This is a genomic window from Bradyrhizobium sp. USDA 3650 (assembly GCF_054057395.1).
The window spans coordinates 6601125-7062497 of sequence record NZ_JBSRZG010000001.1 but is presented as its reverse complement, the minus strand read 5'-3'; the positions used below and the strand labels follow the sequence as shown (position 1 = coordinate 7062497).

General features: G+C 62.6%; 423 protein-coding genes, 1 tRNA gene and 10 pseudogenes (2 of these 434 running past the window's edge). 227 read left to right on the top strand and 207 right to left on the bottom strand.

Annotated elements, in window-relative coordinates; translation table 11 throughout:
• Both ACVIN2_RS33175 and fghA read left to right on the top strand, forming a co-directional pair.
• Positions 1-402, top strand: partial view of a response regulator gene (locus ACVIN2_RS33175; protein ID WP_007612921.1) — the 3' portion only. Its footprint begins 219 nt before the window's first position; the window shows 402 of its 621 coding nt (coding positions 220-621); the start codon falls outside the window, past its left edge; its stop codon occupies positions 400-402.
• 70 nt (positions 403-472) lie between these two features.
• A complete protein-coding gene (gene fghA, locus ACVIN2_RS33170) occupies positions 473-1318 on the top strand; it encodes an S-formylglutathione hydrolase (RefSeq protein ID WP_456768820.1) in 846 nt (281 codons plus the stop codon).
• Positions 1319-1502: 184 nt separating this feature from the next.
• Here the strand turns inward: fghA and ACVIN2_RS33165 are convergent, their stop codons facing one another.
• Positions 1503-2006, bottom strand: a complete 504-nt coding sequence (locus tag ACVIN2_RS33165) for a DUF3280 domain-containing protein (RefSeq protein WP_456768819.1) — start codon at positions 2004-2006, stop codon at positions 1503-1505.
• Between the two features lie 127 nt (positions 2007-2133).
• Here ACVIN2_RS33165 and ACVIN2_RS33160 point away from each other — a divergent pair, with 127 nt between their 5' ends.
• From ACVIN2_RS33160 to ACVIN2_RS33135, 6 genes are all read left to right on the top strand, one after another.
• Entirely contained in the window at positions 2134-3315 is a 1182-nt protein-coding gene (locus tag ACVIN2_RS33160; protein ID WP_456768818.1) for an ABC transporter substrate-binding protein, read from the top strand.
• Positions 3300-4292, top strand: a complete 993-nt coding sequence (locus tag ACVIN2_RS33155; protein WP_456768817.1) for a YVTN family beta-propeller repeat protein — start codon at positions 3300-3302, stop codon at positions 4290-4292. The genes ACVIN2_RS33160 and ACVIN2_RS33155 overlap by 16 nt, the downstream gene beginning before the upstream one ends.
• Positions 4289-5095 carry an ABC transporter ATP-binding protein gene (locus ACVIN2_RS33150; RefSeq protein WP_456768816.1) on the top strand — a complete coding sequence of 269 codons (807 nt, stop codon included), beginning with the start codon at positions 4289-4291 and terminating at the stop codon, positions 5093-5095. The genes ACVIN2_RS33155 and ACVIN2_RS33150 overlap by 4 nt, the downstream gene beginning before the upstream one ends.
• A complete protein-coding gene (locus tag ACVIN2_RS33145; RefSeq protein WP_456768815.1) occupies positions 5092-5940 on the top strand; it encodes an ABC transporter permease in 849 nt (282 codons plus the stop codon). The genes ACVIN2_RS33150 and ACVIN2_RS33145 overlap by 4 nt, the downstream gene beginning before the upstream one ends.
• Positions 5937-6551, top strand: a complete 615-nt coding sequence (locus ACVIN2_RS33140; RefSeq protein ID WP_456768814.1) for a hypothetical protein — start codon at positions 5937-5939, stop codon at positions 6549-6551. The genes ACVIN2_RS33145 and ACVIN2_RS33140 overlap by 4 nt, the downstream gene beginning before the upstream one ends.
• A 131-nt stretch (positions 6552-6682) precedes the next feature.
• On the top strand, positions 6683-6982 hold the full coding sequence (locus ACVIN2_RS33135) for a copper-binding protein (RefSeq protein ID WP_456768813.1): 300 nt from the start codon (positions 6683-6685) through the stop codon (positions 6980-6982).
• Positions 6983-7163: 181 nt separating this feature from the next.
• Here ACVIN2_RS33135 and ACVIN2_RS33130 read toward each other — a convergent pair whose 3' ends face one another.
• Together ACVIN2_RS33130 and ACVIN2_RS33125 are read right to left on the bottom strand one after the other, a co-directional pair.
• Positions 7164-7721, bottom strand: coding sequence for a PQQ-dependent catabolism-associated CXXCW motif protein (locus tag ACVIN2_RS33130; protein ID WP_456768812.1), 558 nt, complete (start codon positions 7719-7721; stop codon positions 7164-7166).
• 1 nt (position 7722) lies between these two features.
• Positions 7723-8604 (bottom strand): substrate-binding domain-containing protein, encoded by an 882-nt coding sequence (locus ACVIN2_RS33125; RefSeq protein ID WP_007601397.1) that lies wholly within the window; start codon positions 8602-8604, stop codon positions 7723-7725.
• A 127-nt stretch (positions 8605-8731) separates the two neighbouring features.
• On the opposite strand from ACVIN2_RS33125, the gene ACVIN2_RS33120 reads away from it, so the two are divergent.
• Positions 8732-9658: a quinoprotein relay system zinc metallohydrolase 2 gene (locus ACVIN2_RS33120; RefSeq protein ID WP_456768811.1), complete on the top strand. Its 927-nt coding sequence runs from the start codon at positions 8732-8734 to the stop codon at positions 9656-9658.
• A gap of 50 nt (positions 9659-9708) precedes the next feature.
• Positions 9709-10527: a quinoprotein dehydrogenase-associated SoxYZ-like carrier gene (locus ACVIN2_RS33115; RefSeq protein WP_007612951.1), complete on the top strand. Its 819-nt coding sequence runs from the start codon at positions 9709-9711 to the stop codon at positions 10525-10527.
• Positions 10528-10757: 230 nt separating this feature from the next.
• On the opposite strand, the gene ACVIN2_RS33110 is transcribed toward ACVIN2_RS33115, so the two are convergent.
• Positions 10758-11117, bottom strand: coding sequence for a hypothetical protein (locus ACVIN2_RS33110; RefSeq protein WP_456768810.1), 360 nt, complete (start codon positions 11115-11117; stop codon positions 10758-10760).
• A gap of 87 nt (positions 11118-11204) precedes the next feature.
• On the opposite strand from ACVIN2_RS33110, the gene ACVIN2_RS33105 reads away from it, so the two are divergent.
• From ACVIN2_RS33105 to ACVIN2_RS33090, 4 genes are read left to right on the top strand one after another with little or no spacing between them, the layout of a single operon-like run.
• Positions 11205-12185, top strand: coding sequence for an ABC transporter substrate-binding protein (locus tag ACVIN2_RS33105; RefSeq protein WP_456769848.1), 981 nt, complete (start codon positions 11205-11207; stop codon positions 12183-12185).
• 1 nt (position 12186) lies between these two features.
• A complete protein-coding gene (locus ACVIN2_RS33100) occupies positions 12187-12924 on the top strand; it encodes an ABC transporter permease (RefSeq protein WP_456768809.1) in 738 nt (245 codons plus the stop codon).
• Positions 12914-13624 (top strand): ABC transporter ATP-binding protein, encoded by a 711-nt coding sequence (locus ACVIN2_RS33095; RefSeq protein ID WP_456768808.1) that lies wholly within the window; start codon positions 12914-12916, stop codon positions 13622-13624. Before ACVIN2_RS33100 ends, ACVIN2_RS33095 begins: the two co-directional genes overlap by 11 nt.
• A gap of 47 nt (positions 13625-13671) precedes the next feature.
• Positions 13672-14025, top strand: coding sequence for a hypothetical protein (locus tag ACVIN2_RS33090; RefSeq protein ID WP_456768807.1), 354 nt, complete (start codon positions 13672-13674; stop codon positions 14023-14025).
• A gap of 168 nt (positions 14026-14193) precedes the next feature.
• Here ACVIN2_RS33090 and ACVIN2_RS33085 read toward each other — a convergent pair whose 3' ends face one another.
• The 4 genes from ACVIN2_RS33085 to ACVIN2_RS33070 form a co-directional block, all read right to left on the bottom strand.
• Complete coding sequence (locus ACVIN2_RS33085; protein ID WP_027566545.1) at positions 14194-14403, bottom strand: hypothetical protein; 210 nt, start codon at positions 14401-14403, stop codon at positions 14194-14196.
• Between the two features lie 132 nt (positions 14404-14535).
• On the bottom strand, positions 14536-15441 hold the full coding sequence (locus ACVIN2_RS33080) for a hypothetical protein (RefSeq protein WP_456768806.1): 906 nt from the start codon (positions 15439-15441) through the stop codon (positions 14536-14538).
• Between the two features lie 36 nt (positions 15442-15477).
• Positions 15478-15558, bottom strand: a complete 81-nt coding sequence (gene pqqA / locus ACVIN2_RS33075; RefSeq protein ID WP_018460299.1) for a pyrroloquinoline quinone precursor peptide PqqA — start codon at positions 15556-15558, stop codon at positions 15478-15480.
• Between the two features lie 171 nt (positions 15559-15729).
• Positions 15730-16122, bottom strand: a complete 393-nt coding sequence (locus ACVIN2_RS33070; protein ID WP_456768805.1) for a calcium-binding protein — start codon at positions 16120-16122, stop codon at positions 15730-15732.
• Between the two features lie 342 nt (positions 16123-16464).
• Here ACVIN2_RS33070 and ACVIN2_RS33065 point away from each other — a divergent pair, with 342 nt between their 5' ends.
• From ACVIN2_RS33065 to ACVIN2_RS33040, 6 genes are all read left to right on the top strand, one after another.
• Positions 16465-18129, top strand: a complete 1665-nt coding sequence (locus ACVIN2_RS33065) for a methanol/ethanol family PQQ-dependent dehydrogenase (RefSeq protein WP_247436601.1) — start codon at positions 16465-16467, stop codon at positions 18127-18129.
• 10 nt (positions 18130-18139) lie between these two features.
• A complete protein-coding gene (locus ACVIN2_RS33060; protein ID WP_456768804.1) occupies positions 18140-18496 on the top strand; it encodes a c-type cytochrome in 357 nt (118 codons plus the stop codon).
• The gene (locus ACVIN2_RS33055; RefSeq protein WP_456768803.1) at positions 18493-19422 is read left to right on the top strand and encodes a substrate-binding periplasmic protein; all 930 of its coding nucleotides are present in this window, start codon (positions 18493-18495) and stop codon (positions 19420-19422) included. Before ACVIN2_RS33060 ends, ACVIN2_RS33055 begins: the two co-directional genes overlap by 4 nt.
• Positions 19423-19549: 127 nt before the next feature.
• Complete coding sequence (locus ACVIN2_RS33050) at positions 19550-20560, top strand: FUSC family protein (protein WP_456768802.1); 1011 nt, start codon at positions 19550-19552, stop codon at positions 20558-20560.
• Between the two features lie 110 nt (positions 20561-20670).
• Positions 20671-21660, top strand: coding sequence for a Bug family tripartite tricarboxylate transporter substrate binding protein (locus tag ACVIN2_RS33045; protein WP_456768801.1), 990 nt, complete (start codon positions 20671-20673; stop codon positions 21658-21660).
• A 131-nt stretch (positions 21661-21791) separates the two neighbouring features.
• Complete coding sequence (locus ACVIN2_RS33040; RefSeq protein ID WP_456768800.1) at positions 21792-22217, top strand: hypothetical protein; 426 nt, start codon at positions 21792-21794, stop codon at positions 22215-22217.
• A 60-nt stretch (positions 22218-22277) separates the two neighbouring features.
• Here ACVIN2_RS33040 and ACVIN2_RS33035 read toward each other — a convergent pair whose 3' ends face one another.
• Positions 22278-23246 carry a helix-turn-helix domain-containing protein gene (locus ACVIN2_RS33035; protein WP_456768799.1) on the bottom strand — a complete coding sequence of 323 codons (969 nt, stop codon included), beginning with the start codon at positions 23244-23246 and terminating at the stop codon, positions 22278-22280.
• A 510-nt stretch (positions 23247-23756) separates the two neighbouring features.
• On the opposite strand from ACVIN2_RS33035, the gene xoxF5 reads away from it, so the two are divergent.
• The 7 genes from xoxF5 to ACVIN2_RS33000 all read left to right on the top strand — a co-directional run bounded on the left by xoxF5 (position 23757) and on the right by ACVIN2_RS33000 (position 31668).
• Positions 23757-25562, top strand: coding sequence for a lanthanide-dependent methanol dehydrogenase XoxF5 (xoxF5, locus tag ACVIN2_RS33030; RefSeq protein ID WP_456768798.1), 1806 nt, complete (start codon positions 23757-23759; stop codon positions 25560-25562).
• Positions 25563-25671: 109 nt separating this feature from the next.
• Positions 25672-26160 carry a c-type cytochrome, methanol metabolism-related gene (locus tag ACVIN2_RS33025; RefSeq protein ID WP_007601366.1) on the top strand — a complete coding sequence of 163 codons (489 nt, stop codon included), beginning with the start codon at positions 25672-25674 and terminating at the stop codon, positions 26158-26160.
• Between the two features lie 61 nt (positions 26161-26221).
• Positions 26222-27331, top strand: coding sequence for an S-(hydroxymethyl)glutathione dehydrogenase/class III alcohol dehydrogenase (locus tag ACVIN2_RS33020; protein WP_027566533.1), 1110 nt, complete (start codon positions 26222-26224; stop codon positions 27329-27331).
• Positions 27332-27364: 33 nt separating this feature from the next.
• On the top strand, positions 27365-27928 hold the full coding sequence (gene gfa, locus ACVIN2_RS33015; RefSeq protein ID WP_027519384.1) for an S-(hydroxymethyl)glutathione synthase: 564 nt from the start codon (positions 27365-27367) through the stop codon (positions 27926-27928).
• A gap of 655 nt (positions 27929-28583) precedes the next feature.
• On the top strand, positions 28584-29036 hold the full coding sequence (locus tag ACVIN2_RS33010; RefSeq protein WP_007601363.1) for a (2Fe-2S)-binding protein: 453 nt from the start codon (positions 28584-28586) through the stop codon (positions 29034-29036).
• Between the two features lies 1 nt (position 29037).
• Complete coding sequence (locus tag ACVIN2_RS33005; protein WP_456768797.1) at positions 29038-31350, top strand: molybdopterin cofactor-binding domain-containing protein; 2313 nt, start codon at positions 29038-29040, stop codon at positions 31348-31350.
• A 57-nt stretch (positions 31351-31407) separates the two neighbouring features.
• The gene (locus tag ACVIN2_RS33000; RefSeq protein WP_027566531.1) at positions 31408-31668 is read left to right on the top strand and encodes a hypothetical protein; all 261 of its coding nucleotides are present in this window, start codon (positions 31408-31410) and stop codon (positions 31666-31668) included.
• A 306-nt stretch (positions 31669-31974) separates the two neighbouring features.
• Here the strand turns inward: ACVIN2_RS33000 and ACVIN2_RS32995 are convergent, their stop codons facing one another.
• The 5 genes from ACVIN2_RS32995 to ACVIN2_RS32975 form a co-directional block, all read right to left on the bottom strand.
• Positions 31975-33714, bottom strand: a complete 1740-nt coding sequence (locus tag ACVIN2_RS32995) for a methanol/ethanol family PQQ-dependent dehydrogenase (RefSeq protein ID WP_027519387.1) — start codon at positions 33712-33714, stop codon at positions 31975-31977.
• Between the two features lie 115 nt (positions 33715-33829).
• Positions 33830-34483: a QcrA and Rieske domain-containing protein gene (locus tag ACVIN2_RS32990; protein WP_456768796.1), complete on the bottom strand. Its 654-nt coding sequence runs from the start codon at positions 34481-34483 to the stop codon at positions 33830-33832.
• A gap of 265 nt (positions 34484-34748) precedes the next feature.
• Positions 34749-35213, bottom strand: coding sequence for a group III truncated hemoglobin (locus tag ACVIN2_RS32985; protein ID WP_456768795.1), 465 nt, complete (start codon positions 35211-35213; stop codon positions 34749-34751).
• A 137-nt stretch (positions 35214-35350) separates the two neighbouring features.
• A complete protein-coding gene (locus ACVIN2_RS32980) occupies positions 35351-36262 on the bottom strand; it encodes a 3-hydroxybutyryl-CoA dehydrogenase (protein ID WP_456768794.1) in 912 nt (303 codons plus the stop codon).
• A 197-nt stretch (positions 36263-36459) separates the two neighbouring features.
• Positions 36460-37938, bottom strand: coding sequence for an FAD-binding oxidoreductase (locus tag ACVIN2_RS32975; RefSeq protein WP_456768793.1), 1479 nt, complete (start codon positions 37936-37938; stop codon positions 36460-36462).
• Positions 37939-38162: 224 nt separating this feature from the next.
• Between ACVIN2_RS32975 and hisC the strand changes: the two genes are divergently transcribed.
• The 3 genes from hisC to ACVIN2_RS32960 all read left to right on the top strand — a co-directional run bounded on the left by hisC (position 38163) and on the right by ACVIN2_RS32960 (position 41346).
• Positions 38163-39215 carry a histidinol-phosphate transaminase gene (gene hisC / locus ACVIN2_RS32970; protein WP_456768792.1) on the top strand — a complete coding sequence of 351 codons (1053 nt, stop codon included), beginning with the start codon at positions 38163-38165 and terminating at the stop codon, positions 39213-39215.
• A 150-nt stretch (positions 39216-39365) separates the two neighbouring features.
• Complete coding sequence (gene pstS, locus ACVIN2_RS32965; RefSeq protein ID WP_456768791.1) at positions 39366-40421, top strand: phosphate ABC transporter substrate-binding protein PstS; 1056 nt, start codon at positions 39366-39368, stop codon at positions 40419-40421.
• A 226-nt stretch (positions 40422-40647) separates the two neighbouring features.
• Positions 40648-41346, top strand: coding sequence for an ABC transporter permease (locus ACVIN2_RS32960; RefSeq protein WP_456769847.1), 699 nt, complete (start codon positions 40648-40650; stop codon positions 41344-41346).
• Here ACVIN2_RS32960 and ACVIN2_RS32955 read toward each other — a convergent pair.
• The gene (locus ACVIN2_RS32955; protein ID WP_456768790.1) at positions 41320-42117 is read right to left on the bottom strand and encodes a substrate-binding domain-containing protein; all 798 of its coding nucleotides are present in this window, start codon (positions 42115-42117) and stop codon (positions 41320-41322) included. The two genes, ACVIN2_RS32960 and ACVIN2_RS32955, sit on opposite strands and share 27 nt — an antisense overlap.
• Before the next feature lie 183 nt (positions 42118-42300).
• Here ACVIN2_RS32955 and ACVIN2_RS32950 point away from each other — a divergent pair, with 183 nt between their 5' ends.
• From ACVIN2_RS32950 to ACVIN2_RS32940, 3 genes are all read left to right on the top strand, one after another.
• Entirely contained in the window at positions 42301-42585 is a 285-nt protein-coding gene (locus ACVIN2_RS32950) for a hypothetical protein (RefSeq protein ID WP_456768789.1), read from the top strand.
• Between the two features lie 309 nt (positions 42586-42894).
• A complete protein-coding gene (locus ACVIN2_RS32945) occupies positions 42895-43983 on the top strand; it encodes a hypothetical protein (protein ID WP_456768788.1) in 1089 nt (362 codons plus the stop codon).
• 63 nt (positions 43984-44046) lie between these two features.
• Positions 44047-44319 carry a TonB-dependent receptor plug domain-containing protein gene (locus ACVIN2_RS32940; protein WP_456768787.1) on the top strand — a complete coding sequence of 91 codons (273 nt, stop codon included), beginning with the start codon at positions 44047-44049 and terminating at the stop codon, positions 44317-44319.
• Positions 44320-44329: 10 nt separating this feature from the next.
• On the opposite strand, the gene ACVIN2_RS32935 is transcribed toward ACVIN2_RS32940, so the two are convergent.
• Positions 44330-45646, bottom strand: coding sequence for an alpha/beta hydrolase (locus ACVIN2_RS32935; protein ID WP_456768786.1), 1317 nt, complete (start codon positions 45644-45646; stop codon positions 44330-44332).
• A gap of 292 nt (positions 45647-45938) precedes the next feature.
• On the opposite strand from ACVIN2_RS32935, the gene blaBJP reads away from it, so the two are divergent.
• Together blaBJP and ACVIN2_RS32925 are read left to right on the top strand one after the other, a co-directional pair.
• Positions 45939-46823 carry a BJP family subclass B3 metallo-beta-lactamase gene (gene blaBJP, locus ACVIN2_RS32930; protein WP_456768785.1) on the top strand — a complete coding sequence of 295 codons (885 nt, stop codon included), beginning with the start codon at positions 45939-45941 and terminating at the stop codon, positions 46821-46823.
• Between the two features lie 319 nt (positions 46824-47142).
• A complete protein-coding gene (locus ACVIN2_RS32925; protein WP_456768784.1) occupies positions 47143-49152 on the top strand; it encodes a putative bifunctional diguanylate cyclase/phosphodiesterase in 2010 nt (669 codons plus the stop codon).
• A gap of 2 nt (positions 49153-49154) precedes the next feature.
• Here ACVIN2_RS32925 and ACVIN2_RS32920 read toward each other — a convergent pair whose 3' ends face one another.
• From ACVIN2_RS32920 to ACVIN2_RS32885, 8 genes are read right to left on the bottom strand one after another with little or no spacing between them, the layout of a single operon-like run.
• Positions 49155-49874 (bottom strand): ABC transporter ATP-binding protein, encoded by a 720-nt coding sequence (locus ACVIN2_RS32920; protein WP_456768783.1) that lies wholly within the window; start codon positions 49872-49874, stop codon positions 49155-49157.
• A complete protein-coding gene (locus tag ACVIN2_RS32915) occupies positions 49867-50622 on the bottom strand; it encodes an ABC transporter ATP-binding protein (protein ID WP_247459627.1) in 756 nt (251 codons plus the stop codon). Before ACVIN2_RS32915 ends, ACVIN2_RS32920 begins: the two co-directional genes overlap by 8 nt.
• Positions 50619-51617, bottom strand: coding sequence for a branched-chain amino acid ABC transporter permease (locus ACVIN2_RS32910; RefSeq protein WP_456768782.1), 999 nt, complete (start codon positions 51615-51617; stop codon positions 50619-50621). Before ACVIN2_RS32910 ends, ACVIN2_RS32915 begins: the two co-directional genes overlap by 4 nt.
• The gene (locus tag ACVIN2_RS32905; RefSeq protein ID WP_027519401.1) at positions 51614-52489 is read right to left on the bottom strand and encodes a branched-chain amino acid ABC transporter permease; all 876 of its coding nucleotides are present in this window, start codon (positions 52487-52489) and stop codon (positions 51614-51616) included. Before ACVIN2_RS32905 ends, ACVIN2_RS32910 begins: the two co-directional genes overlap by 4 nt.
• A gap of 10 nt (positions 52490-52499) precedes the next feature.
• Positions 52500-53741 (bottom strand): ABC transporter substrate-binding protein, encoded by a 1242-nt coding sequence (locus ACVIN2_RS32900; RefSeq protein ID WP_456768781.1) that lies wholly within the window; start codon positions 53739-53741, stop codon positions 52500-52502.
• A gap of 22 nt (positions 53742-53763) precedes the next feature.
• On the bottom strand, positions 53764-56139 hold the full coding sequence (locus ACVIN2_RS32895; protein WP_456768780.1) for a xanthine dehydrogenase family protein molybdopterin-binding subunit: 2376 nt from the start codon (positions 56137-56139) through the stop codon (positions 53764-53766).
• Positions 56136-56660, bottom strand: a complete 525-nt coding sequence (locus ACVIN2_RS32890) for a (2Fe-2S)-binding protein (protein WP_456768779.1) — start codon at positions 56658-56660, stop codon at positions 56136-56138. Before ACVIN2_RS32890 ends, ACVIN2_RS32895 begins: the two co-directional genes overlap by 4 nt.
• Positions 56657-57517 carry an FAD binding domain-containing protein gene (locus tag ACVIN2_RS32885; protein ID WP_456768778.1) on the bottom strand — a complete coding sequence of 287 codons (861 nt, stop codon included), beginning with the start codon at positions 57515-57517 and terminating at the stop codon, positions 56657-56659. Before ACVIN2_RS32885 ends, ACVIN2_RS32890 begins: the two co-directional genes overlap by 4 nt.
• A 254-nt stretch (positions 57518-57771) precedes the next feature.
• On the opposite strand from ACVIN2_RS32885, the gene ACVIN2_RS32880 reads away from it, so the two are divergent.
• Positions 57772-58392 (top strand): TetR/AcrR family transcriptional regulator, encoded by a 621-nt coding sequence (locus ACVIN2_RS32880; protein WP_027519406.1) that lies wholly within the window; start codon positions 57772-57774, stop codon positions 58390-58392.
• 6 nt (positions 58393-58398) lie between these two features.
• Here ACVIN2_RS32880 and hutU read toward each other — a convergent pair.
• The 3 genes and pseudogenes from hutU to hutI all read right to left on the bottom strand — a co-directional run bounded on the left by hutU (position 58399) and on the right by hutI (position 62854).
• Positions 58399-60070: pseudogene (gene hutU, locus ACVIN2_RS32875) on the bottom strand (urocanate hydratase).
• A 13-nt stretch (positions 60071-60083) separates the two neighbouring features.
• A complete protein-coding gene (gene hutH / locus ACVIN2_RS32870) occupies positions 60084-61643 on the bottom strand; it encodes a histidine ammonia-lyase (RefSeq protein WP_456768777.1) in 1560 nt (519 codons plus the stop codon).
• Complete coding sequence (gene hutI, locus ACVIN2_RS32865; protein ID WP_456768776.1) at positions 61640-62854, bottom strand: imidazolonepropionase; 1215 nt, start codon at positions 62852-62854, stop codon at positions 61640-61642. The genes hutH and hutI overlap by 4 nt, the downstream gene beginning before the upstream one ends.
• A gap of 84 nt (positions 62855-62938) precedes the next feature.
• Between hutI and ACVIN2_RS32860 the strand changes: the two genes are divergently transcribed.
• From ACVIN2_RS32860 to ACVIN2_RS32830, 7 genes are all read left to right on the top strand, one after another.
• Positions 62939-64297: a formimidoylglutamate deiminase gene (locus ACVIN2_RS32860; protein ID WP_456768775.1), complete on the top strand. Its 1359-nt coding sequence runs from the start codon at positions 62939-62941 to the stop codon at positions 64295-64297.
• Positions 64294-65022, top strand: coding sequence for a histidine utilization repressor (gene hutC, locus ACVIN2_RS32855; RefSeq protein WP_456768774.1), 729 nt, complete (start codon positions 64294-64296; stop codon positions 65020-65022). Before ACVIN2_RS32860 ends, hutC begins: the two co-directional genes overlap by 4 nt.
• Before the next feature lie 105 nt (positions 65023-65127).
• Positions 65128-66072: an ABC transporter substrate-binding protein gene (locus ACVIN2_RS32850; protein WP_456768773.1), complete on the top strand. Its 945-nt coding sequence runs from the start codon at positions 65128-65130 to the stop codon at positions 66070-66072.
• A 73-nt stretch (positions 66073-66145) separates the two neighbouring features.
• Complete coding sequence (locus ACVIN2_RS32845) at positions 66146-66919, top strand: ABC transporter permease (RefSeq protein ID WP_007601313.1); 774 nt, start codon at positions 66146-66148, stop codon at positions 66917-66919.
• Positions 66916-67701 carry an ABC transporter ATP-binding protein gene (locus ACVIN2_RS32840; protein WP_456768772.1) on the top strand — a complete coding sequence of 262 codons (786 nt, stop codon included), beginning with the start codon at positions 66916-66918 and terminating at the stop codon, positions 67699-67701. The genes ACVIN2_RS32845 and ACVIN2_RS32840 overlap by 4 nt, the downstream gene beginning before the upstream one ends.
• Positions 67694-68926: a hydantoinase/carbamoylase family amidase gene (locus ACVIN2_RS32835; RefSeq protein WP_456768771.1), complete on the top strand. Its 1233-nt coding sequence runs from the start codon at positions 67694-67696 to the stop codon at positions 68924-68926. The genes ACVIN2_RS32840 and ACVIN2_RS32835 overlap by 8 nt, the downstream gene beginning before the upstream one ends.
• Before the next feature lie 1154 nt (positions 68927-70080).
• The gene (locus ACVIN2_RS32830) at positions 70081-71220 is read left to right on the top strand and encodes an MFS transporter (RefSeq protein ID WP_456768770.1); all 1140 of its coding nucleotides are present in this window, start codon (positions 70081-70083) and stop codon (positions 71218-71220) included.
• A 6-nt stretch (positions 71221-71226) separates the two neighbouring features.
• On the opposite strand, the gene ACVIN2_RS32825 is transcribed toward ACVIN2_RS32830, so the two are convergent.
• The gene (locus ACVIN2_RS32825; protein ID WP_456768769.1) at positions 71227-72216 is read right to left on the bottom strand and encodes a Bug family tripartite tricarboxylate transporter substrate binding protein; all 990 of its coding nucleotides are present in this window, start codon (positions 72214-72216) and stop codon (positions 71227-71229) included.
• Positions 72217-72512: 296 nt separating this feature from the next.
• Here ACVIN2_RS32825 and ACVIN2_RS32820 point away from each other — a divergent pair, with 296 nt between their 5' ends.
• On the top strand, positions 72513-75350 hold the full coding sequence (locus tag ACVIN2_RS32820) for an ATP-binding protein (RefSeq protein ID WP_456768768.1): 2838 nt from the start codon (positions 72513-72515) through the stop codon (positions 75348-75350).
• A 23-nt stretch (positions 75351-75373) separates the two neighbouring features.
• Here ACVIN2_RS32820 and ACVIN2_RS32815 read toward each other — a convergent pair whose 3' ends face one another.
• The 3 genes from ACVIN2_RS32815 to ACVIN2_RS32805 form a co-directional block, all read right to left on the bottom strand.
• Positions 75374-76312 carry an aldo/keto reductase gene (locus tag ACVIN2_RS32815; RefSeq protein ID WP_456768767.1) on the bottom strand — a complete coding sequence of 313 codons (939 nt, stop codon included), beginning with the start codon at positions 76310-76312 and terminating at the stop codon, positions 75374-75376.
• Between the two features lie 93 nt (positions 76313-76405).
• Entirely contained in the window at positions 76406-77902 is a 1497-nt protein-coding gene (locus ACVIN2_RS32810; protein ID WP_456768766.1) for an MDR family MFS transporter, read from the bottom strand.
• Complete coding sequence (locus tag ACVIN2_RS32805; protein WP_456768765.1) at positions 77899-79044, bottom strand: HlyD family secretion protein; 1146 nt, start codon at positions 79042-79044, stop codon at positions 77899-77901. The genes ACVIN2_RS32810 and ACVIN2_RS32805 overlap by 4 nt, the downstream gene beginning before the upstream one ends.
• Positions 79045-79092: 48 nt before the next feature.
• Between ACVIN2_RS32805 and ACVIN2_RS32800 the strand changes: the two genes are divergently transcribed.
• Positions 79093-79821, top strand: a complete 729-nt coding sequence (locus tag ACVIN2_RS32800) for a TetR/AcrR family transcriptional regulator (RefSeq protein ID WP_456768764.1) — start codon at positions 79093-79095, stop codon at positions 79819-79821.
• 49 nt (positions 79822-79870) lie between these two features.
• On the opposite strand, the gene msrA is transcribed toward ACVIN2_RS32800, so the two are convergent.
• From msrA to ACVIN2_RS32770, 6 genes are all read right to left on the bottom strand, one after another.
• Entirely contained in the window at positions 79871-80386 is a 516-nt protein-coding gene (gene msrA, locus ACVIN2_RS32795; protein ID WP_456768763.1) for a peptide-methionine (S)-S-oxide reductase MsrA, read from the bottom strand.
• Positions 80387-80513: 127 nt separating this feature from the next.
• Positions 80514-80936, bottom strand: a complete 423-nt coding sequence (locus ACVIN2_RS32790; RefSeq protein WP_456768762.1) for an OsmC family protein — start codon at positions 80934-80936, stop codon at positions 80514-80516.
• A 112-nt stretch (positions 80937-81048) separates the two neighbouring features.
• Positions 81049-81897, bottom strand: a complete 849-nt coding sequence (locus ACVIN2_RS32785) for an enoyl-CoA hydratase/isomerase family protein (protein WP_456768761.1) — start codon at positions 81895-81897, stop codon at positions 81049-81051.
• Positions 81898-81958: 61 nt separating this feature from the next.
• On the bottom strand, positions 81959-83272 hold the full coding sequence (locus ACVIN2_RS32780; RefSeq protein ID WP_456768760.1) for an epoxide hydrolase family protein: 1314 nt from the start codon (positions 83270-83272) through the stop codon (positions 81959-81961).
• A 233-nt stretch (positions 83273-83505) separates the two neighbouring features.
• On the bottom strand, positions 83506-84231 hold the full coding sequence (locus ACVIN2_RS32775) for a VOC family protein (RefSeq protein ID WP_456768759.1): 726 nt from the start codon (positions 84229-84231) through the stop codon (positions 83506-83508).
• Between the two features lie 33 nt (positions 84232-84264).
• Complete coding sequence (locus tag ACVIN2_RS32770; RefSeq protein ID WP_456768758.1) at positions 84265-84936, bottom strand: sensor histidine kinase; 672 nt, start codon at positions 84934-84936, stop codon at positions 84265-84267.
• 333 nt (positions 84937-85269) lie between these two features.
• Between ACVIN2_RS32770 and ACVIN2_RS32765 the strand changes: the two genes are divergently transcribed.
• From ACVIN2_RS32765 to ACVIN2_RS32755, 3 genes are all read left to right on the top strand, one after another.
• Positions 85270-88113: an ATP-binding protein gene (locus ACVIN2_RS32765; RefSeq protein ID WP_456768757.1), complete on the top strand. Its 2844-nt coding sequence runs from the start codon at positions 85270-85272 to the stop codon at positions 88111-88113.
• A 118-nt stretch (positions 88114-88231) separates the two neighbouring features.
• Positions 88232-88819, top strand: a complete 588-nt coding sequence (locus ACVIN2_RS32760; protein WP_456768756.1) for a hypothetical protein — start codon at positions 88232-88234, stop codon at positions 88817-88819.
• Complete coding sequence (locus ACVIN2_RS32755; RefSeq protein ID WP_456768755.1) at positions 88788-88940, top strand: hypothetical protein; 153 nt, start codon at positions 88788-88790, stop codon at positions 88938-88940. The genes ACVIN2_RS32760 and ACVIN2_RS32755 overlap by 32 nt, the downstream gene beginning before the upstream one ends.
• Positions 88941-88971: 31 nt before the next feature.
• Here the strand turns inward: ACVIN2_RS32755 and ACVIN2_RS32750 are convergent, their stop codons facing one another.
• A complete protein-coding gene (locus tag ACVIN2_RS32750) occupies positions 88972-91854 on the bottom strand; it encodes an ATP-binding protein (protein WP_456768754.1) in 2883 nt (960 codons plus the stop codon).
• 353 nt (positions 91855-92207) lie between these two features.
• Here ACVIN2_RS32750 and ACVIN2_RS32745 point away from each other — a divergent pair, with 353 nt between their 5' ends.
• Complete coding sequence (locus tag ACVIN2_RS32745) at positions 92208-93191, top strand: helix-turn-helix domain-containing protein (RefSeq protein ID WP_456768753.1); 984 nt, start codon at positions 92208-92210, stop codon at positions 93189-93191.
• Between the two features lie 82 nt (positions 93192-93273).
• Here ACVIN2_RS32745 and ACVIN2_RS32740 read toward each other — a convergent pair whose 3' ends face one another.
• Positions 93274-95595, bottom strand: coding sequence for a molybdopterin guanine dinucleotide-containing S/N-oxide reductase (locus ACVIN2_RS32740; RefSeq protein ID WP_456768752.1), 2322 nt, complete (start codon positions 95593-95595; stop codon positions 93274-93276).
• Between the two features lie 329 nt (positions 95596-95924).
• Here ACVIN2_RS32740 and ACVIN2_RS32735 point away from each other — a divergent pair, with 329 nt between their 5' ends.
• Entirely contained in the window at positions 95925-96293 is a 369-nt protein-coding gene (locus tag ACVIN2_RS32735; RefSeq protein ID WP_456768751.1) for a RidA family protein, read from the top strand.
• A gap of 25 nt (positions 96294-96318) precedes the next feature.
• On the opposite strand, the gene ACVIN2_RS32730 is transcribed toward ACVIN2_RS32735, so the two are convergent.
• Positions 96319-97263, bottom strand: a complete 945-nt coding sequence (locus ACVIN2_RS32730; protein ID WP_456768750.1) for a LysR substrate-binding domain-containing protein — start codon at positions 97261-97263, stop codon at positions 96319-96321.
• 232 nt (positions 97264-97495) lie between these two features.
• Here ACVIN2_RS32730 and ACVIN2_RS32725 point away from each other — a divergent pair, with 232 nt between their 5' ends.
• The 3 genes from ACVIN2_RS32725 (at position 97496) to ACVIN2_RS32715 (ending at position 100499) form a co-directional block, all read left to right on the top strand.
• Entirely contained in the window at positions 97496-98431 is a 936-nt protein-coding gene (locus ACVIN2_RS32725) for an MBL fold metallo-hydrolase (RefSeq protein ID WP_456768749.1), read from the top strand.
• Between the two features lie 15 nt (positions 98432-98446).
• The gene (locus ACVIN2_RS32720) at positions 98447-99448 is read left to right on the top strand and encodes an alpha/beta hydrolase (RefSeq protein WP_456768748.1); all 1002 of its coding nucleotides are present in this window, start codon (positions 98447-98449) and stop codon (positions 99446-99448) included.
• Positions 99449-99716: 268 nt separating this feature from the next.
• Positions 99717-100499, top strand: a complete 783-nt coding sequence (locus ACVIN2_RS32715) for a Crp/Fnr family transcriptional regulator (RefSeq protein WP_456768747.1) — start codon at positions 99717-99719, stop codon at positions 100497-100499.
• Here ACVIN2_RS32715 and ACVIN2_RS32710 read toward each other — a convergent pair.
• Together ACVIN2_RS32710 and ACVIN2_RS32705 are read right to left on the bottom strand one after the other, a co-directional pair.
• Entirely contained in the window at positions 100474-101427 is a 954-nt protein-coding gene (locus ACVIN2_RS32710) for a hypothetical protein (protein ID WP_456768746.1), read from the bottom strand. The two genes, ACVIN2_RS32715 and ACVIN2_RS32710, sit on opposite strands and share 26 nt — an antisense overlap.
• The gene (locus tag ACVIN2_RS32705; RefSeq protein WP_247350305.1) at positions 101428-101715 is read right to left on the bottom strand and encodes a hypothetical protein; all 288 of its coding nucleotides are present in this window, start codon (positions 101713-101715) and stop codon (positions 101428-101430) included. It lies immediately after the preceding gene.
• Positions 101716-102070: 355 nt separating this feature from the next.
• Here ACVIN2_RS32705 and ACVIN2_RS32700 point away from each other — a divergent pair, with 355 nt between their 5' ends.
• The 15 genes from ACVIN2_RS32700 (at position 102071) to ACVIN2_RS32630 (ending at position 117770) form a co-directional block, all read left to right on the top strand.
• On the top strand, positions 102071-103171 hold the full coding sequence (locus ACVIN2_RS32700) for an inositol-3-phosphate synthase (protein ID WP_456768745.1): 1101 nt from the start codon (positions 102071-102073) through the stop codon (positions 103169-103171).
• On the top strand, positions 103171-103770 hold the full coding sequence (locus tag ACVIN2_RS32695; RefSeq protein WP_456768744.1) for a histidine phosphatase family protein: 600 nt from the start codon (positions 103171-103173) through the stop codon (positions 103768-103770). The genes ACVIN2_RS32700 and ACVIN2_RS32695 overlap by 1 nt, the downstream gene beginning before the upstream one ends.
• Positions 103767-104870 carry a CgeB family protein gene (locus tag ACVIN2_RS32690; protein ID WP_456768743.1) on the top strand — a complete coding sequence of 368 codons (1104 nt, stop codon included), beginning with the start codon at positions 103767-103769 and terminating at the stop codon, positions 104868-104870. Before ACVIN2_RS32695 ends, ACVIN2_RS32690 begins: the two co-directional genes overlap by 4 nt.
• Positions 104871-104872: 2 nt before the next feature.
• A complete protein-coding gene (locus ACVIN2_RS32685; protein WP_456768742.1) occupies positions 104873-105682 on the top strand; it encodes a sugar phosphate nucleotidyltransferase in 810 nt (269 codons plus the stop codon).
• The gene (locus tag ACVIN2_RS32680; RefSeq protein ID WP_456768741.1) at positions 105679-106446 is read left to right on the top strand and encodes a TIGR04290 family methyltransferase; all 768 of its coding nucleotides are present in this window, start codon (positions 105679-105681) and stop codon (positions 106444-106446) included. Before ACVIN2_RS32685 ends, ACVIN2_RS32680 begins: the two co-directional genes overlap by 4 nt.
• Positions 106443-107396 carry a beta-xylosidase gene (locus ACVIN2_RS32675; protein ID WP_456768740.1) on the top strand — a complete coding sequence of 318 codons (954 nt, stop codon included), beginning with the start codon at positions 106443-106445 and terminating at the stop codon, positions 107394-107396. Before ACVIN2_RS32680 ends, ACVIN2_RS32675 begins: the two co-directional genes overlap by 4 nt.
• The gene (locus tag ACVIN2_RS32670; RefSeq protein ID WP_456768739.1) at positions 107384-108589 is read left to right on the top strand and encodes a phosphopentomutase; all 1206 of its coding nucleotides are present in this window, start codon (positions 107384-107386) and stop codon (positions 108587-108589) included. The genes ACVIN2_RS32675 and ACVIN2_RS32670 overlap by 13 nt, the downstream gene beginning before the upstream one ends.
• Positions 108590-108798: 209 nt before the next feature.
• Positions 108799-109911, top strand: coding sequence for an NAD-dependent epimerase/dehydratase family protein (locus tag ACVIN2_RS32665; RefSeq protein WP_456768738.1), 1113 nt, complete (start codon positions 108799-108801; stop codon positions 109909-109911).
• Positions 109911-110975 (top strand): GDP-mannose 4,6-dehydratase, encoded by a 1065-nt coding sequence (locus ACVIN2_RS32660; protein ID WP_456768737.1) that lies wholly within the window; start codon positions 109911-109913, stop codon positions 110973-110975. Before ACVIN2_RS32665 ends, ACVIN2_RS32660 begins: the two co-directional genes overlap by 1 nt.
• Entirely contained in the window at positions 110972-112258 is a 1287-nt protein-coding gene (locus ACVIN2_RS32655; RefSeq protein WP_456768736.1) for a TIGR04295 family B12-binding domain-containing radical SAM protein, read from the top strand. The genes ACVIN2_RS32660 and ACVIN2_RS32655 overlap by 4 nt, the downstream gene beginning before the upstream one ends.
• Positions 112255-113358, top strand: a complete 1104-nt coding sequence (locus ACVIN2_RS32650; protein ID WP_456768735.1) for a glycosyltransferase family 4 protein — start codon at positions 112255-112257, stop codon at positions 113356-113358. The genes ACVIN2_RS32655 and ACVIN2_RS32650 overlap by 4 nt, the downstream gene beginning before the upstream one ends.
• Positions 113355-114485: a CgeB family protein gene (locus tag ACVIN2_RS32645; RefSeq protein ID WP_456768734.1), complete on the top strand. Its 1131-nt coding sequence runs from the start codon at positions 113355-113357 to the stop codon at positions 114483-114485. The genes ACVIN2_RS32650 and ACVIN2_RS32645 overlap by 4 nt, the downstream gene beginning before the upstream one ends.
• A complete protein-coding gene (locus tag ACVIN2_RS32640; RefSeq protein ID WP_456768733.1) occupies positions 114482-115570 on the top strand; it encodes a CgeB family protein in 1089 nt (362 codons plus the stop codon). The genes ACVIN2_RS32645 and ACVIN2_RS32640 overlap by 4 nt, the downstream gene beginning before the upstream one ends.
• Positions 115567-116691 carry a CgeB family protein gene (locus ACVIN2_RS32635; protein WP_456768732.1) on the top strand — a complete coding sequence of 375 codons (1125 nt, stop codon included), beginning with the start codon at positions 115567-115569 and terminating at the stop codon, positions 116689-116691. Before ACVIN2_RS32640 ends, ACVIN2_RS32635 begins: the two co-directional genes overlap by 4 nt.
• An 11-nt stretch (positions 116692-116702) precedes the next feature.
• The gene (locus tag ACVIN2_RS32630) at positions 116703-117770 is read left to right on the top strand and encodes a UDP-glucuronic acid decarboxylase family protein (RefSeq protein ID WP_456768731.1); all 1068 of its coding nucleotides are present in this window, start codon (positions 116703-116705) and stop codon (positions 117768-117770) included.
• 24 nt (positions 117771-117794) lie between these two features.
• Here the strand turns inward: ACVIN2_RS32630 and ACVIN2_RS32625 are convergent, their stop codons facing one another.
• Both ACVIN2_RS32625 and ACVIN2_RS32620 read right to left on the bottom strand, forming a co-directional pair.
• Positions 117795-118055 (bottom strand): hypothetical protein, encoded by a 261-nt coding sequence (locus ACVIN2_RS32625; protein ID WP_456768730.1) that lies wholly within the window; start codon positions 118053-118055, stop codon positions 117795-117797.
• A gap of 134 nt (positions 118056-118189) precedes the next feature.
• Positions 118190-118687, bottom strand: a complete 498-nt coding sequence (locus ACVIN2_RS32620) for a ferritin-like domain-containing protein (protein WP_456768729.1) — start codon at positions 118685-118687, stop codon at positions 118190-118192.
• Between the two features lie 228 nt (positions 118688-118915).
• Here ACVIN2_RS32620 and ACVIN2_RS32615 point away from each other — a divergent pair, with 228 nt between their 5' ends.
• The 4 genes from ACVIN2_RS32615 to ACVIN2_RS32600 all read left to right on the top strand — a co-directional run bounded on the left by ACVIN2_RS32615 (position 118916) and on the right by ACVIN2_RS32600 (position 121936).
• Positions 118916-119518, top strand: coding sequence for a NuoB/complex I 20 kDa subunit family protein (locus tag ACVIN2_RS32615; RefSeq protein ID WP_456768728.1), 603 nt, complete (start codon positions 118916-118918; stop codon positions 119516-119518).
• Positions 119519-119547: 29 nt separating this feature from the next.
• Positions 119548-120417, top strand: a complete 870-nt coding sequence (locus tag ACVIN2_RS32610; RefSeq protein WP_456768727.1) for an MBL fold metallo-hydrolase — start codon at positions 119548-119550, stop codon at positions 120415-120417.
• Positions 120418-120490: 73 nt separating this feature from the next.
• Complete coding sequence (locus tag ACVIN2_RS32605; RefSeq protein ID WP_456768726.1) at positions 120491-120844, top strand: hypothetical protein; 354 nt, start codon at positions 120491-120493, stop codon at positions 120842-120844.
• A gap of 204 nt (positions 120845-121048) precedes the next feature.
• Positions 121049-121936 (top strand): manganese catalase family protein, encoded by an 888-nt coding sequence (locus tag ACVIN2_RS32600; protein WP_456768725.1) that lies wholly within the window; start codon positions 121049-121051, stop codon positions 121934-121936.
• A 53-nt stretch (positions 121937-121989) separates the two neighbouring features.
• Here the strand turns inward: ACVIN2_RS32600 and ACVIN2_RS32595 are convergent, their stop codons facing one another.
• Positions 121990-122226: a hypothetical protein gene (locus ACVIN2_RS32595; RefSeq protein ID WP_456768724.1), complete on the bottom strand. Its 237-nt coding sequence runs from the start codon at positions 122224-122226 to the stop codon at positions 121990-121992.
• 26 nt (positions 122227-122252) lie between these two features.
• The gene (locus ACVIN2_RS32590) at positions 122253-123449 is read right to left on the bottom strand and encodes an NADH-quinone oxidoreductase subunit D (RefSeq protein WP_456768723.1); all 1197 of its coding nucleotides are present in this window, start codon (positions 123447-123449) and stop codon (positions 122253-122255) included.
• Positions 123450-123611: 162 nt separating this feature from the next.
• On the opposite strand from ACVIN2_RS32590, the gene ACVIN2_RS32585 reads away from it, so the two are divergent.
• A complete protein-coding gene (locus ACVIN2_RS32585; RefSeq protein WP_201263779.1) occupies positions 123612-123848 on the top strand; it encodes a DUF3551 domain-containing protein in 237 nt (78 codons plus the stop codon).
• A 68-nt stretch (positions 123849-123916) separates the two neighbouring features.
• Positions 123917-124891, top strand: coding sequence for a patatin-like phospholipase family protein (locus ACVIN2_RS32580; protein WP_456768722.1), 975 nt, complete (start codon positions 123917-123919; stop codon positions 124889-124891).
• Positions 124892-124932: 41 nt separating this feature from the next.
• On the opposite strand, the gene ACVIN2_RS32575 is transcribed toward ACVIN2_RS32580, so the two are convergent.
• From ACVIN2_RS32575 to ACVIN2_RS32555, 5 genes are all read right to left on the bottom strand, one after another.
• Complete coding sequence (locus ACVIN2_RS32575) at positions 124933-125784, bottom strand: SIR2 family NAD-dependent protein deacylase (protein ID WP_456768721.1); 852 nt, start codon at positions 125782-125784, stop codon at positions 124933-124935.
• Positions 125785-126264, bottom strand: coding sequence for an NUDIX hydrolase (locus ACVIN2_RS32570; protein ID WP_456768720.1), 480 nt, complete (start codon positions 126262-126264; stop codon positions 125785-125787). It abuts the gene before it with no gap.
• Positions 126265-126339: 75 nt separating this feature from the next.
• Positions 126340-127125: a succinate dehydrogenase iron-sulfur subunit gene (locus ACVIN2_RS32565; protein ID WP_456768719.1), complete on the bottom strand. Its 786-nt coding sequence runs from the start codon at positions 127123-127125 to the stop codon at positions 126340-126342.
• A gap of 74 nt (positions 127126-127199) precedes the next feature.
• Positions 127200-127364, bottom strand: coding sequence for a hypothetical protein (locus ACVIN2_RS32560; protein WP_456768718.1), 165 nt, complete (start codon positions 127362-127364; stop codon positions 127200-127202).
• Entirely contained in the window at positions 127336-127845 is a 510-nt protein-coding gene (locus ACVIN2_RS32555; RefSeq protein WP_456768717.1) for a DUF2243 domain-containing protein, read from the bottom strand. Before ACVIN2_RS32555 ends, ACVIN2_RS32560 begins: the two co-directional genes overlap by 29 nt.
• Positions 127846-128073: 228 nt before the next feature.
• On the opposite strand from ACVIN2_RS32555, the gene ACVIN2_RS32550 reads away from it, so the two are divergent.
• Together ACVIN2_RS32550 and ACVIN2_RS32545 are read left to right on the top strand one after the other, a co-directional pair.
• Complete coding sequence (locus ACVIN2_RS32550; protein WP_456768716.1) at positions 128074-128553, top strand: DUF4142 domain-containing protein; 480 nt, start codon at positions 128074-128076, stop codon at positions 128551-128553.
• An 87-nt stretch (positions 128554-128640) separates the two neighbouring features.
• Positions 128641-128856 (top strand): hypothetical protein, encoded by a 216-nt coding sequence (locus ACVIN2_RS32545; RefSeq protein ID WP_456768715.1) that lies wholly within the window; start codon positions 128641-128643, stop codon positions 128854-128856.
• 773 nt (positions 128857-129629) lie between these two features.
• Here the strand turns inward: ACVIN2_RS32545 and ACVIN2_RS32540 are convergent.
• Positions 129630-129803: a hypothetical protein gene (locus ACVIN2_RS32540; RefSeq protein WP_456768714.1), complete on the bottom strand. Its 174-nt coding sequence runs from the start codon at positions 129801-129803 to the stop codon at positions 129630-129632.
• 47 nt (positions 129804-129850) lie between these two features.
• Here ACVIN2_RS32540 and ACVIN2_RS32535 point away from each other — a divergent pair, with 47 nt between their 5' ends.
• Positions 129851-130522, top strand: a complete 672-nt coding sequence (locus tag ACVIN2_RS32535; protein ID WP_456768713.1) for a DUF1236 domain-containing protein — start codon at positions 129851-129853, stop codon at positions 130520-130522.
• A 41-nt stretch (positions 130523-130563) separates the two neighbouring features.
• Positions 130564-130752 carry a hypothetical protein gene (locus tag ACVIN2_RS32530; RefSeq protein ID WP_456768712.1) on the top strand — a complete coding sequence of 63 codons (189 nt, stop codon included), beginning with the start codon at positions 130564-130566 and terminating at the stop codon, positions 130750-130752.
• Between the two features lie 20 nt (positions 130753-130772).
• Here ACVIN2_RS32530 and ACVIN2_RS32525 read toward each other — a convergent pair whose 3' ends face one another.
• Both ACVIN2_RS32525 and ACVIN2_RS32520 read right to left on the bottom strand, forming a co-directional pair.
• A complete protein-coding gene (locus ACVIN2_RS32525) occupies positions 130773-131240 on the bottom strand; it encodes a metallophosphoesterase family protein (protein ID WP_456768711.1) in 468 nt (155 codons plus the stop codon).
• Positions 131241-131284: 44 nt separating this feature from the next.
• Positions 131285-131503, bottom strand: a complete 219-nt coding sequence (locus tag ACVIN2_RS32520) for a DUF6894 family protein (protein WP_456768710.1) — start codon at positions 131501-131503, stop codon at positions 131285-131287.
• Positions 131504-131648: 145 nt separating this feature from the next.
• Here ACVIN2_RS32520 and ACVIN2_RS32515 point away from each other — a divergent pair, with 145 nt between their 5' ends.
• From ACVIN2_RS32515 to ACVIN2_RS32455, 13 genes and pseudogenes are all read left to right on the top strand, one after another.
• Positions 131649-131771: a hypothetical protein gene (locus ACVIN2_RS32515; RefSeq protein WP_456768709.1), complete on the top strand. Its 123-nt coding sequence runs from the start codon at positions 131649-131651 to the stop codon at positions 131769-131771.
• 17 nt (positions 131772-131788) lie between these two features.
• Positions 131789-132346 carry a DUF421 domain-containing protein gene (locus ACVIN2_RS32510; protein ID WP_456768708.1) on the top strand — a complete coding sequence of 186 codons (558 nt, stop codon included), beginning with the start codon at positions 131789-131791 and terminating at the stop codon, positions 132344-132346.
• 99 nt (positions 132347-132445) lie between these two features.
• Positions 132446-133420 (top strand): cytochrome c oxidase subunit II, encoded by a 975-nt coding sequence (gene coxB, locus ACVIN2_RS32505; RefSeq protein WP_456768707.1) that lies wholly within the window; start codon positions 132446-132448, stop codon positions 133418-133420.
• A gap of 2 nt (positions 133421-133422) precedes the next feature.
• Positions 133423-135331: pseudogene (gene ctaD / locus ACVIN2_RS32500) on the top strand (cytochrome c oxidase subunit I).
• Entirely contained in the window at positions 135328-135927 is a 600-nt protein-coding gene (locus tag ACVIN2_RS32495; RefSeq protein ID WP_456768706.1) for a cytochrome c oxidase subunit 3, read from the top strand. The pseudogene ctaD and the gene ACVIN2_RS32495 overlap by 4 nt, the downstream one beginning before the upstream one ends.
• Positions 135924-136277, top strand: a complete 354-nt coding sequence (locus ACVIN2_RS32490; protein WP_456768705.1) for a hypothetical protein — start codon at positions 135924-135926, stop codon at positions 136275-136277. Before ACVIN2_RS32495 ends, ACVIN2_RS32490 begins: the two co-directional genes overlap by 4 nt.
• A complete protein-coding gene (locus tag ACVIN2_RS32485) occupies positions 136265-137203 on the top strand; it encodes a cytochrome c oxidase assembly protein (protein WP_456768704.1) in 939 nt (312 codons plus the stop codon). Before ACVIN2_RS32490 ends, ACVIN2_RS32485 begins: the two co-directional genes overlap by 13 nt.
• A gap of 58 nt (positions 137204-137261) precedes the next feature.
• The gene (locus ACVIN2_RS32480) at positions 137262-138053 is read left to right on the top strand and encodes a GlcG/HbpS family heme-binding protein (RefSeq protein WP_456768703.1); all 792 of its coding nucleotides are present in this window, start codon (positions 137262-137264) and stop codon (positions 138051-138053) included.
• A 178-nt stretch (positions 138054-138231) separates the two neighbouring features.
• Positions 138232-140013 carry a methanol/ethanol family PQQ-dependent dehydrogenase gene (locus tag ACVIN2_RS32475; protein WP_456768702.1) on the top strand — a complete coding sequence of 594 codons (1782 nt, stop codon included), beginning with the start codon at positions 138232-138234 and terminating at the stop codon, positions 140011-140013.
• Complete coding sequence (locus ACVIN2_RS32470) at positions 139997-140842, top strand: substrate-binding domain-containing protein (RefSeq protein ID WP_456768701.1); 846 nt, start codon at positions 139997-139999, stop codon at positions 140840-140842. Before ACVIN2_RS32475 ends, ACVIN2_RS32470 begins: the two co-directional genes overlap by 17 nt.
• Positions 140842-141477: a c-type cytochrome gene (locus ACVIN2_RS32465; RefSeq protein ID WP_456769846.1), complete on the top strand. Its 636-nt coding sequence runs from the start codon at positions 140842-140844 to the stop codon at positions 141475-141477. The genes ACVIN2_RS32470 and ACVIN2_RS32465 overlap by 1 nt, the downstream gene beginning before the upstream one ends.
• A gap of 19 nt (positions 141478-141496) precedes the next feature.
• Positions 141497-141865: a c-type cytochrome gene (locus tag ACVIN2_RS32460; RefSeq protein WP_456768700.1), complete on the top strand. Its 369-nt coding sequence runs from the start codon at positions 141497-141499 to the stop codon at positions 141863-141865.
• A gap of 5 nt (positions 141866-141870) precedes the next feature.
• A complete protein-coding gene (locus tag ACVIN2_RS32455) occupies positions 141871-144270 on the top strand; it encodes a glucose/quinate/shikimate family membrane-bound PQQ-dependent dehydrogenase (protein ID WP_456768699.1) in 2400 nt (799 codons plus the stop codon).
• Here ACVIN2_RS32455 and ACVIN2_RS32450 read toward each other — a convergent pair.
• From ACVIN2_RS32450 to ACVIN2_RS32425, 6 genes are all read right to left on the bottom strand, one after another.
• Positions 144230-146056: an SDR family oxidoreductase gene (locus tag ACVIN2_RS32450; protein ID WP_456768698.1), complete on the bottom strand. Its 1827-nt coding sequence runs from the start codon at positions 146054-146056 to the stop codon at positions 144230-144232. The genes ACVIN2_RS32455 and ACVIN2_RS32450 overlap by 41 nt on opposite strands.
• Before the next feature lie 57 nt (positions 146057-146113).
• Entirely contained in the window at positions 146114-146515 is a 402-nt protein-coding gene (locus ACVIN2_RS32445; RefSeq protein WP_456768697.1) for a hypothetical protein, read from the bottom strand.
• A 22-nt stretch (positions 146516-146537) separates the two neighbouring features.
• Positions 146538-146732 carry a hypothetical protein gene (locus tag ACVIN2_RS32440; protein ID WP_456768696.1) on the bottom strand — a complete coding sequence of 65 codons (195 nt, stop codon included), beginning with the start codon at positions 146730-146732 and terminating at the stop codon, positions 146538-146540.
• A gap of 446 nt (positions 146733-147178) precedes the next feature.
• Positions 147179-147388: a hypothetical protein gene (locus ACVIN2_RS32435; RefSeq protein ID WP_456768695.1), complete on the bottom strand. Its 210-nt coding sequence runs from the start codon at positions 147386-147388 to the stop codon at positions 147179-147181.
• Positions 147385-148236, bottom strand: coding sequence for a helix-turn-helix domain-containing protein (locus ACVIN2_RS32430; RefSeq protein ID WP_456768694.1), 852 nt, complete (start codon positions 148234-148236; stop codon positions 147385-147387). The genes ACVIN2_RS32435 and ACVIN2_RS32430 overlap by 4 nt, the downstream gene beginning before the upstream one ends.
• A 144-nt stretch (positions 148237-148380) precedes the next feature.
• Positions 148381-148650 (bottom strand): hypothetical protein, encoded by a 270-nt coding sequence (locus ACVIN2_RS32425; protein ID WP_456768693.1) that lies wholly within the window; start codon positions 148648-148650, stop codon positions 148381-148383.
• A 70-nt stretch (positions 148651-148720) separates the two neighbouring features.
• Here ACVIN2_RS32425 and ACVIN2_RS32420 point away from each other — a divergent pair, with 70 nt between their 5' ends.
• The 4 genes from ACVIN2_RS32420 (at position 148721) to ACVIN2_RS32405 (ending at position 152983) form a co-directional block, all read left to right on the top strand.
• Complete coding sequence (locus ACVIN2_RS32420) at positions 148721-150598, top strand: PAS domain-containing sensor histidine kinase (RefSeq protein ID WP_456768692.1); 1878 nt, start codon at positions 148721-148723, stop codon at positions 150596-150598.
• Positions 150595-151266: a response regulator transcription factor gene (locus ACVIN2_RS32415; protein ID WP_456768691.1), complete on the top strand. Its 672-nt coding sequence runs from the start codon at positions 150595-150597 to the stop codon at positions 151264-151266. The genes ACVIN2_RS32420 and ACVIN2_RS32415 overlap by 4 nt, the downstream gene beginning before the upstream one ends.
• Before the next feature lie 102 nt (positions 151267-151368).
• Entirely contained in the window at positions 151369-151749 is a 381-nt protein-coding gene (locus ACVIN2_RS32410; protein ID WP_456768690.1) for a response regulator transcription factor, read from the top strand.
• A 217-nt stretch (positions 151750-151966) separates the two neighbouring features.
• Positions 151967-152983 (top strand): helix-turn-helix domain-containing protein, encoded by a 1017-nt coding sequence (locus ACVIN2_RS32405; RefSeq protein ID WP_456768689.1) that lies wholly within the window; start codon positions 151967-151969, stop codon positions 152981-152983.
• A 219-nt stretch (positions 152984-153202) separates the two neighbouring features.
• On the opposite strand, the gene ACVIN2_RS32400 is transcribed toward ACVIN2_RS32405, so the two are convergent.
• From ACVIN2_RS32400 to ACVIN2_RS32360, 9 genes are all read right to left on the bottom strand, one after another.
• Positions 153203-154138, bottom strand: coding sequence for an acyltransferase domain-containing protein (locus ACVIN2_RS32400; RefSeq protein ID WP_456768688.1), 936 nt, complete (start codon positions 154136-154138; stop codon positions 153203-153205).
• A gap of 9 nt (positions 154139-154147) precedes the next feature.
• On the bottom strand, positions 154148-155098 hold the full coding sequence (locus ACVIN2_RS32395; RefSeq protein ID WP_456768687.1) for an AEC family transporter: 951 nt from the start codon (positions 155096-155098) through the stop codon (positions 154148-154150).
• The gene (gene mdcB / locus ACVIN2_RS32390; RefSeq protein WP_456768686.1) at positions 155095-155976 is read right to left on the bottom strand and encodes a triphosphoribosyl-dephospho-CoA synthase MdcB; all 882 of its coding nucleotides are present in this window, start codon (positions 155974-155976) and stop codon (positions 155095-155097) included. Before mdcB ends, ACVIN2_RS32395 begins: the two co-directional genes overlap by 4 nt.
• Positions 155973-156653 carry a malonate decarboxylase holo-[acyl-carrier-protein] synthase gene (gene mdcG / locus ACVIN2_RS32385; protein WP_456768685.1) on the bottom strand — a complete coding sequence of 227 codons (681 nt, stop codon included), beginning with the start codon at positions 156651-156653 and terminating at the stop codon, positions 155973-155975. The genes mdcB and mdcG overlap by 4 nt, the downstream gene beginning before the upstream one ends.
• Positions 156628-157350 (bottom strand): biotin-independent malonate decarboxylase subunit gamma, encoded by a 723-nt coding sequence (mdcE, locus tag ACVIN2_RS32380; RefSeq protein WP_456768684.1) that lies wholly within the window; start codon positions 157348-157350, stop codon positions 156628-156630. The genes mdcG and mdcE overlap by 26 nt, the downstream gene beginning before the upstream one ends.
• Positions 157337-158275 carry a biotin-independent malonate decarboxylase subunit beta gene (locus tag ACVIN2_RS32375; RefSeq protein ID WP_456768683.1) on the bottom strand — a complete coding sequence of 313 codons (939 nt, stop codon included), beginning with the start codon at positions 158273-158275 and terminating at the stop codon, positions 157337-157339. The genes mdcE and ACVIN2_RS32375 overlap by 14 nt, the downstream gene beginning before the upstream one ends.
• Complete coding sequence (gene mdcC, locus ACVIN2_RS32370) at positions 158272-158589, bottom strand: malonate decarboxylase acyl carrier protein (protein ID WP_456768682.1); 318 nt, start codon at positions 158587-158589, stop codon at positions 158272-158274. The genes ACVIN2_RS32375 and mdcC overlap by 4 nt, the downstream gene beginning before the upstream one ends.
• 10 nt (positions 158590-158599) lie before the next feature.
• Positions 158600-160246 (bottom strand): malonate decarboxylase subunit alpha, encoded by a 1647-nt coding sequence (gene mdcA, locus ACVIN2_RS32365; protein ID WP_456768681.1) that lies wholly within the window; start codon positions 160244-160246, stop codon positions 158600-158602.
• A 134-nt stretch (positions 160247-160380) separates the two neighbouring features.
• Positions 160381-161166 carry an alpha/beta hydrolase gene (locus tag ACVIN2_RS32360; RefSeq protein ID WP_456768680.1) on the bottom strand — a complete coding sequence of 262 codons (786 nt, stop codon included), beginning with the start codon at positions 161164-161166 and terminating at the stop codon, positions 160381-160383.
• Positions 161167-161463: 297 nt separating this feature from the next.
• On the opposite strand from ACVIN2_RS32360, the gene ACVIN2_RS32355 reads away from it, so the two are divergent.
• The 5 genes from ACVIN2_RS32355 (at position 161464) to ACVIN2_RS32335 (ending at position 168422) form a co-directional block, all read left to right on the top strand.
• Complete coding sequence (locus ACVIN2_RS32355) at positions 161464-161805, top strand: hypothetical protein (RefSeq protein WP_456768679.1); 342 nt, start codon at positions 161464-161466, stop codon at positions 161803-161805.
• A 219-nt stretch (positions 161806-162024) separates the two neighbouring features.
• Positions 162025-162483, top strand: coding sequence for a hypothetical protein (locus tag ACVIN2_RS32350; RefSeq protein ID WP_456768678.1), 459 nt, complete (start codon positions 162025-162027; stop codon positions 162481-162483).
• 20 nt (positions 162484-162503) lie between these two features.
• Positions 162504-163676 (top strand): efflux RND transporter periplasmic adaptor subunit, encoded by a 1173-nt coding sequence (locus ACVIN2_RS32345; RefSeq protein ID WP_456768677.1) that lies wholly within the window; start codon positions 162504-162506, stop codon positions 163674-163676.
• Positions 163673-166816 (top strand): efflux RND transporter permease subunit, encoded by a 3144-nt coding sequence (locus ACVIN2_RS32340; RefSeq protein WP_456768676.1) that lies wholly within the window; start codon positions 163673-163675, stop codon positions 166814-166816. The genes ACVIN2_RS32345 and ACVIN2_RS32340 overlap by 4 nt, the downstream gene beginning before the upstream one ends.
• A gap of 109 nt (positions 166817-166925) precedes the next feature.
• Positions 166926-168422 (top strand): sensor histidine kinase, encoded by a 1497-nt coding sequence (locus ACVIN2_RS32335; protein WP_456768675.1) that lies wholly within the window; start codon positions 166926-166928, stop codon positions 168420-168422.
• Between the two features lie 22 nt (positions 168423-168444).
• Here ACVIN2_RS32335 and ACVIN2_RS32330 read toward each other — a convergent pair whose 3' ends face one another.
• Positions 168445-170739: an FdhF/YdeP family oxidoreductase gene (locus ACVIN2_RS32330; protein WP_456768674.1), complete on the bottom strand. Its 2295-nt coding sequence runs from the start codon at positions 170737-170739 to the stop codon at positions 168445-168447.
• Positions 170740-170988: 249 nt separating this feature from the next.
• Between ACVIN2_RS32330 and ACVIN2_RS32325 the strand changes: the two genes are divergently transcribed.
• Positions 170989-172236, top strand: a complete 1248-nt coding sequence (locus ACVIN2_RS32325) for an oxalate decarboxylase family bicupin (RefSeq protein ID WP_456768673.1) — start codon at positions 170989-170991, stop codon at positions 172234-172236.
• An 83-nt stretch (positions 172237-172319) separates the two neighbouring features.
• Here ACVIN2_RS32325 and cydB read toward each other — a convergent pair whose 3' ends face one another.
• From cydB to ACVIN2_RS32280, 9 genes and pseudogenes are all read right to left on the bottom strand, one after another.
• Positions 172320-173306, bottom strand: a complete 987-nt coding sequence (gene cydB, locus ACVIN2_RS32320) for a cytochrome d ubiquinol oxidase subunit II (RefSeq protein ID WP_456768672.1) — start codon at positions 173304-173306, stop codon at positions 172320-172322.
• A gap of 98 nt (positions 173307-173404) precedes the next feature.
• Positions 173405-173998, bottom strand: a pseudogene (locus ACVIN2_RS32315) (cytochrome ubiquinol oxidase subunit I); the annotation flags it as partial.
• Positions 173999-174195: 197 nt separating this feature from the next.
• Positions 174196-174960 (bottom strand): YoaK family protein, encoded by a 765-nt coding sequence (locus ACVIN2_RS32310; protein ID WP_456768671.1) that lies wholly within the window; start codon positions 174958-174960, stop codon positions 174196-174198.
• Positions 174884-175720, bottom strand: a complete 837-nt coding sequence (gene fdhD, locus ACVIN2_RS32305; protein WP_456768670.1) for a formate dehydrogenase accessory sulfurtransferase FdhD — start codon at positions 175718-175720, stop codon at positions 174884-174886. The genes ACVIN2_RS32310 and fdhD overlap by 77 nt, the downstream gene beginning before the upstream one ends.
• Before the next feature lie 3 nt (positions 175721-175723).
• Positions 175724-176323 carry an HdeD family acid-resistance protein gene (locus ACVIN2_RS32300; protein WP_456768669.1) on the bottom strand — a complete coding sequence of 200 codons (600 nt, stop codon included), beginning with the start codon at positions 176321-176323 and terminating at the stop codon, positions 175724-175726.
• Positions 176324-176395: 72 nt separating this feature from the next.
• The gene (locus tag ACVIN2_RS32295; protein WP_456768668.1) at positions 176396-176596 is read right to left on the bottom strand and encodes a hypothetical protein; all 201 of its coding nucleotides are present in this window, start codon (positions 176594-176596) and stop codon (positions 176396-176398) included.
• A 9-nt stretch (positions 176597-176605) separates the two neighbouring features.
• Positions 176606-177106, bottom strand: coding sequence for a Dps family protein (locus ACVIN2_RS32290; protein WP_456769845.1), 501 nt, complete (start codon positions 177104-177106; stop codon positions 176606-176608).
• 62 nt (positions 177107-177168) lie between these two features.
• Complete coding sequence (locus ACVIN2_RS32285; RefSeq protein ID WP_456768667.1) at positions 177169-177732, bottom strand: cytochrome b; 564 nt, start codon at positions 177730-177732, stop codon at positions 177169-177171.
• The gene (locus ACVIN2_RS32280; RefSeq protein WP_456768666.1) at positions 177729-178784 is read right to left on the bottom strand and encodes a catalase family peroxidase; all 1056 of its coding nucleotides are present in this window, start codon (positions 178782-178784) and stop codon (positions 177729-177731) included. The genes ACVIN2_RS32285 and ACVIN2_RS32280 overlap by 4 nt, the downstream gene beginning before the upstream one ends.
• A 350-nt stretch (positions 178785-179134) precedes the next feature.
• On the opposite strand from ACVIN2_RS32280, the gene ACVIN2_RS32275 reads away from it, so the two are divergent.
• Positions 179135-180028 (top strand): SDR family NAD(P)-dependent oxidoreductase, encoded by an 894-nt coding sequence (locus ACVIN2_RS32275; protein WP_456768665.1) that lies wholly within the window; start codon positions 179135-179137, stop codon positions 180026-180028.
• Between the two features lie 202 nt (positions 180029-180230).
• On the top strand, positions 180231-183101 hold the full coding sequence (locus ACVIN2_RS32270) for an ATP-binding protein (protein WP_456768664.1): 2871 nt from the start codon (positions 180231-180233) through the stop codon (positions 183099-183101).
• Between the two features lie 4 nt (positions 183102-183105).
• On the opposite strand, the gene ACVIN2_RS32265 is transcribed toward ACVIN2_RS32270, so the two are convergent.
• Complete coding sequence (locus ACVIN2_RS32265; RefSeq protein ID WP_456768663.1) at positions 183106-185826, bottom strand: ATP-binding protein; 2721 nt, start codon at positions 185824-185826, stop codon at positions 183106-183108.
• Positions 185827-186071: 245 nt separating this feature from the next.
• Positions 186072-186353, bottom strand: a complete 282-nt coding sequence (locus tag ACVIN2_RS32260) for a hypothetical protein (RefSeq protein ID WP_456768662.1) — start codon at positions 186351-186353, stop codon at positions 186072-186074.
• 251 nt (positions 186354-186604) lie between these two features.
• Between ACVIN2_RS32260 and ACVIN2_RS32255 the strand changes: the two genes are divergently transcribed.
• From ACVIN2_RS32255 to ACVIN2_RS32240, 4 genes are all read left to right on the top strand, one after another.
• Positions 186605-186847 carry a hypothetical protein gene (locus ACVIN2_RS32255; RefSeq protein WP_456768661.1) on the top strand — a complete coding sequence of 81 codons (243 nt, stop codon included), beginning with the start codon at positions 186605-186607 and terminating at the stop codon, positions 186845-186847.
• 307 nt (positions 186848-187154) lie between these two features.
• Positions 187155-187382, top strand: a complete 228-nt coding sequence (locus ACVIN2_RS32250) for a hypothetical protein (RefSeq protein ID WP_456768660.1) — start codon at positions 187155-187157, stop codon at positions 187380-187382.
• A 482-nt stretch (positions 187383-187864) separates the two neighbouring features.
• Positions 187865-190762 (top strand): ATP-binding protein, encoded by a 2898-nt coding sequence (locus ACVIN2_RS32245; RefSeq protein WP_456768659.1) that lies wholly within the window; start codon positions 187865-187867, stop codon positions 190760-190762.
• Positions 190763-190840: 78 nt separating this feature from the next.
• Positions 190841-192049: an ABC transporter substrate-binding protein gene (locus ACVIN2_RS32240; RefSeq protein WP_456768658.1), complete on the top strand. Its 1209-nt coding sequence runs from the start codon at positions 190841-190843 to the stop codon at positions 192047-192049.
• A 48-nt stretch (positions 192050-192097) separates the two neighbouring features.
• Here ACVIN2_RS32240 and ACVIN2_RS32235 read toward each other — a convergent pair whose 3' ends face one another.
• From ACVIN2_RS32235 to ACVIN2_RS32210, 6 genes are all read right to left on the bottom strand, one after another.
• Positions 192098-192799, bottom strand: coding sequence for a hypothetical protein (locus ACVIN2_RS32235; RefSeq protein ID WP_456768657.1), 702 nt, complete (start codon positions 192797-192799; stop codon positions 192098-192100).
• A gap of 11 nt (positions 192800-192810) precedes the next feature.
• Complete coding sequence (locus ACVIN2_RS32230; protein WP_456768656.1) at positions 192811-194082, bottom strand: efflux RND transporter periplasmic adaptor subunit; 1272 nt, start codon at positions 194080-194082, stop codon at positions 192811-192813.
• Complete coding sequence (locus tag ACVIN2_RS32225) at positions 194079-197261, bottom strand: efflux RND transporter permease subunit (RefSeq protein WP_456768655.1); 3183 nt, start codon at positions 197259-197261, stop codon at positions 194079-194081. The genes ACVIN2_RS32230 and ACVIN2_RS32225 overlap by 4 nt, the downstream gene beginning before the upstream one ends.
• Before the next feature lie 79 nt (positions 197262-197340).
• On the bottom strand, positions 197341-198258 hold the full coding sequence (gene rpoH, locus ACVIN2_RS32220; RefSeq protein ID WP_456768654.1) for an RNA polymerase sigma factor RpoH: 918 nt from the start codon (positions 198256-198258) through the stop codon (positions 197341-197343).
• Positions 198259-198318: 60 nt separating this feature from the next.
• Entirely contained in the window at positions 198319-199743 is a 1425-nt protein-coding gene (locus tag ACVIN2_RS32215) for an ATP-binding protein (RefSeq protein WP_456768653.1), read from the bottom strand.
• A 9-nt stretch (positions 199744-199752) separates the two neighbouring features.
• Positions 199753-200433, bottom strand: coding sequence for a response regulator transcription factor (locus ACVIN2_RS32210; RefSeq protein ID WP_456768652.1), 681 nt, complete (start codon positions 200431-200433; stop codon positions 199753-199755).
• 489 nt (positions 200434-200922) lie between these two features.
• Between ACVIN2_RS32210 and ACVIN2_RS32205 the strand changes: the two genes are divergently transcribed.
• The 3 genes from ACVIN2_RS32205 (at position 200923) to ACVIN2_RS32195 (ending at position 202879) form a co-directional block, all read left to right on the top strand.
• Positions 200923-201171, top strand: a complete 249-nt coding sequence (locus tag ACVIN2_RS32205) for a hypothetical protein (protein WP_456768651.1) — start codon at positions 200923-200925, stop codon at positions 201169-201171.
• Positions 201172-201474: 303 nt separating this feature from the next.
• Positions 201475-201849, top strand: coding sequence for a hypothetical protein (locus ACVIN2_RS32200; RefSeq protein WP_456768650.1), 375 nt, complete (start codon positions 201475-201477; stop codon positions 201847-201849).
• A gap of 598 nt (positions 201850-202447) precedes the next feature.
• The gene (locus ACVIN2_RS32195; RefSeq protein WP_456768649.1) at positions 202448-202879 is read left to right on the top strand and encodes a carboxymuconolactone decarboxylase family protein; all 432 of its coding nucleotides are present in this window, start codon (positions 202448-202450) and stop codon (positions 202877-202879) included.
• Here the strand turns inward: ACVIN2_RS32195 and ACVIN2_RS32190 are convergent.
• Together ACVIN2_RS32190 and ACVIN2_RS32185 are read right to left on the bottom strand one after the other, a co-directional pair.
• Positions 202816-203727 (bottom strand): sigma-70 family RNA polymerase sigma factor, encoded by a 912-nt coding sequence (locus ACVIN2_RS32190; protein WP_456768648.1) that lies wholly within the window; start codon positions 203725-203727, stop codon positions 202816-202818. The genes ACVIN2_RS32195 and ACVIN2_RS32190 overlap by 64 nt on opposite strands.
• Before the next feature lie 20 nt (positions 203728-203747).
• On the bottom strand, positions 203748-204056 hold the full coding sequence (locus tag ACVIN2_RS32185) for a hypothetical protein (protein ID WP_456768647.1): 309 nt from the start codon (positions 204054-204056) through the stop codon (positions 203748-203750).
• Positions 204057-204253: 197 nt separating this feature from the next.
• Here ACVIN2_RS32185 and ACVIN2_RS32180 point away from each other — a divergent pair, with 197 nt between their 5' ends.
• A complete protein-coding gene (locus tag ACVIN2_RS32180) occupies positions 204254-205660 on the top strand; it encodes a DHA2 family efflux MFS transporter permease subunit (RefSeq protein ID WP_456768646.1) in 1407 nt (468 codons plus the stop codon).
• Positions 205661-206086: 426 nt separating this feature from the next.
• Here the strand turns inward: ACVIN2_RS32180 and ACVIN2_RS32175 are convergent, their stop codons facing one another.
• The 6 genes from ACVIN2_RS32175 to ACVIN2_RS32150 form a co-directional block, all read right to left on the bottom strand.
• Positions 206087-206473, bottom strand: coding sequence for a RidA family protein (locus ACVIN2_RS32175; protein WP_456768645.1), 387 nt, complete (start codon positions 206471-206473; stop codon positions 206087-206089).
• A 1-nt stretch (position 206474) separates the two neighbouring features.
• Positions 206475-207527, bottom strand: coding sequence for a helix-turn-helix domain-containing protein (locus tag ACVIN2_RS32170; RefSeq protein WP_456768644.1), 1053 nt, complete (start codon positions 207525-207527; stop codon positions 206475-206477).
• 4 nt (positions 207528-207531) lie between these two features.
• On the bottom strand, positions 207532-208143 hold the full coding sequence (gene nbaC, locus ACVIN2_RS32165; RefSeq protein ID WP_456768643.1) for a 3-hydroxyanthranilate 3,4-dioxygenase: 612 nt from the start codon (positions 208141-208143) through the stop codon (positions 207532-207534).
• Entirely contained in the window at positions 208106-208651 is a 546-nt protein-coding gene (locus tag ACVIN2_RS32160; RefSeq protein WP_456768642.1) for a flavin reductase, read from the bottom strand. Before ACVIN2_RS32160 ends, nbaC begins: the two co-directional genes overlap by 38 nt.
• A 4-nt stretch (positions 208652-208655) precedes the next feature.
• On the bottom strand, positions 208656-210422 hold the full coding sequence (locus ACVIN2_RS32155; RefSeq protein ID WP_456768641.1) for a 4-hydroxyphenylacetate 3-hydroxylase N-terminal domain-containing protein: 1767 nt from the start codon (positions 210420-210422) through the stop codon (positions 208656-208658).
• Between the two features lie 344 nt (positions 210423-210766).
• Positions 210767-210910: a hypothetical protein gene (locus tag ACVIN2_RS32150; protein WP_456769897.1), complete on the bottom strand. Its 144-nt coding sequence runs from the start codon at positions 210908-210910 to the stop codon at positions 210767-210769.
• Between ACVIN2_RS32150 and ACVIN2_RS32145 the strand changes: the two genes are divergently transcribed.
• From ACVIN2_RS32145 to ACVIN2_RS32125, 5 genes are all read left to right on the top strand, one after another.
• Positions 210893-211171: an FCD domain-containing protein gene (locus ACVIN2_RS32145; RefSeq protein ID WP_456769844.1), complete on the top strand. Its 279-nt coding sequence runs from the start codon at positions 210893-210895 to the stop codon at positions 211169-211171. The genes ACVIN2_RS32150 and ACVIN2_RS32145 overlap by 18 nt on opposite strands.
• A 69-nt stretch (positions 211172-211240) precedes the next feature.
• Entirely contained in the window at positions 211241-211594 is a 354-nt protein-coding gene (locus tag ACVIN2_RS32140; protein WP_456768640.1) for a LysR family transcriptional regulator, read from the top strand.
• 1091 nt (positions 211595-212685) lie between these two features.
• Positions 212686-212904 carry a hypothetical protein gene (locus ACVIN2_RS32135; RefSeq protein ID WP_007604771.1) on the top strand — a complete coding sequence of 73 codons (219 nt, stop codon included), beginning with the start codon at positions 212686-212688 and terminating at the stop codon, positions 212902-212904.
• Between the two features lie 928 nt (positions 212905-213832).
• Entirely contained in the window at positions 213833-214921 is a 1089-nt protein-coding gene (locus ACVIN2_RS32130; protein ID WP_456768639.1) for a helix-turn-helix transcriptional regulator, read from the top strand.
• Between the two features lie 395 nt (positions 214922-215316).
• Entirely contained in the window at positions 215317-215931 is a 615-nt protein-coding gene (locus tag ACVIN2_RS32125) for a LabA-like NYN domain-containing protein (RefSeq protein ID WP_354255707.1), read from the top strand.
• Positions 215932-216511: 580 nt separating this feature from the next.
• Here ACVIN2_RS32125 and ACVIN2_RS32120 read toward each other — a convergent pair.
• From ACVIN2_RS32120 to ACVIN2_RS32110, 3 genes are read right to left on the bottom strand one after another with little or no spacing between them, the layout of a single operon-like run.
• Positions 216512-217177, bottom strand: coding sequence for a hypothetical protein (locus ACVIN2_RS32120; protein ID WP_456768638.1), 666 nt, complete (start codon positions 217175-217177; stop codon positions 216512-216514).
• Between the two features lie 4 nt (positions 217178-217181).
• The gene (locus ACVIN2_RS32115; RefSeq protein WP_456768637.1) at positions 217182-217469 is read right to left on the bottom strand and encodes a PqqD family protein; all 288 of its coding nucleotides are present in this window, start codon (positions 217467-217469) and stop codon (positions 217182-217184) included.
• Between the two features lie 13 nt (positions 217470-217482).
• A complete protein-coding gene (locus ACVIN2_RS32110; RefSeq protein ID WP_456768636.1) occupies positions 217483-218478 on the bottom strand; it encodes a radical SAM/SPASM domain-containing protein in 996 nt (331 codons plus the stop codon).
• A 168-nt stretch (positions 218479-218646) separates the two neighbouring features.
• On the opposite strand from ACVIN2_RS32110, the pseudogene ACVIN2_RS32105 reads away from it, so the two are divergent.
• Positions 218647-218820, top strand: a pseudogene (locus ACVIN2_RS32105) (double zinc ribbon domain-containing protein); the annotation flags it as partial.
• 18 nt (positions 218821-218838) lie between these two features.
• Complete coding sequence (locus ACVIN2_RS32100; RefSeq protein WP_456769843.1) at positions 218839-221799, top strand: AAA family ATPase; 2961 nt, start codon at positions 218839-218841, stop codon at positions 221797-221799.
• 245 nt (positions 221800-222044) lie between these two features.
• Here the strand turns inward: ACVIN2_RS32100 and ACVIN2_RS32095 are convergent, their stop codons facing one another.
• Positions 222045-222494 carry a hypothetical protein gene (locus ACVIN2_RS32095; RefSeq protein ID WP_456768635.1) on the bottom strand — a complete coding sequence of 150 codons (450 nt, stop codon included), beginning with the start codon at positions 222492-222494 and terminating at the stop codon, positions 222045-222047.
• Between the two features lie 131 nt (positions 222495-222625).
• Positions 222626-223225: a hypothetical protein gene (locus ACVIN2_RS32090; protein WP_456768634.1), complete on the bottom strand. Its 600-nt coding sequence runs from the start codon at positions 223223-223225 to the stop codon at positions 222626-222628.
• Positions 223226-224092: 867 nt separating this feature from the next.
• Between ACVIN2_RS32090 and ACVIN2_RS32085 the strand changes: the two genes are divergently transcribed.
• Positions 224093-224350 (top strand): hypothetical protein, encoded by a 258-nt coding sequence (locus ACVIN2_RS32085; protein ID WP_456768633.1) that lies wholly within the window; start codon positions 224093-224095, stop codon positions 224348-224350.
• A 737-nt stretch (positions 224351-225087) separates the two neighbouring features.
• Here the strand turns inward: ACVIN2_RS32085 and ACVIN2_RS32080 are convergent.
• A complete protein-coding gene (locus ACVIN2_RS32080; protein ID WP_155809755.1) occupies positions 225088-225255 on the bottom strand; it encodes a hypothetical protein in 168 nt (55 codons plus the stop codon).
• Between the two features lie 799 nt (positions 225256-226054).
• Between ACVIN2_RS32080 and ACVIN2_RS32075 the strand changes: the two genes are divergently transcribed.
• From ACVIN2_RS32075 to ACVIN2_RS32040, 8 genes are all read left to right on the top strand, one after another.
• Positions 226055-226324 (top strand): phasin family protein, encoded by a 270-nt coding sequence (locus ACVIN2_RS32075; protein ID WP_051462794.1) that lies wholly within the window; start codon positions 226055-226057, stop codon positions 226322-226324.
• 420 nt (positions 226325-226744) lie between these two features.
• Entirely contained in the window at positions 226745-226903 is a 159-nt protein-coding gene (locus ACVIN2_RS32070; RefSeq protein ID WP_197031148.1) for a hypothetical protein, read from the top strand.
• A gap of 29 nt (positions 226904-226932) precedes the next feature.
• Positions 226933-227367: a YybH family protein gene (locus ACVIN2_RS32065; RefSeq protein ID WP_456768632.1), complete on the top strand. Its 435-nt coding sequence runs from the start codon at positions 226933-226935 to the stop codon at positions 227365-227367.
• A gap of 794 nt (positions 227368-228161) precedes the next feature.
• A complete protein-coding gene (locus ACVIN2_RS32060) occupies positions 228162-229703 on the top strand; it encodes an SUMF1/EgtB/PvdO family nonheme iron enzyme (RefSeq protein ID WP_456768631.1) in 1542 nt (513 codons plus the stop codon).
• Between the two features lie 17 nt (positions 229704-229720).
• Positions 229721-230164, top strand: a complete 444-nt coding sequence (locus tag ACVIN2_RS32055) for a DUF4399 domain-containing protein (protein ID WP_456768630.1) — start codon at positions 229721-229723, stop codon at positions 230162-230164.
• Between the two features lie 704 nt (positions 230165-230868).
• Positions 230869-232911 carry a hypothetical protein gene (locus ACVIN2_RS32050; protein ID WP_456768629.1) on the top strand — a complete coding sequence of 681 codons (2043 nt, stop codon included), beginning with the start codon at positions 230869-230871 and terminating at the stop codon, positions 232909-232911.
• A 640-nt stretch (positions 232912-233551) separates the two neighbouring features.
• The gene (locus ACVIN2_RS32045) at positions 233552-234421 is read left to right on the top strand and encodes a Bug family tripartite tricarboxylate transporter substrate binding protein (protein WP_456768628.1); all 870 of its coding nucleotides are present in this window, start codon (positions 233552-233554) and stop codon (positions 234419-234421) included.
• A 43-nt stretch (positions 234422-234464) separates the two neighbouring features.
• Entirely contained in the window at positions 234465-235658 is a 1194-nt protein-coding gene (locus ACVIN2_RS32040; protein ID WP_456768627.1) for an FAD-dependent monooxygenase, read from the top strand.
• Here ACVIN2_RS32040 and ACVIN2_RS32035 read toward each other — a convergent pair.
• Positions 235659-235844: pseudogene (locus ACVIN2_RS32035) on the bottom strand (AraC family transcriptional regulator); the annotation flags it as partial.
• Between the two features lie 36 nt (positions 235845-235880).
• Positions 235881-236081: a DUF6494 family protein gene (locus ACVIN2_RS32030; RefSeq protein ID WP_106946059.1), complete on the bottom strand. Its 201-nt coding sequence runs from the start codon at positions 236079-236081 to the stop codon at positions 235881-235883.
• 371 nt (positions 236082-236452) lie between these two features.
• On the opposite strand from ACVIN2_RS32030, the gene ACVIN2_RS32025 reads away from it, so the two are divergent.
• Positions 236453-237250, top strand: a complete 798-nt coding sequence (locus tag ACVIN2_RS32025; RefSeq protein WP_456768626.1) for an alpha/beta fold hydrolase — start codon at positions 236453-236455, stop codon at positions 237248-237250.
• Positions 237251-237418: 168 nt separating this feature from the next.
• Positions 237419-238927 (top strand): tetratricopeptide repeat protein, encoded by a 1509-nt coding sequence (locus tag ACVIN2_RS32020; RefSeq protein ID WP_106946060.1) that lies wholly within the window; start codon positions 237419-237421, stop codon positions 238925-238927.
• A gap of 200 nt (positions 238928-239127) precedes the next feature.
• Here ACVIN2_RS32020 and ACVIN2_RS32015 read toward each other — a convergent pair whose 3' ends face one another.
• Positions 239128-240684, bottom strand: a complete 1557-nt coding sequence (locus tag ACVIN2_RS32015; RefSeq protein ID WP_456768625.1) for an ISL3 family transposase — start codon at positions 240682-240684, stop codon at positions 239128-239130.
• Between the two features lie 164 nt (positions 240685-240848).
• Between ACVIN2_RS32015 and ACVIN2_RS32010 the strand changes: the two genes are divergently transcribed.
• Positions 240849-241874, top strand: coding sequence for an IS110 family RNA-guided transposase (locus ACVIN2_RS32010; RefSeq protein ID WP_456768624.1), 1026 nt, complete (start codon positions 240849-240851; stop codon positions 241872-241874).
• Between the two features lie 844 nt (positions 241875-242718).
• Positions 242719-242865 carry a hypothetical protein gene (locus tag ACVIN2_RS32005; protein ID WP_456768623.1) on the top strand — a complete coding sequence of 49 codons (147 nt, stop codon included), beginning with the start codon at positions 242719-242721 and terminating at the stop codon, positions 242863-242865.
• Positions 242866-244514: 1649 nt separating this feature from the next.
• Here the strand turns inward: ACVIN2_RS32005 and ACVIN2_RS32000 are convergent.
• The 5 genes from ACVIN2_RS32000 to ACVIN2_RS31980 are packed head-to-tail and all read right to left on the bottom strand — an operon-like array spanning position 244515 to position 249062.
• Positions 244515-245225: an ABC transporter ATP-binding protein gene (locus tag ACVIN2_RS32000; RefSeq protein ID WP_456768622.1), complete on the bottom strand. Its 711-nt coding sequence runs from the start codon at positions 245223-245225 to the stop codon at positions 244515-244517.
• Complete coding sequence (locus ACVIN2_RS31995; RefSeq protein ID WP_456768621.1) at positions 245222-245974, bottom strand: ABC transporter ATP-binding protein; 753 nt, start codon at positions 245972-245974, stop codon at positions 245222-245224. Before ACVIN2_RS31995 ends, ACVIN2_RS32000 begins: the two co-directional genes overlap by 4 nt.
• On the bottom strand, positions 245971-246924 hold the full coding sequence (locus tag ACVIN2_RS31990) for a branched-chain amino acid ABC transporter permease (protein WP_456768620.1): 954 nt from the start codon (positions 246922-246924) through the stop codon (positions 245971-245973). The genes ACVIN2_RS31995 and ACVIN2_RS31990 overlap by 4 nt, the downstream gene beginning before the upstream one ends.
• Entirely contained in the window at positions 246921-247820 is a 900-nt protein-coding gene (locus ACVIN2_RS31985) for a branched-chain amino acid ABC transporter permease (protein ID WP_027567913.1), read from the bottom strand. The genes ACVIN2_RS31990 and ACVIN2_RS31985 overlap by 4 nt, the downstream gene beginning before the upstream one ends.
• Positions 247821-247826: 6 nt before the next feature.
• Positions 247827-249062, bottom strand: coding sequence for an ABC transporter substrate-binding protein (locus ACVIN2_RS31980; RefSeq protein ID WP_456768619.1), 1236 nt, complete (start codon positions 249060-249062; stop codon positions 247827-247829).
• Between the two features lie 617 nt (positions 249063-249679).
• Here ACVIN2_RS31980 and ACVIN2_RS31975 point away from each other — a divergent pair.
• Positions 249680-250651, top strand: coding sequence for an MBL fold metallo-hydrolase (locus ACVIN2_RS31975; RefSeq protein ID WP_456768618.1), 972 nt, complete (start codon positions 249680-249682; stop codon positions 250649-250651).
• Positions 250652-251077: 426 nt separating this feature from the next.
• Here the strand turns inward: ACVIN2_RS31975 and ACVIN2_RS31970 are convergent, their stop codons facing one another.
• From ACVIN2_RS31970 to ACVIN2_RS31960, 3 genes and pseudogenes are all read right to left on the bottom strand, one after another.
• Positions 251078-252685, bottom strand: a complete 1608-nt coding sequence (locus ACVIN2_RS31970; RefSeq protein ID WP_456768617.1) for a flavin-containing monooxygenase — start codon at positions 252683-252685, stop codon at positions 251078-251080.
• A gap of 144 nt (positions 252686-252829) precedes the next feature.
• Complete coding sequence (locus ACVIN2_RS31965) at positions 252830-253267, bottom strand: ketopantoate reductase C-terminal domain-containing protein (RefSeq protein ID WP_456769842.1); 438 nt, start codon at positions 253265-253267, stop codon at positions 252830-252832.
• Positions 253268-253332: 65 nt separating this feature from the next.
• A pseudogene (locus ACVIN2_RS31960) lies at positions 253333-253509 on the bottom strand (hypothetical protein); the annotation flags it as partial.
• 1570 nt (positions 253510-255079) lie between these two features.
• Here ACVIN2_RS31960 and ACVIN2_RS31955 point away from each other — a divergent pair.
• The 6 genes from ACVIN2_RS31955 (at position 255080) to ACVIN2_RS31930 (ending at position 261812) form a co-directional block, all read left to right on the top strand.
• Complete coding sequence (locus ACVIN2_RS31955; RefSeq protein WP_456768616.1) at positions 255080-256081, top strand: substrate-binding domain-containing protein; 1002 nt, start codon at positions 255080-255082, stop codon at positions 256079-256081.
• Positions 256082-256191: 110 nt separating this feature from the next.
• Positions 256192-257676 (top strand): sugar ABC transporter ATP-binding protein, encoded by a 1485-nt coding sequence (locus ACVIN2_RS31950; protein WP_456768615.1) that lies wholly within the window; start codon positions 256192-256194, stop codon positions 257674-257676.
• On the top strand, positions 257669-258673 hold the full coding sequence (locus ACVIN2_RS31945; protein WP_456769841.1) for an ABC transporter permease: 1005 nt from the start codon (positions 257669-257671) through the stop codon (positions 258671-258673). Before ACVIN2_RS31950 ends, ACVIN2_RS31945 begins: the two co-directional genes overlap by 8 nt.
• On the top strand, positions 258670-259677 hold the full coding sequence (locus tag ACVIN2_RS31940) for an ABC transporter permease (RefSeq protein WP_106946058.1): 1008 nt from the start codon (positions 258670-258672) through the stop codon (positions 259675-259677). Before ACVIN2_RS31945 ends, ACVIN2_RS31940 begins: the two co-directional genes overlap by 4 nt.
• A gap of 6 nt (positions 259678-259683) precedes the next feature.
• On the top strand, positions 259684-261102 hold the full coding sequence (locus ACVIN2_RS31935; RefSeq protein ID WP_456768614.1) for a carbohydrate kinase: 1419 nt from the start codon (positions 259684-259686) through the stop codon (positions 261100-261102).
• The gene (locus ACVIN2_RS31930; RefSeq protein WP_456768613.1) at positions 261099-261812 is read left to right on the top strand and encodes a class II aldolase/adducin family protein; all 714 of its coding nucleotides are present in this window, start codon (positions 261099-261101) and stop codon (positions 261810-261812) included. The genes ACVIN2_RS31935 and ACVIN2_RS31930 overlap by 4 nt, the downstream gene beginning before the upstream one ends.
• 237 nt (positions 261813-262049) lie before the next feature.
• Here ACVIN2_RS31930 and ACVIN2_RS31925 read toward each other — a convergent pair whose 3' ends face one another.
• From ACVIN2_RS31925 to ACVIN2_RS31895, 7 genes are all read right to left on the bottom strand, one after another.
• Positions 262050-263087, bottom strand: a complete 1038-nt coding sequence (locus ACVIN2_RS31925) for a tagatose 1,6-diphosphate aldolase (protein ID WP_027519166.1) — start codon at positions 263085-263087, stop codon at positions 262050-262052.
• Entirely contained in the window at positions 263084-264043 is a 960-nt protein-coding gene (locus ACVIN2_RS31920) for a sugar kinase (RefSeq protein ID WP_456768612.1), read from the bottom strand. Before ACVIN2_RS31920 ends, ACVIN2_RS31925 begins: the two co-directional genes overlap by 4 nt.
• On the bottom strand, positions 264040-265113 hold the full coding sequence (locus ACVIN2_RS31915) for an ABC transporter ATP-binding protein (protein WP_456768611.1): 1074 nt from the start codon (positions 265111-265113) through the stop codon (positions 264040-264042). The genes ACVIN2_RS31920 and ACVIN2_RS31915 overlap by 4 nt, the downstream gene beginning before the upstream one ends.
• A gap of 6 nt (positions 265114-265119) precedes the next feature.
• The gene (locus ACVIN2_RS31910; RefSeq protein WP_456768610.1) at positions 265120-266124 is read right to left on the bottom strand and encodes a zinc-dependent alcohol dehydrogenase family protein; all 1005 of its coding nucleotides are present in this window, start codon (positions 266122-266124) and stop codon (positions 265120-265122) included.
• Positions 266125-266131: 7 nt separating this feature from the next.
• Positions 266132-266959: a carbohydrate ABC transporter permease gene (locus tag ACVIN2_RS31905; protein ID WP_456768609.1), complete on the bottom strand. Its 828-nt coding sequence runs from the start codon at positions 266957-266959 to the stop codon at positions 266132-266134.
• 4 nt (positions 266960-266963) lie between these two features.
• A complete protein-coding gene (locus ACVIN2_RS31900) occupies positions 266964-267851 on the bottom strand; it encodes a carbohydrate ABC transporter permease (protein ID WP_035968926.1) in 888 nt (295 codons plus the stop codon).
• A 62-nt stretch (positions 267852-267913) separates the two neighbouring features.
• Positions 267914-269215 (bottom strand): extracellular solute-binding protein, encoded by a 1302-nt coding sequence (locus ACVIN2_RS31895; RefSeq protein WP_456768608.1) that lies wholly within the window; start codon positions 269213-269215, stop codon positions 267914-267916.
• A 192-nt stretch (positions 269216-269407) separates the two neighbouring features.
• On the opposite strand from ACVIN2_RS31895, the gene ACVIN2_RS31890 reads away from it, so the two are divergent.
• From ACVIN2_RS31890 to ACVIN2_RS31845, 10 genes are all read left to right on the top strand, one after another.
• Positions 269408-270448 carry a LacI family DNA-binding transcriptional regulator gene (locus ACVIN2_RS31890; RefSeq protein WP_456768607.1) on the top strand — a complete coding sequence of 347 codons (1041 nt, stop codon included), beginning with the start codon at positions 269408-269410 and terminating at the stop codon, positions 270446-270448.
• Between the two features lie 10 nt (positions 270449-270458).
• A complete protein-coding gene (locus ACVIN2_RS31885) occupies positions 270459-271193 on the top strand; it encodes an SDR family NAD(P)-dependent oxidoreductase (RefSeq protein ID WP_027519174.1) in 735 nt (244 codons plus the stop codon).
• Between the two features lie 220 nt (positions 271194-271413).
• Positions 271414-272808, top strand: a complete 1395-nt coding sequence (locus ACVIN2_RS31880; RefSeq protein ID WP_456768606.1) for an ABC transporter substrate-binding protein — start codon at positions 271414-271416, stop codon at positions 272806-272808.
• Positions 272809-272811: 3 nt separating this feature from the next.
• Positions 272812-273747: a carbohydrate ABC transporter permease gene (locus ACVIN2_RS31875; protein ID WP_456768605.1), complete on the top strand. Its 936-nt coding sequence runs from the start codon at positions 272812-272814 to the stop codon at positions 273745-273747.
• On the top strand, positions 273744-274583 hold the full coding sequence (locus tag ACVIN2_RS31870; protein WP_456768604.1) for a carbohydrate ABC transporter permease: 840 nt from the start codon (positions 273744-273746) through the stop codon (positions 274581-274583). Before ACVIN2_RS31875 ends, ACVIN2_RS31870 begins: the two co-directional genes overlap by 4 nt.
• Positions 274580-275632: an ABC transporter ATP-binding protein gene (locus ACVIN2_RS31865; RefSeq protein ID WP_456768603.1), complete on the top strand. Its 1053-nt coding sequence runs from the start codon at positions 274580-274582 to the stop codon at positions 275630-275632. Before ACVIN2_RS31870 ends, ACVIN2_RS31865 begins: the two co-directional genes overlap by 4 nt.
• Positions 275633-275636: 4 nt before the next feature.
• Positions 275637-276410, top strand: a complete 774-nt coding sequence (locus ACVIN2_RS31860; RefSeq protein ID WP_456768602.1) for a GntR family transcriptional regulator — start codon at positions 275637-275639, stop codon at positions 276408-276410.
• A gap of 32 nt (positions 276411-276442) precedes the next feature.
• Positions 276443-278086, top strand: coding sequence for an arylsulfatase (locus tag ACVIN2_RS31855; protein WP_456768601.1), 1644 nt, complete (start codon positions 276443-276445; stop codon positions 278084-278086).
• Positions 278087-278089: 3 nt separating this feature from the next.
• On the top strand, positions 278090-279064 hold the full coding sequence (locus ACVIN2_RS31850; RefSeq protein WP_456768600.1) for a formylglycine-generating enzyme family protein: 975 nt from the start codon (positions 278090-278092) through the stop codon (positions 279062-279064).
• A gap of 1 nt (position 279065) precedes the next feature.
• Entirely contained in the window at positions 279066-280856 is a 1791-nt protein-coding gene (locus ACVIN2_RS31845) for a chloride channel protein (RefSeq protein ID WP_456768599.1), read from the top strand.
• A 63-nt stretch (positions 280857-280919) separates the two neighbouring features.
• Here the strand turns inward: ACVIN2_RS31845 and ACVIN2_RS31840 are convergent, their stop codons facing one another.
• The 3 genes from ACVIN2_RS31840 to ACVIN2_RS31830 are packed head-to-tail and all read right to left on the bottom strand — an operon-like array spanning position 280920 to position 284392.
• On the bottom strand, positions 280920-281642 hold the full coding sequence (locus tag ACVIN2_RS31840; RefSeq protein WP_456768598.1) for a GntR family transcriptional regulator: 723 nt from the start codon (positions 281640-281642) through the stop codon (positions 280920-280922).
• A 27-nt stretch (positions 281643-281669) separates the two neighbouring features.
• Positions 281670-283265, bottom strand: coding sequence for a GMC family oxidoreductase (locus ACVIN2_RS31835; RefSeq protein ID WP_456768597.1), 1596 nt, complete (start codon positions 283263-283265; stop codon positions 281670-281672).
• The gene (locus ACVIN2_RS31830; protein WP_456768596.1) at positions 283265-284392 is read right to left on the bottom strand and encodes a mandelate racemase/muconate lactonizing enzyme family protein; all 1128 of its coding nucleotides are present in this window, start codon (positions 284390-284392) and stop codon (positions 283265-283267) included. The genes ACVIN2_RS31835 and ACVIN2_RS31830 overlap by 1 nt, the downstream gene beginning before the upstream one ends.
• Before the next feature lie 106 nt (positions 284393-284498).
• Between ACVIN2_RS31830 and ACVIN2_RS31825 the strand changes: the two genes are divergently transcribed.
• The 4 genes from ACVIN2_RS31825 to ACVIN2_RS31810 all read left to right on the top strand — a co-directional run bounded on the left by ACVIN2_RS31825 (position 284499) and on the right by ACVIN2_RS31810 (position 288722).
• Positions 284499-285269, top strand: a complete 771-nt coding sequence (locus tag ACVIN2_RS31825; RefSeq protein WP_247295241.1) for an ABC transporter permease — start codon at positions 284499-284501, stop codon at positions 285267-285269.
• Complete coding sequence (locus ACVIN2_RS31820; RefSeq protein ID WP_027519185.1) at positions 285266-286075, top strand: ABC transporter ATP-binding protein; 810 nt, start codon at positions 285266-285268, stop codon at positions 286073-286075. The genes ACVIN2_RS31825 and ACVIN2_RS31820 overlap by 4 nt, the downstream gene beginning before the upstream one ends.
• A 20-nt stretch (positions 286076-286095) precedes the next feature.
• Entirely contained in the window at positions 286096-287091 is a 996-nt protein-coding gene (locus tag ACVIN2_RS31815; protein ID WP_456768595.1) for an ABC transporter substrate-binding protein, read from the top strand.
• Between the two features lie 1298 nt (positions 287092-288389).
• On the top strand, positions 288390-288722 hold the full coding sequence (locus ACVIN2_RS31810) for a hypothetical protein (RefSeq protein ID WP_007604755.1): 333 nt from the start codon (positions 288390-288392) through the stop codon (positions 288720-288722).
• On the opposite strand, the gene ACVIN2_RS31805 is transcribed toward ACVIN2_RS31810, so the two are convergent.
• Positions 288723-288947, bottom strand: a complete 225-nt coding sequence (locus tag ACVIN2_RS31805) for a hypothetical protein (RefSeq protein ID WP_456768594.1) — start codon at positions 288945-288947, stop codon at positions 288723-288725.
• Positions 288948-288990: 43 nt separating this feature from the next.
• A complete protein-coding gene (locus ACVIN2_RS31800) occupies positions 288991-289203 on the bottom strand; it encodes a hypothetical protein (RefSeq protein ID WP_129276097.1) in 213 nt (70 codons plus the stop codon).
• A gap of 347 nt (positions 289204-289550) precedes the next feature.
• On the opposite strand from ACVIN2_RS31800, the gene ACVIN2_RS31795 reads away from it, so the two are divergent.
• Positions 289551-289856, top strand: a complete 306-nt coding sequence (locus ACVIN2_RS31795; protein ID WP_456768593.1) for a hypothetical protein — start codon at positions 289551-289553, stop codon at positions 289854-289856.
• A 274-nt stretch (positions 289857-290130) separates the two neighbouring features.
• Here the strand turns inward: ACVIN2_RS31795 and ACVIN2_RS31790 are convergent, their stop codons facing one another.
• A complete protein-coding gene (locus ACVIN2_RS31790) occupies positions 290131-290283 on the bottom strand; it encodes a hypothetical protein (protein ID WP_456768592.1) in 153 nt (50 codons plus the stop codon).
• A 330-nt stretch (positions 290284-290613) separates the two neighbouring features.
• Between ACVIN2_RS31790 and ACVIN2_RS31785 the strand changes: the two genes are divergently transcribed.
• Both ACVIN2_RS31785 and ACVIN2_RS31780 read left to right on the top strand, forming a co-directional pair.
• The gene (locus tag ACVIN2_RS31785; RefSeq protein ID WP_247289126.1) at positions 290614-290802 is read left to right on the top strand and encodes a hypothetical protein; all 189 of its coding nucleotides are present in this window, start codon (positions 290614-290616) and stop codon (positions 290800-290802) included.
• Complete coding sequence (locus ACVIN2_RS31780) at positions 290786-291064, top strand: DUF7662 domain-containing protein (protein ID WP_456768591.1); 279 nt, start codon at positions 290786-290788, stop codon at positions 291062-291064. The genes ACVIN2_RS31785 and ACVIN2_RS31780 overlap by 17 nt, the downstream gene beginning before the upstream one ends.
• Before the next feature lie 549 nt (positions 291065-291613).
• Here the strand turns inward: ACVIN2_RS31780 and ACVIN2_RS31775 are convergent.
• The 4 genes from ACVIN2_RS31775 to ACVIN2_RS31760 form a co-directional block, all read right to left on the bottom strand.
• Positions 291614-292117 (bottom strand): hypothetical protein, encoded by a 504-nt coding sequence (locus tag ACVIN2_RS31775; RefSeq protein WP_456768590.1) that lies wholly within the window; start codon positions 292115-292117, stop codon positions 291614-291616.
• A gap of 108 nt (positions 292118-292225) precedes the next feature.
• Positions 292226-292453 carry a hypothetical protein gene (locus ACVIN2_RS31770; protein ID WP_129276101.1) on the bottom strand — a complete coding sequence of 76 codons (228 nt, stop codon included), beginning with the start codon at positions 292451-292453 and terminating at the stop codon, positions 292226-292228.
• A gap of 254 nt (positions 292454-292707) precedes the next feature.
• A complete protein-coding gene (locus ACVIN2_RS31765; protein WP_354208852.1) occupies positions 292708-293220 on the bottom strand; it encodes a hypothetical protein in 513 nt (170 codons plus the stop codon).
• Positions 293221-293310: 90 nt separating this feature from the next.
• On the bottom strand, positions 293311-293901 hold the full coding sequence (locus tag ACVIN2_RS31760) for an SGNH/GDSL hydrolase family protein (RefSeq protein ID WP_354208853.1): 591 nt from the start codon (positions 293899-293901) through the stop codon (positions 293311-293313).
• Between the two features lie 1319 nt (positions 293902-295220).
• Here ACVIN2_RS31760 and ACVIN2_RS31755 point away from each other — a divergent pair.
• From ACVIN2_RS31755 to ACVIN2_RS31720, 8 genes are all read left to right on the top strand, one after another.
• On the top strand, positions 295221-296678 hold the full coding sequence (locus tag ACVIN2_RS31755) for an amidohydrolase family protein (RefSeq protein WP_247430592.1): 1458 nt from the start codon (positions 295221-295223) through the stop codon (positions 296676-296678).
• Between the two features lie 174 nt (positions 296679-296852).
• Positions 296853-297995, top strand: coding sequence for an ABC transporter substrate-binding protein (locus tag ACVIN2_RS31750; protein ID WP_129276105.1), 1143 nt, complete (start codon positions 296853-296855; stop codon positions 297993-297995).
• Between the two features lie 21 nt (positions 297996-298016).
• The gene (locus ACVIN2_RS31745; RefSeq protein ID WP_354208855.1) at positions 298017-298877 is read left to right on the top strand and encodes a branched-chain amino acid ABC transporter permease; all 861 of its coding nucleotides are present in this window, start codon (positions 298017-298019) and stop codon (positions 298875-298877) included.
• Complete coding sequence (locus ACVIN2_RS31740; protein WP_247430581.1) at positions 298874-299860, top strand: branched-chain amino acid ABC transporter permease; 987 nt, start codon at positions 298874-298876, stop codon at positions 299858-299860. Before ACVIN2_RS31745 ends, ACVIN2_RS31740 begins: the two co-directional genes overlap by 4 nt.
• The gene (locus ACVIN2_RS31735; protein ID WP_456768589.1) at positions 299853-300617 is read left to right on the top strand and encodes an ABC transporter ATP-binding protein; all 765 of its coding nucleotides are present in this window, start codon (positions 299853-299855) and stop codon (positions 300615-300617) included. The genes ACVIN2_RS31740 and ACVIN2_RS31735 overlap by 8 nt, the downstream gene beginning before the upstream one ends.
• Positions 300598-301302 carry an ABC transporter ATP-binding protein gene (locus ACVIN2_RS31730; protein ID WP_354208941.1) on the top strand — a complete coding sequence of 235 codons (705 nt, stop codon included), beginning with the start codon at positions 300598-300600 and terminating at the stop codon, positions 301300-301302. The genes ACVIN2_RS31735 and ACVIN2_RS31730 overlap by 20 nt, the downstream gene beginning before the upstream one ends.
• Positions 301303-301307: 5 nt before the next feature.
• On the top strand, positions 301308-302759 hold the full coding sequence (locus tag ACVIN2_RS31725) for an amidohydrolase family protein (RefSeq protein ID WP_456768588.1): 1452 nt from the start codon (positions 301308-301310) through the stop codon (positions 302757-302759).
• Complete coding sequence (locus ACVIN2_RS31720; RefSeq protein ID WP_354208857.1) at positions 302760-303389, top strand: NAD(P)H-dependent oxidoreductase; 630 nt, start codon at positions 302760-302762, stop codon at positions 303387-303389.
• Between the two features lie 224 nt (positions 303390-303613).
• Here the strand turns inward: ACVIN2_RS31720 and ACVIN2_RS31715 are convergent, their stop codons facing one another.
• The 3 genes from ACVIN2_RS31715 to ACVIN2_RS31705 are packed head-to-tail and all read right to left on the bottom strand — an operon-like array spanning position 303614 to position 305659.
• Positions 303614-304222, bottom strand: a complete 609-nt coding sequence (locus ACVIN2_RS31715) for an amidohydrolase family protein (protein WP_456768587.1) — start codon at positions 304220-304222, stop codon at positions 303614-303616.
• The gene (locus ACVIN2_RS31710) at positions 304200-304859 is read right to left on the bottom strand and encodes an amidohydrolase family protein (RefSeq protein WP_456768586.1); all 660 of its coding nucleotides are present in this window, start codon (positions 304857-304859) and stop codon (positions 304200-304202) included. Before ACVIN2_RS31710 ends, ACVIN2_RS31715 begins: the two co-directional genes overlap by 23 nt.
• 17 nt (positions 304860-304876) lie before the next feature.
• Positions 304877-305659: a GntR family transcriptional regulator gene (locus ACVIN2_RS31705; protein WP_456768585.1), complete on the bottom strand. Its 783-nt coding sequence runs from the start codon at positions 305657-305659 to the stop codon at positions 304877-304879.
• Positions 305660-305808: 149 nt separating this feature from the next.
• Between ACVIN2_RS31705 and ACVIN2_RS31700 the strand changes: the two are divergent.
• The 5 genes and pseudogenes from ACVIN2_RS31700 to ACVIN2_RS31680 all read left to right on the top strand — a co-directional run.
• Positions 305809-306948, top strand: a pseudogene (locus tag ACVIN2_RS31700) (pyridoxal phosphate-dependent aminotransferase); the annotation flags it as partial.
• A 24-nt stretch (positions 306949-306972) separates the two neighbouring features.
• Positions 306973-307755, top strand: a complete 783-nt coding sequence (locus tag ACVIN2_RS31695) for an SDR family oxidoreductase (protein WP_247430561.1) — start codon at positions 306973-306975, stop codon at positions 307753-307755.
• A 25-nt stretch (positions 307756-307780) separates the two neighbouring features.
• Entirely contained in the window at positions 307781-308662 is an 882-nt protein-coding gene (locus ACVIN2_RS31690) for an alpha/beta fold hydrolase (RefSeq protein ID WP_354208859.1), read from the top strand.
• A 4-nt stretch (positions 308663-308666) separates the two neighbouring features.
• Complete coding sequence (locus ACVIN2_RS31685) at positions 308667-309905, top strand: M20 family metallo-hydrolase (RefSeq protein ID WP_456768584.1); 1239 nt, start codon at positions 308667-308669, stop codon at positions 309903-309905.
• A complete protein-coding gene (locus ACVIN2_RS31680) occupies positions 309902-312160 on the top strand; it encodes a xanthine dehydrogenase family protein molybdopterin-binding subunit (RefSeq protein ID WP_456768583.1) in 2259 nt (752 codons plus the stop codon). Before ACVIN2_RS31685 ends, ACVIN2_RS31680 begins: the two co-directional genes overlap by 4 nt.
• 634 nt (positions 312161-312794) lie before the next feature.
• Here ACVIN2_RS31680 and ACVIN2_RS31675 read toward each other — a convergent pair.
• On the bottom strand, positions 312795-313532 hold the full coding sequence (locus tag ACVIN2_RS31675; protein ID WP_354218058.1) for an IclR family transcriptional regulator: 738 nt from the start codon (positions 313530-313532) through the stop codon (positions 312795-312797).
• Between the two features lie 463 nt (positions 313533-313995).
• Here ACVIN2_RS31675 and ACVIN2_RS31670 point away from each other — a divergent pair, with 463 nt between their 5' ends.
• The 7 genes from ACVIN2_RS31670 (at position 313996) to ACVIN2_RS31640 (ending at position 320969) form a co-directional block, all read left to right on the top strand.
• A complete protein-coding gene (locus tag ACVIN2_RS31670; protein WP_354208863.1) occupies positions 313996-314841 on the top strand; it encodes an amidohydrolase family protein in 846 nt (281 codons plus the stop codon).
• 16 nt (positions 314842-314857) lie between these two features.
• Positions 314858-316069, top strand: a complete 1212-nt coding sequence (locus tag ACVIN2_RS31665; RefSeq protein ID WP_247300434.1) for a CaiB/BaiF CoA transferase family protein — start codon at positions 314858-314860, stop codon at positions 316067-316069.
• A 51-nt stretch (positions 316070-316120) separates the two neighbouring features.
• Complete coding sequence (locus ACVIN2_RS31660) at positions 316121-317293, top strand: NADH:flavin oxidoreductase/NADH oxidase (RefSeq protein WP_456768582.1); 1173 nt, start codon at positions 316121-316123, stop codon at positions 317291-317293.
• Positions 317294-317371: 78 nt separating this feature from the next.
• Positions 317372-318583, top strand: coding sequence for an ABC transporter substrate-binding protein (locus ACVIN2_RS31655; protein ID WP_354208865.1), 1212 nt, complete (start codon positions 317372-317374; stop codon positions 318581-318583).
• A gap of 180 nt (positions 318584-318763) precedes the next feature.
• Positions 318764-319087 carry a hypothetical protein gene (locus tag ACVIN2_RS31650; protein WP_354208866.1) on the top strand — a complete coding sequence of 108 codons (324 nt, stop codon included), beginning with the start codon at positions 318764-318766 and terminating at the stop codon, positions 319085-319087.
• A 150-nt stretch (positions 319088-319237) separates the two neighbouring features.
• Positions 319238-320407 (top strand): NADH:flavin oxidoreductase/NADH oxidase, encoded by a 1170-nt coding sequence (locus ACVIN2_RS31645; RefSeq protein WP_354208867.1) that lies wholly within the window; start codon positions 319238-319240, stop codon positions 320405-320407.
• A 106-nt stretch (positions 320408-320513) separates the two neighbouring features.
• Positions 320514-320969 (top strand): PaaI family thioesterase, encoded by a 456-nt coding sequence (locus ACVIN2_RS31640; protein WP_456768581.1) that lies wholly within the window; start codon positions 320514-320516, stop codon positions 320967-320969.
• A gap of 21 nt (positions 320970-320990) precedes the next feature.
• Here the strand turns inward: ACVIN2_RS31640 and ACVIN2_RS31635 are convergent, their stop codons facing one another.
• The 14 genes from ACVIN2_RS31635 to ACVIN2_RS31570 form a co-directional block, all read right to left on the bottom strand.
• Positions 320991-321851: an amidohydrolase family protein gene (locus ACVIN2_RS31635; protein WP_456768580.1), complete on the bottom strand. Its 861-nt coding sequence runs from the start codon at positions 321849-321851 to the stop codon at positions 320991-320993.
• Positions 321852-321858: 7 nt separating this feature from the next.
• Complete coding sequence (locus tag ACVIN2_RS31630) at positions 321859-322635, bottom strand: enoyl-CoA hydratase/isomerase family protein (RefSeq protein WP_456768579.1); 777 nt, start codon at positions 322633-322635, stop codon at positions 321859-321861.
• Between the two features lie 26 nt (positions 322636-322661).
• Positions 322662-323819: an acyl-CoA dehydrogenase family protein gene (locus ACVIN2_RS31625; RefSeq protein ID WP_456768578.1), complete on the bottom strand. Its 1158-nt coding sequence runs from the start codon at positions 323817-323819 to the stop codon at positions 322662-322664.
• Between the two features lie 11 nt (positions 323820-323830).
• Positions 323831-324901: an acyl-CoA dehydrogenase family protein gene (locus ACVIN2_RS31620; protein ID WP_456768577.1), complete on the bottom strand. Its 1071-nt coding sequence runs from the start codon at positions 324899-324901 to the stop codon at positions 323831-323833.
• A gap of 13 nt (positions 324902-324914) precedes the next feature.
• A complete protein-coding gene (locus ACVIN2_RS31615) occupies positions 324915-326138 on the bottom strand; it encodes a CaiB/BaiF CoA transferase family protein (protein ID WP_339031558.1) in 1224 nt (407 codons plus the stop codon).
• A 37-nt stretch (positions 326139-326175) separates the two neighbouring features.
• Positions 326176-326679 carry an ABC transporter ATP-binding protein gene (locus ACVIN2_RS31610; protein ID WP_456769840.1) on the bottom strand — a complete coding sequence of 168 codons (504 nt, stop codon included), beginning with the start codon at positions 326677-326679 and terminating at the stop codon, positions 326176-326178.
• A complete protein-coding gene (locus ACVIN2_RS31605; RefSeq protein ID WP_456768576.1) occupies positions 326598-326891 on the bottom strand; it encodes an ATP-binding cassette domain-containing protein in 294 nt (97 codons plus the stop codon). The genes ACVIN2_RS31610 and ACVIN2_RS31605 overlap by 82 nt, the downstream gene beginning before the upstream one ends.
• A complete protein-coding gene (locus tag ACVIN2_RS31600) occupies positions 326881-327666 on the bottom strand; it encodes an ABC transporter ATP-binding protein (protein ID WP_354208873.1) in 786 nt (261 codons plus the stop codon). The genes ACVIN2_RS31605 and ACVIN2_RS31600 overlap by 11 nt, the downstream gene beginning before the upstream one ends.
• The gene (locus ACVIN2_RS31595) at positions 327647-328090 is read right to left on the bottom strand and encodes a branched-chain amino acid ABC transporter permease (RefSeq protein WP_456768575.1); all 444 of its coding nucleotides are present in this window, start codon (positions 328088-328090) and stop codon (positions 327647-327649) included. The genes ACVIN2_RS31600 and ACVIN2_RS31595 overlap by 20 nt, the downstream gene beginning before the upstream one ends.
• Complete coding sequence (locus ACVIN2_RS31590; RefSeq protein WP_456768574.1) at positions 327987-328712, bottom strand: branched-chain amino acid ABC transporter permease; 726 nt, start codon at positions 328710-328712, stop codon at positions 327987-327989. The genes ACVIN2_RS31595 and ACVIN2_RS31590 overlap by 104 nt, the downstream gene beginning before the upstream one ends.
• Positions 328684-329559, bottom strand: coding sequence for a branched-chain amino acid ABC transporter permease (locus ACVIN2_RS31585; protein ID WP_354208875.1), 876 nt, complete (start codon positions 329557-329559; stop codon positions 328684-328686). Before ACVIN2_RS31585 ends, ACVIN2_RS31590 begins: the two co-directional genes overlap by 29 nt.
• Positions 329560-329596: 37 nt before the next feature.
• Positions 329597-330730: an ABC transporter substrate-binding protein gene (locus tag ACVIN2_RS31580; RefSeq protein ID WP_456768573.1), complete on the bottom strand. Its 1134-nt coding sequence runs from the start codon at positions 330728-330730 to the stop codon at positions 329597-329599.
• A 109-nt stretch (positions 330731-330839) separates the two neighbouring features.
• The gene (locus ACVIN2_RS31575) at positions 330840-331586 is read right to left on the bottom strand and encodes a dienelactone hydrolase family protein (protein WP_354208877.1); all 747 of its coding nucleotides are present in this window, start codon (positions 331584-331586) and stop codon (positions 330840-330842) included.
• Between the two features lie 138 nt (positions 331587-331724).
• Positions 331725-332504 (bottom strand): IclR family transcriptional regulator, encoded by a 780-nt coding sequence (locus ACVIN2_RS31570; RefSeq protein WP_456768572.1) that lies wholly within the window; start codon positions 332502-332504, stop codon positions 331725-331727.
• A 105-nt stretch (positions 332505-332609) separates the two neighbouring features.
• Between ACVIN2_RS31570 and ACVIN2_RS31565 the strand changes: the two genes are divergently transcribed.
• Entirely contained in the window at positions 332610-333413 is an 804-nt protein-coding gene (locus tag ACVIN2_RS31565; RefSeq protein WP_456768571.1) for an enoyl-CoA hydratase-related protein, read from the top strand.
• Here the strand turns inward: ACVIN2_RS31565 and ACVIN2_RS31560 are convergent.
• Positions 333400-333777, bottom strand: a complete 378-nt coding sequence (locus tag ACVIN2_RS31560) for a hypothetical protein (protein ID WP_247300399.1) — start codon at positions 333775-333777, stop codon at positions 333400-333402. The two genes, ACVIN2_RS31565 and ACVIN2_RS31560, sit on opposite strands and share 14 nt — an antisense overlap.
• Before the next feature lie 217 nt (positions 333778-333994).
• On the opposite strand from ACVIN2_RS31560, the gene ACVIN2_RS31555 reads away from it, so the two are divergent.
• On the top strand, positions 333995-334825 hold the full coding sequence (locus ACVIN2_RS31555) for an IclR family transcriptional regulator (RefSeq protein WP_247300398.1): 831 nt from the start codon (positions 333995-333997) through the stop codon (positions 334823-334825).
• Here ACVIN2_RS31555 and ACVIN2_RS31550 read toward each other — a convergent pair.
• From ACVIN2_RS31550 to ACVIN2_RS31540, 3 genes are read right to left on the bottom strand one after another with little or no spacing between them, the layout of a single operon-like run.
• Positions 334822-335913, bottom strand: coding sequence for an acyl-CoA dehydrogenase family protein (locus tag ACVIN2_RS31550; RefSeq protein ID WP_354208880.1), 1092 nt, complete (start codon positions 335911-335913; stop codon positions 334822-334824). The genes ACVIN2_RS31555 and ACVIN2_RS31550 overlap by 4 nt on opposite strands.
• 12 nt (positions 335914-335925) lie before the next feature.
• Positions 335926-337074, bottom strand: a complete 1149-nt coding sequence (locus ACVIN2_RS31545) for an acyl-CoA dehydrogenase family protein (protein WP_456768570.1) — start codon at positions 337072-337074, stop codon at positions 335926-335928.
• A gap of 57 nt (positions 337075-337131) precedes the next feature.
• On the bottom strand, positions 337132-338328 hold the full coding sequence (locus ACVIN2_RS31540; RefSeq protein ID WP_456768569.1) for a CaiB/BaiF CoA transferase family protein: 1197 nt from the start codon (positions 338326-338328) through the stop codon (positions 337132-337134).
• Between the two features lie 210 nt (positions 338329-338538).
• Here ACVIN2_RS31540 and dctP point away from each other — a divergent pair, with 210 nt between their 5' ends.
• From dctP to ACVIN2_RS31515, 5 genes are all read left to right on the top strand, one after another.
• The gene (gene dctP, locus ACVIN2_RS31535; protein ID WP_247300392.1) at positions 338539-339537 is read left to right on the top strand and encodes a TRAP transporter substrate-binding protein DctP; all 999 of its coding nucleotides are present in this window, start codon (positions 338539-338541) and stop codon (positions 339535-339537) included.
• A gap of 6 nt (positions 339538-339543) precedes the next feature.
• Complete coding sequence (locus ACVIN2_RS31530; protein WP_354208883.1) at positions 339544-340098, top strand: TRAP transporter small permease; 555 nt, start codon at positions 339544-339546, stop codon at positions 340096-340098.
• Complete coding sequence (locus ACVIN2_RS31525) at positions 340095-341402, top strand: TRAP transporter large permease (RefSeq protein ID WP_354208884.1); 1308 nt, start codon at positions 340095-340097, stop codon at positions 341400-341402. Before ACVIN2_RS31530 ends, ACVIN2_RS31525 begins: the two co-directional genes overlap by 4 nt.
• Positions 341403-341415: 13 nt before the next feature.
• The gene (locus tag ACVIN2_RS31520) at positions 341416-342333 is read left to right on the top strand and encodes an SMP-30/gluconolactonase/LRE family protein (protein WP_456768568.1); all 918 of its coding nucleotides are present in this window, start codon (positions 341416-341418) and stop codon (positions 342331-342333) included.
• 137 nt (positions 342334-342470) lie between these two features.
• Complete coding sequence (locus ACVIN2_RS31515; RefSeq protein WP_456768567.1) at positions 342471-343379, top strand: tripartite tricarboxylate transporter substrate binding protein; 909 nt, start codon at positions 342471-342473, stop codon at positions 343377-343379.
• A 434-nt stretch (positions 343380-343813) separates the two neighbouring features.
• Here ACVIN2_RS31515 and ACVIN2_RS31510 read toward each other — a convergent pair whose 3' ends face one another.
• From ACVIN2_RS31510 to ACVIN2_RS31470, 9 genes are all read right to left on the bottom strand, one after another.
• On the bottom strand, positions 343814-345217 hold the full coding sequence (locus ACVIN2_RS31510) for an amidase (RefSeq protein WP_354208888.1): 1404 nt from the start codon (positions 345215-345217) through the stop codon (positions 343814-343816).
• Positions 345218-345300: 83 nt separating this feature from the next.
• Positions 345301-346062 carry an SDR family NAD(P)-dependent oxidoreductase gene (locus ACVIN2_RS31505; RefSeq protein WP_354208889.1) on the bottom strand — a complete coding sequence of 254 codons (762 nt, stop codon included), beginning with the start codon at positions 346060-346062 and terminating at the stop codon, positions 345301-345303.
• 45 nt (positions 346063-346107) lie between these two features.
• On the bottom strand, positions 346108-346833 hold the full coding sequence (locus ACVIN2_RS31500; RefSeq protein ID WP_354208890.1) for an ABC transporter ATP-binding protein: 726 nt from the start codon (positions 346831-346833) through the stop codon (positions 346108-346110).
• Positions 346823-347542 carry an ABC transporter ATP-binding protein gene (locus ACVIN2_RS31495; RefSeq protein ID WP_247288218.1) on the bottom strand — a complete coding sequence of 240 codons (720 nt, stop codon included), beginning with the start codon at positions 347540-347542 and terminating at the stop codon, positions 346823-346825. The genes ACVIN2_RS31500 and ACVIN2_RS31495 overlap by 11 nt, the downstream gene beginning before the upstream one ends.
• 2 nt (positions 347543-347544) lie before the next feature.
• The gene (locus tag ACVIN2_RS31490) at positions 347545-348618 is read right to left on the bottom strand and encodes a branched-chain amino acid ABC transporter permease (protein ID WP_456768566.1); all 1074 of its coding nucleotides are present in this window, start codon (positions 348616-348618) and stop codon (positions 347545-347547) included.
• A 12-nt stretch (positions 348619-348630) separates the two neighbouring features.
• Entirely contained in the window at positions 348631-349497 is an 867-nt protein-coding gene (locus tag ACVIN2_RS31485; RefSeq protein ID WP_456768565.1) for an ABC transporter permease subunit, read from the bottom strand.
• A 98-nt stretch (positions 349498-349595) separates the two neighbouring features.
• Positions 349596-350813, bottom strand: a complete 1218-nt coding sequence (locus tag ACVIN2_RS31480; RefSeq protein ID WP_456769839.1) for an urea ABC transporter substrate-binding protein — start codon at positions 350811-350813, stop codon at positions 349596-349598.
• Between the two features lie 57 nt (positions 350814-350870).
• Positions 350871-351866: an acetamidase/formamidase family protein gene (locus ACVIN2_RS31475; protein WP_247288215.1), complete on the bottom strand. Its 996-nt coding sequence runs from the start codon at positions 351864-351866 to the stop codon at positions 350871-350873.
• Between the two features lie 17 nt (positions 351867-351883).
• Positions 351884-353284: an amidase gene (locus ACVIN2_RS31470; RefSeq protein WP_456768564.1), complete on the bottom strand. Its 1401-nt coding sequence runs from the start codon at positions 353282-353284 to the stop codon at positions 351884-351886.
• A 409-nt stretch (positions 353285-353693) separates the two neighbouring features.
• Here ACVIN2_RS31470 and ACVIN2_RS31465 point away from each other — a divergent pair, with 409 nt between their 5' ends.
• Both ACVIN2_RS31465 and ACVIN2_RS31460 read left to right on the top strand, forming a co-directional pair.
• Complete coding sequence (locus ACVIN2_RS31465) at positions 353694-354869, top strand: transporter substrate-binding domain-containing protein (protein ID WP_129276036.1); 1176 nt, start codon at positions 353694-353696, stop codon at positions 354867-354869.
• A gap of 74 nt (positions 354870-354943) precedes the next feature.
• Positions 354944-355453, top strand: coding sequence for an ANTAR domain-containing response regulator (locus tag ACVIN2_RS31460; protein WP_354208893.1), 510 nt, complete (start codon positions 354944-354946; stop codon positions 355451-355453).
• A gap of 410 nt (positions 355454-355863) precedes the next feature.
• Here the strand turns inward: ACVIN2_RS31460 and ACVIN2_RS31455 are convergent, their stop codons facing one another.
• The gene (locus ACVIN2_RS31455) at positions 355864-360564 is read right to left on the bottom strand and encodes a DUF3320 domain-containing protein (protein WP_456768563.1); all 4701 of its coding nucleotides are present in this window, start codon (positions 360562-360564) and stop codon (positions 355864-355866) included.
• Positions 360565-361376: 812 nt separating this feature from the next.
• On the opposite strand from ACVIN2_RS31455, the gene ACVIN2_RS31450 reads away from it, so the two are divergent.
• From ACVIN2_RS31450 to ACVIN2_RS31405, 10 genes are all read left to right on the top strand, one after another.
• Positions 361377-362642, top strand: coding sequence for a metallophosphoesterase family protein (locus tag ACVIN2_RS31450; RefSeq protein ID WP_456768562.1), 1266 nt, complete (start codon positions 361377-361379; stop codon positions 362640-362642).
• Positions 362643-362644: 2 nt separating this feature from the next.
• Positions 362645-366199, top strand: coding sequence for an AAA family ATPase (locus ACVIN2_RS31445; protein WP_456768561.1), 3555 nt, complete (start codon positions 362645-362647; stop codon positions 366197-366199).
• 168 nt (positions 366200-366367) lie between these two features.
• Positions 366368-367144, top strand: a complete 777-nt coding sequence (locus ACVIN2_RS31440) for an RNA polymerase sigma factor (protein ID WP_456768560.1) — start codon at positions 366368-366370, stop codon at positions 367142-367144.
• The gene (locus ACVIN2_RS31435) at positions 367141-367797 is read left to right on the top strand and encodes a hypothetical protein (RefSeq protein WP_456768559.1); all 657 of its coding nucleotides are present in this window, start codon (positions 367141-367143) and stop codon (positions 367795-367797) included. Before ACVIN2_RS31440 ends, ACVIN2_RS31435 begins: the two co-directional genes overlap by 4 nt.
• A gap of 3 nt (positions 367798-367800) precedes the next feature.
• Positions 367801-371226, top strand: coding sequence for a UvrD-helicase domain-containing protein (locus tag ACVIN2_RS31430; RefSeq protein WP_456768558.1), 3426 nt, complete (start codon positions 367801-367803; stop codon positions 371224-371226).
• 112 nt (positions 371227-371338) lie between these two features.
• Positions 371339-371830: a hypothetical protein gene (locus ACVIN2_RS31425; RefSeq protein WP_456768557.1), complete on the top strand. Its 492-nt coding sequence runs from the start codon at positions 371339-371341 to the stop codon at positions 371828-371830.
• An 11-nt stretch (positions 371831-371841) separates the two neighbouring features.
• On the top strand, positions 371842-372315 hold the full coding sequence (locus ACVIN2_RS31420; RefSeq protein ID WP_456768556.1) for a DUF7665 family protein: 474 nt from the start codon (positions 371842-371844) through the stop codon (positions 372313-372315).
• Positions 372257-372781 carry a hypothetical protein gene (locus ACVIN2_RS31415; protein WP_456768555.1) on the top strand — a complete coding sequence of 175 codons (525 nt, stop codon included), beginning with the start codon at positions 372257-372259 and terminating at the stop codon, positions 372779-372781. The genes ACVIN2_RS31420 and ACVIN2_RS31415 overlap by 59 nt, the downstream gene beginning before the upstream one ends.
• A 7-nt stretch (positions 372782-372788) precedes the next feature.
• Positions 372789-374153 (top strand): hypothetical protein, encoded by a 1365-nt coding sequence (locus ACVIN2_RS31410; protein WP_456768554.1) that lies wholly within the window; start codon positions 372789-372791, stop codon positions 374151-374153.
• Between the two features lie 84 nt (positions 374154-374237).
• On the top strand, positions 374238-375026 hold the full coding sequence (locus ACVIN2_RS31405) for an 8-oxoguanine DNA glycosylase OGG fold protein (protein ID WP_456768553.1): 789 nt from the start codon (positions 374238-374240) through the stop codon (positions 375024-375026).
• 120 nt (positions 375027-375146) lie between these two features.
• On the opposite strand, the gene ACVIN2_RS31400 is transcribed toward ACVIN2_RS31405, so the two are convergent.
• Positions 375147-375533 carry a hypothetical protein gene (locus ACVIN2_RS31400; protein ID WP_456768552.1) on the bottom strand — a complete coding sequence of 129 codons (387 nt, stop codon included), beginning with the start codon at positions 375531-375533 and terminating at the stop codon, positions 375147-375149.
• A 384-nt stretch (positions 375534-375917) separates the two neighbouring features.
• Here ACVIN2_RS31400 and ACVIN2_RS31395 point away from each other — a divergent pair, with 384 nt between their 5' ends.
• From ACVIN2_RS31395 to ACVIN2_RS31380, 4 genes are all read left to right on the top strand, one after another.
• Positions 375918-376493: a tyrosine-type recombinase/integrase gene (locus ACVIN2_RS31395; protein ID WP_456769838.1), complete on the top strand. Its 576-nt coding sequence runs from the start codon at positions 375918-375920 to the stop codon at positions 376491-376493.
• 47 nt (positions 376494-376540) lie between these two features.
• On the top strand, positions 376541-377536 hold the full coding sequence (locus ACVIN2_RS31390) for a hypothetical protein (protein WP_456768551.1): 996 nt from the start codon (positions 376541-376543) through the stop codon (positions 377534-377536).
• Positions 377537-377743: 207 nt separating this feature from the next.
• Complete coding sequence (locus tag ACVIN2_RS31385; RefSeq protein WP_456768550.1) at positions 377744-378286, top strand: hypothetical protein; 543 nt, start codon at positions 377744-377746, stop codon at positions 378284-378286.
• 75 nt (positions 378287-378361) lie between these two features.
• On the top strand, positions 378362-378691 hold the full coding sequence (locus ACVIN2_RS31380; RefSeq protein WP_456768549.1) for a DUF3768 domain-containing protein: 330 nt from the start codon (positions 378362-378364) through the stop codon (positions 378689-378691).
• Here ACVIN2_RS31380 and ACVIN2_RS31375 read toward each other — a convergent pair.
• Positions 378688-378945 carry a helix-turn-helix domain-containing protein gene (locus ACVIN2_RS31375; protein WP_456768548.1) on the bottom strand — a complete coding sequence of 86 codons (258 nt, stop codon included), beginning with the start codon at positions 378943-378945 and terminating at the stop codon, positions 378688-378690. The two genes, ACVIN2_RS31380 and ACVIN2_RS31375, sit on opposite strands and share 4 nt — an antisense overlap.
• A gap of 68 nt (positions 378946-379013) precedes the next feature.
• Here ACVIN2_RS31375 and ACVIN2_RS31370 point away from each other — a divergent pair, with 68 nt between their 5' ends.
• Positions 379014-379970 carry a dienelactone hydrolase family protein gene (locus tag ACVIN2_RS31370; protein ID WP_456768547.1) on the top strand — a complete coding sequence of 319 codons (957 nt, stop codon included), beginning with the start codon at positions 379014-379016 and terminating at the stop codon, positions 379968-379970.
• Positions 379971-380086: 116 nt separating this feature from the next.
• On the opposite strand, the gene ACVIN2_RS31365 is transcribed toward ACVIN2_RS31370, so the two are convergent.
• Complete coding sequence (locus tag ACVIN2_RS31365; protein ID WP_456768546.1) at positions 380087-380350, bottom strand: hypothetical protein; 264 nt, start codon at positions 380348-380350, stop codon at positions 380087-380089.
• 531 nt (positions 380351-380881) lie between these two features.
• On the opposite strand from ACVIN2_RS31365, the gene ACVIN2_RS31360 reads away from it, so the two are divergent.
• The 4 genes from ACVIN2_RS31360 (at position 380882) to ACVIN2_RS31345 (ending at position 383628) form a co-directional block, all read left to right on the top strand.
• Positions 380882-381316: a hypothetical protein gene (locus ACVIN2_RS31360; protein WP_456768545.1), complete on the top strand. Its 435-nt coding sequence runs from the start codon at positions 380882-380884 to the stop codon at positions 381314-381316.
• Positions 381317-382398: 1082 nt separating this feature from the next.
• The gene (locus ACVIN2_RS31355) at positions 382399-382635 is read left to right on the top strand and encodes a transposase (RefSeq protein ID WP_456768544.1); all 237 of its coding nucleotides are present in this window, start codon (positions 382399-382401) and stop codon (positions 382633-382635) included.
• Positions 382598-382834: a hypothetical protein gene (locus tag ACVIN2_RS31350; protein WP_456769896.1), complete on the top strand. Its 237-nt coding sequence runs from the start codon at positions 382598-382600 to the stop codon at positions 382832-382834. The genes ACVIN2_RS31355 and ACVIN2_RS31350 overlap by 38 nt, the downstream gene beginning before the upstream one ends.
• Before the next feature lie 140 nt (positions 382835-382974).
• The gene (locus ACVIN2_RS31345) at positions 382975-383628 is read left to right on the top strand and encodes a hypothetical protein (protein ID WP_456768543.1); all 654 of its coding nucleotides are present in this window, start codon (positions 382975-382977) and stop codon (positions 383626-383628) included.
• Between the two features lie 55 nt (positions 383629-383683).
• On the opposite strand, the gene ACVIN2_RS31340 is transcribed toward ACVIN2_RS31345, so the two are convergent.
• The gene (locus tag ACVIN2_RS31340) at positions 383684-384193 is read right to left on the bottom strand and encodes a hypothetical protein (RefSeq protein WP_456768542.1); all 510 of its coding nucleotides are present in this window, start codon (positions 384191-384193) and stop codon (positions 383684-383686) included.
• 333 nt (positions 384194-384526) lie between these two features.
• Between ACVIN2_RS31340 and ACVIN2_RS31335 the strand changes: the two genes are divergently transcribed.
• Positions 384527-385549: a tyrosine-type recombinase/integrase gene (locus ACVIN2_RS31335; protein WP_456768541.1), complete on the top strand. Its 1023-nt coding sequence runs from the start codon at positions 384527-384529 to the stop codon at positions 385547-385549.
• 61 nt (positions 385550-385610) lie between these two features.
• On the opposite strand, the gene ACVIN2_RS31330 is transcribed toward ACVIN2_RS31335, so the two are convergent.
• The 6 genes from ACVIN2_RS31330 to ACVIN2_RS31305 all read right to left on the bottom strand — a co-directional run bounded on the left by ACVIN2_RS31330 (position 385611) and on the right by ACVIN2_RS31305 (position 391588).
• Positions 385611-385686 (bottom strand) — tRNA-Lys (locus ACVIN2_RS31330).
• Between the two features lie 168 nt (positions 385687-385854).
• On the bottom strand, positions 385855-386478 hold the full coding sequence (locus ACVIN2_RS31325) for a Spy/CpxP family protein refolding chaperone (RefSeq protein WP_456768540.1): 624 nt from the start codon (positions 386476-386478) through the stop codon (positions 385855-385857).
• A gap of 194 nt (positions 386479-386672) precedes the next feature.
• Positions 386673-387677 (bottom strand): TRAP transporter substrate-binding protein, encoded by a 1005-nt coding sequence (locus ACVIN2_RS31320; RefSeq protein WP_456768539.1) that lies wholly within the window; start codon positions 387675-387677, stop codon positions 386673-386675.
• A 170-nt stretch (positions 387678-387847) separates the two neighbouring features.
• Complete coding sequence (locus tag ACVIN2_RS31315; RefSeq protein ID WP_027519477.1) at positions 387848-389410, bottom strand: 2-isopropylmalate synthase; 1563 nt, start codon at positions 389408-389410, stop codon at positions 387848-387850.
• A 369-nt stretch (positions 389411-389779) separates the two neighbouring features.
• Positions 389780-391021 (bottom strand): hypothetical protein, encoded by a 1242-nt coding sequence (locus ACVIN2_RS31310; protein WP_456768538.1) that lies wholly within the window; start codon positions 391019-391021, stop codon positions 389780-389782.
• Positions 391022-391324: 303 nt separating this feature from the next.
• Complete coding sequence (locus ACVIN2_RS31305; RefSeq protein ID WP_456768537.1) at positions 391325-391588, bottom strand: hypothetical protein; 264 nt, start codon at positions 391586-391588, stop codon at positions 391325-391327.
• Between the two features lie 281 nt (positions 391589-391869).
• Between ACVIN2_RS31305 and ACVIN2_RS31300 the strand changes: the two genes are divergently transcribed.
• The 10 genes and pseudogenes from ACVIN2_RS31300 (at position 391870) to ACVIN2_RS31255 (ending at position 405963) form a co-directional block, all read left to right on the top strand.
• Entirely contained in the window at positions 391870-393090 is a 1221-nt protein-coding gene (locus ACVIN2_RS31300; protein WP_456768536.1) for an SMP-30/gluconolactonase/LRE family protein, read from the top strand.
• 255 nt (positions 393091-393345) lie between these two features.
• Positions 393346-394530: a calcium-binding protein gene (locus ACVIN2_RS31295; protein ID WP_456768535.1), complete on the top strand. Its 1185-nt coding sequence runs from the start codon at positions 393346-393348 to the stop codon at positions 394528-394530.
• A 10-nt stretch (positions 394531-394540) separates the two neighbouring features.
• Positions 394541-395458 (top strand): NAD(P)/FAD-dependent oxidoreductase, encoded by a 918-nt coding sequence (locus ACVIN2_RS31290; RefSeq protein WP_456768534.1) that lies wholly within the window; start codon positions 394541-394543, stop codon positions 395456-395458.
• A gap of 437 nt (positions 395459-395895) precedes the next feature.
• Positions 395896-397138 (top strand): annotated as a pseudogene (locus ACVIN2_RS31285) (ABC transporter substrate-binding protein).
• Between the two features lie 101 nt (positions 397139-397239).
• Positions 397240-398115 carry a branched-chain amino acid ABC transporter permease gene (locus tag ACVIN2_RS31280; RefSeq protein WP_247358895.1) on the top strand — a complete coding sequence of 292 codons (876 nt, stop codon included), beginning with the start codon at positions 397240-397242 and terminating at the stop codon, positions 398113-398115.
• Position 398116: 1 nt separating this feature from the next.
• Positions 398117-399043, top strand: coding sequence for a branched-chain amino acid ABC transporter permease (locus tag ACVIN2_RS31275; protein WP_219683503.1), 927 nt, complete (start codon positions 398117-398119; stop codon positions 399041-399043).
• Positions 399043-400524, top strand: a complete 1482-nt coding sequence (locus ACVIN2_RS31270; RefSeq protein WP_456768533.1) for an ATP-binding cassette domain-containing protein — start codon at positions 399043-399045, stop codon at positions 400522-400524. Before ACVIN2_RS31275 ends, ACVIN2_RS31270 begins: the two co-directional genes overlap by 1 nt.
• A gap of 41 nt (positions 400525-400565) precedes the next feature.
• Positions 400566-401807, top strand: a complete 1242-nt coding sequence (locus tag ACVIN2_RS31265; protein ID WP_456768532.1) for an ABC transporter substrate-binding protein — start codon at positions 400566-400568, stop codon at positions 401805-401807.
• Between the two features lie 173 nt (positions 401808-401980).
• Complete coding sequence (gene uvrA / locus ACVIN2_RS31260) at positions 401981-404497, top strand: excinuclease ABC subunit UvrA (RefSeq protein ID WP_456768531.1); 2517 nt, start codon at positions 401981-401983, stop codon at positions 404495-404497.
• 155 nt (positions 404498-404652) lie between these two features.
• On the top strand, positions 404653-405963 hold the full coding sequence (locus ACVIN2_RS31255) for an ABC transporter substrate-binding protein (protein ID WP_456768530.1): 1311 nt from the start codon (positions 404653-404655) through the stop codon (positions 405961-405963).
• A gap of 190 nt (positions 405964-406153) precedes the next feature.
• On the opposite strand, the pseudogene ACVIN2_RS31250 reads toward ACVIN2_RS31255, so the two are convergent.
• From ACVIN2_RS31250 to ACVIN2_RS31210, 9 genes and pseudogenes are all read right to left on the bottom strand, one after another.
• Positions 406154-407324, bottom strand: a pseudogene (locus tag ACVIN2_RS31250) (Gfo/Idh/MocA family protein).
• Positions 407325-407373: 49 nt separating this feature from the next.
• Complete coding sequence (locus ACVIN2_RS31245) at positions 407374-407685, bottom strand: septal ring lytic transglycosylase RlpA family protein (RefSeq protein ID WP_456768529.1); 312 nt, start codon at positions 407683-407685, stop codon at positions 407374-407376.
• 102 nt (positions 407686-407787) lie between these two features.
• Positions 407788-408633, bottom strand: coding sequence for a CmcJ/NvfI family oxidoreductase (locus ACVIN2_RS31240; protein WP_456768528.1), 846 nt, complete (start codon positions 408631-408633; stop codon positions 407788-407790).
• Between the two features lie 325 nt (positions 408634-408958).
• Positions 408959-409895 (bottom strand): annotated as a pseudogene (locus tag ACVIN2_RS31235) (ABC transporter substrate-binding protein).
• Entirely contained in the window at positions 409892-410992 is a 1101-nt protein-coding gene (locus tag ACVIN2_RS31230) for an LLM class flavin-dependent oxidoreductase (protein ID WP_456768527.1), read from the bottom strand. The pseudogene ACVIN2_RS31235 and the gene ACVIN2_RS31230 overlap by 4 nt, the downstream one beginning before the upstream one ends.
• 29 nt (positions 410993-411021) lie before the next feature.
• Positions 411022-412194 carry an acyl-CoA dehydrogenase family protein gene (locus ACVIN2_RS31225; protein WP_456768526.1) on the bottom strand — a complete coding sequence of 391 codons (1173 nt, stop codon included), beginning with the start codon at positions 412192-412194 and terminating at the stop codon, positions 411022-411024.
• Positions 412188-412988 (bottom strand): ABC transporter ATP-binding protein, encoded by an 801-nt coding sequence (locus tag ACVIN2_RS31220; RefSeq protein ID WP_354104703.1) that lies wholly within the window; start codon positions 412986-412988, stop codon positions 412188-412190. The genes ACVIN2_RS31225 and ACVIN2_RS31220 overlap by 7 nt, the downstream gene beginning before the upstream one ends.
• Positions 412982-414004, bottom strand: a complete 1023-nt coding sequence (locus tag ACVIN2_RS31215) for an ABC transporter permease (protein ID WP_456768525.1) — start codon at positions 414002-414004, stop codon at positions 412982-412984. Before ACVIN2_RS31215 ends, ACVIN2_RS31220 begins: the two co-directional genes overlap by 7 nt.
• Positions 413982-415085, bottom strand: coding sequence for an ABC transporter substrate-binding protein (locus tag ACVIN2_RS31210; RefSeq protein WP_456768524.1), 1104 nt, complete (start codon positions 415083-415085; stop codon positions 413982-413984). Before ACVIN2_RS31210 ends, ACVIN2_RS31215 begins: the two co-directional genes overlap by 23 nt.
• Before the next feature lie 476 nt (positions 415086-415561).
• On the opposite strand from ACVIN2_RS31210, the gene ACVIN2_RS31205 reads away from it, so the two are divergent.
• Positions 415562-416542, top strand: coding sequence for an ABC transporter substrate-binding protein (locus ACVIN2_RS31205; protein WP_456768523.1), 981 nt, complete (start codon positions 415562-415564; stop codon positions 416540-416542).
• Positions 416543-416922: 380 nt separating this feature from the next.
• Positions 416923-418017 carry a catalase family protein gene (locus ACVIN2_RS31200; RefSeq protein WP_456768522.1) on the top strand — a complete coding sequence of 365 codons (1095 nt, stop codon included), beginning with the start codon at positions 416923-416925 and terminating at the stop codon, positions 418015-418017.
• A gap of 5 nt (positions 418018-418022) precedes the next feature.
• On the opposite strand, the gene ACVIN2_RS31195 is transcribed toward ACVIN2_RS31200, so the two are convergent.
• Positions 418023-421094, bottom strand: coding sequence for an ATP-binding protein (locus tag ACVIN2_RS31195; protein WP_456768521.1), 3072 nt, complete (start codon positions 421092-421094; stop codon positions 418023-418025).
• A 195-nt stretch (positions 421095-421289) separates the two neighbouring features.
• On the opposite strand from ACVIN2_RS31195, the gene ACVIN2_RS31190 reads away from it, so the two are divergent.
• A complete protein-coding gene (locus ACVIN2_RS31190; RefSeq protein WP_456768520.1) occupies positions 421290-421469 on the top strand; it encodes a hypothetical protein in 180 nt (59 codons plus the stop codon).
• 204 nt (positions 421470-421673) lie between these two features.
• Here the strand turns inward: ACVIN2_RS31190 and ACVIN2_RS31185 are convergent, their stop codons facing one another.
• A complete protein-coding gene (locus ACVIN2_RS31185; protein WP_456768519.1) occupies positions 421674-422117 on the bottom strand; it encodes a hypothetical protein in 444 nt (147 codons plus the stop codon).
• Positions 422118-422451: 334 nt separating this feature from the next.
• Between ACVIN2_RS31185 and glgC the strand changes: the two genes are divergently transcribed.
• Genes glgC through ACVIN2_RS31170 form a run of 3 tightly spaced genes read left to right on the top strand, consistent with a single transcriptional unit; the run spans position 422452 to position 425462 of the window.
• Positions 422452-423714 carry a glucose-1-phosphate adenylyltransferase gene (gene glgC / locus ACVIN2_RS31180; RefSeq protein ID WP_007601076.1) on the top strand — a complete coding sequence of 421 codons (1263 nt, stop codon included), beginning with the start codon at positions 422452-422454 and terminating at the stop codon, positions 423712-423714.
• A complete protein-coding gene (gene glgA, locus ACVIN2_RS31175) occupies positions 423711-425165 on the top strand; it encodes a glycogen synthase GlgA (RefSeq protein ID WP_456768518.1) in 1455 nt (484 codons plus the stop codon). The genes glgC and glgA overlap by 4 nt, the downstream gene beginning before the upstream one ends.
• A 36-nt stretch (positions 425166-425201) precedes the next feature.
• Positions 425202-425462: a SemiSWEET transporter gene (locus ACVIN2_RS31170; protein ID WP_007601071.1), complete on the top strand. Its 261-nt coding sequence runs from the start codon at positions 425202-425204 to the stop codon at positions 425460-425462.
• Positions 425463-425619: 157 nt separating this feature from the next.
• Here the strand turns inward: ACVIN2_RS31170 and ACVIN2_RS31165 are convergent, their stop codons facing one another.
• Positions 425620-426417, bottom strand: coding sequence for a DODA-type extradiol aromatic ring-opening family dioxygenase (locus ACVIN2_RS31165; protein WP_456768517.1), 798 nt, complete (start codon positions 426415-426417; stop codon positions 425620-425622).
• Between the two features lie 158 nt (positions 426418-426575).
• On the opposite strand from ACVIN2_RS31165, the gene ACVIN2_RS31160 reads away from it, so the two are divergent.
• Positions 426576-426755 carry a hypothetical protein gene (locus ACVIN2_RS31160; RefSeq protein ID WP_027519499.1) on the top strand — a complete coding sequence of 60 codons (180 nt, stop codon included), beginning with the start codon at positions 426576-426578 and terminating at the stop codon, positions 426753-426755.
• Positions 426756-426772: 17 nt separating this feature from the next.
• Here the strand turns inward: ACVIN2_RS31160 and ACVIN2_RS31155 are convergent, their stop codons facing one another.
• Complete coding sequence (locus ACVIN2_RS31155) at positions 426773-428233, bottom strand: carboxylesterase/lipase family protein (protein ID WP_456768516.1); 1461 nt, start codon at positions 428231-428233, stop codon at positions 426773-426775.
• Positions 428234-428313: 80 nt separating this feature from the next.
• Positions 428314-428490: a hypothetical protein gene (locus ACVIN2_RS31150; protein ID WP_245286308.1), complete on the bottom strand. Its 177-nt coding sequence runs from the start codon at positions 428488-428490 to the stop codon at positions 428314-428316.
• 261 nt (positions 428491-428751) lie between these two features.
• Here ACVIN2_RS31150 and ACVIN2_RS31145 point away from each other — a divergent pair, with 261 nt between their 5' ends.
• The 3 genes from ACVIN2_RS31145 (at position 428752) to ACVIN2_RS31135 (ending at position 432236) form a co-directional block, all read left to right on the top strand.
• Entirely contained in the window at positions 428752-431442 is a 2691-nt protein-coding gene (locus ACVIN2_RS31145) for a flavin-containing monooxygenase (protein ID WP_456768515.1), read from the top strand.
• Positions 431443-431568: 126 nt separating this feature from the next.
• Positions 431569-431841, top strand: coding sequence for a hypothetical protein (locus tag ACVIN2_RS31140; RefSeq protein ID WP_018457466.1), 273 nt, complete (start codon positions 431569-431571; stop codon positions 431839-431841).
• A gap of 89 nt (positions 431842-431930) precedes the next feature.
• Positions 431931-432236: a hypothetical protein gene (locus tag ACVIN2_RS31135; protein WP_456769837.1), complete on the top strand. Its 306-nt coding sequence runs from the start codon at positions 431931-431933 to the stop codon at positions 432234-432236.
• 21 nt (positions 432237-432257) lie between these two features.
• Here ACVIN2_RS31135 and ACVIN2_RS31130 read toward each other — a convergent pair whose 3' ends face one another.
• The 19 genes from ACVIN2_RS31130 to ACVIN2_RS31040 form a co-directional block, all read right to left on the bottom strand.
• Entirely contained in the window at positions 432258-432413 is a 156-nt protein-coding gene (locus tag ACVIN2_RS31130; RefSeq protein ID WP_014493103.1) for a hypothetical protein, read from the bottom strand.
• Between the two features lie 113 nt (positions 432414-432526).
• Positions 432527-433042, bottom strand: a complete 516-nt coding sequence (locus ACVIN2_RS31125; protein WP_456768514.1) for a septal ring lytic transglycosylase RlpA family protein — start codon at positions 433040-433042, stop codon at positions 432527-432529.
• A 94-nt stretch (positions 433043-433136) separates the two neighbouring features.
• Positions 433137-433361: a hypothetical protein gene (locus ACVIN2_RS31120; RefSeq protein WP_456768513.1), complete on the bottom strand. Its 225-nt coding sequence runs from the start codon at positions 433359-433361 to the stop codon at positions 433137-433139.
• A 30-nt stretch (positions 433362-433391) separates the two neighbouring features.
• On the bottom strand, positions 433392-434642 hold the full coding sequence (locus tag ACVIN2_RS31115) for a DUF1501 domain-containing protein (protein ID WP_456768512.1): 1251 nt from the start codon (positions 434640-434642) through the stop codon (positions 433392-433394).
• 2 nt (positions 434643-434644) lie between these two features.
• Positions 434645-436096: a DUF1800 domain-containing protein gene (locus ACVIN2_RS31110; RefSeq protein WP_456768511.1), complete on the bottom strand. Its 1452-nt coding sequence runs from the start codon at positions 436094-436096 to the stop codon at positions 434645-434647.
• A 162-nt stretch (positions 436097-436258) separates the two neighbouring features.
• Positions 436259-438775 (bottom strand): M56 family metallopeptidase, encoded by a 2517-nt coding sequence (locus tag ACVIN2_RS31105; protein ID WP_456768510.1) that lies wholly within the window; start codon positions 438773-438775, stop codon positions 436259-436261.
• Positions 438772-439164, bottom strand: a complete 393-nt coding sequence (locus ACVIN2_RS31100) for a BlaI/MecI/CopY family transcriptional regulator (RefSeq protein ID WP_007601043.1) — start codon at positions 439162-439164, stop codon at positions 438772-438774. The genes ACVIN2_RS31105 and ACVIN2_RS31100 overlap by 4 nt, the downstream gene beginning before the upstream one ends.
• 345 nt (positions 439165-439509) lie before the next feature.
• Complete coding sequence (locus tag ACVIN2_RS31095) at positions 439510-441162, bottom strand: NAD-dependent malic enzyme (RefSeq protein WP_456768509.1); 1653 nt, start codon at positions 441160-441162, stop codon at positions 439510-439512.
• Between the two features lie 304 nt (positions 441163-441466).
• Entirely contained in the window at positions 441467-442465 is a 999-nt protein-coding gene (locus ACVIN2_RS31090) for a Bug family tripartite tricarboxylate transporter substrate binding protein (protein WP_456768508.1), read from the bottom strand.
• 295 nt (positions 442466-442760) lie between these two features.
• Positions 442761-444071 (bottom strand): serine hydrolase domain-containing protein, encoded by a 1311-nt coding sequence (locus tag ACVIN2_RS31085; protein WP_456768507.1) that lies wholly within the window; start codon positions 444069-444071, stop codon positions 442761-442763.
• 718 nt (positions 444072-444789) lie between these two features.
• Complete coding sequence (locus ACVIN2_RS31080; protein ID WP_456768506.1) at positions 444790-447120, bottom strand: mechanosensitive ion channel domain-containing protein; 2331 nt, start codon at positions 447118-447120, stop codon at positions 444790-444792.
• 1047 nt (positions 447121-448167) lie between these two features.
• Positions 448168-449118, bottom strand: coding sequence for a polyphosphate kinase 2 family protein (locus ACVIN2_RS31075; RefSeq protein WP_456768505.1), 951 nt, complete (start codon positions 449116-449118; stop codon positions 448168-448170).
• On the bottom strand, positions 449078-450097 hold the full coding sequence (locus ACVIN2_RS31070) for a branched-chain amino acid ABC transporter permease (RefSeq protein ID WP_456768504.1): 1020 nt from the start codon (positions 450095-450097) through the stop codon (positions 449078-449080). Before ACVIN2_RS31070 ends, ACVIN2_RS31075 begins: the two co-directional genes overlap by 41 nt.
• Complete coding sequence (locus ACVIN2_RS31065) at positions 450094-450975, bottom strand: branched-chain amino acid ABC transporter permease (protein WP_007613294.1); 882 nt, start codon at positions 450973-450975, stop codon at positions 450094-450096. Before ACVIN2_RS31065 ends, ACVIN2_RS31070 begins: the two co-directional genes overlap by 4 nt.
• A gap of 13 nt (positions 450976-450988) precedes the next feature.
• Positions 450989-451693: an ABC transporter ATP-binding protein gene (locus ACVIN2_RS31060; RefSeq protein WP_456768503.1), complete on the bottom strand. Its 705-nt coding sequence runs from the start codon at positions 451691-451693 to the stop codon at positions 450989-450991.
• Positions 451693-452463, bottom strand: a complete 771-nt coding sequence (locus tag ACVIN2_RS31055; protein WP_456768502.1) for an ABC transporter ATP-binding protein — start codon at positions 452461-452463, stop codon at positions 451693-451695. Before ACVIN2_RS31055 ends, ACVIN2_RS31060 begins: the two co-directional genes overlap by 1 nt.
• A gap of 31 nt (positions 452464-452494) precedes the next feature.
• Positions 452495-453817 (bottom strand): ABC transporter substrate-binding protein, encoded by a 1323-nt coding sequence (locus ACVIN2_RS31050; RefSeq protein ID WP_247288098.1) that lies wholly within the window; start codon positions 453815-453817, stop codon positions 452495-452497.
• Between the two features lie 95 nt (positions 453818-453912).
• Positions 453913-454617 carry an NUDIX hydrolase gene (locus tag ACVIN2_RS31045; protein ID WP_456768501.1) on the bottom strand — a complete coding sequence of 235 codons (705 nt, stop codon included), beginning with the start codon at positions 454615-454617 and terminating at the stop codon, positions 453913-453915.
• 29 nt (positions 454618-454646) lie between these two features.
• On the bottom strand, positions 454647-455672 hold the full coding sequence (locus tag ACVIN2_RS31040) for an ABC transporter substrate-binding protein (protein WP_456768500.1): 1026 nt from the start codon (positions 455670-455672) through the stop codon (positions 454647-454649).
• A gap of 137 nt (positions 455673-455809) precedes the next feature.
• On the opposite strand from ACVIN2_RS31040, the gene ACVIN2_RS31035 reads away from it, so the two are divergent.
• Positions 455810-456259, top strand: a complete 450-nt coding sequence (locus ACVIN2_RS31035) for a cupin domain-containing protein (protein ID WP_456768499.1) — start codon at positions 455810-455812, stop codon at positions 456257-456259.
• 45 nt (positions 456260-456304) lie between these two features.
• Here the strand turns inward: ACVIN2_RS31035 and ACVIN2_RS31030 are convergent, their stop codons facing one another.
• Together ACVIN2_RS31030 and ACVIN2_RS31025 are read right to left on the bottom strand one after the other, a co-directional pair.
• Positions 456305-457090: an ABC transporter permease gene (locus tag ACVIN2_RS31030; RefSeq protein WP_007613304.1), complete on the bottom strand. Its 786-nt coding sequence runs from the start codon at positions 457088-457090 to the stop codon at positions 456305-456307.
• On the bottom strand, positions 457090-457908 hold the full coding sequence (locus tag ACVIN2_RS31025) for an ABC transporter ATP-binding protein (RefSeq protein ID WP_456768498.1): 819 nt from the start codon (positions 457906-457908) through the stop codon (positions 457090-457092). The genes ACVIN2_RS31030 and ACVIN2_RS31025 overlap by 1 nt, the downstream gene beginning before the upstream one ends.
• Positions 457909-458051: 143 nt before the next feature.
• Here ACVIN2_RS31025 and ACVIN2_RS31020 point away from each other — a divergent pair, with 143 nt between their 5' ends.
• The gene (locus ACVIN2_RS31020) at positions 458052-458834 is read left to right on the top strand and encodes an ATP-binding cassette domain-containing protein (RefSeq protein ID WP_456768497.1); all 783 of its coding nucleotides are present in this window, start codon (positions 458052-458054) and stop codon (positions 458832-458834) included.
• A complete protein-coding gene (locus tag ACVIN2_RS31015; RefSeq protein WP_456768496.1) occupies positions 458831-460390 on the top strand; it encodes a glycine betaine ABC transporter substrate-binding protein in 1560 nt (519 codons plus the stop codon). Before ACVIN2_RS31020 ends, ACVIN2_RS31015 begins: the two co-directional genes overlap by 4 nt.
• A 5-nt stretch (positions 460391-460395) precedes the next feature.
• Here the strand turns inward: ACVIN2_RS31015 and ACVIN2_RS31010 are convergent, their stop codons facing one another.
• Positions 460396-461373, bottom strand: partial view of a sulfatase-like hydrolase/transferase gene (locus ACVIN2_RS31010; protein WP_456768495.1) — the 3' portion only. The gene runs 735 nt beyond the window's last position; 978 of the gene's 1713 nt are visible here — the last part of the coding sequence; its start codon lies off the right edge, out of view — the gene reads right to left on this strand; it ends in the stop codon at positions 460396-460398.

Sequence of the window (461373 nt, the reverse complement as noted above, 5' to 3'; positions counted from 1 at the left end):
GCCCGAATCATCATGTTCAGCATGAACGACGATCCAGCTTTCGCGGCGCGTGCGATCGAGTGCGGCGCCAAGGGCTACGTCTCCAAGACCGGCGACCCCGACGATCTCGTCGAGGCGATCCGCACCGTCGGCAGCGGCGGCACTTATCTGCCAAGCGCGATCGCGCGCAGCATCGCCTTTGCGGGACCCGCGCTGGCGCAAAGCCCGCTGTCGAAGCTGAACGCGCGCGAGATGGAGATTTTGCGGCTACTCAGCGCCGGAAAGAGCCTGTCCGAGATCGCCTGGCTAGTGCAGTCGTCCTACAAGACTGTCGCGAACACTTCGTCCATCATGCGCCAGAAGCTCGGGGTGAAAACCTCTGTCGAGCTGGTGCGGCTGGCGATCGACAGCGGCGTGGCCTGACCGCCGCCACGAATTCGGTCACACAAGCGTTGCAATCCTGATGTGGTTTGATGCCACGGAGCATAACGGCATGACGATCCAGACTGTCTCGACCAATACATCCTATGGCGGCGTACAGGGCGTGTATCGCCATGCCAGCCAGGCGACCGGAACCGACATGACGTTCTCGGTCTATGTTCCCCCGCACGCGCAGGGCGCCAAGCTGCCCGTGGTCTGGTATCTCTCCGGCCTCACCTGCACGCACGCCAACGTCACCGAGAAGGGCGAATTCCGCAAGGCCTGCGCCGAGCTCGGCTTGATCTTCGTCGCGCCCGACACCTCCCCGCGCGGCCCCGACGTGCCCGGCGATGCGAATAATGCCTATGATTTCGGCCTCGGCGCCGGTTTCTATGTCGACGCGACGCAAGAACCGTTTTCACGCAATTATCGGATGTGGAGCTACGTCACCGACGAACTGCCGAAACTCGTGGCGGAGAATTTTCCGGTCGATGCGAAGCGCCAATCGGTGATGGGCCATTCGATGGGCGGCCACGGCGCGCTGACGGTCGCGCTACGCAACCCGCACCGTTTTCGCGCGGCCAGCGCCTTTGCGCCGATCGTGGCACCGTCGCTCGTGCCCTGGGGCATCAAGGCGCTGACCGGCTATCTCGGGCCGAACAAGGACAATTGGCGCAGCCACGACACGGTGGCGCTGATCGAGGACGGCGCGAAATTTTCAGGCTTTCTGGTCGACGTCGGCGAGGCCGATAATTTCCTCAAGGAGCAGCTCAAGCCGGAGCTGCTACAGGCCGCCTGCAACAAGGCCAACATTCCGCTGACGCTGCGGCGGCAGGCGGGCTACGACCACAGCTATTATTTCATCTCGACCTTCATGGGCGACCATCTGCACTGGCATGCGGAGAGATTGAAAGGGTGAGCTTTCTTCCTTCTCCCCTTGCGGGAGAAGGTGGCGCGAAGCGCCGGATGAGGGGTATCTCACCGCGAATTCGAATGAGAGTTAGACTCGGGGAGAGAGACCCCTCACCCGTCTCGCCGCTACGCGGCGAGCCACCCTCTCCCACAAGGGTAGAGGGTGCAGCGGCGCACGCGGAGAGAAGAACCTACTCCGGCTTGCCGTAGTTCGGTGCCAGCAACCGGTTGCGGATCAGATAGCTCATCGTGCGCGTCCAGGATTCATCCGTGTTGCCGCGCATGTCGGCGCTCGCGGCCGTGATCATGTTGCCGGTCTTCACGTCGCGCAGGTAGATGTTCAGATTGATGATCAGGTTCGAGACCTTCTGCACCATGCCGGTGATTTCCAGGTCGGCACCCAACTGTCCGGCAAGCTTGAGGTCGCAGCCGCCGCAGGCCTGCAGATTGGCGTGACGGGCCGCGTCCCGGATCGGCGCGATATCGAGCAGCTGGAACCTGCCTGACTCGACCAGTGCCTTGCGCAACTGCTCACTGATGAGGTCGAGCCGCGCCTCCTCGGGCTTGGAGCCGTAGAACTCGCCGGGCAGGCTGGTGTCGATCAGTTCGAAATCGAACACGGCGAGTTTCGGCGGATCGGCGAATGCGGCCGAGCCCGTCAACAGCAAAGCGACGAAACATATCAGCGCTCGCATGATCGTGATTCCCAGCGTGGCAGCGTGAGGACGAAATGCGGGGTTGCATGGCCTGACAAATCGGTCATGCTTTAGCAGAGACAATTCTCCATCGGCGGTCAAGCCGGGGAGAACATCTGGAGGAAACATGATCCGATGGTTGGTCGGCCTGATCGGCCTAGGTGTTGCTGCGACGAGCGCGCTCGCGGCCGACCCTGTCATGATCGGCGTCGGCTATCTCGGAATCGCCGGTACCAGATCGACGCTGTCGCTGGTCGAGCAGCCCGCGGAGAATGACGGCGTCGCCGGCGCACGCCTCGCCATCGAGGACAACAACACCACCGGCAAGTTCCTCAACCAGCGCTTTGCGCTGGAGGAGCGGCGTATCAAAGAGGGCGAGGATGCCGTGCAGGCCGCGACCGAACTCGCCGCACGCAACGGCTTCATCATCGCCGACCTGCCGGCCGACGCGCTGCTGAAAGTCGCCGACGCCCTGCGCGAGCGCGGCACGCTGCTGTTCAACGCCGGCGCGATCGACGAGCGGCTGCGCGAGGCCGATTGCCGTGCCAACGTCATCCACACCGCGCCGACGCGCGCGATGCTGGCGGATGCGCTCGGTCAGTATCTGGTGTGGAAGCAGTGGAAGCGCTGGCTGCTCGTGGTCGGCTCGCATGACGAGGACAGGCTGTTCGCAGATGCGCTCCGGCGCACCGCGACGCGGTTCGGCGCCAAGATCGTGCAGGAGCGCAGCTTCGAAGACAAAGGCGGCGCGCGCCGCACAGACTCGGGCGTGACGCTGATCCAGCGCCAGATGCCGGTATTCACGCAACAGGCTCCGGCCTACGATGTGCTGGTCGCCGCTGACGAGAGCGAGGTGTTCGGCGCCTACCTGCCCTATCGCACCTGGGATCCGCGGCCTGTCGCGGGCTCTGCCGGGCTGGTGCCGCGGAGCTGGGACGCCGCGCAAGACCAGTGGGGCGCGATCCAGATGCAGAACCGTTTCGTCAAGCTGAATGCGCGGCGGATGACCGCGCTCGACATGCAGGCCTGGACGGCCGTGCGCATGATCGGAGAGGCCACCTCGCGCACCAATTCCGGCGACGTCAAGAAGGTCACCGATTTCATCAAGGGGCCGGATTTTTCGGTCGCCGCCTTCAAGGGCACCAAGCTGACCTTGCGCGACTGGAACCTGCAGCTGCGTCAGCCGATCCTGCTGGTCGACGGCCGCATGGTGGTGTCGGTGTCGCCGCAAGAAGGTTTCCTGCATCAAGTCTCCGAGCTCGACACGCTCGGCTATGACCGCCCGGAGAGCAAATGCAAGCTGAAGTGAGGAAGAAGATGTTGCGCGCGTGGCGTGTTGGGTTGCTGTCCGGACTGGCGCTGGCGGCAGCGCCGGCGCATGCGTTCATCGCCTATGTCTCGAACGAGAAGAGCAACACGGTGTCGGTGATTGACACCGACAGCTGGACGGTGACCAAGACCATCAAGGTCGGCCAGCGCCCGCGCGGCATCGACTTCACGCGCGACGGCAAGTTCGTGATGGTCGCGGTCGGCGACGACGACACCATCCAGATGATCGACGCCAAGACGCAAGCCGTGGTGGACAGCCTGCCCTCCGGGCCCGACCCGGAATTGTTCGCTCAGGATGCCGCCGGCAAGGTCCTCTATGTCGCCAACGAGAACGACAACACGGTGACCGTGATCGACCTCGAGAAGCGCGCCCGCCTTGGCGACATCCAGGTCGGCGTCGAGCCCGAGGGCATGACCATCAGCCCGGACGGCAAGACGTTGATCAACACGTCCGAGACCACCAACATGGCGCATTTCATCGACACGTCGTCGCGCCAGATCGTCGCCAACGTGCTGGTCGACGCGCGACCGCGCTTTGCCGAATTCAAGCACGACGCTTCCGAATTGTGGGTGTCCTCGGAGATCGGCGGCACCGTCTCGATCATAGACCCCGGAAAGCACGAGGTGACCGGCAAGATCAATTTCGAGATTCCGGGGTTGAGGAAGGAGGCGATCCAGCCCGTCGGCATCGGCATGACCCGGGACGACAAGACCGCCTTCATCGCGCTCGGACCCGCCAACCGCATCGCCGTGGTCGATACCGCCTCGCGCAAGGTGACGAAATATCTGCTGGTCGGACAACGGGTCTGGCACATGGCATTCACGCCGGACGAAAAATTTCTGCTGACCACCAACGGCGTGTCGAACGACGTCTCCGTCATCGACGTCGCCGCGCAAAAGGTAATCAAGACCATTCAAGTGGGCGAACTGCCCTGGGGTATCACGATCGCGCCATGACCAACCCTGCTCCCATCTCCGAACAGCGCGAGACGCCACGGCCCGATCCGGCAGCGGTGCCGGCGTTGTCGATCGACAGCGTCAGCCACGCCTATGGCCAGCGCCGCGCACTGATGGACGTGTCCTTCAACGTACAGCCCGCGAGCTTTACGGCCCTGCTCGGCCTCAACGGGGCGGGCAAGAGCACGCTGTTCTCGCTGACCACACGGCTGTTCGGCATCCAGTCCGGCCGCGTCGGCATTTTCGGCCATGACGTCGGCAAAAGCCCCGGCGAAGCGCTGCGGTTGCTTGGCGTCGTGTTCCAGCCGCGCACGCTCGATCTCGATCTGTCGCTGACGCAGAACCTGCTCTATCACGCCGCACTCCACGGCATCAGCCGCCGCGAGGCGCGCGCGCGAGCCGCCGAGCTGCTCAGCCGCATCGGCCTTACCGAGCGCGCCAGCAGCAAGGTGCGCGATCTCTCGGGCGGGCAGATGCGGCGGCTGGAGATCGCACGCGCCCTGCTGCACCGGCCGCGCCTGCTCTTGCTGGACGAGCCGACCGTCGGCCTCGACGTCAAGGCGCGCGCCGACATCATCAGCCATGTGCGCCAGCTCGTGAACGAGCAAGGCATCGGCGTGCTCTGGGCCACGCATCTGTTCGACGAGATCATGGCCGGCGACGATCTCGTGGTGCTGCACCAGGGCAAGGTGCTGGCGCAGGGACCGATGAGCCGCGTCGTCGCGGAAGCCGGCGCGCAGGACGTCAACACCGCTTTCATGCGCCTGACCGGCGCGCAGACCCTGCCGGGTGGCGGCGCATGAGCAGCATCACCACGCGCGAGGCGCCGCGCGGCTTCTCGGCCGCCGAATACATGACCTGTCTCACGGGCATCGTCTGGCGCGAAGGCCTGCGCTTTCTGCACCAGCGCGAGCGTTTCGTCTCGGCGCTGGTGCGGCCGCTGGTGTGGCTGTTCATCTTCGCCGCTGGCTTCCGTCAGGTGCTCGGCATCTCCATCATCCCGCCCTACGAGACCTACATCCTCTACGAGGTCTTCATTGCGCCCGGACTGATGGCCATGATCCAGCTCTTCAACGGCATGCAGTCCTCGCTGTCGATGGTCTATGACCGCGAGATGGGCAACATGCGCACGCTGCTGGTCAGCCCACTGCCGCGCGGCTACCTGTTGTTCTGCAAGCTGCTCGCGGGCACCGCGGTGTCGCTGCTCCAGGTCTATGCCTTCCTGCTGATCGCCTGGTTCTGGGACATCACGCCTCCTCCGATCGGCTATCTCACCGTACTGCCGGCACTGATCCTGTCCGGACTGATGCTGGGCTCGCTCGGCATGCTGATCTCCTCCGGCATCAAGCAGCTGGAGAACTTTGCCGGCGTGATGAATTTTGTCATTTTCCCGATGTTCTTCGCCTCCTCGGCGCTTTACCCGCTCTGGCGGGTGCAGGAGGGCAGCCCCTATCTCTATTATCTCTGCGAGGTCAATCCGTTCACCCACGCGGTCGAGCTGATCCGCTTCGCGCTGTACGGGCAAATCAACTGGATTTCGCTGGCGGTGGTCGCGACCTGCACAATCGTCTTCATGATCGGCGCGATTCTGGCCTATGATCCCTCGCGCGGGCTGGCGCGACGGGGCCCTGCGGGAGGCGAAGGATGACGGTTCGGGTTCTGGCCATGGCCGCTCTGATGCTCGCAGTCGCGGGCACGGCGGCACGCGCGGCCGATCCGCGCTATCCGGACTGGCCCTGCACGCAGGCCAAAGTGCCGGAAATTTCGCTCGCGGCCGTTTGGGCCGGCCCTTCGCTCGACGACGTGCAAAACAAGTGGAAGGACGACGCCAAAGTCAGCGCGCTGGTCGCCAAATTGTCGGCACGCAAGACGCCGCTGGACGAAGCCGAGAAGTTGGTGAGGGAGTTTTTGGCGGGCTCCGCGGCCGACAAGACCGCGAATGCGAAACTGCTGTTCGCAGGCCTGTTCGACACGCTCAACGCTCAACGCTCGCAGGTCATGAGCGGGTTGGAACGCGTCAGCCGCAAGCAGCGCGAAGCCGCCGACAAGATCCGCGAGGAGAGTGTACAGCTCCAGGCGCTCCAGGGCGCCACGCCGCGCGACGAGGCCAAGGTCGATGCGCTCAGCAACGAGCTGATCTGGAAGACCCGCATTTTCGAGGACCGCCACAAGGTGGTGCGGTTCGTTTGCGAGGTTCCCACCACCATCGACCAGCGGCTGTTTGCGCTCGGACGCGTGATCCAGCAGGAAATGGAATAGCGTCAGCCTCATTGACCGCTTGCGGCAGGTTCCCGCGCCTCCATTGCGATCATTAACCTGTGCTATATGCCGGAACCAAATCGATCTAGGATGTCTTGTCGATGGGTAATCCAAGGCATCGGGAGGCCTCGATGGGAACCACAAAATTTATCCTCGCAGGCGCTGCGGCCATCAGCATGCTCGCAAGCAGCGCATTCGCTGACGATTTGACCGGAATGGTCACCCGGATAGATCGGCTCAACAGCACGATTTCCATCCAGCAGACGCAGAAGGGCACGGTCGGCGGCAGCGCAGGCGGCGCCGGCGCGCTCCAGGAGTACAAGGCCAAGGATGCCGCGATGCTCGACGCCGTCCACGCCGGCGACAGGGTGAGCTACTCTGCGACCGACAATAGCGGCACGGGCACGCTGACCAAGCTGCAGAAGCAGTAGTGTTGCCTTCACCTCTCCCCGCTTGCGGGGAAAGGTCGGAATTCGCGCGCCGCGCGGATTCCGGGTGAGGGGGTACAGGTCCCTTGACGGATTCAATCTGCGGAGAGAGGCCCCTCACCCCAACCCTCTCCCCGTAAGAACGGGGCGAGGGAGCGCAGCTGCCCTAGGCGATGCAGCTTGCCTATTGCTCCGGCCGCGGCTCGGGCTGCGCCTCCTCGGTCGGAAGTTTGGCGCGCTCCCAGCCGTCGGTCCCATCGGGATACCAGGCGAGGTTGGAGTAGCCGTACGCGAGCGCGCGCTTGGCGGCGTTCCAGGACATCCAGCAATCGGCCAGACAGTAGATCACGAGCAGCGCGGCCTTATCACCGCGCGACGCACGCGCGAGGCCGCGCTGGAAATAATCGTCCATGGCGGGCGGCAGCGTGCCGTAGCCGGTGTCCGGCAGCCAGATGCTGCCCGGAATGTTTTTGCGCGGCGCCTCGCGCCAGACGGTACCCGCTGGAAGGTTCTTCGGCTTCGGCGCGCGCGGCAGCACGTCGATGAAGGCGCCGCTCTTCGCGTGCCAGATCGCCTCGGCTTCTGACGTCGACAGCACGCGCGCGCCGCCCAGCGTCGCCGGCACAGGCGCGCGGTAATTGTCGGTGCGATAACCCTCGGGCTCGAACGGCTCCTGCTGCTGCGCAACGACCGGCGCCATCAGCACGGCGGCGACCAGCGCAGCGACAACGCGCCGCCTCATGTCATGGTGCCTTCTTGGCCGTCTCCGCGCCGAGCGGCCGATCGCTCTCGTCTAGCAGCGGCACGCCGAAATCGAGCAGGATCTTGTTGATCTCGCCCTGGTTCTCCTGGATCAGCTTGTTGAGCTGCCGCTTCCAGTTCTGGTCGGCGCCACGCACGCCCATGCCGATGCGATAGACCAGTTTGGGCCCGGTGGTTTCCTTCACCAGGGGCGTGACATGAAGCGAGCCCGCCTTCTTCGCGTAGAACCCTGCCATCGGTCCCCAGAGCACGCCGGCGTCGATCTTGCCCGCCGTGAGATCATCGATCATTGCCTGCGCCGAATTGTCGTAGCGCGTGTCGATCATCAGCGGATAGGGCTTTGCATCGCCCATCAGTCCCGCGATGGCCATGTTGGTGGCAGGCGGCGTGCCGGCGACGATGCCGACATGCTTGCCCTTCAGCCTGGCATCCTCGAGCGTGTCGACCTCCTCCAGCCCGCTGCCTGCTTTCGCGACCAGCGCATAGCTCGTGCGGTAATAGGGATTGGTGCCTTGCACGAGGTCATCGCCTTGGGGGAAGCCCATGATGACGTCGCAGCGATGCGAGCCGAGCGTCATGCGCACGAAGCCGGTGGCTTGCGGAAAAAAGACATAGTCGAGCTTCTTCTGGAGCTTGTCCGCAAACAGCTCGGCAAGCTTGTTCTCGAACCCCTCGCCCTTCTCGTTCGAGAACGGCAGATTGCGCGGGTCGGAACAGACGCGCAGCACCTTGGGATCGACCAGCTCGAACGAGAGGTCACCCGTCTCGTTGGTCTGCGCGATGGCGACATCGCCGAACGCGCAAGACGCAACCAGGATACTCAGTGAAAACAACCAGCGACGATGTCGTCCGGCCTCCGTCATCGCGCTTCCTCCTGGGCTTGTTTGAATGCTAGCCATGCAACGCATGACACGCCATGTTTTGCCAGACTGTGTGCTGGCTTTCTTTGTTGCAGTGCAATGCGCACAACCTTTGAACTGAGGCGGAAAAGTGTCTCGCATTGCTCTCGTGATCGCAGCCATGTCCCTGCTGGGGACAGCGACGCTAGCATGCGCCGCAGCGGCCGAATTGCCTGTAAGCGAAGTCGCGCCGGGAATATTCGTACACTCCGGGACCATCGCCCTGATGACCCGCGAGAATGAGGGCGACATCGCCAATGTCGGCTTCATCGTGGGCGAGGACGCGGTGGCCGTGATTGATACCGGCGGTAGCGTTCGCGAGGGCGAGGCGCTGCTGGCGGCGGTGCGGGCCCGCACCAGCAAGCCGATCCGCTACGTCATCAACACCCACGGCCATCCCGACCATGTTTTCGGGAATGCGGCCTTCGCAGTCGGGGATACCATTTTCGTCGGTCACAGCAGGCTGCCGCGGGCGCTCGCTGCCCGCGGGCCGTATTATCTCGACAATTTTAGGCGCATCATGGGCGACGAATTGATATCTCCCGTGAAGATCGTGCCGCCCACAATGCTCGTCGCGGACACAATGACGCTCGATCTCGGCGCACGCCGCCTGACCTTGCGGGCCTGGCCGGCCGGGCACAGCGACAATGATTTGACGGTGTTCGATGAGATGACGAAGACGCTGTTCACTGGCGACCTCGTCTTCCTGCGCCATATTCCGGTGATGGACGGCAGCATTCGCGGCTGGCTCGGCACCCTCGCGGAACTCGAGATCATTCCGGCGCAGCGCGTCGTTCCCGGTCACGGCCCCGTGAGCGAATGGCCTACGGCGCTGACCGATGAGCGGCGCTATCTGATGGCACTGCTGGCGGACGTCCGGGCATCGAACAAGAAGGGCGAGCCGATCCGAACCGCCGCAGACAAGGCCGCCGCCTCGGAACGGCCGCACTGGGAGCTGTTCGACGACTACAATGCCCGCAACGCAACCGCAGCATTTTCGGAAATTGAATGGGAGTAGCGGACGCGCTACGATGCGCGAAACGTTGCTTCGTCCGCGGGACCATGACCATGACGGGATGCACGCGCCGACTGCCTCTGATCGCCCTGCTCCTCGGCATTGCATTCGCCGTGCCGGCGCAGGCGGAAGAGGCTTACGATCCCTGGCCGGGCCTGGTGCAGGACATCTTCAGCAACCGTCCGATGAATGACGGCGGCAATGTCATTGGCATCGAAATGCCGTATCGCGCCGAGGACGCGGCCATCGTGCCGGTCACCCTGCGCAGCAAGCTCTCGCCTGGCGATGCCCGCCGCATCCGTTCGATCACGCTGGTGATCGATCGTAATCCCGCGCCAATGGCGGCGAAGTTCGAGCTCGGGCCGGATGCCAACGTCACCGAAATCTCGACGCGGGTGCGCGTCAACAATTACACCGACGTCCATGCGGTGGCGGAGCTCAGCGATGGACAGCTCTACGTCTCGAAAGTCTATGTGAAGGCTTCCGGCGGCTGCTCGGCACCGGCGGGGAAGAATGCCGAGGAAGCCCAGAACCGGCTCGGGCAGATGCGCTACCGGCAATTCGCGCGCGAGGAGGCCCCGGCGAGCCGCATGCGGGAGGCTCAGATCATGATCGGCCATCCCAACAATTCCGGGCTGCAGATGGACCAGGTCACGCAGCTCTACATTCCCGCCTTTTTCGTCAACCAGCTCAAGCTGACGCAGGACGACAGCCCCGTGCTCTCGATGGAAGGCGGCATCTCGATCTCGGAAGATCCCAATCTGCGCTTCACCTATGTGTCCAACGGCGCCAGGCGTTTTCGCGCGGAAGCCAAGGATACCGATGGTCACGTGTTCCGCAACGAGTGGGACGTGGAGAAGCCGGGGACGTAGCGCGCTAACTTCCCGCCCCCTTCAAAGTCAAACGCGCTGCGGATGGCTGTGCCCTCGCCCCTTGTGGGAGAGGGCAGCACCGCTGGTAGACAAAAATTCGCTTGGGTGAGGGGTTTGCCTCCGCGAGCTACTCTCTTGCGATAGTATTCGCGGCGACATACCCCTCATCCGGCGCTTCGCGCCACCTTCTCCCGCAAGGGGAGAAGGCGCACCATCTGCGCGGCGCTGGCTCAGAAACACCTCACCTCGGCTTCCGCCTGCGCACGCCGCAAATCATTTACGGCCGAGTTCGCCTGCTCCGAGGTGCGGAACTGGACGCCGAGATTGCCGCGGACCTGGGACATGCTGAGCGCGGTTTCTGCGGTGACGTAGCGCTCATAGGACACGATCGAGGCCACCACGTCGATCGAGCAGGAACATTGCTCGATCGCCTGCCGGCTCTCGCCATTGGCCTTCATGCAGCCATAGACATACTCGGCACGCGCCGACGTCGGATAATCATTGGCCCCTTCAGCCTGCGCGGCGAGCGCGGTCGCAGCCCACACCGCCAATGCGGCGACAATCGGTCGTAGCTGTCCGGCCAGATTCATGCGCGTCCTCCCGCTGGTTGCGACGGAAGCTATGCTATGCCTATTGTCCTGAAAAGCACTCTGTCTGAGGAAACGGCTCACAAGGTGATGAGAGCAATTGGTCGATCATTGGCACTTGCGGTGACGCTGGCGCTGACATTAGCCGGGCCCGGCCGCGCCGCGGATACGATCCGCCTTGCGGTGCAGAAGACCGGAACATTCTCGTGGGAGCTGGCCGCGATCCGCGCCGGTGGCCTCGACAAGGAGGCCGACCTGTCGCTCGACGTCACCGAGCTTGCGAGCCCCGAGGCCGGCAAGATCGCCCTGCGCGCCGGCAATGCCGACATCATCCTGTCCGATTGGCTGTGGGTATCGCGCGAGCGCACGCTCGGCGCCAAGCTCACCTTCTATCCCTATTCCAGCGCGCTCGGCGCTGTGATGGTGCCGGCCTCCTCGCCGATCAAGTCGCTCGCCGATTTGAAGGGCCGCAAGCTCGCCGTCGGCGGTGGTCCCATCGACAAGAGCTGGCTGCTGCTCCAGGCGCGCATGAAGCAGGACGGCATCGACCTGAAATCAGAGGCAACCATCGTCTATGGGGCTCCGCCCCTGATCGGCGCCAAGGCGCTCGACGGCGAGATGGATGCAAGCCTCAACTTCTGGAATTTCTGCGCACAGCTGGAGGCGAAGGGTTTTAGACGCCTCGCCGGCATCGAGGACATTTTGCCGAAGCTCGGCGCCAAGGGCGCCGTCTCCGCAGTCGGCTATGTCTTCGACGAGAGCTGGGCGGCAAGTCATCGCGAGGCCGTGGCGCGCTTCATCGCGATGACCCGCAAGGCCAAGCAGCTGCTGGTGACCTCGGATGCGGCCTGGGACAAGATCGCGCCGCTCACCGGCACCAGCGATGCCACCCTGCTCAAGACCTATCGCGAGCGCTATCGCGACGGCATTCCGCGCCGGAGCATCGATGACGAAGAAAAGGACGCGCGCGTGCTCTACCGCGTGCTGGCCAAGACTGGCGGACGCGACCTCGTTGGCTCGGCCGCTGAACTCGAGCCCGGCACGTTCTATCACGCAGTTCCCGGAGACTGAGGTGCTGCGTCTTCTGTCGTTTGCCCTGTTACTCGCGATCTGGTGGATTGCCGCCCTGTTCGTCGGCGCCGCAAAGCTGCCCTCCCCGCCCGCCGTGCTCGACGTCGTCATCGCGGAAGCATCGAGCGGCGCGCTGTTCCTGCATCTCGGCGCCACGCTTGCCCGCGTAAGCCTCGCCTTCGTGCTGGCGATGTCGCTCGGCAGCGCCATCGGCTATCTGATGGGACGAGTGAAGCTCGCCGACCGGCTCGGCGATCCCTGGCTGATCCTGCTCCTGAACCTGCCCGCGCTGGTCGTGATCGTGCTCGCCTATATCTGGGCCGGGCTCACCGAGGCCGCAGCGATTGCGGCGATCGCCATCAACAAGCTGCCGACGGCCATCGTCACCCTGCGCGAGGGCGCGCGCGCGCTCGACCGCTCGCTCGACGAGATGGCGAGCGTGTTCGCGATGCCGCGCTGGCGCGCCTTCCGCCACGTCGTGCTGCCGCAACTGGCGCCCTATATCGCAGCCTCAGCCCGCTCCGGATTGTCGCTGGTCTGGAAGATCGTGCTGGTCGCCGAACTCCTGGGGCGACCCAACGGCGTCGGCTTCGAGATCGGCGTCGCCTTCCAGCTGTTCGACACGCCGCGGCTGCTGGCCTATTCGCTGACCTTCGCCGCCGTCGTGCTCGTGATCGAGACCGCGCTGGTGCAACCGTTCGAAGCCCGTGCGACACGGTGGCGACCCCGTGCGGCTTGAGGTCGATATCACTGGCAAGACGTTCATGAGTGCCGCGGGCGGAACGCAGGAGGTGCTCGCGCCGGTCAGATTCGCGCTTCAATCCGGCGAGGTCGGCGTGCTGATCGGTCCGTCCGGCTGCGGCAAGAGCACGATGCTGCGCATCATCCTCGGGCTCGACCGCGATTTCGAGGGACGCGTCTCGCGCCCGCCGGAAGCGCGGATCGGCATGGTTTTCCAGGAGCCGCGGCTGCTGCCATGGCGCTCGGTCGAGCAGAATGTGCGGCTTGCGGCACCCGATGTGACCGACGCCAAGCTCGCCGAGTTGTTCAGGATCCTGGAGCTGGAGGCGCATCGCAGTCATTTTCCCGGCGAATTGTCACTCGGCCTCGCCCGGCGCGTCGCGCTCGCCCGCGCCTTTGCGGTGGAGCCCGACCTGCTCGTGCTCGACGAGCCCCTCGCCTCGCTCGACGACGCACTCGCCGGCCGTTTGCGCGACGAGATCGCGACGCTGGTGGCGCGCCGTCCGGTGATGACGTTGCTCGTCACCCACAGCCTGGATGACGCGATCCGGCTCGGCGACCGCCTGTTCTTGCTGTCGCCGCGACCGGCGCGCATCGTGCGCGAGGTGCCGATTGCCATCCCGCGCGCGGAGCGCAGCGAGGCCCAGCTCGGCAGGATCAGGGCCGAGCTCGCGGCGTTGCAGCTTGAATCGAAATGAGAACTCATGGTCAACTGGACCAACGACATCTTCGCGGGAGGTTCACCATGCGGCGTACGCTGATAGCGATCGGCATCCTGTTGGTTGCGATGCCGGGCGCGGCGCTCGCGCAGTCCAAGGGCAAGGGTATCCGGCTCTGGAATCTGACGACGGAGACGATCTCCGGCTTCCAGCTCTCGCCGGCCGGGAAGACCGAGTGGGGGCCGAACCAGTGCTTGAACGACAAGGACAAGGAGGTCGACCACGACGAGCGGCTGCGCATCACCGGCGTCGAGCCCGGCCGCTACGACGCCAGGGTCAGCTATCCCAATGCACGGCAGTGCATCGTGCGCGACATCGAGATCAAGGCGGATGCGGTGTTCTCGATCGCCGACAAGGATCTGAAGGACTGCAGCAAGTAGCGCGGGCTGCGTTACGAGCGTTTTCCCCTCATGGTGAGGAGCGCGGAACGCGCGTCTCGAACCATGCAGGCCCGTCTGTCGCCCGCGGCCATCCTTCGAGACGCTTGCTTCGCAAGCTCCTCAGGATGAGGACCCCGGCCCGTCGTAACCAGCAAGGCAGCGCAGCGCTTAGGCCTTGTCATTCGGATGCGGATACTCGCAGCGCCACCGCACCGCCTGCCACTTCGGATGGTCGCCGACCCATTGCGCGATATAGGGCGGCGCAGCCATCGCGCATTGCGTCGGCGACCCCGCGTAGTTGAACACCAGATGCTGCTCCTCGCAGGTCGCAGGCGAGAGCACCGCACACACAGTCACCACCAGGTCGATCGGGTTCATGCCGGGATCCTCGCAGAGGCGATGAAGATTAGCACAAAAGATTACGTTCCGAGGAGCCGGAAGTTTCAATCCGGCCGCGCGAAATCGAGCGGGAATTGCCGGTCGCATGTCCCCGCAACCGCTGAGCGAGCGCTAGAAATTGACCCCAAACACCAGCCTCGCCTGGTGGCGCTCGAAATTGGCGAGATCAAGATTGCCGCCTGATCCGGCCGGACGGCCCCAGGCCTGCATGCTCCAGCTCATGGTCAGGCGCGAGCGCTCCGAAAGCTGGAAATAAGCGGTCGGACCGACGAAGAGCGCCTGTCCTGCGAACTCGCCGAGGCCGATGCCTTCGTACTGCCGGAAGTAGCGTACCTCGCCGCCGAGCAGCACATCGGGCCGCACGCGCACCAGGCCGGCGAAGGCCGCGCCGACGGTTGAGCTCTTTTCGGACAGTCCCGCCACCTCGAAGCGCGCCCATTCGGGTTGATAGATCAGGTTGAGCGCGCCGATAGCAAAGTTCGGGATCAGCTCGCGATCGAAGGCGAGCGTGAAATCGGTACCGTACATCCGCCCTTTTGCGCCGGAGGTCTCGTCGATGCGGTCGCCATGGAGTTCGGCGGCGACAGTCAACCCGAATGGCGCGCGCTCGCGATCGAGCAGGCGATAGCGCAGGTCGAGCGAAGCGCCCTGAAAATTGAACTGGCGACGGTCGCCGATATCGGGGACGCCGGTGATGTCGTGCAGGGTGGCCGTGCCGCCGACCTCGACGCGGAAGTTCGGCAGCGGCACGATCTCGATCTCGACCTCCTGCGACAGCGCGCGATAGGTCCCGCCGCCTTTGCCGAATCGTCCTGTCGTCTGAGTCTGGAATTCGCGCTCACCGGGATTGCCGACATCGGTGCCGATCATGAAGCCGAAGATGTGCTCGGTATCAAAGCCCTCTTCGGCGCTGACGCATGCCGGCGCGAGCGCGACGATGCAGGCGGCTATGGTCCAGAATGTAAGGGCTCTCGCGCGCATCCCCGACACTACCACGGCTTCGACGGTGTTTGCCATCGAAGCCGCGGCAGGTCGTCAGTCTTACTTGTGGTCTTACTTGCGCAAAGCGCAGGCGTACATGTTGATTTCCATGCCGACCGGCACTTCCACGATCTTCGGAGCTTTCCAGGCCATTCGGGGACTCCCAAGGGATTGAGCGCGACATCGCGCCGGCCAAAACCTAGGGCTGCGTCAGGCACAGCGCAAGTCTGGAATCGCGCCGTTGACACAGCGAACTGTCGCATCGCGCTTGCAAATTTCTCTCTGGGGCAACTCGCCTTCGCTCCCAGTCAAGCAGCGCGGCGCTCACTGCAACAGGCGCAGCAGCGCGCGGCCGGCGCGCGAGTTCAGCTCCTTCGCATCCAGCGTTCCATCCTTGTCGGGATTCGCTGCGTTGAAGCGCTGCTCCACGACCGAGAGATATTCGTCGAGCGTGAGAGTCCCGTCGCGATCGGGATCGGCGGCGGCGAGTTCTTTCGCCGTTAACCGTCCGCGCAATTCACGGGCGTCGAGCGTGCCGTCGTGATCGGGATCGAGCTTGGCGAACGACGCGGCCGCTGCCTTCTTCACCTCGGCAAGATCGAGCGTGCCGTCATTGTCGGTATCGAACGCCTTGACCGCGTTGCCGGAGGCCGACCAGGCCGGACCGGACAGCAGCGCTATCGTGAGCGCAAGTGCAACAGAGCGACGCAATATCATGAAAACCTCCCAGACCAAGAGCTCCGATTCGAGCCGGATCGACACGACATAAGTGCACAAGCGAGCCTCGGTTCAAGCCCCGAATTGCAGCCTGCGCCCGTACAACTTGCGGAACCCGTCGGCCCGACCGCTGCCGTCGCGCACGCGCCCTGCTCCATGCCGCGGAATTTCTTCAGCGCCTGCGCACAAGTGAGAGTTGCTTGTCAGCTCTCCGTCAGGTGACCGGCATCCCGCCGCCCACCATATCGGCATCGCAATTACGACTTTCGTATTGACGCGTTTTGCATTCGGGCGGAGTGTTGCTGTCGCAACGTCAATAGGCGCGCATATTGGGAGGGACGGATGAAACGCTTTGCGATGGCCGCGAGCCTCGTCATGCTTGCATCGACTTGTGCAAATGCACAAACCAGCGAGCAGCTGGTCAAGGGTGCGACCGATACATCGAACGTTCTCAATTACGGGATGGGCTACAATCTCCAGCGTTTCTCGACGCTGAACCAGATCAACAAGGACAGCGTCAAGAACCTTGTCCCGGTCTGGAACTACTCTTTCAACGACGATCGCAGCGAGGAATCGCAGCCGCTGGTGTACCAGGGCGTGATCTACGTGACGTCGCACAACGCGACCATGGCGGTCGACGCCAAGACCGGCAAGCAGATCTGGAAATCCAAGGTCGAGTATCCTGCCGAAACGCCGCGCATCGTCTGCTGCGGCATCATCAATCGCGGCGCCGCACTCTATGACGGCAAGGTGTTCCGCACCACGCTCGACGCCAACGTGATCGCGCTCGACGCCAAGGACGGCAAGGAGCTGTGGCGGCAGAAGGCGGCCGATATCAAGGAGGGATATTCGATGACGGTGGCGCCGCTGGTCGCCGACGGCATCGTGATCACCGGCATCTCCGGCGCCGAGTTCGGCACCCGCGGCTTCATCGACGGCTGGGATCCGGCAACGGGCAAGCATTTGTGGCGCACCCATTCGATCCCCTCCCCGGACGAGCCCGGCGGCGACACCTGGAAGGGCGATACCTGGAAGCTCGGCGGTGGTTCGACCTGGATCACGGGCTCCTATGATCCCGAGCTGAACACGGTCTATTGGGGTATCGGCAATCCCGGACCGTTCAACTCGGCGGTGCGCCCGGGCGACAACCTCTACACCTGCTCCGTGCTGGCGATGGATCCCAAAACCGGCAAGATCAAGTGGCACTACCAGTTCTCGCCCAACAATCCGTTCGACTATGACAGCGTGGCCGAGATGGTCCTCGCCGACATGAATGTCGAGGGCAAGCCGACCAAAGTGTTGATGGACGCCAACCGCAACGGCTTCTTCTACGTGCTCGACCGCACCAACGGAAAGCTGCTCGCGGCCAATCCTTACGTGAAGGTCAACTGGGCGACCGGAATCGACATGAAGACCGGGCGCCCCATCGAGACCGACGTCTCGAAGGATGCGCGTGAGGGCAAGAAGGTGACCGTCTATCCGTCGATCCTCGGCGGCAAGAACTGGGAGCCGATGTCGTTCAATCCGCAGACCGGCCTCGCCTACGCCAACACGCTCGCCTTCGGCGGCAGGTACAAGACCGAACCCGCCACCTTCAAGCAGGGTGAATGGTATCTCGGCATGGACCTCACCGATCTCTGGGAATGGGGTGACGGCCCGCGCGGTCATCTGAAGGCGATCGATCCCATGACCGGCAAGGCGAAGTGGGAAGCACCAAGCGACATCCCGCGCTTCTCCGGCGTGCTGTCGACCGCGGGCGGCGTCGTGTTCTCGGGCGCGCTGACCGGCGAGTTCGAGGCCTTCGATGCCGACACCGGCAAGAAGCTCTGGCAGTTCCAGACCGGCTCGGGCATCGAGGGACAACCGGTGACCTGGCAGCAGGACGGCGTGCAGTATGTCGCGGTGACGAGCGGCTATGGCGGCGTCTACTCGCTGTTCTCCGGCGACGAGCGGCTGGCCAAGGTCCCGCCTGGCGGCTCGCTTTGGGTTTTTGCGGTCAAGCAATAACCACGGCACGATGCTGAGAAAGCTATCTCACAAGACGGTGGCGATCCTCGCCACCGTCGCGGTGCTGCCGGTCGCGCTTGCGGCGACCGTTCGTGCCGCGGATGATTCAACCGGCAATCCCGTGCAGGCGGAGATCGACCACGGCAAGTCGACTTATGCCGAGAAATGCTCGCACTGCCACGGTCCCAACATGATGAACCCCGGCACCATCACGCCGGATCTGCGCACCTTCCCCGACGACAAGACGCGCTTCGTCACCACGGTGAAGAACGGCAAGAACAACAAGATGCCGCCCTGGGCCGATATTCTTAGCGACGAGGAGATCGGGAATCTCTGGGCCTTCATCTCAAGCCGGAGAAAACCATGAGGCGCTGGCTGGCCGCTTGGAGCATTGCCGCGATCCTCGCAGCGGCGGCCGCGGCTGCACGCGCGGCCGACGATCCGCTCAAGATTTGTCTCGACGAGGACAGGCCGCCGCTCTCGGTGCATCACAAGGGCAAGCCGGGCTCGGGTTTCGACGTGCTGCTGGCGCAGGCGATCGCCGACCGGCTCGGACGACCGCTGACGATCCAGTGGTTCGAGAGCAAGCTGGACGAGGATTCGAGCCCGCAGCTCGAGGCCAATGCGCTGCTGTCCGACGGCCGCTGCTCGCTCGTCGGCGGCTACGCGCTGACGACAGACTCCCTCGTCAAGCCCGGCATGAAGACGGCGCGCCTGCCGGATTTTGCCGGCGCCACGCGCGACGACCGGCGCCGCCGCGTCGCGCTCGGCGTGCTCGCGCCGAGCCAGCCCTATGTCTATTCGCCGATGACGGTCGTGCTCGGACCGAAGGCGCGGGGTCGCAAGATCGGCGATATCGGTGATCTCGCCGGCCTGCGCCTCGTCATCGAGAGCGGCTCGCTCGGCGATGCGATCCTCATGACCTTCGACAAGGGGCGCCTGATCGACGACATCACCCATCTCGTTCCCGGCCGCGATGATCTCCTCGGTGCACTTGCCCGCGGCGACTATGACGCGACGCTGATCGACCTCGGCCGCCTCGACGCCCATCGCGCCGCGCACCCCGATACGGCGATCTCCGCGTCCGGCTACTACTATCCGATCGGGGCCAATCGCGGCTATGTCGGGCTCGCCAGCGATCCCGCGCTGATCGACGCCGTTAACAAGGCGCTGACCGGCCTTGCTGCCGAGGACAAGATCGCCGAATTCGGCACGCAGGCGGGGCTGACCTATTTGCCGCCACGTGAGCCTGCGATCCTCGGCGACGTCTGGATGAAGATCATTCAGCGGTGACCGGAGCGTCCGGCTCCCGGAATGACGGATAAAGTGATCGGCGATGGGCCCGTTACAACCATCGCTAGCTCGGCGACATTCTGCACCCTATGATGCCGCCGTTTTCATTCGGCCATCCGGTGGCATCGTGAATCCTTCCGCCGCAAGCCTGCGCGATCTCCTCTCGCGCGAAATCAAGACCGGCGAATTGGTGCGGGCGCTGATCGTCGTCGGCCCCATAGTCGCCGCCTATTTCTTGGCGCGCGAGACGGCGCTGCTGAATCTCGGGTTGGTCGCGGTCTCGTTGCTCATTCCCGCGCTCAGGCTGCGCCTGCCACCAAAAGTCGTCACGTTGCATTATCTCGCCATCCTCCTCACTTTTGCCGCGCTCTTCCTTGCCGCCCCGATCAAGCCGCTATTCGCAGTGCTGACGGCGCTCGCCGGATTCCTTGCGGTCGCGGTAACGCGCTATGGCGAACATTTCCGCACGCTTGGGAATTGGGTGTTCATCCCCGCCGTGTATCTTGCCTGCGAGGTGCGGGAGGGCGTGAGCGCCTCGGAAGCCCTGCGCCATGCCGGCATGATCATCGTGTCCTCTCCCATCGCACTGGCTCTGGTCTGCGCCATCCGGATTTACGACCAGCGACGGTGCGGCGATGCCGCGACCTCGTTCGGAGCGCCCGCGGCCGAATGGTTTGTGCCCGCGGCGGCAACCGCCCTTGCGGTGTTCGCTGCGGCGGCTCTGGTCGAGATCCTCGATCTCGCGCAGGGCCAATGGGTGATGTGGTCGGCCGCAAGCGTCGTGGTCGGCGATCTCGCCGCTTCGACCGGCAAGCTGAAGCAGCGGGCGATCGGCGCCGTCGCCGGCGTGCCGCTCGGTTTCCTCGCCGGCATGGTGCTGCCGCAAAGCCGGGTCGGCTATGCGCTCGCGGTTCTCGCGGCCACCCTCACGCTGATCTCGTTCTCCCGCTACATCATCGGCTTCGGCCTGCGCTGCTTCTTCATCGCGCTGGCCGCCTCTTTCGCCGGCAGCGCCAGCGGCATCGCGGAGGAGCGCATCGTCAACGTGCTGATCGGCGGCACCTTTGGCTTGCTTGCGGTAGCCCTGACCGAAATCGCCTGGCTGCGTGTCATGCGAAAAGTGGGATTGTCCGGATGACGCCCGAATAGGCACAGCGCGGCCCTTCGAATGCGCCAATGTGTCTCGCCTGCCACCCATGGCAGAGGCGATCCGATGCAGTACCGTCGACGGCAATCCGGGAGAGAATCATGTCCGCAACGCTCGATCGCCGCCACTTCATCGCCGCCGGCACCACCGCACTCGCGATGCCCTTCGTCTCGCGCGGCGCCTCGGCGCAAGCTGCATGGCCTTCGCGGCAGATCCGCATGATTTGCAGCTATCCCGCCGGCGGACAGACCGATCTGCTCGCACGCGCCTATGGCGAATTCATTGCCAAGCAGGTCGGAAAGACCGTCGTCGTCGAGAACAAGCCCGGTGCCGCGGGCGCGATCGGGACGGCGGAGGTCGCCCGCGCGGAGCCGGACGGCCACACCATCCTGTGCTCGATCTCGACCACCTACATCATGAACCGGGTGGTGATGAAGGCTCCCGGCTACGACATGGACAAGGATTTGACGCTCGTCAGCGTCATTCCGGGCGCCGGCCTGTTGCTGGTGGCGAACCCGAAGACCGGCGTCAAGACGCTGGAGGATTTCGTCGCCTTTGCGCGCAAGAGCGGCAAGGTCAACTTCGGCACCTATAGCGCGGGCTCGGCCCCGCATATGACGGTCCACGAGCTCAACAAGCAGTATGGCCTTGCCATCGAGCCGATCCACTATCGCGGCGAAGCCCCGATGTGGACGGGCATGCTGGAAGGTACGCTCGATGTGGCCATGGGCAGCTACACGGCAGCGCGATCGGTTTTGCAGAGCGACCGTGGCACCGTGTTCGCGGTGCATTCGAAGAAGGTCGACGCCATCCCCGATATCAAGACCCTCCCCGAGCAGGGCGCGACGTCGAAATTCTTCACCGTTAGCGGCTTCTCCGGCTGGGCCGTGCCGAAGGCGACACCGCAACCGGTCGTCGACCGCCTGGCGGAGCTTTGCGTCGCTGCCAACAACGATCCGAAGGTGAAGGAGGTTCTCAACACGTTCGTGCTCGAACCCGCGATCGGCTTCAAGGACACCAACGCCCTGTATCAGCGCGAGCTGCCGATCTGGATCGAGAGCGCGCGGTCGCTCGGCCTCGAGCCCTCCTGAACCGCGAGACAAGACGCCCCTTCGCGGCGCAGCATCCGACCAAAGCCTAGTGCCGGAAACGTATTTTCCCGCTATGATTGTGCGACGCTGCCGGGAAGATCTCACCGGCGCGGACGAGAAAGGCCGATCCCATGACCCCGGATGGCGTTGCCGTAGCCGTCATGATCATCCTGCTCTTTCCGATGGGCTATTTCACGTTGGCGTCTCCGGCCTTCCTGCTGGTGAAGCTGGATATCCAGCCCGTCGCCCAGCTTTTGCGCGGAATGTTCAATGCGCATTTTCTGGTGATGCGCGTTGCCGGAATTATCGGAGCGGTCGCTTTCCTGCTCGACGGTCGTCTGGTCGCCGCGATGGGCGTTGGCCTCCTTGCAGCCTTGGCGATCTACGGACGCCGCTGGTTCATGCAGCGGATGGACGAGCAGCTCAGCGCCAGGGACGCCGGCGATGCCGAGGCCCCGCGCCGGCTACGCCGACTACATTGGAGTGGAATGCTCGGCAATGCGGTGCTGCTCGTCGCTCTCCTGACCAGCATTCCCTACATCGCCATATCGACATGAGAGACAGCGCGGGCGCGTGACGGTCAGCCGTCGTCGTTCGACGCCGAACCTGGCGTTTGCCTAGTGCTCGTCCGCGGCAACCGCGCCCTGTTGCGCCTTGTGGATCGAGGACGGCACCACGCCGAAATACTTCCGGAACACCCGGCTGAAATGCGATGAGCTGGAGAAGCCCCAAGAAAACGCGACGTCGGTGATGGTCTTGCCGGCGTGTGCCTCGAGCTCCTGGCGGCAATTCTGAAGACGCGCCTGCCAGATGTAGTCGCTCACCGTGGTGCCGCGCTCCGAGAACAGCATGTGCAGATAACGCTTGGAGCAGCCGAGCTCGGCGGAGATCTGGTCGATGCACAGATCCGGATCGCGCAAATGCTCGCGGATGAAGAACTGCGCCCGCACATAGGTCGCTTCGGGCCCGACGCGATCCAGCATCGTGTCGGCCTCGCGCAGCGGCAGCAGCAAGAGGTCGATCAGCGAATCGGCGACGCCGACCGCACTGTTCGCCGACAGCTTGGCCGCCTCGTCGAAGGTCGCATGCACGAAATCGTGAGCGATGCGCCCCGTCCCCGTGCGTGAGGTCAATTTGCAGGCGGGCATTCGCTGCGACGGGAACCCGCGGTCGCGCAGCAGCGCCTTGGGTACAATCACCACATCGTGGCGCGTGAAAGCGGGGCTGATGATCGAATGCGGACAGGAGACGTCATAGGCGATGATGTCGCCCGGGTTCAGCTCGATGTGGCGGCCTTCCTGCTCGAAATAGGACACACCGTAAGTCTGGAAATGGATCTTGATATACGGGTGTTCATTGGCCTTGGCGCGCGCCAGGGTGTGCGCGATGCGATGCTGGCTGACCTCGATCTGGCAGAGCTTCAGGCGCGAGACGCTGGTGTAGTCGATGCGGCCTTCGAGCGAAGACGCTTCCAGCGGATCGACGTCGAAATGCCCACACAGGCTCGTCAGCCCGTCGATCCAGCTCTGGATCTGCCGCTTCGGCGTCATTCCCGTCGTCGAGAGCGTGTGAATTGTGTCGGACATTAATCCAGCCACTGGTTTGATCCGGAGATTTTGACGCGAATCGCGAGCCGCGCTGCCGGAGCCCTGAACCGTGATTGCGTGACGTTTACCTCGATTTTGAGCGATCTTCTGGAACGAGCGCCATCGTTCCATTGCCACCCTTGGAAGTTAATCCTCCGCCTTAGTTGCAGCGCCGTCAAGGGGAACCTAAGCGTGGAAGACGGTCCCACGCGCTGCGGAAGCCGCTGAATTCGCTACTGCAAAATCAAAATCTTCGCGGCCGTGCGCTGTCAAGCAAACCAGCTTCTCTCTTGGGCAAGTTTCCCGATGGCGAAGTCGCTACGGATGCATCAGGAACAACAAAAACGGGCCGCTCCTGCACGTGGACCCGTAGCTCTCATCAGGAGGAGAAAGCACCCAGCATCGTTTCTGGTCCCAAACGTGACCGCCCTGCACGAGCAGACACCGGACGAGAAGCCCGGTGATTGAGCAATGCTTCGGAAAAATAAACGAGACAACGGAGGAATGACTATGCGCAAGGTACTACTGGCGACCTTTCTTGGGTCCGCTGCGGCTCTCGCCGTAGGCAGCGCGTCAGCCAATGACGAGCTGAACAAGATGGCGCAGAACCCGAAAGACTGGGTGATGCCGGCGGGCGACTATGCCAATACCCGCTATTCCAAGCTCAACCAGATCAATGCTCAAAACGTCGGCAAGCTCCAGGTCGCCTGGACCTTCTCGACCGGCGTGCTGCGCGGCCATGAAGGCGGCCCGCTGATCATCGGCAACATGATGTACGTCCACACGCCGTTCCCGAACAAGGTCTACGCTATTGACCTTTCGAACGAGAACAAGATCGTCTGGAAGTATGAGCCGAAGCAGGATCCGAACGTCATCCCCGTGATGTGCTGCGACACAGTCAACCGCGGCGTATCTTACGGCGACGGCAAGATCTTCCTGCATCAGGCCGACACCACCCTGGTCGCGCTCGATGCCAAGACCGGTCAGGTTGCATGGACTGCCAAGAACGGCGATCCCGGCAAGGGCGAGACCGGCACCTCGGCGCCGCTCGTCGTCAAGGACAAGGTGCTGATCGGCATTTCCGGCGGTGAGTTCGGTGTTCAGGCCCATATGACCGCCTACGACATCAAGACCGGCAAGCTGGCTTGGCGCGGCTACTCTGAAGGACCGGATGATCAGATCCTGGTCGATGCAGAGAAGACCACCGCACTCGGCAAGCCCGTCGGCAAGGACTCGAGCCTGAAGACCTGGCAAGGCGATCAGTGGAAGATCGGCGGCGGGGCCACCTGGGGCTGGATCTCCTACGACCCCGAGCTGAACCTCGTCTACTACGGATCGGGCAATCCCTCGACCTGGAATCCGAAGCAGCGTCCCGGCGACAACAAATGGTCGATGACGATCTGGGCTCGCAACCCTGACACCGGCCAGGCCAAGTGGGTTTATCAGATGACGCCCCACGACGAGTGGGACTATGACGGCGTCAACGAAATGATCCTCTCGGACCAGCAGATCAACGGCCAGCCGCGCAAGCTGCTGACGCACTTCGATCGTAACGGCCTCGGCTACACGCTCGATCGTGCCACCGGTGAGCTCCTGGTCGCCGAAAAGTACGATCCGAAGGTGAACTGGACCTCCGGCGTCGACATGGACAAGAACTCGCCGACCTACGGCCGCCCGAAGGTGCTCGACGCAGCTTCGACCGACAAGGCGGGCGAGGACCACAACGTGAAGGGCATCTGCCCGGCCGCGCTCGGCACCAAGGACGAGCAGCCGGCAGCCTACTCGCCGGACACGCAGCTGTTCTACGTCCCGACCAACCACGTCTGCATGGACTATGAACCGTTCAAGGTGAGCTACACCGCGGGCCAGCCCTATGTGGGTGCGACGCTCTCGATGTATCCGCCGCAGGGTGAAACCCACATGGGTAATTTCATCGCCTGGGACGGCAAGACCGGCAAGATCGTCTGGTCGAACAAGGAGCAGTTCTCGGTCTGGTCGGGCGCGCTCGCAACCGCAGGCAACGTGGTGTTCTACGGAACGCTCGAAGGCTACCTGAAGGCAGTCGACGCCAAGACCGGCAAGGAGCTCTACAAGTTCAAGACTCCTTCCGGCATCATCGGCAACGTCACCACCTATGAGAACGGCGGCAAGCAGTATGTCGCAGTGCTCTCCGGCGTGGGCGGCTGGGCCGGCATCGGTCTGGCGGCAGGCCTGACCGATCCGACCGCCGGTCTCGGCGCAGTCGGTGGCTACGCGGCGCTCAGCAACTACACGGCACTCGGCGGTACGCTGACCGTGTTCTCGCTGCCCAACTAGGCCTCTCAGCATCGCTCCGGCGCGTGGATCAACTCCACGCGCCGGCTCGTCTCACCGAATGCCTTCTGAGGAAAATCTCTTGCGTAAAATCTGCTCTGCCATTGCTGCGATGTTCTTGGTCGCGTCCGGGGGAATTGCCGTCGCGGACGGCTCAGGCGACCCGACCGCCGTCAAGCAGAACGAAACCGGCGAATGGTCCGACAAGGAAGGCAACCCAACCTACAAGATCACCGACGGCTCCGTCGACTGGTACACCTATTCCGGATACCGCCGCTATCACTCGGACTGCCATGTGTGTCACGGCCCGGATGGCATGGGCTCGACCTACGCCCCGGCGCTGAAGGATTCGCTGAAGACGATGAGCTATGCCGACTTTCTCGGCGTCGTCGCCTCCGGCCGCAAGAACATCTCGACTGCCGCAGAGAACGTGATGCCGGCCTTCGGCGATAACCCGAACGTCGCCTGCTACATGGACGATCTCTACGTCTATCTGCGCGCCCGCTCCAACGAGGCCTGGGGCCGCACCAGACCTGGCAAGCACGAGGACAAGAACGACGCCTATACCAAGAACGAAGATTCGTGCATGGGCAAGAAGTGAACGTGCGGAGCCCGACCAAGACCTGGTTCTTGGCGCCCTGCCGGAATTTGAGGAGTTTAAGATGAAGACACGTGCCGCCGTCGCTTTCGAAGCCAAGAAGCCGCTCGAGATCGTCGAAGTCGATCTGGAAGGACCGAAGGTCGGCGAAGTCCTGGTCGAGATCAAGGCGACGGGCATCTGCCATACCGACGCCTACACGCTCGACGGCTTCGACAGCGAAGGAATCTTCCCGTCGATCCTGGGCCACGAGGGCGCGGGCATCATCCGCGAGATCGGCCCTGGCGTGACCTCGGTGAAGCCGGGCGACCATGTCATCCCGCTCTACACGCCGGAATGCCGGCAATGCAAAAGCTGCCTTAGCCAGAAGACCAATCTCTGCACCGCAATCCGCGCGACGCAGGGTAAAGGCGTGATGCCCGACGGTACCAGCCGCTTCTCCTACAAGGGCAAGCCGATCTACCACTACATGGGCTGCTCGACCTTCTCGAACTTCACCGTGCTGCCGGAGATCGCGGTCGCCAAGATCCGCGAGGACGCGCCGTTCGACAAGAGCTGCTACATCGGCTGCGGCGTCACCACCGGCGTCGGTGCCGTCGTCAACACCGCCAAGGTCGAGCCGGGCTCCAACGTGGTCGTGTTCGGCCTCGGCGGCATCGGCCTGAACGTGATCCAGGGCGCCAAGATGGCTGGCGCGGACAAGATCATCGGCGTCGACATCAACGACTCCAAGGAGGAATGGGGACGCCGGTTCGGCATGACCGATTTTGTCAATCCCAAGAAGATCACCGGCGACATCGTCCCGCATCTCGTCACCCTGACGGACGGAGGCGCCGACTACACCTTCGACTGCACCGGCAATACCACAGTGATGCGCCAGGCGCTGGAGGCCTGCCATCGTGGCTGGGGCACCTCGATCATCATCGGCGTTGCCGAATCCGGCAAGGAGATCGCGACCCGCCCGTTCCAGCTCGTCACCGGGCGAAACTGGCGCGGCACCGCCTTCGGCGGCGCGCGGGGCCGCACCGACGTGCCGAAGATTGTCGACTGGTACATGAACGGAAAGATCCAGATCGACCCGATGATTACCCACACGCTCAAGCTCGAAGACATCAACAAAGGCTTCGACCTTATGCATGAGGGCAAATCGATCCGTTCAGTCGTCGTGTTCTAACTCGAAAAGCGTCACCCCAAGGAGGATCGACCCATGACTGTTGCACTCCATCCCTCGATCGATAACGGCATCAAACAGGGCAGCGGCAGCTTCGCCGGCGGCACGCTCGCATGTAAATGCAGCGACCATCAGGTCAAGGTCGCCGTCAAGGGCGACGTCGCGCATAACCACGCCTGTGGCTGCACCAAGTGCTGGAAACCGCAGGGCGCGAATTTCTCCGTCGTCGCCGTGGTACCCCGCCAGAACGTCACCGTGCTCGAGAACGGCGACAAGCTCCAGATCGTCGACCCGTCGGCGGTGATCCAGCGCTACGCCTGCAAGGCCTGTGGCACGCACATGTATGGCCGCATCGAGAACAAGGGTCACCCGTTCTACGGCCTCGACTTCATCCACCCCGAACTGTTCCAGGAACAGGGTTCGCAGGCGCCGCAATTCGCTGCCTTCGTCTCGTCGGTGATCGAATCGGGCGTGAAGCCGGAGCAGATGGGTGGAATACGGGCTCGGTTCAAGGAGCTTGGTCTCGAGCCCTATGACTGCCTGTCGCCGGCGCTGATGGACGCCATCGCGACCCACGTGGCGAAGGCCAAGGCTGCCTGAGCCAAGGCCGCTTAAGCAAAGGCCGCCCGAGCAAGGCTGCCTGACGTTTACCGCGCCCCGCCCGCTCGCTGGTTCCACCACACCCAGCGAGCGGACGGCGCCGGCCGGGACAATCGCGGCGATGCCGCCGCTTCTCGACTGCACCTGTGTGGGGGCCGTCAGCTCCCTCAGTCCTGGTCTCTGAATGACTGCGCAGGGCCACCGGCTTCCTGCTTGAAGTCCGCGGCGCCTGCGTTTCTCCCTCCCTCGACTGAGGCATCCTGCTTCGTCCGCACAGGTCTTCTGGCGGACGAAGCTTTTTTCATTGTCCCCATGTGCAGAGGCGCGCGGCGAGATGCGGCGCCCTGCTTTTGACAAACCTTCGTTGCAATCTTTTCCCATCGAGAACAGCTGACGAGAGAACACTTGGCTGTGAATGCTAGACCGAAGCGATCCTTGCTAAGATCGCGACGTGACGATGCCGCGCGAATTCAATAATCAAGAACACGACGGGAGGTATCGAACACATCCGGACATGACATTGGCATTCCTGAGTCCTGCCGGGATCTGCCCGTGCGGGATGACCGCTGGAATGCGACGCCGCGCAGCGCGCATTGCACCGACCGGCATCTGAAAAATCTGAAATCAGCAAGCTTATGAAGAGCGAGGGACGATCATGATCAAGGTGAAGATCAATGGCCAGGAACAGAGCTGGGACGGCGACCCGGATCTCCCGCTACTCTGGTTTCTGCGCGACGAGGCCGGGCTGACCGGCACCAAGTTTGGCTGTGGCCAGGCCCTGTGCGGCGCCTGCACCGTCATCGTCGACAAGGAAGCCGTGCGCGCCTGCATCACGTCGATCAACGACGTCGCCGGCCGCGAGATCACGACGATCGAGGGACTGCATCCGAACGGTGATCACCCGGTGCAGAAGGCCTGGCGGCAGGTCAACGTTCCCCAATGCGGCTTCTGCCAGGCAGGCCAGATCATGCAGGCGGCCGCGCTGCTAATGGACAATCCAAAGCCGTCGCACGACCAGATCCGCGAAGCGATGTCCGGCAACATCTGCCGCTGCGGCTGCTACCAGCGCATCGAGAATGCGGTCCATCTCGCATCGACGGGAGTGTGACATGAATTTCATCGACAATCCCAGGAAGCTTCGTGGCTTCGAGAAGAACATCAGGGTCGAGAAGGTTTCGCGCCGCAGCATCCTGAAGGGGCTCGGCATCACCGGCGGCTTCGTGCTCGCGGCGCCCGTGATGTCGCGCCAGGCGTTCGCCTACGAGACCGGCGCCGGCAAGATGCCACACGGCGTCGTGGTCGATCCGCGCGTGTTCGTCGCGGTCGCACCCGACGGCACCGTTACCATCCTCGCCCACCGCGCCGAGATGGGCACGGGCGTGCGCACCAGCCTGCCGCTGATCGTGGCCGAGGAGATGGAAGCCGACTGGTCGCGGGTCAAGGTGGAACAGGCCCATGGCGACGAGGTCAAATTCGGCAACCAGGACACCGACGGCTCGCGCAGCACGCGGCATTATTTGATGCCGATGCGCCAGATCGGTGCCTCCGCCCGCACCATGCTCGAGCAGGCCGCAGCGAAACGCTGGGGCGTGCCGGCAACCGAGGTCAAGGCCGTCAATCATGAGGTCGTCCACAGCGCGACGAGCCGCAAGCTCGGCTTCGGCGAGCTCGCAGCTGACGCCGCCAAGGAATCGGTGCCGAGCATCGAAGGGCTCAAGCTGAAGGACCCCAAGGACTTCCGCTATCTCGGCAAGGGCCAGATCGGCATCGTCGATCTCCACGACATCACCACCGGTAAGGCACGTTACGGCGCGGACGTGCGGCTGCCAGGCATGAAGTATGCCGTGATCGCGCGCCCGCCGGTGACCGGCGGCAAGCTGGTCAAGTTCGATCCGGACGCGGCGTTGAAGGTCCCCGGCGTCGAGAAGGTGATGCAGGTGCGCGGATGGCCGTGGCCGTCGAAATTCCAGCCGCTCGGCGGTGTTGCCGTGATCGCGCGCAACACCGGCGCGGCGATCAAGGGCCGCGACGCGCTGAAGCTGACCTGGGACGACGGCGCGAACGGCAAATACGATTCCGTCGCCTACCGCAAGGAGCTCGAGGAAGCCTCGCGCAAGCCGGGCCTTGTGGTGCGCCAGGAAGGCGATGCCGAGGCTGCTCTGAAGGGCGCCGACAAGGTCGTCGTCGGCGAATATTATCTGCCGCATCTTGCCCATGTCAGCATGGAGCCGCCGGTGGCGGTCGCCGACGTCAAGGGTGACAAGGCGGAGATCTGGGCGCCGGTGCAGAGCCCGGGTGGTACGCGCGAGGACGTCGCGAAGACGCTCGGCATTCCCGAGGGCAATGTCACGGTCAACGTCACGCTGCTCGGTGGCGGTTTCGGCCGCAAGTCGAAATGCGACTTCGCACTCGAGGCCGCGCTGCTGTCGAAGGAGCTCGGCGTGCCTGTCAAGGTGCAGTGGACGCGCGAGGACGACGTCCGCCACGACTTCCTGCACACGGTCTCCGTGGAACGGATCGAGGCGGGCCTCGACAAGAGCGGCAAGGTGATCGCCTGGCGCCATCGCAGCGTGGCCCCGACCATCGCCTCGACATTCGCCGCGGGTGCCAAGAACCAGGCGCCCTTCGAGCTCGGCATGGGCCTCGTCGATATGCCATTCGAGATCGCCAATATCTCCTGCGAGAACCCGGAGGCCGCGGCGTTCACCCGCATCGGCTGGTTCCGCTCGGTCTCGAACATCCCGCGCGCCTTCGCGGTGCAGTCGATGGTGGGCGAGATCGCCCATGCGACCGGCCGCGACCAGAAGGAGACGCTGCTCGCGCTGATCGGCAGCCCGCGCATCGTCAAGCCTGCTGTGAAGGACATGTGGAACTATGGCGAGCCGATGGACAGCTATCCGATCGACACCGCGCGCCTGCGCAAGGTGGTCGAGCTGGTCGCCGAGAAGGGCGAATGGGGCCGTCAAATGCCGAAGGGCCATGGCCTCGGCATCGCCGTGCACCGCAGCTTCGTCAGCTATATCGCCACCATCGTCGAGGTGGCCGTCGACGACAAGGGCAAGCTGACGGTGCCGCGGGTGGACACCGCCATCGACTGCGGCACTTATGTCAACCCCGAGCGCATCGCCTCGCAGGTCGAGGGCGCGGCGATCATGGGGCTCAGTCTCGCCAAATACGGCGAGATCACCTTCAAGGACGGCAAGGTGCAGCAGAAGAACTTCGACGACTTCCAGGTCCTCAGGATCGACGAATCCCCTGCGGTGACTAACGTCTACATCGTGCCGCCAGGACCCGACACGCCGCCGAGCGGCGTCGGCGAGCCCGGCGTCCCGCCATTCGCGCCGGCGCTGATGAACGCCATCTTCGCCGCGACCGGAAAGCGCATCCGCAGCCTTCCGCTCGGCAAGCAATTGGAAGCGTAAAGGCGGGAACACAAGGCGGCCTCGCGCCGTTTGCATCGATCTGACAGGAGCAGATCGATGACCCATATCTCAAAGGCGCTCGCAGTCTCGTTGCTGTCGAGCGCCTTTCTTTTGACGGCCACTGGCGCATACGCCCAGAGCAACACCACGCCGCCGACAACGGCGACGCGCCCCAGCACGCCGGACCAGAACTCTGTGCCCAACGCCAATGCCACGCCGCCATCGACCACCCAGACCACCGGGCAGCACAATCCAGATCCCAAGGTTCGCGAGATGAACCAGAAGGAGAAGGACAAGGTCGAGCGCGAGGGGAAGTAGCGATCTGCGCATCGGCGTTTTGACGTCGTGATTATCGGCTTTACTTCTTCGCCGAAGCGCATCGATGTGCCCTCCCCCCTTGCGGGAGAGGGCAGCTACGCCGGTTGCCACGATCACGCTGGGTGAGGGGTATGCCTGCGCGAATCTCGCATATTGAGATGCGCGGATGGAACCCCTCATCCGGCGCTTCGCGCCACCTTCTTCCGCAAGGGGAGAAGGGAAGACGCCGACGCAAAATGCGGCGGACGCGGACGTCCGCCGCATTTGCCCCCTGACACTCCGCTTCTTTCGATCCGCCAGCGGAGCTTATTTCTTGAGCGCGAACACCCAGATCACGCCGCCTTGCGGCACGTTGGCTTCGATGCCGATATTGTTGGTCACGAGTGCATCCTGGATGCGCTGTGCATCCACGCCCCATCCCGACTGAATCGCGATGTATTGCGTACCGTCGATCTCATAGGACACCGGCATGCCCATGATGCCGGAGTTGGTCTTCTGCTCCCACAACAGCTCGCCGGACTTCGCGTTGAAGGCGCGGAAGTTGCGGTCGTTGGTGCCGCCCACGAAGACGAGATCGCCCGCGGTCGCCGTCACCGAGCCGAACAGCTGCGATTTCGGGAAGTTGTGTTGCCACATCTTCTTGCCCGTAACGGGATCCCAGGCCTGGAGCTCGCCGAAATGATCCGCCCCGGGCTTCGTCTTCAGCCCGATGTCCTCCGGCTTGGTGCCGAGCCAGAGCTCGCCGGGCTTGAGCGGAACCTTTTCGCCGGTGAACCCGCCGCAGAAATTCTCGTTGGCGGGCACGTAGACGAGGCCGGTCTTCTGGCTGTAGGCCGCGGACGGCCAATCCTTGCCGCCCCACAGCGACGGACAGAACTCCACGCGCTTGCCGACCATCGGCTTGTGCGCGGGGTCGACGATCGGCCTGCCGCTCTCGGCGTCGATGCCCTTCCAGACGTCGGTGGAGACGAACGGCCAGCCGGCAACGTAGTTGATCTTGGTCGGCGTGCGCTCGAGTATCCAGAAGATCGCATCGCGTCCCGGATGGACCAGGCTCTTGATGTTGCGGCCGTCGCGTTGCAGGTCGATCAACATCGGCGCTTCGACTTCGTCCCAGTCCCAGGAATCGTTCTGGTGATACTGGTGATAGGTCTTGATCTTGCCGGTGTTCGGATCGAGCGCGAGCACCGACGAGGTATAGAGATTGTCGCCCGGATGCATCTCGCCGGGCCACGGCGCGGCGTTGCCGACGCCCCAATAGATCGTCTTGGTGTCCTTGTCGTAATTGCCGGTCATCCAGGCCGAGCCGCCGCCGTTCTTCCAGTCCTCGCCCTGCCAGGTGTCGTGGCCGGGTTCGCCTTCGCCCGGAATCGTATAAGTCCTCCACAGCTCCTTGCCGTCCTTGGCATCATAGGCGGCGACATAGCCGCGCACGCCGAACTCGCCGCCGGAGCCGCCAACGATGACCTTGCCGTCGACGATCAACGGCATCAGGGTCATGTACTGGCCCTTCTTGTAATCCTGCACCTTGGTGTCCCACACCACCTTGCCGGTCTTGGCGTCGAGCGCGACGACATGGTCGTCGGTGGTGGCGAGATAGAGCTTGTCCTCCCAGAGGCCGACGCCCCGGCTGGTCGGATGCAACTGGAACAGGTCATCGGGGAGCTGCCGCTTGTAGCGCCAATATTCGTCGCCGGTCTTGGCGTTCAGCGCAATCACCTGCCCCATCGGGGTTGCCACGAACATCACGCCGTTGTTGACGATCGGCGGCGCCTCGTGGCCTTCGACCACGCCGGTCGCGAAGGTCCAGACCGGCGTCAAGTTCTTCACATTCGAGGTGTTGATCTGGTCGAGCGGGCTGTAGCCCTGCCCGTCATAGGTGCGTCGGTAGAGCATCCAATTGGCGGGCTCCGGGTTTTCCAACCGCTGCGCGGTGACCGGCGCGTAGTTCTCGATCGGGCCTGATACGGCGGCGGTCGAGGCAAGAGTCGATGCAAGACACGTGAAGGCGACGAAGCCGGACAGTAACCACTGCTTCCTGGTCATGGCGTTCCCCTTTTTCATTCGTTTGAATTCTTGTTTTGAATTCTTGTCGTTCGTCCCGTCGTCCACCCATCGGCGGATGCGGTCTCTCATGACGCGGGCACAACCCGCACGCCCATCATCCCGGCTGCGCGCCACCTACCTTTCCGACGAAGTTTCCGGCGACGCTGAGCGAGCCGTCAGCCAGCGCCAGCGGCAGCGCAGCGAGCCGTCGCGGCGCCGGCCCGAACACGACCTGCGCGCCCGCGCGAGGATCGTATTCGGAGTTGTGGCACATGCATTTGAGCACTTCCTTGTCGCCGACATCGCTCTTCACCCAGGCCGTGACAGGACAGCCGGCATGCGAGCAGATTGCCGAATAGGCGAGGATGCCGTCGACAGCGCGCGCTTTCGTCTGCTCGTCGAGCTCGGCGGGGTCGAGGCGGATGATCAGAATCTCGTTGAGGCGCGAGGCGCTGCGCACGACCGATGTCTTTGGATCTTTCGGCCAGGCATGCACCGGCGGTCCGCCGGCCGACAGATCGGCCGCGGTGACGGGCTTTCCCTCCTGATCGCCTTCGGAGAATACGAGCAGATCGCCCTTCTGAGGCCGCTCGTCGGAGCCCGGCGCATCCTCGCCCGCGTGCACCTGCGTGGAACAGGCGAGGCACGCCGTCGTGGCCAGCGCGCTCATCAACAGCGCCCGCCGGGTTTGCTCCGTGCACGCGTCAGCTTCGGATTCCGCTGTGTTGTCGGAGGATGAAGAGGATGTGTTGAACGATGCACTCGACATGTCCACAAGCAGGCGCTGGAACTCTGCCGAAAAAAAGGCAAAGATTCTTTCCCGCAGTGCATCACACGGTTATGCTCGCATTGATTGAACGCCAACACGCGCGTTTACGCGCATTTTTTTCATTGCAACGTCACGTTACGCGACCGGCATGATGATTTTGCAGATCAGGTCAATGCTATCGGTATTGGTGCAATGCGCCGACGGACGGCGCGATCGTAGCGCCATCAGTGCCGCTTGCGCATTTCTCAGGCAGGCATTTTGTATTCTAGGAGCGGAGCACGTGACGCGGCGCGGCGATACGACCGGCCAAGGTGGCCGACGCCATCTCAAAGCTGTCGGCGATGCGGCGCGCCCTGTCGATGAATAGCGCGGCTGCCTGCGGCGGGCAGACCTCGCGCGCAGTCTGTTCGAACAAATCGAGCCAGCGATCGAAATGATGGCCAGCCAGGCTCAGCGGCATATGCGCCCGCATCGGCGAGCCGTGATAGCGGCCGCTCATCAGCACGACCGACGACCAGAAATCCCGGAGCTTGGCCAGATGCTCGTCCCAATTCTGCACGATCGCGAACACCGGCCCCAGCAGCGCATCCTCACGGACGCGGCCATAGAAACGGGTGACGAGTTCCCCGATCATCTCTTCGGTGATCCCGGTGCGCTCGATCGCATCCTGGGTCAGCAAGTTCCGCCGCGCGGCCGCAGCCTCGCGCTCGGCTTTCAATCGATCCGACATGTCCCTTGTTATCCGTTCCGTTGTTCCCGCAGGCCGCCCCTTCGACATTGTCGGGCCGATCGCGCGCGGCGTCTTTGTCGCAGCGCAAATCGCGGGGTTCGGCGACGAGCACTCGACGCCCGCCGCCCGCGCCATCGTCAGGCGCTGTAGGTGTAAAAACCCTGCCCCGTCTTGCGGCCGAGATGGCCGGCGTCGACCATTTCCTTGAGCAAGGGGGCTGGACGGTATTTGGGGTCGTTGAAGCCTTTGTAAAAGACCTCCATCACCGACAACATGGTGTCGAGCCCGACGAGATCGGCAAGCGCCAGCGGCCCGATCGGATGGTTGCAACCGAGCTTCATGCCGGCATCGATCTCTTCCGCCGTCGCAATCCCCTCCTGCAGCGCGAAGATCGCCTCGTTGATCATCGGGCACAGGATGCGGTTGACGGCAAAGCCCGGGCTGTTCTTGGCCGTGATCGCCACCTTGCCGACGCGCTTGGCGAAATCGAGCGCCTTGGCGTGGGTGTCGTCGGAGGTCTGCAAGCCGCGGATGAGCTCCAGCAGCGCCATGACCGGAACCGGGTTGAAGAAGTGCATGCCGATGAAGCGGTCGGGGCGGTCGGTCGCCGCGGCGAGCTTCGTGATCGAGATCGATGAGGTGTTCGTGGCGAGCAGTGTCCGCGGCGACAGCGTCGCACAGAGATCCTTCAGGATCTTGACCTTGAGTTCCTCGTTCTCGGTCGCGGCCTCGATGACGAGATCGCAATCGACGAGCTTGGCGCGGTCGGTGGTGCCGGTGATGCGCTTGAGCGTGGCGTCGCGATCGCCCGCCGACATCTTCTCCTTCTTAACCAGGCGCTCGAGACTGCCGCCAACCGTCGAAATCCCGCGGCTCACTGCCGCATCGGAAATATCGACCATCACGACCGAAAGCCCGGCCGCGGCACAAATCTGCGCGATGCCGTTCCCCATGGTGCCTGCCCCGATGATGCCAACGGTTTGGATCATTGCCTCAAATCCTTCATCCTTGCGGACGTGCCATACCGGCCTCGCCCATTGTTCCTGCATCAGGGTCTAGCACTGCCCCCGGGCGGGTGCGACCTGATCTTCTCCCTTCCTTAAAGCATCCAAGGCGGGAATAAAGCCGCCTTTCGGCCGCCAAACGGCGTGATTTGGTGCCCCGGCGTGTTTGGCCCGGCCTATCTGCGCATCCCGTCCCCGGAGGGCGCGAGGGTGCGGGGAGCACCGGGCTCGAGGCGTACGGCTTAACCGAGACGAAGCACCTTGCCCGGATTCATGATGTTCTTGGGATCGAGCGCCCGCTTGATCGTGCGCATGATGTCGAGCTCGGTCCGGGAGCGGTAGTGCTGGAGCTCGTCGAGCTTCTCGATTCCGATGCCATGTTCCGCCGAGATCGAGCCGCCCATGGACGTGACGAGGTCGTTGACGGTCCGTGTGATCGCCGCGGAGTACTGGTTGAGCGTATCGCGGTCCATGCCCTTCGGGCCCATGAAGGAGAAGTGCACATTGCCGTCTCCGATGTGGCCGAGCGGATAGGGGCGAATTGCCGGCAGGATAGCAAGCACGGCCGCAAGACCGCTGTCGATAAACTCGGGAATCCTGGAGACAGCGACCGACACGTCGTAGCTCAAGCCCGGACCTTCGGTGCGCGATGCCTCGGCCACGCTCTCGCGAATCCGCCACATGTTGCGCGACTGCGCTTCGGTTTGCGCGATCACAGCATCCAGCACCCGGCCCGCCTCGAGTTGATCGGCCAGGAACAGCTCCATCCTATCCGACATGCCCGCACCACCGTCCTGCCGTGCCCGGGCCGACGAACATTCGAGAAGGAGATACCATTCGGTCTCGGCCTTGAGAGGATCCTGGGTGCCGGAAATGTGGCGCAGCACCATGTCGGTGCACGCACGGCTGATGAGCTCACAGGAGCCGACATTGTCATCGGAAGCGGCATGCGCCTCCGACAGAAGGTCGATGGCCGCCTTGGGATCGCGGATTGCGAGCCATGCCGTGCACACGTCTTTCGGCGCCGGCCAGAGTTTCAGCACCGCCTTGGTGATGATGCCGAGCGTCCCTTCGGCGCCCATGAACAGATGCTTGAGGTCATAGCCGGTGTTGTCTTTCTTGAGTGCGCGCAGGCCGTCCCAGACATCGCCATTGGCCAGCACGACTTCGAGACCCAACACCAGATTTCGCGCATTGCCATAACGCAGCACCTGCACGCCGCCGGCATTGGTGGACAGATTGCCTCCGATCATGCAGGAGCCCTGAGCACCCAGGCTGAGCGGAAAGAGGCGATCGTGGCGCGCGGCTGTGTTCTGGAGCGTCTCGAGGATGCAGCCTGCCTCCACGGTCAGGGCGTAGCCGACGGGATCGATATTCAGCACCTGGTTCATGCGACCGAGCGACAGCACGATACCGCGGTGCATGGGCCACGGCGTGGCGCCACCCATCAACCCGGTGTTGCCACCTTGCGGAACGATGGCAATGCCGTTGTCGTAGCAGAGCTTGACGACAGCGGAGACTTCCGCGGTGCTGGCCGGACGCACGACCGCCGCGGCCTGCCCCGCGAGTTCGCCGCGCCAGTCGGTCACGAAGGGGCGCTTGTCGTGCTCGTCCAGGATCAGACTTTTGTCGCCGACGATGGCCCGCAAGCGGTCGAGAACGGCTGAGGTCACGGGCGCGGTCGGAATCGAGGGAGCGGTGGGAAGGGCTGCACCCGGCATGTGTTCCTCGCTTTTCGGCCGTTCAGCGCCCTGGGGCGCACCGGCCTTCATTCTTGTTTTCATTCTGGGCGGTGGTGCGATGACCCTAGCATAGGGGTTGCGCTTGCGGGAACGCCCCCGGCAGTAAGTCTCGTGCGGATTTGCCTGGAATGCTGAATGCAGGCGCACTTCCGCCGAGGTCCCGCATACCCTACTGTGCCTCGATCAAATTCGGATTGGAGCTCATGAGCCGTTTCTGGAGTCCGGTCGTCCACACGCTTTCGCCTTATGTCCCCGGCGAGCAGCCCAAGCAGGACGGCATCGTCAAGCTCAATACCAACGAGAATCCCTACCCGCCCTCGCCGCACGTGCTGGCGGCGATCGCGTCGGCCGCGGAGCGGCTGCGCCTTTATCCCGATCCGCGCGCAACGCGCCTGCGCGAGGCGATCGCGGCCCATTGCGACGTGACGCCCGAGCAAGTGTTCGTCGGTAACGGCTCCGACGAGGTTCTGGCCCACACCTTCCAAGCCCTTCTGAAGCACGAACCACCGCTTCTATTCCCCGATGTCACCTACAGCTTCTACCCCGTCTATTGCGGCCTCTATGGAATAACGCATGACGAGGTACCGCTCGATGCTGCGATGAGGATCGATATCTCCGACTACAGGCGGCCATCGAGTGCCATCCTGCTCTGCAATCCGAACGCTCCGACCGGAATTGCCCTTCAGCGCGACGCAATCGCATCGCTGCTGGCCGAACAGCCGGACCGGCTGGTGGTGGTGGACGAGGCTTATGTCGATTTCGGCGCCGAGAGCGCCGTGCCACTGATTGCGCGCCACGACAATCTGCTGGTCATCCAGACCTTCTCGAAGTCGCGCTCGCTCGCTGGCCTGCGGGTTGGTTTTGCCATCGGCCAACGACCGCTGATCGAAGCGCTGGAACGGGTGAAGGACAGCTTCAACTCCTATCCCGTCGATTGCCTCGCGATCGCCGGCGCCGTCGCCGCGATCGAGGACGATGGCTGGTTTAGAGACACCCGTGCTCGTATCATCGCAAGCCGCGAAACCTTGGCCCGGGACCTTGGACAACTTGGCTTCGAGGTGTTGCCCTCGCTCGCCAACTTCGTCTTCGCGCGCCATCGAAGCCGGAGCGGAGCAGATCTCGCGGCAGCGCTTCGCCAGCGTGGCGTTCTGGTCCGTCATTTCGGAAAGCCGCGCATCGAGGACTTCCTGCGCGTCACGGTCGGGACGGAGGTCGAATGTGCCCGGCTCGTTGAAGTGCTGCGCAGCTTGATCTGAGCTGACGCACGCATCGCGGTTCGTGCCGCCGAAGGCGCTGCGTGCGGCCGCTCGTCGTCTGTTGCTCGTGACGCGCCTCACACAAGCATTCACAGCAGTTTGTGACATAGACCACATCTGTTTCGTGCCCGAGCTGTTAGCGTCGTGCATATGAAGAAACACATCGCACTCCCCGTGATCCTCACCGCTCTGCTCGTCGCCACGCAAAGCCTGGCGGCTGAGATCAGAGGTGCCGGCTCAACCTTCGTTTCGCCTGTGATGGCGAAATGGATCGATGCGTATAAAATGAAGACCGGTAACATCGTCAGCTACCAGGCGGTCGGTTCGAGCATCGGCGTCGGCCTGATCAAGAAAGAGTCCGTCGATTTCGGCGCAAGCGATATGCCGATGGACCCCAAGGAATTGGACAAGCTCGGCATGATGCAATTTCCGATCGTGATCGGAGGGGTCGTGCCTGTCGTCAATATCGACGGAGTCAAGCCCGGCCAGATCCGCTTCACCGGCCAGATGCTCGCCGATATCTATCTCGGCAGGCTCAAATCCTGGAACGACCCGGCCATTCGCGCGGTCAACCCCGACATCAGGTTACCGAACGCGCCGATCACGGTGGTTCATCGCACCGACGGATCGGGCACGACGTTCAATTGGTCGAACTACCTGTCCAAGGTCAACCCGCAGTGGAAGGCGAGCGTCGGAGAAGGGACCTCCGTCGAGTGGCCGCTTGGCCTCGGCGGCAAGGGCAATGATGGCGTCGCCTCGCTCGTCAGCCTCGTCCCCGGCGCGATCGGCTATCTCGAATACAGTTACGCACTGCAGCGGCTCGACCGGATCTCCTTCGGTCGAGTGCAGAATAGCGCCGGCAATTTCGTCATTCCCGACGCCGCATCGTTCCAGGCGGCGGCCGCGAGTGCGGACTGGAAGGCGGACAAGGATTTCCATCTCGTGCTCACCAATGCGCCCGGCGAAGACGCCTACCCGATCACGGCCACGACTTTCGTGCTGATGCCGAAGGCGCCCAAATCCGTTGACAGGTCGGCGGCCGCCATCGATTTCGTCCGCTGGTCGCTGGAGAACGGAAAGCCGCAGGCCGAGACGCTCAACTACGTTCCGCTGCCGCCCGCCTTGGTCGAGCAGATCGAGAATTATTGGCAGCAGAGCATTGGGGCATCCCCCACGCTCTCGGCATCGGCCAGCGTCAAGCGGTAATATCAAAGGGAAGCTGCTGCCAGGCAGCCCGCGACTTTGATGTCCGGTCGAATTCGGTTTCCAAACCGGTCCACGCGAGTATTCTGTGACTGGCCTGCTGCCTGGAAACTTTTGCTGCGGCGGCCGGGCCACTGGATACTTGCAGGGAATCAGACGTGACGCAGCTCCGCAGTCCCGGAATTGACGGACCCCAGCCATGGCGGCTGGCGCCGAAGCTCAGGCACGGATGAACGACTTCGCGCGATCCGTCGGCGCCGCATTCACGCTGATCGGCGAGGCCGACGCAGAGCTTCTGGGCATCGTCGGGCTTTCGGTGCGCGTCAGCCTGACCGCCAGCATCCTCGCGCTTCTGATTGGGGCGCCGTTCGGGGCGCTGCTTGCGATCACCCGGTTCCGCGGACGGCAGGTCATCATCGTCCTCACCAATGCCTTGCTTGGCCTTCCGCCGGTCGTGGTCGGGCTCGCGCTCTATCTTCTGCTGTCGCGCTCCGGCCCGCTCGGGGTCGCCGGCCTGTTGTTCACGCCGGCGGCCATGGTGGTCGCGCAGACGCTGCTCGCCACACCGATCGTGGTCGCACTGGTGCACCGGCCGGCGAGCCTGCTGTGGGCGGAGTATGGCGACCTGGCGCGGATCGACGGGCTGTCAACGCTACGCAGCATCGGCTTGCTGTTCGCGCTGGGCCGGACCTCGCTGCTGACGGCCTTTCTCGCAGCCTTCGGCCGCGCGATTGCGGAGGTTGGCGCCATCCTCATCGTCGGTGGCAACATCCGCGGTTTCACGCGCACGATGACGACGGCGATCGCGCTGGAGACCAGCAAGGGCGACCTGCCACTGGCACTCGGGCTCGGGCTGATCCTGCTCGCACTCAGCATCGCAGTGTCGACCGTCGCCTTCCTGCTAGTGGGACGCGTTGGGGAAAAATAGCTGCTCGCCCCCGACCTTGTAGCCGGCGATGGCCTCCTGCCCTTTCGAAGAGATCAGCCAGTCGATGAAGGCCTGTCCGTCCCGCGCCTTCACGTTCGCATGCTTGGCCGGATTGACCAGCATGACGCCGTACTGGTTGAACAGCCGCTTGTCGCCTTCGGTCAGGACGGCGAGCTCGCCGCGATTCTTGAATGACAACCAGGTGCCGCGGTCCGACAGTAGATAGGCGTTCGACGACGACGCCATGTTGAGTGCCGGGCCCATGCCTTGGCCGATCTCGCGATACCAGCCGTCGCTGGCGGCACCGAGGTCGATGCCTGCCTCCTTCCACAGCCGCAGTTCGGCCGCGTGCGTGCCGGATTTGTCGCCGCGCGAGATGAACGGCGCCTTCGCGGCCGCGATCTTGCGCAGCGCCGCGGCCACGTCCTTGCCGCCGGCGATCTTCGCGGGATCGCTCTTCGGCCCGACAATGACGAAGTCGTTGTACATGACATCGAAGCGCTTCACGCCCTCCCCTTCGGACATGAACTTGTTCTCGGCGGGCCTGTCATGGACGAACACGACGTCTGCATCGCCGCGCCGCCCGATGTCGAGCGCCTGGCCCGTGCCGACGGCAACGACCTTCACGTCGATGCCCGCGGCCTTCGAGAACAGCGGCAGCAAGTAACCGAACAGCCCCGACTGTTCCGTCGACGTCGTCGAGGCCACAGTGATGGTGCGCTCCTGTGCGAACGCGATGGTGGACCAGAGCAGAACCGCTCCAACAGTCATTATCCTTTTCATGCCTCGTCCTTACACCAGATGCCCGATGTTCCAAACTCTACCGTCGATAGAGCTTTACAGGGAACCTCGACAAGCGCCGCAACGCGTTTGTCATGATCCCTCGCGGCGCTCCCTGTGAGGAACGTCCGCTCCGCGCGTAAGTTGTACTGAAACAACCCAGGAGGAAACCAGATGAAGAAGATCATTTTGGCATCCGCATGCATCATGGCGCTGGCGACCGGCGGCGCCTTCGCGCAGACACAACCCGCCCCAGGCGCATCCGGTCAGGGCGACGTCGGGCCCTCGTCCCGGGGCCCCGCGACCAAGGGCATGACGACCGGCACGTCATCGAACATGCAGAACGAGGCCGCCGACAGCAAGGGCAAGCAGGCTCCGAGCGCCGGTGGCAGTAACACCAATAACATGGGCAGCCAGGCCGGCGGCGGCGCGGGCTCCGGCTCCGGCGCGGGAAAGTAGGCCGGTATCGATCGGAAATCTGGAGAGGCGTCAGTCCCTCTCCAGATAGGGCGGGCTGTGCGTAGTCAGCGTCCGAGGTACCTCGAGACGTGGCTTGTCTATCGCTCCGGCTCTTTCAGTCAATCATCTTCGTGCGGCCAAAGCCTGTCATCGCCGATCACGTTCGCCTCCGTCACGCGCGCGTAACGGAGGCGCCGATGTTCTGCAATTGGTCCCACCTACATTGACATCAGTGTGACAGCCGGGGATTTTTACATTGCTGGCGAATCAGCGATGGCCTCAAGCCGAGTATCTCTTGGACAACTCCCAGTGCTTTCGAGACTGATATCGTTGCTGCGCCGCATCCCCGCGGTGAAATGGGCGTTCAACCGGCTCCGGCCCGCGCCACACGGCGGCAGCATCGACGTCGCGCCTGATGCCGCGGACGCCTCGCCCGGCCTCGTTGCCGACATTTTAGAAGCCGCTCCGGCTCTGGACACCAGCATCAGCGCGGAAACGTCAAACTGCGACGTTGCGGCCGCGGCTTCAGCCACCGAAGACGAGACCGCCAGACCCGTCATCGCGGAGAGCCCGTCGGAAGCGCCAGCCGATGTCAGCGGCAGCGACGATTCATCCCGGGGGACGGCGGCGGAAGTCGAGCCGGTCGTCGTGGAGGAAGCTTCGGTCGCGACCATCGATGTCGAGCGTGAGACGGTCGACGTCCCCGAACTCATCATCAACAGCGATCCATCTCCCGAACTCGCGGCCGACGTTGAGCCCGTTGTCGCGGAGAAGGCCTCGTCTGTCGAGGTCGTGCCGGTTGATGCCCCCGCTCTCGCCATCAACGACGAGCATTCCTCCGCCGTCGACGTGGATACTTGCTCAACTCTCGACGAGACGCGTGTCGCGCTTGCCGATCGCGACATCCCGCCGGAGCATGTCCCTCAGGATAGCATTGACAGCGATTCTTCCTCCAGCGCGGCGGAAGTCGTCGCCAGCACGCCCAGCGTCGTCACGGATATTGCGCCGGAGCCAGCCCTCGAGGCTCCCGCTCCGGGGATCACCAGCGCGCCGAAGATTCGTGCAAGGATCGCAGAACCCGCCGACCGCGCCGCGCTGATCCGGCAGCGTTGGGCGGAGACCGGGAGCAGGATGTGGAATCCGCGCCTCCACGGCGCCGGTGATGCCACGCTGAACATCCAGGGAAGCGTCGGGCTGCTGCCGCCCGCGCCTGGCGAGACGATGCCGCGCTACGACAAGCTGGAATTCAGGATGCTCGGCGGACAAATCGTCTGCGAGGGCGTGATCGTCGAAGCACCCGCGCATGCGAGCCAGCGCAGCTTTACGCGGCTCGCGGAGCCGGGGAAACCGGATCGGGTCCGCGAACCAGTGCGGGAACGCCAGGCCGCTCTCGCCTGACCCCTTATTTCCTGCGACGACCAGCCCATATGATAGGCTAACGCCCTGAATTTGGGAGATCGCATGCCCGCAAAATCATTGCGACTGACCGCGATTGCCGCCCTCTGCGTCTCGCAGACATCGTTTGCAGAGGCCGGCAAGCTGCCGCGCCATGCGCCCGCGACCGATCGGGCGTCATCCTACAAAGCCGACCGCCTCTCCTCTTCGCGCGGAGAGACGATCCTCAACACGCCCGGCCAGACCACCGTGCTGACGCGAGAGGTCCTCGACGACAAGAACGCGACGAGCCTCAAAGATGCCATGCGCTCGACCGCCGGCGTGACGATCGGACGCTAGGCCACTTCGCTCAGGGGATCGGGTAGCCCTTCCAGACCCACTCCAGCGCCGACGGCAGCGTCTGCGCGATCGTGGGCCGGTCGACGTGCTTGGCGTTGCGTACGAACAGAAACTGATAGTGGTAGCCCTTCTCCGCCAGCACCTTGGCCATCAGCGCGTTGGAGAGGGTCCAGTCGTGCATGCCGTCGGGAATCGTGGGGTTCGGATAGAACAGGTCCTGGTCGCCGCCGAAGAACCAGAAGCGGATCGGCTTGGTCGGCGCAGCGACGATCAAAGGCACGCCGGGCGGCTCGGCCGGCGTGAGCACGCCCGCCTTGGCGATGAGATTGGGTGTGGCCCGCCCCGGCCATGCGCTGTGATATTCCCAGGCGCCGCCGCGCAGCGACGGGTCATGCGGCCATTGCTGGTTGACCATGGTCGGCGAGAACGCCAGCACGCGGTGATAGAGATCGGGATAGAACCACGCCATGGTGAAGGCCGCCACGCCGCTCGAACTCAGCCCCATGGTCGCACGCCCATCGGGATTTTTGGTCAGCCTGACGTCGGCATTCTTTTCGACCAGCGGCAGCACTTCACGCTCGACGAATTGCGCGTAGGCGCCTGACACCGCGTCATATTCGCGGCCGCGCTGACTGCCCTGCGCGTCCTGCCCGCCATTGCCGATCTGGATCGCGATCATCGGCGGCACGCGGCGCTGCGCGATCAGATTGTCGAGCGTGACGGCGACATCCTTGTAGGCGTTGGAGCCGCCGTCGCCGACCACGATGAACGGCGCCTCGCTGCCGCGGACATATTGCGCCGGCACATAGACGTCGATGGTGCGCGACCAGACGCCGGGATGGCTGGTGGTGACGATCATGTGCGACTTGTCGTCCGGCGTCGTGACGGTCGTCATGATCGAGGAATTGGTGCAACCGGCAAGATCGTCGCGGATCAGACCCGGATTGTAGATGGTGCTCTCCTTCGACGAAAACGTGAAGGACTTTGTCGTCCCACGCGGCACGCCCTCTTTCGCGATCGTCTCCGGCGCAGGATTGTGGGTGGGACCGATGATGAAATTGCCTTCGGCACCCGGTGGCGGCAGCGTTCCGTCAGGAAGCTCGGTGGCGCGCGGATAATTGGGATTGGAGGGATCTCGCGTCGGAGGCGCCGTCTTGAAGTCGAGACCCGTCGTATCGATGAAGAACGGGCCCGCCTTGTCGGTGCTGTTGGCCCCAGGCGGCACCACCATGTTCTGGGTGACGCAGGCCGGCTGCGAGAAGGCAATCGAAGTGAAGGAGACGAGGGAAATCAGCGTCCCCGCAAGGACGGACAACGAATTGGTCATTTCAGCTCCCGATGCCGACGAGTCTTTCTGGCTCGCCTTGGGACGAAGTATGGCGAGCCGACTGCGCGCGGTCAAAATCCCGCCCGGCCGCGTTACCGCAATGGCCGCCATGCTCAAAACGGACAGACACGGTTATTCCGCGCATGCCACGAAATTTTTCAGACATGTGGCCGTTGCTGCCGCACCTCGCACGACGTAGCTTGCCGGCCGGCCGCGCGAAGGCCGCGCCCGATCAAGACGACAAGAACAATCTGCAAGAACAATCTGCAAGAACAATCCCGGGAGACAAACCATGAAGAAGCTCACGGCCGCGCTGTGCGCGCTGGCGTTCCTCGCAACCGGCGCGCAGGCGCAGACCGTCAAGGACTTCCTGGCGGTGGTCACCAAGAAATGGACCACGCCGTTCGAGCCGTTCCAGCTCATCGGCAACATCTACTATGTCGGCACTGACGGCATCGCCGTCTACATCATCAAGACCTCACAAGGCCTGATCCTGATGGATACGGCGCTTCCGGAATCCACCGGCATGATCAAGGACAACATTGCCAAGCTCGGTCTCAAGGTCTCGGACATCAAGATCATCCTCAACACGCACGCGCATTTCGACCACACCGGCGGTTTCGCCGAAATCAAGAAGGAGACCGGCGCGCAGCTGATCGCCGGCGAACGCGACAAGCCGCTGCTGGAAGGCGGCTATTATCCTGGCGACGAGAAGAACGAGGACCTCGCCTTCCCCGCAGTGAAGGTCGATCGCGCCGTGAAGGAAGGCGACAAGATCACGCTCGGCGACACCACGCTGACGGCTCACGCCACCCCCGGCCATTCGCCTGGCTGCACGAGTTGGGAGATGACCGTCAAGGACGACAATCAGGACCGCGAGGTGCTGTTCTTCTGTAGCGGGACAGTGGCGTTGAACCGGCTGGTCGGCCAGCCGACCCACGCCGGAATCGTCGACGACTACCGTGCGACCTACGCCAAAGTGAAGGCGATGAAGATCGACGTGCTGCTCGGGCCGCATCCGGAGGTCTATGGCATGCAGGCCAAGCGCGCCGAAATGAAGGACGGCGCACCGAACCCATTCGTCAAGCCGGGTGAGCTCGCAGCCTACGCCACAACCCTGTCGGAAGATTTCGACAAGCAGCTCGCCAAGCAGACCGCCGCGCTCGAGAAGAAATAGCGATCGTCTCGCGCTATCTTCACCTCTCCTTCTCTCCGGGGGAGAGGTGAAGCCGGCATGCCGGCTCGCACCGCTGTCGGTGCGACAATAGGTTGCGCCGGCGCATATGGTTAGCAGAGCGTACCGCATCTTATGCGGGCTCTTTCAGCCAATCCCCGCACTTCCGCCGCCGGATATCGTTAACGCAACCTGACCGGTGCGCGGATCGAGAAGGTCTGCGGCGCGTCGAGCCTCTCGCGAGGACTCCAATCTAACGCCCCCTTTACCGCCGCCGTGCAAGATCGCCCGCGTTTTGAGGAAATTCAGGGCTGATATTGCAATGCCTGTCACCAATTTGAAGTCACATCTAGCTGCCGTCGCAGAGCTGTTTCGGGTGCCGGCCGACAATCCGGAGCTGATGCGCGCGCAATTCGACGCCTTCTCGAAACAGATCCCGCTGCTCTATTTCATCCTGATCACAAACACGATTGCGGTGGCTTATACCTATGTGCCGCTGGCACCGGCCTCGCTGAGTATGGTCGTGCCGGCCGTGCTGATCGCGGTGACAGGCTTTCGCACATTCTGGTGGCTGCGCCAGCGACGTGTCGTGCGCACCGATGCCGACATCCTGCGCAATCTGCGCTTTACCAACTGGATCGCGGCGCCGATCGGCGCAGGCTTCACCGCATGGTCCTTCGCGCTCTATCCTTACGGCGATGCTTTCGCCAAGAGTCAGGTAGCCTTCTACATGGCGGTGACCGTGATCGGCTGCATTTTCTCGCTGATGCATCTGCGCTCGGCGGCACTGATCGTGACGCTGGTCGTCGACGTGCCCTATGTGCTCTTCTTCTGGGCCACCGGCGAGCCGACGCTGAAGGCAATCGCTGTCAACAATCTGCTCGTGTCGGGGGCGATGGTGACGGTGCTGTTCATCTATTACCGCGACTTCGCCGATCTCGTCGCCAGCCGCAAATCGCTGCTGGCGCAGCAGGCCGCCACCCAGGCCCTTTCGGACGAGAACTTCCGCCTCGCCAACCTCGATTCCCTGACGGAATTGCCGAACCGCCGCCGCTTCTTCGCCGAGCTGTCGAGCGCGTTCACCGATGCCGAGCGCAGAAACGTTCGCGTCGCGGTCGGGATCATCGACCTCGATGGCTTCAAGCCGATCAACGACAATTACGGCCATTCGGTTGGCGACCGCGTTCTGATCGAGGCGGGCCGGCGCATCCGCGAGGTCTGCGAGGGCTTCGGTCCGCAGCGGGTGGAATTCGCCAGGCTCGGCGGCGACGAGTTCGGCCTCGTCGTGTGCGGCGACCCTGACGATGCGGATCTGATGCGGCTCGGCGAACGCGTTGGTGACCAGGTCAAGCTGCCCTACCAGCTCGACACCGCCCATACCGGGCTGTCCTGTTCGATCGGCTTCGCGCTGTTCCCGCAATCGGCAATGACGGCAGAAGCGCTCTATGAATGCGCCGACTATTCGCTTTATCACGCCAAGCGCCATCTGCGCGGTCGCACCGTGATCTTCTCGAGCGAGCTCGAGGCCGAGATCCGCAGCCGCGGCGTCATCGAGAATTTGCTGCGCACTGCCGATTTCAGCACCGAGATGGACCTGGTGTACCAGCCGATCGTGGACGCCATGAGCGAGCATACCGCCGGCTTCGAGGTCCTGGCGCGCTGGCACAGCTCCCGCCTCGGCCTGGTTTCGCCGGCCGATTTCATTCCGGCCGCCGAGCGCATCGGCCTGATCCGGCCGCTGACGCAGGCGCTCCTGGTACGCGCGCTCGCGACAGCCAGGACCTGGCCCGACCACATCCGCCTGTCGTTCAACCTGTCCGCCCACGACATCTGCTCGCCCGAGGGCATCCTGCCGCTGATCACGATCGTCGAGAAGAGCGGGCTGCCGCCGCACCGGATCGACTTCGAGATCACCGAGACCGCCGTCACCTTCGATTTCGTACGCGCACAACAGTCGATCGCAGCATTGAAGGCGATGGGCTGCGGCATTTCGCTGGACGATTTCGGCACCGGCTACTCCTCGCTGAGCCACGTGCACTGGCTCCCGCTCGACAAAATCAAGATCGACCGCAGCTTCATCGCCGACGTCAACGACAATCCAGTGAGCCACAAGATCATCAAGTCCCTCACGGGCCTCTGTGACGACATGGAGATCGCCTGCGTCGCCGAGGGGGTCGAGACTCGCGCTCAGCTCGACACCCTGCGCCGGCTAGGATGCGACTTCATCCAGGGCTACTATTTCGCAAAGCCCATGCATGGCGACGCGATCGACGAGTATCTCGCCAAGGAACGCCAGCGCCTCGGCGGCGCCGTATCCAGGGTCGTGGCCTAAAGTCAGACCGCGCAGTAGCGCTCCTGGATGTTTTTGTCCGCCAGCAGCGCCGCGGCGCTGCTTTGATGCACGACTTCCCCCTGATCGATGATCACGGCACGGTCAGCGAGCCGCAACGCCCATTCGACGTTCTGCTCGACCAGGAGCAGCGTCTTGCCCTCGTCGCGCAGGCGACGGAACAGCACGCCCATCTCCTCGACCAGCACAGGCATGATGCCCTCCGACGGCTCGTCGAGCAGAAGCATCTTGGGCTTTGCGATCAAGGCGCGTGCAATCGCCAGCATCTGCTGCTCGCCGCCTGACAGCGTGACACCCTCCTGGCCGAGGCGCTCCTTCAGGCGCGGAAAGGTCTCGGCGATCTCGTCGATCGCGACGCGCTCATCGATGTCGCTTCCTGCCGCGACGAGGCCGAGACGAAGGTTCTCGCGCACGGAGAGACCGGGGACGATGCGGCGCTCCTCGGGGACGTAAGCAAGGCCGAGATGGAAGCGCTGATGGGCGCGCAGCTGCAGAAGCTCCCGACCCGCAAAGCGCACACGACCCGTCGCCTTCGGCATCAGTCCCATCATCGACCGCAGCGTGGTGGTCTTCCCGGCCCCGTTGCGGCCGACAAGGGCAACGACCTCGCCGGGCTGCACATGCAAGGAAATGCCGTGAAGGACGTGGCTCGCGCCATACCAGGCGTGGAGATCCTCAATTTCGAGCAGTGCAGTCTCAGCCATAGCCTTCACTCTGTCCGAGATAGACCCGGCGGACTTCCGGATTGCTTCTGATCTCATCGGGGGCGCCGTCCGCCAGCAGACGGCCGTGGTGCAGCACCACGACGCGCTTGGATAGGCCCAGCACCATCTTCATCTTGTGTTCGACGAGAAGCACGGTGCGCTTCTCGGCGAGCCGTTCGAGCAGCGCGACCATGTCCTTGGTCTCCTCCGGCCCCATGCCGGCGGTCGGCTCGTCGAGCAGAAGCAATTCCGGCTCCGAGACTAACGCAATCGCGATCTCCAGCGCGCGTTGCTGGCCATGCGACAGGAACTTCGCCAGTTCGGCGCGCCTGCCAGATAGCCCGACTGCGTCAAGTGCAGCATCGGCGCGGGCATTTAGCTCCGTAAGTCGGGCGCGGTTACGCCAAATGTCGTAACTCACGGTCAATGCCTGCGCCGCCACGCGGACGTTCTCGTGCACCGACAGGTCCGGGAAGATGTTTGTGATCTGATAAGAGCGCGAGATGCCCTGATGCACGAACCGATGCTGCGGAAGGCCGTTCAGCTCGCGTCCTCTGAAATGCAGCTTGCCTGACGTCGGTGTCAGCGCGCCGGAGAGGATGTTGAAGAACGTGCTTTTGCCGGCGCCGTTCGGCCCGATGATCGAGGTGAGCTGTCCGGCCGCAAAAGACACGGTGATGCCTTCGAGCGCGACGAAGCCGCCGAAGTGCTTGCCTATCCCCTCGGCACGAAGCAATTCGCCGCTCATGGCCGCGCCTTTCCGACACCCAATGTGTCGAGCAGCGTGCCCCAGATGCCCTTGGGCAGGAACAGCACGAACAGGACAAAGATCGCGCCGACGAAGAGCTGCCAGTGCGGGGTCCAGACCGAGATGACGTCCTCCAGAATCAGGAACGCTGCTGCGCCAACGAACGGCCCGAAGAAGCTGCGCGCGCCGCCGAGCAGCACCATCATCACGATCATGCCAGAGGTCTGGTAATGCAGGATGTCGAGCGGCACGATCGACAGATGCAGCGCCAGCATGCAGCCACCGAGCGAGGAGATCGCGCCCGACAGCATGAACACGATCAGCTTGCTGCGCTCGACGTCATAGCCGCAGGCCCGCGCCCGCTGCTCGTTCTCGCGGATTGCCTCGATCACGGCCCCAAAGGGCGAGTTCAGGATGCGCGACTGGAACCACATGGCCAAAGCGGCGAAGGCCATCAGCACATAATATTTGTTGACGGGGTCGAGGAAATTGACGGGGAAGCCGAACAGGCTGATGCGATCGACAGTAAAGCCGCGCAGGCCGTTCTCGCCGCCGGTGAAGGACGAGGCCTGGAGCGCGACGTAATAGACGAGCTGGGCCAGCGCGAGCGTCACCATGGAGAAGTAGATGCCGCGGGTGCGCGTTGAGACGATGCCGATCAAGGCCGCAAGGCCGGTACTGAGGAGGACGGCGATCGGCACCGCAGCAAACCAGGGCACGCCGTAACGACCGATCGCAATGCCGGTGAAGTAGGCGCCCGCACCGAAGAACGCGGCTTGGCCGAACGACAACAGCCCGGTGTAGCCGAACAGCAGGTTGTAGCCCATCACCACGACGCCATAGATCAGGACGTTGACGGCCAGCGCCTGAGACGGCAGCAGCCAGGGCAACACAGCCAGCACCGCGATGGAGAGCAACACGCGTTGCTCGATAAGCCGGCTGAGCCCGTTGGACGACGGTCTGGCGACCGCTTCGCCGCTCGATGGCGAGGTCACGCGGTCCTCCCTCTGATGCCGAACAGGCCCTGCGGACGGATCAGCAGCACCACGGCCATCAGCGCGAACATGACGATGGTCGCCATCTCCGGCGCGAACAGCGCGACCAGGCTGATGGAGATGCCGACCATGAGGCCTGCGACCACCGCCCCGACGATCGACCCGAGGCCACCGATCACGGTCACCACGAAGGCTTCTGCTAGCACCAGCGATCCCATCTCCGGATTGACGCTGCGCATGGGACCCGCGAGCACGCCGCCGAGCGCGGCCAGCCCGACACCGAGCCCGAAGATCGCGAGCCAGACCCGGCCGATGTCGACCCCGAGCACCTGCATGATGGTGGGATCGCGGGCGCCCGCGCGCACGATCAAGCCGATCCGGGTCTTCTCCAGCGTCAGCCAGAGCACCAGGAGCACCACCGCCACCAGCGCAATGACGAACAGGCGGTAGCGCGGGAAGAAGCCGATGCCAAGATCGAGCACGCCGATCAGTTGCGGCGGGGTCGGAAACGGGATGCCGTCGCTGCCGAACACGATCCGCACGCCCTCGACCAGGATGTAGCTGAGGCCGAAAGTGAGCAGCAGCGGATCGTCGATCGAGCGCCCGTAGAGCCTGCGGATCAGGACGAACTCGATCAGCATGCCGAAGGCGCCGATCAGGATGGGCGCCAGCAGCAATCCCCACCAGAAGCTTCCGGTGAGGGACGCCAGATACAGCCCCGCATAGGCCCCGATCATGAACAGCGCGCCATGAGCGAAATTGACCACCCCGAGCATGCCGAACACGATCGTCAGTCCAAGCGCAGTGATTACCAGGACCGCCCCAAGGGCGATCCCGGAAAGAAGCTGCATGATGATCAGCGACAGGTCCATTGCCCGGGCTTCAGGTCGCGTGGCCCAGCTCACTGCAACTGCGCAGCATGTCGTCGGAGCCCGTGTCGTTGGCGAGAATGGCGAACAGATCGTTGTCGTTGGCCATGGCGGACTTCTTCTTGGACTCCAGCACCAGCACCGGCTGCACTGACTGGTGGTCGCATTTGCGGTAATGCTGTGGACCCTTGGTCAGGTCGTATTGCAGCTTCTCCAGGGCATCGACCACCTTGTCGGTCTCGGTGCCACCCGCGGTTTGCATGGCCGCCAGCAGCGACCCGACGCCGGCATATCCGTAAGCGCCGTAGTCGGTCGGGATGGCGCCCCCATTGGCTGCCTTGAAGGCGGCGTTGAAAGCGGCGGCGGACTTGCTCTGCGTCTCCAGGCCCCAGTAATAGTTGGCGCCGCCGACCACGCCCTCGAACACGTCGGGGCCGACCGCGAGCCGCTGGTTGTGCAGGATCACCGGCACGACGATCTTCATCTGCTGCTTGACGCCGAAATCCACCGCCTGCTTGATCGCATTGGCCTGGTCGCGGCCGAAATTGGAGATGCAGAGCACGTCCGGCCGCAGCGACATCAGGCGCGGCATGAAGGTGGAATAGTCGGCAGCGCCAAACGGATGCAGGATCTCGCCGACATTGTCCGCGCCGATCGCCGCCTGCGCGCGCTTGAAGCCACGCAGCATCTCATGCCCGTACGCGTAGTCTGCGACGAGATGGGCAACCTTCATGCCCTTCTTCAGGGTCTGCCGTGCAACGGCGGCGGTCGTCATGTGTGGGTTCAGCGCCTCGTGGAAGGTATATTTGCTGAAATCCTTGGCCTCGTTGATGGTGTCGGACTGGCTGATCGAAACATAGATCACGCCGCGGGCGCGGGTGACTTCGTTGACCGCGAGCTGCACGGCGCTGGAGAGCGCGCCGACCACGGCGTGAACCTTGTCCTTCTCGATCAGCTCCAGCGTACGGGTCGCGGCCTCGCCGGCATTGAGCTTATCGTCGCGCACCAACAGCTCGACCTTGCGGCCGCCGATGCCGCCCTTGTCGTTGGCGAGTTTGACCGCGAGCTCGGCGCACTTGACCTGGTCGCGCGCCTCCGCAGCGAACGGGCCGGTCAGCGGGGTCGGAAAGCCGATGCGGATCGTTTCGTCGGCAGCGCGCCCGAGCCGCGGCATGGCGAGCAGTGCCGCGCTTGCCGAGAGACCGGCGAGCGCGGTGCGGCGGGATATTTTCAGGGTCGAACCGGATTTGGGCATGATTTCCTCCAATGTCTTTTTTCTAGAATCGCTTCAGGGCTTTCAGGACTCTTGCGGGCGTGATCGGGATGGAATTGATCGTCGCATCGAACGGTGCGAGCGCGTCGTTGACGGCGTTCAGCACACAGGCCGACGCCGCCGCCGTCCCCGCCTCGCCGCATCCCTTGGCGCCGAGCTCGGTGTCGGCGGTCGGCGTCTCGACATGGGCGATGACGATGTCAGGCATCTCCATCGCCATCGGAACGAGGTAGTCGGCGAGCGAGCCGTTCACGAGCTGGCCGGTCTCGCTGTAGCGGCATTCCTCGAACAGCGCCGCGCCCAATCCCTGCACGATGCCACCGCGGAGCTGCTCGTCTACCAGCATCGGATTGATGACCCGGCCACAATCCTCGACGATGAAATGCTTCAACATCTTGATGAAGCCAGTCTCGACGTCCACCTCCAGCGAACAGCCCTGGATGCCGTTGGTGAAGGCGAACGGATAGCCCTGTGGCGCGAAGTGATGGCTCACGGTGAGCTGGGCCTGCGTGCCCGGCGGTAGCGTATCGGAACGGAAATAGGCAATGCGCGCGATCTCGGAGATCGGCATCCGCTGGTTTCGCGTGCCAGCGTCGACGACCTCGCCATCGATGATGTCGAGTGCCGATGGCTGCTCCTGGAGGATGAGCGCAGCGATTTCCAGGATGTTGCGCCTGAGCGCGCGCGTGGCCTGGAGCGCAGTCTCGCCGCCGATGCCGGCGCCGCGGCAGGCCCAGGTCGCACCGCCATGCGGCGTCACCTCGGTATCGCCGGTGATGACCTTGACGTGCTCCTGCGCGAGGCCGAGCTGGTCCGCCACAATCTGGCTGATGATCGCCTCGGTGCCTTGCCCCTGCTCCGTGACCGAGATCAGGCAGCGCACTTCGCCTGATGGCGTCAGGCTGATAATCGCACCGTCCTGCGAGGAGATACGGGCTCCGCCAACGCCATAGAACGCGGGACTTGGATTGGTGATCTCGACAAAGGCCGCAATGCCGATCCCGCGGTAGACGCCGCCCTTGCGCAACTCCGCCTGCTCGGCGCGCAGCGCGTCATAATCCATCATCTCGTGCAGCCGCTTCAGGCAGGCCTGATGCGACAACGCCTCGAAACGGTAGCCGGTCGGCGAGGTCTGCGGATAGGCATCATCGGCGATGACATTCTGCGCTCGGATCGCGAAGGGATCGAGACCGAGCTTCGCTGCGGCCACGTCGACCAGCCGCTCGGTGACAGCGCAGGCGATGGGATGGCCGACCGCGCGATACTGGCTGGTCTGCACCTTGTTCTGGAATAGCACCTCGAGCGTCGCGCGGTAGTTCTTGAAGCGATAGGGCGCGCCGATCAGGCGGATGACCTGGTTGCCCTCCACCACGCTTGTACGCGGATAGGTCGAAAACGCCCCGATTGCGGTCAGGTCCAGCACGTCCATCGCAAGGATCTCGCCCTTGGCATCAAGCGCCATCCGGGCGCGGACGCGGTGGTCGCGGGCGTGGATGTCGGAGACGAAGGATTCGATGCGGTCCGCGACGTATTTGACGGGACGGCCGAGCAGGATCGAGAGGCCGACCACGGCCATGTCCTCATGATAGACATGCAGCTTCATCCCGAAGGAGCCGCCGATGTCGGTCGCGATCACGCGAACGCGGGCCTCCGGAATGCCGAAGTGGCGCGAATAGAGGTCCTGGAACTGATACGGCGTCTGCGTCGCGTGATGCACGGTGAGCATCTCAGCCGAAGGATCGTAATCGGAAACGATGGCGCGCGGCTCCAGCGTCACCGCGGTATGGCGGCCGAAGGACAACTCCTCCTCCACCACATGGGCCGCATGCGCAAAGGCGTCGTCGACGCTGCCGTTGTCGAGCTGGCTGCGGAAGCAGACATTGTTGGCACTGCCAGGATTGATCAGCGGCCCGCCGCCCTCACGCGCGCTGTCGATATCGGCGACGATCGGAAGGTCTTCGTAGTCGATCTCGATCAGTTCCAGCGCATCCTCGGCGATCGCACGGCTCTCGGCGACGATTGCAACCACCGCCTGCCCGGCCCAGACCACGCGGTCGAGCGGCAGCGGTAATTGCGGTGCCGAGATCATCCCCTTGAAATGGTCGAGCGTGCCGGTCCAGGGCGAGCAGATCTTGGCGAGATCGGCACCGGTCGCGACGAGATGCACGCCTGCGAGCGCGCTCGCCCGCCCGGCATCGATCGAGATGATCTTCGCATGCGCATGCGGGCTGCGCAGGAACGCGGCATGCAGCATCCGCGGCAGCCTGAGATCGCTGACATAACGCCCGCGCCCGGCGAGCAGCCGCTTGGCGTTCGGGCGCGGCACGGAGCGGCCGATATAGGAATTCGGGCGATCGAGCGAAGTCAGCGGCGCGCTCACGTCGGGCCTCCGCCATCGCTTCGCGCTTTTGCCACGGCGTCGATCGCATCGACGATCGCTTCATAGCCGGTGCAGCGGCAGTAGTTGCCCGACAGCGCGTCGCGAATGTCTTCACGACTGGGCCGCGTCACCTGCGAGAGGAGTTCGTGGGCGTTGACCAGCATGCCCGGCGTGCAAAAGCCGCATTGCAGAGCGTTGCGGCGGTGGAATTCGGCCTGGAGGTCGGCGATAGCGCCGCTCTCTGTGAGACCTTCGATCGTATCGATCGTGGCGCCGTCAGCCTGCACCGCGAACATCAGACAGGCGTGCACGGCTTGGCCGTCGAGCTGGACGAGACACGCCCCGCAGGCGCCCATCTCGCAGCCGGCATGCGTGCCTGTCAGCTCGAGCGCGTTGCGCAGGCAATCGACCAGCGTCTCGCGCGGCGCGACCTCACAGGCCACCTGGCGGCCGTTGACGACGAAGCGAACGCGCACGGTCTCGTCCGCATCATCCAGAAGGGATCCGTCGAAGCCACTCATCCGCCCGCTCCGAGACGTCCGAGCATGCGTCCGAGCAATACGCGGGCAAGATGCAGCCGCATCGCCGGCGGCACCTCGTCGCCTTCAGGTGGTGCGAGATCAGCTCCAAGCGCGGCCTGCGCGGCGGCGATGCGTTCAGCGCCAAGGCTCGAGCCGATGAGCGTAGCCTCCGTTCCCTTCACCCGCGTCGGCGTATTGCCGACAGAAAAGAACGAGATCCTTATGTCATCGATGCGCTCGCCGGTGCAGGTCGCGAGCATGCCGCATCCGACCAGCGCATAGTCCCCGCGCCGCCGGGCCAGTTCGTCAAACGCAAAGCGCTGATCGGCCTTGAACAGCGGGACGAAGACCGCGGTGATCAGTTCGCCGGGCTGCAAAGCCGTCTCGAACAGGTCGACGAAGAAGTCGTCGGCCTTGACGCGCCGGCTGCCCGAAGGCCCGACAATCTCGATCTCGGCATCGAGCGTCAGCGTCATCGCCGGAAATTCGGAAGCCGGGTCGGCCTGCGCGACACTGCCGCCGAACGTGCCGCGGTTGCGGATCGCGGGATGGGCGACGAAGGGCGCAGCCGCATGCAACAGCGGCGCGAATTCGGCGATCAGCGGCTCGCTCAGCATCTCGCAATGGCGCGTCAGCGCACCGATACGCAGGAATTCACCTTCACGCCTGACGCCGCGCAGCTCGGCAATGTGGGTGATATCGATCAGCAGCCGTGGCGCCTGCAGCCGCAGCGACAACGCCGGCACGAGGCTCTGGCCGCCGGCAATGAAACGCGCATCGTCACCGGCGCGCGCGTGAGCGTCCAACGCCTGGTCGATCGTCGCAGCGCGAAGATAGCTGAAAGCCCTCGCCTTCACCGCCGTTTCCTCGGATCCCTCGGCTCATCAGCCGGGACGCCAGATTTGTAACCATCTGGTCTCAAAATCCTGACACGCCGTCGGAAGCCGGTCAACAGGAAATGACCATTTGGTTACAAATGCGCGTTGGGCTATGAAGACGACTGGACGTGCGATTCAGCGACGAAATGGCCCGCAAAGCGCAGAAAACGGCGAAGCGACCGGTCCGGAAGCGGTCCGAGACAGGCAGCAAGTCCGCGCCAAAGCGCCGCAACATGCGTGCGGCCGACCGCGAGCGCGCCATCCTGGACGAGGCAATCCGATTCTTTGCCGAGCGCGGCTTCGAGGGGCAGACGCGCGAGCTCGCCAAGCGTCTGGGCATCACGCATTCGGCGATCTACCGCCACTTCCCGAGCAAGGAAGCGCTGATCGAGCGTGTCTACCAGGAGGTTTATCTCAGCCGCTGGTCGCCCGATTGGGGTCCGATGATCCGCGACCGCTCGCTATCGCTCGAGGCCCGGCTGACACGCTTTTATCTCGACTATGTCGAACGCGTGTTCGAATACAATTGGGTGCGGATCTTCGTCTTCTCCGGCATGAAGTCGTTCGGCATCACCGGCCGCTATCTCGACATCATCAGGCGCGAGATCATCGAGCCGGCGGCCGGCGAGCTGCGCCACGACCTGAAACTGCCCGAAGCAAAGACACATCCGCTCGGCGAGCGCGAGACCGAGCTGTTCTGGGGCCTGCACGGCCGGATTTTCTATCTCGCCATCCGCAAATTCATCTACGCGACGCCAATCCCGGCCGATCTCGACGCGATCGTTCGCGATGCCGTCCAGACTTTCATGGACGGCGCGAAGACGACGATGCCGAGGCTGCTGGCGCGCGACTGAGCCCGGTTAGGTCGTCAGGCTCGGCAGATCGAGCCCCTTGTCGCGGGCGCATTCGATCGCTGTGTCGTAGCCCGCGTCGGCGTGGCGCATGACGCCGCTGGCAGGGTCGTTCCAGAGCACGCGCGCGATCCGCTTCGCCGCTTCCGGCGTACCGTCGGCGACGATCACCATGCCGGCATGCTGGGAATAGCCGATGCCGACGCCGCCGCCGTGATGCAGCGACACCCAGGTCGCGCCGCTGGCGCAATTGAGCAGCGCGTTGAGCAAGGGCCAGTCGGACACAGCGTCCGAACCGTCCTTCATCGCTTCGGTTTCGCGGTTGGGGCTCGCCACCGAGCCGCTATCGAGATGATCGCGGCCGATCACGATAGGAGCCTTCAACTCGCCACGCGCCACCATCTCGTTGAAGGCAAGGCCCAGGCGATCGCGATCGCCGAGCCCGACCCAGCAGATCCGCGCCGGCAGGCCCTGGAACTTGATGCGCTCTTTGGCCATGTCGAGCCAATTGTGCAGGTGCTTGTCGTCTGGCATCAGCTCCTTGACCTTGGCGTCGGTCTTGAAGATGTCCTCGGGATCGCCCGACAGAGCGGCCCAGCGGAACGGCCCGACGCCGCGGCAGAACAAGGGACGGATATAGGCGGGGACGAAGCCGGGGAAATCGAAGGCATTCTTCAGGCCCATGTCCTGCGCCATCTGGCGGATGTTGTTGCCGTAGTCGAGCGTCGGAATGCCCTGCACATGGAAATCCAGCATGGCCTGGACGTGCTCGACCATCGAGGTCTTCGAGGCGCGCTCCACGGCCTTGGGGTCGGCGGCGCGCTTGGTCTCCCCACTCCGCAAGCGTCCAGCCCTTCGGCAAATAGCCGTTGATCGGATCGTGCGCACTGGTCTGGTCCGTGACGATGTCCGGCCTGACGCCGCGGCGGACCAACTCGGGAAAAATCTCAGCGGCATTGCCGAGCAGGCCGACCGAGACCGCCTTCTTCGTCTTCGTCGCCTCCGCCATGATCGCAAGCGCGTGATCGAGCGTGGCGGCCTGGCGATCGAGATAACCGGTGCGCAGACGCATCTCGATGCGGCTCGGCTGGCATTCGACCGCCAGCATCGAAGCCCCGGCCATGGTCGCAGCCAACGGCTGCGCGCCGCCCATACCGCCGAGACCGGCGGTCAGAATCCATTTGCCGGCAAGGCTGCCGCCATAGTGGCGGCGGCCAACTTCAACGAAGGTTTCGTAGGTGCCCTGCACAATGCCCTGGCTGCCGATATAGATCCAGGAACCGGCCGTCATCTGGCCGTACATCATCAGGCCCTTGCGATCGAGCTCGTTGAAATGGTCGAGCGTCGCCCAGTGCGGCACGATGTTGGAGTTGGCGATCAGGACGCGCGGCGCGTCGGCATGGGTGCGGAACACACCGACCGGCTTGCCGGACTGGACCAGCAGCGTCTGGTCATCCTCGAGCTCGCGCAGCGAAGCAACGATCCGGTCAAAGCTCTCCCAGTCGCGCGCGGCGCGGCCGATGCCGCCATAGACGACGAGCTCGCTTGGACGTTCTGCAACGTCGGGATCGAGATTGTTCATGAGCATGCGCAAGGGCGCTTCCGTCAACCAGCTCTTGGCGCTGATTTCGCTGCCGCGGGGTGCGCGGATGGTGCGGTCATTGTCCAGTCGGCGGTTCATGCGGAACACCTCGTCAGGCAAGTGTCGGAAACGGGTCGGTTGAAAGCACGGCGAGCGCCGCAGCCGGCAGCGCGTCGGCCTCGACCAGCGCTGCAGCCTTGGCGAGATCGCCGGCCATGTAGCGGTCGGCGCCGAGCGGCGGCACCTGCTCGCGAAGTGCGGCGATGACGGCAGCGAGCGGCGCGCTGGTTGCATGCGGCGCGCGCAGCGTGATGCCCTGGGCGGCGACCAGCAGCTCGATGCCCAGGATGGTGGCGAGATTGTCGGCCATGTCCGACAGCCGCCGCGCGGCATGCGCGGCCATCGAGACGTGGTCTTCCTGGTTGGCACTGGTCGGTGTCGAATCGATCGAGCAGGCGGCCGCGCGCTGCTTGTTCTCGGCATAGAGCGCGGCCGCCGTCACCTCGGCGATCATGAAGCCGGAATTGATACCGGGATCGGGGGTGAGGAACGGCGGCAGGCCGAAATTGAGCGCGGGATCGACCAGCGTCGCGATGCGCCGCTCGCTGATCGCACCGATTTCCGACAGCGCAAGCGCAATGGTATCCGCCGCAAAAGCCACCGGCTCGGCGTGGAAATTGCCGCCGGAGACGATCTCGCCGGTCTCGACCAGCACGAGCGGATTGTCGGTGACGGCATTGGCCTCGACGATCAGCGTTCGCGCCGCCTGCACGATCAGGTCGAGCGCCGCACCCGCAACCTGCGGCTGGCAGCGCAGACAATAGGGATCCTGCACGCGCTCGTCGCCTTCGAGATGCGACAGGCGGATGTCGCTGCCGTCGAGCAGCGCCATCAGAGTTGCCGCCGCCGCGGCCTGTCCGGAATGGCCGCGCAGCGCCTGGATCTCGGGGCGGAACGGCGCCGTCGAGGCCATCGCCGCATCGACCGACAGCGCGCCGGTGACGAGCGCAGCGCGAGCCATGCGAAATGCGCGCAGCACGCCGGAGACGGCGTAGGCGGTGGAGAATTGCGTGCCGTTGATCAGCGCGAGCCCTTCCTTGGGACCGAGCGTCAGTGGCGTCAGGCCGGCGGCCGCGAGCGCTTCGCGGCCCGACACCGTCTTGCCGTCGACGATCGCCTGCCCTTCGCCGATCATCACAGCTGTCATATGCGCGAGCGGCGCGAGATCGCCGGAAGCACCGACCGAACCCTGCTGCGGCACCAGCGGTGAGATGCGTCGCGCCAGCATGGCCTGCAACTGCTCGATCACCTCGCGGCGCACGCCGGAGGCGCCGCGCCCGAGCGAAATGATCTTCAGCGCCATCATCAGCCGAACGATCGGCTCGGGAGTTGCCGCACCGACGCCGCAGCAATGCGAGACGATGAGATTGCGCTGGAGCAGCGCGGTCTGGTCCGGCGGAATCCGCTTCGAGGCCAGCTTGCCGAAGCCGGTGTTGATGCCGTAGACGGGAGCATCGGCTCGCGCAGCGCTTGCAACGATCTCCGCGGCCGCGTCGACGCGCGGCCAGAATGCGGGATCGAGAACGACAGATGCGCCGTCGAGCACGCGCGCGAGATCATCGAGGCTGACCGTTCCCGGCTTGACAACGATCGGCGCGCGCGGCTCCGTCACTGTCCCCTCCACACCCGGCGGTGCAGCGGATTGAAGCCGATGCGGTAGACCAGCTCGGCAGGGCGCTCGATGTCCCAGATCGCAAGGTCGCACCATTTGCCGGCCTCGAGCGTGCCGGTATCATGGAGCACGCCGAGCGCCCGCGCGCCTTCGCGAGTGACACCGGCAAGGCACTCGGTCACATTCATCCGGAACAGCGTCGCGCCCATGTTCATGGCGAGCAGGAGCGAAGTCAGCGGCGAGCTGCCCGGATTGCAGTCAGTCGCGAGCGCCATGGCAACGCCGTGCTTGCGGAACGCCTCGACCGGCGGTTTTTGCGTCTCGCGGATGAAGTAGAAGGCGCCGGGCAGCAGCACGGCCACCGTTTGAGCTTTTGCCATCGCCGCTGCACCGGCTTCGTCGGTGTGCTCGAGGTGATCGGCCGATAGCGCCGAGAATTTTGCGGCGAGCGCAGCGCCGCCGAGGTTCGAGAGCTGGTCGGCATGCAGCTTGACCGGCAGTCCAAGCCGCCTCGCTGCCTCAAACACCCGCGCCGTCTGCTCGCCGGAAAATGCGATCCCCTCCATGAAGGCATCGACGGCATCGGCCAAACCGGCCTTCGCGACCGCCGGCAACATCTTCCTGCAGACGAGATCGATGTAGCGATCCTTGTCGCCGTCGGCCTCTGGCGGCAGGGCATGCGCACCAAGAAACGAGGTTCGGATCGCGACCGGCCGCTGACGGCCCAGGCTTCGCGCGGCGGCCAGCTGCCGCATCTCGGTCTCGGTGTCCAAGCCGTAGCCGGACTTGATCTCGACCGTGGTGGCACCCTCGCCAATCAGCGCATCGAGCCGCGGCAGCGCGAGTGCTACGAGCTCGGCCTCGCTTGCCTTGCGCGTCGCGGCCACCGTCGAGACGATGCCGCCGCCGGCGCGCGCGATCTCCTCGTAGCTCGCGCCCTTCAGGCGCAACTCGAATTCATGGGCGCGGTTGCCGCCATAGACCAGATGGGTGTGGCAATCGACGAGACCGGGCGTGATCCAACGCCCTTCGCAATCGATGCGTTCGGCTGTATCGGCATTCGCCGGAAAATCGGTCTGCGAACCCGCATAGACGATACGGCCGCCGCGCACGGCGATCACGCCGTGCTCGATCTCACCGAGATCGGGACGATCGGCCCGCATCGTGGCGAGCCGGGCGTTATGCCAGATCCGGTCGAAGCGTTCTGCCATGCAACTGTCCCTTCGCTTGGGATGCTTGACTTATATGTCTAGACATATAATCGTGTCGCGGTTCTGTCCAGCCGGCATGGAAACATGACACGACTGCATTTCGCCTCCGCGCTCCTGCCTTCGGGCTGGGCCAATGACGTGCAGGTGGTGATCACCGCCGGCGCGATCGCCGAGGTGACGCCGGGCGTGGCCCTGGCCACCGGCGACGAACGCCACGAAATCGCGCTTCCGGGACTTGCGAGCTTGCACAGCCACGCGTTCCAGCGCGGCATGGCGGGTCTCGCGGAGCTGCGCGGCGACAGCACCGATACCTTCTGGACCTGGCGCGAGACGATGTATCGCTTCGCGCTGGCGATGACGCCCGACGACGTCGCAGCGGTCGCGACACTGCTTTATGTCGAGATGCTGGAGCAGGGTTTCACCCGCGTCGGCGAATTCCATTATCTGCATCATGATCGCGACGGCTCGCCCTACGCCGACATCGGCGAAATGGCCGCGCGCATCGCGCAGGCCGCAGAGGCCTCGGGTATTGCGCTGACGCTGCTGCCGAGTTTTTATGCGCATGGTGGCTTCGGGGGCACAGCACCGCATGCCGGCCAGCGCCGCTTCATCTGCACGGTTGATCAGTTCGCCGCGCTGGTGGGCGCCTCGCGCAAGGCGCTCGCAACATTGCCGGATTCCAACATCGGCGTCGCGCCGCACAGCTTGCGCGCTGTGACGCCGGGCGAGCTTGCAGCGATCATTCCGCTCGCGAACGGCGGACCGGTGCACATTCATGCCGCCGAGCAGGTGAAGGAAGTCGAGGATTGCCTGGCTTGGTCCGGACGACGTCCGGTGCAATGGCTGCTGGAGCACGCGCCCGTCGACCAACGCTGGTGCCTCATCCACGCGACCCATACGACGGATGAAGAAGTCACTGCATTCGCCAAGACCGGCGCGGTCGCCGGACTCTGCCCCATCACCGAGGCAAGCCTTGGTGATGGCATTTTCCCGGCCCGCGAATTCGTCGGTGCCGGCGGCGCCTTTGGCATCGGCACGGATTCCAACGTGCTGGTCGGCGTCGCCGACGAGCTGCGCCAGCTCGAATATGGCCAAAGGCTCAAGCACCGCGAGCGCAACGTGCTTTCTGCTGGTGCAGGCCGCTCGACGGGACGCGCCCTGTTCGATCATGCGTTTGCAGGCGGCGCGTGGGCACTGGGACAGACGTCCGTCGGTCTCACGCCAGGTGCGCGCGCTGACATCGTCACGCTCGACATCACGCATCCCTCGCTGGCGGGACGCGCGCGCGACGCCGCCATCGACGGCTGGATCTTTGCTGCTGGCAGCGGTGCGATCGATTGCGTCTGGGCCGGCGGCGACAAGGTCGTCGAAGGCGGCCGGCACAGACTGCGCCAGGCCGCGCGCGAACGCTTCAACGCATCGGTGCGGAGGCTCGTTGCATGAGCCTCGCCACTGATACGACCGACCAGCCTACGCTCTACAAACGGATTCGCGCCGATATCGAGAAGCGCATTCTGACCGGCGAGTGGCCGCCCGGGCATCGCATCCCATTCGAGCACGAACTGGTGGCGCGTTACGGCTGCTCGCGCATGACCGTGAACAAGGCGCTGTCGGAGCTCGCGCAAGCCGACCTGATCGAGCGGCGGCGACGTGCCGGCTCCTTCGTCCGCCGGCCGCAACATCAGTCCGCCGTGCTCAAGATCGCCGACATGCGCGCCGAGATCACCGCGCTCGGGCGCGCTTACAGCTACGAGCTGATCGGTCGCAAGCTCCGCGCCGCGACGGCGGCCGACCGTGACCGCCTCGGTGTCAAGAAGGCCGGCAAGGTGGTCGCGATCACCTGCCGCCACAGCGCCGACAACGTTCCTTTCGCCGTCGAGGACAGGCTGATCGATCTCGCGTCGGTGCCGGATGCGGCGACCGCGGATTTTTCGCGTGAGCCGCCCGGCTCGTGGCTGCTTCACCATGTTCCATGGACAGAGGCCGAGCATACGATCAGCGCCATCGTCGCGGACGATCGCACGGCGGAAGCGCTCGACATCGCCGTCGGCGCACCCTGCCTCGTGATCGACCGCTATACCTGGCGCAGCGCGCGCACCATCACCGCGGTGCGGCTGCTCTATCCCGGTGACTCTCACCGCCTTGTTGCCCGATTCAAGGGAGGCTGAGAGGACGTGTCGGCACAAATCGTGCAACGCTTCGGGCAAGGGTCCAGGAGGACCGACCAAGATCAACAGGACGTCAATCCATCGATCGGCAAGAGGACGACAATCATGCGTAGTTCGAAAGTTTTTGCGACAATCATTGCCCTCGCAGCTTCCACCCCGGTGCTCGCCGACGACGTCAAGGTCGGCGTCGGCATCTCCGGATGGACCGGCTTCGCGCCGCTGACGCTGGCGAAAGAAGCCGGCATCTTCAAGAAGAACGGCCTCGACGTCACCATCAAGAAGATTCCGCAGAAGGACCGCCATCTCGCGATCGCCTCCGGTGACGTCCAGTGCGCGGCAACGACCGTCGAGACCTGGATCTCCTGGAACGCCAACGGCGTCGCGACCAAGCAGATCTTCCAGCTCGACAAGAGCTTTGGTGCCGACGGCATGGCCGCGCGCAACGAGCTCGCCGCGATCAAGGATCTGAAGGGCAAGACGGTTGCGGCTTCCGCGCCCGGTACCTCGCCCTATTTCGCACTGGCCTGGATGCTCAAGAAGAACGGCCTGTCGGTGAAGGACGTCACGGTCGTGAACCTCGAGCCGGCCGCCGCCGCGCAGGCCTTCGTCTCCGGCCAGAACGATGCCGCCATGACCTATGAGCCGTATCTGTCGACGGTTCGTGCCGCACCCGACAAGGGCAAGATCATTGCGACCACGCTCGACTATCCGATGGTCATGGACACGTTCGGCTGCACGCCGAAATTCCTCAGCGAGAACCCGAAGGCCGCCAAGGCGCTCGCCGACAGCTATTTCGAGGCCCTCGACATGATCGCCAAGGACCAGGCCAAAGCCTACGAGATCATGGGCGCCGACGTGAAGCAGAGCGGCGAGGCGTTCGGCAACTCGGCAAAGTATCTGCGCTGGCAGGACAAGGCCGCGAACCAGAAATTCTTCGCCGGCGATTTCCTGACCTTCAACAAGGAAGCCGCCGACCTCCTGCTGGAGATCGGCATCATCAAGGCCGCGCCGAAGGTCGAGGATCTCTTCGACGCCAGCTACATCAAGTAAATCTGCCAGGAGCCGCCGGCCCCGTCTCGCGACGGGACCGGTAAACTTGTTCACCGCCCGGATAGAAATTTAGATGCGTCCCCTCGATCCCGTGACGTCAAGGCAGCGCGTGGCTTACGGCCTTGCGTTCTTCGTAGTGTTCGTTGCCCTGTGGTCCTGGGCGACCTTCGGCGGCCACGTGTCGAAAGTGTTCCTCGCCAACCCGCTGACCATGGTGCAGGAAGGCGTCGATCTGATCATCAAACAGGGCTTCCTGTTCGACATCGGCATGACGATCTGGCGCGTCGTCGGCGGCTTCGTACTGGCCGCCATCATCGCCGTGCCGTTCGGCGTGCTGATGGGCGCATACAAGCCGGTCGAGGCGTTCCTCGAACCGTTTGTCTCCTTTGCGCGCTATTTGCCGGCTTCCGCCTTCATTCCCCTCCTGATCCTGTGGGCCGGCATCGGCGAGCTGCAGAAGCTGCTCGTCATCTTCATCGGCTCGGTGTTCCAGATCATCCTGATGATCGCGGTCACCGTCGGCACGACGCGGCGCGACCTGGTCGAGGCGGCCTATACGCTGGGGGCCAGCGACCGCGGCATCATCCGCCGCGTGCTGTTGCCCTCCTCCGCGCCTGAGATCGCCGAGATCCTGCGGCTGGTGCTGGGCTGGGCCTGGACCTATGTCATCGTCGCCGAGCTGATCGGCTCCTCCTCCGGTATCGGCCACATGATCACCGACAGCCAGGCGCTGCTCAATACCGGCCAGATCATCTTCGGCATCATCGTGATCGGGCTAATCGGCCTGGTCTCGGACTTCCTGTTCAAGGCGTTCAACGCTTGGCTGTTTCCCTGGAGGCTCGCATGACGATCCTCAAGATCGAACAGGTCTCGCGAACCTTTCCCGCGCGCCACGGCAACGCCCCGACCAGGGCACTGGAGCCGACCGATCTTGTGATCGGCAACAACGACTTCGTCACCATCCTTGGCCCTTCCGGCTGCGGCAAGTCCACGCTGCTTCGCATCGTCGCCGGCCTCGACCGCCCGACCGGCGGACGTGTGGTGCTCGATGGACGCGAGGTCACCGGCCCGGGCGCCGACCGCGGCATGGTGTTCCAGTCCTACACGCTGTTTCCCTGGCTGACCGTGCGCGAGAACATCGCCTTCGGGCTGCGCGAGCGTGGCGTGTCCGAGGCGGAGCGAAACAAGATCGCCGACGCTTTCATCCGCCAGGTCGGCCTGTCCGGCTTTGAGAACCATTGGCCAAAGCAGCTCTCCGGTGGCATGCAGCAGCGCACCGCGATCGCACGCGCGCTCGCCAATGATCCCAAGATCCTGCTGCTCGACGAGCCCTTCGGCGCGCTCGACAACCAGACGCGCGCCTTGATGCAGGAAATGCTGCTCGCGATCTGGGAGCGCGACCAGAAGACCGTGCTGTTCGTGACCCACGACATCGAGGAAGCGATCTTCCTCGGCAGCCGCGTCATCGTCATGAGCGCACGCCCCGGCCGCATCAAGGCCGAGATCAATGTGGACCTGCCGCATCCGCGCTCCTACAAGATCAAGACCACGCCCGAATTCGTCCAGTTGAAGGAACGGCTGGTCGAGGAGATCCGCACCGAAGCGTTGAAGGTTGCCGAACATGCCTGACACTTTGTCACGCGCAAACGGGATGCGCGTTCTCGCCGATCTCAATGCGCTCCGTGCCATCGGCGCCTACAAGACCGGCGTGCACAAGCCGACCTTCTCCGAGGCGCACAAGCTTTCGCTGGATTGGTTGGTGCGGAAGCTGCCCGACGCGGGCCTCTCCGCCGCGATCGACGGCATCGGCAATGTCTTCGGCACCAGCGCAAAGGCGGGACCCAAGCTGCTGGCGGGATCGCATCTCGAAAGCCAGAACTACGCCGGCTGGCTCGACGGCCCGCTCGGTGTCGTCTACGCGCTCGAAGCGGCGCGCGTGCTCAATGCTGATCCCTCGCTCGAAGGTGCGGTCGAACTTGCCGCCTGGTGCGACGAGGAAGGACACTTTGGACATTTCCTCGGGTCGCGCTCCTATGTCGGGCAAGTGACCGAGGCCGACATCGATGCCGCATGCGACCGTACCAGCGGCCGCACCATGCGGGACGCACTCGCCGACATGGGGCTCGCAGGACGACCGCGCATCGCCGCGGAGCCGGGCCGGCATGTCGGATATCTGGAAGCGCATATCGAGCAGGGCGACACGCTCGAAAGCGGTCGCCTTGCGGTCGGCGTCGTCACCTCCATCGTCGGCATTTGGCAATACCAGATCAATTTCGTCGGTGAGCAGAATCACGCCGGCACCACCCGCATGGCTGCACGGAAGGATGCCGGGCTGGCGCTGGCAAAGTTCTGCGTCGCCATCGACGCGCGTTTTCCCGAGAGCTGCGGCCCGCGCACGGTCTGGACCACCGGCCGCATCACGCTCGATCCCGGCGCGCCGAGCATCATTCCAGGTGGTGCCGAGATGTTGTTCCAGATCCGCGACGACGATCCTTCCGTCATCGCGCGGCTGGAGGAATTTCTGCGCACGATGGCGGACGAGGTCAGCGCGAAAGGCCCCTGCACCGTCACCGTAGAAAAACTGCGCACCGGCGCGCCGGCCATGATGAACGCGGGCATCCAGGACGCGATCGAGGCCGCGAGCAAGGATCTGGCCGGCGGCCGCTCCATCCGCATGCCCAGCGGCGCCGGCCACGACGCGCAGATGCTGGCGACAATCATGCCCGCGGGCATGCTGTTCGTACCGTCGATCGGCGGCATCAGCCATCACTGGACCGAGAACACCGCCGATGCCGACATCGTCACCGGGGCCCAGGTATTCGTCGACGCTTGCCGGAGGATCTTGGCAGGCTAGAACGGCGTGCCGCCCCCACTCTCTCCCCCATCGTCATTGCGAGCGTAGCGAAGCAATCCAGAATCCCTCCGCGGCGGCAGACTGGATTGCTTCGCTGCGCTCGCAATGACGGAGTATGAGGCGACGGCTTCGTCCTCCCAGCACCACTGTCATTCCCCGCGAAAGCGGGGAATCCAGTACGCCGCGGCTTCTCGGTTCAATCATAACTGTCTCGGAATACTGGATCGCCCGGTCAAGCCGGGCGATGACAGGGAGTGTGTAGCCGCAGACACGCCTTCGCCTTCTCGCGGCGCGTTTCGCCCGAGCTTTGCTTCGTCATTCCACCCTCAAAGCCAAGAGGGCGCAGGGAAGGCCGGGTGCCGGCTGGCACCCGCGGTCCGCTGCGCGAAAAGCACACGCAGGAAAACCGCACAGCAGCATACAGGTGTAGCCAATCACTCGGCCTTCCCTGCGCGATGGTTGGACGGCTTATGCCGTGCTCTCCCGGGAGCCGAGTTCCCTTTGGCCTCCCTCGCCCTCACAGAAGTCGCCGACACCGCGCCGGTTGACGCCGATGCCGCATCCGCAAGAACTTGACCGTAGCAACGACGGCCAGGACCACACGGTTTTGCCGTACGCACGGCTCGCCATTTCGCCGCAGTATTCCCAGCCCTGTCGACGGAGCCGGAAACTTACAGACGAGACGAAGCCTAGCAGCGCCGCTCGTCGGAACGAAGCCTTGGGCTCACGGAGAGCAATCCGCCCTGCCCGACTCCTCGCACCCGAACGCTGCCGCGTCCACCGCAAGCCCGGCTCGCGAACGTGACGACCACAAGATCGCCCCTCAAGGATGAGCCGGGGTGGGCCACACATACGCCAAAACCGAATTTCGGTAAAGTGGAATATATTTGTAGGAAGGGGTTGACGGGCTGGCGGGTGTTTTGCCCGACGGCAAGTCTTGTAGCCCGGATGAGCAAAGCGACATCCGGGACTCTCGCAGCGGTCCCGGGTATCGCTTCGCTCACCCGGGCTACAGGAGCTCACTCCTTGGTTCGCACTGGCGTTCCGTCCGCCCAGGGGCCGCCTGCGACAATTCGAGTCCGCCGTGGACATAAAGACGCAACAATTGCGCGGCTTGTCGATCGCCCCGCCCTAATTCCCTCCCCGGAGTTCCCATGTCTTCTGCCGACAGGCCAGCGACACGCCTTGCGACCAGGCTTGCCTTCCTCGTCGCGGGCTTCGGCATCGCGTGCTGGGCACCGCTGGTGCCGTTCGCGAAGGCGCGGCTCGCCGTCGACGACGGCATCCTCGGACTGCTTCTGCTCAGCCTTGGCATCGGCTCGGTCATCGCGATGGTTCTGACCGGCGTGCTGAGCGCGCGCTATGGCAGCAAGCCGATCATCATTGCGGGCGGGCTCGGTCTTGCCTTGGTCCTGCCTCTGCTGACAATCGCGAGCTCGCCCGCGACGCTGGCGCTGGCACTCCTCGCATTCGGCGCCGCGCTCGGTTCCATCGACGTCGCCATGAACATCCACGCGCTGGAGGTGGAGCGCGCCGCGGGACGTCCGCTGATGTCCGGCTTCCACGCGCTGTTCAGCATCGGCGGCTTCGCCGGGGCCGCGCTGATGACCGCACTGCTCTCGCTGCAACTCAGCGCGCTCGCTTGCACGCTAATCTGCTCCGTCCTGATGCTGATCGCGATGCTGGTGGCCTGGCCGCGGCTGCTTCGCTCCGTGCAGGTGCAGGAGGGACCGCTGTTCGTGCTGCCGCATGGCGCCGTGCTCCTGCTCGCACTGCTTTGCGCCATCACCTTCCTGGTCGAAGGCGCGATGCTCGATTGGGGCGCGTTGCTCGTCATCGGCGCGGGCCTCGTTTCCGAGGCGCAAGGCGGGATCGGCTATATCGTGTTCTCGGTCGCGATGACGATCGGGCGGCTCGGCGGCGACGCCGTCGTGGCGCGCATCGGAGACCGCACCACATTGTTCTGGGGCAGCCTGATTGCGATCGCGGGTTTCGTGGTCCTGCTCACCGCCCCCGTCGTGGCGGTGGCTGTGGCCGGCTTCCTGCTCATCGGCCTCGGCGCATCGAACCTCGTGCCGGTGCTGTTCCGTCGAGCGGCGAGGCAGACGGTGATGCCCACGGGACTCGCTGTCGCGGCGATCACGACCGCCGGCTACGCCGGCGTTCTCGTCGGCCCCGCCGGTGTCGGCTTCGTCGCACGCTTTGGCGGATTGCCGGTCGCGTTCTGGCTCCTGGCGGCGCTGATGGGCCTCGTCACGCTGACGGCGCGCATTGTTACGCGCGCCGACGGCTGAGCGGCCTCACAAATTGCTCAGCCCGATCGATTTGATCAGGGGCGCGAGGCTTGCGGATGTGGCCTCGACGATGCGCTGGAATTTGTCCGGGCTTGAATCGTTATCCGGCTCCATGCCCTGGGCGCGATAGCTCGCCAGAAGCGCCGGTTCGGCCATGGCGAGCCGCGTCGCCTGCGCGATCCGGTCGATGATCGCATCGCCGGTGTCCTTGGGTGCGAACAGACCGAACCAGCCCTCGTACCGGATGCCAGGCATGCCGGATTCGACGGCGGTCGGGATCTCGGGCGCGCCGCTCAGCCGCGTTTCGGTGGTGACCGCCAGCAGTCTGACTTTCCCCGCTTGAGCCAACTGCTGCAATTGAACGGACATGACGGCAATGACGAGCGATATCTGGCCGCTGACGAGATCGTTGGTCGCCTGCGCGATGCCCCGATAGGGCACGTGGACGATGTCCAGCGCGCCGGCCTGCTGCTTGAAGGATTCGCCGACCAGATGGTTTCCGGTGGCAATCCCAGGCGTGCCATAGGACAGCTTTCCCGGATTGGCTTTCGCATAGGTGATCAACTCGCGCAGGTTTGCGGCGGGCACCGAAGGATTGATGGCGAAAACCAGCGCGCTGTTGATCAGGCGGTAGATGGCGCGGAAATCGCTAACGGAATATCCGGGATTCGCCGACGTCATGGGAATGATGACCTGCGTGCTGCCGTTGCCGAGCAGCAGCGAATAGCCGTCGGGCTCCTCGCGCGCGACCGCCGCGGTCCCGATGGCACCGCCCGCGCCGCCGATATATTCGACGAAGGTCGGCCCCAGCAGCGACGGCATCCTGTCCACCCAGGGGCGCGCGATCTGGTCGCCCGATCCGCCGGCTCCGTAGGGAATCACCAGGCGAATGGGACGAGACGGATAGTCGGCGGCTTGTCCGTTGCGGGGAAGCGCGGTGAGCGCCGCCGCGCTTGTCAACGCGTGCACGAATTGTCGCCGCGTGAAAGAGGTCATGCTGCAAATTCCGGAAGTCGGCAGTCAATGTCGTGGCGGGACCGGCTCCCGGACCATGCCATCGCAGCAATCCGGCACCACAGTCAATGCTCCATCCGGACAAACCCCGGTGTCATCGCATTGTCACGTCGGCCTAACTCTTTACTTTCCAAGCATTATTCGGTGAGCGAGCCGACCCAAGCCGTCCACGCAGGGCTGCCAGCCCTGCCCACTGCTTTCGACCAGTTTACTGTACGCCTCGTTCTGGTAGACCAAAAAGTAATACCTTTTGACTCCCTTCGAGGGGGCGATGGCGCGTGCCAGATCGTAGCGAAGACTCGGCCATTTCCTTTGGGCCATTTCGACTGTTTCCGAAGTCACGGCTCTTGGAGAAGGAGGGCTCGCCGCTTCATGTCGGCGGCCGCGCGCTCGACATTCTCATCTTCCTTGCCGGACGCCCCGGAGAAGTCGTCGACAAGAGAGAGCTGGTCAAGCGCATCTGGGCCGGCGTCAATGTCGACGAGGGCAGCCTGCGCTTCCACGTCGCGGCGCTGCGCAAGGCGCTCGGCGACACCGGCAAGTCGGCCCGTTACGTCGTCAACGTGCCCGGCCGCGGCTATTGCTTTGTCGCCTCTTTCGCTCAAGCAGCTCCGCCGGCCGCCCCGCTTTCGGCCGAAGCCGCCCCTCCCCGCTCCCTGCCCGCTCAGCTCACAAGGATGGTCGGCCGGGAAGATGTCATCGAGAAGATCTCGAACGGACTTTCGCTCTATCGCTTCATGACCGTCGTCGGCCCGGGCGGCATCGGCAAGACCTCGGTCGCCGTCACCGTCGGGCATCGCCGTTCCCAGGATTTCGACGGGCGAGTCTTCTTTGTCGATTTCGGTCCGCTGAGGGATGCCAGTCACATCGCGACCACCATTGCTTCGGCGCTCGGACTGACCATCAGCGCGGAAGATCCGACGCCGGCCCTGCTGACGTTTCTGAAGACCGGCCCGGCCCTGCTGATCTTCGACAGTTGCGAACATGTGTTGGATCAATTGGCGCCGCTTGTCGAGCACATCGTTCGCGAGGCACCGCAGCTTCGTGTTCTCGCAACCAGCCGCGAATCGTTCCGCAGCGAAGGCGAGCGGATTTTCCGGCTGTTCCCGCTGGATTGTCCGCCCGAGCGCGAAGGGCTTGCTGTCGACGAGGTCCTTGCCTATCCCGCGGCTCAACTCTTTGTGGACCGCATTGCGCAGAGCTCGGGCCCGTTCCAGCTCAGTGCAGAGGAGGCGCCCCTCGTCGCGAGCATCTGCCGGCGCCTCGACGGCATCGCGCTGGCGATCGAGCTCGCGGCGGGCCGCGTCAATGCCTACGGCATCGCCGGCACGGCATCTTTGCTCGACAGCCGCTTTTCGCTGCAATGGCGCGGCCGGCGCACCGCCGTGCCGCGGCACCAGACACTCGCCGCGGCGCTCGATTGGAGCTACGACCTTCTGCCCGTCGCGGAGAGCGCCACGCTGCGACGCCTGTCGGTCTTTGCCGGGCCGTTCGCGCCGGAGGCAGCTGCGGCCATCGCGTCCGGTGACGGCCTCAACGCATCCGAGACTCTCGAAGCAATCGACAGCCTGGTGACCAAGTCGCTGATTTCGCCGTCCGGCTCGCGGACGCTGCGCTATCGGCTGCTCGACACCACGCGCACCTATGCATACGGAAAACTCAACGAGCTCGGCGAAGCCAGGCAGTTCGCGCGGCGTCATGCCGAGCACTTTCGCGATTTGTTCGAGCGCGCCGAGGCCGATATTTCGACGCCGCTGCCCGAATGGCTGAGCATCTATGGCGCGGAGCTGGACAATGTGCGCGCGGCGTTGGACTGGGCCTTCGGGCCCGACGGCGAGGCGAAACTCGGTATCGCGCTGACGGCGGCCGCGGTCACGCTGTGGGTGCGTCTTTCGCTTTTCGCGGAATGCCGTGAGCGCAGCAGAACGGCGCTCGCAGCGCTCGGAGACACCGCCGACGACGACCGCATCCGCATGCAGCTGCTGTCGGCGCTCGGCTGGTCGCTGATGTATGGCGAGGGCCGCGCGCGCGAGGCGCGGCCGATCCTCGAGACGACCCTTGAGCTTGCTGACAGGCTCGACGACAAGGACTTTAGGCTGCGCGCGCTCTGGGGCTTGTGCATCGACCAGTTCAACAACGGACAGTTCGGCAAGGCCCGTGCGCTCGCCGATCGTTTTGCGAACGCGGCTGCGAACTCGCCCGACAAGACCGATGTCATGCTGGGCGACCGGCTGATGGCCGTGGCGCTGCATTATCTCGGGGATCAGAACGAGGCTCGGCTACGCATCGAGCGGGTCAGTGCATCGCTGCATGTATTGGCGGAGAAGCCGAAAATCTTTCCGCTCGATCTGAGAATCTCGACGCAATATTTTCGGGCTCGCATCCTGTGGCTTCAGGGCCTCGCCGATCAGGCTCAGGCCCTCACGGCCAGGAACATCGAGGAAGGCCGCGCCAATGGTCACGCGCTGACCTTCTGCAGCGTGCTCGGACAGGCCGCCTGCCCGATCGCCTTCTGGTCCGGCGATTTCGAGGCCGCGCAGCGTCACGGCGCCGAGCTGCTCGAGCACACCGAGCGCCACGCCATCCGGCTGTGGGGCCTGTGGGCAAGGGCCTTCAACGCCGCAGTCATGGTCAGACGCGGCGACTCGACCGGCCTGCCACTGCTGCGCGAGGAGCTCAATCGCGCCGGCGATGCACGCTTCCTGCCACGCTTTCTGCCCCTGCTCGGCGAGCTCGCCGCGTGTTCCGGAGAAGCCGACCAGGTCGATCGCGGGCTCGACGTGATCGAGGACGTCCTGACCCGCTGCAACGACCGGCAAGAGCTCTGGTATCTGCCGGAGCTGATCCGCATCAAGGGAGAGTTGATGCTCAGGAGCACGCGGCATTCAGAAGAGGCCGAGGCGCACTTTCGCGAGGCCATGGACATTGCCGTCCAGCAAGGCGCGCGCTTCTGGGAGCTGCGAAGCACGGTCAGCCTGGCGCGGTTCATGATTGGGGCTGGCCAGACCACGGCAGCCTTGGCAATTCTGGAACGCGCATGCGGGCCCTTCACCGAGGGCGCCGGCATCGCAGAGATCCGCAGCGCCCACGATTTGATCGAGCAGCTCCGGGCTTGACGAGTCGGCTGACCGGCACCTATTCATCCAGCCCGCGGGATGAATCCGGGCACGCCGGTCTCGACGACCGTGTTGAACCTGATGTTTGTCGTGATCTGGTCCCTCATCTCTCGCATGGCGTCTTCGGGCAAGGCTGAAATATCGAAGTTTTCCTGGATGCGCCGGGGATTGGTCGAAGTCGTCAGGAAAGCGGTGCCGCGCTGGACGGCCCACGCCAGCGCAATTTGAGCCGGTGTCTTGTGCAAACGCTCCGCGATGGCAGTGATCACCGGATCGGCCAGGACGTTCGGCTTCATCGCGTGCCCGAGCGCTGCAAACGCCTGCAACACAATCCCGTGCTCTCGACAGAAGTCGAGCAGGTCCCATTCGGGTAGATACGGATGCGCTTCGACTTGCACCATGGCGGGCCTGATCCGTGCGACCGCAACGATCTCGCGCAACTTCTCCAGGGTGATGTCCGACAGGCCGATCGACTTGCAATGCCCCTCGTCGACAAGGCGTTCCAGCGCCCCCCACGTCTCCGCCAGCGTAACCCCTGAATCATAGATAACTCGACCGTGTTCATCCCTCGGGTCCTGCTCGTCGCCGGGTTGAAAGGCGAAGGGCGTATGGATGATGTAGCAATCGATCTCGTCGAGGTGCAGCCGCCGGCGACTGGCGTCGAAGGCAGGCCTGACCCGTTCCGGCCGATGATTGGTGTTCCATAGCTTTGTCGTAACGAACAGGTCATTGCGCTGAAGCGTCCCCGCCTTGAACGTCTCCTGCAGCGCATCGCCGACCGCTTCCTCGTTGCGATAGCGCTCCGCGCAATCAAGATGTCGAAATCCGGCCTCCAATGCTGCCTTGGTGGCCTGCCTTGTCACGAGCGGATCCGGAATGAGTGTGCCGAATCCCACCGCGGGAATCGTCCCGGATTGATGAGTTGGAATCCTCGTATAACGAAGCTTATCTGACGAAGTCATGCTCATACTCCTTTGGTTGTCCTCGGCTCCCTCAAAGGTGAGGGACGAGGTATTCGGAATTGATGATGCGATGTCGTTCCACGGCTCCAGGCGTTAACCGGTAGGCCGCGGCTTACGGAGAAAAAACACGAGCGGAATCACGACGAGCATGGCGAACATCAGGATCTCGAACTGGTCGATGACCGCGACGGTCGCCGCCTGACGCGTGACCATGCCGTTGAGGGCGGCAAGGCTTGGCTTCGCGATCGGCCCCCCGACGAATGCAGCGACTCGGTAGGGCGTGAGGTTCTTTGCGAGTGCGACGTGCACAGCCTGCGTGTTAGCGTAGAAGAAGAGCTGGACGACTGCGATGCCAATCGTGCTGCCATAGAGGCGCGACAGGTTGATCAGCGCGCTGCCTTCCGGGCGGAGCTTCGGATCAAGCGTGCCGAACGCGGCCCTGGCGAGCGCGGGCAGCAACATGCCGAGACCCGCTCCCTGGAGCAGGCCGGCCTCGACCACCGGCCGCCAATCCATCGCCGGCGAATAGCCGAGCATCAGCCAGTTGGCGTAGACCACCAGCGTCATTCCACCCACGAGGAACGGCCGGTAGTCGATCTGCGCGGGGACCAGGCTCGTCAGCACCAGCGCTCCCACCAGCGCGACGCCGCGCGGAACGCTCATGTATCCGGTGGTATCGACGGGGTAGTTGAGCAATTCCTCCAGCATCGGGGACGTCAGGGCCAGGGTCGGCAGCAGCACGAAACCAAGCGCGAAGGAGATGACCGTCGAGAGCACAAGATTGCGGTCCCTGAACAGCGCCGTGCGGAGAAAGTGCTCCTTTGTCGTCATGACGTGCACGATGAAGAGATAGAAGCCGAGCACGGAGGCGCCCGCCTCGATCCAGATTTCCGTCGAGGCGAACCATTCGAGGCGCTCCCCGCGGTCGAGCAACATCTGCAACCCGATCATGCCGACGGAGAACGTCGTCAGGCCGAAGAAGTCGAAGGGCTGGCTCCGCTCCGCCCGCTTCTCGCCGAGCAGCTGAGCCATCGTCAGGAAAATGAAGCCCGTCATCGGCAGGCTGAAATAGAAGATCGCGGGCCACCCGTAATATTCACTGAGCCAACCGCCAATGGCCGGGCCGCTGCTGATGCCGAGCAGGGAGCAGACGGTCCACGCCAGGCTCATGCGCGCATGTCGCACCGGCGATGTCGCCTCGAGCAGGATCGCCAGCGAGAGCGGCGCAAGAGGTCCGCTCGCCGCGCCCTGGAGGATTCGCGCCAGCACGAACTGAATCGACGTCGTCGCCAGCGTGTCGAGGGCGAGACCCAACACGAAGATCGCGACAGCGGCCTGATAGACCACTTTCCGGCCGTAGCGTCCCGCCAGCCATTGCGTGATCGACATGGTCACGGCGCTCGCGGCGATATACGAGGAAAACACCCAGCCGACTTCGTCATTGGCCATCGAGAGCGTCGCCTGAATATGGGGTAGCGCCGCGTTCGGTATCGAGATGTTGACGGCCTGCATGTAGGTCGCCATGAGGGCGGCCGCGGCGATCGCGTGATGACCGCCGGGCGCAGTGGTCGATGGGAGGGGCGTACTCATTTGCCCTCCGTCGCGAGCGCGGGTTGGAGCAGATTGAGCCAGGTGCGGCGATAGCCGGTATCAACCCGTGCCGTCACGCTGATGCCCGAGAACAGCGGCCGGCTTGGATCGAGATCGTCGAGTTCCAGGCGCACCGGCAATCGCTGGACGACCTTGACCCAGTTTCCCGTCGCATTCTCGGGCGGCAGGAGCGAGAAGTCCGAGCCGGTGCCAGGACTCATGCTGACGATATGCGCCCTGAACTTGCGATCCGGATAGGCATCGACGTCGATCGTCGCCTCCTGCCCTGGACGCATATGAGTGAGACCGGTCTCGCGAAAATTCGCCTCGACCCAGACGTGCCGGCTCGACAGCAGCGAGAAAGTCGGTGCCCCGGCATTGACGAAGCCGCCGATCTGGAGATCGTCGACCTTGGTCACGATGCCGTCGTCCGGCGCCGTCACGGTGGCATAGGAAAGATCCAGCCGCGCACGGTCGAGCTGTGCCCTGGCCGCGCGAACGGTCGGATGGCGATCGATGTCGATATCGGCATCGCCATTAAGGGCAACGACCGTGTTGGCGATCTGCTGTTCGATCGACGCCATGCGGTGGCGAGCGACCTTCATGTCCGTCTCGGCCCGCTCGTAGACCGCGCGTGGCGTGAAGTCGGAGGCAACCAGCATCTTCTTGCGGTCGAATTCGCGCTCGTCGAAGGTCGCCGTCTCTTTGGCCGACTGCAGCTCCGCCTGCTGCTGACGATGGGTCGCCTTGAGGGATTCGATCTGGAGCCGCGCACTTCCGAGGCGCGCCTCGGCCTGGTCGACGGCAATTTCATAGGGCTCCGGGTCGATGCGAAACAGCACCTGCCCCCGTCGGACGCGCTCGTTGTCACGCACGGCGATCTCGACCGCCTGGCCGGAAACCCGGGCATTGATGGTCACCTTGGCGGCGCGAACAAATGCGTCATCGGTCGAGACATATTGCTCCTGCGCCAGATAGATAAAGGCGCCGACCACGGCCACCGCCATCGGCAGCGCGAGCATCAGCGGCCGTCGCAGCCGCTTGCCGAGCCCTGCCCCGAACCATTGCGCGGCAGCCTCGCTCGGGCGGAAACTGTTGCGATCGCCGAGCCCGCCGGCGATTGGCGCGAAATCGAAACGCATCGAAGGATCCTCGGGTTCAATCTAATTTAATAACGCTCGTTACAAATATTGCACTCCAACGCGGCGATCAAGTGGGCGACCTTGATTTTTATAACGATCCATACAAATATATGTGTGGAGCATGGCAAACGGGGTTCTGACGAAATGGCACGGAAAAAGAGCGAAACGAGCCCGGCGCGCCGGGGACGGCCACCGGCCTACGACGCAGAGATGGCCTTGAAGCGGGCAACCGAAACGTTCTGGAGGACGGGCTATTCCGGTACCTCCCTGGACAAGGTCGCTGCCGCGACCGGCATGAGTCCGCCGAGCCTCTACGCGGTGTTCGGCAACAAGCATGCGCTCTATCTCGAGGCGCTCGCGCGTTATTGGGAGATCAGCCTGACCGCGACGCGTGAGGCTCTCGCCGGGGACCATCCCTTGGACGAAGCGCTGATGCTGGCTTATGACGCGGCGCTGTCGATCTACTTTTCCGGCAAGGGAGCCGCACGCGGCTGCTTCGTGGTGGGGACGGCGGTGACCGAAGTCGCAGAAGATGCCGCGATCCGGAGCAGCGTCGCGGCGGGACTGCGCATGATAGATGCCGATTTCGAAGCCCGTTTCCGCCTCGCGCAGGACAAGGGGGAGCTGAAGCGCGACGCCGATCCGGCGGCGCTTGCCATTCTCGCTTCAGCCACGATGCACACCATTGCCATTCGCGCTCGTGCCGGCGCCCGCCGCTCCGAGCTGAGGGAGATGGCCCGAAAAGCGGTCGATGTGCTCTGCGGAGATCGGCGATGATCTCGCGGATTTCAGCCATGGCTCTCCCCGGCAATACCGACGACCAGTTTTAGCCTGCCGCTGCAGCCCCGCGCCGCGGCAGCTTCCAGTCGGGGCGGATGAAGTGGCAGGTGTAGCCGTCCGGATAGCGTTCGAGATAATCCTGATGCTCCGGTTCGGCTTCCCAGAACTCGCCCGCGGGCGCGACCTCGGTCACGACCTTGCCAGGCCACAGACCGGACGCCTCGACGTCTGCAATCGTATCCCTGGCGATCCGCTTCTGTTCGTCGCTGGAATAAAAGATTGCCGAGCGATAGCTCGTGCCCAAATCATTGCCCTGGCGGTTGAGGGTGGTCGGATCGTGGATCTGGAAGAAGAACTCCAGCATGGTCCGGAAGCTGGTCTTGGCGGGATCGAAGGTGATCTCGATCGCTTCGGCATGACCTTCATGATTGCGGTAGGTGGCATTCTTCACCGCGCCGCCGGTATAGCCGACGCGGGTGGAGACCACACCCGGCTGCCTGCGGATCAGATCCTGCATGCCCCAGAAGCAGCCTCCGGCCAGAATTGCGCGTTCCGTTGTCATCTGTCCGCTCCCGATTGATCGCTCCGTATCAGTGTTATCATATGCATTCGGTGGCCCATCCGAAAGGCAGGCATTTCGCTGATGTCCATCCGGTTGCCAGGCCGGATGGACATTGACACGCCCGGGTCTAGCCCAGCTTGGCGTCGAGCGTGATCGCGGCGTTGAGCACTTTCGACACCGGACAGTTCTTCTCCGCCTCGCCCGCGATCTTGGCAAAACCTGCGTCGTCGAGGTTCGGCACCTTGGCACGCAAGGTCAGCGCCGATTTGCTGATCGTGAAGCCCTTGCCTTCAGGTTCGAGCGTGACCGCGGCTTCCGTCGAGAGCTCGTCAGGTGTGAAACCGGCGAGTTGCAGGCCGAAGGCCAGCGCCATAGTGAAACACCCGGCATGGGCCGCAGCGATCAATTCCTCGGGATTGGTGCCCTTCTCGTTCTCAAAGCGGGTCTTGAACGAGTAAGGCGTCGCGGCGAGCACGCCGGATTCGCTCGACAGTTGACCGGTGCCATCGCGACCGGTGCCTTTCCAGACTGCTGTTGCCTTGCGGATCATCTTAATTCTCCTGGTTGATTTTTTAGCACCGGCGCTCGGTACCGAAGGGAAGCGACATTGGCACGACCACCTGTCGCCGTTCCGGGCCCGGCCGAACGCCGCGGTGGTTCCGTTAGGCGCCAATTTGTCCGACGTGGAAGCCGAGCCGGGTCTCGACGTCGCCGGCGCGGTGGAAGCCGCGCGACATCAGCGCCTTGATGCGGGTCTGACTCGCGGGGCGGCTGAGCGAGGCCAGGAACGCGTCCCATTCCGGCTTGATCTCGACATCCGGCGGCAGGCTCGCGACGTCGACGAGCCGCTTGGTCTCGGCAATCGCCTCCTTGTCGAAGGACGCGATGCGCATAGCCAGCGCCTCGACGAAACCGTCGAGCTCGGCATCCGGCAACGACCGGTTCACATAGCCATAACGTTCGGCGAGATCGCCGTGGATGTCATCGGCGCCGAGCAGAACTTCGAGCGCGCGGCCGCGGCCCATCAGGCGCGGCAAGCGCGCCATCGGCCCGCCGCCGGGCACCAGGCCCGCACCGACCTCCCACTGCGACAGGATCGCCTTTTCGCGGCTGGCAAAGCGCATATCGCTCGCGAGCGCCAGTTCGCTGCCGACGCCGGTCGCGCGGCCCCTGATCGAGGCAATCGAGACGACCGGTGCGCGGCTGAGACGCACCAGCATGTCGGGCAGTGCCTGCAGGCCGGTCGGCCCGGGCGGGATACGAAGCGAATCCTCCAGCGGCGCGAGGAAGTCGTAATGCGTGATGAAGAAGCCGTCGACGGCGCTGTCGAACACCACGACCTTCACCTCAGGATCGGTCTCGATCGCCGTGACGACGTCGTCGAGAAGCGGAAGCTGCTTGGGGCCGAAGATATTGACCGGCGGCATGTCGAAGGTGACACGCCAATACGACGGCAGGCGACGCTCCAGGCGGATTTGGTCGGTCGTGAACGTGCGTTCGGGGCGGTTCATGATTGCATTCCTGTCTGTGGGGAAAGAAGGGAACGCGCGGAAGTGCGCGTCCCCGCAGGTCTCAGATCGACTGACGCAGCGGTCGGAAGGCGGTGCGCATTTCCGCGGAGAACAGCGCGGGCTGCTCCCAGGCGGCGAAGTGGCCGCCCTTGTCGAGGCGGTTGTAGTGCATCAGCTTCGGATAGGCCTTTTCGGTCCAGCTGCGCGGTGCGGCGTAGATCTCGTCCGGGAAGACGCTGACGGCGACCGGGATCTTGATGTGCTTGGGCTCGAAGAATACCAGCTTGTTCTCCCAGTACAGCCGCGCCGAGGACACCGCGGTGTTGGTGAGCCAGTAGAGCGTGATGTTGTCGATCACGTCGTCCCGCGACAGCCCTTCCGTCTTGCCCGCGAACACCCGGGCGATCATCGCGGTGCTACGCGCATCATGGTCGAGCATCCAGGACGCGAGACCCGCCGGCGAATCCACCAGGCCATAGAGCGTCTGCGGCCGGTTGGACATCTCGATCGCGTAGCCGAGACCGTGCTTATAGAAATCATCGAGCTGATCGTAAGCGTAGCGCTCGTCGGCCGAGAGGTTCGACGGCCGCGATCCGCCGGGCTGAAGCGCCTTGGCGATGTCGTCCGGAACTGTCGCGGGCATGTTGGTGTGGATGCCGAGCAGTTCCGGCGGCGCGATCACCGCCATCTGCTCCGTCACGGCATTGCCCCAATCGCCGCCTTGCGCGACATAGCGGTTGTAGCCGAGCCGCTTCATCAGCACGATCCAGGCGCGCGCCACGCGCTGGGGGTCCCAGCCCAGCTCCGTCGGCTTGCCGGAGAAGCCGTGGCCGGGCAGCGACGGGATCACGAGATCGAAGGCGTCCGCCGCCGTCGCGCCATGTGCGGTGGGATCGGTGAGCGGCCCGACGATCTTGATCTGCTCGATGATCGAACCGGGCCAGCCATGCGTGACGATCATCGGCAAGGCATTCTCGTGCCTGGAGCGGACGTGAATGAAATGGATGTCGACGCCGTCGATCTCGGTGACGAATTGCGGCAAGGCATTCAGCCGCGCCTCGATCTTGCGCCAGTCGTAGTCGTTCTGCCAGTAGCTCACGAGCTGCTGCACTGTCGTCAGTTGCACGCCCTGCGATTGATCGGCAACGATCTCACGATCCGGCCAGCGCGTCGCCGCGAGACGGCGGCGAAGATCGAGCAGATCCTGCTCGGGCACGCTGACGTGGAACGGGCGAACCGCCCCACTCACGCCAGCCTTGGCGGAATGCAGCGGCAGCAGGCTCGATACGCTTGCGGCGACCGCGGTCATCGCGGCCTGGCCCAACAATTGACGGCGGTCTGGATTGAGAATGTCGGTACGTGCTTGCGTGGTCATGTTCGATCTCCCTGACTTTGGTCGGTGGCGTTGACGGAATTCGACATCAACGCCTCGGTTCGCCATGCAGAGAGATTGGCGCAGGCTCTGGCAATTTGCTCGTTATGGGTTGTTAGACCGCGTTAGCCGTTGCGAGCCGCGATGCGCGCCGCCAAAGCAACACGGCGCGCGATGAGCTCAGTCATCGCGCGCCGTGTCGGCTTGCATCAGTCGAAGAATCCGTGCTGTCCAGCTCAGGACGGCAGCGGCTGGCCCGCCTGCTCGCGGACGATATAATCGGCGTACCAATCGGCCCAGTTCTCGTCGTGCCCGCCGGTCCGCTTTTCGTGCTCGCCATGTGCCGCCGCCGCGCGGCGCAGTGCTGCGGCCAGCGCAGCCTGCGAAGCGAATGTCGTGCCGTCGTCCGCGATCCGTCCCGGCAATCGCGTCGTGACCTCCTGGAACAACCAGCCATTGCCGTCGGGATCGCTGAACGACGCATATGAGCCGTAGCTGCCGCGCTTCGGGTCAGCACCGCTCACCCGAACGCTGCCGGAGAGATAAGGCTCGTCGGTCCCAGCGTGAACATCGCCGGCACCGTGGAATGGAGCGCTGACCTCGACGCCGCGGTCGAGCAGATCCGTTCGCGCCGCCTCCAGATCGGAGACGATCAGGTACAACCCTCGCGCGGAGCCCGGCGCTGCCGCGGTCACGTTCCTGCCGAAGATCACCGAGCAGGCCGAACCCGGCGGCGTGAACTGGATCACGCGCCAGTCATCGCCGGAGGCAAAATCGGCGTCCAGTCGCCAACCGAGACGCGCGTAGAAGGCCTTGGCGCGATCGACATCGGCCACGGGGATTACGATCACCTCGAGGCGCTGATCGACGCTAGGCGAGGTCGACGGCGTCTTCGCAGACTTGTTGGAAGGCTTATTGGAAAGCTTGGCCGCGGCGTCGCGGTCGATTTCGGTAGTGGCCATGTCGAACTCCCTGGGTTGGATCTAAGACGAGCTTCAAGCAACTGCGATCGGCATCACGATGGTTACGCGTGTGCCGTCTTCTCCCGCTTCGCCCTGCAGCCGGGCGTGAATGCTGCGTGCGAGTCCTTCGAGAATCCGGCTGCCGGTGCCCTGAAGCGGCCCGGTCGCGCCGATCCCGTCGTCTGTTACCGTGCAGAACCAGGCGCCGTCGCGATTGGCCATCTCGATGCGGATCAGCGCATCATTCCGGTCCGGGAAGGCATGCTTGGCCGCATTCGTCACCAGCTCCGTCAGCATCAGCGCGAGCCGATGGCATTGCGACGCCGGCAGCGTCCCGCTTTCGATCGCGGCCTCGCAGCGGATGCCCGCCGGCTCCAGCACCGCCTCGGAAATCGCTCCACACAGGTTTTCGAAGAAGGCCGCCACCGGGATCGCCGTATGGTCGTCATTGTCGGACAAGAGTTGATAGAGCCTGCCGAAGGCGACGATGCGCCGCTCGAGCCGGTCCGCTGCAAGCGACACATCCCTGGTACCCGTTCGGGTGAAATCGCGGCGGACTGACGCACCGAGTATCGTCAGCGTGTTCTTCATCCGATGGTGGGACTCCCGCAGCACGAGCTCCCAGTCACGCGACTGATCGTCCAAACTTGCCACAAATTGAGATCGAACGACGTCGTCATTCGGCCGAGCATTGATACCGGACATCGTAGCCTCCCCGTTGGAATTAACGCCAAACTCGGAACGGATACTGGATGCAGTTCGTGCGCATTGCTCGTTAGACGTTGCAAGATTCTGTTATGATGGCGGTACGACGACCGGCACTCCGAACGTGAGCTGGTCGGTCAAGCAAGCTGCCGGGTTGTCCAGATCGCTTCGAAAGAGGCCCGCGTTTGAGTACAATTTGCGACGGATCGTCGCGCGCGACCGGCCAATTGCCGGCACCCTCCACGCGATTTCGCCACTTTCGACCAGTTTACTCAGGGTTCCCTTCTGCTAGATCAAAGTGCAGAGTTCAGCTCTCACTGGAATGATTGGCCCGTGCCGGACGCTAACAATCAGGATTCGGCCATTGCTTTCGGGCCATTCCGGCTGTTCGCAAAGACGCGGCTGCTCGAGAAGGACGGCGCCCCGGTTCACCTCGGCGGCCGCGCGCTCGACATTCTCGTCTTTCTCGCCGAGCGCGCCGGCGAGGTCGTGGACAAGCGTGAGTTGATCCGGCGGGTCTGGGCCGACGTGAACGTGGACGAAGGCAGCCTGCGCTTTCACATCACGACGCTGCGCAAGGCCTTGGGCGATCCGGGCGAAGGCTCCCGCTACGTCGTCAACGTCCCCGGACGAGGTTATTGCTTCACGGCCGCGCTGCTCCGGGCCGCCCCTTCGGAGAGCCGAACCAGCCTGCCCGTTGCTGCGCCGCGCTCGCTGCCCTCGCCGCTCGCGAAGATGATCGGGCGGGACGATGCGGTCGAGAGAATTTCCGCCGAGCTTGCCTTGCATCGCTTCGTCACGATCGTCGGTCCCGGCGGGATCGGCAAGACTTCGGTTGCGCTGGCGGTAGCGCATCGCGAGCTCCAGGCCTTCGACGGCCAGGTGTGTTTTGTCGATTTCGGCGCACTGAGGGAGACCCGGCTCGTTGCCGGAACGATTGCGGCCGCGCTCGGCCTGACGGTCAATTCCGACGATCCGATGCCGGGGCTGCTGACGTTCCTGCGCAGCCGGCGGATGCTGCTGGTCTTTGACAGTTGCGAGCACATCCTCGACGATCTCGCCCCTCTGGCCGAGCGCATCGTCCGGGAAGCGGGCGAGCTGCATATTCTCGCCACCAGCCGCGAATCTTTCCGCGCCGAAGGTGAGCGTGTCCATCGGCTGTTTCCATTGGATTGCCCGCCACAGCGCGACGGGCTCGGCATCGCCGACATCCTTGCCTATCCTGCAACTCAGCTCTTCGTGGAACGCATCGCAGAGAGCCTGAGCGAGTTCGAACTCAGCGAAGAGGATGCGCCGCTCGTGGCCGATATCTGCCGTCGGCTGGACGGCATCGCGCTCGCGATCGAGCTCGCGGCCGGGCGTGTGAATGCCTATGGCATCGCCGGGACCGCCTCTCTGCTCGACAGCCGTTTCTCGTTGCTGTGGCGCGGGCGGCGCACCGCTGTGCCGCGGCACCACACCCTGAGTGCGGCACTCGCCTGGAGCTATGATCTGCTGCCGGCAACCGAAAGCGCAACGCTGCGCGGATTGTCGGCATTCGTCGGGCCATTCACCCTGGAAGCCGCGCTTGCGGTCGCATCCTGTCAGGGCATTGGCGAAGCAGAAGCCTCCGAGGCGATCTCCAATCTGCTTTCCAAATCGCTGATCGCGACCTCGCCCGCGGAGCGGCGGCTGCGCTATCGCCTGCTCGACACCACACGTGCTTTCGTCGCGGAGAAGTTCGTCGAGAACGGCGAAGCGGACCGCGTCGCACGCGCCCACGCCGAATATTTCCGCGACTTCCTGCGCGACATCGCTCTCCAATCCACGGGCATGCAGAGCGCCGGTGGCTTTCTTCCCTATGCCGACCACCTGCCCAATGTCCGGGCCGCGCTGACCTGGAGCTTTTCAGACGACGGGGACCGAACGATCGGCGTGGATCTGGCGGCATCAGCGGCGCAATTCTTTCTCGAGCTGACACTGCTGACGGAATGCTACCGCTGGACCCAGCAGGCGCTGGCGTCCCTCGACGCGAGTGCGGTGGAGGGCCGCAATGAAATGATCTTGCAGGCGGCGCTCGGCGTCTCCGCGATGTTCACGCAGGGCAATACCGAAGCGGTCCGCTCGGCGTTCACGCGCAGTCTCCAGCTTGCGCGGGAGCTCCAGGATTTGCACTGGCAGCTCTGGCTGCTGCGCGGATTGCACATCTATCTCACCAGGGTCGGGGATTTTCACGGAGCACTCGAAACCGGCGAACAGGGCGAGAGCGTCGCGCGGAAGTTGAACGATCCCGCCAGCACGCTGAACGTCGAATGGATGCTGGGCGTCGCCCATCATTTGATCGGCAACCAGGACAAGGCGGTGCAGCTCTGCGAGAGCGCGATGTTGCATAATCCCGGCTCGCAGCGGCTGAATATCGGGCATCTCGGCTATGACGACCGCATCATCGCACTGGTGGCGCTGGCGCGCGGGCTTTGGCTCACCGGCCGGCCCGATCGCGCGATCGAGGCGTCCAGATACACCATTCGCGAAGCCGAGCTGCTGGAACAGCCGCTTACTCTCGGTATTTCCTTGATCTGGACCATCTACGTGTTCCTGTGGGTCGGCGATCTGGCCAATGCGGAAATCCTGATCGAGCGGCTGATCGATCATTCCGCGCGGCACTTCCTCGGGCCCTATCACGCGGTCGGCATCGGCCAGAAGGGTGAGCTGCTGCTTCGCCGCGGCGACGTCGCCGCCGGCATCGAGCACCTCCGCCGCAGCCAGGCCACGCTGTACGCGACGCGACATCGGATCATGACGACGGTGTTTGCGACCGCGCTCGCGGAGGGGCTTGCCTCCCAGAACCAAGCCGACGAAGCCTTGCAGACCATCAATGATGCCATCGCAGAGATTCCCGATCATGGCGAATCCTTCGACATGCCGGAGATGCTCAGGGTCAAGGGCGACATCCTCGCCAGGTCGGGCAACGCGGCGGAGGCCGAAAGCTGCTTCCGGGACTCGCTTGATCTGTCACGTCGCCAATGCGCGCTCGGCTGGGAGCTGCGGGGAGCCATCAGTCTCGGCCGGGTCTGGCGCCAGGCCGGAAAAGCCCGAGACGCCCGCGTCCTGATCACCCCGCTCGTCGCGCGGTACCAAGAGGGCCTCCAGACCCGTGATCTCGTCGCAGCCAGGGAGCTCCTTGCGGCGCTGAATTGAGTGTATCTTCAACGGGATACCGCAAGAATTTCCGCTCGCAACTCCTAACAAATTCTAACACGCCAAGCCGCATCCGCCCCGCCATGGTGCTGGCACTTCACGGTGGATATGGCGGGACATGGCGCTTCTTGACGATGTAATTGATGCCAGCGGCGGAATGGCCCGCTGGAATAGCTTGAGCCGGTTCACGCTTCACCTCTCCGTCGCCGGAACGCTGTTCTCCAGCACCGGACATGCCAGCGAATTCAAGGACGTGACGGCGGAGGGCTCGACCCGCACGCAGTCGGTCCGCTTCACCGGCATCACCGGAGGCGAACACTCCGGCTCTTTTCAGCCTGACGCGATCACGATCGAAAGCCTCGAGGGTGAGATCCTCAGGACCTGGCCCAATCCGAGCCTTGCGTTCACCGAGACCGGTTCGCCCGCGCTCGCAGACGAACTGCATCTCGTGTTCTTCTGCGGCGTCGCGATCTGGAATTATCTGACCAATCCATTCCTGCTCGCTCATCCAGATGTCGTGGTGGAGGAACTGCCACCGTGGCAGGAGAACAACGAGTCATGGCGGCGGCTGCGGGCGCAGTTCCCGCCGGGCCTGATCACGCTCGCGCCCCGAGCAGATCTTCTATTTCGACGACAACGCGTTGCAACGGCGGACCGACCACGATCTGTTCGGCATGAAAGTCGCGCATTACTCCTGGGCCCATGACAGCTTCGGCGGCATCGTGGTGCCGACGCTCCGACGCGCGCAGACGCTGCGGCCCGACGGAACCGTGGTCGCCAAGCCCGTGCTGATGGACGTCGAGATCTTTGACGCCGTCTTCGAGTAGCGGCACGCGCGAGAAATTGGCTTCGACTTCATCAGGCCGTCGGCTCGTTCAGCATGCGCCGTGCCGCAATGAGATCGGCGGTCTCGAATCCTTCCGAGAACCGGGCATAGGTTTGAGTGAGCTGTTCCAGCGGATTCTTCCCACGATGCCGGATTCGAAGCCGTGCCAGCGACATCTCGGCTCGCAGCCGCCAGGATAACGCGCCCTGCTGTTCGGCGAGCGAGATCGAGGCGACAATATCCGCCTCGGCCGCGTCGAGATTGCCGCCATGGGCCTCCAACTCTCCCCGCAGACGGAGCAGCTCGGGCATGTCGAAGGCACCGCCTTCCTGCTCGACCCGCGCAATGGTCTCGTGAAGAGCCTGAATGCCTTCCGTCAATTGTCCCAACGTGACCAAGCCTCGGGACAGATCCGCGGCGAACGCCGAGGCATAGAGCTCGTAGCGATCGGCGTGCAGGCGTGGAAGCGCACTTCGCATCAGGTCGACGCCGCCGGCCACCTCGCCCCGAGCAATCATGCTCTGCGCTCGAAAACCCGCCGCGACGGCTTCGTAGGGCACGAGTCCGTGCATGCTCGCATGCGCGGCCAGGCGATCGGTCATGGCCTCGACTGACGACCAGTCGCCAATCCAGCCGAACACCGAAGCGGACCAGCATAATGCGATACAATGCATGACCACGTCCTGCGGCGCTGAAGCGCCGACGAGCGGCCGGATGCATTCAAGCGCACGATCGGGAAAGCCGCGCAGCCATAGCACGCGCGCGAGCGGGATCTGCGGTGTGCGTGAATAGGCGAAATGCCCAGGTTGCGTCCCGCGGAGCGCAGCGTCGTCGCGCAGGCCCTGCTCGAGATGGGCTTGCGCCTCGGCCTGGTCTCCGGCGAGGTGATATGACACGCCGAGCAGCGCTTTGCTCCCGGCGATGCCCGCGGTATCGCCGATGACACGGGCAATCCGCTCGGCGTGAAGCGCAGTCGGCACCAGATGCCGATAGCGACCGGTCCGGCGGTAGAACATGTTGAGCCGGGACAACAGCCTGAATGTGTTGGCGTGATCGGACAGCGCTTCCGCTATTTCCAGCCCGCGCCTGAGCGCCGCTTCCGCCTGCTCGCTGTTACGTTCGGTGAACATGAAGGCGTGACCGAGCGTCGACTGAAGCTCGAGCTCCCATGCGCCGCCCCGGTCGGCCTCGTCCAGCATTGCAAGTGCGCGATCGGACCAGATGCGGGCCTCGTTCAGCAAATTGAGTTCGACGAACAGCCTTGTGCAGCTACCGGCGAGCGGCACGCGCAAGCCGGCGCCGTCGTCGTTGGCATAAGCCCATTGCAGCGCAGCGCGGGCATCGGCGAGCAGGCCCGCGCGCTCCTGCAAACGTGACGCATGATCGCTGCCCTCCTTGTCTCTCATGCCCGCTTCGAGCGTGCAATGAACATAGAGAGCGTGACGGTGCGCTATCTCGGCCAGCTGTCCGCCGTCGGCCAGTTTCTGCAGAGCATAGGCGCGCGTTGCGTCGAGCAGGCGATAGCGCCGCGATGCGCCGTCCGGCTGGGTGGAAACCAGCGACTTCACCACGAGTTGCTCCAGCGCCTCGACGACGCGGTCCTCCGCCATCTCCGCCGCGGCCGCGACGGCTGTCGCGCCTTTCAACGTGAAGTGACCTGCGAAGACGGCGAGGCGCTGAAATACGATCCGCTCGCTCTCGCCGATCAGACCGAAACTCCAGTCGAGCGTAGCGCCGAGCGTCTGCTGCCGCGGCGGCGCCGTCCGCCGCCCGCGCCATTCGAGCTGCAACCGGTTGTCGAGCAGCGCCGCCATCTCGCGCAGTCCATACAGACCGACGCGTGCGGCAGCCAGCTCGATCGCCAGCGCGATGCCGTCGAGCTTGCCGCAAATCCGGGCCAGGACTTCGGCATCCTCGTCGGTGATGTCGTCGCGATGCCCCGCCGCGACGGCGCGATCGACGAACAGGCGCACGGCGGGATAGGCCAGCACCTCGCCGGCACTAAGGCGGGTGCCCTGCGGCGGACCAGGGAGCGCAACGAGCTCGAAAATCTGCTCGCCTTCCACCAGCAGCGACTCGCGGCTGGTTGCGAGGATGACGATGCCAGGCGCCTCCCGGTAGATGGTTTCTGCAAGGCGCGCGACCTCGTCGATGACGTGCTCGCAGCTGTCGAGCACGAGAAGCAGGCGGCGGCTGCGCAGGAAGTTGATGATGCTGGCCGTGGGATCATCGTGGTGCACGACGAGGCCCAACGCGGCGGCAACCGTGCTCGCGACCAGGGCCGCGTCCTTGAGCGGACCGAATTCCAGGAAATGGACGTTGCCCTCGAAGCTATCGCACATCTCGTGCGCGAGCGCGGTCGCGACGGTGGTCTTGCCGATGCCGCCCGGCCCTCGCAGCGTGACGAAGCGATCGCGGAGCAAGCGCGCCGCCAACTCGGCCACGGCGTCCTCTCGCCCGACCATCCGGTCCAATCGGCGCGGCAGCGACGGTGGCGGCGCCGCCCTTTCAGGCGCACGCGACGCCGGCGCAGCTACCTCCGCGCGCTCGCCACGCCGCACGGGCGCGACGAAGCAATAGCCCCGGCCCGGAATGGTGGTGATGTAACGTGCACCGTCCTTTCCGTCGCCGAGCACCTTGCGAAGCTCCGCGACATGGACTCGCAGGCTGACCTCCTCGACGGAAAGTCCGAACCACGCATAACCGAGAATTTCGTCCTTCGGGACCACTTCGCCGGCGCGACTGACCAGCAGGCGCAAAATATCCATGGCCCGGCTGCCGAGCCTGACCGGCAAGCCATCCTTCTCCAGCAGCCGCGACCGAAGCGAAAATGGCCCGAACGCGACGGCATCGAGATCCAGAATCGTCGCGGCGTCGCTGCCGCGGGGGCCATGTCCGGCCGAGAGCTCGGTCATTTCCGACTCATCCTGAGGGCCGCTCCATCGAAATGCGGCGCGACTATACCCGGCACCGATGCGAGGTCCAGCGAGGGCAACGCATGGAACGCACACCGCCGCATCGATCTCCTCGCGACGTCCGGCGCTCTCCTGAATCGGGTCGAGAATGCGCAAATATCTGATAAATTGTACAAAAAGGACGCTTCCTGAGACGGGATGCCGCACCTGATGCGCTCCCACAAAAACTAACACATCCTAATCACCACTAACGAGCTTGCAGGTCAGCTCACGCCTATCCTCTCAACATGGAAAGCAGGGCTTTGCGCGTTTGCTGGTTGCAAACAGCGGAGAACGCCCGGAGAGGACGAACGATGTTGACCAATTTGCAGGCAGGTGATGCCTGGATTGAATTTCCGGGCGCATCGGGGGATTGCGAGATCCCTCAGGCAACACAAGGGGTCATTCGCGAGCGTCAATGGCGTCAGATCGATCCGCGCAAGGGGGCGGCGGCCGAGGACATCGCGATCTCGCGATGGGAGGACCCGCGGAGCACCTCGTCGCACCAAGCGACGACGCCTGAGGATCGCTATTTCGTCGGCGTCGCCCTGAAGACCACGCGGGCGAAACTGACCCGGGATCGCCAAGTCATTTTCGACGGGGCCATGCCCGCGGGCACACTGTATCTCACCGCGCCGTCGAAGCCCCTTGCCGTGCAATTCCAGGCGCCATGCGCTTTCTTGCACATTTACATTTCCGCGGATCAATTTCCGGCACAATTTTCCGGCACCGAGGGATTGAATGATCTCGTCCTGTTGCGCGATCCGCTCGCAGCCGAGCTTGCCAAGGCGCTGATCGAACTTGGCGACGCCGCGGACCACGAGTTTACGCGCTGCATTGGCCAAACCCTTGCGATGCATCTCGCGCGCCTGGAATTGCCACGCGCCAGGGTCAATGCCTTGCCGAAATGGCGGCTGCGGCGCGTCGAGCAATATGTCGCCGATCATTTCCACCGCTGCATCAGCCTGTCCGAACTCGCCAACGTCGCCGGCCTGTCCAGAATGCACTTTGCGGCGCAGTTCCGCGTCGCGACCGGTTACCGGCCCCGCGAATATCTTCTCAATCACCGGATCGAGCATGCCAAGATGCTGCTGGCAACCACCGAGCGGCCGCTGGCGGAGATCGCGCTTGCGGTCGGCTTCAGCACGCAGGCGCATTTTTCGACCGTGTTCAAGCGCATCAGCGATCAATCCCCGGCACGCTGGCGCCTCGCCAGCAAGGCCGAACGGCGAGAGATGCAAGCATTCCCGCCGCGTCGTCCTTCTACGGAGAGAGACTGGATCAGCGCAGCCGCGTGAACATTCGCTCGCGCCCTCATCCTCCCGGGCCTGCGAGCCACTCGGGGCCGTCCCGGTACCACACAGGGCGGCCCCTTTTTTTCTACACCGGATCGAAAGCCCGGATCGGCGGCAGATTGCCGGCGAACTTCTCGACCTCGACTGTCGTGAGCTGGCCGGTGCAGCCCTGCGCAAAGGACGAGGTGCCGACGTCGCGGGTGAGTACGTTCGGATTGCCGTGCACGCAGAGCGGCGCGTCGTCTTCGGGGTCCATCGGGTCGTACCAGGCGCCGGTCGGCAGCTGGACCACGCCGGGCGCGATGCCGTCGGTGACGTGAACCGCGGCGAGACAGGCTCCGCGCGCGTTGAACAGCCGGATGATATCGCCGTGCTTGATGCCGCGCGCGTCAGCGTCCCCAGGGTTCATGCGCGCGACCTCGCGGCCGCGATGTTTGCTTTGAAGCGAATGACCACCGAAATCGAGCTGGCTATGCAGACGCGTCACCGGCTGGTTGGCGACCAGGAAGCACGGCGTCTCCGGCTTGGGCATGTCGGACTTCTCCAGCCAGACCGGATGGCCCGGGCAATCCGCATCGCCATGACCCGCGATCTTGGCGGAGAATATTTCGATGCGACCGCTCGGCGTCGGCAAAGCGTGATTGACGGGATCGTCGCGGAAGCGGCGCAGCCGGCCGCCATCGTCGGGCTGTTGCGGCACCACCAGGCTGCCGCGCTGCCAGAACTCTTCGAAGCTCGGCGCCTCCAAACCGCGCGCTTCGAGCGAGGCGCGGGTCGGCTCATAAAGATGTTCCAGCCACTGCCGTGACGTCCGCCCCTCGGTGAAGGGTTCGCGCGCGCCGAGACGGTCGGCGAGATCGGCAAAGGTCTCGTAGTCGTCGCGCGCAAGGCCGAACGGCTCGGCGATCCGGTGCATGGCGACCATCAGAGGATCGTTGCTGGAATAGCCGATGTCTTCGCGCTCGAGCGTCATCGTCGAGGGCAGGACGATGTCGGCGTGCCGGGCCGTGGCAGTCCATGCGAGCTCGTGCACGACCAGCGTGTCGACTTTCGCAAACGCCTTGCGCAAACGATTGATGTCCTGGTGGTGATGGAAGGGATTGCCGCCGGCCCAGTAGACGAGGCGGATATCCGGATAGGTGCGCGTCTCGCCGTTGTAGCGATAGGTACTGCCGGGATTGAGCAGCATGTCGGCGATGCGCGCCACCGGAATGAAATCGCGGACAGCGTTGCGGCCCTGCCCCAGTGTCGGCCCCGGCACGTCGTTGACGCGGCGGCCGTAATAGCCGATCGCCCCCAACGAATAGGCGTAGCCGCCGCCGGAGAGGCCGATCTGGCCGAGCACTGCCGCCAGCACCATGCCCATCCACACCGGCTGCTCGCCATGCTCGGCGCGCTGGAGCGAATGAGAGACGGTGATGAGCGCACGCTTGCCGGCGAGCCGGCGCGCCAGCTTGCGGATTGTGTCAGTGTCTACGCCGCAGATCGCGGCGGCCCATTCGGCGTGCTTGGGTTGGCCGTCGCTCTCGCCGGTGAGATAGCGCAGGAAGACGGGCCATCCCTCGGTGTAGCGATCAAGGAAGGCCTGGTCGTGCAGGTTTTCCGCGATCAGCGTATGAACGATACCGAGCATCAGCGCGGTGTCGGTGCCGGGCACGCATGTCATCCATTCGGCGCCGGCCTCGACGGGCAGGTCTTCGCGCAACGGGCTGACCAGGATGAACTCGCAGCCGCGGCGGCGCGCAGCTTCCATCGCGCCGCGCTCGACATGCTTGCTGATCGAGCCGCCTGCGACCATCGAGTTCTTCAGCGCCATGCCGCCGAACGCCAACACGATTTCGGTATCAGCCGCGATCTGTTCCCAGGTGACGTTGCGCTTGGTGATGTCCTCGTAGCCGCAGAGGATCTGCGGCAGCAGCACCGAGGACGCGCCGGAGGAATAGGAGTTCACCGAGCGCACATAGCCGCCCAAGGCGATGTTGAGGAAGCGATGCACCTGGCTCTGGGCGTGGTGGAAGCGGCCGGCACTCGACCAGCCATAGGAGCCGCCGAACACCGCGCCGGGGCCGCGCGTGTCACGGATGCGTGCCAGCTCGTCACCGAGCAGATCGAGCGCCTTCTCCCAGCTGACGGAGACGAATTCGTCGCGGCCGCGGCGATCGTCCGGACCGGGACCGCGTTCGAGCCAGCCGCGGCGGATCGCCGGTTGGGTGATGCGCGCCTGATGGCGCAGCGCGCCGGGAAAATTGTCGATGATGCGGTTCGGATCGGGATCGCCCGCATACGCCCTGACCTCGAGCCCGGCCTCGCCTTGACGTGCCGAGAACACGCCCCAATGCGAGGTGTGCGGCTTGAAGCCGTCGGACAGGTCGAGGCCCGGGTCGGGGAAGCCAATCGTATCGTCCATCGTCGCATTCCTTGTTCCGGTCGCGGCACCGTCCCGGCCGCACCGATGTCATCCGGATAGCAGTATAGCGATCCGCTCTTCGATGTCGTCGGGTCAGGGCCGGCGAAAATGCCGGGCGCTCGTGCAAAGACAGCTTGACGAACGTTCGCGGGGACGACCGGCGGCGATTTTTCGACCAATTTGTACTTTTATTTTCAACGCTTTAGTCGGCTGCAGTCAGAGCCGTGCGGTCCGTCTTCCGACAAGACCTGGCGCGAGATCTCTTGCGACGACACTGACATTGAAATGTGCGATATCCCGGCCTGTCACACAGCAACATCGGTCCCATCATGATCAAGCGCGTCTTGCCCTATGAAGGTCTGCTCCACGAAGTGGTCGAGCACAATGGCGTGCTGTACATCGGTGGCATCGTCCCCGAGGACACGACGCTCGACATGTCGGGCCAGGCCAACGACGTCCTCGGGCAGTTGGCGCAGTTGCTCAAGACCCTCGGATCCGATCTTAGCAACGTCTTGCAAGTGACCATCTACATGGCCAGCCTCAAGGAAAAGGCAGAGTTCAATGCGGCCTGGAAGGCGCATTTTGCAGAGGCTCATCTGCCGGCGCGCGCCGCGATCGGCGTCGCCGATCTCGGTCCCGGCGTCAAACTCGAGATCACGGCCATCGCCGCTCGAGGATCATCAAGTCTAGATGCGTGAACTGGTGCGGTTGAGGCAAGTCGAATCAGGAGGCGGCCGCTTGATACAGGCACTCGCGTAGCCAGGCATGAGCTCCGTCCTCCTGATTGCGCGGATGCCACAGCGCAACGATACGCGCTGGCGGCAGATCGAGCGGCGGCGGCGTAAGATCGAGCTCGTGGGAAAATCGCATCAGAAAGCGTCGCGGCAGGGTGCAGATACAGTCGCTGTGGGCAAGGATGACCGGCGCCAGCGCATAGGTTTGAATCGAGACGGCGACGCGTCGGGAACGTCCGAGCGCAGCCAGCGCATCGTCGACGAGGCCTGAGAAGCCGCCGCCGTCGGCAGAGATCAGCAGATGATCGAGCGCGCAAAAGCGATCGAGGTCGAGCGCGCCGTTGCCGCGGGGATGCCCCTTGCGCTGCGCGGACAGGAAGCTGTCCTCGAAAAGCGGGCGCTGCATCAGATCGCCATGTGCCCCATCAGCCCCCGTCACCAGAATGTCGATCTCGCCCCGCTCAAGCCGATCGACGACGTCGCGCGTAGGATGGACGAAGGCCAGCCGCGCCCGTGCGGCCGTGGCGGTCAGCCGCGCGACGAATCCGGGCGCCAGCGTCACGGCTGGATTCTCATGGATGGCAACGACAAAGGTGCGCTGGCTGCGGACCGGGTCGAACACGGTCGGCCCCTCGACCATGCGACGGAGCTTGCCGAGCACGTCCGCCAGCTCCGCCTGCAGCTCCACCGCTCTCGTCGTCGGCACCACGCCGCGGCCAGCCGCCGCAGGCACGAACAACGGATCAGCAAAGACCTGTCGCAGCCGGTTCAACCGAGCCGAGAGCGCCGGCTGGCCGATGTTCAGGCGCGACGCCGCGCGCGTGACGTTCCGCTCGCGCAGCAGAGCCTCCAGGGCGAGCAATAGGCCAAGGTCGATCTCGGCGAGATCGGTGTCGTCGGCCGGCCGACCTGGACCGTGTTCCGCATCCGGCATCGGTCCTCCTCCGTTCAAGGCACATGATCGCGGCCGGACGAGCCGCGATGAGAGAGGTAAAGCCAAAATGGCGATCTGAGAAGCCACGCTGATGGCCTTTCGATATCGACGGGGTCGATGGGACCTATCGAGCCCACGGCCCTCCCGGCGGCGTGGCGCGCTTCGTACTTCCCGGTCACGGCGGCGCTGGCAATCAGGCCGGCTCAGCCACGACCTGGAGTGGAGGACCTTGATGACGCAAGCGACGAAAACCTATCGCGTTGGCGATGCTACCGTCACGCGGATCGATGAGTTGCGGCTCGCCGCATTCAAGTTCGAGGCCCTCTATCCTGACGCCGAGCCGGATGCGCTGGCGCGTCATCGCGACCGGCTGGAGGCGGGCTCGTTCGATCCTGCGACCGGCACCTTTATTCAGAGCATCCACAGCTGGCTGGTCAAAACCCCGCACCACACGATCCTGATCGACACGGCGACCGGCAACGACAAGAACCGGCCCGACATCCCGCCGCTCCATCGTCTGAACGAGCCCTTCCTGGCGCGGCTGGCCGCGGCGGGCGTCGCCCCGGAACAGGTTGACTACGTTCTGCTCACGCATGTCCATGCTGACCACGTCGGCTGGAACACGCGCCTGGTCGACGGCCGCTGGATTCCGACGTTCCCGAATGCGACCTACGTCTTCTCCGGGATCGAGCAGGCCTATGGCGAGAGCCTCGCGGCGGGCAACGACCCCACTGGGGCAGCGCGCCCGGACCCGGCGCTCGGCCCGGCGGTGCGCAAGCCGGCCGATCGCGTCTATGACGACAGCGTGCGGCCGGTGATCGAGGCCGGCCTTGCCAAGCTCATCTACGTAAATGGTGAGGAGGTCCTGGACGGCATCTCCTTCATTCCGACGCCCGGCCACAGTATCGATCACGCGTCGATCCGCCTCGTGTCACGGGGCCAGCAGGCGCTTTTTGCCGGCGACGTGATGCACCATCCGCTGCAGGTGTATGAGCCTTCGCTCAATTCCTGCTTCTGCGAATTTCCCGAGGCCGCCTTGCGCTCGCGCGCCAGCGTCCTGGAGGACGCAGCCGAGCGTGGCGCAACCGTCTTCACCACCCATTTCGCACAATCGTCCGTCGGACGCATCGACCGACGCGGCGATCGCTTCGCCTGGCAATTCCTCTAATCAAGGAGACCGATCATGGACCAGCAAACTTGCGCGCAGGCACACGGGCCCGACATCGTGGTCGAGGATCTCATGATCCCGAGCGACACGGCCGGCATCTCGCTTCACTTGCGCAACAAGCGACACGCGGCGCTCACGACGTTTTCCGCCGAGCGAACCATCCTGATGATGCATGGCGCGACCTATTCGTCCGAAAGTCTGTTCGATGCGCCGCTCGGCGGCATCTCCTTCATGGATTATCTGGCGGGGCATGGCTACGACGTCTTTGCACTCGACGTGCGCGGCTATGGCGGATCGACGCGTCCGCTCCAAATGGACGTGGCGCCCGAGGACTCAGAGCCGCTTGTGCGCACCGAGGTGGGCGTGCGCGATCTCGCCAGCGCAGTTCAACACATCCTGAAGCAGCGCAACATCATGCAGCTCAATCTGGTCGCGATGTCCTGGGGCGGCTCCGTGGCCGGCGCTTACACGGCGGGCAATAACGACAAGATCGTAAAGCTCGCGCTGGTCGCGCCGCTGTGGCTGCTGAAGGGCCCGGCTCCGATCGATGCGGGCGGCCGCCTCGGGGCCTTTCGCAACGTCCCTGTTCTGGACTTCAGAGAGCGCTGGCTTTCGGCAGCGCCGGAAGCAGCGCGATCAAGTCTAATTCCGGCAGGCGGCTTCGAACTGTGGGCGAACATCTCGCTCGCGACAGACCCGCAGGCCAGCGCAGGAGCTCGTCCGCTCATGCGTGCCGTGAACGGCCCGATCCTGGACATCCGCGAATACTGGGCCGCCGGCAAGGCCCTTTACGACGCCAGCGACATTCGCGTGCCGGTGCTTCTGGTCCACGCCGAATGGGACCGGGACGTGCCCATCAGCTCGGCGCAGGACTTCTTCCTCTCACTGAAACACGCGCGATATCGGCGATGGGTCGAGATCGGCGAAGGCACGCACATGGTTCTGCTGGAGAAGAACCGGTTGCAGGCGTTCGACGCGATCAATCAGTTTCTCTCGGAACAGTATGAGCATGACTAGCGCAATCTCCGCGAATCCCGCCGCGAGAACACAGATGCTTCGCCTGAGCGCGCCTCGCGCTCCCGGTTCCCGAATCGTCCGATCCTTGAGGACGATCGCATGCGCCGTCTACTGTTCCGGAACTGTTTGACCGATGGTCCTTCCGACTTCTGGGCGCACGTTGGGCAGACAAACAATCACCTGCTTGGAGTGAAACTATCAAAGTTTAATGCGCTCTGTCGTTCTCATCGATCAGATTGGGGACGGGTTCTGAGTTGTTAGGCGACCAATGCAGGCAGGATTTGCGTTCTCCAAGCTCGCCGACCGGTTGGCGAGCCTCACTCCCGTAACGGCCGACGATCTCCACCTGCTCGCGGACATGGCAAGCACAATCGCGCATCTCAGTTCCCGTCAGGCCGTTTTGCGGCATGGCGATGATGCCACCCAGTGCTGCCTGCTCCTTCAGGGATATCTGTCCTGGCAGGATGCAGAGAGTGCGGACGGGCAGATCACATCAATCCATGTTCCCGGTGACATCGCCGATCTACACACGCTTTATCGTCCTCGCGTTGACGGCAACCTGATCGCGCTCGGGCCTGCCATCGTCGCTCTCGTGCCACACCGCTTTTTTCACGATTTGTCCGCGCGTTCGCCCGCTATGGCTCGCGCATTGCTGCTGATGCTGCTCACCAGCCACGCCATTCAGCGCAACTGGACAGTGAACCTGGGTAGCCGTGATGCATTGACGCGCGTGGCGCATCTGCTGTGCGAGATCACCACCCGCCTGCAAAGCGTCGGCTTGGCGAGAGATCTCAGGCTGCCGTCACCCTTTACCCAATCGGATCTTGCCGCAGCATGCAGCATCTCCCCGGTCCACGCCAACCGCACGATTCAGGAACTCCGACGATGCAATCTCCTGCAGTGGCAGGGTAAGACGGTAACGATCACGGACTGGCCAGGCCTCGTCCGGCTCGCAAGATTCGATCCGACTTACCTGGGCATTCCGTCCAGCCGCGACGATGCGTCGTCCTCGCGTCTCAGGCCACTTACGGCGGACCTTGCGCTCGCTTGAGCCCGTTCCGGACGACACCTTGGTGGATTGCGGAGCGTGCAATCAGGGCCTCCCGCACCTCTCCAAGGACGCTATCCCAATTGCCTGGTGTCCTCTGATGAAACAGCCGCAGGCTCGGATACCAAAGGGAATGGGACTCGGATGACGGCCAACGCCAGTCGCAATCCGCATGCAACAAGACCCACGCGTCACAGCCGAGTGCTCCCGCGAGATGAGCCACCATGGTGTCGACGCAAATGAGCAGATCGAGCCGCTGGAGGAGATGACCGAGAACCGTAACGTCAGGCGTACTGACGTCCTTCGCGCCGATCTCGGCCAGCTCGCGCGTCCGGGCCCCGCGTTGCAGTGAGCAGAGCGTCACGCCGGGCACGGCAAGTTGCCCTAGCAGGGACGGCGGGATGGTCCTTCGCTTGTCCCAGTTGCCAACCTCCCAAACCAGGCCGACGGCAAGACCTTGTGGCAGTGGTAGCTCAATCGCCGACGGCAGCGAAACGTAAGGTGCGCGCATTTCGACCTGCTCCCGCCTCGCCCTTATGGCATGCGGCACCTCCATAATCTCGATATCGACCTCGAAGTCGACGTCAGGTGCACCGTCGTGGAGCGCAAAGGCCCGATCGACGCCGGCCGCTCGCTCAACCAGCGGCCGAAGCTCGCTCTGGCACCAGACCGTGACGCGGCGCGCGACGCCACGAAGCGGCCGCATGAAGCGCAGGAACTGGATGGTGTCGCCGAGCCCGTGGTAACAGCGGACCAGTACATCCTTGCCCCTCAGCTCCTCGCCGCGCCAGATGCGCTGGAGGTGACGAGGCCCGGTATGCTTGGGGGGATACGCAAGCACCGTCAGATCGCGGTCATTGATCGCCCAGGCGCGTTCGAACTCGCCTGCCCGCATCGCCTCGGTCCAGCTGCCCGACACGTGGTGATCCAACTAGCGTCGCACGAATTTGTGAAAGCGGCTCGGCTTACCGTCCTTGGTCTGGTCCTGGTGGAGGAAGGCAATGCCGGCCTCGTCGAACTTGGTGAAGAATTCGTCCCAGCCGATCCGGTCGAGCCCTTCGTCGGGCGGATCGAAATCGATGCGCAGGATGCCGGCGTGTCCGTCCTCCTCGGTAGCCTTGACCGTCGCGGGCTTTCCGCCGCGCTCCTCCGCCCATTTCCGGATCACGTCATGGCTGGTGGTCTGCTGGGCTTCGCTGGTTTGTGATTTGGATGACATGTGACACCTCGATTTCTGACAAAGAGCAAGCGACGGTTAGGTCGTCGCGTCAGACTGTTTCGCCGTGAACGCCGGACGCGAGGATTTGTTCTTTTGTAGGCCGGACTCTCTCAAAGCATCATCTTCTTCATCTTCATCATGGCAGCGTTTCGTTCCCGCCAACCTGCCCGGGATTCTATCCCAGGTTAAGCGCGCGCAATTTTTTCGGCCGAAATCCGACGTGAGGCGGACATAGTGCCGTGAGTTCAGGAACGAACATACGTTCCTCACGTTCGCCGACGTACTTACGTCAACACTGCAAGTCTTCAACACTGCATAACTTCAACGCTGCACGTCTTCCGGAGGGCCTCGATCCATGCATTCTCGTCTTCAGGACAGGCGGCGTGTGCGCGTCGGCATCGTCGGTGTCGGCAATTGTGCGAGCTCCTTCGTTCAGGGGCTCTCCTATTACGGCGACGCCAAATCGAATGAGCCGGTACCTGGGTTGATGAACGCCGATCTCGGCGGCTACCACATCAGCGACATTCAGGTCTCGTCGGCCTTCGACGTCCATGCCGGCAAGGTCGGACGCGACGTGGCCGAGGCGATCTTCGCAGCGCCGAACAACACCCACCGCTTCTCCGACGTCGCGCCCACCGGCGTCGTGGTCCAACGCGGCCCGGTCATGGACGGCGTCGGCCAATATCTCAAGGACGACGTTCCGATCGCGGATGTCCCGGAAGCCGACGTCTCCGAAGTGCTCGCGACATCGCGGACGGACGTGCTTGTGTCCTATCTTCCCGTCGGTTCGCAGCGCGCGAGCGAATTTTACGCCGCGCGCGCGATCGAGGCCGGCTGCGGCTACGTCAATTGCATCCCGGTCTTCATTGCCTCGAATCCCGACTGGCGGCGGCGTTTCGAGGATGCAGGCCTGCCGATCGTCGGCGACGACATCAAGAGCCAGGTCGGCGCCACCATTCTGCACCGTGTGCTCGCCAATCTTTTCCGCGAACGCGGCGTGCGGCTGGACAGAACCTACCAGCTCAATGTGGGCGGCAACACCGATTTCAAGAACATGCTCGAGCGCGAGCGGCTGACGTCAAAGAAGATCTCCAAAACCCAGGCCGTGACCAGCCAGTTCGATGTGCCCATGGATGCCGACAATATCCATGTCGGCCCGAGCGACCATGTGCCGTGGCTGACCGACCGAAAGCTGGCCTTTATCCGCCTGGAGGGCACGACGTTCGGCGGTGTTCCCTTGAGCGCCGAAGTCAAGCTCGAGGTCTGGGACTCCCCGAACTCGGCGGGCGTCGTGATCGACGCGGTCCGCTGCGCCAAGCTTGCCATGGACCGCGGGCAGGCCGGCGCGCTGACGGGCCCTTCGAGCTATTTCATGAAGTCGCCGCCTCAGCAGTTCACCGACGAGGAAGCCGGACGGCGAACGCGCGCCTTCATTGACGACAAGGCGTACACCTGATGGCGAAGATCATTCATCTGATCCGCCACGGGCACCATGCCCTGCTCGGCCGCACGCTCTGTGGGCGGATGAAGGGCGTAGAGCTCGATGATCTCGGCTGCGAGCAAATCGCGCGATGTGCTGATACCTTCACGCCGCCGCCGAGCATGGTTCAGTCGAGCCCGCAGCGGCGCTGCATGCAGTCGGCCTGCATCCTGGCGGCGCACTTCGGCTTGCCGGTCGAGATCGTGCCGGCACTCGACGAGCTCGACTACGGCGAATGGACCGGACTGTCGTTCGAGGCGCTCGCCCGGGCCCCCCGATGGTCGCGCTGGAACGAACAACGCGGAACGAACCGCCCGCCGGGCGGCGAAAGCATGCGGTCGCTCCAGAAGCGCGTCGTCGCCCATCTGGAGCAGCTGCGCAATGATCATGGTAGCGGCACGGTCGTCGTCGCCGTCAGCCATGCCGAACCGATCCGCGCGGCGCTGCTGCATTATTCCCGGAAAGAGCTCGACGACTTCCTCTCGATCGAGATCGATCCCGGCAGCGTCAGCACCCTCAGCGTCGACAATCGCGGAATCAAGATCACCGGGATCAACCAGCGGGTGCCAGCGTGAAGATCGTTATTTTCGGCCTGACAATTTCCTCATCCTGGGGCAACGGTCACGCCACCTTGTGGCGAGGGCTTTGCAAGCATCTCGCGCGAGCCGGCCACAGCGTGGTCTTTTTCGAGCGCGACGTGCCCTACTACGCCGGCGCGCGGGATTTGCACGAACTGCCCGGTGGGCACTTGCGCCTGTTTTCAAACTGGGACGATGTGCTTCCTTTGGCGCGCAGCGACATTCGCGATGCCGATGTCGCGATCGTGACCTCCTATTGTCCCGACGCGATCGCCGCGACGGAGCTCGTCCTGTCCGAGGGTCGTGCGGTGCCCGTGTTCTACGATCTCGATACGCCGGTCACGCTGGCGAAGCTCATGGCTGGCGAGGCCGTTCCCTATATCGGGCCGCGCGGCCTGCGGGATTTCGCACTGGTGCTGAGCTTCACCGGCGGTTCCCGCATCTGCAACGAATTTCGCGACAGGCTCGGCGCTTGCAATGTCCGCCCGCTCTACGGCCATGTCGATACGGACACCCATCGACCGGTGCCGTCGCAGCCGCATTACCGTGCGGATCTGTCCTATCTCGGCACATATTCGCAGGATCGCCAGCGCGCGCTCGAGGCTCTGTTCGTCGAACCCGCACGCAGCAGGCAGGATCGGCGCTTCCTGATCGGGGGTGCACAGTACCCGGAGGATTTTCCCTGGTCGCCAAACATCTACTTCGTGCAGCACTTGCCGCCGTCTGAGCACGCGTCGTTCTTTGCGTCGTCCCGGCTGACACTTAACGTCACGCGCCGGGCCATGGCGGAGATGGGCTGGTGCCCCTCCGGCCGCCTGTTCGAAGCCGCTGCCTGCAAGGCCCCGCTGCTCAGCGACGACTGGCCGGGACTCGATGAATTCTTTGTACCCGGGCAGGAGATCCTGATCGCACGCGATGCGAAGGACACGCTTGCCGCGTTGACGATGGCCGACGCCGAGCTTCAGCACATCGCCGGGCGCGCATATGAACGGACCATGGATCAGCACACATCCGACAAGCGCGCAGCCGAACTGATTTCGCTGCTCGAGCAGACGGCATCCCTCGGCGCACGCCGACAGCAACCCGAGGAGGCCTGATCATGTGGGGCATCGTTCCGGCCGCGGGCCGCGGCAGCCGCATCCAGCCGCTCGCCTTCTCCAAGGAGTTGCTTCCGGTCGGAAGCCAACGGGACGACGGCATCGATCGTCCGTGCGCCGTCTCCGAATATCTGCTGGAGCGGCTGATCCTTGGGGGGGCCGACAAGATCTGCTTCGTGATCTCCCCCGGCAAATCGGACATCCTTGAATATTTCGGCGATCATTATGGCAGCGCCCAGCTCGCCTATGTCGTGCAGCCCGATGCGTCGGGGCTGTGCGATGCCGTGTTCAGGGCGGGCACGGTCGTTGGCCACGACGAAGACATCCTGGTCGGACTTCCGGATACGGTCTGGTTCCCGAAGGCGGCCTTGCAGGCATTGCCGGCCGCTGACCTGTCGTTTCTGCTGTTTCCGGTTGAACACCCCGAGTTCTTCGATGCCGTCGTGCTCGAGGGCGATCGCGTCACGGAGATCCAGGTCAAGCGGCCGGATGCGGCGTCGAAATGGATATGGGGCGCATTCAAGATGTCCGGCAACGGATTTCGCGAACTCCAGTCGTTGTGGACAAAGCGCGAGCGCCGGGATGAATATTTCGGGACGCTCGTCAATGCCTACATCGCGGCCGGCGGCCAGGGTCTCGGCGTCAAGGCCGGCGAATCCTATGTCGACGTCGGCACCATCGACGGCTACCGGACAGCAATGGCGTTGCTCGCGGAAAGCTCTCCCGGGAACGGACGCTCTCGACTACTGGCCGGCGGTTCGCCGGAGGCAGCCCGCCCAGCCCGGGCAATGAACAATGGAGTGACCGCATGAGCAGTGGCGCCCTCTCCCGGGAGGAAATCCGCCAGCGCGTCGATGCGCTCGGGCCATGGTTTCACAATCTGGACCTCAACGGCGTGCCGACAGCGCCTTCACACTTTCTCGGCGACTATCCCAACGTGAAATGGCGCCGCTTCTCCGGGATCATCCCGGACCGCCTCGAAGGCAAGACCGTGCTCGATATCGGCTGCAATGCCGGTTTCTACGCCATGGAGATGAAGCGACGCGGCGCCGAGCGCGTCCTCGGCCTGGACACTGACGACGAATATCTCGCGCAAGCGCGCTTCGCGGCTGAGGTGAACGGGCTCAGGATCGAATTCCGCAAGATGTCAGCCTACGATGTCGGACAGCTGCGCGAAAAGTTCGATCTCGTGATCTTCATGGGCGTGCTCTATCACCTGCGGCACCCTCTGCTAGCACTCGACCTGATCCACGAGCACGTGGCCAGCGATCTCCTGCTGTTCCAGTCGATGCAGCGCGGCGACAGCCGCGTGGATCCGCTCGACAAGAACTACGACTTCTGGACCACCGATCAGTTCGATTCCCCGGGCTATCCAAAGCTGCACTTCATCGAGAACAAATATGCCGACGACCCCACCAATTGGTGGGTGCCGAACCGCGCCTGCGCCGAAGCCATGCTGCGCAGCGCCGGCTTTGCGATCGCGGCGCATCCGGAAGAGGAAGTCTATCTCTGCAAGCGCGTAGCAAGGCCGCAGGCGGAAGGTCCGGTCTATCCGTCGCGGGAGACCGGCCGATGATCGAAGCCGCCAAGATCTGGAACGAGCCCAACAACAAGTCGCACTGGGACATCCTGATCGATCCGGATTGGACCATGTTCGCGAGCCTGGCGCTCGCTGCGGGAAAGGCGATCCGCAGTGCGCATCCCACACTGCCGCGTGTGCTTGGCGGTATATCGCCGATCGATCCGTCCTTCATCCGCAACATGCAGGCGCGCGGCGTGCTCGATCATGTCGATGCCGTGGCCGTGCACGGCTTTCCGCTGGACTGGAACCTGTGGCAGATCTCGGAATGGCCGGCCAAGCTCGACGAGATCAAGGCCGTCACTTCCCTGCCGGTGTGGGTGAGCGAGGTGGGAGTCTCGTCCTTCGGTGCCGAGGAGGTGCAGGCCTGGGGACTGACCCGAACGGCGGAGTTGTTGATCGGCCGGGTGCCGCGGATTCACTGGTACAGCCTCTACGATCTTCCTTCGAGCTGGGAGGCGACCACGCGGCACAAGGAAGCTGAAGGCTCGTCGTACTATCGGCACTTCCACATGGGGCTGCTGCGCGAGGACGGAACGCCGAAAGCCTCGGCGGACCTTTTCGCCCAATATGCACCCGCGATGGGCCTGTGCCAGTGGTTTCACTTCGAGGACCACCGCCTCGACGACGCCGTGCGCTGGATGCGCCGGCTCGGCGTGCAGCATCTCAGGACCGGCCTGTCCTGGGCCGACAGCTTCCGCCCCAACGCGCTCGCCTGGTTTGATCGGCAGATGGACGCGCTGGCCGAGTTTCAGGTCACCGTGACCTTCTGCTTCACCCCGGAACATCGAGGTATCGAACCTCATCACACCAGCCCGCCCCTCGACGTCAACGAGTTCGCGGATTTCTGCGCACAGATGGTCGAACGCTATTGCGCGATAACCGGACTCGCGCCGTCGGCAGCGTCTTCCCGCCCAGCCATCTCGGAGCCGACATGCGTGCCCTGATCCTGGTGATGGACTCCGTCGGGATCGGCGCCGCTCCCGATGCCATCAATTACGGCGACGAGGGTGCCGATACCGTCGGCCACATTGCTGACATGTGCATGGCCGGCACTGCCGACGGACCAGGCCGGGAGGGGCCGCTTCGGCTTCCCAATCTGGTTGCGCTCGGCCTTGGCCAAGCTTGCCGTCTCGCCACCGGGCGCGTACCGCCGGGGCTCGATGGCCGTCCTGAGCATGCGCGATTTGGCTGCGCGAGCGAGATCTCCAAAGGCAAGGACACGCCATCCGGCCATTGGGAGATCGCCGGCGTGCCGGTGCCGTTCGACTGGGGCTATTTTCCAAGAACCAAACCGTGCTTCCCGCGCGACCTGATGGAGAGGCTGTGCGAACAGGCTCGCTTGCCCGGCATCCTCGGGAACTGTCACGCCTCCGGCACAGAGATCATCGCCGAATTCGGCGAGCGTCACATCAGAACGGGCGAACCGATCTGCTATACATCGGCCGACAGCGTGTTTCAGGTCGCAGCGCACGAGGAGACGTTCGGACTCGAACGCCTCTATGAGGTCTGCCGCATTGCCCGCGGACTGGTCGATCCCCTCAACATCGGGCGCGTCATCGCACGTCCCTTCATCGGTACGTCGGCAGGTGGCTTCAAGCGGACATCGCACAGGAAGGACTTTTCCGTCCCGCCGCCGGAGCGGACGATCCTCGATCTTGCCGAAAGTGCAGACCGTGACATCGTCACGATCGGCAAGATCGACGACATCTTCGCCCATCGCGGGACCGGGAGGAACCTGCGCGGCGATGGCAACCAGGCGCTGTTCGATGCCACGCTCGATGGGTTGGCCTCTCTCGCGGAGGGCGGGATATTGTTTGCCAACTTCATCGATTTCGACACGCTGTACGGCCATCGGCGCGACGTCACCGGCTATGCAGCGGCGCTCGAAACGTTCGATGCGCGCGTTCCGGATCTGCTGAACCGCCTGCGCGATGATGACTTCCTGATCATCACGGCTGATCATGGTTGCGACCCGACCTGGAGCGGTACCGACCACACGCGGGAACAAGTGCCGATTCTGACGTGGAGCGCGCGCTCAATTTCTCCGATCGGCAAGCGCGCCGGATTTGCGGACATCGGCGCGACGGTTGCGAGCCATCTCGAACTGCAGGCGCCGGTTCACGGCGTGCATTTTTAGCCCGCTGCACCCGGCAGATTCACCTGGGTTATTGATCCAGGTTAGAGAAATATTCGTTTGTAGGTTTCGCAGGAACGAACATTCCTTGCATCGCTTCTAATTCCAAATGTGACTGGCGCGCCGGTCGCCCGACCAGAATAGCAGCGCGCTTTCATTCTCATCACGGATTGATCCCGCAGGATCGATCTCACGGCGGCACGGAGCGGTGAATGACGCGAGTATTGATCACTGGAGGTGCGGGATTCATCGGGTCGCATACAGCCGACGCGCTGCTGGCGGCCGGCTATGAAGTCCGCCTGCTCGACAATCTCTCGCCGCAAGTCCACGGAGGCAACCGCCAGCGCCCCGCTTACCTTGCCAAAGACGCGGAGCTCATCGTCGGTGACGTCACCGACGCCCTCGCGGTCGATCATGCGTTGCGCGGCACCGACATGGTGCTGCATCTCGCATCAGCAGTCGGCGTCGGCCAGAGCATGTACGACATCGAACCCTATGTCAGAACCAACGAGCTCGGTACCGCCGTGCTGTTGCAGGCACTATCCAAGCGCCCGGTCGCGCGGCTCGTGGTGGCCTCGTCCATGAGCATTTACGGCGAGGGCCTTTACCGGAGCGCCGATCAAAGTGTGGTCGCCTGCGAGGAGCGCGCGGTCGAGCAGCTTCGCCGCGGCGATTGGGAGCTGCACGATGCAGCCGGCAACCCGCTCGATCCCGTTCCCACGCCGGAGACAAAGCAGCCTTCGCTGAGCTCGATCTACGCGCTCAACAAATATGCGCAAGAGCGCATGTGCCTGATCACGGGCAAGGCTTATGGCATCCCGACGGTGGCGCTACGCTTCTTCAATGCGTTCGGACCGCGTCAGGCCCTGTCCAATCCGTACACCGGCGTGCTGGCCATCTTTGCCGCCCGGCTGCTCAACGGCCGCCCTCCCCTCGTCTTCGAGGACGGCCGGCAACGCCGCGATTTCGTCCATGTGCATGACGTCGCCCGCGCCTGCCGGATGGCGCTGGAGGCGGAGCACGCGCAGGACGTCTTCAACGTCGGCTCCGGCCAGAGTCGCACCATTCTATCGGTCGCGGAGGATCTGGCCGAAGTCATGGGGCGCCGCGACATTGCGCCCGAGCTGACGCGGAAGTATCGCGCCGGGGATATCCGGCACTGCTTCGCCGACATGGGAAAATCCCGTGACGTGCTCGGCTTCGAGCCTCGCGTCGCATTCAGGGATGGGCTCGAAGAGCTGGCGGAATATCTCGCCGACCAGATCGCTGACGATCAGGCGGAGCGGGCCACCAAGGAGCTGCAGCAACGAGGATTGGTCGCGTGATGAGTAAACGAGACAACAGACCCGTCCTGATCACCGGCGGCTGCGGGTTTATCGGCTGCAATCTCGCCGACCGACTGGCGGAGCGCGGCGAGCCGGTGCTGATCCTGGATAACCTCGCCCGCGCCGGCGTGCGGGAGAATGCGCAGTGGCTGAAGTCCCGGCATGGCGACCGGGTCACGATCACCGTGGCCGACATTCGCGAGCCGATCCCGGTGATCGACGCCGTACGCGAAGCCCGCGCCGTGCTGCATTTGGCCGCCCAGGTCGCCGTCACCGACAGCGTGAGCGATCCGGCCGCCGATTTCGAGATCAACGCGCGGGGCACATTGAACGTGCTCGAAGCCGTGCGCCTCCACAACAACGCCGCGCCGATCGTGTTCGCCTCGACCAACAAGGTCTACGGACGCCTGATCGACGATGGCGACATCGCGCTCACCGGCCGCCGCTACACGCCGACAAGCGGCCTGCTCGCCGGCGGCATCTCGGAAAATGCGCCGCTCGACTTCTACAGCCCCTATGGATGCTCCAAGGGAACGGCCGATCAATACGTTCACGACTATGCGCGGGTCTACGGCCTCCAGACCGCGGTGATGCGGATGAGCTGTATCTATGGGCCCCGTCAATTCGGCACGGAGGATCAGGGCTGGATCGCGCATTTCCTGCTGAGCGCCATCCGCAGCAAAGAGCTGACGATCTATGGCGACGGCCATCAGGTCCGCGATGCGCTTCACGTCTCCGACGCGGCCTCGGCCTGGCTCGCCGTGCTCGATGGCATCGCGCTCGCCCGTGGACGCGTATTCAATCTCGGCGGCGGTCCGGCCAACGCGATCAGTCTGCTGGAATTGATCGACCGCATCACCGATCTGACCGGCCGCAAGGTGGCCTATCGCTTTGCCAATTGGAGGCCCGGCGATCAGCCCTGGTACGTGACCGACACGCGCGCGCTCTCCAGTGCGCTCGGCTGGGCGCCTCAGGTTTCGTTCGCAGAAGGCCTCCGATCCCTTCACACCTGGCTGGACGGCCGGTTCGGATCGTCACAAGGCAACCGCGAGGCGCTGGCATGACGCGTGTTGCCCTTATCAACCCCAATTGGGATTTTGGCGGCAGCATCTATTTTGGCTGCCGATCCCCTCACCTTCCGCTCGAACTCGGGATCTCCGAGCATTATTTGAAGGCGGCTGGGCACAAGACGCTGCTGCTCGATGCCCACATGTTCGACCTTTCTCTCGCCGACATCGAGGCCGAGCTGCGCGCGTTCGGCCCCGACCAGATCGTCATCACGACGGCACCGACCTATCTGTTCTGGCGCTGTGCCCCTCCCGAGCTCCGCGTTCCACAGGAGCTCGCGATGGCGGTGCGCGATTTGGCTCCGATCCTCATCGCGGTGGGCCCGCATGGCTCGACTGTGCCAAGGACCGCGCTTCGAAAGCTCGGCACCGACATCGTCGTGATGGGCGAGTGCGAGGCGTCCTTGCTGCGTCTCGCCAATGGCGAGCGGGACTTTCCGGGCCTGTGCTTCGCCGATGGCGCATCGCTCCGCGTCAATGGCGGCCCGCAGGCGGTCGCATTCAAGGATCAGCCGCCGCTCGACTGGCCGGAGGAGATGATCCGGCGGCACCACCATCACCACCACCGTTTCGAAGCCGAGCCGCAGGCACCGGGCGCCGAGGTCGAGGCGTCCAGGGGGTGTCCGTACAATTGCACGTTCTGCGCCAAGGAGAACTTCCGCAACGCCTACCGCAAGCGACCTGCCTCCATCGTTCTCGAAGAGATCGACGGCCTGCGTCATCGGGGCATCGAGTATGTCTATTTCATCGACGAGATTTTCCTTCCGAACGCGGAACTGCTGGAAGGGTTGACCACACGCGGGCTGAAGTTCGGAGTGCAGACCCGCATCGACCTCTGGAAGCCGGACATGCTGGCTCTGCTCGGCCGCGCCGGCTGCGTCTCGATTGAAGCCGGCATCGAGAGCCTCACGGTCGAGGGTCGCGCCGCGCTCGCCAAGAACTGCAAGATGACGACCGACCAGCTTGCCGAACGGCTGGTCGAAGCGCGCCGTCACGTTCCTTTCGTGCAGGCCAATTTGATTGAAGTCCCCGAGGATGATGATCCCGTCGTGCAGCGCTGGCGCCACACCATGCAGGATGCCGGCATCTGGGCCAACGATCCGGTCCCGCTGTATCCCTATCCGGGCTCGCCGGATTATCGAAAGCTGTGGGGCGAGCCCGACGATTTCGCCTGGGAGCGCGCACACCGGCACTATCTCGCGATGTTCGACCAGTTCAGCGACGTGCAGAACGATCGCCCGGTGCCGCTCGAGACTCTCGAACTGCAGGTGCCATCATGAGCCGCAGCTCGCAGCTCAGGATCCTGATGACGACCGACACCGTCGGAGGCGTCTGGACCTATTCGTCATCTCTTGCTTCGTCCCTTGCAGCGAAGGGCGCCGACGTCACCCTGGTGACGATGGGTCCGCGCGCGCGGGCCGGCCAGCTTGCGATGCTGCGTGGCTCGCGGGTCCGCCTGATCGAAACGGACCTTGCGCTCGAATGGCAGGATCCGGAAGGACAAGATCTGTCGCAGGCCAGGCGCGTCCTTGCGAAGCTCGAAGCCAGTATCGGGCCTGACGTCGTTCACCTCAACAGCTTTCGCGAGGCGACCTTCGCCTGGCACGCGCCGGTGGTGGTCGTCGCGCATTCCTGCGTCAACTCCTGGGGGCTCGCCTGCCGCGATACAAACTGGCTCGGCGAACCGAAATGGCGCCGCTACACCGAACGGGTGACGGCCGCACTCGACACCGCACAGGTCTGGGTTTGTCCCAGCCAGTCCTTCCACGATGACATTGCGGAAATCTATCGGCCTCGCTCGCGCGGCATCGTGATCTGGAATGGAATTGGCTCTCACGGTTTTGCAGGATGGAAGCAAGACATGATCTTTGCGGCGGGCCGGCTCTGGGACCGCGCCAAGAACATCGAGGTCCTAGCAGCCGCGGCGCCTGGGCTGGACTGGCCCGTTCAGGTTGCCGGGCCGGCGAACGAGTGCCCTTCGGCTTCCGTCACCTGGCTCGGGCATTTGCCTCACGACGCCATGCGCGCGCACTTGCAGCACGTCGCCATCTTTGCCAGCCCCGCGCTTTATGAGCCGTTCGGCCTCTCCGTTCTGGAAGCCGCGGCCGCGGGATGCGCCCTCGTCCTGTCCGACATTCCCACTTTCAGGGAATTGTGGCGCGGAGCCGCGCTGTTCGTCGATCCCACCGACAGCAAGGCGCTGCATCGAGCGCTCGCAGGTCTGTGCACCGACGATCGCGAGCGGGTGCGGCTGCAACGTGCCGCCTTTGAGCATTCCCTGACCTACTCGCTGGCCCGAACCACGAGCGCCTATCTCAGCCTCTACGAGGAGCTGCTTCCCGTCCATCACGCGCCCGCCCCCATGGAGGTACGCGCATGAAATGCGTTCTGTTCTACCACGCGTTCACCTCCTGCTGGAACAACGGCAATGCCCATTTCCTGCGTGGCTACGCCCGCGAACTTCACGCGCTCGGTCACGAGGTTGTCGTGTTCGAGCCGATCGACGGCTGGAGTCGATTGAATGCGATCCGCGAGGGTGGCAGTCAAACGATGGAGGATATTCCAGCGCTGTTTCCCGGAATCGGCATCCGCCGTTACGACGCCTCCCTTGATCTCGATGAAGCCTTGCACGGCGCCGATCTCGTCGTCGTCCACGAATGGAATTCGCCTGATCTGATCGCAGACATCGGATCGAGACGGGCTCACGGCGCTCCATTCACGCTGCTGTTCCACGACACCCATCATCGCGCCGTCAGCGCACCGGACGAACTTGCGCAGTTCGACCTCGACGGCTTCGACGGTGTGCTCGCCTTCGGCGAGGTGCTTCGCCAAATCTATCTAAAGCTCGGCTGGGCCGACCGGGCCTTCACCTGGCATGAGGCGGCCGACGTCGCCTTGTATCATCCGCTGCCGCATGTCGAGCGCACCGACGATGTCGTGTGGATCGGCAATTGGGGCGATGGCGAACGCAGCGCCGAGCTCAACGAATTTCTGGTCGAACCCGTGGCCGAGCTGAAGCTGCGCGCGGGGGTCTATGGCGTCCGCTATTCGGACGCAGCCCTCGCGACCATTCAGGCGGCAGGCATTCGGTATGGCGGCTGGCTGCCCGCACACTGGGCCCCCATTGCTTTCGCCGGCGCACGCGCGACTGTCCACGTTCCCCGTGGCCCCTATGTCCGCTTGCTTCCGGGCATTCCGACCATTCGCGTCTTCGAGGCGATGGCCTGCGGCATTCCTCTGGTCTCGGCCCCCTGGTCGGATGCGGAAGGCCTGTTCCCGGAAGGTGCCTATCTCAGCGCTTCCGACGGCACCGAAATGAAGCGGGCGCTTCGTGCGCTGCTCGAGGACCGAGAGTTGTGGTCCGCCACGGTGGAGACCGGACTCCGGACCATCAAGGAGCGTCACACCTGCCGTCACCGGGCGGAGCAGCTTGTCGGCATCGTGCAGGACCTCCGGGCCACAGGCCACTCCACACAGCCCCTGCGATACATCGGAGCCTCCGCATGAAGATCTGCTTCTTCGGATCCAGCCTCGTCTCATCCTACTGGAACGGTGCCGCCACCTATTACCGCGGCATGCTGAAGGAGATTGCGGCCCTCGGCCACGACGTCACATTCTACGAGCCGGATGCCTTCGAGCGACAGGCCCATCGCGACATCGACGATCCCGACTGGGCGAAGGTGGTGGTCTACGCCGCAAAGCCCGACGGCTGGCGAAGCTCGCTTGAGGAAGCCGCCCGCTCGGCCGACATGCTGGTCAAGGCCAGCGGCGTCGGCGTCTTCGATCAGGAGCTGGAGAACGCGGTCGCCGAAATTCCGTCGAATGCAATGCGCATCTACTGGGACGTCGACGCCCCCGCGACGCTGGAGTCGGTGGCGGACAATCCAGACCATCATCTGCGCCATGCCATCCGGTCCTACGACATGGTTTTGACCTATGGCGGCGGCGATGCCGTCGTATCCGCTTATCGCGGCATCGGCGCGCGAGACTGCGTGCCTATCTACAATGCGCTCGACCCCGCCACGCACTTTCCGGCGCCGCCCAATGCGCGCTTCACGTGCGATCTGAGCTTACTGGCAAACCGCCTCCCTGATCGCGAGCAGCGCGTCGAGCGGTTCTTTCTCGACGTCGCACGCCAATTGCCTGACAAGACGTTCGTGCTCGGTGGATCGGGGTGGGACTCCAAAGACACGCCAGCCAATCTGCACAAGGTCGGGCATGTCGGGACCGGCGACCACAACGCGTTTTTCGGCTCCGGTCTGGCTACGCTGAACGTCAATCGCGACAGCATGGCGCGCTACGGCTTCTCGCCGCCAACACGCGTGTTCGAAGCCATTGGTGCCGGCGCCTGCCTGATCACCGACCAGTGGGACGGCATCGATCATTTTCTCGAGCCAGATCGCGAGGTGCTTGTGGCCGCGAGCGGGGCGGAGGTCGCAGAGCATCTTGCCGCGCTGCGCCCCGACCGGGCTCAGGCGATCGCAGCGCGGGCTCGTGCGCGCATTCTGAGCCATCACACCTACCGGCAGCGCGCGCGCCAGTTCAACGATCTCTTTGCCGCAAGCAGTTCGCGAGTCGAGGCAGCAGAATGAACCTCACCATCGTCGTCGTCGGTCTTTCGGTTACTTCGTCCTGGGGCAATGGTCATGCCACGACCTATCGCGCCCTGATCGAAGCCCTGGCACGACGAGGTCACCACGTCACATTTCTCGAACGCGACGTCCCCTGGTATCGCGAGCATCGCGATCTTGCCAAACCTTTCGGTTGGACCGTCGAGCTTTATCAATCCTTGAAGGACATCCCGCAGCGCTTCGGCAAGATGATCCGGGACGCCGATCTGGTGGTCATCGGCTCCTACGTGCCCGACGGCATCGCGATCTCTGAATGGATCACGACCCATGCCCGGGGGATTACCGCCTTCTACGACATCGACACGCCGGTCACGCTTGCGAAGCTCGAGCAGGGCCTGGACTATCTTTCCGCGGCGATGATCCCGCGCTTCGACCTCTATTTGTCTTTTGCCGGCGGCCCGGTGCCCGGCATGATCGAGGAGAACTATGGCAGTCCGCTGGCTCGGGTGCTGTATTGCAGTGCCGACACCGACATCTACGCGCCGCAGCGCGCGGAGAAGAAATGGGCACTTGGCTATCTCGGAACCTACAGCGAGGACCGGCAACCGGTTCTGGAGGAGTTGCTGCTCGCCCCTGCTCGCACTCTGTCACGCGAGCAATTCGTCATCGCCGGGGCGCAATATCCTGATGAGGTGGTCTGGCCCGCCAATGTCGCCCGGATCGAGCACCTCACGCCCAGACATCATCCGCGATTTTACGCAGAGCAACGCTTTACGTTGAACGCCACCCGCGCCGACATGCGCACGCTCGGCTTCTCGCCCAGCGTCCGGCTGTTCGAAGCGGCCGCGTGCGGCACGCCCGTCATCTCGGACCGGTGGCCTGGAATCGAGACCGTCTTCGAGCCTTCCCGGGAAATCCTGCTCGCATCGAGCCCCCGCGACGTCGTGGAGATCCTGCGCGACATGCCCGAGGAGCAAAGGCGCACGATCGCGGAAAACGCGCGGCGCCGCGTCCTGGCCGACCACACCTCCGACCATCGCGCCCGGCAAGTGGAGACCTACTACGCCGAGGCATCGGTACGTCGCCGCCGGAAAGCCCCGCAACTTCCCGCCTCGCGTCCCATGCAGGTCGCTCAAATCTGAAAGGCAGCACAATGACAGTTCAGACCCGCATCGACGCGTCCCGCCGCTCCCCCACTGTTCTGGTGGCCGGCGGCGCCGGCTTCATCGGATCCCACCTTTGCGACGCGCTTTTGCAGCGCGGCCACACCGTGATCTGCCTCGACAACCTGTTTACGGGAAGGATCGACAACATCCGGCCGCTGCTCAATCATCCGAATTTTCGCTTCATCGAACACGACGTGCGCGACCCCGTCGAGATCGAGGGCGAGATCGACCGGATCTACAGCCTCGCCTGCCCGGCGTCGCCCCGTCATTATCAGAAAGATCCGGTCGGCACGATGAAGACGTGCGTGCTCGGCACCATCAACATGCTGGAGCTCGCGCAGCGGAAAGGCGCCCGGGTGCTGCAGGCATCGACCAGCGAGGTCTACGGCGATCCGGAGGTGCATCCCCAGCCGGAATCCTATCTCGGCAACGTCAACCCGATCGGGCCGCGGGCCTGCTACGACGAGGGCAAGCGGGCCGCGGAAACGCTGATGTTCGACTACCATCGCATGTACGGGGTCGAAATCAAGGTCGCGCGCATCTTCAACACCTACGGACCCCGGATGCTGGAGAACGACGGGCGCGTGGTCTCCAACTTCATCGTGCAGGCGCTTCGCGGAGAGCCGATCACGATCTATGGAGGTGGTACGCAGACCAGGAGCTTCTGCTTTGTCGACGATCTCGTGCGGGGCCTCCAGCTGCTCATGGAGAGCCCGTCGTCGGTCACCGGACCCTGCAACTTGGGTAATCCGCACGAGGTTACCATCGAGGCGATCGCGCGCGACGTGCTGGCGTATACGGAATCAGCCTCCCCGCTCCGGTTCGAGGAGCTGCCGAAAGACGATCCGAAGCGCCGCAAACCCGTCATTGACACAGCCGTGAAGGCGTTGGGGTGGCGCCCGCGCGTGGCGCTCAAGGATGGTCTTCGCGCGACCATCGCCTATTTTGCTATGCGCATGGCCGGGGAAGCGCCGGCACTCGTTCCGGCCATTGCACCGCGCAGGAGCGCACGTACCGGGGCACGCGGCCAGCTGACAATCGCCGATCGGCAGTAAGAGCCCACAAACCCGCGCGAGCTCTCAAGCCCGTGAAGCAGCCGCACCACGAACCGGCTTGCAGAGGCTCTCGAGATGGTACTGGTATTCGGAGATCGCGCGATTGGCCATCCGGATCCGGTTCGCCTGGCCTTCCTCGACCATCATGGTGATGCGCTGGGCCAGAAATACGCACGCATCGAACTCATCGTGGATCGCCCCGCTGCGGGCGAGAAAGTCCCATGCGATCTCATAGGCCTGTTCGGCAGCAGGATTGCGGTAGTCGCTGAAGATGATGTGCGCCATGACAGCAAAACGCGAATGAGAGGGGCTTCGGTCCTGCGAGCCCATAGGAGAGCGCAGGCAGACTCAGCGACCGAACCCGCCGGTCTCGCAGCAAGCGGGACCGGCGGTCTCGTCGTGGTGGCGATGGAGTGCGATCAGGCCGCCTGGCGCTGATGCGCCAGATATTCCATTGTCACCTTCTCGACGTTTGAGTCGATCCAGGCGGCCATGCGCTGCTCCTCCTTCAGCGATGTCTCGAGCGGCTCCTTGGCCTCCGCGAACCCAGCGGCGCCACACAGGGCGAGCAGAGACTTGTAGGCAGCGATCTCGAAATTCTCGAAGGCATTGTTGGCGAACGTGTTCTTGAGAATCTCGTCGCCGGCAACCGAGTGGGCCATGGCTTGCATGTTCGCCATCATGGATTGCGTCGTATCCTTGAGGCTGGAGGTACTCTCGCCGCAAGCTTCCAGGCATCTCTCCAGCCGCTTCAGTTGCTCGTTAGTCTCATGAAGGTGCGCGGCGACCTTGGCTTTGACCTCGGGATATTCGTCCAGTCGTTCCGACTGACGTTCCATCAATTCCCGCGCCTGCACTTCCATCGCATGCGCATTGCGTAGTCCAACCACGAATGTGTCGCGGGCTGCGTTCGTCATCTCATGTTCTCCATTTCACGGGCCATGTTGCCGCCAACCGCAGTTTCGGTGGATCGTTCCTAGGGGTGATGAGTGAGGCGAACGCTGGGTTCCGGCCGCCGGACCCGAAGCTAACCTGCGATAACAGAACACAAATCGCCCCAACGCCGCAGGAACGCTGCATGCGAATGACTGTTCTCGGCAACGTGTGGTCGCATCGGGAAACGGCCGCAGCGCTCAGGGACAAGAATGACAGACAGCTCTCCGTACGTCAGCAACTCAGGCGCTTCGCTTGGTAGGCCTGGACTTGGCAGGCCCGGACTTGGCCGGCCGGGTGAGGGACAGCCGGACAACACGTCCGATCCGTTCTTCATGAGCATCCGCAACGATCTTGCGGACAAGGGCTTCTTCACGGCGACCGCGGAGGAGCTGATCACCTGGGCGCGAACCGGGTCGCTGATGTGGATGACGTTCGGGCTCGCCTGCTGCGCGGTCGAGATGATGCAGATGTCGATGCCGCGCTATGACGCCAAACGCTTCGGCTTCGCCCCGCGCGCATCGCCACGCCAATCCGACGTGATCATCGTCGCGGGCACCCTGACCAACAAGATGGCGCCGGCGTTTCGCAAGATTTACGACCAGATGCCCGAGCCGCGCTACGTAATCTCGATGGGGTCGTGCGCCAACGGCGGTGGTTACTACCACTATTCGTATTCGGTCGTGCGCGGCTGCGATCGCGTCGTGCCTGTCGACATCTACGTGCCCGGCTGCCCGCCGACCGCGGAAGCGCTGCTGTACGGCGTGATGCTGCTTCAGAAGAAGATCCGGCGCATCGGCACGATCGAGCGCTAGTGAGCTGACAAAATCGGACTCGAATGAACATGACGCAGATCTCGCTTCCCTCTTCCGCCGACGCGGAGCACCCACAATCCGACCTCGACCGCAATGACAACACGCGGCAGATCGTCGCTGACGTGGCCTATCGTCAGCTTGCGATCGTCAACGTCATCTTCGTTGGCTTCGAGAACGCCGGCGACGGCAATTGGGTGCTGGTGGACGCCGGCATCCCCGGATCGGCTGGCGCCATCCGCTCTGCCGCCAAGGCCAGATTTGGAGGAAACGGCCGGCCCGCCTGCATCATCATGACGCACGGGCACTTCGATCACGTCGGCGTGCTCGAAACGCTGGCAAGTGAATGGGAGGTGCCGGTTTATGCCCATGCCGCCGAGCATCCCTATCTTGATGGAAGCCGATCCTATCCGCCGGCCGATCCCAATGTCGGTGGCGGGCTGCTGGCTCGGCTCTCTCCGCTATTTCCGACCAAGCCGGTGAACGTCGGATCGCGCCTCTATGATCTTCCCTTTGATCACAGCGTACCCTTCATGCCGGAATGGCAGTGGATCCATACGCCCGGCCATACTCCAGGGCATATCTCGCTCTTGCGCGAACGCGATCGCGTGCTGATCGCCGGCGACGCCTTCATCACGACGCGGCAGGAATCCGTTTACGCCGCGGTGACGCAAACGCCGGAGATGCACGGGCCCCCGATGTATTTCACCCCCGATTGGGAAAGCGCTAAGAGATCGGTGCGCGCACTTGCCGCGCTCGCTCCGGAGATCGTCGTCACCGGACACGGCGCGGCCATGCAGGGCCCGCAGATGCGCGCGGCTCTCGATGCTCTCGCTCAACGATTCGACGAAGTTGCCGTGCCTTCGCAATATCGACGCGGAGTCGTCGAGGACAGAGCTTGATCACGCTGCACGGCTAGGAACGGTCAATGCTTCACATGATTGGTCCGACATCGAAACCTCAAGGAGAAGAAAGATGCGTAAGACGATCCTGACGATCTTCATGGCCACGATGCTTGCAGGCGCTTCAGTCGGCGCAGCGTTCGCGCAAGGTGCTGGCGGCGGCGCTGGTGGTGGCGCAGGCGGCGCCGGTGGTGGGGCCGGTGGCGCCGGAGGTGGCGCTGGTGGCGGCGCGGGCGCTGGTGCAGGCGGCGCAGGCGGCGGAGCTGGAGCTGGAGCTGGCGGTGCGGGAGCCGGCTCGGGCGGAGCCGGCGGATCCGGTGGCGGCGGCATCACCCATGTCGAGCGGGGCGGACAAGGTGCCTCCAGTCCTTCCGGCATGCGCAACGAGACGACCCCACCGTCCAACGGGACCATGCCGCGCCGCTAACGGTTCGCGGTTCGCAATTTTCTTAAAGCGCGCTCCTTGCTGTTGCGCGCATGAGAGCGGCTCCGGCGAGATCCTCTCCTCGCCGGGGCCGCATCGCGTTCACGTCGCGATTTAAAGGTTTTCAAAGCAGTCGCTAGAAACTTCATAGGAACGCAACCCGGCAGCACTCATTGCGCAATAGCGTGAACATAAAAGGAGCTGCGCATGTACTACTTCGACAAACGACTGCAATATCCGGTCAGGGTCGAGAAGCCCGATCCGATCTTCGCCCGCCAGCTGCAGCAAGCCATCGGCGGCGTCGAAGGCGAGATCCGCGTCTGCCTTCAATATTTCTTCCAGGCCTGGGGCGTGCGGGGGCCGGCCAAATATCGCGACGTCCTGCTCAATACCGCGACCGAAGAGATCAGCCACATCGAGATGCTCGCGACCGCGGTCGCATTGAACCTGGAGAATGCGCCGGCAACGATGCAGGAGACCAGCCTGCAAGCCAACCCGGTCGTCGGCGCGGTGATGAACGGCGGCGAGCGGCCGCGGCATGTGATCGAAGGCATGCTGCACCGGCATCTGCTCTCGACCGGCATGGCAGCCTTCCCTGCCAATTGCGACGGCGTCCCCTTCGATTGTTCGCATGTCTATGCCAGCGGAAATCTGGCCGCCGACATGTATTGCAACGTCGCGGCCGAATCCACCGGCCGGACCCTCGCCGTGCGTCTCTTCAACTCCACGAGCGATCCCGGCATGCAGGACATGCTGGGCTATCTGATTGCGCGCGATACCATGCATCAACAGCAATGGCTCGCGGTGATCGAGGAGATGGGCGCGGACGCCGCCCTGCCGATTCCGAACAGCTTCGACCGCAGCAAGGAGGCGACCGAGTTCAGTTACATGTTCATGGGCACCGAACGCAACGCGGCGCCGCTGCAGCCGGGGCGCTACTGCGAAGGCCCTTCGCTCGACGGCCAGGGGTCGTTCAGCTTCCGCGCCGGGTTCGAGCCTTTGGGCGAGGAGCCTGTGCTTGGACCGGCCCGGCCCGATAGCGGCGCACAGGTCGAGCAGATGAACGAGCCGCCGGTGACGAACGCGCTGGCCTGATTCTCGTGCAACGGCCGGGGTCGTCCGATGAAAGGGGCGGCCCTAGCCGACGTCTAGCGACGCCGGGCCACCAGAACGCCCAACAGAAACGCCGCAAAGACCGCTTGCAGCGGCGCTGCTCTGGTTATCTTCCGCAGTTCGTCGGCCAATTGTGCCGAGGGCGCTTGGGAAGGCGTATCAAGTCCTGTTCTTGTATCGCCGTGCGGCGCGTGCGAGCCGTTCTGCGCGGTGAACTGATCGTCCACAAGGCCCGACGCTTCGGTCATCGCGGAGCTTTCCCTGATATCCATCCTGATCCTCCAATGCGGTTTTCCTGTCAGCGATCGACCTCGCCGAAGACAATATCCAGCGACCCGAGGATCGCCGAAACGTCTGCCAGCAAATGCCCTTTGCATAGAAAGTCCATCGCTTGCAGGTGGGCGAAGCCCGGCGACCTGATCTTGCACTTGTAGGGACGGTTCGTCCCGTCCGAGATGAGGAACACACCGAACTCTCCCTTCGGAGCCTCGACGGCGACATAGACCTCGCCGGCGGGAACGTGGAAGCCCTCGGTGTATAGCTTGAAGTGGTGAATCAGCGCCTCCATGGAACGCTTCATCTCGCCACGTCGCGGCGGCGCGACCTTGTTGTCCTGCACGAGCACCGGGCCCTGCCCGTCGGCAGACTTCAGCTTCTCGATGCACTGCTTCATGATGCGCACCGATTGCCGCATCTCTTCCATGCGAATGAGATAGCGGTCGTAGCAGTCGCCGTTTCGTCCGACGGGAATGTCGAAGTCCATCTCGGCATAGCAGTCGTAGGGCTGTGCCTTTCGCAAGTCCCAGGCCGCGCCCGACCCCCGCACCATCACGCCGGAGAAGCCCCACGCCCAGGCCTGATCGAGTGTCACCCGGCCTATATCAACGTTTCGTGCCTTGAAGATGCGGTTGAGCGAGAGCAGCCGATCCAGGTCGTCGACGACGCGCAGGAACGGATCGCACCAGGCCTCAATATCGTCGATCAGTTTCGGTGGAAGGTCCTGGTGCACGCCCCCGGGACGATAATAGTTGGCATGCATCCGACTGCCGGACGCACGTTCGTAGAACACCATGAGCTTCTCGCGCTCCTCGAAGCCCCAAAGAGGTGGCGTCAAGGCTCCGACGTCCATCGCCTGCGTCGTGACGTTCAGAAGATGAGACAGGATGCGGCTGATCTCGTGATAGAGCACCCTGATCAGCTGCCCACGCCGGGGAACTTCAAGCCCGATCAGTTTTTCGATCGCTAGGCAGAACGCATGCTCCTGCGTCAAGGGGGCAACATAGTCGAGCCGGTCGAAATAAGGGATCGCCTGAAGATAGGTCTTGACCTCGATCAGCTTTTCGGTGCCCCGATGCAAAAGACCAATATGCGGATCGACGCGTGCGACGATTTCGCCGTCCAGTTCGAGCACGAGCCTCAGCACGCCATGAGCGGCGGGATGCTGGGGACCGAAATTGATGGTGAAGTTTCTAAGGCTGGGAGACTGCTCAGACATATCGCTTCCGATCGAGGGCGCCCGTCACCTTAATCGCGATCGGCTTCGAACGGCTTCACACAGGTTAACGATCCGCGTCGAACCGGAGAAAAAGCGCCGTGAACGTCGCCCTTTGGAACGCCGCTTCATGAGGGACGTTCAATGTTGAAATTGGAGATTTCCATGAAACATCGATTGCTCCTGGCCGCCGCCTCTCTAGCGCTCGTGGCGGGCATCGGCTCCCCATCGGCGGCCGTCGCACAAGACCGCTACTGCCTTCAGGGCCGCGTCTGGGGCTATCCGGGCAACTGCCAGTTCGCCAGTTACGCTCAATGCATGGCGACTGCATCGGGAACGAACGCCTATTGCGGCGTCAATCCGCGCTATGCCTATGCACGGCGATATAGGGGATATCGGTGACCGGCCCAGGTTGCGGCTGATAACCGAGCTCCTTTCTGACCGATCCTGCCGCTAAGCCGAGCGACCCCATGGCAACAGAGCAACCGCTCACGGCCGTCGTGTTCGCTGGCGGTCTCGGTCTTGGCGCGTACCACGGCGGCGCATTCGAGGCCCTCACTTCTTTCTCGCCGCATATCGACTGGGTCACCGGCTCGTCCGCGGGCGCGATCACGGCCGCATTGATCGCCGGATCTCCAATCGCCGACCGCCTCTCGAGTTTGCGCAGCTACTGGCGTGCTTCCGCAGCGCCCGCCGCCACAAAGGGCGCCAGCCGCCATCTGTCCGCCTGGCTGAGCTCAATCAACACGCGCCTGCTTGGCCACGCCGGCTTTTTTCATCCCCGTCTCCCTCTAACGTCATTCCCGTTCACCGGTCTGTATGATCTCGGCCCGACGCGCGAGCGCCTTCAGCGGCTGGTCGATTTCGGGCGCCTGAACAACGGCGAGCTGCGCATCTCTATCTGCGCTACAGACCTCGAAAGCGGCGATGCCATTCTGTTCGACTCGTCATCGGAACGGATCGAAATGGATCACATCCTGGCCAGTTGCGGATTTCTCCCCGAATTCGCTCCGGTACAGGTCGCCGGAAGATGGCTCGGCGATGGCGGGTTCTCGCTCAACGCGCCGTTCGATCCGGTCCTCGAAGCTGCAGCCTCGCTTCGCCTTTACGTCGTCGACCTCTATGCGCGGGACGGCAGCGTCCCTGACGGCCTCGAGGCCGCGGCTGAGCGCAAGAGCAATCTCACCTTCGGCAATCAGACCTTTCAGCGTCTTCGCCACGCCCTCGAAGCCCGCCAGCTTCGCGCCGAGCTACAGGGGCTCGATCGCAACGACAGGATCTATCTCCTGAGCTACCGGTCCGGCCGCGAGGAAGCCGGACCTGAGAAATCGTTCGACCTGTCGGAAGCCGCCATGGCGCAACGTTGGCGCGCGGGCTTTTTGGACATGCAGCATGCCGCATCCTTGGCCCCCGGGGACGGGATATGCAAGGTGCGGCGAGGTTAGCAGCGCTTCAGCACGCCGGGGACGAGACCGCCTCAGGTCTCTCAGTCGATACGTTGGCGGATGTCCAGCAAGAACCGGGTAACACCATCATCCGGGCTGACGCCATCGGGCGGCGCGATGGTGGTGATGCCCCAGTTCGCCAATACCGCCTCTTGCACCGGATTGCGCTGCGTGACGAAAACGAAGGACCTCGGTCGGTCCTGGCGGTGCCCGGATTCGTCCCAACTCTGCCAAATTCGGTGCAGCAGGAGCCGAATGTTGGGATCGGACATGCTGTATCCGATGAAAAGCAACGTGCTTCCCAAAGCATCGGCGCGAAACCTGATATCGAGCGGAGATTCGAACGCGAGCCGGTTGAGGAAGTCGGTCTCGGTCAGGACGAGCGAGGCATCGTCGTCGAAGTCGCCATGAAATTTGATGATGTGCGTGACGCCGGAATGGGCGCTTGCAATGTCCTTTGCGTTGCTGATCTTGGCATAGGGCTTTTCCAGAACCTCGAAGGCTGACTCAAGATTGCGGTCGTAGTTCGTGGTGTAGATGGTCGGAAAATCGAGCTCCACGATCAGCTTGTGAAGGCGCGAGGCCGCGATCCTGTCCGGGTCGACGCGCCAGTTGCGGTCGAGCCAGCTGCGGAGCGGGCCAATTCCGCCGCGCTTCAGCCGGTAGTACTCCGCCAGCATCTGATAGCCGCCGTGCATTCCATCGATCACGTTGCGCTCGAGACCAAGGTCATCCAGCAGATGGTCGATCAGAGATTGCCAGGACGGCAGGCCGACAGCCATCGAGACGCCGGCGCCGACGAACAGGATCGCGCAACGCCGCTTGATCGCAGCGGCCAGGACCTCATGAGGCGGTCGCTCCTCGAATGCGAGTCCGATCGGTTGCTGGTTCATCTACCTTGAATTACTCGAGGGCACCCGGGTTCCTCCACTCACAACATCAACCAGCGGTGAGGAAGCGGTCTTCTCCGTCTGCGCCGCGAAACGGGCGATCAGACGCCGAAGCTGCGCCTTGTGGACTAGACGGCTCGCCTTCTTCGGCGAGACCCAGATTGCTTCGCGCTCACCCTTTTCCGGCCACCAGCGCTCCTGCCCGTGGACCCTCATGGGAAAGACGGCGACGTCCATGGTCCGCTTGCGATCGCCCTTGCCTTTACGATGCTTGAAGGAGCCCAGCGCGCGCTTTGCGGTGACGCCGACAAGACCGGCTTCCTCGTAAGCCTCGAGCGCAGCCGTACGGTGCGGCTCCGTCTTGCGCATCGGCGATCCCTTCGGGACGCTCCACCTGCCCTTGCGCCTGGTCGTGATCAGCATCACGCGCAATTCGGAATTGTTCAGCGTGAACGGCAACGCGGCGAATTGTTTCTTGCCCATCAGGCGCCTCCAGTTTGGTCGATAAGCCTATGCCGCAGCCATCGTTCCTTTATGCGGGGGAGCGTCCATCTCCGATCAGAACTTCCGTTCGACCATCTTGAGGCGCAATCCGGAAATGGCTTCGCCCGGATTCAAACCCTTGGGACACGCCTTCGCGCAGTTGAGGATGGTGTGACAACGATAGATCCTGAAGGGGTCTTCGAGCTTGTCGAGGCGCTCGCCCGTCGCCTCGTCGCGGCTGTCATTGACCCAGCGGGCCGCCTGGATCAGGGCTGCTGGGCCGAGGAAACGCTCGGAATTCCACCAGTAGCTTGGACAAGACGTCGAGCAGCAGGCGCAGAGGATGCATTCGTACAGCCCGTCGAGCTTCGCCCGATCCTCATGGCTCTGCCGCCATTCCTTTTGTGGCGTGGGCGACACGGTTTGCAGCCAAGGCTCGATCAATGCGAGCTGGGCGTAGAAATTCGTCAGGTCCGGAACGAGGTCCTTGACCACTGGCTGGTGCGGCAAGGGCAGCACGCGCAACGGCTGGCCGTTCGGGACGTCCTCGCTCATGGACTTGGTGCAGGCGAGCGTGTTCTGGCCGGCGATGTTCATCGAGCAGGAGCCGCACACGCCTTCGCGGCAGGACCGCCTGAACGTCAGTGTGGAATCGATGTTGTTCTTGATCCAGATCAGGCCGTCCAGAACCATGGGCCCGCAATCGCTCAGATCGACAAAGTAGGTGTCGAGCCGGGGATTGCGACCGTCGTCGGGATTCCAGCGATAGACCTGGAATTCGCGCAACGTCTTACTGTCAGGCTTGGGCCAGACCCTTCCCTTTTCGACGCGGGAGTGTTTCGGAAGCCTGAACTCGACCATGTTACCTCCGGGCGGACATGAGGCGTTGACGAAAAGCCGCGGCGTTCATCTCAATGGCGTAGGTGAACCGCGCATCAGCCGAGATTGAAGCAACGTAGTTGCAGGAGATCGTCCAGCGACACACCAAACAGCACGATGCGAAAAGCCGGTGCTGTCGCCAGCACCAGCAGCACTATGAAAATGGCATAGACAAGAGCCGGCGGGGTCTCTCTAGCGAACCTGTAGACTGCTTTCCGCATGGACCCTCTCTTGCGTGCCGGCGCGTGACATGGCGGCGCCGATGACCAACATGGCCGCACCCCATAGCAGGAAGCCGATGTCCCAGAAGATGCGCTGCTCGTGAGGCACGGTCTCATTCACCTGATGCAGCTTGAAGATCTCATGATCCATCACGCCTTCAACCAGATTGAAGATACCCCATCCGAGCAAGACCGCGCCGAGGCACCTGCTGCCCGACAAGTGAATGTCGGACCTGCGCGCCCGTTGCCACAGCACATACAGGCCGAGCAGCACCAGAACATAGGCCGCGCTGTGGAAGATGCCGTCCCAAGTCGTGTTGAGCTTGACGTTGTCGATGGAGTTGAGCGGGTACCAGCCGCTTAACATATGATGCCATTGCAGCAGCTGATGAAACACGATGCCATCGAAAAACCCGCCCAGACCAAGCCCGAGAAGGATACCCGCGGAAATCGGGAAGTTGGATGAATCGCTGTCTTGCATGAATTGACTCGTGCGCCGGTCGGCATCTGGATCATGGACAAACCGTTCTCAGTGCTGCCGTTCCTATGATCATGGCGCACTTGCCGTGCCAATAACCTGCGTTAATCCGCCGGCGCATGCCACGATGCCGATGACATCAGGTGGAGCATCGCTCGGCTGCTTACGGCGACGATAGGAACGTTCGAAACGGCCGCAGCGTCTTGTGAATCCAACATTGGAGATTCCATCATGCTGAGAAGATCGTTTTTACTTGCATTGGGCGGCCTCGGACTATCGACCTACGCTGCGCAATCCAAACCAGTCCCACAGCGGGATTTTCGAACGGCCGACCTCATGGGTGGGGCGTTTGCGATGCAGACGAGTCAGCTCGCCCTGACGCGGACCGGCAATCCCGACATCGTCAATTTCGCCAATGCGGAGATCGCCGAGCAGGTCCAGGTCGCGGGCGCGCTCGGAGCAGCGCCGGGATCGGCGCCGCTGCGGCCGGATCATGCCGCCCTGCTTCAGCGCCTTCAGGCCACACCGTCGGGTCCCTTCGACCGGATGTATGTGCAGGGGCAGATCCGCGGGCACCGTGAATTGCTCGCGCTCAACAATTCGTATTTGCGATCCGGTGGCAACCCCGGCGAACAGCAGGTCGCACAGATGTCGCTGCCGATCATTCAGCGTCACCTGGCGATCCTGAGCAATCTCAGGGAAGTCGGCTAGAGCTTCACCCAGGGACAAGGAGCGGCGGTGGCCGCGTGTGTCGACCCCCGTCAAAGTCTTCGATGATCCAAATCGCGAGGAGCTGATATGGCGTATGCCCTGTTCAAGGACGACGAAAAACTGAGCCGGACGTTTCCAACCAAAGAGGAAACGCTGAAAAAGGCCGAAGACGCCGGTCTGGTCGAAAGCAGCGAGGGCAAGCCCAGGCTTGAGGACGATCTGAAGATCAAGCCCTGCTCGCCCGACCCCGAACCTCGAAGCGAGGAAGACCTCGATTGGACGCCGGAAAACCCGGCGTCCTGACCGCCGATCTAGCAGCCTTTGCAGATGCTCTTGATCTTTCGATCGACGTGGGAATCCTGAGAGTTCTCCGACCGTATTTCGGCGTCGCCCGGCATCGACGGACCGGGTGTCGCAGTTCCGTCAATCCGTCCGCTGCTGGTTCCTCCTGCGGGATTGCCGGCCCGCCCGACGGTGGTCGATCCTCGCGGGCCACCACCGGTTGATTGGGCCGTTCCAGCGGTGTTCGTGCCGGTAGCCGTCGTGCCGCGCGAAACCGCGGCCGCGTCGGCTGGATTACCCAGATTGGGCGATGCACCGCCTGTCTGGTTTGTAGCTCCAGCAGACCCGAGGCCTGCAGACCCAGGACCTGCAGACCCTACGCCTGCAGACCCAAGGCTCGAGGCACCCCCGGTCGACCCAGGGCTTGCGGCACCGCCGGTGCCACCGCTCGTGCTGCTCGCGCTTGCTCCGCCCGATCCTCCCGAACCGCCGCCGCCACCGCCACCCCCGCCACTCTGCGCCGAGGCAGCCCCGATCGACGCGCTCGCCAGGAAGGCGATCAGTACCAAGCTCGAAGTTGTCCTGGCCATTGCTCAGCTCCTCTCACGATCATTGTGCGTGTGATGTCGATCGCGCTCACCACCGCCTCCCGAGACGTGTGATTTGCGGTCGTTGGTGGGCGCTCCAGGCGCAGGGCGCTCATGCTCGCGACCTCCCTTTTCAGGGTGCTTGCGGTCCTGCCGCGAGGAGCCCGGACCACCGAAGCGTTCAGTGTCTGAGTTCTTGTGTGGCATTCATCGGTCCTGCTGGTAGCCTTGGTTTGTCGTGTTCTGCTTGATATTGCCGTGACGGCCCTGGGTGTCGAAGTTCTCGCGGCCGGGGGCTTTGTCGTCGGTCTCGATCTTTGGATCAGATCCGGGTCCCTTGTCGCTGCGCTGCTCTGGCGGTACGGGGGGCATTTTGGACATTGCATGCTCCTTGTCTCGGTCTCGCGACCTCATGCGCTGGCAATGAGATGCGGCGTCGGTCGTTCCTGATCGATGCTGACGCATCCCCGGAGGAACGAACGATTCCTGCCCGTGTTGACCCCGCAGTTCATACCGAAGGCTTTCAGTTCATGGTCAAGGATCTATCGCGTGAAACGGAGAAGGACGGCACCCGGAAGCTGATGATGGCGGGATCGGTAGTGGCCGCGGTTCTGTTTGTAGGTTTCATCGTCTGGTTCGCCGTCCCCCAGATGTTCGGGACAACGGACTATCTGGGCCGCCCCTCCACAGGAGCAGATAAAAGTGCCGCGGCCACGACGGTCGGCACTGGAGTTCCAACGCAGCACGAAGCCGTCAGCAAAGCGGCGAAGGAAAACCCGGCTGGCAATGAAGATACGACCGGCGCCCGTGCGCGGGATGTGAAACAGACCGCCCAGCCGGCAAGCCTCAACGATCAGCAACGCGAACAGCTCCGCGCCATCATCTCATCGGCGCACGGCCCAACGATGGATCGCCCGAATTTCGAGATGATGATCGGTACTTCAGTGCCGCGCCAGACTCAGGTGGCCGACTTGCCGCCCGAGGTCACGCAAGTTCTGAACGGGTTCTGGGGCGACCAGTACCTGATCGCCGGAAATGATCTTGTCATCGTCGATCAACATTCGCGCCGCGTAGCGGCAATTATCGCTGGCGTACGCTGATCGCGTGCCGCCGTATCGATAAATCATAAAGAGGACAGCTTATGCCGAAGGCAAAAGAACCTGAAAACGACCCGAGAGAAACCCCGGTCGACGATCCGCGACAGCAGACCGATTTGCCACCCCACCGGCAGACGGACCAGCCTTGGCAGGGAAATCCCGAGAAGGAGCAGATCGACCCAAAGCGTCCCCCGATTGATCTGGAGCGGTGGCAAAAATCGAATACCCACTAGCTGGCAGGCACGTACCTCGTTCACGCGTCCAGTTCATGGATGGTGGGCCGCAGGTCGCCGCCCTCATCCAGATCGAGCGTTGCCAGCGTGATCGGCAGCTTGAAGCGCCTTGGACCGGCGCTCCCGGGATTCAGGAAAAGAACTCCGTTGATCGTGTTGACCTGCACCCGATGCGAATGTCCTGATATGACCGCGTTCACACCGGATGCTGCAGGGTCGATGGCGAGCGCCTTGAGATCGTGCAGGAGGTAGAAGCAACGAGCGCCGAGGTGCACCGTTTCGGTTTCGGGATAGCGGCTCGCCCAGCTGCCAACGTCGACGTTTCCCCTGATGGCGGTGACGGGCGCTATTCGGCAAAGCCGCTCCAGAACCTCCGGCGCGCCGATATCACCGGCGTGGAGGATATGCGAGACTCCCGCAAGACAGCGTTCGGCCTCCGGCCTGAGAAGGCCGTGCGTATCCGAGATCACGCCGATCCTCAACGCCATGATCCTCAATGCCATGATCCTCAATGCCATGTCAGGCCAAGGCTTCAGTGCAGGACATCCAGGGGTACCTTCCCGATCTCCTCACCCTCATGGTTCGTGACCAGGATGGAAAAGTGACGATTCCTGAGTTCGGGACGCTCCGCAAGGAGCCTCTTCGCGATCTCCTCGGCAACATCCAGCGCCATGATGTCGTCGGGCAATTCAGCACCTCCCTCGTCTGCAACGGTCTTCGAATCGACCAGATCAAAATGATAGCGCGGCACGTGAACCCTCGAATCCGTCGCAGGAACGCGCGATCTCGAGCCTTCGTTCCGGCGGGGCGGGCATCAACTCCCTGCACGTCCGCAGGAACCCTCAAGGTCATCGCGACTTTGCTGCTGCGAAACATCCGCGTTTTGGAGCCAACTCATGCTGGAAGAACTGCGCGTGCTTGCTCAACCGGGCGCGATGATCGCGGTGCTCATCGTGCTGCTGCTGATGGCCGCCGGCGATGCGGCGATCGTGATCGCCGACAAGGGCTGGCCATTCTAGCCGGGCGCTTGGCTGTCATGCCAGATGTCGGACAAATCCTTTTCCAGGGCTGGACCCCGCTCCTGAGGACCGCGATCGGCACCACCGTAACCTATGTCGCGCTGGTCGTCCTGCTCCGGATCGCGGGGCCGCGAACGCTTGCCAAATGGTACGCCTTCGACTTGATCGTCACGGTCGCGCTCGGCTCAACGTTCGCCAACAGCGTGTTATCCGGCAACATCAGCGTGGCGCAGTCGCTGGTCGGTTTCGTCATCCTGATCGGGCTGCAATTCATCATCGCCTTCGCCGTGGCGCATTGGAGCCAGTTGCGGGTGGTCGTGAATCCGCAGCCGACGCTGCTGCTCCATCAGGGGCGATTTGTCCACGACGCGATGCGCAGCCAGCGCGTGGCAGAGGCGGACGTTCGCGCCGCCGTCCGGCAGCATGGCATTGATCGTGTTGAAGATGTCGGTCGTGCGGTCGTACTCGAGGCCGACGGTACATTCAGCGTCATCAGGCAGGTCCGGTCCGATGCGACGGCGCTCGCCGACATTCCGGAACTAGGCGGCTCCAATTCCGCGAACCGACCCGACTAGCGCATAGGAACCTTTGTAGGCCTGACCGGTTCCGCATCTGAAGCGGAGTGCGACAAAACGTCAATGCCGGTCTGGTTACGAAGAGTTCTGGTGTTGTGCATGACCTGGCCGCTTGCTGCGTGCGGGGGCCATCAGTCGGCGCTCGACCCTCAGGGGCTGCAGTCCGACCAGATTCGGCACACGCTGTTCATCTTCCTTATTATCGCGGCGATCGTCTGGACCGCCGTCGTGATCGTTCTCGTCATCGGACTGTTGCGCGGAAAGCGCGCGGCCGATCAGCCGCTGGATCTCCACGAGCCCTTCGAACAACGCTCCGGGCGGGTCATCCTTGCGCTCGGGACTGCGACCACCGTCACCGTGCTCGGCCTCTCCCTGGTCAGCTATGCCGGTCAGCGCACCGTCTTTGCCAAGGATGAGAAAGCCCACACGCTCAAAATCATCGGCCATCAATGGTGGTGGGAGGTTCGCTATGAAGCCGACAGTCCGCACCAGAGTTTCGTGACGGCCAACGAGATCCGGATCCCGACCGGCCAGCCGGTGAAGGTCGAGTTGGAATCCGCCGACGTGATCCACAGCTTCTGGGTCCCCAGCCTGACCGGCAAGATGGACTTGATCCCCGGGCAGAAGAACGAGCTGCAATTCACCGCGAAGAATGCCGGCGTCTATCGCGGACAATGCGCCGAGTTCTGCGGGATCCAGCACGCCCATATGGCATTCGCCGTGATCGCGATGTCCCCCGACGAGTTCGGTCGCTGGCGCGACCATGAAAACCAGAGCGCGAACAGCCCAGCGGATCAGCTCGGCAAGCAGGGCGAGGCTCTGTTCCGCGGTCGTGGGTGTGCCCTATGCCACAACGTCAGCGGTACGCTGGCCGGCGGCCAACTCGGCCCGGACCTCACGCATATCGGCAGCCGCACCACGATCGCGGCGGGAACGCTGCCGAACACGCCGGCCACGCTCGGCGCCTGGATCGCCGATCCCCAGCACATCAAGCCTGGCAACCTCATGCCGAAGATGCCGCTGCAATCTGACGAGCTGATCGCGATCATCCACTATCTGGAGCAGCTCAAGTGAGCATGGCCGCTGAACCAAATGAGTTGCGGGACGACGTCCTGAATGGACTGCAGCTTTCGACACAGCTCGAGCGGGTGTGGCGCACGCCATCCGGATGGGTCGGGGCGCTGATGTCAGTCGATCACAAGGTCGTCGGACGCCGCTACATCCTGACCGCATTCGCCTTCCTGCTTCTTGGCGGCGTTCTCGCGATCCTGATGCGCATTCAGCTTGCCGGACCCGAGAAGACGTTTCTCTCAGCCGACAAGTACAATCAGGTCTTCACGATGCACGGCTCGACGATGATGTTCCTGTTCGCCGTGCCTGTCATGGAGGCGTTCGCCGTCTATCTGGTGCCGTTGATGGTCGGCACACGGAACATCGCCTTTCCGCGCCTGAATGCCTTCAGCTATTGGATGTTTCTGTTCGGCGGTTGCTTTCTGTGGATCTCCTTTGCGCTGAATGTCGGCCCGGACGTCGGCTGGTTTTCGTACGTTCCTCTTTCCAGTCTGCAGTTCACACCGACCAAGCGGGTCGATGTCTGGGCGCAGATGATCACGTTTACCGAGGTGGCGGCGCTCGCGGTCTCCGTGGAAATCGTCGTGACAGTGTTCAAGCTCCGCGCCCCCGGCATGACGCTCGACCGCATTCCACTGTTCGTCTGGGCCATGCTGGTGACGAGCTTCCTTGTGATGTTCGCGATGCCGTCGATCATGGTTGCATCGACGTCACTGATCCTGGATCGCCTCGTCAATACCCGGTTCTACGATTCCTCTTCGGGGGGACATCCGCTGCTCTGGCAGCATCTGTTCTGGTTCTTCGGGCAACCCCGAAGTCTACATCATCTTCATCCCGGGCACGGGAATGGTCTCGGCGATCCTCGCGACGTTCGCGCGGCGCCCGGTGATCGGCTATCCCGTGGTGATCCTCTCCTTGATCGCGACCGGCTTCCTGTCGTTCGGCCTCTGGGTCCACCACATGTTCGTCACGGGCCTGCCCCAACTCGGCGCGGCCCTGTTCACGGCCTCCAGCATGCTGATCGCGGTGCCGAGCGGGTTGCAGATCTTCTGCTGGCTGGCAACGCTCTGGGACGGACGTCCGGTGTACCGGACGCCGCTGTTGTTCGTGATCGGCTTCATCGTGATCTTCGTGCTCGGCGGGCTGTCCGGCGTGATGGTCGCCTCGGTCCCGATCGATACCCAGGTGCACGATACCTATTTCGTCGTCGCCCACTTCCATTATGTCCTGATCGGCGGCGCCGTCTTCCCGCTGCTCGGCGCGGTCTACTACTGGTTTCCCAAGATCGCCGGCCGCATGCTGAGCGAAAGACTTGGGCGGTGGAATTTCTGGCTCGCCTTCGTCGGCTTCAACGTCGCGTTCTTTCCGATGCATTTTCTGGGCCTGATCGGGATGCCGCGCCGGGTCTACACTTACACCGCCGACATGGACTGGGCTCACTTGAATCTGCTGTCCAGCGTCGGCTCCTTCGTGTTCGCGCTCAGCTTCGCGCTGCTTGTGGTCAACGTGATCTACAGCCTGCGCAAGGGTGCGCTTGCGGGCGACAATCCCTGGAATGCCTCGACGCTGGAATGGGCGACGTCATCGCCGCCTCCGCCGCAGAATTTCGACCGCATTCCGGTGGTCAAGCACCGCGATCCGCTGTGGGCCGATAGCGAAAGCCTGCCCGTGGTCGCGGGTCTGAGCGCCGAGCGGCGGGAGGTGCTGCTGACCTCCTTGGCGGAAGCCGAGCCGCAGATCCGCGAGGCTTCGCCCGAGCCGAGCATCTGGCCGCTGCTCGCGGCAATCGCGACGACGATCTTCTTCATCGGGTCGATCTTCACGCCCTGGGCCGTGCTGTGGGGCACGCCGCCGATGGCCGTGACTTTGATCGGCTGGTTCTGGCCGACCGGCAGCAAGGAGGACGAAGAGTGAGACAGACGATCGTCCGCAATGTCTCGGACCTGCCGACTTACGGCTACGGTCCGCGCAGCGGCCCGTGGTGGGGCGCCATGGGTTTCATGGCGCTCGAAGGCATGGGCTTTGCCATTGCGATCGGCGCCTACCTTTATCTCTACGCAGTCAATCCGACCTGGCCGATCGGAGCCTCGCCGCCGGATCTCTGGCCGGGCACGCTCGAGACGGTGATTTATCTGTTGAGCATCATTCCGAACGAGTTCACCAACCGCGCCGCACACCGGCAGGATCTGGCGAAGGTGCGGATCGGTCTCATCGTGATGTCGGTGATCGGCATCGCGCTGCTGGTCCTGCGCGGCTTCGAGTTCGCGCATCTCAACACCCGCTGGGACAATTCAGCCTACGGCTCAATCGTATGGCTCATTCTGGGGCTGCACACGACCCACCTTGCCACCGATGTCGGCGACACGGTCGTGCTGGCGGTGTTGATGTTCACGCGTCATGCGAAGCCGCGCCGGTTCAGCGACGTGACCGACAACGTGTTCTATTGGAACTTCGTCGTGCTCGCTTGGCTGCCGCTCTATGTCTTGCTCGATTGGGTGCCACGCCTATGACCGCAGCCGAACGAAATTCCAGAGTGCTTTACTGGGCGGGCGTTGCGCTTGGGCCCATCGCGTGGGCCATCAATTTGCAAGGCGGCTACGTGCTCGCGCACTTCTCCTGCGAACAGACCCGGATCAGCGGCGCGATCATGAGTGCGGTTCTGGCTGTCGTCTCGCTCGCGGGCACTGTCATTTCCGCCCGCGCGGTCCGACGCGGCGCTGTAGCTGAGTGGACGGATGCGCAAGGCGGCGGGCCACGAACGTTCATGGCCTGGCTCGGCGTCGGCTCCGGCGTGCTGTTTGCGCTGGTGATTGCGAACCAGTTCGCCGCCTCGCTCATGATCAGCCCATGCCTGCGCTGAGCTTTGCAGCACTGCTGCTCGCGCTGCTCGCGGGACCGGCCGCCGCGCACGGACTATCGGAGGTCGATCCCGGTTCGCTGTGGAGCTACGATCCCTGGCTCATGGCCCCGCTCTATGCCGTCGGCATCGGCTTCTATGTCGGAACGCAGCGGCTCTGGCACCATGCGGGCGGCGGCCGTGGCGTCAGCTTCCGCCAGGTCGCCGCATTCTGGACCGGATGGCTGGTGGCCGCGCTCGCCGTGACCTCGCCGCTGCACTGGCTCGGCGAGCGTCTATTCACCGCGCACATGGTCGAACACGAACTGCTGATGGTGGTCGCGGCACCGCTGATGGCGTTCGCCCGGATCAATGGGCCGATGCTGTGGAGCTTGCCGGCCCGGCTGCGCCCGGCGGCGGGTCGAATGCTCAATTGGCCGATACTGGCGTGGCCGTGGCGGTTTGTGAGCCACCCCATGAGCGCGACCATCCTCCACGGCGCGGCGCTCTGGATCTGGCATGCACCGCCGCTATATGCATGGGCGCTCGAGAATACGGCGATCCATCGTCTCCAGCACATCAGCTTTTTCGCGACTGCGCTATTGTTCTGGTGGGTGCTGCTGCATGGCCGCGGCCAGGGCCGTAGCACCCGAATTCGTGACGGCATCGCTGTCGCGTGCCTGTTCATCACGATTTTGCATTCGGGTGTGCTCGGAGCTCTGCTGACAGTGTCGCCGAGACTGTGGATCCCCGGTCAAGGCGCCCTCGCCGGCGAATTCGGCCTCTCGGCACTGGAGGATCAGCAGCTCGCCGGCATCCTGATGTGGGTGCCCATGGGCCTACTCTATACCGGCGCGGCTTTGTTCTTTGCTCACCGGTGGCTGACTGCGAGCGGCGGCCATTCCCACCTGCCGCTCCCTTCAACATCCGGGCTGAGCGATGCGGCATAGGAACCGCAACTTCTCTTCAGACGTTCGCCTGCCGACTGCGACACTCCACGGAGTTCACATGGAAAAACGATCCGTCATGGCCGCAACGGCGATCTTCACAGCGGCATTCTTGATGCCTGCAGTCTTGAACGCGCAGGATCAACCCCGGCCAGGCACGTCGTGCCCGGTCGACCATGACAAGCTCGCCGATATCCTCAAGAAGAGTGTCAAGCCGGGCGGCGGCCCGAGCAACGGAGGTCTCGACAACAACGAATGGGCTGCCGTCGTCAATCGGCAGGGCGTCGTCTGCGCAATTGCCTACAGCGGCGGCAAGGTCGACGACCAGTGGCTGGGCAGCCGTGCCATCGCGGCCGAGAAGGCCAACACGGCGAATGCGTTCAGCCTGAAGGACAAGGCGATGGCGACGGCCAATCTCTATGCCGGCGCGCAGCCCGGCGGGTTCCTGTTCGGCGCGGCACTCGGCAACCCGCCCTCCCCGGAAGCCTTGTACGCCGGATCTCCGGACAACTTCGGCACACCCCAGGATCCGATGGTGGGCAAGCCGATCGGCGGCACCATCGTGTTCGGAGGCGGGCTGGCGCTCTATGACGGCAACGGCGTGGCCGGGGCGCTAGGTGTGAGCGGTGACAGTTCCTGCGCCGATCACAACGTGGCCTGGCGCGTGCGCCACCAGCTCGGGCTCGACCGCGTGCCGGCGGGCGTCAGCCCCAACATGAAGGACGCAATCATCTATGACATCGGACCTGACGGCAAAAGTCCGTCTGGATTTGGCCATCCCAAATGCAATGGCAAGGAAGACCAGATCGCAGTCGACCTCGGCGCCGGCGTGTCGGGCAACGTCGTGCGATAGCGCTCCGCCCAATCGCCGCTTTTTGGAACCAAGCGAAGGCGGAACGTTTGTGCGTCCGTAAACCGGCCTGCAACGCAGCACGGCCTCGTCACTGCCGTGGAGATCTTTACATATGTTAGTGCGTGGTCTCACGCGTCTGCTCAAACGGATTCCGGTCATCCTTTGCGCCTGCTGCGCGATGCTGTCATCCGCGTCAGCACAGAGCGATCTCGCCAGCCGCATGAAAGATCCCGGCCAGTGGCCGATGGCGGCGCGCGACTACGCCAACACCCGCTACAGCGAGCTCGACCAGATCAACGCGTCCAATGCTTCGCGCCTCCAGCTCGCCTGGACCTTCTCGGTGGGCGCCGACCGGGGCCAGGAAGCGGCGCCGCTCGTGGTGGACGGCACCATGTATGTGGTCGGCCCCTATGCAGGGCCCTACCCCAACCGTGTATTTGCGCTCGATGCCACGACCGGTGAACTGAAATGGTCCTACGCGCCGAAGCCGGAGCCCGCGGCCGCAGGCGTTGCCTGCTGCGATGTCGTCAATCGCGGGCTCGCCTTCGACAATGGCAAGGTCTTCCTCAACACGCTCGATAACCACACCGTCGCTATCGATGCGAAGACCGGCAAGGAGCTGTGGCATACGAAACTCGGGGAGATCAACAAGGGCGAAACGATCACGATGGCTCCCATCGTGGTGAAAGGCAAGATTCTCGTCGGCAACAGTGGCGGCGAACTGGGCGTGCGCGGTTGGGTGACCGCGCTCGACGAGACCACCGGCGCCATCGCCTGGCGCGCCTATTCGACGGGCCCCGACAAGGACGTGCTGATCGGAGACGATTTCAAGCCGTTCTACGACAATCTTAAAGGCCAGGATCTCGGCGTGAAGACCTGGCCCGCCGACCGCTGGCAGGTCGGTGGCGGCACGGTCTGGGGCTGGATCTCCTACGATCCTGATCTGAACCTGATCTATTACGGCACGGCCAACCCAAGCCCCTGGAATGCGAACCAGCGCAGCGGTGATAATCTCTGGAGCGCATCGATCTTCGCGCGAAACCCAGACACGGGCCAAGCGAAATGGGCCTACCAAATCAACCCGCACGACCTCTTCGACCACGACGAGATCAACGAGAATGTGCTCGTCGACCTCGAGCTCAATGGCCAACCGCGCAAGGTTCTCATCCATCCCGGCCGCAACGGCTATATGTACGTGATGGATCGCGCCACCGGTGAAGTCATCTCGGCGGACGCCTACGAGTTCGTGAACGCCTACAATGGCGTCGACCTCAAGACCGGCAAGATCATCCCGAACGAGGAGAAAACTCCACTCGTCGGCAAGACGGTCGAGAATATCTGCCCGACAGCGCCGGGGGCCAAGGACTGGCAGCCGAGCGCGTGGTCGCCGCGCACAAAACTCCTCTATGTGCCACATCAGCATCTCTGCATGAACTTCAAGGCTTCTCAAGTCGGCTACATCGCCGGCACGCCCTATGTCGGCGCAGACGTCGACATGTATGCCGGCCCCGGCGGCTATCGCGGCGAGTTCATGGCGTGGGACCCCGTCGCGCGCAAGAAAGTCTGGGAGATTCACGAGAAGCTGCCGGTCTGGAGCGGCGCGCTGGTGACGGCTGGCGACATCGCGTTCTACGGCACCATGGACCGCCTTTTCAAAGTGGTCGACGCCAAGGATGGGCACGTGCTCTGGCAATTCCGTGCCGGCTCCGGGTTCATCGGCCAGCCGATCTCCTATCGCGGCTCCGACGGGCAGCAATATGTCGCGATCCTGTCGGGCGTCGGCGGCTGGCCGGGGGTAGTCGCCAATGCCGAGGTCGATCCGCGGGTGCGCAACGGCGCGCTCGGTTTTGTCGGTGCGACCCAGGATCTGCCGTTCTACACCGCCGGCGGCAGCGAGCTGCTGGTCTTCAAGCTCGGCGGCGCCAATGGTGAGGACACCAGCCATGCGCCTTCTAAATAACCGTCGCGGCATTTCCCTTAGCATTCTCTTCGCGCTCGCGACGACTGCAGCGGCAGCGGCAGCTTCGGAGGGTGAGCTTCGCGTCTGTGCCGATCCCAACAATCTGCCGTTCTCGAACAGCGCCGAAGCAGGATTCGAGAACAGGCTGGCGACGATGGTGGCCGAGCATTTCGGCCAGCGGGTCTCCTACACCTGGTGGGCGCAGCGCCGCGGCTTCATCCGCAACACACTGAAAGCCGGCAAATGCGACGTCGTGATGGGCGTGCCGGCCGGCTATGATCTCGTCGAAACGACCAAGCCCTATTATCGCTCGAGCTACGTGTTCGTCACCCGGCAGGACCAGCACCTCGACCTTTCGTCCCTGCTCGACCCGCGCTTGCATCACCTCGTGATCGGTGTGCATCTGATCGGCGATGACGGCAACAATCCCCCGCCGGCGCAGGCGCTCGGCGAACAGGGCATCGTTGATAATGTTCGCGGCTATTCCATCTACGGCGACTATCGCCAGGCCAATCCGCCGGCGCGCCTGATTGAGGCCGTCGAGAACGGCGATCTCGATGTCGCGGCCGCCTGGGGACCGCTGGCGGGCTATTTCGCGCAGCACTCCCCGGTGCCGCTGACGGTCGCGCCTGTCAGGGATTACGAACGCTTTGCACCTCAGCAGTTCCAGTTCGCCATCGCGATGGGCGTGCGCAAGGGCGACGACGCCTTGCGCGACCGGCTGAACGCATTCATCGACGAGCATCGGTCCGAGATCACCTCGCTGCTACGCAGTTACGGCGTTCCGCTGGTGGACCAACCCGTTACGGTATTGGGAGGACATGAGTGATGTCTGCTCAAGTGCTGCGCGCGAGCGCCCTGTCGTTGCTGCTGGCGGTCTTGCCCCATGGTGCGGGGCTGGCCCAGCAGACCTTGCCGCAGTCGCAGGAGGCGCAGATGCCGACGCTGTCTCCGCGCCCGAATTTCGGTGGCACCGTCGGCAATGGCAGCCCCGGCGTCTTCATGCAGGTCCCGGTCAGTCACCTCCATCCCGGCGCGCAGCCGGACCCGCCCCAAATCAAGAATCCCGTGCAAGGTGATCCCAACGCGCAGCAGCGTGGCATGACCTACTATGTCAACTTCAACTGCGTCGGCTGCCACGCGCCCAATGGCGGTGGCGGCATGGGACCGGCGCTCAGCAACAACACCTTTATTTACGGCTCGCAGCCCGAGAACATCTTTCTCTCGATCTACCAGGGGCGGCCGAACGGAATGCCGGCTTGGGGCGGCGTGCTGCCCGACAGCGTGATCTGGGATCTCGTCACCTATATCGGCAAGATCAGTAACGAACCCAGCCACCAATGGGGCCGCACCTTTTCGGCCAATCTGCCGTCGCCCGAGGTCGAGCAGGTCCCGAGCGAGCAAGTTTCGACGACCGATCCCTGGTCTGCCACCAAGTCCTTCAATTTCGGTCAGAAGCCGTGATGAGCCCGGCGGAGCATCGATGGTAAATCCGATCGCGAAATTGCTCGTCACTGCACTGCTGGCTACGGCTACCGCCGCCTGCGAGGCTGCGGGCCCGGACAACTTCACCGGAGACGCGCGTCGTGGCGCCGACCTCGTCAAGCAGTACCGGTGCGGTGGCTGTCACGATATTCCTGGTATTGCCGGCGCCGAAGGCAATGTCGGCCCACCCTTGCATCGGATCGGCACGCGAACCTACATCGCCGGCTACATCCACAATTCGCCGGACAACATGGCCGACTGGATCGAGGATCCACAGCGGGCGTTGCCGGGCAATGCGATGCCGCGAATGGGCATCCCGCAGAAGGACGCGCGGGATATCGCGGCGTTTCTCTATACGCTGAAGTGACCATCATGCCTCCCATGCATCGTTCGACGAATTGGTTCCGTGACGCGCCATTGCTGGCCATCACCATTGTGGTCGTCGCCATCATGGGACTGGGCCTCCTCGCGGGCGGTGCCTGGCTCGCGGCCCTCGGTGGCTCGGTCTATTATCTGATCGCGGGCATCATGCTACTGGTCACGAGCTGGCTGCTCGCGCGCCGTCGCGCCGAGGCGCTCTGGATTTATGCCGCGCTGCTGGCGGGAACGATGGCGTGGGCGATCTGGGAAGCCGGTTTCGATTTCTGGTCGCTGGCGCCGCGCGGCGACGTGCTCGTGCCGCTTGGCCTGTGGCTGATGCTGCCCTTCATTGGCTCCCGCCTGGCGCCCCGCTTGCGTGCAGCGCGATGGGCGCTTGGCCTTGTGTTGATCGCCGCAGCCATCGTCGTCGGCACGTCCCTGACGAGCGATCGCCGCGATCTTGCCGGCACGATACCTGAGGGCGAAACAACCGGGGCCATTGCGGCTCCCAAACCGGACCAGCCCACGGCCGGCGAGAACTGGACGGCCTACGGCGGCAGCGGCTTCGGTACGCGCTTCTCGTCCCTGAGCCAGATCACCAAGGACAACGTCAAGGACCTCAAGCTCGCCTGGGAATTCCGCACGGGCGACCACAAGGGCCCGGATGACCCCGACGAGATCACCAACCAGGCAACGCCGCTCAAGGTGGGAGATCTCCTCTACACCTGCTCCCCGCACCAGATCGTGTTCGCTATCGAAGCTGCGACCGGAAAATTGCGCTGGAAATTCGATCCGCAGGTCCAGCACAACAAGGCGTTCCAGCACATGACCTGCCGCGGCGTGTCCTATCACGCGACCAGGCCTGGCGCGGTGACTGCCGATGGCACGCCGGCCCCGAGCGATTGTGCGGGACGCGTTTTCGTGCCGACCAATGACGGGCGGATGTTCGCGCTCGATGCGCAGAGCGGCTCGCCTTGCCAGAGTTTTGGCAACCAGGGACAGATCGACCTCAAGCAAGGCAGCGAGATCCAGACACTCGGCTTCTACGAGGGCACCTCGCCGCCCGTCGTCACGGACAAGGTTCTGATCGTCGGCGGAGCGGTGATCGACAACTATTCCGATCGCGTGCCGTCGGGCGTGATCCGCGGCTTCGATATCTATTCGGGACGGTTGCTCTGGGCATTCGATGCCGGCAATTCCGATCCGAACGAGATGCCTTCGGCCTCGCATCATTTTACAGCCGGCTCACCCAATTCGTGGAGCATTTCGGCGGTCGACGAGAAGCTCGGACTCGTCTACGTGCCACTCGGCTCGAGTTCTCCGGATATCTGGGGCGGCGGCCGTTCGCCCGAAAACGAGCGCTACGATTCGGCATTGATTGCGCTCGATGTCTTGACCGGAAAACTGCGTTGGTCGTTCCAGAACGTGCACCACGATCTCTGGGACATGGATATGCCGTCGCAGCCAAGTCTGGTCGATTTGCGCTTTAACGGCGGCGTGACGCCTGCGATCTACATCCCGGCAAAGACCGGCGACATCTTCGTGCTCGACCGCCGCGATGGCCGTCAGTTGGTACCCGCACCGGAGAAGCCGGTGCCGCAGGGCGCCGCGAATGGAGACCGGCTGTCGCCAACGCAGCCATTTTCGGAATTGAGCTTCCGCCCCTCCGGCAAACTGACGGACGCGCAGATGTGGGGCAGCACGATGTTCGACCAGCTCGCCTGCCGGATCAAGTTCAAGCGCCTGCGCTACGAGGGGCCGTTCACGCCGCCGTCTGAACAAGGTACGCTGGTGTTTCCCGGAGACTTCGGCATGTTCGAATGGGGCGGCATTGCCGTCGATCCGCAGCGCCAGATCGCGATCGCGAACCCTCAATCGATTCCCTTCGTCTCGCGCCTGGTGCCGCGCGGGACGGACAATCCGGCCGCGCCGAATGCGGCGCATCCACCAGGAACCGAGCTGGGCGTGCAGCCGATGTACGGCGCCCCCTATGGCGTCGACCTAGGCATTTTCCTCTCACCGCTCGGCATCCCCTGCCTTGCCCCGCCATGGGGCAACATCGCCGCAATCGATCTTAGGACGCACAAGGTGGTCTGGCAGCATCGCATCGGCACGATCCGCGATCAGGCCCCGCTGCCGCTGCCATTCAAGCTCGGCGTTCCCATGCTCGGCGGGCCGATCGTCACCGCGGGCGGCGTCATCTTCATCACGGGAACGATGGATGACTATATCCGCGCGTTCGACGTTCGCGATGGCAGACAGCTTTGGCAGGACCGCCTTCCTGCCGGCGGCCAGTCGACGCCGATGACCTATGAGGCCGGCGGCAAGCAATATGTCGTCACGGTCGACGGCGGCCACGGGTCATTCGGAACTAAGCTCGGCGATTACGTGCGAGCCTACGCGCTGCCATGATCTGCGTCGGCACGACTTGCTTGTGCTTGGCGACGCCTTGGCTCGATCTGCCGACGCGACGCGCAACTGCTGAAGCCAGGATAGCCACGCCCGCAGCTAGTCCGAGCACCGCCAGCCCCTGACTGATTACCCCGGCAGGTGGAAGTTGCTTGCGTGACAGCCAACCGCCATCGATCGACGTGCCCTGCGGACCAGCTTCGATCATGGTGCCCTCGCTGCTCTTCGCCGGGCGCGCGCGCGACAGTAGGTAGCGGAAGGCAGCTCCCACGATGTTCTCGGTAATCTGCGGAGCCATCGCGTAGGCAAATTGGCCGGCACGAGCCGGCCAGCCCACGGCGACCTCGTCTCGGGGTGCACGAACGAGGCTCACGAACGTCTCGGCAACATCCTCCGCCTGATACAGCAGCGGACCAGGATCGAGCGTTCGGCCGGACATGTTGGCGCCGTGGACGAAGCCCGGCGTGTCGACCATGGCCGGGAATACGCCGCAGACATGAATGTTGCGGTGAGCCCTAAGCTCCTGACGCAGGCTCGCGGTGAAGCCGCGCAGGCCGAACTTGCTTGCGGTATAGGCCGCAGCAAAAGGCGTCGGCGCCCAGCCGCCGAGCGAGATGTTGTTGATGAGGACACCGCGGTTCTGGCGGAGGAAGATTGGAAGCACTGCGAAAGCGCCATGCATCGTGCCAAGGAGATTGACCTCGATCGTTCGGCGGTGAAGCGCAATATCCGCGTCCTGATAGGCCCCGAAAACGCCGGTGCCGGCGTTGTTGATCCAGACGTCGATGCCACCGAACGCGCCTTCGGCCTCTCGGGCCAGCCGCTGCACCGCCTCGGCATCGGTGACATCGGTCGGGATCGCCAATGCGCGGCCTCCGAGCGCCTCGCATTCTGCGGCGAGGCTCGTCAGGACTTCAGCACGGCGTGCCGCCAAGACCACGCTTGCGCCCTTGCCCGCGAAGGCCAGCGCCGCAGCACGCCCGATTCCGCTCGAGGCACCGGTGATGACGACGCGCGTGCCGGTCATTTGCTGCGGCTCAGATCCGGAGCCGCCCGCCGGAAGCAGCCAGTGCAGGGATCGCCGGAGACGCTCGGTTCCGTTCGCTTCGAACCAGTCGCCGTGCGCGAAGATCACCTGCTCCGGCGACAGCCGTATGAGCCGCTCGGCTGCGGACCGCACGGAGCGGCCGCCGAGGCGCAGCAGTAGCCGCAGATAGACCGGCGCCATTCCGTTTGGCTTGGAAATGCCGAGGAGGTTTGCCGCGGCCTCATTTGGCGCGCTGAGATCGTTGCGATCGAGATTTTGCACGAGATCCGTCAGGATCAGTGTGCGGCTGCGCTTGTCGAACAGCTCGATCTCGGAGAACATCGGAGCGTTCACCGAGACGGCTTCGAGGTCGGCCCTCCATTCCTCGGGCGTCGCCTCTCCAAGCTCGCGGTCGATGCGGATGCGTGCTGCTCGAACTTGCTTGCGTGCCGCAAGGCCGCGCGCCGCGAAAATCGTCACCTGCGGCAGCTCCCTCTGCCAGTCGGACAGGAACATCCAGTGCGCGATATTCGGCGCGAGCAAGTACCTTATCGCGCCTAGCCGCTCCAACTCACCGCGGAGAGCCGGCGAATATCTCACCGGCGAATGCAGCACGAGATCGCCATTCGAGAGCCGAATGACGGTCATGCGCACCGGGAGTTTCAGACCGGCGGCGCTGATCGGGGCGTCGTCCACGACCCAGATATCGTCCGTCACGCGCGACAGACGGGCGGTCGACAAGGTGGCGTCGGAACTTTGCATGAGCGTCTTCCATCACGAGGCGTTTGCTCAAGCTTCGGAAGCGACGCTCGTTCCTCGCTAGGACGCCCGAGCCTGGTCGCGGGCATTGCGTCGGCGACGGCGCGCCGCGAGTCGTCCTCGGCCCCTCTCCGCCGGAATGTGCCGCTGGATCGCCGGTGCGAGCTCCGGCTCTGAGGGAGGTTGTTGGGCGGCAATCGGGGCTTGGTCCGGACGAGCTTCCATGAGATCGAGCACGGCGCGGCCCTTATCGGTGATGCGCCACCCGCCATTTGTCCGGTCGATCAGCCCTTGCGAAAAGATGTCCAGCCCCGGCACCCGTCCGGCGAGCCGCCGGGTGCGCTCCGTCCAGTCGCGACCGCTGGTCGCCAGAATGGCCATATCCCGCTTGAGATCCTCCATGGCGGCGAACCCATCCGGATAGCTCACCAGGATCTTGAGGACCGTCACGTGGAAATTCACCCCCGCCCCCACATGACCATCGTCACATCGTCTGGATTTCTGAGAGAGCATTGCGGGCCGCTTGTTTGAGGCGATCCGCAGAGATGTCACCCCCGCTTGCAGTCTCCAGAAGCTTCGAAGCTACGCGGGTCCTGGCGCCGATCTCATAGCGGGGAACACCTTCACACACCTCGTCAAGTACGGTGCGCAACAACGCCTTGGTCGCGGTATCGATCATGGAAAGCCCCAGCGGAAAGGTTCATGTTAGGGCAATCGCTCCGGCCAAGGATTCAACATTGTTAATGATATGAAAATTTCGCTGGCGTCCATTGCCTACCGCGCTCACCCAGCCCGAGGGCGGCCGCAATCCCCTTGGGCGCTACGACTTCGAACACCGGCAGCTTGGGGTTAGGAGTCTGAGGGGGCCGGCGTCACGTCGCGACCCTGTCGCACAGCTTCGCAGTCCAGCGAACCCTGACCTTCAAACACCTCAGTTCGCCAAAACCGTTTGAAAACCCTTTTAGCAGTTCTCGTCCGCCCTCATGACCGACATCCGCATTACTCTCAGCGACAAGGCCATCGCTCAGTGAGCCCGATGGTCTGCACGGTTGAATGATAATGAGCACGCACAGCAGACAGTCGCTGCCGTAGATACTCGACGCGCGGGTGCCACCGAAGTGTCGCCTACCGCGCGACACACGACACAACGACCCGGCAGAAATTGAAGGCGAAGCGTCCGTAGAGAAAGCCGCTCCCTGGCTCCAGTGCGGCCAGGCGATACGAATTGCCGAGAGCGCGGACAATCTCGACCACTTCCATGAATTCATGGTGCGTCAGCGCCGGGTGATTGCCGAGCAGCGACAGCAACAGGGCGTGAATGCCGAAATTGCTCATGACGAACCTGCCTTTGCGCGCGGCAGCGGCATGAATTGCGCGAGATAGGCGCTGCGCCATTGGTACGGCGTATCGCCGACAAAGCGCTTGAACACCGTGGTGAAATGCGCCTGGGTCTGGAAGCCCACGGTCAAGGCGATATCGACCAGAGCGACTTCGGCCTGCTTGAGCAGCTCCTGGGCGCGCTCGATGCGGCGCCTCAACAGATATTCGTGAGGCCGGTCACCGACGGCTGCACGGAACTGTGCGGCGAAATGCATCCGGCTCAGGCCGGCGACCGCGGCCATGTCCTGGAGCGTGACCTTGGCGGCCAGATTCTTGTCGACATAGTCCAGAACGCGCTTGAGGCGCCAGGTCTGCAGCGATCGTACGGTCCGGCAGGTCCCTTCCGCGTGAACACCATCGGCCGGGTCGAGTGCGGCCGGTGCGCCGGACGCTTGCCGGCTGAACGTCCGGGTGAGGATCGCAAGCCGCAAGGCGTCGGCCATGATCGCCGAATGGGCATCGTGCGCGGCTTCGGTTGCCGCGAGTGCGTCCGACAGGCGCCGCATGACCGGATCGGCGGCTTCCGCTGCAACCGCCTGCGCGCTCTCGACAGGCTGCTGCGCAAGGAGTTTTGCAGAGAGCCGGAAGCGAGGACCACGATCGGCGGATCGTTCAACGTCGGCCGCATTCGTCTCGACCGCGAGGGCCACGTCCAGGTGAGCGAAGGACAGCATCGTTCCGTTTTCGCCAAACCGGTCGGGGAGGTTCGAGAGTCCGGTCCGCTGGCGATCGATTGCCGAGATATCGATCGCGCGAACGTCATGATCCTTGATTGCCTGTGAGCGTGACATCTGCAGCGACATCGTCGAATCTCCTTGTCCCGTTTTCGATCCGGCATCGCCTGATCGGCTTGTCCGAATGTCGTGGGAGCAGAGTAGTTCGGCGGTTCGCGCGATCCATTCTACGCGCGGGTGCATCGATAGGTTCTCGGGTTAATCGTGTCATACCTAGGTATGATCGCGGCATGTTCGCCGGGTGAGCGCGACGGTGCTGCGATGACCGGCATCGCTGATGCGGACGCGAATCGCGGCGTGCGGTGCCTGCGGTAAGTTGACGCGCTTTTGCACAAATTCGCCGATGGAACCACGCGAGCCGGCCGGTTTCTCCCCTGAATGCCGGCTGCCGGTACTTTCGCCGGATTGCGTGGCGCGCAGGTCTTCCACGGGAGCACGAAAATCACGCCGCGGGATGTTGTGAACGCGATCAAATCGCGGCATCAACGCGCAGGTATGAGAAGAGCGACTGCCAGTGACGATAACGACTCATGATCGACCCACGGGTTCATCCATGAGCCGCGCCGGTTTGCGGTTCTGCTCCGCCATCCTTGCCATTGCGGTCTTCCTGGTTGACGTGCTGACGCCGCTCGAGGGCGCGGTCGCGGTTCTCTATGTCGTGGCGGTCCTGCTCGCGGCGAAGACCAACCGGCGCGACGATACCATCGTCGCCGCGGCCGGCTGCGTCGTCCTGACGGTTATCGCCTATCTGCTGTCGCACGATCTGGAGAGCATCGCCTCGCCCACCGTTCGTGCGCTGGTGAGCCTCGCCGCGATCGGGATCACGACCCTGCTGGCCCTGCAGAATCACGCGGCGACGAAGCGCCTCGCGGCGCAGGCGCGCCTGCTCAACCTCTCGCATGACATGATCTTCGTCAGGGATCGCGGTGGCGTGATCACCTTCTGGAACAAGACCGCCGAGCAGGCCTATGGCTGGTCGGTCGACGAGGCGGTCGGACAGCTCGCCGACAAGCTTCTGCAAACCACCTATCCCGACCGGCGCGAAGTCATCGAAACCGGCCTGCTCGGCGCGGGCCGATGGGAAGGCCGCGTGCAGCAGCGGACCAAGGACGGCGCCGTGATCACCGTCGATGCCCGATGGGCCTTGCAACACGACCGTCTCGGCAAGCCCGTCGGGGTTCTCGAGACGCATACCGACGTCACCGACCGCGTGGTCGCGCACAGCGCACTGGTGCAGAGCGAGCAGCGATACCGCCGGATGTTCGACGCCAGCCGGATCGGCGTGGTCGAAGAGGACTGGAGCGAAGTCCGAATCGCACTGCGATCGCTGGACACCGCGGCAGCCGGCCTTCGCGACCATCTGGCGCAACATCCTGATTTCGTGCGGAATGCCCGCCGGCTCGCCAAAATCACCGACGTCAATCCGGCCCTGCAAAAGATGGCAGGTGCAAACGGTGCCTCGGCCTTTATCGAGAATGTGGACCTGCTTCTCGGTGAGAACGACCGGAGTTTCCTCGGCGCATTGATCGCTTTTGCGGAAGGCGAGCCGTTCTACGAAGGCGAGACCGAGCTTGTCAGGTTCGACGGGCGCAAGGTTCCCGTGCTGTTCACGATCACGTTTCCGTCCGGGCCCCACGGCGATCGCAACGTGCTCGCCTTTGTCGTCGACATCACCGAGCGCAAGCAGGCGCAGGATGCACTGCTCGCGGCGCAGGCGGAGCTGGCCCATGCCGCGCGCGTCGCCACCCTCGGCGAGCTCACCGCCTCGATTGCCCACGAGGTCAACCAGCCGTTGGCGGCGATCGTCACCAGCGGCGAGGCCGGCCTGCGCTGGCTGCGGCGCGAGGTGCCCAATCTGGACGAGGTCGCGGCCACGATCGCCCAGGTCGTCGCGGCAGGCCGCCGTGCCAGCGAGATCGTAGCTCGTATCCGGACCTTCCTGAAGAAAGCGCCCGTCCAGCAGGACAATATCGATATCGCCGAGATCATCGAGGACGCGGCCCTTCTGGTCGCGCGGGAGCTCGCCAATGACGACGTTGTCCTCACCTCCGAGATCGAGCATGGCCTGAGGCCAATTCGCGGCGATCGGATTCAGCTTCAGCAGGTGCTCATCAATCTGCTGGTCAATGCCGGCCAGGCCATGGCGGACCAACCCGGTTCCCGCACCGTCAAGCTGCGCGCCAGCGGCATTGACGGCGAGCGTCTCGCCATCATGGTCCAGGACAGCGGTCCCGGTATCGGGCCTGACGACATGCCGCGCCTGTTTGATCCGTTCTTCACGACGAAACCCGGGGGAATGGGCATGGGACTTGCGATCTGCCGAACGACGGTGGAAGCTCACGGCGGCCGGCTGTCGGTCCAGAGCACGCCCGGCGCGGGGGCGACATTCCGCTTGACACTGCCATACGCCGAAGAACATCCGGGACCATGACACGACCAGACCAAGTGCAGCCGCCTGCCCAATCCGTCAACTCGATTGTCATCATCGTTGATGACGACGCCGGAATCCGTGCCTCGCTCGACAGCCTGTTCCGATCCGTCGGCCTCGAGACGCGCCTGTTCGCCTCGCCCGCCGAACTGCTCGGCGGCTCACTCCCGGACCGCCCAGGCTGTATCGTGCTGGACGTCCGCCTTCCCGGCGTGAGCGGGCTCGATCTGCAGGGCCAGCTCGTGCGGCAGGGCATCAGACATCCCATCATCTTCATGACCGGCCATGGCGATATTCCGATGTCGGTGCGCGCCATGAAGGCCGGCGCGGTCGATTTCCTCGCCAAGCCGTTTCGCGACCAGGACATGCTCGATGCGGTCACGGCGGCACTCGAGCGCGACGCGCAGGACCGTGCCGAAGCCGCGACCAAGGAGGATATCCGCGCCCAATACGAGACCCTGACGGCGCGCGAGCGCGAGGTGATGGGGCATGTCACCGCCGGCCTGATGAACAAGCAGGTCGCCGCCCTGATCGGCCTCAGCGAGATCACGGTCAAGATCCACCGCGGCAACGTCATGCGCAAGATGGAGGTGCGGTCGCTGGCCGACCTCGTCCGCAAGGCCGAGGCGCTCGGGGTTTCCCAGACCCGAAGGACTACGGACCAAACCTGAGTATAATTTCGGCGGGACCGTCCCGGGTGCATATAGGGCGTCATCGGCCGTGCCAAGGGAGATATCCTCCTTGCGGAACACCGCGGTCAGGATTGTACGCCAATGGCCAAGACCCCGGTGATTGCGATCGTGGACGATGACGAAGGCGTTCGCACCTCGCTTGCGAGCCTCGTGCGTTCGGTCGGCTACGAGGCCCAGGCCTACGAATCCGGTCTGGATTTCCTGCGGCGGGCGCCGGGAGACGATCCGGAATGCATGATCGCCGACGTCCAGATGCCCGAGATCACCGGTGACGAGCTGCAGGCCCGGCTGATTGCCACCGGCCGCCGTTTCCCGATCATCTTCATGACGGCGTTTCCGAGCGAAACCGTGCGTCAGCGTGTCATGGCCGCAGGCGCGCATTGCTATCTCGGCAAGCCGTCTAGCGGTGACGAAATCATTCGCTGCCTTGAAGAGGCGCTGGCAAGCCACGGGCCGCAATAGTCCAGTCCGCCGCTGGGCGGACGAGCACGGTTTTTCCCTTTGTTCCAATTGAACTTTTCACGACCCGCGGTCGCACCCACTCGCATTTGCAAAATCTAATACCGCTTCAGCTTCCTTAACGAGCCTCCCGACGCGGTCGCACCTATCGTTCGAACACGGATCAATTGCATTCTGCTGCCGTCCCGACGGCAGCAGAATCCAGGATAGGGGACGAACGATGCTTACTGATATGCAAGCGGCCGGCGCCCGGGTGACGTATCAGCCCAGCCACCGCGAACCGGCTTTCCCGCAAGAGTCTCTCGCATTTCCCCTCGAACGAAGGTGGCGCCAGCCCGGCCAACATGCCGGCATCGCGTCCGAGGACATCACGATCTCGCGCTGGATCTCTGCACAAACAGGCATAAGGCACGAAGGAGCCCGGACACCTTGCGACCGATACTTCCTGGCCATCGCCTTGAAAGCAACACGCGTCAAACTGACCAGAGGTCGTCACACCGTCTTTGACGGCGTCATGCCCGCAGGCACGCTGTATATCGGCGCACCGTCGCAGCGGCTCAGTGCGCAGTTCTACGCGCCGTGCGATTTCCTGCACTTCCACGTCTCTGCCGGCCGTTATTTTTCGCCTCTACGGCCCGGAGCAGGACCCGCCGCGCCGGAAGGCCTCAACGACCTGGTCCTGCTCCGTGACCCGTTTGCCGAGCAGCTTGCGAAAGCGCTGACCGAACGCGGCCATTCGGTCGACCGGGAATTCGCACGCTGTATCGGCCGGACGCTGGCAATGCACATCGCCCGGCGCGAGCTCCCTCACGCGAAAGTCAATGCGTTGCCGAAATGGCGGCTGCGGCGCATCGAGGAGTATGTCAGGACGAACTTTGACCACGGCATCACCCTGTCTGAGCTTGCCAAGGTGGCGGGACTGTCGCGGATGCATTTCGCGGCCCAATTTCGCGCCGCGACGGGATACCGGCCACGCGAATACCTGCTGCACCAGCGCATCGAGCATGCGAAATTGCTGCTGTCGAATTCCGAGACGGCGTTGGTCGAAGTCGCGCTGACCGTTGGCTTCTGCACGCAGGCGCATTTCTCGACCGTGTTTAAACGCGTGACGGGCGACACGCCCGCGCGCTGGCGCTGCGCCAGCCGGAACGCATCGGCTTCGGCCAGGCTCTCCGCCCGCGATCCGGCTTCGACATCGAAGACCGTGGCCCACATGCTGCCCGCAGACTTCCTGTGAACCATGCGAAATGAGAAACAGAAGGGGTTCGTGAAATACTTTGGTTACGGGATCGGCGATGCTGTGCGTGTTAGGTGACCAAGACCCCCCAAGTCACCGCTCGAGCCTCTCTCCTCCCTGGGCATACGAGCATCTAGGGGCCGTCCTCCCCCAAGGACGGCCCCCTTTTTTCGACAGCACCGCACGATCGATTGCGGCCTCTGTTCGGACCAGTCGGCGCTAGGCGCCGAGGTGACGCGCAATCCAGGCGCGGACACCCTGAAGACTCCTGAAATCATCCAGTGAGCGCGCCGGAAATCCCGGCTCGACCTCCGCAACCATCTTGCTGAGCGCCTGTCCCGGTCCAAGCTCGAGAAAAATCGTGGCGCCCGCCTCAAAGCAGCTCTCCAGGCAATTTGCCCACTGCACGGTTTGCGAGATCTGCGCGGCGAGCTTGTCGAGGTCGATCTCGGCGGAGACGACCGTAGCGCCGTCGATACCGCTCAGGATGCGCGCGCCGGCAGCCGGCGGGAACGTGACCTGCGCCGACCGCAACACCTCGCGAAACGCCGCCGCCGCTCCGGCGAGCCGTTCAGTGTGGGAAGCGACCTCGACCGGCAGATCGACGACCATTGCCGCGTGCATCGCCCGCGCCTCTGCGGCGATTGCGTTCAATGCCTCCCGGCTCCCGCCGATCACGAAGGCGTCGCCGGGATTGATGATGGCGATCGCCGCGCCGCAGCGCCCGCAGAGGCGGTCGACGTCGCCACGAGAAAGTCCGCGCACGAAGACCAGGCCATCACCGGCGTGCGTGAAGGCGTCCATGGCCTCCGCACGGCGCGCGACGAGGTCGAGCGTGACGGTCGCTTCGAACAACCCGGCGCCCCAGGCCGCAACCTCGCCGACGCTATAGCCGGCGATGACGGCGCCATGCGGAATGACATCCTTGAGCGCCGCCGTGGCGGCCAGCGCCTGCAAGGTGCACAGGATCTGGCTGGCGCGGTTGCGATGCAGGGCCTCGTCGGGCTCGCTGCGCACGAAATCGCGCGGATCCCTGCCGCCGAGCAATGTCGCCGTATGGGCAAACAGGTGCGCAGCTTCCGGTGCGTCGCCGGTAAGGGCGAACATCTCCCGGTGCTGCCTGCCTTGCCCCGAGCACAGGATCGCAAGCGTCATCGCCGTCGCCTAGTTCGGAAAGAGCGTTGCGATCGCAATCGCCAGGGTCACGACACTGAACGCGGTACTCGCAATGACCATGGATCCCGCCCTGGCGGAATCCAGCCGGTAGTTGACGGCGAACAGGATGCCGAAAAAGCCGGAAGGTACGGCGGCGAGCAGAATGGCCGTCTTCGCGACATCCGGCGCGACCGGAATGACGCGAATGACCGCGACTGCCAACAGCGGGCGCACGATGTCCGAGGCCAATGTTGCAGCGACGACCTTCCAGTCCAGTCGAAACGACTGCGCCGACAGAATGGCTCCGGTGAGGAACAAGGCGACGCCGGCAGCCGAACTTCCAATCAGCGCGAGGCTTGCACGGGCCAACGCGTCGAGGCTCACATCAGATAACGAGAACAGGATGCCAAGCGCCGGCGCGAGCACCACCGGCTTGGTGATCGCACGCCGAATTGCTCTCAGGACCTGCCGTGCCGCCATTTGCTCGCCGCGAGCCTTGGCGGCGCCCATTTCCGCTATGATCAGGGTCAGCGGACTGATGAGGATCGAGCCCGCCGCCAATGCGACGGCAACCGGCACAGTGCCGGCCGGCCCCACGACTGACGTCATGATCGGAAGGCCCACGCCGGCGAGATTCGGAAAGCCGATCGTCAATGCCTGTAACGATGCCTCCGACCGGGGCACCTTGGAAAAGCTGCGTGCAGCAAAATACCAGGTGAGATAGAGCAGCAGCATCGTCACGCCGAGCACCAGAAAGAGCGGGATCTGCTCGATCATCTCGCGGCGCGACGCCGAGGCTGTCGCCGCGAACAGCGACGCCGGCAGCGCGAAATCCATCACCAATGCGTTGAGGGCGTCGACGTGAAGATTGTCGACGATATGAAATTTTCCGGCGGCGTATCCCAGCAATAGAACGAAGAAGACCGGCACCAGCGCCATCAGGATAGCGTTGGACATCATGGAATCGGCCTTTCATGGGCGTCGACAAAGAGTGTCATTGCAAGCAGGTCGGCCGATCCACCCGGGCTGAGGCGACGGGCAACGAAGCTTTCGTGGATCGACTGCGCCTGTGCACGCCAGCCGGACGCGCCGACGCCGCCTGAAGCGATGAAGCGACGCGCCGCATCATGCGCAAAGCGAAGGCCGTCGAGCCCGCCGCGATGCAGGAGGTTGGTGTCTTCGACGAACGCGATCAGAGCAAGGCACGCCTCGACCCGGGCAGCTTCCATATTCTCCGGCAGGACCGACGCGGCCCTGCGCAACGCCGGCAAGCCGATTCCGTAGACACTGGGAAATCCGTTCGCGGCCTCGATACGCGCACCGCCCGCGCGAAAACGGCGGCGCGCCACGCTGCCATGGCTGTGCAGCAACACTGGACCGCCGAGGATGCTGTCGCCCCACAGGCGCGCCACGACATCGCCGAGCGGAAGCGCGGGATCGACCAACCCGCCGGCTTTCGCGCCGGCCGCCGCGCACAGCAGGCCGAGCCCGAAGATGGCGCCGCGGTGGGTGTTGATCCCCGACGTCGCATTGAACATGGCGCGCTCCGCCTCAAGGCCGATGATGCGCAGCCGCCCCATGCCGCAGCCAAGCGCGCCCGCGTCGGCCAGCTGTTGCAGATAGGGCCTGATCGCCGCAGCGCTGCGACGAAACGTGCCCGCATCCATATCGTCGTGGCTGCCATTGTCGACATGGCTCACCAGACCCGGCTTCGGCCAGGTTTCGAGCTCCTTGACGAGGCAATCGGCGGCGACGGCGCCGATGGCAGAGACATCAGGCGCGATCTGCGGCCGGCGCAGGGATGGCCGTTCCACGCCTCTTGCGGCCGTGGTGATCATGATGCCATCGCTCCCGACATGAATTGATGCCTGCCGAGCAGGACCACCCGCTCGATGCTCTTGACCAGAAGCTCGCTCGCGCCGCCGTGGAATTCGCGCCAGTTGACCGCAGCGCCGTCGGCACCCATCAACTCGCCATCGAGCCGCATCGGCGCGCCGGTCTCGATCACGGCGACATCGGCGACGAAGCGATCGATGTCAGTTTCGCGGCGAAACTCGAACAGGACATCGAGGTCGGAACGGCCGGTAACGTAGTCGAGCCCGGTCAGCGCCTGCCAGGCCAGGCTGCCGAACACGCGCACGTCCACCGCATGGCGAAGTGCCAGCCCGTCGAGCCGGTCGAGCGCGGGCCACCAGTTGCGCGGCGCGTAAGCCCGCGTCTGCCGCAGCAACGGCGGCCTCGCGACCGAGGCGACGTGGTCGATATCGACCAGAAGCGAGATCCGCTTCTTGCCGGCCGAAGGCGGCAAGGGCAGGCCCAAGGCGAGGCCGGTCGCCTCGGATGGCAAAGCGCGTCGCCTGACCGTCGGCCATCTCATCCGAGGCCAGCGCGCCAGAAGGGACTCGGTTGCGAGATCACCGTGCGCATCCAGCATCGCGCGCCAGCCTGCGGGGCTGACGAAGACGAGGTCGTGACGACCGGGTGGCCGTTCACCGGGTTTGCAGGGCGAGGTCACGAACGCGCTCCGCGATATCGACGGCCTTCAGCCGGCCACCGCGCTCCTTGCCGAGCGCATCCCGCCGATCCTGCCCAGCAGGCATGTCGGCGAGCAGCGCCTCCAGCTGGTCGGCGAGCGAATTGGCATTGCTCCACGTCATGTGAACGGCGCCCATTTGCGCGAGATTGGACAGGCCCGGCGCGAACACCGGGGTCGACTTCGCCTTCTCCTGCAGCGCCTCAATCGACAGCTTGGTGACCTTCGCCATCGACGGCAGGTCCATCACTGCGGGATCGGCCCCGGGCAATCCGACCAGCACGCGTGTCGCAAGACCCGTCGCAAGCAGAGCGCCCGCAGCCGAGTGGCCGTAGAGAAGACCGATCGTCGGACGGCCGTACATGTCCGCGTGGATCAGCACCTTGGCCAGATGCGCGAGGAACTCGTTCAGTCCGAGCAATTCGTCACGCTTGCTCATGCGCTGGCTGTCGCTGTCGACGAGGACCAGAATCGGCCCGGAGTCCCGGTCGATCGACTCCAGGACGTGGCCCGACAGCCTGATCGCTTCGTCGACGCCTAGCGCCGTCCGGTCTGCAACACCAAGCACGAGGATCCGGCCGCCGGATCGCAGCGTCGCCGAGCCGAGGATGACGCCCTTGTCGTTCCTCACCTCATGGCCGGCGGGAAAGAGCGAAGCGAGGATATCATCGAGCGTCACGGCTGTTCCTCCCGATCCGGTTGGCAAGGGCAATGAATTCATCGGCCGGCAGCTCGGGAACGGCTTCGGCATGCGCGATGCCTTCCGCCGTCCAGATGTCCACGGCATCACCGCAGTCACCGAAGCTGCGCAGCCGGTCGGCAAGCCGCCGCTGCTCGGCCTTCAGCCTGTCGAGACCGAAAGGTCCAACCAGGCCGAGCAGCTCCAGCGCGGCCTCGCGAAAATCCTGCACATTGTCGTCGGCGAAAACATCGGCGGCACCGAGCAGACGGCGATGCTTGCCTCCCATGGTCCGCCAGACCAAGGCGCGATCGCGGGAATCGAACTCCTCGACGCCGCGATTGGTCTCGATCACTTCGGGGCCCGACACCGCGATGCGCCCGGGTTCCGACACGGCCAGCGCGGAGCAACAGCCCGCGATCAGGCCACCGCCGCCATAGCAGCCGGACCTGCCGCCGATCAGACCGATGACCTTCACGCCGGCGCTGCGCGCTTCCATCACGGCGCGCATGATCTCGGCGATAGCAAGCTCGCCGGCATTCGCCTCCTGCAAGCGGACGCCGCCCGTATCAAACAGGATCAGGACGGGGGTCGAGCCGATCTGGCGCGCGGCGCGGAGCAGCCCGATCAGCTTGGCGCCATGCACCTCGCCAAACGCGCCGCCCATGAAGCGGCCTTCCTGCGCGGCGACGAACACCGGCGAGCCGTCGAGGCGGCCGTGACCGACGACGATGCCGTCGTCGAATTGCTCGGGAAGATCGAATATCTTCAGATGCGGGCTGACCTCGCGCCGCTCCGGACCAATGAACTCGACGAAGCTGCCGGCGTCGAGCAGCAGCTCCAGTCGCGTGCGGGCCGACGCCTCGTAGAAGCTGGTGCTGCGGGCCCGTTCGGCCGGGCTGATGTCCTTGAGCGGAGCGATCATTGGCCGGCCTCCGCGATCAAGCGCACCGCCTGCGCCAGCCGCAGCGACACCGTATCCGGACGCGCGCCTCCGTCATTGATCGAGAACTTCAGCCCGCCCGGCGAATAGCGCTCGACGAAATCGCTGATCACGGCACTCCAGACTGCTCCAAAGCCCACGGCCGCAGTCTTGATGTCCACGGCGCATTCCGCATCCGGCAAGCTCCGCTCGACCAGCACTTCCAGATTTCCGGAAGCGACCACGCCGACAATCGCGCTTTGCCTGGTGCCGCCGACTCGCGCGCGAACCTGGTGTTGAAAGTTGAGATCTTCCATGGTCCGTCCCTCACCAATTCCTGAATTTTGACGGCGGTGCGTAGAGTCCGCCCGACCAGCGCACGAGGTCCTTGATCGAGCGCGCCGCCAGCAGGCTGCGATCCGCGTCGAGCGGATTGATGCCGAGATCTTCCGGCCTGCGGATCACGCCGCGCTCGCGTAGGCGCGAGACCATGTTGCGATCGCGCCTGCGACCGACATCAGTGTAGCCGGCGACGCCGCGGATAGCCTGCTCGCGCTCCTGCGCGGTCCGGCACAGCAGGAGATTCGCCACGCCTTCCTCGGTGACGATGTGCGTGACGTCATCGCCATAGATCATGACCGGCGCGAGTTCGAGATTGAGCTTCTCCGCGAGCTCGATCGCATCGAGCTTCTCGACGAACAGCGGCACGTTCTTGTCGCCGAACGTCTCGCCGATCTGCACCACCAGCTTGCGGCCGCACCGTAGCGGCGCCGGACTGTCGGGATCGGCCTCCGCTCCGGCCTTCAGCCAGGGCTCGCTCGGATGACGCCGCCCGCGGGCGTCCGCCCCCATGTTCGGGGCGCCGCCGAAGCCCGCGATGCGCGAGGTGGTGACAGTCGACGAATTTCCTTGCAGATCGATCTGCAGCGTGGAGCCGATGAACATGTCGCAGGCATAGAGCCCGGCGGTCTGGCAGAGCGCGCGGTTGGAGCGCAACGAGCCGTCGGGACCGGTGAAATAGACGTCGGATCTGGCCCGGATGTAGTCGTCCATGCCGACCTCCGAGCCGAACGAGTGGATCTGCCGCACCCAGCCGGACTCGATGGCGGGAATGAGCGCGGGATGCGGATTCAGCGCGAACTGAGTCGCGATGCTGCCCTTCAGCCCCAGCCTCTCACCGAATGTCGGCAGCAGGAGCTCGATCGCGGCCGTGCTGAAGCCGATACCGTGATTGAGCCGCTGCACGCCATAGGGCGCATAGATGCCCTTGATCGCAAGCATCGCCGTCAGGATCTGGCCTTCCGTGATCGCGGCCGGATCGCGCGTGAACAGCGGCTCGACGAAGAACGGCTCGTCGGCCTTGACGATAAAGTGGACACGGTCCGCCGGGATGTCCACGCGCGGAACGGTCTCGACGATCTCGTTGATCTGGGCGATCACGACGCCGTCCTTGAACGCCGTCGCCTCGACCACGGTCGGAGTGTCCTCGGTGTTCGGACCGGTGTAGAGATTTCCCTCGCGATCGGCGCTGACGGCGGCGATCAGCGCGACGTGCGGCGTGAGGTCGATGAAGTAGCGGGCGAACAGCTCCAGATAGGTATGGACCGCGCCGAGCTCGATCTTGCCGCCGAACAGCATGCGCGCGATCCTCGCCGATTGCGGTCCGGAATAAGCATAGTCGAGCCGCTTCGCGACGCCGCGGTCGAACAGGTCCAGATGTTCGGGCAGAACGACACCCGACTGCACCATGTGCAGATCGTTGACCCTGGACAGATCGACCGCCAGCAGCGCGCGGCTCAGCAGATCCGCCTGCTTCTGGTTATCGCCCTCCAGGCAAACCCGGTCGCCCGGTCGGATCACGGCCTCCAGCAGGCGCGTGACGTCGTGTGCTTCGACGACCTTGCCGCGGGCAAAGCCGGCTCCCGCGGCAATGCGCGCATCGCGCGCGGCTCGATTGTTCTGCCAGCTTGTCATGACCGTCATTCCCTCAGACAAGTGCCGCACGATTGCATTCGTGAAATTGCGGGACATTCGGGGCGGCGGGAGTGCTGTCACCCCCGCCGTCCTTCCTTCTGCCGGCCGTGCGTCAGGACCGGCAAAAACGGGCGTCAGCGGGTAGCGGGCTGCGGGATGCTGCGCGCGGCGCGGGCGATCACGGCCGCCACTTCCTTCGGATGAGACTCGTAGACCGAGTGGCTGGCGCCTGGGATTACCGTTGTCTGGCTTTTCGCGCGCTCGTAGTACCAGCGCTCGAGATCCGGATTGATGATCTGATCGCTGCCGGCGACGATGCCCCAGCTCGGCTTGGTCTTCCACGCGGCCGCAGTCAGCGGCGTACTGAACACCTGCGTCGCTGCCAGCACCTGGGATCGCGCGACGAACTCGGCGCGCTCACGCGGCAGATCGGGCGCGAACAGCTTCGGGAATTGCACGGGATCGAGATAGGTGAATTTGTCGGGCGTGACCTTGATGACGCCTTCGGTCTTGCCGAGGACGCTCGGTGTCTTCTTGCCGAGCGCCGATTCGTCCTCGCCGACGTCGGGCGCGTGCGCGGCGACGTAGACCAGGCCGACGACATTGGGATGCACTCCCGCCTCTGTGATGATCGAGCCGCCATAGCTGTGGCCGACGAGGAGCGTCGGGCCGTCCTGGAGATCGAGGATGCGCTTTGCTGCCGTGACGTCGTCTGCAAATGTCGTCTCGGGCTCCTGCACCATGGTGACGCGGAAACCTTCCTTGGTCAGGATCTCGTAGACCGGCTTCCAGCCGGACGCATCCACCCAGGCGCCGTGCACCAGGACGATATTTTTCAGGGGTTCGGCGCGCGCGGGGGCAACGGTCGCCATCAAGGAGAGCGCAGCGGCAAAGGCGAGACCAGCGTTGAGGTATTTCATGTCAGGATCACTCCGGGTTGGAATGACGTGACACTAATTTCGAGGCTTGCCTGCGTATTTCGGCAAACAACTGTCCTTGCCACTTCGCACGCCGCAGCACGCAAGCTGCGACAATCAGCGCCCGAACATCATCCCGAGATGCAACTCTAACCGAAGGCCCATGTCATGCACACTGACGTTCATGACATGATTTCTCGCGAGCGTGAACGGCCGGCGTTCGGACATGAAAGACGATCGATGCGCACTCTGTCATTCACTACAACGTTCATGACGTCACTCCAAACATAGGATCGACCAATGACCTCCACCGCAACGTGCCGGGCCGCCCTCTTCGTCCTGCTCAGCGCAACAATGCCGGCTCATGCCGGCACCTGCACGGATGACATCGCGCAAACCCAAGCCCAGCTGGATCTGGCCATCGAGAAGGACGCGGGCTCCCACGGCTGGAAGCCGGAGAGCCTCAACGCGCTGCGCAGCCGTCAACCGACGCCCCGCTCGCTCGCCGAAGCCGAAGGGAGCAACGGCGTCGATTTCACTGATGCGCTCGATTCGCTCGAGCGCGCGCGCGCCGCCAATCGCACCGGCGATATCGCCGCGTGCAGCCAGGAGATCGCGCACGCGCGCGCCATCCTGAGATAGCGAAAGCCGTTTTAGGGCCGACGACGCGGCGACGCGCCAAAATGGTCGCGCGAAAGAGAATGAGACGGGCGAAGCACGTGTTACGCCTCGCCGTCGTGCAGCCGGGGAGCAGGACGTGCGTTCTCGAAATACCCGCGCTCCCGCGGCTTCCTATTGTTCGATCGCAGTCAGCCGGAGTTTTCAGCCATGCGACAACGGCATTCAACATATAAGTGTGTGATGCTTGCGATCGCCATGCTGTGGCTGGTCCCGGCTGCGGCCAACGCTCAAACAACGATGCCGGGCATGCAGCCGCCTGCCGGAATGCTTGCGACGTCGCCGCTCAACCCGCAATCCACGCGACCTGTAGGCATCCCGCTGGGATCGACCGAGATCGCAACGCCCGGCATCTCGCCGATCAATCCCGTGCAAAGCACGATGGGCTGTGCCGGGTCCGGCAACGCCGGATCCAGCGGAGCATTGTTCGACGGCGGCGGGCTGTCCGGCACCTCGTCGACCAATTGCGCCGGCAGCAGCGTGGCACCGTCGTCCCTGCCCTCGACATCGACGGTCGGGCGCGTCGGAATTCCGCTGGGCTCCACCGAAATTGGCGGCGCCGGAATTAGTCCGTCCGTGCCGGTGCCCGGCCCCACATCCATGGGCAGCACGACGTCGATCGACGGCTCCGGCAATCCCTGAGATCAAGAAGGACCATCGCCGTGAAACGGACCCTCACCATTGTGATCGTTACTCTCGCCGTGATCCTGGCCGGCGCGGGCTTCTGGTTTTTCGGCACCGACCAGAAGCCGGCCGTAGCCGCCGCACCCGTGCCCACCGCCGTGCCGGTGGTCGCCGCCACCATCACGGGCAAGGACGTGCCGATCTATCTGCGCGGCATCGGCACGGTGATCGCCTACAACACCGACGTCGTGCGCAGCCAGATCCAGGGGCAGATCGTCAAGATCGCCTTCACGGAAGGACAGACCGTCAAGGCCGGCGACCTCCTCGCCCAGATCGATCCGCGTCCTTACGAAGCGCAGATCGAGCAGCTGACGGCCAATCGCGACAGGGACCAGGCGCAACTGACGAATGCCGAGGCCAATCTCTCCCGCTACAATCAGCTCGGCGACAAGGGCTACGCGACGCCGCAACTGATCGAGACGCAGACCGCGCAGGTGGCCCAGCTAAAGGCCGCCGTCAAAGCGGACCAGGCCCAGATCGACGAGGCCGACGTCCAGCTCAGCTACACGCGCCTGACGTCGGCCATTCCCGGCATCACCGGCGTTCGCCAGATCGATGTCGGCAACGTGATTCACCCGACCGACCCCAACGGTCTCGTCGTCGTCACCCAGATCGAGCCGATCTCGCTGCTCTTCACGCTGCCGCAGACCGACCTGCCCGTGATCCAGGAGCACGTCGCAAAGGGTGAGCTGAAGGTCATCGCCTACAGCCAGGACAACAAGACGAAGCTCGACGAAGGCACGCTGCTGCTGGTCAACAACGAGATCGCGGGGACCACCGGCACCGTGCAGCTCAAGGCGATGTTCCCGAACCATGAGCACCGGCTGTGGCCGGGCCAGCTGGTGAACGCGCGCCTGCTGCTCGAGATCCGGAAGGGCGCGCTCACCGTCGCCGGTTCGGCCGTACAGCAGGGGCCGAACGGCAGCTATGTCTATGTCGTGACCGGCGGCGAGACGGCCGCCTTGCGTCCCGTTCACGTCGCACAAATCAGCGATGGCCAAGCCCTGATCGACCAGGGACTGAAATCCGGCGACGTCGTCGTGATCGACGGCCAGTACCGGCTCGCGGAAGGCAGTCGCGTTCGCGAGCTGCACGGCAGGGCCGCGCGTGAAGCCGACCTGCAAAGCGCCGTGCAGGACGCAATCCCATGAACCTCTCCGCCCCCTTCATCCTGCGGCCGATCGCAACCGCCCTGCTGATGGCGGGCTTGCTGCTGTGCGGGCTTGCCGCCTATCCGCTGCTGCCAGTCGGCGCGCTGCCGAACGTCAACTATCCAACCATCCAGATCTCGGCGCAATTGCCCGGCGCCGACCCCGGAACGATCGCCTCGTCGCTGGCCACGCCGCTCGAGCAGCAGCTCAGCCAGATCCCCGGCGTCACCCAGCTCACCTCGTCCAGCGCGCTTGGCGTGGCCCAGCTCACGGTGCAATTCGAGCTGTCGCGCACTGTGGATAGTGCGGCAGTGGACGTGCTGGCCGCGATCAATGCCGCGAGCCCGTTCCTGCCGCCGAACATCCCCTACCCCCCGACGATCCGGAAGGTGAATCCGGCGGAGACGCCGATCATGCTGATCGCGCTGACGTCGGACTCGCTGCCGCTGACCACGGTCGACGCTTATGCGGAGAACATCCTGCTGCCGAAGATTTCGCAGGTGCCGGGCGTCGGTCTCGTCGGCATCGGCGGCCAGCAGAAGCCCGCGATCCGCGTTCGCGTCAATCCGCAGGCGCTCGCCGCCCGCGGCATCGGCCTCGAAGACGTCCGCACCGTGATCGCCGGCGCCAATGTCGACCTGCCCAAGGGCACGCTCAACAGCCCGCGCGTCACCTATACGCTGAACACCAACGATCAGCTGCTCAAGCCCGCCGCCTATGAAGACCTCATCATCGCCTATCGCAACGGCTCGCCGGTGCGGATAGGCGACATCGGCACGGCGGTCGACGGATCGGAGAACAACCTTCTGGCCGGCTGGTACGGCAAGGATCCCGCCATCATCCTGGCGGTGCAGCGCGTTCCCGGCGCCAACGTGATCGAGACCGTCGACCGCATCAAGAAGCTGCTGCCGCAACTGCAGGCCTCCGTTCCCCCGGCAATCAAGGTGACGATCGCCGCCGACCGCACCGCCACCATCCGCGCCGCCGTCTCCGACGTTCAATTCACGCTGATGCTGACGGTCGCGTTGGTCGTGATGGTCATATTCCTGTTCCTGCGGAATCTCTGGGCCACCATTATCCCGGCGATCACGGTTCCCCTGTCGCTGGTCGGCACGTTCGCGGTGCTTTACGTGCTCGGCTACAGCCTCGACAACCTCTCGCTGATGGCGCTGTCGATCGCGGTCGGCTTCGTGGTCGACGATGCCGTCGTCGTCATCGAGAACATCGTGCGCCATCTCGAGCAGGGCATGACGCCGATGGAGGCCGCGCTCAGGGGTTCTAGCGAAATCGGCTTCACGATCGTCTCCATCACCCTGTCGCTGATCGCGGTGTTTATCCCGCTGTTTTTGATGGGCGGTTACGTCGGCAAGCTGTTCCAGGAATTCGCCGTCACGATCACCGCCTCGCTGCTGTTGTCGCTCATCATCTCGCTGACGCTGACGCCGATGATGTGCGCGCGGCTGCTGAAGGACGAATCGCGCAAGAAGCATGGCCGGGTTTACCTCGCCTTCGAACGCGGTTTCGATGCCCTGCTCGCGCTCTATGCGAGCGGCCTGCGAATCGTGCTGCGCCATCGCTTTGTGACGCTGCTGGTGATGCTCTCGACCATCGCGCTGACCGGCTATCTCTACGTGATCATTCCGAAAGGCTTCTTTCCGCAGCAGGACACCGGGCAGATCGTCGGCATCACCGAAGCCGCACAGGACATCTCCTTCCCCGCGATGTCCGAACGCCAGCAGGCGGTCGTCGACATCCTCTCGAAGGATCCGGCGGTCCAGTCGGTGGCGAGCTATATCGGCCCGGGCGGTCCGACCGCGACACTCAACCAGGGACGCATCTTTATCGTCCTGAAGCCGAAGCCGGAGCGCAAGGCCAGTGCCGATCAGATCATCGAACGGCTGGGACCTGCGCTGTCGCATATTCAGGGCATCAGACTTTACATGCAGGCCGCGCAGGACATCACCATCGGCGCCCGGCTGTCGAAGACGCAATATCAGTACACGCTGACGGATGCCGATTCAAACGAGCTCACCAACTGGTCGGCGATCTTCCTGGCAAAACTGCGCGCGCTCGATCTCATCACCGACGTCGCGAGCGACCAGGCCAATGCGGGCCCGCGGCTCGAGGTCACCGTCAATCGCGAGGTCGCATCGAGCTTCGGCATACTGCCGACGACGATCGATAACACGCTCGACGACGCCTTCGGCCAGCGCATCGTCTCCACCATGTTCACCTCGCTGAACCAGTACCATGTCGTGATGGAAGTCGATCCGCGTTTCCAGTACGGCCCCGAAGCGCTGAAGGACATCTACCTGAACTCGGCCACCGGCCAGCAGGTCCCCCTGAGCACACTGGTTCACAGCGTGATCAAGCCCGCGCCGATCCTGATCAATCACCAGAGCCTGTTCCCCTCGGTGACGATCTCGTTCAACCTCAAGCCCGGCGTCGCGTTGGGCGATGCCGTGACCGCGATCCAGACCATCGAGAAGAGCACCCGAAAGCCCGCCTCACTCTCGACCTCGTTCCAGGGCAATGCGCAGGCGTTCCAGTCCTCCCTATCGGGCACGCCGTTATTGATCGGGGCGGCGCTGATCGTGATCTACATCATCCTCGGCGTGCTCTATGAGAGCCTGATCCACCCCATTACGATCCTGTCGACGCTGCCTTCGGCTGGCATCGGCGCGCTGCTGCTGCTGCTGGCCGTCCACATGGATCTCAGCGTCATCGCCATCATCGGCATCATCCTGCTGATCGGCATCGTCAAGAAGAACGGCATCATGCTGGTCGATTTCGCCCTCGAGGTGGAGCGCCAGCACGGGCTCAGCCCGGAAGAGGCGATCTACCAGGCCTGCACGCTACGCTTCCGCCCGATCCTGATGACGACGATGGCGGCGCTGCTGGGCGGCGTGCCGCTGATGATCGGCAGCGGTACCGGCGCGGAGCTGCGCCAGCCGCTCGGCTATACGATCGTCGGCGGCCTGATGCTGTCGCAGGTCCTGACGCTCTACACGACGCCCGTCGTCTATCTCTATCTGGACCGGCTCAGCAACTGGCTGACCGGGCGCAAGCCGCGGGCGGCCGAGCCATCCACCCCATCCACAAGCGAAGCAGCCACAGGATTGCGCCATGAATCCGCCTGAGCAGGTAACCGCCCGCATCATACCAGCACGATCACGGCTTCGTGCGTTTTGACAAAGCGTCGACGAAAACGCAAAAGACCGCTCTTCGGCGGGGCGTTAGACCTTCCGCATGACGCTCGAACGCCTGGATGGCGCTAACTCCCTACAGCCCCAGCGATGGTGGCGCCGTTTGCTGCCGATCCAGACAATACAGGATCGGATTCTGCTGTGGGCCTGGGGCAGCCTGGTTTTGACCCTGCTGTCCTTCGCCTGTTCACTGCTTGGAGACAATTTTACGGCGATCGCTTTCGCTGCTTTCCTAGCCGCTTCGCTGACGCTCGTCGGCGCGATCATGGACATCACCGCCCAGAAGAAGGCCCACGCCGAGCTGGAGCGGAGCGAGCAGCGCTACCGCCATTTGTTCAGCCGCATGCCGATCGCGTTTCGTCAGCTCGATGCCAGCAGGCTGGTCGTGCTGTTCCGGAAATTGCGCGCCGAAGGCGTCAAGGACCTCGGCCCGTATTTCGACAGCCATCCCGAGTTCCTCCGGACCTGCATGGATGCGCTCTCGTTTCAGGAGGCCAACGAAAGGGCGATCCAGATGTTCGGCAGAGGCGTCGACGGCTTTGTCGGACGTTCCATGGCAGAGACCTGGAAGGAACGTCCCGATACGTTCCGGCGGGCCATGGAGTCTCGTTATCGCGGTGAGACGAACTTCGAGGAAGAGACCCAGATGGTCACGTGGGACGGCCGCGTCGTCGACGTTCTCTTCACGACAGCTCGGGTCGGCCCCATCAATGATCTCGAAATAAGCCTGGTCGGCACGATCGACATTTCACAACGCCTTCGCGCCCAGGAAAGGCTCCGGCAGGTGCAGGCGGAGTTCGCACATGCCGCGCGTGTCTCGATGCTCGGCGAGCTCACCGCGTCGATCGCCCACGAAGTGAATCAGCCGCTCGCCGCTATCGCCACCAATGGCGCCGCCGGGCTGCGGTGGCTGAACAGGCCCGTCCCCGATATCCTCGAGATCCGCAAGACCATCGAAAATATCGTCGTGGATACCCAACGAGCCGCGAACATCGTGGCGCGCGTTCACGGGATGGCTTCCCGGAAAGTCCCCGAGCAGGCATCCCTGTCGTTCGACGAGATCATTCGCGAAGCGCTTCTCTTCCTTCGACACGAGATGGAATCCCGCAGCGTGACGATCCTGCACCGGCCTGATCCGACCAGCCCGCAGGTGCTCGGCGACCGCACCCAGCTCCAGCAGGTGATCGTCAATCTGGCCATCAACGCGGTGCAGGCGATGACGCAAGCAGGATGTGACGACCGCAGGATCGTCATCAGCACGGTCACACAGGACGCGACGAAATTGTGCTGCTCCGTGGAGGACAACGGTCCTGGCATCGCCGCCGAACATGTCGATCGGCTGTTTGAGAGCTTTTTCACGACCAAGGACAGCGGCATGGGCATGGGCCTGCCGATCTGCCGGTCGATCGTCGAAGCGCATGGCGGCCGGATCGGCGCCGAAGGCCACGGCGCGAATGGCGGCGCGCGCTTCTGGTTCACGCTACCGATATACGCTTCGCCGGCGGATACGTCGCGCTGCGAGCTCCACGCCGAGACGTGACCGGAGTTTTCCAGGGCTGTCGCTATTCTCCGGTCGCGGCCGAACGCACTAGGCGGACCGGGACGCCCTTGAATGACGGCGTGAAGCTCAGGGGATCACGGGCATAGAGCGGCACCAGCGGATTGGTCTCTGGATAGTACGCCGCACAACAGCCGGTCGGAAAGGCATAGGCGACGACGCGGAAGTTGCGCACAATCCGTTCTGCGCCATCGGTCGAGGCGGTTATCAGATCGACACGGTCGCCGTCGGCAAGCCCGCGCTTCTTCAACTCGTATTCGTTGAGGAAGACCACGTCGCGCTGGCCGAACACGCCGCGATAGCGGTCGGACATCGAGTAGAGCGTCGTGTTGTACTGATCGTGGCTGCGTATGGTGGTGAGCCACAAGAAATCGGGATCGCTCTGCGGCGGGTCCTCGCCGCAACCCGGGAAGACCAAAAAGTTCGCCTTGCCCGACGGCGTCGCCCAGATGCGCTCGCGTGCCGTCGAGATAAGATGGAAGCCGCCGGGGACGCGGATGCGGGCGTTGTAGCCCTGGAAGATCGGGAACACCGCCTCGATCGCATCGCGAATCCGGTCGTAATCAGCCACGAAGCCGTCCCAGTCGACCACCGTACGCTCGCCCAGCGTCGCCTTGGCGACGCCGGCGACGATCGCGATCTCGCTGAGGAGATGCTCCGATGCCGGTTTGTTGCGGCCGGCGGACGCATGCACCATCGACATCGAATCTTCCACCGTGACCGACTGCGGCCCCGATTGCTGCACATCGATCTCGGTGCGGCCGAGGCACGGCAGGATCAGGGCGTCGGCACGGCCATGGATCAGATGGCTGCGGTTGAGCTTGGTCGAGACGTGGACGGTCAGAGCGAGTTTGCCAAGCGCGGCCTGGGTCGCCTGCCAGTCCGGAATGGCTGCGGCGAAATTGCCGCCCATCGCGAAGAAGGCCCTCACCTCGCCGCGGATCATGGCCTCGAGCGCGGTCACCACATTGTGTCCTGGTGCGGCCGGAGGCTTGAAGCCGAAGCGTTGCTCCAGGCGCTCGAGGAAGTCCGCCTTGGGGATCTCCGTGATTCCCACGGTCCGATCGCCCTGCACATTGGAATGACCGCGAACCGGGCAGACGCCGGCGCCATCGCGCCCGACATTGCCGCGCAACAGGGCGAGGTTGGCGATCTGCTGGACGTTGTTCGCACCGCGCCAGTGCTGGGTGATGCCCATTCCGTACACGAGGATGGCGCGCTCGGCCTTCATATAGGCGCCCGCCGCATATTCCATGTCCTCGCGCGTCAGGCCAGACTGACGTTCGATGTCCGGCCATTGCGTGCGTTTGAGATCGTCGATCAGCGCCTCAACTCCGGCGGTGTGGCCACGAATGAAATCCCAGTCCAGGATCTCCGGCTGCTCGGCGGCACGGGCGGCCTCGTCGGCCTCCACCAGGATCTTCATGATCCCCTTGAGGACGGCGACGTCGCCGCCGACCCGCACCTGGAACAGTCTTGAGCTGATCGTCGTCGACGACAGCGTCATCATCTCGACCGGGCTCTGCGGCGCCTGGAAACGTTCCAGCGCCCGCTCACGGAACGGGTTGAACGAGATGATGGAGGCGCCGCGGCGTGCCGCATTGCGCAGGCTGGTCATCATCCGCGGGCTGTTGGTGCCCGGATTCTGGCCGAAGATGAAGATGCAATCGGCCTTGTCGAAATCCTCCAGCAGCACGGTGCCCTTGCTGACGCCGAGCGAGTACGGCAGACCAACGCTGGTCGCCTCGTGGCACATGTTCGAGCAGTCGGGAAAGTTGTTGGTGCCGTATTCGCGCACGAAGAGCTGATAGAGGAAGGCGGCTTCGTTCGAAGTCCGCCCCGACGTGTAGAACTCCGCCATGTTCGGATCCGGCAAGGCCCGGAGCTCGCGACCGATCATATCGAATGCATCGCTCCATTTCACCGGAAGATAGCGGTCGGATACGGCGTCGTAGGCCATCGGATGAGTGAGCCGCCCGACCATTTCGAGATCGTAATCGTTCCAGCCAGCGAGCTCGGTGACGGTATGCTCGGCGAAGAATTCCGGCGTGCAGCGCTTCGATGTTGTCTCCCAAGCGATTGCCTTGCCGCCGTTCTCGCAGAATTCGAATGATGAGGTATGCTTCGGATCGGGCCAGGCACAGCCGGGGCAATCGAAGCCCTCTGGTTGATTCATTCGGCTGAGCGTCGCGGCACCTTTCAGCGGCGCCCGCTGCACCAGAAGCGCCTCGCTGAGCGCCTTCAGTGCGCCCCAGCCGCCGGCGGGTTCGCGATAGGGACGGACCGACTTCGTGGTCATCTCGATATCTCTCGATGTGGCAATTCTCCGGTTCAGTTAAGGATCGCGCAGGCAGAGCCGTCTTTTCAGAACGAAGCCGAATTTCGCAATTGCACACGTTCGATCCCGGGCGGCGGGCCGAAGCAGCCATGCATTCCAGCAAAAACAGCGCCGTTCGCGGAAGCAGAAGCGGCAACCGGAAACTAGGTTGGTCGGCCGGAGCCCCGTCGCTACGGGAGGGCTTTCGACAGTTTTCAGGAGCGACCCAAGATGTTTTCACGACGTGATTTGCTGGCCATGTCCGCGGCAGGCGCCGCCATGGTCGGTTCCAGTGCGCAGGCCGCAACCTTCGGCAATCCGGACGAGCCGCCGCAAGGCGCCGTCAACGCCAAGAGTCCCGGAAGCCTGACCGATCCCGGTCCGCAGAATCTCGAACTGGGCAAGCAATTCCCCTCCGCACAAACTCCGCCGGCGACCGACGTCGGTGGCTTGCCGATGGATTGGGCCTCGTTCAACAATGCGCCGAGGCGCATCCAGAATGGCGGCTGGGCACGGCAAGTCACCGTCGCGGACTTCGCCATCTCGAAGGAGATCTCTGGCGTCAACATGCGACTGTCCGCCGGCGGCATCCGCGAGCTGCATTGGCATCAGGCGGCCGAATGGGCGATCATGACCTACGGCAGCTGCCGCATCACCGTGCTCGACACGCAGGGGCACCCCTATGTCGGCGACCTCAAGGCCGGCGACCTCTGGTATTTCCCACCGGGCGCGCCGCACTCGCTGCAAGGCCTGGGGCCTGATGGTTGCGAATTCGTGATCTGTTTCGACGACGGCCACGCCAATGAGTTCAACACGCTGCTGGTGACGGACTGGCTCGCCCATACGCCGCCCGAGGTGCTCGCGAAGAATTTCGGCGTTCCGGCCGATACCTTCGCGAAGATTCCGCTGCATAATCGCTGGATCTTCCAGGGCACGGTGCCCGGCGATCTCGCCGCCGATCGTGCCGTAATCGCCAAGCATGCCCAGGCACCGCCCTATCCCTTCATCCATTCGCTCGGCAGTTCGGCACCGGTGAAGGAGAGCTCCGCCGGCAGCATCCGCGTCGCCGACAGCAGCAACTTCAAGGTCGCCACCACCGTCGCCGCGGCGCTGGTGACGATGCCGCCGGGAGCGGTCCGGGAGATGCACTGGCATCCGAATGCCGACGAGTGGCAGTACTATATCAAGGGCAAGGCACGGATGACGGTGTTCGACACCGGCCCCAACGCGCTGACGACGGACTTTTCCGCCGGCGACATTGGCTATGTCCGGCGCAATCTCGGTCATTATGTGGAGAACGTCGGCGACACCGAACTGCAGTTCGTCGGTGTGTTTCGTGCGCCTCGCTACGAAGAGGTGTCGCTATCCAACTGGCTGACGCACACGCCTCCCAGCCTGGTCGCCCAGCATTTCAACATCGACGAGAAGCTGATCGCCCAGTGGCCGGACAATGGCCCCGGTGTCATGCCCAAATCCTGAAGCAAAGCCGCATAGGGACCAGAACGAGAAAGGCGCCGAAACCGGCGCCTTTCTTTTTGTCCGCGTTTCGAGCTGTGCAGCGGTCAGTAGTGATCGGCCGCTGGGGCCGCCTTGCCGCGGAAGACGCGATAGCCCACGGCGACATAGAGCAGCATCAGCGGGAATACGAACAGGCCGGCGCCCCAGAACATGAAGGCGAGACTTGCATGAGGCGCCGCGGCCTCGTCGATCGTGATGACGAACGGGATCATGTAGGGCCAGAACGACAGAGCGAGCGTGGCGAAAGCCGCCACGAAGATCAGCGCGACTATGTGGAACGGCCAATAATCGTCATGGACCAGGATGCTCTTGGCCAGCATCGCGGCCGCGCCGGCGCCGATCGCGGGAAACACGAGCAGATAGGGCCGATCGGTCCAGCGCTGCAGAATCGGAAGATGTTCGGCAAGCGCATACGCAAAGACGACGACCAGGAACACCAGGACGCCGGTCGCCAGCGGCGGGATCTGGCTCCGCGCGGCATCCCGAACGGGACCATCACTCTTCCTTACCAGCCAGCAGGCCCCGAGCAGCGAATAGCCGAAGCAGAGTCCGATCCCGCACAGGGCGGAAAAGGCGGTCAGCCAGCCGAGCGTTCCACCGGTATAATCGCCGTTGGAGAACTGAAGTCCTTCGACGAGAGCGCCGACCATCGCGCCCTGCGTGAAGCTCGCCGCAAACGAGCCCGCGACGAAACTGACGTCCCAGACCCAGCGCGAACGGAGCGCTTTGCCGCGAAACTCGAAGGCCACGCCGCGCAGGATCAATCCGAGCAGCATCACGACGACCGGGATATAGAATGCCGACATCACCATGGCGTACACCACGGGAAACGAGCCCCACATGATCACGCCCGTGACGATCAGCCAGGTCTCATTGCCGTCCCAGACCGGAGCGACCGTGCTCAGCATGGCATCTCGCTTCGCCTCACTGCCGGCCAGGCCGAACAGCATGCCGACGCCGAGATCGAACCCGTCGAGGAGGAGATAGATCAGAATGCTGATGGCAAGAAGGGCGACCCAGTACATCACCATGGTTACTCTCCTGCCTCGATATAGCTGCTGGCGGCCGGCACCTGATCCGCGAGCGACATCGGCCGATTGGGCACGGGGACGTGGAGCGGCTTGCCGCCCACGCAGAACGCGCCAGTCAGATAGGACGCGAGCAGCATATGCGGAAACCGGACCCAGACCACGCGATTGAAGATGATCTGCGCCCAGTCATCAGGTACGAACTGGCCGTTCTGCAGGACGTAGCCGGTCGGCACCTGCATCCAGCTGTTGTTGACCATGATCCAGAACGCCGACAGCGTGGTTCCGAGCGCAACCATCGCGGTCGAGAACAGGTAGAACCATGGCGGCACCCGGGGTCGGCCGAAGATGAGGATGCCGAAGAAGCCCGCCTCCAGCATGAAGGCGGTGAATGTTTCGTAGGACAGAAGCGGGCCCTGGATCGGACCCGACATCTTCGAGAGCACGCTCCAGTTCGTTCCGAACTGAAATGCCATCACCACGCCCGATACGACGCCCATGCCGAAGGCCACGCCGAAGATCTTCAGCCAGAACGCGAACAGGGTCCGGTAGACGGGCTTGCCACTGTACTGGTGCATCGCTTCCAGCACGGTGAGCCAGGCCGCAAGCCCGATCGTGAATGCCGGGAAGATGATGTGGAACGAGATGGTGAAGGCGAATTGCAGCCGCGACAGGAGGAGTGCCGTCGGATCCATCGGAGAGCCTCCCGTTCGCTCACGCCCCTTCGCGGTCGCCCGCGCGCGAGCGGCCGATTGCAGAATGTTATCGACCTTGAGCACCGCGGCCGCACCCCCGAGCTTATCCGCGGGACGGCGCATGCGCTTCCGCGAACGAACGTCCTCTTTCCGAATGGCATGGTGAGCGCCTCTACCCGCAACAAGCGAGCGCGACGTCAATGCGAATGGCTTCGCCGGCGGCAGAGCCAGAGAACGTATATCGACGATGCAATCGGCAGAGCGAGGCTCCAGGTTCCCAACCATTTCGTCACGCAACCGCCGACGGCGGCCCCTAGCAGGAACGCCAAACAGAGCGTGAGCATGGTTCCGGCGCCGCGCGCCGCATCGCGATCAGGCGCCGCAACGAACTGATCCATGGCCCGGAGCATGTTGCCGGTGACCGTGACCGAGAGATATTTCCAGTGACCGACCTGTCTGAAGCTTGCCGACTGCAGCGCGACGCGAAACGAGATGACGAGGATCGTGATCTCATCCGAAACGCGATGAAGCAACAGCATCGTCGCGGCGAGACAGACGATCTCTCCGATGAGGCAACATAACGCCGCCCGGGTGCGAACCGCCGCCAACGCTCCCAGGACAAAGGCCACGAGTGGAAGAAGATGGTGAAGCGCGCGCTGCCATTGCCCTGATAGCGCGTAGATTCCGAGGAAGACAACATTGCCGGTTTGCGAGCTCGCGAAGACGCCGAGTGACAGCCAGGTAAACGCGTCGAGGAAACCGCCCGACATGCTCAGCACAGAGGCAACCAGCAGCGATCGTTCCGGGGCACAGGCTTCGACGCTTGTCCCGGCCAGGGGCTCCAGTGCTGCAGTTTGCATGGCCATATTCGCGGGTCCGCCGAAGTCAGCAGCCGGCGCGCGGGGCGGCCTCGTCAGGCAGCAGAACACGGTGCGGATGCGTGAACACGCCGTATCCGTCATCGCGGGCGACGGCGAGTAGCGTGATTCCCGCCTCGTTCGCGGTCTGGATCGCGAGCGCTGTCGGCGCGGAAACGGCCACAACGACCGGCGCGCCGATCATCGCGGCCTTCTGCACCATCTCCACCGAAACCCGGCTCGTCAGCAGCACGGCGCTGTCGCAGGCTGACTTGCCGTCGCGGACGATTGCGCCGGCAAGCTTGTCGAGCGCATTGTGCCGGCCGACATCCTCCCTGATCAGAGCAATGCCGGTGCGAGGGCGCCACAAGGCTGCCGCGTGAACGGACCGCGTATGTTGGTTCAATATCTGGAGGGGAGACAGCGCATGCATGGCGTTCAGCAGGTCCCGCGCGTGAAAGGCAATGCCACGCCCTTCAACGCGTGACGGCGCGCGACGCGCCTGTTCGAGGCTTTCGATACCGCATAATCCGCATCCGACCGGACCGCTGATGGCGCGGCGGCGTGTGGCCAGGGTCGTCGCGCGGTCGCCGTCAAGCCACATCCGCACCTCCATGCCGAGTTCGTTCGAGATCAGCTCGATGCTCCTGATCTCGCTTGCGCGATCGATGATCGCCTCGGTCAGGCTGAAGCCGAGACCAAAATCCTCCAGATCGGCCGGCGTTCCCATCATCACGGCATGGGTCGATCCGTTGTAAGTGAGCGCAATGGCGCTCTCCTCGGCAACCAGTCGCGACGTCGATGTCGTGCGGCCACCGCGCCAGGCGATCTCCCGGTGCCGCGTGAATGTCGAACCTGTCATCATGGCTCAGACCGTCGCCGGCTCGGCCGAATGCCGCGAGGCTCGGCTTCTGAGCGGGAGCCCGAATGCAATAAAGCCCCAACCCTGGAAGACCAGATCCACGACCAGCATCGCACCGAGCAGCCACAGGCCGACGGCAGGCAAGACCGCAATCAGCATCGCGCCGACGCAGAACGTCACAACGCCGGCTGCCACGATCCAGCGCCAGCCCGCGGCCGGCCGCAGATGGAAACCCGTCCAGATCCGCGTCGCACCGGCAACGACCAGGAGAGCACACACCACGAGCGACAGCGTGAACGAAGCCAGCAGCGGATCGTAGAGGACGACGGCTCCGGCAGCGGCATAGACGATCCCGGCGAACAGCCAGAACAGGAAGCCGCGCAGGCCGTGCACCGAAAAGGCATGCACGATCTGGAAGATCCCGGCGACCGCCATGCTGACGCCGATGACGAGCACGGAGGCGAGGCTCGCCGCCATCAGATTGACCGATGCAATGCCGCCGAGGATCAGTTCAGCGACCCCCAGCGCAACGAACCAGCCCCATTTTCCGCTGATCGCGTGAACGGCCCTTCCGAGCGACGCCTTCGAGTTCGACATATCCGTCATGGCTTGACCCTTGTACGTATGACCGGCGTGCCGGTCGTGGACGTGGTCAAGCCTATAGAGATCCGCGTCCAGTCATCTTTCGAGGATGCAGCGCCATTGTTTCATCCGCACGATGCGGAGCGCTGCTGCGGGATTCACGACCGACGGGTACGTGGCGTGCGCCTGGTCGATCAATGCGAAGACGATCAGCCAGCAATACGCGGACGCGAGGATCTCCGTCGCTTCCGCGTCGTCGCAGCGCGCGGCCCGCTTCGCTTTGCGGCCGCATCCCATGCCAGGTGCTTACGAGTTCGGGCCGCCCCGGCCGGTCTCGTACAGGAACCAGATCCGCCGCTCCGTCTCGTCGATCCAGTTTTCCAGCAGGCTTGCGGTCGCGACGTCGCCGTATTCATCGCAGAGCTCGTGGACCCGGCGCATCTCCCGCGTCAGCTGCTGGTTGTCGCTGCGCAACTCGGCCAGCATCTCCTGCGGATCGACGTAATCCGCGTCGTTGTCGAGAATGCGCTGCTCGCGCGCGATCTGGCCGATCGAGCGCAGCGTGGTTCCGCCGATCTTGCGTGCCCGCTCGGCAATGTCGTCGGTCATGGCAAAGATCTGCTCGGCCTGCTCGTCGAGCATAAGGTGGTAGTCGCGAAAGTGCCTGCCCGACACGTGCCAGTGGAAGTTCTTGGTCTTCAGGTACAGCGCGAAGACATCAGCCAGCAGCGCTCTCAGTGCGGCTGGAACGTCCCGGTTCGCGTTGGCCCCGAGATCCGTTGGGGTTTGGATATCTGCTTTGGTCATTGTCATCATCCTTGTTGGAGGTTGAAAATTTGAGCCGCGCATGTCGCCGACGCGCCAAGCGCTCATTCTGCCGGCGTCGTCCTATTCCCGAGTGGAAAGAGTGCGATCGTCCCGAACACGCCGTCGCGGCGAACCATTGCGTGGAACAGCGCTGCCGCCAGATGCAGCAGCACGAGGGCAAAGAACGCGAAGCCCAGATAAAAATGAGCATTCCACAGCAGTGCGTGCGCGCGATCGCTCTGCGGCAGCAACGCCGGAATTTGAATCCCGCCGTACAGGACGACTGGATAAGCCGCGGCCCAGAGCATGCCGAGACCCAGCAACGGCATGATGATCATGAAGCCATAGAGGGCGAGATGCGACAATCTCGCTCCCAGCTTCATCGCCGGCGGAAGATCGGCCGGCAACGGCGGCGCGCCGTAATGGACCCGCAGGGCCAGCCTGATCACAACGAGGACCAGGAGCGTAAAGCCGAGCGTCTTGTGGATCTGGATGAGCGGCAGGTATTTCGGCGTTATGGTGGACACCATTCCGACGCCGATGAAGAGCATCGCGACGATACAGGCTGCCATCAGCCAGTGCAGCAGCCGCTGGATCGGGGCAAAACGATACGGAACGTTGCTCATGGCTGGGCCGCCCCGGTTCGCGGATAGTCGCCGGCTTCGGCCGCACGCAAATCGTAGGACTTGCGGTAGACTGACGAGCGCGCGGCCGGGAAAGGATCGTCTGACACCCGGATTCCCCGCGGCAGCACGGTCGGATCGAAGTTGATGTCGCGGCAGGGTCCATCCCGCTCGGGTTCGATCCGCTGGACGACAAGCGTTCCGACCTGCACCGTACGGCGCCCCTCGGGCCAAGCCTTGCTCGGGTCCGCGGTCGGATCACCGGGATCGGCGATGGTCGTGACCATGGTCCAGCGTTGCGAGCCGGCGGTCCGGACCCGCTCCGCTATCTCCTGCTCGAGAAAATCCGGGCCGCGCTTCTCCAGTTCGGCCTGTGACACCGGAACGACCGTTGCGGTCGGCCGCGGCGACCATCGCACCGCGCGCTCGCCGCCATTCGCATCCGTGAAGATGAAGCTGTTGAGGCCGTTGTAGGCATCCTCCGCATAGCTCGCGGTCCAGGGCGCCGTCTTGGCCCAGGTCGCGAAGGCGGCGAATTCCGGGTTTGCCTGGATGAAACTCTTCATCGCCTCCGGATCCTTCTTGCCGGATGCAATCAACAGATCGCGGAACGCATGCGGCGTCGACACTGCAAAGACCGGCGGGTCGATCAGCGCCATCCGCCACTCTTCGCCGTCCGCCGCTGCGATCTGCAACCCCAAACCGCGCACCCGCACGGTCGCATCCACGGCGTTCGGGTCGGCTGTGCCAAGATTGAAGCGGCCCAGGGCCGGATACGCGCCTCGCTCGAAGATTCTGGCCTTCGAGAGCTCCACGCCGTTTCCGTTGGACTCGAAGACGCCGGTGAAGCAGATTCCCTTGGCATGATTTCGCCGGTGCCCGAGCGGCGCGCCACTCGGAGGCGTCAGCGCCGAAATCATCTGCTCCGGCGTCAGGCGCCCGGGCGAGAGCCATCCCGCCGTGTAGGCGAACGCTGCAGCGCCGCCTCCGACGAGGACCACGATCAACACGAGCCAGCCAAGCCCCGAACGCGGCGAATTGCCTGACTGATTCATTGCTTCTCCTCGCCAAGCGCGCAAACCAACCCGCAGACCGGCCACGCGGCTCGCTCTGTCGAGCGGTTCGGGTTCTTTGTAGCCGCCGGCCAGGATCGCGATCTTCTGAAACCCACCGCCAATTTCGCGAAGGCACGTTCCGGCTGGTCCGATCAGCGGGAAGCGCCACTTTCGGGCTTTCTCGAAATAATTCGTGCGATCTGGAAATCGCCCGCCGGGCTCGAAAGACCCGTCGTGCAACCAGCGGCATTTCAGAGGTTCTTCACGCAAGGCCGGCAGTCGATCGACGAACGATGAACGTGTCGCGACGCTGGTGCCTTTGCGGATGCCGCAATGCGATTGGGGATCGAATGAGCAAAGTGATCGTCGTCACTGGAGCTGCAAACCGCATCGGACGAAGCACATGCCAGAAACTGGTTCAAGCCGGACATACGGTCTACGTTTCCATGCGGGAAATGGATGGCCAGGATGAGCCCGACGTCGGAGAGGCCGGAGCCGAGGCCGCGACGCGTGGCGCGGAACTCCGAACCATTGCGTTCGACGTCTCCTCGGAAGCCTCCGTAAACTCGGCCATCGATGCCATCGTCGCTGAGAACAACCGCCTCGACGTAATCGTGCACAATGCCCGGCAGGTCCTCTACGGGCCGGCGGAGGCCTTTACACCGGACCAGCTTGCGGAACTCTACGACACCAACGTTCTGAGTGCGCAAAGGCTCAATCGGGCCGCACTGCCGCAGCTGCGCAGGCAGGGCCATGGCTTGCTTATATGGGTCTCGTCGAGCAGCGCGCGTGGCGGCTCGGTCCCTTTCCTGGGAACCTATGCTTCGTCGAAGGCCGCACTGGACGCGCTGGCGCTCGGTTATGCCGGCGAGCTCGCGCGCTGGGGTGTCGAGACGACCATCATCGTCCCAAGTGCGCTCGGACCCAGCCACTACGTTCGCTCCGGCCGTCCGCGCGACACCATCAGGGCCGAGGAATATGCGGATGGTCCGACGGCCGATTTGAGCGAGATCGCAGTATCGGCACTTGCGCAGCTGTCAGCAAAGGAGCGAACTCCGCAAGACGTCGCAGCCGCAATCGCCGATATCGTCGACATGCCATTCGGACAGCGTCCGCTGCGTGTTCATTTCGGCCCGGACGATGATGGAGCTGCAGCCGTCGATGCCGTCGCCGACAGCGTCCGCGCGGAACTGCTCCGCCGGATCGGACTGGAAGACATTCTCAAGCCGGCATCGATCGGATAGGGCGGGCGCGTCGTGGCGTCGCACGTTCAAGCCTCAGACGAAAGTGATAGAGCCCGATGCTTTACCCTGAAACGACCGGATGTTACCGTTTGAGCGCCACTGCGGTCGCACGTCTTGGTGTGCTTCCAAATCACAGAACGTGACGAGTCGTGCGCCGGGTTGATGTCCCAAAATGGCCCCCCGCTGGCAAAGTAACGACTTGATGGCCCAAGCTGGCCGCCCCGCCGAAGACGAGTCCGCCCGGGAGATTTTTCTCTTCGGGCCGTTTCGCCTCGACCCCTCGCAGAGGCGGATTGAACGAAACGGGACTCCGCTCCAACTATCGGGTCGCGCATTCGACATCCTGCTCGCGCTGGTCCGGCAGGCCGGCAACGTCGTCAGCAAGACGGATCTGATCGCCAGGACATGGCCTGGCACCGCTGTTGAGGAAAACAGCCTGCGTGTCCATATCGCCGCACTCCGCAAGGCCCTCGGAGACGGCAATGCCGGCGCCAGATATCTGAGCACGGTCTCCGGCCAAGGCTACTGCTTCGTCGCGGCGGTCTCGCGCCCGGAACAGAGGCAACCCGCGCCGACCAATCCGACTTACGTCCACAATTTGCCGGCGCATCCCTGGCAGATGGTGGGACGTGAGCGAGCTATCCAGGACATCTCGGACAAGCTGCGAGCCCACCGCTTCGTCACGGTGGTCGGCCCGGGCGGCATCGGCAAGACCACGGTCGTCGTTTCCGCGGGCCATGCCTTGCTCGCGGAATTCGCCGGTCGTGTCCACTTCGTCGGCCTCGGCGAGACCGGCAACGCCGCTCCGGTGCCGGCGATCGTCGCGTCTTCGCTGGGGCTTCTGGTTCGATCGAATGATCCCACGAGCAGCCTCGCGACATTCCTGCGCGACAAGCGCATGCTCCTCATGCTGGACTGCTGCGAGCATGTCATCGAAGCGGCCGCAGCGCTGGCGGAACGGCTCTACCAGGCGGCACCCGAGCTGCACATCCTGGCCACGAGCCGCGAGTTGCTGCGCGTCGAAGGCGAGTTCACATACCGTCTCCCGCCCCTGCCGAGCCCGCCGGAGAAGGCCATTCTGACGGCCGCAAATGCTCTCGCCTACCCTTCGGTAAAACTCTTCGTGGAGCGTGCGACCGCGGGAGGCGGCGAGTTCACGCTGACGGATGCGAACGCCTCCGACGTCGGCAACCTCTGCCATCGGCTCGACGGCATCCCGCTAGCGATCGAGCTCACCGCCGGCCATGTGGCCGCATACGGCGCGAGAGCGATGGTCCAGCTCCTCGACCAGCACCTCAATCTGCTCTGGGAGGGACGACGCACCGCGCTGCCCCGACACCGCACGCTGCGCGCAACCATCGAATGGAGTTACGATCTTCTCTCCGAACCGGAGCGCGTAATCCTCCGCCGGCTGTCGGTGTTTGTCGGCAGCATGACCCTGGAGGCCGCGCGGTCGATTGCCGCGACCACGGAGAACGACGACGCGATCCTTGCGATCATCGACAGTCTCGTCGCCAAGTCGATGCTTGCACTGAACACCGCCTCGCAACCGACCCGCTACCGCCTCGCGGATTCGACCCGGGCGTACGCGCAAGAGAAACTTGCCGCCAGCGGCGACGCCCGTGCGATTTTGCACTGTCACGCCCGCTACTTTCTCGGTCTCCTTGAAAGGATCGCGGGCAAAGCGGACCGGGACCTTTCGGCGGCGGCCGAGGAATTCGGCAACATACGGGCCGCGCTGACGTGGTGCTTCTCGGATCAGGGAGACCGCACAACCGGCGTGGCCCTCGTCGCGGCATCGATACCGCTCTTCTTCAAGCTGTCGCTCCTGCCGGAATCCGAACTCTGGGTGACCCGCGCCATCGAAGCACTGGACGAAACCGATGCAAGCAGCAGGCACGGTCTCATCCTTCATACTGCGCTTGGAGCCGCCCGCATGCTCACGGGACAGCTGGATGAGCTTGGCGCAAATCACCTCCGCCGCGCGCTCGCTCTGACCGAAAAGTTCGGTGACATACCAGAGCAGATCCGTTTGATCGACCAGTTGCATCTGCTGCAATTGTTCGTCGGAAAATATGATGAGGCATTGGCTACCGCCAAACGTGGCGAAACCATTGCGCTGACCAGCAACGATTCCAATGCCGTCGCGCGCATGCGCGTGTTGCTCAGCATCTCCTGCCAGTATCTCGGCAGGTTCGTTGACTCTCGCTCATACATCGAAGCGGCGTTGCGTCATTCGGGCCTGGATGGGGACGTCCTTAGCGGCCTCACCCTCGAATATCCCAAACGCGCTCAAATCACCCTTGCGCGCGTCCTCTGGCTTCAGGGACATCCCGATCAGGCGACGCAACTGGTGCGCCGGGCCATCTCGGACGTTATCGCAACGAATCATCCGGTCATGTTCTGCCGAGCGTTGCCATGGGCATTCGGCGTCTTCTTCTGGAATGGCGACACGGAGGATTGTGAGGAACATGTCGACAGGTTCATCGTGGAGGCCCGAAGGCACAACCTCGCCATCCTCCAGATGGTCGGCGAGGCCATGAAGGGGATTACGCTGCTGGCCCGCAGCGAGACCGGCATCGGGCTCGCGATGCTGAAAGGTTCGATCGAGAAGCTGCAGAGCCGGAATTTCGGTGCAGTGGCGGGGCTTCGCATGCCCCTCGCCGAAGCCCTGGCGGCGACAGGTCATGGCGACGAAGCCCTGGACACCATTGATCGGGCGATTGCCCAGGCCCGGCACTGCAACTTCATGATGGACATGCCCGACATGTTGCGCGCCAGAGCGGAAGCGCTGATGCGCAAGAGAAGTCCGGATCTTCCGCAAGCGGAGCTGAGCCTCGTGCAGGCGCTCGACGTCGCCCGCCATCAGGGAGCGCTAGGCTATGAGCTTCGCGCGGCGATCGCGCTTGCGAGGCTATGGCAGCGAGGCGGGCGCCGCCACGAGGCACACGATATGCTTGCGTCCGTCTATCGGCGGTTTACCGAGGGATTCCACACGCGCAGCCTCGAGACGGCGAGGGAATTGCTGGCTGAGCTGAGCCCGCCGCGCTCGTGCTCGTTTGCGGCCAAGTGATCGCCTACGATCCCAACTTCGACATCATTGCGCGCGCATCACGGAGGTCGGCCGTCTCGAAACCCTCGGTGAACTTGCCGTATACGAATGCGAGAACACGGCGTGCATCGGCCGGTTGCCCCTCACTCGCGCTCAATCGTGCCACGCTGATCGCCGTTCGCAGCTCCCAGGCCAAGGCGCCCTGGGTCCGCGCCACCTCGAACGCCCTCTCGAACACCTGCTTGGCGGCGCTCGTCGAGCGGTGCTCGCCCGGAAGCAACAGCAATTCGCCCTTGATGCGCCAGAGCTCGGCGACATACCACCCCTCGTCCCTCGCCTCGCATCGCGCGAGCGCCTCGTCGGCGGTCGCGAGCCCCTGCGATACCTCGCCGGCCTCTCCGAGACATACCGCGAGTTCGCCGAGGGGAAGCAGAAACCGCGGCAGGTGCCGCGCCTCGCCCGCGAGTTCGAGCGCCTTGCGCAGCAGCGGCAATCCGGTCGCGAGGTCGCCCCGGCGCGAGATCAAGAGGCCCCTGAAGGCGCGCGCCCACAGATTCCACAAGCGGATCGGATGACGCTCAGTGTGTTCGAGCAGCATCGTACAATAGCGCTCGGCCGCGTCGAGATCGCCGGCCAGGAACGCAATCGGGCAGGCGCCCTGGCCAAGGACACTGCAGAATGTGAGTGCGTGCCCGCTGGTCCAGCCTTCCTCGACGTTGTGCTCGACGACGCTCAGGGCCTGATCCGCGAGCCCGAGCAACCACAGGATCCGCGCCTGGAAATAGCGCGTCGAGACCCGCAGGTCGAACCGGAAACGAATGACCTGCGGCTTTGCCGCAAGTTCCGAGAGCCGCGACAGGGTTCGCCCGATATGATGATGAGCGAGCCGCTGGTCGCCGCGATAATGCAGCGTGGTTGCGAGAAGCCGATCGGCCATCATGCGGTCGACGGGATTTCCGGAGTCGACCACGACCTCCGCGAAGCGATTCGCAAATTCAAGCGCCCTGCGGAATTCGCCGTTGTTGAACTGATCGATGCAGAGCCCCCACAGCGCGCGCAACAGGTAATCCCTGTCACCGAGCTGCTCGGCGAGCTGCAGGGTCGCAGCCCAGGCGGGACCAGCCTCCCGGGCCCGGCCAACACCGTACATCAGCGACCAGCCGCGCGCGGCCGACAGCTGCATGCGGAGCCGCGGTGCGTTCGCAGCCGTCGGATCGAGCCGTGCCAGGGCGAGTTCGGTCCGCTCGCGGCATTCACTGAGGAGCGACAACTGCACCCATAGCGGGACCGCAGCCGCCGTCAACGCCGCACCGATTTGCGGGTCTCCGCCGGAGGAGAAGGCCCAATCGAGGCTCGTTCGCACGTTATCGATGTGACGGCCATAGATCGCGAGCCACTCCGCCTGCGGCTTCACTTCGCTGTCGGCTTCGGCGCGGGCAAAGAATCCGGAATAGTATTTGGCCTGGCGGCGGGCGGCGTCGGGAAATTCTCCGGCGGCCTGCAGCTTCTCCAATGCATAAGCGCGCGTGGTATCCAGCAGGCGATAATGAGGCCTGTCGCCGCGAATATCGGCGAGAACAAGCGACTTCGCCACCAGCCTCGCGAGCTGTCCGGTCACGTCGCCGATACACTCGCCGGCAAGCGCGATCACTGCATCGAGCTGGAACTCGCCAGCGAATATGCCGAGCTGCCGGAGCAGCCACGCCTCGTCGTCCGGCAAGAGGTCGTAGCTCCAGTCGAGCGTTGCGCGCAACGTTTGCTGCCGCGGCAACGCCGTGCGTCGGCCGGTCGTCAAGAATTTGAACCTGTCGTCGAGAAGTGCCGCGATCTTTGGTGGGCTGAGCATGACCGCGCGCGCCGCCGCAAACTCGATCGCAAGTGGAATGCCGTCCAGCCGCCGGCAGATCGCCGCGATGGCGCCGATGTTCTCCTCGTCGGGCGCGAAGTTTGAACCCAGCGCCTTGGCCCTGCTCGTGAACAATTCCACTGCGCTATACGCAGAAGCGCCGCCGGGTTCGAGCCGGGCTTCAGGCGGCACGCCGAGCGGAGGCACGCGGTAGACATGCTCCCCCTCGATGCGTAGCGCCTCCCGGCTCGTCGCTACAATAATCGTCCCAGAACAGTGGCTGACGACAAGTTCAGCCACCTGCGCCACGGCATCGATGACATGTTCGCAATTGTCGAGAACGAGCAACAATGGTCGAGAGCCGATCGCACGCGCGATGGCGTCCGGCGAAATCTCCTCGCCCTCGAGCTTGGTGCCAAGCACGCCGGCGATGACCGAGCAGACGAGCCTGGGGTCGGATAGCGAGGCCAGTTCGACGAGCAACCGATCACCCGCAAAGCCGGGCGGCGGCGTTCTTGCGGCCTCCAGCGCCAGCGCCGTCTTTCCGATGCCGCCGGGCCCGACCAGGCTCACCACGCGATAGGCCGACAGAAGCCGCCACACATGTGCAATCGCGGCAGCCCGGCCAATGAGATTAAACGACGCGCTGGGAATGTTGATCGACGGCAGCACGCCGGTTGCGACAGATTGTAGCGGGGTCTCCATATGCCGGATCCGCCACGTTCCCCGCAAACGATAGCCGCGCCCAACGGTGGTCGAGAGCATGTCGCGGTCGGGACCAAGCGCCTTTCGGATCGCCGCGATATGCACCCGAAGCGCACTCTCCTCGACAAAGACGCCCCGCCAGACCCGCTCCGTCAGGTCGTTCCTGGTGACGAGCTGGCCCTGCGCTTGAACCAATTCCGCAAGAATCTCAAAGGCACGTCCGCCTAAAGGAACAAGCTCTCCGGCCGAGCGCAATTCGCGTCTGACAAGATCGATCTCCCATTCCGCGCAAATGTAGACGGGGCGCTGGCCTGGCTCAGCCATCATTGGGACAGCCCAAGCGGTTTCATCATCTTCGGTCCAGCTTACCATCAACCCTTTCGAAAGACACAAATTGCCGGACGGCGCAGCCGCTAGCCCCCGTCTCGCAATGGCGCTGTTCAGCAGCCGCGGCAGATTGATGCTTCCAGCATCTTCTCGAGCCGGATGTCATCCTTGGCGATGGTCTGGTCCGTGCCGAGCAATGGCCCCTTCATCGCGTGACCACCGCCGTCGGACGATGGAAGCGCGGTGCCCAGCGAATTCGTGCCCGGCGCGGCGGCGCTCGTACCGAGCGCACCGCCGCTCCCCATCGACACATGCGATCCCGTGCCGCCGCGGGCCAACGCAGTGCCCGAGAGCGCAACGCTAGCGACGACGCAGATAGCAGCAAATAATCTCATGGGTCACAACTCCAGATGTTCAAACGACCTGCGTCCCAGAGACGTGCACAGGACGCGTTTGACCACGCACATTCGCGCGAGGATTCTGACAAGCGTGACAGACTCTTCCCGCAAGAGTGATGCACCTGCGCGGGGGTTTTCCACCAGGACAACCTACATCATCATCAAGAATAATTTTCGGAAACGCCACCAGCCGAGCAGCGATCGTCGCCAAGCGCCTCTCCGCACACAGCAAACAATGGAGAATCGCTATGAATGCATTCAAGATCCTGATCGCCGCGGCGCTGATCTCAACCGCAACGGTATCATCCGCGTCCGCAGCCTGGTCCTTCGCCGATCAGGAGCCGGCAGCCTTTGCATCGATGTATCCCGATCGCGACGTGCTGAATGGCGGCGCGCTGACACCTGCTGGACGAATGGGCCTCGAGCGCCCCGGCGGCGCGGCGCCCGTCTTCGGCATGGACCAGCTTCACAACCGGCACTGGCGTCATTGAGGAGATATCGCAAGCAAGCATCATGCGCCCTGCCAATTGCAGATGAGAGTACCTACAACCAGGAGCGCGACCGCGCCACGCAACGCGCCCCTCGGACCTCACAGCCAGCAGGCGACGTCATCACCTGATTAGGGCGCGAAGCTCCTGATCGGATGAGTCGTCAATGTCTGAAGTCAACGCGCTTCGACGACTCCGTGCAAAGACGAAAATGTTCGTTCGATCAACGCTATGGATCCGACGCGCGAACGCACATGTCTCACTTGCGGGCCGGGGCGTTCCCGGCGTCGCTTTCTCAAGGAGATGTTCGATGACGACACTGAAGCTCTTGTCGGCCGGATTCGTGGTCGCAGCCATGATTGCCTCCCCCGCGATGGCTCGCGAAGGCAGCGCGAAGCGCACCAATGTCGACGCCTATGCGTCGGCTCAGCGCGTCCCGGTCACCTCCAAGCGTGGCTGCGTCCGTGCTCCCGACGTCGGCGCGTACGCAACCGCTCCCTGGCGCCGGCCGCCGTGCGAGCCCACCTCGGGCTATTGAGTTCGCGAACCGGAGCAAGTCCGGTCGACGCCGGCTGGAAGTTGATGGTCTCGACGTTCCGGATTCAACCTCTCGGCGGAGGAAGGGCGGCGGCTCACGATCGGGCCGCCGTTCTTGCGACCGGTGCACGTCTCCGGCACGCATTTGTACTCCGGAATCCTTGCCCGACGATTTTCGGCGATGTGAGCAAATGACGCTTCCATTGATGGCATCAGGCTCCTTCCGACCGACTCTCCCATTGTGACACACACCCGGCTGCTGTCACGAATTCGTGTGTCGAACACGAACGCGTCGGGTGTCAGCATCGACGATGAACGAAGCCGCCGGCGACCGGGCGGGCCTTCTTGACACGCCGATAATCTCCCCTGTACGACAGCCCAAGCGCATTCGCGCTTTCAAATTCTTGCCAAGGGTCGGTGATCTCAAGGACGGGCTCGTGATTCCCCGGGATCATGGTAGCGAAGTTGATGCACGGACCCGTCATGTCATCGCCGGTTGACCGCACCTACTCTTTCGGAAATTGGCTGATCGATTGCCAACGCCGAGAACTGAGATACGACAACGACATCGTGCCGATCGGCAGCCGCGCGTTCGAGATACTCGAGAAGCTGGTCGGCTCGGCGGGTCTTCTCGTCACCAAGGATGATTTGATCGGAAGCGTCTGGTCGGGCCTGACCGTCGAAGACAACACGCTTCAGGTTCATATCTCGGCCGTTCGCAAGGCGCTCGGCGAGGATCGCAATCTCCTCAAGACGGTTTCGGGCCGCGGATATATGCTCGCCGGAACCTGGCGAAGCGGGCATCTGGATCACCCTGCCGCCGCACCGATAACGAGTCCCGCCGACGCGCCCTTTTCCAGCAACCTGCCGAGCATCCGTGCGCCTCTTATCGGTCGCGAGGATTGCATGAGCCAATTGGTCGATGTGCTTTCGGCCTATCGGGCCATTACTCTCGTCGGACCCGGCGGCATCGGAAAAACCAAGCTGGCAATCGAGCTGGCGCGCAGCGTCGCGCCTGCCTTCAACGATTCCGTGGCGCTGGTCGAGCTCGCGACTCTGCAGGATGCGGCACTTGTGGCATCCGCATGCGCACGCGCACTCAAGCTCGCCTCGAATGACAAGGAAGTCTCGGCCGCGAGCATTGCCCAGGCCATCGGGACCCGCCGTCTGCTTCTTGTCCTGGACAATTGCGAGCATGTGATCGAAGTGGCGGCGCAAATCGCCAGTGCCATGCTTCGCTATTGCCCGAACGTCACCGTTCTCGCGACCAGCCGCGAAGGTCTCCGCATCGACGGCGAATATGTTGCAGCCATCCCAGCGCTGTCGGTTCCTGATCCCGACATGCACGATCCCGATCTGCTGCTGCGGGAAAGCGCGGTGCAGTTGTTCGTCGCACGGACGCAAGCCCTGCGCGCCAGCTTCGTCGCAGGCACGGAAGAGCTCCGGAAGATTGCCGCCATCTGTCGCCGCCTCGACGGCATTCCGCTCGCATTGGAATTTGCCGCGGCCCGGGCCGCCAATCTCGGCGTGGACACCGTACTGCTCCGTCTCGACAAGCGCTTCGAGCTCCTGAACGGCGGCCGCCGTGACCAGTTGCCGCGCCACCAGACTCTCCGGGCGACACTGGACTGGAGCTATGACCTTTTACCCCCGGCAGAGCAGGATCTACTGTGCCGTCTCGCGGTGTTTCCGGCCGGCTTCGCCCTCGACGCGGCCATCGCGATGATGGACGACATTTTGTCGCGGTCGGACGTCATTGAAACCCTGTTCAATCTGGTCGGGAAATCGCTGGTGTCGCTAGACCCCTCATTCGAGGGGCGTTGGCGTCTCCTGGAGAGCACCCGCGCTTATGCGCTGGAGAAGCTCGCGGACGCAGGCCGCGTCGAACAGGCTGCCAGGCGGCAGGCCGGCTTTCTCAGGCAGATCATAGCGCCACTCGGCGATGCCTCTCCCGCTCCCGAGGACATCTCCCGTTTCGCCCAGGAGATCGGCAACGTGCATGCAGCGCTCGACTGGGCGTTCTCGCCCGGTGGGGATACCGAGCTTGGCATCGAGCTGACGGCCGGCTTCGTTCCGGTATGGATGCAGTTGCTGTCCTTCGTGGAATGCTCGACGCGGATCGAGCACGCTCTTGCGCATTTCAGTCCCGGGTTCACCTACGTTCCGAAGCTCAAGGCGCAGCTCTATGTCGCGTTGGGTTTCGCGCTTCTCAACACGGCGGGAACAGCGGACCGCATGAAGGCGGCGCTGAGCATCGGTCTCGCGCTCGCCGAGGAACTGTCCGACCTCGAGCTTCAGCTCAGGGCGGTCTGGACGCTGTGGAGCTATAACCTCAACTCGGGTCAATATGCCGCGGCCAAGGAGGTCGGCGAACGCTACCTCGACATCGCGCTGCGCACCGGGAGCCCCGCCAACGAGGCGGTCGGCCGTCGCCTGATCGGCGCCGCCACGCATTTTTTCGGAATGCAGGAGGATGCACGACGCGAGCTGACGTTGTCGCTGGATCATTCGGCTCACGGATTGAACGGCAGTGCGAACCAGATGTGGTTTCTGCTGAACCAGAGTGTGCTTGCCAAGGCGATGTTGGCGCGCGTCCTGCTGCTGCAGGGCAAGATCGCCCAGAGCAGATCTCTGGCCGCCGAGTGCCTCGAGGAGGCCCAGCGTGAGAAGGACAAGCTTGCGATCGCCTACGCACTCCGCAACGCCGTGTGCCCGATCGCGCTGATGACGCATGATCTTGCCGCCGCGGATCAGGCGATATCCTCCCTTCTCGAGCTCGTCACGCGCGAGGGAATAGCTTTCTGGACCAGCTGGACGTCCTGCCTGAAGGGACAATTGCTGGTTCTGCAAGGCAAGCATCACGACGGAATAGCGCTGCTGCGCAGTGGCCTGAAGGCTCGGACCGAGAACGGCTGGCTGATGCGCAATCCCGAGTTTCTCGGATCGCTTGCCGAAGGCCTGCTCGCAAGCGGCGAGGCTGCGCAGGCCCTGACCGCGGTGGAAGAGGCCTTGTCGATGTCGCGGCGGGGCCGGCAATTGTGGTGCCTTGCCGATCTCTTGAGGATCAAGGCTGAAATTCTCCTGGCCAACGATCCATCCGATCTGTCTCGATCCGAATTGCTGTTCGGCGAAGGACTGTCCGTGGCCAGGGACCAGCAATGCCCCTTTTACGAGCTGAAGGTTGCCGCGGCATGGGCAAGGATCATGTCGGGATCGAACCGTCAGCAGAGGGCGCTCGATCTCGTCGGTCCGGTCAGCGCTCTGTTCGATCAGGAGGTCGATCTTCCAGCCCTCGTCTTTGCCCGTACTCTGGCTGAAATATCGGGCATCTCGCTTTCGACATGCGACGACGACCGGCCCCCGTCTTGCACCTGCCACTAGGTGACGATGCCTTCCGACCGGGTCAACATGTCCTGCACCGCCAAACAACCCATAACTCCACCTTCCGGACCTTGCTTGATGAACATTTCTCGGCGACAGATTTTGGGCGGCATCGGCGCGTCGGTATTTTCGCCCGGCATCATCCGTGCGCAGGGCACGCGCCCGATCAGGATCGGCGAGATCAACTCCTATAGCAGCGCGCCCGCGTTCACCCTGCCCTATCGTCGCGGCTGGCAGTTGGCGGTCGAGCAGGTCAACGCCAAAGGCGGCCTTCTTGGGCGCGAGCTGCAGGTCATCAGCCGGGACGACGAAGGCAAACCCGGCGTCGCGATCCGCGCGGCAGAGGAGCTCGTGCGCAGGAACGAGGTCGATCTGCTGGCGGGCGCATATCTGTCGAATGTCGGCCTCGCCATTAGCGACTTCGCCCGGCAAAACCGAATCCTGTTCGTGGCAAGCGAGCCGCTCACGGACGCCCTCGTCTGGGAGAGCGGGCATCGCTATTGCTACCGGCTCCGCCCCTCGACATACATGCTGGCAGCGATGCTGGTGGAAGAGGCTGCGCAACTCAAGGCGTCGCGATGGGCGACGATCGCTCCGAATTACGAGTACGGGCAGTCGGCCGTAAGGTGGTTCACGCAGCTTCTGCGCCAACGTCGTCCCGATGTCGCGTTCGTCGGCAGTCAGTGGCCGCCGCTGGGCGCCATCGATGCCGGCGTCGTCGTGAACGCGCTTGCCCAGCAGAACCCCGAAGCGATTCTCAACATCACCTTCGGGCCCGACCTCACCAGATTCGTCCGGCAGGGACATGATCGCGGCCTGTTCGAAGGGCGAGACGTCGTGTCGTTCACAACAGGCGAACCCGAATATCTCCATCCGTTCGGAAAGGACGCGCCGACAGGATGGATCGTGACCGGCTATCCCGTGACCGATATCCTGGACCAGGCCAACAGCTCGTTCGCGTCGGCCTATTCCGCGCGCTACGGCGAGGCTCCCACCATGGGCTCCGTGGTCGGTCACGCCATGATCAGCTCCATCGCGGCTCCGATCGAACGACTCGGAAGCGTCGAGACCGAAACGATGGCCGATGGCTTTGGCAATGTCGGCTTCGATACGCCGTTTGGGCCGGCATTTTGGCGTTCGATCGACCATCAGAGCACGATGGGAACGTTCGTCGGCCGCACCGCGGTCAGAGGCAACAAGGCTGTCATGGTGGACTGGAAATATCGGGATGGCGGAACGATGCTTCCACCGGACGCCGAAGTCCGCAAGCTCCGCCCGGCCACATGACCGGCAATGCGCTGTGATGCGGTGATACGAAAGCCTTGCAAGGCCACCTCAGCATCCCGGCGGCAGGATCGGCGACACGCCCGGCGTCGGCGCCGCGCCTGAGGCGTTGGCCGGCAACATCGTCGCGGGCTGCGCCAGAGTCATCGAGACCCCTTCCGCGCAAGCCGAGCTGTTGGGGCTCGGCACGACGGCGGCATTCGGGTCGATGCCCGTGCCGCCGGCGCCGTTGGTGTCCGCCAGGATCGTGCCGGGCGCGGGGCTTGCGGGCACTTGCGAAATCGAAAGCGGCAGGGACGCAGCGCTCGTCACCTGTCCTCCCGGCGTTGAGCTGCATGCCACTGTCGCAGCCGTTCCCGCCGGCGCAGCTGCGCCGATCGTCCCGGTGGAGCTGCTGTTCTGTCCCGTGACCGGCAGGATCGGGCCCGCGATACCCGATGTTGGGAGGCCGATGGGCGATACCGTCGGCGTCGCCGGCACCGGCATTGGCGATGACGACGGCGGGGTGCAGACGACCACCGTCCCCGGCGTGGTCGGATCCGACGCGAGCGGAACGGGCGCCAACGTCGTATCCGGCGCACCCGGTACGGTCGTTGCGGAAAACGGCCCCGGACTGTTGAGCGGCGAGATCACGATCGCGCCCGGCACCGTCGGCAGATCCATTGCGGTGCTGCCGGTCGTTGCGATTTGTGCCTGGCCCGGAGAGAAGCCGAGCAGGCAAGCGACCATCATTGCAAACGCGACCCGCATCATCTTTCGTGTCCCTAGCTCGTCTCAAGCTTGCGAACGGTGACCTTGCTGCCTTCTGCCAGAGTGACCGCAGGATTGAGCACGACCTGATCGCCGGGCTGCACGCCGTCGCGCACTTCCACCGTGGTGCCGAAATCCCTGGAGATCGAGACCTGCTGCAAATGGACCGTGCCGTTCCGCACGACCGCGACGTGGAGGCCGTTCTGATCGAACACGAGTGCGTCGGACGGGACCATCATCGACGGCGTCCGGCGCGGGATCGATAATTCGACCGTGCAATAGATGCCGGGACTGAGCAGGCCATCGGGATTCGACACGTCGATCTCGGTCAGCAGCGTCCGGCTCCCCGGCTGTAGCGCGGTCGCGATCCGCGTGACCTTGCCGGCAAACGTCCGCCCCGGAATCTCGGGGACGCGGATGTTGGCATCGACGCCCGGGGCAACGCCGAACGCCTCGTCCTGCGGTACGAAGACCTGGGTTCGGATCACGTCGGAATGCATCATCGTGAACATGAAGGTGGAGCCGGCTTGCACCAGGCTGCCATTGTCCACGTTCCGCTGCGTGACCACACCGTCGAACGGCGCCACCACACGCTGGTAAGACTTCTCCTGCTGGAGCACGCGAATCTGCGCTTCCTGCGCCGTGATGTTCGACTGCGCAACGCCAACAGCCCCCTGCTGCGCGCGGAGGGTGAGGCGGTCATTGTCGCCCTGCTGTGCCGTCAACCAGCCTTGCTTGACGAGATTGCTGTCCCGCGAGTTGGTGACGTCCGCCAGCTCCCGGCTCGCCTGCGCCTGTTGAAGCGCAGCCTGGTTCTGGGCGAGCGTCGCCTGCGCCTGTGCGATCTGCTGATCCAGTTCGGGAGCGGTGATTTCCGCGAGGAGATCGCCCTTCTTGACCCGATCGCCGATATCGACGTGGCGCTTCTCGATGTAGCCGCTGGTCCGCGCGAAGATATTGGCCGCCTCGAATGCAGTCGTCGTCGCCGGCAGGCTCACCTTCATGATGTCGCCGCTGGGCTTGACTGTCGCCACCCGAACTTCCGGAACGCTGGTCCGAACCTGCTCCGCCACGGCGGCAACCTCACGCGCAGCCTCATAGTGCCGCCAGCCGCCGATGCCCAGACCGCCCGCAAGCAGCAGGAGCACGCCTCCGCCGAGCAACGCACCGCCGTAACGACGTCCAGATCGTGCGCCCTTGCCCGGCAGTTCCACGACCCGGAGGCTCTCCGCCCCCGGGCGATCTCTCGCCCCGTCGTCATCCGTCTTTGCGCGAACGTCACTCATTCCGGTTGCTCCTCGAATACACCGTGGCGCGGCTTGCCGTCATTGCCCTTGCGCAGCATGGCGAAGAGGTAAGGCACGATCAGCAAGGTGGTCGGGGTCGCGAACAGCAGGCCCCCGATGACCGCCCGCGCGAGCGCGGCATTCTGCTCCTCGCCCGGCCCTCCGATCGCCATCGGGATCATGCCCACGATCATCGCCGCTGCGGTCATCAGCACCGGCCGGATCCTCGTTCGGCCCGCGCTCAGCGCCGCCTGGAACGCGGAATGTCCCTTCAATTGCTCGTCACGCGCGAAGGTCACGAGCAGGATGGAATTCGCCGAGGCAACACCGATCGCCATGATGGCTCCCATCAGCGACGGCACATTCAGCGTCGTCCCGGTGATGAACAGCATCGTCACGATACCGCAGAATGTCGCCGGCAGCGCCAGGATGACGACGAAGGGATCGCCAAAGTTCTGGTAGTTCACGACCATCAGCAGGTAGACCAAGATGGCCGCGAACAGCAGCCCGATTCCAAGATCGCGGAACGACTGATGCATGCTCTGGATCTGTCCCAGAACCCGGATCGAATTGCCCGGCTGAAGCTGCTTCTGCAGGGTCGACGTCACCTTTTCGATATCGGCCGCGACGCTGCCGAGATCGCGGCCCTGGACGCTCGCATAGACGTCGAACACCGGCTGGACGTTGGCCTGGTTCGAATTGGTGGGAACGGTCCCCCGCTTGAACGTCGCGACGTTGCTGAGCAGGCCGGGCACGGTCTGGCCGCTTGCGGCAGCCGACGCCGACACCGGCGTGTTGCCCAGGGCGTTCAGCGAGTTGGTCCTGTATTCGGGAGTCTGCACCGCCAGGTAATAGGGGATGCCTGAGGTCGGGTCCGTCCAGAAATTCGGCGAGACCTGCGCGGACGAGCTGAGGCTCACATTGATATTGGTCGCCACCGTGCTCGCATTGAGGCCCAGCTGCGCTGCGCGGGTGCGGTCGATGTCGGCGTAGAACGCGGGAGCATCGACCTCCTGCTGCAAATGCGCATCGACTACGCCGGGGATCGCCGCGAGGCTCTTCTGCAGCTCCTTGGCCACGGCCAGATTGTTGCTGCCGTAGCCGACCGTGCGGACATCGATCTGCGCCGGAAGACCGAAGTTCAGGATTTGCGTGACGATGTCGGCCGCCTGGAAATAGAACGTGTCCTCCGGGAAGGCCGCAGGCAGCACCTGCCGCAGCTTCCTGACGTAATCCGCAGTCGGCTTGTGGCCATCCTTGAGCGACACCAGAATGGTGCCGTCGTTCACCCCGATCGTGGAGCCATCGGTGAATGCGAGATTGTAGGCCCGCGCCGGGAGGCCGATATTGTCGACGATCAACGCACGGTCGCGCTCCGGAATGACCTCGCGGATCTTGTCCTCGACCGCCTGGAAGATCGCTTCCGTACGCTCGATCCGCGTGCCCGCCGGCGCGCGAACATGAAGCTGGATCTGGCCGCCGTCGATCACGGGATAGAAATCCCTGCCGACATAGGCGAACATGGTGGCTCCGAGCGCCAGCACCAGCACGGCGACGACCGGCACGACGGCGCGACGCCGCAGCAAGTTTTGCAGGAGATCGGAATAACCGTCGCGCAGGTGCTCGAAACCGCGCTCGAAGGCGGCGGAGGCGCGCGAGAAGATCCCCGACGGGCGCTCGCCTTCGCCATGACGCCGCTCGCCCTTCAGCAGGAGGCCGATGGTGATCGGCGTGAGCGTCCGGGACAGCCCGTATGATGCCAGCATCGCGAACACCACGGCGAGGCCAAGCGGCGTGAACAGGTATTTGGCCGGGCCCTCCAGGAACACGACCGAGGTGAACACGCAACTGATCGCGAGCGTCGAGACCAGCGTCGGGATGGCGATTTCGGCGGCTCCGTGCAGCGTCGCCTCCGGCAACGGCAAGCCTTCCTCGGTCCAGAGCCGGTGCGTGTTCTCGATCGTCACCGTCGAATCGTCGACGAGGATACCGACCGCGAGGGCGAGCCCGCCGAGCGTCATCGTGTTGAGGGTCTCGCCGAGGAAATACAGCACGATCAGCGAGGACAGCATCGCCAGCGGGATCGAGATCAGGACGACCAGCGTCGATCGCCACGATCCCAGAAACACCAGGATCATCAGCGCGGTCAGGCCGGCCGCGATCGCGCCTTCGCGCAGCACGCCGTCGACCGAATGGGTGACGAATATCGATTGGTCGAACAGCTCATTGATCTTCAGCCCCGCCGGGGCCGCCGCGCGGATCGACGTCAACGCCGCCTTGACGCCGTTGACGACGGCGAGCGTGGAGGCGTTTCCGTTCTTGATGATGCTGAGCAGGACGGCGCGATGGCCGTCCTCGCGCACGATGTTCTGCTGCACCTGGGCGCCGTCGCGGACCTGGGCGACGTCCTTCAGGAAGATCGTGGCCCCGTTCGCGAACTTGACCGGGATCATGTTGAGGTCCTGGATCGTGGCCGGCGTCGCGTTGGTGCGAACGGTATACTGGGTGTCGCCGATCTTGGTCGTGCCGGTCGGCAACGTCAGGTTCTGGGTGTTCACTGCGTTGACGATGTCGAGCGGCGTCAGTCCGCGCGACAGCAGCTTGTTCGGATCGATGTCGACCATGATCTGGCGGTATTTGCCGCCGGCAGGCGTGGGCAGGGTCACGCCAGGGACGGGAGCCAGTTGCTGGCGGACCCGGTAGATGCCGAAATCGTAGAGCTGCTGCTCGTTCAGGCTGTTCGACTCGAGGCTGAGCTGGAGCACCGGCACGCTCGAGGCATTGAACTGCACGATGATCGGCGGCTGGATGCCCGGCGGCATCAGGGCGCGGATCGCGTTGGTCGCCGAGACGATCTGCGAGATCGCGAGATCGAGATTGACGTCCGGCTGGAAGTAGACCTTCTGAATCGACAGGCCGTTGAGGGTCTGCGCTTCGATATTCTTGATGCCGCTGACATTGGCGCTGATCGAGTACTGGCTGTAGGTGCTGACGCGCTGCTCCATCTCCGGCGTGGAGAGGCCGGTGTAGCTCCAGATCACCGTGACCACCGGAATCCGGATCTCCGGGAAAATATCTGTCGGCATCGACCGGATCGCGATACCGCCGAGGAACAGGATCAGCGCCGCAAGCACATAGAATGTGTGCGGAAGCCGTAGCGCGAAGCGAACAATTCCCATGGTGGACTGCCTGGAGCGGGTTACGCGGGATCGTCGGACAGATGAGAGCGGCCGGACCTGCGTTCAAATGAAAACGAATTCAGACGCTGCATGCGCCGCCCCTTGGCGCATCCTGCGCGGCGAGCATGACGGCGCGCTTGACCTTGGCAAAGGCGCGGATCTCGATCTGCCTGACACGTTCGCTGGATATCGACAGTTCGTGGGCCAGCCGATCGAGCGTGACGGGGCATTCTGTCAGCCGCCGCGCCTCGAACACGCGACGTTCCCGCGCCGCGAGCCCGCTGAGCGCAACACGCAAGGCGCTGGCACGCCGCTCGGTCTGCTCGTGATCGACCAGCACCGTCTCGGCGTCGACCGCCCCGTCGACCAGCAAGGCTTCCAGCTCGGTTCCGCTGTCCTCGCCACCGACGCGCACGTTCAGCGACATGTCGCCATGCAGCCGCGCGTCCATCTCGATCACCTCTCGCGCGGTGACCTCGAGCTTCCCCGCGATCAATTCGGCGACGTCAGGGGTGAGCCCCGACATCGCGCTGCCGGTGGCTTTCCTGATCTCGCCGCGGAGCTTGAAAAACAGCTTCTTCTGCGCAGCCGTCGTCCCGATCTTGACCAGCGACCAGGACCGCAGGATGTACTCGTGAATGGCCGCCTTGATCCACCAGATGGCGTAGGTGGAGAAGCGCGCGCCGCGACCGGGTTCGAAGCGTGACGCTGCGATCACGAGGCCGAGATTCGCCTCGGCGATCAGATCGACCATCGGAAGGCCGTATCCCTTGTAGCCTCGCGCCAGCCTGGCCGCGAGGCGGAGATGACTGGTGACGAGCGCGTCTGCCGCTCTCCGGTCCCGCGTCTGCTGCCAGCGGCGTGCAAGCTGCTGCTCCTGACCGGGCTCGAGGAAGTCGTAGCGCCCGATGGCCGCGGAATACGCGCTGAGGAACGGCACCGGTGCGACCGGCGTAGCAGGGGGATTGGTCCTGGTCAGTTCGTGGCTAGTCTGCATCTGTCGCTCCCACGGTCCAGGCCGGCTGTTCAATCTCGAAAGCATCGCGGATCATTTGGCTCATCCCATCTGGTCTGCGTCGGCGTGCAGCAATGTCCGCGACCGGCGCGCGGCGGCCGTCCCTGCCCGTCCGGTCCAGGCCAGGATTTCGATCCGCCCGCCGGGAGCGGGACCGACGATCAGCCGAAAGCCGTGCAGCTTGACGATGGCGGCGACCAGGCTCAGTCCAAGGCCGACGCCCGGCGTATGGCGCATCTTGTCGGAGCGGTAGAACCGTCGCAGCACCGCCTCGCGTTCCTGCTCGCTGATGCCGGGTCCGGTATCGCTGACGCACACCAGCGCCGTGTCGTCGTCAGCTTCCAGGGCGAGCTCGACCCGCCCGCCTGACGGCGTGAACTTGACGGCGTTATCGACGAGATTGGCGACCGCCTCGAACAGCAGGTCCCGGTCGCCCCACACAAGCACATCGCGCTCGATCACGACACCGAGCCCCACACGCTTGTCTTCGGCGATGGGTTCGTAGACGTCGCACACCTCCCGCAGGATCTCGTCCAGCGCGACCTCGCCAAAGCCTGCCACGCGGCGGTTGTTCTCGATCTCGGTCAGGCGCAGCAGGGCGGTGACGATCGCGAGCGACTGGTCGATTCCGGCGATGGCCTTGTCGATGGTCTCCTGCAGCTCCTCCAGCGTCGCCGCATGAGTTCGCCCCCGCTCCAGCGCCAGCCGGACGCGCGTGAGCGGCGTCCTGAGATCATGAGCGATGTCGTTGCCGACCCCGGCAAGCGCATTGATCATCGTCTCCATCTCGTCGAGCATGCCGTTGACGATCCCCGCCAGCCGCGCGAACGGATCGTCCGTCCCGTCCTGCGGAAGCCGCTCGCGCAGCTCGCCGGCGACGATGCGCTGAACCCGCTGGTTCACCTCCTCGACGCGCCTCTGGGCGCGGAGGCTGAGCCAGGCACCGGCCAGCAGGCAGAGGCTGAAGGCCGGCAGCAGGCCGAGGGCCAAGGCCTGCCCCACCACACTCGATATCTCGCGTGTCTCGTCGACATTCCGTCCGACCACCAGGACATCGCCGCCGTCGAGGCGCTTGCCGATCACCCTGACGACGGGATCGTGCACTGCCGTCGACTTGATGAGATCGAGGCGCACGCCCTGCACCGCTCCGTCGAGCCCGAGCTCGCGCGGCACGCGGTCGATGTTACCGGCAAGGCGGGTGCCCGCAGCATCGAACAGTCCCGCGTATTGCACGCCCCTGGAATCCTGATCGAGATGATCCGCGATCGCGCTGATGCGATGGGACGGCGACAGGTCTGAGATAAAGTCAATCTGGGTGGTAATCATGCGATCGGATCGCGCCACCAGATAGTTGTCGAGCTTCCAGTAGATGAATGCGAACAGGCCGACGACGAACAGCGCGAAGCCGGCCGCCATGGCCAGGGCCGAAAGGAACGTGCTGGAGCGGATCAGCTGGATCTGACGCATCGCCGGCCCCTATTGCCGCGAACGCAGGACGAAGCCGGAGCCTCGGACGTTGTGGATGAGCGGCACCTCTCCGGGGCCGTCGACCTTGTGACGGAGCCGGCCCATATGCACGTCGATCAGGTTCGTGGTTGCCGGAACGAACTTGTAGTTCCAGACCTCTTCGAGCAGCATCGCGCGCGTCAGCAGCTGATCATTCCGGCGCATCATGTATTCGAGCAGGCGGAATTCGCGCGGCAGCAGGTCGAGCTCACGCCCGCCGCGTCGCGCGGTGCGCTCGATCAGATCGATCTCGAGCGGCCCGACCTGCAAGGTCGTTTCTCGGCTGTCGATCGGACGGCGCAGCAACGCCTCGATCCGCGCGACAAGCTCGACGAGCGCGAACGGCTTTGTGAGATAATCGTCTCCGCCCATACGCAGCCCGCGCACCCGATCGTCCACCGCGCCGAGCGCACTCAGGACCAGGACGGGTGTCCGGACCTGATCCCTGCGCAGCGCCTCGATGACGGTGAGCCCGTCCATTCCCGGCAGCATGCGATCGACGATCATGGCATCCGGGCTCGACGCACGCGCCCGGTCGAGACCGTCGACGCCGTCGCCGGCCCACTGCACCTCGAAGCAGCGATCGGAAAGCTCGGCGACAATCGCCTCGGCGGTCTCCGCGTCGTCCTCGATCAGGAGAATCCGGTTCATGACCCTCGCTCCACGTTCCGCGCGGCGTTTTGGCGCGTGGTGGGTACGCGTAGGCTCGGCGACGCGCTGGGTCATGTTCGATGCCCGCGCTCGTCGAATGCGCGGCCTTGACGCCGCCTTTTGCCGGCCACTCGCTGCGGTACGAGATAGGCTCGCGGCACAGGGGGCACCATTGAATTGCAGTTCATGATCTCGGCCGTGCGCCTGAGGAGCAGCGCCAGTGCAAGGGCGATACGTGTTGCCAATGGCGTGATCATCTTCAGGGCTCCGCTCCGAACTGCGCTGCATCGAACATATGAGCTCGACGCGCTCGCGGTCGTCCGGGGGACAACGAATGTTATGGATTCGCACGATCGTGGTGCGACGTTACATCGGCTCACGGGCCGTTGAATTGTGGTGAGCAATTCGTGCATTTGAATCGTGCCCGGTCGCGCACACCTCAATGATCAGCCGGCTTGGTCGGCCTGATGTCATCAAAGGAGAGAGCGAATGACCACGTCCAAACTGTTGTCGATGGGACTGATTACAGCCGCGATGCTCGGCGGTCCCGTGATGGCGCGCGAGCATCACCGCTTCGTGCGACAGCCCGCGATGGAGGCCGACACGGTCGCAACGAGCGCGCCCGTCTATCAGGGCGAACGTGGCTGCGTTCCTGCGCCGCGCGTCGGCGCCTTTGCCACTGCGCCGTGGACCGGCAACAACGTGCCTTGCGAGCCCGGCACCGGCAGCTTCTTCTGATCGTGCCAACGCATCCGGCCGGATGACTTCGCCGGCCGGACGTTTATCGAATCACGGGGAGCGGACTGACCTCGTCAGCCCGCTCCCTTGCGTTGCCTCGCGGCCACGCGCGGCGCGATCACCTTCGTGCGCGGCGCGCCCGATGTCTGACCTGAATGTCTGACGTCGAATTCAGTTGGATTGCCGCGCAGCGCTCCTACCTCTCAAACGTCACACGCCCAGCCATCAAGCAGCCTCGCGCACACCGCGCGACGCGGAAACGGGCTTCAGGGATGACCGGGCTCAACACGAGAGGAGTTTTCCATGAAACGAGTCATCATGATTCTGGCAACAGCAGCGCTCGCCTCGACGCTCGCGATCGGCACGGCCGACGCGCATGGCGGTGGAGGCGGCGGCGGCCACGGCGGATTTGGCGGCGGCGGCTTTGGCGGCGGACATGCGGGCTTTGGCGGCGGCGCGCATTTCGGCGGCATGGGGCATGAAGGCGGATTCGGCAGCGGCGCCCGGTTCGGCGGCGAGCACCTCGGCTTCGGCGATCATGCCGGCGGCCTCCGCCAGCACGCGTTTCACAGCTACGGTCGCTACCGGCCCGGATATGGATTCTACGGCGCCTATCCGGATTGTTATGATTGGTACGAACTGCATCCCGGCCGGCCGTTGCCGCTGAGCTGCAGCTAGATCCGCGCATCACGCCGATCGGTCCGGATCGCACAGCGTTACGGTCCGGGCCGATCGCGCTAGCGCAGTTTCATGACGCGTCTGTCGGCAATGCATGATGGCGCAACACGCAGTTTCGCATCCTCGCGGCGCTTATCGCCCGAGCTTTGCATGGTCACTCCACCCTCAAATCCAAGAGGGCGCAGGGAAGGCCGGGTGCTGGCTCGCACCCGCGGTCCGCTGCGCGAAAAGCACACGCAGGAAAACCGCACAGCAGCATACCGGTGGTGCCAATCACTCGGCCTTCCCAGCGCGATGGTTGGACGGCTTATGCCGTGCTCTCCCGGGAGCCGAACTTTCCTTCTGGCCTCCCTCGCCTCGCGAATTTGGATGATGCTGTCCGCCCGGTTGGGCTCGCACACACCTCCGCGACAGCTTGACCGTAGCAACGACGGCCAGGACCAAAGGTTTTGCCGTACGCGCATTCGCCATTTCGCCGCAGGGTTCGACGGCATCGTGCACGTAGCCATCGAAATACCGACGAGACGAACTTCACAGCGCCGCTCGTCCGCACGTGGCCACGGGCTCACAGGTAGCGCATCAAGACACAGGAGATCACATGACAACTCGCACCAGCGCTTTCGTCGCTGCGCCGCAACTCGTGCAGCAACTCATGGATTACGGCCGCACGCTCCTCGACAATGGCCTTGAACAGGACTTCGTTCGGCTCGTGGCGATCCGCACATCTCAAATCAACGGCTCTGCAGCCGGCCTTCAACTTTACTATTCGGAAGCCCGTAAGGAGGGACCGCTAGAGCCGCGGCTGGATCTCGTGATCGCTTGGCGTGACACGGATTTATTCACCGCGCGAGAGCGAGCCGCCCTCGGCTGGGCCGAAGCGCTGACCCGCGTTGCCGAAGCGCTAGTTTCGGATGAAGCATATGACTTGTGTCTTAGCCTTGAGAGCGGCAGCTCGATCCGCTCGACTTATCCTGAAGTGAGTTCGTCGAGATCTCTATCCACCACGCACTCCGCACCATCGATAACATAGGCTGCGTGACGAAAATCCCTGATAGTGGCGAGCTTGCCGGCGGACCAGTTCAGCAGCATGAAATATTTCGCACGCCCGGCTGGCTCATTCGGATCGAACACCAGGATCGCGGGACGTCCCTCGACCTGCCCCGTCACCAGGTGCCAGTCGCTGACCTTCGAATAATTGCCGAAGTAGTTCGACACCTCGGCCTTGCCTTTCAGCCTGGTGCGGTTGACGAGCTCGAGCCTGACGTCGTCGGCGATCATGGCGCGGATCGCGTCGAAGTCGCGGGCATTGAAATGGCCGACATAGGCGTTGAGCCGCGTCCGATCGGCTTCCGACAGGCGCGGCTGCGGCACGTCGTCCGGCTCTCCGGCGAACTCACGCAGCTGCGTGCGTCCGCGATGCAGCGCGGCCTTCACCGCCGGCAGGCTGAAATCCATGATGTCGCAAACCTCGGCCAGCGAGCAGCCGAGCACGTCCATCAGGATCACGCTGGAGCGCTGCGTCACCGGCAGCCGCATGAAGGTGCGCAGGCTGGTCGCAGCGATCTGGCGGCTTTCCACATCATCGAGCCGGTCGGCAATCATCTCCACCTCCTCAGCCGAATGCAGCGCCTCCTGCCGGTTGCGGCGACGCAGGAAATCCAGCGCGGTGTTGTGCGCGATGCGGAACATCCAGCCCTCCGGATTGACGGTGGGCGTGACCGATTGCAGCGCTTCCATCGCCTTGATCAGCGCATCCTGCAGCACATCCTCACCGTCGATGACCGAGCCGACCATGCGGGCGCAGTAGCGATGCAGTTTCGGCCGCATCCGCGCCAGCAGGGCCTCGACATCGACGGTGGCCAGGGGATCTGGCGCCATTGCTCCTCCGCTAGGCCTGGTCAGGACTCGTCCAGCATACGATAGTTGCCGACGATCCTCACATCACGAACCAGCGGCGGCTCCGCGCAGCGGTCACGGATGCCGTCCTGGAACGCCTGAAACGCCTTGAGCTTCGGGATCGGGCTCGAGCCGTCCTCGGCCGCCGCCTCGACAAGATGGATAAAGGTGTCGTCCTCCAGCCGCAGCGTCAGATAGCGCACGCCGTCCGGCCCGGCCGCCTTCAATTCGGCAAATACGGCCGAAACCAGCTCGGCATTCCGGTCGGCCAGCTCCGGCCTGGCCTTGTACCTGATCAACGTCCTTCTCATCGCGCGCTCCTTGCTCATGTCGCGACCTGGTTCGCTTAAAATCGCGCAAATGGCCGCATCACCCCTAGGACGTTCGCCGGCCGGCGAAGGATGCGGCCCGGAACAAATTATTTTTGGGCGCATCCTTTGCCACTCAGCCCTCGTCTAGCCCGCAGAACGCGCCGCGACAGGGCGGCGCGACACACGGAGACAGGGCGATGCAGACCCCGACCAATCGCGCGGCGCAGAACTGGGTGCTCGGCGTCACCGCGCTGGCATCCTTCATGATGGCGCTGGATGCCATGATCGTCACGACGGCATTCGCGGCCATCCGCGCCGAATTCGGCAGCGCGGTCGAGACGCTGCAATGGACCGTCAACGCCTTCAACCTGACCTTCGCCGTGCTGCTCCTGACCGGCGCCGCGCTCGGCGACCGCTTCGGTCGCCGCCGCATGTTCGCCGCCGGGATCGCCCTGTTCGTCGTTGCATCGGCAGCCTGTGCGCTCGCAGGCAATGCCACCGCGCTGATCGCCGCCCGCGCGCTGCAGGGCGCCGGCGCCGCGCTCGTGATGCCGCTCGCAATGGCGATCCTGAGCGGCACGTTCGGCCGCGAGGAGCGCGCCCGCGCGCTCGGTATTTTCAGCAGCATCACCGGCTGCGCGCTGATCGTCGGCCCCGCCATCGGCGGCTTCATCACCGAACATTTCGGCTGGCGCTGGGTGTTCTGGATCAACCTGCCGATCGGCCTGATCGCGATCGCCCTGGTGCTGGCACGGTTGCGCGAAAGCTTCGGTCCGGCCGCTACGTTGGACATCCCCGGACTGGCGCTGGTCGCGCTTGCGGCGCTGGCGTGGGTGTGGAGCCTGTTGCGCGGTAACGCTGTCGGGTGGGCGAGCGCCGAAATCATGGCCACGCTGATGTCGGGCCTGGTGTTCGCCGCCGGCTTCGTGCTCTGGGAATTGCGCGCGGCCGCGCCGATGGTGCCGATGCGGCTGTTTGCATCTCGCGCGCTTGCCTCCGGCATGTCCGCAAGCGTCCTGTTCTACGCCGCAATGTATGGGGTCGTGTTCCTGCTGCCGCAGTTCCTGCAGACCGCGCTGGGCTTCGACGCCTTCGGCGCCGGACTTCGCCTGCTGCCCTGGACAGCGACGCTGTTCGTCACCGCCCCGATCGCCGGCGCGGTCGTCAACAGGTTCGGCGAGCGGCCGCTGGTGGTGACGGGATTGCTGATGCAGGCGATCGGCCTTGGCTGGATCGCGGAGATCGTCAGCCCCGCGGTTACCTACTCCGCTCTGGTCGCGCCGCTGGTGCTGGCCGGCGTCGGCGTCTCGATGGCGATGCCGGCAGCACAGAACGCCATCCTGAGCTCGGTCGCGGTGGCCGAAATGGGCAAGGCGTCCGGCATCTTCAACATGGGCCGCTTCCTCGGCGGCATGTTCGGCATCGCCGCGCTGGTGGCGAGCTTCTCGGCCCATGGCGGGGCCTACTCGGCCGGGCATTTCGAGCGCGGATTTGCCGCGGCGATGAGCCTTGCTGCAACGCTGTCGCTGGCCGGCGCGATTGCGGGGTTTTTCCTGCCGGCACGGCGACGGACTGCCGACGCAGCCGCGCCGCAGGATGCGTGACGCTGACAACACTGGAGTTTCGTTATCGGCCTGCGCCTTGTGCCGCCATCCTTCTTTCTGATCATGAAGCGCCGTTCTAAAATGAAAACGACATCTGGTGGAAGACATCGCAGTCCTCTGACATGCATTGCAACCCCGCAGGACACGTTTTCGCGTTCTCGCGGCGAAATTCGCCCGAGCTTTGCCTGGTCACGTCACCCTCAAATCCAAGAGGGCGCAGGGAAGGCCGGGTGCCGGCTGGCACCCGCGGTCCGCTGCGCGAAAAGCATACGCAGGAAAACCGCACAGCAGCATACAGGTGTAGCCAATCACTCGGCCTTCCCTGCGCGATGGTCGGACGGCTTATGCCGTGCAGCATGGTCATGACTTCCTGCTAGGACGCGATGGAGAGATGTTGCAGCGGATCGTTAGTCCCGTAGGAACCGTTCAAATCTCGGCAACGCAATCGATCTCGAGCAGAAAGTCCTTTCGCGGTAGCCGCGCCTCAACCGTGGTGCGGGCCGGCCATCCGGACTGGTCGGAACCAAAGAATTCCTTGTAGATCTCATTCATCTCGTCGAAGTCGGCGCGCCGATCGAGATACACGTTGACCTTGGCGATCTTGTCGACGGAGCTGCCGGCATATTCGAGGGTCGCCTTGATGTGCTGCAACGCGTAGCGCATCTGTTGAGCGAAGTCGCCCTGCGGGATTTTGACGTTCTCATCGTACCCCGGAAAGCCGGAGACAAAGATCAGATTTCCGACCTTGACCGCGTTCGAGTGCGGCGACTTCGATCTCGGAAGAGCGGGGTTGTTGATGATTGTACGTACCATTCTAGTCTCCTGTTTTTGAAGGTTGCGGGCCGGCGCCGACTGTTGGGCCAGCCAAACCGCATTTCGGCTCCGCAACCTGCTGTCGAAAGATTTCAGGCGTCGTACCCCGATGGTGCTTGAAGAAGCGGACGAAGTGCGACGGATGGGAATATCCGAGACCGTATGCGATCTCCTTGATCGATCGCTTGCTGTAGAGCAGGAGCCTCGTCGCCTGCCCCAGTAAGGCGGTCTGGACGACTTCCCTGGCCGAGCGGCCAAGAGCCCGTCTGCATGCCGCGTTCAGGGCATAGGGCGTCGTCGACAGCCGGGAAGCGAAAGAGTCGACCGTAAGCGGGGCAGCAGGGGGATTGCCGGATCTACCGGCGATCTCGAGATCGGTCTCGAGGCATCCCCGAAAGCGGTCGAAGAGCTCGGCCGCATTCGCGGTGGAGCGGTTCTCCTGCTCGAGGCCTGCCGACGCCTGCGCGGTCGCCGCGTCAATTCCGAGAAGGCACGCACCGAAGAGGTGGCGCAGCATCTCGCGACCGTTTCCCCGACCGGTTCCGAAGGACTCGGCGATCAAAGCGACGAGCTTGCGCAGATTCTCGCCGCCCACGTCGTCGTTCAAGGTGACCAGACGCTGCGTGGTCAGCCGCAGCAGCGCGGCCTTTATCGAGCCGTCTTCGAGCGTCAGCCCTGCGAGGAAGTCCGGAGACATGCTGATGACGTAGCCGACGCTATCGGGCTCGTACGTGAATTGATGAACGGCGTTCGCCGGCGTAAAGATGCAGCACGGCCCGGTGGCGGTCCGTTCAACTCCGTCATGCTCGAAGACGCATCCCCCAGCGAACGTGATCGAGAATTGATGGAAGTCGGGATGTCGATGCAGGCCGATCCGCCAATTGTTGGGGATATTCCGGATCGCAAAGGGTTCGATATGAAAAAACCCAAAGCTCTCCGCCGTCCAATCCTCACCGTACAGATAGTAGGCCGGAACTTCGAGAGCCCGTCGGGAGGAACCTCGAGCGCCCGGAAATGCTTTCGAACGTGGTTCTATCATCGCCTCTGCAGCCATGGTGTCAGGCTTTCGCCCCGAGTTCCTTCGCCGGAAGTTTCTCGCCCACACGCCAGATGGTCGGGATCGTCCGGTCTGAATCCTGGACCCATTCTTGCCATGCCGATTGGACTTTGTTGAGATCCGTCTCGATATTGGTGATTAGGAATTCTCCCCGGAATGTCACGTTTCCCTGCTCATCATACCACTCCAGTGCGTCGACCTCCCCCGGCTGGCGGCAGCGCTCGATCACGAGACCGATGCAGCCTTCCGGCCGCTGGGGCGAATGCCGGACGTGGGACGGTAGAAGATACATCTCACCCTCGCGCACCACGACTTCGGAGCGCACGCGCGTGACCGGATCGATCAGCTTGAGCGTCACGTCGCCGCGCAGCTGGATGAAGAGTTCTTCGCCCGGATCGTCATGATAATCCGGGCGGTAATTCGGTCCGCCTACCATCATGACAAGCAGATTCTGCCAGCGCTGCTTCCAGAACTGGAGATTGCCAATCGGCGGCTTGAGGTTATGCCCATTGTCCTCGATCCATCGATCGAGGTTGATAGGCAGATCCTTCAAATTGCTCGGCACCATGTCCTCCCTAATTTCCATCAACGGGCGCGGTGCGGCGGACTCCATCGGCAGGCCCGCCCGGCCCGATAGGCTCCAGACCGTGATACTTGCGATTGAAATACATCAACGGCAACTGCTCCGACCTCGACTCCGCCGAATAGACACGCGCGAACATGATGTTGTGCGTGCCGAATTCCTTGATCTCGGCGATGCTACAGTCCAGTGTCGCCACGGCATTGTCAAAGACCGGCGCGCCGGTCTTCCGCGTCGACCAGCTGACCCTTCTGAAACGCGATTCCATGTCCTCGCCTACTTGGCCTGCGAAGGTCGCGGAAAGTTCGCCTTGATCCGCGTTCAGGAGGTTCACACACAGTACCAGGTTGGTTCTGAATGCCAGATTCGATCTGCTGTCCTTGTGCACGCAGACAAGCACGGTCGCAGGCTCGTCGGTGACCGAGCAGACGGCCGTGCAAGTGAACCCGCAACGACCACCTGGCCCGTCGGTCGTGACGACGGAAACCGCGGCGCCGAAGCGCGCCATTGCGGTGCGGAAGGTGTTGTGATCGACGTGCATGACGTCAACCGTTCAGCCGGTCGAGGATGCTGACATCCGAGTTGCTATGGTAGCCCGGAACGACCCAGCCATTCTCGTCGTAATCGTTCATGCAGGCGGTAGCCAGCGCTTCCATTTCGGCCAGCGCGCCAGAGCCCCGCGCCTGCATCAACGCCTGCATGCGGATGGCCTCATGGTTGCCGGCGTAATTCCGCTCGTAAAGTTCATGGCGGGAACCGAATTCGGATCCGACCGCATCCCAGAGCGCCTTCATGATCTTGATGCGCTCCTTATAGTCGATCCCGTTCGACCCGCGCGAGTAGCGGGCGAGATATGCATCGACCTCGGGATTCTTGAAGTCTCGCGGACTGGATGGCAGATAGATCAGGCCCGACGCGACGATCTGCTGGATGATGGAGCGGATCGCCGGATAGGCCTCGGTTGCGAAGATGCGGTAGGCCGAACCTGCCTTGACATTCGGCAAGTACGCGTCGCCATGCCACTTGTCCGGCACCGCCGACATCGCGTCGGTGAGCGACCAGAACAGATTCCGCCAACCGATGATCTCGCCCAACTGAACCTGGACACCGCGAAATCCATCGGTCCCACATGCGCGCAGCGCCTTCTGAAGAAGCCCGATGATAAAGTCGAGCTTGACCGACAGGCGCACGCAGCTCTGGAAGGTGAAGCCGTTGAGAAACCCGGACTGAGGGTAGAATTTCCGCAGCATATCGATGTCGCGGTGCACGAATACGTTCTCCCACGGGATGAACGCGTTGTCGAATATGAAGATAGCGTCGTTCTCGTCGAAACGGCTGGTCAGGGGATAGTCGAAGGGCGATCCGGTGGCCGCTGCCGCGAGTTCGTAGGAAGGCCGGCAGATCAACTTGATGCCGGGGGTGTCCATCCGGGCGATGAACATGACGGCGAGACTGTCGTCCGTGATCTCGGCCGCCATGTTCTGTCCGAGGAAATTGTAGTGCGTCAATGCCGAAGACGTAGCGACCACCTTCGCACCCGTTACGTAGATGCCGGCATCGGTCTCCTTCACGATGCGCACATAGACGTCCTTCACGTCGTCGGCCGCCTTGTTGCGGTCTATTGGGGGATTGACGAGCGTGTGGTTGATGAACGGAACGGCCTCCTGGGCGCGCGCATACCAAGCTCGCGCGTTATCGGCGAACTTACCGTAGAAGCCGGCATTCGCGCCCAGGGTATTGGTGAAGCTTGCCTTGTAGTCGGGGGTACGCCCCATCCAACCGTAGGTCTGGCGGGACCATGCAGCGATCGCGTCGCGCTGCGCGATGAGATCGCTGCTCGAACGGGCGTAGCGGAAGAAGCGATGCGTATATCCGCCCGAGCCCGTGTCGGTTTCTGTCGTGAGCACGGGCCGCGTTTCTGGATTGTGGAGCGCATCGTACAGCTTAGCGATCGAGGCGGCCGAATTACGAAATGCAGGGTGCTTGGTAACGTCCTTCACCCGCTCGCCATAAATGTAGATCTCCCGGCCGTCGCGAAGCGATTCCAGGTATTCGGCACCGGTGAACGGCCGCTTCTTGTCGGCGCGGATGTCTTCGGGATTGCTGGTCACGTGCTCTACTCCGGACAGATGGCGCAGCAGAACCGCTGCCTTCCGCTCATCATCCCGAAGGCCCGTCCCCAGGGCGACCGATTCGGATGGCCTTTCTGCGAAGTACGATAACCATCGGTGCGACCTCGCACCGTCGTTCGAGAACCCAGGATCCCACGTTGGGGTGCAGCTCTTCTCGCGACCATGTCGGCGCCTCTCCATCGGCCTGCGTCGACCAATAGGTTAGCGGATCAGATGAGCCGCTCCGAGGGGGGCGTAACCTATATTGGAGAAACGATAGCCAATATCCTTTTTTGGCGTATGGGTGCCGTCGTAGAACTTGCTGCACGGGGCCTTCCGACCTACCGGCCGATTCTGTAGCACGATGCAATCGGTGGACGACACCTTAGGCTCGGCCCTGGCGACAACGGCCGCGATGGCAAACGCCGCGCAAAAGCTGGTACTTCTTGACCGCGAACTCCGCGCTAGGCTTCGCACTGGAAAGAGGGAAACCGAGCTGCCTCCGGCCGTGAAGCCGTGTTCGCGGAGCTGCGCGCGGCTAGTACTTATTTGTCGTGATAGCCCGCATCGCGATAAACTTCCCTGCCGCCAACGACGGTCGAAAGCGCCTTTCCCCCGATGACGGCCGCAGCCAGGGGGACGGCGCCGCGGAGGCTGCCGAGGTTCTGGCGATGGAGAAGAGACATCATGATTTTCACCGAGCCTTGATCGCATACTGCAAATCACCGCGCCTGCTTGAGATCGCCGGCCAACTCTATATCGAAACGCAGCGCTATCGGCTCCCGAGCCTAATCGGCCGCGTTGCCGAGAAGCATGCGCGCGACGTACCGAAAGAGCATAAGGGAGATAATGGATGCCGCCCTCCGCCGGAGCGAAAGCGCGCTGGATCTCCTAGCCGCACATTATCGCAAGACGTCCGAGATCATTTCGACCTCAGCGGATTGGGGTGACGAAAAATAAACGAGCGGTAAGGCGCCTGCAGTGAGAGCCGCTAGCTGAGAAATTAAGCGTCGGCGCGCATGTCGGACCATCAGATCAAATCATCGACAACCTCCAAAGATATGGCTGCCTCTGCTCGGTCAGCCCACATCGGTCTGCATCACTTGCGATTGGCTGTCGCAGCTGCGGACTGTGGGAGCTTTCGGCAAGCAGCGGAATTGCTTTGTATGCGTCATTCTATGTTGAGCCGTTCAATCAGCCAGCTTGAACACCTAATCGGAGCGATATTGTTTGAGCGGTCAAGCGGAGGCGTTGTGCCTACACCTGCCGGAAGAAGCATCCTGCGAATATCGCGAATGATCCTCGAACAGGTCGACATGCTGGTCGCGACGGGACGGTCAGCGGTCGCGGCGAAGCCGGACGACTCTCGATAGCAATGAAACAGCGCTCTTAAGCCAACATGATCCAGAAACGGACATAGAGGATATCTTGGCCGCCAAATTGGCATTGAGACAGCATGGCGTCTAAAGCCTTGCGCCGCGCTGATGTTCGTCAACGGCCTACGTGATACCTGCGTCATGCTTCTCGATCGGGCTGGCTGCGACTAGCTGACGATCTGCGACATCACTGGACATTCATACCGAAGCGCGCAGACCATCGTGAAGCACTACCGCGCCCGCAATGCGGCTCGCGCCGATTCCGGTATCGACAGGCTTGAATCGCAAGTGCGGAAGGAAGGCATGAAGAGCTGAAACGCAGACCGGTGGGTCTCGCGCTAAACTGTGGATGAGCTTCGGTCCCAATTATCCGACTCGTCGCACGGCGTGCGACGTACGACCATTGAAAGCGTCGCACCGAGACCCGGTTTGTTCTGCCTGGGAATTTAAAAAAGCCCTCGCGGGCCAATATCTTAGGGTGGTGGGCGCACCAGGGCTCGAACCTGGGACCCGCTGATTAAGAGTCTCATGTTCTACGAACACAAACAGGTACTTAGCTGTAAAAGAACCATTCGATAGGCCTATATAGATCAATAGGTTACACCTGCATTGTAAATCGCATGCGCAACCCGCGACCCCTACGTCCCTAACGTAAGTAGGAAGCGAAAAGACCGACAATAACAATGAAGTTCGCTCGCGATTGACCATCTTTATCGCTGTTTGTTCACGCGGTTTCGGTGGTCAATCAATTGGTGGTCAAGGTCACAGAGCCTGTTCTTGTCTTGCTCTCTCCCTGAGGTGCCGCTGGAATGAAAACTACATTGCGATCCAATTTTTGGCCGATGATGGTGCAGATCCCTATAGATCGAGCCGGCAATGCGAGAGTTTGCGCACGATCTCAACGCCCCTGTTTTGATCGTCGTTCTTGCGCAGGCACTTGAGTCGCTTGGAATCGCGCAACAGGGCGACACCGCCGGCGGGAGCGATAGCCTTCGCACCTGCGGCAACGATCCTCGTTGCTTAAAATCGGTCTGCCGATAAGCTTTCCATATTGTCGCCAGTTCATTTAAGCACCTTTGGAGATTGCTTTGACGAACGACACAGCCGTTTACGTCGTCGGTCGCGTCGATCCAACTACCCGCAGCAAGGAGTGGGCCGGCCGCATGGGCACGCGACGCACCATCGCCAGAGATGGGCTTACCATCGATCCTGCATCCCTCGCCTATTGCCGGCACGAATGGCTGAACGGAAGCGGTTACGTCGATATCGAGCGGGTACGAGAATTCCCGTCGATGTTCACGCTCTGAGCATCAAGATGAACCGGCAGCCTCCTCCGGAAGAGACAGTCCGCCGACTGCTAGGCCGCCTCGCAAGACGAGGTCGGCCCGCTCGAGTGCTTTCGACAACGCCTCACGCGACCGACAGCAACCCAAACCGCGAATTCGCGAAAACCGATCAGTCAGTGGTTTGGTTCTTCGTCTTCTTACCGATCTTCGTGCTGCTCTACGCGATAGTCGAGAAAATGCACGTTAGATAACGCACTCGGCGGCCGCGCGTCGATCTCAAGTCGCAAACGTCCTTAGTCGCATCGCTTGAAGATGCCCTGCTCTAAACTAAATCCCGATCACACTGGTGATCCCTGAGTGCATTCCGCTGGGCAACTCGTATCAGGTCGACCGTTGAAGCAATGGGGGTACTTTCTCTTATCGCGTTAACGTGTGAAAGTGAACTAACTAGGTCTGCCGGCGCGTAAAGCTTCTTTGACTGCTTTCTGATAGGGCGAGGAAGCCAATAGCTGAAACAGCGCTCGTGCCGCCCTATATCTCGCCTCGGCCCGACTGCGCTCTCGGCCTTCTACTAAGCATTCGCCCGAGCTTGTCCGAATGAACCAGCCCCAACGTCGTCCCCTGCGTTGAACATCGATGTCAAAGGTTGGCAGATCACTGGTTCTATTCCGACAGAAGTTGCGGTCGTAGCTGTTCATGAAGACGGGCTCAAGCACAGCGAAACTCGTGAACAGCGGACCGGCCCGCATTGCCCAAGAGGGCGGTCGCTACGAGCCCCTGTAGGACTGTGGCCAACTTCCATGATGGTCATTTTGCTCTCGCCTTGCCGAAGTGGGTCTCGCGGGGGCTACCCAACCCCTTGATAAGGCGAATATCCTGAGGCAGCATGGCCCAATTGGGCTATGCCTTTAGAGGTGCTGCGGCACATTCGACGACGTCGGAATGGTGGATGGAACCCTTTGATCTGCAGCGACTTAGCCGCGTGTTGGCCGCCGCCGCGATCGATCCCTCTCTCTGGACAGAGGCATTGCAGACGGCGGCGGAATGCACCGGGTCGTATGGCGCGGTCCTGTTACCAGTTGTCGGAGCATTGCCTATCGTTGCTGCTACTCCTTCCATGGATCGCAGCGCAAATATTTACGTCAGTGACGGATGGCAAGGCCGCGACGAGCGCTACCGGGGGAAGGCCGCCTTCTTGGCCAATGGAGTGGCGACAGACGACGACTGCATGCCATTAGACGCACGCAAGCGTTCGCCTTTTTATCAAGAGTTCCTTCGGAACTGTAATCTTAGCGGTTGGGCAGGCGTCCGGATCGGCCGGGGAGATCTAGTTTGGAATTTGAGCCTACAAAGGACGCCAGACCAAGGTTCTTATTCCGCGAGAGAGTTGCGAGCTCTTTCCGAGCTGTCCAACAGTTTGGATTCGGTCGTTCAGACTTGCGCAGCGCTCGGCCTGGCGAAAGGGGAATCAGCACTAAGTGCCTTCGATTTCTCAAAGCGCGCGGCACTTCTGCTTGACCGGTCGGGCCACGTCGTTCGCGTCAATCCGGCGGCGGAGCGACTAATCGGACTTGATCTGCAGATTTCGGCAGGACGCATTCGCTGCCAAGATCCGAAATCAAATGAGCTCCTGCACAACGCGATCAGAGCTCTGTTCTGGAGCGTTGAAGCCTTCACTATCGCGCCCATAGTTCTGCAAAAGGTTTCAGGCGGCCGACTTGTCATCTACCCGATGCGGCTTACTGGTCTAACCGACTCTCCCCTTTCCCTCTTCCACGCAATACTAGTTATCTCCGACACCGACCTAACGCAGTCAGCAGGTATGATGACTCTGCGCGAGGCCTTTGAGCTGACGGCCGCAGAATCCCGGCTTGCATGGGCTCTTGCGAGCGGCAAGGATTTGGAAAGTTTTGCGGCAGAGCGAGGGCTTTCTAAGCAGACCCTGCGCAATCAATTGAAGTCTGTTTTTATGAAGACGGGGACAAACCGCCAGGCTCAGTTGGTGATGATGCTGTCGAACCTCGTTCCGGAGAAGTGATGACTCCAGCTTAGCGACGCCATCTATCACACTTAAGAACGATTGAACGATTGACGTCAATCTTCGAGCGCCATGGTGCCGCAGGCCGGCAACGCTCACTTCCGTCATTTGCGCGATTCCGGACTTATCCGAGACGATGCTAAGTGCGGCCACGCGCCCTGTAGTACTGCCCCGACGACGTCGGCAAAACCAGCTCCGAAACGGTACGGCAAAAGCGCAAATCCGACCGCCTGCAACCTGAAGTCACAAGGGCGCAATCGAGAATCCCCTTTACAACCGCCTAGCGCGCATCGTCCATGGCAACTATGCTAAATAAGTGTCCGCCTTTCATCTTCAGTCTTCAGCGAAGCATTCCATCTCTCATTTCCTGATGAAGTACCTCCGCGAAAGTAAAAATGGCCTCCACTATTAACAAGATCGCGCTCTTCATCGATGGAGCCAATCTCTACGCGACGGCGAAAACTCTGGGCTTCGACATCGATTACAAGCGCCTGCTGAAGGAGTTTCAGAGCCGCGGGACGCTGCTGAGGGCGTTCTACTACACCGCGATCATCGAGGATCAGGAGTACTCCTCGATCCGGCCGCTGATCGACTGGCTCGACTACAACGGCTACACCGTCGTCACCAAGGCGACCAAGGAGTTCATCGACGCCTCCGGCCGCCGCAAGGTCAAGGGCAACATGGACATCGAGCTCGCCGTGAACGCCATGGAGCTCGCCGAGCACATCGACCAGATGGTGCTGTTCTCGGGCGACGGCGACTTCCGCTCCCTGGTCGAGGCCGTTCAGCGCCGCGGCGTGCGGGTCACCGTGATTTCCACGATCGCGAGCCAGCCGCCGATGATCGCCGACGAGCTGCGCCGCCAGGCCGACGTCTTCACCGACCTCGTCGAGCTGCAGTCCAAGCTCGGCCGCGACCCGTCCGAACGCCCCGCCCCGCGTGATCGTGAACCGCGTAACCACATGCCGAAGTTCTTGCAAGAGCCGAAAGGAAATGACCCTCTCGAGTGAGACAGCCTTCCTCAATGGCCTACTTGCGGCTAAACCAGGACCCATAGCGAGATTGTTATTGGGGCATCACAATCGACGTCCCGTCTCGATGCAATCGCGTCGTTTCGGCGAAGATCGTAGAACTCGTGCGTCGCTGCGCCCCGCACGCAAGCGAACGCGTTGTCGCGCGACTGTCGTCAGTCAATGACCATAGCCGAGCAGACGAGCAAGGTTCACCGCAAAGCTACCGAACGCGCTGCCCGCAGCAACAACGGATATCACTATTGAAAGAGGAGTGAGGCTGTAGCTAGTTGTCGTGGGCGCTTTATCCGTGTTCGAATGCGCAATCCGCAACACTTCCAGGCTTGGCATGTTACCCTCTGAGTTCGAGCGAGAGGTCTCCCCTCCGGCAAGAGGTCCCCTGTTTTCAACCGGAAACAAGAGCAATATCCCATGGTGGAAGCGCTGCGCACTATGTCTTGTTTTATCCTGCCACGGCGGTACGCGGCGAGACCGACGACGGGTCGGATTCCGAGCACCCCAAAGCGTCTTTGCGCTTTGAAGGGCGAGCCACTGGAGTACAGTTAAGAACCGCGGGTGATCACCTCTTCTTTTTCGGTTTAGTCGCCGCCCGCCCGCGTTGATCAGCCATTCTTTCACCACCGCTGCTCAGGCGCTCTGGGACGAGTTTGGCGGCTTCAAGGGTCAGTTTAGCAAAGCCATCACCTGCATCGTGCTCTGGATCGAGAAAACTGATGGCCGGCGCAATTCTCACCTCACTTCTTTGAGGATCGCGCAGCCAATAGGAGCGCAACTGAACGATCGCCTTGTACAGATTAGATTTCGCCTCCTTCGCCAGAGGGCTCCAAGCCTTGCCCATTACATCGAGCGACTCATACGACCAAATTACTCGGTAGCAGAACCCTACGGCTGTCGGTCTGCAGCATTCGTCTCCTCCACCAAGCATCATGTAGGTGCCGCGGTAGTTGGCGCCCTCCACCGATTTGAGTGTCGCGGTTCCGATGAAGTCCTCTGTTTTTCGTAAAAACTCGTGAAACTCCGGAGCATCTTCAGGTGCTAGACAGAACTGCCAGATAACGACGATCCCACCGAGAATTCCGTTGGGCGCGGATGGAAATGGAGGGGGAAACACTGGTACAAAATCCGATCGCACTTCAGAAACAAGCGGCTCTACTCTCGATTGCTGTGTTACACCCTGGCGCCGGAGAAGCGCTTCAATACGTTGCCGTTCGCTAATCTTTGTCATGGCACTACTTCCTGCGGGTTTTAATTGCGACCTCTAAATTCTTGCTGCTCACCACTTCAACAATTTCCCTTTCCAAGAGGGTTGCAAGGCCTCGTTGAACCTCACTGGCGACTTCATGTGGACTAAGTGCGGGCTCGGCGGCTATCAGATACTCCCGCGCAATCTCCGCTTCCGATCTGCCGTCGCACAATTGGAGTATCAGCCATGCGGAAGGGTTGAGCGTAAATACCTCTGGATTATTCGGCGTGAAGACGAGACAGGCGGCCATCTCGGGCACGCCACGAACGCGCACGTTGCGCACTTTCCTATAACAAGTGCTTGGGCAGGACACGGAGATCGGTCCCCTCATTGAGATGGGCGCAAAACGGATCTGGCGCGTCCCACCGTCCGTGAAACGCAAATGCAGTGGAACGGCAGCCTCCACGCGTACCGTCTTTCGCGTAGCAGGACGGACAAGACTTTTCGACTACGCCTTCGCGCAACGTCCGATAGAGCTCGTTGTTGTTCCAGGTATCCAAAAAGGGCGTGGCGCGAATGTTGCCAAAATTCACATACTCTCTCAGATAAGTGCAGCCGATTGAGTCGCCAAACGCGTTCACCGTTGCGCCCTGCCAGCAGCAATTGCGATCATTTGGGTGCCAAGATTTCATGATCTGAAAGCCATCAGGCACATGAAGATCTGCGATGGCCGCGGTCTGCTCATCGAGCGAGAGAGCCAAATCGGTCCAAGCGCGTTTGGCGCGGCCTAACGGGTAGAGGCGGAGAACGCCGAGGCGCAATGCGCCTAATCGATGAGCCAAATCAACGCAGGCTTGAATTTCTCTAAAGTTCTTGCGGTTGAGAATGACGAGGACATCAGTCTTGATGCCGGCGGCCGAAAGGTGGCCGACTGCTGCGCAGGATTTCTCAAAGCTCCCCTCGACACCTGTTAATTCGTCATGCGTAGCAGAGGTCGCCCCCATGATATCGACGAGCATGCGACCGACGCCTATCGCTTTAAGTTCCTTCGCACTCTCCTCGTTAAGCAGGGTGCCATTCGTACGCACGACGGTCATAAGCTTGCGGCAGCTACGTTTCAGAATCTTGAAAAAATCTGCACGTTGAAACGGCTCTCCACCTTCAATGTAAACCTGGATGAAATCATTCGAAACGAGGTAATCGATAAACCTTGACCACTCTCGGTAGCTCAGCTCTGGTTTCGCGGTTGGATTGCCGCAATCGCCATAGCACCAGCAGCACCGAAGATTGCACGTGTTCGTAATAGAGATCGTAATCTTAGGCGGGGTAACATATTTGGGCATGTGCCAATCCCCCCGATACCCGCGAAAGTGAACGTGCCATCTTATCAGCACGTAGCGCCGAGGTCATCAACGTATCGATCGACATTCTGCCTTCGGTTGCAAGCCGCTATCGGCAGCTATATCGTTACGGCACTTACCGTGCGTGCCGTTTAAGCTATCGCGAGGTTGATGAGGTTGGTCCCTGGCAGCCAAACCGAAGAAGGACCAACATGGTCCGCGTCATGCCCGAGCTGCAGCACAACGGCGGCGGCAGGCGCCTTTTTCTGCGGCAATTGCGGACGAGCACTTGTCCCGCCATGCGCTCGATGTGCCGCCCCCGTCGCATTAGGTCAACGGTTCTGCCAGGTTTGTGGCGCGTCATTGGGCACCACGCCCCCAAGCCGCGGGCTGACCGACGGCATCGAGGGCTTGACCGATCGTCGTCTTATGACGGCCATGTTCTGTGATCTTGTCGGGTCAAGCAAGCTTGCCGAACGCCTGGATCCAGAAGACTTGGCCGCACTGCTCGTCGCTTATCGCGAGCGATGTGCCAGTGCCGTGGTCCGAAACGGCGGATACGTTTCGCGATATGCCGGAGATGGCGTATTGGCGTGCTTCGGCTACCCCCGTGCCCTTGACCGTGACGCCCAGGCCGCCGTCTTGTCCGGTCTGGCCATTGCCCTCGAAATCGAAACGCTCGCTAACACCACCTCGCTCCGTGGCGGCAGGGATCTCGCGGTCCGCATTGGCATCGAAACAGGAATCGTGCTTGCTGGGCCGCTCGGCCCAAAGAACGCGATCGAGCTCGACGGGCTGGTCGGCACTGCCCCAAACACCGCTGCGCGACTTCAACAATTTGCACCACCGAACAGCGTCGTCATTGGCGAGGCGACACGCGAGCTAGTTGCCGAGTTCTTCCTACTGGAAGAATTACCGCCGCTGGATCTCTTACCCGGCAAGTGGTTTAGGGTAAGAGGTAAATTGAAAGATCGCGGGTTCACATTCTCAAGACGCCGAGCTCCACTGGTGGGGCGTGCCCACGAGCTCGCAATGATTTTCGCGCGATGGGACGACGCCTGCCAGGGCAAGGGACAAACAATCCTGCTGTCGGGCGAGGCAGGCATCGGTAAATCACGCCTCGCTCAGGAACTCTTGGATCACGCCGCACAAGCCGCGCATAATGTGATCATACTCGGTTGTACCCCGCCCGGGGCCGTCAGCGCGTTTCATCCCGCGATCCTTGCACTGCGCGAAAGGCTGGAGACATCGGTCGAGACAGGGGAAGCTGATACGATTGAGCAATCGCTTCGGCATCTTCTCGACCAGATGGGGCTCACTGAAGAACCCACGTTAGCCTTGCTGCTTCACACGTTAGGGGTTGGCCCCGACGTGGCCGATCTCGCTCCAGCGGCACGGCGACGCATTTTGTTGCAGGCGTTTCGAACATGGCTGCTGCATTTTCCGGGGGATTCGCCGCTCCTGATCTTGGTTGAAGACTTGCATTGGGCAGACCCTTCGCTGCTTGAGCTGCTCCGCGGCGTTACTGACCTGCTGTCAACTCGGCGGGCCATGCTCCTCGCTACCTATCGAAGCGATTTTGTATTGCCGTGGCCCGACCGGGTGACGATGCTCCGACTGACCTTGCCGCCACTTGAGCGTGCCGAGGCAGAGCAATTGCTGGCGGCACTCGGAGGGCACCATCCTGCGTCCACACGCGAGGCCATTTTGGCGCGGTCGGATGGCGTTCCCTTGTTTATTGAAGAGTTTACGCTCGCGATCAACACGCCGTTGGTGCCGCGAACGCTGCAGCAGCTTTTCACGGCGCGACTTGATGCATTGGGCGAGGCGAAGCGCTTGGCGCAGTGCGCTGCTATTCTTGCACCCTACCTCGAGGTCGATCTGCTTAGTGAGCTCGCAGATTTGCCGGACATTGTTGTAGAAGAACGACTATTGTGGCTTCTCGACGCAGAGGTTCTCACGCGGACGCGCTCGGCATCGGGTTCTGTAGAATATACGTTCCGACATGCACTTCTGCAGCAGGCGGCACTCGATTCGCTTTTGACAGCTGACCGGCGTGCATTGCACGCAAAGGCTGCTGAACGACTTGCGGCGCTTCGGCTGGGCCTCGTTGAGCAGCGACCTGAAATTTTCGCACAGCATTACTTCTCAGGAGAGGAGTTCACCGCGGCCGTACCGTTATATGCTCGAGCAGCGCGCCGAGCTTTGGCCGCTGCGGCTCTTGACGAAGCCGAGGCGCACGTGCGCCGCGGTCTGGCGGCTTTAGCAAGATTGCCTCACGAGGCTGTCGCGGAAATGGAACTTGATTTGTACGTTCTGCTTGGTCATGTGCTGATTGCCAAGCGCGGCTACGCCAACGTAATCGTACAGGAAGCCTTCGAATCTGCTCTCGGAGCTGCCGAACGTGTTCAGGAAGTGGTGCGAACGCTCCCCGCGTTAAGAGGACTTGCCTCTTTCTACCAGGTGCGTGGCCCTCTTTCCCGTGCGGAAGGAATTTGCGACAAGCTCGTCAACATTGCTGAGAGCACCGGCGACCTCTGTTCGCTAGTTGACGCATGGCGCCGCCGCGGCTGGAATCGTGGATGCATGGGAAACCCGGCTGGAGCGGAAGATGATCTTGCGCGTGCCCTCCAGGCCGTTGAGCCCGTAAGAATGGAGGCGCACATACTAACGGCGGGCCATGATCCACAAGTGCTAGCTCTCGCCAATCTATGCTGGCTTGCTTTGCCTCGTCATGGCGTCGGGGTGGCAACGCGGCGGGCTGAAGCGACCGCGGCTGCAGCGCAGGGCTCGTCTCACTCCGTGAGCGCGTGCTACGGCCTGATTTTTGCTGCGCTTGTCCTTCAACAAGCTGGACAAGTCGACAAAGCCTTGCAGTTTGCCAACCAGGCCTTGGATATTGCAGGGGAGAAAGGTTTTGCTTACTGGGTAGCAATGGGGAAGGTAGCAATCGGCTACGACCAAATTGTCCGTCGGGAGAATTTGCAAGGCGGCCGAGAGGCGATCTTGAAAGGCCTTGCAAGTTATCGCGAAACACAAGGAGAACTGCTCCGGCCGTTTATACTTTCCTTGGTTGCGGAGGCCGAAGCTGCTTTTGGTGACATCGAGGCTGCTCAGGCCGCTCTGCGCGAGGCGGTTGACGTTGCCACTTCATTGGAGGCAAGAGGCTTTCTTCCCGAATTGATCCTGCGACAGGCGCGCCTTTGCGGCCATGGCTCTCAAGTTGAACGCCAGAGTTTTTTGAAACGGGCAATCGCCGCTGCGCAAGCCCACGGGGCCGAAGCCATCGCATTAGAGGCGTCTCGCGAATTGGAAGCGCAGTAGCAGGCGCAACCGAGCACGCGTCGGGTAATGACGCTACACCGCAGAGAAGACGTAGAGTCCAGCAAATTCCAACCTCCACTCGCGGGCACAAGATTGATCGGGCCGCCGAAAAGTGGACGGGCAGAGTTCCGGCTTCTTATTGGTGAGGACGGTACAAGCAACGTCTTACGGTCAGCTTAGGAGAAAGGGTTTGCGCAAGGTTTACGCCGGAGCAAAGAGGCGAGGCTGGTTTGCCGAAGCCGCAGTCACATTTCTGTCAGTGACCGCACCGTTTCAGCATTCATGAATGAATTCGCTATCGTGACCAGGTGTACTGCGGCGGTGCCCAGCTGCTCCATTTCCTTGTCAGCAGTGTAGGCTGAAGCCGCTCGTCGATAGGCGATTGCAACTGTTGCGTATGCATCCGTGATCAGTACAGCTGAATGGTCGTGCGCATCCTTGGCTTTCCGATCACGTACTTGGACGACTTTTGTCGCCGCCTGAGCGGCTAATTCAGCAAGCTTCTCGTTACTTAAACTCGGATCATCAATACCAGGCTGACATGCAGAAGCCGCGCCGGCGATTGCCTGATAGTATTGGCGCTTTTGCCACTCATTGGCCGTCAGGTAACTCTGCAGCAGGCGGCGAGCCCTCACTTCAAGCTGCTTTCGATCGCTTCGGATCTTTTGATGATCTGAGCTAAGCCAGCGGAGCATCGTTTGCCTATTCCACTTCGGCGCCTAACGCAAAGATCAAGGGGCCATAAGTTCCATCAGCACACTTGAGCTTGTGTTGACGTCGATTACAGCCTTCAGGTCTAGCGAATAAGAACGAATTCTACGATGAATCAAGTGAGAGGAAAGAGGGAGTTGAGCGTAGGTCGAAAGTAATTTGCCTCCATGTTGCTTTGTCCGCCCTGCGAAGGATGCGTGCCGTCAGGGTATAAAACTTGGTTTGCGGCAGCGGAGTCAGGCCCCCAGGTCGGATCGGCAGCCCAATCGACGACAAAATCGCACTTTCCTTCATCTGGAAAACGCCGCAGGGCTGCGTCGGCGGCGGCCCGATTAACATTGAAGATAATTTCGTTACGAGGATTATGCGTGCTGATTCCGAGCTGCACGATTTTGCGTGAGGACTTAATTGCTTCCTGAAAGTTGGCTAAATAACCGACAAATGCCGCCAGCCACGCTGATGCGTCACTCGAACGAAGATCGTTTTGTCCCGCCTGAACGAACAGGATGTTCGGGACATCCTTGAATGCGGCGATTACTGACGATTGTCGGCCGAGCATATCTGCAAGAAGAGCACCATCCGTCGCAAAGCATTGCTGACTAGTCTCATGGATAGCGTTTAGTAGGTAGAGGGTGTGATACGATGTCGTCCTAGCCCCGCCGTTATCGACACTGGAGCTTGAACCTTCAACGATGAGGTGACGGATCAGATGCATTCGGCTTCTCCCAGTTGCAGACCAAGGGTGCAGCGCTACGAGAGCATTTGGCCCCACCACCTGCTCGGCTGGAGCGCATGCCCTGCGCTGGTCGCACGACTCTTTGCGCCCTCCCAATAATCTGCTTTAGCGCCCTGTTCTTCTTAAGTGACTTCCATTTGGAACGAGATCGAGCTGGGGCGTTTTTTCCTATGCAGCATAGGAGCCCACAATGCGATCTTCCACATTTCTCTTCGTAGCGGCGCTAGTTTTGACCAGCGCCTCGGCGCTGGCGCAAGCTGGCGGAGGTGGTTCAGGTGGAGCTTCTGGAGGAGGAACAGGCTCAGGCAGCACGGCGGCCGGCTCGATGTCGAGCAGTGGCACCGCGAGCGGTACGGGTGGTTCGCCCGGACCTAACACAAGCAACGCTCTCAACTATCAAACCACGGGAAATCGGCTGGGCAATCCCGCCAGGAATGAGAACAACGGCTCTTCTACCCCCGCCAGCGGCTACGTCACCCACCCTACGATGAACAAGGCTGTGCAGGATTTGGGGAATACGAACACTGGTATTGTAGCGCCGAATCGCTAGGCCTCCCCTCCCACAGTGGACGTTCATCAATTCCGGCTACTTCTCACGAGGATAGACCAATCTCCTGGTGGGTGGACCGTGCCGTCTGCAAACCTCGGGAAAGAAAAAGACCGCCAGAGCAGGGCCTAATCGCTGATGTACCGCCGCCACGACGCGCAGAACATGTCGGGGCCGAGGAGTTTTGCCAAGTGGTGTACACGATTAACACAATCATTCGCGACAAACGGGTGGCGATTCCCGCCTACGTCGCGGGCAAGTCAAGCCAGGCATAGGCGCTTGAGGTTTTGATTCCAGCGATGAAGCACGTCACTGAACGCCCTTTTGCCGATCCAGAGGCTGCCGCCCGCCAGCTCGTTCAGCTGGCTTCGGGCATTGGGGCAGTACAGGACGGCAGAATCTATATCGAGAAGATCAACTACACGTTCAAGGGAAGCGGCACGGAGTTCGGCGCCGGCATCAAGTCTGCATTCGAGCGCGACTGGTTCGATCTGCACGAAAGCGGCACCTATGTGCGACTCCTGACGCCGGGCAAGGATTTGCTGGCGAAGGCATGAAGTGGTCCGCTTTCGACGAGTCGATCGTGCTGCCAAACCGCGGCAAGTTGGTGACGCTGCTTGACGCTAGTGGCAAGCCGCGATGGACCGTTGATTTTGGTCGCGGAAGGTGGAAGCCGACCATGTTTGCCCGCATCGGTAGCATGCGGGCGTTGAACGGGCACTAGAACCACACTGAGGCCGACGCAAGCTGAACAGGATCAATGATCACGGCTGCCCCTGAGGGTCACCAACCTATCGCATGCTGCACATCGCGAAGCACCGTAGCTGTGCTTCGTGTATAGCGGCCATCGTTCCAGCGATGATCCGCTGCATATGCCGCAATCGCAGCAAAGATGATTGCAAATCCGATCTTGCCCATTATCCAACTGCGCTCGCCCGCGCTCAAAATGAACTTCGGGATCAAATTGCTACGCAAGACTGTCGTCTAACGAAAATTTCGATGTGCGCGGAAGTGTATTTCTCACGGAAAAGCCGCAGCGTGGTTCCAGCCCCACTGCGGCATTCCCGGTCAACTTGAAATTGGTTGGTATTTAAATCGCGCCGGTGTTCTCACAGTAGAACACCCCGTTCCGAAAATGGACTCCGGACAACTACCGGATTCCGGTTTTGTACGCATTGTCGATATAGGGCTAACGTGGCATCGCATGGCTTCCAGCCCCCAATGCTCCCGGCAGCCGATCCAATTGCGGATTAGAGCGCCGGGAGTGCTAGGCCGGCCAGCGTGACCGGAGCCCTTAACCCCGCAGTTGAAGGCCGAAGTTTTCCGCCACACGCTTCACCGATGAAATGTATCTATCCAACGCACTCGCAATCTGTACCGCGCCGGCGCCTTCGCGCGACAGAGCGAGCAAGAGTTGCACCTCTGCATCGGTCCATTCTTTGGGTTTGTCGTTTCTCTTCATCCACGCGATGCTTGATGGATCATCAGACTGTTTCAGATAGGAAGAAAGCCCGCCAGGTGCGTTAGCTAGCGGGCTTCCGGCCGAAGGTCGCAGCGAGTTCACCATTGCGACCGACGAATATGAACGCAACTAGGTTTACAGTTTGTTAGCGGCGGCTGCGTGGCTTGTTGCTTGGGACAGGGCCGTGGGGGACATACGCGGCCTTGTGCTCGAGGTGAGAGCCCGCCAGCTAGCCCGCCTCGGCGGCGCTCTCCCTCAGCATGGATGGTTCAGATTAATCACTAATGCGGGTTCGTGATTTAGATCATACTTCCCTTGCCCGACGGCCCGGTATGATCGGTTCACCGGGGCTGGCTTCATATTTCACTTAGATCTTTTCCACCCGGATTTTTGACCGCGCGGGGCCGCAGCAGGATCTCCCTGCTGTGGCCTTCGCTCGCCGGGGCGCCGATGGAATTCCCAAAGATCGATCGCGACACGCTTCGCCTGATCAAAGCGTTCAAAGAGATCAAGAGTCGGGGCACGCGCCGCGCAATTCTCCTGCTTCTTGAGCAGCTAGCCCACAAGGACGGCGGAGCCTCAAACGCCGACCGGAAGGGCCATTAGGCCGTTAGAGGCAGCCTGTGACTCGAAGCCGTCCATCTTCAAATGTGAACTCCGTAAAACTACAGTCTACAAACTGTCATTGCTGCGGCGCACCAATTATGCTTGCTTTTTAGGCACCCCCACCTTCATAAGACACCGTGATCAATTGGATCGGAGATCTCCTCCGGGACTGATCGACCAAGGACCATTTAACATGACCGATTTTTCCAACATTCAGCAGCATCTTACCGCTATTACAACCGCCCAGACCGATTTCGCGAAATCGTCGTTCGAGGCCAGCAAGGCCTATTTCGAGAAGCTTGCAGCCGTGAAGTCCCCCGACAAGTTCACCGAATTGACAACCGAATACGCCAAGTCTGCACAAGAGACGTTCTTCGCTGAAGCGACCAAGATCGGCGAGCTTTACAGGACTTTTGCGCAGGAAGCCTTCAAGCCGATCACCTCAAGCTTTCTGCCCAAGTGACCGCATCGCTCGGCCGCTCCGACGCATTGAAGAAGCAGCGATAAGCTGCATCAGGCCCCGGCGGCCAACGACAGTGCTTGGATTACTAACGCAAGTAAGGATTTCGCGCCGTAGCACTTCGATTGTGACACGCTTTGTCCGCGAAATCTGTGCGCTGCAAGATGCGCGAAGGCCGTCAGCTCGAAACCATATGGCAGGTCCCACGAAGCGATCCTGAAACAGAACGGCACTAGCCTTCATCAGGTGGATAGGGGACCTCACGTCATGTGGACGATCATCAACGCACTCTATGAAGAGTACTGCCAGGCTCGCCTCGACGAGATGCTGCGGATCGATGCTGTAAAATAGGCGCTGACTCCGCGCCGTGATGGGCCGAGCGCGAGTTTGGTTCAGCCGCGATAGAACAAATTGGAGGGCAACATGGCGGCATTGACTACCCGTATTTTTCCCAAGGCGTCGGTCGAGACGATTGCTGACTTCGAGGCGTTCTTATCGGTATCTCTATTCTGTTTTGGCGGCTTGCTCGTGTCTGTGAGCATTATTGTTGCCGACAAGTACATGCCGGGCGAGTGGTTCTGACCGAATCGTCCTGACGAAGGCGAACCCCGATGGCGCGTACGATCGTACTTGCCGCATTCTTATTGATGTCGGCTTGCTATGTTGCCGCCGCTCAGCAGACTACGGCCGACCAGTATGCCGACCTGCAGAAGGATTTCGCCGAGGCATACAATCGCAAAGACGTCGATGCCATGGCTGCAGCTTTTACCAACGACGCTATTCGGGTGACGCCAAGCGGTATCTTCGTAGGCCGAGAAGCGATTCGCCGTAACCTGCAGGATGTCGTCAACTTGGACCTGCACGACTACTCGGTCGAGCGCAACGTGGCGCGGTCTTTCGGCAACTTCGTGTTCAATGCTGGCGAGTGGCAGGCCAAGCTCGGCGATCAACCTCTACCCGGCTACTATACCGCAATCGTGGTCCGAGACGGTAGCGTGGCGAAGATCATGGAAGAGACCGTGACCATTGCTGCTCCTGGGCAGTGATGAAGCCTTATCATGAGGCGGAGATCGGCGTGCTGCGCTGGTTGGCATTGTTCTTCTAGCTGTGCAAACTTGCGGCTCAGTTCACGCCGAACGCCGGATCGCGCTCCTGATAGGCAACTCCGCCATAAGAGCGTTCCTCCGCTCGCGAACCCGGTGAACGACGGCACTTTTGTCGGATGCCGCAGTCATCCCACCGCGGCGGCGGGGGTCTCACAATTGCGCCTGGTGGGGTTGGCATGAGCACGCAGATGATGCTCGGGCGCCAATGGTCCTGGTCCCTAGCAGCGATTTGTCGTCATCGTCACGATGAACACTGGTCCCGTCTCACTGACGACGCGAAGTGTTCAACTTTCACCGGTCGCAGACCATGCTCAACGTCACGGGCAAGCCGAAGGGCCGCTCCCAGGCAGCCTCGTCGTCTTGAGGACTTCGCCCGTATGGTTAGTATGGGGGCGACTTCCTTCAAAGTGAAACTAGTACCTGCGCATTCCATGCAATGCCGAAAGGTATCGGAATGTTCTAGGACCGGCTGCTAGCAGCCCTATCGTCTCTTCGCCGCTGACATGCCCTCACGCCGCCCTATGGTCGCGGCGCCCAATACGTACGCTCGACAGTCATCGGCGGCGAGACCGCGTCCGAGGACCGGCAGGTAATATAGGATGGCATTTCGATCGGCAACGCGATACAGACGAGTGCTTCGATATTGTCTGCGCTCATCGATGTGATATTTTTTGGAGTTCGATCCTTTTGGGGATCGTATGCTGCGTCGCGTTCGGCAGTTTTGTGGGTCCGCTATGGGCGAAATTCGCAACTTCCGGTCCGGGAACAACGGTGACCCCCCTTCACACAGCGTGGGGCCTCGCCGTCTGGCTGCGATCATTGTCGGTGACATCGCTTCCTACAGCCGCCTCATGCAGGCTGACGAAGAGGGCACGCACGTCCGCGTCAAGCGGATCGAGCGGGATCTCATCCAGCCCAGCATCGTCGAGCACCATGGGAGTCTGGTGAAGACGACGGGCGATGGCTTCATCGCAATTTTCGACAGTCCGGTCGAGGCCGTGCGATGCAGCATCGTCATCCAGCAGAACCTCATCGGGCGCAACGCCTCGCTTCCGAAGGATACCCGGATCGAGTACCGGATTGGGCTTAATCTCGGCGACGTTATTGTTGAGTCGGACGATATCTATGGCGACGGCGTCAACATCGCTTCACGCATCGAAGGCATTGCGGAGCCTGGTCAGGTCTACATCTCGGGGGCGATCTACGAGCAGATCAAGCACAAGGTGGTGTGCGGTTACGAGTCGCTCGGGGACCGGAAGGTCAAGAACATCACCGATCCCGTGCGCGTCTATCGCGTGCTGCCGGATGCAGATGCAGTCGGCAAGACCAAGGGCCGGCGCGAGAATATCTTGATCTTCCTTCTGAGCCTCACGCTGCTGGTCATTGCCACCGGCGTGCTGTGGTACCTGCTGACGCAGGCGCCGGGCAAGGTGAGCGAGCATGCCGCCCTGCCCGCCGCTTCTCCTAACGCTTCTCCTGCCGCATCGCCAAGCCCGCAGCAGCCGCCGCGGGAGGGCGTCGCGCAAAGGCCGCAGCCGTCTCCCTCCTCGGCTTCGTCGCCTCCCTCGCCCGCTCCGCTGCCAAGTCCATCGACAGTTCCCGTCCGCGAACCCGAGATGGTCGCCATTCGCGGCGGCAGCTTTGCAATGGGAAGCAACGACGACCCGACCGAGCGTCCTGTCCATCAGGTGACTGTGAAGCCGTTCTCGATCAGCAAATATCCGGTGACCGTGCAGGAATGGAACGAGTGCGCCGCTGCAAAGGCGTGCGGCTTCACGGCCACAGGCAAGGACGATGCGCCGGTCAGCAATGTGAGCTGGACCGACGCGCAGCAATATGCGGCCTATCTCGCGCAGGCGACGAAGAAGACTTACCGGCTTCCGAGCGAAGCCGAATGGGAATATGCCGCGCGGGGCGGAACGCAGACCAAATATTGGTGGGGCGACAAGCTGCAGTCGGGCATGGCTGGTTGCAAGGATTGCGGTGATCTCGCGGCCGAGCAGCCGGCGAAGGTCGGCAGCTTCAGGCCTAATCCGTTCGGGCTCCACGACATGGGCGGCGGGGTCGATCAGTGGGTCGAGGACTGCTGGCACAAGACCTATCAGGGCGCGCCCGGTGACGGCTCGGCATGGAGCAGCGGAGACTGCAGCGCTCATGTCCTGCGCTCGGGCTCCTGGAAGAACGATTCGAGATATGTGCGGCCGTCCAACCGCGACGGCTACGACACCAATGTTCGTTATCCCACGCACGGATTCCGCGTGGCGCTCGGTCCCTAAGTGGTGGAGTTGGTTTGATGCAGATATTTCGTTGCGTCGCGCTGGCGGCGGCGCTTGCATTGCTCCCGGGGGCAGCCTTTTCACAAGGCAAGGCAGCGCCCAAGGACGCAAAGCTCTATTTCATCACCCCGCATGACGGACAGAAGGTTCGCGGCGGATTCTGGGTGCGGTTCGGCTTGCGCAACATGGGAGTGACCCATGCCGGCGACGAGTACCAGAACGCCGGTCACCATCATCTGCTGATCGACGTCAACGACCCCATCGATCCCAAGGAGCCGATCCTGCAGGACAAGTCGCATCTGCATTTCGGGGCGGGACAAACCGAAACGCTGCTCGAACTTCCGCCCGGGACGCACACGCTTCAGCTCGTGCTAGGCGATGCCAAGCATTATCCGTTCGAGCCGCCCATTGTTTCGGAGAAGATCACGATACGGGTCAGGCAGCCCGTGACGGCGAAGTAAATCGCAAGCAGGGTCTAAGGTGTCATTCCACCATTGCCGTCACTGGCCGCCGCTGCTGCGATGCGTATATTTTTAAGGAGATCAGCTTCGAGCGACAGGACTGGCAATGAACCTGCACCCTTGGTGCTTTTCGGCCTGGCAGTCACCCCGATCATTGCGATTTGGCGTGGTTCGCTTTTGAGAGCTTTGAACCTTTTTCGCGATGCGAGCGTCTTATAATTGAAGCTTCCCTAAGCTTCACCCCCACCAGAAAGCCCCGCTTCCCCCGGCGGGGTTTTCGCTTTTGCGCGCTGCATCAACGCACCAAGCTTGGTTCGTTCTACGGCTTACTAGCCGCACCAACACCACTCCTGTTCTTGAAACGTCTTACCCAAATAACGGTCTGTCGCATACGTCATTGTCATCGGCGGTGTACTCATCGTGAAAAGAGCGCTCTTGGGCAAGCGTCGCAGAAGCTGATCGACCTGGAGCTTCCACGCTTTCCAGCGGACTTATCGATTTAGATCCGAGACGCTCGCTGAAACCAGGCTTGGGCCGCCACTAATGACAATCGGCCAAGCGCCAATCTCTAGGTGCAAACCAACTCGTATATTCATTTGCCGATGTGAGCGAGTTCACACGCGCTCCGCGCGTCCGGGCGTATTCAACTTTAGGGGACAAGGGATAGATGAAACGACCACGTCGACAGCACCGTCGGAGGTATCATGCTTCACTATTCATCCGAGACAGCAGAGCTTCTCAGAGAACACTATCACCCGCACTCGACCACAAAACCGGAGCACGTCAGGGTCACTCCGTCACCGGTTTTGGACAAACATGCCTATGCTAGGGCGTTGGCCGAAGGCTTGCGAGCCTCTACGAAGTTTGGACGCGTGGATGTGCTTGGACCGCGAGCGCTCCGGGAGCCCGTCAGCGGCGTCTATTCGTTGGCGCAATGGCAATCGGGATTCAAGCTCCAGAATGACCGCGGTACATGCTGGGCTTTTGCGGGTGCCGCGGCTTTGGAGGCGGCATATCGACGCAAGTATGGTCTGCTCATCGATGTATCCGAAGAATACATCTTTCATATGGGCAAAGCGTTTGCTTTGAATCGAGACAGCGCGGGGGCGGCAGCGCGTCCGGTAGAGAACAATTCCTCGCTGACCGGTTTCCAAGGCAGTGGAGATATTGCGGAGAAAATTTCGGAGAATGCCTCGCCTCCAGAGGATGCGGCTCCATACTTACAAAATCAGCAGACGTTGTTGGACATCTTACCCGTGTTGGGATTTGCAGGCGTGGAAGCAGTGGCGAGCCAAGAGGACTACGACGCCGTTGAATTTTGTGAACAACACATTCCGCTCCTGGCGCGGGTGAACGCTCGCTACAGAGCGGCGGGTTGGGGGTCTCTTGGCAACAACCCGAGCATCATCGCGCTGGAGAATACCATCCTCGCGGACCGCGAAGTAATCTGCGATGTCTTCCACAAGACCCCGAACATCGGAGGTCACGTGCTTTTGCTGATCGGCTTCGATCGCAATCGACAGGTGTTCTTCGCTAAGAACCACTGGGGCGAAGGCAAATTCATCGAGATCGCCTACAACAACGATCCGAACTGGCAGATTAATTCGGGCTGGTACATCACGGACGTCGTCGATCCAACGTTTGTGCAGAGCGAGGCTTGTTGGCTTGGCAACTGGCATGCAAACGTGGGGAACTCCTCGTTTCGGCTTATCCTGCGGAGGTCTGAGGATTTTGCCAATCCGGGGACGCCGACGAAGCTTGGGACGGCGTACTTGAGCGATGGGCCTCACGACGTGAACGGACTATTTCTAAACGGGGGCGCTCATCTGCGTATGTTTATTGCGCCGACAACCGCCCCAGTTTCCATTGGAACACTGAGCGGCTGGCAGATCGACGCCGACCTAAACTTTTCCGACATCTACAACGCGGCTGGGCAGGCCGGACAAGAGTCTGCCGCACTCTCCCGCTTCAACACACGCTTCGCAGCTCTGTTCGACAAGGGTGACGGATCGGCATGGCAAGCACGGCACGGGATCACCCCAGAGGCCTATCAATCGATTTTTGATTTGCTGGTCAGAGAAGGATACCGGCTGACCAATGTATGCGGATACAGCGAGGGGACGGGCTCCCGGCTCAATGCTGTCTGGCAACTGCGCGATGGCCCCGCATGGCAGGCGCGCCACGGCCTGACTAACGACCAGTACCAATCGACATTCGATGATCTCGTGGCAAAAGGCTACCAACTCGTTTGCGTCAGCGGTTACGCCGAGAACGGACAGGCCCGGTACGCCGCGATCTGGGAACAGCGGACATCTTCTGATTGGGAAGCGCGGCACGGGATGTCGCGGAGCCAATACCAGCAGACCTTCGACCAGATGGCCGCCGACGGCTTCGCGCCCGTGCAAGTTTGCGGTTTCCGGGTCAATGTTGATGTACGTTTCGCAGCGATCTGGGAACGGCGCCCTGGCCTGGAATGGGTTGGTCGGCACGGGTTGACGGCGAGTGAATACCAAAAGGCTTTTGATGACCAGAACGCCGCAGGTTTCCGTCTGGTTTCTGTGAGCGGGTATAGTGACACAGGGATCGCTCGCTACGCTGCAATTTGGCACAAGGACCAGCCGGGCGAATGGCAAGCACGGCACGGTCTCGATGGCGTGGCATATCAACAAGCCTTCGACGATCTGTCCCGGCGAGGATTCCGTCCCGTCCAGGTGTGTGGATACGGTGATGGATTTTATCCGGCCTAGACCCGGAGCTGCCGCCGCTCAGCAGCCGACAAGCTCTCGAACTGCGCGGCTAATTGTACCGATCACGCCGGCGAGGCGTAACGCCTCGCCCGCGTGATGATCATGTTACCTTTGCGGCCTGTAAGTGCTCCGGTCTTGACGGCTTGGCAGAAGTCTCGGCTCGGGATGGGTGAAGCAAGCTTTTCCGTATCCGTCTTTGACGTCGATAATTCTGTTCTGACTGAGTAAGTGTCCTCAGCGCACGGGTTGCAGCGAGACTCGCGGTGGTTGCAGAGTTTCAGAAATGGATGCCGACTTACTGCAGCTTCGCCGCGCAAGGGCCAGTAGACTAAAAATAAGCGGCCCGGCTCCGAAGGGTGATGAGCTCCGTCCGAGCCGGAATCTCAGCCAATCTTCATCATAATTTCAGGACAGTGACGCCCGGCCATGGTCTACTGGCAGCGGCTTAGTCGCGAACGCGGTGCCATCCAAGTCCTGGCAACATCGTGTTTGAAGACACTTTTCGAAATTCTCCTTCGAGGCCGACCGGGAGAAGCTAGTGGGGTTGCGAGACCTTCGAAATGTCGTCCGCGTCGCGATGCTTCTTGCCGGAGCCACCTGGGCGACTGTATCCACCTGTCGTGGAGACGACACCTGGCCAGTGCGCAATGTGAAGATCATTGTCCCATTTGCCGCAGGCTCCGCCAACGATGCAAGCGCGCGTTTCTATGCCGACGGTTTGACCAGGCGTTGGGGCAAGCCGGTCATCGTCGAGAACCGGCCCGGCGCCGATGCCGTCGTCGGAGGCGGCGCGTTTGCAAACGCCAGGGACGATCACACCCTTCTCTACGGGACCGCCTCGATGGTCACCGTGAGCCCGCTATTGCAGGACTCGCTTCCCTACGATCCGTCCCGGGACATGGTACCGATCGCCTCGACAGCTAGTTCGATCCTGGTCATCGCGGTCCACGACGGCCTCCCAGTGCGCTCGCTACAGGAGCTGGCGGAACTGGCCCGAGCGAAGCCCGGTGAATTGTCGTGGAGTTCGGGTCCAAGCCTGCCACACTTCGTGTTCGAAGCAATGCTGGCGCGGCACGGGCTTAAGCAGATCTACATCCCCTATCGGGACGCCTCGGCCCAGCAGGCGGATTTTGGCGAGGGACGCGTGCATATTCTTTCCCACGCCCTGCTGTCGGTGAGAGCTCCTGTCCTTGCGGGCAAGGCGCGGATACTGGCCGTCACAAGTCCCGAACGCCAATCAAGCTTGCCCGACGTGCCGACCGTCGCTGAATCCGGCTTTCCTGAAATGGAAATCGAGGGTCTTGCAGTCTGTTCGGCTGGCGCGACATGCCGCTGGGGTTGCGCGACCGGATTTCCGCGGACGTGCAGGCGGTGGCCGCCGATCCCTTGGTCCGCTCTCGAATTGAGGCGAGTGGCGCGCAAGTCCTCGGCGGCACACCCACTGAGTTTTCCGCGGCCATTGAACGGCAGCGAACGCGCATCGAGCAGATCAACCGCATCGTCGATTTGAAAAACGTCGCAAGGTAGTGCGGCGCGAGAACAGGGAGGTTGAAATGAAGCTTCGGGCCGCCATTGTCGGCGGAGGAATAGGCGGTCTTTCCGCGGCATGCGCGCTGCGTCGAAGGGGCATCGACGTCATGGTTTTCGAGCAATCCGATGCGCTCGGCGAGATCGGTGCCGGCCTGTCGATCTTTCCGAACGCGCTGCGGCAACTCGAGCGAATGGGGCTGGGACCTGCTCTGGCCAACGTCGGTGCCACGATCGGCGATGCATCACAATACTGCCGCTCCGACGGCACGAGGGTCGGCTCTGTCGTCACGACCGACTCCAGCGGCTGGAATGGGATGTATGGCATGCACAGAGCCGATCTGCTGAATGTGCTCGCGGCAAGCATTCCCAGAGAATCCATTCGAGCCGGCTATCGCTGCATCGAATTCGAGCAGAGCGCGGTCGCGGCGCGATTGAAATTCGCGAATGGGGAAACCTTCGAAGCCGATGTCGTGATCGCTGCCGACGGCATACACTCTGCCTTACAGAAGTATGTGGTCGAGCCGACGCTACCCGAATATTCCGGGGTCCGCTCCTATCGCGGCTTGATTGCCAGCGACAAACTTCCGGGATGGCGAGAGGCAGCTCATCAGGTTTGGATGGGGGACGGGAAGCACTTCATTGTATTTCCGGTGCGCGCCGGCCGGCTGCTGAACTATGTCGGGTTCGTCCCAACTTCCGACGCCAAGGCCGAATCCTGGTCCGCCATCGGAGACCGCGACGAGCTTGCGTCGTCCTTCATCGGATGGGATGCACCTGTCGTGAGACTGCTCGCAGCGGTGGAGAGCTGCTTTTGGTGGGGCTTGTATGACCGCAAGCCCCTGCAATCGTGGACGAACGGGCGGCTCGCGCTGTTGGGTGACGCTGCCCACGCCATGCTTCCGCATCTGGGGCAGGGCGGCAACCAGGCAATCGAAGACGGCATCGCTCTCGCTGTCCTTCTCGAGGGACGAGATCCGGCCGAGGTGCCGGCCATCTTACCGCAGTACGAAACAATGCGCCGCGTCCGGACTGACGTCATTCAGGCGGAGGCACGGAAAAACGGACTGCGTTTTGATTCGAAATATGAAGACCTCGAACAACGCGATCGAGAAGTCGCAAACTCCGCCGCATTCCGCAGATGGCTGTTCGATTATGATGTTCAGAGCGCTGCCATTAGCCAGCGCGCGCACAGTAAAGATTTGCCAGCTCATCGCTGATTGCTGCGATGCGACCAGTCTCTTGGCGACTTTGAGCGCCGTTTCCGCGCCATGCCGCTGCCCGACCAGCGCCAAACCCAAATCCATTCCCGCAGTCACACCCGGCGCGGTGATCAGCCGCCCATCGCGCACATAGATCAAATCAGGCTCGACTTTTGCTCTTGAGAAGCTGGCCGCCAGCGCCTGCCAAGAGGACGGCAGTGACAGGCGCCCCGAATATTGTCAAAGTGCAATTCTTTCCTCAATTACATGTTCCAGCGGCGTTCCCTCAGCGGACAAGGTCATTCGCAATTTGAGCTCGCCACCTTCCACTGCCCCGCTACGCACGAGGTTCTCAATTTCACGCTGCGATGTAACCCCGACATGCTTCAGAAATTTACGGATAGCCATATTGAAGCGGTCTTCATCGAACTCGGCGGTCATGTCTGTTCTCCTGGTCTGACGGGCCAAGTCTACCACGACGCGCGCCAAGACCAAAGATCCGAGACCCAACTCGCGTCACCGCCGACTTCCTCCTCTATTTGATTGCCTGAATGCGAGAAGGGAGCGAACAAGAAGCCGGTCACGACGCGCGGGACAGCACAACGAAGCGCGAGATCGAAAGCTGGCAAGACACCGAAAGGGCGTTACGCGATAGGCTTGCACGTGTTAAGTGTAGGGCGAACCGCCGCCCGGGTTTTCATAGTTGGTTAGTTCCGGACATTGGAATGTTCACAGGTTAGCCGCACGTCACGAACTGAACTGACGATACTATCTTCACTACCGAAAATTTCGTTGCACGGAGGAGGAAGACGATGAAACGTCGAGAATTCTTGGCAGCAGCCGTCGCGAGCATCGCCCTTGTTGCAACGGCATCGCCGTCCATCGCGCAGTCTTCTGGAACAACATTTTTAGTCTGTACAGGTGCGTGGTCTGCGGGATGGTCGTGGAAGAAGATGCACCCGCTAATGGCCACCGGCGGCCATCGTTTGGTCACTCCGACCTACACAGGTCTTGGCGAGCGGGAGCACCTAGCTAGCCCGTCAAACGATCTCGAAACCCATATTCAGGACATTCTGGCGGTCATCAAATACGAAGACTTGCGCGACATTGTGCTAGTCGGCCACAGCTACGGTGGCATGGTCGCGACGGGGGTCGCGGACCGGGCGCGAGACCGTATCACCCGATTGGTTTATCTGGACGCATTTGCGCCAACGGATGGACAGTCTCTGATGGATGCGGGGCCCCCGATGGCACGGCAGCGCATGAAGGACCTCGCAAAGGCGGGCGATGGCTGGCGGGTACCATCGAATCCCATTCCGCCTGACACATCGGATGCCGACGTGAAGTGGATTTCTGAACGCAGGTTGCCCCAATCCATCAAATGCTTCGAGCAGCCGCTGAAGATGCACGGTGGGGAGCTGTCCTTGCCGCGTAGCTACATCTATCTCACGCGCGTATCTCCTTCGGACCCTTTCCGACCATTTGCCGAGCGCGCGAAAAGCGATCGTAATTGGCGTTACTACGAACTCGACGCCAGCCATTCGGCGCACATAACCGCTCCCGTAGCTCTCACCCAGGTACTTCAAACGATCGCGTCGCAGCCCACGTAAGGTCTGTGTTGCATGGCGGTCGTCGACAATCGCAAACGCAGCATTAGGCAATTGTCGAGCGGCAACTTAAAAGAACGCGAATGAGTCATAGGCCCTGACCCAACCTGAAGTCGTGCAATTCTGCTACGGTTAAAAAATCCGGACGTATGGCTAGTGTGGGAGGCAGCTGTGACAAACTGGGAGGTCTCCAACGATCCATCTGGCAAGCCGCCATCCGATAACGGGCAGCCGGACAAAGCAGGATCCGATGAGCAGCGATCGGGGAAGCCGCCATCTGATCGCAGTTTAAGGATTCGCTTGCGGGCACGATTGCAGTTGATGGGCGGCGCGCTCGCCTCAATTGCGGCCGTGGGTGCAATCGCGGGCGGCCTTGTCGGCTACTGGACTGTTTGGAAGACGCTACGCACAGACGTGTTTCCGGAAAGCCAGAAAACGCAGAAACAGGCTACGGCCCGGCCCGACATTGCTCCCCGTTTGTCTTTCGTTGTCCTGCCATTCGCAAACCTCAACAACGATGCAGAGCAGGACTATTTCGCCGATGGCATTACGACCGATCTGACGACCGACCTCGCGCAAATGCCCGATACGTTCGTGATCGGGCGTGGGACGGCTTTCACCTATAGGAATAAGCAGGTCGATCTCAAGACGCTCGGCAAGGACCTTGGTATCCGATGGGCGGTGCAAGGCGCCGTGCAACGGGCCGGAGATCGCGTCCGGATGAACGTGTCGCTTGCTGACCTTTCGACCGGTCGTGACGTCTGGTCGGACCGTTTTGACGGCGATCGCATGAATCTCGCCGCCTTGCAGGACCAGGTGACGGCGCGGCTTGCCCGCTCTCTCAACGTTGAACTCATCCAAGCCGAAAGTCGGCGCAGTCTGATGGACCAGCCCGCGAATCCAGATGCCGTGGATTTCACCATGCGCGGATGGGCAAAAGTCTATGGACCTCAGAGTAAGGTAACGATCATCGAGGCAAAGGACTTGTTTGAGGCCGCGCTGCATCTCGATCCGGACCACATTGATGCAATGCTCGGTAAGGCGTGGTGCATAGCCGGCGGCATACTCAGCGGATGGTCAACGTCCGTGACCGAAGACAAAAAGATCGCCACCAGCTTAATTGATCAAGTTCTTTCAAAGCGACCGACGAGCGCGAATGCGCACATAACCAAAGGAAACATTTTACTCTATGGAGATCCCGAGGCGGCGTTACCTGAATTCGACGCCGCCTTGGAAGCCGACCCGAATTCGCCGATTGCATACGCAACAAAGGGAATTGCACTGGTCACAGCGGGGCGCGCACACGAATCATTCGACCCCGTTCAGATTGCTTTACGCCTAAGCCCCAAAGATCCGGCGCGTAGCACCTGGCATTTCTTCCTGTGTCACGCTCACGTCCATGTGCAGCAATATAAAGAAGCCATTGAGGAATGCAGGCGCTCGATCAATCTGAATAAATTATACTGGATGCCGTATGTGGATCTGGTTTCAGCCTATGGAGCCACAGGCCAACTCGAAATGATCCCGCAAATGACGGCCGAACTGGATGCAATCCTGCCGAATTTCACGGTCCAATGGTTCCGTCAAATAGGCTACGCTCGTTCGAGCAATACGCAGTTTCGTCGTGAGTACGACAACATCCTTGATGGACTTAGAAGGGCTGGCGTCCGCGAGCAATAAGATGAGCAGGGTCTTCTTTGCTTGGCAACCAGCACAGTCTCCTCTGGTCCTAAGCCGAAAAGCGCTTGAGCCGCGGTGACGTCCGGCGTCGCTGGCGACTCAGACGCCGAGCTGCTGTCATTCGGCCTGCAATATTGCCCCCCTAAGCCGGGGGATCGGCGTCCAAAATTGGCTCTGACGCAATTTTGGTGCAACACGGGTCATGTGGCACCGATTAGCCGAGCCTGCAGCAAGTCGAGCTTGGCGCGTCCGTACATTTGGCGCTTGACCAGTTTGAGCTTGGTGATCTGGCCTTCGGTCTGTCCGTTGGACCAGGAGGTCGTGATCGCGGCGCTGACGGCGGCCTTGTCCTTGATGACGCCGTTGGCGAAAGACATGACGAGGCTTGCGCATGCTCGTTCCAACCATGGTTCAAGCTCTCCGTGAGCCTTCTTGCGGATCATCGCATGGAAAGCGGCTATGATCTCTCGAGCTTCCACCAGGAGAGGAACGCCCTGCTCAATCGCCGCAATGGTGACGGTCTCTGACTTTGATAGCGTATCGCGGCCATTGGTCATCAGGCGGGCGATCGTTCTCGCGGATGGTACGCGCTGCAGGTTCTGAGCATCGGGCGTTTCGGCACGCCGACGGCGTGTCGCCCATTCGGCAACGACTCGCACCGAGCCTCTAAATCCCTGCGCCTTGAGGCGACGCCAAAGGTCGGCGCCATTACAATGGCCAGCGGCCCACTGAACATCCAGCCATGGCGGGTAGTGCTCGAGCGAGCTCTCGCGCACCCTGAACACATCGGATCGCTGACCTCGCAATACCCTGCGGACGAGACCCCGACTATGTCCAGTGAGCCGTACGATCTCCTTTATGGAGACGCCCGCCTCAGCCTGTTTGAGGATTGCCGCGTTGGTGTCCTCACGCCGAAGATAGCCCTCATACTGGATGCGCTCGGCGGCAGTCAGCAAGTGGGGATTTATGGTGGCGGAGCCGACCGCGACGCGGACCTGGCGCATAGATTTGCGAACCGCATCGAGGAAGGCGTGGCTGGCGTTCTCCATGAGGTGCCAACGGTCGGCGACCTGGGTAGCGTGCGGGAGTGCCTTGGCCACAGCAAGGGCATATCCACCGCCGCGGTCGCGCGCGACCACAGCGATTTGTGGCTGCCCCGCGAGCCAGGCTTGCGCAGTGGCTGGCTCTCTGTCGGGTAAGAGTGTGATTGGTCGTCGCCGCTCGAGGTCGCAGATGATTGTTCCGTACCGCTGATTGCGCCGCCAGGCCCAGTCGTCGATACCGATCACGCTCGGCGCAGCAATAGGCGGACAGCCCCGCCTTCGAACCACCCGAAGTAACGTATCGTTGCTCACGGGCAGCATAAGTCTACGGGCAAAACTCGCGGCCGGGCGGCCACCCAAGGCAAGCCCAAGGTGATGGACGACCAGATCGAGCCGGGCCGTTCGCCGCGCCCACGGCGCCAGAGCGCCGTCATCGAAACGCTCGGTGAAAATACGTCGACCGCACATAACAGTAACGCAGCGGAAGCGGCGCGCCACGATCACCAGGCGAACCTGCCGCCCCGCCAGCGGCAGATCGGTGAGGCGTCGCTGATATCGGCTATGGATCCGCCCAGAACTGGCTCCGCATCCAGGACAGAGGCTCGTCCCGCTCGTGGGACGGATAGTGATCACGGTCGCGGCGCCGTCACAGACGGCGCTCTCCACGTTAAACCCGCGAGGGACCAAGGCCGACGGACGTAGGGCTCGCTGCATGGTATTGATTCCTTTGTGAAACCAACGCGAGCCGACGCTTGAACTTCATCAAAAGTGAGTCAGAGCCAAATTTGAACACGATGACGTAATTGCGGTCAGCGTTCGAGGCACGAAAGCTCCGTTATCGTCGAGCTCTCGCAATCAAGCGATTCGGAGGAGCTGTCATGAGGCAATACGTCGGCCTGGATGTCTCGCAAAGAGAGACTTCGGTTTGCGTTGTCAACGAGACTGGTCAAACGATTTTTGAAGGAAAGGCCAAGTCTGATCCCGGCGATCTGTCCAAGCTGCTTCGTAAACATGCGCCATTGGCGGAGCGGATCGGCTTTGAGACGGGCGCGATGGCAAGCTGGCTTTGGCACGAGCTTCGTAGGGTTGAACTCCCCGTCGTTTGCATCGATGCTAGGCATGCACACGCAGCGCTGTCGGTCCGCATGAACAAGAGCGATCGGAATGATGCTCGGGGCCTTGCCGAACTGGTGCGGGTTGGGTGGTATCGAGAAGTCAGAATCAAGAGCGAGGAGAGCCAGAAGGTTCGAGCGATCCTCGTCGCGCGATTCCGCCTTGTGTCCATACGCCGGGATATCGAGAACCAGGTCCGCAGTCTGATCAAGGAATGTGGGTTACTATTCCCTCGTGCGATTGGCCAACAGTTCCGTAACCAGGTCGGCGAGCTATTGGGCGAAGATCATCAACTCCTCAACGTGATCGCGCCGCTCCTGTCGATTCATGAGCATATCTGCCAGCAGCAGAGCAAATTCGACGACGAGATCCGCCGATTGGCGAAGTCTGACGAGACGACGCGTCGCCTGATGACGGTCCCTGGTGTTGGCGTGGTGACTGCCTTGACGTTCCGCCATACGATCGATGACCCGTCTCGCTTCCGATCGGCCTCGGCAGTCGGCGCCTATCTCGGCCTCACACCTCGGCGCAACCAGTCTGGTGAAACAGACACTAGTGGCAAGATATCCAGATGGGGCGACAGGCTTCTCCGAACTTACTTGTTCGAGGCAGCGACCGTCCTTCTCTATCGGACCAAAAAATGGTCTTCCCTCAAGGCCTGGGGAATGAAGCTCGCGAAGCGGATCGGTATGAAAAAGGCAAAGGTCGCCATTGCCCGCAAGATCGCGGTGATCCTCCACTGCATTTGGGTCGATGGCACGTCGTTCGACTGGGGCCACGCGCCGGCCTGACCTTATTTTGTAAGCTCCTGGCCCGGTCCGCCGGGCCGGCGATGTCCCGCTGGGACGGTGGTCGCGGTGACCTCGGTCAATCGGCTGGTGGCGGCTCGTCCGCACGCCGTTGCAAACGATGAGGCACCCGATCCGGACATCATCATGAGGCGCTTGCGACCTCGGAAAGGACCATGACCCCAGCGACGGGCAGCGGATCGTTGAGATTTAGGTGACGGCTAATCGACCAACACTACCGAGCTGGCTATCGATCTATTAGCCGCGCTCGCCCCGTCTCCGTAACCCCGACCCGCTTCAACGGGCCGAGCGCTACCGTCTTGCCGAATGGCTTCAAAAAGAGAGTTGACATCAATCCGCAATTAAAGGGCCGATTGACAGACTGATCGTTGCGCATTGCGTTGCGGCCTGGGACGCGCCCTATGTCCTCAACTTCCCGAGGTCGAACGCCATGCTATTCGCCCCCCGCACGATCGATCAAGTTGACGGATGCCCGGCAGATCACGCCTTACAAGTGGGTGCATCCGACCAAGGAGAGCTAAAGGTGCGACCGAGGGCGAAGTGTGCCATTGAATAGCGGATGAAGCGGCTCAATGGCGGCGCTTCTTCACGTCTACGTCCGAAATGACGTGGCTGGCATCCGGCTCCTCGATTCCTGCGTCTACGTCCGGCGACCTGTTCCAGGCCCACGGATCACCGGCACCACACTGGCAGCCGAAACCCCTAATCTTGCCGCGCGCCTGCAAGGCGTGGCCGAGCCGAACACCGTTGTCATTGCTGAGAGCACGCGAAGCCGCCGCACGTTCATTTCGTGGTTCACGGCCGGTTCGAACGGCTCATCACCCAGATGTATTTTCCCGACGAGCCGCTCAATGCGTGCGATCGGCTGCTCAACGCTGCGCTGCGTCCGGACTTGCTGATCGCAACGCCGGTTCCATCGCAAGGTGGGCCCGGCCGCGTGCTGAATTTCGATATTGTTCTTGCGCGGGAATAGGTCGGCAAGACAGAAGCATGTCGGTAGCCAATGTTGCGACTACCCGCTTCGCGCCAGAGATAGCCGTTCCGAGGAATCAGCTTTTGACCGGAGCGCAGTTAGAGCGACCGAGGCCGATTCAGCGGGAACGACGGCTCGGTGAATCAGAACTCGCAGTCGGCTGAACCCAAAGCCTTAAGCAAGCCACCAAACGCGCCTAGCCGGCAAGGTTCGGCGTTCCCGGCAGCCTTTCGCCGTTCGGTAGTTGTGGTCCGCTTGACCTCGGCTTTCTTTGGCTTCGACTTCGGAGAAGGGACGGTGGTGACTTTCTTCGGCTTGGGATCGTGCCGATGGGGGTTCATCGTCCTCGGCGGCTCCGATGGACCCACACTGGTGCCTTCCGACGAGGAATTGCGTTCGTCGACGAGAGCAGGCCGCGCTGGTGTCTCGATGCTCGCTGCGGCCACTTCGAGTCGATCAGCCTTGGCCAACACACCGCGTGGCTCGGAAACGCCTGCGGCTATCTCGGCAACGGGCGGGGACAGGGACTGCTGCACTACGCGCTGGAGTTTTGAGTTCCATTGCCGCAAGCACTCCCACACCCAGTGGGATGAGGAGGCCCAACAACATCATTCTCAGCATGATGCCTCCCGCTTGAAATGGCGCCGGTTAGAATTCTCCGATCTAATGAGGCAACTTGGCGGCGGCCGACCTGACAACGCGCCCCACGTGCAGAGCGTTTGCCGATAGGGTTAACAGCCGCTCCAGGTAATCCGCATTGCTAGATCGCGGAACAGGCTTCGGTCAGGCTTGGTCGCGGCATCGCGGTCGTCTTGAAGTCTTCTCGAACTTGCTGTCGTACTGCCCGTCCTTGCACTTGGCGTCATCGAGTTCAAAGCAGCCGCTGCCCTCGGTTTTCCTTTCCATCTGCCGTCAGTGCAGCCAAGGACTTCCAGGGCAACTTGATTTCTCAGCCTCCCCGGTGCCACGGGTGTGTCAGCAACTGCGAAAGTTCTGTTTGCAAGTGCAGTAGCGACGCCCGGTGCTCCTACGGACGAATGAAGGCCGCACCTTGCTGAAATCAGCCTTCGGGCGAATGCCCGCTTCCCGCCAGAAGGGGCCGTTCACAAGCGTGACTCCCTGCCCGCCGTGCGAACTGATAAGCTTTTGGCAACTACCTTATCAGTCGGCCAACTGACTCCATTTGCGACCAAACATTACAAGTCACCGGAATAAGTGGCGAGAGAGGAATCGACCCGGTCTTGGCATTGCACTGCAGTACGCCTTCTGAAGGTCTGCAACAGGTAAACGGTCGTCTGGTTGTCGCAAATCGATGTACCTAGAGCGCCGAGGCCTTGAACCGGCGGATTTTTGCTTCGGCGCCAGCGTATTCGCGGGTTTTTGGGGCCTGCTAGGTTCTGTCAGCCCGGCTTCGGTCATACGATACTCGACACCTTCGCCCGTTGAGCGTTGCTCCATCCATCCGTTTCGCAAAAAGAGCGAGCGTTGTTCCGGGTTGATCGGGAAGCTTCGAAAACACATCCAATCGCGGTCACGAAGAGGATCGAGCTTTTGCCGGTGATACTGATTAAAGATCGGCCTGCGCTTTTCCTGCTGACCGATGTCTTGACGTGTCGTTTCAAGCGGGCGTTCTGTCTGCTCCGCAGGGTTTACATCGCCAGATAGCGCCTTCGAATATCGTCATTTCCTGAAAGGCCTGTCGTGCTTTCACGATGTACGACTTTGCCCTTATCGATGACGAGCGCCTCCTGTGCAATCCGCAGGCAGAAATGCATGTTCTGTTCAGCCAGCAAAATCGTGGCGCCGCCCGCGCCCAATTCTCGCAAGACCCTGCTGATGTCGGCCACAATGATCGGCGCCAGCCCTTCGCTAGGCTCGTCAAGCAGCAGGACCAGCGGGTTTCCCATCAGCGCACGGGCGATCACCAGCAGCTGTTGCTCGCCACCGGAAAGGCGGCCTGCCTGGCGGGATCGAAGCCTTGTAAGAAGCGGGAACGTTTCCCAGATCCGCGGCAGCGTCCAGTCACGCCGGCCGCCAGGGCCGCTCTTAGCCGCGATCTGGAGGTTGTCCTCCACACTGTGCTCGGGGAATACTTGCCGGTCTTCCGGCACATAAGCCATTCCCAGCTGCGCGCGCGCGTGAGGCGGTGCGTGCGTGATGTCGCGGCCAGCGAAGAAGATGCGTCCGCTGCGCACCGGGACAATGCCAGCGAGCGCCTTCATTGTCGTGCTCTTGCCCGCGCCATTTCGGCCGAGCAGCGCTAGTGTACGCTTTTCCTGGAGCGCAGCATCGACGCCGAATAGGATCTGGCTCGCGCCGTAGAACACGCTTACGCCCTCCGCACGCAAGAGCTCGGTCAAGTCGCGTTCTCCTCTGCCCCAAGATAGGCGTCGATGACAGCCTGGTTGTTGCGGATCTGGTCTGGGGTGCCCTCGGCCAGCACCTTGCCGTAGCAGAGCACGCGAATGCTGCTGGCAACCTTGAAGACGATATCCATGTCGTGCTCGATGAAAATAAGTGTCAGCTTTCGGCGTTCCCAAAGTGCGCGAACGCGGTCAATCATGCGCCAGCGTTCGTCCGGGCCCATGCCAGCCGTAGGTTCATCGAGCAACAGCACTTTGGGCTCCAACGCGAGCGCAATAGCGATATCAAGCAGCTTCTGATCGCCATGCGAGAGGATGTTCGCCTCGACATCGGCAACATCGGTCAACCCGACGAACTCCATCACATCGTCCGCACGCTCGCGCATGCCGGGGGACGGAAAGCGATGAGACAGGCTGGCCCAGCGGCCGGCGTGGGCCGTGACCGCAGCCATCAAGTTCGCGCGCACAGTCATGGTCGGAAAACAACTCGCGACCTGGAAGGCACGCCCAATGCCCCGCCGCATGCGTTCCGTCTTGGAGAGCTGGAGAATGTCCTCACGGTCAAGCAGCACCTCGCCAGAATCGGCCATGAACGCGCCGCTGATCAGGTTGAAGAAGGTGGTCTTGCCGGCCCCGTTTGGTCCGATAACAGCTGATAAGCTGCCGGAGGGAAAGGCAAGCGACACGTCGTCGATCGCGCGTACGCCGCCGAATGACTTGGTGAGATGATTGATCTCAACATTCATCGCGCGCGCTTGCTCCAGACGAGGTGGATGAAATCGAGTACGCCTCGGCGCAGGCCAAGCGCGAATGCGAGGATCACGATGCCCAGAACAAGTCCGTGATACTCCGTGAACCGCTGCACTAGATCGTTCAGCGCGAGCAGGATCATCGCGCCCAGCACGGGCCCAAGAAAGCTGTTGATGCCTCCCAGCATGACCGCAAAAATGGCCTGGCCCGAGTTGGGCCAATCGGCCAGCTCGGGATAGGCGCCTGATACGAACAGGGCCGCCAGCACGCCTCCCATCCCGGCGAAGCCGCCCGCGATCGTGAAGGCTAGCAGCCGGGCGCGCCACAGGACGATGCCGACAAAGCTGGCGCGTTCCGCATTGTCGCGGATCATGCGCAACGTATTCCCAAACGGACTCATCGAGACATGGCGGAGCGCCAACAATCCGAGCACGGCTACGATGGCGCAGAACTGGTATAGATGAAGCTGCGAGCCCAGGTCGAAACCAAAGATGTGGCGGCGAGGAATACCACCGCGCAACCCCTGATCACCTCCGGTCAGGCTCTGCCATGAGACAATAACGCTGAAGAAGAGCATCTGCACCGCGAGGGTGATGAAAGCGAAATAGTCCGTGCTTAGTCGGACGCAGATTGCGCCAACCACGAGAGCGGCGATGGTCGTCAGAGCCACCGCGAATAGCGCCGCGACGGGCAGAGACAATTCCGTCAACTGCATCGTGAGGCCAAATGCATAAGCGCCGAAGCCATAGAACATCCCGTGGCCGAATGAGACCATTCCTGTGGTGCCGACCAGCAGATTCAGCGACGTCGCGAACAGCGCCATCGCGCTGAGACGGATAATGAAGTCCTCGAAGGCCGGGCTACGGTGCAAGATTGGGATCGCGAGCAGCAAGATAAGCACGATCGCGGCGAACAGGGCATCGCGCGAGGCGGGATTGCGCTTCATAGGGGGCGGCCGAACAGTCCCTGCGGGCGCAGGACCAAGATACCAATCATGACGATGTAGATAAGCCCATCTGTGAAGCCGGGGAAGCCGATCGTGCCGAAGCCTCGAACGAGCCCGATGACGAGCGCCGCTACCATCGCGCCTGCGATCGAGCCCATACCGCCGATCACAGTGACGATGAATCCCTCGATCAGGATCGAGAAGCCCATGCCGGGCGAAAGCGAGCGAACGGGACCCGCGAGCGCGCCTGCGAGGCCAGCGAGCCCGCCGCCGATCGCAAAGACGATCGCGAATAGCACCGTCGTATTGACCCCCAGCGCCGAGACCATCTGCGGATTGACCGCCGCGGCCCGAACTGTCTTGCCGAGGCGCGTTCTGGACAGCCCGAGGCTGAGCACGATGGCGATCAGCGCAGCTATTCCGATCAGCACGGCGTAAAACGGGGGCACGACGCCGCCTGCAATGAACAGCGGCGGGACCTGAAAGGCTGCCGGCATTCCCATGGCGCGGAACTCGGGCCCCCAGACAATCTTGACGATGTCGTCGAAGATCAGCACCACCGCGTAGCACACCAGAAGCTGCATAAGCACGTTGCTGCCGTAGACCCTGCTCATCAGCACGCGTTCGAAGAGCACGCCGAACAAGGCCATGGCCACCGCACCCGCCAACACGGCGAGCGCGTAACTATCCGTCGCGGCATATGCACTGTAAGCTACATAGCCGCCCAGCATGTAGAAGGTGCCGTGGGCGAAGTTGACGATCTTGAGAACGCCGAAGATCAGCGTCAAGCCGGCAGCCACCAGGAACAACAGCATGCCCACGATCAGGCCGCTGGTGGCCTGCGTCACCACACAGGCGGGGGTCGTGAAACATGCGCCGAGCGCGTTGAAGTCCATCGATCGTCAGCTATAATTCTGCTGCTTCTTCCACTCCGTCTCAAGTTCGATGATCTTGCCCCAATCGGCGGGTTTGATGTCGGTGATGAACGGATCCTTCGGAATGGTCTGTCCCCACCCGATCGCATAGCCGATCGTGGTGTGATCGTCCCGCATGGTGATGGTGCCGTCGGCGCCAAAGGGCGAATTGATCTTAAGTCCCGTCAGGGCAGCCGCTATCGCCTTGCCGTCCAGAGAATTGGCCTTCTTGATGGCCGCCTCATAGAAGTGCATGGCGACCGAATTCTGCCAGGACCAATTAGTCGGCCGTTCGTTCCACCTTTTGAAGTACGCCTGACCCCATTCCTTGTTCGCCGGCGTATCCGGGAATGTCTCAAGATAACGCGTGGCCGACTGGATGCCCGCGGGCAGGTTTTTGATCGCAGCCAGCACTGGATAGTCGACGTTCGGAGTTGCGACGGTCATCTGCCCGAACAGAGCATAGACATTCCCCTGGTTCACGAACGCCGAGAGATCGCCGGCATACAGCAGTGTGAACAGCGCCTGCGGCTTGGCCTGGATAAGCTTGGTAATCACTTCGGTGAAGTCCGGCTGGCCGAGTTTGGGCCAGGCCTCGGTTACGACCTCGACATCCGGTTTGAACTTCTTGAAGAACTGCAGATACTGCGCCGTCGTGTCGCGCCCATAGGCGTAGTCCGGTGAGCAAGTCGCCCATTTGTTGATTTTCTTGGCATTGGCGAAGTCGGCGAGGTAGAGGCTGCCGGCGACAGCATCGTGCACGCCCTGACGCGCCACGCGAAATGCGGTGGGCACCCGGATCTTCGGATCTGCGGTGAGCGATGACGTCTCGCTGTTGGTGTGAATGCAGGCCACATTGAGGTCGCGCATAACCTCCTGCACCGCGAATGAGGCGGACGACGCTTCCGCATCGACCAGCAGCTCGCAGCCTGCAGTGTTCACCAGTTCACGTGCGACGCGCGCGGCTTCCTGCGGCTGGCCTTTGGAATCCCGGAATACGAACTCGATTTGCCGGCCCAGGAAGCCGCCAGCGGCATTGATGCGATCTTGCTCGATTAGGAGCGAGTTGCGCGAAGAGGTGCCGAGCAGCGCGATGGGTCCCGATAGGATGCTTTGCATGCCTATGCGGAGAGCATTTGCCTGTGCCCTGGCTACCCATGGGGCGGCCACCAAAGCAGCCGTGCCACCGGCCAAAAACGTGCGACGCGTGACGGGTCCGCTCATCGAACTGCACCTCCCTGTGATCCGGCTGTTGAACCAACCAGTCGTGTTGTGCCCCGACTGTAGATCGGCGAGGCCATGCTGATCAAGCGACATAAAGGTGGAGCGAGGCCGGAGCCTCGGTATGGGCATTGTACCTTCCGGTAGAGTTGGGCGCCGCCTTGCTGCTCAATATACGTCACGGGATCGTCCCGCGATGCGCTGGTGCCGCGCTATCCACCCTGCCCATTCCGCTCATCGCAAGGACTTTCGCGAAGCGGATCCGGTTCGGGAATGAACGACGACATAGCGATCGCAAGATGAGCGCACGGCGCGTGTCGCCCGAGGTGTTTAGCGAAGGAAGGACGTCTACTCGCGGTCCCACACGTCGAGCTCATCCAGCGCGGGTCATTTCCCTTCCAACCTAACTGCGGACAGATGGCGACCCGGGAGAACTCAGACGCAAATGATATGTGACGCAGCTCCGCTCACCAGGAGCGATCTACGGCAGTACGCGGGTCATTTCGAGCCGACGAGCGAGATATACGGACGGTTCGCTCGCACAAGGCGGACGCCCCTTGCCAGCCTTCGGGAACGAGCGCATCCTACTATGTTACTTCATAATAACAAAAGGAGGAAACATGACATACGACTTTTCGCGACGCTCCTTGCTTGCTCTCGGCGCAGGATTGGGCGCATCGACCGTGCTGGGCAGTAACGCTTTTGCGCGAGCACCCAAGCTTGGGACGCAGCCAGCTTATTTCTATCGCTTCGGTCTTGGAGACGCCGAAGTGACGGTCGTTTCTGACGGTCCGCTGCCACTCGGTCCTCCGAAAGGGACCTTCATCGGCGTGCCTGATGAAGAAGTGAAGAAGATGCTGAGCGACAATTTCCTCTCACCAGAAAATGTGGTGCTGGAGCAGAATTCGCCAATCGTGAATATGGGTGACAGGCTAGTTCTGTTCGACACAGGCATGGGAACGTCTAAGGCCTTCGGACCGACCACCGGCCGTCAGCAGAAGAGTATGGCAGAGGCTGGCATTAAACCAGCCGACATAGACGCCGTGGTCTTATCACACGCGCACATCGATCATATCGGCGGCATTGTGGACGCGGACGGCAAGCCATTATTCCCCAACGCACAGTACTACATAGCTCAGAGCGATTTCGATTTCTGGACCGATGAAGGCAAGCTTGGCAGTCCATTGAAGGACTTTGTCGTTCATGCACGCAAGAACTTACTGCCGGTACGAGATCGCCTTGTGTTCTTCAAGGACGGTCAGGAATTCCTTCCCGGCGTGCAGGCCATGGCAGCTCCTGGCCACACCGTAGGTCACACAATCTTCATGGTCTCGTCGGCAGGGAAATCGTTCGCCTTCCTCGGTGATCTTACTCACCATCCGATACTGCTGCTTGAAAAACCGCGGATGCAGTTCTCGTACGACACCGATCCGCAGCAGGCAGCTGAAAGCCGGGTCAAACTGCTGGATATGATTGCTGCAAATATGATTCCTGTGATGTCCTATCATTTTGCCTGGCCAGGTTACGGCCATATCGCCAAGACATCGGAGGGCTTCCACTATTACCCGGAAGCGATGAGCTTGAATCTCTGAACTCCGAGCGCAGACAAAAGAGACGACCTCCAAAGCGAACTCTAGCCCCGGACTTGACGGGGCATTTTTGCGCCTTGTCTCTGACGAGAACGGTGTCGGACTGCGATGTGGCCTTCGAGCCAGACTCGGACGTGTTAGTGAAAATCACGACGCCCGATAATGGTCCTCGCAGACAATGCTGGAGCTCAACCTGCGCAGGCTTGTGCTCCGCACATCGCGACTTAGAAGAACATCGGCTTTGGCGTCAACCTTGTCCACCGCATCACCCCAGGATTTTCCACCTGCAGCTGGCGACTTTCTGGGGCACGCTTCGGCCGTGAGGGGCGGTGGCCTCGGAAGGATAGGCGCTTCCAGCTCCGCTAGGCACGGTTCAGGTCAACGACCGGACCATCGCCGAGGAAGACGGGCCGAACTCGTTGCGAACGACTATGACAGAGCGAAACCTTCGTAGCCGCGGGTGACGACGTCCTGACAGATCTCGCGATAACGGACCAAGCCGCCCGCATAGGGCATGAACACCTGCGGCTTGCCTGGAATATTCGCCCCGAGGTACCAGGAATGCTTTGCCTGCGGCAGTAGTGTTCGGGCAGCAGCCTCGTTGACTTCGCTTACCCATTTCTCGACGGCGTCGGCTCGTGCCTCGATGCGCTCCAGCCGGTTGGACCGCATATGAGCGATGCAATCGGTGATCCAGTCGACATGTTGCTCTATGGCTACGGGCATGTTGCACAGAACCGATGGACTGCCGGGCCCCGTGATGGTGAAGAGGTTTGGAAAACCAGCGACCTGCAAACCTAGATAATTGCGTGGTCCTGCCTCCCAGACATCCTTGAGTGCGATCCCGCCCCGCCCGCGAATATCCATCTTGAGCAGCGGTCCCGTCAACGCATCGAACCCTGTCGCAAAAACTATGATGTCTAGGGGGTACTCGGCCTGATCCGTGCGAATTCCAATCTCGGAGATCTGCCGGATTGGCGCAGCTTTGACGTCCACGAGCGTGACATTCGGCCGATTGTAGGTCTCAAAATAGTCGGTATCGATCGGCGGGCGCTTGGCCGCATACGGATGATCAATGTCAGCGAGGACCGCCGCGGTCTTGGGATCCTTCACAATCGAACGGATCTTCCTTTTTATGAAGTCGGCAGCGGTGTCGTTTGCTTCCTTAGAAACGAGCATGTCCTCAAAGGATGCGCGGAACTGCAGCCCGCCACGCTCCCAGGCCTCGTCATAAATCCTCTCGCGCTCCTCGGGCGGCGTGTCGACCGCTTTGCGTTCCGCAACCCTGAAGCCCATGCCATTATAGGTTTGATGCGTAGTCGCGCGTATTTCGCTGGCGCTGTTTTTGACATATTGCTTGAAGTCCGCCGTCAATGGGACGTTGCGTGCTGGTACTGAATAGTTCGCGGTACGCTGAAATACGGTCAGATGCTTGGCTTGATCGGCGATCACCGGCGCCGCCTGGATGGCGGTCGATCCGGTGCCGATCATCCCCACTCGCTTGCCCGCAAACTCGACGCCTTCGTGCGGCCACTGCCCTGTATGGTACCACTCACCCTTGAAGGTCTTCAGTCCCAGAATGTCGGGCACGTTGGCAGTGGAGAGGCAGCCGACCGCGGTAATGAGAAACTTCGCAATGAAGGTCTCGCCCGTTTCTGCACGGATGTGCCAGCGATTCCTCGCTTCGTCGTAATGCGCCGACGCAACCCGGGTACCAAATTGAATGTCGCGTTTCAGGTCGAGCTTGTCGGCAACAAAATTCAGATAACGCAGAATTTCTGCTTGGCCCGGATAGCGTTCAGACCACTCCCATTGTCGCATCAAATCCAGGGAAAACGTATACCAATAGACATGGCTTTCAGAGTCGCACCGAGCTCCAGGGTAGCGATTCCAGAACCACGTGCCCCCAACACCCTGAGCCGCTTCTACGGCCTTGACTTTCAAGCCAAGGTTATCCCGAAGCCGAAACAGCTGGTAGAGGCCCGCAAAGCCCGCACCAACAACCAGCGCGTCTAGCTCAACCGGTTCATTGGACATTGCCGCACTCGCTCATTACGCCCACCCCACAAACATAAGGCTAGGTATACCGTCAGCGCCGTAAAGGTGAAAGTGCGCTGCGTCAAAGTGAATTGGGATTAATATAACCGTCCCGGTCAGTGCCCTCAAGCTCGCCTTCTCTGCTCAATGCAGCTCACTGCCGGGGGTCGCCTTCAAATCTGGAATGCACACCTTCAAAGACCGAGCCGGTCCAGAAGCAATCAACGTCGATTTGCGGGGACTCCATTTCTCGGACTGCCGTTTCGACGTACCATGAGAAGAATTGCAACGGCCGCAAGATTCAATTTTCCGGTCGATGTCTAATTGGAGCGACCGCGACTTTGGCCGCAGACATGCGTTATCTTGTGGGCGCGGCAATCCGGCCTGCGCTCGCAAGTAAACGCGGCGTCTTCCAGGAAGTGGCGGGAGAGACTGTAAGGGTGCCGCTCGATTCAATCGCAGCTCCGTGATGTGCTTCGGATCATCCACGACGAAGCCATTGAGGGGTTCGATTTCGGTGCGACGGCCCTTCTGCATGTCTTGGGACATCGAGGGGCTGCTCGGAGGAAGTGTATTTGGAATCCGAAAAGCGCTGCTGGTCGCGGACGTGCATCACGCTTCGTCGCCCTCGCCAGGCCCGCGATGGTCTCGGCCGGCAAATGCAGGACCTCCTCCAGCTGATAGCCCAGCCCCTGGCCCTCACGAATTGCCTCGCTCCCGAGGCGGGTCGAGAAGCGGCGGATCGAATCGCTCTGCAGCATGGCTCGCCCAGACAGGCCAGTGCAGGTAGAGCGTCCATTTCCCATGACGTTGGCCACGAGCTTGGACCAGCGCTCGCCCCCAAGATGTGGTCACCTTGGCGTTGTCGGCATAGGCGACCAGGCGGGATACTTCCTTTGCACGTGGCGTGATGCGGCCGTGCAGCTCGCCAGTGCGAACACCGTGTGCTTGGCGCCGTGCTTGCCAGTGCCGCGGTGGATGTGCCCTGGAGCAGGCAGATTGACGGTGATGCAACTGGGGATGCAGCCGAGCGTTTTGCCCCACCCGACAATGTGTGCGATGGTTTCGGTAAAACTTCGGCTCGACCCAGGTGGCCCTCGGCTTCTTTATGCGCTTCTTGATTTTTTGCTTCGGGGTTACGATCGTATCAAGCGCCTTGCGGATCTCGGGCGATTTCGTCCGGCTTCAGCCCAGACCTTGCCCATGTAGCGCAGCTCGTTCCCTTCCTGCTTGCCAAGGTAGAGCGCGGCGACGCCGGTGGGGTCCTTGACGAGCGCAACCACTGTGGACTTTTCGCGCTGCACCGTCTTGATCTTCTGCCACGCCTCGACGCGCTCCGACCAGTACGGCGCATCAACCCGCTTGGAGACGATGCCCTCGCAATTCTGCTTGCTGGCCGCCTCGAACAGCGCCTGCCCGTCGCCTTCATGGTGCTCACTGTATAAGATGGGGCGTCAAGCCCGTTCTCATCTATCAGCTGCTTCAGCCTGTCTTGTCGTGGTAAGATACCAATTCGGCACCGACGAGCTTTCGGACAGCCTTTCGAACATTGCGTCTGCTGCACCCTGCCTCGTCAGCAAGCTCATTGGCTGACCGCAAAGGCGCGAGGCCTTCCCCAATGCGAGCCGCGATGTTCTCAGCAGAGCTCAATCGGAGTATCCGCCAAGCAGCGGATTCGAAATGCTGCGTCATGTCGAAATCTTCTTCGCGGCAGTGCTTTCTTGACCTTAGATCAAGCGTCATGGACGTCGCCTTAACGCGGCGCATAGCCAATGGCGGGAATTGCCCTTCCCCTGCGCGCGCGGGGTTAGGATGGCATGCGACCCGCGATGCTGACAAGCAGGCGCCCGAGCAAATAATGATGTGAACGAACGGTCGGACGATGACGATTACGGGAAGCTAAAAACGTAACGATGACAGTCAGATAGTCGTGGCCGGCAATTGATTGTGCAACGGCGAAGCTCGCCATGCCGGCCCTTCGCGAGCGCCCCCACACGGTGACGAAAAAATGACACTCAGAGATCAGTGAAAAGTGTGAATCGCTGTGCGCAGCCGACCTGGTGGGTTCTGAAGCCAGGGCCGGGACTGTTTGCTTTCGTCCGGCGGGATGGCGTGGGCGTTCCTTCGCTGACGTGATGGCTGTAGGGAGGCTGATCGATCGCTGCAGCTCACTCAGCAGCTTGAAGACCAGACTAGGTATCGCACTGCGATGGTGGCTGGCGAGCATGTCACTTGCTTGACACGTTCTGGAGCGCCAGTCTCTAATCTGCTTCAAGGTCCTGCGGTTGGACAGGCAATAACTTTCTGCCTCCAGCAAGAACAGGGTCGACGGCCCCACCCAGCGACTGCCAGGTCAGGGGTGCGGAATCCAAGATGGTTTCCTGGGAGGGAACAATGGACAGACGTCAGACGCTCAAGCTGATCGGTGGTACGGCCGCGTTGGCCGGTGCCGGTTTTCCGGGCTTTGCCTTTGCGCAAGCCCAAAAGGAAATGGTCACGGTCGTGAAGATCGCGGGAATTCCGTGGTTCAACGCACTTGAAAAGGGAATCCAGAAGGGTGCGAAGGATTTCAGCATTAATGCCACTATGGTTGGCCCGGCGAACGTCGATCCGGCACAGCAGGTAAAGCTCCTCGAGGATCTGATTGCCAAGAAGGTCAACGTGATCGGCTTGGTGCCGCTTGATGTAAAAGTCTGCGAGCCCGTGCTGAAGCGCGCCCAGGCCGCCGGAATCAAGGTCATCACGCATGAGGGTCCGGAACAGGAAGGCCGTGACTGGAATGTGGAATTGATCGACTCAGTTCGCTTCGGCGAGGTGCAGATGGAACGTCTCGCCAAGGACATGGGCGGCGAAGGTGATTATGTGGTCTATGTCGGGACTCTTACGACGCCACTTCACAACAAATGGGCCGATGCCGCGATTGCCTACCAGCAGAAGAATTTTCCAAAAATGAAGCTCGTCGCCGACCGCTTCCCTGGCGCCGACGAGATCGACACCAGCCAGCGCACGACGCTTGACGTGATCAAGGCCTATCCCAACCTGCGTGGTATTCTCGGCTTCGGTTCGAACGGACCAATCGGGGCCGGAAATGCTGTGCGTCAGCAACGTCTTGGCAAGAAGATCGCCGTTGTCGGCACCGTGCTGCCGAGCCAGGCGAAGTCGCTTATCGCGGATGATACGATCCGCGAAGGTTTTCTGTGGAATCCCACTGATGCGGGTTACGCGATGGTCGCGGTTGCCAAACTCGTGCTCGATGGCAAGCCGATCACGGATGGCGTCGATATACCCGGCCTTGGCAAGGCAGCCGTCGACGTTGCAGGAAAGCAGATCAAGGTGGACAAGATCATGCGCATCAACAAGGAAACCATCGACGGTCTGATCGCCGGCGGGCTCTAGGCCGGCACCGGTTTAGTCGCCTCATCGCGCTGCATTCCCGGCCCTTCCGGTCGGGAATGCGGTACCACTCGAGTGATCGCACGATCGAACGGTCCATTGCAGGCGAACCTTTGGCGACTTTCCTGGAGATGTCCGGCATATCCAAGCGCTTCGGCGGCGTGCACGCGCTCCGCGACGTCGATCTCACTCTGGAAGTCGGCGAGGTGCATTGCCTGGTCGGTGAAAACGGCTCCGGCAAGTCGACCCTGATCAAGATCATTTCGGGCGTAGAGGCAGCGGAGCCCGGCGGCCGGATCGTAATTTCCGGCAAGGAATTTCCCAAACTAAACCCGGTCTACTCCACGCATTGCGGCATTCAGGTCATCTACCAGGATCTTTCGCTATTCCCCAACCTCACCGTCGCCGAGAATATCGCGATGGCGCACCATCTTGGCGGCCTCCATTCGGTGAACTGGGCCTCAATGCGCGCCACCGCTAAGGCCACAATGGCAAAGATCGGCGTTGAGTTCGACCCGGACGCGAAAGTGTCTGAGCTCAGCATTGCCGGACGCCAGTTGGTCGCGATCTGCCGCGCCTTGGCTGCGGATGCCAAACTCCTGATTATGGATGAGCCGACGGCATCGTTGACTCGCCACGAGGTGAACGCCCTGATCGCGCTTGTAAGCGAGCTGAAGCGTGCTGGCATCTGCGTCGTTTTCGTCAGTCACCGTCTCGACGAGGTGCTTGAAATCGCCGAACGCGTAACGGTACTGCGGGATGGCGCCAAAGTCGGTACTTTTGCTGCAGACGTAATCGACGGGCGGAAACTCAGCCACCTGATGACGGGTAAGTCCTTCGAGTATCAGGTACAGGCGCCTGAGCTTGCCGCTGGCCCGGTTGTGCTGGAAGTTAAGGGCCTGGGCCGCGAGGGCGAGTATGAGGATGTAAGCTTGCAGCTGCGCGCGGGGGAAGTGGTGGGTCTCACCGGTCTGCTCGGCTCAGGGCGAACCGAATTGGCGCTATCCCTGTTCGGAATGAAGCCGCCCGATCGCGGCACCATCGCACTTGACGGGCGGCCTATCGCGCTGCGTACAAATGCAGAGGCGATCGATCGAGGGATCGCCTATGTATCCGAGGATAGGCTTACGCTTGGCCTCATCCTGAATCAGTCCGTCACGGCGAACGTCACGCTTACCGTGCTGGATCGTCTGGCTGGCGCGTTCGGCTTGATTGCCGCACGCGCGCGACAGACCCATGTCGCTCGGTGGGTTGCTGAACTTGGGATCAAGGTCGCCCATCCGGCCAACGCGGTGAAGACGCTCTCCGGGGGCAATCAGCAGCGGGTCGTGCTCGCCAAATGGATGGCGACCAATCCGCGGGTGCTTATCCTGGATAGCCCCACGGTGGGCGTCGACATCAGCGCCAAGGACGGCATTTACGAGATCATCCGGCGGTTGGCCCGCGACGGCGTCGCGGTCTTGATGATATCGGACGAAATCCCCGAGGTCCTTTATCATAGTCATCGCGTCCTGGTGATGCGGGAAGGTCGTTTGACAACCGACGTGGCTGCCGCAGCCACTTCCGAAGATGCGCTTCGGCAGGCCGTCAATGCCTGAATCGCACATGGCATCATTCGACAGGTTTCGTCGCAGCCATGAGTTCTGGCTGCTGATAGTCATCCTCGGGCTCTGCGCCAGCTTGGGCTTCGCGAACGCCCAATTCCTGACCATGCAGAATCTGTTTGATCTGCTGACCTCCTATGCATTTGTCGGCATCCTGGCGCTCGGGCTGCTGGTCGTGCTGATCGCCGGCGGAATCGACATCTCATTCACCGCGACAGCATCGGTGGCGCAATATGTCACACTTTCGCTTGCCAATGCTTACGGGGCGAACTGGATCGGCGTCTTCGCCATCGCGATTGGAATTGGCGGTGCGCTCGGTGCCCTCAACGCGATTTTCATCCAGAAACTTCGAATACCATCGATCATCGTTTCGGTCGCGACGCTGAACATCTTCTATGGGCTTCTGATCTTCTTCACCGGCGGCAAATACATCTATTCGTTGCCCGACTGGTTTGCGACCGGAATATTCTGGTTCGAGTTCGAATGGGGCAAGGATAGCTCGTACGGTGTCAACTTGCAGATCCTCGCGCTCGCGCTAGCATTTCTCGTCACCTGGCTCCTGCTGAACCGAACCAATATCGGCCGCCAAATCTACGCCATGGGAGGCAATACCGACGCCGCACAGCGGCTCGGCTTCCACGTTTTCGGCCTCAATATACTGGTCTATTGCTACATGGGTGTCATGGCCGGAATCGCGTCCCTGATTCAGGCACAACTCGCGCAGTCCGTTGCCCCGACGGTGCTGGTGGGCAAGGAACTGGATGTGGTCGCTGCCGTCGTGCTCGGCGGCGCCAGCTTGATGGGCGGCGTCGGCAGCGTCTTCGGCACGTTTCTGGGCTTGACACTGCTCGCGGTACTCCAAAATGGAATCATTTTGCTGGGCGTTTCGTCCTATTGGTCGCCGTTCTTCGTCGGCTTGGTTATTCTCATTTCGGTCTCTGCGACCGCCTGGTCGCAGCGCGAGCGGCGAAGCCAGAGCGCATCCCGATGAGCAATGTACCCGCCCTCTCACTTCGCCGGCGCATCGTCGGCCTCGCCGGCAGCGGCACGGTCGCCACCCTCATCCTGCTGTTGTTCGCGCTCTGGGTCGTGTTCGCGATCGCGATCGGCGACCGGTTCTTCTCGGTCAACACGCTGCAATCCATGGCTTTCCAGATGCCCGAACTTGGGATCCTCTCGCTCGCGATGATGCTGGCGTTGCTATCTGGTGGCCTCAACCTTTCCATCATCGCGACCGCCAATCTGTCCGGACTGACCATCGCGTTCCTCCTGACGCGCTACATCCCGGAGAGTCAGGGCCTTGCCTGGGTCGGCATTCAGGTGTTTGCGATCGCTGCAGGATTTGCAGTGGCTGCATTGGTCGGCCTCCTCAATGGTTTTGTCATCGCCTATCTTGGCGTTTCGCCGATCCTGGCCACGCTCGGCACGATGACGCTCTGCAAGGGCCTCGCGATCGGCCTGTCGCGCGGTAACGTCATCTCCGGATTCCCGGAGCCGATTGTGTTTATCGGCAACGGAACGGTTTTCGGGGTACCCTTTGCTCTGATCGTACTTGCGTTCTGCGCCTTGCCCGTCGCGCTCATGCTGAACGCGACACCGTTCGGAGCCAAGGTTTACATGATCGGCTCGAACGAGAAGGCGACCCGCTACTCCGGCATCAATACCCGCGCTGTCCTCCTCAAGCTCTATGTGTTTTCCAGCCTGCTCGCGGGCGTGGCAGCGGTGGTCATGTTGGCGCGTTTCAACTCGGCCAACGCGGCATACGGCGAGAGCTATCTGCTCGTCACCATTCTTGCGGCCGTCCTCGGCGGCATCGATCCGTTTGGTGGTTTTGGCAAGGTTGGCGGGCTATTGCTTGCACTGATCATCCTTCAGGTTATCTCCTCGGCATTCAACCTTCTGAACCTCAGCCAATTCCTCACGTTGGCGATCTGGGGTGGAATCTTAATTGCCGTTGCGGCGGTTCCTAATTTCGCCGGCAAAGCGCCGCGGTAGCCAGCGATGATGAGTTCGATCGTCTCGCCCACTATCGCGGTTCTCGACATTGGCAAGACCAGTCTCAAGCTGTTGGTGGCGAGTGACGACGGGCGGCCCCTCGAAACACATGCGATTCCGAACGTGCCGATGACTCAGGGCCTGTACCTAGCCTATGATCTTGCCGGACTAGAGGAATGGTTTCTCGATACCCTTGCCGTCGTGTCTCAACGCCATGCTATTGGAGCCGTGATCGTGGCTGCGCATGGATGCGGCGCGGTTCTCGTCGACGGCGATGCGCCAGTGCTGCCAATGATGGACTATGATGCCGTCTCTCCGCCTGCAATCGATGAAGCCTATGCCCGGATCGCGCCGGGTTACGATGAGGTGTTTTGCGGAATTGGAGGCGCGATGCGGCTCGGAAAACAGCTGCTGTGGCAGGAAAGCGCGTATCCCCTCGAATTCGCCCGCGCGAAAACCTATTTGACCACGGCGCAGTTTTTCGCCTTGCGGCTTGGCGGACGTGCGGCCAGTGAAATCTCGCAGCTCGCGGCTCAGAGCCATATCTGGGACCTCGTCCACCATCAGCCTTCCTCTCTTATGCGCAAGCGCGGTTGGAGCCATCTGCTGCCCGTAAGCGTCGCTGCCGGCGCGGTGCTAGGGACGGTTTCGGAGCCCGTAGCGAGGCGCACCGGCCTGGCGCAATCGACCGAGATCCTCTGCGGCGTGCATGATTCCAATGCCAACTTGTTTCGCTACAAGGCTGCCGGCATGGCCGATGCCTCGATCCTATCGACCGGTACCTGGATGATTGGCTTTCAGCGCGGCCTCCCCCTGGACCAACTCGATTGCGCGCGCGCGATGGTTCTCAATATCGATGTCGATGGCGAGAATGCACCTTCAACATTGATCGCGGCCGGCCGCGAATACGACCTGATCCGCGGGAGAAGTTGTGCTTCTGATGCAGCCGTCCTTGCCGCATTGCCCATCCTGCTGTCGAGGGGGACCTTGGCGCTCCCCTCATTCGTCGGCGATGATGGACTGTTTCCGGGCGCTGCTGACCGCGGACGGGTCATCGGGCCGCCCCCCGAAACGGCTGCCGAATGGCAGGCATTGGCGGTGCTCTACGCAGCATTCAGCGCAAACCGCTGTCTGGATGCGCTCAAGAGCTCAAAACGCATAGTCATCGATGGTGGCTTTGCCGCAAACCTGCCCTTCGCCCGGTGCATTGCGACCTTGCGACCCTCGCAGCGCGTCGGGGTGAGTCAATCACCGCACGGAACGGCGCTTGGCGCTGCGCTGCTGTGGCGGCGATTCTCGCGTACGCAGCCGGTTTCGAGCGTAGTACTCGAAGCTGTCACATCGCTTAGCAACGATGGGTTCGAGCCGCGCGGCCTTTCCACCGCCTACCAGTCCTGGATCGCTTTCTCGGAGGCCGCCTCATGACAGACCACAATCATGCCGATCTCCGTCAAGGCATTGTCGATACCTGCCGGGAGATGAATCGAAACGGTCTCAATCAGGGCACATCCGGCAATCTTTCGCACCGGACTCCAAGCGGAATGCTGATCACGCCTACCAGTCTCCCCTATGATCGGATGCAGCCAGAAGATATTGTTGCGATGGATTTTGCCGCGAATTACCAGGGCAACCATCGGCCTTCGTCCGAATGGCGCTTTCACCGCGACATTCTGCGAGCACGCGAAGACGTCAACGTCGTGCTCCATACGCATTCGACCTTCAGCACAACTCTCGCCATTCACGAGCGTGGCATCCCCTGCTTCCACTATATGGTCGCAGTTGCAGGTGGCAACGATGTCCGTTGTGCGCCATATGCTTGTTTCGGCACGCAGGCGCTGTCAGACTACGCCCTCAGGGCACTCGAAGATCGCAACGCCTGCCTGCTTGGCCATCACGGCATGCTCGTGGCGGCCCAGACGTTTGAAAAGGCTCTTTGGCTCGCCGTGGAAGTGGAGACGCTGGCGAAGATGTATGTCCATGCGTTGGCTATCGGCGAGCCGCCGCGCCTCAGCGACGCTGACATGGCGCAGGTACACGAGCAGATGAAACGCATGGGATACGGCCAGGCGCCTGACCTTGACGATGTCGGCGATGTTCCGCGCCCATTACCTGAGTCGAATGGGGCAGCACATTGACGGTGGCTGCGACCACGTTTTTTTGGTTGGAAACTCAACCATGTACGACGGAAGGGCTGGGCTATCGCCGGGGACCGCCGTTCGGCTGATAATGGCTGCCGCTCGACTGGCGGGTGCGAAGATTACGTCAGACTGATAAGCTTTGTGGCCAAACCTTATCAGTCTGCATCCAACTGTCTGAGCATTCTCTTATCGATCGCTCTTTCAAGACCTCACATGCTTTCTCGACAGGCGTGCTCAGTAGGCGCGCGCGAAGTCACCCTCCTGCTTGATATCAGTGAAGACAGGATAGCGCGGTTTCCAGGCCGTGCCCTTGGCCGTGGTCAGCTGGCTGAGCCGTTCGAGCACGTTGAGACCGTCCTTGCGCAGACTTGCAGACACCGCGGCGCGATCCGGAAAGTTCTTTAGAACGGCGTCGAGCCAGATCGTGCGGCCCGCCAGGAAGCCGCTCGCCCCTGCAGCATAAGAGTAGTCGAGCACGCGTTCGAATTTCTCCGGCGCAGCGCCGCCCGACAGCAGCACCCAAGGAATGTTGCGCTCGCGGCAGATATCGCCGATTGCATCGAACTCCTTCTGCGCGGCCTTGGCTGCCCCGCTGCCGTCACTGGCCGGCAGACCGTTGGCCGCGACCGGGCTCTCCAGCTTGAGGAGATCGACGCCATATTCGGGCTTGGCAAACTCGCGCACGCTGTCGATGACCAGACCGGGAAGCTTGCCCGGCGATTCGACGTAGTCAGCGGTGTGATTGGCGCTGCCCAGGAACGGATAAACCAGCAGCTCGAGAACATAGGGAATGTCGTGGCGGGCGCAGTCCTCGCCGATCTCGCGCACGAACTTCTTCTGGTGTTCGTTCACCGCGGCATCGGCGTCTGGCCGATACCAGGCCAGCACCTTGACGGCATCACCGCCCATGGCGCGGATCTTCTCCACACTCCAGTTGGTGATGGCCCGCGACTTGCGACCGCCCGCGGTCTCCTCGACGCGGTGCTCTTCCAGCGTCATGATCAGGCCGCAGCGCGGCGGCAGCAGATCGATCGCGGCGGGCACGGCAAAGTTCGGGTCGAACAGCATCGAGCTGCAGTGCGGCGCGAGATTCTCGACCAGAAGACGCTTGGCCGCCGTGACGTCGGAATACTCGACCTGGTCCCGCGTGATGCCCTTTGCTTTCGCGATGGCATCGAACAAGGGCGGCCGCTGGTCCAGCGCGACCATTCGAAAATGGCCGTCCGCGTCAGCAAGCCGCGCCAGGCCGCGGTTCTTTCCAATCGTTCTCATGGCTTCGTCCTCATGAATGCAAGACACTCGTTGATGTCGGGGATTCCGTTGCGGCCGCCAGCGTGGCGGCATTTCATGGCGGCCGTCGCCGCCGAAAAAGCCACGGCGGCGCGCACGTCCAGGCCGGCGCCGATCGCCAGGGCATAGGCGCCGTGAAAAACATCGCCCGCGCCTGTGGTGTCGACGACCTCGACGGCGTAGGCGACCTGCCGCTGCAGCTGGCCGTTCTGGTACCAGCTCACGCCGCCCTCACCACGCGTGACGGCGATGACGCGGCAGCCGAAGCGAGCGAGGGCTGCGAGAGATTTATCATCGGCGGAGCCGGCAAAGGCGGTAAGCGCGGGCTCGGAGAAGATGGCGTGATCGGTTAGGGGCAGCAGGCGCTCGAACACTTCGGCATCGGCCATGTCGCCGTCGAGCACCGTCGGAACGTCGCGCGAGCGCGCCTCGCGGAACAGCGTTGCGGCGCCCTCGACCCAGCGCGGGTCGGCCAGCACGGAGGATGCGCGGCCGACTGCTTCGAGCGGAAGCCAATCCGCGGATTCAGGAAAAAGGCCGCGGAAGTTCACGATCTGCCGCTCGCCGCTGCTGTCGACAATAATTCCGGAGACAGAGGAGCGGCCATCGGGAAACAGCCGGAAATTCTCGACGTCGACGCCTTCGGCGGCGAAGGCGGACTTCATCTCGCGGCCGGCGGCATCATTCCCTGCCCGCCCCCAGAACGCGACGGACGCGCCGAGCTTCGCCACCGCTACGCTCGCATTGGCGGCCATGCCGCCGCCCAGCGTGCCGTACGCAGCAGCTTTGATCTTCTCGCTTCCACCGGCGAACGGCCGATCGACGCGCCAAACCTGGTCCAGCGCAGAGAGCCCAAGGCAGATCACGTGCACGGGCCTGGCCTTGGACCCGACGTCCGCAAGCGCCAAGAGATCGCCGATGTTGGCTGACGTACTCACCGGAGGACCTGTCCGTTGGTGGCATCGAACAGATGCGTCTTGCCAGGCTGCGGGCGCAGCGCGAGGAGATCGCCGACTTTCGGTCGCAGCGACGGGTCGATCCGCGCAATCGCGGAGACACCGGCGAGATCAAAATGGATTAGCGTATCGGAGCCGAGCGGCTCGACCAGCTTGACCTCGATGGCAATGCCATCGGCAGCATTGGTGGCGACAGTGAAATGTTCGGGACGAATGCCGAGGACGGCATTGCCGGCTTGGCGCAGACTACTCGCGGTCTCGCCGTCCACCGGCACGGCCGTTCCACCTTGCGAGAGGATTGCGCAGTCGTCGTGCCACTCGACCGCGAAGAAATTCATGGCGGGCGAGCCGATGAAGCCGGCGACGAACTGGTTGGCGGGTCGCTCGTAGACCGTCTCCGGCGTGTCGTATTGCTGGATCGTGCCGCTCTGGAGCACCACGATGCGGTCGGCCATGGTCATGGCCTCGATCTGGTCATGGGTGACAAAGACCATGGTGGTCTTCAATTGCTGCGAGAGTGCCTTGATCTCGGCCCGCACCTGCCCGCGCAGCTTGGCGTCGAGGTTGGACAGCGGCTCGTCGAACAGGAACGCCTTGGGATTGCGCACGATGGCGCGGCCCATGGCGACGCGCTGGCGCTGGCCACCAGACAGCTCCTTCGGCTTGCGGTCGAGATAAGGCTCGATGTGCAAAAGCGCGGCGGCGCGCTTCACCCGGGCGTCGATTTCCGCTTTCGGCGTTCCCCGCAGCTCCAGCGCAAACGACATGTTGTCGTAGACTCGCATGTGTGGATAGAGCGCGTAATCCTGGAACACCATCGCGATATCGCGCTGGGCCGCCTGCACGCCATTCACGCGCTTGTCGCCAATGTAAAGGTCTCCACTCGAAATAGGCTCGAGGCCCGCGATGATGCGCAGCAAGGTCGACTTGCCGCAGCCGGATGGGCCGACGAACACCACGAATTCATGGTCCGCGATCTCCAGATTGAGATCGGGGATCACGGTGAAATTACCGTAGCGCTTGGTGAGATTGCGGATCGAGATCGAGGCCATGATCGCTTAATCCAGCGCCAGCACAGGCTTGATCAGCTCGCCGTTGGCGAACCGCGCGAAGTTTTCAGGGAGATCCGAAAGACCGAACTCGCCGTCAACGAGGACGCGGTATTCGTCCTTGTATTTGCGCAGCAGCTCGACATTCTGCTCGAAATCCGAGACCGGGAAGTAGAAGGTCCGGATCATGTAAAAATCCTTGCGGCGGAATACCTTGCCCTCCTCGATGGTCCATGGCGCGGCGTTCTCGCCGACCAGCACCAGCGCGCCGCGCGGCAAGACGAGCTCGATGCCGAGATTGCGCGCCGCATGGGCGCCCGAGCATTCCATGATGAGCGCGAAGCGCTTCGAGGTGTCGCCGACCGGGTGCGGCTTCGCGCCGAAGGACTGTGCGATCTTCAGCCGCGCCGGATTGGGATCGGCGACATGAATGTCGTTGTAGCCAAGCGCGCGAAGCGCCAGCACGACGCCGAGACCGACAGGCCCCGCCCCCATCACGAGGGCCGGACCGGCCTCGTTCGCCGGCACCACGCGGCTGACGAACCGTACGGCGTGACCGGATGTGCCGATGGTGTCGAGCAACAGCGGCGCGAGGCTGTCCTCGATATCATTGGGTACCGGCAGCAAACAATTTTCCGGCACGGGCACGTATTCGGCATAGCCGCCCGGCCTGTTCCAGCCGATCAGGCTGGAGACCTCGAGGCACATCTGGGTATCGCCGCGCTTGCAGGCGGCACAGTGATCGCAGTGCAAGGGAATGTAGACGGCGCAGCGGCGGCCATGCAGACCGTGGCCTGGCTGCTCGACGACGCCAAAGATCTCGTGGCCGGCGGTGAACTCGGCGCCCTTGTGCCAGAGCTTGAAGTCTGAGCCGCACAGCGCCGTTCGCGAGACACGGACCAGCACCTCGCCGGCGCCGATTTCGGGCATCGCCACAGGCTCGATGGTGATTCGGTCGCCGCCGTGGAAGACCGCGGCCTGCATGATCGAATTCGAGCGGGGAGACATATTCATCAAATACCTAGCCTTTCACCGCGCCGAGCGTCAGTCCGGACACCAGCCAGCGCTGAACCAGGGCCGCCAGCACCAGCGGCGGCAATGCGATGAGCGTCGCCGCGGCCATGAGGGCGCCCCATTGCGTCGAGCCTTCGCCGATGAAGTTGAAGGCCGCCGCGATCAGCGTCTTGGTGTCGCCGTTGGAGAGCACCAGCGCAAACAGGAAGTAGTTCCACGAGAAGACGAAGGCGAGGATCGCCGAGACCGCGACGCCCGACGCCACCAGCGGCATCGCGATGCGCCAGAGGATGCGCGTGACGCTGCATCCATCGACTTGCGCAGCCTCGAACACGCTGCGCGGGATGGCATCGAACGACGGCAGCAAGACCCAGATCACGATCGGCAGCGTGATGACGGCGTGGCTGAGGATCAACGCGGTGTAGGAGCCGATCATGCCGATTTGCCGGAACATGACGTACCACGGCAGCAGGAACAGCGTGCCGGGCGCCATGCGCGCCGCCAGCGTCAGGATTGCCGGCCACGTAATCCGGGTCCAGGAGACGGCGAAGGCGGCGGGAATCCCGAACAGCAGCCCGAGCGAGGTCGAACCGACGGTAACGATGAGGCTGTTGAGCGCATAACTCAGGAACGGAGTGGTCCTGGTCAGCTCGGCGTAATTCTCCAGCGTCGGTGTGAAGACCAGCGTCGGCGGATAGGCGGTGACCTCGAAGGACGGCTTGAACGAAGACAGCACCATCCAGACCGTCGGCGCCATGATGATGATGCCGGCGAGCACGAGCTGCACCGTGTTGAGCCAGCGCATCCAGCGGTCGGTGTTGGCGGCATCGTTCATGACATCACCACGCCACTGCGCCCCGCAGGCGGTTGAAGGCGAGCACGGCGCCGAACACGATCGCCGTCAGTGTCAGCATCAGGGCGCTGGCATAGCCGATGTTGAAGAACTCGAAACCGACCCGGAACCCATAAATGTTGAGCGTGTTCGAGGCGTTGCCCGGGCCGCCCTGGGTGGTGATGTAGATGATGTCGAAGAAGCGCAGGAGATCGACGCTGCGCAGGATCGCGGCAGTGACAATGGTCGGCAGCAGCAGCGGCAGCGTGATACGCTGAAATGTCTTGAATGGGGATGCGCCATCGATCTGGGCAGCCTCGTAGACACTCGGCGGCAGGGATTGCAGCCCGCCCAGCACGATCAGAGCGACATAAGGCGTCCACTGCCAGCTGTCGATCAGCGCCACCGTCGGAATGACCAGGGACGGCGAGGCCAGCCAGTCCGACGGGGGCAGGCCGAACGACTGCAGGACATAGTTGGCGGCACCCAGCGAGGGATCGAGGATTACCAGCCACATCATGCCGGCGACCACCGGCGGCATCATGAACGGCGAAATGAACAACGAGCGCACGATGCCCGGTAGCCGCTTGGCGTGGAACAGCACCAACGCCAGCCAGACGCCGAAGACGAGTTGCAGCACTAGCGACAGGACGAAGAGGGCTATGGTGATCCACAGCCCGTGCCAGAATTCGTAATCGGAGATCAGCTTGGAATAATTGGCAAGCCCTGCAAAGGACTGCTTGCCGGTCGAGGAAAACGTCTGGAAGCCTAGCCAAATCGTATAGACGACCGGAAACGCGATCATCGCAACCGTGAAGATCACGGCCGGCGCCGAAAGTGCCGCCATTTCCAGCTTCTGCCGGTCCTGCGTGAGTGTCGCAGCCGAGTCAGACATCCGTTCGCGTCCTCACGTGGGGGGAAATGCCGGCATGCAGCGAGCCTGCCGGCATGAAGCCGTTACTTCTGGGCGATCAGCGCATCGAGCGCCTTGTCGGCATCCGCGCAGGCCTGGTCGGTCGGCTTTTGCTTGAGGATCAGGTCCTGCACCGCCTGGCCGATGAACTCGCGCGATTCCGGATTGGCGACGATGGGATAGCCGACCTCGGAGGAACCCTTGGTGGCGAGCACGTCGAGAGCGGCCTGCCATTCCTTGCGCACCGGCTCCTCATCGATCCATTTACGATACTCAGGATCCTTGGCGACCGATGGACGCGGCGGGGCAATGCCCTGGAGCGCCATCTTCTTCTGCACCTCGGGGCTGGTCGCCCACTGCACGAAATACCAGGCCGCATCCGGCTGCTTGCTGTGCGAGGATACCGCCATGCCCCAGCCGATCGTGGTCGGCACCTGGCCAGCCTCCCCCGCCGGGAACGGCACAAGACCGGTGTCCTTCAACCGCGCGCCACCGTCCATGACGGTGCGAAGCTCGTTGGACGATTCGAACGCCATTGCGGCGCGGCCGCTGCGATAGAGTGCCGAAATCTGCTGGAAGCTGTAATTGACGACGCCAGGCGGACCGAAGTCGCGCAGCAGCCGGCTATAGGTTTCGAGCGCTTCCTTGCCCTTGGCGGAGCACAGGTTCGACTTTCCGTCGGCGATATAGGTGCCGCCGACATTGTGCAGCATGTTGCTGAAGGTGTAGGCGACCGCGGGCTTGAGGCCGCGCGAGACGAACGGCGTCACCGCGCTGTCGCAGGTCTTGATCTTTTCGGCGGCGGCTTCGACGTCCTTGATGGTCTTCGGCGCCTCGAGACCGCACTTCTTGAAGATGTCGGTGCGGTAATAGAAGATCGGCCCTTCGAGATTCATCGGCATGCTGGTGAGCTTGCCGTTGAAGGTCGCGGCCTTCACCAGGGCCTGGCTGAGCCCGGCCGGATCGTAGTCCTTGGCAACCTCGTTCTTGGCCATCGTGGTGAGGTCGGCATACCAGCCGGCGGCGGCGAACTGCTCGCCCTCGCGCGAGGGCAGCGTCATGAACACGTCAACCTCATCGCTGTTCGCATTCATGACGGTCACCAGACGCTGGCGCATCTGCTGTTCCTGATAGCCGTCGACCTTGAGGGTCATGCCGGTCAGCTTCTCGAAATCGACCTTGTAGGTCAGGAGCGCCTGCGCGACCGGATTGTTGTTGGCGAGAAAGGTGACGGTCTTGCCCTTGAACTTCATCCAGTCGAAATCGGCGGCGTGCGAGGGCGCGCCAACAGCGGCGATCGCGAGAACGGGCAACGCGAGATGCGTCGCGAGCATCCTGGCCTTCATTGGACTCTCCTCCCGGCTGGCCGCCTTAAGCTGGCGGACCATTTTGAACACGTTCGTGCACATCTGAAAACGGTTACAAAATAGACCTCACGCTCGCCGTGTCAAGCGATGGACAAACTGCGTGATCTGCGGCAAATACATGCGATTACCACCACCGCACGGGTTTGCGGCGCAACATGTACCGTTACATTCATGGGACTGACCGACGCCAAGTCTGTGAAACAAGGCATCCGCGCCGTAGCCGCCCGCGCCGGCGTCTCAACCGCATCGGTCTCTCGTGCCCTCAACAATCCGGATGCGGTGAGCCCATCTCTGCGCGTGCGCATCGAACAGGCGATTGACGCGCTTGGCTACATCCCGCATGCGCCCGCGCGCATCCTGTCCTCACGTCGCTCGCGCACCCTTGGCGCGATCGTGCCGACCATCGACAACACGATGTTCGCGCGCGGCATCGCTTCGCTGCAGCACTATCTGTCGTCGGTCGGATACATGCTGTTCCTCACGACGAGCGGCTACGATCTTGACGTCGAATTGCAGCAGGCGCGCAATCTGATCAGCCGCGGCGTCGACGGCCTGGTGCTGCGCGGCGACTGCCATCACGACGGCTTGCGCAAGCTGCTCGCGGACAACGCGGTGCCGTTCATCAATGTCGGCATATACCAGCCCGACCGGCCCTACCCTTGCGTCGGCACCGACAACGAAACGGCCGCCCATCGCGCCGCCGCCCATGTCATCGAACTCGGCCATCGCCGCATCGGGATCGTCTCGGCTCTCCAGCGCAACAACGACCGTGCCAGCGCTCGCGTTGCCGGCTTTCGCCGCGCGCTGACCGAGAGCGGCCTCGAACTGCCGTCGCAATGGCATGTCGAGGTGCCCTATACGCTGGACGACGCCCGCGAAGCGGCGCGCTATCTCCTGGGGCTCAAGGATCGTCCCACAGCCGTAGTGTGCGGCAACGACGTCATCGCCTACGGCGTGCTGCTCGAGGCGGAACGCAGCGGCTTTTCGGTACCACGCGATCTGTCGGTCGTTGGGTTCGACGATCTCGACTGGAGCCGCCATCTGCGACCGAGCCTGACCACGATTCACGTTCCGACCGGAGAAACCTGGCAACGCGCCGGCGAATATCTGGTGCGCAGCCTCGCCGGCGAGCAGACCATCATGCACCGCGAGATCGACTTTTCACTGGTGGTCCGCGAGTCGACGGCGCCACCTCCAAAATCCCTGAAGTGAGACAGTCCCGATGAGTTTGAATTTCTCCCTAGCCTCCGGCTTTCATGCCATCGTGATCGGGGGCGCCGGCGACATTGGCGCAGCAATCAGCAACCAGTTTTGCGATCTCGGCGCGACGGTGACCGCAACTGGCGCCAACGATGCCGATCTCGCCCGCACACTCCTCAAGCCGCGCGCGGGCCTCACGCTCGGGACGCTCGACGTCACCGATGATGCGGCCGTCAAATTCTTCGCCAACAAGTACAAGCGGGTCGACGCGCTCGTCAATTGCGCCGGGATTCTCGCCCGCGACAAAGAATTCGAGATCGAGACTTTCGTGAAGGTTCTCGACGTCAATCTCACCGGCACCTTCCGGACCTGCATGGCTTTTCGCGCGCTGCTTGCGGAGGCAAAGGGATCGATCGTCAACATCGCCTCGATGAACGCGGTTTTGGCGTTACCGCGTATCCCCGCCTATTGCGCCAGTAAGGGTGGCGTCGTGATGTTGACCAAGGCACTCGCCTTGAAGTGGGCCGAAGAGGGCATTCGCGTCAACGCAGTTGCGCCCGGCTATATAGAGACCGCGATCAACGCCGCCGGCCGGACTGATCTCGCGCATTACCAGCGCATCGCCGACCGCACCGCGTTCAAGCGGTGGGGACAGCCGGAAGATATTGCCGGCGCCGTCGCGTTCCTCTGCATGCCGGCGTCGCAATATGCGACCGGTACCGTCGTTGCTGTGGACGGCGGGTTTCTCGCAGGTTGACGTCGCGCGAGCACCGGCGGCTGGACATCAACGGATACGTCAAGCGGCGCATCGTCGGATTCAAACCATCTCTGGAAGCGAGCGCCGGAGTTCCGAGGCGCGCAAGATGACGTCCTATGGCAACGACGAGCGGCAACCTTGCCGCGGTTGACTTGTTATAACATTTAGGCAAATGTCCTTACTAACCGGAGCGCGAAATCCGGATTTTTGGGAGGACCGTATGACGTCATTCAAGCCGACGCGACGAACGCTACTCAAGACCGGAACTGCAGCCGCCGCTTTCGCGACGATTGGTCCGGCCTTTCTCCGGCAAGCAGCCGCGCAAGATGCCGACCTTGCGCCGTACAAATCCGCGCAGATCGACTGGCAGCAGGTCTCCGGCGAGATCATCACCGTCGCGGTGATCCCGGCGAGCTATTTCGAGAACCTCATCACGCTGGCGCCGCAGTTCAAGGCGCTGACCGGCATTGATGTCCGTTTTGAAAAGATTCCCCCGGCGCAGATCCGGCAGAAGAGCGTCATCGACCTGACCTCGAAGACCGGCACCTACGCGACCCACGCCGCAGACCCCATGTATTACGCGCTCTACGCCGCGAACAAATGGGTCGAGCCGCTCGACACCTATCTGAACGACAAGTCGCTGACCGACCAGGCCTGGTTCAAGCTTGATGACATCATTCCAGCCTGGCGCAGCGCCAACGGCATCGACGGCAAGCTCTACGGGATGCCCTATGACGGCGAAGTCACCATTCAGGTCTATCGCAAGGATCTCTATGACGCGAAGGGCCTGAAGCCGGCCGACACGCTGGAAGCCTACATGACGAACGCCGCGGCGCTGAACACGCCGAACGAGCGCGTCTGGGGCGCAGCGTTGCGCGGCGTCGCCGGTGCCGGCCAGAACATGTACATCTATCCGTCGATTTTCCGAGAGTTCGGCGGCGACTGGATGAAGGGCGGCAAGCTCACCGTCAATGGCCCCGAGGCCGAGGCGGCGCTCGCCTGGTATATCGACATCATGAAGAACTACGCGCCGATGGCGGCCGCGAACTGGAACTGGCCGGATATCGCCGACGCCTTCTCGCAAGGCACGGTCGCCAGCTACATCGACGCACATTCGTCGGCCTCGGTCATCAACAATCCCGAGAAGTCCAAAGTCATCGGCAAGGTCGCCTATGCGCGCTGGCCGAAGGGCCCATCAGGCAAGCGCACCACCTCGATCTGGAATTGGGGTTTTCCGATCAATTCCGCGCTGCCGGAAAAGAAGCGAAAGGCGACCTGGCTTTTTATCCAGTGGGCCGCGAGCGCCGAAACCCAGGCGCGCACCGCACATCGTTTTGCAGGTCCGACCAAGCGTTCTGGCGTCAACCGCACCTCAGTCTGGAAGGATCCCGACTACATCAAGCTGATGAACGGCTTTGGCGAGAACTTCGTCGAGGCCACGATGGGCGCCCTGCAGGAGGACACCGACGTAGACTGGCGTCCGCGCGTGCCACAATGGCCGGCGATCGGCGACACCATGGCAACCGCGATCCAGTCGGCCCTCTCGGGCCAGGCCACGATCAAGGCCGCACTCGACGATGCGCAGCGCCGCATCGAACCGATGATGCGCGGCTGATCCATGGCGACGACAGTGGTGACATCGGCCGGGATCGCGAGCGAGGCGCCTCGCGGCGATTTCGGCCGCATCCTGGCGCAGCGCGAGCGCCGGTTTGCAGCGGCCCTGCTTGCACCGGCGTTTCTCGCCCTGCTCGCCACGACGACGTTCCCGCTGCTCTTCCTGGTCTATACCAGCGCGTTCCGGATGGATCTGGCGATGCCGTTCACCAACGGCTTCGTCGGATTCGAGAACTACCAGGTGCTGCTCTCCGACGAGCGCTTCTGGACGTCGCTGCTGGTAAGCCTCGTCTACACCGGCTCGACCGTCGCGCTCCAGGTCATCATCGGGCTGGCGCTCGCCTTGCTGGTCATGGACATGAAGCGCGGCCAGGGCTGGTTTCGTGTCATCGCGATCCTGCCCGTCGTTCTGTCGCCGGCCGTCGTGGGCATGATCTGGCGGACCTTCATGCTGGCGCCGGAATTCGGCATCGTCGACTTCCTCGCCATCAACGCCGGTCTCGGCAGCAAGAACTGGCTCGGCGATCCCACGCTTGCGATGGTCTCGGTGATCGCAATCCATACCTGGCAATGGACGCCGTTCGCGTTCATGGTGCTGCTGGCTTCGCTGGCGTCACTGCCCGAGGACATCTATGAGGCCGCGCGGCTTGATCGGGCTTCCGCCTGTCAGCGCTTCCGCCGCATCACCCTGCCCTTGCTGCGGCCCGCAATCGTGATGGTCATCATCATGCGGACGATGGTGGCGCTGACCGCGTTTGCTGCGATCTTCACCGTCACCGGCGGCGGCCCCGGGACCGCGACCGAGATCCTCAACCTCTATGCCTACAGGAAATCCTTCACTGAGTTGTCAATCGGGTACGGTGCGGCGCTGGCGGTGGCGCTGCTGATCGTGACCATCATCATCTCCGGCATCCTGTTCGCGATGCGGAGGGCGAAATGACCGCAAAGCGCCTCCGCATCATCGCCCTGCTCGCGATTTCCATGGTCTTCCTGCTGGCCTGGGCCTTCCCGATCATCTGGAGCGTGCTGAATTCGCTCAAGACCGATTCCGACGTGCTCGCCTATCCGCCCAAGCTGGTTTTCTCGCCGACGCTGGAGGCTTATCGGGACGTACTGTTCGGCTCCGGATCGATCCTCCCGAACCTCCTTTCAAGTGCCATCATCTCGGTCGGCACTACTATCGTCACTATGTTGATGGCGGTGCCCGCGGCCTATGCCCTGGCGCGCCTGCGCTTTCGCGGCAAGAAGTTCGCGGGCTTCTACCTATTGGCAACCCAGATGCTGCCACCAGTCGGCATCATCATCCCCTACTTCCTGGTGCTGCGGAACATCGGCTGGATCGACACCTATCAGGGCATCATCCTGATTTATCTGTCGTTCTCCCTGCCGTTCGCGATCTGGCTACTGGTCTCCTATTTCGAGGACATTCCCTTCGAGATGGAGGAAGCCGCCTATCTCGACGGCGCCAGCAGGCTCAAGACGCTGTGGCGCATCATCATTCCGCAGGTCCGCGGCGGCATCGCCGTAACCGTCGTGTTTGTGTTCCTCAATGCGTGGAATGAGTTCCTGTTCGCCGTTGTGCTCAGCGGCAACACGGTGCGGCCGGTCACGGTGGCCATGTTCAATTTCGTCTCCGTTGAGCAGACGCTGTGGGCCAAGCTCGCAGCGGTCTCGGTCCTTGCCATGCTGCCTGTCGTCGTGCTCGGCGTGGTCGCACAGAAGCATATCGTAAAGGGCTTGACGGTCGGTGCAGTCAAAGGCGGAGGGCGCCGATGAGCGGCCAGGGTCAGGTCAGTTTTCGCAACATCGTCAAGATGCACGGCGAGTTCGCCGCGCTCAAGGGCGTCAATTTCGACATCAAGCCGGGCGAGTTCTTCGCGCTGCTCGGCCCCTCTGGATCGGGCAAGAGCACCACACTGCGCATTCTGGCCGGCCTGGATGCGCCCACCGCCGGCCGCGTGCTGATCGACGACAAGGACGTCACCTCGACTGACGCGCGGGACCGCGACATCGCCATGGTATTTCAAAGCTACGCGCTCTATCCGCACATGACGGTCGCAGAGAACATCGCCTTCCCGCTTGAGATGGCCAGGCTGCCAAAGGCACAAATCGCTTCCGCCGTGCAAGAAGCGGCAAGAAAAGTGAAGATCGACCAGCTTCTGGACCGGAAGCCGGGCCAGCTCTCGGGCGGTCAGCAGCAGCGCTGCGCACTCGCCCGCGCCATTGTGCGCAAGGCGCGGCTCTTTTTGCTCGACGAGCCGCTATCAAACCTCGACGCGAAGCTGCGGCTGGAGACTCGCGCGGAGCTCAAGAAGCTGCAGCGCTCGCTGGGCGTCACCGCGGTCTACGTCACCCATGACCAGGAAGAGGCCATGACGCTGGCCGACCGCATGGCGGTGTTCATGTCAGGCGAGATCCAGCAGATCGGCACGCCCGCGGAGGTGTTCGCGCGCCCGAACTCGATCGACATTGCCGGCTTCATCGGCAATCCCCCGATGAACCTCGTCCCCGCCCGTTATGTCGACGGCGACGTGATCATTGCCGGGCATCGTCTCAAGACGACGACCACAACCGCGGGCGAGCGTGATGTGGTGGTCGGGCTTCGTCCCGGCGCCCTGCGCATGACGGAGGGCGGAATTGGCGCGCGCGTCGACCTGATCGAGGACCTCGGAGATACCGCCGTGCTCGATCTCGACTGCGCCGGCACCATGATCCGCATGCGCGTCAGCGATGGCAACATTCCCGGCGAAGGCGAGACCATCTCGATCACCGCCCGTCCGCACGACATTCACCTGTTTGATCCCACAACCCGCATGCGGCTCTGACACCATGGCTGTTCAAACCCGCAAGAAGAAACTCGCTCCGCTCGGCAGCGATGTCGTCGCGGAAGGCTCGACGCCCCTGCACGTCCAGATTCGCGAGTCCATTCGCAGTCAGGTTCGCGACGGCAAGCTGATTGACGCAACCGGGCGCCTGATGACCGAGGCCGAGCTCGGCCGTCATTTCAGCGTCAGCCGCATCACCATCCGCAATGCCATTGCGCCACTGGTGAACGAAGGCATGTTCGACCGCTCACGCGGCCGCGGCACCTTTCTGCGCTCGAACCAGCCCGAAAACTGGGTCGGCCACCTCATGGGTTTTTCGGAAACCATCCGCGACGCTGGCTATCAGGCCGGTGCAAAGATCCTGCAGCAGGGTATGACCAACCGCCATGACCCCGCCGTTCGCGAGCAGCTGCGTGAGCGCGCCGTCTGGCAACTCAGGCGTCTGCGGTTCGCGGATGACACACCGATCGCGATCGAGCACGCCTTCTATCCGCCGGACATCGGTCTCGAGCTCGAGAAGCGGGATCTGATATCGATCATCATGTATCGCGTTTTAGAGGACGAACTCGGCTTCGCCATCAAGGACGCGCAGCAGACCATCAGCGCCGATCTCGCTGATGCCAGCAGCGCAAAACTGCTCGACGTGAAGGTCGGATCGCCCCTGCTCGCGATCGAGCGCGTCACCTTCAGCAAGGACGGACGGGCGCTGGAGCTTCTCCGCGCCGTGTACTTACCGAAATATTTTCGCCTCAGCATCAGCCTGACGCGCCGCCACTAAGATCGCCACACGCCAAAAACGAGGACACAAACATGCCGAATGGCGCCAAAACTTCCGACAGCCCCAACATCCTGCTCATCCTCAACGACGACATGGGCTTTTCGGACATTGGCTGTTACGGCGGCGAGATCAAGACGCCGAACCTCGATCGTCTTGCGGCGAACGGGCTGCGTTACTCTCAGTTCTACAACACCGCGCGCTGCAGCCCGTCTCGCGCCTCGCTGCTCACCGGCCTGCATCCGCACCAGACCGGCATCGGCATCCTCACCTACAGCAACGGGCCGGAAGGCTATGCCGGCAATCTGAACAAGAGTTGCGTGACGATCGCCGAAGCGCTCAAGAGCAGGAATTATACGAGCTATCTCAGCGGCAAATGGCACATCGCCAGCAGCCTCACCGAGCCGACCGACGCCTGGCCGATGCAGCGCGGCTTCGACCATTTCTATGGCACCATCATCGGTGCTGGCAGCTTCTATCACCCGAATACGCTGACCCGCGGCAACGACAATATCGAACACGAGCCGGTTAAGGACCCGTCGTTCTTCTATACGGATGCGATCAGCGACCATGCGGCCGCCTTCATCCGTCAGCACAGGGCGGAAAAGCCCGGCGCGCCGTTCTTCCAGTACGTCGCCTATACCGCCCCGCACTGGCCGCTCCATGCCCATGAAGAGGACATAGCAAAATACAAGGGCCGCTTCGACGCCGGCTGGGACAAGCTGCGCGAGGAGCGCCTCAAGCGCCTCGTCGAGGACGGCATCATCCATCCGAACTGGCGCCTGACCGACCGCGATCCGACCCAGCCCGCGTGGACCGACGCCGAGCAGCGCGAATGGACGCTGCGCTGCATGGAGGTCTACGCGGCCCAGATCGACCGGATGGACCAGGGCATCGGGCGTATCCTGAAGGCGCTGGAAGAAACCGGCCAGATGGACAACACGCTGATCATCTTCCTCTCGGACAACGGCGCCTGCGCCGAGGACATTCCGGAAGGCGTCACTGCGAAGGAGCTGGTCGACCAGCTCATGATCGCGCAGGCAAAGACCCGCGACGGCAGGCTGGTGCGTTTCGGCAACGATCCAAGCCTTATGCCCGGCGGCGAGGACACTTACCAGAGCTACGGCACCGCCTGGGCCAATCTCTCCAACACCCCGTTCCGGCTCTACAAGCACTGGGTTCACGAGGGCGGTATCGCCACGCCGTTCATTGTGCACTGGCCGCGCGGCATCTCCGAAAAGGGCGGCCTGCGGCATAATCCAAGCCAGCTCACCGACGTGATGGCAACCATTCTTGACGTCACCGGTTCCACCTACCCCAGTGAATACAACGGCAACACTATTTTGCCCTGCGAGGGCGAGAGCCTGGTGCCATCATTCGGGGCAGCTTATGGCAGTCGGGGCCCGCTGTTCTGGGAGCACGAAGGCAATGCGGCTGTGCGCACCGGCAAGTGGAAGCTGGTGCGGAAATATCCCGGCCCCTGGGAACTCTACGACATGGAAACCGATCGCACCGAGATGAACGATCTGGCCGCGCAGCATCCGGATCGCGTCCACGAGATGGCGGCGCAGTATCAGCAATGGGCCAATCGCTGTGGCGTGATCCCGCGCGAGAAGATTCTCGAACTGATGAAGGCTGAGGGCGGCACGGCCTTTTGGGAGGAAGAGAAGCAGACGTAGGACATGACGAAGGATCGCTCGCACTGTTGCACCGAGAGCGCCGCCGACAAGGGGCCGGCGACGGGCAACGATGCGCAGACAGCGATCCTTCCCAGTCCAAACCCGATCCCGCGCCGCTGGAGCTCACTGATCGTCGGAACCTTCCACATGGGATCTGCCGACAGGGGCTTCGTTGAAGATGGCGAAGGCCCGGTGCGGCCCGTCACGCTGTCGCCGTTCGCTATTGCCTGTCACGCCGTAAGCAATCTGCAGTTCGGCGACTTCGTCCGAGCCACAGGCTACACGACCGAAGCCGAGCGCTACGGCTGGAGTTTCGTCTTCGCGGGGCTGCTGCCGGAAGAGACGCGCACCGCGCAAACGGCGCGCGTTCGCGAAACGCCCTGGTGGATTCGGGTGTTGCATGCTTACTGGGCGCAACCGGAGGGCCCGTCGAGCAGCATTCTGGACCGGCTCGATCATCCGGTCGTCCATGTCTCCTGGAATGACGCTCAGGCCTATTGCGCGTGGGCGGGCACGCGGCTTCCCACCGAAGCGGAATGGGAGATGGCCGCACGCGGCGGGTTGGACCAGGCCACCTATCCGTGGGGCGATGAGCTTCAGCCAGGCGGCGAGCATCGTTGCAACATCTGGCAGGGCGATTTTCCGAGCCGCAACACTCTGGACGACGGCTATCTTGGCACGTCGCCCGTCCACGCTTTTGCGCCGAACGGATACGGCCTGCACAACGTCGCCGGCAATGTCTGGGAATGGTGTGAGGACTACTTTTCGCCGAGTTATCACCGCCTCACAACATCTCACGATCCCTTGAATCGCGAACTAGCCCCGAACCGCTCGATGCGCGGCGGATCCTTCCTTTGCCACGAATCCTACTGCAACCGCTACCGCGTCGCGGCGCGAAGCTCCAATTCACCCGATTCGTCATCGAGTAACATCGGCTTCCGTGTCGCGCGCGCTGAACCCCCGCTGGATCCGGCATAGGATGGCGCCAGCCCCACATGCCGGGAAGCCGGCTCAAGCTGCCGGCATCCGTTTGCTGCCGCTCTTTCTGCGCAACTTCGTGCGCAATCGCGAGACCGGCCTTGTGCTGGTCGCCATTGTCATCGGACTGCTCAGCGGCGTTCTCGTCGCCACCATCTCGGGCCTCAGCCAGGTTTCACATGCGCTGCTGTTCGATATTCCCTTCGACGCACATCTCAGCGCCACCGGGGTGATCTCCTGGCAGCGAACGCTGCTGATTCCGATGCTCGGCGGCCTGGTGCTCGCGCTGATCGGGCTGTATTTCGCCCGGCGCGTAAAGGGCCAGCAGCTCGCCGACGCGATCGAGGCCAACGCTCTCTATGGCGGCCGGGTATCATTTCGCGGCAGCTTGCTAATCTCGGTTCAGACCCTGCTCTCCAACGGCTTCGGCGGGTCGGTCGGACTGGAGGCCGGCTACACGCAGATCTGCGCGATGTTCGGTTCTCATGTCGGCCAGCGCCTCGCCGCACGACGTAACGACATGCGGCTCCTGGTCGCCTGCGGCGCCGCGGGTGCAATCAGCGCAGCGTTTTCTGCACCTCTGGCCGGCGCCTTCTACGCCTTCGAGGTCGTGCTGGGCGCGTACACCTCCGCCGCACTCGTTCCCGTCATTGCAAGCGCTGTTACTGCGTGGCTGGTTGCGCGGCAATTGACCCACCAGTCGTTCCTGATGGTGCCCGGCTTCCCCTCGCCTGTCTCCGTCGAAATGATCGGGCAGGCCGTGCTGATCGGCGTCATCTGCGCCTTCGTCAGTATTATCGTCATGCTCGCAGTCGCATTCTCGGAACGGTGCTTTCAGCGCATCACGGTATTCAAGGGATTCGTACGGCCGATCCTCGGAGGCCTGCTGCTCGGCGGTCTTGCCCTGCTGACGCCGACCGTCCTGGGCGCCGGCCATGGCGCGATGCAGATCCTTCTCGTCAGCAATCCGACCTGGCTCCTGCTCACCACGACCATTGTGTTCAAGATTCTTGCCTCAGCCATCTCGCTCGGCTCGGGCTTCCGTGGCGGTCTGTTCTTCGCTTCACTACTGCTCGGCGCGCTGATCGGGCAGCTCTACAGCATCGTGCTGACCGGCCTCCTTCCTGCGCTCGCCCTGCAACCGGGCACCGCTGCCATTGCCGCGCTGGCTGCGCTGGGCACCGGCGTGCTGGGCGCGCCGTTCAGCATGGTCTGTCTCGCGCTCGAAATCACCGGCGACTTCTCCGTCACCGTTGGCGCGGTAGTTGCATCATCGGTCTGCGCGCTCATTGTCCGCGAGCTTTTCGGCTACAGCTTTGCGACGTGGCGCTTCCATTTGAGAGGCGAAGTCATCCGTGGCCCGCAGGACATCGGCTGGGCCAGACAAATGAGCGCGGCGTCCCTGATGCGCACGGACTTCGAGAACGCCCCGACGACGATGCCGATCGGCGAGGCGCAAAGGCTGTTTTCGCCGGCGCTGGTCCGGCAGGTCGTACTGCTCGATCCCAACGACACTTATGCCGGCATCGTTCCGGCCGCGACGCTGCATTCGGTCGCCAACCGGGACGACGAGCCGCTCGGATCGCTGGCGCAGCAACAGGATGAATGCCTGCTTCCGACTACGTCGGTTCGTGAGATCCTGAAAGCCTTCGAGCGCAGCGAGGCAGACGTCCTGGCAGTCGTTGACCCCGCCGACAGTCGCACAGCAATCGGCACGCTGAGCGAATCTCACGTGCTGCGGACCTATGGCGAAGAACTTGAGCGTCGGAACCAGGAATTGTTTTCCCGCTAGACGGTCAAAATTGAATTTGAGGCTGATGTTGCCGGAAGGTGCTCCGCGCTTGCGGAACATGCTCTACGGCCGCAGGTCCATGTCGATACGTACGAAATCGCCGCGATAGGTGACCTCGCCCAGATAGATCACGGTATGGTCCCGGGTCGTGAAGACACGACGGACTTCGGCGACGGGCGAGTTGAGGGGTACGCGAAGCAGCCGCGCTGCCTCGAGATCGGCGGTGCCGATTGTAAGCGTCTGACGGGCGCTGGCGATCGCGGGATCCCTGAGATCGTTGAGGATCGGGATCACGGTCTCGTTGCGAAAGCGCTTTGGCGATCTGCGAAAGATCTTCTCGTCGAGATAGATGGAAATCACACAGTAAGGCTGCTTCTGGCGTGAGTGCAGGCGGCGCATAAAGACGTATTTCTCGGCCGGCTTGCCGTCTTCGGGAAGCAGCGGCGCATCACTGCGGCTTTCCGAGATGTTGATGATCTCCGGCGAGGTGTCGCGGTACATGTCCGCAAGGTCCGACAGCGTAGTCTCGACCTTGAGCCACCGATCTTGCCGCAAAGAGCCCGTGACAAACGTGCCGCGTCCCTGCTGGGCCCCGATGACGCCATCGCGGGCAAGCAGCTCGACCGCCTGACGGATCGTGACGCGCGACACCCCGAACTCGGCCGCAAGCTCCTCATTGGCTGGCAGGCGAAAGCCACGGGTCCAGGTGCCGCGCGCAATCCGCTGGCGGAAGATGTCGGCAATCTGCGCGTATTTGGGGACGTGACTGTCGGAATTCAATTCCATCTCGCCTCCGGAAGATCAATGAACCGATCAGGCCATGACAAGAGCTGCACCGCGCTCGCCGATCATCAGGCTGGTCGCGTTGGTGTTCGCCGAAGTGATCTGCGGCATCACCGAGGCATCGATCACGCGGAGCCGCTCGACGCCGCGCACGCGCAGCTGCGGATCGAGCACCGCTCGCTCATCACGGCCCATGCGGCAGGTCCCGACACAGTGAAACACGGTGCCACCCGTGTTGCGCGCAAAATCCCACAGCCCGGCATCGTCCGTTGCTGCATCTCCCGGCACCACCTCGATGTCCCACAGCGGACGAAACGCCTTCTGTTGGTAGATCTCGCGCAGGATGTTCAGGCCCGCAACGATGGTCTTGCGATCGATCTCCTCGGCGAAATAGTTGGGCGCGATCCGCGGCTGCTCGAACGGATCGGTCGAACTGATCGCAAGCCGGCCGCGCGACTTTCCGTGGCATTGCCAGACCGAAGCGGTAAATCCGGAATAGGTGTGAAGGGGCTCACCGGGCTTGTCGACCGACAGTGGCATCACGTTAAACTGCACGTCCGGCCTGCCGCCGACGGCGTATTCGGTGCAGGCTGCGCCCCCCACCTGCCCTGCGCCGACCGTCAACGGGCCACGGCCTGCCAGCATCCATTGCAGGCCCATCTTCGCAAGCTCGACCGGATTTCGGACCTGATCGTTCAGCGAGATCCGCTCCTTCAGGCGGACGATCAGCCGGGCTTGATAGTGGTCCTGAAGATTTGCGCCGACTTCCGGAGCATCGGCAACGACGGGGATGCCGAGCTTGCGCAGTAGATCAGCAGGACCGACGCCGGAAAGCTGGAGGATTTGCGGCGACTGCAGCGCCCCCCCCGACAAAATGACCTCGCGATCGGCTGTCGCGCGGTGCACCTGTCCCTTGCTGATCCATTCGACGCCGGTCGCGACGCGTCCGTTGAAAACCACCTTGCTGACATGCGCATGGGTAATGATGGAGAGGTTTCGACGGCCGGCAACCGGTTGCAGAAACGCAGAGGCGGAGCTGGTCCGCCAGTGACGCCCAATGCCGAGCTGGTAGGTGCCGACGCCGAGCGTGGTTGCGCCGTTGAAGTCCGGATTGCGTGGCAGGCCAAACTGCGCGCCTGCCTCGACCCACGCCCTGGATGCCGGATTGTCATTGCGGAGATCGGAGACCTCGAACTCGCCGAGGCCGCCGTGAAACTGGCTCTCGCCGCCGCGGTAGCGTTCGTAGCGCCGGAAATACGGCAGGACGTCACGATAGCTCCAGCCATCGGCGCCAAGGCGTTCCCAGTCGTCGAAATCCTCGTGCTGGCCGCGGATGAAGATCAGCCCGTTAATCGACGAGGATCCGCCGAGCACACGGCCGCGCGGCCAGACGATGGAACGGCCGCCGCTGCCTTCCGACGGCTCGGTCCTGAACAGGCGCGAGAAACGTTCGTTGTAGATGGTCCGATAGTACCCGACCGGAAGCCGGAGCCAAAAATTCCGGTCCGATCCACCTGCTTCCAGCAGCAGCACGCGGCAGGCGGGATCGGCTGACAAACGGTTTGCGACCACGCAGCCGGCGGAGCCCGCGCCGACGATAACGTAATCGTAGCCCTGGGGTGACATCACGCGGTCCGGTACTGTTCGATCGACGCAAGATCCGGCGTGAGCCCAAGACCTGGCCCGTCGCCGAGCTCGATCGCACCGTCCCGGACATCTAACACGGGGCCACAGAAGCGATCGCGCAGCGGGTTCTCATTGCAATCGACCTCCAGCAGCCCGTCTCCGCCGATGCCGGCCAGAAGATGGGCCGATGCGAGAAGTCCGATGCCGGCACCAAGATAATGCGGACAGAACATCTTGCCTGACTGCAGGATATCGCGGGCGATGCCCGCGCAAGCCGAGAGTCCACCCCATTTCGCGATGTCCGGCTGCACCACGCCGAGAATCCGCTCACCCAGCACCTCGGCAAATCCGGCGTGGCTGGCGATGTTCTCGCCGGCCGCTAGCGGAAACCCGATTTTCTGGCGGAGCTCCTTCCACTCCTGCTGCGGGCGGTCGGCGCGGATCGGCTCCTCGAGCCAGCCAAGGCCGAACGCTTCCAGCTGCGGAGCAAGCTCAAGCGCCTGCGCGATGGTCCAGCCCTGGTTAACGTCAGCGGCGAGCAGGCCTTCGCCAACAAGCCGCCGCAGGACCGCCAGATTGGCACGGTCGGCCACGGGATCAAAACCTATCTTCAGCTTCAAGGCGCGGTAGCCGCGCGCGAGGGCTGCCTCTGCGGCTCGCTCTGAGCCGGCTGGGTTGATGCCGCTGGCGTACACCTTGATCTTGCTCCCGGATCCGCCGAGCAACTTCCAAAGCGCAACGTTCTGGCGGCGCGCGTGGAGATCCCAGATCGCAAGATCGATGCCGGCGATCGCCTGCGCGAACGGACCCGCTTCGCCGGATTGCAGTGCGAGCACCGAGGTTCCCTGCGTCAGGCGCTCGAAAGCAGCTGATGGACGTTGCGCCTTGAATCCGACAAGGGCCGGCGCGAGCACCTCGTTGACCAGCCGAACACGATGCTCCGCTCCCGGCGCTGGAAAATTGCACCAGACCTCGCCCCAACCCACGTAACCGTCCGTATCCTCGACGCGAACGAAAACGGCAGGCCGATCCGCCATCCGCCCGAACGAGGTGATGACATCGGTCGTCAAAGGATAGCGATAGCCAAAAGCCTGGACGCTGCGAATGGTGAAAGACGACGATGTCATGCTCAAAAGGCCTGCTATGCCTATGACCAAAGGCGCTCTTGTATGGTCATCCTATTTATAATATGACTTGGAAAAACATCAACCGCTATCCGGGTGGACGCGTCGAATGAACGGAGCTGGCGTAAGACGCTTTGGTCTGGGATTGATTCCGTGGATCGGTGCAATCCTGCTCTGGTACACGGTGCGCTGGAGCGGCTTCGTCAATGTCTCGCTAATCCCCGCGCCGCACCAGGTCGCCGCCAAGTTCTTCGAGCTCCTCACGAAGGAAGGCCTCCTCGTCGACATCTTCGCCTCGACCAGACGCGTCTTCTTCGGCGTCGCGCTCGGGATTCTTGCAGCGGTCCCCGTTGGCTTCCTGCTCGGCTGGTATCGCCCGGCCCGCACCTTCGCGGACCCGATGATCAACTTTTTTCGCGCGCTGCCACCAATCGCCCTGATCCCGCTGGTGATTGTCTATTTCGGCGTGGACGAGGTCGCAAAACTGGTCATCCTGTTCTACGCCTCATTCTTCTCCGGCGTGATCGTGATGTATGAAGGCGTCTCGCAGATCACGCCCCTCTACATCCGCGTAGCGCAGACGCTCGGCGCCAGTCAGGCAGAAATCTTCCGCAAGGTCATCATTCCCCTCACCGTCCCGCATATCCTCACCGCGCTGCGGGTCGCATTGGGCGTGGCCTGGGCGACTCTCGTTGCATCCGAGCTGATAGCGGCCCAGCGCGGACTTGGCGCGATGATCCAGAACGCCTCGACCTATTTCCTGCTCGATGTCATTTATGTCGGCATCATCTGCATCGGCCTGATCGCCCTGATCATGGACATGATCCTGCGCAGGATCACGGCGCGGTTGCTGGTGTGGCAGGATCGGGTCGTCGCATGACGAAGCGTGCGCGATTCGAAAACGTTTCGTTGTCATTCGAAACTCCGAGGGGCCACCTCAACGTCGTCGAAGACGTCACCTACGACATCAACGATGGCGATTTTATCGCGGTGATCGGCCCCTCCGGCTGTGGCAAGACCACGATGATGAGCATGCTCGCGGGCTTCCAGAGGCCGACGACCGGCAATGTGCTGTTCGACGGGCGTCCCGTCGCGGGCCCCGGGCCCGAGCGCGGCGTCATCTTTCAGGAATATGGCGTCTTCCCGTGGCTGACCGTGAAGCAGAACATAGCTTTCGGCCTGAAGCTCAGCGCCAACCGCGTCCCGGCCGGTGAGCGCGATGCCATCTGCGATCACTATCTCGGCCTGATGGGATTGTCCGACTTCGCCAGCTCCTACCCCAAGCATTTATCCGGCGGCATGCGTCAGCGGCTCGCGATCGCGCGTGCCTATGCCGTCAAGCCCCAGTTCCTGCTGATGGATGAGCCGTTCGGCGCGCTCGATGCCCAGACCCGATCCAACATGCAGAACCTGCTGCTAAAAGTGCTCGAGACCGAAGGCAAGACTGTCATGCTAATCACCCACTCCGTGGAAGAGGCGATCTATCTCGCCTCCCGCATCGTGGTGGTGACCGCGCGGCCGGCACGGATCAGGCAAATCATCGACGTGCCGTTCGCCTATCCTCGCGATGAATCAATCCAGGAGCGGGCCGAATTCGGCGAGTTGCGAAGCTACATCAGGCAGCTCGTCATGGATGAGTATCGCGCCCAGCAGGCGCAAATGCGTCCGGCATCATTCTCGGAATAACAAACAAAACGGAGGATACCATGGACCGCAGACAATTTCTGACCACGACGGCGGGCCTCGCGCTCGGCACCTTCACGGCCTCAGCACCGGCGATCGCGCAAGCGAAAACGAAAGTCCGCGTCGGCTATCTTCACACCGTCGCGGTCGACGGCCAGATCTGGACCGGCATGGATCGCGGTTCCTTTGAAACGCAGGGCCTCGATCTCGAGCTGCGACAGTTCAACACCGGCCTCGAGATCTTCCAGGCGCTGATCGGCGGCAGCCTCGACGTACTGGCCACCGGCGCCGTGCTCTCGAACTTCCCTGCCCGGGGGCAGGGCAAGGTGTTCCTGATCAACGACATTGAGGTCGCGACCGCACAGCTTTGGGTTCGCGGCGACCAGGGCATCAAGTCGTTTGAGGATCTGAAGGGCAAGCGGATCGCGACCGCGACCGGTACCACCGCGCATGTGTTCCTGGATACCGCGCTTCGCGCCAACAAGGTCGATCCGAAGGAGGTCGAACTCGTCAACCAGACCATGCCAGCGGCCGTGACCGCCTTTATCTCCGGCGCGGTACCGGCCGTCGCTCTTTGGGTACCCTTCAACGTCACGGTTCGGGACAAGGTGCCAGGGGCGGTCAAGCTCGCCGATGCGTCAGCCTACTATCCAAAGGCCGCTATCATCGGCGGCTGGGCGGCGGCCAACGATTATTACGAGCCAAACAAGGAAACGCTGGCGAAGCTGATCCGTGGCTGGGCGGATGCGAATGACTACATTGTCGCGAACAGCACCGAAGCGATGGAGAAGCTGCAGAAGGGTCACTATAGCCAAACCCCGCTGGCCGACATCAACGAATCGTTCAAGGCCCAGAAGATGTTCACGTCCAGGGAGTGGAAGCGGATGTACTCAGACGGGACGGTCACCAACTGGCTGCAGCAGTCGACAGATTTCTTCATGGCCAACGCAGGCATCAAGGACTCCACGCCGGCAACCAAATATTTCGATCCCAGTCTGTATCTAAAAACAATCGTGTGATCTGATCGCGGAAGCTGGCGGCTCCCTTGCAAGGAGCCGTAGCACCCGCGCTCTCTTCATGTTGAAGAGGCTTTCGTTTCGAAAGCTGATCAGTCGATGATATGGGTCCCGTTTAGTTGAAGCGTACTGGCGGCGAACCGCCTCCGTTTGCATGACACTGAGCGATCCTGCGGCTTCATTGGCCCTGCTCATCACTGTAGGACCGCTGTTGCCCTGCTTCGGCTGTCTCGTTCGAGGCCAAGCAACGCTGCGCCCGCTCGATCTGGAAGTACAAGAACTAGTCATTCGACGGCTACATAGTCGCCATCTAGCTTCTGCGGCCGTTCTGCTTAACTCAGGCGAAGTTGATCCGAAACACAGCCGGGGCGCTTCTCGCCGAGCATGCGCCACCCGGATCTGAATATCAACTGCCGCTGACTGATAAGGTTTGCCGACAATCTTTATCAGTCTAGAACCGTCTCCAATTCGGATCGTTACAAGCAAGCCGACTGATGCCGCGTCCTTAAATTGTCATCAGATGAGGCGCCACCTTCCGCCGCTGCGCTCGTCTTTAGGAGCGGATGGCGTCAATCGCGTGAGCTATTAGAACCGCAACGCTTGCCGCGATTATGATCACTAACAACCAACTGATCACGTCCGTCTCCATCAACATTATGGAGTGAACGCGCTCAAACGCGCACAGTCAAAAACAAGTCGCCGAAAAGCTTAATTTCAGCGATGGGCTGAGGACTCGAGGCAACTCTTGCGTCCGCAGTCGGTCCCGCCGAGATGGCAGTAGCCGGGTCTCACCGACCCACCATGATGGGTCTCGGTGCAGCTCCCCTTTCGCTTGGCAGCAATAGAGAGCAGAATTGTTCCGTCCTCGGAACAGAATGCCCGCCAGGTTGATTTCGGTTCCGCCGAAATTGTGTTTGCAAAAGAGACAAAGTTGAGGCAGAATTTTTGCTACCGGGGCTGGCTGCATATTTCACTTGGTATTTTTGACCCGGCTTCATTTGACGACGCGTTGGGCCGCAGCGATTTAACCTCCCGCTGCGGCCTTCGCCGAACGGCAGGCCAGCGTGAACCGGCGAGCGCCCCTCAAGGTACGCCCTGTCGTTGGCGCCTCAGAGTCGGAGGACTGTGAGAACGGCTCAAGCGTCTCCAGCCGCAGCTTTCCGGTCTTCTCCGCTGATTGAGCTTCGCAGGAGCGGCTCGCCCTGGGCATTAGCCATTGGGACAGTGGCCCCGAATCGATGCCGGTTGCACGAAAGGGGCGGAATCCGCATTATGGTTTTGCTGGGCGAAGCGGATCTACCGTGGCTCTGAAGAACCCCGACGCTATTGCGGCAGTCGTGACTGCGCTGCGGCTTACTTACGGCGACGAAACGGCACGAGCCATGCTGGTCGGCGGCATGAGCCTGGCCGCGCTGATAGAGGCGATGTTCTCCGCCTCGGTTGAGCGACGCGATGCCGTTCGATACGTTGCGTCTGCCTTGGACGACTTCGCCATCTCGCCGGAACCCGGCCCCGTCTGGCACCTTCGCTACGTTTACGAAAGTCATGGCTCGTTTCGCGTCGTCGATATGGAGATTGCGACGCCAACAGGCACGCTGTCCAGTAAAGACGTCTGGCTACGTCTGCCCGTCTAGCTACCTTGCCACTTCTGCGATGTGGCCGGTGCTGTCGACGATTAGCGAGCGCGCGGTGCCTTCCTTGACGGCCTTGTAGGTCTTTATCTTTCCGGCTGGTAGTTCCTGGATGTGCGAATAGCCGGCGGCGCGAAGCTTGGCGATGATCTCCTCCGACGTCAGGCTGAGCGCGGACGAGGATCCCCAGACCAGTACGAGGGCAGCCATTACGAACGATCGCAGCACTTACCCTCCTTGCGCGCACGCCGTCATCGGGTTGACTCCTTATCTAGCCGCCGACCGGCCCCGACAACGTCTCCAGTCCCGCCTCTATTGCCGCGATGTCCTGCTCGATTTGCGCAATCGACAACCTGCAGTCAAAGCCCACCCAGGCCTTCAGGTCTCCGGCAAGTCGCCGGCGATGGATCCTCAGCTCTTCAAGCGACTGGCGGTCTTTCACTCTTGCGTAGCCATCCACAATCAACTCAATCGCACTCGACATGACGCTACTCCACAAAAACATTCTGATTTAATCGAATAAAGCTTAGTGCAAGCCGCCCGTTCGGCGCAACTTGTGCGCTGGCTTTGTACAAAATGGCCCCTCCGCCGGCTTACGCTTCAGCCAATGGGGCGGCTGGGGAACAACAAGAGCCAGAGAGCCCCTCGAATGTCCAACCAGGCCGTCGTCAAAATCGGTCAAGATCATTGACGGGTTGGCATTGCACTCAGCGTCCAACGGCAAATTCTTCGGAAACGGTTGAGCACAGGGTTTTAGTTTCTTCTAGCTTTTCCCGAACGGGGGCGTCAAACTTGCGTCCATTGAGAACGTAATTTTTTCAGGACATTGCGATGGGAAAACCTGCCGTTTCCCGTGATGCCTTCCGGGGACTATTCGCTTTCTATGCGGCGAAGGCTCATCACGACCACAAGCCCGAGGCCGAACATTCCCTTTTGCGGATGTTCGGATCTGCGGACGATATACCCGATGCTTTGCTGCAGCAGTGGTCGGACAGAGCTGAGCTGCTCGGCTCCGAAACCGTTGGCCGCGTAATGGATCCACACGTCCGTCAAATCACGAACGGCAATGCACAATACGACCATGCCAGCGACTTTCTCCACACGCTGCTGAGAGACCTCGGGCGGAAAATGCAGTGATCGAACCGCCACGCCATTGGCGCTTATCAGACGCATAGACTTCGCAGCTTGTTTCCGGCGTTTTCGAACGACTTGGACTTCATAAAAGACCTTCTGGCCTTCAGCCAAGCCCGATGAACCGGCGCGCTGCACTGCGCTAGGCTCTACCGCCGTCATCGGGTTGGATGAAGCCGACCCACGCCCATTAAACCACTGCAGTGTGTCCGCTGCCAGCTAGGTGTGATCGCAAAGGCCGTGTGAAATAGTTCACAGATTGGGAAAGAAAAGCTCGCTATCATGGAGAGAGCGGCGGAGATGCTCCGGCCTGCTGTTGCCCGGTCGTCTGCCCATCCGGCTTGATGATGAATTGTTTGTTGTCTCGGTAGCGGAAAAGGCGGCGACGATGATTGACGACGATTTGGTCCGGGCACATCGCAACAATATTCAACGCTATCACCTCTTATTGCATACCACTCTGACGGACTTCGAACGGCAGTATGTCGAAAGACGTCTGAGCGAGGAGCAATCGAAGCTGGATAGGCTAAAGACTCGTGCTCAAGCAAAGCGAGACGGCCAAGCGGCTACAGATCACGCAGGGTAGGACACCCGATGGAGCACACGGCTTGCTGTTAAGGGCTGCGGCAGAAAGGCTTGTGCGAGCAGCTGCGCAGCTTCAGCATTCCGAGCGGAGACAACTAGCCGAAGCACGGCAGCACCACCTAAACACTTGCACTCGCCCTTCGGTTGCGGTTGGATCGTCTTTTTAGGATTTGATCCAATGGCAATTCAATTGCTTGTGGCGAAGGTTCTCAGGGACGAGCTATCTTTAAGGGGCATGCAATCATTAAGCGTTGAAGATTCCGAGGCGATTGCTGCTCGCATCTTCGAGCGGATCACTGAGCTCGAGCTGGAACTTGCCGCCCGGGGGTTCAACATCCCCGCGAGCGGCGATGATAGACCAACGTGACGAGCCGAGCGTCATGTCCGTTTACGATCCGCTATTGAGGGAGCTGGTGCGCACAAGGGCGCAAACTATTCGGCTCACGTTCTCGGAAATCGAGGGAATTCTTGGGAGGCCGTTACCGCCGTCAGCTTACAAGTTCAGTGCCTGGTGGGGAAATGAGAGTTCGCGCAAAGCTGGGCACACGCAGGCGATGGCGTGGCTGCAGGCAGGCTTCACGGCCAGAGTTTCACTGAAACAGCGGGCAGTGGAATTCCATCGAGCCTAAAGGCTTGTACGTCGCGCCACCTTAGTGTTGCGAGCTTTCCCGCGCGTCCCGGCAGCGTCAGTCCACGGAGAATCAATCCGAACGCGGCGGCCTGTTCTACCCTCTCCTCGCGGTCCTCGGCTCTTCGGCCCTTCTCCTCCAAGGCTGCGTCGATGAAAAGGAGGTCCAGAATTGCATTCTTTGAGACAAAATAGCTACCATTGGAACGCCCCAGTGCTTGGGTTATCGCTCAAGCCGAATAGCGGCCTACTGGGCAGACGACGAAGAGGTTCACCGTACTGCCGATTTCAAGTGCCAAATCGATCAGGGCAGCACTCCGAAATCAATAAGCCAATACACCTAGGTGGCACCGAACAGATCACGCAACACTCTTCAACACCAAGGTTGTGGTTGCAATGGACGAGACCGCTGTGGCGTCGCCGCATGAGCGTGGCTCGAATTTTAGCCCGGGGAAAGGCGTACGTCCGAGCTCCTCGCCTCTGCGGGGCGACGCCTGGGGCGCGTCCGCGGTGAATGGCGCTCGCCGAGGTCCTATAGTCGGCACCGTCATCAGTTCAGCTTGAAAAACGTCTGCCCTAGCCGCTCCTTGAGCGTTTCCAGTAACGACAGTCTTGTATCAGGCGCCGCAGCTTGCGCTCCCGTTGCGGGTGCGGGAATAATATTCAACGGTTTCGCTGTTCGGCGGTTAGAGGCTTTTTTCCCAGATTCGCCTTTTGCCGCATGCTTCGGCTTCAAGACCTCGCCGCCTGATTTCGGAGTGACCGGCTTCCCGGCGACGTCAAGTTCGGAGAATGCGCACTGCAGAGGCCGAGCAGATTGCACCAACGTCGTCGATGTAGAAGGACTGATGTTCGACGGAGCCACAAGCGTCGGCAAACTGGTATCGATTATTACCCGTTCAGGTGCCCGCTCAACTGAGCTGATCCTTATGGACGGTCGCTCTACGTCACTGTTCCCTGGGCCCAGCGCCTGCTGCGGCAGGCACCAGCCGATTCCGATCATCAACAGGACGAGAGCGCTGCCGACGAATCCGAAGTATTTCATCAAAGGCACAGGCCGCCTCCGTTTGGGGACGACCTTGCGGCCTCGTTTGTTAGCAAAAAGCTAAAGGTAGATTAAAACGGAAGACATGGTTACTACGCACGTTGCGATGCAAAGTGGCTATCTCGCGGGCGTCCGTGACTTCGATGCTGCGTCGTAGATCTCGATCTTCAGCATCGGATACTTGGCCAACAATTCAAGGGCCGCTTTAGTCGCGGCGTCCTGATCAAGAAATTCAGTCTTGAAGCGACCATCGACGAGCATCGCAAAGCCGGTGGCCGGCGCGAGGTCAGCACGCCGAACTTGGTTTGGTTGCGGACGTTCCAGGTGAAGGGTTGTTTTGTTCATTCCTTACTTATCCGGCTGGAGAACGCCCTTGCTGCTGAGGCTCTCGCAAATCGCCGAATTGAATGCTTGGGGTTTCCCAACCGGCGTAAGCACAGAACAAGAGAACAGAGATTCGAAATGCAATCGACATGCCGCCCGCCTTTTCTTGTTGGTGAGGACGGTACAAGCAACGTCTTACGGCCAGCTTAGGAGAAAGGGTTTGCGCAAGGTATACGCCTGATCAAAAGTGCGAGGCTGGTTTGCCGAAGCCCCCGTCACATTTCTGTCGGTGACCGCACCGATTCAGCATTCATGAATGAATTCGCTATCGTGACCAGGTGTACTGCGGCGGTGCCCAGCTGCTCCATTTCCTTGTCAGCAGTGTAGGCTGAAGCCGCTCGTCGATAGGCGATTGCAACGGTTGCGTATGCATCCGTGATCAGTACAGCTGAATGGTCGTGCGCATCCTTGGCTTTCCGATCACGTGCTTGGACGACTTTTGTTGCCGCCTGAGCGGTTAATTCAGCAAGCATCTCGTTACTTAAGCTCGGATCATCAATACCAGGCTGACATGCAGAAGCCGCGCCGGCGATGGCCTGATAGTATTGGCGCTTTTGCCACTCATTGGCCGTCAGGTAACTCTGCAGCAGGCGGCGAGCCCTCACTTCAAGCTGCTTTCGATCGCTTCGGATCTTTTGATGATCTGAGCTAAGCCAGCGGAGCATCGTCTGCCTATTCACTTCGGCGCCTAACGCAAAGATCAAGGGGCTATAGAGTTCCATCAGCACACTTGAGCTCGTTCGCCCAGCGCCCTCGGGAAATGTTGAAGTCGATTACAGCCTGCAGGTCTAGCGAATGAGAACGAATTCTACGATGAATCAAGCGAGGGGAAAGAGGGAGTTGAGCGCAGGTCGAAAGTAATTTGCCTCCATGTTGCTTTGTCCGCCCTGCGAAGGATGCGTGCCGTCAGGGTATAAAGCTTGGTTTGCGGCAGCGGAGTCAGGGCCCCAGGTCGGATCGGCAGCCCAATCGACAACAAAGTCGCACTTTCCTTCACTCGGAAAACGTCGCAGACCCCCATCGGCGGTGGCCCGATTAACATTGAAGAGACCTTCGTTACGAGGATTGTGAGTGCTGATTCCGAGCTGCACGATTTTGCGTGAGGATTTAATTGCATCCTGGAAAGTGGCCAAGTACCCTGCAAATGCAGCAAGCCACGCTGAAGCGTCAGTCGAACGAAGATCGTTTTGTCCGGCCTGAACGAACAGGATGTTCGGGACATCTTTGAATGCGGCGATCACTGACGGTTGTCGGCCGAGCATATCTGCAAGAAGAGCACCATCCGTCGCAAAGCATTGCTGACTAGTCTCATGGACAGCGTTTGGTAGGTAGAGGGTGTGGTACGATATCGTCCTAGCCCCGCCATTATCGACACTGGAGCTTGAACCTTCGACGATGAGGTGACGCATTAGAGGCATTCACGTCGTCTCCCAGTTGCAGATCATCAGCGCAGCTGTACCAAGAGCATTTCGTCCCTACCTAGCTGCTCGGCGGAAGTGCATGGCGCCCCGCGCTGGTTGCAGAATCCGATCATGCTCCCCCAAGTAATCTGATTCAGCGCCTTGTTGTCCTGGTGCGACTTCCATTTGGAACGGGATCGAGCTGGGGCGTTTGTTCCTTGCAGCATAGGAGTTCAGAATGAGATCTTCCAGATTTCTCTTGGTAGCGGCGCTAGTTTTGACCAGCGCCTCGGCTTTGGCGCAAGCTGGCGGAGGTGGTTCAGGTGGAGCTTCGGGAGGAGGAACAGGCTCAGGCAGCGCAGCGGCCGGCTCGATGTCGAGCAGTGGCACAGCGAACGGTACGGGTGGTTCGCCCGGACCTAACACGAGCAACGCTCTCAACCATCAAACCACGGGAAATCGGCTGGGCGATCCGGCTAGGAATGAGAACAATGGCTCTTCAACCCCCGCCAGCGGCTACGTCAACGATCCTACGATGAACAAGGCTGTGCAGGATTTGGGTAATACGAATACTGGTATTGTAGCGCCTACGCGCTAGGCCTCCGCCACCGGCGGGCGCCCCACATGAGCGCCCTGGTTGGAATTAGAACGGCTACCGCACGCCACGACGTGAAGACTATGCGGCGCGGCCCGAACGGGTTTAGCCAGACGGGCCCTTGGACTGATAAGCTTTTGCATAGAACCTTATCGGTTGGAGAACTGAGTCCCATTTGCGACCAAAGTTTATAAGTCGAGGCAAAAACGATGTAAGGCGCAGCACCTGAGCCGTAAAGCGCTGAAGGTTCGGTGGGTTCGGATCGAGGGTGGTCTTGTCAACCCGGCTGATATAGCTACCCTTCTTCGAACGGGGCGCAGGCAATCTACCGCCTTAGGCACGGTCTTTCTCGCGGCCTCATGACGGCACCGAACGCGAGGCCGTCCGCGCAAGGTTGAGGCTAATCGCTGCCCAAAGCGCAGCATTGTGCCAGAGGAGATCAGGCCTGCAATTTCACTCCGGGAACGGGCTGTTGAACGCGTTCGTTCGGCAGCGCCGACTTGCCTTTGAGGCTGCTCGGCGATCTGAAGGGCTTAGAGAGGATGACCTCGGAAACGCGCCTGATCCGCCTCTATAGTGGTCCTTACGCTTCGCATCTCTTCTGACGCTCGGTATTACGCTTCTCTGCCCAGAAATCCCGCAGCTATTGCCTAGCGGGGGTGCTGGTCAAGCCGAATGAATTCAGCTAACGTGCATGCCAGATCTTGTTCTCTGCATACATCGAGCTTCGCCCATGACCGCGCTGGACCTGTCGTTCCAGTATCTCTATGCGGCGCCCGGCCGGGACGCCCCGCTAGCCGGCGGAGCAATAAGTCTTTCCGGGGACCGGATCGCTGAGGTGAAACCCGCTGTCAGCAGCCGCGGCGGGCTCCTCGCGATGCCCGCGCTGGCGGATGCCCACGACCATGCGCGAGGGTTTCATCACATCGGCTTCGGCGCGAAGGACCAAAAGTTCGAATTGTGGCGCGCTGCGCTGTATGCCCAGCCGCCGATCGATCCTTATCTCAACGCTGCCCTTGCTTTCGGACGTCTGGCCCAGTCTGGCGTCGGATCTGTGATGCACGTCTATTCTTCCATCCGGGTCGACCGGCTGATCGATGATGCGCGGGCGATCGCCCGCGCCGCACGCGACGTGGGGATTCGCCTCGGTTTCGTCGTGCCGCTGCGGGACGTTCAAACTCTCGGCTATGGCCCGGACCAGGAGCTGCTCGCGCTGCATGATCCGCGCGACCAGGCGTTCGTAAAGGAGACCTGGCTATATCCCTTTCCCTCGCCCGAACGCTACATGGAGCTCGTGCGCGAGGTGGCCCGCGCCATCGAGGGGCCAACCGTAACAGTCCAGCTCGGGCCCAACAGCCCCCAGGCCTGCAGCGATGGGCTACTCGAGGCGATCGGCGACGCGTCTGCGCGCGAGAACCGTCGCGTGACCACGCATCTGCTCGAGACATCCATTCAGCGCAAATGGGCCGATGCGAGCTATCCCGGAAAGTTCATCCGACGCCTGTGCGACATGGATGTGATCAGCGAACGCTTCACCGGTGCCCACGGCGTTTGGCTCAGGCCGGATGAAGTCGCGCTGATGGCCGAGCGGCGCGCCCAGATCGCCGTCAACCTGAGCTCGAATTACCGTTTACGCTCCGGTGTTGCGCCGGTTGACAGCTATATCAAAGCCGGCATGCCTTTCAGTTTCGGCGTGGATTCCTTTGGTTTCGACGATGACGACGATGCCTTGCGCGAGCTGCGTATCGGCCACTGGGTCTTCTCACCCCTTGACACCGACGCGCCTCTAACCCAGGAGCTGTTGTTTCGCGGGTGGCATCAGAACGGCTTCCTCGCAGTGAATGGCCGCAACGATTACGGCAGGCTCACGCCCGGGGCGCCCGCCGACATTCTCGTGCTCGATTACGAGGCGCTCAGCTACGATCTGATCGAGAACATGATCGACCCGCTCGAAGTCGTTCTCACGCGAGCCAGCTCCCGCCACGTCAAATCGCTTTATGTCGCCGGGCGCGAGATCGTGCGCGATGGCAAGGTTACGGGCGTGGATCTTCCCGCTATCGAGCGGGAAGTGATCGCGCAGACTAGACGGGGTGCGGAGCGGGCCCGCGCGCTAAAACCGGTTTTGGAGCGCTCCCAGGCGACTCTCGAAGAATTCTACAGGGCCGGCGGCCACACCCGCGCCGCCAGATGACACCGATCATGCTTCCCGATACATCTCAACCTGTGGCACGATCGCTGGCACACGTCTTGCCAGACCTGGCATGCAGGTCCTGCTTCTTCCTCGCGTTCCATCGTCGACACATCTTTTGTCTTGAACGGTTTGTGTGACGACCACCTTGATCCCTTAGCTGCTGGAGGCACTCTCATGTCGAAATTCGTTCTGCGGGCGCAAGCCCTCGCCGTCACGACGACGCTGCTACTCGCGGGCGGTGCCTGCCTTGCGGACACCATCAAGGTCGGCGCGGTCTATCCGCTGACGGGTCCCGTCGCCGAAGACGGCGCCACCGTGCTCAAGGGCGCCAAGCTCGCGGTCAAGCTGTTCAACGATGCCGGCGAATTTAAAGGCGACAAGATCGAACTGCTGGTCGAGGATGGCGCTTGCATTCCGGCACAGTCCGTTGCGGCCGCCGAAAAGCTGGTATCCTCGAGCAAGGTCGTGGCCCTCGCTGGTGCCTTCTGCAGTTCCTCCACCGGAGCGACGATGGACGTTGCCCTCCGCTACAAAGTGCCGATGGTTTCGGGCGTGTCTACCGCGCCAAACCTGACCGAGCGCGGCAATCCATACCTTTTCCGCATCCAGGCTACTTCACAGATGCTCGCTGATGCCTTCGCGCCAAAGATGATGGAACTCGCCGGCGGCAAGAAAATCGCGTTCCTGGTCGTCAACGACGATTGGGGACGCTCGATTGCACAATACTACAAGACATCGCTGGAGCGCAGTGGCGCGCAGCCGGTCTCCACGCAGATCTTCGATGCTAACGAAACGGACCTGTTCTCCTACATCACCAACATCAAACGCGCCGAACCCGATGCGATTATGATGGCCGCCAATACGCAGAACGCGGTAACCGTGACCGAGCAACTGCGGCAGATGAACATAAAGTCCCGGCTGTTCGCCGAAGGCTCCTTCACCGCCAAGTCCTATTATGACGTTGTCGGCAAGAAGGGCGACGGCATCAACGGCCTGATGCCCTATGTCTCGACCTATGACAGCCCCATGAGCAAGAAGTTCGTTGAGATGTACAAGGCAGCCTATGGCGAATTGCCGAACAACAATGCGGCGGCCGGTTTTGAGGAACTCACTATCATCACCAACGCGATCAAGACCTCGGGCAAGATCGACCCTCAGTCGATCCGCGACGCAATCGCAACCAGCACAACGCCCGGGCCCGCCGGCGATATCAAGTTCAATGAAAAGGGACAGGGCTACGGGTTTACAGTGTTTCTAACACGCAACGAGAACGCCGCTCCAATGATCGAGGGCACGGCACAGATCGCAAAACCCTGAGCCGGATGACGTCGACGGGCCATGGATCTCATTCCTCAATACATCTTCAACGGCCTGGTCGTCGGATCCAGCTATGCTTTGATCGCGGTCGGTCTGACCGCAATCTTCGGGCTGATGGAGATAGCTAACTTCGCTCACGGTCAGTTCTACATGCTGGGGGCGTTCTTCGCCTACACGCTGACGCGCCTGCTTGGCCTCGATTTCTGGACCGGTCTCGTCGGCAGCGTGATGGGCGTCATGATCGTCGGTGTCGTGCTGGAGCGAACCCTGTTCCGCATCTTGCGGGGGGCCTCTCTGTCCAGCAGCGTACTAGCGACTATTGCGCTCTCGATATTTCTCGAGAACCTCGCGCTTAACGTCTGGGGTCCCCGGCCCCAGAAGATCCCGACGCCGTTCGAAACCGGCAGCATCGAATTCGCCGGGGTCTTCACCACGCCGGAGCGACTCTTAATGCTCGCGGTAACGGTCGTGATCGTGATCCTGTTGCATGTTGGGCTGCGGCACACCCAGACCGGCAAGGCGATCCGCGCCACTTTCCAGCAGCGCGAGGCCGCGGCGCTGGTCGGAATCGACATCGACCGCCTCTATACGCTGACCTTCGCCATTGGCGCCGGCGTCGCGGGGCTCGCCGGTGTCCTGCTCGGCACGATCTTCGTGGTTCAGCCGGCGATGGGTGGTATAGCCACTCTGAAGGCCTTCATCGTCGTCACGCTAGGCGGCATCTCCAGCTTTGCCGGTGGTATTGCCGGGGGTCTCTTGCTGGGTCTGGCGGAGAGCTTCGGCGCGATCATCTCGCCCGCCTACAAGGACGCGGTCGGCTTCATTCTGGTAATGCTCGTCCTGCTCTACAAGCCGGACGGCCTGTTCGGGAAACGCTCATGAAGTCGCGTGTCAGCCTGCCGTCCTGGCTTGCACTCTCCGTGACTGCTCTCATCCTTCTTGTACTGCCACGGCTGATCGGCACGGACTATTACCTGCACATCGCCATCATTTCGCTAGTGTTCGTGATTCTTGCGACCAGCTTGGACATCCTCGTTGGCTACAGCGGACTCTTATCGCTCTGCCACACCGCATTCTTCGCGTTCGGCGCCTATGCGGCGGCGCTCCTGTTTCTGCACTTCCAAATGTCGCTCTGGTTGACGATGTTCGCGGGCGGCGTCTTTGCGGCGTCGATCGCCTGGCTGCTCGGCCTGCTCGTGCTCAGCGTTCGCGGCCATCGCTTTATTATCACCACCGTAATCTTCGCCGAGATCGGTCGGCTGATAGCCTACAACTGGACTGACCTCACGCAGGGCCAGATCGGCCTGTCTGGAATTCGCCCCCCTGTTTTCGATCTACCTGGGTTGCCGCGCATCGATTTCAGCTCGCGCGAGGCCTACTACTATTTAGCCCTCGTGGTCACGACGACCTGCGTGACGATCATTTGGAGAATTACCCATTCCCCCATCGGCTGGCGCATGCTGGCCCTGCGCGAGAATGAAGCCCTCGCTGAGGCGAGCGGCGTGGACACGCGGCGCATCGCAACCACGGCCTTCGTCTCCAGCGCCTTTTTCGCCGGGCTAGCCGGGGCCGTCTATGCGCACTACACTGGTTTCGTCAGTCCCGACCTCTTCTACTTCACCTACACCACCACCATGCTGATAATGGTTTTCCTGGGTGGCAAGGGCACCATCATCGGGCCTGTCATTGGCGCTGTGCTCTTTACCATCCTGCCCGAGGCCTTGCGCGTCACTGCGAACTACCGCCTCATGACCTTCAGTGCCATCCTCCTCGTTCTCGTCGTGTTCGCGCCCGAAGGACTGATCGGCCTCTTTGCACGAATTCGGCGACGTTTCGCTGGGCAAGGGAGCGTCCAGGATGCTTGAGGCGATGGATGTCAGCGTCTCGTTCGGTGGCGTCCATGCGGTGCGTGCGGTCAGCTTTCGTGCGGAGGGACGGGACATTACAAGCGTCGTTGGCCCGAACGGCGCAGGCAAGACCACCTTGTTCAACGTCCTCACGGGATTCCAGAAGCCGAACATTGGCAATGTCGTCTTCGCCGATCGGAGCATCGTTGGGCTGAAGCCGAGCGGGATCGCCGCCCTCGGTCTCGTGCGTACGTTCCAGAAGACGGAGGTATTCAAGGGCCTCACTGTGGAGCGGGCGGTCGAGATCGGCACAACTTGTGGAAGGGACTTCCCGATGTGGCAGACGGTATGGCCTGGCGCCATCGGTCGCGCGCGCGAAACGGCCCGAAACGAAGCGAGGCGCATTCTGCAGAGGTGCGTCCTCGAAGATGTCGCCGGTGAGCCATGCGCCGCGCTGTCTTATGGCGAACAGCGCATTCTCGAAATCGCACTCGCCCTTGCGGCGCGACCGCGCCTGTTGATGCTCGACGAGCCGGCCTCCGGACTCAATCCGACCGAGGCCCGCCGGCTCGGAGATCTGATCACCAGTATCCGGGCGGACGGCGTCGGCGTAATCCTGATCGAGCACAACATGCAACTGGTAATGCGGATCTCGGACAGCATTATCGTCCTGCATCATGGTGAGAAGATCGCCGAGGGCACGCCTTCTGTCATTGCCCGTGACCAGCGCGTTGCTGATGCATATCTTGGTGGAAGTGGCTTTGCTGCAGCTTGAGAAAGTCGAAAGCGGCTATGGCCGCGCCCGCGCCCTCCATGGTGTCGATCTCACGGTCGCTGCCGGGGAGGCCGTGGCTCTGATCGGGGCCAATGGTGCCGGCAAGTCCACAATCCTGCGCGCAATTTCGGGCCTCAACAGGGTGCTCGCCGGGTCTATCCGCTTCGATGGCAAGGAAATCGGCAATGCGACGCCGCGGCAGATCGTGCGGCTCGGCGTAGCCCACTGCCCGGAGGAGCGAAAGATCTGGCCGAACCTCACGGTTCTGGAACATCTAGAGCTCGGTGCAACCATTCGCGGCGGTGCCGGCACCCAGGACATCGACGAGATGTACACACTGTTCCCGATTCTGAACGAGCGGCGGCATCAGCTCGCCGGCACACTTTCTGGCGGCCAGCAGCAGATGGTCGCTATCGCGCGGGCGCTGATGTCCCGCCCACGACTGCTCATGCTCGATGAGCCCTCTCTTGGTCTTGCGCCGAAGGTGACGGAGGAAGTGCTCACCACTATCCGGCGCGTCAACGGCACCGGCACCGCAATCCTTCTAGTCGAGCAGAACGCCAGCCTCGCGCTTGCAGCCACAAGTCGGGCCTACGTTATTGAGAACGGGCTGATGTCCCGCGAAGGATCGACCGCCGAACTCGCGAACGACCCGGCAATCCGCAGCGCTTATCTGGGGTTTTGATTCTCATGCGCCGCCTCATCGAGAACATCGACACACTACACACCTGCGACGATGAAGGCCGCGTGCTGCGCCGCGCGTGGATCGTCGTCGCGGGCAGCAGAATTGCAGCGCTGGGCGACGGCCCGCCCCCCGCCGGCGACTTCGATGAGCGAATCGATCTGTCCAGCTCGGTGGCAATGCCTGGACTGGTGAACGCCCACCATCATTTCTTCCAGACTCTGACGCGCGCCCTGCCGCGGGCTCAGCGCGGTCACCTGCTCGACTGGCTATCGGTACTCTACCCCGTCTGGGGCCTGATGCAGCCGGAAGATCTCGCTGCAGTGGCTTCAGCCAGCGCAGCTGAGCTGCTGCTCACCGGTGCGACCACCACCGTCGATCACTTCTATCTCGTTCCGCGCTGCGAGGACGCGTATCTAGAGACCGAAGTCGAGGCGCTGGGCCGCATGGGCATCCGACTCCATCTCGTGCGCGGCAGCATGACGACGATCGAAAGCGATCTGGAGGCACGCCTCAGCATTACGCTCGGCCCACGCGCCGGCGGTATTATCGATGACCCAGCACCGGTACTCGCCTCGATGCGCCGGGCAGTGGAACGCTGGCACGACGCATCGGCGGGTTCGATGCTGACCGTCGCGCTCGGCCCAACGACACCGACCTGGGGCGATCCGGATTTCATGCGAGCAGTAGCGCAGCTGAGCGACGAGCTCGCCGTCGGGATCCATATGCACGTGCATCCGCAGAGTACCGACCGGATGCTGTGCCGGGATCAGTTTGAAAAAGGTCCGGTCGAATGGCTTGATAGCCTCGGCATGCTGGGACCGCGAACCTGGTTCGCCCATGCCACGCGGATGAACGATAGCGAGATCGCCCTGCTGGGCGAGCGCGGCGTCGGTGTCGCCCATTGCCCGCGCATGATCATGCGCCTGGGCGCCCGTATTCCTTATATTCACCGCATGCGTGCGGCCGGCATGCCGGTCGGCATCGGTGTCGATGGCGCCGCCAGCAATGATAGCGGCTCAATGCTCAATGAACTGCGATTGGCCTTGCTGTTGCACCGTCTCGCCGATGGTGGCGGCGAGGTCGCGCCGGAGTTTTGGATGACGCCACAGGACGTGCTCGGAATGGCCACGCGCACCGGGGCCGCATTGATCGGCCGCAGCGACATGGGTGCGATCGCGCCCGGCATGCAGGCCGATATCACCGCCTTTGACATGCGCGGCGTCGGTTTCGCCGGCGCGCGCGCCGACCTTCTGTCCGGACTGCTTCTTGCCGGAGACAATACCATGAGTTCGCTCACCATGGTCGGAGGGACGCCGCTGGTGGTGGACGGCAAACTGCTTCGGCAGGACGAAGAGGCACTGCGAGCTGCTGCGGATCGCGCAGCCGAGAGGGTTATCGAACGCGCGGCCCGCCTCACCGGCATCGACTATCTCGCATTCACGGACGGCCGCACCTGATTGGGCCGCCCTTTCCTGGGTCATCAACACATGCGTGCACTCGTAGTCACGGCTCATCCTCTCGAAGAGAGCTTCAATTGCGCTCTACGCAGGACGATCGTCCAGACTCTCAATGACGCTGGACACGAAGTCGATGTGTGCGATCTCTACGCGGAGAACTTCCAGCCCATTCTCGATGCGGGCATGCGCAGCCGCTATTTCGATCCTGCGGTCAATCGTACCGGCGTCGAGCACTATGTCGAGCGCCTGTTCGCGGCCGAGGCGCTGATCCTTTGCTTTCCGGTGTGGTGCTTCGGGCCACCGGCCATCCTAAAAGGATTCATGGATCGGGTCCTGATCCCGGGCGTCTCCTTCGCGCTCGGGGATGACGGTCGCATGCATCCCAATCTACGTCACATCCGCCATCTCGTCGGCGTGACGACGTATGGCCGTTCGCGTCTCGACGCATGGTATATCGGCGATCCGCCGCGACGCATCATCACGCGCTATCTGCGCTGGTTCATGGCGAAGGATGTTCGCGTTCGTTACCTGCCGCTATACAACCTGCATCGTAGCGAGGCATTGCATGAGGCGCGGGATCACGCTCCGTTTCTGCAGCGGGTGAGCTCCGAGATGCGGAAACTCGGTTGAGGACATAACGTGAGCAGATCGACCGCGATAGATCGTCTCGGCAGACGCGTAAGCGTTCGCGGTGCCCCGTCCGACCGAAACGCCCTCGGTGCCGAGCCAGCCCGGCTTTCCTGCCGATCGGCACAAACTCTATTGATCGCCGGACTCTCGCTTGCGTGCGGGTGCCGGCCGCCCCCTTCCGTTCCGCCCCCTGCAAGCCATCGGTTCTGGTTGAAGCTCGGAGATCAGGCGTGATCCGTATCGGCAACCGAAAAGGTCGAAGCCACGACTCGCCCGCCGAACAGTACGGTGCGCTCGCGTGCCCCACCGGCGACGAGGCTTTCGACGTCATCCGAGCGCGCAACGAGAAGATCAGCCCGCGCACCCACGCGCAAGCCAGCATCGAGCTCCATCAACCCGGCCGGGATGCGGCTTACCATGTCGAAAGCTTGTCCGAGATCGTTGATGCCGAGATGACCGGCCAAAAGGGTCCAGCGCGCAATCTCGAGAAGATCGCCGGAGCCTGTCGGCACGAAAGCATCCTGGATATTGTCGGAAGCGGCTGCCACCGGCACGCCGCGCGCGATCAGTTCGCCAACACGCGTGAGCCCCCGCGGCACCAATCGATCGGCGCTGCGCCCCTGCAGGAAGAGATTGGCCGCGGGCAACGTCACGACGGCAACCCCGGCCTCGTGCAGGAGGTCGATCGTGCGCAGCGCATCATCGCGCGGCATCGCGCCGAGAGCGGAAGAATGCCCCGCAACGACGCGCCCGGCGAGGCCGCGCTCACGCGTCATGCGGGCAAGTGCGTCGAACAGCACCCTGCCAGCATCAATATGCTCGTCGATATGCATGTCGGAGCGGCCGGCCGGTACGCTCTGCCGTGTCGAAAAGCAGTTCCATGAAGGCCAGCGGCTCGCGAGAATAGGCTGGCACGCCGCCGATCACGTCGGCGCCGAGCGCCAGCGCAGCGGACAGCCACTCTTCGCTTTCAACGAGCATCGAGGGCGCCTCGCCGGTCAGATGCGCCACCACCTGGATGTGCATCCGGTCGCGGCATCGCTCGCGCATGGCGACCATCGCCTCGATCCCGCGCAGTCCAGTCTGCGGATCGATATTGGTATGCGTGCGGATTGCAACCGTGCCGAGGGCGCTGCAGTTCTCGACGGTCCGCAGGGCGCGCGCGATCATGTCCTCCGCCGTGATCGTCGGCGCGATGCCCCTGTACGCCGCGATGGCGCCCTCCAGCGTTCCTGCCGGATTATTGATCAGCGCGCGGGTGCGAGACTTGTCGAGATGCTGGTGGATGTCGACGAGACCCGGCACCACGAGGCGGCCCTCAAGGGCCATCACCTCCGCGCCGTCCGCGGGCAGCGCTCGCCCTATTGCGGAGATGCGACCGTTCTTTCCGATCCGGATGTCGAGGAGCTCCGGCGCGCTTGCGCCTTCTCGGCAGATCCGTCCACCCCTGAGAAGGAGTTCGAGGCGCATCGGACGAGCTCCCGGCGCTAAGGGTTTTCAAGAAAGAGGCCAGAATGTTCCGACCGCCGCACAAAGTGCAGGAAATCGGCGATGCCGTCGCTGAGCATGGCCAAGTGATTGCGCATCAGGGTACCGGCAGTGGTGGCATCATTGTCGATGATTGCCCGCAGCACCTGCTCGTGCTCAAGCTGGGAGGAGATCATCCGTCCGGGCTGGAAAGTAATCGTACGGCGGTACGGCGCGGTCTTGAGCGACAGCCTGCGCAGTTCATCCTGCAGCACGCGATTATGGCACGCCTCAGCGATGGCATTGTGGAAATCGATATTGGCGTCATAGAAGGCATCGGCATCGCCGCTGATGGCCGCCTTACCGCAGGCTTCGTGCGCCTTGCGCAGCACATCACGCTGCTCATGCGTGATCCGGCGCGCCGCCTGCACGCAAGCCAGCGCCTCCAGTTCGGCAACCACGCTGAGCGCATCGAGCAGGTCCGCAACCGACAACTGCGCGACCTGAAGTCCCTGGCGCCCACGCGCGACGGCAAGACCGCTCGCCGAGAGCCGCTGCAGTGCCTCGCGTACCGGCGTCCGGGAAACCTGGTAGCGATCGGACAGCTCGCGCTCGTCGAGCCGCGAGCCAGGACGGACACGCCCCCGCAGGATCTCCTCTTCCATCCGCTCGGCGATGTCGCTCGCCAGGGAGGAATCCTCGCCGCGCGACGGCTTCGGCGATTGTTTCGCAGGCGGATTGGTCTCGGCGACTGGCCGCGCGCGACGCGGACGGCTGGATTGGGCAGTGGTGCGTGCAGTCATGAGGCGCAGCAAGCCTTGCAATGAGGGATTCGAAGTAGAGCATGTTTGTACATCGCCGCAGCCAAAAAAACCACCTCGCACGCGTTTGCATGCCAAAAACGCTTGTTGGCATGCACGTTTCAGCTTAAACAGAGCGAAAGTCGAGGCCCCGTCCCATGAAGCGCTTTGAGACCCGCAACGCCCATTTCGACCGGCTGGTGAACACCCCTGGCCTGAAATGGTTGGGCCAGAACACCAACCACATTCCCGCCCATCCGGCCGTCATCGACGCCATGGTCGCCTGCGCGCGGGACGAGCAGTTCCACGTCTATGCCCCGCCTGCCGGCCTCGAGGCGCTGCGCGCTGGCATCGTTGCCGATGTGGGGCTACCCGCGCAGGCCGCCCTCGTCTCGGATGGGGCCGTCGCCTCGCTCTATCACGTCTGCCACACCCTGCTGCGCGCCGGTGACGAATTCATCACAACCGACCCGACCTGGAACTGGCCGATGGCGTTTGCTCGTTCGGTCGGCGCCACGGTGACCCAGATCCCGATTTATGGCGCGGAGCACCGTTACCGGCTCGATCCGGCTCGTCTCGCCGCGGCGATCACACCGCGCACGAAGATGATCTACATCGTCGATCCGAACAATCCGCTCGGCGTAGCCTGCACGAAGGCTGAGATCGAGGAGGTCGCTAAGATCGCGCGCACGGCCGGAGCATGGCTGGTGCATGACTGCACGTATCGCGACTTCGCGCACGAGCATCACCTCGCCGCTTCGATCTATCCGGAGCGTACGATCACAATCTACAGCTTTTCGAAATGGCTCGGTCTTGCCGGGCTCCGTGTCGGCGCAATCATTGCGGATCCCGAGGTCCTCGAGCAACTTGCAGCCGCCCCGCCCAACAATCTCGGCTCAAGCATTTTGTCGCAGCGGGCTGCCCTCGCCGGTCTTGCGATCAAGGCCGAGTGGTTTCCGCAGGTACTGGATATCACCCGCCGCAACCAGGCGATGATCTACGATGCCCTGCCCCGCGTGGAAGGCCTCTCGATGCCCGTATATCCCTCAAACGGCAATTTTATCGTGGTCGAATGCAGCGCAAGCGGGGTGCAGCCGGAGGCGCTGGCCGCCGCTTATGGCGAGCGCGGGATCATGATCCGCCAGGGCGCCTACCACACCCCGAATTTCGGCGACCGCTTTGTCAAGGTATCGACATCGGTGCCGCAGGTGTGGGTGGAGGAATTCCTTGAACTGCTGCCCGCGATGATGGAGCGGGCGCGCGGCATCAACCTGGACACGCCGCTGTTCTGACAACTGTAGCTGAGGGTCGGCGCGATGGATTTGCAATTAGGTGGCAAAAAGGTTGTGATCACGGGCGCCTCGCAGGGCATCGGCGAAGGTCTCGCCCATGCCTTCGCCGGCGAGGGATGCCATCTTCACCTCACGGCGCGGTCGGCCGAGAAGCTTGCCACGCTGACGCGCGAGATCCGCGAGCGTAACGACGTGACCATCACGTCGACCGCCGTCGACATGACCGAATCCGGGGCCCCCGAGCGCATCGTCGACGAAGCAGGCAACGTCGACATCCTGATCAACAATGCCGGCGTCATTCCCAGCGGCACGATCTTCGACATCGGGCCGGAGAAGTGGCGCGAAGGCTGGGCTCTCAAAGGCTTCGGGTATGCCGACATGATCCGCCTCGTCTATCCGCGCTTGAAGGAGCGCGGCGGCGGCGTCATTCTCAATAATATTGGCAATGGCGGCGAGATCTGCGATCCGCAATATATTGAGGGTGCCGCGGGTAACGCCTCAATTATGGCGATGACGCGGGCTCTCGGCGGTCGCAGCCTCGACGACAATATCCGCGTCGTCGGCGTCAATCCAGGTCCGGTCGACACGACGCGGATCTACAACATGCTGCGGAAGTTCGCGGAGAATACGCTGGGCGATCCGGCACGGTATGGCGAATTGCTGGCAAAATATCCGCTCAAGCGCCCGGCGAAGATCCACGAAATCACCGATTTATTCCTCTTTCTCGCCTCCTTCCGCTCCGGCTACACCTCCGGCACCATCGTCACAGTCGACGGCGGGATCGCCTCACGGCGCTCCGTCGTTTGATTAAACTGAACAGCAGGATCCTGCCATGGCAATTGCGACAACATCCGATGGCGTGAAGCTGCATTATGAGACGGCTGGATCCGGCACGCCAATCGTCTTCGTCCATGAGTTCGGCGGCAACCACTGGAGCTGGGAGCCGCAGATGAGCTTCTTCACGCGGCGTCACCAGTGTCTGACCTTCGCTGCGCGCGGATTTCCGCCGTCTGAAATCCCCCAAGACGTAACGTCCTACTCGCAGGCGCGCGCGGCGGATGACATTTTCGACATCATGGACTGCGCCGGCCTGGCCAGGGCTCATCTGGTCGGCTTGTCCATGGGCGGCTTCGCCGTTCTGCATGCTGGCCTGCGCCGGCCCGAGCGCGTCCTGTCGGTCTGCGCAGCGGGCGCCGGGTATGGCGCCGAAAAAACCCATGAAGAGTACTTCAAGGGTATCTCCGAGCAGGTCGCCAGGAACTTCGAAAAGCAGGGCTCGGAGCTTTTCGCGAAGACCTATGCCGAGGGCGCCTCACGCGTGCAGTTTCAGGAGAAGGACCCGCGCGGTTGGGGGTTGTTTGCCGAACGGCTGGGTAAGCATTCATCGAAGGGCGCCGCCAACACCATGCGCGGCGTCCAGATGCAGCGACCTTCGCTTTATGACCTGGAGACCGAGTTCAGAAAAATGAAGCCGCCCTTGCTCGTGATGGTCGGCGATGAGGACGACCACTGCCTCCAACCTGGCGTTTTCCTGAAGAAGACCGTGCCGGCCTGTGGCCTTGCCGTGTTTCCGAAGAGCGGCCACACGCTGAATCTTGAGGAGCCGGCGCTGTTCAACCATTTGCTGTCGGAATTCCTAGGTCAGGTCGAAAGTGGTCGCTGGAAAGAGCGCGACCCACGCGCCAATCCGGCGCAGATCATGCGGACGGACTGAGGCGATGCGCCCGTCCGATCGCGTAGATGGCGCGCGGCTGTTGGCACGGCTGATGGATCTCGCCCGCTTTGGTGCGCGCGAGGATGGCGGCGTCGATCGCCAGGCACTCACAGCCGCTGAAATTCTCGCTCGCGCCGAGCTGGTGCGCTGGGGACGAGAACTCGGCCTTCGTCCCTACACTGACGCCGCCGCCAATCTCTTTCTGCGTCTCGACGGCGCGGAGCCGTCACTGCCGCCGATCCTCACGGGCTCCCACATCGATAGCCAGCCGACCGGTGGCAAGTTCGACGGCGCCTACGGCGTGATCGCCGCGCTGGAGACAGTGCAAGCCATTCGTGACGCCGGCTTGCAGCCCCGACGCTCCATCGAGGTGGTGGCTTGGACCAACGAGGAAGGCTCTCGTTTCTCGCCCGGCATGACCGGCTCGGATCTCTTTACCGGCACGCGTCAGCTCACCATCATCGAAAGCGACGCCGACGCCGCGGGGGTCCGGCTCGGCGACGCACTCGCCGGCGTTCTTGGTGCCGATGTCGATATCCCGCACAGGCCGCTCCAATTTGAGGTCGCAGCTTTCGTCGAGGCCCATATCGAACAGGGCCCCCTCCTCGAACGCGCCGGCATTCCGGTTGGCGTTGTCACGGGCATCCAGGGCACCCGGCGCTACCGCGTGCGCGTCCACGGCGAGCCGGCGCACGCGGGCACCGCCGACCGTGCCGAGCGCAAGGACGCGTTAATGGCTGCAGTGCGCATGATCGCCGCCATCGATACGGCCGCATCGAGCCCTGCCGACACCAAGCTCACTGTCGGCCTGTTCGAGATCAAGCCCAATGCCCCCTCGGTAGTACCGGCGGACGCCTTGTTTTCAATCGACCTGCGTCATCCCGACAATGCAGTAGTCGACCGGCTCGATGCCGAGATCCGCAAGATCGTCGAGCGTGAGCGCGGCCCCTGTACCGTCGAGCTGAAACAAATCCAGCACTCGCCGTCGCTGACCTTCGATCCCGCGGTCCGTGCCACAATCGCGCGCTGCGCGGAGGTGCTCGGGATTCCGCATCAGGATATTCATTCGGCAGCCGGTCACGACGCGCGACAGCTGCATTATGTCTGCCCGACGGGCATGATCTTTGTGCCATGCCGCGACGGCATCAGCCACAACCCGGCCGAATGGAGCGAGCCAGACGACCTCACCGCCGGCACGCGTGTCCTTGCCGATACCGTGTGGACGCTCGCGAGCGAAGCATGACCAGCTCGCCGACCGGGTCATTGATCGGTACCCCCGTGCGGCGCCGGGAGGACCTTCGCTTCGTGACTGGGCGGGGCTGCTATACTGACGATCTATGGCCCAAAGGGATGCTGCATGGGGTTGTCGTCCGCTCTCTCCGCGCACACGGTCGCGGCCTGTCAATCGATGCCTCTGCGGCGCGGACAATGTGCGGTGTGCATCTTGTCCTCACCGGGAGCGATCTCGCGACCGCTGGCCTGGCACATGTTCCGGTTGACCTACCGCCGCCGGGCGCGACTTTCGACACGTGGCACGCTCGCCCGCAACCGGTTCTGGCCATCGAGGAGGTACGCTACGTCGGCGACCCGCTTGCTTTCATTGTTGCCGAGAGCATAGCGGCGGCAAAAGACGCTGCCGAGGTGCTCATCATCGACATGGAGGCATGCGACCCATTGCCGAGCTTGTCGGCCGGCGCATCGGACTTTTCGTACGAGGAAGGCGATGCCAAGGCTGTAACAGCGCTGATGGCAACTGCCCGGCGCATTGTAGAGCTCGACGTTCCTGTGCACCGGGTCGACGCGCTACCGCTGGAGCCGCGCGGCTGCCTCGGCCAATTTCAGGATGATACCTTTACGCTGCACGTCTCGACACAACGCGTTCAAATCCTGCAGCGCTCATTGGCAGACCGGATCTTCCATGTGCCCCGTGAACGCATGCGCGTGGTCGCGCCTGACACTGGCGGCGGCTTCGGCCAGAAAAACGGTGTCTACCCTGAATACGTCCTGTGCCTTGAGGCTGCGCGCCGCCTCTCTCGTCCCGTGAAATGGATACCCGAGCGCAGCGAGGCGATCAGCTCCGGGTGTCACGCGCGCGACAATCACTTTCATCTTGCCGCTGCCCTCAACGATGAAGGCCGCATCCTGGCAATTGAGGCGACTCGACGAATGAATCTCGGCGCCTACGCATCGTCGCGATCGATGGTGCCGGTGCAGAACGGCCTGACGCACCTGACGGGTGTCTACCCTGTTTCTCAAGCTCACGTGCGTGTCGATGGTGTTTTCACCAGCACTGCGCCGACCTGCTCGTATCGCGGCGCTGGCCGCCCCGAGAATGTCTATGCCTGCGAGCGTCTTGTCGACGTCGTCGCAAGAACCTGCGGCAAGGATCCGATCGCATGGCGGCGTGCAAATTGCCTAAGCAGCAAGCAGCAGCCATTGACATCGCCGCTCGGTACCACTTTCGACGGTCACGACTTCCACGGCCTGCTCGAAGCGGCGCTGGCGCGGCTGGATTACGATCACTTCCGCGCACGGCGGCGAACGAGCGCTAGCTCAGGGTGGTTGCGCGGGTTCGGTGTCGCGCTGTTCGCGGAAGATCTCCACGGCTCCAACGAGCCGATCCCCGCACGCCTTGAGTGGAGCGGCGAGCGACTGGAGCTAGTCGTCGGGACGGGCTCGGCCGGTCATGGACACGAAACGACGTTTCTCCAGATGACCGCGGAGCGTCTGGGACTGCCAATGGAGCGTCTCGGCTTCGTGCAGTCCGATACGGCACGCATGAGCGAAGGCGTCGGAACGGCCGCGTCCTGGTCCACTACCCTCGCCGGTTCATCCGTGCATTTGGCAGCGGCCGCAGCTATCGAGAATGCCTGCGAGATCGCCGGCGAACTCCTCGAGGTCTCGCCTAACGACATCGAATTTGCCGAGGGTCGATTTCGCGTGGCCGGCACGGATCGCTACGTCCGCTGGGACGATATCTTCGCTCACGCGCCGGACTTCACGGCAGGTGCGGCGTTCGCCGGGTCGGGACACAATGTCGCCGGCTCGTGCCATGCTTGCGAGATTGAGATCGAGAAGGAAACAGGGACGGCTCGCCTGCTCACCTATGCCATCGCGCAGAATTCGGGAGTTGTCATTAATCCGATGATCTTCATCGGCCAGCTTCATGGTGGCATGGCCCAAGGCGTAGGCCAGGTCCTGATGGAGCAGATCGTCTATGACGAGGCCGACGGCCAACTCCTCTCCGGTTCGCTCAGCGATTATGCGTTGCCACGGGCGACTGACCTGCCATATATCGCAACGGACATCCAGCCCTCGCGGGCGCTCGACAATCCGCTCGGCGTCAAGGGGGTCGGGGAAGCCGCCGCTACCGGATCGCCGGCCGCAGTCGCCAATGCCATCATCGATGCGCTCGCGCCGCTCGGAATCCTGCATCTCGATCCGCCATTCACTAGCGAAAAGCTTTGGCGAGCCATTCGCAACCATCGCACGCTATAGCCGTGAAGAGCTTTACGTCTCATCTTACGCGTACGCGTACGCCGCTGATGCCGCTGTGCTTATCCGAACAAGGACCAGAAGCCGATATCGCAGGCTAGCGTACCACGGACGCGCCCGCACGTTGCTCGCTTCTGGCCCTTCTGCCAAGTGCCTGGGGGCGCCCCAATACGTCCCGATCCACGCCAGCCCCGACTGATAAGCTATCGTATGAAACCATATCAGTCGGCCAACTGACTCCATTTGCGACCAAAGCTTACCAGTTCGCAGACCGACTCCCTCTGCCAAACCTTATCAGTCGCGAACTGACTCCATCGGGGCCAGGACGCGGGCGAAATCTCGAAGCATCATCAAAACAGAACAAGCTTGGGAGACTTAGGACCAACCTGTTCGCGTGCGTGCCCGAGTCACACGGGCCAAGCGGCTGCCCCACGGGGATGCTCGATTCGTCTGGTGACGCCAGTCCCACACAGCACTCAGCATACTTCGAAGTGTAGGTATCCTTCCAACGCCGAAGGCAGTCTAATCTGATTTGGTCCTGCTGCCGCCGATGCGCCCCGGTGGTGACTTGACCGGCGGGCTCGGCTTGAGGTCCGTTTGTGTCGTGAGCAAGTTGGGCTCGGCCGAAGGGCAGACGTCACGATAGGAAACGCGCGATGCCTTCACGGATACAAGCCAAAATTTCGTCCTGCCGCTCCTCGAGACGGGACACCGGGCCGCCGACACCGAGGACCAGGTCGCGGCCGAAATCGCGCTTCGGCAGCAGGACGGCGATCACGCCAGCGTCCTGGACGATGATGTGTCTTGAGAACATGTAGCCGTCGCGCCGGATGCCGTTGACGATCTTCATCAGCGCATTCAGCTCGAAGTGCTCTTCCCGGGGGCAGACAGCGTTGATGCGGCGCAGGAGCCGCTCAATCTCGACGTCGGTATGGCCGCTGAGCAGCGTGCGTCCGATGCCGCTGATCGCAAGCGGCCGGACGTCGCCGGATTTAACTTCGAACCGCAGGCGTTTGCTGGTTTGTAACGCGTGAATGTACTGCGCATGCAGATCGGACTGCGTGCTGATGCTGACGAGCTCGTCCAGTTTCCCATGGACGAAATCGACCAGCGCAAGGATTGCGCTGTCGCCGAACAACCCGCTGTCCAGCCAGCGGCCCATCTGGGCGATGCGCATGGTCGGCATGTAGGTGCGATTGTAGCTGTCGTAAAACAGGTACCCCAGCATCGCCATGCTCTTGAGCAAGGCCGCGGCGCTCGACGTCGGATAGTCGCACTTCGTCGCCACTTCCTTCAGCGAAATCGGACGCTTCACTTCCTCGAAGTACTCGAGGACTTCAAAGATCCGCTTGGCCGATTTGATACTGGAGCTCATCATTTACACATATCTGGAATGTAATTGGCTGACAGGTACCTTGATGGGTCGAGCCGATTTGCAGAAATCGGCCGCAGTTTAGCCCCTCCCTCCTATGACAACAAGCATTTTACACATATATAGAAATAGAACTATGCATATGTAACATGATGGACTCAGAAACGCCCTGCCTCTAGTCTTGCAGCGGCCGGAAAGGCCGCGGCGTAGCAGCCGTTCAAGAAATGAAAAGCGCCCCGCCAAGGTGGCGCACGCTTGCAGGGAGGGCGTGATGAAGCCGGGAATGAATTTGTCCATCGCTATCGACTGATGTCGTCCGGTTCGACCTGTCTTCGCTTGGCTCCCGCCGCTGAACCCAACCCCTTCGCGACCATGCTTCCAGAGATCAACCATCGCGCTCGGCGACGGCTCGCAAGCCATCGTGTGCAGCGGCGGCAACACCTAGACCGAACAGGGATTTGCTTCCATGAACTACCGATTGCCTGAAGGCAGCTGCGATTGTCATTTTCACATCTACGGCCCCTTCGATCGCTTTCCGCCTGGAAATGAGGGCCGCTTCACCGCCGCAAAGCCATTCACAATCGAAGACGCCTTTGCCATCTGGGACAAGCTCGGCATCACGCGCGGTGTCATCGTCCATGCGGTCGGATCGGGAGACGACAACGCCGTCACTTACGATGCGCTGCGCCGCTACCCCGACAGGCTTCGTGCCGTCGCAATCCTGCGGCCCGATGTCTCGGATCGGCGGCTCGATGAACTCACCGACATCGGCTTCAAGGCGGTGCGCGTCACCATGATCCGGCAGGACGGCAAGCCGGTCTCAACGCTCGGCACCAGCTACGACGATCTGGTCAAGCTCGCCCCCCGCATCGCGGAGCGGGGTTGGCATGCGCAGCTCTGGATCGAGAGCTCGGATCTTGCCGCCGCCGCGGCCGAGCTCGAGAAACTGCCACTGAACTACGTGATCGACCACATGTCACGGACCATGGCCGACAAGGGACACGATCATCCGGATTTCCGCGCCTTCACCGACCGACTGAAAACCGGGCGCTACTGGACCAAGATCTCCGGTGCCGACCGCAACACGCGCGTCGGCCGCCCCTATGCGGACACGGCGCCCTTCATGCGCGCCATCGTCCAAACAGCGCCCGACCAGGTCGTGTGGGGCAGCGATTGGCCCCATGTCGGCCACAGCGCCGAGACGATGCCCGATCTCCAGGACCTGCTTCGTCTGCTGCACGACTGCGTTCCCGACGAAGCCACCCGCCGCAGGATCCTGATCGCCAACCCGGCGCGGCTCTACAATTTCTGACAGGACCGAGGACACCTTGGACAACAACAAGAAGCTGCCGCTCGACGGCGTGATCGTCATCGACCTCGGCCAGGTCTATCAGGGCCCGTATGCCGGTTTCCTGATGGCGCAGGCCGGCGCGACCGTCATCAAGGTGGAGCCGCCGAACGGCGAGCCGGTGCGTCATCGCGCCCGCATCAGCAAGGGCAACGCCGTCCCGTTCGCAATGCTGAACGCCAACAAGCGCAACATCAGCCTGAACCTGAAGTCGCCCGACGGCGTCAGGGTCCTGAAGGAGCTCGCGTCGAAGGCCGACGTGCTGATCGAGAACTACGCCCCCGGCGTGCTCGATCGACTGGGCGTCGGCTATGCTGCACTCAGCGCCGTTAATCCGCGGCTGATCTACGGCTCGGCCACCGGTTACGGCCTGTCCGGGCCCAGCCGGGACAATCTGGCGATGGACCTCACCATCCAGGCCGTGTCAGGCATCATGAGCGTAACGGGATTTGCCGAAGGTCCTCCGGTCAAGGCTGGTCCAGCCATCACCGACTTCATCAGCGGCGTGCATCTCTACGCCGGCATCCTCACGGCCCTTTACGATCGGGAGAAAAGTGGCCGCGGCCGGCTGGTCGAGATCGCGATGGTCGAGACCGTCTATCCGGCGATGGCCTCGAACCTGGCCGATGTCTTCAACCGCAAGGCGGCGGCCCCCCGCACCGGCAATCGTCACGGCGGGCTCGCCGAAGCGCCCTACAATGTCTATCCGGCATCCGACGGCTATGTCGCCATCATCAGCGTCAACGAATCCCACTGGACCGGACTAACGCGCGCGATGGGACGGCCGGAGCTGGCCGACGATATCAGGTTCAAGACCGTGCTCGACCGCTTGAAGCACATCGATCTGACGGACCAGATCGTGTCCGACTGGTCCTCGCAGCTCGCGCGCGACGAGATCACCGAGCTTTGCCGCGTCAACAGGGTGCCCTGCGCCGCCGTTCGCGACCTGCGCGAAGTAACCGAGGACAAACACCTCCACGCCCGCGGCATGTTGCGCGAGATCTCGCATCCGGAATACGGCGACATCCTCGTTCATCGCAGCCCGCTGGTGCTGCACGATACGGCGACGCCCGAGTACGTTCCGTCCGCGCGTCTCGGTCAGCACAATGGCGAGGTCTTGTCGGAATATCTCGGCCTGTCCAGCAGCGAGATTGATGAGCTACGCCGCTCCGGCGCCATTGCACAACAATGACGAACGTCGAGGGGCGAATGCCCCGGTCCGCCAATTCAGGGGAAGATCACAATGGTCAAGCTGTTTGAAAGCATTGCATTCCGCGGCGTCGAGCTGAGCAACCGCATCGTCGTTTCGCCGATGGGGATGTATTCGGCCGTGAACGGCTACGTCACGCCGTTCCACTTGGTTCACTATGGCAAATTTGCCCAGGGCGGGGCCGGGCTCGTCTTCGTCGAGCAGACGTCGGTCTCCCGGAAGGGGCGCATTACCAACGGCGATCCCGGGCTATGGGAGGACGGCCAGATCGACGGCATGCGTCAGATCGTTCATGTCATCAAGTCGCACGGCTCAAAGGCAGCGATCCAGATCAATCACGGCGGACGCAAATCGAGCCAGCAGCGCGCGTTCCGGGGCAATAGCCATTTGACGGACCGCGATATCGAAATGGGAGAGGAAACCTGGGTGCCCACGGGGCCGTCGGATGTGGCATTCTCTGATGGCTTCCAGACTCCCATCCCTCTCAGCAAGGACGGACTCGTCGGCGTACGCGATGCCTTCGTCGCCACGGCGCGTCGGGCTGTGCTTGCGGGCTTCGACATCATCGAGCTTCACATGGCTCACGGCTATCTCCTGCAATCGTTCCTGTCGCCGCTCGCCAATTTCCGCACCGACGAATACGGCGGCAACCTCGAAAACCGGATGCGGTTTCCGCTCGAAGTGACGCGTGCCGTGAGGGCTGCACTTCCCTCGTCCACGCCCCTCTTCGTGCGCATCTCCGCGACCGATTGGATCGACGGCGGCTGGGAAATCGAAGACAGCATCATTTTCTCCCGCAAATTGAAGGAGCTCGGTGTCGATCTGGTCGATTGTTCGACGGGCGGCAATCTTCGCGCGGGATCGACCAACGCCAATCTCGGTCGCGGTCCAGGCTATCAGGTGCCGTTTGCCGAACGCATTCGCCGCGAGGCCGACATTGCGACGGGCGCGGTTGGCATGATCCGGACCCCGGACTTTGCAGAGAAGGTTCTGCAGGACGGCAGGGCCGACCTCATCTTCATGGCCCGCCAGATGCTCTACGATCCGTTCTGGGCGCTTCACGCTGCGGAGCATTTCGGGCTGACCGGTCATTTCGAGCAATGGCCTGAGCAATATAGCTGGTGGCTTGCCAAATGGGGCGGAGCCCTTCGTGCCGCCGGAGAAAGTCTGGACGGGGTCGAGCGATACCGCCAGGCGGCCGAATAGATCCGCCGCCAGCGCGGCTGGTGTCGCAAGATCAATCCTGATCTCGAAAGTTAAAAAAAATTCAAAGGGGAGTGAAAAATGAGAAATGTACTGGCTGCGTCGATGGTTTTCCTCAGTCTTGCTTCGGCTCACGCGCAGACGCCTGCGTCGAAGCCGGTCAAGCTCGGCGTTCTCAACGATCAGTCGGGCCAATATGCGGATGCCGCGGGGCCTGCAGCCGTTGAAGTTGCCAAGATGGCGATCGCCGATTTCGGCGGAAAATTGCTGGGACGGCCGATCGAGCTCGTGTTCGCCGATCACCAGAACAAGACGGACATCGCCTCGGGCATCGCCAGGCGATGGATCGACACGGAGAACGTCGATGTCATTCTCGATATTGGAAACTCCGCGGTCGCGCTGGCTCTGGCTGATCTGGTCCGGGACAAGAACAAGATGATGATCGTGTCGTCGGCCGGCGCATCCGCCATCACGAACGAGAAATGCTCTCCTAACACCTTCCAGTGGACCTACAACACCTACACCCTGGCGCGCAGCACCGCGAAGGCGCTTTTGGGACAGGGTGGCAACGAATGGTACTTCCTGACGGCCGACTATGCTTTCGGACAAGCTTTCGAGAACGATGCGTCCGCCGTGCTCAAGGAGTCCGGCGGCAAGGTGGTCGGCTCGGTGCGGCACCCCTTCAACACCAGCGACTTCTCGTCGTTCCTGCTGCAGGCGCAGAACTCGAGCGCCAACGTGCTGGCTCTCGCCAATGCCGGCGGCGACACAACCAATTCGCTGATGCAGGCGCACGAGTTCGGCCTGCTCGGACAGAAGAGCAAGATGAGGGTCGCGGCTCTGCTGTTCCAGATCACAGATGCCAAGTCGGTGGGTCTTCCCAATCTGCAGGGTCTGTACACCTCGGAAGCCTTCTATTGGAATCGGAATGACGGTTCACGCGCGTTCGGGAAGCGCTTCTTCGACAAGGTCGGCCGCATGCCGACCATGGTTCAGGCCGGCATCTACTCGGCCACCTTGCACTATCTGAAGGCCGTCGAAGCTGCTGGAACCCTCGACACCGCAGCCGTGCTCGCAAAATTCCGTTCGATGCCCGTGAGCGACTTCTTCTCGGAGAAGGGTTACGTTCGCGAGGACGGCATGCACATCCACGACTACTACCTGCTGCGGGCAAAGACGGTGGAGCAGTCTAAGGGGCCGTGGGACTTCTACGACGTCGTCGCAACGGTCCCCGCCGAAGACGCCAACATTCCCCGCGAACAGAGCAAGTGTTCGCTGATGAAGAAGTCCTGATCTCCAGGCTTCGTGAAGGATCTTTGAGCGGCAGCCCAGTGCTGCCGCTCAGGGCGCGGCTTCCACCGCTCGATCGGGATGAAGTGGCCGGCTTGGCTTCCGGTCCCGCAGAGTTTATGCTTATCTCGCAACGAACCCGAATTGAGGATCTCGACGACACGTTTCGGGAAATGGTGGTCCATGACCGATCAGGCGCGAGAAGCTGTCGAGCTGCTGCTCAAGAATCGGCAATTGGACAATCGGCAATCCTATCTCGTACGCGGCCGCCGGTACGAACAACTCTCCGCCAACGATCTTTGCAAGCTCTGGGCGGAGCAGATGAACCGCTGGGCCGACGACTCGATCGCGTTCGACCAGAGAGCCCTCAACGATCTTGGGGTCGAGATGGGATTGCGGGAGATCGCACACCCCCTGGAGCAGATCGCGGAAGCAAGGCAGAAGATTCTCGCGAAATCGGGAAAAGCGTTGGCGACAATTCTTGCAGACCATCCGGACACAGAATAGCGGAGGTCAACGGTCGCGTGAACGACGCCGTCCAGCCAACAAGGTATCGTCAGCCCCTCTTTTCACATCCATAGAAATGCGATGCCGTCCCTGACGTGCATTGGCATATGTGGGCCAGCTCCCTAATCTGAAATCAACAAGGGAGGCCGGATGAACGAGACGCTGCTGTTCTCACCACTACGTATCCGTGATGTCGAGATCAAGAACCGGATCGTGGTCCCGCCGATGCTGCAATACGTTGCAGACCGCGGCTTTCCGACCCCCTGGCACATCACCAATGCGGGCAAGTTCGCCGCAGGCGGCGCGGGCCTTGTCATCGTCGAGTCGACCAAGGTCGAGCGCCGCGGCTGCGGGACGGTCGGGGACCTCGGCATCTGGGACGACAAGTTCATCGCGCCGCTTCGCGACATCGCGAGCTTCATCAAGTCGAACGGCGCTGCAGCCGGCATCCAGCTTGGACACACCGGCCGGAAGGGAAAGGCCCGGCGTCCCTGGGAGGGAGATGGAACCCTCTCCGCCCAAGAGCTTGCAGCCGTCGACGACGTCGACGGCTGGGGCCTGATCGGTCCGAGCGCGCTTGCGTTCGGCAATGGCTATTTCACGCCGCGCGCACTGGAGCGTCACGAGATTCCTGATGCGATCGACGCCTGGGGCAAGGCGGCGGCGCGCGCCGACCAGGCCGGCTTCGACGTCGTCGAGCTGCATGCCGCCCATGGCTATCTGATCCATTCGTTCCTGTCGCCTGAGGCGAACCAGCGAACGGACGACTATGGCGGCAGCGAAGCCAACCGGATGAGATTTGCCATCGAGGTCGCCGAGTCCGTGCGCGCCAACTGGCCGGCGCCAAAGCCGCTGTTCGTCCGTCTTTCGATCGAAGACGAGGCGGGCTGGGGTCCGGCTGAGAACGCCAGGCTGGTCCGCATCTTCAAGACGAAGGGCGTCGACGTCATCGACTGCAGCACCGGCGGCCTCAACAGTAAGGTCCCCAACTTCTTCCGCCTCAACGAGTACGGCTATCAGGTCCAGTTTGCGGACTATATCCGCCGCGAGGCAGATATCATGACCATGGCGGTCGGCCTCATCATTCACGGCGATCAGGCCGAAGCGATCCTTCAGGACAAGAAAGCCGACCTCGTCGCTGTCGGCCGAGAGTTCATCCACAACCCGAACTGGGCGATGGACGCGGCGCAGAAGCTCGGCGTCGATCCGACCTTCAGCGCGGTCCCGCCGCAAATGGGCTACTGGCTCGAAAAACGGGCCCGCCGCGGCTTTGGCGGAAATCCCTCCACGTGGCAAAAGGGCATCGCGTCGGATAGCTGATCTCCGCCGGGCGCTGTTGTGTAGCGACATTGCCTGTGCTGATTGTTTGCGAGGCGTGCTGCGGCTCGCCTCGTGAACATCCAGCAATTACGGGCTATCACCAGACATGTCGTACGAAGACTTGATCAAGCAGACCGAGGCGCGACGGCCGGCGGCGTGGGAGTTGCTCGGCGTCGGCGCCGTTTCCTATGATCAGACACGCGATCGTGTCGTGATCGAATGGCATGCCGAGCCTCGGCATTGCCATTCCACCGAAGGACATCCCAGGGGCGGCATCGTACAGGGTGGAATCGTGACGGGCTGGCTCGATGCGGCCATGGCGACCGCGAGCCTGCTGCGCGGCGAATACCTGACTACAGTCGCGAGCCTCGAGATCAAGGTCGCATTCCTGCTGCCCGCACACCCGGGCCTGTATCGGGCTTACGGCAAGGTCGTCCGGCAGGGACGCAGCGTCGGCTTCCTGGAAGCCGAGCTGCGGGATTCAAACGACGTGCTCATCGCAACGGCGAGTTCGACAGCGGCTCTACGGCCCAAGAACCCTGCCGGGACCAGCCCCGCGTAATCCTTTCGCAGCTCTCGGCTCTCAGAAGCCGTAGAGTCTGGCCGGATTGTCGATCAGGATCTTCCTGCGGACGGCCTGGTCGGGCACGCAGCGCCTGAACAGATCCATCAGCACGGACTCCTTCGGGACGGCGTCGTCGGCGTGGCCGACGTGCGGCCAGTCGCTGCCCCAGACCAGCCGGTCGGGGTTGGCCGCGACCAGCGCCTTCATGAAGTCCTCGGTGTCCTTGTACGGGCTGCCGACTCGCGTGTTGCGATCCGCACCGGATAGCTTGCACCAATAGCGGCCGCTCTTGAGGCCGCGGTCGCAGAACCACTGGTACCCACTGTAATTGACGGTCTTGTCTGCCATGGTGCGACCCTGATGGTCGATGACGAAGTCGAGCGGGAGCTTCTCGATTTCGGGCGCCAGTTGCTGCAGATCGCCGGTCTCGATCCAGAGCTGCGCGTGCCAACCGCGCTCGGCGATGCGCGGCGCCAAGGCCTTCAGGTCGTCCAGATTCATGCCGCCGCCCGACAACACGGGCTTGCCGTCCTGATACAGGAGATTGATGCGCACGCCCTTGACGCCGGCATCGGTCAACTCGTCCAGCCGCTTGTCTGTGACATCCTGATTGAGGATCGCGACGGCGCGCAGTTTGTCCGGAAAGCGCTTCAAGGCCTCGAGCGTCACCTCGTTGTCCGAGCCGGCATTGCCGGCATGGACGATCACGCCGCGCGAAATGCCGATCGTCTTCCAGGCGTCGAACAGCATATCGACTGGGAACTCCTGCTTCGGAGCGAATTTTCCGGAATAGTCGACGGGGAAGCGATCGAACGGCCCATAGATGTGGACGTGGCAATCGCAACTTCCCTCCGGAAATTTTTCGAGCTTTTCCGTCATGGTGACCTCACTTGCCGGTGAAATTGGCGGACCGGCGCTCCGCCGTGGATTTGACCCCTTCGCGGAAATCGTCGGTCACGCACAGGCGATTCTGCTCGGTGAGTTCGTGATCCGTCGCATGCTTGACGCGGTCCGCGAGTCCCACGCGCATGGTGGCGCGGGTCGACAGAAGGCCGAGCGGCGAGCATTCGGCAATTTCCTGCGCGAGCGACATCGCGGCCGCGCGAACCTGGTCCTGAGGGACCAAAACGCTCGCCAATCCCATCGCCAGTGCCTGCTCACCAGTGACGCGCCGGCTGGTGTAGAACATCAACTCGGCGTTCGGCTTGCCGATGGCCTCGGGCAGCGTGACGGTCAGTCCGAAGCCGGGATGGAAACCCAGGCGCGTGAAGTTCGCGGCAAAACGGGCCTCGGGACACGTCACGCGGAAATCCGCCGACATCGCCAGACCAAAGCCGCCGCCGATTGCCGCGCCCTGCACCGCTGCGACGATCGGCTTCTTGTTCCGGAAGATGCGCACGGCCTCTATATAGAGGTGACCGCCGTCTCGCTGGTCGCCACTGGCCGGCGCGTCCCGGGCCGGCGTATTGAAATCCGCGCCGGCGCAAAACGCCTTGCCCTGCGCGGCAAGGACGACGGCGCGGATCTCGCCGTTCGCATCGATCTTGTCGAGTGCGTCGGCGATGTCCCGAATGAGCTGGAGATCGAAATAATTCAGCGGTGGCCGCTGGATCTCGATCGTTGCGACGCGGCCTTGCGTGGTAACCGCGATATCAGTGCTCATGTGGAGTCAGATTCCTTTTGTCTTGATCAGCGAAGTCCAAGCCCGCGCGCGATGATGCCGCGCAGGACTTCCGTGGTGCCGCCCTGGATTGTGAGCTTCGGCGCGATCTTGAGCTCGAAATCCAGCTTGTTGCGGAAGGCGTCCTCTTCGTCGTCCTCGAGGTCGAGCAGCGAAGCGAGCTCGCGGACCCGATGCGGCAGGCCCTGCTCCCAGACCGTGCCGAGATCCTTGACGATCGCGGCCTCGACGACGGGTTCGCGGCCCGCCTCGAGCATCCCTGCCACCGAAACGGACATGCGGCGCAGCGTGTGCAATTGCGCGACCAGCCGCCCGATGCCGACGGTCACCCTCACGTCCGGCTTGGCGCCCGCGGCGTTGGTAAGCGCAAGCAACGCATCGTAGGTTTCGAGAAACCGCTCAGGCCCCGAGCGCTCGTAAGCAAGCTCGCTCGTGGCCTGCTTCCAGGCGCCATCGACCTCCCCGATGACATGATCGTCCGGAATGAACGCGTCCTGGAACACGACCTCGTTGAAGTCGCGCTGGCCGCTCATCTGCCCGATCGGCCGGCAGGTGATGCCAGGCGTCTTCATGTCGACCAGGAACGACGTGAGGCCGTGCCGCCGGTTTTCCTTGGTCGAGCCGGAGGTCCGGAACAGGCCGATCATGTAGTCCGCGATGTGCGCGCTGCTGGTCCAGACTTTCGTTCCGTTGATCAGCCAGCCTCCGTCCGTTCTGGTCGCCTTCGCGCTCGCCGCGAACAGATCCGAGCCGGAATTCGGCTCGCTCATGCCGATGCAGAAGAACAGCTCGCCGCTGATGATACGGGGAAGCACGTCCTGCTTGATCTTCTCGTCCGCGTAGCGAATGAGGGTTGGGCCGCTCTGCCGATCCGCCACAAAAAAGCGGCGCACGGGTGCATTGGCAATCCGCATCTCCTCGGTGACGACATAGCGCTCGAGGAAGCTGCGCTCCTGCCCGCCATACTTCTTCGGCCAAGTCATGCCGATCCAGCCTTTCGCGCCGACGCGACGGGAGAATTCATCGGCATTCTTCGCGCCGACTTCGGGCCGATCGGGATCGAACGTGCCCGCTGCGATCTCGCTCTCAAGGAACGCCCGGACCTCCTTGCGCAACTCCTGGCAATGATCCGGCAGGCGCATGGCGTCGAAATGAATGAGAGACATCGCGGCTCCTTTCAGCGAGAGGCAAGCAGGGGCCAGAGTTCCCTGGCACCTCTGGCGGTGATTAACTCGCCGAGCTTGAGGCTCCAGAACGTTTCGTCACCGAACTCATCGCGCCATGAAAGAAGGCGCAGCGTGAACCGATGCAAGATATGTTCATCGGTGAATCCGATCGCGCCGTGCACCTGATGGGCGATGCCGGTTCCGACCTCGGCGGCCTCGCTGCAGCGAATCTTAGCCGCTGCGATCTCAAGCAGCGCGGCATCGTCATCAAAGCCGGTGTTGGCGATGGTATCGGCCGCCGACGCCGCCGCGGACGCAGCCGCAGCAACCTCACCGCCGAGCCGCGCAAGGCTGTGCTGGATCGCCTGGAATTTCGAGATCGGCTTCTCGAACGCGACACGCTGCTGCGAATAAAGAACCGAAACTTCGAGGATCCTGTCCAGAGCGCCCGCAATCTGCTGCGCTCGCACAGCTGCGCCCATCAGCAGGAGGACGTCCTTCTCGCGCGCTCCCGATTCCTTCAGGCGCGCACGATGAACCGGCAGCACGTTCGCGAAACCCACGGTGTCGCGCGCGTCGCTCGCGAGGCTTTTGCCGGGCTTCAGCTTGCAATCGGCCGTTCGGACCAGAGCGATCGACGGCCCCTCGTCGCCATTGGCCAGCACGACGAGATGCTCGACATCGCTCGCGAAGGGCACCATGCGGGCTTGGCCGTTGACGCGTCCGGTCTTGTCGAGTGTGAGGTGATCTTTCGGGCGAACCGGCGCCACCGTCATCGGCCCGCCCGGCGCGGTCAGACCCGCGCGGTCTAGCAGCCACCCGGCCAGAAGCGTTTCCGCGAGTGGCACTCCCAATGCCGCGCGGCCGGCCTCGCGAATGATGCCGAAGCCATTGCCGAGCGACGCCCCTGCCCCGCCGGCGGTCTCGGAAGCCCAGGCGAGGTCCAGTCCTATCTCCTGAAGAAACAACCAAAGCGGCGCCTTCCAAGCATCGTCGCGCTTCTGGACAATGGTCTGCGGATCGGCCAGATCCGCAAGGACACGCGCGGCTGTTTCGACGACGAGGGTTTCGGAAGCTGACATCGTCATTCTCTCACTATGTGGATGGGGGGCGCGGGCCGATCACGCCCTCGCTCCGCAGCGTAGCGATCTCGGGCTCCGACATGTCGAGCATCGACGACAGCACCTCATCGGTGTTCGCGCCCAATCTGGAGGAGACCGCGGCCGGCAGCCTGTCCGCGCCGTGAATGCGGATCGGGCTGTCCGGAATGACGATCCGCCCGAACTGCGGATGCTCGATCCATTCCAGCATGCCGCGTGAATGCATGTGTCGGTCGTTGCACACCTCTTCTAGGTCGCGGACCGGTGCGGACGGCACCTTGAATTTCGCCAGTGCAGCGCAGGCCTCCTCGCGGGTGATCTTCGAACTCCAGTCCGCGATCAACTGGTCGGTTTCGTCCATGTTGCGAACGCGCGCGACCTTGTCGCGGAATCGCGGATCGTCCGCGAGTTCGGTCCGTCCGATCGCTTGCAGCAGATTGCCCCAATGCTTGTCGTTGGTCGCAATGATCGCGATGTAGCCGTCACTCGCCGGATAGACATTGTATGGCGCCGCGGAGAGCCCGCCGTGTCTATTGCCGGTGCGCGGCGGCGCCCTGCCGATGTCGTACATGTAGGCCAGGTTCGAGGCGAGCGCGGGAAACACGGCCTCCTGCATCGCCACCTCCACCAGCCGGCCGACGCCCGTGATCTGCCGCTCGTACAACGCCGTCATCACCCCGGCATAGAGGTGAATTCCGCTCATGAAATCGACCAGCGCCGGACCGGCCTTGACGGGCGGGCTATCCGGAAAGCCGGTAACGCTCATGAGTCCCGACACGGCCTGCACAGTCACGTCCATGGCCAGATTGTCCTTATCCGGGCCCGACAGTCCATAACCGGATCCCGACGCATAGACTAGCCGGGGATTGAGCTCGTGCAGCACGGACCAGCCGATCCCGAGCCGATCCATCACGCCCGGCGCGTAGTTTTCCAGCAGGACATCGGCGTCCTTGACCAGGCGCTTGAGGATCTCCTTGCCCTTCGCGGATTTCAGATCCAGCGTGATGCACTTCTTGTGACCGTTCAGCATCGCGAACGGTGCGCCCGACCCGCGACTGACGCTGTCGCGCTGACGAACCGGTTCTCCGGCAAGCGGCTCGATCTTGATTACCTGGGCCCCGGCCTTGGCCATCAGATAAGTTGCGTAAGGGCCCTGATAGACCTGACCAAGATCGATGACCGTAAGGCCATCGAGCGGAAGATTGCGTCGACCCTGCATGTGTCTGTCTCAAATCCCTTGCAAAGAGCTATGTCCGCTAAGCGCCGAGATAGGCTTCCTGGATGTCGGGGGCATCAGCGATTTCGCCGGCCATTCCTTCGCGCACGATCGAGCCCACTCTGAGCACATAGGCCCGGTCGGCAATCTTGAGCGCCGCGCGCATATTCTGCTCGACCAGAAGCGCCGAGAGGCCCCTGGCCCGCAGCGCTCCGATCGCGCCGAGCACGAATTTGGAGAAGAACGGCGACAGACCGAGTGACGGCTCATCGAACAGGATGAGCCGCGGACGCGCCATCAAGCCGCGGCCGATCGCCAGCATCTGCTGCTCGCCGCCGCTGAGATTTCCGGCGGCCTGCCGGAAACGCTCGCGCAGGCGCGGAAACATGTTGAGCACGTCATCGACCGTAAACACGGGACCGCTGCCGAATGCGTCGACGATCTTCAAATTCGCCTCGACCGTCATCGACGGAAAGATCTCGCGCCCTTCGGGGACGTGGCTGATGCCGGCCCGGCTGAGCGTCCAGGGCTTGCGCCCGTCGATGCGCTGATCCGCGAACTCGATGCGGCCCGCAGTGATCGGCAGGACGCGCCGGAGATCGCGTTCAACAACGTGGTTTTACCCGCGCCGTTGGCGCCGAGGATGGCGACGATCTCGCCGCGGTTGACGGAGAGCGAGACGCCGCGGAGCGCGACGACCTTGCCGTAAGCCGCCGAGACGTCCTTGACGGTCAGCAGCGTGCCATCACTCGTCATCGTCAGCCCCCAAATAGGCGGTCACGACTTCCGGATGACTGAGAACGTGATGCGGCGCGTCGACCACGACAGGCTTGCCGTCGACGACGACGAGCGCGCGGCCGCAGAGCTGCCGGATGACCGCCATGTCGTGCTCGACGATCAGGATGGTCCGCCCCGGTGCAATCGCACGGATCAGGGCGATGAAGTCGGCGGTCTCGCGCCCGTTCATGCCGGCGGCAGGCTCGTCGAGGAACATGATCTTCGGATCGGACATCAATGCGATTCCGACGGCGAGCCGGCGCTGCACACCATAGGCCAGCACGCCGGCCTTGCGGTTCCGCTCTCCGTAGAGGCCGATCAACGCAAGAACCTCCTCGACGCGGGCGTGGAAGGCCTGCTGATCCCGGACATAGGACTTGCTGCCGACGATGCGGCCAAGGACGCCGTGGTGAAAGCTCGCATGGCGCCCGAACAGGAGATTTTCCAGCACCGTGCTTTCAGCGAACACCGCAGTTCTCTGAAAGGTTCGGGCGACGCCTGAGCGCGCGATGAGATGCGGCGGCATCCCCGAGATCTCGCTTCCCATGATGCGGATCGATCCGCTGGTCGGCACGGTGATGCCGCAGAGGATGTCGAACAGCGTCGACTTGCCCGCACCATTCGGGCCGATAATGCCAAAGATTTCGCCTTCCTCGACATCGAGGCTGACGCCGTTCAGGGCCGTCACGCCGCCATATCGCTTGACGATATCCCGGGCCGAGACGATGGGACGCTCAGCGGCTGCGATCGTCATCTGTCCTCCTTCCGAGCCGGTCACGCAGAGCAACGCCCAGTTGATGCAGTCCGCCGGGGGCAAACATCATGATCAGGATGATGATCGACGAGAACGCCAGGATCCTCACGTTCGGATCGAGGTTCATAGCCTGCGGTATCAGCGTGAACATCGCAGCGCCGATCACCGGTCCGACCACCAGCTGCGCGCCGCCCAGCAGAACCATCAGGAGCCCGTCCACCGTGTTCGCGACGCTGAAGACCTCGGGCGTGACAATCTGCGTGTAGGGAACGGCGAGCGCACCAGCCAGCGCGGCAAACGGCGCGCTCAGCATGAAAGCCTTAAGCCGGACGCGCGCCACATCGACGCCGACCGAGCGCGCGAGATGAGGATTCTGGCGGACACTGTCCATGGCGGCGCCGAAAGGAGACCGGCGCAGGACCACCAGGAAGACGATCGCAAGCAGAAGAATGGTGGCGGTGACCGCGAAGTAGGTCTGCGGATCCGACAGCTGGAGCGAACCGATCTCGATCGGCGGAAAGCCGAACAGGCCGAGCGGTCCCCCGGTGATCTCCTCGAGATTTCGTTGCTGCGACCATGGCGACGCCGGTCAGGCCCCAGGACACGATCGAGAAATAGGCGCCGGTCAGACGCAGCGTGATGACGCCAATGATGGCGGCCAGCACCACGGAAAGCACGAGCGCGATCAGTACCGCGACCTCGAACGGCAGCCCGAGCTTGCCCATTCCGATCGCCGCGCCGTAAGCGCCGACGCCGAAAAACAGGCATTGGCCGAGCGGCACCTCTCCGACGCCGCCGAGGATGATGTTGATGCTCAGAGCAAACAGGGCGAACGCACAGGTGTACCCGGCGAGGGTCACCACGAACGGGTCGGTGAACGCGAAGGCGAACGCCGCGATGGCCGCGACTGCGCATGCGACGTAAATGGCCTCTCGCGCGGCGCGCCCGGCCCTTTCGCCATTCATGGCGCCGGCCCGCTTCCTGTCCATCGTCATGCCGAAATCCTGGATTGCCATCTCAGTGCCGATGCTGCTGGACTTGGCCAAGCAGTCCTTGCGGTCGGAACAGCAGCGTGGCGATGACGAGGCCCCAGCCCAGCGCGGGCGTCCACGAGACAGAGACGTAAGTTTCGAACAGCGCGTTGGCGACACCGATGAGAAGCGCACCCAGCATCGCGCCCGGAATACTGCCCATCCCGCCCAGGATGACGACCGTGAAGCCGACGATCAAGGCGCTGTATCCCATGGTCGGATAGATCGTCGAGATCGGCGCCAACAGCGCGCCTGCAAGACCAGCGGCGGCGACGCCTAGCACGAAGGCCAGCGCGCGGATCCAGGGAACATCGATGCCGGAATAGAGCGCGCCACGCGCGTTCTGGGCGACGGCCACGACCTGCTGGCCCTTTATGCTCAGACGGAGCCACAGACCGAGCGCGCCGAGCACGAGAACTGAACAGACAAAGATGAACGCGCGTTGCGACGTCACGAAGATACCGAGAAATCGCATCGTGCTTTGTCCGAGCGGCGATGTCACCGGGAGCGGGTCCGGCCCGAAGATCAGGATCAATCCGGCCACCGCCGCCTGACCGAGCGCGAACGTGACGATCAGTGAGCCGTGATGTGAATCGCCATACAGGCTGCGACGGATGACGACCCATTCAGTGACGGCGCCAATGGCCACAACGATCAGCACCGACAACGGAACAGCGATGAAATAGTTCATGCCTCGCGACGTCAGCAGGTAGCAGGCATAGCCGCCCATGGCGAAGAACGCACCATGGGCGAAGTTTGCAATGCCCACGATTCCGAAGATCAGCGTCAGGCCTACGGCGATGACGGCATAGCCGGCGCCAAGCACCAATCCGTTGACGAGGGTTTGAACCAGAAGTTCCAAAGCCGTACGTGCCTTCTAAATTTGATCCGCGCGATCGTCAGTTCGAGGCGACGCGCTCGACCTGGACGACAGCCCCGTTTTCGACTCGTTGGATGTAGAAGTACGGCGCCCGCGCCCTGCCCTTCTCGTCGAACTTGAGCAGTCCCCTCGGGCTCGGCCAGGAGTTTTCGCGGATGACTTTCGAGATCTTGTCGTAGTCGCTGTCGGTACCGGCTTTGTCCATCGCGGCGGCGATGAGATTAATCGCCTCGAAGATCACAAGCTCACCTTTTCCCGGAGAGGAGTTGAACTTCTTCTGATAGTTCTCGACGAACTCCTTGCCTTCGGCGCCGGGATCTGATGCCATGAATATCTCTCCCGTAATGACGCCGTTCATGGCGCCCTCCGATGGCTTGATCATGCCCGGCGTCACCACGCCTGGCGACATCACCTCGATCTTGAAGCCGCCGAGCTGGCGCACCTGCTTCCACAGTTGTGCGGCGCGCGCCGGATAGGCGTCGGCGACGTAGATCATGTCCGGATTGCTCGCCTTGATCTTGGTGAGAATGGACGTGAAATCGTTAGTCTCGGCGTCATAAGTAGAGATGCTCACCAGCTCAATGCCTGCGGACTGGAGGCTCGCCTTGAGTTTCTCAAGGACCGTCTTGTTGAACTCGGAATTCTCGCCCATGTAGGCGACCGTCTTCGGCTTTAGCGTCTTGACGATGTAGGCATTGAACGATTCGGAGTTGAGCGACACCGTGTTGTTGATTTGAAACAGCCAGGGACTGCCCTGATCGGTGATCGCATCAGCCTGCGCGCCAGCGTTTACTTGCAGGATACGCTTCTTAGTGACCGAAGATTCGGCAAGCACGACCGAGCTGTTCGTCCCCCCGGTTATCGCTTTTACGCGCCCCACCGACATCAGCTTCTGGACCGCGGCGACGCCGCCTTGCGGCGTGCCCTTCTCATCCTCGAAGATCAGTTCGATCTTCCGGCCGCCGAGAATGCCGCCGCGCTGGTTGACGAGGTCGGCTGCATATTCAGCGCCGCGCTGCAATTCCTGCCCATAAGTCGCCGCTGCGCCGCTCAGAGGCAGCGCAAGGCCGATCTTGACCGGGTCAGCCGCCATCGCGCCGGGCGCGCCAGCGAGCTGCACAGTCGCCGCCACGATGGCCCCCAAAGACAACATTACATTTCGGCGATCCACACGCTTCATCGTTCTTCCCCCTATGATTTGTCTCGCCAGCCCGCGGCAACGCGGCGGCTCCTTTGATTTCTGATGGACTCAGCGCCCGAGCTCAATTCAGATTGCGCTGAAAGAGATCGAACAGGCGCTCCCAATGCCGCTCGGTGCTGGCCTTGTGGTAGAGGCGCCGGGTTGGAAAAGCGAAGCCGTGTTCGGCTTCCGGATAGTATTCCATCCGCCCGTTGATGCCGGTCGTCTTGATCGCCCGCGATACCTGCTCGAGCATCTCGGGAGGCGCGTAGTGATCATGCTCGGCCAGCGCAAAGTAGATCTCGCCCTCGATCTTGTCGGTGACGAGATGGGCGGAGTCCGGCTGGTCAGTGACGAGGCGCGCGCCGTAGACGGAGGCGCCGGCGGCCATGCGATCGGGAAACACGCCCATCGCGCGATAGACGTAGCGGCCGCTCATGCAATAGCCGACACATCCCGTCTTGCCCTGCCGCGCAGCCGGCTCAGTGGCCAGGAAGTCGAATATGGCCTGGGTGTCTTCCATCACCATGGTGTTGGTCAGGTGGCGGTTGAGCTTCCACATGAACTCCAGCTTATCCGCGCAGGCGGGGTCCCACAGCCGGTTCGCGTCGAGATCGACGCAGCGGACCATGCGGTAGTACATGTTCGGCATGACGACGTAATAGCCGACTGTCGCCAGACGTCGGCACATGTCGGACAGCTCCTCGCGGACGCCGACCGAGTCCATATAGAAGATGACGACAGGGAACGGTCCTGGACGGTCCGGGTGAAACACGTACGTGTTCATCACCCCGTCCTTGGTTTTCAGATCGACGACCTTCTCCTGCACGACTCCACCCTTCTAACCATTTTGTATCCCCGCGCGTTCGAGGCGTGGAGTGGGCGGAAGAATGTGCCGGGACGTAGCTGAAAGCCAGAGCATTACAGATATGCGCGCGTATTTACAGATATGTGAAAATCGATCCGTTCAGTTGCGGGCATTTGTCGCGGATGCGCGATCCTCACGCGTAACGAATTTGTCGATGCCTTCGCGCAGCGATCTCAGGATCTGAGTTCGCTTGGATACCAGTCGTTCGACCGGACCGCCGACGCCGATCGCCAGGATGCGGCCGTGGCGCCGCTCCGGCAACAACATCCCGATGACGCCCGCTCCGGCCGTTACAGTGTGAAGGGAGATGACGTAACCATCCTTGCGGATCTTGCGGAGCTTCTGCACCAGCTCCTTCAGGTCGACCTTCTTCTTTCGGTCTTCCTCCTCGAAATTGATGCGGCGCACGAGCTTCTCGATGGTCTCGTCCGAACGCGCGCTCAGCAGCATCCATCCGAGGCCCGAACGCGCGAGCGGCCGGATCGTCCCGGGCTTGATCGAAAACTGGATCGTGCGCGGCGAAGGTTGGACATGGATATATTGCATGTAAAGGTCGCTCTGGGTCGCGATGCTGACGGTCTCTTCGGTTTCCTTGTTGAGGTGGTTCACCAGCGCCGAAATTCCGCGCTCGCCAAAAAGCGCGCCCTGCACCCAGTGCCCTAGCTGCACGATACGCATCGTCGGCATGTAGGTCCGCGAATAGCGGTCAAAGTCGACGTAACCGAGCACCACCATGCTCTTGAGGACCGCGGACGCGCTTGAGACGGGGTAGCCGAAGCGCAGCGCGACCTCCTTGAGACTCAAGGGCCGCTGCACTTCATCGAAATATTCCAGGATCTCGAACAGCCGCTTGGCCGTCTTGATGACCTCTTTGGACATGCTTCCTCGCTTGCTTTTTCACATAGATAGAAAAGTTTTCTCGTAGACGAAAGCCATTTCGCGGATTTCCAGCGTTTGCTAGAAGGCTTGCCAACGGAGGTCACCATGGTTTCTGCCGAGCAGATGAAGTTCGAAGTGTCCGATGGCGTCGCGACGATCACGTTCGACCGGCCGGACAAGATGAACGCCTGGACGCCGGTCATGGAGATCGAGCTGCGCCGCCTGATGGCGATCGCCTCCGAGGACGACGGCGTGCGCGCGATCGTGATCACCGGCGCGGGCGGGGGCTTCTGCGCCGGCGCCGACATGGGCCGCCTCTCCGACGCGTTGTCGGGAACCGCAACCGCCGCACCCGTCGTTCCCCCCATAAGCGACGACGATCTGGAGCAGCGCTACAGCTACCTGCTCGCCGTTCCCAAACCGATCATTGCGGGCATCAATGGCGCGGTCGCGGGCGTTGGTCTTTGCATCGCGCTGTATTGCGATCTCCGCTTCATGGCAGCTGGCGCAAAACTGACCACGTCCTTTGCCCGGCGCGGCCTGATCGCGGAGCACGGCAGCGCCTGGATGTTGCGTCAGCTCATCGGGCCGATGAACGCGGCGGACCTTCTTCTTTCGGGGCGCGTGGTCGAGGCGGCGGAAGCCGAGCGGCTCGGCCTGGTCAGAATGCTGCCCGCGGATACTTTTCGCGAGACCGTGCAACAGACGGCCTCAGACTTCGCCAAACTCTGCTCCCCCCGCTCGATGCGGATCATCAAGCAGCAACTGACCGCGGCTCCCCGGCAAACGCTGGCCGAAGCCACGCAGCTCGCGAACAGCGAAGTCGCGATCTGCCGCGGGACGGAAGACTTCAAAGAGGGCGTTGCCCATTTCATCGAGAAGCGGGCGCCGCGCTTCACCGGCAGGTGAGCGCGAGGGCGCATGCGTCGTTCAACGAAAATGCGGTACCGGCCGAGTGCTTGCCCCCCGTAATCGGGACGGCCGGGCTCGGCTCGGCGGACGCAATTTCGCGATGGACCGCGGCGGGCCGCTCGAGGATGACGAGAAAGCTGCGGCCTTCCTCGGTGATGCTCCACACGCCCGGTTCGCGCACGACCAGCTTCTGGCCGAAGATATCAAGATCCGGCGCACGTTCGGCGAGCCGATTCATCCGTCCGGTCCATTCCTGGCCACTCGTATAGAGGATGGCAAGGTGCTGCTTGATGACCTCGAGGCTGGCGCGTCCGTCGGTCTGGCCGTCGAGAATCTTCAGGATCGAAAGCTGGAAACTCACAAGCGACTCAGACGCTACCATTCACCGTCGCCGTATATTAGAGCCGAGCACGATGTGGAAGTCATCACGGTTACGCTGAAACGGGATACCGGCCCTGTCGATGCACTCGGCTGGACCTGCCTGCGCGACCCGACTAACCTGCCGTCAAATAGACATGAAATCAGAATGTCGACTCGGCATCACCGGATCTCCGCAGTATAGCCGGCACAATCAGACGATGGCCAGAAAAAGCAAGAGAGCGACAGCGGACGATCAGATCACGGAAGCCACGAGCTACGGCCCGCCGGCCGCGGGATCGGTCAAGTCTGCGGGACGTGTGCTGCGAGTTCTGGAGTTCTTCGACGAGATCCAGCGGGACGCGCGCGTGGCCGAAGTGGCCGAGCGGCTGGGATTTCCGCAATCGTCGACCTCGATCTTGCTCAACTGCCTCGTCGAGCTCGGCTACATGGATTATCTGCAGGAAAGCCGCAGCTTCCTGCCCTCGCCGCGCGTCACCCTGCTCGGGACCTGGCTCGACAAGGGCCCCGTCAGAAACGGCAGCCTGATGCGAATGCTCGAAGAGCTGTCCCATAAAACGGGCGACACCGTCATCATCGCCGCGCGGAGCGGAATCTATGCGCAGTATATTCACGTTTTGCAGGCCCGCGCGACGATGCGCTTTCATGTCCCGCCCGGGTCCAGACGCCTCGTGGTCTGGTCGGCCACCGGGTTTTCGCTACTGACTTCGAGCAGCGACAAGGAGATCCGCAGCTTGTGCACGCGCACCAACGCGGAAGCCGCGCTCGACATATCCCGGATCGACATCAATCAGGTGCTGGAAAACGTCGAGCGCACGCGGCGTGAGGGGTTCTTCTTCTCGGCCGGCCTCGTCACGCCGGGCGCGGGATCGATTGCCGTGCCGCTGCCCGAGGGCATCGACGGCTGGAACCGCGCGCTTGCGGTCGCGGTATCTGGCCCTCTCCAGGACATCACGCGGCGGCAGACGGAGATCGTCACGCTGCTCAACGATGTCGTGCAGCGCTATCTTCGCCCCACAGCCTCAATTTAGGCCGCGCCGGCGGCTGCCGGCCGGTCGACGAGCAGCGGCCATAGGCCCTCGCCGCCTTGCGCGCAGATCATCCGGCCGATCTTTTCCTGCCACCAGGGCTCCGCGCCCCATTCGTCGCGCCACGACCAGAGCCGCCGGGTGGCGTAGTGCAGCGGGTGTTCCTGGGTAAACCCCATTGCGCCATGGACCTGATGGCACAGGGCCGCGACCTGACCGGCAGATTCACCGCATCGTGATTTTGCAATCGCCACGGCCAGCGCGTCGTCGCCCAGCCGCGGCGACTCCGTCAGGGCGTCGCCTGCCGCAGACGCCGCGGCAAAGTGGCCTGCCGCAATCGCCAGCATGTGCTGGATGGCCTGGAATTTCGCGATCGGGCGGCCGAACTGCACGCGCTCATTGGCGTAGGACAGCGCATAATCCATGCACCGTTCCATCCCGCCGATCATCTGCTGCACGCGGATAGCCGCGCCGAATGGCATCAGGCCGTCAGCTCCGATACAGGCGGGCGCCGGCAGGACATCGCTCACGGCCAACTGCACGCCGCTGAAGTCGACACCTTCGCGCGGCTCGTAGGCGACGTTGCGCCGCGTCTTGTTCGAACGCGCTTTGGCAGTCGGCACGCGGCAGAGGAAGGCCTTGCCGTTCGCGTCGCGTGCAAGGACAAGCGCGGTCGGAGCCTGCTGGCCCCAGGCGACATGCCGGGCGATACCTTGCAAAGCCATGCCTGCTGCACCCGAGACGAGCGTGATACGATCCTTCGGATTAACCGGCGCAAGCGTCACCGCGCCTGCGATGACTTCGCCACCCGCGTCGGTCCAGAGTGCGTTGGCGATCATGGTCTCCGCCAGCGGCAGCGGCGCGGAATGAAATGCGGACCTGCGGATCAGGTTTGCCCCAACGTCGGGCGCGAGCCCTGCGCCGCCCTTCAATTCGGCTACCAGCGCCAACGGCAGGCCGGCATCTTCCACCGCGCCCCAGAGCTCATCAGGCCATTGCCCGGCGTCGGCTGCGGAGAGAACTTTCTTGTCGATGTGTTGCGCAAAGAGGCGATCGGCCTGTTCAAGCACAATGGCGGACATGTCTTCCATGGCATTTCCCCGTCAGCGCAGACCAAGACCGCGGGCAATCATCCCGCGCAGGATTTCCGGCGTGCCGCCGCGAATGGTGAACGATGGCGCGTGCAGCAACACATGTGCCATCGCCTGCGAATACTCGTCATCATCATCGAGACTTGCCTCGACCGGCAACAGCTTCCGCACCGCTTCCGGAACTTCCCGCTCGAATGCCGTGCCGACATCCTTGACCAGTGCAGCTTCGGTGACCGGACTTTCGCCACGCTCCAATAGCCCGGCGATCGACGACGACATCCGGCGCAACGCGGCGAAGTGAGCCGCGAGCCGGCCGATCTCGACCGCCTGCCGCTCATTCGGCTCGCGCCCGATCTTGTCGACGAGTTCGACGAGAAGCCTGATATCCGACATAAAGCGATCCGGGCCGGCGCGCTCGAACGCCAACTCGCCCGTCACGCGCGTCCAGCCTTCGCCGGGTTTTCCGATCATCATGTCGTCGGGAACGAAGCAGTTCTTGAAGAATACCTCGTTGAACTCGTGCCCTCCCGACAGATTCATGATCGGCCTGATCTCGATGCCTTCCGAGCCCGTATCCACGATGAACTGGGACAAGCCGGCGTGACGGTTCTCGCTGGGCGGCTGGGTGCGAGCCAGCACGATCAGGTAGTGGACGCGGTGCGCGTTCGAGGTCCAGATCTTGGTACCGTTGATCACCCAGCCACCTTCGACCTTGTCCGCCTTGGTGCGGGCGGCCGCAAGGTCGGAGCCGGAATCGGGTTCGCTCATGCCAATGCCGAAATAGCACTCGCCCGCGGCAATCCGAGGCAAAATCAGCTCGCGCGCCCGCTCGCTGCCATGCTTGAGAATCTGCGGACCGGACTGCCGATCCGCGATCCAGTGCGCGCCGCCCGGCGCGCCGGCCGCCAGCATCTCTTCGGTCACGACGAAGCGCTGCAAGTTGGAGTATTCGCCACCGCCATAGCGTTTCGGCCAGGTCATGCCGATATAGCCCGCCTTGGCGGCGCGCTTGCTGAACTCCGGATCGAATGTCGACCAGGATGTCCGGTGTGCGGCGTAGCGACCGCCGTCACGCTCCTCCTTCAGGAAGGCGCGGACCTTGCGCCGCATCGCGTCTGCTTCGGGCGGTAAGGTCAGAGATTCGAACCGGAACGCGCGCATTCAAGCCTCCATTCGTCCAAAATCGTCTTTTGGCACAATATCTATCATCAACCCGCCTCACTTGCTCTTGCCGCTCGGGGAGATTGTCTCCGGCACATGCACTCCGATCTCCGCGAGCAACTCGGCCGTATGTTCGCCCAACCGCGGCGCATGGCGGCGAATTCGGAACGGCGAGGAGCTAAAGGACACCGGCGCCCGTATCGACTTGTATGCTCCCTCCGATGGATGCTCGGCGCGGCTGAACATCTCGACCGCCTTCATGTGTTCGTCGTTTGGCAGATCGGCGAGACCCAGGACGGGCATACAGGGAATGCTGACGTCGTCGCAGAACGACACCCATGAGGCCGTAGAATGCCGAGGGGCTTCTTGCTCGATGATCTCGTAGAGTGTCTCAAGATGGGCTACTCGCTCGACCAGCGGAAAGAAGCGGGCGTCATACTTCATTTCCGGGCGCCCCACGAAGTCGAAGAAGTCGCGCCAGTTGCGGTCCGAATAGGGAAGGATGCACATATAACCGTCGCCGGTGCGAAACGGCTTGCGGCGCGGGCTGACGACGCGGGCATAGCCGGGGTCGCCGAGCGACGGCTCGAAGGCAAAGCCGAGCAAATGCTCGATATAGGCGAACTCCGCCGTGGTCTCGAACATCGGCACTTCGATGGCCTGCCCTCCGCCACCACGCTCACGCTGGAACAGAGCTGCCATCACCGAATAGGCGATCGCTTGCCCGGACAGCTTGTCGCATAGCACCGTCGGCATGAAGGCCGGCTCGCCGCGCGCGACCATATGCAATGCAGCGAGCCCGGAGCCGGCCTGGATGATATCGTCATAGGCAGCCTTGTCGCGGTAGGGCCCCTTCTCGCTGAACCCGTAAGCGCCGCAATAGATGATATCAGACTTGATGGCGCGGACGGCCTGATAGCTAAGCCCGAGCTTGTCGATGGCCTTGGGTCGGAACGAGTGGACGAACACGTCGGCTGTCGCAATCAGCCTGCGCAGCGCATCCATTCCCGCGGGCTGCTTCAGGTCGAGCAAGACGCTGCGCTTGTTGCGGTTGAGATGGAGAAAGCCGCCGGCCATGCCTTCGTTGCGATTGGGGCGATAGGTGCGAAAGGAGTCACCCTCCTTGCTCTCGATCTTGACCACGTCAGCCCCGAGATCGGCCATGATGTGGGTCGCAAACGGTCCCATGATCACGTTGGTCAGGTCGATGACGCGAATTCCGCCCAACGGGCCGTCTGCAGGGGTCGTGTCCATCCCGAAGCTCTCTCATTCAATTGGCCGCGACGGCCGGCGCGTTCCGCGCGGGACGTCCAACTTCTACGTGATCGCAAGCCGATCAATACGGTTCGGCACGATCACGCCAATTATCACATATGCGATTGATTACGCCCCTCCGCTCTCTTGCTGGCGGGAACGCGATCAAACATAGTTTCGCCCAACCACAAAAAGACTTGGGAGAAAACAATGATATCGACGAGCCGTCGCCATTTTGCGGGCGTGATCGCTGGGGCATTTGCATTCGCGGGCCTTACAGCGCCAGCCGCAGCCGCCGAGAAATGGGATCTCTATATCTATAATCCCGTGGCGACAGTCGCTGCGGCCAAGGGCATGAGTGCCGTCGCGGAGCAAATCGAAAAGGACACCGGCGGCGAGCTGTCGGTCCGGCTGCACCTCGGGGGCTCGCTCCCCATCAATACCACCACGATTACACAGGCCGTCAGCGACGACGTCGTGCAGATGGGCGACGACGGATATTTCCTCGGCAACGTGCCGATTGGCGGCGTCCTGCGGCTGCCGATGCTGATCCGGTCTCTGGGCGAATACAAAAAGGCGGCGGACATCATGGCGCCGTACCTGGAAAAGGCGTTCGAAAAGAAGGGCCTTCTGGTGCTCGGGCAGTACCTCTATCCCTACCAGGTGGCATTCTCGAGCAAGAAGCTGACGTCGCTGGCCGAAGTCAAGGGCCAGAAGATCCGCGTGACATCGCCCGAGCAAGGCGAGTTCATCAAGCGGCTCGGCGGCGTGCCTGTCACGCTCGGCGCCCCGGAAGTTCCGTCCGCGCTCGACCGCAGCATCGTCGATGGCGTCCTCACTGCCAACACCGGCGGCGGTAACACCTGGAAGGACTTGCTCAAGTTCAATTACCGGCTGGGCATCAATTACTTCAACTCCGTCGTCATCGTGAACAAGGAGCGCTTCAACAAGCTGTCGCCGGAGATCCAGGCCAAAGTCCGCAAGGCCGTCACCGACAACATGCCGCTGATCACCAAGGCGATGGCGGACGAGGAAGACAGCCTCAGCAAGAAGTTCGCCGAAGGCGGCATGACGGTGACCGAGCCGCAACCCGGCGATCTCGACGTCGGCACCAAGGCGATTTCGGCCTATTGGGATGAATGGGCAAAATCGAAGGGGCCGGATGCTGCGGCCGCGCTCAAGCAGGTTCGTGCGGCGCTTGGCCGGTAATCGATCATGGCTGGCAGCATGGAGATCAAGGAGGTGGCGCCTGACGGCGCCGTCCACTTCATCGACAACGTCTCCTCGGGCCCTGGCCCGGTCGAGAACGCCTCAGAAGCGATTTGCGCGCTCTTCCTGATGGCCATGATCATCCTGATCGGAGCAGAGGCGATCGCACGCAATCTGTTTGCGACGTCGCTCCAGATCACCGATGAGATTGGCGGCTATCTGCTGGTGGCCATGACCTTCCTGAGCATGTCGGTCGCCGAAGCCCATGGCGCATTTCACCGGGTCGAACTGGTTCAGGCCCGCCTCGGACAATCCGCCCGGCTGGTGTCGCAGATCGTCTTCGACCTGATGTCGCTGGTCGCCTCCGCGTCGCTTACCTGGCAGCTGACGCGCCTGGTCATGAACTCGTGGCGCGCGGAGGACGTGGCGCCCACGCCGCTGCAGACGCCGCTGTGGATGCCGCAGACCACCATGGCCATCGGCATGTTCCTGCTCTGCCTCGCCCTTCTCCGAACCATACTCGCCAAGGCTCGCCGCCTTCGCAGGAGTGCGCAGTCATGACTCCGGGCGTCGAACTGATCTTTGTCCTGGCGATCTTCGTCGGGCTGCTCTGCGTGGGAATGACGATCCCGTTTTCGATCACAGTCCCATCTGTCCTTTATCTGGTGCTGCATGCAGGTCTGCCTGGACTGAAGGGTATCGGCCTCGTCAGTTGGGGCAGCATGAACAGCTTCACGCTCAGCGCGATCCCGCTGTTCATCCTGATGGCCGAGATCCTGCAGGAGAGCCGGCTGAGCTTGCGGGTGTATCACGGCCTGTCCAAACTGGTTTCCTGGATTCCCGGCGGCCTGCTGCAGACCAACATTGCGGGATGCGCCATCTTCGCGGCCATCAGCGGCTCGAGCGTGGTCACCGCCGCCTCGATTGGGCGCGTCGCGCTGCCTGAATTGCAGAAGCGCAAATACAGTCCGCGCCTGTCCGCGGGCTCGCTGGCGGCGGGCGGCACGCTCGGCATCCTGATCCCGCCGAGCATCGCGATGATCGTGTACGGCACATTCACCGAGACGTCGGTCGCGAAACTGTTCATGGCCGGCGTGATGCCGGGCTTGCTGCTGACCGCGATGTTCATGGCCTATATCGCCATACATGCTTGGTTCAGACCCGAGATCGCTCCGGGCGAGGTTGGCGCTCGTTCGGGTCGAGAACTGCTCGCGGCCCTGCTCGACGTCATCCCGTTCATGGTGCTGATCGGCGGAACCATTGGCAGCATCTATTCGGGTCTGGTCACGCCAACCGAGGCAGCGGCCGTCGGCTGCGTGCTGGCGATGATCATTGCAGTGTTCTGGGGCGAGTTCAGCGTCGCGATTCTGTGGCACGCCTTGCAAACCACGGTGCGCGTCTGCGGCAACATCCTGTTCATCGTCTATGCCGCTTTCCTGTTCTCCTACGCGATCAGTTATGCCGGTGTCGGCGAGCAGATTACGCAGTTCCTGGTCAACCTGAAGCTTTCCAGGCTGGAGTTCTTCTTCGCCCTGTTCGTTCTTTACACGGTGTTGGGCTGCCTGGTCGAAAGCCTCGGCATGATCGTGGTCACGGTGCCGCTGCTCTATCCGGTTCTGGTTCAGTACGGCATCGATCCGATCTGGTTTGGCGTGATGCTGGTGCTGTTCATCGAGATGGGCCAGATCTCGCCGCCGATCGGCATCAACCTGTTCGTGATCCAGAGCATATGGTCGGGCAAGCTGAGCGACGTCGTCGCGGGCACGATCCCGTTTCACCTGATCATGTTCGCGCTGCTCGGCCTGCTGGTGATCTTCCCCGAAATCGCAATGTGGCTACCTTCGCAAGTCACTGCCCTGCCTTAAGCGAGATACCCTGATGTATACACCGCCCGAAGAAATCAAGACTGAGGTCTTTGCCCGCCTGCCAGACAAGTTTCGACGCAAAGACCTTGACAATGCATGGTCGTTAGTCAACCGCCGCGGACTGGTGGCGGATTCCTTCCTTGAAGGCCCGTCATTCGACCGCGACGGTAATCTGTACATCGTGGACATTCCCTACGGACGCATCTTCCGCATCTCGCCCGCCGGAGAATTCACGCTGGTCGCCGAATATGACGGCGAGCCGAACGGGTTGAAGCTCGCGCGCGACGGGCGGATCGTCATCACGGACTATCGCCACGGCCTCATGACGCTCGACCCGGCCAGCGGCAAGGTCAGCTCCCTGCTGGAGCGGCGCTGGTCCGAGCGCTTCAAGGGCGTCAATGACCTGGTCTTTGCCGGCAACGGCGACATCTATTTCACCGACCAGGGCCAAACCGGGATTCACGACCCGACCGGCCGCGTCTATCGATTGCGGGTGGACGGAGTGCTCGACCAGATCGTCAGCAACGTCCCCAGCCCAAATGGCCTCGTGCTGAACGGCAACGAACACATTCTTTACGTGGCCGCCACCCGGGGCAATGCCATCTGGCGCATACCGCTGATGCCTGACGGCACCGCATCGAAGGTCGGGATATTCATCCAGCTGTCAGGCAGCCTAGGCGGCCCCGACGGCCTTGCAATGGACGAGCAGGACAACCTTGCGATCGCCCACGCCGGTCTTGGCACCGTCTGGATCTTCAGCCGCCTCGGCGAACCGCTCTATCGGGTTCGCTCTTGCCAGGGCCTCGCCACGACCAACGTGGCCTATGGCGGCTCCGACAACAAGAACCTCTACATCACGGAATCCGAGAGCGGTTGCGTGTTGGTCGCGCGCGTTCCTGTTGCTGGACGGCTCATGGAATCGCATCGGTAGTGCCGGACGAGATAGGCAAGGGTTCGAGTCCCAGCAGCCGGCAATTGTTTGCTACGAGGAACGAAAGAATGGCCTTCATGCTCGGGAAAGTTCGAACAGTCGTACTGATACTTGGCCTGACGGCCTCGGGGGCGGCGATGGCCGCGTGGCCCGATGACAAGCCGGTCGAGGTCGTCGTTGGCTTCGCCGCGGGCGGCGGGACCGACGTCATGGCTCGCAAGCTGCTTCCTTTCGTCGAGAAGCGGCTCGGCGGAAACGCGCGTTTTGTTGTCCTCAACAAGCCCGGCGCCGGCGGCGAGATCGCGTTCACCGCGATCGCACGCGGTGCTCCCGACGCCTATTCGATGGGGGTAGTCAACGTGCCCGGCTACAACTTTCTGCCGATGACGCGGAAGACCCAGTACACTATGGACGAGATCCGTCTGGTCGCGCGCGTGGTCGACGATCCCGGCGTGATCGTCGTTCGCAACGATAGCCCGTTCACGACGATCACTAGCGTTCTCGACGCGCTGCGCAAGACGCCCGGTTCAGTCACGTTCGGCCATAACGGCGCAGGCACGAACGGGCATCTGGCCATCCGCATGCTCGCAAAGGCCGCCGGCGTCGAGCCGAATGAGATTTCCTATCGCGGAACAGCAGCGCAGAGGACCGACGTGCTCGGCGGCCATCTGGATATAGGAATGGTCAGCCTGAGCGAAGTGCCTGAGCTTCACGGCACCAACAAAGGAGAGCTCCGGGCTATCGCAATCCTTTCTAAGGCTCGTTCCTTATCATTGCCCGGCGTCCCAACGGCCGAGGAAGCCGGCGTTCCCGTCATCATGACCGCCGAACGCGGCTTTGCGCTGCCGAAGGGCGCGCCCGATGACATTGCGAAGAAGCTGGAAGCCGCGATCGCCGAGAGCCTCAGCGATCCCGAATACATCAGGAACTCACCCGGTGATGCTCCCGTCCTCGCTTTCATGGCCGGAGCCGAATGGCAGAAGCGTCTCGACGATATGAGGAAGGGGTTGCAGCCGCTTGCGAGCGAACTGGCCGAGCCGAAATAGCTTCAGTCGATCGGAGCGCGCCGTTTATGCCAATCCGTAACTGGCTGCAAGTCCTATGGACGGTAGGAAGTCATTGAATTCGAGTGGCGTCGGGGCTCCCTCGGGCTCCCAAAAAGGCTTACCCAGGCATCCGCTGAGATCGACGATATGCGGTTCGATCTGACTTCCGCTCATGGCCGTAGCTGGCTTTCTACAACTCATGCCTGCTAGATGGGCCGGCGGCGTCACCTTATCTAGGCCCGGCCACCACTGATAAGCTTTCAGCAATTTCCTTATCAGTTCGCGAAACTGCTCCATTTGCGACAAGCCATATCGGTTGCCGACTGACTGCTGCGCTCACCAACCCCACTTCGTCTCGGACTCGCTAAATGAGCCCTATCTTCCAGGCGCAGGCTAGGAGATTGCGCGCGCGTCTTGGTGTTCCGTGACACCGTTCATTCAATGGGCGCGCGCCGGGTGTGCCAGTCCGTCACCGACTGGAAGGCATGACCAGCGCGGGCAAGCACATCCTCGGACAGATGCGGACCCACCAACTGCATGCTGAGCGGCAGGCCGTCGGACGCCATCCCGTTCGGCAGTGTGATAGTGGGGCTGCCCGAGAAGTCGAACACTGCGGTGAAGCGGAGGATACTGAGCAGCACGTTCGGATCGGCACCGTATTCGCCCATCTTGGTCAGCGTTGGGATCGGCACAGGCATTGTCGGGATCAGCAGCAGGTCGATATCGCCGAACAAGGCGGCGAGACTGCCGCAAAACTTCAGTCGCTCATGATGGATCTGCGCGATTTCGACACCGCTCATCGACCTGCCCTGCTCGATCAGCTGCGCCAGATCGGGGCCGTATTCCGATTTTCGCGACGGATAGGTCTCCAGGTGCGCCTCCGCCGTTTCGATCGAGCACATCGGGATCCACATGCTGACAAGCTTCTCGTAGGCCGGGAACTTGACGTCGCGGATATCGGCACCGAGCGCGGCCAGCGTGCGTTCGGCTTCCAGCAAGGCAGCGACCACCTGCGAATCGATCCCGTCCTGGATGTAGCTGCGGTCTACGCCGATCCGTACGCCCCGGATGCCGTCACCGATACCGGCCAGATAGTTCGGCACCGGCGCCTGCAGGGCCGTGGAATCATTCACATCGGCGCCCGCGATGACGCCAAGCATAGCGGCGGCATCGGCCGCGCTCCGGCACATCGGCCCGACATGGTCGAGCGAGTCCGCCAGCGGAAACACGCCGTGACGGCTGACGCGTCCCCAGGTAGGCTTGATTCCTGTCAGTCCGCAGGTTGCGGACGGAAACCGGATCGAGCCGCCAGTATCAGTGCCAATCGAACCGAAGCATAGGCCCGCCGAGGTTGCCGCGCCCGATCCACTTGAGGAAGAGCCGACCCAGTAGTCGACGCCCCAGGGATTGAGAGGTGCCTCGTCGTTCGGATGATGACTGGTGTAGGCGCCCTCAGTCATCTTCAGCTTGCCGAGTATGATGGCGCCGGCATGCTCGAGCCGGTCCACGATGGTCGCGTTGAAGGGCGGGATAAATTTGGCGTGCATCGTCGTGCCGCCCGCAGTCGGCGCAAAGATCGTGTAGCAGAGATCCTTCAATCCGATCGGCACGCCGTGCAGCGGTCCGCGCCAGATGCCTTTCGCTAGCTCGGCGTCACATAGCTTCGCTTGCGCCATGGCGCGCTCAGCGAGAACGAGTGCGTAGCTGTGGAACTTTCCATCGAGCTTGTCGATCCGGCTCACTATGGCCTCGGATACCTTCGAGGGCAGCAGCTCGCCCCGGCGGAACAGATCGGAGAGTTCGATAATCGATTTGTAGTGAATTGGATCTGCTGACATTTGACAGCCTTCTTGTTGTCGAAAGCGGTTTAGGCCACCTGCGCCGCAGCCGACGCGGTCCGGTGACCATGGGCTCTCGATGCTTAGAACTGCACGCCGCGCGTGAGAGCCCCATCGACCACGAGGTTGGTTCCCGTGATGAAGCTCGCCGCCTTGCTGGCGAGGAACACCGCGCCGTTCGCCATCTCCTGTGGCGTGCCCATGCGGCCGGTAGGGTTCAGCGCCAATGCGCTCTTGTACAGCTCGGGATTGCCGTCCCTGATCTGATTCCAGACACCGCCCTCGAAATAGGTGTTGCCCGGCGACACCGAATTGGCGCGGATGCCTTTGCCGGCAAGCTGGAAGGCGAGTCCTTGCGTGTAGTGAATGATCGCGGCCTTGAACGTGCCGTAGGGACCGCTAGCGAAATCGACCTCGCGGCCTGAGACGCTGGAGATGGTGACGATCGCGCCGGCCTTGCTCTTCTCCAGATACGGCATCGCTGCATTGACCAGCCGCACCGTACCCATCATGTCGGTCGAAAATTCTTTCTCCCAGCTCTCCTCGTCCTGTCCGATCGACAGCGCACTAACGTTGGCCACGACGATGTCAATGCCGCCGAGCTTGGAGGCCATGTCCTCGACCCAGGCCTTGAGCGCCGGACCGTTCGAGACATCGACCGAGCTACCATACGCGGCGATGCCCTTGGCCTTGATCGCGGTGACTGCGGTATCGACGTCTGCCTGGTTGCGCGCGCAGATTCCGACATCCGCGCCCTCGGCCGCGAATGTATCAGCGATCGCCCTGCCGATCCCCTTGGTGCTGCCGGTGACGAGAACCTTCGCTCCCTTGAGTCCCAGATCCATGTCCATTCCCTCCCTTGACGACTTGAAAACATGCTATGTGGCCATTCAGAGTAGGAGCTGCTCGCGAACATTGTCCTCGTTGACCTCGTCACCCGCCAGCGATTGCGTGATCTTGCCCTTCTCCATGATGTAACAACGCTCGGCGATCGCCAGGATCGTGTCGAGGTTTTGCTCCACGAAGATAATCGTGGTGCCGAGCTCGTTCCGAAACGACCTCAGCGCCTCGCAGATGTGCTGGACGATCGAGGGCTGGATACCCTCGGACGGCTCGTCCAGGATCATCAAGGACGGATTGCCGATCAGCGCACGGCCTATGGCGAGCTGTTGCTGCTCGCCGCCCGACATGGTGCCTGCGGCCTGCCGTCGGCGTTCTTTCAGTCGCGGAAAATACTCATAGACGAGTTCAGGCAGCTTCTTGCCACCGGGACCGCCAATCAACTCTCCCACCTGCAGGTTTTCCTCGACAGTCATCTGCGGAAAGACATCGCGTCCCTGCGGGATGTAGCCGAAGCCTGCCCTCGCCCGCGCGTCGGCTTCGAGCCTTGTGATGTCCTGCCCCATGAAGCTGATCGTGCCACGCCAGGTCTGCAGCAAACCGATCAGGCACCGCATCAGAGTCGATTTACCTACACCGTTACGGCCGATCACGCCGACGATCTCGCCGCGCGAGACCGACATCGTGACGCCCTGCAGGATCGGCGTCGCACCGTATCCCGCCCACAATTCCGATACGTCGAGAATCTGGTCAGTGGGATTGGGTTTAGTGAGCATGGGTCTTACCGAGATAGATCTGCGCGACCTTTTCGTCCTGCAAAATGCCTTTGAGATCACCGCGCGCGAAAATCTTGCCGAGATGCAACACCGTGACGCGCTGGGCAACCTGACGCACGAAGGCCATGTCATGCTCGACGACAAGCACCGTCATGCCTTCGGCATTGAACGACTTGATCAACTCGCCGGTCTTGAACGTTTCATCCGGAGACATGCCGGCGGTCGGCTCGTCCAGCAGCAGGAGCTGAGGCTTCAGCGCCAGCGCCATCCCGATCTCGAGCCATTGCTGCTGGCCATGCGACAGCGCACCCGCGAGCTTCTCGCTGTCCGGCCCGAGGTTGAGCAGAGTCAGCAGGCGATCCTCCTCGGCGATGCGTTCCGCACCGGACAATCGCTCCTGGAGCGCAATCCGGATGTTTTGCTGGACCGGCAGCTCCTTGAACACGCTTGGAGCCTGCATCTTGATGCTCATGCCCCGCTGCACGCGCGCATATGGACGTTCAGCCGTGATGTCGACGGTATCGAACAGGATGCTGCCTTGGCTCGGCGGGTAAAGACCCACGATCAGCTTGAACAATGTGCTCTTACCGGCGCCATTGGGTCCGATCAGGCAGTGGACCTCGCCGGCGTTGACCGTGAGGTCGACGTCGGAGACTGCGGTCAATCCGCCAAAACGCTTGGATACGCCTTTGACTTCAACCAGCGCCATGATCAGGTCTCTTCCGATTGCAAGCGACCAGCCTCCGCCATGACGGGGTTCCCTTTGCGCCGCCGACGCCCGCTCCACCAGTCAGCAGCAAGCTTGCCGATGCCGAGCACAAAACCCTGCGGCGCCAGCATCACCGTGGCGAGCAGCAGCGCCCCCATCAACACGAGTGCTGCCTGCTGGCTGTAGACCGTGATGGTCTGAAAGCCGAACAGCAGCAGGAACGATCCGACCAGCGTCGCGGTCAGATCGCTCCGTCCGGAGAAAGCCACCCATATGATAGGCATCGCCGCAGCAGGCAGACCGATGCTGGACGGCGTGATGAACTGCCCCCATGACGTGTACAACGCGCCGCTGAGGCCCGCCAGGCCGCTGCCAATCACAAAAGTCAGCAGCTGATATTTTCGGACATCGTAACCTAGCATCTCGGCACGCTGCGGGTTCTCGCGCGTCGCCACGATGATGTTGCCGATCCCTGAATTCACCAGCATGCGCAGCGCAAGATAGACGATCACGATCAGCGCGATCATGACGTAGTAGAGCGCTGATCCCTCGATGTTAAAGTCGCCGACGGTCAGCGGGTCCATGCCCTTCATGCCGTTGAAGCCGTTCAGCCGCGCCGGACCGATATGCCATTCCGGCCCGGCCGTCTGGCCGAGGAAGAAGGCCAACACAAGCGTCGCGGACAGCGTCACGATGCCGAAGAAGATGCCGTTGATACCGCCCCAGATCATGAAGTAGCCAAGGATCCCTGCTGCGATCATCGCGACGACAACGGAGAGCACGAGCGCGGCAATCGTCGCCGTGCCGCCGCCCATATTGATCGCGAGCACACCGTAACCGTAGCCGGCGATGCCGAAGAACAAGGTCTGGCCGAACGACAGCATGCCGCCATAGCCCCACATCAGGCAGAGCCCGAGCGCCATGAAGATCCAGATCAGGAAGTAGGCGAAATTGCCGACATCGTAGGAATCGGCGAACGCCGGATAAGCCAGCGCGCCCGCGAGCACGATCAGGAAGCAAGACCAGAACATCTTGCCGCGTCCGAGCGTCTGCGGGCCTTCGAGCAGCTTGAACATCACAGATTCCCTTTAGCGCCCACGACGCACCAGTACGCTGGAGAGCCCTTCGGGCAACACGCGGACGATCAGGATGACGGCAACCAGCATGCCTATCTGCCCGATGATCTGACCGTAGCTTGCATTCAGCGCCATCCGGATCATCGCCAGCAACACGGCGGCCGGCGCTGTTCCGAGCAGCACGTTCGCCCCTCCGATCACGACCGTGACAAAGCTTTCGACCACGAAGGTCGCTCCCATGGTCGGGATCAGCGTCATTGTTGGCGCGTAAAGGGCCCCGCAAAGCCCGGCAAGGCCCGTGCCGATCCCGAAGCTGATCGCATAGATGCGGCCGGTGCGCGCGCCGAGCGCCTTCGCCATCGCTGCATTCTGCATGGTCGCGCGGGCGATCACGCCGAACCGCGTCTTCATGAAGATGATGTAGAGACCGGCCAGCACGGCGACCGCACAACCGAACAGCACTAGGCGATAGGTCGAGAACGTATAGCCGCCAATTGCGAAGCTGCCCTCGGGCGTCCCGATGCCTCGTACAGCAGAGCCGACGATCAGAAGCATCGATTGCGTCACGATGAGGCTGAGCCCCCAGGTCGCGAGCAGTGAATCCAGCGGCCGCTTGTAGAAGCGCCGCACGATCAGGAATTCGACAAGGACACCGATGAGTCCCGCCGTGAGCGCGGCCAATACCTGGGCAATCGCGAGCGGAACGCCCAGATTCACGAGGCCGACGGTGACATAGGCGCCGCACATGATGAACTCGCCATGCGCCATGTTGATGACGCCCATCATACCGAACACGATGGCGAGACCTGCGGCCGAGAGAATGAGGAACGCGAACACGTCGGCGAACTGATAGAATACCGAGAATACTTCAGCCGACATCTTGATCCCCTTGCCGATCCCGGCGCCGCATCGTTGCGGCGCCGGCCTTGTTCAAGATCGCGAAACACGACACGAGCAAGATCCGTGCCCGTCAGACGTCATGACTTCTTCGGGAGATGGCTCGGCGTGTATTGGTCCTTGTCGTTCTTCTTGGTGAGATCGCAACCGATTTCGCTAAGCCAGTACGGCTGGATCGTCCCATAGTCCTTCTCGACCTTCACCTCATGCTTCGGCCCGACCGAGATCAGACGCATGCGGTGCGATGTGTGCTGGCTCTTCGGATCGATGCACACCTTGCCTTCGGGAGCGTCGATGCATGCATCGCCGGTCGCGATCACCTTGCGCATGTCGTCGAGCTTGATCGACTTCGCTTTCTCGACCAGCGCCTTGTACATATAGAGCGCATTATAGGCATTGTAGCCCATGTCGTTGATGTAGAGTTCGTCAGGGAATTTCGCATGCCAGCGCTTCTTGAACTCGGTCGCTTCCGGCGTGTCGATCTCCTCAAACCAATTCGCAGTCGCATGCATGTTGTTAAGCGCAGGCGGCTTGAACCGCTTGTGCTCGAAGCCGAGCATGACCTTGATCGACGATCCCATCGGCAGATTGAGGTTGGCCGCAGCCGCCTGCTCGAAGAATGAATCCTGCGCAGCGCCGACATTGATCGTGAGTAGCCAATCCGGCTTCGCTTTCTGGATGTTCTGGATGGTCTGCGCGAACTGCGACACGCCGAGCGGAATGAACTCCTCGCCTACGACCTCGCCGCCGAGATCCTTCATGATCTTGCGGTTCCACTCGGCCGAGATTTGACCGAAATTGTAATCAGCGGCGATGACATAGACCTTCTTTCCGAATTTCTCGACCATCCATGGAATCAACGTTGAGAATTGCTGCTCCGGCACTGCGCCCATGCTGATCATGCTGGCGTCACAGACGCCGCCTTCATACTGATTGGTGTAGAAGTACGGTGTCGAGGTGCGATCGACGATGGGACGTAGCGCCTCGCGAGAAGCCGAGGTGATGCCCCCGATCAGAACGTCGACCTTGTCGCGGTTGAGCAGTCGACGGCCGAACTCCTGATAGCGCGCGTTGTCGCCCTGCGGATCAAGGTGAATCAGCTCGATCTGTCGCCCCAGGATGCCACCGCTTTTGTTGATCTCCTCGACTGCCAGCTGCGATCCATGCAGCTTTGGCATTCCCATGAAGGCGAGGTCCCCGGACACATCCTCGAGCAGACCTACCTTCAACGGCGGTTCCGCCGCCCGACCAACGCACGCGCCTGCCACTGTACCGAGCATGGCGCCAAGCAAGACCATTCTGAGCTTACGTCCCGAATTCATCGTGATATCTCCTGTTCTGAAAGCGTCTGGACGTCACGGCTTGAGGTAATTCTTCAGGATCGATGCCCCCATCGTGTATTTTGGATCGACCATGTTGCCGAGCCGCATGCGGCCGGCTTGGCTGAGCAGCATGTAGGCGTCGATCTCGTCGAAGCCGTAATCGGCCGCCATCCACCGCACGAGTTCGCGATAGGCGATACGCGCCGCGTCCTCAAGCGGACGCGCGCTGCCGATCGTCATGATGAAGTCCTTCGTCTCGAGCCGCGGCCAGGCGAAGCTCCAGTTCTTGATCAGGTCGACCTGCAACGTGACGGTTGCGCGCTGCTCCAGCGCCACGCCCGAGAGCTCACCGTCGCCCTGCGTCGCATGGCAGTCGCCGACGTAAAGCATCCCGCCCTCGGTATGCACCGGGAAATAGATGATCGCTCCGGGAGCGACATCGGGCAGATCCATGTTGCCGCCGTGGTAGTCGGGTTGCAGCGACGAGATCGCCTCGATCTCCGGAGAGACGCCGATTGTGCCGATGAACGGCTCGTAGGGCAGCGTGATCTTATCGTTCCAGCGCACGCCGTTCCTGTCGACATGCAGCTTCTTCACACGCTCCGGCAGCGGCGGATTGAGCAGCGCCGTCGAGCTTGTTCCAACCAACCCCCCGAACTCCGGAATAATGCAGGTCGTTCCGGCCGGCTGTTCACCCCGCGTCTCGACATCGCGGATATAGATTGCAAGGCAATCGCCCTTCTTGGCGCCTTTGACGGCGATCGGTCCGCATTGCGGGTTGAGATAGGGGAAGTTCAGTTTGGCCGTGGGGCTGTCGCTCTCCTTGGTGAGCACGCCGCCGAAGGCGTCTTCCGTCTCGACGACGACCACTCCGCCCGGATCGATGGACAAGGTCGGCTTGGCATAGGGACCGTAGACGTAGTGGAAGCTACCTTGTTGCTCGATGGTCAGACTATGCGTCGCGCCGATCGCACCCTTGGCGACTGCGCGTTCAGCCATGATGGATGTCTTCAACCAGTCTTCGGACATGTGATCGGCTCCTCAGCTCAGATCGGGGGATGACGCTTGTGCCAGTAGGTAACGCGCTGGAACGCATCGCCTGCGCGAACGAGGCCGGCCTCATCGAAGTGACGGCCGACGAACTGGAAGCCGACCGGACCGCCATTTGCGGTGAAGCCCCCGGGCAGCGTCACGGTCGGGCTTCCCGTCATGTCGAACGGACACGTAAAGCGGAGCAATCCAGAGATGAGGGAGGCGTCCTCGCCGAGGGCCGCCATCTTGGCGAGGGTTGGCGCCGCGAATGCCTGCGCCGGCACCGCGAGGAGATCGACCGACTCGAACAGAAGGCGGACGGCGCCACGAAACGCCTCGCGGCGAAGCACGATCTTCTGATAGTCCATGCCGGACTGCTGCCGGCCGAGATCGAGCAGGCCCGCGAGCGCCGGGCCGTACTCGTCCTTGCGCGCAGGATAAGTGTCCTCGTGCGCGACGGCCACCTCGATGCCGCAGAGCGGGAACCAGTCGTCGATCACCGCCTTCGGATCGGGAAACGTGACCTCCTTGATCTTCGCGCCGAGGTCGGCCGCCACACGCAACCCCTCAGCCAACACCATGGCCGCATCGCCGTCGGCGCCTTCGCTGGTCCAGCGCCGGTCGACGCCGATCGTCACGCCACGCAGGTCGCCGGAGAGACCAGCGAGATAGTCGGGCACGGGCAACGGGACCGACGTCGTGTCCTTGGGGTCCTGACCCGCGATCACGCCGAGGATCGCGCCGCAGTCGACCGCGCTCCTTGCCATCGGGCCGATATGATCCAGCGTCGCCGCAAGCTCGAACGCGCCGTAGCGACTGACTCGTCCCCAGGTCGGCTTGAGCCCGGTGATGCCGTTGGCCGCGGACGGAAAACGGATCGATCCGCCGGTATCGGTACCGAGCGAGCCGAAGCAGAGCCCTGCCGCGGTGGCGACGCCGGAGCCGCTCGAGGACGCGCCGGGCCAGAGATCCGCGTTCCACGGATTTTTCGGCGGGTCGATCTTCGGGTGATGATCGGCGTAAGCGCCTTCGGTCTGCTGCAGTTTCCCGAGAATGATTGCGCCGGCTCCCTTCAACCGCGCCACGACAGTTGCGTCCTCGGTTGGACGAAAGTCGCGATGGATGGTCATGCCGTGCGCGGCGGGCGCGCCCTTTGCCCAGCAGAGGTCCTTCACCGCCACCGGCACGCCGTGCAGCGGCCCCCTGATCTTGCCGGAAGCGACTTCCTTCTCGGCCGCCGCCGCTTCGGCGAGCGCCGAGTCGGCCATTACATAAGCAAAGCTCTTGAGCTTGCCGTCGAGCTGCTCGATCCGCCCGAGCATCGCTTTGGCCGCTTCGACCGGCGATAGCTCCTTCGCCTGGATCTTCCGCCCGACGTCAACGAGTCCTAGATAGTGGAGATCTGCTGTCGCCATCGCCTATCATCCTCCCACTCGATGTGACACACGGTCGTCTTCACGCATGCGCTATCCTCACTGGCGACGCGGACGCATCGCCAGCTTCCCCGGCGGCAAACGAAAAAAGCCACCCGTCCCTCCCGAATGAGGCAACGAATGGCTCAAATGCCGCGGCTATGATCTATCGCTTAGGGTCCACAATCGAACGAAGCACTTAGTGCAAAGAGCTGGACGTCATCGGCCAGATCGGCGCACGCAAGGTTCGGCAGGTAACCCCTAGGAGAAAAGTCTAAGTAACTGCCCATCGCATTGTCAACGATGCTCTCTGCCTAAATTTCGATAGTGCTGCGCAGCAAAACGGCAGGCTACTTGCACTGCCATCCCCGATGATGATTTCATTGTCGCGTTGCACCACCGAAAGTCGGCAATGACAAAATCGTCTGTTCCCGTTGGCATCATCTGCTCGCAGTCCGGGCCCTATCAGGCCATGGGCCGCGAGATCCTCAAGAGCGCCATAATGGCGGTCGACGAGATCAACAACCAGGCGGAGTTTGATTTCTCGATCGCTCCCCATATTCGCGATCCCCACGGCGTCATCTCGGAGTATCATACGGTCTGCGACGACCTCATCCGCAATGTCCGCGTGGAGCACATCATCGGCTGCTACACGTCGGCATCGCGCAAACAAGTGCTGCCCATCGTGGAGCGCACCGATCGCCTACTCTGGTATCCTGCGCGCTATGAAGGCTTCGAGTGCTCCGACAACGTGATTTATGTCGGCGCTTCTCCAAATCACAACGTCTTGCCACTCGTCCAATACGTGCTCGACAATCTGTCACGGGAGATCTTCTGCGTCGGCTCCAACTACGTTTGGACTTGGGAGACAAATCGCGTCACCCGTGAACTGGTCAGCGCGGCAGATGGCCAAATCCTCGCCGAACGGCTGCTCGAACTCGGCGAAGGTGCCGTCGATCACATTGTCGACGAGATCGTTCGTCGCAAACCGCCAGTCGTGTTCAATACGTTGGTCGGAAGCTCGAGCTACGACTTCATCCACGCCTTTCACGCCGGCACCAAGGCCGCGGGTCTGGAGATTCCCATGTTGAGCTGCAGCCTCTGCGAGCCGGAACTCGCGATCATCGGACCGGCATCGGCCGGCTGCATCACGTCGTCGGCCTATTTCGAGAGCATCCGCCTGCCGGAGAACCGCGCGTTCGTCGCACGCTGGAAGGCGCGGTATGGTGACGACAGCAGCCCCTCCGTCGACGGGCAATCCGCCTATGTTGCGGTCTATTTGCTGGCGCGCGCGCTGCAGCGCGCGGGCACATCCGACATCGCCGAGGTGCGGCGCGCCGCGGCAGGCTATCGCTACAATTCGCCGCAAGGGCCGGTCTGGATCGACGGCGGCAACAATCATTGCGTCCTTACACCGCGGTTGGCCGTATCCAATCCGCACGGACAATTTGATATCTTCTGGGAAGCCGACGCGCCTGTTAAGCCTGATCCTTACCTGACGCAGCTCGACGTTGCGGTCAGCCCTTCGAGGGAGATCTCGGTGGGCGGCGCATTGCCGAGCGCGCCGCATTTGCGGGTTGTGAAATGAGCAGACCGTCTTCGTTTTCGCTGCGCGGACGCAAGGCGCTCGTTGCCATCAAGGACGAACGCGATGCAATCATCGTGCGACGCCAGTTCGAGCGTCTCGGGATCGCGGGTGTCGCATGGACGCCGGGTGAGCACGTCGGCTTCGCACCGGACCTGTCGCTGATCGATGACGAGTTTCTACCCTTGCTGCAGCCGGCGCAACGCGCGTACCTGGCGCGGTCACCTGTCATCGCACTGGTCGGCACCGAGACCCCAAGCCGCCTGAAGTTGGTGTTCGAGCTCGATCCAGCTTCGTTCCTCATCAAGCCGCTGCGATCGGCCGGCATCTATGCAGCGCTCGTCATGGCGTTCGAGCGAAACGAACGCACAAGCGAATTGAAGCAACAGATCGTCAAGCTCGAGCAACGCCTGCGGTCACGTCGTGTCGTACTTGCCGCTGTTCTCCAGGTGATGCATTCGCATATGCTTGCCGAACCTGCCGCCTTTGCGCTGATCCGAAAAGCCGCCATGGAGCAACGCAAGACGATCGAAGAGCTTTCGGCAGAGATTGCGGCAACGGGCATGCTCCCGCGCGCAACAGGTTAGATCGCCTTCTGCGGGCGGGCGTGGCAGGCCGCAATCTCCTATGCCCGCTGGACTCTTTGCTGTTTGCGTGGTCACATCAAGAAGATGAGCCGTAGCACGCGCATCGCATAGCGCTTGAAAAGCTCTCAACTGATTGGCACCATCGGGCAAACTCTGTTTCGGCTTCTCGCCCCATAGTTGACATTCCAGCGGTTTAGCTGCGGTCTGCTATTCGGGCCAATCAGACATCCACCTCCCGTCCAGCGCCCAACTGATAAGCTTTTGTTAGAAACCTTATCAGTCGAAGAACTGAATCCGTTTGCGACCAAAGCTTCTATGAGCGGACTGGCTTCATTTGTCGGCCTGCCTAGCTAGTTAGTCAGACTAAAGACCGCTGCGACTGGTTCTTCTCCCCTGATGTGATGACCCGCTCAAGTTAAGCCCTCGGCTAGTCGCGCCTGCAAATCCGCTCCCACCCGCTTGAAACCAAGTAGGCGAGCCACGGTTCTGACAAGCTCCTCGTCTTCACCCCCGGCGTTATCTTCACGGGCTATCCTGAACGCGGCTTGTATTTCCAGAATAGAGATGCACGCAGCCTTGAGAGTTGCACCGCTTTCCGCAGAACGATCGCGAACCGGAGGCGAATCCGACTGACCTCGTGTGTACCAGAATATTCCATCGGTGAGCAGATCGGCACTTCCGGATCGGGCGACCGACAAAGCCGATTCAGTCGCACTCGATATTCGCGATCCCGCCTTTTCCTTGCCAAAGCAGGACGCGACTCGTCGAGCGATTTCTTCCACATGAATCGGTCCTTCAGCATCCACGATCCTTCGAGCCAGATTCGCAAGCGTGGAGACGGGCGCTTCATGCGGCTCGTTCGAAGTGCTGACGCGAAAGATCGCCCGCTGATATGGAGGCATCTGCCGAACAACGATCTCGGGAACTACAATCGGCGTAGCTTCCACTTCCGTTGGTTCGATCGATCGCGCCTGATTTGCTCCCTCGACTCGCGGCCCCTGGCCAGACCTATCCCGCGCTTCCGAAAGCGCCGTGCGCAGTCGCTCTATCTCAAAGTGGCGATTATAAAACCAGTCGGTACTCCAAATGCGATGAAAACGCCAACCCAGGTGTTCAAGCACGTCCTGACGTAGGCGGTCTCGTTCTCTAGCCCAAAGAGCGCTATGGTATGTCGCACCATCACACTCGACCGCGAGGATGTAGCTGCCCGGCCTGTCAGGGTGTCGAATACCCAGATCGATTCGGAAACCAACAGATCCGACTTGCGCGTCTGCGAGGAAGCCGTACCGCCGGATCACGTCAGCAACATCTTCCTCGAAAGGCGAATCTGAATCGAGGCCCGTCGGCGAGTCTACTTCCAGACGACCATTCTGTGCAAAATCAAGAAAGCGCTTGAGGATTCGCGGACCTTCTCTCGAGGTACGGTTCAAATCAATGTCACTGGGATCGAACGATGCAAACACCTCGCAGCGTATCCGAGCTCGCGTGAACAACACATTGAGTCGTCGTTCGCCGCCTTCGCCGTTAACCGGACCGAACAACATGCTGTTCAACCTTCCGCCAGCGATAACGGGGCCATAGCCAACACTAACGAGGATAACGTCGCGCTCATCGCCCTGCACGTTCTCTATGTTCTTGACGAACAGATCTTCCGATTGTCCTTCACGCAAAAATTGATCCAGCGTGGAGTCTTGGCGACGACGAAGCTCCAAAAGCTCTGTGATGAGATTTCGCTGTGCAAAGGAAAACGTGACTACACCGAGAGAGTGTGATGGGTATGTTCTCGCGTGTTCCGCTATCCGATCAACGATGGACTCACCTTCTTTGCGGTTGTCCCGCTTTCCACCTTTGTCGTAAACGCCATCGACCCGGGTGAAGCACAAGCCATAGGCCGGATCCTTCTGTAGAGGGGATGGCGGAAGAACGAGATCACTGTCATAAAATTCGCGATTCGAAACCTCGATCAGTGATGGATCGCGTGATCGATAATGCCATTTCAACATTCTACCTGCGAGGCCGCGCGCCTCGCAAAGAGTGAGGATACTCTCCATACTCCCGATAGTGGCAGCACCTTCCAGCAAGTCCGGGCCGACATATTCGTCATCGCCTTCCTTGTCATCCTCTTCGTCCGCCAACACCCGATCGAAGAAGGAAGACGGTGGAAGCTGCTTCTTGTCGCCCACAACCACGATTTGGGCAGCTCGCGCGATCGCCCCAAGCGCATCCTCTGGGCGGACTTGCGAAGCCTCATCGATAACTAGAAGGTCAAACGAGATCGTGCCCGGCGGCAAGTATTGAGCGACGGATATTGGGCTCATCAACAAGACGGGCTTAATGCGTTGTATCGCTGTGCCGGCCCTTTCGACCAATCGTCGCAGTGCCATATGGCCGCGCTTTTTCCCGATCTCACCACGAAGAACCTTCATCTCGCCCATGGCGCCTTGAGGCACTTGCGCAAGGTGGCCGGCTAGGATGGTAGTTACATTGTCCCTGAGCTGCTGTCGCTCTAGCGTCGCGAAGGTGTCAACCAGATCATGGCGCCTTTCCAGGCCAATGCCACGAAGGTCGGGGTTCTGCTCAAGAGCGATCTTCCAAAGGCGTTCGGCACGAGCGTAGCGCAGCTCGATTGCCGCAGCAGCTCCGTCTAGCTCCCCAGATCGCATCCGCTCCTCAAGGCTGGACAATCCCGCTGAGACGAGCGCTTCGCGACGCCGCGCTAGCTGGGTCCACGACGTATACCGCCCAGTCGCGGCGGCCATCGTGCCAAAGCGCGCCGCGACGGTGCCGAGATCGGTATGCTCTAGGCCTAGGTCACCAAAACTAGCAAGATTAAGATCAAGGAGTTTCACGATGGCTTGCAACGCCGAGCGTGCAGTTTGCGCGGCCTCTTGCAATGCCCGTCGCATCGCGGCTAGGCTATCAGCCCGAGCAGCCAGCGCGACCGACTTGTCTGAACTCACGGAAATCGGGGCTTTAGAAAGTCTCTCACACCATTCGACGATGGTTGCCAGTCTCCCAAAGTCGGATTTCTCTCCACGCCAGGCATCGCCGAGAATACGACCGCAATTTTCGCGATCGCCTTCCCATTCGGATCTCAACGAGACCAAAGTGATCAATTGGTCGATCCGCGCAACCCTCTCGGCTGCAGTTTTGGGTAGGCTTCCCCGCAATAGGCCGGCAAGTTCGCGTGAAGCGCCGCGATAGCGACCACCCCAGCGAGCAAAAAATGAACGAGTACCTGCCGCGAGCGGAGCGCGTAGATGGCTCGACGAAATGCTGAACGCGGCTTCGACGAATACTTCTGACGCTTGTTCTAGAGCTTGCCGCCACGCCATGCCAGCGCGCAATGCTTGGTGAAGGCGAGGAATGTCCGATGCGTCGAGCAAGTTCTGCGCAATGTCAGCAGCGCCAAGAGGCAGTCCCTCGAGCCGCCCTAGTACATCGGCCAACGGAGCAACGATATCCAGGGCGGCGGTAACATGCAAAGCAAGTGTGTCGACGGGCACGCGCAATGACGCTGCAAGCGAGGTGACGGCAGCTTGAGCTTCAGTCAGCGTAGCTTTCAGACGAGCTAAGTCCACCGGCTGAAGGTGAAGATTACCTGTGCCTTCGAAAGGATGAATGGTTGCTCGACCCTCTTCCGCGAGGAGTGCGCCATATTCCTCGATGGTCGCTAGCAAATCGATCTCTTGCCGTCGCGACATCGAACTTAGGCTTTCGACCTTCAGGCTTGGAGGCGAGATGCCTTTCCCGATAAACTGGGATTGCCGTCCAAGCACGCTGTAGGCTGTCTCTCCGGTTGCTCCGATCGGTCGGTGTAACGCTCCCGCAAGATTGTTTAGCCGATCGCGGCTTTCCTTCACGGCAGTTGGCGCCGCCGGCACTTCTGGCACGACGCTCGCCTGCGACAAGGTGCGCGCCAGCTCGCTTAAGACAGCCTTCTTGTTTGCGCTTCTCGAATGCAATTCGAGGCACACATCGCGTAGCCCGACCTTCACGAGGCGGTCGTGCACCACAGAGAGCGCCGCCATTTTTTCGGCAAGAAAGAGGACTCGCTTATTTTCCTTGGCTGCAGCCGCAATGATGTTAGTGATCGTCTGAGATTTGCCCGTTCCAGGCGGCCCTTGAACGACCAGATTGCGCCCCGACCGGACCTCCTCGATCACTTTCGCTTGCGACGCATCCGCATCGACGACATGGAACAGCTTTTCGGGCGGCAGGACCTCATCCAGTTTATCATTTGAGGTAAATAGCGGTTCCTCACGTTCAAACCCCTCGTAGAGTAGACCACGAGTCAGCGCATGGCCTGCCAACGCGTCGTCGGGCCACGCTTCAATGGCCAAATCACGATACATCAGCAGCTTGCTGAAGCTGAAGAATCCCAACTGCATAGCGTTGGGGTCGAGTTTCCAGCGATCACGCGAATTGGTGACTAGTTGAACTTCCGTAAAATAGTCGGAAGGTTTCCAGTCCTCCTCGATTTCGAGTTCGGGAAGTTCGATTCCGAAATCGTCCCTCAACCGCTGCTGGAGCGGCAGGTTCGTGAGAGCGTCTTCGTCCCGCACTCGAAGGTCGAATGTCGAGGTCCTGGCATTGCGCACGAGTTCTACGGGAAGGAGGACGAGCGGTGCTTCGCGGGGTAAGCTCGACGCCTTATCCTCATACCAGGTCAGAAAGCCCATCGCGAGGTACAGGACATTGACGCCGGATTCCTCCTCCGCAGTTTGGGCTTCCCGCGCTATCTTCAGCAGCTTTTTTTGCAGTGCGTCAGGACCGAGCCGCGTTTCAAGCCATGAATCGGTGTAGCGATCTTCGTCGGGCCCCTGCTGCATAACTTCGGTAAGGACGACTTCGCGGCTATCCTCGACCTTGTCTTTGCCGAGCGCGAAGAAGCGCATGGCCTTGCCACCGGAAAGCAAGGCGTGAACATCATCGGAATGCTCGTTCACAATGTTCAGTACATTACCGCGCGTGTTCGCGCGATTGACGTGAACAAGGCGATTGCGAGTACCCGTCTCGACCAACCTGCGCCGGGTATCATCGAACAGCTTTATCACAGCCGATCGGGTTTCCTGATCCTCGCCTTTCGGCTGCGTGCCGACGCTCGCCAAGCTAATTGCTCCCCTGTGAGTCACTCTGAAACTGGTCTGACGCAGGACGACTCATCTCTGCCGCGTCGCACATCTTGAGCTGGCCGAAATGGCATTCCGCAGATGTTGCGTTCGCCTTACCTATCTTGATCCAGCTCCTCTTCTGGTTGCGAATGATTATAGCGAGAAATGGGGCGCGTCATCTCCCTTCCGCGGCCATTTAGACCAAAGGCGATGGTGGATAGCCTCCCAAGGCCTCCATATCCGGGATGCTACGGACGTTTATGCTGAGCGGTTGACGACGCTTGAAATTATTGATCGCGAGTGGCGAGGAATTGTCCACGCCTTGTTTCAGATCTCTTGAGACTGGACCACTGCTGTCTTGAACGCACGCTATGGGCTCTCGCAGGGAGACGTTGCCTTGCTGCGGAGTTCTGCCGCGCACGCAGTTAACGCCGCATGGTGTCGGTGCTGACGACGCGAATGCGGGTGCCGACGACGACGATGAATAGCGCCGAGGCGCTGGGAATACCGGCTACTTGCCGCGGTCACTGCGCCAGATCGTAAGGCTTGGCCCCAAGGGGCTTTGGCCGACCGGGTCCCCAATGCTTCTGAGAACTCTCGCCACCGACCACAATATATTGTGGATATCGATAGTTCAGCGACTATCTAGTTCATGTTATGTTCGATACTCAATAAATCTTGCAAAATCTTCTGTCCGGCCTTTCCGGGTGCCCATCGGATTTTCGATCACCCGATAGGGACAAGCCAGTGGCCGCAAGCCGCCACGACACTGGTGATCGGCCACATCGTTCGATCGGGAGGAGATTGTCTTGCAGTCATTTCGCTTCATCCATACCGGAGACATCCATCTCGACAGCCCCTTGAAGGGACTGGCCGGACAGCAAGCTGCGGCGGCTGAACGGATTCGCACCGCGACGCGCACCGCTTTCGAGACCCTCATCAACCAAGCAATTGAGGACGAGGTCGATTTCGTCGTCATTGCTGGCGACCTCTACGACGGCGATTGGCGCGACTACCAGACCGGACTCTTTTTCGTGAAGCAGATGGGCCGCCTGTCACAGGCCAAGATCCCCGTCTTCCTGCTCCACGGCAATCACGACGCCGAAAGCCAGATCACCCGCAAGCTCACGTTGCCGGCCAATGTCAGTGTTTTTTCGGCACGCAAGCCCGAGACCTTCCGGCTGCCGCACCTCAATGTCGCGCTGCATGGCCACAGCTTCCGTCAGCGTGACATCACGGACAATCTAGTCCCGGCCTATCCGTCGCCGGTCGCTGGTTGCTTCAACATCGGCGTCTTGCACACCGGCCTGGGCGGCATGCCGGGGCACGCGAACTACGCGCCATGCGCCCTCGAAGACCTCGTCAACAAGGGCTACGACTACTGGGCGCTCGCGCATGTGCACCAAGCCGCCGTCCTCCACGAGCGCCCGCATGTCGTGTTCTGCGGCAATCTGCAAGGCCGCCACATCCGCGAAAGCGGCGCGAAAGGCGCTTCGCTGATCACGGTCGAGGATAGCGAGGTCCAGGAGGTCGCGCCGCTCCATGTCGATTGCGTGCGCTGGATCCATTTGCCGGTTCCGGTGGAACAGTGCGGCGCGGTCGCCGACGCTATCGATCGCATCAGGCAAGCCATTGAAGAGGCCGTCGAGCGCGACGCGCAAGGGCGGCTGCTCGCGTGCAGAATCGAACTGACCGGCCAGACCGGTTTGCACGGCGAACTGCTCGCGTCCGCAGATCACCTTCTTGCGGAGGCAAGGGCGGCCACTCTGGGTTTGGGCGACGAAGTCGCCTGGATCGAACGTCTCATCGTTGCGACCGCGAGCTCGGAAGCCTCGGCCTCGCGAATGGACGCGTTGGGCGATCTGCAGCGCATCATCGAGAGCGCTGGCAGCGACGCCGAGCTGCAAGCGCGGTTCACAACGGAGCTGGGCGATCTCGTCCGCAAACTGCCTCACGACATCCGCGCGGACGCCGACGACGCCGTGCTCAAAGCCGCCATCGACGGCAACATCGCAAATTTGATCGCCCATGGCGGCGCGTATCTCAGCGCACGCCTCGCAACGGAGAAGGTGTAACCATGCGTATCCGGCAGCTCGATCTCCTTCGATACGGTCACTTCACGGACGCCATAATCGCTCTGCCGGCTGGCAAGTCGGACTTTCAGATGCTGCTTGGCGAGAATGAAGCCGGAAAATCCACGGCGATGAACGGGGTTGAAGACCTGCTCTTCGGCATTCCGGCCAACTCGCCCCGCAACTTCCTGCACGAGTACAACGCCATGCGGGTGGGTGCGCTCCTGGAGAAGGGGGCAGACACGCTCAAACTGCGACGCCGCAAGGGCAACAAGGACACGCTCCTGGGCGCCGATGACGCGCCCATCCCTTCGGGCGAGGGAGCACTCGCCCCGTTTCTAGCCGGGGCTGACCGCCGCTTTTATACACGCATGTTCAGCCTCGATCACGACCGCCTGCGCCAAGGCGGCAAAGACATCCTGCAGGCGCAGGACGATGTCGGGCAGATGCTGTTTTCGGCGAGCGCCGGGATCACCGGCCTGCGCGAGACGCTCAAGGGTATGGAGGCGGAAGCTGACGCGCTTTGGGCCTCACGCCGCGCGGTGCACCGGAAGTATTTCCAGGCAGAAGACCGCCTGAAAGCCGCCGACACCTCGATGCGCGACAACGTGGTGACGACCACCAAGTGGCAGGCGCTCAAGAGCGCGTTCGAGACCGCCAACGACGCTTACGGCGTCATCGAGGGCGAAATCGAGATCAAATCAGCGGAGTTGGGCAAGCTCGGCCGAATCCGCCGGGTACACCGCGACGTGCGCGAGCGCGGCGAGACTCAAAGCGCTATCGATGCGCTGGGCGAGGTGATCCCGTTTGATGCCGACGCTTCAAAGATTTTGGACAAGGCTGCGACGGACGAAGCGGTTGCTACCACGCGCATCGCGGCCTTGAGCGAGCAGATCGCGGCGCTTGAGGCGGAATGCGCAGCCCTAATCTTCGACGATGCCTTGCTGGCACGCGCCCAAGACATCGCGCAGCTCCGTGATCGCCGCATCCAGGTTCGCGCCGGAAAAGCCGATCTCCCCAAGCGGCGAGCGGACCTCGCCGCGGCGGAGGCCACCCTCAATCGCCTGGCAGGAGAGCTTGAATGGACCGGCGACGTCGATCAGTTGATCACGCGCATCCCTGCCAAGGCTAAGGTTGCGGTCCTGCGCGGTTTGCTCAACCGCCGCGGTGCGCAATCCGGGGCGGTTGAGAATGCCAGGAGCGCCGTGGCCGAAGCCGAGGACAAGCTCGGCGAGATCGCGGCGGAAATCGAAGCGCATGGGCCGGTGACGGATATCTCGAAGCTCGCGACGGTCGTCAAGGCCACGCGCGAACTCGGCGACATCGCCGGCCAGATCGCGAATTCAAGGCGTGAGGAGCAGGAGGCGCAGACCGGAATTGCACGCCTGCTGAAGGCTATGCGGCCGGCCGTCGTCGATGCCGCCGTCCTGGAAGCAATGCCCATTCCCCCGCTGGCTTCGGTTGAAGCCCATCGCGATGCTTGCCGCAGCCTAGAGCAGCGGCAGCAGGCCTGCCGCGAGCAAATCCGCAATGCCGAACAGGAGCGCATGCGCCGCCGGAAAGCGCTGGAGCGCATTGTCGCCGACGAACAGGTGGTGACCGCTGCCGAGCTTGAGCTTTTACGGAGCCGGCGTGACACCGGCTGGTCGCTGATCCGGCGCCGCCATGTAGAAGGTGTTCCGGTTTCCGAAGACGAGATGGCGGCCTTCGGCCCATCCGATTCTCTGGCGCAAGACTTCGAGGCCGCCATGCGCGGTGCGGACTCGGCAGCAGATCAGCGCTTCGAGCACGCTGATGCCGCCGCGCAACTAGCGGTCATTGGCCGCCAGATCAGCGAGCAAGATGACCTGCTGGAATCCTTGGGCCAGGAAGAACTGGCGCTGAAGCAAGAGCGTACAAGCCTGGATGCCGCTTGGGCCGCACTGTGGTCGGGCAGCTCCATCACCCCGCATGATCCCGATGTGATGATCGAGTGGTTGCGCGCGCGAGCCGATATCCTGGATGCGAACGCGCAGCTTTCGGCGGCCGAGCGTCATACAGCCGCATGGCAACAGCGTGAGGTCGAGAGCAAGCGCTTGGTCTTGGCCGAACTGGAAGCTCTGGGAGCATCGACGACCTCTCTCGCTGCCCAGCCGCTCCATCTCGTTATCGAAGCGGCGGCAGCGCAGGAGCGCCGGCACGAAAATGTCGCCAAGACGGCGCGCGATCTTGACGACGCGTATCGCAAAGCGATGGGCGCGGTTGCACGCAAGCGCAAGGATCTGGAGAAGGCTGAGGCCGAGTGGGCGCAGTGGACAAATGCTTGGCAAGCCGCCCTGAAGGTGTTGCAGCTCGCCACCACGGCTACGCCGGAGACGGCCGAAGCGCAGATCAACGCCATCGACGACATGCGCGAGGCGGCCGTCCGCATCAACGATCTGCGCCATGAGCGTATCGAAAAGATCGAACGCGACGTGAAGGCGTTCGAGGTCGACGTGGCTGCCTTGGTGCAAGCCATCGCTCCGCATCTGAGCGACAAGGATCCCGAAGACGCCGTCTTGCAGCTTGATCGCCTGTCCGCAGAGGCGGCGCGAGCGCGGGACCTCAAAGGCGCGAAGGATTCCGACATTGCCGGCTTGCAAGAGAAGATCGATGCGTGTCGGGCATCAAATCGTGAAGCGCGCGAAATCATCGCGCATTTCCAGCAGAAGGCTGGCGTGGCTTCGACCGACGACTCGCGGTTCGCAATTCAGCGCTCCGATGAGAAGCGGAAACTCAGCACCGAGCTGGATCGGCTCACGGCTGCGCTGACGCAGGATGGTGACGGTCTTTCCGTGGCGGACCTGGCCACCGAGTGCGCGGGCACCGATGTCGATGCCATCGCCGCCAAATACCAGACGCTCACCGACGAGGTGCAGGAATTGCGCAATCGCCTGATGGAAGTGCGCGAAGCCCGCAACACCGCTCGCCAAGCCTTCGACGGGATCGGCGGCGAAGACCGGGCGGCGAGGGACGCCGCCGATCGCCAAGCGGCGCTCGCCGAGATGACTGAGATCGCCGAGCAGTATGTCCGGCTGCGATCAGCCATCGTGTTGCTGCAATGGGCGATCGATCGGTACCGCCGGGAGAAACAAGCGCCGATGCTCCAGCGCGCAGGCGAGCTGTTCGCCATCCTCACCTGCGGGTCCTTCCAGGCGCTGCAGGTCGAATTCGACGAGCACGACAACATGCAGCTCGCCGGCCTGCGCCACGATGGCCGGCGGGTTCCGGTCGGCGGCATGAGCACCGGTACCGCGGACCAGCTCTACCTCGCGCTACGGATCGCCGCGATCGAGGACTATCTCGACCACGCCGAGCCGATGCCGTTCATCGCGGACGACCTGTTCATCAACTTCGACGACAAGCGTGCGGCCGCGGGCTTCCGCGTCCTGGGCGAACTGGCCAAGAAGACGCAAGTCCTGTTCTTCACGCACCACGAGCACCTGCTGGAGGTCGCGCAAAAGGCCTTGGGCGCGCCGATCAGCGGCGTTACGCTGCCGGTGGCCGCGAGCCCCTCGCCGCAGCGCTCGGAGGCCGCCTAACGGCCCCGGGATGCCCGGTTAATTCCTATAATTTATGTTATCACCCCACCTAAAATATTGATTTTACTAGATAAATAACGATGTGAAAATATTTGGGTTCGGCTTTCCGGGTACCCCCTGTTTTTTTCGATCACCTCTTGGAGGTGGGCCGAACGAATTGGGCGCCCAGTGAAGCCGCTGCTGAAAGGGGGCGAAATGGCACGTCCATTGTTGAAGAAGAGCCTAGCCCGCCCGCCCGGCATCGAACGGAAGATCGACATCGCGCTGACCCAGGATTGGGCCGCCCTTTCCCAGCGCGCGCGCGAGACGAATCCGCAATCCGGCGACTTCCTGCCGTCGGAATGCCTCGTTCATCTTCTCCGGGATGCCATCCGCCGCGGCGAGGATCGCATCGCGAGCGTGCTGATGCCGCAGCTCCTCAAGCGGGCCGAAGCCAATCTCAAGCGCACGGTTCCGGACAGCCGGATGCGCGACGCCGAGTCGGTGCGGCACGAGATCTTGAGCGATCTCGCGATGTTGTTCACGCAAGACGGCACGGAAGGGCACGAGGACGAATTGGACTTTTATGAGTGCCGTTTTCTACGGGCGTTGCGCTTCCTTCGGATCGACCATGTGCGCAAGGCGCTCTCTGAGCGCAAGGAGCTGACCGATCTGCCCGAAAGTGGCGACGGCCAGGATGGGCCAGCCCTCGATGACGAGATGCTGGCGCGGCTGTCCCGAGTGGCGAGCATCGGTCCTTCGCAAGAAGATGCCCTCTATCTGCCCGAGGTCATTGCCGCCCTGGATCGCCTGCCCGCCGACCAAAAGGAGGCCATCGTCCTGCGCCGCATCATCGGCCATGAAGAGGAAGAGGCCGCCAGGATTCTAGACGTGGAAGGCCGCACCGTGCGCAACCGGCTGAGCCGCGCCGACAAGCAGCTCAAGACTTTGAAGGAGGACCGATGATCACCGCCGCAACCCACACTTCCCTGAGAGACGCCATGTACGCCATGTCGCTGGCGAAGGCTGTTCCGGACGCCGACCTGCTCGACGATTTCGCGCGCCGCTATCCGCAGTATGCCGACGCGCTCACCGAATTCGCCATCGAGCTTGCCATTGACTCGCTGATGCACCGGAGCGACGAGGAAGATGTCCCCGCCGATGCCGAGGCAATCAGCGCCGTGGTGTCGCGCGTCATGAGCCAGTTTGAAAACCAGCTCTATGAACGCCGGCAGTCGCGTGCGGCGACCCCGCCCGCGCGCGCCGCGACTGCGTCCGTTGAAAATCCTTTCGCAGCGCTCGACCGGCAGGGATTTCGCGCGCTCGTATCCCAGCTCGACGTGAACAGCGCCTTCCTGTCGAAGCTGCGGGATCGGACGATAGAGCCTATTTCGATTCCAAGAGCCTATTGCCGGCACCTCGCGCAGGAGATGGATGAAGATGCAGACGCCATGGCTGCGCATCTCTATGCGCCACAAGAGTCCGTCGCGGCCGGCCGCCAATTTTATAAAGCGGAAGGAAAGCCCGCCGCTACGGCCAGGCAACGTTTCGAGGAAGCGGTGAAGACATCCGGATTAAGCGAAGAGCAGCAACGCAAGCTGCTGTCGTTTCGGGACTAGAGAATGGATTCGTTCGAACCCATCCGGAAGGCTGCGGAAGACCTTCACCGTGAAGTGGTGGGGGATGGGACGCCCAAGAAGCCTATGGAACTTGTCGATGCCGCCATCAAGCATCTTGAGCTTGGTTTGACGTGGCTTCCGACGGGCGATCCTACGCTCAGGGGCGCTCGCGCCGTCTTCGACGATCAAAGTGGCACGATATTCGCCGAGGATGTCGGAAACGACTCTCAGCGCGCGCTCGTCGTTGCGCACGAGATCGGGCACGAATGCATCCATGCGGGCTCCGCCGCCTGCAGCGCCGAAGACGTGGATCCATCGCGGTCCATGGAAGCGGCGCCGGTGGGCTTGCAGCGCGTCGAAGACTACGGCGCGCGCGAGCGCCGCGAGCTGCAAGCCAATGTGTTCGCGCGGGCTTTTCTTTTCCCAAAATCGCTCGCGCGGCGAATGTTCGTTGACGAAGCCCTCACGGCATTCGACATCGCCAAGCAGCTTGATTTGCCGGTGCCACTCGTGCGCCAGCAAATCCTCGACGTGGTACTTCTGCCTCCTTCCCCCACGGATGAAGATTCGGACAGCCCGCTCGCCCGCCCGTCCCGGCCGGATCCCGCGCAAGATCGCGCGGCAGCGCATCGCGGCACGCCGTTTCAGCTCCAAGCCGGTCCGGGAACGGGCAAGACGAAGACGCTCGTCAAACGCATTCTTTCCCTGCTTGAGGAGGGTGTCGATCCCGCCTCCATCCTCGTTCTAACCTTCTCGAACCGCGCCGCCGGTGAATTGGCGGAGCGGGTTGGCGCGGCTGCGCCGGACAAGGCTTCGAAGATTTGGATCGGGACATTCCATGCCTTCGGGCTCGATCTCGTTCGCCGCTACTATGAAGAGTTCAAGCTTCCGCCGGACCCTGCCCTGTTCGATCGCAGCGACGCGATTGCGGTGCTGGAAGAGATCCTGCCGACCCTGCCGTTGGTTCATTACCGCAATCTTTGGGACCCGGCTTTGATCCTCAAGGAGATATTGAGCGCTATCTCGCGCGCTAAGGATGAACTCTACGACGATAAGGGCTATCTCGCGCTCGCCAAGACGATGGAAGAAGAGGCCGGCGACGACGAGGAGAAGCAGATCGCCGCGCGCAAGTGCCTTGAGATTGCCGCTGTCTATGAGCGCTACGAGCGTGCCAAGGCCAATCATAAGGCCGTGGACTTCGGCGACCTAATCATGGGGCCGACGCGGCTTCTCGAAAGCAACAAGGCGATTCAAGCCGCCATTCAATTGCGCCACCGCCATGTCCTCGTCGATGAGTACCAGGACGTGAACCGGGCAAGCGTGCGCCTGGTGAAAGCCATTGCGGGAGACGGCAAGCGCCTGTGGGTCGTCGGCGACGCGCGGCAGTCGATCTACCGCTTCCGCGGCGCATCCTCCGCCAACATGGTAGGGTTCAAGACAGAGTTTCCAACCGCTGACATCGACCAGCTCGGCATCAGCTACCGCTCTACCCAGCAGGTCATCGATGCGTTCACGGTCTTCGCGCAGGCCATGGGCGCATCCAAAGGCATGCTGGCGCTTGAGCTTACGCCTGATCGCGGCACAGGCCCCGAAGGGCTCGACCTGCGCAAGTTCGATCGCGACGAGGATGAAGAGGAAGGTATTGCCGCCGCCATCCAGGAATTGCAGGGCAAGGGCGTGCGGCTGCGCGACCAGGCGGTCCTGTGTCGCTCCAACCGGCGCCTCAATGAGATCGCCGCCGCGCTCGAAGCGCGCAACATTCCGGTCCTGCATCTGGGAAGCTTGTTCGAACGCGATGAAATCCGCGACCTCTTGGCGCTCATGAGCCTTGCCATCGATCCGTTCGGCGATGCGCTCATTCGCGTCGGAGCCTTGCCGCGCTACGGCGTTCCGCTTCAAGATATCTACATTGCGCTTGCGCATCTGCGTGATGAGCGAAAGGACTCGGTGGAACGTCTCGCCGAGCTTGCCAATTTGCCGGGCCTTTCCAAAGAGGGCGCCGACGGATTCCGGCGGCTCGCGGCCGAGCTGCAAGGCCTCGCCCCCCAAAGCCAACCGTGGGAGTTTTTAACGAGTTATCTGCTCGATCGCACCGATACCGGCCGCATCATGGCTGGCGCCGCAACGGTGCCGACGCAGATGCGCAACGTCGCCGTCTGGCAATTCCTGAATTTCTTGCGCGACCACAGCCCCGTCGGATTCGGTCTTCCGATTCATCGCGCCCTCGATCGGGTCCGTCAGCTTGTGCTACTCGCGGAAGAGCGCGATCTGCGCCAAGTGCCGGCCCCTGCCCTGCACATGGATGCGGTCCGGCTGATGACGGTCCATGGCAGCAAGGGCTTGGAGTTCGAGGCTGTGCACCTGCCCGGCCTTGCGACACGCAGCTTTCCGACCTCTTACACCGGTCAACGTTGCCCGCCGCCCGTGGGACTGATCGCAGGCGCGGAGGGCAGTGTTTCGGACGACGCCAAACGCTCACACGCAATGGAGGAAGAGTGTCTTTTCTTCGTAGCGATGTCGCGCGCACGCACGCATCTGCGGCTCTACCAGACGCGCTTTTACGACAACGGCGACAATCGCTCATCGTCCAAGCTTCTGACCAAACCGCTCTTGCGGCTGGTCCACGAAACGGCGGCGCCACCGACCGTCCCCTTGCCGCCCGATGCGCCGCGGCCGCAGCCCATCGCAATCACCTTCGGAGCGGATTGGATCCTTTCCGATCGGCGGCTTGAACTCTATCAGAAATGCCCGCGCCGGTTCTTTTATACGCATGTGCTCGGGCTTGGCGGCGCGCGCAAGGCGACGGCCTTCGCTCGAACGCATGATTGCCTTTACGAACTGATCCGCTGGATGTCGCAAGCGCGTCTTGAGGGCGACCCGGCCGAGACCGACGCAGAGACAGCCTTCGAAGCCATCTGGCAAGATCGCGGTCCTAAGGATCACGCCTTCGCCGGCGACTACCGGCAGCTCGCCTCTCGCCTGGTCGGCGCATTGGTGCGCTCCGGCGCAGGGCGACGGTTCCAGAAATCGGAGCCGCTTGCGATCGACTTCCCGAATGGCCGCGTCGTCGTCGAACCGAATGAGCGCGCCGAGATGCTCGACGGCAAGGTCGTCTTGCGGCGCGTGCGCACCGGTTACCGGACCAAGGAAGAGTATGACGGGCTTGAGTACACGCTCTACCGGCTGGCCGGCGAGGCGCACTTCAGGGACGGATTCGTGGTCGAGGCCTTGCACCTGACCGACGGCGTGATGGAGTTCGTCGAGATCAGCGACGAGAAGTTCGGCAACCGGCGGGACAAGACGCAAGGGATGCTCTCTGGCATCAACGCCGGGAAGTTCCCGACCGAGATCAATCCGGTCACCTGCCCGCGCTGCCCTCACTTCTTCATCTGTCCCGCCGCGCCGAAGGGGCCGCTCGACCTTTCTTAAAAAAAGCCGCGCGCCGCCTTTCCTGGTACCCCCTGTTTTTTCCGATCACCTCTTGAAGGGACGGAGAATGGCAAAGGGGCCGCACTCCTGATCCCAGCAAGGAGTGCAGCACATGACTTCAATCGACGTTTTCTACCAGGGCGAGGGAATCCGCGAGATCGCGCATTTCGAGGCCACCGCGGAAGACAGCTTCGCCGCTATCAAGGTCGCGATCATCGAGAAGCACGGTCTCGCTCAACAGACCCTGATCTACCTCGAAGACCGCGACGAGCCGGTGGATGAGGCCTGTCTCGTCCGCGTCCATGCCGGCCGTTCCGGCATCAAGGCCCACCTGCACCGCTGCCGCCACATCGAGGTGGCGGTCACCTTCAACGGCGAGACGGAGCACCACCGCTTCGGCCCGGGCACGACCGTGGCGCGGGTGAAGACCTGGGCGGCCGAGAAGAAGTTCGGCATGACGCCGCAGGAGGCGGGCGAGCAAGTGCTCCAGATCGCCGGCACCAAGGACCGCCCGGATCCGGGCACGCATCTGGGCACGATCGCATCTTGCCCGGCCTGCAAGATCGCGTTCGATCTCGTCCCTAACGAGCGCGTCAACGGCTAGGGAGCGGCGTGATGAGTCTCCCGGATGAGCGGGCCTTCCGCGCCGATATCGGAAAGCCCGCCTTCCGCCTCGCTCAAGCGGAAGGCCGCTGGCGCTTGACCGGCATCGCCTGGCCGCATGTGCTGATCGCCGTCACCGCGGCCGACGGCCGCGCTCATGTCCTGCGCTTCAACTGCGCCGGCTATCCGCAGCAGCCGCCGACCGGCGGGCCTTGGGATCCCGACAAGAACACAGTCCAGCCCGCCGCGCGCTGGCCGCGAAGCAAGGGCGGGCGGCTTGGCACCGTGTTCCGCCTCGACTGGAAGGACGGCACCGCGCTGTACCTGCCCTGCGACCGCGAAAGCATCGCCGGCCACGACAACTGGCGGCACGAGCTGCCCTCGAAAATCTGGCGGCCGGCCGCCGGCATCAATCAGTACCTGGAGCTTGTTCATGAACTTCTCAATTGCGCAGACTATTGCCCGCCTTTGGGCACCGCGGCATGAAATCTCCTGCTCGTGGTTCCTGTGGCAGCGCCTGTGCGCGAAGCTGCGCGAGCGCGGCCGCAACGCGAGCCGCGAAAGCGGCGCGTTCCTGCTCGGCTCCCGCGCGGACGGCCGCGCTCGCATCACCGATTTCATCCTGTACGACGATCTCGACCCGCACGCGCTCGACACCGGCATCGTGCATTTCGACGGCCGGTATTTCGGGACGCTGTGGGACATGTGCAAGCAGCGCGGCGTGAGCGTCGTCGCCGACGTGCACGTGCACCCGTTAGGCGCCGGACAGAGCGGCTCCGATCGCGAGCATCCGATGATCTCGCGCGCCGGTCACGTCGCCTTCATCCTGCCGAACTTCGCCCGGCCGCCCGTGCCGACGGAGTCGGTCGGCATCTACCGCTACCTCGGCGGCAAGGGCTGGCAGACCGTGCCGGACACGGCCCGCCGCATCTTCTTCCACATCGGATTGTGAGGCCGCCATGACTGCATTCACCGCCGCAGACAAGCTGCACCGCCTGGTCAAGCACGCACTCGACAGTGGCGCTGCCGCGAGCATCGCTGAAGCCGAAGCGCTCTTCGCCGGCTACCACCTTGCGCTCCGCATCGGCGAGGACGCCGCGCGCGACCATCATCATCAGGCCGCGCTCCTGACCGCCGTCGCGCTCGCGCGGCGTGTCTTTCTGGGCGGCGTGAGCGTGTCGCCGTTGCCGGACACGCCGCTGCTCGCCCCGCTTCCGTTCGGCGCGACGCTGGCCGATGCGGTCACCGGTCTTGGCGGCAGCATCGCGGAACCTTCGGCCGGCAGGCCGGTGATCGAGATTGGCGGCACGCCGTCCGAGCGGCGCGCGCCCTTTCATGTCCGTGCCGTATTCGCCGGCTGGCGCGGCGGGATCGTTCCGGCGCCGGCCGGGGCGGCGCCCGTGCCCGCGCCCATCATGGCGCTGGCGCCCATGCTCGCCGCCGCACTCGCCGTGAACGAGGCCTTTCTTTATGTGTCCGGGCATGCTGGCATCGCCGGGCGGCGCATGGTGGGTCTGTCGCTTTGGGATCCGACTCCCGCCTGCGACTGGCTTGCAGGCGCCGGCAACGAGCCTGCCCTCTCCCTCCTGCCCACGCGGTTGTGGCTCATCGGACTTGGACATCTGGGCCAAGCCTATCTTTGGGCCCTCGGGCTGCTGCCCTTCGCCCGCCCGCAAGATTTGAGCCTGGTCCTGCAAGACATCGACATCATCACGCCTTCGACCGAAAGCACGTCGATCTTGAGCGACGCCGCGCTGATCAACGTCAAGAAGACCCGCGCCATGGCCGCTTGGGCCGAGCGGCGCGGGTTTACGACCGCGATCCATGAACGGCGCTTCGATGCGTCGTTCCGGCGCCAAGATGACGAGCCGGCTGTCGCCTTGTGCGGGCTTGACAACGGCGCCGGCCGCCAGGCGCTCGATCAGGTCGGATTCGATTTCGTTGTGGAAGCCGGACTGGGACGGGGACATCACGACTTTCGCGCGATTCGGCTGCACACCCTGCCGGCATCGAGCCCGGCGTTGCAGATCTGGCGCGGCACGCAGGCCGACGATCAGGTCGAGGACAGGCCTGCATATAAGGACATGCTCACGAGCGGTGCGCTCGATCGCTGCGGCGTCACCCTGCTCGCCGGCAAGGCTGTAGGCGCGCCGTTCGTCGGCGCCGCGGCGGCCACGCTAGCCTTGAGCGAAGTGCTACGCCTGCTGCATGGCGGCGCCATTCACGAACTCATCGAGGTCGACCTCAAGATGCTGGAATATCGCGACGCAGTTATCACGCAGAAGAATTTCAACACGCTCAATCCTGGCTTTGTGCCAATTTAGTCATCCCTTGCGCGAACAACGCCTTACTGGATCTTGCCAAGCTCCGCTCAGTGACCCTTCAGTTGCATGCAATCGAGCACAAAAATGTTTGTTTCCGAACACCTCGCGAATTTTAGATCATGCTTTCCAGCTCCCCCGGCCTTAGCTTTGCCAGAAGACAATGAAGGACGGAGCCCCGAGCGCTGGTTCAAAGACATCGACCGGCATCAACTAACTATGAAAGTTGGACCATTGCGCCCGACAACAAACCGGCCCGAACTTCTAGCCATGGCGGCGGATCGCAGCGTTGGAACGCTTGAACTCTGCATTAGCATACTTGCCTGGGGTGGTATGCATGGCAAAAATCGCGACCTACTGTTCGAGCGGCCTCTAGAGCCATGGCTCGACGTAGCTAATAAGATTCGTGACGACAAGCTTAGTCGGTCTGAGTCCTATGACGCGTTCGCCGCACTGAGATCTAGTGGGAACTCTGCAATTGTCGGGATGGGACCTGCGTACTTTACCAAACTAATTTACTTCTTAGCGCCCGCCGCCTCCTCCCGTGTCGCCAAAGGCTACATTATGGACCAGTGGCTTGGCTGCGCAATCAACCTTCTTACTGGCCGCCACGTCGTCAAGCTCGACCAACATCTCACATGGAAGCTCAAGAAAAACAAACCGGTGCAGCGCGCCGATTCATTCGTCAGCAACCTGAATACCGGCCAGGATTACGAGGCATTTTGCCAAATCGTTGAAGCACTCAGCGCCGAGCTGGGGACAGCTTGGACACCAGAATTGACTGAGCGCGCTCTAATTTCAGAAGGAGGACGGACACCCCATCCATGGCGGTCGCACGTCGTGGAACAGAGGCTCGCGACGATGTCAATTTGGTAATGGCTTGCGCTCATAAATGTCACCCACCGGTATAACTGATAAGCAAACTCTCATTTCCTTATCAGTCGGCGGGCAGTTTCAATCACAGCAGCCATAGCGATCGCGCAATGAATGAAACATTCATTTTGGCGTCTTTAGAGAGCGGCGATCTACAGGCCGCGCTCCCTCCTCGCTCATTCGCCCCAAGGACGAACGAAGCGTGCCACTCTCCGGCTCCCTTTCCGTGCCGTTATTGAGCGTAGCGAAGACATTTTTTGTCGTCTTGGCATTTGCCTCCAACTGACGGCCGTGATCTTGAGCTAGAATTTTCAGTTGAGAAATCTCAGTCTGAAATTCATTGACGAGATTCGTAATAGTCGCTTTCGCTTCGATCAGCTCCTGCTCCACTGCCAGCAACCGACCTTCCAACTTTCTGAGATTCTGATCGTGTGATGCATGTGCATCCGACCCAACTTTCCCAGCACGCGACTTGCGCGCAACACCCCTGTCCGTCGCTCGCTTGCCCATATCGCCCCTCCCTTTCCTCACGCCTTCAGGCTCAGCATAATCAGCCCGCTTGCTATGGGAAAGCCTTGGCTGACCGAGTTCAAGGCCCGGTCTTCGCTCGGACGCACAACATCGTCGCGCTAGTGGCTGTAGCGGCCTTTCCACCACGTGACGTTTGGTTACGAATGCTCCCGGTCTATTTGCCCACAACTACCTGGACCTTCGACGTAGTAGGTCCTGAAGATGCATGCGCTCGCACGGTCAGAATTCAGAACACATTGACCAGTGAAGGTGGAAGATTAACGATTTTATCGCGGCGTCGTTTTGCACGGAGAAACTGATAAGCTTTTATTGTGTTGCGGCGATCAGCCGAGTTGCTAGAATCTAGCATTCAGTTTGATCGAGATGGCAGGCAAGCAAGCCAAGATACTTTCTGATCAAGCGGCGCGAGATTTGCTCTTCTTCGCCGACACGACCCGGCACCCGAATAGAAATCGCGTTATCGTTCTGCTCTCGCTGAAGGCTGGTCTGCGCGCAGCAGAAATTGCGAAACTGACCTGGGAAATGGTCGAAGGCGCCGAGGGCGAGATCGGACCGACAATAGAGCTGCGAGACACCATTGCAAAGAAGCGGCACGGCCGCTGCATTCCGCTGCAGGGCGATTTACGAAAAGCGCTACTTGCTTTGCGTTCGTTGTCTCCGGGGAGTGGCGCGATTGTGCGATCCGAGCGCGGCGGACCGATGACGCCGCTCAGCATCGTTGTTTGGTTCAATCGGGCTTTTCACGCGACCGGTCTCAGCGGCTGCTCGTCTCACTCAGGGCGACGAACGTTTATTACGCGCGCTGCCAGACTCGTTCATAAAGCAGGCGGTTCGTTAAGAGACGTGCAGCTCTTGGCCGGTCATAGTTCCATTCAGACGACCCAAAAATACATCGACGGCGACAGCGATGCGCAACGGAGGCTGGTATCACTCATCTAGCTAAGCCTCTAAAGATGCGGCACGTCAAACTAGCGCAAGTTGACCCGATGGCGTTCGCAGCACCTCTGATCGGATCCGTTTGCGCGGTGAGCGTCGATCCAGGTTTCGCCGCCTCAGTTGATGGCACAAGCTCGAACGATCCGCGCCTGATATCGGCACTAAGAGCAAATAGTACGGCAGGTCTGTTCGATTGGATGATGGACAGCTTTAGCTTTCAGGGGATCTCGGACAGCGTCGCGCATTCCTATCTGGAATCGAACGGCAACGCGACTTGGCAAACGATTAAGTCTCAACTTGCCGGTCAGCCAACCTGCCCGCTCCTTCCGAGCTACTGGACATTCGAAGGGTGTCGCTACGACAAGACGAGCAAGTCGTGCTCTCAACCCGACCACATGGCTCGGTGCCCCTTACCGAGCCACCCCTTGCGCAACGGTCGGCTGAACCAAACAGCATTCGGTCTCTATCTGTTCATACGGGATCAGACGAGGTCCGACCTGGTTGGCTGGATAGACGAACGCCTCGAAGAGACCGGCGATATGGACTTTTGTGCAAGTCAGGAGGCGCTGATTGAGCCGATGCGGCATATCTTCGGGGTGTCGGACAAAGTCCTGGCGATGACCCTATCGGCGGTGCTGATGGCCGACCAGGCCAACCGACCGCGATGGTTTGACATCGGCAGCCAGGTGATCGTGGTCGATACCCTCGTGCATAATTTCCTAAGACGGACCGGCATTTTGGCCGCGTTCGACGCCGCTCACGTCTACGGTCCGAAATGCTATCAGCACGGCGGCTGCTCCGAGATTTTGCGCCGTGTAGCCGCATGCATTGACGCTCGCGTATTCGGCACCGGTTTTCCGGCAAATTTTCCGAGACTTATTCAACATGCACTATGGCGTTACTGTGCGGCTGACGAACTAGACATTTGCAACGGCAACAATATTGATGATACAAAGTATTGCACTCTTAATACTTGCCATATTTATAGTATATGCAGTCGAAACAAAGCTATTGCTGCGCGAGCCACAAACAAAACAAGAAGATAAAAAGCCATATAAAGTATTGATTCTGTTGAGATTTATAGCTTTTTAGCTAGAATTTCATTTGAGAGTATTTACTCTCAGATGAACCTAAGGAGAAACCGAAATGATGATCTTTGCGAGGCCGTCTGGCGGCCCTGGACCCGACTGCATACCTAGACCTCCCCAACAAGGGCCCCGATCGGGGCCCTTCTGCTTTTCTGGGAGGCTTTGATGACAAAGTCTGCAGAACATTCTCTGCCCAGCGCAAGAGAGTTGATTGTGTTCGGCCTCGACACAGCCGGCAAACCCAAGGCAGGGCGCTTCTCTGAGAAGCATGCCGCGGTAGCGACGAAAGCAGCCAAGTCGCTAAAGCTCTCGGTCTGCTCTGGCGACAAACCAGCCATCGCCGACATATTGAAAAGGATCCCTGTCGGACGGCTGCACGCCCAAGGCAAGGCGTTCATTCCGTACATCAAGCGGGCCCTCTTCGATCAGATCCAGACGGCCGCAGCCCCGACCTCTCTGGCCGCAAAGTCGAACGCGGGCCCTGCCGTAACGGAAGCCCCTCTTGCGAAGCCCCCTCGCAGTTGGGACGACATCGCAGAAGGGCATCTCGTTCTCTATCACGAGGGCTCCCGCGACGGCTGGTGGGAGAGCGTTGTCATAGCCAGAGACGGCGAGACCCTTACCCTAAAGTACCGCGACTTTACGCGGTATCCCGCTTTCCAATGCCACTATCGGGCGGTTGCCCTGCCCTATCTGAGTTCCGAGTAACTACAGTTTGGATGGCTCGGATATCCCGGGCCATCCGCTCCACATTCCCCAACATCGCAAACATAGGAACCCACCATGTCTCACGACACGGATCTCATTCGCTCGCTCAACGACAACCTCAGGCAACATCTGATCGGAGGCGGCGCGGTCATGACACCGGGCGTTGCAGCTCTCGGCCAAAGTTTTGTAGAGCGCGCGGTCAAAACCCTAGCGGCCTTTGATGACTTTCATCACGCTAACGATCCTCATCAAGAGCATGACATGGGCATATTTGACCTCGATGGTCACGCCCTCATGTTCAAGATCGACTACTACGATAAGTCCCTGCAATGTCATTCGCCCGATCCATCAGACCCGTCGGTTACCGAGCGAGTCATCACCATTATGCTAGCGTCCGAATATTAGGGTTTAGATCGCGGTCGACCTCGAGAGACCTTCTTGGCATCAGCCGGTGGCGGTCCAAACAAGACACCTGGCTCAACCTTCAAGGCACGAGCGATATGCCAAAGGGTCACGGCAGTCGGATTGCGTCGACCCGCCTCTAGACCGCTCAAATAGCTCTGCTCTACGCCAACCTTGGCGGCAAACGCTTCCTGCGACAGCTTAGCCGCGACCCTTCGCGAGCGAATGTTCTCTCCAATGAGGCGCCTGACGTCCATGGCGCCATGCGAGGCAATATCGCTCGCGAACTCTATGTACTATAATATATAATATAGAGGAGACGCGCATGCGCACATTGACCTGCATTCTCAAATCCATTTCCGACTTCCGAGCGAGAGCCCACGTGTCCCGGCTTATGCTCATACTCCTCGGAATACTCGTGATGATAGAACAGTCGACGCCTGCCCTTGCTGAAATGATCTCGATAAGGTGGCGGGCTTCTAGTCCCATGCCATGGGTACCAGGAAACGTTTACATTGACGGCTACTCGTCAAACTTTAGAAACGCAACGGTCGAGGAGAAGGGCAAGACCCAGAAAGAAGGCGAACTCGCGGCCGAGTTGCTCGTACCGAAAGGTACTGCGGGTGCAATCCCTTTTATAGTGCTGCTGCACGGGTGCGGTGGCATAACAAGCGTTCTAAAGAGGTGGGCGAACGAGTACGGAGGCAGGCTAGTCCAGGCAGGGTACGACGTTCTGGTTCTCGATAGTTTTTCAACTCGGGGCGTTACCGGCAATGGCATTTGTGCTGATCCCAGCCAATTGGAATGGGCACGGCGTCGGGCTGACGACGCTTATTCGGCTTTGGATTGGCTGATTGAGACCGGCAAGGCCGATCCAAAGCAGGTTTATGTGCTGGGCCGTAGCAATGGCGCGACGACATCGCTTATCATCATGAATAGGAAGATCGGCGACATTCAAAAAAACATGTTTACCGCCGCCTTCGCGATGCAGCCATCGTGTCTCTACATGAAGAACGTCGAGTTTTACGCTCCGGTATATTTATTCTTGGCTGAGAAGGACCAAGCGACGAGTCCACTGCTGTGTTCAGACATGGCAAAGGCCAAACGCCCAATCCCGGTACAAACTAAGCTTTGGGAAGGGGCGACCCATGGATATCAAGACCGTGTGCCGGATCGGATCGAGCAGATTGCAGGCAAGCAAGTGACCTTCGCCTACAACGCTGCTGCCAATGACGGCACAATCAAAGCTATCGTCGGTATACTGAACTCTCGCAAGCGGTAGCAGCAGCCGAAACTGGGAGACGCTTGGCGGACAAGTGTCGCTGCTGCAAGCTGTAGGGACGCTCATATTCTCGGTCGGTGCATGAGTAGGCGTTTAGCACCAGCGGACCCGGGCAATCAGGATAGATCCATATAGATTTTCTCCCGACGAACACCCTTTGCCCGTGAAGCCCTGGCATTCTTCGTACTCTGGCGAATATGCTTGACCAGGTCAGTAAGAATATCCGCAACTTCACGTTGTCGCAGCCCGGTACGCACGCAAACTATGACAGGCGCCTTCTTGGAAGGTTGATAGTCGTTGCTTCCCCCATTGACGATTTCTGTTATTTCATCAGGACCAACCAGGTAAACCTTGATCCCGCGGGTTGAATAAGTTGGCATAGGTGGCCCTCCGCTCTCTGCACACACTGTGCGTCTTAATGTAGAACGCATTTACAACATACGAGAGCAACGCGAGCACATCCCATGCTGTTCGCGTCGGACACTTGGGCGGATGGCGGTCACCACGCTTGCTCCAGCCAACCGGTCGACGTCTTTCAAACAATTCTACAAGAATTGCTCGGCTCAAAACCCCTCATTTCGGAACGCCTGATTGCGCTTTTCGCCTGACACTTCGCTTCAAAGAACGCCGCAGGCTGAAACAATAAGCAGAAAGGACGCTCGCCCGTCGTTTCTCCAAGACAGGCGGCTAGGGCGTAAGCGGAAATAGCATCATCGCTTTCAATCGGCCCGAAGCACCACGTGCGCTTGCCACATTCAACAAGTTCACGGAATATCGCGCTTTTCGACAGCTCTCAACATTACCCATTCTAGCGACAATCTCGCCTGAGACATCGCCGGAATGATCGCCTTCCGATCCGCTCGCCCGCTATGACGCTAATTTGAGAGTGAGCGACGAGAGGAGAACTAGTTATGGCGAGCAGGACAAAAGCCAGGCGCACAAGTGAGCAGAAAATTATCGCACGAATTGCCCGGGTTCGAGCGTCTTATGAAAAGGCGCGACGCGACGGAAGCAAATCCGCAGACTATAAGTACCTTAGGTCGGTGCTGCGGGCATACGACTATTTCGACGATCATGACCTATTGGATTGCTTGACGGAGATTGCCCCATACGCGCTGATGACACCGGTTCGGTCCGGTCAGCATGCTATTCGCACCATTATTGAGGCCTCTCGCGCGAATGTTGACCTGCGGATGAGAAGCCGCTGGACACGTGCGCTGCAGTTCGCAATCCTGAGAAGCGTAGGGGCGGACGAGCTGATTCGTTTTCTGCGAGCCAACAATGGCATCGCGGGATGCGCCGATTTGGCGAGCAAGGTAAGGATTGGCTCAAATCACCGCCAGTAATCGCAGCCCTGAAGACGGACATATAGTTTCGGCCCGCACAAATAGGTTGCGCCTTGAACTCCTAGAGGTCAGCCAATCCAGGTGATCGTGAACCAGATCGCCTCTCCGAGAGTTCGCTGGATGAGCGTGGCAAGATGAGAATGTCGTCCCAATCCCCGCCTCTTTCAATTGTTTTGAAAGTGTAATGAGCCATCGATCCGTATTCGATCGGGGTGACGTCTATCCGCTCCAACTTGCCATCTGATCGGACATAGGGTTCGGCATCAAGATCGTGCTCGGGATCCAATTTGCCTCTTCCAAACGGAGAAAGAACAAGCACGCCATTAAAATGCATTCCCTCATTAGCGACAACGAGCCGACGATTATGCTTGTCCCGCTTTGGAACGGGGAGGTCGGGGCACCCGAAGAACCGGGGCATAGCGCATTTTGATCCTAACGAACGCGGTCGTCTCACCTCGCGCGTCACGAGCATTGCGTAAACACGGCAAACCTCATCTTTCATTATCTCGTTCTTCGCGCGGCGACTTTCAGGCAGTTGACGAAACATGAAGTTGAGAAAGTATGCGGATCGACCTCCAGTTATCATTCGTGAAATCCACGTATCGAATGCATCGATCTCTCTTACGAAAGAGTCCCGGCGATATTTCATGAGCCCTTTTTCCATAATAGTACTGTGTGAAATTAGCGACGGCCAATGAGTTCTCTTAAAGAGAAGTCATCTGGCCAGTTTGGGTAGAGTGGAAAGGATTGAAATTGAGAGCGTCAGTTCTCTTAAAGAGAAGTGCCTTGTAGGTTATTGCGCTCCATATAGGCATAGAGATGCCATATGAAGCTACGAACTCCATCGGCAACACGATATCCGCGGCCTAGCAGTGGTGGCCAATCCACGCTCTGCATCGAACCACTTGAATTTTGATCTAATTTACAACTTTTAATGCGGTGGCACGCTCGTACGTGCCGCTAGCCAATTGAAATTAGAGTCTAACTGCCTGCTCGCTTTGGGGTAAGCGCTGCTCAGGCGCACCTATCGGATGACAGGGTGATCTGCGAGCCTGCGGTTCGGTTCGACCGTTAGGCTCAGAGTGGACAAAGCGAATACCGCTATCAGGAAGCCAGTGCGATGGCTTGAGGTGTTCACCGGAGCCGGCTGTCGGCGGAAGTGGCGCGACGAGGGCAAGGCACTGATCGTCGCAGAGATTGTGGCGAGTGGCGCCTCGGTATGTTCCGTGGCTCGACGGCGTGGATTGTCGCTACAGCAGCTTTTTTGTCTGGCGGCGTTAGTTGCGAGAAGCCGCACGCGATCATTCCGAAGCGGATGAAGCGCAGTTTGTGCCGGTGGCGGGCACCGTGGTGCCGGTGCGAACCGCTCACCGGGAGCGCAGAGCAGATAGCGGGATCATCGAGATCGAAGTCGACGGCATCACGATCGGGGCCGGTCCAGGATCAGAGATCGATCATTCCTCCGTCGGAGCCTTCATGGAAGGTGGGACCAAAGCAGCGCTCACGCTTTGGAGATGAGAAGGCCACTATCATCTCAACAGTCTCGGCGATCCCTAGCTAGAGCGCTCTTCGCTTAACAGTGGCACTAAATCTTCTCGCTTTTTTCTGCCGACCGGATGCGCCAGTACGGCGATCTAACGCAGAGAGGATTAAATCACGTGAAAGATCCAGTTGAACATTTGAAAATGCTACGTCGACAGTTCAAAGTGCAATACCGGGGACATAGGAAGGAGATCGTCGCCCTAACCTGCCGCGGGTTCACAATGGCCCTAAAGATCCGAAAGTCCAAAAAGCGGCGCGAGTTGTTTTTCCTGACTGCGAACATTCCGTCTAAAGGACGTGATCGATTGGACATTGTCACAGAGGTGCTCGTTTATGCCATGTCGGGCGAAAAGTCAGAAAGGAAGCGAAAGCTGGCCTGGAAGCGGTCTAGAGCTATTCAGTACCTTCATCGGAGCGGTGTTGCTATCAAGGACCTTGGACGCGAAATCAGCAGCCAAGGCGGCATCGAGGCTTTGGTTCGTAAGGCCTCTAAGGAAGATCCACGCCGGACGAGAGCAGGTCAGCAGCCTCAGCCTTCTCGGCCAGCGCGCTCCAACTTTCCGTCGTCAGCTGACGAAGATGAGGAGGAAGCCGATGAGACGACGCCATATTCGAACAATCAGCCCTCATTGATTATGCTAAAGATCAAGTTGTCGGACCTGGACGCAATTCGCGACATAGAGAGCGGAAAGCGAGCCAAATTGACGATCAAACGTCTAACTACCAAGAGCCCTATCGCTGAAGTTAGACGAGTGCAGATTCTCGACTGAATCGACTTGAGAGGGGAGCTTCCGCTCGCCCTCTCGGCACTCTTGAACCTAGCGCCTATTTGGACGAACGGGCTCGGGCTTTGCTAGCCAACTTCCGCAGCGTGTCGGAAGTTCGGCGCTCATCTGAGTTACGGCCCAATAACCTTCCAAGAGCAGTATTTGAGAAGTTGGGATCCTTGGCTAGTAGCGGTGCGATTTTCTGCTGAACGGACTCTAGGATTTTATCCTCAGTGCGAGGCCGCCCCCTTTTAGCAGCCTTTCCGAACAGGACCCAAGACAGGCAAGCAAGCAAGATCTCCTTGTCAACCTTGCGGGAGGCATCCAGACTGAATGCGCTGAAAGCCTTCTTCTCCACTTTGGCGAACGATGCAATGACCCTTCTCACCAACCGATCTCGTTCTTGATCACCAACACTTCGGCCATCATTAGCTGGCTGAGCTGGCTCTCTTTTCGTTGCCGCTCGAAGCTTTTTGGCGACGTAAATCATTATGGCTAAGCGCTGACGTGGATCACTGAAATTCTTTACTTTCGGTAGGTCGAGCAGCTGCTTCGTCTTTTCCGACATTACTATGATCTCCCTTAGTCAATTCCGAGTTGGCAAAATATGTTTTTGCTTTTTCTTTCCGGGGATCGGCGAGAGAAAGGGGCGGCACGAGGAGCCCCATGGTGAGGACAGTACCCCAAATTCTCCCACGCTTGTTATCTCGACAGCAGGCCGCCGCCTATTGCGGCCTCTCCCTGCAAGCCTTCAGCAAATGGACTAGAGCCGGACGGTTGCCCCCGCCGCTAACCGGTACGGCGCGCTGGGATTTAAGGGCAATTGACCAAGCGCTAGACTCACTTAGCGGCATTCAAGAAAATGTAGAAGAGACTTCCCTAGACGAGTGGAGGACGAAACGTGCGCGTCGTTCTTAAAGGAGTTCACAAGGTCAAAAGGCGGCTCGCGAATGGCGAGATCAAGCTGCATTTTTACGCGTGGCGTGGTGGTCCCGCCATCCACGCGCAGCCTGGTACACCGGACTTCATTCGAGAATACCATGAGGCCCATGCGAGCCTTCGCCAACCGCGCGCCGGCACCTTCATGACGATCATTGCGCAGTACAAGGCTGCGCCGGAGTTCACCGGCCTGGCGCCGTCGACTCGCCGCGCCTACCTCGCTTACATCAAACTGATCGAAGATGAGTTCGGCGACCTGCCCGTGGCGGCTCTGGCCGATCGTCGGGTGCGCGGTGAGTTCAAGGCCTGGCGTGACCTGTTCGTTGGGACGCCACGGAAGGCGGACTATGCCTGGACCACGCTAGCGCGGATAATGTCGTTCGCAAAAGATCGGGGTATCATCGCAGTCAACCCGTGCGAACGCGGCGGCCGGCTGTACGTAGCCGACCGCAAGGACAAGATATGGACCGAGCAGGACATTGCCGCGGTTCTCGCGGTCGCATCCAGCGAGCTACAGCTGGCGCTGGTCCTGGCTCTGTGGAGCGGGCAACGCCAGGGGGACCTATTGCGGTTGCCCTGGTCAGCCTACGAGAGTCCCTACATTCGCCTTCGCCAATCGAAAGGTGGGCGCCGGGTCGCGATGCCCGCTGGCGCCCCCCTGAGGGCCTTGCTCGATGCAACGAACCGCCGGGGGCCGCTTATCTTGACGAACACGCTTGGCCGGCCCTGGACGTCAGATGGCTTTCGTACGTCGTGGGCCAAGGCCTGCGAGCGCGCGGGTATCGAGGGCCTGACGTTTCACGATCTGCGCGGCACGGCGGTCGTTCGTCTTGCGATCGCCGGCGCCAGCGTGCCGCAGATTGCGGCTGTCACCGGCCATTCGTTGAAGGACGTCGAGGCCATCCTCGATGCACACTATCTCGGTCGCGACATTCAGCTCGCGGAGGCCGCGGTGCTGAAGCTCGAAGCGAGAACAAAACTGTAAACGATGGTGTAAACGGCGCCTATTTTGCCGTTCGACCAAACCGCTAAGTGTTTGATTTAGATGGTGGGCGCACCAGGGCTCGAACCTGGGACCCGCTGATTAAGAGTCAGCTGCTCTACCAACTGAGCTATGCGCCCGAAAGGCGGTTAAAAGCCTTGCGAGGCCGGTCGTTTAGCAAAGCGATCCGGGTCTGGCAAGCGATGGCACGTAAGTTTTCCAAGGGTATGCCCACATCCCCCAAAAAAGCGAAAAGCCGCTGGATTCCAGCGGCTTCGCCAAGGTTGATCGCGGCAACCCTTGCAGGCTCAGAGCCGGCCCTCGCGGTCTCGGTCCGGGCCGCCGTCGCGGTCGAAACGGTCACGGTGGAAGTGGTCCATACCGCGCTCCATCATGCGGTCCATGCCACGCTCCATGAAGTGGCGGCGCGGGCCGTCTTCGCCGCCGCCGAACGGGCCGCGGTGGCGGGTCAGCACGGCGAGGCGCCGCTTCTGGCCCTCGTCCAGGGTCTTGTAGAGCGGATCGGCGGCATCGGCGATCTTCTTCAGGGCCGCTGACGTCGCCCCCATGTCCTCGGCGCGCTGGCGCAGGCGGGCGACTGGATCCTCCGGCCTGTCTGCGTCCTTGTTCGCGTCCTTGCCGGCATCGCCGGGACCGGCATTCATCCGTGCATTGGCGCGGTCGATGCGCAGCTTGGCGAAGTCGCGCACGGCGGCCTCGACCGGCGGCCACAGCTTTTCCTGGTCGGCGTTGAGCTTCAGCCCGGCATGGACGGCGGCGATCCGCGCGTCGACCATGGCGGCGCGGTCTTCCGGGTTCATGCGGATGTGGCGCATGTGCTCGTGCATCCACGGGCGATGATAATGGGCATAGACCGCGCCCGAGCCGGCGATGCTCAGCACGGCGATGGCGGCGATGGTGAACTTCCTCATGCGAACTCTCCTCTGGAAGGATGTTGTGAGGATGAGCGCAGCGCAGCTTACGCGCAACTTACAACTTGGACAGGGAGCGGGTTCTTTCGAAGATGTAACGCTCCTGAACCTTTATTCAGTCGCAATCGGAATCATTCGCAACAAAAAGGGCTTCCGCGCCCGGCACGGAAGCCCCCATTCATCGTCCGTTCAAATCAGTTTGTCGTGCTCTTCGCTTCCTTCTGGAATTCGTCGATTAACGGTTGGCCGATGCGGCCTGCCGCTTCCTTGTAGACCGGCTCCATGGCCTTGCGCATCGCCTCGTCCTGCTCCGGCGTGAGCTTGATGATCTCGCTCTTGCCGCTCTTCCTGATCTCGGCGAGCGCGTCCTCGTTCTCCTTCTGCGACTGCGTATTGTTGAAGTCGGTCGCTTCCTTCATCGCCTTCGTCAGGGGGTCGCGGATGTCGGCCGGCAAATCGTCCCAGAACTTCTTGTTCACGATCACGACGTAGCCGATATAGCCGTGATTGCTCTCGGTGATGTACTTCTGCACCTCGTGCATCTTCTGGGTATAGATGTTCGACCAGGTGTTCTCCTGCCCGTCGACCACACCGGTCTGCAGCGCCTGGTAGACTTCGCCGAACGCCATCACCTGCGGCAGCGAGCCAAGCGCCTTGAACTGGCCCTGGAGCACGCGCGAGGACTGGATGCGGAACTTGACGCCCTGATAGTCGGCCGGCGTCACCAGCTTCTTGTTGGCGCTCATCTCCTTAAAGCCGTTGTCCCAATAGGCAAGGCCGGTGATGCCCTTCGGTTCGAGCAGCTTGAGCAGCCTGGTGCCGAGCGGACCTTCGGTCACCTTCCGCAGCGTCTTCAGATCGGGGAGGATGTAGGGGAGATCGAACACCTCGAACTCGCGGATGCCGAGCGGGCCGAACTTGGAGTTGGATGGCGCCAGCATCTGGACGCTGCCGAGCTGGAGCGCCTCGAGCTCTTCCTTGTCCTTGTAGAGCGTCGAGTTCGGATAGATCTCGACCTTGACCTTGCCGCCGGTGTACTTCTCGGCGAGCTCCTTGAATTTCTCCGACGCCTTGCCCTTCGGCGTGTCGGTGGCCACCACGTGGCTGAACTTGATGATGATGGGCGCTTGGGCCGATGCCGGCCCGGTCAAGCCAAGAGCCAGGACCGCGATGGACGCAGCGATCGCGAAGGTGCGCATAATCTCTCCCTGTTGTTGTTTGGGCCGCCCGGCGCACGGGTGGCCAATGCCGTTAGCATCAATACAGGTCGACATCACCAACTGCTATTGGCCGTTAGCAGGGCAGCCATTCATGGTGAACGCCGCAAGCACCGCCTCTCCCGCTTCCGGAAGAGGCGGTGCTAGCAACCTCAGCTCGCGGCGGCGGTCGTCACGGTGTCGCGCTGGCGCTTCATGACGATTTTGTTGAGTGCGCCGAGATAGGCCTTTGCCGAGGCTACCAGCGTATCCGGATCCGCCGCGCGCGCGGTCATCGCACGTCCTTCATGCGACAGCCGCACCGAGACTTCGGCCTGCGCGTCGGTGCCCTGAGTCACTGCGTGGACCTGGTACAGCTCGAGCTTGGCTTCGTGCGGCACCAAGCGCTTGATGCAGTTGAAAACCGCGTCGACCGGACCGTTGCCCTCGGCCTCCTCGATCTTGATCTGGCCGTCGACATCGAGCTTCATGGTCGCGCGCTGCGGGCCATGGGTGCCGGCGATCACGGTCAGCGAGGTCAGCTTGATGCGGTCGTGCGAAGCGGCCATTTCCTCGTCGACCAGCGCCTCGATGTCCTCGTCGTAGATGTCCTTCTTGCGGTCGGCCAGCGCCTTCATCCGCGTGAAAGCATCTTCCAGCTGGTTCGGGCCGAGCTTGTAGCCCATCTCCTCCAGCTTGTGCACGAAGGCATGGCGGCCGGAATGCTTGCCCAGCACCAGCGAGGACTGCTTCAGGCCGACCATCTCGGGCCGCATGATCTCGTAGGTGGAAGCGTCCTTCAGCACGCCGTCCTGATGGATGCCGCTCTCATGCGCGAACGCGTTGCGGCCGACGATGGCCTTGTTGTACTGCACCGGGAACGAGGTCGCCGCCGACACCACCTTCGAGGCGCGGGTCAGCTGCGTGGTGTCGATCTTGTTCCAGTAGGGGAATTTGTCGTTGCGCACGTTGATAGCCATCACGATCTCTTCCAGCGCGGCGTTGCCGGCGCGCTCGCCGATGCCGTTGATGGTGCACTCGACCTGGCGCGCGCCGCCGACGACGCCGGCCAGCGAATTCGCCACCGCCATGCCGAGATCGTTATGGCAGTGCACGGAGAACACCGCCTTGTCCGAGTTCGGCACGCGCTCGATCAGCGTCTTCATGAAGTGGGTGTATTCGTCGGGTGTGGTGTAGCCGACAGTGTCCGGAATGTTCACCGTGGTGGCGCCGGCCTTGATGACGGCTTCGACGATGCGGCACAGATAGTCCATCTCGCTGCGGGTGCCGTCTTCGGCCGACCATTCGACGTCGTCGATCTGGTTGCGGGCGCGCGCGACCATGGCAACCGAGGTCTCGAGCACCTGCTCCGGGGTCTTGTTCAGCTTCACCCGCATATGCAGCGGCGAGGTCGCGATCACGGTGTGGACGCGGCCCCGCTTTGCAAATTTCACTGCCTCCGCGCAACGGTCGATGTCGGCGGGATGGGCGCGCGACAGACCGGCGATGACGGCGTTCTTGGAGCGGCGGGCGATCTCGCTGACCGCCTGGAAGTCGCCTTCCGAGGTAATGGGGAAGCCGGCCTCGATGACGTCGACGCCCATATCGTCCAGCATCTCGGCGACCTCGAGCTTCTCCTCGAAGGTCATGGTGGCGCCGGGGCACTGCTCGCCGTCGCGCAGGGTGGTGTCGAAAATGATGACGCGGTCCTTATCGGACTTGTTCACGGGGGCCATTTGAATTCCTTTTGAGCTTTGCGCCGTCAGTCTTCTAGGCGCTTGAGGTGTCCGGTGATCTCGACCAACCCCTGAGCGCCCAGGCGCATGGCGCCCAGCCGGCCCTCAGGGGCAAGTAAGAAGAAGCCCGCCAATCAGGAGGGTGGGCAGCAGCGCGGCCGGGATCGTGGCGGCGGCCAGAGCCACCTCCCCCGAAATCCCATCGATTTGGCCGCGAATCAGCATTGCCAGACCCTTTGAGCCCTCAATCCTCGGTCAAAACCGTTGACGGTTGGTTGCCGGGAGGCTCGATCTACCGTTTCTAGACGAGAAATGGCAGCAACCGCAACGCCAAAAGATGGACAGAACCATTGACCTGGTTTCCCCCGGCTATTGCCGGGGCGGCGGCACGAGGTCGAGCAACCGCTTGCGGACGCTCACTTCCAGAGGCGCGTTGCAGACCGGCCGATTGTAGAAGCCGCTGCTGCGACACAAGGTGGGCGTCGGACCGCGAAGGTCGCCGGCCTGGCAGGCAAGGCAAATTCGGAACGCCGCCGCCTCGAGCTGGAGCGAATAGTCGAGCGTCGATGCAGCCGGCTCGGACGATTGGAAGAGCTGGCTGCCCTTGATGTTCTGGAACCAGGTGTCGATGTGGCCCTTCACCTTCGCAGGATTGGCGAGGTCGTCCATGTTGAAGCGACTGTCGAGCAGCCCGATCGAGGCGCGCGGCGTGCGCGCCGCTGAGTGACACGACAGGCAGGATGAGCGGATATTGTCCGCAGGTCCGTTGGCGCGCCCCATGAAGCCCATGGTGAGACGCTGGTCCCAGCCATAGGTGACGTTCCGCAAATCGGGATTGATCCAGCTCTCACGGATCGCGCCGTCGTAGACACCGGGGTCGTTGCCCCATTGCAGCGATACCGGCACGAGATTGTCGAACAGGGCGTCGCCCTTTGCCGGGCCGCGCCAGACAAACGTCCCGAACACCCACCCGGTGTCCAGCGACCGGCCGGCCTTCGCTGAATCCTTCACTGAAATATCGACCTGAAGCAGGCGCACCGAGCGGATCGTGCGGGTGCCGGGATCCTGACCGCCGGAGCCAGCGCCCAAATTGTCGATAAAGGCGTCGTATTCGGGTGCGCCCTGGAGGTAGGCAACTTCGTCGGGTGAGGCATCGGTGAACAGAAATTTGACGGAGACAGTGTCATTCGGAAATTTCATCGCGACCGGGAAAGACGGATTGCAGGGCTCGGCGAAGACCTCCCCGAAGACTGCTGCTCCCGGCCTGTTGTAGAAGCCGACCGCCCAGACCTGGGAACCTCGTGTGTTGGTCTTGGACAGATCGCCGGGATCGGGGCCGCGTTCCTTGGTCAGCCCCATCAACGGCTCGCGCCCGGAGTTTCCGTAGTCAAGCCATTGCGAGATCCACCACTGCTCCTGACCGGTGCCGACGAGCTTGCGGTCCACGATCTTGAAGGACGTCTTCGCGGTACTGAGCACGGCATTCATGTAGTCAGCCGGCTTGGTGCGAAAATCGACCGATTCCCAAGGCTGCGGATCATTGGGATTGGGGCGCACCGGCGGATAGTCTAGTCGCCACTTGGCGGCGGCAACCGTGCCATTCGCCTTCATTGTACTCGCCGAAAAGCTCTGACATTCATCGGCCTGGCACGACGAGCCCGCAATCATAGCCAGAACGACGACAACCCCTGCCGCTCTCATGACGGGCTCCTTTGCGCCTGCCGGTGAATCTGGTCGGACCACGATTAGGCGCATTGCCGCACCAGGTGTGTTAAATGGTTCACACAACCTGGGAGAATTGCACGAGCAAATCGCCGCATGTCGGACGAAGTGGCAGTGCACACGCGCTTTCGCCGGCGGCCCATTTTGGGACCAAAGGTACAGACCGATTAGCCACTCAGCGAGACCGTCGAGCTACGCCGTGCGGCGAGCGCGAGCCCTGCTCTCCCAGCGGTTCAGCATCTGACCGAGCTCGCCGGTGGCGACCGGCCCAGCCTTGCCGGCGATCGCGATCTCGTTGGTATTGGCCGGTGCGTTGGCGCTCAGCCAATCCGGCTCGCTGTACTCACGCCAGCGGCGCGCCTCGGCCCGCCTTTTGCGGGACACGTAGTCGCGGGTAAAATAGCCGGCCGCAAATGCAATCCCGATCAGCAAAACCAGTACGACGACAGCGACCACAGTAAACTCCGACTTACACCCCGAATGACGTTCTGCCAGCCTCGCGCAGGAGGTCAAGGCTTGACATGCTCCACAGCTTGGCAATGTCCCGAAGGCAGTTTCGGTAAACTCCGTCACGCCGGACGAATTTGTCGTTTCCGTGTTCGATGTTGCAGCGCTTTTGCCGCCCCGATATCTCGCTGAGGATGCGTACCTCCCCCTCGCAACCGTCATCGGACCGGACTAACCTCGCCCTGCTCGGCCGGATCAACCGGCCAGCCGAACATGACCGGGAGGACGCGATGATACGCCAAAAGCAGCGTGACCAGGATGCTGCGCTTTCACGACGAACGCTCGTTCAAGGGCTTGCGCTCGGCGCCGCCACTTTTGCCGGCGCCGGATCCGCGTTGGCCCAGACCGGACCCGCCGCGCCGCCGACGACGATCACCACCCCGCCGCGCGATTTCGGTCCCAACGGCGCGCCGACCACCTATTTCTGGGACCCCGACGTCATCGCGGTCGATCCGTCCTTCAACGATCTCGCGCAGCCCAACACGGCGATCAAGCGTCTCTATACGGGCCTGCTGTGGGCTGAAGGCCCGGCGTGGAGTGCACAGGGCCGCTATCTGCTATGGAGCGACATTCCCAACAACAGGCAGATGCGCTGGAGCGAAGACGACGGTCGCGTCAGCGTGTTCCGCTCGCCGTCCAACAACTCCAATGGTAACTCGTTCGACTTCCAGGGCCGTCAACTCTCCTGCGAACATCTGACCCGGCGGGTGACGCGTTATGAACATGACGGCACCGCGACGGTGCTTTGCGACAATTACAACGGCAAGAAGCTGAACTCGCCGAATGACGTCGTCGCGCATCCTGACGGCAGCTACTGGTTCACCGATCCGCCCTATGGCGGCCAGCTCTACGAAGGTGAGCCCGACGCCGCGGGCGGTCCGAGCAACACCAGTGGCAAGCTCAATCCGCGGATTGGACAGCCGGCCGGCTTCGCGCCGGGCAAGCGCGAGCTGCCGACCAATTGCTATCGCATCGATCCTAGCGGCCGTGTCGATCTCGTCGTCACCGAGGAGCAGGTGCCAGATCCAAACGGGCTGTGCTTCTCGCCGGACTTCAAGAAGCTCTATGTCGTCTCAACCGGCAAGGGACCCGGCGACACCGGGCCCGGCGGCAAGGGCGAGATTTTCGTGTTCGACGTCGGCGCCGACAACAAGCTCACCAACCAGAAGCGGTTCAGCGAGTGCGTGATCGACGGTGTGAAGTGCGGGCCGGACGGTGTGCGCTGCGATGTCAACGGCAATGTCTGGGCCTCCAGCAATGCCGGCCGCGCCGTCGGCTACAGCGGCGTGACGACGTGGTCGCCGGACGGCAAGCTCCTCGGCCGCATCCGGCTGCCCGAAGTGTGCGGCAACATCTGCTTCGGCGGCCCCAAGCGCAACCGCCTGTTCATGGCGGCAAGCCAATCGCTCTATGCGGTGTACACGGCCACGCAAGGCGCAGGCCCGGGCTAAGCCCGCGCGCAAGATCGCAAGCCCGGGCGTCGGCGTGGATCGCCGGCGCCCGATCGGTTTCCGAGCGTGCGATCTGCACAAATAACGATCACGAGCGTACAAAGTCGCGGTTCCCTGATCGCAATCAAGCTACGTCCCGGGCAAATCTCCGCCATCAATCCAACGAAGATTGTATCGCGCGGAAGGGCCGCAGCGCGGTGCGCGAAGGCATGATGCTCTTCGTTCTCGCGCCCGACTTGAACGGGGAGTTGCGCGATGCGCCGTATGCCAAACGACACCATCATCGTCAGCGTTGGGGACCAGCAATTCGTGACCGAGTTCGGGGACCCGGGCCTGCCGAACGACGCCCGCGGCGGCAGCGACAACATGATCGCGACCGTCGACGGGGGCAACGCGGTCCTGATATTCGTTGGCGACGACCAGACCCTGCAAGGACATTCTCACGGCGGAAACGACCATCTCGCTGCGACCGTCACAGGCTTCGGGGACTACGTGTTCCTGGACGGCGATGCGCAGGCAATGTCCGGCGAGGCCCATGGCGGCAACGACGTGCTTCATGTCGATGCATCGACATCGATCTACGCGACCCTCGGTGTTTTTGGCGATGCCGAAACCGCCATGTCGGCCGACACGAGCGGCGGCAATGACGTCGTCATTGCATCGATGGGAAACAGATCGTCCGGTGCGTTCAGCGGAGACTCCGGCAGTTCCATGAGCGATCATGCACATGGCGGCAATGATATCCTCAGCGTGACCCAGATCGGCAGTTACGGCGGCGCTTCGATATCAGGCGATGCCCTCATCTCCATGAGCGGCGATACGCGCGGCGGCAACGACATCCTCAGCTACACCGTCGGGGCCGCCGCCCATTCCGGGGGCGCGTCTCTGGTCGGAGACGCCGGCTACATGAGCGACGATAGCCGCGGCGGCAACGATATCCTGATCGCGGCGGTCGACGGCAACCCGGACTCCACGTCCATCGTGCTCGTCGGAGACGCCTCGAACATGTCAGGCAATGCGCATGGCGGAGATGATATCCTCCTCGGCGGCAGCCGCCACGATTTGCTGTATGGCGACGCACAGACCTACGCCCCGTTCACAGCCGGCTCGATCACGGGCGGCAAGGACATGCTGAATGGCGGTCGCGGAAATGACCAGCTCTGGGGCGGACCGAACAACGACAGATTCGTCTTCAACAAAAATTCCGGCCTGGACGTGATCAACGATTTCGACCAGGGCAACAAGGCTGTCGGCAGCACGGCGCGCGAGCATGACGTCATCAATTTGCACGATTACGGCTTCGCAGACTGGGCGGCGCTGAAAAGTCTGATCAGCGATGACAGCACAGGAAATGCGGTGATCCACCTGACGGCGACCGATACGATCACGCTGGAGGGGATCCATACCGCGGATCTCCATCCAAAGGATTTCATGGTGTAAGAGAGCATTCATGCGCGTTGTGATCTGCGGCGGCGGCGTCATCGGGGCCTGCACCGCCTGGTTTCTTCGACGTCACGGCATCGATGTCATCCTCGTGGAACGAACCGAGGTGGCGGCCGCGGCGTCAGGTAAGGCGGGCGGCTTCCTCGCGCACAACTGGTGCGAGGGCTCGCCGCTCGATGCGCTGGCACGACGGAGCTTTGCTCTCCATGCGCAACTGCCGGATGAGATCGCAGGCGATTGGGGCTATCGCCCGATGACCGCTTATAGCGGCTTCGTTGCTGCCGATGGCCATCCGCGCCGGGATGCACCGTCCGCGCTCGGCTGGCTCAGCAACGGCGTCATCATCACGCAGCGCATCGGCACGACGGAGACCACTGCGATCGTTCACCCCAAAAAATTCACCTCGGCCGTGATGAACGCGGCGCTCGCGCTAGGCGCCGAGCTTCGCATCGGCCAGGTGACCGGCATCGTGCGCGATGCGGACGGCACGACCGCGACGGGCGTCGAGGTCGACGGCCGCATCGTCGAGGCGGACGCCGTCGTGATCGCCATGGGACCATGGTCGCTGCTCGCCGCGCAATGGATGAGCCTGCCCGCCGTCCACGGCCAGCGCAGCCCGAGCATCGTGTACGACACCGGCACGGATGTGCCGGCCGATGCGCTGTTCCTGGAGTCTGAAGAGAATGGCAGTGCCGTGTCGATCGAGGTCTTTCCTCGCGCTGACGGCAGCACGCATATCACCGCTCTCTCCGACATCGCGCCGCTTCCGCTCGATCCGGCTGCCGTGACGCCGGACCACGACGCGATCGCGCGCCTGCAAACCATGTCCGAGCGGCTGTCGCCCCAGTTCCGAGCCGAGAGGATCATTGCGCAGCAAGCCTGCTTCCGGCCGGTGACACAGGACGGCCTGCCGCTGATCGGCTAGGTGCCGCAAAGTGAAGGTCTTTATGTTGCGACCGGGCACAATGTGTGGGGCATCCTGAATGCGCCCGCCACGGGCGAGGCCATGGCGCAACTGATCGCGGAGGGTGCGACGCGCAGCGTCGACATCTCGCCATTTGATCCGGCCCGGCTCGCGCCGCTCGATCCATCGCTGCTGCGAGCGCGCTGAGCCGACGCGACGGCATCGCATTCATCGATCGCGTTGCTGTGCGCCCGCGATAGCTGCGCATGCCTACCAACGAAATCTGCATGCCTACGCGTGAAACGGGTCCGACGGCTTTCCTGCCCGCTATTTGCGCAGCGCTAGACTTTAGTCCGTGCCTCACAATCCTGGACGCGGTTTCACTTGCCGAGAATGTCTCCGCCGGTATAGTCGCGACATAATGGCGCATAAGAGGCCTGTTGAAGGGAGAGAACAAGATGAAGAAACCGCTCTCTGTTGCGTTGCGAATAGCACTCGGTACCGCCGCGGCCGCTGTGTTGATGACGTCAGGCGCGGCACTTGCAGCCGATCCTATCAAGATCGGTGTGATCGCGGAAGCGCAGGCGATTGCCGGCGCCTCCATCCCTCAGGCGGCACAGCTCGCCGCCGACGAGATCAACGCCAATGGCGGCGTCGACGGCCGCAAGATCGAGATCGTCTCTTACGACAATCACTCGTCCTCGGCAGATTCAGTGCGCGCTTTCCAGCGCGCGGTGAACGAGGACAAGGTCAACGCGGTCATCGCCAGTTACATCAGCGAGGTCGTGCTGGCACTGGAGCCCTGGGCCTCGCGGCTGAAGACGCCGTTCGTCACGCCCGGTGCAGCTTCCAACGAGATCAGCAAGAGCGTGCATGCCGACTACGAGAAGAACAAATACACCTTCCACGGCTATCTGACTTCCGCCGCGCTGGCGCTCTCGGTCTGCGACGGCGCCAAGGACCTGCTGGTCGACAAGATGCACATGAAGACCGCCGTCATCATGAGCGAGGACGCCGCCTGGACCAAGCCGCTCGACGTCGGCTACGAGGAATGCCTGCCCAAGATCGGGCTGAAGGTGCTCGACCACATCCGCTTCTCGCCTGATACCACCGACTTCACGCCGATCTTCAACAAGATCGAGGGCGCCAAGCCCGACGTGATCATCACCGGCATCTCCCATGTCGGCGTGCAGCCGACGGTGCAGTGGAAGAACCAGCAGGTGCCGATCCCGATGTTCGGCATCGCCTCGCAGGCCACCAACGAGACTTTTGGCAAAGACACCAATCAGGCCGGCCGAGGGCGTGCTCTACCAGGGCGTCTCCGGCCCAGGCGTCGCGGTGACGCCGAAATCGGTGCCGTTCGCCGAAGCCTTCAAGAAGAAGTTCGGCAATTATCCCTCCTATGCCGGCTACACCGCCTATGACGAGGTCTACTACATCGCCGACGCGGTGAAGCGCGCGGGCTCGACCGACGCCGACAAGCTGGTCGCCGCGCTCGAGACGACCGATTGGGAAGGCACGATCGGCCGCGTCCAGTTCTACGGCAAGGACGATCCGTTCACGCACTCGATCAAATACGGCAAGGGCCTGATCACCGGGCTGATGCTGCAATGGCAGGGCGGCAAGCAGAGCGCGGTCTGGCCCAAGGAAGTCGCGAAGGTCGACATCAAGTTCCCGAGCTTCATCAAGCTCTCGAACTAGCAGGACACGCTCCCGGGACCAGCTCCCGGGAGCTTCCACATGCGACCCCCGCACGTTGCCCCAGCAACATCGTCTCTCATCAATCAGATTGCCAATTCTAGATGCGTGCTTTCCAGATTCTGATCGATGGCTTTGCCATCAGCGCTCTCTATGCTCTCGGTGCCACCGGCTTCACGCTGATCTTCGGCGTGTCCGGCGTCCTCAACCTCTCCCACGGGGCCATCATGGTGGCGGCAGCGGTGGCGGCCTGGGCCGCCGCCAGCATCCTGAATGTCGGCACCTATGCCGGCGCACTGATCGGCGTCGGCGTCGCCCTCCTCACATCCTTTGCCACCTATTTCGCGGTGGTGAAGCCGATCCAGGACTCCCGGCGCATTCCCAATGAAGAGAAGGAGATCTTCGTCCTCACCGGCACGCTGCTGTGGGGGATCATGATCCAGGAGGTGATCGCTTATTTCTTCACCAACAACGCCAAGACCGTGCTGCCGATCGTCGAGGGCGTCGTCGAGATTCTCGGCGTACGCACGCCCCGGAACGAGATCTTTACCGCGATCGTGTGCTGCTTCGTCATCGCGCTGTTGTGGCTCCTGGTGAACCGCACCCGCACCGGCAAGGCGGTGCTGGCGGCCTCGATGAACCCGCGCGGCGTCACCCTGCTCGGCCTCGAGCTCACCAACATCTACGTCGTGGTATGGGCGATCTACGGCATCCTCGCCGGCATCGCCGGCGTGCTGCTCGGAATGTTCCTCGGCGTCAGCTCCTACAGCGTCGGACCGCTGACCGCGAGCGCGTTCTCCATCGTCGTGCTCGGCGGCCTCGGCAGCGTCTCCGGCTCGCTGATCGCGGCCTTTGTGGTCGGCTATCTCGAAACACTCACGGCCTATCTGGTCTCGCCGGCCTACCGCACCATTCCGGCGCTGCTGCTGCTCGTGTTCGTAATGTACATCCGGCCCCAGGGCCTTCTGGGGAGGCGCTGAGATGGCCAGCTTCTTTACGACACGCCTGTTCTTCATCTCGCTCGCGCTCGTCGTCATCGCGGCGACGCTGCCGCTCTACGTCTCCGGCTACGTGCTCGGGCTTCTCACCGTCGCTTTCTATTTCGGCGTGTTCGCGATGGCCTGGGACCTGCTGTTCGGCTTCGCCGGCGAGGTCAATTTCGGGCCGACCTTCCTGATCGGCGTTGGCGCCTACACCGCCGGCATTCTGAATGCCCAGTTCGGCTGGTCGGTTTACGCTTGCATCGTGCTCGGCGCGCTCGCCTCCGTCATCGCGGGCCTCGTGCTGGCGCTGCCGGCGCTTCGGGTGCGCGGACCGTATTTCGGCCTGACCACGCTGGTCGCCGTGCTGATGCTGCAGAATTTCATCGTGGTGTTTGCCGACCTGACCGGCGGCGAGATCGGCCTGACCATTCCCGACGTCATCTCCATCAACGCCGGTGTCAATTACTGGATCGCGCTCGGCTTCATGACGATCTCGGCGGCCATTCTTTACGGCCTGTCGCAATCGCCTGTTGGCCTGGTGCTGCAAGCCAGCGGCCAGGACCCGGTCCAGGCCGGCGCGCTCGGCTTCAACATCGTCAAGCACAAGCTCGCCGCCTTCATCGTCAGCGCGTTCTTCTCAGGGTTGTCAGGCGCGCTGCTGGTGTTCTATTTCGGCACCGCCTCGGTCGGCACCGTCGTCGACGTCGCGGTCGGCGTCAACGTGATCGTCTCAGCCGTGCTCGGCGGCCGGCGCACCGTGCTTGGCGCGGCACTCGGCGCGATCTTCCTGATCGTCGCCGGCGAGTTCCTGCGCCCGACCGGCGAGCTTGCGACCTTCATCGTCTCCGCGGTCGCGCTCCTCGTCGTGCTGTTCTTCCCCGGCGGCTTCCTCGGAGCGGCCCTCTCGCGTGAGGCGCGCTCGTGATGGATATGCGAAGTTCAAACAGGGCCGTGCTCGAAGTCCGCGGCCTGACCAAGCGCTTCGGCGGATTGACGGCGGTGAAGAACCTCGGCTTCGAGGTCAATAGCGGCGAGATTTTTGGCCTGATCGGGCCGAACGGCTCGGGCAAGTCGACCGCGATGAAGAGCGTGATGGGCATCGAGCGCCCGACATCAGGCGAGGTGATCTTCGAGGGCGAGGACGTCGCCGGCCTTCCGGCGCACAAGATCGCGCGCAAAGGCTTCGGCATGGTGTTCCAGCATTCGCGGCCGCTGAACCGGCAGACCGTGCTGGAGAACATCATGGTCGCGCTGCTGCCGGACAGCCTCTTCATGCTGTTTCCGGACAAGGCGCTGGTCGAGCGAGCCAAATGGATCGCCGACCGCGTCGGGCTCGGCAACGTGATGAACCGCCGCCCGCCGACGCTGCCCTTCGCCGACCTGCGCCGGCTCGAGCTGGCCAAGGCGATCGCGCGCGACCCCAAGGTGGTGCTGGTGGACGAGCCCTTTGCCGGGCTGACGCGGGCCGAGGTCGAAATCTTCTCCGACCTGATCCGCAGTTTTCGCGACGAGGGACGCGCGGTGATGCTGGTCGACCACAACGTCAAGAGCGTCGCGGCACTGGTCGACCGCGTGCTCGCGATGTATCTCGGCGAGGAGATCGTCACCGGCAAGGCCGAGGACGTCATGAAGAACGAGACGGTGCGGCGGGTCTATCTCGGCGGCGCCATCGAGACCCATGCGCGGCCCGAGACCAGCTTCAAGGACAAGGTGCCGCTGCTCCAGGTCGAAAATGTCAGCGTGTTCTACGGCAAGGCGCAGGCGCTGGAGAACGTCTCGATCCACGTCCACGAGGGCGAATTCGTCTCGATCGTCGGCCTCAACGGCGCCGGCAAGACCACGTTGTTCAACACCATCTCCGGCTTCCTGCCTTATAGCGGCGAGATCGTGCGCAACGGCGAGAAGCTGCGCGGCACGAGCCCAGCGAAAATCGCCCGCAGCGGCCTCGTGCAGTGTCCGGAATCGCGCGAGCTGTTCGGCGAGATGAGCGTGCGGGAAAACCTCGATCTCGGCGGGCAACATCTCGCCGACGACAAGCGCGCGGCACAGCTCGCCTGGCTGTTCGAGCTGTTCCCGATCCTGAAAGAGCGCCAGGGCCAGATGGCCCAAACGCTCTCCGGCGGCGAGCAGCAGATGCTTGCGATCGGCCGCGCGCTGATGATGCAGCCGCAGATCCTGATCCTGGACGAGCCGACGCTGGGCCTCGCCCCCGTCATCCTCGAACTGCTGTCCAAGGCCCTAACGAGGCTGCGGCAGACGACATCGATCACGGTGCTGCTCGGCGAGCAGAACGTGACCTTCGCGCTGCCGCATGCCGACCGCGTCTATGTGCTCGAACATGCGAGGATCGTCTGGGAGGGCGATCCCGGCCGCTTCGCCGCGGAGGCAGGCGCCGATTTTCTCTAGTTCGCGCATACCGACAAAAAAACAAGCAAAGGGAAACGACCATGCGACCATCGACGAATTTAAGCGGCAGCTTTCTCCTCGCCTCCGCGCTGGCGCTGTGCCTTGCCGCTCCCGCCTACGCCCAGTCGAACGACCCGATCAAGATCGGCGTCATCGCCGAAGTGCAGTCGATCGCAGGTGCCGCGACGCCCGGCGGCGCGCAGATTGCCGCCGACGAGATCAACGCCAAGGGTGGCATTCTCGGCCGCAAGATCGAGATCGTGACCTACGACAACAAGAGCTCATCGGCCGACTCGGTGCGCGCGTTCCAGCGCGCGGTGAGCGAGGACAAGGTCTCCGCCGTGATCGCGAGCTATATCAGCGAAGTCGTCCTCGCGCTCGAGCCCTGGGCGGCGCGGCTGAAGATGCCGCTGATCACGCCGGGTGCCGCCTCGAACGAGATCACCAAGGCGATCCACAACGACTACGAGAAGAACAAGTACACCTTCCACGGCTATCTGACCTCGGCCGCGCAAGCGCAGCTCGTCTGCGACGCCGCCAAGGATCTCCTGGTCGACAAGCTCAAGTTCAAGACGGTCGCGATCATGAGCGAGGACGCCGCCTGGACCAAGCCGCTCGACGTCGGCTACGAGGCCTGTCTTCCGAAAGCGGGCCTCAAGGTGGTCGAGCACGTGCGGTTCTCGCCTGATACCACCGACTTCACGCCGATCTTCAACAATATCGAGGCCAAGAAGCCGGACGTGATCGTCACCGGCATCTCGCATGTCGGCGTGCAGCCGACGGTGCAGTGGAAGAACCAGCAGGTGCCGGTCCCGATGTTCGGCATCAGCGCCCAGGCGCTGAGCCCGAGCTTCTGGAAGGACACCAATGGCGCCGCGGACGGCGTGCCGTCGCTGGCGGTCGCGACGCCTGACGTCGCCGTGACCTCCAAGACGAAACCGTTCGCGGCCGCCTTCAAGGCCAAGTTCGGCTCGCCGCCGGCCTATACCGGCTACACCGCCTATGACGAGGTCTACTTCATCACGGAGGCGATCAAGCGCGCGGGCTCGACCGATCCCGACAAGATGGTCACTGAACTCGAAAAGACCGACTACGAGGGCACGATCGGCCGCATCCAGTTCTACGGCAAGGACGACGAGTTCACCCACGGCATCAAGTCGGGTCCGACGACCGTATCCGGTCTGGTCTTCCAGTGGCAGGATTCCAAGCAGGTCGTGGTCTGGCCCGAGAAGATCGCGGAGGGCAAGCTGAAGTTTCCGAGCTTCGTGAAGCTGTCGCAGTAACACGCCGGGCTTGGGCACCGGGCTCGGTGCCGAGCGCCCCATCGCCTTTGCAAGGCCCGTCGCTCCAACCGCGACGGGCCTTTGTTTTGTGCAGAACGCCACGGGTACGCTGTCACTCGTGGACCCATCCTGCGATCCTGCCGTTAACCCCCATGCGCGGCCGGAGCAGCCAGATGGACGACCGACCAAGACGACCCGATGGCCTGATGCAGGACGACGGCTTCGTTCGCGTGCGCGGCGCGCGTGAGCACAATCTCAGGAACGTCGACGTCAGCATTCCGCGCAATGCCCTCGTCGTGTTCACCGGCGTGTCGGGCTCCGGAAAGTCCTCGCTCGCCTTTGGGACGATCTACGCCGAGGCGCAACGGCGATATCTGGAATCGGTGTCGCCTTACGCGCGGCGCCTCTTCCACCAGATGCAGATCCCTGAGGTCGACGACATCGAAGGCCTGCCGCCCGCCGTAGCGCTCCAGCAGCAGCGCGGCGCGCCGACGACGCGGTCGTCCGTCGGCAGCGTGACAACCATCTCGAACCTGCTCAGGATGCTCTATTCCCGTGCCGGCGATTACCCGCGCGGACAAAAGATGCTCTATGCGGAGTCGTTCTCGCCGAACACGCCGGAAGGCGCCTGCCCAACCTGCCACGGTATCGGCCGGATGCTCGACGTCACCGAAAAGTCGATGGTGCCCGACGACACTCTCACCATTCGCGAGCGCGCCGTCGCGGCCTGGCCGAGTGCCTGGCAGGGACAGAACCTCCGGGACATCCTGACGACGCTGGGTTACAACGTGGACAAGCCCTGGCGTGAGCTGCCCAGGAAGGACCGCGACTGGATCCTGTTCACGGAGGAGCAGCCGACCGTTCCGGTTTATGCCGGTTACACTGCGGCAGAAGTCAAACGAGCCCTGCGCCGCAAGGAGGAGCCGAGCTATCAAGGCACGTTCACCGGCGCCAAGCGCTACGTGATGCAGACCTATGCCAAGTCCGAGAGTGCGATGATGAAGCGCCGCGTCGCGCAATTCATGATCACCCAGGACTGCCCGACCTGCCACGGCACGCGATTGAAGCCCGAGGCGCTCAAGGTCAAATTCGCCGGTCTTGATATCGCCGAGATGTCTCATCTGCCGCTCAAGAAGCTGCAGGAAGTGATGAAGCCATTCGCAAAGGCTTCGACGGATAACGCATCGGAGAAGACCATCGTCGCCAAGCGGATCTGCGAGGACCTGTCTGCGCGACTGGCCGTCCTGCTCGACCTCGGCCTCGGCTATCTCGCTTGCGAGCGCAGTACGCCGACGCTGTCGCCGGGCGAGTTGCAGCGGCTGCGTCTTGCGACACAGGTCCGCTCCAATCTGTTCGGCGTCGTCTACGTGCTCGACGAACCGTCGGCGGGCCTGCATCCCGCCGACACCGAGGCGCTGCTGCGAGCGCTGGACCGGCTCAAGCATGCGGGCAATTCGATCTTCGTGGTCGAACACGAGATCGAGGTAATCAGGCATGCCGACTGGCTGGTCGACGTCGGACCGGATGCCGGCGAAGGCGGGGGACTCATTCTCTATAGTGGACCGCCCGCAGGGCTCGGTCAGGTCGCGCAATCCCGAACTGCCCATTATCTCGCGCATCCACGAAAGCCGCTGCCGACGGTCCGCCGCGAGCCGAAGGCGCATCTGAAAGTCCGGGGTGTGACCCGCAACAATCTACGCGGCCTCGACGTAGATATCCCGCTCGGGGTTCTCGCCAGCGTGACCGGCGTGTCGGGCTCCGGCAAATCGAGCCTGATCAGCCAATTCCTCGTCGATGCCGTGGCAGAGCATCTCGGCCATGCACGGGCCACGGAAGCGGACGACGACAGCCTGGCAGCACCCGCGGTCGAGACATTGGGTGGCAAGATCGTCGCCGGCCTCGATCAGGTCGATCGCCTCGTGGTGGTCGATCAGAAGCCGATCGGCCGCACGCCGCGATCCAACCTTGCGACCTATACCGGTCTGTTCGACTACGTCCGGAAGCTGTTCGCCGCGACGCCGCAGGCAAAGTCCCGCCGCTACGATGCCGGGCGCTTCTCTTTCAATGTCGCGAAAGGCCGATGCAGCACTTGCGAAGGTGAGGGATTTGTTTGCGTCGAGCTGCTGTTCCTACCCAGCGTCTACGCACCCTGCCCGACCTGCAAGGGCGCGCGCTACAACGACAAGACGCTGGAGGTGAAGATCCGCGGAAAATCCATCGCGGATGTGCTGGCCATGCGCGTCGACGAGGCCTTCGAATTCTTCCGCGAAGATCCAACTCTCAACCGGTCGCTCTCGGTCGTCCGCGAGGTCGGACTCGGCTATATCCGCCTCGGTCAATCCGCCACCGAATTGTCGGGCGGCGAAGCCCAGCGCATCAAGCTTGCGACCGAGCTGATGCGGCCGCAACGCGGTCACACGCTCTATGTCCTGGACGAGCCGACCACCGGTCTTCATCCCAAGGATGTCGAGCGGCTGATCGCCCAGCTCGAACGCATCGTGGACGCCGGCAACAGCGTGGTCGTGGTCGAGCACGACATGGATGTCGTCTCTCACAGCGACTGGATCATCGACCTCGGTCCCGGCGCCGGCGACGAAGGCGGCCGCATTGTTGCGTCAGGGACACCGCGCGAGGTGGCCAAGGCCGGCGGGAAGACCGCAGGCTATCTCGCCCGTCGCTTGAAACAATAGCGCGGGTCTCGTCGCCGCCCATTTCGCAATTGCGTTCTGCGCTGCGGAGCCAGACCCCGACTTTCGCCATGTTGACTTCCCGCCGCCCCGCTCCCCATACTTCGAAAAAAGAATAACAAGACCAAATCATAAGACGATTTTTGAGGGAGGATAGGATGCCGACTTCACGCAGGCAGCTGCTGAAGAGCTCGGCGGCTGCCGCCGCCGCACTCAGCCTTGATTGGACACGCGCCCAGGCGCAAGCCGAGAATTTACGCATCGGCCTGATCTACGACCTCACCGGTCCGTTCGCCGCCGGCGGCTCGGTCGCCTCCTCGGTCGGCGCACAGATCGCGATCGACCTCGTCAACGAAAAGGGCGGCATCGGCGGCAAGACCAAGATCGTGCCGGTCGCGGCGGACTCGCAGAGCAAGGCGGACGTGGCGATCAACGAGGCCGAGCGGCTGATCAGCCAGGAAAAGATCGACATCATCAACGGCGTCTATTCCAGCGCGCATGCGGTGCCGATGGCGGCGAAGGTCGAGCAGCAGAAGAAGATCCTCTGGATCACGACCGCAGTCTCGACCGCCGTGTTCAAGGACAAGAACCTGCAATACGTGTTTCGCGCGCAGATCCATTCCGACCAGTACGGCCAGGCCTTCGCGGGCTTCGTCGCCGAGCACGCGCAGGGCAAGCTCGGCATGGACCCGAAGAACGTCAAGGTTGCGCTGATCCACGAGGACGGCCCTTATGGCGTCGGCGTCGCCGCGGCCGACGAGGCCTATGCCAAGCAGGCGGGCATCCAGGTGGTGATGCGCGAAGGCTATTCGGCGTCCGCGCCCGATCTCTCGGTGCTCGTGACCAAGCTCAAGCGCGCCAAGGTCGATGTGATCTCGCATGCCGGCTACAACCCCGACATCACCCTGTTCCTGCGTCAGGCCCGCGAGAGCGGCCTGCGTTTCAAGATGCTGTTCGGCGCGGGCGCCGGCTACAGCCAGCTCGACAAGCTGCGCGCGACCTTCGGCCCCGACATCGACAATTTCTGCAATATCGATCCGGTGCCGGCGCAACTGCTCGATGCCGCCAAGCTTGCGCCTGGAATCGGCGACCTGACCAAGACCATGGTTTCGCGCTACCAGGCCAAGACCAGCGCCACCGACGTGCCGCCGCACTGCTCGATGGGATTCAATCAGACCTGGATCCTGCTCAACAACGTGCTGCCGGTCGCCAAGGAGAAGTACGGCAGCTTCGAGCCCGAGGCCATTCGTAAGGCCGCGCTCGACGTCGACATTCCCGCCGGCGGCACCATCCAGGGCTATGGCGTGAAATTCTTCCCGCCGGGCACGCCGCTCTCCGGCCAGAACGAGCGCTCGACCCCGGTCGTGATGCAGAATGCCGGCGAGCACATCTCAGTGGTATGGCCGACGAACATCAGGACGCAAGACCCGGTGTTTCCGCTGCCGAAGGGATCGACCTACGGGACGTAGGCGCCGCAAGGGGACTGCGCTCCCTCGCCCCGCTCTTCGCGGGGAGAGGGTGGGGTGAGGGGCTGCCTCCCCGGGGACGGTGACAGTTGGACTCGCGGAGAGCCCCCCTCACCCGGATTGCATCTTCGATGCAATCCGGCCTCTCCCCGCAAGCGGGGCGAGGTGACATCGCGGCGCTGCCGACGACTCCCTACAACACCACACGCCGTCCCTCCTCCGCCGCCCAATAGCCTGCGTAGTTCACCTTGATCGTCTCATACGCCAGCGCGAGGTCCGACAGCGGCTGCCGTCCCGTCGCGGCGCATTCCATGAAGTCCTGGATCTCCTGGAGATAGCCGCGCGTCCACTCCTCTTCGAGGCAGACATATTGCCAGCCGGTTTTGCGGTCGACCTTCTCGGTGATGTAGACGGAGGCGAGCTTCTCCTCTGAGGTCTGGTAGCTCATCAGATGATTGTTCGGCGTGATGTTGGCGAACAGCGAGCCGCCTGACGTGTAGGTCTCGATCAGATTGCGCACGCCGCCCATGATCATGTCGCCGGAGAATACGGTGGCCTTGGTGCCGTCCGAAAACGTCGCGGTCAGCGTGCCCCAATCCTCGACGTCAACAGGATTTGCCTTGATGTAGGTGCGCTCCTCCGGCTTGAGGACGGCGGTGACGTTGCCGACATCGCCGGTCACGCTGGCAACGCGGATGGTCTCGCCGCGCGCCTTGGCCTCGACCTGCTTGAGATACAGCACGGCGGAAAGCGGATGGCAGCCCATCCGCGATCAACGAGCCGCCGCCGGTCATCGCCCATTGCGCGGCATGGGCCGCGTGCGAGCCGGAATGGCTCTCCTCGCCCTTCATGAACAGGATCTTGTCCTTGGTCGCTCTGAGAATCTCGGCGGTCTTGGTCACCGCCGGTGCGTAGATCCAGTCCTCGGCATACATGAAGAGCTTTCCTGTGCGCTCGATCGCGGCACGCGTGGCGTCCATCTCCTCCAGCACGCGCTCATACATCAGCGCCTTCGGCACATGCTTGCCGATCGGCTGCCGGTCGCCGGCGCGGCCGAAATAGCCGGCGAACGGCTTTTCGCAGATCACATGCTTGCCGGCCTGCATGGCGGCGACGATCATCCCCGCATGCAGATTGGGCGGCGTGCAGATGTCGATGACATCGAGCTCGCGGTCAGCAATCAGCTCGGCGAAGTTGCGATAGACCCGTGGGATTTGGTGGCGGCCGGCGAATTCGACGACGTGGTCGCCGCGCGCAGCGACCGCCGCGACCTCGACATCCACGCCATAGACACGCCGGAACGCATACATATGCAGCTCCGACACGAAGCCGCAGCCGACGAGTCCCACTCTGATCCTGGCCATAGCGCCCCCTGACCCATGCTTTGGGCAGCACTATAGCGCGCTGGCAGGTCTATTCCACCGAGACCCGTACGACGCCGGCGCTCATCATGCCCAGCGCCTTGGCGGCCGGCACCGAGAGATCGACGATCCGGCCGCGGATGAAGGGGCCGCGATCGTTGACCCGGCATTGAATCGAGCGGCTACCATAGGACACCCTCAGCACGCTTCCGAAGGGGCGCGTCCGGTGCGCGCAGGTCAGCTCGCCTTTTCCGGCTTTTCCGTATCCGTAATAGGAGGCAAGCCCGCTTTCGGCCTGGGCAAAGGAAACTGCAGAAAGCGAAAAAGTGGCAAGGCAAGATAATAGCGTGGACTGCGCTCGCACGGCACCGCTCCGGGTTGGCCCTGCCCCGCGCAGCAACGTTTGTTGGTTCCCGCGGGTTCCTCAGCCGCCCCCGGACGCGCCCGGCGGTGCCATCACAGTTTGTTACTGTTTGTGGAACACGAGCGTCCGAACCTCGATGCTTTCGCGCGGCGCAGCATCGGCCGGCGTAGTCGGATCGACGAACGCGGTGTGCGGCCCGAAGCGGGTGCGGCCATCGGTTGCAGAATCGTAGCACTTGAGCAGCAGTGCTTCGTCGGGCGTCATCTCCGGGAAATAAAACCAGCGATGGTTTGGATTGTATTTCACAGAGTAGGTTTCGCCGCGGCGGTTGGGATAGATCAGGTCGGAGGCGACGAGATCGTCGGGCGCGATCGTCGTGCCGTCGGCCATCGCCAGCGGCGAATCTCGCAACGGGCCGCGGATCGGCCGCCACAAATTGATCACCTGGACACGGCCCTTGAGCAGTTCCTCCGCCTCATTGGGCAGATGCTCGCGCACACGGTTGGCGCCTGAGACGGCGGTCTGGTCGACGTGGACGCGCGTTGCCGGCTGACGCGGGCCGCCGTCGCGGATATCCGCGGCGCCCTCGACACGCCGGCGCACGGTATGGTCGAAGATGACGACGCGGTCGGCTTTCAGCGTTGCGCGCAGGAAGGCCTCCACGGCGGGATAGTAGACCGCCCTCACCTCGTCGTCGTTGCTGAAGTCCTTCACCCGGGTTGGATGCCGCACCAGCGCAAAGCCTTCGCGGTCGAGCGAGAAATTTTGTGCGATCAGTCGCCCGTCGAAGATCGGGACCTGATGCGGCTCCGGCAACGACGTGCTCTTGGGCTCGCCAGGCGGCGGATCGAAGGCATAGGTGTGCGGCTTGCCGGAAACCGGCGCGAGATAGTTGAGTTCGGCGGTGACGAAGGGAAGCGATTCGATTTTTGTTTCTTGCAGGCCCATGGCCGGTCTCCCGATGTGGTCGTCTGTATGATTTTTGCCGGGATGGGGCGTGCTGCAAGGGAGTTGTTGCAAATAGCAATGCGGGTGTTGTTGGCGCAGCGAAACGCAGAAGGAATGTTTCGACGATGGCGCCGCGTACGCCACTTCCCTTCTCCCCTTGTGGGAGAAGGTGGCGCGAAGCGCCGGATGAGGGGTTGCCTCAGCGAATTCGAATGCGAGAGAGCTACTCGCGGATAGAACCCCTCACCCGTCTCGCCGCTACGCGGCGAGCCACCCTCTCCCGCAAGGGGAGAGGGATAAGCGTCGCGTCCGGGACACGAGAGGCCTACAACCCCGCCGCAATCGCATCCGAGAACGAGCGATCTACGATCTCGGCCGCATCGAGCTTCTGCTTGATCAGGCCCCAGCGGAAATAAAGATCGATCGTGCTCTGCTCGTCCGCGACCACGCCGTCATCGATCGGCGCGATCCGGATCTTTGCGCGCGACAGCCAGTTCTGCGGCACGGCTGTGGGGATGTTCATCAGCCTGCCCCAGGTCGCGGCATAGCTGTCGATATTGTTCAACGACCACGCCCGCGCCGCGGTGAGGCGCCGGATGAAGTCGGTCAGCTCCGCGCGCTTGTCGCGGATGGCATCGGGCCGCGCCACCTGAAAGCTCAGCCCCCGGTGTCAGGCCCTCCGAGGTGATGACACGGCGCGACTTGAACAACACCTCCTCCTGGCTGACATAGGGCTCCCAGGTCGACCACGCCTCGACGGAGCCTTGCGTGTAGGCGATCTTGGCATCGGACGGCGCCAGGAACGCAATCTGCACGTCAGCCGCAGCCCAACCGTTCTTTTCAAGCGCGGCAAGGATCAGCTGATGCCCGATCGAGCCACGGCCGGTCGCGATCTTCTTGCCGCGCAAATCCGCAAAGCTCTTGATCGGGGAATTCTCGGGCACGAGGATCGCGAGCCCCTCGCGGGTCTGCCGGATCGCGGCAATCGCCTTCACCGGCGCGCCTGAGGCGGCGGCGAAGGTGAAGGGTGCGTCGCCGACGAGCCCGGTCTCGATCGCACCGGCGCTGAGCGCTTCCAGCAGCGGCGCGGCCGCGGGAAACTCCTTCCACTCGATCTTGTAAGGAACGTCTTTCAGCACGCCGGCGGCTTCCATCACCGCTTGCGAATTGCCCTTCTGGTCGCCGACGCGCAAGGTGGTTTGCGCCGCCGCCAGCTCGAACGAGCCGAACAGCAGCGCGCCGGCCAGCATCAGACGGATCATTCCGCCGCCTCGCCGCGAACGGCCTGGCGCTTGGCGATCAGTTCGCGCGTCAGCGGGATCAGCTCGCGGCCGTATTCGATGGCGTCGATCAGGGGATCGAAGCCGCGGATCAGGAAATGGCTGACGCCGAGGTCGTAATAATCGCCGAAGACCTCGGCGACCTGCTCGGGCGTGCCGACCAGCGCGGTGGTGTTGCTGTTGGCGCCGGTGAGCTTTGCGATCTCGGTCCACAGCCGCTTGTCGATGCGGCTGCCCTGGTCGGCGAGCGAGAGCAGGCGCCGCGCGCCGGCGGTAGCATGGCCGTCGGCGGGCTTGCGATAGCCGGTCTTGTCCTGGAGCGCAGTGGCGCGCGCAAGAATCTCTTCCGCCTTTTCCCAGGCCTGCTTCTCGGTCGGGGCGATGATCGGTCGCACCGAGAGGCTGAAGCGCGGCGTCGGACGGCCCTGCCTGACGGCCGCATTGTGAACGCGCGCGGTGACGTCGCGCACCTGGGCATAGGATTCACCCCACAGCGCAAAGGTGTCGGCATGCTTGCCCGCGACGTCGATCGCCGCGTCGGAGCCGCCACCGACGAAGGTGTAGATGCCGGCCTTCTGCAGCGGCTTCACCTGCGAAAAACCGTTCTCGACGTTGTAATACTTTCCGCTGTAGTTGAACGGCTTCTCGCTGGTCCATTCCAGCTTCACCACATCGAGAAACTCGCTGGTGCGGGCGTAACGCTCGTCCTTGTCGTCGAGCGTGTTGCCGTCCTGCCTGAGCTCGGCCGCATTGCCGCCGGTGATGACGTGCAGCGAGACGCGGCCTCCATAGAGCTGGTCAAGCGTCGCAAGCTGTCGCGCGAGCAGCGTCGGCGCGGTAAAGCCCGGTCGCTGGGCGATCATCACTTTCAACGACTTGGTGATTGTCAGCACATGCTGCGCGACCTGAAGCGCATCCGGCGTGGTCGAATGGAACGCCAGCAGCGCGCGGTCGAAACCCGCGAACTCATGCGCCTTCGCGACGGTCTCGATATAGGCCGGATCGAGCACCGGACCCTGACGCACGATGGTCTCGGACGCATTACTGTTGGCGATAAAGCCGATGAACTCGACCGACATGATGTTCTCCCTGAATGTTTGGCGGCAGGCTAGAGGCCCAATGCGGCACGGCCGAGGCCGGTGCGCGTGGAATCGTCCTGCGGCGTGTGCACGCGACCGCACAGGACGTCGCGATAGTGCCGCTCCAGCGGATTGGCGCGGGACAGGCCGTGATTGCCGGTCAGCGACAAGGCATCCTCGACCGCGGCGACGGCGTTGTTGGTCACGGTCAACTTGATGACGCTGGACTCGGCCGCTGAAAGCTCCACACCGTCATCGAAATCACCGGCGAAGGATGCGATCAACCGCGCATTGACGGCGAGCCGTGCCTCGATCGCGCCGAGGATCTCCTGCGCGCGCGGCAAAGTCGCAAGCGGCGCGCCCAGGCCGGCCGGCACCCGCTGCTTCAGGAACCCGACCAGCCAGTCGCGGGCAGCCCGCGCAACGCCGTCATAGATCGCGGCGACGAAGATCGTGTGGACGGTCGCCTGCGCGACATCAGGAGTGCGCCAGTCGGCCGGCTTCCGCACGTCGATCTCGGCATCGAGAGGAATCACGACGTCGTCGAAGATGACGTCGTGGCTGCCGCTGGCGCGCAGGCCGTGATGATCCCAGGTCTCGACGATACGCGTTCCCGGCAGGCCCGCCGGCACCAGGAACTGTCCGACGCGCGACTCGGCTTCGTCCGTCCGCGCCCAGACCAGATACCATTTCAGGATCGGCGATCCCGTCGAATAGATCTTGTGCCCCGAGAGCCGCCACCCGGTTTCGGTCCGGCGTGCAATGGTCGCGGGCAGGCCGCCGCGCGCAGGCGAGCCCAGTTCGGGCTCGACGCGGAGCGCGTTGACGAGCGCGAGGCCCTCGACGCTCTCGCGCGCGAGCTTGCGCGACAGCCGCGCCGGCCAAGTCGGGCTCCGTGCCATCACCAGATGGTTGATGTAGTGCATCGACAGCACCAGCGCGGTCGACGGATCGGCCTTGCCGATGATGCCGAGGACGCGTGCGGCGTATCGTGCGCCCGCCCCGGCGCCGCCATGGGCGGCAGGCACCGTCAGCGACAGCAGGCGCGCCTCGGACAGCTCGCGAAAATTCTCGAACGGGAAGCTTCCGGTGCGATCGTGTTCGGCCGCACGGGCGGCGAAAGCCTCGGCCAGCGCCTCGGCCCGTGCGACGTAGTCGGGCTCGTGATGCGCCGCGCGCCTCTTGGCGATCGAAGTTACCATGTGGCGTCCAATCCGAGCAGGCCAAGAATCTGGCGGCGCAAATCGGCCAGATACGGATCACCGCGATGGCGCGGATAGGGCCGATCGACACGGATGTCGGCCTTCACGCGCGCCGGGCGGTCGCTGAACACGATGACGCGGTTGGCGAGCACCAGCGCCTCCTCGGCGTCATGCGTCACCAGCAGCGTGGTAAAGCCCTTGCGCTGCCACAGCGAGACCAGCTCGGCCTGCATGGTGATGCGGGTCAGCGAGTCGAGCTTGCCCAGCGGCTCGTCGAGGATGAGGATTTTTGGATCGTTGACCAGCGCGCGGGCCAGTGCGACGCGTTGCGCCATGCCGCCCGAGAGCTGGTGCGGATAGGCATTGCGGAAGGACGATAGCCCCACGAGATCGAGGGCGGCATCGACGCGGTGACGCTGGCTCTTCAAGATGCCTTGCGCCTCCAGCCCGAGCGCGACGTTGTCCCAGACTGTGCGCCAGGGAAACAATGTCGGATCCTGGAACACGACGACGCGCGACGGGTGTGGTCGCGTGATGCGCGCCTCGTCCTCGCGCAACGTTCCGGACCGGGGCTTGTCGAGGCCTGCGACGAGGCGCAGCAGCGTGGACTTGCCGCAGCCGGAGGGACCGAGCAGCGCAACGAACTCGCCCGGCTCGACGGAGATGCTGACGTCGCTGAGCACCGGCAGCTCGGCGCCGTCGATGTCGAAGGCGTGGCTGACCTGCTCGATGTCGAGCGCGGCGCCCGCGGCCGGGTGAGCGTCGATTTCAGCCAGTGCAGTTGCGGCTACCATTTGACGGTCCCCTTCTGCCAGACGAGCAGGCGATCGCGGATCGCAAACAGCAGCGTGATCGCGCCGGAGCAGAGCAATGACATTACGATCAGCGCCGCATACATGTTGGCGTAGGCGGCCCAGCCCTGCGCCCATTGCAGGTACCAGCCGAGGCCGGCCTTGACGCCGATCATCTCGGCGACGACGAGCACGGCAAAGGACGAGCCGAGCCCCATGAACAGGCCGACGAAAACGTGCGGCAAGGCCGCGGGGATCGCGACCTTCAGCACCAGGAAGGACGGCTTCGCCCCCAGCGTCCGCGCGACGTCGTAATAGGCGTTGCTCACACTCGCGACACCAGACCAGGTCAACACGGTGACCGGGAAGCCGGTCGCCAGCGCGATCAGAAAGGTCGAGGCGCTCCAGCTCGACGGGAACGTGAAGAAGGCGATCGGCAGCCAGGCGGTCGCCGGCAGCGGGCCGATGAAGCGCAGCACCGGGTGCACCCAATAGCCGACCGCGCGCGACCAGCCGATCGAGACGCCGGTCAGGAAGCCGACCGTCGCGCCGATCAGATAACCACCGAGCTGGAGCTTGACCGAGGCGAACACGCTGTCGAGCAGTTTTGGCAGATCGTCGGTGTAGACCTCGATGATCGACTGCGGCGGCGGGAAGAACGGCAATGGCAGCCAGGCGAATTTCGCCGTCGCGACTTCCCACAGGGTCAGGACAACGCCGAGCGCGACGAGCCACGGCGCGCGCTGGCGCAAGGCGCGGCCCGTGGAACCGAGATAATCGGCGCCGACAGTCCCGAACAGCGCGATTGCTGCGATGACAAGCGCGGTAATGCCGAGCGAATGCGTCCGCGACCAGTCGCCGACGTCCTCCCACCACAGGCAGGACAGGCCGAAGGCAATCCACGCCATACTCGCGAGAACGCCGACACCGGAGTCCCGAATCCAGCTGGCAAGCCACGGTGCGCGCGAGAGACGTGGCGCGCCGGAAGCGAGGCCGTCAGACAGCGAATACGTCGACATAGATGCGCTCCGCAAATCTCGCCGTGTCGGTGCTCTGCTTGAACACCTGCACACTCTTGAGATCGTCGGCATAGGCCTTGAGCTCGCGCTTTAGCACTTCGCCGACGGGGTGATGATGATGGGTGTGGTAGCGCACCATGCCTTCGATATCCGCGAGTGACGCCGTCTTCGGCGCGTAAGGCTGGAACGATTTGGCTGTCACGGACGGGTTCTGCGCGGTGAACATCGCGGCATCGAGCAGCGCCTGCGTCAGGGCGCGCGCCACCTGCGGCTCCTCGCGCACCAAGCTGCCGCGCAGGCCGAGGATGCAGCAGCTTTTGTCGCGATACTCGCCATCGAGATTGGAGGCGACCTCCTTGTACTGGCTGTCCTTGAGCCAGAGATAACCCAGCGGGTCGGACGACAGGAAGGCCTGCACCTCGCCCTTCTCGACGGCGACGTTGAGAAGGTTGCCGGGATAGGCGCGCCAGTCGACATCCTTGTTCGGATCGATACCGAGCTTGGCGAGCTGAATGGAGAAGAAATTCTTGTCGGGGCCGCCGAGATCCCCGACCGCGACGATCTTGCCCTTGAGATCGGCGAGCTTGCCCACGCTGGAATCGGTACGGGTCAGGACCCGCATGCAGCCGCCATGCGTGCCGGCGGCAATCTTGACGTCAAAGCCCTGCTCCAGCGGCTTCAGCCAGCGCAGCGCCATGCCGAGCCCGGCATCGCTCTTGCCGGTCGCGATGGCCTCGAGCAGCTGGTCGGTCGAACCGGAATAATTGATGAGTTCGATGTCGAGATTATGCTTCTGGAAGAAGCCGTGCTCGATGGCGACCGGCACCGGGGCGAGACAGACCGCGCCGGCGTTCCAGGACAGCTTGAGCTTTCGCGGCGCGCCGGTGAGCGCAGGCGCATCCGAAGCGGTCCGGCACAGCGGAAACTCCGAGAGATCGACGCCGGGCGCGATGGCCCGCGGCGCAAAGGCCTGTGCCGCACCGAAGGCACCGAGCGGCGCGGCGAACGCCGCAGCTAGCCCCGCCTGGAGCAAATGGCGCCGGTCGAGCCTCGATCCGTCGCGCTTGTCGTCGTCGTTCATCCGTCTGCACTCCTGCGCTGGCACGGCTCCGCCATCGGCACAACGGCTTGCGTTGCGCCTGTTCCGTGCGGAGCTGCGTCGAGAGAAACTCTTTTCGCCGGCGCCTGCTGCGGCGCCTTGATGCGATGCGCAAATCATGCGGCGCGTTCGCCGTATCGTCAATGAAATGGAATTTCGAATGTGGCACGAAGCGAAGTCATTCTCTCCATCTGTGCGTGCGAGGACGATGAAAGGATTTCCGCCGATGCATCGGTTGGCGGAGACCGGCGCGACTCCCTCTGCTGCTTCATTTTTGCGCAGCATCAGTGGCGCATACCGCACGTTCTCGAAATCAGTGTTTCGCTGAAATGTCCTTGCTGGTCGCGCGCGCAATACGGTTAGCCATTTCATTGACCGCGCATCGCGCGACCATAGACTTGATCGTCTCGCTGCATCGTTCGCTCACGCGTCGTGGGCAAAGCAACAAGACAGGCCACATGAGCATCAACTCCCTCGATCATTCCATCACGCGCCGGCTCGCGGCATCGCTGCTCGCCGCCGCCATCACCCTGTCGACGGCCGCCGCGTCGTTCGCGGCCGACGCAATCGTGCGGCGCGTCGGCGACCAGAAGGGCGGTAACCGTTCGCTGCTCGAGATCTCGGGCTACGCCAAGGATCTGCCCTACAAGATCGAGTGGTCGGAATTCCCCGCGGCAGCTCCAATCCTGGAGGCGCTCAACGCCGGCGCACTCGACGTCGGCTACACCGGCGACCTTTCATTCCTTTCGGTCTACGCGGCCGGCGCGCCGATCAAGGCGATCGGCGGCACCAGGTCGGATGCGAAGACACAAGCCATTCTCGTGCGCCAGGATTCGCCGATCAAATCGGCCGCCGACCTCAAGGGAAAACGCCTCGCCGGCACGCGCGGCGGCTGGGGCCAATTCCTGATCGACGCCACGCTGGAGAAGGCTCAGATCAGGCTGGAGGACGCGACCTTCGCGCCGCTCGGCCCGGTCGACGCCAAGATCGCGCTGGTCGCGGGCTCGATCGACGCCTGGGCGGTGTGGGAGCCCTACGTCTCGTTCGCGACGCTCAAGGACAAGGCCCGCGTGATCGCCAACGGTGAGGGCCTGACGCCGACCATCACCTTCATCGTCGCCTCCGACAACGCCATCGCCACCAAGCACGCGGCTGTGCAGGACCTCGTGCAGCGGCTGAACAAGGCGCGGCTGTGGTCGCTGGATCATCTCGGCGAATATGCCAAGAGCACGTCCGAGCTGACCAAGCTGCCGGAGGACGTGCTGCTCTCGGCCTACACCGCGCAACGCACCAGCCCGATTCCGATCGACGAGAGCGTCGTGAAGGAGGTGCAGGAAGCCTCCGACCGCTCGACACGCTACGGCATCCTGCCGAAGAAGCTCGACGTCAGCAAAGCCGTCGACCGCAGCTTCACCGCTGCGGCCGCGGGATCGAACTAAGCGGAGGCGCCGGGATGCGCGCGCTGCGCCTCAAGGCGGGCCCGCTGCATCTCGCCGCGATCGTGCTCGCGCATTTCGCCTGCATGAGCCTGATCGTGTGGCTGTCGCTTTAGACGCCGTCCAACGTCGCGTTCGCCGGCCCGGCCTTAAGGAAAACATCAGGACAACATAAGGAGCCCATAAGGACTTCCGAGACGCCGCTGGCCTAGCATCGACCGTGTGATCGCGTCGGTAACAGGATGCCTCATCCCGCGGCTGGTCCAGGCAATCACAACTCGCTCTCGGGTTGCCGATCCCGACTGGACGGGCTTACAGTGATCCGCCCTGCGGCCGTCGACGCTTGCAATGGGAAGGCGACCTTCGGGCTGGAGACCAGCGCCATGTCAGCCGATCAGTATCTTCGTTACGATCCGTCCGTCGAACAAATCCGGCCGGAGGAAGCGGCGGCCATCGAGGAGATCGTTGCCTCGATTTCGCGAACGAGCGATCGCACTTTTCACAAAGACAAGCACGGGACCCGACAGCAGCACGCCAAGGGCGCCGGCTATCTCCGGGGCGAGCTGATCGTCTACGAGGATTTGCCGGATCATCTGCGCCAGGGCCTGTTCAAGCAGGCTGGCCGCTTCCCGATCATCGTCCGCCTCTCCACCGCATTCAACAGGAGCGATCGCGTACGTTCGCCGCGGGGGTTTGCCATCAAGGTCCTGGGCGTGACTGGGGCTAAGGCGCTCGGCGACGACGATACGACGAACCAGGATCTCCTGCTCGTCAATCACCCCAGCTATTTCGCGGATGCGATGGCCTATATGCGCGCACAGCACCAGGTCGAGCGTAACCTGTTCCTGCCTGATCTGGCGTACGGACTCATAGGCTTTTTGGCGCGCGCCCTGGTCGCCGCATCGGACAGAACGGGCATTCCGATCCCGATCGTCTTGAAAGCGCTCGGTGATGCCGGCAGCAACATCCTCGGAGAAACCTTTCACACGGAGGGAGCATTGCGGTTTGGCGATTATATCGCAAGGCTTCGCCTGGTGCCGATCTCGGCCTCGGTTCGCCAACTCACCGGCCAGCCCTGTCACGATTCCGATGATGCCGTGCTGAACAGCGTCGTTGCCTTCTTCAAGGACAATGCAGCCGAGTACGAATTATTTGCCCAGCTCTGCACCGACCTGGAGCGAACACCGATCGAAAATGCCTCGATCGACTGGCCCGAAGACGTCGCGCCGCCGCAAGCACTCGGCAAGATCACGCTTCCGCGCCAGACCGCCGACAGTCCCGCACGTCGCCTTTATTCCGACGAGGTGCTTTCGTTCGATCCATGGCGATGTCTCGCCGCGCATCAGCCGCTGGGCTCGATCATGCGATTGCGCAGGGATGCCTACCGTGCCTCCCGCACGCTGCGGCAGCAGCAAAATCACTTCACGGTCAAGCAACGGCCCGGCGAGCCGCGAGTGATCGCGGACCTGCCGGATTGAGCCGATCACCGTCCCGCGTCATTGGGCCCGGTGTCGCGGGCTGCGTCGAAAAATGACGCCGAGCGCAGCGGATCGCCGCGATCAAGCGTCTCCGCCAGCGATGCGATCACCCGGCAGGAGCGGTCCCGCCACTTGGCAGCCCTTTGCGCTCGTCCGAGGCTCTCATAGAGCACCGCAGTCGTGCGATAAACGCGCCAGGCGGCGTGCGGTAACCTGGCATGGCGGAGAATCGAAATGGCCGTCGACAAATGCCCGCCGGCGAGTTGCGTCTCCTGCTTCAGGATCGCAATTCTCGCCATGGCCTCGTAGCACAGCGCGAGAAACGGCCGGTCGGGTGCCGCGCTCGTCACCTCATGAAACTGGCTGGCCGATGTTTGCGCGCGGTCCAGATCGCCGATCGCGATCCAATAGTCGCAGCAAGTCAGCAGATAATGGGGGATGACCAGCGACTCCATCGGCACCCGGTCGACCTCCATCCGCCGCTCCATCGCATCGAGATGCTGCCGCGCCCGAGGCAGGTCGCCCATCCTGACATAAGCTCGCGCCAGCAGGTTCCTGCCGACGAAGAAGGTGAACGGATTGGCCTCGATCATCGGGCCGAGCGCATCCTCCGCACGCCGTGACGCGCTGCCATATTCCTCCGCCTCGGAATACAGCCATCCAATCGTGAGATGACACAGTGCGACGGCCTGCGGATTTGCATTTCGCTCCGAGATAGCCAACGCGGAGACGACGTTTCGTTGCGCCCGTCCCCATTCACCCAGATAGATCTGGGCAAAGGCCTCGACCGATTCATAGAGCACGAACAGATAGACGTCACCGACCAGGCGGGCGAGCTCCTTTCCCCTGGTCGTCGCATCGCAGCAGGCCGGATAATTCGCGCGCAGAAATTCCAGCACCATCTCCATCGAGCAGCGTCGCAGCCGCATGCTCAGATCCTGCTCTCCGGTGATCAGTGCTGACGCACGCTCGGCAAGGTCCGCATTCTCGCGGTCCCAGCCGCGGAGCATCAGCTTCAAATTGGCAACGTTGCCCTGGACCAGAGCGCTGAACGCCGCATCGTCGATCGCTCTGCTCTTTACGAGGGCCTGTTCCGCAACAGGCAGGCTCTGGCGTCGATCGACGTAGAGACAAAATCTGCTGAGATCGACCAGCGCGTTTACCTCTTCGCGCACGTGCCCGTTCTCCGCCGCGTGCGCGACGACTGCGCTGAGATCCTGCAGCGAATTCAGGAAATCTCCACTGGCCCGCCAGGCCCAGGCACGCTGAAGCAGCAGCTTCAGACGTGTCGTCACCCGAAACTCCGGCGGCAGATGCGGCACCAGCTCCAAAGCGCGGGACAGGTAATTGGCGGCCTCGCGCGTGCTGAACCTTCGCGCCGAGCCCTCGGCCGCCGCGCCCAGATAATGCATCGCTTTCGGGAAATCGCGGCCCAGTTCGAAGTGGCGCGCGACAACGGCGGCGAGCTCCACAGCCTGTGGGCCATAGCCCTGCTCGAGCCCCGCCCCAAGCAGCGCATGGGTTTTCGCGCAGCGCGCCGGCGCGAGCCGCTGGTAGAGGATCTCCTGGTAAAGCGCGTGCTGGAACGCATAGCGACCGGAGACGCCTCCGTTCGGCCACTCGGTCATGCCGGCGGCGACGATGACGCGATCAGTCCGCGCCAAGTCCTCGCACATCTGCTCGACATCCAGCACGGGACGGTCCAGCGCCCCGGCGATATGGAGCGCGGAAAACTCCGCTCCCGCCGCACTGGCGACCTCGAGCAGGCAGCGCTCGTCCACGGTGAGGTGATCGATCTGCTGCTTGATCATTCCTTCCAGATCGCGCGGCATGCTGTCATGCGAGGCCGCGTCTTCGCTGACCAGCCGCCAGCCCAATTCGTGCTCGACGAGTGCGCCTTGCGCCACGAGATGATCGAGCAGAGACGACACGAACAGAGGATGCCCGCCAGTTCGCGCGAAGATGCGCTCGACCAGCTCTCTGGCGAAATCGGTCGAGTTGAAGCGCAGGGACAGATAGCGTTCGACGTCGGTGCCGGTCAGTCGATCGAGCGCGAGCTCAGTGGCGTGTCCGTGAATCCGCAAATCCTGGTGAACGGCACGGATAGGATGTCCGCCGACGGCGACTTCCATTGGCCGATAGGTGGCGAGCACGAGGATGGAAGCCTTCCGATCCCGCCGCGCCAGCCGGGAGAGCACATCCACGGTGGCAAAGTCGCTCCAATGCAGATCTTCCAGGATGATCACCCATGGTCGCGTGACGGCGAGATGTTCCATGAGATCGGCAAATTCGCGCAGCATGCGCTCCCGGGTCGCGCCAAAGACCTCGTGCTGGAATGCGGCCCGGTCTGCTTCGCCGAGGAAACCGGGCATTTGCGCGAGCCAGGTCGGCGCGTGCTCGCGGATCGAAGTCAGCAGCGATGCTCCATCGGTTCGACGGCAGCACTCGTTCAGCGCTCCGATCAGCGGAAGAAAGGCCTCATGGGTGCCGAACAACTCGTTGCAGCTACAGTGCAGCACGCCCAGTCCCTGCTGGTTCATCCTGTCGAGCGTCATCTGCAAGAGAGTGGTCTTGCCGATCCCGGCCTCGCCGGTGATGAAGACGACCTGACGCTGTCCGGTACGGGCGAGTTGCAATGCCTTGTCCAGCGTATCGAGTGCCCCGGTGCGCCCGACCCTCCAGTGCCGGCGTCGATCGACAGCCTGCTCCGTGGCGGACGCCGCCTCCTGTTCGGGCGCTCGCTCGATCGCAGGCAATTCGGCGGTCGCGACCGCCGCAATGAAGCGATAGCCGCGCCGCGTGACCGTCTCGATGTAATTGGGGGACTGCCTGTCGTCGCCGAGCACCGTGCGTAGCGCGTTCACGGCAACGGCGAGGCTCGACTCGCTGACGTGCAGATCGGACCAGACCGCGTCGAGCAACTCTTCCTTGGTGACGAGCTCACCGGGCCGACCGACAAGATGGCAAAGAACCTCGAACGGCTTCGGCGCCAGCGCGATCCGCTCCCCGCCTCGCCACAATAGTGCGTTGGCACGGTCGAGGCGGAATTCACCAAAGGCAAGCGCGTCTGTACGCACGGCTCCGACCCCCGGATGCTCCCCCACCTTAAGGGAAAGCTGAGCCAAATGTAAGGACACGATAAAGACCTGCGCCCTGCGCCGGCACTAGCATTGGCCTCAGAGACGCCGGCAAGGCGTCGGACGGCCTTTTCATCACGCTGTCATTTCAGTCGACAGGCAGTCGATGCCTGAATTTTTGGCAAGGAGTTGGCCATGAGCATTCTAAAAAATTTGGCGATGCCGCCTCTGGCTTTTGCCATTCGCCATTACGACATCAGGGTCATATTAGGCATCACCGTCCTCAGCCGCATCTTCCTCGTCGCCATCTACCTTGCGAGCGGCGGCCCGGGCCTGTCCGAGTTCGAGCTCGTCAACACCATCGCGCTGCCATGAACTCGGGACCGCTCGAATGGTGCATCGAGATCGCGATCATCGTCGCGATCTGCATCGGGATTGTCGCGGGCGGGCATGGCCGGCTTGTCGTGCCGCATCACCGGGTTCAACGCGCGCAAGCCGATCGGGCCGCTTGCGTCCAGCGGCCCTCAAGTCCTTTCAGCGTCGTCGCCCTGCGGCGAGCCGGTCCGCCCGTTTGATCGGTCACCAATACGCGCGGTGATAGTGCCGGTAATACGGCCGGTAGTAGCCGTAACGAGGGCCGAAATACGGGCGGTAAGGCCGATAGTAGCGCGGATAAGCATAGGCCGGACCATAGCCGTAATAGGCCGGCGCATAACCATAGCCATAACCGTAGCCCGGCCCTGGGTATCCGTAGCCGCCATAATACGGCCCGCCGCCATAGTAGCCATAGCCGTAAGGCGCGCTGCTGGCGATGGCGCTGCCGATGATCGCGCCGGCTGCGAGGCCGCCAATACCCCATCCAAATCCTCGCCCGCGCCAATACACCTGCGTGACATCGTCGCCGACGGCGGCCTTCATGGTTGCGACATTGGTGGGCAGCGGAGCCGCCGCCGCCTGCTGAATTCCCCCCGCCATCACCGCGGCGGCGAGCGAACCGGCAACTGCCGTTTTCCAGACCCTCATCGTCTTACTCCTTTCTGACGTTTGGCTTGGACATGGATCGCAGCGCCATCATCGGGCATCCTGGCGCGAGGTCAAAGCCTCCCGTTTTGCGTGCACCGCACAAGACGCATGCCTCCATTCTGATCGACCGGCACCCGACGGGCTCGACAACCTCGCCGCGTGTGACACCGGCAGGACGGTGCCGGGGGCCCGATCACCGCGGCAAAGCATTAAGCTTCCGGCGCATTCGCAACCAACAACCACCTTCCCGATTTACTATTCGTGCCGTTACTATCGGTTCCAATGAGCGCGGCCGGGAGGCTTCTCGCGAGCGCCAGAGTTGTGGGAGAATGACATGAGTGCCGCGAGACCCGAGCCGCTTGCCCGTCAGGCCTTGGCGTTCGTCCTGGCCGGCGGACGCGGCAGCCGGCTGCTGGAGCTGACCGACCGGCGCGCCAAGCCCGCGGTCTATTTCGGCGGAAAATCCCGCATCATCGATTTCGCGCTGTCGAACGCGGTGAACTCGGGCATCCGTCGCATCGCGGTCGCCACCCAGTACAAGGCGCACAGCCTGATCCGGCACCTTCAGATGGGTTGGAACTTCTTCCGTCCCGAGCGCAACGAGAGCTTCGACATCCTCCCAGCGAGCCAGCGCGTCTCCGAAAACATGTGGTATGTCGGCACGGCCGATGCGGTCTACCAGAACATCGACATCATCGAATCCCACGCCTGCCGCTTCATCGTGGTTCTCGCCGGCGACCATATCTACAAAATGGACTACGAGGTGATGCTGCGCCAGCATGTCGACAGCGGCGCCGACGTCACCGTCGGCTGCCTGGAGATGCCGCGGCAGGAATCTTCCGGCTTCGGCATCATGCATATCGACGAGAACGGCTGGATCAAAGAGTTCCTGGAAAAGCCGAAAGATCCGCCGCCGATGCCCGGCAAGCCGGACGTCTCGCTGGCCAGCATGGGCATCTACGTGTTCGACGCGAAATTCCTGTTCGAGGAGCTCAAGCGCGACGCCGAGGATCCGAATTCCAACCACGATTTCGGCAGGGACATCATCCCCTACCTCGTCAAGAACGGCCGCGCCATGGCGCACCAGTACTCGACCTCCTGCGTCCGCTCCGGCAGCGACCCCCGCGCCTATTGGCGCGACGTCGGCACGGTCGACGCCTATTGGGCCGCCAATATCGACCTCACCGACGTGGTCCCCGAGCTCGATTTGTTCGACAGCGCCTGGCCGATCTGGTCCTATTCGGAGATCACACCACCGGCAAAATTCGTCCACGACGAGGAGAGCCGGCGCGGCCAGGCCGTGAGCTCGCTGGTCTCGGGCGGCTGCATCATTTCCGGCGCCTCGCTGCGACGCTCGCTGCTGTTCACCGGCGTGCGCGTCAACTCCTACGCCAACGTCGAGAACGCCGTGATCATGCCCTACGTCAATGTCGGCCGCGGCGCGCGCCTGAAGAACGTCGTGATCGATCGCGGCGTCGAGATCCCGGAAGGGCTCGTCGTCGGCGAGGATCCCGAGTTGGACGCAAGACGCTTCCGCACCACCGAGCAGGGCATTTCGCTCATCACCCAGCCGATGCTCGACAGGCTCAATACATGACGCCTGTTCGCGTCCTCGCGGTCGCCTCTGAAGTCTATCCCATCGTCAAGACCGGCGGCCTCGCCGATGTCGCGGGCGCGCTGCCGATCGCTCTGAAGGCGCATGGCGTCGAGATGCGCACGCTGATGCCGGGCTATCCCGACGTGATGCGGGTGCTGGGGGGAGCCGACGAAATCCGGCGCTGGCCGGATTATTTCGGCGGACCCGGACGTCTGCTCGCCGCCTCGCATGACGGCCTCGATCTGTTCGTGCTCGACGTGCCGCATCTCTACGCACGGCCCGGCAACCCCTATGTGACCGCCGAAGGCGTCGACTGGGCGGACAATGGCGTGCGGTTCGCCGCGCTGTCGCGCATCGCGGCCGATATCGGCCACGGCCTCGTGCCCGCCTTCGTGCCCGATGTGGTGCATGCCCACGACTGGCAGGCCGGGCTCGCGCCGGCCTATCTGCACTACGACAACCGGCCGCGGCCCGCCACTGTGATGACCATCCACAACATGGCCTACCAGGGCAAGTTCGCGCCCGAGCTGATCGGTTCGATTGGCCTGCCGTGGCGCGCCTATGGCGTCAACGACCTCGAATATTTCGGCGGCATCAGTTTCTTGAAGGCCGGGCTGCAATTCGCCGATCGCATCACCACGGTGTCGCCGACCTATGCGCAGGAGATCCAGAGCGACGAGGGCGGCATGGGGTTCGGCGGCTTGTTGCGCGCCCGCACCAACGTGCTGAGCGGAATCCTCAACGGCATAGATGTCTCCGTTTGGAATCCGCAAACCGATCCGCACATCGCCTACCGCTTCGGCGCGGAGGAGCTCACGTTCCGAGCCGCGAACAAGGCGGTGCTTCAGCAACAGTTCAATCTGGATTCCTCGGACGAAGCGCCACTACTCGGCGTCATCAGCCGCCTGTCCTGGCAGAAGGGGCTCGATCTCCTGCTCGAGGCCATTCCGACCATTTTGCGCGAAGGCATGCAGCTCGCGCTGCTCGGCAGCGGCGACCGCGATCTGCAGGATCGCTATCAGGCCGTTACGCGCGCGAACCCCGGCCGCATCGGGGTCGTGATCGGCTATGACGAGATCATGGCGCATCTGATCCAGGCCGGCTCGGACGCGCTCATCGTGCCCTCGCGGTTCGAGCCGTGCGGCCTGACCCAGCTCTGCGCGCTGCGCTACGGCGCCGTGCCCATCGTCTCGCGGGTCGGCGGCCTCGAGGATACCATCGTCGATATCGGCGAGGCCGACAAATCGGGCCACGATGCCACCGGCTTCAAGTTCGCACCCGTCACCGCGGATGCCCTCGCCGGCACGCTGCGCAAGGCCAACATTGCCTTTCACGACAAGCTGACCTGGCGACGGCTGCAACTGAGCGGCCTTGCGACCGACGTGTCCTGGCGCAACCGCGCCGGCGACTATGCCGCGCTCTATCGCAGCCTCATGACCGCGCGCACCTGAGGCCCGACATCGTCGAATCAATGCTATAGAGCCGCCATGGACCCGTTCTTGATCAAGCTGATCGGCTTTGCCGCCGCAACCTGCACCACCGTGGCCTACGCGCCGCAAGCCATCAAAGTGTGGAAGACCCGCTCCACCGGCGATATCTCGCTCGGCATGTTCCTGGTCATGGTGCTGGGGCTGGCGCTCTGGCTCGTCTACGGCCTGCTGTCGGGCGATGCGCCCCTCGTCGCCGCAAACGCCATCACCATCGTACTCGCCGGCGGCATCCTGTTCATGAAGCTGAAATACGGGTGATGATCACCCTCTCCCCTTGTGGGAGAGGGTGGCTCGCCGCAAAGCGGCGAGACGGGTGAGGGGTTGTCTCCGCGAATTCATACGACAGTTGGACTCGCAGAAAGAACCCCTCATCCGGCGCTTCGCGCCACCTTCTCCCACAAGGGGAGAAGGAAGATCACCCCCCGAACACATACGACGCCATCGCGACATTCGCGACCTCGTCGACGAACACGCGCTGGCCCGCGTCGCTGCCGGCGGCGCCGGCGGCCACCATCAGCGGCAGCAGATGATCCTCGCGCGGATGGGCCAGGCGCGCGCTCGGGGCGTTCTCCCAGTCAACCAGCATCGCGTTGCGGCGCGCCGCGTCCTTGTGGCTGATCGCCTCGTTCAGATACGCCTCGAAATCATACGAGACCGGCTTCGATTCTGCGCGGCCGAACCCGCGCATGTTGTGATAGGTGAGCCCGCTGCCGACGATCAGAATGCCTTCGTCCCGCAGCGAGGCAATCGCCTGCCCAACCGCGATGTGCTCGGCCGGATCGTAGCTCGATCTCAGCGACAGCAGCACGATCGGCATGTCGGCGTGCGGATACATCAGCCCGAGCGGCACGAAGGTGCCGTGATCGAACCCCTGGTTGGGATCCTCGCGGCAATCGACGCCCGACCGCGTGAGCAGCGCCTTCACCTCCGCGGCGAGCTCGGGCCGCCCCGGCGCGGGATATTTGAGGTGATAGGTGTGCTCGGGAAAACCGTGATAGTCGTACACCATCGGCGGATGCGCCGAGGTCGACACGGTGAAGGCGTCAGCTTCCCAATGTCCTGTGATGACGAGCACGGCCTTGGGCTTCGCCGGCAAGAGCTGCGGCAGCCGGCCGAACGCCTCGGCGGTCTTCGCATATTGCACCCGCCTGTCTTCCATGAACGGCCAGGGACCGCCGCCATGCGACAGGAACAAGGTCGGAAATCGCACCATGGGCTCAGGCTCGTTTCATTGGCAACATGCGCGTGCGAGCTGCCCGCGCGATCGGCCGCGAGCATAGGCAAACCCGTATGGTTAGCAAGACGTTAACGATTTTCCGCCCAGAATCCCCGGCGTAGCCGAAGGAGTCGGCCAGCAGCCAGGGACGTGAAATGAAGAAGTTTGCGTTGGGGGACGTCGTCAACAGTGACAAGGGCCGCCGCGGCGTCGTGCGCGCCGCCTACAGGTCGAAGGAAGGCCAGCAGTTCTACGCCGTCGAGAAAGACGGTGCGATGGATTATCTGGAGGAAGACCGGCTGAGCCCGGCGCCGCGCGTCGAGCTCGCGGCTTAAGTCCAACTCAACCTGCCCTAACGCCCGAACCGGTCCAGACGCTCCGACCAGGGGTCGTCTCCGCTCGCGATGCCATCGTTCGCGATCAGCAGCAGGCGATCGCTGCCTGCGGCCGCATCCCAACGCGGCAGGTCCGCACCGTTGGGATCGCCGCTCTTGGCAAAATTGATCCAGTAGGCGCGCATGCGATTTGCGACCTCGCGATCGCCTCGTGACAAGATGCCTGCACCGGGCATGCCTTCTACGCCGAAGATGAACTGCAATTCCCGCCCGTGACCGCCCTCGGGGTTTGCGCGCCGTGCCTCCGGCACATAGGCAAAGCGATATCGAAAGCTCGGCGCACCGCTGGCGGCATGCAGGCGCGCCAGCAGTCGCACCGGCTCGGAGAACAGCTTGTCGGTGTAGAACCTTGCCGCGCGGACGGAAGGTCTGGCGAGATCGGGATAGAGCCTGCGCAGTTCATCGCTGGTGGCGCCTGACGATGCCAGCTCGTCCCGGATATCCAGCTCGCCGTCGAAACCGGTCTCGTCGTCGTTCGAGCCGATGATCAGGGGAATGCGGCTCTCATGTCCGGCCGCGAAGCCTGCGGCGACCTCCTCGCTCGCCAGACGTCCATCGATCGTCGGCCCGAAGCTGCGCGGCGATTTTTCCAGCAGATGCTTTTCGACGGCAAGCAGGCGTCGTGGGTCGGCAGCGCGCAAATCGGCCTGTCGCCCCAGCGCCGCCACGAATTGCCGCCCCACAATCTCGGCCTCGTGTGCCGAACGCAGGCGCACACGGCCAGGAATCGATTGCAGAATGGCTTTCTGGAACAGATCACGCGATTGCTCAGACAGCATCAGCAGCGCGATCGAGGTCGCGCCTGCGCCGCTGCCAAACAAGGTGACGTTGGTGGGATCGCCGCCGAAGGCCGCGATGTTGTCGTGAACCCAATGCAGCGCCGCGATCTGGTCCATCAGGCCGCAATTGCCGGAGCCGCCTTCCGACAGCGCGGGATCGCTGAGCCAGCCGAACGCGCCGAGGCGAAAATTCACGGTCACCACGATGAGGCCGGCCTGCGCGAGCCTGGCACCGTCGAACAGCGGATCGTTCGCGGTGCCGCTGACGAAAGCACCGTCGTGGATGAACAGCATCACCGGTAGGGGGCCGTCGACCCCGAACGGCCGGAACACGTTCAGCGTCAGGCAATCCTCGCTCGATCCCGGCAGCGAGGGCTGAAGACACGGCGCGCCATAGGCATAGGCGGTGCGCATCTCCGAACTCTCGGGCGCGGCCTGCGGCGGACGCCAGCGCAGCGGCCCGATAGGCGCGGCCGCATAGGCCAGCCCCTTGAACGAGGCTACTTCGCCTTCGACGGCGCCGAGCATCTGCCCTTCGCGCGTCAGCGCAAATGGAAACTGGCCGACCGGCTGGGCCATGACCGGGCCGGCGCAACAGAGGACCAGAGACGTCGCAAAAAGCGCGAACACGGACCGCATCTTCGGAGCATCTCGATGCGCGGAAGGATTTGAGCAGGTTATGTCCGTGGCCCACTGCGAGGCAAGCGGCGTGGCCGCGCCTAGCTCCGCTTGGCGGCAAGCTCCGCCAGTGCGTGGCGTGCGATGATGCCGAGCTCACCGAGCGTGGTGTGACCGGACCGCGCCGCCTCGATCAGCCGCTCGGCGATGAACCTTCGGCTGTCGTGATCGCCGCCGTGTGGCAGTTGGCGACACGTCTCCTCCAGGACGACGTCCATGTTCGCTTTGGTCCGTTCACTCAACTCTGTCATGACGCCCTGAGAACGCGTGGCTTGTAGCCGCAAGCATACACAGACGGATCGTACATGATTAGCCCGGGTAATCACGGCCATTGTGCATCGCGATGCGTGCATTGAAGCAACGTTCGCGTAGCCATGATGACGCCGCAAACAGCCACCGAAGATTGCACTTGTTCTGATGACAAGCCGTACCTGCAGCGATAGCCTGCCGGCAAAACAAAACACACGGGAGGAAATGCCATGCCTGATGCAATGGTTGCTGCGCGTGCCTCTGACACGGGGCGCGGAACCAGCCAGCAGGTCGATGTTGCCGTGGTCGGTGCCGGATTTGCCGGCCTCTATCTTCTCCATCGGCTGCGCAAGGCCGGCCTGACGGCGGTCGGCCTCGAAGAAGCCGGCGACGTCGGCGGCACCTGGTACTGGAACCGATATCCCGGCGCGCGCTGCGATATCCAGACCATCGACTACAGCTACACCTTCGATCCGGACCTCGAGACCGCCTGGACCTGGTCGGAGAAATACGCGACCCAGCCCGAGATCCTGCGCTATCTCGGCTTCGTCGCCGACCGTTACGAACTGAGGCGCGACATCCGCTTCAAGACCAAGGTCACGGAAGCGAAATGGGACGAGGCGACCGAACGCTGGCAGCTCACCACCGACAATGGCGCGCCGGTCTCCTGCCGCCATTACATCATGGCCACCGGCTGCCTCTCGGCGCCGAAGCCGCCGGAGATCGACGGCGTCAAGGACTTCAAGGGCGAGGTCTATTTCACCGGACGCTGGCCGCATGACGGCGTCAATCTCGCCGGAAAACGCGTCGCGGTGATCGGTACGGGATCGTCGGCCATTCAGTCGATCCCGCTGATCGCAGAACAGGCCGCCCACTTGACCGTGTTCCAGCGCACGCCGAATTTCGCGCTGCCTGCGCACAACGGTCCCGCGCCGGCCGATCGCAGGGACCTGTTTCAGAGCGACCGCGCGGCCTATCGCGAGCAGGCGCGCCAGTCGATGGCCGGCGTGCCCTATCCGCAGCAGACGGTCGTGAGCTGGCAATTAAGCGATGCCGAGCGTCGTGAGCGGTTCGAACGCGCCTGGGCCGCCGGCGACCTCGTCCACATCCTGACCCAACTCTGGGCCGACCAGGCGGTCGACATCGACGGCAACAAGATCGTCCAGGACCTGATTCGCGAGAAGATCCGCGCCGCCGTCAAAGACCCCGAGACCGCCGCGGCGCTGATGCCGGACGATCATCCGTTCGGCGCCAAGCGGCCCTGCCTCGATACCAACTACTATGCGACCTACAACCGGCCGAACGTCACGCTGGTCAATCTGCGCCAGGAGCCGATCAAGGCGATCACCGCAAGCGGCATCACGACGGCAAGGCGCAGCGTTGATGTCGATGTGATCGTGTTCGCGACCGGATTCGACGCCATGACCGGCGCGATCCGCGCCGTGCATCCGATCACCGGACGCGGCGGCAAGTCGCTCACCGACGTCTGGGCGCAGGGGCCGCAGACCTATCTCGGGCTCACCGTCGAAGGCTTTCCGAACTTCTTCATGATCACGGGACCCGGCAGCCCGTCGGTGCTGTCGAACATGGCGGTGTCGATCGAGCAGCATGTCGACTGGGTCGTCGATCGTCTCGCAGCATTGCGCGACGCCGGCTTCACCACGATCGAGCCGACCGAGACGGCGCAGGCCGGCTGGAACAGGCACATGGCCGACTGCTCGATGGTGACGCTGCACCGGCTCGCCAACACCTGGTACACGGGCGCCAACGTTCCCGGCAAGGTGCAGGGCCTGATGCCCTATACCGGCGGCGTCGGTCCCTATCGCAGCATCTGCGACGAGGTGGTCAGCCGCGGCATGCTCGGCTTCAAGCTGACGGGTCCCAATGTCGCCGCGCAATGCAATGACGGCGAGGTGGTGCGGCTGCAGCCGGATGTGCGGCTGGTGCTGAACCTGCTGGCGTCGCTCAACCTGCCGCCGATCGAGTCGATGGGCGCGCAAGGCGCCTGCGCCTTCGTCAATGAGTTCAACAAGGGCCGTCCCGCTGGACGGCCGATCGGCGAGATCGTCGACGGCACGCTGCCCGGCGCCGACGGTCCCTTGCCTTATCGGGTCTACAAGCCGGCAACATCAGGGCCGCATCCGGTGGTGGTCTATTTCCACGGCGGCGGCTGGGTGCTCGGCGACGAGCAGTCGGACGAGCCGTTCTGCCGCGACATGGTGCGGCGGACCGGCATGATGCTCGTCAGCGTCGGCTATCGTCATGCGCCCGAGCATCGTTTCCCGGCCGCGGCCGAAGACGGCTACGCGGCGACGCGCTGGATTGCCGAACATGCCGCCGAGCTCGGCGGCAGGCCGGGCCCGGTGCTGGTCGCCGGCTGGAGCGCCGGCGGCAACATCGCCGCCGTCACCTGCCAGCTTGCACGCGATCGCGGCGGCCCTGCTATCGCGGGCCAGCTCCTGATCTGCCCGGTCACCGACTGCACCTTCGACCGCCCCTCCTACAACGACAATGCGACCGGCTATTTCCTGACCCGCTCGCTGATGTACTGGTTCTGGGACCTCTATTGCTCGCCGGCCGACCGCACCGATCCGCGCGCCTCGCCGCTCCGCGGCAAGGTCGCAGGCCTGCCGCCGGCCTTCGTCGTCACCTGCGAATTCGATCCGCTGCGTGACGAAGGCATCGCCTATGCCGAGGCGATGGCAGCCGCCGGCGTCCCGGTCGAGCAACTCAAGGCGCGCGGCCATTTCCATTCGTCCTTCACGATGGTGGACGTGATCATCACCGGCGCGCCGGGCCGGGTGCAAATGGCCGAGGCCTTGCGACGCTTCGCCGGGTTGCCACCGGAAGTTGGTCGCGGCGAAGAGACCAGCCACGGCCGCACCAATCCGGGACATAGGATCGCGGCGGCCGCGAGCTGAAAGGTAATTAGCGGGAACTATTTCCCGCTCATCGCGTTTGGTGCTGTGGCATTGAGATGCAGTAATGGGTGTGGGCCCCGGCACGCAGGCTAGTGTGCTGGGGTTCTTTTTGCGTGAGGCGGGACGATGGGGGACGTGGTTGGGGATTCAAAGGTCGATTTTGGTGTCCTTGCGGTGCTGCATAAATGGCCATCGCTTGCGAACCAGCGGCGGTCGGACCGAGCGTCCTACCAGGTGATCGAGGGCACGCTCGACGAATGCATCTCGGCGTTCATGGCGAAGCCGGCGGCGACCAGGCATCTCTATGAGATTCGCACGATCGCACAACCGCCGCTGGTCACCGACATTCTCTCGCCCGAGCACATCACCGAGCTGGCGCGGCTGCGCGAATTTCTCTGATCCTCGCAGAAAGCACCGGCTGAGCGCAGGAACCTTCTCCCGGTTTTTCCCGTTGATGGTGATCGGAAGCGAAGGCGTGAGTGCCTCAGATGCTTGAAGCCGGCGTGCCAGCCCCGGTCGTGCCCTATGGCGCAGACCAGACCCTGTTCGTGGTGATCGACCGCCTCGACAAGGCGACTGAAGTCCGTGTCGAGCGAAGCGATCTCGACGCCACGATCGGCGAGCTCGTCGCCGGCTGCTTCAACGACCCCGTCAAGGTCATCTCGTTCAACACGCTCGAGCACTGGATGAAGGATATCTCGACCGACGTCGCCGGCGAGATTCGGGCGCGCTGCGACATCGATGGCGTGACGCTGCCCGACTATCTCAGCGACTTCGTCGAGAGCCACAGCTGAGCGCGCGTGGGATGATGAGTATCAGGCGCGCCGGTACTTGCCGGCGATGACCTCGATCTCGCGGCGGCGTTCGCCCGCGAAGGTCAGGAGCTTTTCGATCGTCAATGTATCCGTGATCCGTTTGGCCAGCCGCTCGGCGCGTGCGGCCTGATCTTCGAGATACTGGATCGTATTCAAACGCCACCTCCCAAGAGCTTCAATCTGGAGTCCCGAATGTTTGGGTATCCATGGTGGCTGGAGGCGGCTAACAGCCGGTTAAGCACAGCGTTTCGGATCGATGCAGCCGCAAATTATTGCACCACGTCGAGCCGGACATTGGTGACACCCTTGTCGACCATGCCGAGCGCCTCGGCCGCGGAGGGAGAGATGTCGACCACGCGTCCGCGAACATATGGCCCGCGATCGTTGATCCTGACGGTCACGAAGCGGCCGGATGAAACGTCAGTGACGCGCAGCTTGGTGCCGAACGGCAGACTGGGATGGGCCGCGGTCAATTCGTTCTTGTCGAACCTCTCGCCGCTCGCCGTCTCCGTGTCCGAATAGAAGCTGGCGACGCCATGCGAGACGCTTTGCTTTGCATCACCATCGGGGACGCGCGCCCGGCTGATCGGACGCGGATGCAGCGCCGCCAGCCTGTGCGGTCGTTCGACAGCGGCTTGGCGGTGGGTGCCGAGATCGGCCTTCTGGCGGCCGACCGGCGATTGCGCACACGCCGCAAGCGACGCCGCGCCGATGATGGCGAGCAGTATCCGGCACAGGCTTGCCGGCGAAATCCGGGCAGTTTCGGCACGTGCAAATCGAGACATGATGCGCCCTCCGAACGACCCCGAGTTTCGGTGGGCAATGAGGGCAGAACCTTGTCGGAACGAAAGCGCGCCTAAGGCCGCAGCTGTTTCGGGTTTAGCTGTGGCGATTCCACCACACTGGCTTGTCCTGAATCGAGACAGACTCGTCGGAGAGGCCTGATACGAGGCGCCAGATCATCGGGCGCGTCTCCGGGGAAACCTCGCCAGGCTCGGCGTCGCCCTTCAACAGCCGTGCGAGTTCGCGCCGATAGAGCGGCCGCCAGCCGGCTTTCAGGCCGGCCAGAAAGTTGAGCTCCCGTTGTGTCAGCGTGCACATCATGAACCCGATCCGGTTGCGAAAGCCGCGTCGTCAGCCGACGAGGCCTCCCATCGGTTTGACGTCGGCGCTGCCCGGGAAGACGGCTTCTGCGAGCACCTTCTCCTCGACACGCAGGTGATCCCGCAGCAGGCCCTTCAACACCGCGCGCAAATCCGTGGTCGGCTTGAGATCGCGATCCTCGAAGAGCTGCGCCGGCTTCAGACCCGGCCAGTCCGCGATCACGCGGCCACCGGTGAGCCCGCCGCCGATCAGGAAGGCGACCGTGCCCGTGCCGTGGTCGGTACCCTGCGTCCCGTTGATGCGCGCGGTTCGCCCGAACTCTGTGACAACGGCCACGACGGTTTCGCGCCACGCTTCGCCCATGTTGCTCTCGATTGCGGCCAAGGCGCCATCGAGCGCGCCGAGCAGATTGTAGAGCTGGCCCGAGGCCGCGCCCTCGGCGATGTGCGTATCCCAGCCGACGAAGCCCATGGCGCCGACACGCGGGCCGTCGGGCTTGGCGAGATAGCGCGCGGCCGTGCCGGCGGCTTCGGCGAAGTAGGCGCGCACGCGCGCGATGCCGGGCGGCGCCAAGGTCGGATCGTCGGACATCGGATCGCCCGTGCCCAATGCGCCGCCGAGCGAAGCGAGCCTCATGCGGGCCTGGAGCACGGTCGCAAGCTTCGGATCGGTGTGCTGGTAGAGATCGAGCAGGCGGTTCTGGGTGTCCTCGCTCGCCGGCAACAATCGCTGCGGCACCCATGTCATGACGGGCGCCGAACCGCGCACCACCAGCGGCGTCACGGAGCCGATGCCGAGCGCGCGGCTGCCGCGCGGGTCGACACGCCCGCCGGATTCCAGCGCGAGCAGCGCGCGGTTGAGCCATCCCGAGCTGGTCATGCCCGGCTTGACGAGCCCGCTCTCCAGCACGTCCTGGCCGTCGAAGTGCGAACGCTCGCGATAGGGCGTCGCGGTGGCATGGACGATGGCAGCCTTGCCGCTCTTGTAGAGCCGATGCAGATTCGGCATCGCCGGATTGAGCGCGAAGAAGGCATCGAGTGGCAGCGCGGGCGGCTTGCCGTCCAGCACCAGCGCACGATCGCCGCGCAAGGAAATCCAGTCGGGATCGCCGACCGGCGCAACCGCGCCGAGGCCGTCGAGCGCTCCGCGCAGCACAATGACCAGCAGTCGCGGATCGCGCCCTTCTGCGCGCGCAATCCGCGGCATCTGGCTCCATGCGAATAGTGCGCCAGATCCGACCAGAAGCTCGCGCCGCGTGGGCAAATGATTGACGACGCCCATGCTCACCTCCTCTGAAAATCCGCCGACATGAACAACAGCGCCAGCGCCTGCTGCCGGCTCTCGGCACGGCCGACCGCCTGCTTCACCTCGGGCGCGATCTCGGATCCGAACACGTCCTCGATGATCGCCTGCGGATCGGCCATGCCAGTGATGCGCTCGGCGAAATTGTTGGCGACGTCGAGCCGCCGGCCGACGCCGTCGATCCAGCTCGCCTCGTCATCCGGATAGCCCTTCGGCGCCGACGGACGCCACAGCGCCTCGCCGAGCAGTTCCTGCCCGCCGGTGAAGCGGATGGGATCGACGACCGTGATGCCGGTCGCGCGCACCATGCCGACGACCCATTCGCCGGGACGCTTGAGCTTTGACGGCGGCCCGCGCCAGGCCTCGTCCGACGACACCATCGCAATCGCGACCTGCTTGAGATCGCCCTGGGTATCGCGAAAGATTTTTGCCATCTGCTCGACGAGCACCGGCGGCGGATCGTCGGCGACGAAATGGCGCGCGAGCTTGGTCGCGATATGGGTCGCGGTCGCGGGATGCGCGGCGAGATCGCGCAACACGGCACGGCCCTGCTCAGCATCCTCCTGCTCGTAGCGCTTGCCGAGCACGGTCTGTCCGCCCGGTTCGTGCAGCCGCGGATTGAATGTGAAATCGCCGCCGTGCTGGGGATCGGCGCCCGGCGGCACCAGCGTCCAGCCAGTCAGCACATTGGCAAAGCTGATGACGTCGTCCTGGGTGTAGCCGGTGCGCACGCCGAGCGTATGCAGCTCCATGATCTCGCGCGCAAAGTTCTCGTTGAGGCCGCTGCTGCGGTTGATGCCGGCGATCGAGTTGGCGCCCATCGAGCCGAGATTGTCGAGATAGAACAGCATCGCCGGGTGGCCCTCGACGGCCAACAGGAGATCGACGAAGCGACCAAGCGCATTTGCGCGAACGGCTTCGCGCTCATAGGCGCCGGACATGCTCTGGATGCGGTTGGCCGAGACGCAGAAATGGTTGGACCAGAACCACACCAACCGCTCGGCGAAACCGATGTCGGCGGAAAGCGCAGCTTCCGTGCGTACCTTGGCTTCCTGCAAATAAATCGGGCGTCCGGGATCGGGAATGGCGTCGGCCGCCTGCTTGGCCGCCATTTCGGCGGCGTCCTTGTCCGCTCCCTGCCCTTGCGTCTGGTCTTCCGACATGGTCGGCGTCGCCGCCACCTGCTGCTTTTTTGCCTGCTGCTGCGCCTGCTTGGCGCGCGCGGCGCGCCGCGCATTGGCGTCGGCCACGGTGCGATAGGCCTTTGCGCTGGAAGGAAGGCTGGCGACGGCGTTCAGGACGAGCGGGCGGTCGAGCTCGGCGATCAGCGCGCCGCGCGGGTCGGTCCCGACAGCCGCAATCGATCCCGGGCGCGGCCCCATCCCGAAGCGATGAAGCGCCAGCACAGAATCGGCCTTTGCAGAACTGCTCATGGCGAATGCCCAATTCTTCGAGCCTGCCGACGGTGCCCGCGCAGGCTACGAACTGTAATGCTACCGATCGTAGCATTCACGGCGAGAGCCGGCAAGCGGAGATTGAGAGAGCGCCGTCAACAACTCGGGAGCCGCCGGTCCCGCAGACCAGCGGCAATCGTCCTAAAAATTCGGCCCGAGCGCGATTTTCGTGATCGTTCCGTTTCTGACGCCGATGCGCCATTCCGCCGAACCGTTGGCGAACTGGGCAACATAGATGTCGCTGTCGAGCGCAGTGACGCCGCGGAAGGAGACCGCGCGCAGCGCACCCAGCCGCGTCAGAATCGCCTGGTCGAATGGAAGCTGCTGGCGTGTGATGTCGGCGACTTCCGAGGTCATGCGCTCGTAGTCCGGCTGTCCCCTGCCGACGCCCTCGATGTAGCTGCGCAGCATCTCCTCGCCATTGGCGATCGGAACGGCGCGCCGCGCTGCGCGACCCGGACGCGCGCCGAGGTTTGAGGCCTCGACATTGTGGAAGCGCGTTTGCCGGCCCGGCACCAGGATCTCCATGCACCGTCCTGACTTGTCGGCAATCACCCACGGATTGTTCACGGTGGTGGTGGAAGCCCAGGTCATGTTGGGTCTCAAGACGCTCTGCGTCTTGCGATTGCCGTCGGCGTCGAGATTGAAGATTTGGATGTCGTCGCCCATCTCGTTATAGACCATGATCCTGATCGGCGAGGTGCCGGCGCGGCCGCGCACGTTCGCCTCCTCCGAGCAAGTCACGATGCCACCGAGTTCGTCGTTGCCGTCGGCTCGGAAAATGACGTCGCCGGCCTTGCCATCGGGCTCGATCAGCAGGCGGAATTCGGCCGTACCGTTTTCGAATTTCGCGCCATAGATGTCGTAGCCGCCAGGACCGACGCCGCGGAAGAAGATCGATTCCAATCCGCCGAGCGCAACGAACGTCGCGTGCATTTCATTGAGCTGGCGGTGGATCTTGGCCGCGAGCGGCGCGCTCATGCGATCGTAGTTCGGCGTGCCGGCGCGCAGATCCTCGATCCCGCGCAAGATCATCTCCTTGCCGCCGACGGCCGGGACCTGCTCCCTGAACCGATCGGGCACTTCGGCAAGGCGGCGCGCGAAATCCGCATCGACCGCTTGAGCCACCGCCGCATCGACGCGGGCCGCAAGACGCGCGCCGAAAACCGCACTCTGTAGCAACACGCGCGAGACCCTCGACTGCTCGTCGCGCAAGAAGATCACGAGATGGTCGCCGCGGAAGGAGAAGGCATCAGTGCCCTCGGCAAGGATTTGCGTCGTGCCCTGCCCGGTTTCCTGCAACCAGAGACGGTCGCCATCGCGGCGCACGGTGAGCACGCGGTTCGGCGCAATCCTGTACCAGCCGACATATTGATCGAGCGAGGCAGCTTCGGTCGTCGGCGCCGGCATCTCGGCGACACGCACCGCGCGCACGTCGCGGCCGTTGATCCGCAGCATCAGTTCGGAGGAGCGGCGTTCCGCATCGAGCGGGAACGTGATCTCGCCCGACGAAGCCATGTAGGACGCGGTTCCGTCGCTACCGACATTCAGGCGCAGCCGGCGCTGCCCGGTGAGCTGGCCGTAGAGATCGTCACCTTCGCGGAAGATGGCGAACACCGAGGCCGGGCCCATCGCGTAGAAATTGACGAAGGGACGGTAATGCTGGGCCGGCACCTCTCCACTATCCGCGAGCGACGCAGGCTCCGGGGTGCGATAGGCGATCATGCCGGCGGACACGATCACGGCGGGAACGATCGCGGCCGCGATCCACGCCCGCTTGCGCCAGCCGACCGCGACGGGCATCGCGGCGGTCGCGATGATGCGCTCGACGCGGGCGCGCACGGTCGAAGCCCGTGCCATCGCGAGCTCGAGCGGCCGCGGGTTTACCGTGCTTGCGAAATCAAGCAGGATTTCCGCATAGGACAGCCGGTCGTCGATCACCTCGATTGCCTCGGCGTCGCTGATGATCTCGGCAAGTTCGGCAAGACGCGCGAGCTGCCACCAGGAGAACGGGCTGAACCAGAACACCGCGCGATTGAGAGAGGCGAGCAGGAGGATATAGAAATCTCGGTTGGCGACATGCGCGCCCTCATGCGCGAGCACCGCGAGGCGCTTCTTGGCGTCCCAGCCGGCAAACTGCGGCGGCACCAGAATGGTCGAGCCAAACGTGACGGGACCGCCGACGTCGCGACTGACGCGCACATCGGCGTCGACCAGGTGCGGACCGTTGATCGGCCTTGCCGCGCGCGCGAGGCGCCAGGTCAGACAGAGGCCGATGGCCAGCCGCAGCAGCAGCAGGCTGGCGACGCCGGCATGGACGATTGTGGCGATCAGCCACCAATTGATCGAGACGCCGCTCTGCGCCGGCGGAGCAATCGCCGCGCCGGGCGCGATCGGCTGCATGGGCTGCGGCATCTCGAACATCGAGATATCGGCCGGCAGGACATCAGCCGGCACCGATACCGGCAATGGCAGCCGGGTGATGGTGACGGTCGGCCAATGCATCACCAAGGGCATCGCCAGCGATGCCAGCAGCACGACGACCCACGCCGTCATGTGGACGTGCGGATTGCGCACGCGAAACAGGTTGAGACCGAACCAGACGACGCCTCCCAGCACAAGGGAGCGCAGCGCCGCCTCCGCCAGAGTTGCGATCATTCTTTCTTCACTCCCCTCGCCTTCTTCGCCTTGGCCACCTGGTCGGCCAGTGTGCGCAACTGCTGCTGATCGAGCATTGCATTGTCGACCATGCCGACGAGCACCTCCTCCATCGAGCCGTTGCAGAACCAGTCGACAATGCGCTGCACCGCCTTGGCCGCAACCCGCGCGCGCGCTTCGGCTGCGTGGTAGACGTAGGTGCGTCCGTCCACCGTATGCCGAGCATAGCCCTTTTCTTCCAGCCGGCGCAGCACCGTGCGGACGGTCGATTCCTTCAGCCGACGCGACAGCTTCTCGCGCACCACCTCGGCCGTGACCGGACCGTGGGCCCAAACCAGTTGCATGACCTCGTGCTCGAGGTCGCCCAGGTCGGGCAAACGATCGTCCATGGCGGCTTACCTTGGTTTTGCATTTTCTTGTAGCGCTACAGAGCGTCGCATATACGCCCGCGCCGCGCAACGTGGTTTCTACCTGAAATGGTATCGCGTGCTGACCGAACCGGGGAAATAACGTCTCGCAAGTCGGATCGACTTTCGATCGGGCTAGCAGACTGCCCTGCCCCTCACCCGGATTGCGCCGGACGATGCTTCGCATCGCCGGGGCAATCCGACCTCTCCCCGCAGAAGAGCGGGGAGAGGTTAGGGAGGCAACCTCTCTCACTCCCTCGCCCCGTTCTTACGGGGAGAGGGTGGGGTGAGGGGCTGCCTCCGCAGATTCAGATCGAATTGTAAGCCTCAGTACTGCGGCTCGTACATCTGGGACTGAACCAGTCCCTTCACGTCGTTGGGCGCGGGTCCGTCCGCGAGTCCGCGCTGAAAAGCGACATCGGCAACGGCGGCGGCGATGCGGACCGAGACCTCGCGGATGCGCGGCAGCGCCGGGTAGAGGCTGCCTTGCGCGAGATCGTCCTTGCCGACGCAATCCGCCAGCGTATGGGCGGCCGCCATGAACATCTCGTCCGTGACCAGCCGCGAGCGGCTGGCGATGACGCCGAGGCCGACGCCCGGGAAGATGTAGGAGTTGTTGCCCTGGCGCGGCACGAAGGTACGGCCGTTGAGCTTGACAGGGTCATACGGGCTGCCGCAGGCAAACAGCGCGCGGCCCCCGGTGTAGCGGTAGGCGTCCTCCGCCGAGCATTCGGCCTTCGAGGTCGGATTGGAGAGCGCGAACACGATCGGCTGTTCGTTGAGCTCGGCCATCGCCTTGAGCACCTCGGGCGTGAAGGCGCCGCCGACCGCGGCCACGCCGATGATCGCTGTCGGCTTCAGCGTCCTGATCGCGGTGAGGAAGTCGGCGATCGGCGCCTGGTCGGCATGGGCATAACGGAGCTTGTGACCGGACAGGCCTTCGCGGCCGCCAACGACCAGGCCGCGGGAATCCACCAGCCAGTTGCGCCGAAGCGCCTCGGCTTCAGAGGCACCTTCCGCCATCATCGCGGACGTCACGAGATCGGCGATGCCGGTCGCGGCCTCGCCCGCGCCGAGGAACAGGATGCGCTGGTCCTTCAGCTTGCCGCCGTTGACGCGCAGCGCCGAAAACAGGCCGGCGAGCGCCACCGCAGCCGTGCCCTGGATGTCGTCGTTGAAGACGCAGGCCTCATCGCGGTATTTGTGCAGCAGCTTGAACGCCGAGTGGTTGGCAAAATCCTCGAACTGGATCAGCACTCCCGGAAAGGTCTTACGCGCGGCGACCATGAACTCGTCGACAAAGCTGTCATAGGCCTCGCCCGTGAGCCGCCGCTCGCGCAAGCCGAGATAATACGGGTCTTTCAAGAGCTCTTCGTTGTTGGTGCCGACGTCGAGCACGATCGGCAGGCACGTTTCGGGATGCACGCCGGCGCAGGCCGAATAGAGCGAGAGTTTACCGACCGGAATGCCCATGCCGTTGGCGCCGAGATCGCCGAGGCCGAGGATGCGCTCGCCGTCGGTAACGACGATCAGCTTGGCCGGATAGGGCCAGTTCTTCAGGATCTCGGCGATCTGGCCGCGATCGCGCGAGGAGATGAACATGCCGCGTGGGCGCTGGAAGATCAGGCCGTATTTCTGGCAGGCGAGCCCGACCGTCGGCGTGTAGATGATCGGCTGGATCTCGTCGATATTGTCGACGACGACGCGGAAGAACAGCGCCTCGTTGCGGTCGTGCAAGGCATTCAGCGCGACATATTTCTCGAGATCGGTCGGCAGCGTGCGCAGGTTGACGAGCACGCGCTCGACCTGGGTCTCCATCGTCAGCACGCAAGGCGGAAGTAGCCCGCGCAGGCCGAGATCGTCGCGCTCCTGCGCGGTGAAGGCGGTGCCCTTGTTGAGCAGGGGATCGCGCAGCAGCGCCATGCCGTGCACGGAATCGGACGATGTCGAATGGGCGCTGACCCGAGCAGGTCTATTCACGAATTCCCCCAGGGAGTTTCTTATTGAAGGGCGGGCATTGTCGGCCAGCGCTCACCTGAGATCAAGGACGCAGAAGCCTGCGGCAAGGATCGTGATCCCGCACCGCAGCGAGGTTTCGGTGACAGACCGGTCGTCGTGCGCACGAAAAGGTTAACGCCGCGAGGTTGATCGTTCTCCTCATGGTGAGGAGCGCGGAACGCGCGTCTCGAACCATGCAGGCCCTCGGTCTCGCTCGCGGCCATCCTTCGAGACGCCCGCTTTCGTGGGCTCCTCAGGATGAGGGAGAGTTATGCAGCAACAGCTGCTACTCCGCCTTGATGTCAGCGGCCTTCACGATCGGCCACCATTTCTCGGTCTCGGCCTTCTGGAAGACTGCGAGCGCCGCGGGCGTTTGCTGATCGGGCGGAGGAATCTCCTGCCCCAGTTCGCCAAACCGCTGCTTGACGGCGGGATCGGCCAGTACGGCGACGATGGCCGCGTTGAGCTTCGTGACGATCTCCTTCGGCGTGTTCTTCGGTGCCCAGATGCCGTGCCAGTAGGAGATGTAGAGACCGGGCAGCCCCGCCTCGTCGACCGTCGGGATATCGGGCGCGGAGGCGAGCCGCGTCGGCGACGTCACCGCGAACGCCTTGATCGCACCGTTCTTGTAGTGCGGCAGCGAGTTTGAGGCCTGATCGAACATGATGTCGATCTGCCCGGCCACGAGGTCGATCATGGCGGGCCCCGCGCCGCGATAGGGCACGAACTGGAAGTCGGTGCCGGTTCTCTCCTTGAAGAAGACACCGGCGACGTGGGCCCCGGTCCCGGCGCCGGCCGTGCCGGCAGTCACCTTACCGGGATTGGCCTTCAGCCACGCGATCATCTCTTTCAGAGTGTTGGCCTCGAGCGATTTCCGGCCGACGATGAGCTGCGTGCCCATCGCGATCGTCGCGACCGGCTCGAAATCGGCGATCACATCGTATGGCAGCTTGAAGATCGCGCCGTTGAGCACATGCGTGCCCCAATGGCCGATCGTGATCGTGGTGCCGTCCGGCGTTGCGCGCGCGACGCGGGCGCCGGCGATGCTGCCGGAGGCGCCCGCCACGTTTTCAACCACGATCGTCGCGTGCAATTCGGCGGCGATGCGTTCGGACAGGATGCGTGCCAGCGTGTCGGTCGGACCGCCCGCCGCGAACGGCACCACGAGGGTGATCGGCCGCGACGGAAACGGCTGGGCGTTTGCCGGTGTGGCCCACGCCGCACATCCGAGCAATGCACAAATGACGGTCACATGACCGCGCAGTCCAGCCCACCGCCCCCGCATCAGTCTCTCCCACCCTTTTTGCCGCCCGCATATTGTCAACGGGCTGGAGCCGGAGTGAACGCTGCCGAACGGATGGAGGCAAGCCGGAAATGATGCCGGACCGCTCAGGATATGTACTCATAAACTCGCGCTGCACTTCGTGTGAGGTCCGCTCTGCCTCCGATACCGGCCGTGTTGGCGCACCTCACCCTAGGTCCGAGTTGGGCCAGAAGCAGACCTCGCAGCTCATTTGGCTTTTGTAGACAAAACCCACTTTGAGGCGTCCCACAGCTTAGTCCATTCGTTCTCGCCGCACTCACCCGAACTGCGCAACCACGGCCGACCACAGACGCCAGATTTCGGGGGACTTTTCGTCGACGGCGGTCTGCACCATGACCAGCTTCGAGGGCGGATCAACAAGGATGCGCTGCCCGAGGTACCCCAAGAGCGCGAATTGCCGTCTGCTGCCGGGAAACAGGTAGACCTGATAGCCGTACCCGAACACTCCCTCGGCCTTGGCCAGATACGTCTCGGAGGCGCGCACCGTGGTCGCATCGATCATCCATTGTGCAGGTATGATCTGTTTGCCCTCCCACGCTCCGTCGTGGGCCAGCAGACGGGCGAGCCGCGCGTAGTCGCGCAGTACCGCATTGAAGAACCCGTGCGCTACCTCACCGCCTTCCGCATCAATCATCCATTTGGCATCGGCTTCCGTGCCGATCGGCTGCCAGACTTTTTCCTGGAGATAGCCGCACGTTGATTGACCGGTCGCGTAACGCAGCACGAGACCAAGCACATCCGCCTCGATGCTGGCGTAATGGAATCGCGTCCCCGGCGACGCGATCCGTTGGTTGAATTGCGCGATGCTGGCAACGGTGCCTTTTTGGGAAAACCAGTGCTTGCGCACCATGTCGCCCCAAAGGCGATCGAGGTCGCCTCCGCCGCCTTTCGCTTCTTCGTTCTCTTCACCGAACTTCACGCCAGACGACATGTGCAGCAGCGCGCGGATCGGCGTTGCACCGTATTCCGTGCCTTTCAAGCCGGGAACATAGATCTCCGCAGCATCGTCGATCGACTTGATCGCGCCTTCCGCGGTCGCGATCCCTATCAGCATGCCGTTGATCGATTTTGCCATCGACTGCGACATCAGCCGGTCTCGGTCGGTGCGGCCGTACTGATAGCGCTCGACCAGAATCCGGTCGTCTTTTGCGATCAACAGGCCCGTCACCGGATTGCGTGCCAGATAATCCGCAAGCGAAGCGGAGCTTCCCTTGTACTGGTAGCTGACATCCGCCGACGTTCGCTTGAATGGCCAAGCCGTGGCCGCGCGATCGACGTGACGCGTCGGGAATATCTCATCGTAATGACTGAATGCCCCGACGCGGTATTTTGGCGCCGGATTGCCGGGCTGATAGAGTCGCCACCCGTCCTTGATCGGGTAGTTCTCGGCCGCGCCGTAAAGCTCGGCGTCCGGGCCATCAGCGGTAAACGACGGACCATCACCGCTCTCGGCAGCCCAACTCCATTTCGCCGACGCCGCAACGCAGGTTGCCGCAAGTCCGCACAGAGCGGAGCGCCGCGAGAGTGCTTTCCCGGCGCCGGTATCGCACTTTGAAGGACTTGTCATCGCTCACACCCTCCATATCCCGCTGCCGAGCGTAGGCGATTTCGGGCCGAGCGACCAAGCATCGGACGTCCGCTTTGGGTCACAATGCGAAGAACTCAACCTGAGCAAATTTAGTCCGCCATGCCTCGCTGAGCGGACCTCGTGGAGGGGTGCCGCCACTTCGCCGATGGGCCACAAGCTGACCTTCGACCTAGAGAGTGATGGACGGATTTTTTGAATTTTTAGTCTGGTAGACGAAGATTTATGCACCAATCTTATCTATTGGAAGCCGATTGGAGGATGTTGTCTCTCTATGCTCTCGCTTGGCATCTTATGGGCGGTCCTTGCCTCCACGGCTGCATGGGGGTCATTTCACTTCGCGCGTCGTGATCCACGCTCAACATCTTGGATGAAAATCGCCATTGCCGGGTCTCTGTTGCTCGTGACGGCAGCAGCACCTCTTTGGCTACGAGGTGACGTCATAGGAGAGGGTTTGGCAGCTCACCTCCTGCTACTCGCATTCTGGGCAATGATCGGCGTTGGTGCGCCTCTGTGCCTTGGGTCGGTAGCCGGTACATTGGGTGCAATGTATCGGAACCCGCGACAATAACGGTTGAGCGGGGTCCTCACGTAGTCCGCCGCGCCGCGATGGTCCGCTACGGGTCACGAGCCGCCGATCACACGCAAGGTGGGAGACTTCCGCTTTGGATTGGTAAGCCGACGTTTAGGGGTGCACGCCCTATCCTGCTGCTCGACGCGGCGTCAGATGAGCGGCGCTATCAGCCGGCGGCGCGATGTGCATCAGGATGGTCTGGGTGGCGGATGCGACCTCGATGCCATTGTGCTGGAAACGCTGCTTCATGCGACGGTTGAATTCGCGCTGCACCGGCCAGCGGCCGGCCTCGGTGCAACGGATCTGGCCGACGATCGACACCATGGCGCCGTCGACCTTGTCGATGCCCCAGAGCTCGAGATCGCCGCGGATCAGGCTGCGGAATTCGACCTCGCGGCGCATCTCGTCGACGATGTCCTTGAGGATCTGGCCGGCGCGGTCGGTGTCTTCCTTGTAGGCGACATTGACGCTGACGGACGCATTGCCGGCGCCACGGCTGGCATTGGTGATGGTCGTGACCGCGCTGAACGGCACGATGTGCACGGCACCGTCGCCGGCCCGCAGCCTGATCGTGCGGATCGAGACGTTCTCGACCACGCCCGATAGCCCCGACACGCTAACGCTGTCGCCGACCTGGACGGTGTTCTCCAGCAGCAGAAACAGCCCGGTGATGAGGTCCTGCACCAGCTTTTGCGAACCGAAACCGATGGCGATGCCGACGATGCCGGCGCCCGCCAGCAGCGGCGCGACGTTGACGCCGATCTCGCTGAGCGCCGTGAGTCCGACGACGGTGGCAATCACGCAAAGCAAGGCCGTCCGCAGCATCGGCTGAAAGGTCCGCAGCCGCGCGGCGCGGGCATAGTGCCCATCGCGCGACAGCGTATTGATCTGGCGGTCCAGCAGCGCGTTGCTGGCTTCCCAGATCGCAGCTGCGATGAACACGGCAAGTCCGATCGTCACCACCGCCGAGATCAGCCGGCTGCCGATCTGGCCGCCATAGAACCAGACGATGGCGTCGACGCCCCAGACTTCGAGCACGGCCACCAGGCCGATGAAGGCGATCACGCCGGATACGATCTTGCGCAGCAGCGGCAGGTAGCGGTTGGCGCGGATCTCGAGTCCCGGAAAGCGCTGGAGGATTTCCGGCTTGATGCGGAAGCCGCGGTCGATCAGGCCCAGCGTCAGCATGATGGCGACACGCGTGATCAGCGCCACCGCGACGGTGCCGACGAAATATTGCAGCAGCAGCGAATAACCGTTGCGGATGTTCAGCGCCCACACGGCCCACAGCGCAAGGTCGAGCGCGATGGCAAGATAGTGCCAGCCGCCCGCGATGCGGTTGCGCAGTCGCGCCGCGATCCCCTGCCGGTCGGCCGGCGCGCGGATGGCTTCGGCGACCTGGCGGCGGCATTGCAGGATGATGACGACGATGAAGAGATGCACGACCAGCATCACCATGCGCAAGAGCGCGGCATAGCCGCCGCGATGCAGGCCCAGCAGCAGCGCCACATTGGCAAAGGCGATGCCCGAGACGCCGACACCGACGATACGGCGCGCCCAGATCTCGATATAGGCGGCGGTTTCGGCCTTGACCGGAAACAAGCCGAACGGCCCCGCCAGCACACGGACCACACAGATGAGCCCGCGCGAGAACGCATAGGCGTTGACGACGGCGAGGATCACGAGACGGACGGTGGTGGGCTCGCCGATCTCAGTGCCGAGCAGCGCCGTGGCGACGCCGACAAAGACCAACACGGGAAGCAGCTCGAGCAGGAAGCGTCCCAGCACGAGGGGCAGCCGCAGCATGATTTGCCAGGCCCGCGCCAGGCTGTGGCGGCGCCTGTGCAGTTCGGGCGCGGGGGTGACATCGGCCACCGATGACGGCGGATCGGCAATGGGCAACACCTGCACCGGCAGGCGCGCGGTTTGCGGCATGCGCCCTTCCAGGAACACGACGGGGCGCCGGATCAGACCGAACATCAGCCATTCGGCGCAGAAAGCGGAGCCGAAGACCAAGGCGAGCTTCCAGGCGATCTCGATCAGGAGGTTGTAGGCCGCGGGGTCGTTCGCGGTCCGCACGATCCAGTAATAGAACGCCGGAAAGTGCGTGAGCGTCCTGGCCATATCGGCAACGTCTCGCGAAATTTCGCCGATTTCCTCGGACACGGTGAGCATGAGCTGCGCACCGAGGCCGTCGGCCGCCAGCGGGATCGGCGATTTTGGCTCGGGCGCGGTCTGCTGTGCACCAGACGCATTCGCGATCGCGCGCAGCGTGTCGATCATCTGCGCGCGCTTCTTGTCGTCCTGCAGCGTCTCCAGGGCGCGCTTGGCTTCATCGGGCGACAGCGCGGCAGCGCTATTCGCCGCCGGTGCCGGCGGCGCGGCGCGGGCGCTCGAGAGAGATGAGATCGCAATCAAGAGCGCGGCGAGAAGCGCGGAGGCAAGCTTATGCGACACGAGGGATTCCCTGGGAAAAATGAATGCGACGGCGACGTCGGGACCGTCACCGCCGAAGCACATGCATCATGTCGGATCGACGCTATTCGCCCGGGCGCTGTGTCGGAAGTTGGCCAATGAGGCGACATTCTCTTGGCATTTGCCGCGGTGCAGGAAACGGGAACCGCGGTTCTCAAGCCGGGACGTGCAGCGATCGAATGCGGCACGCGGCTGGAAGCTCGGCTGCGGCCATCCTTCGAGACGCCCGCCTGCGGCGGACCCTCAGGATGAGGGATGGGTATCGGCAGCATTTCAAGGCAGATAGCGCAGCTGAGCCTCATCCTGAGGAGCCGCGAAACGCGGCGTCTCGAAGGACGAGGCGCTCGCTCAGGCGCCGCTGAGACGTCATCTGCGATCGTCCTGATATGCGATCGCCCTGCGTCATTCCGGGAGTCGGCCCGGAATGACGCGATGAGGAGGAGGAGAGAAGCAGGATGTCAAAAGCGCGGCGGCCAGCTCACGGCCATCCGACATGATCGCTGTGATGCAATCAATGTGATGCAGAGTACAGCGCCGGGCAGGTAGGGGCTATGCCACACTGATGCAGCCCTCTAAACCTTGGCCCGGCGTGCCGTTCGCGTTTCTGCCGCTATGCGATAGTCCGAACGAGCTCCATCGCACTTAACGCGGCTGGATCTGCGGAGGTGGTGTCATAGACCTCCCCTTGCTCTTGATGTGGACGTTGCTCGTCGCTTGTTTGCGACCATTGGGATGGTCCTCCCGTGACGCAGGACTGTCAAGCACGATCAACGGCGCGCAAATCACATTTGAGAACGCGTTCCATTCCGGCGCGACGGATTCGCCGCTGCCGAAACACGAGAAGTGGACGAGTTACAAGACTGCCCTTCCCGCAAATGTAGAGCGCGTCTGCTACGGGTTGGCGCGTGGGTACCGAGGTATTGGGGATGATGACATCATACCCCTGTTTTGCCCGACGAGTCAAACCGCTTCGATAAATCCGCAATCGATCGAGCTGACCCTTCAAGTCATTGATTTCGTTATCCCCGGCTACTGTGCATGGGGTTGTTTTCGCGTTTTTTGTTTCTTGCCCGCCTTCTCCTCTTTCTCCAGCGCCTTGCGCACCTCATCGAATTCGCCCAGCGAAGCCTTGTCGGCGCGGGGGAAGCGCAGATCGAGCTGTTCGAGCGCCGCGACGATGGCCGAGCCGATCACCACGCGGGCGAACCATTTGTGATCGGCCGGCACGACATACCACGGTGCATGCGGCGTCGCCGTGTGCCGGACGATGTCCTGATAGACCGCCTGGTAGCGCGGCCACAGCGCGCGTTCCTTGATGTCGTCCATGGAGAATTTCCACTGCTTGGACGGATCCTCCAGCCGATCGAGGAAGCGCTCGCGCTGCTCGTCCTTGGACAGATTGAGGAAGAATTTCAGCACCACGGTGCCGTTGCGCGAGAGATAGCGCTCCCACGCAGAGATGTCCTCGAATCGCTCTTTCCAGATGTTCTTGGTGAGGAGCTTCGGCGGCAGCTTCTCCTTGGCGAGGATCTCCGGGTGCACGCGCGTCACCAGGCATTCCTCGTAATGGGAGCGGTTGAAGATACCGATATGGCCGCGCTCCGGCAGCGCGACCGCGTGGCGCCAGAGGAAATCGTGATCGAGCTCCTTGCTGCTCGGCGCCTTGAAGGCACTGACTGCGCAGCCCTGCGGATTGATGCCCTCGAAGATCGCCTTGATCGCAGAATCCTTGCCGCCGGCGTCCATCGCCTGGAACACGATCAGCACCGACCAGCGGTCCTGGGCGTAGAGCTTCTCCTGAAACGCGATCAGCCGCTTCTTGTTGGCGTCGAGAATGTCCTGCGCCTTCTCCTTGTCGAGGTCGCCCTTCTCATCGGTCTTGTGGTCCTTGAGGTGAAACTTGCCCGAACCATCGTAGCGGAATGGCGTGATGTAGCGGTCAAGCTCCTGGGCGAGCGATTTGGACGACTTCTTGCTCATGAGCGCGGGGCACCTTGCGTTGCGGCTTCAATCGGTCGAGCAGGCTACCAAGGATGCCCTTCGGAAGGAATATGATGAAAAGCACGAGCAGCACGCCGTAGACGAGATTGTCCCAGCCGACCGCCTTGGTGCCAAAGCCGATGCGCAGGGTCTCGGCCAGCATAATCGTGATGACGGCGCCGAAGGTCGGGCCGAGCGAGACGAACAGGCCGCCGACGATGGCCGCGAACACCATCTGCAGCGACACCGCGATGCCGCTGACGGTGTCCGGCGTGATGAACATCTGGTACTGGCAGTAGATCGCGCCGGCCAAGGCCGTCATCAGCGCGCTGAGCAGCGTGATCTTCAGCTTCTCCGCGGTGACGTCGACACCGGCGGCAGCCGCGGCGTCCTCGTCCTCCGAGATCGCCTCCAGCGCATAGCGCGCCATGCTGCGATCGACCCAGTGCCAGACCACGATGCCGAACAGCCAGACCCCCAGCGCAATCAAATACCAGGTGATCTTGTCGTCGAATTGCAGCGCCCAGAGCTTGTTGCCCGCGGCCCGGTTCGGCGTGTAGCCGAGCGAGCCGCCGGTGTAGTCGCGCGTCGCCGTGATGACCTGGAGCACGATGCCGGAGAGCGCGAGCGTCACCAGCACGAAATAGTGCCCGGTGATGCGGAAGCGAAAACAGGGATAGCCGACGATCAGCGCCAGCGCGCCGGCAGCGACCATGCCGATGGGGATGCCGATCCAGGGCGACCATCCCAGGTGATTCCAGAGCAGCGCAGTGACATAGGCGCCTATTCCCATGAAACCGCCATGACCGAGCGAGACCAGGCCGAACCGCCCCATCATCGACCACGACGTATAGGCGAACGACCAGATCAGAATCAGCACCAGGATGTGCAGATGATAGGGATCGCGATAGACGAAAGGCAACGCGACCAGCGCCGCCAACCCCACCACCCAAGCTGCAAGCCGTCCCCGCCCCATCATCGGCGCCTCGCGAGCAGGCCCGCGGGCCGGATGAACATCATGACGATGAAGAAGGCGAAGGCGAGCACATAGCCCCATTCGAGATCGGAGAACAGGCCGCCGAGCGAGATGATCTCGGCGAACACGAAGGCCGCGATGAAGCCGCCGATGAAATTGCCGAGGCCCCCGAGCACGCAGATCAGGAAGGTGATCGGTCCGAACGACAGGCCGACGAAGGGGTGCACGTCATATTGCAGCACCAGCAGGCAGGCGGCGAGCCCGGCCAGCCCCCCGCCGATCGCGGAGGTGATGAGATAGATCCGCTTGGTATCGACGCCCATCAGCGCCATGATCTGCCGGTCCTGCGAGATCGCCCGGATTGCGGTGCCGGTGAAGGTCCGCGTCATGAACAGATAGACCGCGACCATGCCGACCAGCGCAGCCAGGAAGGACAGAAGTCGTGCGTAGCTGAAATTCATGTCGCCGAAGGCGAGCACCGGCAGGCGGATGCCGAGGTTGCGAAAGTCGATGCCGAAGGCGACGGTGGCAAAGCTCTGCAGCACGAACAGCACCCCGCCGGTCGCGAGCAATTGGTTGATCGGCGGCGCGGTGAGCAGCGGCGCGATCACGAGGTAATGCAGCGCCGCGCCGAGCACCGCGACCAGCAGGATGGTGAGCGGCGCGGCGAGGAAATAACTGATGCCGTAATACTGCACCAGGAAGTACATGGCGTACATGCCGATCATCACCAGCTCTGCGTAGCAGATCCAGGTCACGTCGATGACGCCGAAGATCAAATTGAGCCCGAGCGCGAGCAGCGCCAGCACGCCGCCGAGCAGGATGCCGTTGATCACGGCCTCCAGCAGGTAGATGTCGAAAATGTCCAGAAATGCTTGCATGCCCGCATCAACCTCACACCCCGAGATACGCTTCCTTGACCGTGTCGCTCGCCAGCATCTCGGCCGAGGTGCCTGAGGACCTGATCGAGCCCGCTTCGATCAGATAGGCGCGATCGACCACTTTCAGCACCTGCTGCACATTCTGCTCGACGATCAGCACGGTCAGCCCGCTGGCGCGGATCCGCTTCACCAGCTCGAACACCTGCTGCACCACGACCGGCGCGAGCCCCGCCGACGGCTCGTCGAGCAGCAGCAGCTTTGGATTCGACATCAGCGCGCGGCCGATCGCGCACATCTGCTGCTCGCCGCCGGACATGGTGCCGGCCATCTGGTGGCGGCGCTCCTTCAGGCGCGGAAACAGCTCGAACACCACGTCCAGCCGCTCGGCATAGTGGCCGCGCGCCTCCTGGATGAACGCGCCCATCTTGAGATTGTCGTCGACCGAGAGCTGCGGAAACAGCCGCCGGTTCTCCGGCACATGCGCGATCCCGAGGCTGACGATCTTGTGCGGCTGCGTGGCCAAGACGTCGACGGCTTCCATTCTGATCGAGCCACGCGAGGGACGGATCAGCCCGGAGATGACGCGCATCAGGGTGGTCTTGCCGGCCCCGTTGGGGCCGATGACGCCGACGGCCTCCCCCGCCTTCACGTCGAGGTCGACGTCGAACAGTGCCTGGAAGGTGCCATAGCCGGCATTGACGCCGCGGAGCTCCAACATCACTGCACCCCCGCGCGGCGGCGCGCTGCGGCGGCCGCGGCCTGCGTGGTCTCGGCATCGGTGCCGAGATAGACCTCGATGACGCGGGGATCGCCCGCAACGGCACTCGGCAAACCTTCCGAGATCTTCTCGCCGTGATCGAGCACCATGACGCGATCGACAACGCGCATCAGCACGCCCATGATATGCTCGACCCAGATGATGGTGATGCCGAGCTCGTCGCGGATGTTGCGCAGCATGTCGGCCGCCTGCCCCATCTCGGCCTCGTCGAGGCCGCCGAGGCTCTCGTCGGCCAGCAGGAGTTTTGGCGCGGTCGCGAGTGCTTTCGCCAGCTCGAGCTTTTTCAGGCCGGCTGCGCCGAGGCCATCGACACTGGCATGGCGATCGGTCGGCAGGCCGACCATCGCCAGCGATCTTTCGGCCGCCTCCTCCGCCCTGGCACGGCTGTGGCGGCCCTGGCCGTAAAATCCGGCGAGCGCGACGTTCTCGAAGATCGTCAGGCGACGGAATGGCCGCGGGATCTGGAAGGTGCGGCCGATGCCGCTGTTGATGATCCGGTGCGGCGGAAGGCCTGCGATCTCGGAGCCGTCGAACAGGATCGAACCGGACGTCGGCGCCAGCGTGCCCGAGAGCATATTGAAGATCGTGCTCTTGCCCGAGCCGTTGGGGCCGATCAGGCCGAGGATCTCGCCCTGGCCGACCATGAACGACACATTGTTGACGGCGGTGAAGCCGCCAAACCGCTTCACCAGCCCGCTGACTTCCAGCACCGTCCCGCTCTCCTCTCTGCGCGCATTTGCGCTACTGGTTGCTGTAGGTGGTGCCCTTCGGCAACGGCAGCACGGCCTCGCGCTGCGCCTGGCTCTTGGGCCACACCACGGAGGATTTGTCGTCGATGTATTGGATCACGACCGGGAACGAGCGCTCGTTCTGCCCGGCCATCGGCGTGCCCTCGCCGTAAAACTTGACGCCGAAGCCGAGCATGGTGCCGCCCTCGGGAATATCGGTATCGAGCGCCGCCTTGCGCAGCGCATCCGGATCGACCCCGCCATATTTCTTGATTGCGCGCGGCAGCACGTCATTCATGAACACATAAGTGTTGGACGCACCGATGCCGACATGCGCCGAGCGGATGGCGACGCCGGGCCGGATCTTGTCGAATTCCTCGCCGACCATCTTGATCACGGGCGGGAGCTTGGGATCCATGGTCTTCTGGTTGGCAAGCCAGATCGAGATCGGGTCGGTGTTGAAGATGTAGGTGGCATCGGCGCCCATGCCTTCCTTCAGTTTTTCATAGACCCCGTAACCCGCGCCGTGTCCCATCAGCGCGCCGAACTTCAGCCCCTGCTCGCGCGCCTGACGCAGCAATAGCGTGATATCAGGGTTGTAGCCGGTGTGGAAAATGACGTCGGGCTTGGCGCGCTTCAACTTGGTCACCAGCGCGGAGAGGTCAGGCGCGGTGGCCGAATAGCCTTCCTTCATCACGACGTTGAAGCCCGCCTTCTTCGCGCCGGCCTCGTTGCCCCTGGACACGTCGACGCCATAGGCGCCGTCTTCGTGAATGATGGCGACGCGCAGATCCTTCGGCTCCTTGTCGAACTTCGCCTTGGCGTTCTGCGCGATGAAATCCATCGTCATCATGCCGAACTGATCGCCGCTCGCCTGCGGGCGGAAGACGTATTTGTAACCCTTCTCGTTGAACACGGCCGACGAGATGCAGGTCGTCATCCACATGAACTTCTTGAGCTGCTCGACACGGGCCGCGACCGGCACGCATTGCGCCGAGGAGAAGAAGCCGAGCACCATGTCGACCTTTTCCTGCTCGAGCAGGCGGACGGATTCGTTGATCGCGATGTCGGGCTTGCTCTGCGCATCGGCATAGACCGCTTCGATCTTGTAGCCCTCGACGCCGGTTTTGGCGAAATGGTCGAGGACGATCTTTGCCCCGATATAGCCGAGCTCAGAGCCGCCGCCGGCCAGAGGCCCGGTCAAATCGAACACGACGCCGATCTTGATCTTCTTCTCTTTGCCTTGATCCTGGGCCTGGGCGGACAGCGCCAAGCCCGTCGCGGAAATCGCGACCAACAGCCCACGTACCAAACGGGCAGCCATGCGCACGCGCATCAAAACCTCCCTGGACGATTGTGCATTGCATTCTTTTTGCTTTTGCATTTTTGCCCATCACATGGGCTGGGCGTGGCGATGTCAAGCCTCGCGCATCAGCGCGACGCGAACTGCTGCTCGACGAAGGCCGTGACAAATCGCGGCATGGACGGCGTGAGATCGCTCATCCCGCGCACGAGATGGATGGACGAGAGCTCCGGCTCGGCCTCGCGCGCCAGATTGGCTTCGATCCGCGCACGCGCCACGTTACCCGGCATGTCCAGGTTGATAGTTTGCAGCATCGCAATCGTTGGGCCGGTGACGACGCAGTGCCAGTCCGGCTCGACCCGATAGTCGGCCGCAGTCAGGCCGGTCTCTTCCTCGAGTTCGCGGATCACGCTGCCGGGAATGTCGAGCCTGTCGCCCCTGACGTCGTCGAGATCGGGCGTGCCCGATGGGAAATAGATCCGGCCTGCATTGGCCGTGTGCTGCGCCATCTCGCCCATCACGAAGGCGCCGTCGGAGGTGCGCAGCGCGCCCATGCCAAAGCCGTTGAACACGGCCTTGTCGGGAAAACCCCAGTCGCGCCAGGCGAGGAAGCTCGCGAAATCGGTCTCGAAATAGGTCGCGGCGAGATGGCCGTCGGCGAACGTTGCATCGCGGCCGAGCAGGACGCGGCCGTTCCATATCTTTGGCCGCTCGCGCTGCTTCTCGGCGAAATGCACTGCGATCTCGTCACGCCGCTCCTCCGCGAACGGCCAGACGATCGGCCGCACGGCAAGATCAAGCGTCGTGACGCGATGGATTGTCAGTGACGTCATGACGCTTGGTTACCGAGCCTTGGCGTCAGTTATTTGGCGCTCCCCGTGGTCTTCTTGGCCTGCTCGACATATTTGTTGGTGAAGGTCTTGCTGACGTCGATCTTGGCGTTCGCCACGTCGGGTGAGCCGACGCTGAACACCGCGAGCACTGCGTCCGCGCCCTTCGGGTCCATCTTGCCGGTTTCGGAGAACATCGGGATCGTGTTCTTCAGCGCCGCGAGATAGAGGTCCTTGTTCTTGCCGACCGTCTCCTCCGGCATCTTTGCCATGATCTCCTCGGGCGAGTGCGAGTGGATCCAGGCGAGCGTGCCCAGGATCGCGTTGGTGAGCGCCTGCGTCTCCTTCTCGTGGCCGGCCACCCAGGCCGCGGTCGAGTACAGCGCGCCGCCCGGATATTCGCCCCCGAACGTCTCGAGCGTATCCTTTTGCGTGCGGGTGTCCGAGAGGATGCGCAGATCCTTGTGGCTGCCCTGGAGCACGGTCACGGAGGGATCGAGCATTACGGCCGCGTCGATCTGGCCCTGCTCCATCGCGGCGACCGCAGTGGCGCCGAGGCCGACGCCGATCACGGCGGTGCTGGCCGGATCGACGCCATTCTTCTTCAGCATATACTTCAGGAAAAAGTCAGTGGAGGAGCCGGGCGCGCTGACGCCGACCTTCTTGCCCGCGAGGTCCTTGATCGACTTGATCTCGTTGGTGTGCGACGGCGAAACCACCAGCACGAGGCCGGGATAGCGGTCATAGACGACGAACGCCTGAAGCTCCTGCTTCTTGGCCGCGAGGTTGACGCAATGGTCGAAATAGCCAGAGACCACGTCTGCGCTGCCGCCGAGCACGGCCTTGAGCGCGTCCGAGCCGCCCTTGAGGTCCACGAGCTCGACATTGAGGCCGGCCTTGTCGTATTCGCCGAGCTGCTTTGCCAGCACCGTCGGCAAATAGCACAGGCAGGAGCCGCCGCCGATCGCGATGGTGACCTTGCTTTGCGCCGCGGCAAGACCGGTGGTGAGCGTCAGCGCGAGCAGCGCGCCCGCGAGCCTGGCTATCGTGTTCTTCATTGGTTTCCTCCGTTCGGCTGGCGGCACCATAGAGCAGCCGGACTGGCTTGAGAAGCAGGACCGAAGGTGCTGGCCATCGGCCTTTCGGCGCAATAGCATGAGCCCACAAGAACAATTCTTGATGGGGAGGATCATCCATGAATCGCCTTGCAATCGGACTGTCGATCGCCACCGCTTTTGCCGCCGGATGCGGCGCAACCCACCTGCTGCGGCCGGCGCTGGCCGCGGAGAACATCACGCCGCAGATCATCCACACCGGCGAGATGGAGGGCGACGCGCTCGGGAACGCCAACGCCGTCGGCTTCCGTTCCAAGATGTTCGCGAACGCCGATGGCGCCACCATCTCGATCCAGGTCGGCAATGTGCCCAAGCACATGCATCCCAACACCAACGAGATCCAGTACATTTTAGAGGGCACCGGCACGATCTGGTTCGGCGACAAGGAAGTCACCGTGAAGCCGGGCGACCTCGTCATCATCCCGAAGGGAACGCCGCATGGCGGCACCAAGCCGATCAGCGGACAGGTCAAGGCGATCGCGATCAAGACGCCGCCGCAGGCGCCCGACGACACCAAGCTGCTGGATTGAGCTTTCGCGATCCGGGCTCGCGCCGATGCGCGGGCCCCTCGCGGCCTAGCCGCGCCCGTCCACGGTCGGGCGCCACACCAGCAACCTGCGCTCAACCAATGTCACGCCAAAATCGATCAGGATGACGAAGGCCGACAGCACGAACATGCCAGCGAACACGCCGGCGACATCGAAGATGCCCTCGGCCTGCTGAATGAGATAGCCGAGCCCCGCCGCCGATCCCAGATATTCGCCGACGACCGCACCGACCACGGCAAAGCCCACCGACGTGTGCAGCGAGGAGAACATCCACGACAGCGCCGAGGGCCAATAGACGTGCTGCATCAGCTGCCGCTCGCTCATGCCGAGCATGCGGCCGTTGTCGAGCACGGTGCGGCTGACCTCCTTGACGCCCTGATAGACGTTGAAGAACACGATGAAGAACACCAGCGTCACGCCGAGCGCGACCTTGGACCAGATGCCCAGCCCAAGCCATAGCGCGAAGATCGGCGCCAGCACCACACGCGGCAGAGCGTTGACCATCTTGACGTAGGGATCGAACACCGCGGCGACCAGCGGCTGGCGCGCGAACCAGAAGCCGATCAGCACGCCGCCGGCCGATCCGATCACGAAGGCCAGGATCGATTCCGTCAGCGTGATGCCGAGATGCTTCCAGATCACACCGGACGAGAACCATTTGACGATCTGGGCGAAGACATCGACCGGGTTGGAGAAGAAGAACGGCGGCAGCAGGATCTTGCCGAACACGGGCACGGTCGACAGCAATTGCCACAGCGCGAGGCAGACCACCGCGACCAGCACTTGCAGCGAGAGCAGCGTCACGCGCGACATCAGACCGCCTCCGCCGCTTGCGCGGATTGCGCGTAGCCCTTCATGACCTCGTCCTTGAGCACGCTCCAGATCTCGCGATGAAGCGCATGGAATTCCTTGTCCAGCCGTACTTCAAAAATGTCGCGCGGGCGCGGCAGGCTCACGCGCCAGTCGCCGATGATGCGGGAGGACGGCCCCGCCGACATGATCACGACGCGGTCGGCGAGTGCGATCGCTTCTTCCAGATCATGGGTGACGAACAGCACGGCTTTGCGATCGGCATTCCAGAGGTCGAGCAGCAGATTGCCCATCACCTGCCGGGTCTGTGCATCCAGCGGCCCGAACGGCTCGTCCATCAGCAGGATCTTTGGATCGCGGATCAGCACCTGCGCCAGCGCCACGCGCTTGCGCTGGCCGCCCGAGAGCATGTGCGGATAGCGGTTGGCAAAGGCGCCCAAGCCGACCGAGGTCAGCCATGTCTTCGCCCGCGGGAGTGCCTCGCTACGCGGCGTGCCGCTGACTTCGAGCCCGATCGCGACGTTGTCGAGCGCGGTCTTCCAAGGGAACAGCGCATCGGCCTGGAACAGATAGCCGGCATCCCGGTTCAGCCCGGCGAGCAGCCGATCGAAGATCTTGACGCTCCCGGCAGCCGGCTTCAGCAGCCCGGCCGCGACGTTGAGCAGCGTCGATTTCCCGCAGCCGGTCGGGCCGACGATGGCGACGAACTCGCCCTGCGCCACCGTCAGATGCGCCTGCTCCACCGCCGTATAGACCCGCCCGTCCCCCAGCTGGAACGCGACCTTGGCATCTTCCAGCGCCACTGCCGTAGGCGTTATCATGTGTTCCCTCCGAACTTGGCCCGATGCCTTAGCCGCTCGCGCGGCCAAGTTCAATCAAGCCGCCAAGCGTGGTACGCATGGGCCTCGTCATCCCCTGCCTCCCTCCAATCCTTGGGGCGGGTTAGCGTAGTGAGCCCCGTCCGATGCCATCCAGGCCGATGATTGGCTATGCCCAGGTCACCAAGAGCTTCGGCGCGCTCAAGGCCGTGGACGATGTGTCACTCGACATCGCCGAAGGCGAGTTTGTGGCCGTCGTCGGCGGCTCGGGTTCGGGCAAGACGACGCTGCTGCGTCTCGCCAACCGCCTGATCGAGGCGGACAGCGGCACGATCACGGTCGAGGGCGACGACGTGCAATCGGTCGATCCGGTCGCGCTGCGGCGCCGCATCGGCTATGTCTTCCAGAGCGGCGGGCTGTTCCCGCATCTGAGCGTCGCCGAGAATATCGGGATCACACCAAAACTGCTCGGCGTCCCGGCGGCGGATATCGCAACGCGGGTCGATGAATTGCTCGAACTCGTGCAACTCGACCGGGCCGCGCATCGCGAGCGATTGCCGGATGCGCTCTCGGGCGGCCAGCGCCAGCGCGTGGGCGTGGCGCGCGCGCTTGCGGCACGGCCCCGCATCGTGCTGATGGACGAGCCATTCGGCGCGCTCGATCCCCTCACCCGCGATGCGTTGGGCGAGGATTTTCGCGAGCTGCACCGCAAGCTCGGCCTGACCACCGTGATGATCACCCACGACATGACGGAAGCGATCCTGCTCGCCGACCGCATCGCGGTGATGCGCAGCGGGAAGCTGCTGGCGCAGGGCACGCCAGTGGAGCTCTCGAAAAGCAGCGACGCTTACGTGCTGGAGCTGCTGCGGACGCCGCGACGCCAGGTCGAGCGATTGAACGCGCTGCTGCCACAGGGCGGGGCGGCATGAGCCTTTTCACCGATCCGCGCTGGGGCGAGGCGCTGGGGCATTTGCCCGACTATCTCGGCAACCACGTCCGGGTGAGTCTCGCTGCACTTGCGCTCGGCCTGATCATCAGCCTGCCGCTGGCGATCCTGACCCGCAACCGCCCCACCCCGCGCGCCGTCCTGCTCGCGCTCGCCAGTATCGTGCAGACGGTGCCCGGGCTGGCGCTGCTCGCGCTGTTCTATCCGCTCCTGCTGCTCGCGGCCTCCGTGACGCTGGCCTGGTTCGGCGTCTCCTTCTCCGCTTTCGGCTTCCTGCCGGCGATGCTGGCGCTGGCGCTCTATTCGATGCTACCGGTGCTGCGCAATGGCATCACCGGTCTCAACGGCATCGACCCCGCGCTGATCGAGGCTGCGAAAGGCGTCGGAATGACCGCACGGCAGTCGCTGGTGATGGTCGAACTGCCGCTGGCCCTCCCGGTGATGATGGCTGGCATCCGTACCGCCGCAGTGTGGGTGATCGGCACCGCGACGCTGTCGACCCCGATCGGGCAGACCAGCCTCGGCAATTACATCTTTGCCGGGCTCCAGACCCAGAACTGGGTGTTCGTGCTGTTCGGCTGCTTTGCCTCGGCCCTGCTGGCGCTCGCCGTCGATCAGCTGCTCGGCCTGATCGAGAGCGGCCTGCGCTGGCGCAGCCGCGTACGTACGGCGCTTGGCGCGGCCGGGATCGCGGCGCTGGTCGCCGCAACATTGGTGCCGACGATGGGGCGCTCGTCACAGAGCTATGTCGTCGGCGCCAAGACATTTGCCGAGCAGTATGTGCTGTCGGCGCTGATGCGGGACCGGCTCCAGGCCGCCGGCCTTTCCGCCGTCGCACGATCCGGTCTCGGCTCGAGCGTGATCTTCGAGGCGTTGAAGGCCGGCGATATCGATCTCTATGTCGATTATTCCGGCACGCTCTGGGCCAATCAGCTTCACCGCACGGACATCAAGCCGCGCGCGGAGCTGTTGGCGGAGCTGCAGACGACACTTGCGAAGGAGAACATCACCCTGCTCGGCGAGCTCGGATTCGAGAACGCCTATGCGCTGGTGATCCCGAAGAAGCGCGCCGAGGCGCTTGGCATCCGCACCATCGCCGATCTCGCCGCGCATGCGTCGACCCTGTCGATCGCCGGCGACTATGAGTTCTTCTCGCGACCCGAATGGGCGGCGCTGCAAAAAGCCTATGGCCTCTCGTTCCGCGCCCAGCGCCAAATGCAGCCGGACTTCATGTATGCGGCGGTCGCCAGCGGCGAGGTCGACGTCATCGCGGGCTACACCAGCGACGGGCTGATCGCAAAATACGATCTCGTTGCGCTCGACGATCCCAGGCACGCGATCCCGCCCTACGACGCCATCCTGCTGCTGGCCCCGAAACGGGCCGGCGACGAGCGGCTGCAGGCCGCGCTGAAACCGCTGCTCGGCAAGATCGACATCGCGACCATGCGCGAAGCCAATTTACGCGCCGCCGGCAATGATGCGAATTCGTCGCCGGATGCAGTGGCGAAATGGCTGTGGGAGAAGGTGGGTGGGCGGTAGGCCGGCTACAGCCCCCTGATCATCCCCGCATCGATCAGCAGCCGGTTCAGCCGGCGCGCTTCGGCACCGTCCTTGCAGCCGTAGAAGATGCCCTTGCAGCGGAGCATGATCTCCTTCTGCTCGGCGAAGGACGGATCGAGCGGGATGCCGGCGGCTTCCTGGATGACCAGCGGCAGATACGGACCATCGACCGTGTCCATCACGGCCTCGCTCTTCACCGGCTCGAAATTAACGGCGTCGATCGCGTAATAGGTCGCGTAGAGGCGCGGATCATAGGCATCGAGCTTTTTGCCGATTGCACCCTCGTCGAGCCCGGGCTCGAGGATACCGGGCGCGAACTCGGGCTGATGATCGCCATAGCGCACGATCAGGAAAGGCTCGCCGGGAAAACTCTTCTTCAGGCCTGCGAGGAAAGCCTTGTACTGCTCGGCGCTCATCGCCTGCCGGCGCAGATATTCGTCGATGGACGGCACATTGCCCGGTGCGCGCCAGTTCGGCAGCAGATCCGGGCGGAAGCGCGTCTCCCAGGGGAAATGATTGGCGCCGAGATAAATGAAGGCGAACAGCGGCTTGTTCGGCGTTCGCTCACCCATCAGCCGGAGCGCCTTGTCGTAGAAGAAGCTATCCGGCTCGACATCCTTGGCGCCAAGATCCTTGGAGTCGAGGAAGCGTTCGATGCCGGTCGTCATCTGAAAGCTGCGCGCGGCCATGAAGCCGCCATTGGCGGGGTAGAGCGACATCGTGTCGTAGCCGCAGCGACGCAGCGCCAGCGGCAGGCCACGCTCGACACGGCCTGTTGCAATGCGCGTCACGAAATAGGCGAAGCGGCCGAACGAGCGCGACGACAACCCCGCGAGCACATTGTATTCGGTGAACCAGCTCGGCCCGCCATTGCTCTCGGCCAGAAACGCGCGCTCCTTGCCGTCCCAGGATTTGAAATGGCTGCCGTAGCCCGGCGGCACCTTGATGCCCTGCGCGGCGCG

Coding starts and splice junctions, on each gene's coding strand:
- ACVIN2_RS32735 (WP_456768751.1), top strand. CDS start 95,925: ATGATCAAGCGCGTCTTGCCCTATGAAGGTCTGCTCCACGAAGTGGTC.
- ACVIN2_RS31565 (WP_456768571.1), top strand. CDS start 332,610: ATGGTTTCTGCCGAGCAGATGAAGTTCGAAGTGTCCGATGGCGTCGCG.
- ACVIN2_RS31855 (WP_456768601.1), top strand. CDS start 276,443: ATGCCGAATGGCGCCAAAACTTCCGACAGCCCCAACATCCTGCTCATC.
- ACVIN2_RS31475 (WP_247288215.1), bottom strand. CDS start 351,866: ATGTCCGAAGACTGGTTGAAGACATCCATCATGGCTGAACGCGCAGTC.
- ACVIN2_RS32660 (WP_456768737.1), top strand. CDS start 109,911: ATGAGTAAACGAGACAACAGACCCGTCCTGATCACCGGCGGCTGCGGG.
- xoxF5 (WP_456768798.1), top strand. CDS start 23,757: ATGCGCAAGGTACTACTGGCGACCTTTCTTGGGTCCGCTGCGGCTCTC.
- ACVIN2_RS32285 (WP_456768667.1), bottom strand. CDS start 177,732: ATGAGCAACGTTCCGTATCGTTTTGCCCCGATCCAGCGGCTGCTGCAC.
- ACVIN2_RS31995 (WP_456768621.1), bottom strand. CDS start 245,974: ATGAATGTTGAGATCAATCATCTCACCAAGTCATTCGGCGGCGTACGC.
- ACVIN2_RS31150 (WP_245286308.1), bottom strand. CDS start 428,490: ATGGACGTCGTCCTGGAGGAGACGTGTCGCCAACTGCCACACGGCGGC.
- ACVIN2_RS32925 (WP_456768784.1), top strand. CDS start 47,143: ATGCCTGTCACCAATTTGAAGTCACATCTAGCTGCCGTCGCAGAGCTG.
- ACVIN2_RS31185 (WP_456768519.1), bottom strand. CDS start 422,117: ATGAGGGTCTGGAAAACGGCAGTTGCCGGTTCGCTCGCCGCCGCGGTG.
- ACVIN2_RS32435 (WP_456768695.1), bottom strand. CDS start 147,388: ATGAGCAATTTCGGCATTCACGCCCTGTTGCTGTCGCTGCTCGGCAAT.
- ACVIN2_RS31480 (WP_456769839.1), bottom strand. CDS start 350,813: ATGGTCTTGCTTGGCGCCATGCTCGGTACAGTGGCAGGCGCGTGCGTT.
- ACVIN2_RS31040 (WP_456768500.1), bottom strand. CDS start 455,672: ATGAAGAACACGATAGCCAGGCTCGCGGGCGCGCTGCTCGCGCTGACG.
- ACVIN2_RS31190 (WP_456768520.1), top strand. CDS start 421,290: ATGAGCATTCTAAAAAATTTGGCGATGCCGCCTCTGGCTTTTGCCATT.
- ACVIN2_RS33045 (WP_456768801.1), top strand. CDS start 20,671: ATGTCCGCAACGCTCGATCGCCGCCACTTCATCGCCGCCGGCACCACC.
- ACVIN2_RS31815 (WP_456768595.1), top strand. CDS start 286,096: ATGGACCGCAGACAATTTCTGACCACGACGGCGGGCCTCGCGCTCGGC.
- ACVIN2_RS32565 (WP_456768719.1), bottom strand. CDS start 127,125: ATGGTCGAGTTCAGGCTTCCGAAACACTCCCGCGTCGAAAAGGGAAGG.
- ACVIN2_RS32805 (WP_456768765.1), bottom strand. CDS start 79,044: ATGCGTTTCGATTTCGCGCCAATCGCCGGCGGGCTCGGCGATCGCAAC.
- ACVIN2_RS32185 (WP_456768647.1), bottom strand. CDS start 204,056: ATGAGAAGGACGTTGATCAGGTACAAGGCCAGGCCGGAGCTGGCCGAC.
- ACVIN2_RS32675 (WP_456768740.1), top strand. CDS start 106,443: ATGATCGAAGCCGCCAAGATCTGGAACGAGCCCAACAACAAGTCGCAC.
- ACVIN2_RS32040 (WP_456768627.1), top strand. CDS start 234,465: ATGAAGCTTCGGGCCGCCATTGTCGGCGGAGGAATAGGCGGTCTTTCC.
- ACVIN2_RS32075 (WP_051462794.1), top strand. CDS start 226,055: ATGACCGATTTTTCCAACATTCAGCAGCATCTTACCGCTATTACAACC.
- ACVIN2_RS32980 (WP_456768794.1), bottom strand. CDS start 36,262: ATGCAGGAACAATGGGCGAGGCCGGTATGGCACGTCCGCAAGGATGAA.
- ACVIN2_RS31115 (WP_456768512.1), bottom strand. CDS start 434,642: ATGGGCGTCGTCAATCATTTGCCCACGCGGCGCGAGCTTCTGGTCGGA.
- ACVIN2_RS31275 (WP_219683503.1), top strand. CDS start 398,117: ATGGCCAGCTTCTTTACGACACGCCTGTTCTTCATCTCGCTCGCGCTC.
- ACVIN2_RS33155 (WP_456768817.1), top strand. CDS start 3,300: ATGCAAGCTGAAGTGAGGAAGAAGATGTTGCGCGCGTGGCGTGTTGGG.
- ACVIN2_RS33165 (WP_456768819.1), bottom strand. CDS start 2,006: ATGCGAGCGCTGATATGTTTCGTCGCTTTGCTGTTGACGGGCTCGGCC.
- ACVIN2_RS31985 (WP_027567913.1), bottom strand. CDS start 247,820: ATGGACTTCAACGCGCTCGGCGCATGTTTCACGACCCCCGCCTGTGTG.
- ACVIN2_RS32725 (WP_456768749.1), top strand. CDS start 97,496: ATGACGCAAGCGACGAAAACCTATCGCGTTGGCGATGCTACCGTCACG.
- ACVIN2_RS33000 (WP_027566531.1), top strand. CDS start 31,408: ATGACCCATATCTCAAAGGCGCTCGCAGTCTCGTTGCTGTCGAGCGCC.
- ACVIN2_RS32730 (WP_456768750.1), bottom strand. CDS start 97,263: ATGCCGGATGCGGAACACGGTCCAGGTCGGCCGGCCGACGACACCGAT.
- ACVIN2_RS32300 (WP_456768669.1), bottom strand. CDS start 176,323: ATGACGGATATGTCGAACTCGAAGGCGTCGCTCGGAAGGGCCGTTCAC.
- ACVIN2_RS33150 (WP_456768816.1), top strand. CDS start 4,289: ATGACCAACCCTGCTCCCATCTCCGAACAGCGCGAGACGCCACGGCCC.
- ACVIN2_RS31075 (WP_456768505.1), bottom strand. CDS start 449,118: ATGAGCAAGAAGTCGTCCAAATCGCTCGCCCAGGAGCTTGACCGCTAC.
- dctP (WP_247300392.1), top strand. CDS start 338,539: ATGATATCGACGAGCCGTCGCCATTTTGCGGGCGTGATCGCTGGGGCA.
- ACVIN2_RS31395 (WP_456769838.1), top strand. CDS start 375,918: ATGGCAGGCAAGCAAGCCAAGATACTTTCTGATCAAGCGGCGCGAGAT.
- ACVIN2_RS31885 (WP_027519174.1), top strand. CDS start 270,459: ATGAGTTTGAATTTCTCCCTAGCCTCCGGCTTTCATGCCATCGTGATC.
- mdcC (WP_456768682.1), bottom strand. CDS start 158,589: ATGGAAGATCTCAACTTTCAACACCAGGTTCGCGCGCGAGTCGGCGGC.
- ACVIN2_RS32155 (WP_456768641.1), bottom strand. CDS start 210,422: ATGGAGAGGCGCCGACATGGTCGCGAGAAGAGCTGCACCCCAACGTGG.
- ACVIN2_RS33130 (WP_456768812.1), bottom strand. CDS start 7,721: ATGAGGCGGCGCGTTGTCGCTGCGCTGGTCGCCGCCGTGCTGATGGCG.
- ACVIN2_RS32560 (WP_456768718.1), bottom strand. CDS start 127,364: ATGCGGAAAGCAGTCTACAGGTTCGCTAGAGAGACCCCGCCGGCTCTT.
- ACVIN2_RS31690 (WP_354208859.1), top strand. CDS start 307,781: ATGGCAATTGCGACAACATCCGATGGCGTGAAGCTGCATTATGAGACG.
- ACVIN2_RS33105 (WP_456769848.1), top strand. CDS start 11,205: ATGAGAGCAATTGGTCGATCATTGGCACTTGCGGTGACGCTGGCGCTG.
- ACVIN2_RS31655 (WP_354208865.1), top strand. CDS start 317,372: ATGAGAAATGTACTGGCTGCGTCGATGGTTTTCCTCAGTCTTGCTTCG.
- ACVIN2_RS33005 (WP_456768797.1), top strand. CDS start 29,038: ATGAATTTCATCGACAATCCCAGGAAGCTTCGTGGCTTCGAGAAGAAC.
- ACVIN2_RS31420 (WP_456768556.1), top strand. CDS start 371,842: ATGAGTCTCCCGGATGAGCGGGCCTTCCGCGCCGATATCGGAAAGCCC.
- ACVIN2_RS32775 (WP_456768759.1), bottom strand. CDS start 84,231: ATGGCCACTACCGAAATCGACCGCGACGCCGCGGCCAAGCTTTCCAAT.
- ACVIN2_RS32530 (WP_456768712.1), top strand. CDS start 130,564: ATGCCGAAGGCAAAAGAACCTGAAAACGACCCGAGAGAAACCCCGGTC.
- ACVIN2_RS33040 (WP_456768800.1), top strand. CDS start 21,792: ATGACCCCGGATGGCGTTGCCGTAGCCGTCATGATCATCCTGCTCTTT.
- ACVIN2_RS32600 (WP_456768725.1), top strand. CDS start 121,049: ATGTACTACTTCGACAAACGACTGCAATATCCGGTCAGGGTCGAGAAG.
- ACVIN2_RS31215 (WP_456768525.1), bottom strand. CDS start 414,004: ATGTCGACGTATTCGCTGTCTGACGGCCTCGCTTCCGGCGCGCCACGT.
- ACVIN2_RS31540 (WP_456768569.1), bottom strand. CDS start 338,328: ATGGACACGACCCCTGCAGACGGCCCGTTGGGCGGAATTCGCGTCATC.
- ACVIN2_RS32750 (WP_456768754.1), bottom strand. CDS start 91,854: ATGACCGAGCTCTCGGCCGGACATGGCCCCCGCGGCAGCGACGCCGCG.
- ACVIN2_RS31035 (WP_456768499.1), top strand. CDS start 455,810: ATGAATCGCCTTGCAATCGGACTGTCGATCGCCACCGCTTTTGCCGCC.
- ACVIN2_RS31265 (WP_456768532.1), top strand. CDS start 400,566: ATGCGACCATCGACGAATTTAAGCGGCAGCTTTCTCCTCGCCTCCGCG.
- ACVIN2_RS32850 (WP_456768773.1), top strand. CDS start 65,128: ATGCGTAGTTCGAAAGTTTTTGCGACAATCATTGCCCTCGCAGCTTCC.
- ACVIN2_RS32715 (WP_456768747.1), top strand. CDS start 99,717: ATGCAGGCAGGATTTGCGTTCTCCAAGCTCGCCGACCGGTTGGCGAGC.
- ACVIN2_RS32780 (WP_456768760.1), bottom strand. CDS start 83,272: ATGACCACGCAAGCACGTACCGACATTCTCAATCCAGACCGCCGTCAA.
- ACVIN2_RS32645 (WP_456768734.1), top strand. CDS start 113,355: ATGAAATGCGTTCTGTTCTACCACGCGTTCACCTCCTGCTGGAACAAC.
- ACVIN2_RS31545 (WP_456768570.1), bottom strand. CDS start 337,074: ATGCGCGCGTTCCGGTTCGAATCTCTGACCTTACCGCCCGAAGCAGAC.
- ACVIN2_RS31905 (WP_456768609.1), bottom strand. CDS start 266,959: ATGAACGATGCCGCCAACACCGACCGCTGGATGCGCTGGCTCAACACG.
- ACVIN2_RS31925 (WP_027519166.1), bottom strand. CDS start 263,087: ATGAGAACGATTGGAAAGAACCGCGGCCTGGCGCGGCTTGCTGACGCG.
- ACVIN2_RS32245 (WP_456768659.1), top strand. CDS start 187,865: ATGTCATCGCCGGTTGACCGCACCTACTCTTTCGGAAATTGGCTGATC.
- ACVIN2_RS32240 (WP_456768658.1), top strand. CDS start 190,841: ATGAACATTTCTCGGCGACAGATTTTGGGCGGCATCGGCGCGTCGGTA.
- ACVIN2_RS32490 (WP_456768705.1), top strand. CDS start 135,924: ATGACCGCAGCCGAACGAAATTCCAGAGTGCTTTACTGGGCGGGCGTT.
- ACVIN2_RS31945 (WP_456769841.1), top strand. CDS start 257,669: ATGCCTGAATCGCACATGGCATCATTCGACAGGTTTCGTCGCAGCCAT.
- ACVIN2_RS32845 (WP_007601313.1), top strand. CDS start 66,146: ATGCGTCCCCTCGATCCCGTGACGTCAAGGCAGCGCGTGGCTTACGGC.
- ACVIN2_RS32960 (WP_456769847.1), top strand. CDS start 40,648: ATGAACGACTTCGCGCGATCCGTCGGCGCCGCATTCACGCTGATCGGC.
- ACVIN2_RS32630 (WP_456768731.1), top strand. CDS start 116,703: ATGACAGTTCAGACCCGCATCGACGCGTCCCGCCGCTCCCCCACTGTT.
- ACVIN2_RS32170 (WP_456768644.1), bottom strand. CDS start 207,527: ATGGCTGCAGAGGCGATGATAGAACCACGTTCGAAAGCATTTCCGGGC.
- ACVIN2_RS32625 (WP_456768730.1), bottom strand. CDS start 118,055: ATGGCGCACATCATCTTCAGCGACTACCGCAATCCTGCTGCCGAACAG.
- ACVIN2_RS32810 (WP_456768766.1), bottom strand. CDS start 77,902: ATGAGTACGCCCCTCCCATCGACCACTGCGCCCGGCGGTCATCACGCG.
- ACVIN2_RS32610 (WP_456768727.1), top strand. CDS start 119,548: ATGACGCAGATCTCGCTTCCCTCTTCCGCCGACGCGGAGCACCCACAA.
- ACVIN2_RS31205 (WP_456768523.1), top strand. CDS start 415,562: ATGAGCATCAACTCCCTCGATCATTCCATCACGCGCCGGCTCGCGGCA.
- ACVIN2_RS31320 (WP_456768539.1), bottom strand. CDS start 387,677: ATGCGCACCTTCGCGATCGCTGCGTCCATCGCGGTCCTGGCTCTTGGC.
- ACVIN2_RS32700 (WP_456768745.1), top strand. CDS start 102,071: ATGCATTCTCGTCTTCAGGACAGGCGGCGTGTGCGCGTCGGCATCGTC.
- ACVIN2_RS32280 (WP_456768666.1), bottom strand. CDS start 178,784: ATGAATCAGTCAGGCAATTCGCCGCGTTCGGGGCTTGGCTGGCTCGTG.
- ACVIN2_RS31110 (WP_456768511.1), bottom strand. CDS start 436,096: ATGAGCAGTTCTGCAAAGGCCGATTCTGTGCTGGCGCTTCATCGCTTC.
- ACVIN2_RS32160 (WP_456768642.1), bottom strand. CDS start 208,651: ATGCACGTCGATCACAACACCTTCCGCACCGCAATGGCGCGCTTCGGC.
- ACVIN2_RS33085 (WP_027566545.1), bottom strand. CDS start 14,403: ATGAACCCGATCGACCTGGTGGTGACTGTGTGTGCGGTGCTCTCGCCT.
- ACVIN2_RS33065 (WP_247436601.1), top strand. CDS start 16,465: ATGAAACGCTTTGCGATGGCCGCGAGCCTCGTCATGCTTGCATCGACT.
- ACVIN2_RS32920 (WP_456768783.1), bottom strand. CDS start 49,874: ATGGCTGAGACTGCACTGCTCGAAATTGAGGATCTCCACGCCTGGTAT.
- ACVIN2_RS31020 (WP_456768497.1), top strand. CDS start 458,052: ATGCCATCCAGGCCGATGATTGGCTATGCCCAGGTCACCAAGAGCTTC.
- ACVIN2_RS32415 (WP_456768691.1), top strand. CDS start 150,595: ATGACACGACCAGACCAAGTGCAGCCGCCTGCCCAATCCGTCAACTCG.
- fghA (WP_456768820.1), top strand. CDS start 473: ATGACGATCCAGACTGTCTCGACCAATACATCCTATGGCGGCGTACAG.
- ACVIN2_RS32195 (WP_456768649.1), top strand. CDS start 202,448: ATGACAACTCGCACCAGCGCTTTCGTCGCTGCGCCGCAACTCGTGCAG.
- ACVIN2_RS31400 (WP_456768552.1), bottom strand. CDS start 375,533: ATGGGCAAGCGAGCGACGGACAGGGGTGTTGCGCGCAAGTCGCGTGCT.
- ACVIN2_RS32335 (WP_456768675.1), top strand. CDS start 166,926: ATGACGCTCGAACGCCTGGATGGCGCTAACTCCCTACAGCCCCAGCGA.
- ACVIN2_RS31625 (WP_456768578.1), bottom strand. CDS start 323,819: ATGTCTCTCATTCATTTCGACGCCATGCGCCTGCCGGATCATTGCCAG.
- ACVIN2_RS32590 (WP_456768723.1), bottom strand. CDS start 123,449: ATGTCTGAGCAGTCTCCCAGCCTTAGAAACTTCACCATCAATTTCGGT.
- ACVIN2_RS31990 (WP_456768620.1), bottom strand. CDS start 246,924: ATGAAGCGCAATCCCGCCTCGCGCGATGCCCTGTTCGCCGCGATCGTG.
- ACVIN2_RS32330 (WP_456768674.1), bottom strand. CDS start 170,739: ATGACCACGAAGTCGGTCCGTCCCTATCGCGAACCCGCCGGCGGCTGG.
- ACVIN2_RS32030 (WP_106946059.1), bottom strand. CDS start 236,081: ATGACCGCCGAGTTCGATGAAGACCGCTTCAATATGGCTATCCGTAAA.
- ACVIN2_RS32120 (WP_456768638.1), bottom strand. CDS start 217,177: ATGACAAAGATTAGCGAACGGCAACGTATTGAAGCGCTTCTCCGGCGC.
- glgC (WP_007601076.1), top strand. CDS start 422,452: ATGAGTGCCGCGAGACCCGAGCCGCTTGCCCGTCAGGCCTTGGCGTTC.
- ACVIN2_RS31210 (WP_456768524.1), bottom strand. CDS start 415,085: ATGAACGACGACGACAAGCGCGACGGATCGAGGCTCGACCGGCGCCAT.
- ACVIN2_RS33110 (WP_456768810.1), bottom strand. CDS start 11,117: ATGAATCTGGCCGGACAGCTACGACCGATTGTCGCCGCATTGGCGGTG.
- ACVIN2_RS31800 (WP_129276097.1), bottom strand. CDS start 289,203: ATGTCGAGTGCGATTGAGTTGATTGTGGATGGCTACGCAAGAGTGAAA.
- ACVIN2_RS31935 (WP_456768614.1), top strand. CDS start 259,684: ATGATGAGTTCGATCGTCTCGCCCACTATCGCGGTTCTCGACATTGGC.
- ACVIN2_RS33160 (WP_456768818.1), top strand. CDS start 2,134: ATGATCCGATGGTTGGTCGGCCTGATCGGCCTAGGTGTTGCTGCGACG.
- ACVIN2_RS31930 (WP_456768613.1), top strand. CDS start 261,099: ATGACAGACCACAATCATGCCGATCTCCGTCAAGGCATTGTCGATACC.
- ACVIN2_RS32515 (WP_456768709.1), top strand. CDS start 131,649: ATGCTGGAAGAACTGCGCGTGCTTGCTCAACCGGGCGCGATGATCGCG.
- ACVIN2_RS31745 (WP_354208855.1), top strand. CDS start 298,017: ATGGATCTCATTCCTCAATACATCTTCAACGGCCTGGTCGTCGGATCC.
- ACVIN2_RS31895 (WP_456768608.1), bottom strand. CDS start 269,215: ATGAAGGCCAGGATGCTCGCGACGCATCTCGCGTTGCCCGTTCTCGCG.
- ACVIN2_RS33125 (WP_007601397.1), bottom strand. CDS start 8,604: ATGACGGAGGCCGGACGACATCGTCGCTGGTTGTTTTCACTGAGTATC.
- ACVIN2_RS31645 (WP_354208867.1), top strand. CDS start 319,238: ATGAACGAGACGCTGCTGTTCTCACCACTACGTATCCGTGATGTCGAG.
- ACVIN2_RS31530 (WP_354208883.1), top strand. CDS start 339,544: ATGGCTGGCAGCATGGAGATCAAGGAGGTGGCGCCTGACGGCGCCGTC.
- ACVIN2_RS31390 (WP_456768551.1), top strand. CDS start 376,541: ATGGCGTTCGCAGCACCTCTGATCGGATCCGTTTGCGCGGTGAGCGTC.
- ACVIN2_RS31640 (WP_456768581.1), top strand. CDS start 320,514: ATGTCGTACGAAGACTTGATCAAGCAGACCGAGGCGCGACGGCCGGCG.
- ACVIN2_RS31525 (WP_354208884.1), top strand. CDS start 340,095: ATGACTCCGGGCGTCGAACTGATCTTTGTCCTGGCGATCTTCGTCGGG.
- ACVIN2_RS32145 (WP_456769844.1), top strand. CDS start 210,893: ATGGAGAAGAGACATCATGATTTTCACCGAGCCTTGATCGCATACTGC.
- ACVIN2_RS31615 (WP_339031558.1), bottom strand. CDS start 326,138: ATGCAGGGTCGACGCAATCTTCCGCTCGATGGCCTTACGGTCATCGAT.
- ACVIN2_RS31385 (WP_456768550.1), top strand. CDS start 377,744: ATGACAAAGTCTGCAGAACATTCTCTGCCCAGCGCAAGAGAGTTGATT.
- ACVIN2_RS32025 (WP_456768626.1), top strand. CDS start 236,453: ATGAAACGTCGAGAATTCTTGGCAGCAGCCGTCGCGAGCATCGCCCTT.
- ACVIN2_RS31065 (WP_007613294.1), bottom strand. CDS start 450,975: ATGCAAGCATTTCTGGACATTTTCGACATCTACCTGCTGGAGGCCGTG.
- ACVIN2_RS32430 (WP_456768694.1), bottom strand. CDS start 148,236: ATGTCGCTGCAGATGTCACGCTCACAGGCAATCAAGGATCATGACGTT.
- ACVIN2_RS31725 (WP_456768588.1), top strand. CDS start 301,308: ATGCGCCGCCTCATCGAGAACATCGACACACTACACACCTGCGACGAT.
- ACVIN2_RS31490 (WP_456768566.1), bottom strand. CDS start 348,618: ATGTTCAAGCTGCTCGAAGGCCCGCAGACGCTCGGACGCGGCAAGATG.
- ACVIN2_RS32085 (WP_456768633.1), top strand. CDS start 224,093: ATGAAGCACGTCACTGAACGCCCTTTTGCCGATCCAGAGGCTGCCGCC.
- ACVIN2_RS32900 (WP_456768781.1), bottom strand. CDS start 53,741: ATGCCCAAATCCGGTTCGACCCTGAAAATATCCCGCCGCACCGCGCTC.
- ACVIN2_RS31870 (WP_456768604.1), top strand. CDS start 273,744: ATGACCGCAAAGCGCCTCCGCATCATCGCCCTGCTCGCGATTTCCATG.
- ACVIN2_RS32125 (WP_354255707.1), top strand. CDS start 215,317: ATGGCCTCCACTATTAACAAGATCGCGCTCTTCATCGATGGAGCCAAT.
- ACVIN2_RS32745 (WP_456768753.1), top strand. CDS start 92,208: ATGTTGACCAATTTGCAGGCAGGTGATGCCTGGATTGAATTTCCGGGC.
- ACVIN2_RS32570 (WP_456768720.1), bottom strand. CDS start 126,264: ATGGGCAAGAAACAATTCGCCGCGTTGCCGTTCACGCTGAACAATTCC.
- ACVIN2_RS31295 (WP_456768535.1), top strand. CDS start 393,346: ATGCGCCGTATGCCAAACGACACCATCATCGTCAGCGTTGGGGACCAG.
- ACVIN2_RS31505 (WP_354208889.1), bottom strand. CDS start 346,062: ATGGATCTGGGACTCAAGGGAGCGAAGGTTCTCGTCACCGGCAGCACC.
- ACVIN2_RS31495 (WP_247288218.1), bottom strand. CDS start 347,542: ATGGCGCTGGTTGAAGTCAAAGGCGTATCCAAGCGTTTTGGCGGATTG.
- ACVIN2_RS32150 (WP_456769897.1), bottom strand. CDS start 210,910: ATGATGTCTCTTCTCCATCGCCAGAACCTCGGCAGCCTCCGCGGCGCC.
- ACVIN2_RS31735 (WP_456768589.1), top strand. CDS start 299,853: ATGCTTGAGGCGATGGATGTCAGCGTCTCGTTCGGTGGCGTCCATGCG.
- fdhD (WP_456768670.1), bottom strand. CDS start 175,720: ATGATGACAGGTTCGACATTCACGCGGCACCGGGAGATCGCCTGGCGC.
- ACVIN2_RS32585 (WP_201263779.1), top strand. CDS start 123,612: ATGAAACATCGATTGCTCCTGGCCGCCGCCTCTCTAGCGCTCGTGGCG.
- ACVIN2_RS32010 (WP_456768624.1), top strand. CDS start 240,849: ATGAGGCAATACGTCGGCCTGGATGTCTCGCAAAGAGAGACTTCGGTT.
- ACVIN2_RS32235 (WP_456768657.1), bottom strand. CDS start 192,799: ATGATGCGGGTCGCGTTTGCAATGATGGTCGCTTGCCTGCTCGGCTTC.
- ACVIN2_RS31365 (WP_456768546.1), bottom strand. CDS start 380,350: ATGCCAACTTATTCAACCCGCGGGATCAAGGTTTACCTGGTTGGTCCT.
- ACVIN2_RS31310 (WP_456768538.1), bottom strand. CDS start 391,021: ATGAAGGCGAATGGCACGGTTGCCGCCGCCAAGTGGCGACTAGACTAT.
- ACVIN2_RS31360 (WP_456768545.1), top strand. CDS start 380,882: ATGGCGAGCAGGACAAAAGCCAGGCGCACAAGTGAGCAGAAAATTATC.
- ACVIN2_RS32915 (WP_247459627.1), bottom strand. CDS start 50,622: ATGAGCGGCGAATTGCTTCGTGCCGAGGGGATAGGCAAGCACTTCGGC.
- ACVIN2_RS31840 (WP_456768598.1), bottom strand. CDS start 281,642: ATGGAATTGAATTCCGACAGTCACGTCCCCAAATACGCGCAGATTGCC.
- ACVIN2_RS31630 (WP_456768579.1), bottom strand. CDS start 322,635: ATGAGCACTGATATCGCGGTTACCACGCAAGGCCGCGTCGCAACGATC.
- ACVIN2_RS32815 (WP_456768767.1), bottom strand. CDS start 76,312: ATGACTTCGTCAGATAAGCTTCGTTATACGAGGATTCCAACTCATCAA.
- ACVIN2_RS31890 (WP_456768607.1), top strand. CDS start 269,408: ATGGGACTGACCGACGCCAAGTCTGTGAAACAAGGCATCCGCGCCGTA.
- ACVIN2_RS32440 (WP_456768696.1), bottom strand. CDS start 146,732: ATGATCGATACCGCGACCAAGGCGTTGTTGCGCACCGTACTTGACGAG.
- ACVIN2_RS33090 (WP_456768807.1), top strand. CDS start 13,672: ATGCGGCGTACGCTGATAGCGATCGGCATCCTGTTGGTTGCGATGCCG.
- ACVIN2_RS31660 (WP_456768582.1), top strand. CDS start 316,121: ATGGTCAAGCTGTTTGAAAGCATTGCATTCCGCGGCGTCGAGCTGAGC.
- ACVIN2_RS31970 (WP_456768617.1), bottom strand. CDS start 252,685: ATGTCCAATGAACCGGTTGAGCTAGACGCGCTGGTTGTTGGTGCGGGC.
- ACVIN2_RS31155 (WP_456768516.1), bottom strand. CDS start 428,233: ATGCGGTCCGTGTTCGCGCTTTTTGCGACGTCTCTGGTCCTCTGTTGC.
- ACVIN2_RS32250 (WP_456768660.1), top strand. CDS start 187,155: ATGACGACACTGAAGCTCTTGTCGGCCGGATTCGTGGTCGCAGCCATG.
- ACVIN2_RS31955 (WP_456768616.1), top strand. CDS start 255,080: ATGGACAGACGTCAGACGCTCAAGCTGATCGGTGGTACGGCCGCGTTG.
- ACVIN2_RS32790 (WP_456768762.1), bottom strand. CDS start 80,936: ATGATCCGCAAGGCAACAGCAGTCTGGAAAGGCACCGGTCGCGATGGC.
- ACVIN2_RS32205 (WP_456768651.1), top strand. CDS start 200,923: ATGACCACGTCCAAACTGTTGTCGATGGGACTGATTACAGCCGCGATG.
- ACVIN2_RS32605 (WP_456768726.1), top strand. CDS start 120,491: ATGCGTAAGACGATCCTGACGATCTTCATGGCCACGATGCTTGCAGGC.
- ACVIN2_RS32955 (WP_456768790.1), bottom strand. CDS start 42,117: ATGACTGTTGGAGCGGTTCTGCTCTGGTCCACCATCGCGTTCGCACAG.
- ACVIN2_RS31820 (WP_027519185.1), top strand. CDS start 285,266: ATGACGAAGCGTGCGCGATTCGAAAACGTTTCGTTGTCATTCGAAACT.
- ACVIN2_RS31980 (WP_456768619.1), bottom strand. CDS start 249,062: ATGAGCGGACCCGTCACGCGTCGCACGTTTTTGGCCGGTGGCACGGCT.
- ACVIN2_RS31145 (WP_456768515.1), top strand. CDS start 428,752: ATGCCTGATGCAATGGTTGCTGCGCGTGCCTCTGACACGGGGCGCGGA.
- ACVIN2_RS31120 (WP_456768513.1), bottom strand. CDS start 433,361: ATGATGTGCACGCTGACACAACGGGAGCTCAACTTTCTGGCCGGCCTG.
- ACVIN2_RS32540 (WP_456768714.1), bottom strand. CDS start 129,803: ATGTCCAAAATGCCCCCCGTACCGCCAGAGCAGCGCAGCGACAAGGGA.
- ACVIN2_RS31435 (WP_456768559.1), top strand. CDS start 367,141: ATGATCACCGCCGCAACCCACACTTCCCTGAGAGACGCCATGTACGCC.
- ACVIN2_RS31875 (WP_456768605.1), top strand. CDS start 272,812: ATGGCGACGACAGTGGTGACATCGGCCGGGATCGCGAGCGAGGCGCCT.
- ACVIN2_RS31370 (WP_456768547.1), top strand. CDS start 379,014: ATGCGCACATTGACCTGCATTCTCAAATCCATTTCCGACTTCCGAGCG.
- ACVIN2_RS32475 (WP_456768702.1), top strand. CDS start 138,232: ATGCTGTCATCCGCGTCAGCACAGAGCGATCTCGCCAGCCGCATGAAA.
- ACVIN2_RS31300 (WP_456768536.1), top strand. CDS start 391,870: ATGATACGCCAAAAGCAGCGTGACCAGGATGCTGCGCTTTCACGACGA.
- rpoH (WP_456768654.1), bottom strand. CDS start 198,258: ATGCAGACTAGCCACGAACTGACCAGGACCAATCCCCCTGCTACGCCG.
- ACVIN2_RS31580 (WP_456768573.1), bottom strand. CDS start 330,730: ATGTTGTCTTTGGGGGCCATCGTGGCGGCGACTGTGCAGCTCGCTGGC.
- ACVIN2_RS32785 (WP_456768761.1), bottom strand. CDS start 81,897: ATGAACCGCCCCGAACGCACGTTCACGACCGACCAAATCCGCCTGGAG.
- ACVIN2_RS32275 (WP_456768665.1), top strand. CDS start 179,135: ATGAGCAAAGTGATCGTCGTCACTGGAGCTGCAAACCGCATCGGACGA.
- ACVIN2_RS31550 (WP_354208880.1), bottom strand. CDS start 335,913: ATGGAAGACATGTCCGCCATTGTGCTTGAACAGGCCGATCGCCTCTTT.
- ACVIN2_RS32225 (WP_456768655.1), bottom strand. CDS start 197,261: ATGGGAATTGTTCGCTTCGCGCTACGGCTTCCGCACACATTCTATGTG.
- ACVIN2_RS32325 (WP_456768673.1), top strand. CDS start 170,989: ATGTTTTCACGACGTGATTTGCTGGCCATGTCCGCGGCAGGCGCCGCC.
- ACVIN2_RS32650 (WP_456768735.1), top strand. CDS start 112,255: ATGAGCCGCAGCTCGCAGCTCAGGATCCTGATGACGACCGACACCGTC.
- ACVIN2_RS32295 (WP_456768668.1), bottom strand. CDS start 176,596: ATGGGATGCGGCCGCAAAGCGAAGCGGGCCGCGCGCTGCGACGACGCG.
- ACVIN2_RS31220 (WP_354104703.1), bottom strand. CDS start 412,988: ATGGTAGCCGCAACTGCACTGGCTGAAATCGACGCTCACCCGGCCGCG.
- ACVIN2_RS31555 (WP_247300398.1), top strand. CDS start 333,995: ATGGCCAGAAAAAGCAAGAGAGCGACAGCGGACGATCAGATCACGGAA.
- ACVIN2_RS32575 (WP_456768721.1), bottom strand. CDS start 125,784: ATGAACCAGCAACCGATCGGACTCGCATTCGAGGAGCGACCGCCTCAT.
- pqqA (WP_018460299.1), bottom strand. CDS start 15,558: ATGGCCTGGAAAGCTCCGAAGATCGTGGAAGTGCCGGTCGGCATGGAA.
- ACVIN2_RS31975 (WP_456768618.1), top strand. CDS start 249,680: ATGACATACGACTTTTCGCGACGCTCCTTGCTTGCTCTCGGCGCAGGA.
- ACVIN2_RS32695 (WP_456768744.1), top strand. CDS start 103,171: ATGGCGAAGATCATTCATCTGATCCGCCACGGGCACCATGCCCTGCTC.
- ACVIN2_RS31200 (WP_456768522.1), top strand. CDS start 416,923: ATGTCAGCCGATCAGTATCTTCGTTACGATCCGTCCGTCGAACAAATC.
- ACVIN2_RS31755 (WP_247430592.1), top strand. CDS start 295,221: ATGACCGCGCTGGACCTGTCGTTCCAGTATCTCTATGCGGCGCCCGGC.
- ACVIN2_RS33020 (WP_027566533.1), top strand. CDS start 26,222: ATGAAGACACGTGCCGCCGTCGCTTTCGAAGCCAAGAAGCCGCTCGAG.
- ACVIN2_RS32620 (WP_456768729.1), bottom strand. CDS start 118,687: ATGACGAACGCAGCCCGCGACACATTCGTGGTTGGACTACGCAATGCG.
- ACVIN2_RS32395 (WP_456768687.1), bottom strand. CDS start 155,098: ATGATGTCCAACGCTATCCTGATGGCGCTGGTGCCGGTCTTCTTCGTT.
- ACVIN2_RS32210 (WP_456768652.1), bottom strand. CDS start 200,433: ATGAACCGGATTCTCCTGATCGAGGACGACGCGGAGACCGCCGAGGCG.
- ACVIN2_RS32640 (WP_456768733.1), top strand. CDS start 114,482: ATGAAGATCTGCTTCTTCGGATCCAGCCTCGTCTCATCCTACTGGAAC.
- ACVIN2_RS32720 (WP_456768748.1), top strand. CDS start 98,447: ATGGACCAGCAAACTTGCGCGCAGGCACACGGGCCCGACATCGTGGTC.
- ACVIN2_RS31060 (WP_456768503.1), bottom strand. CDS start 451,693: ATGTTGGAGCTCCGCGGCGTCAATGCCGGCTATGGCACCTTCCAGGCA.
- ACVIN2_RS31750 (WP_129276105.1), top strand. CDS start 296,853: ATGTCGAAATTCGTTCTGCGGGCGCAAGCCCTCGCCGTCACGACGACG.
- ACVIN2_RS32450 (WP_456768698.1), bottom strand. CDS start 146,056: ATGCAAAGTTCCGACGCCACCTTGTCGACCGCCCGTCTGTCGCGCGTG.
- ACVIN2_RS31470 (WP_456768564.1), bottom strand. CDS start 353,284: ATGGCGACAGCAGATCTCCACTATCTAGGACTCGTTGACGTCGGGCGG.
- ACVIN2_RS32455 (WP_456768699.1), top strand. CDS start 141,871: ATGCCTCCCATGCATCGTTCGACGAATTGGTTCCGTGACGCGCCATTG.
- ACVIN2_RS31015 (WP_456768496.1), top strand. CDS start 458,831: ATGAGCCTTTTCACCGATCCGCGCTGGGGCGAGGCGCTGGGGCATTTG.
- ACVIN2_RS31025 (WP_456768498.1), bottom strand. CDS start 457,908: ATGATAACGCCTACGGCAGTGGCGCTGGAAGATGCCAAGGTCGCGTTC.
- ACVIN2_RS32990 (WP_456768796.1), bottom strand. CDS start 34,483: ATGTCGAGTGCATCGTTCAACACATCCTCTTCATCCTCCGACAACACA.
- ACVIN2_RS32180 (WP_456768646.1), top strand. CDS start 204,254: ATGCAGACCCCGACCAATCGCGCGGCGCAGAACTGGGTGCTCGGCGTC.
- ACVIN2_RS31670 (WP_354208863.1), top strand. CDS start 313,996: ATGAACTACCGATTGCCTGAAGGCAGCTGCGATTGTCATTTTCACATC.
- ACVIN2_RS32985 (WP_456768795.1), bottom strand. CDS start 35,213: ATGTCGGATCGATTGAAAGCCGAGCGCGAGGCTGCGGCCGCGCGGCGG.
- ACVIN2_RS32770 (WP_456768758.1), bottom strand. CDS start 84,936: ATGTCCGGTATCAATGCTCGGCCGAATGACGACGTCGTTCGATCTCAA.
- ACVIN2_RS32400 (WP_456768688.1), bottom strand. CDS start 154,138: ATGACGCTTGCGATCCTGTGCTCGGGGCAAGGCAGGCAGCACCGGGAG.
- ACVIN2_RS31380 (WP_456768549.1), top strand. CDS start 378,362: ATGTCTCACGACACGGATCTCATTCGCTCGCTCAACGACAACCTCAGG.
- ACVIN2_RS32230 (WP_456768656.1), bottom strand. CDS start 194,082: ATGAGTGACGTTCGCGCAAAGACGGATGACGACGGGGCGAGAGATCGC.
- ACVIN2_RS31860 (WP_456768602.1), top strand. CDS start 275,637: ATGGCTGTTCAAACCCGCAAGAAGAAACTCGCTCCGCTCGGCAGCGAT.
- ACVIN2_RS32140 (WP_456768640.1), top strand. CDS start 211,241: ATGTCGGACCATCAGATCAAATCATCGACAACCTCCAAAGATATGGCT.
- ACVIN2_RS31880 (WP_456768606.1), top strand. CDS start 271,414: ATGACGTCATTCAAGCCGACGCGACGAACGCTACTCAAGACCGGAACT.
- ACVIN2_RS31050 (WP_247288098.1), bottom strand. CDS start 453,817: ATGCGCGTGCGCATGGCTGCCCGTTTGGTACGTGGGCTGTTGGTCGCG.
- ACVIN2_RS32260 (WP_456768662.1), bottom strand. CDS start 186,353: ATGAGATTATTTGCTGCTATCTGCGTCGTCGCTAGCGTTGCGCTCTCG.
- ACVIN2_RS32685 (WP_456768742.1), top strand. CDS start 104,873: ATGTGGGGCATCGTTCCGGCCGCGGGCCGCGGCAGCCGCATCCAGCCG.
- ACVIN2_RS32555 (WP_456768717.1), bottom strand. CDS start 127,845: ATGCAAGACAGCGATTCATCCAACTTCCCGATTTCCGCGGGTATCCTT.
- ACVIN2_RS31240 (WP_456768528.1), bottom strand. CDS start 408,633: ATGGGCCTGCAAGAAACAAAAATCGAATCGCTTCCCTTCGTCACCGCC.
- ACVIN2_RS32830 (WP_456768770.1), top strand. CDS start 70,081: ATGTCTTCTGCCGACAGGCCAGCGACACGCCTTGCGACCAGGCTTGCC.
- ACVIN2_RS31070 (WP_456768504.1), bottom strand. CDS start 450,097: ATGATGGGGCGGGGACGGCTTGCAGCTTGGGTGGTGGGGTTGGCGGCG.
- ACVIN2_RS32350 (WP_456768678.1), top strand. CDS start 162,025: ATGCTTGCGATCGCCATGCTGTGGCTGGTCCCGGCTGCGGCCAACGCT.
- ACVIN2_RS32340 (WP_456768676.1), top strand. CDS start 163,673: ATGAACCTCTCCGCCCCCTTCATCCTGCGGCCGATCGCAACCGCCCTG.
- ACVIN2_RS32050 (WP_456768629.1), top strand. CDS start 230,869: ATGCTTCACTATTCATCCGAGACAGCAGAGCTTCTCAGAGAACACTAT.
- ACVIN2_RS33055 (WP_456768803.1), top strand. CDS start 18,493: ATGAGGCGCTGGCTGGCCGCTTGGAGCATTGCCGCGATCCTCGCAGCG.
- ACVIN2_RS32880 (WP_027519406.1), top strand. CDS start 57,772: ATGCGTGCGGCCGACCGCGAGCGCGCCATCCTGGACGAGGCAATCCGA.
- ACVIN2_RS31485 (WP_456768565.1), bottom strand. CDS start 349,497: ATGTCGGCTGAAGTATTCTCGGTATTCTATCAGTTCGCCGACGTGTTC.
- ACVIN2_RS33140 (WP_456768814.1), top strand. CDS start 5,937: ATGACGGTTCGGGTTCTGGCCATGGCCGCTCTGATGCTCGCAGTCGCG.
- ACVIN2_RS32615 (WP_456768728.1), top strand. CDS start 118,916: ATGACAGACAGCTCTCCGTACGTCAGCAACTCAGGCGCTTCGCTTGGT.
- hutI (WP_456768776.1), bottom strand. CDS start 62,854: ATGGCAGAACGCTTCGACCGGATCTGGCATAACGCCCGGCTCGCCACG.
- ACVIN2_RS32525 (WP_456768711.1), bottom strand. CDS start 131,240: ATGGCGTTGAGGATCGGCGTGATCTCGGATACGCACGGCCTTCTCAGG.
- ACVIN2_RS31425 (WP_456768557.1), top strand. CDS start 371,339: ATGACTTCAATCGACGTTTTCTACCAGGGCGAGGGAATCCGCGAGATC.
- ACVIN2_RS31105 (WP_456768510.1), bottom strand. CDS start 438,775: ATGATCGCAACTCTGGCGGAGGCGGCGCTGCGCTCCCTTGTGCTGGGA.
- ACVIN2_RS32080 (WP_155809755.1), bottom strand. CDS start 225,255: ATGAAGAGAAACGACAAACCCAAAGAATGGACCGATGCAGAGGTGCAA.
- ACVIN2_RS33035 (WP_456768799.1), bottom strand. CDS start 23,246: ATGTCCGACACAATTCACACGCTCTCGACGACGGGAATGACGCCGAAG.
- ACVIN2_RS31760 (WP_354208853.1), bottom strand. CDS start 293,901: ATGCGTCACCTCATCGTCGAAGGTTCAAGCTCCAGTGTCGATAATGGC.
- cydB (WP_456768672.1), bottom strand. CDS start 173,306: ATGGTGATGTACTGGGTCGCCCTTCTTGCCATCAGCATTCTGATCTAT.
- ACVIN2_RS31315 (WP_027519477.1), bottom strand. CDS start 389,410: ATGGCCCCCGTGAACAAGTCCGATAAGGACCGCGTCATCATTTTCGAC.
- ACVIN2_RS31845 (WP_456768599.1), top strand. CDS start 279,066: ATGGCGCCAGCCCCACATGCCGGGAAGCCGGCTCAAGCTGCCGGCATC.
- ACVIN2_RS32130 (WP_456768639.1), top strand. CDS start 213,833: ATGGAACCCTTTGATCTGCAGCGACTTAGCCGCGTGTTGGCCGCCGCC.
- ACVIN2_RS31780 (WP_456768591.1), top strand. CDS start 290,786: ATGATAGACCAACGTGACGAGCCGAGCGTCATGTCCGTTTACGATCCG.
- ACVIN2_RS31410 (WP_456768554.1), top strand. CDS start 372,789: ATGACTGCATTCACCGCCGCAGACAAGCTGCACCGCCTGGTCAAGCAC.
- ACVIN2_RS32310 (WP_456768671.1), bottom strand. CDS start 174,960: ATGACGGATACGGCGTGTTCACGCATCCGCACCGTGTTCTGCTGCCTG.
- ACVIN2_RS31850 (WP_456768600.1), top strand. CDS start 278,090: ATGACGAAGGATCGCTCGCACTGTTGCACCGAGAGCGCCGCCGACAAG.
- ACVIN2_RS32510 (WP_456768708.1), top strand. CDS start 131,789: ATGCCAGATGTCGGACAAATCCTTTTCCAGGGCTGGACCCCGCTCCTG.
- ACVIN2_RS31715 (WP_456768587.1), bottom strand. CDS start 304,222: ATGCATATCGACGAGCATATTGATGCTGGCAGGGTGCTGTTCGACGCA.
- coxB (WP_456768707.1), top strand. CDS start 132,446: ATGACCTGGCCGCTTGCTGCGTGCGGGGGCCATCAGTCGGCGCTCGAC.
- ACVIN2_RS31740 (WP_247430581.1), top strand. CDS start 298,874: ATGAAGTCGCGTGTCAGCCTGCCGTCCTGGCTTGCACTCTCCGTGACT.
- ACVIN2_RS32375 (WP_456768683.1), bottom strand. CDS start 158,275: ATGATCGCTCCGCTCAAGGACATCAGCCCGGCCGAACGGGCCCGCAGC.
- ACVIN2_RS31515 (WP_456768567.1), top strand. CDS start 342,471: ATGGCCGCGTGGCCCGATGACAAGCCGGTCGAGGTCGTCGTTGGCTTC.
- ACVIN2_RS31915 (WP_456768611.1), bottom strand. CDS start 265,113: ATGGCCTCGATCTCGATCCGCAATCTCACCAAGCGCTACGGTAATTTC.
- ACVIN2_RS31510 (WP_354208888.1), bottom strand. CDS start 345,217: ATGTCAGCAGATCCAATTCACTACAAATCGATTATCGAACTCTCCGAT.
- ACVIN2_RS31650 (WP_354208866.1), top strand. CDS start 318,764: ATGACCGATCAGGCGCGAGAAGCTGTCGAGCTGCTGCTCAAGAATCGG.
- ACVIN2_RS32535 (WP_456768713.1), top strand. CDS start 129,851: ATGCGGCGTCGGTCGTTCCTGATCGATGCTGACGCATCCCCGGAGGAA.
- ACVIN2_RS31030 (WP_007613304.1), bottom strand. CDS start 457,090: ATGTCGCGCGTGACGCTGCTCTCGCTGCAAGTGCTGGTCGCGGTGGTC.
- ACVIN2_RS31785 (WP_247289126.1), top strand. CDS start 290,614: ATGGCAATTCAATTGCTTGTGGCGAAGGTTCTCAGGGACGAGCTATCT.
- ACVIN2_RS31085 (WP_456768507.1), bottom strand. CDS start 444,071: ATGACAAGTCCTTCAAAGTGCGATACCGGCGCCGGGAAAGCACTCTCG.
- ACVIN2_RS32890 (WP_456768779.1), bottom strand. CDS start 56,660: ATGAGTGGCTTCGACGGATCCCTTCTGGATGATGCGGACGAGACCGTG.
- ACVIN2_RS32465 (WP_456769846.1), top strand. CDS start 140,842: ATGTCTGCTCAAGTGCTGCGCGCGAGCGCCCTGTCGTTGCTGCTGGCG.
- hutC (WP_456768774.1), top strand. CDS start 64,294: ATGAGCCTCGCCACTGATACGACCGACCAGCCTACGCTCTACAAACGG.
- ACVIN2_RS31600 (WP_354208873.1), bottom strand. CDS start 327,666: ATGACGATCGCAGCCGCTGAGCGTCCCATCGTCTCGGCCCGGGATATC.
- ACVIN2_RS31405 (WP_456768553.1), top strand. CDS start 374,238: ATGTTTGTTTCCGAACACCTCGCGAATTTTAGATCATGCTTTCCAGCT.
- ACVIN2_RS32410 (WP_456768690.1), top strand. CDS start 151,369: ATGGCCAAGACCCCGGTGATTGCGATCGTGGACGATGACGAAGGCGTT.
- ACVIN2_RS32420 (WP_456768692.1), top strand. CDS start 148,721: ATGAGCCGCGCCGGTTTGCGGTTCTGCTCCGCCATCCTTGCCATTGCG.
- ACVIN2_RS33115 (WP_007612951.1), top strand. CDS start 9,709: ATGACGGGATGCACGCGCCGACTGCCTCTGATCGCCCTGCTCCTCGGC.
- mdcB (WP_456768686.1), bottom strand. CDS start 155,976: ATGATCACCACGGCCGCAAGAGGCGTGGAACGGCCATCCCTGCGCCGG.
- ACVIN2_RS31230 (WP_456768527.1), bottom strand. CDS start 410,992: ATGTCGGTCGAGTTCATCGGCTTTATCGCCAACAGTAATGCGTCCGAG.
- ACVIN2_RS31685 (WP_456768584.1), top strand. CDS start 308,667: ATGCGCCCGTCCGATCGCGTAGATGGCGCGCGGCTGTTGGCACGGCTG.
- ACVIN2_RS32060 (WP_456768631.1), top strand. CDS start 228,162: ATGGGCGAAATTCGCAACTTCCGGTCCGGGAACAACGGTGACCCCCCT.
- ACVIN2_RS31125 (WP_456768514.1), bottom strand. CDS start 433,042: ATGTCTCGATTTGCACGTGCCGAAACTGCCCGGATTTCGCCGGCAAGC.
- ACVIN2_RS31770 (WP_129276101.1), bottom strand. CDS start 292,453: ATGAACAAAACAACCCTTCACCTGGAACGTCCGCAACCAAACCAAGTT.
- ACVIN2_RS31635 (WP_456768580.1), bottom strand. CDS start 321,851: ATGACGGAAAAGCTCGAAAAATTTCCGGAGGGAAGTTGCGATTGCCAC.
- pstS (WP_456768791.1), top strand. CDS start 39,366: ATGAAGAAACACATCGCACTCCCCGTGATCCTCACCGCTCTGCTCGTC.
- ACVIN2_RS32090 (WP_456768634.1), bottom strand. CDS start 223,225: ATGCATCTGATCCGTCACCTCATCGTTGAAGGTTCAAGCTCCAGTGTC.
- ACVIN2_RS32580 (WP_456768722.1), top strand. CDS start 123,917: ATGGCAACAGAGCAACCGCTCACGGCCGTCGTGTTCGCTGGCGGTCTC.
- ACVIN2_RS32655 (WP_456768736.1), top strand. CDS start 110,972: ATGACGCGTGTTGCCCTTATCAACCCCAATTGGGATTTTGGCGGCAGC.
- ACVIN2_RS33145 (WP_456768815.1), top strand. CDS start 5,092: ATGAGCAGCATCACCACGCGCGAGGCGCCGCGCGGCTTCTCGGCCGCC.
- ACVIN2_RS31835 (WP_456768597.1), bottom strand. CDS start 283,265: ATGTCACCCCAGGGCTACGATTACGTTATCGTCGGCGCGGGCTCCGCC.
- ACVIN2_RS31090 (WP_456768508.1), bottom strand. CDS start 442,465: ATGCGGGGGCGGTGGGCTGGACTGCGCGGTCATGTGACCGTCATTTGT.
- ACVIN2_RS32665 (WP_456768738.1), top strand. CDS start 108,799: ATGACGCGAGTATTGATCACTGGAGGTGCGGGATTCATCGGGTCGCAT.
- ACVIN2_RS32995 (WP_027519387.1), bottom strand. CDS start 33,714: ATGACCAGGAAGCAGTGGTTACTGTCCGGCTTCGTCGCCTTCACGTGT.
- ACVIN2_RS31570 (WP_456768572.1), bottom strand. CDS start 332,504: ATGTCCAAAGAGGTCATCAAGACGGCCAAGCGGCTGTTCGAGATCCTG.
- ACVIN2_RS32680 (WP_456768741.1), top strand. CDS start 105,679: ATGAGCAGTGGCGCCCTCTCCCGGGAGGAAATCCGCCAGCGCGTCGAT.
- ACVIN2_RS32670 (WP_456768739.1), top strand. CDS start 107,384: ATGCGTGCCCTGATCCTGGTGATGGACTCCGTCGGGATCGGCGCCGCT.
- ACVIN2_RS31825 (WP_247295241.1), top strand. CDS start 284,499: ATGAACGGAGCTGGCGTAAGACGCTTTGGTCTGGGATTGATTCCGTGG.
- ACVIN2_RS32760 (WP_456768756.1), top strand. CDS start 88,232: ATGGCGCTTCTTGACGATGTAATTGATGCCAGCGGCGGAATGGCCCGC.
- ACVIN2_RS32055 (WP_456768630.1), top strand. CDS start 229,721: ATGCAGATATTTCGTTGCGTCGCGCTGGCGGCGGCGCTTGCATTGCTC.
- ACVIN2_RS32095 (WP_456768635.1), bottom strand. CDS start 222,494: ATGCTCCGCTGGCTTAGCTCAGATCATCAAAAGATCCGAAGCGATCGA.
- ACVIN2_RS32355 (WP_456768679.1), top strand. CDS start 161,464: ATGACCTCCACCGCAACGTGCCGGGCCGCCCTCTTCGTCCTGCTCAGC.
- ACVIN2_RS31140 (WP_018457466.1), top strand. CDS start 431,569: ATGGGGGACGTGGTTGGGGATTCAAAGGTCGATTTTGGTGTCCTTGCG.
- ACVIN2_RS31290 (WP_456768534.1), top strand. CDS start 394,541: ATGCGCGTTGTGATCTGCGGCGGCGGCGTCATCGGGGCCTGCACCGCC.
- ACVIN2_RS32360 (WP_456768680.1), bottom strand. CDS start 161,166: ATGAAATACCTCAACGCTGGTCTCGCCTTTGCCGCTGCGCTCTCCTTG.
- ACVIN2_RS32005 (WP_456768623.1), top strand. CDS start 242,719: ATGTATTTTCCCGACGAGCCGCTCAATGCGTGCGATCGGCTGCTCAAC.
- ACVIN2_RS32545 (WP_456768715.1), top strand. CDS start 128,641: ATGGCGTATGCCCTGTTCAAGGACGACGAAAAACTGAGCCGGACGTTT.
- ACVIN2_RS32485 (WP_456768704.1), top strand. CDS start 136,265: ATGCCTGCGCTGAGCTTTGCAGCACTGCTGCTCGCGCTGCTCGCGGGA.
- ACVIN2_RS31520 (WP_456768568.1), top strand. CDS start 341,416: ATGTATACACCGCCCGAAGAAATCAAGACTGAGGTCTTTGCCCGCCTG.
- ACVIN2_RS31940 (WP_106946058.1), top strand. CDS start 258,670: ATGAGCAATGTACCCGCCCTCTCACTTCGCCGGCGCATCGTCGGCCTC.
- ACVIN2_RS33135 (WP_456768813.1), top strand. CDS start 6,683: ATGGGAACCACAAAATTTATCCTCGCAGGCGCTGCGGCCATCAGCATG.
- ACVIN2_RS31375 (WP_456768548.1), bottom strand. CDS start 378,945: ATGGACGTCAGGCGCCTCATTGGAGAGAACATTCGCTCGCGAAGGGTC.
- ACVIN2_RS31160 (WP_027519499.1), top strand. CDS start 426,576: ATGAAGAAGTTTGCGTTGGGGGACGTCGTCAACAGTGACAAGGGCCGC.
- ACVIN2_RS32975 (WP_456768793.1), bottom strand. CDS start 37,938: ATGCCGGGTGCAGCCCTTCCCACCGCTCCCTCGATTCCGACCGCGCCC.
- ACVIN2_RS33080 (WP_456768806.1), bottom strand. CDS start 15,441: ATGGCAAACACCGTCGAAGCCGTGGTAGTGTCGGGGATGCGCGCGAGA.
- ACVIN2_RS32550 (WP_456768716.1), top strand. CDS start 128,074: ATGCTGAGAAGATCGTTTTTACTTGCATTGGGCGGCCTCGGACTATCG.
- ACVIN2_RS31325 (WP_456768540.1), bottom strand. CDS start 386,478: ATGAGGAAGTTCACCATCGCCGCCATCGCCGTGCTGAGCATCGCCGGC.
- ACVIN2_RS31500 (WP_354208890.1), bottom strand. CDS start 346,833: ATGCTCACTAAACCCAATCCCACTGACCAGATTCTCGACGTATCGGAA.
- ACVIN2_RS32905 (WP_027519401.1), bottom strand. CDS start 52,489: ATGGACCTGTCGCTGATCATCATGCAGCTTCTTTCCGGGATCGCCCTT.
- ACVIN2_RS32405 (WP_456768689.1), top strand. CDS start 151,967: ATGCTTACTGATATGCAAGCGGCCGGCGCCCGGGTGACGTATCAGCCC.
- ACVIN2_RS31705 (WP_456768585.1), bottom strand. CDS start 305,659: ATGACTGCACGCACCACTGCCCAATCCAGCCGTCCGCGTCGCGCGCGG.
- ACVIN2_RS32940 (WP_456768787.1), top strand. CDS start 44,047: ATGCCCGCAAAATCATTGCGACTGACCGCGATTGCCGCCCTCTGCGTC.
- ACVIN2_RS32425 (WP_456768693.1), bottom strand. CDS start 148,650: ATGCCGCGATTTGATCGCGTTCACAACATCCCGCGGCGTGATTTTCGT.
- ACVIN2_RS31100 (WP_007601043.1), bottom strand. CDS start 439,164: ATGGACGATCGTTTGCCCGACCTGGGCGACCTCGAGCACGAGGTCATG.
- ACVIN2_RS32070 (WP_197031148.1), top strand. CDS start 226,745: ATGGCGGCATTGACTACCCGTATTTTTCCCAAGGCGTCGGTCGAGACG.
- ACVIN2_RS31605 (WP_456768576.1), bottom strand. CDS start 326,891: ATGACGAGTGATGGCACGCTGCTGACCGTCAAGGACGTCTCGGCGGCT.
- glgA (WP_456768518.1), top strand. CDS start 423,711: ATGACGCCTGTTCGCGTCCTCGCGGTCGCCTCTGAAGTCTATCCCATC.
- ACVIN2_RS31680 (WP_456768583.1), top strand. CDS start 309,902: ATGACCAGCTCGCCGACCGGGTCATTGATCGGTACCCCCGTGCGGCGC.
- ACVIN2_RS31225 (WP_456768526.1), bottom strand. CDS start 412,194: ATGGTAACTTCGATCGCCAAGAGGCGCGCGGCGCATCACGAGCCCGAC.
- ACVIN2_RS31165 (WP_456768517.1), bottom strand. CDS start 426,417: ATGGTGCGATTTCCGACCTTGTTCCTGTCGCATGGCGGCGGTCCCTGG.
- ACVIN2_RS31045 (WP_456768501.1), bottom strand. CDS start 454,617: ATGACGTCACTGACAATCCATCGCGTCACGACGCTTGATCTTGCCGTG.
- nbaC (WP_456768643.1), bottom strand. CDS start 208,143: ATGGAGTCCGCCGCACCGCGCCCGTTGATGGAAATTAGGGAGGACATG.
- hisC (WP_456768792.1), top strand. CDS start 38,163: ATGAGCCGTTTCTGGAGTCCGGTCGTCCACACGCTTTCGCCTTATGTC.
- ACVIN2_RS32470 (WP_456768701.1), top strand. CDS start 139,997: ATGCGCCTTCTAAATAACCGTCGCGGCATTTCCCTTAGCATTCTCTTC.
- ACVIN2_RS32635 (WP_456768732.1), top strand. CDS start 115,567: ATGAACCTCACCATCGTCGTCGTCGGTCTTTCGGTTACTTCGTCCTGG.
- ACVIN2_RS33060 (WP_456768804.1), top strand. CDS start 18,140: ATGCTGAGAAAGCTATCTCACAAGACGGTGGCGATCCTCGCCACCGTC.
- ACVIN2_RS31430 (WP_456768558.1), top strand. CDS start 367,801: ATGGATTCGTTCGAACCCATCCGGAAGGCTGCGGAAGACCTTCACCGT.
- ACVIN2_RS32595 (WP_456768724.1), bottom strand. CDS start 122,226: ATGGATATCAGGGAAAGCTCCGCGATGACCGAAGCGTCGGGCCTTGTG.
- ACVIN2_RS32835 (WP_456768771.1), top strand. CDS start 67,694: ATGCCTGACACTTTGTCACGCGCAAACGGGATGCGCGTTCTCGCCGAT.
- ACVIN2_RS32950 (WP_456768789.1), top strand. CDS start 42,301: ATGAAGAAGATCATTTTGGCATCCGCATGCATCATGGCGCTGGCGACC.
- ACVIN2_RS31695 (WP_247430561.1), top strand. CDS start 306,973: ATGGATTTGCAATTAGGTGGCAAAAAGGTTGTGATCACGGGCGCCTCG.
- ACVIN2_RS32190 (WP_456768648.1), bottom strand. CDS start 203,727: ATGGCGCCAGATCCCCTGGCCACCGTCGATGTCGAGGCCCTGCTGGCG.
- ACVIN2_RS32460 (WP_456768700.1), top strand. CDS start 141,497: ATGGTAAATCCGATCGCGAAATTGCTCGTCACTGCACTGCTGGCTACG.
- ACVIN2_RS31620 (WP_456768577.1), bottom strand. CDS start 324,901: ATGTCAGCTTCCGAAACCCTCGTCGTCGAAACAGCCGCGCGTGTCCTT.
- ACVIN2_RS33070 (WP_456768805.1), bottom strand. CDS start 16,122: ATGATATTGCGTCGCTCTGTTGCACTTGCGCTCACGATAGCGCTGCTG.
- ACVIN2_RS32755 (WP_456768755.1), top strand. CDS start 88,788: ATGAAAGTCGCGCATTACTCCTGGGCCCATGACAGCTTCGGCGGCATC.
- ACVIN2_RS33010 (WP_007601363.1), top strand. CDS start 28,584: ATGATCAAGGTGAAGATCAATGGCCAGGAACAGAGCTGGGACGGCGAC.
- ACVIN2_RS32825 (WP_456768769.1), bottom strand. CDS start 72,216: ATGACCTCTTTCACGCGGCGACAATTCGTGCACGCGTTGACAAGCGCG.
- ACVIN2_RS32705 (WP_247350305.1), bottom strand. CDS start 101,715: ATGTCATCCAAATCACAAACCAGCGAAGCCCAGCAGACCACCAGCCAT.
- ACVIN2_RS31710 (WP_456768586.1), bottom strand. CDS start 304,859: ATGCGCCTCGAACTCCTTCTCAGGGGTGGACGGATCTGCCGAGAAGGC.
- ACVIN2_RS31900 (WP_035968926.1), bottom strand. CDS start 267,851: ATGTCTGACTCGGCTGCGACACTCACGCAGGACCGGCAGAAGCTGGAA.
- ACVIN2_RS32935 (WP_456768786.1), bottom strand. CDS start 45,646: ATGACCAATTCGTTGTCCGTCCTTGCGGGGACGCTGATTTCCCTCGTC.
- ACVIN2_RS31280 (WP_247358895.1), top strand. CDS start 397,240: ATGCGTGCTTTCCAGATTCTGATCGATGGCTTTGCCATCAGCGCTCTC.
- ACVIN2_RS32860 (WP_456768775.1), top strand. CDS start 62,939: ATGACACGACTGCATTTCGCCTCCGCGCTCCTGCCTTCGGGCTGGGCC.
- ACVIN2_RS31170 (WP_007601071.1), top strand. CDS start 425,202: ATGGACCCGTTCTTGATCAAGCTGATCGGCTTTGCCGCCGCAACCTGC.
- ACVIN2_RS31830 (WP_456768596.1), bottom strand. CDS start 284,392: ATGACATCGTCGTCTTTCACCATTCGCAGCGTCCAGGCTTTTGGCTAT.
- ACVIN2_RS32480 (WP_456768703.1), top strand. CDS start 137,262: ATGGAAAAACGATCCGTCATGGCCGCAACGGCGATCTTCACAGCGGCA.
- mdcA (WP_456768681.1), bottom strand. CDS start 160,246: ATGACAAGCTGGCAGAACAATCGAGCCGCGCGCGATGCGCGCATTGCC.
- ACVIN2_RS31340 (WP_456768542.1), bottom strand. CDS start 384,193: ATGTCGGAAAAGACGAAGCAGCTGCTCGACCTACCGAAAGTAAAGAAT.
- ACVIN2_RS32065 (WP_456768632.1), top strand. CDS start 226,933: ATGGCGCGTACGATCGTACTTGCCGCATTCTTATTGATGTCGGCTTGC.
- ACVIN2_RS31795 (WP_456768593.1), top strand. CDS start 289,551: ATGGGAAAACCTGCCGTTTCCCGTGATGCCTTCCGGGGACTATTCGCT.
- ACVIN2_RS32110 (WP_456768636.1), bottom strand. CDS start 218,478: ATGCCCAAATATGTTACCCCGCCTAAGATTACGATCTCTATTACGAAC.
- ACVIN2_RS32270 (WP_456768664.1), top strand. CDS start 180,231: ATGGCCCAAGCTGGCCGCCCCGCCGAAGACGAGTCCGCCCGGGAGATT.
- ACVIN2_RS32175 (WP_456768645.1), bottom strand. CDS start 206,473: ATGGTACGTACAATCATCAACAACCCCGCTCTTCCGAGATCGAAGTCG.
- ACVIN2_RS33025 (WP_007601366.1), top strand. CDS start 25,672: ATGTTCTTGGTCGCGTCCGGGGGAATTGCCGTCGCGGACGGCTCAGGC.
- ACVIN2_RS31675 (WP_354218058.1), bottom strand. CDS start 313,532: ATGAGCTCCAGTATCAAATCGGCCAAGCGGATCTTTGAAGTCCTCGAG.
- ACVIN2_RS32255 (WP_456768661.1), top strand. CDS start 186,605: ATGAATGCATTCAAGATCCTGATCGCCGCGGCGCTGATCTCAACCGCA.
- ACVIN2_RS31865 (WP_456768603.1), top strand. CDS start 274,580: ATGAGCGGCCAGGGTCAGGTCAGTTTTCGCAACATCGTCAAGATGCAC.
- ACVIN2_RS32290 (WP_456769845.1), bottom strand. CDS start 177,106: ATGACCAAAGCAGATATCCAAACCCCAACGGATCTCGGGGCCAACGCG.
- ACVIN2_RS31135 (WP_456769837.1), top strand. CDS start 431,931: ATGCTTGAAGCCGGCGTGCCAGCCCCGGTCGTGCCCTATGGCGCAGAC.
- blaBJP (WP_456768785.1), top strand. CDS start 45,939: ATGAAGAAGCTCACGGCCGCGCTGTGCGCGCTGGCGTTCCTCGCAACC.
- ACVIN2_RS31910 (WP_456768610.1), bottom strand. CDS start 266,124: ATGAATATGTCTCCCCGCTCGAATTCGATCATGCAGGCCGCGGTCTTC.
- ACVIN2_RS32015 (WP_456768625.1), bottom strand. CDS start 240,684: ATGCAGCGAGCCCTACGTCCGTCGGCCTTGGTCCCTCGCGGGTTTAAC.
- ACVIN2_RS31270 (WP_456768533.1), top strand. CDS start 399,043: ATGGATATGCGAAGTTCAAACAGGGCCGTGCTCGAAGTCCGCGGCCTG.
- ACVIN2_RS32215 (WP_456768653.1), bottom strand. CDS start 199,743: ATGCGTCAGATCCAGCTGATCCGCTCCAGCACGTTCCTTTCGGCCCTG.
- gfa (WP_027519384.1), top strand. CDS start 27,365: ATGACTGTTGCACTCCATCCCTCGATCGATAACGGCATCAAACAGGGC.
- msrA (WP_456768763.1), bottom strand. CDS start 80,386: ATGACAACGGAACGCGCAATTCTGGCCGGAGGCTGCTTCTGGGGCATG.
- ACVIN2_RS31445 (WP_456768561.1), top strand. CDS start 362,645: ATGCGTATCCGGCAGCTCGATCTCCTTCGATACGGTCACTTCACGGAC.
- ACVIN2_RS31255 (WP_456768530.1), top strand. CDS start 404,653: ATGCCGACTTCACGCAGGCAGCTGCTGAAGAGCTCGGCGGCTGCCGCC.
- ACVIN2_RS32740 (WP_456768752.1), bottom strand. CDS start 95,595: ATGGACGATACGATTGGCTTCCCCGACCCGGGCCTCGACCTGTCCGAC.
- ACVIN2_RS31465 (WP_129276036.1), top strand. CDS start 353,694: ATGACAAAATCGTCTGTTCCCGTTGGCATCATCTGCTCGCAGTCCGGG.
- ACVIN2_RS32840 (WP_456768772.1), top strand. CDS start 66,916: ATGACGATCCTCAAGATCGAACAGGTCTCGCGAACCTTTCCCGCGCGC.
- ACVIN2_RS32200 (WP_456768650.1), top strand. CDS start 201,475: ATGAAACGAGTCATCATGATTCTGGCAACAGCAGCGCTCGCCTCGACG.
- uvrA (WP_456768531.1), top strand. CDS start 401,981: ATGGACGACCGACCAAGACGACCCGATGGCCTGATGCAGGACGACGGC.